Raw genomic sequence first — 378,170 nt, 5'->3', positions numbered from 1 at the left:
CCGGCCGCCTGCAGGTCGAAGTCCTGCCCCGCGGCACCGCCTGGCTCGACACCGGCACCTTCGACTCCCTCCTCGACGCCTCCAACTACGTGCGCACCATCGAACAACGCCAAGGACTCAAGATCGGATCCCCCGAAGAAGTCGCCTGGCGACGCGGATTCATCACCGACGACGAACTGCGCGCCCGCGCCGAGAAACTCGTCAAATCCGGCTACGGCCGCTACCTGCTGGACCTGATCGACCGAGGAAACCGATGACCTTTCGTGAACTGAAAATATCCGGCGCCTACGAATACACCCCACGCCAGTTCGGCGACGACCGCGGCGTGTTCTTCGAATGGTTCAAAGCCAGCCTCTTCGAAGACACCACCGGCCGGGCGTTGGATCTGAAGCAGGCGAACTGCTCGGTCTCCGCCGCCGGCGTGCTGCGCGGAATCCACTTCACCACCAACCCACCCGGGCAAGCGAAATACGTCACCTGCGCCCGCGGAGCGTTCCTCGACGTCATCGTCGACCTGCGCGTCGGCTCCCCGACATTCGGGCAATGGGATTCGGTGCTGATCGACGACATCGACCGCAAAGCAGTGTTCCTCTCCGAAGGACTCGGCCACGCCATCCTCTCGCTCGAAGATGGCTCCACCGTCATGTACCTGTGTTCGTTGGAGTACACCCCGGCGTTGGATCGCGACATCAACCCGCTCGACCCCGCCCTGGGCATCGACTGGCCCACCACCGGCCGCGACGGATCGCCTCTGACCTACGAGCTCTCCGACAAAGACAAAGCCGCCCCCACCCTCGCCGAAGCCCTCGAAGCAGGAAACCTGCCCTTGTGAGGTTTTCGCGCCAATAGAGGTGCGGAAAAGGCAATGTTGGCGAGCTTCTATCGGTGGCGGGGCAGTCTGGTAGGCGATCCATCCGCGGCATTCGGCCGGGGTGTCGAGAATCACCCTCACGTTGGGCCGGGCCGCAAGAGCGACTTACCGTTCCTGCTTGGGCCGGGTGGAACGCCGCTCAACGTATTCCGCCCCATATAAATATCTGAAGCGAAATTAGGGACCCAGATTGTCGTGAGACGTCACAACAGGGAATTCGCCGAGTAGATCTCGTGAATCAAACGAATGAGTGACTGGCTCCAGGGGCGATACTGATCCGGTGCACGGCGATCGAATACTTATGTAACGATTGAGCCACACAGTAGCCCGTTGCGGGGTTGTACGAACGGACGAGGAGCTCGAAGCATGGAGATACAGGATTATCTGAAAATCCTGAAGGCGAGATGGATTATCATCGCCGTAACCGTGGTCGTAGTGATCCTTGGTGCTTTGGGTGCGTCTCTATTGACGACACCCCTGTATGAGTCGAGCGCCAGGATGTTCGTCTCTACCTCTGGTGGCGCGACGGTAAGTGAGACCTACCAGGGCAACCTGACCTCGCAGCAACTCGTGGCGTCGTACTCGGAGTTGGCGACCAGCGACGCGTTGGCGGCCCGGGTCCTCAACGTACTTCCGCTCGGAGGGATGAGTGCGGCTCAGCTGGCATCGAAGGTGAAGGCGTCGTCGACTCCCGACACTGTTCTGTTCAATCTGACGGTCACCGATCCATCGCCTGAACGGGCTCGCGACATCGCCAATGCGATGGCGAACGAGCTGACTGAGCAAGTGCGAGAACTGGAGACGCCCGCCAATGGCGGTGACCCCGCAGCTGGCGTCAAGACGTTCCAACAGGCTGAAGCGTCGTCAACGCCTGTCAGCCCTAAGACCAAGCGCAATCTCGCCTTGGGGGCGGCTGTCGGCCTTCTGCTCGGAATTGCCCTCGCGGTTCTGCGTGACCGTCTCGACAACACCATCAAGGGCCGTCGAGAAATCGAAGCGATCTCCGGCAAAGCGCTTGTCGGTACGATCCCCTTCGACAAAGAACGCAAGGCACATCCGGCCGTCGACTTTCAGGATCTCACTCAGTCGGCCAGTGCCGAGGCGTTCCGTGAGCTTCGTACCAACTTGCAGTTCCTCGAGGTCGACCATCCTCCGCGGGTCATCGTCGTCACTAGCGCCATTCCCAGTGAAGGCAAGACGACCACTGCCGTAAATCTTGCTGTGGCCCTGGCCGAAGCAGGCCACCATGTGGCCCTCGTGGAAGGCGATCTGCGCCGTCCGCGGGTCTCGAAATACATGGGCCTCATCGGTTCGGTCGGACTGAGTACCGTTCTCGCGGGCCAAGCAACGGTCGAGGAGGTGTTGCAGCCGACCAAGTACGAAGGCCTGCAGGCCATGGCATCCGGTCCCATCCCGCCCAACCCGTCCGAGCTGTTGGGTTCCGAAGCCTCACGCGCTCTGTTGGTCGAACTGCGTTCGAGGTTCGACTACGTGATCGTCGACGGTGCCCCGCTGCTTCCTGTGACCGACTCGGCTGTTCTCACCACCCACGCCGACGGTGCACTGCTCGTTACCCGGTACGGACACACGAAGTCCAACGAACTCGCGCGTGCTATCAGCAATCTTGAGACCATCGGCGCACATGTTCTCGGCGTAGTGCTGGCTTTGACCCCGTCGAAGAAGGGGGACATGTACAGCTACTCGTACAACTACACCGCAGACACCAACCTGCCGCGGCAGGTTGTGCCCCCGGTTCCCGCACCTGCACCCCAAGGCCCGGTTCAGCATCCTACGCCGGCCGCTGTACCTACTCCGGCGCAGTCTCCATCGACCTACACCGGATCGGCACAGTCCACGACGCAGGCACCCACCGAGACCGCACGCACGGCCGCCAGCGCGGCTCCGTACGCACGGGCACGCCGTCCTGAGGTGCGCACCGATTCCTCGACGAATGGCGTCGAGGACTCACGTTTCGGAAAGTAGGCATAACGCCGCCATTGTTTCTTTACCGTCGCCAAGTACGGCGTCGAATTGGTAATTGAGCACCAACCGGTGCCTCGACTTGGTAGGGGACAGATCCGCTGCGACATCAGCACGAGCTATCGTGCGACCTCGCTTGTAATACTGCTCAATGAGTGTTCGATTCCCTGGTTGTTAGCTGACTGAGCGGCTCTTAAGCTTCGGCTATTACAGATTAATCGCAATGATGGCCTGGGTGTCGCAACAGTTGCCGTCGTTAGCAGCAGGACCCATCGAGCGTATGCACCGCGGAGAATCGGTCGAGCGATTTGTCCGGCGCGAACTTGCTCGACCGGTATGTCAGCCCCGCCCGATAGGCGTGGCGACGATTGAGATACCCACCTCTGACTCGTCATCGTCATACTGCGCCTGGCGACGGTACGCTACGGCGAGACCTGCGAAGAACCATACGGCCGCGCCGTACTGGGTGATAAGGGCAACTGTTGCGAGCGTAGGGATCTGGGCGACAACTGCGATTTCCGCAACCGAACCCTTTCTGCTCATGACACGCCAACTAGCGATTGCGATACAAGCAGTGAACAGGCCGACGATGATCCAGCCAAAGTCGAGTCCGATTAAGAGTGGTGTGGAATCGACCGAGCCGAGGTTCCGCCGCAGTGACCTTCCCGCCGGGTCAACACCGACGTTTCTAACCTGATTAATCCAGTTCAGGTCACCAGGAATGTCTGTCCATAGGTTCTCCCGGTAGGCCGTGCTCGGGTCGAGTTCATTGCTGATCTCGCCGAACTTCTGCAGGAGTGGCGGCACTGCGAAAAGTGCGATCAGCGTTCCTGCAACGACGGTCCAAAAGCGTACTGCCGTGCTGACGCCTCTAGCTAGCAACACCACAGCCAGAACCACGGCCACGATTGCTGAGAGCATTGGGCCGCGGCTCAGGGTCGTCACTGTGCCGATGACAACAATCGCTGTCATCGGCAGTCGTAGCCGGTAGCCGGTAGCCATAACGAATGGCACTGTGGCCGCCAGAAATCCGCCAAGTGCGATCGCATGACCGAACCCCGCCTCGCTTCTTGCCAGGCCGCCTCGGATCGAATCTCGGCCCAGAAACCGAGTTCTAGTTGGGTGCCCGAGTTCTCGTACACGTGCAGTTTCAGAGCGAACTCGATAATTGCCCAGGCGGCTACTAGGACGCCGGCTATCGCGACGTCAGTCAGGTACTTGCGACCTAGCGAATATCCGAGCCGACGTGCGACCAAGAACGCAGACGCCCATTGGATCACCAGCGCAGATGCCGCGTATCGGGGGCTCAGCCCGAGACCGGCGGCTAGTAGGGCGAGAACCGAAGTCACGACAAGCATCCAGTCGACCCCGGACATCGTGTCCTGCGGCCTGGCCCTGACCACTGCGGGCAGCACAATCGATATTGCAATTGTGCTCGGAGGGATAGCAATCAAGCCAGGAATCTGCAGCCAGAATGGTGCGACACATAGTGCGCAGAGTCAGAAGGCCAGAGCTGCTTTCGGTCTACCAACGAAGTGAGATGCCCCATCTCCTGCGACGATCAGCCCGGCAATTCGAACAGAACCCGCTGACGGCCGCCAAATGCACTCATCGGTCTAGTCCTCCTCGTAGCCACAGTTTGGAATACAAGCCTTGAGCGGAGAAGTCCGCGAACAGAATCACTATCGGCGAGACAAGAATTGTGAAACCCAGTTAAGAGGCCGACCAGTCAACGTCTGTTTTTGGCGTCGACCAATCGCGCGTGCGCAACGATCATGGACCCGGTCCCGAGCAAGCATGGCCACCATAGATGAAGCCTGGTCGCACTGGGCACCATTCCGTTCCGCGATGTGTCGTGGCCCGTCGAGTGCTCCAGCTATCGTCTCGTACTACCGTTTTAGTGGGTCCAGCCGACGCAGGAATGCGTTTTATTGTGCAGTTCCCAGTTTTCGGACGAATTCAGCTGGTCTTCCCACGTACAAGCTGTCCGGTTCGCAGTCTCTCAGCACCAGCGAGCCAGCGCCGATTACGACCCCGTCGCCGATGGTGACGCCAGGACAGACGGTGCTGCCCGCACCGATCCAGACTCCTCTGCCGACACACACGGCACTGGATTTTCCCCTACCGGCGCGTCTCTTCGATGAACCGATCTCATGTGACGTTGTGATGATGGAGACATTCATTCCGAAAGCAGTTTGTGCGCCGATACTGACAGGTGCGATCGCGTCTATGAACGCTCCGTGATTGATGAAGACTGCTCGTTCCACGCTCAACTTGGTGCCGCCAATGAAGCAGTGTGACTGTATTCCGCAGCGTTGGATCTCAAGTCCGGCGATACGGTAGAAGAACCAGCGGATCTCTGACGGAATCAACGTCGACGAGATGATGCCGTTAAATACAATGTTGCGGAGGATAGTTCGCAGGCGGGTGATCACGAAGTGATTCTTTCATCAAAGTAGGGCAGGTGCACGACTCGGGGCAGTCCTCCGCGGCTACGCAGTAGACCTCCGCCGGTGGAGTCGACCGATCGCAGCGAAGATTATCGTTCTTGAAATCTCCACCAAGCAATATCTTATAGAATCCGGACTATCGTACTATGGCTCGTAGTTACGCCAAATGGATGTCTGTACTATCCCGCCTCCGCCGGGCTTTGCGCCGCGGTAGTCTGAACGGGTCCAGTCGGCGAGTAGTTCGGCAGCTCGGGCGTATTGTGTCCTGTCAGAATCGTCTAGAAGCAGCATTCCGCCTGGTGCGACCTTGCTGGAAGCTGCGGCGACGCACTCAACTCGCGCGCGACCGTCGACGATTACAAGGTCCAAACTCTGGTCTTGGGTGGCATCGATCGTGTGGACGTAGTTGTCGTAGTACAGGCCCGGGGTGGACTCCGAGCCAATCGTTCCGGTCAGAGTTGCGGGTTGATGAACGACGGTACAAGTAGGTGGCAAGGTCTCCCGCAGTACTGAATACCAGTCATGGTCGTGCTCAACCGAGGTTAGCGCCGCGCCGCGGTCGTGTAGCCACAAGGTGGAACCGCCACCGCCGTACTCGAAAACTCTGGCGCTTGCTGGTAGCCCCGTTCTTACTGCCTCGATAGCGGCATAGTTCCACCAGGGCAGCCGCAGTTGAATAGTGCTCTTGTGTCGGTTCTGTGCCCACTGCGCGACTTCGCGAAGCCGATTTGGGTGACGTAAATAGAAGGTCCCAAGACTTTTCACGCTTCGTATCTGATTTGTCGGCATTCCCATCGGATGAATCATGCCGCACCGCCCTGCGTGTCGTCGGCTTTTCGTCTTCGCTGCCGTGCATCGATGATCCTTGGTAGGCCCCGTCGCGCCTACTGTGACGAACACGTGGCGATCGGGCTGTTAGCGCTGGTCCATCAACAAGGCAATCAGCACTGCGGAACGTCGATGCTCACGGTTGGCTGATCGACCAAAGGCTGAACCGGCACTGTCGCCCCGCCCGGAGCCGAGGGCTCCTCGAGCTCCCAGGTAACCGTCTGCGACTTTCCCGGCGGGATGGTCAGATACGCGGCCTGCACAGGACGACCCAATTCGGTTCCGGCTTGGATGGAGAATCCGGAGATACCGTTCACCTTCATGGACGTGATTTTCGCGCCCTGAGTGCCGTACAGATAGACGATCGACTCGTTGGTGCCATAGGGAACATTGGGCTGAAATGTGCTCGCCACGTACGACGTCAGACCGTTGGGATCCACATTGTTGGTCAGGGTCGCCGTCACTGTCGACTTGCGCGTCCCGGCGGTGCAGGATTCGGCCGAATACTTGATATCGCGCGCCAGGTAGTAATCGAGCTTGTTGCCGCCGGCATTGTTGACTACCACATTGGCGTAGGGGGCCGGGCTGTCCGGCAACACGTGACCCACCTTGGTATCGGCCAGAATTGCCTCCTCGGCCGGATCTGCGCTCCACACGGAAATTCGACCTTCGCTGCCAGCGCGGCCTACCGCGTCGAGCAAAGATCTGGTGGGGGCAGCGCCCGTCGTCATTTTCTGCACCACCGCAGACGCAATCTGCTGGAGATACGCCTTACGTGCCAACTGGTCGTCGCCGAACCTCGAATAGGCTGTGCTGAGGGTGATTTCGACGACGTTGTCTGCAGTGATCTGCTCGCCGTCGGCCAGCGTGACCGGGCCGGTGGCTCCGAGGATGTAGCTCAACGCAATCGGATCGGTGGCGATGGCACCGTTGAGCACCTCACCGGTCTGCTCTGTCCACATGGACGACCAGATCTGGCCGGCATACGGAAAGTGTGGGCTCGCATTCGAGTTACGGAAGTCGGTCGTGGTGTTACGCGGTGCCCACAGTGCGTTGTACTCGGGGCCCAGGTCGATGGGCTGCTGCGCGAATTCGAGTTCGTTGTTGCTGCCGAGAGTGTCGACACGGGCCGTACCGTTCTCGGCGCGAATGATGCCGTAGCCACCCAGCAGGCCGCCGGTGCCGCGGGCCTCCGCATTGGTCTGGAACGCGAGAAAGTAACTGCGCGGGCCGTTGTCGCCGAGCATCGACGGCAACAGCTGACTGGCGATGCGGGTGTTGGTGAGCAGGCCTGCGAGATCGTGTGTTTGATCGATCAACGACGTACGAGCATCGCTCACGACGCTGAGGAATGCGGGCTCGTCCACTTGCTGCGCCTGGAGGCTCAATTCCTCGGCTGCGGCAGCGGTCTGCTCCAGTATGGGTTGTGCGTCCCGGAGAGCCGCGGTATCGACCTTGCCGCCGCCTTCGACGAGGCTGCTGGGATTCAGGCTTTCGCCGGCCGTCGATGCGGGGGTGAGGACGTCCACGGCCAGTCCGTGCACCACATCGGTGATCTGAGCTACCGATTTCAGCGGACTACCAAGGTAAGGAACGGCTTTCGCTATCGAAAACGGGATGGACGTCGTTGCCGACACCGCGTCGTCCGCTGATTCCGAGGCCCTCGCCGCTGCGGCCTCGGCACCGGCCGCATCACCGTCGAGCAGAGCATCTTTCGCCTGCGTAGCGGAGTCTCGCGTGGCGTTCAGGCTGGACTGCGCGGTGTAGGCCTCGTAACCCAGCCACACCAGAAACGCGACGAGGACGACCAGCAACACCCCTACCGTCAGGAGAATCGGCCGCTTCTTGCCGGATCGAGAACCACGAACATCGGTGGAACTGGTCGCCATTGTCGGTGGCCTCTCGGTCATAGGAAGTCGGTCGAGTGCATAGCCTAAAGGGGAGCGGCGGTTCCGGCGTACCTGTCGTTCGATCCGGGTAGAGCATTCACAATGGGTCGACTAGGTTTGTCACGGGCGATGTAGATCGACGTTGCTGGGCGGCACGTCAGCCGAAAATTCACGCCGTCGAAGCATATGCGTTGAGGAGGTCATCGAGTGTCGCCAGAGGTCGGTGAGCTGTTCGAGGATGGCCGCTTCCCTTTGTCCGCTGCTCAGATGAATATCTACCTCGCCCAGCAGCTGGCACCGGACGTACCGTTCACCATCGCCCAATACGTCGAAATTCGCGGCGATATCGATCCGGCCGTACTGATCCGAGCCACGGACATCGCGTGCAGGCAACTCGAATCGCCCGCAGTCCGAATCGGGCTGCACGACGGGCATCCGTATCAGTGGCGAGACCTCCGGGTGCCGTACGCGATGATCTATCGCGATTTCCGAGACCGCGAGAATCCCGTCGAGGATGCTCAGCGCTACATGAACGAGCAGTACCGTCGCCCCGTCGATCTGGTTCGCGATCAGTTGATCGCCTCCGAGATCATTCAGGTGGGTCAGGCGCACTACTACTGGTACAGCCGCGCTCACCACATCGTCATGGACGGTCTCGGCGCGATCTCCGTCCAGGAACGCACCGCGGCGGTGTACACCGCGCTGACCGAGGGCACCGAGATCCCGAAGACACGCGCCATCGGCGTACGCGAGATCTACGACTACGAGGCCGCCTACCCCAACTCCTCCCGCTACGACGCCGATCGCCAGTATTGGCTCGGCCGACTCGACGGCCACCTCGACGCACCTCGGCTGGCCGGCACCACGTACACACGTGCGGCACCGAGCGGCGTGACGGTGAGTGTGGGGGCCGTGCTGGACGCAGACCTCACCGAAGCCGTGGCAGCCGTGGCGCATCGGTACAACAGCTCCGACGTTCCCGTCGTGCTCGCCACCTTCGCGCTGTATCTCGCGCGCATGACCGACACCGACGACGTGATGCTCAGCCTCCCGGTATCGGGCCGAGCGACCACCAAACTGCGGGAATCCTCCGGCATGATGTCCAACGTCGTGCCCCTGCGCATCGGCGTCGAACAGGGTGTGACGGTCGAAGAACTTCTACGACGCATTCAGGTGGAGCTCACTGGTGCCCTGCGTCACCAGCGTTTCCGCGTCGAGGACATGCAGCGCGAGACCGGTGACGGCACCGGTAGCGCCGCGGCTGGACGCGGATTGTTCGGCCCCACGGTGAACATCATGATGTACAACAGCACAATTCGGCTCGGCGATGTCATCGGCGAATACCGCGTGCTCTCCAGCGGCCCCATCGACGACATGATGGTCAACGTCTACCCCGGAGTTGCCGGCACCAGCACCCGCGTCGACTTCCTCGGCAACCCGGCTCTCTACTCCACCGACGAGCTCGCAGCCCATCACCGCCGGTTCTTGGTTCTGCTGCGTGCGGTGGTCAATGCCCCTGAGGGCCTTGCGGTATCGGAACTGGATGTGCTCGACGCCCAGGCCGAATCAGCGTTGCTGACAGCACGTCCCGCGGGCACGGTGACGCCGGCACCGCTGCCGTCACTGCTGCGAAGTGGCGCGGTGGTGCGTGCCGCGGGCGTCGATCAGTCCAGCGAGGACTTCACCAGGGTTGCAGAACACATTGCTGCGCAACTAGTTTCGCTGGGCGCGGGCACCGAGAAGCGCATCGCCGTGGCGATGGAACGCTCCTACGAATCCCTGCTTGCCTCGTGGTCGGTCTCCACGGCCGGGGCCTCGTTCGTTCCGGTCGACCCCACCGAGCCCACCGAGCGGCTGGTCACGGTGCTGGCCGGCGCAGGCATCGAATTCGGCATCACCACCAAGGATGTGCTGGAACAACTTCCGAGCACCATCGAATGGTTCGACATCGAGGATCTACTCGACGCGAACGAGCGCGCTCTGGTGCCGCCGGCGCTGCACGTCGACAACGAGACATACGTCATCCACACCTCGGGATCGACCAGAAAACCCAAGGCCGTCAGTGTCACTCATCGCGGTCTGGCGCAACTGGCCGACAACGTCGTCGATCGGTATGCCGTCACCGCCGACTCACGAGTGCTGCACCTGGCCTCGCCGGTGTTCGACGCTTCCATCCAGGAAATTCTCGCAGCATTCGCGGCGGGTGCCACCCTGGTGATCGCCCCGGCCGACGTCTACGCCGGGCCTGCCCTTGCCGAGTTCCTGGCGAGCGAGAAGATCACCCATCTGATCACCTCGCCGACGGTGCTGGCGACACTCGACCCGGCAGATCTGCACTCCATCGAAGTCTTCGACGTCGGCGGCGAAGAGTGCCCACCCACGTTGCGGGATCGGTTCGCCTCTCCCGAACGAACGATGCTCGACGCCTACGGCCCCACCGAGGCAACGGTATTGGCGACATTGTCTGCCCCGATGGTCGCCGGTGAGCGCGTCACGATCGGTGCGCCACTGCCGGGTGTTCGTGCGCTGGTACTGGATTCGCACCTGCGGCTCACGCCCCACGGTGGCGTCGGCGAGCTGTATCTCGGGGGCGACGGAGTTGCCCGCGGATACGACGGCCAATTCGGTTCGACGGCGGCGCGGTTCGTTGCCGACCCGGGCGTGGCCGGAGCGCGGCTGTACCGGACGGGCGACATCGTCCGGTGGTCGTTCGACGGGTCCTCGCTCGAATATCTGGGCCGCTCCGACCATCAGATCCAATTGCACGGGCGTCGACTCGAACTCGGTGAGATCGAAGCCGCAGCAACCTCTTTCGCTGGGGTGACTGCGGCTGTCGCGATCGTTCGCGACGACCGACTGGCCCTGTACGTCACCGGCGCCGCCGACGGGCTCGACGGCCACCTGAGGAACCGACTGTCGGCGTGGATGATTCCTCGTCACATCGTGGTTCTGGACGCACTGCCGATGACGGCAGGCGGCAAGGTCGACCGCCGGGCACTACCGGCCCCCACCGAGCCGACGGACACCGAGTACGTGCCGCCGCAGACCGAGACCGAACGCGCTGTCGCCGCAGCCTTCGTTGACGTCCTCGGCGTCGAAAAGGTGGGGCGCGAGCACTCCTTCTTCGAGCTCGGCGGTGATTCGCTCAGCGCCACCCGAGTTCTCGCTCGCCTCGGCTCGGGAGTCTCGCTCACCGCGCTGTTCGCCGATCCCACCGTCCGCGCCGTCGCGGCCGCCATCGATTCTTCGGCCGAACGTGAAGTGTCGCTCGACTTGCTCGATACCGTTCTGCCGGAACATGTCCCGCTGTCGTATGCGCAGCAGCGCCTGTGGTTTCTCAACCAGTTCGACCCCACATCACCCGCCTACAACATGCCCATTGCGATCCGGGTCGCAGCGGGTAGCGATGCGTCACTGGTCCTGACGGCATTGCGCGACGTCGCCGAACGACACGAAGCGCTGCGCACCTACTACCCGGACGATGGTGACGGTCCGCGGCAGGTGGTGCGGCCTACCGACACCGTCCTGGTCGACGTACCGGCGCGCACTGTGCCTGAGCATCACCTCGACGACGCCGTCGCGGCTATTGCCGGGCAGGGGTTCGACGTCGCGGCCGACGTCCCCATCCGGGCAGCGCTGCTGAGCGTGGAGGAATCCGGCGACACCGTGGTCGTCGTGGCAGTGCACCACATCTCGATGGACGGATGGTCTCTCGACCCACTCGTGCGCGACTTCGCGTTCGCCCACGCATCACGCACGGCCGGTCATGCACCGACGTGGCCACGCCTACGCGCGCAGTACGGCCAGTACTCGGTGTGGAACCGCGCGACGGTGGATGCGGTTGCCGACGAACAACTCTCGTTCTGGACGTCGGTGCTGGGGGAGCGCGACACCGCGTTGGCGGAATTGCCGTCCGACTTCCCCAGGCCTGCCGTGCAATCGATGACCACCGACGCGGTTCCGTTCGAGATAGGGCCGGACCTACATGCGGGTATCCGTGAGCTGGCGCGGTCGAACAATGCGACCACGTTCATGGTGGTCCATGCCGCGGTGGCTGCAGCCCTGAGTCGATTCGGCACGTCGAACCGCGTGGTGGTCGGATCTCCGACGGCGGGGCGAGGCCACGAGGCGCTCGACGAGATGGTCGGAATGTTCGTCGGAACACTCCCTCTCGCAGTCACAGTGGACCCGGCCGGCAGTTTCGCCGACCTGCTGGATGCCGTCCGTTCCGCAGACCTCGGCGCCTTCTCTCACTCGGACGTGCCGTTCGAGCGCATCGTCGACGCCGTGACGACCGACCGATCCCTGGACCGGCACCCGCTGTTCCAGGTGATGCTGGCATTCGACAACGCACCGCACCGATCGGTCGAGGACCTGCCGTTCTCGGTGTTGGAAGTCCCCACTCGAACCTCCGAGTTCGACCTCAATCTCGTGCTGGAGGAATCCTCCGCCGGACATGCCGAGTCGGCCGGTCTCGTCGGACAGATCGAATATGCGCTGGACCTGTATCAGCGGGCCACCGTCGAACAGTTCGCGTCCGCGGTGACGGCACTCCTGAATGCGGCGGTGAAGGACTCCGCATTCATCGTCGGCAACCTCGCTCTCGCCGACGCACCGACACTGCCGGTCGAATCCGCCACCGGCACGCTTCTCGACGTGTTGGTCGGTGGCACAGCAGATTCGGTGGCGATCGACGGTCTGGATTCGCTGACGTACTCCGAACTCGTTCGCCGATCCAACCGGATTGCACGACTGTTGATCGCCCACGGCGTGGGACCGGAAACCCTCGTCGCGTTGTCCCTCGAGCGCTCGGCCGAGTACATCGTGGCGCTGTGGTCCGTGGTGAAGGCCGGTGGAGCATTCGTACCGGTGGATCCCCGCTACCCGGAGGCTCGCCGAGAGCAGATGCTGAGGCCCATCCAGATCGGCTTCGGCGGAACAGAACCGGGAGTGCGGTGGGTCGAGGAGAGCCACGCGCAGACATTCAGCGACGCGCCACTGACCGACGACGACCGACTGGCGACGCTCGAACCGGCGCACCCCGCCTACGTGATCCACACATCGGGTTCCACCGGCACACCCAAGCCCGTCATCGTGACGCATCAGGGTGTGTACGCCCTGGCGCAGCAAGTTGTTTCGCGCTATGGAGTCGAAGCGACGTCCAGGGTGCTGCACGGATACTCGGTGAACTTCGATGCCGCAGTGCTCGAGCTCGTGCTCGCGTTCGGGGCCCGAGCGACCATGGTGATTGCGCCACACGGACTCCTCGGCGGTGACGAGATGGCCGCCTTCCTCGCCGATCACCGGGTGACCCACTACCTGTCCACGCCCGCGGTACTCGCGACGGTGCCGCCGGTGGACGGCGTCGAGACCGTCGCCGTCGGCGGAGACGTGCTCGGTGCCGGGGTCGTCGACGCGTGGTCGCCCGGGCGATCGATGATCAACGCCTACGGACCGAGCGAAGCCACGGTGGTGGCCACCCTGGCCGAATCACTGAGTGCCGGAGAGCCCGTCACGATCGGCCGATCACTCGACCACGTCGGAGCCTTCGTGCTCGACGACCGGCTGCAGCCGGTGCCGCTCGGAGGCGTCGGAGAGCTGTATCTCGCAGGGTCCGGCGTAGCTCGCGGCTACCGCTCCGATCCGGCGTCGACCGCCGCGCGCTTCGTCGCAACCGACGGCGGTACCCGGATGTACCGGACCGGCGACCTCGTCCGACGTGAGCTCTCGGGACTGCTCGACTACCGCGGTCGGCGCGACGATCAGGTGCAGATCAACGGTGTGCGCATCGAACTGGGTGACGTCGAGAGTGCGCTGACGGCACATCCCGACGTCAGTGCAGCAACAGCACTGTTGGTCAACAACAGAATTTACGCCTGGGTGGTGGGAACCGGCGAGTTCGATGCGGCTCAGTGGCTCCTGGACCGGCTGCCGTTGTCGATGCAGCCGGCCGTCATCACGTCGATCGATCGTATTCCGTTGACCGGCAATGGAAAGGTTGACAAGGCGGCATTGCTTCCGGCGGTACCGTCGGACTCCGAGTCAGGGGCCGGACGCACGTTGACGCAAGACGTCATCCTCGGAATCTTCGCCGATACGTTGGGAATCGACGCCCCCACGGTCGACAGCAATTTCTTCGTCCTCGGCGGAGACTCCCTCGCGGCCACCCGCGTTGCAACACGCATCAGTGCGGTTCTCGGCGTTCGGGTTCCGGTACGGACGGTATTCGAGGCCCCCACCGCGGCGCAGCTCGCGTCGGCGATCGAGTTGCTGTCCGACAACTACACCGCACTCCCCGCGCTGGTGCACCGCGCCGATGCGCGCTCCTACTCGGGCCTCGCACCGGCCGAGCGGCGCATCTGGCTGCAGAATCGATACGACCCGACATCGGCGGCATACAACATCGCTTTCGAGGTGACGCTTCCGGAAGTCCTCGACCTCGAGGTGCTGCGCGCGGCGATTGCCGATGTGCTGGAACGGCATACGCCGCTCCGCACGGTCTACCCGTCGACGGGGGACGGGCCCGTGACCGTCGTGCTCGATCCGCAGATCGTGCTATCGACACTGGACGACGCCCATGCCGGTATCGGCGGGGTGGCGCAGCAGGGCTTCGACCTGACCGTCGAGGCACCGCTGCGACTGATGCTCGCGGAACGTCGCGGTGAGCGCGTGCTGACCGTCGTCGCCCACCACATCGCGGTCGACGGCCTGTCGCTACGTCCACTGAGCCGCGACATCGAGACGGCTCTGCTGGCTCGAACGGCCGGAGCCGCTCCGCAGTTCACTCCACTCGCCGTCGACTATCCGGACTACCGGGTGTGGCAACGCTATGTACTGGACGCGGTGGCCGCCGACCAACTCGACTTCTGGCGTCGCACGCTGGACGGCCTGCCGGAATTCCTCGACTTGCCCACCGGCACCCCGGATGCCGAGCAGGACGCGTCGGGAGTCCAGTTTGCCGTCGACACAGACACTCTCGCAAGTCTGCGGTCGCTCGCATATCGACTGGGCGCGACGGTCTTCGTCGTCGTCCACGCGGCGCTGGCGGCCGTACTCGCAGAGGCCAGCGGCACGCGGGACATCGCCGTCGGAACCCCGGTGTCGGGTCGAGCAGACCCAGCGCTCGACCACCTCGTCGGCATGTTCGTCGGCACCGTCGTCCTGCGGACCGACGTCGATCCGGCGACGACATTCGAGGACTTCGTGACCGAGGTGCGCAACCGAGACCTCGATGCCTTCGCGAACTCGGACGTGCCGTTCGAGTGGGTGGTGGACGCGGTGCAACCCACCCGCGCCGTCGATACGCACCCGCTGTTCCAGGTGCTTCTCGCCTTCGGTGACGTCAGCACGCCCACAATCGAATTGGGCCAGGGCACCGTCAGCCCGCGTCGAGTGGACATCACGGCGACGCAATTCGATCTCGAATTCGTCGTCGAAGAAGCCGATACCGGGCTGCTGGGCACTCTCGCGTACTCCGCCGACCGGTTCTCGCGGGCGGTCGTCACCGGACTCGCAGAACGTCTGACCACCGTGTTGAACACAGTCGCCGCGGCACCGGACCTTCGGCTCGGCAGCGCAGAGTTCGGCCAGGGTGGATCGGCGGTCGTGTCCCGTCGAGACGGTACGGCCGATCAGTCCACACTGGCGCAAGTATTCGTGCGGGCGGCGAGTAGCTGGCCCGACAACATCGCGGTGATCGACGATGCACGTTCGCTGACCTACCACGAGTTGGACCGGCGATCGAATGCGCTGGCCGACAAGCTCGTCCGGGCCGGAGCCGAGCCGGGATCTTTGGTGGCGATCGCCCTGCCACGGTCTGTCGAGTACCTCACCGCGATCTGGGCCGTGGCCAAGACCGGTGCCGGCTTCCTGCCGATCGACCCGTCCCAGCCCGCCGCGCGAGTACGGGAAATTCTCGATCGCGCAGCCCCCGTCAAGGGAATTGCGTCTGTGGACTTCCACTCGGCCGGGAACGACTGGCTGACGGTCGACGGTGACGAGCTCGGCGACTTCCAGTTACGCGAAGCACCCGTCGACAGCACGGCGTACGTCGTCTACACCTCGGGATCGACCGGGGTACCCAAGGGTGTGCGGGTGACGCACCGCGGCATCGCGAATCTCGTTCAGAGCCAACGAGACCTGTTCGACGTCGACCCGACATCTCGTGTGCTGCAGTTCGCGTCACCGAGCTTCGACGCGTCGATCTTCGAGACCCTGATGGCCGTCGGCGCCGGTGCGAGTGTGGTGATCGTGCCACCCGACGTGCACGGAGGACGCGAGCTCGAAGCGCTCATCGACCGGCACCAGGTGACCCACGCCTGCCTCACCCCGACCGTGCTGCAGGTGACCGACTCCGCGGCGCTGCCATCCCTCCGGGTTGTCGTCATGGCTGGCGAGGCCGCCAATTCTGCACTGCTGCAGCGATGGTCGCAGGGTCGTTCGGTGTTCAACGCGTACGGGCCCACCGAGGGCACCGTCATGAGCACCTGCACCCGGCATCAACAGGACTGGGCATCGGCCGCGGTAACCATCGGCGAACCGACCCTCGGATTCGACACGGTCGTGCTGGACGCCCGTCTGCGCCCGGTGGGCACCGACGTCGTGGGGGAGCTGTACCTGGGCGGGGCCGGTCTGGCCGAAGGGTACGTGGGCGACGCTGCGATGACGTCGAGCAGCTTCGTCGCTAATCCTTTCGGCGACGGCCGGCTCTATCGCACCGGCGATCTGGTGCGGTGGGTGGCGCGCGAGACCGGACGCGAGCTCGAATACTTGGGCCGAGTGGATTCGCAGGTGAAGATTCGCGGGCATCGCGTCGAACTCGCCGAGGTCGAGGCGGCACTGCTGCGTAATCCGGCTGTGCGTCAAGCCAGCGTGATCGGGCATGCGAACTCCCTGGCTGCCTATGTGGTGGGTGCGGTCGAACCGCGAGAGACTCGCGACGTTCTGGCGCGAACAGTGCCCGCCTACATGGTGCCCAGCACCGTGACCGTCGTCGACGCATTGCCGATGACGTTGTCGGGCAAAGTCGATACGAACAGGCTGCCCGAGCCGTCGGTGATGTCGAGTGAGCGGCGCGCGCCGGGCTCGCCCACCGAAGTACTCGTACACACCGTGTTCTCCGACGTGCTGCACATCGCTGGCGACGACATCGGTATCGACGACAATTTCTTCGATCTCGGCGGGCACTCCCTCTCGGCGGTGCAGGTGATGGACGCACTGGGCGACAAGCTGAGTCGTCGAATTCCGATCAGTGCACTGCTCGCGTATCCGACGATCACGGCACTGGCCGCGCACCTCGACACTGGCGGTGGAGACAACGCATTCAGCGGCGCGTTCGATGTGCTGTTGCCCCTGCGGACCGACGGCGTGGGCGCACCCCTGTTCTGTGTGCATCCGGCCATCGGAATTGCCTGGAGCTACCTGTCGTTGCTCGGGGAGACGGACCGCCCGGTGTACGGCCTGCAGGATCCGGGCATCTCGAACCGCGACGCTGCGCCGTCGTCGATCGAGGAGTTCGCTTTCGTATACGTGCGGATGATTCGAGATGTTCAGCCGCACGGGCCTTACCACCTGCTGGGGTGGTCGCTCGGCGGGGTGATCGCGCATGCAATGGCCGTGCAGTTGCAGTCTGAAGGCGAAGACGTCGCGCTGCTGGCCCTCGTCGATGCGCAACTCGCTGCACCCGACGACGCCGAGGAATTCGGCGTCGACGATCTGGCTCGTCAGCTCGGGGTCGAGGCGACGTCCTTCGCGGATATCGTTGCCGAATTGCGGAGTACGCGAACCGAACTGGCATTCCTCACCGAGGACGATCTACGCGCCATGTATCGGCCGGTTGTCTCCGCTCCCAGTTGGGTCGCGTCGTACGAGCCCGCGGTGTACGTGGGCGACGTGCACTATGTGGCGGCCCGAGGTTCGGACGGCGCGAAGCACTGGACGGGCCTCGTCGACGGCCGGATCTCGGTGACAGAGCTCGATGTGGAACACGAAGACTTGCTGGGCGAGCAGGGCGCCCGTGCACTAGGCCGAGTGATCGGCACCGATTCTGTGGGGAAGGGTGTGGCGTTATGAACCAGCAACTGGAGCCGTTCGTCGATGATGTGCGTGCACATTACGACCTGTCGGACGATTTCTTCGCGTTGTTCCTCGATCCGAGCATGACGTACAGCTGCGCCTACTTCGAGCGTGACGACATGACGCTGGAGGAAGCGCAGACGGCCAAGATCGACCTGGCCCTGGGCAAGCTCGACCTGAAGCCGGGCATGACACTGCTCGATATCGGCTGTGGCTGGGGCGCTCTCGTCAAACGAGCGGTGGAGAAATACGACGTCAACGTCATCGGTCTGACGTTGAGCCGAAACCAGTACGACCGTGGCCGCGCACTTGTTGCGGACCTACCGACCGACCGCAACGTCGACATCCGTTTGCAGGGTTGGGAAGAATTCGACGAGCCCGTCGACCGGATCGTCAGCATCGGCGCGTTCGAGCACTTCCGACGTCAGAGGTATTCGGCGTTCTTCGCGAAGTGCCGTTCGGTGTTGCAGCCCGGTGGGCGGATGTTGTTGCACACCATCGTCATCACGCCGCCCGACCCGGCTTCCGGGGGTGGACTCACACGCGAGGATGCGCACTTCTCCCGCTTCATTCTGCGTGACATCTTCCCCGGTGGGCAGTTGACGTTGGTCAAGGTGGTGAAGGCGAAAGCAGCCGAAGCTGGATTCGAGTTGCTCCGCGAACACGCTCTGGGACCGCACTATGCACGGACCCTCGACACGTGGGCCGAGAAGCTGATCGCGTCCAAGGACGAGGCCATCGCACTGTCGTCGGAAGCGACCTACGACAAATACGTGCAATACCTCACCGGGTCGTCGGAGCGATTCAAGAACTCACGCATCAACGTTGTGCAATTCACCCTCGAGGCTGGGGACACGCCTGCGGCGTGAGCGTGCGACCAACCCTACACTGGGGAGGCCAAATAGATAGCGTTGCTAACGACAGTCGCAATTTTCCTGGGATGCAGGGGGTATCGTGCAAACAGTTTTCTGGGCACCACGAATTGCCTCGGTGTATTTCCTCGCGGCTCTCGCGGCGATCGTCCTGTCCACCACCATCGGTGCGAACATGGCAATAGTGGCACCGCTGATTCTGGCCCTGATCGGAATGGGAGTCGCTGTGTTGGTGCGAGGTCGCACGGTTCGCCCGTGACTAGTTCTGAAGCCGGATCACAGAGCCAGGCGTGACACCGCTCGACTATGCGGCGTCTTTTTCGGTGGTTCGTGAGTCGACCTGCTCGGGGACTCGGTTGCCGACTCTTCGACGTTGGCGCGGCGAATGCCACGGCCGATCCACACCGCCGCGAGTGCGCCGATCAGCAACCACACGGCGACGACGCCGACAACCCACCACACGGCGACGACGCCGACAACCCACCACACGAGTCGGATTCGTGGCCGGGCGTTGGTTGGATGGGCGTGAAACGCGACCATCGTAGTGGCGTTCACGGCGGTGTTCACCGAAACCGCTGTTGCGTCAATCTGAGGGTATCGGCTCGGGAATTGGGTTCATGACGACCGAGGTCTCGACGACTCCACAAGACCAGACAGGACTTGACGGTTCACGCTCGCTTTCTCCCAAGATGAACTAGCCAAGCGTTATGCGCCCGTTTCGATGGCAGCTCGTGTAATCGACAAACAGGGTGCACCCATCCCGACGAAGGCGGCGGACATCGTTCGCGACGAGAACGGCGAAATCGACGACATCATCATCAGGACGGTGAGCTGACCTGGCCTTCATGCGTGACTCGCGCGGCATTCGACTCGACGCGTTCGACGTTCTACGGGACCTTCCGGCTGTAGTGCTCGGCAACTGGGACGCATCCACCCTGCAAGGCGCGGTCGGTAGCTCTGTCGACGCGTTGCCCGACCTGTCCGGCTGCGCACAGGATCTCACCGGGTACACCGTGAACTCGAAGCCGATGACGATCGCGGAACGCAGCGGCCGCAAAGTCGTTCGGACCAACCGTGCTGCGAGCTCGCAGCCCTGCATCGGGTGGGGTTCTCGCTGGGAAGACACTTCCGTCCCATCGCCGGTCACGGTCTTCGCCCGCCTCAGCGGCGACCACGTTCGACGGCACGGCTGGTTTCCCCGCGTGATCGGGTCCGGCGCAGAGTGGAACCTGAGCCGCACCCTCTCGGCCGCATCCGCGATCGGCGCAACCACGCTGTCTACCAGTGCAACCGCGCCCCTCGGATCGGACCTGATCGTCGACAGCGGCGGCAACCGCGAGGCGCTCACGGTGTCGGCTTTGGCAGGAAGCTCCGCGCCGTACACGCTCACTCTGAAGAGTCCCGCGTAGTTCGCTCACGCATCGGGTGTCCAGATGTCGACGGCGTGTGCGCCCTCGCGAACCTATATGTAGGTGGCAGGTATTTCGTGCCCATCCGCACTGCTAACGGGATTGCTTCGGACGGCTCCGACTACGCAGCGAAGGCCGTTGGTCGGGACTCGATTCTCGTCTCAGCAGCGCAGTACGCAGGCAGGCGATACCGGTTCTACGCGTCCAAGTCCGACACGGACGTCTCGAAGGCCAACAAACGCAGATGCGTTCGCTACCTACCTCGGTACTAACGCGCTAGAGAAGTCGGTTCTCACGCATGATGGTGGCCATCTCGCGACTCGCTCGGCGTGGCGGCCGATGTACTCGTGTTCGTGAAACGCTGTCTGGCTTGAGCAGGGGAGGTACCGCGTGCATGGGCGGGGCTGGTCGCTACCCCTTACGATCAGCGAATGACTGACCCGTCGTTTCTCCTGTCGGCAGCGCTCGGCCTGTCCGTTCTCGTAGCCATCGCTCTCCTGGTCATGTCTGCCGACCGGAACACTCGGGACCGCATCATCGCCTTCGGTACCGGAGTAGCAGCCATCACGGTCGATCTGCAAGTCGGTGGAGCCCACGCCTTTACCGTGTTGGTTCTTGTGTGGGTATTCCTACATCTGCGCCGACGACCGGTTGTCCCAGGAATTGCGGTTCTACTCCTGATTTCATCCGCATTGATCGCGTCAACGGTTCTCGTTGGCGACTTGGTAGGCAACCCACAGCTAGCCATTCAATTGCTTGCCCTGACGGTGTCAGCGATCCTGTTGGCCGCGTACACCACGCCACAGAATCGCCTGCACATGATGTACGGGGCGTTGGTTGCGGTGTGCTTCGGCTGCGTATACGGGCTGGGGCAGATCGCAGGCATCTTCCCTTCCCGTGCAGGACTTGTACACATCGACGTTAGCGCTATCGGTCGACCCAGTGGAATCTGGCCGGAACCGGACTGGTTGGGCATCTACGCAGGTGTTGGAATCCTGCTCGCGTTCCATCTCCCGCTGAAGCGCTGGATGCGAATAGGAACAATGGCGCTCTGCACGATGCTGTGGGTGTTGTCGTTCGCGCGTGCTGGATGGCTTGCACTGGCCGGCGTGGCGATCCTCGCCGGCGCGGTGCATTTGGTCGGTCGTCGTACCAGTGCCGTAGGTCCACTGGGTAGAGATCGACGCCTGGCTATAGCAGGCAGCGCCGCAGCTGTCCTCCTGCCTATTTTGTACTTCCGGGGAATTGCCGAGGATCTCGCGGTCCGGCTTTCGCGAACCTTTTCTGCGCAAAGCGACGACATCTCGGGTCAGGCGAGGATTCAGCAAACGGATGGTTTGCTACACCTGGCGGACATCGCGCCCTGGTACGGCCACGGACTGAGCTCGGCCGGGAGAGTGGGCGTGTCGGGAAAGCTCTATTTCAGTGAACTCGGCAGCGGCAACTACGTCGCGAGCAACTGGCTTCTGGGATTGTGGGTGGACGCTCAGTATCTCGCTATCCCTTTCATCGTGACCATCGCCGCCATCGCGCTGCTGACCTTCAATGGGCTGCCTGGTCAGCTTGTCGTCCTCGTGGCGGCGAACAGCCTGTTCTCCAACGCGACCTTCGTGCCAGTGTTCTGGTTCGCGATCGCACTATCCCTCGCCGCGATTATCGATCGTCGTCGGACGACGGATACTTCCGGTCCCAGTACAGAAGACCACCACACACCGCCGCGCACGCTAACGCGAAGTGAACTATTGGACGCGAGCCCTCATCGAAGCCTCGACTGACTGCGAAAGCCTCGACTGACGACGAAGCGATGGCAAGGGCGATCGCACTGGCAGTGCCCGCGGTGAGAGCTACTGTCCTCACGCGGTCAGATCGATCGTCGTCGTAGCGGAGTTGCGCCGTCGGTGTGCGCCGACGCGCTTGAAGCGAAGCGCCTGCTTTTCCACGGTGAACCAGCTGATAGCGGCGAGCGGAATTGTGCCGATGACGCTCACTGCGATCAGCATTAAAACTCCGTAGTTGTGCAAACCTGCGACGATGACAAGCTGTTGCATCACCCACCCGTAGACGTACATGCCGTAGCTGATGTCGATCGATCCGTCGCCAATTCGTTCGACGAGCAGTCGCGGAAACTGTGCCGACGTCCAGATGCACAAGTACGCGATGCCCAGCGGGGCGATCGTAGTTCCCCAGTGGAAGGCAGTTGCTGTCACCGTTAGCGCTGCCGCAGCACTCGCAAGCATCGACGACGCCGGAATTCGGTCTCGATACATGAACACCGCAGCTCCGGCGAAGAAGTAGGTGCCCAAGACGAACAGGTTCTTCAGGTTGATGTTGTTGGGCAGCAGCCCTAGCCGCTCCATTACGCCCGCCACAGTGAATGCCGCGAATACGGCGAGCACTACCCATCCTCTGCGGAGTCGAGAGACCGCGAAGAGCGCCGCAATAAGGAAGTAGCAGGCGAACTCGTACATCAAGGTCCACAGCGGCCCGTTCCATGCTCCGGGCCATGGCGCGCCGTCCAGCGTGCCGCCTATCGTCCACTGTCGAACGACCAGGAAGACGTTGTTGTACACGTAGCCGGCTGCATCGGCCAGATCCCAACCGCCGCGCGAAAGACCTGCAATTGGCGCGGCGACGCACGCGGTCACCAGAAGACATACCCAGTAACCCGGAAAGATTCTGAGTATGCGAGCTCGAAAGTAGGGAAGGGCACGGTTGCTAAGTCGACTGCCTGTAATCAAGTATCCGCTAATCGCGAAGAACGCGGCCACGGCGAACTCGCCTAGCTTGAAGTCCCCGAATTGGGGATCGCCGCCGAACCCGGCTACCGGCCAAGAATGCGAGACAATGACGAGCGTCGCGAACAGTAGCCGGAGTGAGTTCAGGCTGTTTGCGCGAATGTTGAAAAAAGCCGCCAGAGTCATGCGGAGCATCATGCCGTACTGCCCGGTCGGGCCGCGCTTCGAACGGGCGCACAACGCGAGGAGTTCTCGTGCTCGTGTGCGCATCTCTAGGGATGACTGGGTTGCGTGCAACGCTCTCAGTACGCGTGCGCGAGTCATCTATGCCACGATCGAGCCGCGCTGTGCGCCCGCCCCGAATGCTGATCGACGAGGAATGCCCACCATGAAGACTGCTCGACTCGGTGTTGTCAGTGGCCTGCTCACCGCCCTGATTCTCGCGTTCATGGCGACGTCCACCGGCACCGCAGCCGCAGCACCCCTTCCGGTCGTCGGGCCCGGTAGTGGGTTCGTCACCACCGGAGGCCTCGACGACCTCACCGTCTGTTCCATCGCGGCCGTCGGACACGACGACGCGGGCCGGCTCGTTGCCCTCACTGCGGGCCACTGCATCCTTCGCCCGGGGCTTCCCGTCACGCTCGTCGGATCGCCTGCGGCCCCGGTCGGCACTACCGCCGTCGGACATTGGGGGCCGGATTACGGCGTCATCGTTCTCGACCCCACCAAGGTGATACCCGTCAACAGTCTCGGCGGAATCACCGTCACCGACATCGGTACCGCATCGGTAGGGCAACCCGTCTGCAAAACCGGCCTCGGCAGCGGATTGACGTGCGGCAGTGTCGTCGACGCCCGCGGCAGCGACCTGATGTCCGATGCCCTTACGGTGTGGTCCGATTCCGGCGGCCCGCTCGTCGTCGGCACCACCCTCGTCGGCATCACCAGCCACGCCTCCGGGGTGCCGCTGCTCAGCCCCACCGCATACGCATCGGTGCCAGAATCCCTGCGTCTGCTCTATGAGTCGGGAGCGCCGGGAGCGGGCTTCCGGCCGGTCTAGTTTTCTGCGGCGACACTCACCTTCGGTGCTGTTGCATCGATGGCCGAGCCCGGGCCGGTGCGCAGAATCAAGTCGGCTGCGTACGCCACGGCCTCGTCGGGTGGCACCATCGATGAACCCAATGCTGCTGCTGCGACGACAGTTTCAGGTTCAAGGGCAGCACCGAGGGCGTCCCCCAACTTCTCTGCCGTAATCGCGGACAGCTTCATCGCTCGACCGATTCCGAGCTCGGTGATCCGCGCGCCCCAGAACGGCTGATCTGCAGTGACTGTGCAGATGACCATCGGCAGTCCGGCTCGCATCGCCGCCGCGGTAGTACCGGCACCGCCATGATGAACCACTGCCGAACAGTGGGGGAATACAGCCGCATGGTCGACGTTGCCGACGAAGAACACGTCGGGGTCAGCACTATCGGGGCCCCGGCGGTCGCCGATGGCGATCAAGCATCGGTTACCGGTCAGCTGCCCGGCCCGGCGCACGGTCTCGATCAGCTGGTCGGGATCGGTCAACGGCATGCTGCCGAATCCGACGAATACGGGCGGGGGTCCCGCTGCCAACCAGTCTGCCAAAGAGTCTGTGCTGCTGACGGATCGGCCGTCGGGGGTCGGTGTCAACACCGCTTCGTCGAGGCCCGCGCGCTCCCGTCGCGGAAGGTCGAAGAACCCTACGATGGGCTTGTCCGCACCCCATTCCTCGGCAAGGCCGGGCACGATCACCGGATCGAATGCTTGGATCTGCAGGACTCCGAATTCGGAGAGCCTGCTTGGCAGAGGTGATCGCGCACGCGGCAGGCCGATTCGACGACGAAAGGCGTTCTCGTTCCACCCGGTTGCCCACCAGGTGATGCGGTCCGCGATTCGCCACGACCGTCTCTTCCACGTCGCGGACCAGCTCGAAGTGAGGCCGGGAATCGCGCCCAGGACGCCGTTCTCGGACATCGGTCCGAAACGCAGTACCGCCAGCGGTATCTCGAGCTTGTGGGACAGCGCGAGAGCACGGTCCTGGCCGAGAGGTGAGACCACCAACGCGTCGACGCCCGACATCGGGGCATCTTCGTCGAGGAACAACTGCACGAGCGCGTCGTCGAATGCGCGAAATCCCGCGCGGACCGTAGCGAGGGCGAACTTCATCTTCGCGATGGGATTTCTGCTTCGTGCGGTGTTCGCCTCGTCCGAGGACCACGCCGTATGTGTGTCCAGGCCGAGTGGCAGTACCGACAGCACGCCGACCGAAGTCGCGAAGTCGACGAGGTTGGGCGGTACCGCGACGATCGGCCGAGCCCCGCGTGCCTGCAACTCCAGTGCCAGGCAGACTCCCGGTTGGATGTCACCTCGACTGCCGTACAGCATGATTCCGATCCGAAGGCCCATCTCGGTCATCGCATTCTCCTTCGGGTTCGTCACCAGAATGTGTGGGGTAAATCCCACTCGGACAGCTGATTGCTGATCAGGGTGCGCAGCACTGCCGCGTCGCCGAAGTGGTCCGGGTGTATTCCGAAGAAGCTGAGTGTGATTCGGTCCCCGTATTCGACGAGCCAGGCAGCCACGCCCGGTCCCTGTATACGCCGCTGCGCCGCCGGAGTACCGAGCGTGACGGCCCGGACGGTGAACCACGAGGCTTGCCGACCACCGAGTGTCAGTACGTCGTTGGGGACGACACCGAGGTTGGAGACCGTGGTGTCGGGGCCGGGGATCGCACGCATCAACCGTCCAACGAGCCATCCTGGCAGCAACCGAACCAGCGGCTGGAGGTTGTCGGCAGCTCGGTCTGCGCCGGATTCTGCATAGCTGGTGAATGCACTCTTGCTCAGCGCGCGAATGTGCGAGAGGTCGCCTCCTGCAATCACCGGCTTGTCGAGCCGAATCCACACTCCGCCCGAAGCATTCGCTCGCTCGTCGGTGGCACCCTCGCGTCGGTTCACCGCGATGCAGACCCGAAGCCGATCGCCGACGGGATAGGTGGATGCCTGCACTATCCCCGCCAGTATCGCGGTGAACAGACCGTTCGAGGTGCCACCGTGATCGGCGGCACGCTGCTGCCACGTGCTCCGGTCGATGTTGACATTGACGAGAGTCGTTTCGGTAACGGCATTCTCGGGTGCAGCGCCCGAGCCCGGCTGTTGCGGCGGCTTCTGGAACGGGTGCGCGTCCCCGTCGGGGGTCGCGGGTACCGGCGTAGTCGACTTCTGCTTGCGTGCACGCACGAGTTCGGCGAGCAGTACGCGCACCGACACGGCAGCGGCGCGAATCTGATCGACGCCGTCGAGCAGATCGTCGCGGATCTCCTGCACACCGCCGAGAGCATCGGGCAGCGGCCGAGTAGGTGTCGGCGTTGTTGCTGCCGCGAGCGCGAGGTAGACGCCCTGACCGTCGGCGATCATGTGCGACACCGCCAGTGAGACCACCCGACGACCACCGGTCGTGGTCGTCGTCTCGAGCCGCCAGCCTCTGCCCTCGGTGGGGGCCAGGTTGGACCGCCGGACTGCAGCTTCGGTCCAGTCGCCGATCGCATCGTCGTCGATCTCGTTGTCCACGAACACCTGTGGTGGCTGTGTGGAGCGGACCCATGCGTGCCGAGCAGCCGGAATCCTGGTACGTCGAACAGCGCGGTGCAGCGGCCCCTGGGCGAGGCGAGCGCCGAGCATCTCGATCGCGGCCTCCCCGGGGTCGTCGTCGAAGACCCAGGCGAACTGCATCGGAGCCGCCATGCCGAAGAGATCCTCCGCGAGCAGATAGGACTCGTCGGAACCGGTCACACGCGGGCTCGGCCCGACCGTCGTACTCTGTCCCGTTGTTGCCGAATCGATTTCATCAATAGTCATGCTCATCGTGCTCCTCACCAGATCTCGTTCGGCAGCTGCCACGCTGCCAGTTCTGCGGACAGCAGATCGCGCAATCGCGTCTGCCCACCGAAGCTGTTCTCGTCGAACCCCAACACCGAGAACGTGAACGTGGTGTCGGTGCGCAGTGCCCAGGCCTGCGCGCCGTCACCGAATCGGTACGGCTGGGCCGCATCGACACCCTGTGCGTTGCCTCGGAACGCGAGGCGCGTTGCGCTGACGTCGCCCCATTGCATCGCCGCCGAGGGGACGTCGCCCAGATTGGACACCATCGCGTCGGGCATGCCTGTTCCCGACGTAGCCACGCCGACGAGCCACGACGGCGGAAGCAGCCACGTCAGCGGGTACAGGTGTGCCACTGCGCTGCGGTGCCCGGACTCCAGCCGTCGGTACGCGGCCTTACACGAGGCGCGAATACTGCGCAGGTCGCCTCCCGGTACGGGCTGATCGGTCAACATCACCGACACTCCCGCGGTCGCATTGGCGCGGTCGTCGTCGCTGTCTCCGCGCCGGTCGACCGGGATTCCCACTTTCACCGTGTCTCCGAGTGGGGCGTAGCCACTCGACCTCAGCACGCCGGCGATCACGGCGACGAACAACACGTTGGCGGTACCTCCGTGCCGCGCGGCCACTCGGTCCCAGGCATCACTCGGCACGGTCACCGTGGCCCATGCACCGACCGCCTGCGGTGCCCTGTCCGCCATCGGTGCCCGGACCGGACGCGCGGTGACGTGGCCGGTGTCGGACGACTCGGCACCACCGAACCCTGCGCGCTCGGCCACCACGTCTCCGACCGCGCGCAGTACGCCTCGACCGGCGGCCAGAACTCGGCCGGTCGCGTCGATCGTGTCGGCAAGGATGGCACTGGCTGCGGCGACGGTGCCGGTGCCTGCGGTGCTCAGCTCCGATGTGTGCACAGGCGGGGCAATAACGTTCGGCTGGGCCGAGTTCGGGACTGCAGCGGCCAGCGCTGCGGCGGCGGCGGTCACCATGGTCTTGCCGTCCGCGACGAGATGCAGTGCGCACAACGAGATGACAGTGCCCCCTCCCGTGCGGCTGGTGGCGCGCAGCCGCCAGCAATCGCCCTCGACCGCGTCCAACCCTACCGACGCCAATTCCTCTGCCGCCCAACGGTCGATGTCGGAGTCGTCGAGTGCGTCGTCCTCGAACCGGCAACCGGGCTCACCTATGGCGCGTGCCCAGCGTGGGCGAGCCCCCGGAACTGTGGGTGGGACGAGCCGTCGGTGCAGGCGGCCGCTGGCCAACGCGGAATTCACCTCGGTCAGCACCGCTTTCGATACCGGGGCATCGGTGGTCCAGACCAGCTGCAGGACTACCGACCACCCGAATGCCCGCCGCAGGAACCAGTAGGTGGCATCCTCGTCCGCGAGTCTGCTGTGCACGGACTGCATCATCGAGTCTGCCTCCTTCGTCCCGATGTCACTGTTGCCTCGATGTCACTGTTTCCTCGATTTCACGGACTGCCCGCGCCAGTGCGACGTCGCCCGATGTCAATTGGGCTGCCGCAGTGGTGGTCGCGTCTCCCGCCCCGAGGGAGAGGACGTGCGTAAGCGCGTCGGTGAGGCGATCGGCGTCGAGTTGCCGCACGGGCAGCGTCGTGCCGATACCGAGCCGCTGGACCTCACGACCCCAGAACGGCTGGTCGGAGCCGTACCAGCAGATCACCGACGGAGTCCCCGACCGCACTGCGGCAGCCGTGGTGCCCGCGCCGCCGTGGTGGACGATTGCCGCGCACCGACCGAACACAGCGTCGTGGTCGACGGCCCCGACCACGCGGATGTCGTCTCCGACCACCGAATCCGTCGGCAGATCGTTCCACCCGGCGCACAGCAGGAGCCGGCGACCGAGCCGACGTGTCGCGGTGACAGCTGCGTCGACTATCTTTGCCGGATCGCGGACCGGCATACTGCCGAATCCGACGTAGATCGGGGAATCTCCGGCATCGAACCAGTCCGACAGTTCCTCGGTGGAGTGCATCTCGTCGAGGCCGACGCGAAGCTTTCCCGGCAGTTCGAGGAATCCGACCACCGGACGTGGCCGGCGGGCTGCGTCGGCGTCCCACACCGGGTCGTTCCGTACTGCGAACAACGGATCGTAGGCCTGGATCTCGATTCCGGGTGCCGCGACCAGCTGAGCGGCCGGCGATCGGCGGGCCGGAGCGCAGCCGAGACGCTCGCGCAAAAGGGCGTCGCGGCGTCGGGTCATGAGGCCGAAAAGCCGGTCCAAGAGCCACCATTGAGCGCGAACCGTATGTGCGCCTCCCACGTGCAGGCTCGGCAGCGGGCCGTGGATGGTGTTGCGGCGTACAGGTGCGTGGTGCAACGAGATCAGCGGGACACCGGCACTCTCGGCGTACGCGAGCGTGATCTGTTCGGTGGTGAAACCGGTGACGATGGCATCGGCACCTGTTACGACGTCGCCCAGGTCGGTGATCAGATCCGCGTACCCGAGATCACGCATCCGTGCGACGGCTCGCATCTGCCGCAACGGGTTTCGGCCCGCCTCGGTCCGCGCCTCGGTGACCATCTTCATGTGTGTCCGCGTGTCGGGGCCGAGAGGCGTTGCCACGAGTCCGCAGCCACGGGCGAAATCGACGAGATTCGGCGGCACTCCCACCGAGACCTCGTGTCCCCTCTCGGTCAGGGCAGCGGCAAGCACGACGGCAGGTTGCACGTCGCCGCGAGTGCCGTTGATGGCGAAGGCGATCTTCACTTCGTCGTACCGAAGTGTTGCGCCGTACCGGGGTATTGCACTACACAGCACCATCTTTCGTTTCGCACAGGCATATCGGGTGTTGTCGCTTAGACTAATCGGGCTCACCGAGCACCGGGGAACGAAGGGAAGCGTATGAAGTTCGTTCTGGCGGCCAATGGAAGCCGCGGCGATGTGCAGCCTGCGGTGGCGATCGGTCTCGAGTTGCGTTCGCACGGTCACGAGGTTGTCTTGCTCGCGCCCCCGAACATGCAGGAATTCGGTACCGGCGCGGGTCTGTCCACGTCCGTGTACGGCGACAGCACCCGTGCGGTGCTCGAGTCCGATGCAGTCCGCACTCGGCTCAAGTCCGCCGATCCGCGCGCCAGGTTGGCGGCTGCCACCGAGATCACCGTTCGCGGTGGCCGGCAGATGCAGCAGGCTCTGCTCGACGCCAGCGTGGATGCCGACGCGATCATCGCCACCAGCGCGGGACAGGAACGAGCACACAATGTTTCGCAGGTGAGAGGCATTCCCCACGTGCCCCTGCATCTGTGCCCGATCCGGCGAAACTCCACCACGTCCCTGTTGTCGCAAGCGGGTGTCGATGTGTCCGGTCCGATCGCGTCGGCGAGTTGGACTCTGGTGGAGTGGCTGTTGTGGAAGGCGTCGAAGCGAGCGGAGAACGATTTGCGTTCCGAATTGGGCTTGGGGCCTCTGCGAACCCCGTTCGCAACCGCGATCGCCGCGACCGGTGTCCCCGAGATTCAGGCGTACGACCCGGCTCTGTTTCCTGGCCTCGTCGCCGAATGGGGTGAGAGACGACCGTTGGTGGGCTTTCTCGGTCTGCCTGCGTCGGCTCGGGCCGGCGTGGGCGACATCAGCGCGGACGACGATCTGTCCGACTGGATCGGTGCCGCGGACGCGCCGGTGTACGTCGGATTCGGGAGCATGCTTCCGAAAGATCCCGATCGACTGGGCGAGGCTGTCGTGGCCGCCGCGGACCGACTGGGAGTGCGCTTGTTGGTGGCCGGGGGATGGAGCGACTTCCTCGGTAATGCAGGTGAACTCGGCGATCGGGTGCGAGTGGTGAAGCACATCGATCACGATGTTGTTCTGCCCCGATGCCGAGCAGCGATCCACCACGGTGGTGCCGGCTCCGTTGCGGCGTCGTTGCGCGCGGGGTTGCCCACTGTCGTCACCTGGATCGGTGCGGATCAGCCGATCTGGGGGCGAGCTGTTGCCTCCGCACATGTCGGTTCCTCGCTTCCTCTGTCCCGGGTGACTGCGACACGGCTCACCGATGTGCTGCGAGATGCGCTGTCTCCCCACAGGCTCTCCGCTGCAAACCGATTGCGTGAACGATTGGTCGCGCCGTCGTTCGCTGTATCCCGCGCCGTCGATCTGGTCGAGCGGGTCGCGGGTGGCTCACGGTAGCGCGCGCGTGGGTACCGCGGTGCGCTGCATCAGTCGTCTCGGATCGAGTTGTCCCGTCTCGGGATCATAGAGCCGGAGCATCAGCAATCGGCCGGTGTGCAACACCGTCAGGGCCGGGACGTAGATCAGCGCGGTACCGGCGGTATAGGAATACCTGCGGTGCAGGGCAAAGGTTCTCGGCAGGAAGCTCATGTACTGGACGAACTCCGGGAGGCTGCTCTGCATGCGTCTGGGCGATACACCCACGGTCAACGATGCGAGGAAGGCGTTACGACCGCCCTCGTCCTGCACGCACAACCCCATGTCGACGTCCTCGAATATGTCCCGCCGCATGCTCACCCGTGTGCGTATGCGATTCCACACCTCCCGCCGCACGACCATGTTGGAGCCGTACAGGACGGGAATCTCCTTGACCTCGTTGGAGGGTCCGCGGTCGCCGAGTGGATGCAACTTGATCTTCCACTTGTCGAATCGTCCCGACAGTGGCACGTCGTAGGCCTCACCGCGACCGCACAGCGCCGACCACGTTCGGTCGATGTCGGCGGCGAAGAAGTCGACGACAGTCCGCGACCACTGTTCGCCGACCATCGTGTCGGAATCGATGCGAGCGATGAGATCACCTGTTGCCGCGTCCATTCCGGCATTGCGGGCATAGACCAGGCCCTGCTCGGCCTCGTGTATCAACCGAATTTCGGGGTGGCGCTGGGCGAGCTCGAGCACTATCTCGACGGTCCGATCGGTCGAGTTGTTGTCCACCACGACGATCTCGTCGATGTAGTCGGACTGCGCCGTCAAACGTTCGAGGCAGGCTGCGATCGTGTCCTCCTCGTCGAACGCCGGTACCACCACCGAGAGCGTAGGAGCGTGCCGCTCGGCGAGAAGTTCCATGGTCGGTTCGGTGTCCTCGTCGATCGTGATCGATTCGCCCACAACCACTCCTGTCGCTTCTGTCGGTCCGTTCGAGCTCATCGTGGAATCCCCCTTCATCCGGCCGGCCCTAGGTCTTGGCCATGTAGACGCGCAGTGTGACCGGGACGAATACGGCCAAGACTGCGGCCGCTCCGACCAGTGTGTACGCCACTTGAAGACCCGCGTCGGTGCCATCGGCAAGTCCGCGCACCGCCGACACCAGGTGAGAGACCGGATTGGCACCTGCGATCGTGCGCATCCATGCGGGCATGGTGTCGATCGGGACCAGAGCGTTGGAGACGAAGGTGATGGGCATCAGAACGAGCATCGAGACCCCCTGCACCGTGGACGCCTTGTCCAGCAGCACTCCCACCAGCGCGAAGATCCAGCTCAGCGTGAACGCGACCGAGACCACCAGCAGGCAGGCGAGTGCGAGACCGGCAGGATCGTTCGGGCGATAGCCCATGGCGACGCCGACCCCGACCGTGATCACGGTGGCCACGACGTATCGAAAAGCGTTGGCCGACAATGCGCCGGCGAGAGGCGCGATACGTGCGATGGGCAGTGATTTGAATCTGTCGAAGACCCCTTTGTCGAGGTCTTCGCGAAGCTGCACGCCGGTGACGACCGACGCGGCCACGGCAACTTGCACGAGCACCCCGGGGATCAGCAGCGGTAGGTAGTTGTCGACATCGCCGACGATGGCCCCACCGAAGATCGTCGAGAACATCACCGTGAACACGATCGGTAGGACGATGACGTCGAACATCTGTTGGGGATTGTGCTTGATCTTGAGCAACCCACGAAACGTCATGGTCATCGACTGCGCCAGTGCCGCGGACACAGGTTGCGCGTTTCGCGGAGTGTCATCACCGGGGAGGGCCGTATCGGTGATGCTCCGGTCTCGACGACTACGAGCATCCGTCGGTGTCGTCGTGTTCACGCGGCGGGCTCCTTGTTCGTCGTTCTCGTGTCGGTGATGTTCGAGACGGTGGCCGGGCTGCGGGGTGGTGCGTCGGTCAACTCGAAGAACACGTCGTCGAGCGTCGGCCGAGCCACGTTGACCGCGCTCGCCGAGATCTGCAACGAGCGCAACGCGAGGAGCATCTCCGGAAGACGCTCGATGTCCGGCATGGGCACGGACACGATGCTCCCGTCGTCTTCGACGGTCACCTCGACCGACGAGAAGACAGCGCACGCTCGTGCCGCAGCGGCCGCCTGTGTCGAGTCGACGAGGGTCAGTTTCACCGAGCTGCCGCCGACCTTGGCCTTGAGTTCGTCCACGGTCCCGTCCGCAACCACCTTGCCGCGGTCCATGACCGCGACCCGATCTGCCAGGGCGTCCGCCTCGTCCAGATACTGGGTTGTCAACAGCACAGTCGACCCAGCTGCCACCATCGCTCGCACCGTGTCCCACATCTGAGCGCGCGTTCGGGGGTCGAGCCCGGTGGTCGGCTCGTCGAGGAAGAGCAGGCGTGGGCGGGTGATCATCGAGGCGGCGAGGTCGAGGCGTCTGCGCATACCACCGGAGAAACCACGGACCTGTCGCCGCGCGGCGTAGCCCAGCCCGAACTCGTCCAACAGTTCCGCGGCGCGAGCACGTGCACGGCGCCGCGATGCGCCGACGAGCCGGGCGAAGATGAGGAGGTTCTCCTCCGCGGTGAGGTCTTCGTCGACCGACGCGTACTGCCCGGTCACGCCGATCATCGACCGCACGATTCCGGCCGAGGTACGCACGTCGTGTCCGAAGACTGTGGCCGAACCGGAATCCGGTCGCTCCAGTGTTGCCAGCATCCGCACTGTGGTGGTCTTACCCGCACCGTTGGTGCCGAGCACGGCGAACACTCCGCCGACAGGAACCTCGAGGTCGACATGGTCCACGGCCACGGTCGAGCCGTACCGTCGAGTCAAACCTGATGCCGCAATGGCTAATTCGGACTCGGTCATTCGCCTACTCCCGTGCTGTGACCGTCGGTCGACGAGTAGTCGAACGTCGTCTTCCGGCGGACAGTGATGTGGTGTGGTCGTCGCACCTCGGTTCGGTGTTGGCACCTGGGCTTTGTCGGTCGAACGTTATAGGCGCGAACGACGCTGCGCAACAGATCGGCATCGACGTTGCAGGGGGAGAAGCGTTGCATCCGTGCGCTGTTCGTAACGGGTGGTCGGTGCATCACCGCGCAGGGAGTACGGACTACCCGGTCGGAAGTCGCCAGTGAAACACGGCCTCATCGGGGGCTTTTACATCGCTGAAACATGTTGTTCACGTTGACTAATCAGCGTCGAGCCAGCGGTTTTCGCATTTCGGCGGGTCGGCATCACCGCCCGGTTGTGACATGATCACGTTGCATCTCCCGTAGTGACGAAATCCACTTGCACTCCACTGGACGTGGCAGCTCCTGAGGTCGATGCTCGGTACAGACACCGCCGTCGCTGATGATCTCGATACTGTTGACAATCAGCAGAATTGGGGATGTCACGTCCGAATGTGCAGCGCAGCGCTATGACCCGAACCCTCTAGTACCCGAAACGAACTCACCGAATCCGCACGTGGACAGCACCATTGACGAAGTGATACTCCGACGCTTTCCCCACGGACAGCGCGTCGCCGGAAAGCAGGTGTCGAGCAGTGAAATTCACCGAAATCGCTGATTATCAGCTCCCCGGGGGGAGAGTTACGAAGTTCTCTCCCCAAGCAGACTCCGGCACGTTCCGGTGGGATCCCGACGATCGCCCTCTCGCGTACGACCACGAAACCTACGTGCGTCGTGCTGTCTCCGGACGAGCAGAAAGCTCGTGGCTCGGAGCCGTTTTCGAGGTACAGGGAAATCTCGACACCGCAGCGATGAACCGAGCCCTACTGGCGTGGCATCGCCGCCACGAAGTGTTCCGAACAACCGCGACGGTTGCAGAAGACGGTGCGGGAAATCAACATCTCGTCCGAAGAACCTGTGCACCCGATCGCCTGCGCTTCGATTCCACCGACCTCGGCTGGATCGAATATGACGCCATTGCGACAACACTGACCGACATGTTCGACGGCGAACTCTCGCCACTGCAATGGCCGCACTGCATGGTCGTCACCGTCTCGGACACGCCCGATGTTCTGGAGGATCGCTTCCTGCTCGTGTTCGCCGCCGATCACTCGGTCATGGACGCGTATTCGATGCTGCTGTCGATCGGTGAGCTGTCCAGGCTGTACGACGCCGAGTTGCGCGGCGAGTCGGTCGAGCTGCCCGATATCGGCAGTCACGTGGACTTCAGCACGCGAAACCGCACCATGGGCAACGAAGTGACGGGAGAGCACGAAGCCGTCGAACGATGGCGGCATTTCCTCGCCACGACCGGGGGGTTTCCCGAACTGTCATCGGTAGCGGCGACGCGTTCGCGGCCCAGCTTCCTGAGTCCGGTGGACGCTGTCCAGCGGGGATGGGCGCTACCGGTGGCCGACGGGGATCGAGTCGGTGCCGTGAACGCGGTATGCCGGGCTGCCGGTCACACGACACAGACCGCGGTCATGGCAGCGATGGCACTGGCCCACCGCCGACTGACCGGACAATCGACTCTTCGGCTGGTGATGCCTTTGCACACCCGCGACGAGGCCAGGTTCCTGGAGTCGGTCGGGTGGTACGTGGGCATCGGGCCGCTCGAGGTCGACGTCCGACACGCGCGCACCTTCGCCGACGCGTTGAGCGCCGCTGCCACCGGGATCTCCGAGGCGAAGAAGCTCTCCCGAGTCCCCTTCCCGCGTGTGGCGGAACTGCTGGGCACCGTGGCCGAACCGCAGTTCGTCGTCTCCTACCTCGATCTTCGTTTCGTCGCCGGAGCTGCGGATTGGGCCGCGAGGCGGGCGCAGACCTTGCGCAGTGCCGCCAGGTCGGAGTCCGAGGTCTACATCTGGGTGGCTCGGACCGCCGAGGGCATCACCGTCTCGGCGCGCCACCCGGCCGACGATGCCGCGACAGCGGCCGTGACGGACCTCGTCGTCTCCACCTTCGAGACGATGTTCGAGGTGATCGACGCAGGAGTCCACGCCCCTGTCGGTGTCGAATCCGTAGGTGCGGCCGACGTGCAAATAGCCTGACGAGAGGGAAACAGTGAAGATCACCGCGCTCGATTCGTGGCACTCGACTCCCGGTACGACGATCGAATGGCACCCGACCGCCGACTCGGTCGCCAGGACCGCCCATGTCTCGCCGACGTCCGGAGGCCTGACGTTCCTGGCCGAGAACCACGTTCGAGGTGCCCACGTCTCGGCGCGGAACGGTCGCCCTCACCTGTCGTACATCGGGTCGGGAACCACTCTCGACGGGGTGCTGAACACGGAGGCGATGACCAGTGCGTTGACGCAGTTCGTCGCGCGTCATTCGATCCTTCGGATGTGGTTCGACGTGGAGGACGGCGACGTGGTGAGCCGCTCCCTTCCAGCAGACGCGGTGGAATTCGAGGCCTCCGTCGGAGCGCGACTACCGAGCGCCGCGGACGTCCACGACCACATCCGTGCGCGGTTGGGCGCGGAGACTCGCAGTGACTCGTACCCCGGTTTCGCGTTCGGCGCGATCGTCCGCGAGAACGACTTCTCGATCTTCTTCGGTGCAGACCACGCACTGAGCGACGGTTCGTCGCAGGCATTGGCATTGACCGAGATCGTCGGGTTGTACCGCCGAGCTCTTGCCGACCCCGCGGACACATCGCCGCCGGTGATCGAGTCCACTTCGGGCGGCTTCGCCGAGTACGCGCAGATCGAGGCGACACTGGCAGGCGCACACGTCGCCGGCACGCCGGAGTTCGCAGCGTGGAAAGACACATTCACTCGAAACGATCTGCAGATGCCCCGGTTCGCCCTCGACCTCGGCCTGGCCCCGGGCGAGACGGCACCGGTGAAGCCGATCGAGCTCCCGCTGCTCGATCGTGAGGGCATTGCCGGTTTCGACCGCGCCTGCAAAGCTGCAGGTGGCCGATTCCTCGCCGGAATCTACGCGGCCCTGGCGATCACCGACCACGAACTCGGCGGAGTCGACAACTACTACGGCATGACCGTGTTCGATTGCCGCGCAATGCTTCCCACCTATGCGGCCGACCAAGGGTGGATCTGTTCCTTTGCGCCGGTGGAATTCGCCGTGGCCGGTGCATCGACATTCCGCGATCTCGTCCCGCGTGCCAATGCCGGCTACGACCGCGCCAAAAAGCTCGCGACAGTACCGGTAGGGGCTGCAATGGCTGCCATGATGGCTGCTGGTGCATCACCCGAGGCGGTGGTCACCGCTCCGAACATGCTGTCGTACATCGACTTCCGATGGTTCCCCGGCTGCGGTGACGACGCCTACGATCGCGGCGTGATCTTCACCGGCGAGGGACGGACCGGCAATGCATCGCTCTGGATCAATCGTGATCACGACAGCGTGTATCTCGGTAGCCAAACCCCGGACACCCCGTTTGCGCAGTATCAGGTGCGACGGTACTTCGAGCACTTGGCCGCGGTGATCGACCGGGTCGCTCGGACCGGTGATCGAGCGATCGATTCTCCCGCGACAACCGCCGACTCCGGCCGGATCGTGTCCGCAGGATTGCCCCGAGAGCGCAGCGCCTGAACCGGGACGCTCTCGGCGTGCTTGGTTGATGACGGCACACTGCTCGACGACATGGATAGTGAACACGACGGTTGCCGTGCGTCGCAGCAAAACGGCTCGATTACGGTGTGCATATGCCAATCGCCGACGACGCGGACGCGGCGGTGACGGACGTCGTCGCAGAAGCATCCGTAATCCAGCGACGCCAACTGATCGTGACCCTGTTCGGTCTGTACGCACGCGCCGAGAGCAACTGGCTCTCGGCGGCGTCGGTGGTGAAATTGATTGCCGACCTGGAGCTGAACCGTCGTCTGAGTGGTCCGGCCCGCGAACATGCCCTCTCGGTCATTCACCGCTGAACAATTCCGATAACGGACCGAGCGTGCTGTTCAATTCGTTTTGCCGACGTAACGCACATAGATGCAGATTGAACTACCGTTCGATTTGTGGACTTAGGCAAAACCGGTTTCGGAAACCGAATCAACAGATTGTTGGCGGACCATGCCGGGAAGGCCGGCGAGTCTCTCAACACCTACGCACGTCGGGCGATCATCACTCGGCTCGTCTCCGAACTCGAACGAGAGTCCTCACCGGAAGTGGCCGCCGTACTCGCGGACGCCCGTAGTTTCGAATCCGACAATATCGAGTTGTCCGATCCCGATTCGACGTCACCGCCACAGACCTACCTGCAGATCGGCGATGTGGACCGGCTCGCCGCCGTACGAGCCACCGGCATGATCGGGAGTCCTCGTGACGAGCAATTCGACAAACTGGCCCGGATGACATTGCAAGCGATGGGAGCGCAGGGTGCATCGATCTCGTTCGTCGACGACCGAACTCAATTCATCAAAGCCAGCGTCGGAACCACGGGAACGGCAACGCAGCCGCAGACCGTAGCGGTCGAACGGTCGGCCTGCCGTGTCGTGGTCGAAACCGGCGAAACATTGGTGGCTCAAGACATTCGCGAGCATACGCTGCCCATGGGCGCGGCTTCGGAGCTGATTGCCTACATGGCGACTCCGATCAAGTCCGATGCGGGTTTCACCGTCGGTATTCTGGATGTGTGGGATTACCGTCCGCGTAAATGGACGCCCGGTCATGTGAAGACCCTCGAAGACATCGCATGGCTCATTCAGCAGCGAATTCGTTGACGGCGTCCCTGTTTCGGCTGTGACGATGCAGGCGTTGCCCGCCGGAAGATCGCGAAGGGTGATATGTCTGTGGTGTTCGAAATGTCGACTGCCGAACGGCGCACCGCTCTGAGGGCATGAACATCGGAAGGACCGGATATCGTGTCGAATTCGCACGGATCGACGATGACGATATCGACGCCGCAGTCGGTGAAAGCCCGCTTCACGAGGAACGTATCGGATCGAGTACGGACCGACCCTGTTCGTGCGATCCTCACCGCTTCCGTGGACGTGTTCGCCGCCGTCATCGGCGTGGCCGAAGGTGTCCAATGGCGCTCCGGCAGCGTCGCTGCGTTGGGTTGGTACCCATGGCTGTTCGTGCCCACTGTCCTTGTGCTCCTCGCGTCGAGAAAGCTGTACCGCCGTGGGCTTCGACGAAATTTCATCGATGAAATCGGCCCGGTTCAATCCGCCGTCGCTTTCGCAACCCTGATCACGCTCGCCCTGATCCTGGCCATCGGGACTTCCTACGCCCCAGGCCCGGTCATGGTCCGCGTGTGGCTGTGCGCAGCTGTTGCACTCGCGATCGCCTGCCTGGCCCGTGCGTGGGGACAGCGCTGGCTCCGCGCGAAACATCATGCGAGTGCACCCACCCTCATCGTCGGCAGCGGTCCGGTCACGGAGCAACTGGCGAACAGAATGAGGCAGTCCTCCGAATACGGAATGGATCCCGTCGGGTCGGTCGATTCGGTCTCCGACGCCGATCCTTCGTTGCAACAGGAGCTGCCGCATCTGGGACCGCTCACGGATCTGACTCGGATACTCCGGGCGCATCGGGTCGAGGAAGTGGTGATCGCGTTCGCGTCTGCTCCGCACGAACAAATAGTGGACGCGATCCGCGCAGCACAGCATGCCGGTGCACGCGTCTGGCTCGTCCCTCGCATGTTCGATACCGTCGGAATGCACGCGCGCATAGAACATCTCGGCGGGCTGCCCCTGATGGTACTGCGACACGTCGATCCGAGAGGATGGCAGTTCGTCCTCAAAGGCGCACTGGACAGGATCGCTGCGGGAGTGGCTCTGCTGCTGCTGTCACCGGTTTTCCTTGTGCTCACCGCGTTCGTGCGTGCCAGTTCGCCTGGGCCGATCTTCTTCGCGCAAGAACGAATCGGCCGAGACGGAGTTCCGTTCGACTGCTTGAAGTTCCGTTCGATGCGCCCACCACGCGATTCCGACGCAGACTTCGTCCGGAGCGAGGGAGCGGCACCCGGCGGTGTGGAGGGCGTGGACCGACGTACCAGGATCGGCAAGATCATGCGGCAGAGCTCGCTCGACGAGCTTCCGCAGCTGATCAATGTGATCCGCGGCGACATGAGTCTGGTCGGCCCCCGTCCCGAGCGGCCGGAATACGTCGACCTGTTCGCTGCACAGATCAGACGCTACGGCGAGCGGCATCGCGTCAAAGCAGGTCTCACCGGATGGGCTCAGGTGAACGGACTACGCGGTCAGACCCCGATCGCCGATCGCGCGGAATGGGACAACTACTACATCGAGAACTGGTCCCTCTGGCTCGATATCAAGATCGTGTTTCTGACGTGCATCGCCGTGCTCAAGAGGTCGGAAGACTGACCGACGCGTCCGTCATCGGCCTTCCGCCGCGCGTACGCGTGCGGCCTCGCGGACCGCGCCGACATTCGCCTTGCCCTGCCGCGAGCCGGCGAGCTTGGCGGCGATGTGATCACGGACCGACACCGGCTCGTACGCCAGGCCGGAATCCGCGTCGAGGTGCGACGGCAAGGTGGAGATCACCGCGCCGACGTTGCCGTCGTGGAAGAACGCCGCCGACCGCCGACGCACGATGGTGCCGTCGACGACCGGTGGCTTGACGCGATGGAGAGTGGACAGCCACCGGTCGTTGGTCAACCGCGCAGTCAGATCCCCCAGATTCACCAACAGCGCTCCGTCGCGAGGAGCGACGTCGTGCCACACGTGGTCGGTTCCCAGCACCTGAAGGCCTGCCACCTGGTCGGCCCACAACACCGTCACGATCCCGAAATCGGTGTGCTCTCCCATCCCGGTGAGTTCTCCGTCCAGGGTCACCGTGCCCTCGGGCAGGGCGTAGTTGTTCATCCGCAGCACATCGATCGAGTGGTCGGTGAGGTTGTCGAAGAAGTCGGCCGGGAGTTCGAGCGCGGCAGCGAAGATGTCGGTGAGAGTGCGGGCGACCCGTGATGCCTCGGCGAAATACCTGTCGACATCGCGGCGGAAATCGGGCAGCTCGTCGGGCCAGACGTTGATCCCGTAATCCGACTCGTCCAGGTCCAGGGAGTCGAAGGACCGCGCTTCGACCCCCACGTTGAACGCTTCGAAGAAGTCGTTCATCCGTGACGCCGACTCGACTCCCACAGTGAGGCTCAGTGATTCGCTCTTGGGTGGGCTGTACCCGCGATTCGCATCGGGTATCCGGTACTCGTTCTTGGTCTCCGGCGGCAAGGCGAAGAACGAGTCGATGGCTCGGGCCAGACCGTCGAACACATCGTCTGCGATGCCGTGTCCGATGATCTGCATGAATCCGGAACGGGTGCAGGCGTCGTCGATCTCGGCCACCACACGAGTTCGGGCCGCCGCGTCGTCGGTTCTGCCCGAGGCGAAGGGGCCGATGTCGATCGTGGGGATCTCGAACTCGTGTGCACGGTGATCGGACATCGGCGTTCACACTCCTGTAGTCCTGGCTGCTGAGCGACAATTTACCGCCTCAGCACGCATTCTCGCGCGTCGACGTCTCGGAAGCGATCCGGCGTGGGTCGTTCTCGGGCAGTGACTCGATGAGCACGCGACGCGGATGCGACGACGGTCCGGTGATCAGATACTTCTGACCGGGTCGCACTCGGGCGGCCTCTGCGACCAGATCTGGATCGGCCGGTGTCCCCGTATCGTTCTCTCGCAGAGCGTCGTTCTCTCGCAGTGCGTCGGCGACGATGCGGCGTGGGTCGTACTGCTTGAGGTCCAACGACTCCCACTCGCTGCGCCGTAGCGGAACGCCCATCTCGGCCTCCGCTGTGCTGCGGGTGCTGTCGACGAAGTGCCGGAGCGTGCGCACCGCCCGTCCGAGTCGGTGGGCGTAGCCGGGCAGTCGTTGCGGACCGAGGACGAACCCCGCAATGATCGCGACGAGGAACAATTTCTCGAATGTCAGGCCGAACATGATGAATTCTCCTGTGCAATAGCACGTCTGGACGATCGTCTGTCGTGTATCTCGGTGATCGCGAGAGCCGCGCCGAACAGGGTGACCATCGGCAGCGCGACGAGGAACATGGACAGCACGTCGGCTGCGGGGGTGACCAGCGCGCTGAACAGTGCGATCGCCACCACGCTGACCCGCCAACTGCTGCGCAGTCTGTGCGCGGAGACGACCCCGAGGCAGTTCAGCATCACCAACACTGCCGGCAGGACGAAGGCGATACCGGTTGCCAGCACGATCTTCATGACGAAATCGACGTAGTACGACGCGTTGAGGATGGTGCTGTCCTCGTTGGAGGAGAAGCCCGCGAGCACGCTCACCATTCGAGGGAAAATGGTGAACCCGAACGCGCACCCGGCGACGAACAGTGGGGTGGCAGCCGCGGAGAAACCGAGAACGTACTTCTTCTCGCGACGGGTCAATCCTGGAGTGAGATAAGCGAAGATCTCCCGCAACCACACCGGACTCGACACGATGATCCCGGTGAACAGTGCGATCCGCAGCTGGAGATCGAATGCGCCCGTCACGGTCTCGAAGTTGAGGCTGGCCTGGCGGGACAGCGCCAGTTCCTCGACGGGGTCGCGGAGGATGTCGAGACTCCGATCGGAGGTCGCGAAGCCGATCACGACGCCGACGAGCAGCGACACCGCCGCACGGATCGCACGTCGACGTGCCTCGCGCACATGCCCGGCAAGGGGCATCGCACCCCGAACGGCGGTGGCTGCAGTCATGATGCGTGTCGGTACGGAACCGGGACCGAGACGTCGTCGGGCGTCGCCGATGCCTTCGCTTTGTCTTCACGCACTTCGTCTTTGAGGATGCGTATCGACTGGCCGACACCCTTGGCGAGCGAGGGGAGCTTGGTCGAACCGAACACGAGCAGAACGATGGCGAGGACGACCAGGGCGTGCCATCCAGTGAGGTTGTGCAGCATGATGTTTCCTTCGATAGGTAGTGTCAGGGGGCAGGGTCAGTTGGTGGGAGCGGTGCCGCTTCCGGCAGGTCCGCCGCCCATCGCGGGTCGACCGCCACCCCCGCCTCTACCGAAAGACCCTGCGCTCGTGGCGGGTTCGGTGGTGGTGTCGATCGCGACTGCCAGCGAACCGACGTAGCCGCTCGTGGGGTCGCCGGTGAAGGTGCCCATCTCCAGGTCGTAGCCGTCACCGAATACGTTGTCGTTGTCGAGACTGCCGAGCTGGGCCAGGTTGGTCGAAGAGCCCGGATAGGTGTCGAGCTGGTAGATGTCGTTCAGGATCTCCTGCGGAAAGGCGACCTGCGACGTGGCAACTGCGTTCTCCGCGTTTGTTGCCGACGCTGCGTCGGGGTAGACCTCGAAGTGCATGTGCGTCCAGCGGCCGGAGTAGCAGCCGGGCACGATGGTGTCGAAGGTGGCGCTCCCGCTCGCATCGGCCGTCTGCACGCCGCGCAGGTACGTCTCGTCCTCGGCACCCTCGGAGTACATCGAGTACTTGCCGTTCGCGTCGCACTGCCACAGGTACACCGCTGCCCCCTCGAAGGGGCGGTTGTCGTTCGCCATGTCGGTGAGTGTGAACGTGAACGATAGGGGGACACCGCTGACCGTGGTGCCGCCGTCGAGGCTCGACATCACGTCTCGGCGAACGATTCCCGATTCTTCGAGAACGTTGACGCCGTTGGTGCCGTCGGCGGGATACGGGCCGTTGGTCTCCTGTGGAATCTCGCTCGTGGCCGAGGCGGCGGTCGCCGTCGTCGATGCAGCTGTGGTGGTGGTACTTCCGGCGTTCGACGTACTCGAGCACGCCGCGAGGGCAAGTGCGCCGGCACCGGCTCCGACGATGCTCAGAACACGGCGGCGGGTCAGAAGGGTGGTGATGTCGAAAGCGGCACCCTGATCGACCACCTCCTCGTCGGGACGGTCGAGCAGTCGACCTTCGTACGCGGGTCCGTCGGGGGTGTTCGTGGGTTCGGGAATGCGAGGCATCGCGCTGTGTCTCCTTCGATGTGGCACTGGATGTTTCGGTAGTGCCAATACTCTGCGGAGTTCCGGGGAGAACCTTGGGCTCCGGCTGGGAGGTTCCTGGGAGGCCGATTTCGCGGTTCAGGAAAGCTAAGGCTAACCTCTAGTCACTACCCCGACATACAGGACTTTTGATGACTCATCGTGTACTGACCAGCCTCGCTGCCGCGGTGCTCACCTCACTCGCCCTGGTGAGCTGCAGCTCGTCCGATGCCGACAACGCTTCCGCCCCCGCCGCGTCGTCCACCGACTCGTTTCCATTGACCGTGCAACACATGTACGGCGAGACCACACTCGACGCCGTGCCCGAGCGAATTGCCACCTGGGGCTTCGGCACCACCGATGCCGTGCTCGCATTGGGCGTGGTGCCGGTGGCCATGCCGTCGGCCGAATACGGCGGCGGCGACGACCTGATCTATCCGTGGATTTCCGACGCCATCGACGCGAGCGGTGGTCCCGCTCCGACGTTGCTGGACAACGTCACCGATGCGCTGACGGTCGAGAAGGTGCTCGCCGCCGACCCCGACGTTCTGCTGGCCCCGCATTCGGGTCTGACCCAGGCCGAGTACGACGCGGTGACCGACGCCGGAATCCCCGTCATCGCCCCGCCGGAAGAGCTGTGGTCGACGCCGTGGCGCGACGTCATCACCACCACGGGCGACGTGCTGGGCGTGCCGGACCGGGCTCGTGATCTCGTGGCCGATCTGGACAAGCAGGTCACCGATGCAGGCTCGCAACACCCCGAGTTCGAGGGCCGCACAATCGCTTACGTGTCCGAGGCCGCAGATGTCTACTACCTGCTGCTGCCCTCCGACCCGCGGGTGGAGTTGCTCGAAAATCTCGGCTTCACCTCGGACCCGTCGGTGACGGCCCTGGCAAATGGCGACTCGACGTTCTCGACCACCGTATCGGCGGAGAACATCTCGAAGATCGATGCCGACGTGGTGTTCACCCAGGTCGACACCGATGCCGCACTGGCCGAATTCACGGGTTCACCGGTGACGCGGCAGATTCCGGCGGTCGCCGGGGGAGCAGTGGCCGGATTCGTGGGCCAGGAAGCCGGTGCCGCAGTAGGCCCGACGGCTCTGTCGATTCCGTACTTTCTGCCCACCCTCGTCGACGGACTTGCTCGGGCTACCGAGGTGGCCGGGAGCTGATTCAGGAGGGGTGCCGGGCGGCGCTCCGGCACCTGTCCCTCAAAGCACCGACGACCTGCGTGTAGCCGTCGCATCGGTGGATTGACCTCCGTCGAGTTCTCAACGGTGTTCTCGGCGAACACGTTTGACGCCGTACAAATTTTCGTCCGCGCGGGCGAGGATGTCCGAGACCGGCTCTTGTGGGTCGGTGGACTCGGCTGTTCCGACACTTGCGTAGGGCAACGACTGGGTGGTGACCCGGACGAATTCGTCGACCACGTCATGGCCGTGACCGGTCAGCAGCGCAGCGAACTCGTCACCGCCCAGACGTGCAATCACTGCGTCGGGGGGAGCGGCGCGTGTCCAGGACTGCGCCAGATCGATCAGCAATTCGTCACCCGCGCGATGTCCGCCCGAATCGTTGACGGCTTTGAAGTCGTCCACGTCGACGATCACCACCGCGACCGGAAGCCCCGCAGCCCTGTTGCCGGCCACCTCCGCCGCGGCCATCTCCCATCCCGCCCGGTTGAACACTCCGGTCAGAGGATCGGTGCACGACGCCACGATGAGAGCCTTGGTCACCACACCGAACGCCTCGCCTGCGGCGATCACCGCAACACCGAAGATCAGGTACGAAATCGGGTACATCGGAGCAGGGGACACCCACACCGCCGACAGCACACTGACCACGAGCATGCCGACCAGTGCTCTGCCGGGCCCGTCACGATGGAACGCCCGGATGTACATCGCCAGAAACATCGCCGCGATCAGACACTGGCTCTGCGCCGCCGCGAGCCGATGGAACGCCATCACGGCGGGTGTCGCCACCATCGCCGCGGCCAACGCGAGCCGGAGCGCCACCGCGGTACCGGGTCGAACCCACAGCATCACGACACCGGACGTTCCCAAACAGACAGCCACGACACCGCCGGTGACGTCGGACGTCACCCGATCGCCGTGAGGCAGCAACGTCAAGATCACCCCGGTTGCATACAGACCGGTCGTGGCCAGCAGGAAGTACCTCAGCAGCCGCGTCCGTAGACCCGCCGTGCCATGCACCGAACTCGGATGCAGAACGTGAGGGAACGAGGGCATAGTCGATACCCTGCCAGGACGTCGCAGACGTGTCTCGGCCACGACCCGCCGTTCCCTAGTTGCGACGACTTTCGCGCGTGGGCGGGTCGAGCGCCGACGGTCGAAGCCGCCACACAGCGTGCCGGCTTTCCCGGCTGATCAAGTGGTCGACACAACAGGTACGGGGCGGTCGGGTAACGCCAGGGGCTCGGCAGCGATGATGAGCTGTGTCTCCGGGTCGAAACAGGCAGCCGGCGAGCGCGGGGTCGGTGGTGATGGACTCGCGTCGTCGTGTTCTGTCGTCCCTTCTCGCCGTACAGCTGGCGCTCTATTCGGCGGCGTTCGTCGCATCCTGGACCGATACCAACGGCGCAGGGGCTGTGGGGGAGATGCGGGCCGCAGTCGTCGCTGCGGTGGGGTTTGCCGCGATCCTGTCTCGTCGGCCCGGCCCGGTGCGGCAGGGGATAGCCATTGCATGTGCGGCACTGGCTCCAGCGCTGACGATGCTGTCCCACGAGTACCTCGCTGCCCAGGTGTGGGCGTTGATTCCCGCAATGTTTCTCGCGCTTTACCTGCGGGCGACGTACCCCGTCGTCGTGGCTCGGATCCTGTGTGTGGCGCTGGCTCTGCTGTCGGCCACTGCATTGCTGCTCGCGCCCGCCCCGGCACCGATGCTGTGGGGCGCGCTCTACGTCGTGTGCATTCTCGCGGCGGCCGAGGTGTTCGGCGCTCTCGGTGCCGCCCTGATCGCCGGCGCTCTGCGTGACCCTCTGACCGGAGTGTTCAACCGCGCCGGTGCCGTCGACGCGGCGACGAATCTCGCTGCCCGAGCGGCCCGTCGATCGGAGAACATCGCCGCCATCGTGTTCGATGTCGACTACTTCAAAGCCGTCAACGACCGGGACGGCCATGCTGCGGGCGACCGCATTCTCATGGGGCTCGCCGACACGCTGACGGAGAAAGCTCCGGGCGGAAGTGTGATCGCCCGGCTCGGCGGCGACGAGTTCATAGTCCTCGTCGCCGGCCTCGACGCGGTGCAGATCGACGCTCTCGCACGGGAGCTCGTCGACGGTCATGTCGTCACGGTCACGTACGGCATCGCCGTCGGTTCCCCGGGACCCGACGTACTCGACGCGCTGACCCAGGTGGCCGACGCCGACATGTACCGCCGAAAGATGCTCCGCCGCAAGGGTTGACAGCGCTGCGTCAGGGCAGGATGGAATCGACGTAACCGCCGTCGACCCGCAGAGCGCCACCGGTAGTGGCGGACGCCTGCTCCGAGCTCAGGTAGACGATCATGTTGCCGACTTCCTCGGGCTCGATCAGTCTGCCTATCAACGAGTTCGGGCGGTGGTTCTTCATGAACGTCGCCTGGGCCTCGTCCCACGGGAGCTCGTCGCCGACGAGCTCGGCCACGAAATCCTCGACACCGCCGGTATGGGTGGGGCCGACGATGACGGAATTGACCGTAACTCCAGTTCCGGCAGCAGCTTTGGCGAATCCGCGGCTCACGGCCAGCAGTGCGGTCTTGGTCATGCCGTAGTGGATCATCTCCTCGGGAATGACCACGGCGGAGTCGCTACAGATGTTCTGCACTCGACCCCAACCGAATTTCATCATCCCGGGCAGATAGGTGCGGATCAGGCGGACGGCCGAGAGCACGTTCACCTCGAAATAGCGTCGCCATTCGTCGTCGTCGATCTCGAGGGCGGGCTTGGACCCGAAGATACCGAGGTTGTTGACGAGGATGTCGACCGCGGGGACGCGTGCAGTGAGTTGCTCGACGCCCTCCGCAGTGGCGAGGTCGGCGGCGAGCCCGATGACACGCGCGCCCGGAACGGTATCGAGTATCTGCTGCTCGGCCTTGTCCACGGTGGCCTGCGAGCGCCCGTTGACCACCACGCGGGCACCCGACCGTGCGAGCGCCGTTGCGATCGCCAGGCCGATTCCCTGCGTTGACCCGGACACCAATGCGGTGCGTCCGTCGAGATCGATGTTCATGAAGCCTCCTCGTAGTGTTTGTATGCAGCCTACGCAGTTATAACGCGTATGCAACTAAATCGGGATTAGCACTCTTGGGCGTCGAGTGCCAAAATGGAGGGGCATACTTCAATGCAACAAACCCCAGCTCAGCGAGCCTGAGGAAGGAGAGAACAGTGACAGTGACATCCCCCGATTTCGACGCTCACGACATGGACGACGTGCCGCCGCGGTGGTGGAATCGGCATATTCGCACTCGCGCGCAGGTGACCGAGATCGCCGTGATGTTCGGCGCTCTGTCGATCGTGTCGTTCTGGGCCGCCGGCCTCGGCGTCGTAGCCGGTCTGATCGCCATCGTGTCTGCGCTATGGGCGGATCGAAGCCCGGATCTCTCCGGGGCGCGCGCCGAACGCAGCGATACCGCGCTCGCCATCGGCACCGGGGCCGTCGGCGTCCTCATCGGTCTCGGCTTTCTGTCGATGGTGCTGCCGCACTGGTGAGGTAAGGACCCCTGGCGAAAGCCGGTCGACGATTCGTCGGCCGGCTTTCGTCGTCTTCGGCAACATTTCGGTAAGTATCTGCGACGGTCCGTTGCACTAATGGGATTTATATGTGACGCTCTGTAGCGTAAAGATTGTTCGGGACGCAGGCGGAAGGACCACCATGACTGCAGTCGACGACGCACGAACGCACTACCGAGACACCCTGCACTCCTTGTCGACGGCATCGGTGCACCAGCACTTCGACGCTTTCCTCGACATTCCCTGGGACGAGCCCGAGTACGCGATCGTTCCCAACGATCCCCGGTGGGTACTCCCGGACGAGGATCCTCTCGGTCACACCGATTGGTACAAGTCGCTTCCCCTGGATCGGCAGATTCACATCGGCATGTATCGCCAGGCCAGCATGGTCAAGGTGGGACTGCAGTTCGAGCAGATCCTCATCAGCGGCCTCATGCAATACGCGCTGACGTTGCCCAACGACTCACCGGAATTCCGGTATTCGACGCACGAGGCCACCGAAGAGTGCCACCACACCCAGATGTTCCAGGAGTTGGTGAACCGCATCGGTATCGACGTGCCCGGCGGGCCCGCATGGTTTCGCAAGATCATTCCGATGCTCACGGTGTTCGCCAGCCGTTCGGCACCGTTCGGGTTCTTCGTCGGAGTACTCGCGGGTGAAGAACCGATCGACCACATGCAGAAGGGCATTCTGCGCAGCGGTGCCGTCGGCCACCCGTTGGTGATGCGCGTGATGCAGATTCACATCGCCGAGGAAGCCCGCCACATCGGCTTCGCGCATCAGTATTTGCGGTACAAGGCTCCTCGTCTCGGTCCCTTCGAGAAGGCATCGATCTCGGTACTCACGCCCGTCATCATGCGGCTGCTGTGCGACGTCATCATGAAGCCGAGCAAGCAGATGCGACGCGACCTCGACATCCCCGACGAGGTAGTCGATGCGGTGTGGTGGAACAGCGAGCCGTCACGAAAGGCATTGCGCGACACATTCGGTGACGTTCGCATGCTCGCCGGCGAATTGGGACTGATGAACCGCGTCTCCAAGCGGGTGTGGCGCGCCCTCGGAATCGACGGCCGACCGTCCCGTTACCGCAGCGAACCGTCGTTCGGCTGAGCTGTCAGTTGATCGGTGACCGATTCGAGAGGGACTTGGGGTATCGCGATTCCGCGGGATGCCCCAAGTCCTTTGACTTGCAGCCAGATGGTGTCGGCCAAGAACGTGGCGAAATGATCCAGCCCGGTACGTGATTCGGTCTGCCCGCTCCAACTCCGTACTGCGCCCATGCATCCGGAGACCAGGCCCGCGACCCACGGACGCACCAGCGACCAATCCTCGGGCGACAGATCCGCATGTACCAACGCGAGGAACGCCGCGACGCTGACCTCCAACTGCTCGGCGAGCAGGGCGTTGGTCTCCTCGAGCGGGCTGGGCGACTCGGCACTGACATCCTGCTCGACGAAACGCGTCCACGCGGGATGCTCGGCGACCCAGCGGACATAGGTACTCACCACGCGATGCACCACATCGCGTGGTGTACCTGTCAACGCGAACGAGGCGACCAGCGACGCGCTCAACTGCTTGCAGATGGCACGCTGAATTGCAGTGTCGAGATCGGTGCGGTCGTTGAAATACCGGTAGAGGCCGGTGCGATGAACGCCCGCCTCGGCCGAGATCTGTGCAGTGGTCAGCCGCTCCCCGGGAGCGATGTCACGGGCCAGTACCGTCATCGCGGCCTCGATGATGTGGCGTCGACGATCGGTGTTGTGCTGTTCCCACCGCCGCTTGCGGCCATCGGCCTTCGGTCGTGCGCCACCGTCACTCATGCTGCATGGTCTCATGTTCGACGGGCTGCTGTGGGCGCGTTGGGGTTCGGAGGTCACTCGTGCGGGGGTTCACCGGTGACCTTGTGATCGGCGAAATTGAGGCCCTCCCGTACCAGCCGAGCGAGATGGCCGTCGGCGAGGTTGTAGATGACGTTGCGCCCGTCGCGGCGCGTCTCGACCAGTCCGGTGAAGCGGAGCTTGGCCAGATGCTGGCTCACGGCAGTACGGGAGGTGCCGGTGGCCGCGGTCAATGCGCTCACGTCGGCGGGGCCGCGATCGAGGAGCCAGAGAATGTGCAGCCGAGTGGGATCGGACAGCATGCGGAACGTGTCGGTCGCCGTCGCCAGTCGCGCGGAATCGGGTTGTGCCTCGTGATGGAGACTGATGCGCTGTACCTTCTTCGGTGGCATCGAGGTGTCTCCTTTGTGGACGGCGTCTCCTCATGCGGAGGCGGCGACCGGGATTCGGGAGCGACTCCACAGGCGTGCTGCGGACAGTGCCGCAAGTGTAGCCAAGGCCGTGAGCACCGTCGCCGCGGCGAGCAGTCCGAACTGCGCCCCGACCCAACCGGCCAACGGATACGTGAGCAGAAACGCCGCATGGGACAGGGAGAACTGAGCAGCGAAGATCGAGGTTCGGCTGTGTTCGTCCGACTCTCGTCGCAAGATCCTCGCCGACGGCGTGTTGATCAGCGAGGTGCCGATACCCAGGATCGACCACGTGATCGCCAGAGCGGTCCACGCGGTCGGCCCGCCGCCGAGGGTGGCGACGAGTGCTGCGGCTGCGGTGCCGACGACAGCGACGGCGGCACCGGCGAGCATGAGGCGATGGTCGGAGATCCGCTCGAGGGCTCTCGGAACGAGCAGCGCCGCCGCCATCGACCCCGCACCGAAACAGCCGAGGGCGACGGCCAATTGGGTGCTCGAGCCGCCGAACAGATCACGAACGTAGACAACGGTATTGACGAGGACGAGAGCCGTGGCTGCGGCGACCACGGTGTTCAGTGCCAGCAGGCCCTGCAGTTCCCGCTGCCGGACGAAAGCCGCGATGCCGTCGAATGGGTTCTTGTGTGGCAATGCAGCGTATTTCGGCAGTGCTGTGCCGATCACCATCGCTGCGGAGACGACGAACCCCACCGCCGTCCCGACGAACAGGGTGTGGAAGGTGACGACCGTCAGCAGTGCGGCGGCGATCAGCGGGCTCACCAGTGATTCGAGGTCGTAGGCCAGGCGGGAGAGCGTGAGCGCGCGGGTGTACTGCTGCTCGTCCGGCACGACGGACGGGATCGTGGCCTGAAAGATGGGCGTGAACGTGGCCGACGCCGCCTGCAGCACGAAAATCAGAACGTAGACCTGCCATACCTGATCGACGAAGGGAAGCGCCAGCGCGGTGAGCGCTCGGATGGCGTCCGCGGCGACGAGGACGAGCTTGCGCGGCAACGTGCTAACCAGTGACGAAACAATCGGCGCGACAACCACATACGAAACCATCTTGATCGCCAGTGCGGTACCGAGGACGGCTCCGGCGGCGCTGCCGGCTATGTCGTAGGCCAGGAGCCCGAGCGCCACCGTCAGCAACCCGGTGCCCACGAGCGCGACCACCTGCGCGGTGAACAGGCGTCGAAAAGTGTGATTGTGCCGAAGCATGCGTTCACTGTACATACGAGTGCGCACTTGCGCACTCATATGTTTTATTGAAGATGCACCGACGAACGCCCCACGAAGGGGCTATTTTCTGTAGCGTTGTCGGTTGTCGGCTCAACGAATATCCAGGGGTGGTCAATGGCCGATCAGCGCACGTATCCAGTGGGGCAACTGGCATGCGCCATCGATCAGCTGCCGTCGATGATCGGCTACTGGGACAGCTCGGAGCGCAACGTCTTCGCCAACAAGGTCTATGCCGATTACTTCGGCATCGAGCCGGCGCGCCTGGTCGGTATGCACATCAGCGAGCTCCTCGGTGAGGGACTGTACGAACTGAACAAGCCCTTCATCTCGGGAGCGCTCGCCGGCGAGCAGCAACAGTTCTACCGCACACTCATCGACGTCAACGGCGTCGTACGCGTCACCCAAGCCACCTACGTCCCCGATGTCGTCGACGGCAGCGTCGTCGGATTCACGGCAATGGTCGTCGACGTCAGCGCCCGTGCCGAGGCAGAACGCGAACGCGACCGTGCCGTCCGCCTCTTCCAGATCGCCATGGAGTACGCACCCATCGGCAAAGCGCTACTGACGATCGACGGCCGCTGGCTGCAAGTGAACAAAGCACTGTGCGATCTCCTCGGATACACCTCGGAAGAACTGCTGCAGAACAGCTTTCGAGACCTGACACATCCCGACGACATCGCGATGGCAGACCAACACCTCGCCGGTCTGGCCGACGGGACGTTCACCAGCGTGGCATCGGAGAAGAGATACATCCGCAAGGACGGAGCCACCATCTGGGTCCAGCGGAACGCGACCGTGGTACGAGACATCGACGACGGCGACATAATCATCGCCCAGATCCAGGACATCACCGCCCGGAAGGAAGTCGAGGCGGCACTCGAACGCCAACTACTGATCGACGACCTGACCGGCCTGGCCAATCGCCGACGGTTGATGGCAGAACTCCAGGCCCTCAAGGAAGCCGACAGTGGTAACCCAGTCGGAATCCTGTTCGTCGACGTCGACTCCTTCAAATCCGTCAACGACCGATACGGCCACGCAGTAGGCGACCGACTGCTCGCCGCCATCGGAGCCCGCATCCGCGCCAACCTCCGCGCCGGAGACATCGCCTGCCGCACCGGAGGCGACGAATTCGTCGCTCTGCTGCGCAGCTCCCGATCGGCCGACGGCGTCGAACGCCTCGCCGCCCGAGTGCGAATGCTATTGGCCGGCCCCTACCTCATCGAGGGTGTTCCGGTACCCGCCTCGGTCAGCGTCGGATGGAGCTGGGACAAACCCGTCAGCCCCGAAAAACTTCTCCTCATCGCCGACGAACGCATGTACTCGTCGAAACGAAGCTGACCCCTCGTGCGGCTCCCCATTACGGATCAATGTGGCTTGCAGTCGCTTGCAGTGCAACAAAGTCGCATTGATCCGCCGGTAGGGGGTGAGCGGCGAGGTGCGGGTCCGGATCGTTCGCAAACGCGCGCGCACTTGGCAGAAAACCCCGGAATGGTGTGGCAATTATGGGAGCGTTCGGCAGACGCGCGCGCGTTTGCGAAGGTCCGCGAGAGCGTGGACCTTTGCCAGAGCGACGTAGACGCCCCTGTTGCGGAAGGCCTCGATCTACTCCAGTCGGCGTACGAGTCGGATACGAGGGTGGTGCCTCACAGTCGTGTCGGATGTGCTCCAAGTGTCGGTGCGGGAGCAGGGTCTGGCTTCTTGCGCGAATCGACCCGATACGCGAGATAGAGATACAGGAAACCGGTGACGGTGCCGCCGAGGCATCCCGCTGCGATATCGAGGGCTGTTGATCCGGAATTGACCAATAACTGCAGGAGGAGGAAGCCGACACCGACTGCGGGAGTGAGGGCGAGTGCATTGATGTAATCGGCCCGGGTTGCGCCGCACTTCTTACTCAATGCGCCGGTCATGACCCACTCGCGAAATGGCTTCTGCATCTCAGGCTCCTCGTATGGGTCTGATTTGTCCCGTTCAGCCAGGATACCGGAGAGTTGGTTTAGGTAGGGTTCGAGTTATGCGCGCTGTTGTCTTCCTGGCTGTACTCGCGATCATCTACAAATTGCCGGTGTTCGGTGACAGCCCTGGCCACTGGTCGGCCCTGACACAGGGAATCATGTTCGGCGCGATCATCAGCACCGTCGCCACTCCCACGGGATGGAAGGCCATCCGCCGCACGAACGAACGGGTGCGGTCATAGGTCGATGCCCGTGGAGGGTCGGCGTGGCAGCGCAAACGCGAGCGCATTCGTCAGGTGCGCGCGGATTCGTCGCCAACTTCGCCCGCCGGAGAGGGTTATTCGACAAAAGCGCGCGCGTTTGCGGAGGGGTTCAGTCTCGTTTCGTGACTCAGCCGGAGCAGTTCGGCGTGCTCGACCGCGCCGTCTCTGAATCTGAAGTAAGGACGGCTATCGGGCGGTGGTGAATCGGGTGCAGATAGCCGCGCTCAGCGCGGTCAGCTGCACCCGATTCAAGGGTCGTGAGGCCATGTGTTTGGGTGAGTCCCATGGACTGGGTCGGCAGAGAGCTGTGCGTGGCCGCGGGGAGCGGCGCAGTCACGCTGCGGTACTCATCGCGCCGGTCATCGACGACAATTGGTGGGATCTGACTATCCCTTCCGTACTAGGCGGAATCGTTGGACTGCTGGTGGGATTCGCGGCAGTGGTCGGGGGAAAGTACGCACTGAAGACTGCGGTGCCGTGGCCACCGAGCGGCCGCAAACAATGGCGACACAGATTTGCCCTGTGCACTGCGGCAGTGGTGACACTATTCGTTGCCGGACTCTCGGCATGGGCAAGCGCTGCCTCGGGGATGGTCGCTTCGGACACCGCGGAGCCGCCGATACAGCTGATGGTGACGGTTGGGTTGAGCGCAATCAGTTACGTATTCGCGTACTTCCTTGCGCCCGAGGTCAACTGACTCCGGCCGGAGAGCGGTTCAGTCCGATTCAGTGAACGAGCCGCAGTTCGGCCTCATTTGCAGGCCTCGTGATCGTCGAACGCGCCCACGAATCCGCAGGCAACATCGCGCGGGACTCTCCACTGATCGTCATAGCGCACAAAGGGAATCGGTCCGACGGGGTAACCCTCCATACTTCGGACCATCCCGACACCCATGGCCTCGACCGAGTCGGGACCGGTCGAAGCGACGGTTGTGAACTCGATGTGTTGCGGATCCGGCTGAGCACCCCAAGCGCGTGCGAGCCGCACGTTGTTCTCGGCCGGCCCGTCGAACAATCGAGCTCGATCTTCTTCGCGAATCGAGTAGTCGACGCTCGCCGCGAACAGAGACGTCAGCTGGGCTGCTGTCGGCACATCATCGGTGATGGGCGGCGGCGGAGGGGCGAATTGCGTCGGTCTGACCGATGCGACTGGCGACTTCGGCTCGTCCACTTCGACGGGGGAGCAGGCGCAGGCGAGCAACACCACAGCGACCGCGCTCAATCCGACAAGTTTCACCGGCCCAGTATGAACCGAAACAGCATGGTGGGTAGGTGAATCGGCGTCAGATACCCGACGTCGTCAGGCGCCGGTTGTGTTGGGCGGTGATTACCAGTACTGGGATAGCGATCGGCAGGATCAGAGCCGCGGCCGGAAGAGCGAGAGCAGCAGGATTGACGGGGATGTCCCAGACCGTGACAGCCACTATCCACGCGCTCGCGACGGCTACGGCCTGGGCACCCACTCGGATGGCCGTCACGTTCCGCGGGGAACGCACCGCGAATTTGCCGATGGTCACCGGCAGATAGTGGCCCTCGTTCACCTGTGACAGCTGCAGCGTCGCGACAGTCATCATGGCCGCGCTGATGGCGGCTAGCAGCAGGCCGAGAAACAACATGCTCAGTACGATACGCAAACTTGTGGCCCTAGGCTGCTGGTATGACTGCCGCTGCGAATTCCGATGCGACCCGCCGTCGGGTGCCGTCCTGGTTAAGAGAGTTGACGGTTCTGGTCGTGGTCGCACTGTTGCTGAGTGTGCTGCTGCAAACATTCGTCGGCCGTGTCTATCTCATACCCTCGCAGTCCATGGAACCCACGCTGCACGGCTGTCCCGGTTGCACGGGCGATCGAATCGTGGTGGACAAGATGACGTTTCGATTCGCCGACCCACAGCCGGGTGATGTGGTGGTGTTCAAGGCTCCGACGGAGTCGTGGAACAGGGGATACAGCTCGAGCCGATCGAGCAATGCGGCAGTGAAGGCGTTGCAGGACGTGGGATCGTGGGCCGGACTCGTCGCGCCCGACGAGAACGACCTCGTGAAACGGGTCATCGCAACAGGCGGGCAAACCGTCCAGTGTTGCGATGTGCAGGGAAGAGTCGAGGTCGACGGGCAGCCACTCGACGAGCCCTACATCGCGTTCGACTTCCCCTACGACGCGGACACGCTCACCTGCGCAACCGTTCCGCAGTCCGGTCGCTGTTTCGGGCCGGTCACCGTACCTGCCCGCAATCTGTGGATGATGGGCGACAACCGAAGCGGCTCAGCCGATTCCAGAGCACACTCTCGTGACGAGCTGGGCGGAACGGTCCCTATCGGGAACGTAATCGGCAAGGCCAGATTCATCGTGCTGCCACCGTCGAGATGGGGAACCATCGATTCGCCTGCGATACAGCGCTGATCAACTACGCATTCCCACGATCCCGTCGAGAGCAGCGTCTTCAGAACCCGAGATCGCGCTTACGGCGCTCGCGTTCGATTCGCCGCTGTTCCTCGGCGCGTTCGCGGCATTGCCGGAGGAATTCGGCATCCGCTTCCGGATTCTGGGCGGCCTGACGCCCGGGCCGCGTCTCGTACTCGGGATACGCAGAGTTGCTCGCGCGACCGTAACCGGACCCGCCCGCACCTCCCCAAATTCCGGCACCGACTGGCCTGCCCGCAACGAGCCAGGCCAACGACCCAGCGAACGGGAGGAAGACGATAAGCAGGATCCAGACGATCTTGGGCAGATAGCGGATGCCACCCTCGTCTGCGGTGATCGCGTCGATCAGACAGAACACCCACAGCAGCATGACCAGCAAACCGAAATACGGCATTGTGTCCCTCCATGTCCAAGACCGCTCGGTCCGATGTATCGAAGATCGTAGCGCTGTCCTCACGATTTCGACAGACGAGTCGGTTTGGAAATCTGGGGCGGGGGCTCGGACACGGCCGGATGCAGCGTCAATGACCTTGGCAGTAGATGTACAGAGATGATCGCTGCCCATCCCTGGTGAGCAGGACGGTCACCGGATCTGTCGTGCTCTTCGGCTCGGCAGAGGTGGACAGCATCTCCGACTCACACGTGAAGTTCACGCTCGTCCAGCTGCCAGGGGGCACCGACTGGCACGTGAAGGGACGAAGCGGAGGATAAGACGGGTTGGCCGCCGACGGCGTGAGCCCGTTGCCGAGTTCGTTCGGCGCATCGAATCGAGCCGACCAGGCGGGCTGACCCGAGAACTCCGAATGTGTCGCACCCTGCTCGAACGCGAAGCCATCCGGAATTGTGAAGGTTATGCGCTGCAGGTTGTGCGTCACCTCATCGCTGTCCATGGACCTGGGCTTGCCAATCTCGCTGCTGGCGCATGAGGCCAGGAGAACAAGAATGGCAGACGCGCAGAGGAGTTTCCACGAATTGGTCATGGACTCAGCAACATCGGGCGGACACGTGTGCGCCTATCGGCGAGCATCGTCACGGCCCGCAGTGGGCCTGATCCTCAGGGCGACGAGAACGACGACGAGGGTCACCAGAAACACCGCGGGATAGGTGAACTGGACGGCGAACTCGAATGAGGGTGAGCCCTCGAACATGAAGATTCCGATGGCCTTGATACCGCGGTAGTCGGTGAAGTACCAGGCAATCATCGGCGTGGTCACGGCGATCGGGGCCAGCCAACTCCACCAGGTTCGGCGTCGGTTGGCGTAGTCGAGAGCGAGGACGGTCAGCGGAATGCACCAGACCCAGTGATGGCCCCATGCGAAAGGCGAGACCATCGGCGTGGCCATTCCGCATATCGTCAGGGCCAGCAACGTCTTTCCGGCCGCCTGTGCGCGTGCCGCCACCCACAACGCCAGAGCGGCGACGACGACGGCGAGCACCAGCCACACAGTGAAGGGAGGTGTGTTGCCCGGCCACAGTCGAGCCAACGCGCCATGGATCGACTGGTTGGCGGGCGAGGCCAGTGCGCCGATTCGTTCCGAGTCGATCATCGCCGACGTCCAGAATCTCCACGAATCGGACGGAATCACGATCGCTCCGGCAAGCACGGTCACCGTGAACGCGGCGACCGCGGTGACTGCTGCCCGCCACTGTCTCTGTGCCAGTAGATAAAGCACGAAGAACGCGGGTGTCAGTTTCAATCCTGCAGCAATGCCGACACCCACACCGCGGAGGCGACTGCCCTCGCCGCGGGTGAGATCGAGCAGTACGAGAACCAGTAGAAGCAGGTTGATCTGGCCGAGCCAGATGGTCATGCGAACCGGCTCGAGCCACGTGAGTGCCACTGCCAATCCAACACTGACGAGATACATTGTTGCGCTTCGATATCCGAGCGCGCGCCAGCTCGCGACCACGGCCACGTAGACAAGGAACAGATTGATCGCCTGGACCACCGTTACAGCGGTCGTGACCGAGAGTAGGGCGAGCGGGGCGAAGGCCAATGCCGCGAACGGTGGGTAGGTGAACGGTAGTCCGATGTCGAACAAAGCGAACTCGTATAGCGGCTCGCCATGCTGAACGACGTACGCACCGTGCCGATAGACGATGGTGTCGATTCCGTTACCGAACAGACCGAAGGGGGTCGTCCATCCCAAGAAGTAGGCGTGCGCAACGACCGCGACGCACGCGGCGATCGCGGACGCGAGGAACCAGCGCCAACCCAGCCGGCCGACGCCCGTCGCGTGCACCTCCGGCTGCGTCTCCCGGATGGCCGTTTCATGGTCCTGCTCTGCGCGCCCGTCCGAGTCGGACCGCGCGTAGAGCGGCCGGAAACTGGACGTCGTCATGGCCTACACGATAGATCGTTGTACCTGATACAGGGAACTCGACACGGACAGACCGGTACGTTTTCTGGCCGACGCCGCCGATGGCCATCGGAGAGGACGTCGACCGGGGTGAATGAAATAGTTTTCGGACTAGTGGCGGGCGCGTGACATGCCGAGCGCTGAGAAATATTTATGTGACGAGCTCTACCGTCCATGGATGATCTGTGATAGTTCTTGGTTCATGAACACATTCGACACGTCGAAAGGCGCATGAGCGCCCATAGCTATCCCACCTCCGGTTCCACTACACCGAGGTGCAGATCATGAAGCTTGCCGAGGCCCTCGCTGAACGAGGGGAACTGATCAAGCGCACCGAACATCTGATGGTTCGGATTCTGGCGAACGCTCGCCACCAAGACGGTGAATCACCGGCCGAGGATGCAGCAATTCTGTTGTCGGACTACAACTCCGCGCTCGATCGTCTCGAAGTCCTCATTCGCAGGATCAACCGAACCAACAATGCTGCCACGGTGCGGGATGGAACCATCACCGATGCACTCGCGTCCCGCGACGTGCTGCGTATGCGACACAAGGCGATCTCTGCGGCCGCGGACGCGGCATCGGGGCGCAACCAGGAGCACAGATACGGCCCACGTCAGCTGAGGTCGGAATTGGTCTACGTCGCAGCTCTTCCGGTTGTCGAACTACGCTCTGCCGCAGATGATGTTGCCAAGCAGGTCCGGTTGGTGGACTTGGAGATCCAACGCGTCAATTGGGAGTTCGACCTAGTCGAATAGCATGCCACATGCCGGGTAGTAGGTAGTTTTCGATCGAGGCGAGCACGTACCGCGGGTCGGCGGTTTTCCGGCCCTTCTCCTGCGTGGTGAGCAGCGTTCCGGGCATTCACTCGGTCACATTGCAGCTCAGTACGATTCACGCAGAACGGTGCACAGCTTACCGTGCATTACCGTGTGCTGATCGAACGGAAACGAGGGTGGGTAAGGGGCCACCCGGCATGATGGCCTGAGCCTCTGTTCCCGACTAGTCTGGTCCGAATGACGGCTTCATCGATATCCCTCGCACGACCTGCACTGATCGTCGTCGATGTGCAGGCAGGTTTCGACGATTCTGAATTCTGGGGTCCGCGGGACAATCCATCGTGCGAGGGCAATGTTGTTGCACTCGTTGAGTTCTGGCGATCCAAGGCTTGGCCGGTGGTATTCGTTCAGCACGATTCCGACAATCCGCAGTCACCGTTGTCGCCGACGCAGGACGGACATCGCTTCAAGGACATGCTCGACGGGACTCCGGATCTGCTCGTTCGCAAACGCGTCAATTCGAGCTTCTACGGAACTCCCGATCTGGACGCCTGGCTACGCGGCGAGGACATCGACCAGGTGGTCATCTGCGGAATCACCACCAATCACTGTTGCGAGACCACCGCAAGGATGGCCGGGAATCTCGGCTACGACACCTACTTCGTCATAGACGCGACGCATACCTTCGATCGCGTCGCGCCCGACGGGACAGTCGTGCCTGCCGCAACACTGTCTGCCATCACGGCCACCAACCTGCACGGCGAGTTCGCGACGGTGATCGAAACGAAAGACATAACTTCCCACCGACGTCGCCCAATTTGATACCGTTCGGTATGGCCGATCGGGGAGCAGTAGCAGGGCTCGCGGGACCCATTGTGCTGCTGTATCTGGGGTACTTCGCGTCAGTGCCGACCCTCTCATCGCTGATCCACGGGATCTACGACCCTCGAATAGACTGGGCCGACACGGGTTTCGGTGAAGTGCTGCTGTTCTCGTTCCTGGTCGTGGGCGGTCTCGCTGCATGTGTTGCGGCAGTTCGCGCGCTGGCCGACTCTCCGAGGTTCCCAGGAATCGTTGTCACACCTGGGTCGTCGATCGGGCGGAAAGTCGACGCGGTGGTGGTGACACTGATTGCCTACGCCGTCGTTGTTCTGGTGTTCGTGACCGCTACCGCATCAGCCGGATTCCTGGTGCCCCTCATTGCGGCGTGGGCTTGCTCCAACACGATTCGGAATTACCGTGAACTGAAGAGTCGACGTCGAGCGTCCGCAGCATAGCGCATGAACACCGTGCTGATGCTGATGCTGATGCTGTGGTTCGTCGTGTTCGCGTACGCGGCATCCGTCGGATTCCGCGGCAGGGCAACGCATCCCGACTACTACGGTGCACGAGTGTCGGACACGGTGAAATCGACACCCCGACTGCGTGCACGAGCCAGTCGATCGGTCGGAATCTGGTGCACGGTCAGTTCCATGATGGCTGTGGTGCCAATCGTATGGATCGGCTCAGACTTTCACCGTGAAAGAACGACCTGGGAGCTGGCCGGTCTGGCCGCATACGTCTCCGTCGTCGTGGTGGTCGGCGGTTACCCGTTGGAGAAGATCAAGAAGTCGTGACGTTGGGATGGTCCAACAACGCGAACGCGGCCTTCAATTGCGCTCGGGCTGCGTCGACTTCGGATGTGTTGCCCGCCAGATGGTGCAGCAAGGCGCGTTGGAAGATCCCGTCGAGAAGGATGTAGGCGGAGGGGCGGTCGAGGGCGGATTCGGAGCCGCGTAGCTCGCAGTACTTCGTCACCACGCGCCAGATCATGTCTTCGCGGCGTTCCTCGATGTCCAGGACGTCGCCTCGAAAGGAACCGTCGAACAGGGCTTGGTTGCGGAGGTCGTACCAGAGTCGATGAATTCCGGCGTCCGCCACCAGGGTGGCGAAATACTTCGTCTCGAAGTCCGCGTACAGGCCGGGGGCGTCGACGGCGTTGGCCACCACCTCGTCGTAACGGGTGACGCAGATGGCCTCGTACTGGCGAACCGCGTGGGTGATGAGGTCGAGCTTGTCGGTGAAGTAGTAGTGCAGGACGCCGTGCGAGTACTCGGAGTTCTGTGCGATCTCCCGCAACGATGTGCGGGCGTACCCCAGCTCGGCCAGCGTATGCAGCGTCGCCTCGGCCAGCTCGGTTCGTTTGGACTCGAACTTGTTGCGAGCGCGCTCTTCGATGCGCGCGCGCGGATCGACCGTCTGGGTCATGTTCGGTGTCCTCTCCGCGCGGCGTTTCGCTGTTCAGTGTATGCCCGGCACGCCAGATGCGAATTTTGGGCAGTCGTCAAGAAAATCCTTGACGCATGTACAAATTCTAACTTAGTGTGATCCGCAGCACACGTCAGAGGGGTGGATGCACACCTGCCTCCGGTGCTTCACGGCTCGATCAACCTCGGCCCGTCCGACGACGGCCGATCACGAGAGGACTTTTCATGCCAACCGACAAGCGCGTCGTCGTCTACGGGGCATCGGGATATACCGGCCGACTGATCTGTGAATACCTGCGCGAGTACAACATTCCCTTCCTGGCCGCCGGCCGCGACGAAAGCCGAGTCAAGGGCATCGTCGACGCCGTCCCCGGCGTCGAGACGGTCGAATACGATGTCGTCGAGGTCGAGCACACGGCTTCCGCACTGGCAGAAGCGTTTCGAGGAGCCGAGATCGTGCTCAACACGGTCGGTCCGTTCTCGCGGTTCGGACACGAGGTGGCGCAGGCATGCATCGAGATCGGTGCGCACTACACCGACACCACCGGTGAGCAGGACTGGATCATCGATGCCGAGAAGAAGTACGGTGCAGACTTCGCCGCCCGAAACATCGTTCTGACACCGGGTTTGGCGCAGATGTACAGCATCGGCGAGATCGCGGCCAACATCTGCCTCGAGACCCCGGGTCTGGACACCCTCGACATCGAAGTCTTCTGGAAGGGACATCCGACGGTCGCGTCGACCAACACCATCCTGACCAATGCCGCCTTCTCCAAGGCGTACTACCTCGAACAGAACGAGTACGTGGAATGGCCCGACGACGGGGTGTTCCAGGTGGTCGTGCCGGGCCAGCACGATCTGGGCTTGGCGCTGCCGTGGGGCGGTACGTCGCATCCGGTGTGGTTCAAGAACGATCCTCGAGTCGCGAACGCGCGCGCCTACGGCGGGGTGATGAACAAGCCCCTCATGCTCGCCGTGCCTCAGATCATCGCCGGCGCAATGGCGCAGATGGAAGGCAAGACCGACGCCGAGAAGTACGACATCATCGACACGGTGTCGGCGTCGGTGCGCAGTGAGACACCGCCGCGGGAGAATCCCCGTATCAACACCTCCCTCGACTCGGTCTACGCATCGGGTCCACTCGGCCGCGTGCACACGGTGATTCACGGCAACTGCAACTACAAGCAGACCGCTCTGCTCAATGCCTTCGCGGCGGCACATGTGTTGCAGGGCCCGCCCAAGAAGGTCGGGTTCGCCTCCAGCTGCCAGGCGTTCGGGCACCGGGAACTGCTCGGCGTGCTCCGCGCCTTCGGTCTGGTGCTCGACCCCGTCGTCACAGCACACAGCTGAGGACCCGGCCGATGCGGCTTTCCGACTACCTCGACAAGGGCATGTCCCTCGGCCGAGACGCTCCCTGTCTCACCATGGGTGACACCACGAAGAGCTACGGCGAGGTGTACGACGACACGGTCTCCATCGCCGGAGCGTTGCAACACAACGGTATCGAGGCCGGAGATCGTATTGCGGTGCTCTCCGGTAACGATCCACTCGCCCTGACCTGTGTTTTCGCGATCTCCCGCGCAGGTGCAGTGTGGTGTCCGATCAATCCGCGAAACGAGGCCGACGAGAATCGTCAACTGTTCGATCTGTTCGGATGTCGATTCCTGTTCTTCCAGAAAGCATTTGCGGATCTCGTCGGCCGCATCAGAGACCAGCTGCCGCAATTGCAGTGGCTGGTCTGCCTGGACGGCGACGTGCCGGGAGCGCTGTCGTACGACCGATGGCTCGTCGAACACCGCTCGGAATCGGTCGTCGACAGGCGGCCGGCCGACGGGCTGTGCATGATCGCCGGTACCGGCGGGACGACAGGAAAACCGAAGGGCGTCAGGCTCACCGAAGAGAACATGATGACGTCGACGGCCACTGCACTGATGAGCTATCCCTTCGGGGACCGGCCTCGATACCTCGCACTGGCACCGTTGACCCATTCTGCGGGGGTACTGACATTCCCCATCCTGAGCCTGGGCGGGCACGTGGTCGTGATGCCGGCTCCGGACACCGGTCGGTTTCTCGCTCTCATCGAGCACCACCGGATCACGCACGCATTCCTGCCGCCGACGGTCATCTACGGGGTGCTCGACCATCCCGACCTGGACACGCGGGATCTGTCGTCGCTCCGATGTCTCTGGTACGGAGCTGCGCCGATGTCGCCTACGCGGTTGGAGGAAGCGCTGATCCGAATAGGGCCGGTACTGGGGCAGCTCTTCGGGCAGACCGAGGCACCGAACATGATTGCGACGCTCGCACCGGCCGATCACTTCCGGAGTGACGGTTCCATCGCGGTCGAACGGCTGACCTCGGCGGGTAAGCCGACGCCACTGACGACGGTGGCGATCATGAACGAGGACGGCGGCCTGCTCGGTCGAGGGGATCGCGGCGAGATCGTGGTTCGAGGACCTCTCGTGATGCAGGGCTATCACGAGAATCCGACCGCCACAGCCGAAGTCGGCGCTCTCGGGTGGCACCACACCGGAGACATCGGGTACCTCGATCATGCCGGCTACCTCTACGTGGTCGATCGTGCCAAGGACATGATCATCACCGGAGGATTCAACGTGTATTCGGCCGAGGTGGAACAGGCTCTGCTGTCGCATTCCTCGGTGAAGGAATGCGCAGTCGTCGGCCTCCCCGACGACAAGTGGGGCGAACGGGTCACGGCTGCAGTGCTTCTGCGACCCGGACGCGACGCGTCACCAGAGGATCTGATCGCTCACGTCAAGGCGCGGATCGGGAGTGTCAAGGCTCCCAAAGAGATTCAGATATGGACCGATCTGCCCCGCTCCAAGGTGGGGAAGATCCTCAAGACCGAAGTACGCAGCACGATGTCTGCACCGTCACCAGCGAAGGGAAGCACAGTATGAGCGAGTTCGAGGGCAAACGAGTCTTCGTCACCGGGTCCGGTGCCGGAATCGGAAAAGCGATCTCCCGGATGTTCATCGAGCGGGGCGCGCGCGTCGTGGTCAGTGACATCGACGAAGGTGTGGCAGCGACGACAGCCCAGGAGATCGGCACCGAGGGCACCGCCAACTGCGACGTGTCGGACGAGAGCCAGGTCCAGCGAGCCGTCGCCGGCGCGGTCGAGATTCTGGGCGGACTGGACATCGTCGTCAACAACGCGGGCATCGAGGTTTCGTCTCCGTTGCTGCAGCAGTCCACCGAGAGTTTCGACAAGATCTATGCCGTCAATGTGCGGGGCACATTCCTGGTGATGAAAGCGGCGATCGGGTCACTCGTCGAGTCGAAGGGCAACATCGTCAACATTGCATCGCTGGCCGGTGTCGGCGGCACCGCGCTGCTCGGGTCGTACTGCGCCACAAAGGCAGCCGTCATTCAGCTGACACGCGTTGCGGCCATCGAGATGCGTGCTGCAGGAGTACGCGTGAACGCCGTGTGCCCCGGCTTTGCCGATACGGCCATGGTCGAACGGCTCGTTCCGGACTTCGAAGCGGCAACGCAGGTCCCGTTCGGTGATCTCGTTGCCGCCAAGCAAGGCCGACTGGGAACACCCGAGGACATCGCAGAAGTGACGCTGTTCCTCGCCTCGGACCGCGCAACATGGATCACGGGAAGTCACTACATTCTGGACGGCGGCCTCTCGGCGTCGCTGGTGTAGCGCTCGGAGCTCCCCGTCAGCCGAGGGCGACGGGGAGCAGGCCGGGTCGCGTCCGAGATGCGATGTCGGCCAACGCACCCTTCAGCGTCGGGTATCGGAAGTCGAACCCGGTGTCGGTCAGCACCTGCGGCTCGACCCACCGACTCTTGAGGACCAGCTCGGGTTCGGTACGGATCACCCGTGCGCCCAGCTTCAGCAGCCATGCCGGCGTCGCCACTCCGTGATCGCGACCGAGAGCAGACCGAACCTGGTGCATCAGAACCTCGTTGGTCACCGGGAACGGTGTCGCGACGTTGACAGGTCCGACGATCTCCGGGGTGGCGTACAGATGGTCGAGAGTCCGAGCGACATCATCGACGTGAACCCAGCTGAACACCTGGCCACCATCGCCCATGTGGCCACCCAATCCCACGCGAGCCAGATCGATGATCGGATTGATCGCCCCACCGCCCGCGCCCAACACGATCGACAACCGCAGTGCCACTCTGCGAATCGACACGTCGGCGTCGAACAGTTCGCGCTCCCACGATCTGGCCACCTCGACCGAGAAACCCGATCCCAGTTCGCCGTCCCGTTCGCTCATCGACCTGTCGCGTGCATCGCGATAGATGGTTCCGGTGCTCGCGTTGACCCACAGCGTGGGTGGATTCTGTACTTGTGCCAAGGCGCGCCCGAGCTGGGCTGTCGTCTGAATTCGCGACGACATGATCGCGTCGGCGTTGGCCTTGTTGTAGCGACAGCTCACCGAGCGGCCGGCAAGATTGACCGCCAGATCGGACCCGTTCAGGACCTCGACGAGGCCGTGATGGTCCGACCACGTTGCATCGCTGGACGATCCGCGTCCGACCGTCCTGACGCTGATTCCGCGGTCCTCGTAGTAGCTGCGCAGATACCCGCCGATGTAGCCGGAGGCACCGCACAGGACGACGGTGGATGGTGAATCGGTCATCGACTCAACCCTTCTGGAGAGGTCATTCGTTTCAGGAGACCGGCGACATCGGCCACCAGGCCGCGCGCTACCGGGAGTCGGGCGAGACGAACAGCCTTGGATACGACCGGCACGAGCCCGTCGACCAGAGTGCGGGTGCGAGCCTGGTTGTCGGACGAATCGGTGACCCAATGCAGCGTGACGCCCATGTAGATCATCCAGAGCAGAAGCGGGAGTGCATCGTTCAGTGAAGCGGGTACCTTCTGCTTCGATGCATCCAACGTCGTGCGCATCAGATCGATGGCCATGGCTCTCGCGTCGGACGATTCCTCGGAGAACGGACTGGAACTGGACCTCGTCGGCAGCGCCAGCTGTAGGAACGCGCCACCGAACGCGTGATACGGCGTCAGGACGTCCAGGCCGGAATGCAGAACTGCGGCCAGGTTCTCCGACAGCGACCCGCCCTGGGTGATGACCTGCTCCGCACGTTCGCGGTGATCTCGCTGGATCACCACGTACAGCTCGTTGACCAGTTCGTCCTTGCCGGCGAAGTAGTAGTACGCATTGCCGAGCGACACGCCGGCCTCGTCGGCGATCCGCCGCATGGTGGTGGCCTGAAACCCCTCTTCACGAAACAGCCGAAGAGCGACGTCGACCAGCTTGTCGCGCGTCTCGGATGTGCGGGCCATGCGATCACCTCGTTTTCTGAACGTGTTCAAAAAGGACGGTAGACCCATTTTTGAACATGTTCAAGCGCAATGGCCGGGCACTGACCTGAATACTCGACGCATGCTCAGACGAATGGGAACCTCGCTGATCGGAGGCAAGGGGGCTCAGTGGGTACAAGCGCTGAACGCGCGGCATCCGTGGAGCCACAACGACTACTTCCACAGTTGGATTCTCGCCAACTTGCCGAGCCGTCGACGCGAGGCAATCGATGTGGGTTGTGGCCGAGGCGGTCTCGTGCGTTCACTCGCACCGTATTTCGATCACGTCACCGGAGTCGACATCGACTCGGACATGCGCCGCCGCACAGGTCTCGCGTGCACCGATGTCACCAACGTGACCGTCACCCAACGCCAACTCGACTCGTGGGCGGACCAATCCGTCGATCTGATCACGATGATCGCCGTTCTCCACCACCTCGACATCGATGACGCCCTTGGACAGGTCGAGCGTGTTCTTGCACCCAACGGCCGACTGTCGGTCGTGGGTATGGCTGCGCCACGAAGTCCTCGGGACCTGCTGTGGGACGCCGTATCCATCGTGACCAACCCGCTGATCGGATTCGTCGGCCATCCCTGGCCGAGTCCAGCGGGAAAGCAGCCGGCACCTTTCCCGGTCAAGGACCCGGTGCTCAGTTTCGACGAAGTGAAGCGGTCGGTCGACGCGATACTGCCCGGGGCAACGATGCGACATCGCGTCGGATTCAGGCACACCATCGAATGGACGAAGCCTGGGTGACCAGAAGATTCTCTGCTCTGAGCAGAATCGCCGACCCCTGCTGGAATCGGGGCTTAGGCTCCGATCATGGGCGAGGTCATACGAATCGATGAGCGCCGAGCAGCACGCGCAGTGGAACCGCTGTGGCGTGAGGTGGTCGGCCGCCGGCTGCGCGAGCGCAGACACTCCCGCGGCGACACTCTCGCCGACACGGCGGCGCGCGCAGGCATTGCGCCGCAGTATCTTTCGGAGCTCGAACGCGGCCGCAAGGACCCGTCGAGTGAGATCCTTGCGGCCGTCGTCGGGGCACTCGGCACCTCGATGGCCGAAATTTCAGGCCTGGCGCATCACGACCTGTCCCGCGGCAGTGCGACGTTGATGGCTGCCTGACGTCGTCCTTCGAGGACTTGGTCGACCAGGCCGTACTGCAGCGCCGACGGAGCCGTCAACACCAGGTCACGGTCGGTATCGTGACGAATTTTCGCCGCATCCCGTCCAGTGTGTTTTGCCAGGATCATCTCCATCTCGGCGCGCACCCTGACGATCTCGTCGGCAGCGAGAATGAGATCTGGAATGGTGCCTCGCCCCTGCCCCGCAGGCTGATGCAACACCACCCGGCTGTGCGTCAACGCCGAACGCCGACCCGGTGCACCTGCGGCGAGCAGCACTGCTCCGGCCGCCACCGCCTGCCCCACACATGTTGTGGCAACCGGGGATCCGATGAACTGCATCGTGTCGTAGATCGCCAACATGGCCGCAGTATCGCCGCCCTCGCAGTTGATGTACATGGAGATTTCCTGATCGGGGGAGTCGGCCTCCAGATGCAACAGCTGCGCGATCATCGCATTCGCAACACCGGCATCCAGTGCAGTACCGAGGTACACGATGCGTTCGCTGAGCAGATGTGAATAGACGTCGACCACGCGTTCGCCGCGCGAATCACGAGTAACGACATTGGGAATCGTGTACGTGCTCATCGTGCCATCTCCATCCCGAACGACACCCGACGTGCCGGCATGACCTGATCGAAGGAGCTGACGATGGCGTCGACGAACCCGTAGTCACGCGCGGCGTCGGCGGTGAACCAACGATCGTGCAAGGAGTCGTCGAATATTTGTTCTCGTGTCTGTCCGGTGTCGTCGGCGATGAGGCCGAGCACCGTATCGCGGGTATGTCGAAGATCGTTGGCCTGCACCTCCACTTCGACCGCAGAACCACCGATGCCGGACGAGCCCTGGTGCATCAGAATCCGCGAATGCGCTAGCGCGTAGCGCTTTCCGTGTGTTCCCGACGACAGCAGGAATTGGCCGGCGCTGCAGGCCAATCCGAGTGCCAGCGTCGAGACGTCGCAGGGAATCAGGTGCATCACATCGCGGATCGCGAGCATGGCAGGAACCGACCCGCCAGGGGAGTGAATCCACAGGGCGATATCGGCCGATGGATTCTCGGCGGCCATCGTCAACAGGTGGGTGGTGAGGACGGTGCCGTTGTCGTCGTCGAGGGGGCCGTCGAGCACGAGGATTCGATGACGCAGGAGTCGGTCGCGGAGTTCGGGTGGGAACATTCGGGGTGTCTCGCTCATGATTCGAGTGTGAACGTGAATGTTACTGCGTGCCAACGATTCTGCTGTCGGCAGCGACGCTGCTCAGAGCTTCGCGGTACTCGAGGGACAATGGAGGCATGACCACACTCGAATTCTCCGATTCCGTCGTCGTCGCCGCATCGCCGGAGGACGTGTATGCCGTCGTATCCGACGTCACTCGGACAGGTGAATGGAGCCCGATCTGCCAGGAATGCCGGTGGAACGAACCCGACGGGGGCGGTGTGGGATCGACGTTCACCGGACGCAACGTCACTCCCGACCGTACCTGGGAAACGATCTCGACCGTCGCAGTGGCCGAACCCGGACGCGAATTCGCGTGGTTCGTCAGCGATAACTTCGTGCGCTGGGGATACACACTCGAACCGGTGGACGTCGGCACCCGGCTGACCGAGAACTGGAACTTCCTGCCCGACGGCATCGCGCACTTCCAACGGAAATTCGGAGACTCCGCGCAGGAGCAGATCGACATTCGCAGCAAGGCGGCACTGGACGGCATTCCGCGCACCCTGGCGGCCATCAAGCGCATCATCGAGTCGGAGTCCTGATAGGCAGGTGTGCTGGCTGTCCACTATTCGCGTCGGCGAGCGGGAATCCGCCTGTCGACGCGAATTGTGGACACTGAGCCCTGCAGTCGCGCCTATTCTGTGCCGATGACGTCGACGGTTCTTCAGCTGACCACAGTTCTCGAGCCTCGCGGCCCAGCGGCTGCGATCGTGCTGACCGACTCCCAGGTCGCGTCACTCGGTAGCACCAAAACGCCGCCGGTGCGGTTCACGATCGGTGGACAGACGGTGGCAGGACGCATCGGGCGCATGGGCGGGGAGAACTTGCTGGGCCTGAACAAGAGTGTGCGCACCACGCTGGGCGTCGAGGCCGGTGACACCGTCGACGTGACCATCGAACTCGATGCCGAACCGCGCACCGTCGAACTACCGCCCGAGCTCGCCACTGCACTCGACGCCGAGCCCGCGGTACGCGCAGCATTCGACGCACTGTCTCCATCGAAGAGAAAAGAACACGCACGATCGGTCGCCGACGCCAAACGCGCCGACACCCGTGACCGTCGCATCGCGTCGATCGTCGAGGCACTACGCGCCTGACGTACTACCCGGCATGGGGGCGCGGGTGCCAGCGTCGACGGTGGCAGTGCGCGCTCACACCACGGTCGCGGGCCTGTTCGATGCGACGACCTCCGTCGACCTGTCCGCCGCAGACAGGCGAGTGAGGATATCGACAGCCGAGGTGATGTCGGGAAGTGAACGAGTGAAAGGAATGCGTTGACGGTCGTCGAAGGCATATCCCGTGCCGAAACGCAGTCCGGGTGCCAGCAGCACGCCGTGCGACTGAGCTTCGGCGACAAGGACACTGGATCGAAGACCGTCGGGCAGGGAACACCACAACGCCAGCCCGCCGTCCGGAACGCGAAAGTGCCAATCAGGCAATCGATCCCGCATCAGAGCAACGGTGTGATCACGTGCGACTCTCGATATGTCGGCGCGCACTCGGCGTACCTCGTCGTACTTGCCCATCAACTCGACCGCAGCGAGTTGATCGAGAATGGACGTCGACAGTTGGCGTCGCGCATAGGTGGCGGCGATCCTTGCCAGCAGCCCTGCCTCGGCGCGAACCCACCCGACTCGCAGCCCACCCCACACCGTCTTGCTCGTCGACCCGATCGTCACCGTCGCACTATCCGGCGTTGCCGCCCCGAAGGGTTCGATGTCGGGCGTCCCGTCGAGGGACAGGTCCGCTGCTACCTCGTCGACGATGGTCAGTACTGCGTGGCGGTGCATCGTTGCGGACAGCTGTCGGCGGGTGCCGAGGGGTAGTCGAGCTCCCGATGGATTGGAGAAGTCGGGCATGAAATAGGCCAGGGTCGGTGCGCTCTGACGTGCGGCCCGGTCTGCTGCCGGCACGAACGCCTCGGTCTCGTCCGGGTCGATGGGCACCGGGATGCATCGGCCCCCGAGTGAATGGACGAGTTCGACGACACCCGGATACGTCGGGTGCTCGACCAGCACGCGGGCACCCGGCTCGGTGAATGTCGCCAACACCGCATGGATGGCGTCGGTGGCACCGGAGGTGACGAGGATGTTCTCGGCGGTGGTCGACACTCCGCGCCCCCGGTAGTAGGCGGCGATCGATTCACGGAGCTCCAACAGCCCGAGTGGGGCATAGCCGCCGGACGCGAATCGGCCCTGAATCCTTTCGGCCGCGGTTCTGTACGCATCGGCCAACAGCGGAGAAGCCGACGGTGACGCGTTGACCAATTCCACTGTTGCACTGTCACGGTCGCCGGCAAGGGAACTCCAGGCCGGCATCGACCCCGTCGGGGAGACGTATGTGCCCGAGCCCCGTTGGGCGCTGATCCAGCCACCCTCACGAAGGTGCCGATAGGCCGACGCCACCGTGACCCGACTGACGTCCAGACTGATCGAGAGCGCCCGCTCGGCGGGTAGCCGCGTCTGAGCCGACACCTCGCCGTTCTCGATCAACCGCCGCAACTCGTCGGCGATCTCGAGATAGAGCGGACCACCGGATCTGTTGCGCAGCGTCGACGGGCCGATACGTGCTGCCAACTCCGGGGCCGAGATCGCGGTGGCGTCGAACGAGTCCATGCAGTCCACTGTCGCACACTGGACTGAACTATTAACGGGAAAACCAGTCCATTGTTGTCGCATGATCGCAATTGGAGCTGTATTGGCCTTGTCGTTGGTCGGCGCGGGATGGACTGTGGCCGCACTGCGCGACGGCGGGAGAAGCGCCCCCGCTGGTCCGCCGCGCAGCCGTATCGACGTCGACTGAGCTCACCGCCCACTATTCGTCTCCGACGACGGGATTCCGCCTCAGCGGTCGAATTGTGGACACTGAGCGCACCACCCTCGACCGCAAATCGCCGACGCAACCGGCGTACGCAGAGGACAATCGAGCCCATGCCCGTTCCCGTCGAGTTCTCCACTCTCGATCTCCCGCTCGATCTCCCGCTCGACGAGCGTGTCGAGCGCTGGGAGGGGCACAACGCGGACCTACTCATCGGGCTGCGATGCCGCATGCTGGAGGTGGAGGAACTCGAGGCTACGGGTACCAATCTCCGACTCGACTCGGTCGACCTGGCTCGGGTGATCGGAACCTCGCACGTGGTCGAGCGCGACGCCGAGCTGATCAGACAGCAGCCGTCGGATTCGGTGATGATGTACTTCAGCCTCGTCGGCGATGCGTTCTTCTACTCCGCGGACGGCATTCGCTCCGTCGGCCCTGGTCAGGGGTTGGTGTTCGACGCAGACCGAGCGTTCATGCGCGGCTTCTCGCACGGGCTCGAAGAGCTGGTGGTGAAGCTGCCGCGGTCGGTGTTCGGGGAAATAACGGGGGCAGCGGTGCCCTCGGAACCGACGGTGTTCGACTTCTCGCCGAGCGGGAACGTGCACGCCGCGGCGCTCGCTCGACAGGTAGGGCGGGCCACCAGTCGACGTGACCCGACACCGCCGGACGAGCGAGCGATCCTTGAACTCGTCTCGGTGCTGACCACCGGTGCCCGTGCAAATCTGAACTCTGCCCATCGAGCGGCAGCGCGCTCGTTCATCGAACAACGACTGTCCGACGCGTCGCTGTCCGCGGCGCAGGTGGCCCGTGCGGTGGGAATCAGTGCCCGGCACCTGTCGCGGGTGTTCGCCGACGACGGCACCAGCGTGCCCAAGTACATCCTCGAACGTCGGCTCGAGCGTGCCCATGCCCAGCTCACCGGCCCGTTCGACGCAGCGATGACCGTCGCCGACATCGCTCTGTCGTGCGGATTTTCGTCCGCCACATACTTTTCACGGTCGTTCGTCGCCAGATTCGGCCGTCGCGCATCCGATGTCCGACGCGACGCCGTGATCACCAGGGCAGCTGTGTGACACCGACGAAATCGGCCATGTCTGTCCATTTGCGCCGACCTCGCCGGCTTTCGAGTAATCCCGATACGTGATGCAGGACACTCGGTCGTAGGGCCCGAGACCAGAGTCGGGCACGACGAAGGGTGATCCGATGCCGGTGTTCGACGACGGTCAGAAGGCGACTGCACTGCCCGATTCCTCGGTGGTGGAGACCGACGTGCTCATCGTCGGATCGGGTCCGGCGGGCGGGTCCGCGGCCCTGCTGCTGTCCACTCTCGGCATCCCCAACATCATGATCACCAAGTACCGCTGGACGGCAAATACTCCACGCGCGCACATCACGAACCAACGGACGATGGAGATCTTTCGTGACGTGGGTATCGTCGAGCAGGTGCTCGCCGACGCGACCCCGCACGAACTCGTCGGCGACACGGTGTTCTGCACGTCCATCGCGGGCGAGGAGATCGGCCGAATCCATACGTGGGGAACGGGTGCCGACCGTGAGGCGGACTACCAGCTCGCATCTCCGTGCCTGACCGTCGACATCCCGCAGACTTACCTCGAGCCGATCCTCGTGAAGAACGCGACGATGCGAGGAACGCAAACCCAGTTCTCGACCGAATACCTCTCCCATGTGCAGGACGACTCGGGAGTGAGTGTGTCCGTGATGGATCGGCTGACCGGCAATCGGTACACGATCCGAGCCAAGTACCTCATCGGCGCGGACGGAGCTCGCTCGAAGGTCGCAGCCGACATCGACCTGCCGTTCGAGGGCGCGATGGACATCGCCGGGTCGATGAACATCACCTTCAAGGCGGACATCGCCGAGTACGTCGGGCATCGACCGTCCGTGCTGTACTGGGTGATTCAGCCCGGATCGAACGTGGGCGGTATCGGTGCCGGCCTGGTGCGGATGGTTCGGCCCTGGAACGAGTGGCTCGTCGTCTGGGGATTCGACATCTCGGTGCCGCCGCCGGTGGTGGACGAGGACGCCGCCATCGCGATCGTCCGGAACCTGCTGGGCATGCCGGAGCTGGACGTCGAGATCACGGGAACCTCGTTGTGGGGCAACAACGAAGCCCACGCCACACATCTGCAGAAGGGGCGGGTGTTCTGTGCCGGTGACGCGATCCACCGACATCCGCCGAGCAACGGTCTGGGGTCCAACACATCGATCCAGGACTCCTACAACTTGGCGTGGAAGCTCGCCGCGGTACTGAAGGGCCGGGCCGGTGAATCCTTGCTCGATACCTACAGCTCCGAGCGGGCCCCGGTAGCGAAACGGATCGTCGAGCGGGCCAATCGTTCCAGTCGTGAATTCGCGGGCCTGTTCGACGCTCTGGGTGTCACCGACGCGAAGACCGAGGCCGAGATGATCGAACGAATCGAAGAGCGGAAAGCCGATACGCCTGCCGGCGCTGCCAAGCGAGCGGCACTTGCCGCCGCGATGGATACCAAGAACTACGAATTCAATGCGCACGGAGTGGAATTGGGGCAGTTCTACACATCGTCGGCCATCATGTCGGAGGGGGTGCTGCCCGCACCGGCACGAGACCGCGACCTGTACTACCAGGTGTCCACCCTGCCCGGATCTCACCTACCCCACGCGTGGGTGGGCGACCATCTGAACAAGCGAGCAATGCTCGACCTTGCGCCCTACACGCGCTTCACGCTCGTCACCGGAGTTGCCGGATCGGCGTGGGAGGCAGCCGCGGACGCGATCGCCCAGGAACTCGGTGTGCCGCTCGAGACCGTTGTCATCGGACCGGGCCGCGAGGTGACCGATCTGTACTTCGACTGGGCTCGGCTTCGCGAGGTGTCCGAGAGCGGCGCGCTCCTCGTGCGTCCCGACAAGCACATCTGTTGGCGTGCAGAAGAACTCGTCGACGACCCCGAAGGTGCACTTCGGAAGGCTCTGACCTCGGTGCTGTCGCGATGACCGGCGACTTCGCCTACGAAGCCAACCCGATGCGAGTGCGATTCGGCTCCGGTTCTCTGGAGCGCGTGGCCGACGAACTCGATCACCTCGGAGTCCGCCGGGTGTTGGTGCTGTGCTCTCCGAGCCAGCAGAGCGTCGCAGACCGGGTGGCATCCATCCTCGGGGATCGTTGTGTAGGAATACGTTCGGATGCCGTGATGCACGTCCCGGCCGACCTGGCCGCCCGAGCCAGCGCAGAGGCCGTGTCCCTGGGGGCCGACGGCTGCGTGACAGTCGGCGGTGGATCGGCGATCGGGCTCGGTAAAGCCATCGCACTGGAACACCGCTTGCCCATCGTGGCCGTGCCCACCACCTACGCGGGGTCGGAGATGACACCGGTGTGGGGCATGACGACCGACGGACTCAAGGAAACCGGTCGCGACACAGCGGTATTGCCTCGCAGCGTCCTCTACGACCCCGACCTGACCACCGGTCTTCCGGTCGGGTTGTCGGTGACCAGTGGCATCAACGCCGTCGCCCACGCGGTGGAAGCGCTGTACGCACCCGACATCAGTCCGATCATCGCGCTGATGGCGGAGGACGGGGTGCGAGCACTCGCGTCGGCGCTCCCGGCGATCGTCGCCGATCCGTCCGACCCACAGGGGCGCAGTGACGCCCTGTACGGTGCCTGGCTGTGCGGCGCGACGCTCGGCAGCACGACGATGTCGTTGCATCACAAGCTGTGTCATGCACTGGGCGGAACACTGAATCTCCCGCACGCCCCGACCCATACGGTGGTGCTCCCGCATGTGCTGGCCTTCAACCAGTCACACGCGCCGGCGGCGGTGGCAGCTCTGTCCCGGGCGCTACCGGGCACCGCCGACCCGGCCCGACGGCTGTGGGACCTGTGCAGAGCCCTGGGCGCACCCCGCTCCTTGGCCGAACTGGGCATGCAGGAGAGCGACATCGACCGGATCGCAGAAGAAGCGACGAGCCGATCGTACGGAAACCCCCGCCCCGTCACCCGCGAGGCGGTTACCACAATTCTTCGAGCGGCATGGGCAGGCGACCGACCGAGCGAGGGCGACCAGTGAGCGAGAGTATGACCGACGTGACCTTTTCCGAAGCCCAAACCGCCGTCGAAGAACGACTGGTGGACACCGTCATCGGCTCGTTCGGTGACTGCACCGACCCACGCCTGAAGCAGGTGATGACGTCTCTGGTGCGGCACCTGCACGGGTTCATTCGGGACGTGCGCCTGACCGAAGACGAGTGGAACACCGCCGTTGCGTTCCTGACCGAGGTCGGGCGCATCACCGACGATCGACGTCAGGAATTCATTCTGCTGTCCGATGTACTCGGTGCGTCGATGCAGACCATCAACGTCAACAATCCGGCCCACGAAGGTGCGACCGAAGCAACGGTGTTCGGCCCCTTCTTCGTCGACGACGCACCGCGCATCGAGAACGGTGGTGATGCATCGGGAGGTGCTGCAGGACAACCGTGCTGGGTAGAAGGAACCGTGCGGGACACCGATGGGAACGCGATTCCCGGTGCCCGGCTCGAGGTGTGGGAGGCCGACGAGGACGGCTTCTACGACGTTCAGTACGACGATGCCCGCGTCGGCGGTCGAGCGCATCTCTACAGCGACGACGATGGGCGCTATCGATTCTGGGCGCTGACTCCGACTCCGTACCCCATTCCGCACGACGGGCCGGTCGGGCGAATGCTCGCTGCAACCGGCCGCTCGCCGATGCGGGCATCGCACCTGCACTTCATGGTCACGGCACCGGGGATGCGAACTCTGGTGACGCACATCTTCGTTCGCGGTGACGAACTGCTGAACAGCGACACGGTGTTCGGGGTCAAGGATTCGTTGATCAAGGACTTCGTGGAGCAGCCGGCGGGCACCCCGACACCGGACGGTCGAGACGTGGGCGACACGACATGGGCGCGGGCCGATTTCGACATCGTGCTCGTTCCTGCCGACAGATCGTGACGGGTCAGGACTCGGCTGGAGCGCCACCGGCGATGGAGTCGATGAACGGGGACAGCAGCAGGGCGAGATCGTCTGCGGCAGAGGCGGCGTCGTCGGGGGGCTCGGGAATGTAGCTCAGGGCCAGGCGCACGATGGACTTGCTGATGACGTCGGCTTGTCGTGGACTTGCGCCCACCCATCCACGCTGGAACGTCTCCGCCAGACGCTCGCCCGCACGGTCGATCAGCACCTCGCTGTCGGTGGTGATCAGGCGCAGAAGATCCTCCGGTGCGTCGCCGCTGTGCAGGGACCGGACGAGTGGATCCAGACCGCTCAGCTCGAAGAACGACGAAAAGCCCTGTCTCAGAGCGGCCGACGCATCGTTCTCGTGTTGGTAGAGCGCCGTTTCGCACATTGCGACGAACGCGTCCGTCAATCTGATGGCGTACCCCTGGGCGACACCGCGCCGCGAACCGAACTCGTTGTACAGGCTCTGCCTGCTCAGCCCCGCGGCCTTGGCGATGTGGCTCATCGTGACGTTGCGCCAGTTGCGCTCGTGCAACAATTCGCGCAGCGCATCGAGCGCCACATCGCGCGCCAGAGTGGACGCGGCTTCACGGTATCGACCGGGGGTCGACGTCTGTTCGGCGGCGGGCATGAACACGACTCTATCGAACGACCGCATGTGGCCTGTCCAGCCAACCTTCTTCGAGACTGTTCCGATCGACGGGGTCCGCGCTCGCGATGAGGGTGCGGACCTGCCGGATGTCCTTGGGATGACCTACCCCGATCGCACCGACGAGCCTGTCGTCGCGCACCGCGCAGGCCGTGAACCGACGGCTTTCGATGGAGCCGCGAACCACGAAATACTCGTCGCGTGCATCGGTCCACCCCGCGAATTGCAGGTTGACGCCGTGCTGCATGGACCATCCCCACGGAACATCGAGAGCACCCACGTCGAGACCGAGGATGGATCGCGCCGCCCGGGTGGCTTGGTCGACGGCTCCGTTCCAGTGCTCACTCCGATACGTCCCGCCGAGTACCGAGTTGGGAACTTCGGCGACGTCGCCCGCGGCGTAGACGTTCGGTCTCGACGTGCGCATGCCGGCGTCCACCAGGATTCCCGACGCGGTCTCGAGGCCCAGGTCCGCCCCGAGCTCGGTGTTCGCGACCGAGCCGACGGACATCAGCACGGTGCCGGCGGACCATGAACGACCGTCCTCGGAGGTTGCGAGAACGGTGCCGTCGGCCAGCTTCTCCAGGCCGGTCACGGCGACGTCGGTGTGCATCGTGACGCCGTTGTCGGAATGCAGGTCTCGGTACATCTGCGAGATCGCGGCCGGTGCGATCCGGTTCAGCGGAGCCGATGCCGCCTCCAACACCGTGACCTCGGCGCCGAGCGATCGTGCCGCTGCCGCCGCCTCGCACCCGATCAGGCCGCCGCCGATCACCAGCAGTGATCTCGTTCGGGCGATGTCGGCCTGCAGCGGGGCGACATCGGCTGCGGTGCGAAGGGTGAACACGTGCTCGGCACCCGGTAGGTCGAGTTGCCGTGCACGAGAACCCGTTGCCAGCAGCAGGGCGTCGTACGGGACCGGAGCTCCCTCGTCCAGGTGTACCTCGGAATCGGTGACGGCGGTAGCCGTGACGCCTGCGCGAACGTCGACCCCGTCGATGGCTGCACCGAGCTGAACCTGATCGACCGATTTCGTACCCAGCAGCAGTTCCTTGGAGACAGTCGGTCGACGGTACGTGGTCTCCGGTTCGCTACCGACGATCGTGATGGATCCGGTGAAACCCTCGGCGCGAAGCACTTTGGCGGCGGTGTATCCGGCGGCCCCGGTGCCGACGATCACGACGTTGCCGGGTTGGCGAGCGGTCACCCGCGCTCGACCTCGACCATCTCGAAATCGGCCTTGGCCGCACCGCAGTCGGGGCACGACCAGTCGTCGGGAATATCGTCCCAGCGCGTGCCCGGTTCGATGCCGTCCTCAGGCCAGCCGAGCTCTTCGTCGTACTCGAATCCGCACTGCACACAGCGGTATAGCTTCATTTCTTGCTCCTGAAGTCGATTTTCTCTCGGACGCCGCAGTCGGGGCACGGCCACTCGTCGGGTACCGCGGACCACGGAGTTCCGGCCGGAAAGCCCTCGCGTGGTGCGCCCGTGGTCTCGTCGTAGACGAACTCGCAGACCGGGCACTCGTAGGCAGCCATCACTTCGCTCCGTATGCGGCGAGGATCTTCTCCCGCTTGGACGGCGCGATGTTGACGCGAGTGATGTCGCCGTCGTAGTGATCGAGAACGCGGTGATCCATCACCTTGCGCCACACGGGCGGGAAGTAGGCCAGCGAGATCATGCTTGCGTAACCGCTCGGCAGGTTGGGTGCTCCGTCCATGCTGCGCAGAGTCTGGTAGCGCCGAGTGGGGTTGGCATGGTGATCACTGTGTCGCTGAAGGTGATACAGGAAGATGTTGGTCACGATGTGATCGGAGTTCCAGCTGTGCTCGGGGGTGCATCGCTCGTAGCGGCCGTTGTCCTTCTTCTGGCGCTGCAGGCCGTAGTGCTCGAGGTAGTTGACCGTTTCGAGCAGCGAGAAGCCGTAGATTGCCTGAACTACCAGGAACGGCAGCACGATCGGGCCGAACGCTACGGCAAGGACGGTGTAGAGGACGACGGACATCAGCCACGCGTTGAGCACATCGTTGTGAATACTCCACGTGCTCTTGCCCAGTCGCTCCATGCGGGTCTTCTCGAGTTCCCAGGACGACCGCAGGCTTCCCCACACGCTGCGGGGGAGGAAGGCCCAGAAGCTCTCACCGAACTTCGAGCTCGCCGGATCCTCGGGAGTAGCGACACGTACATGGTGACCGCGGTTGTGTTCGATGTAGAAGTGGCCGTAGAACGTCTGTGCCAGTGTGATTTTCGACAGCCAGCGCTCGAGGTCATCCTTCTTGTGACCGAGCTCGTGCGCGGTGTTGATGCCCACGCCGCCCATGACACCGATGCTGATGGCCAGGCCGATCTTCGAGAGCAGCCCCAGGCCGCCGTCGATGCCGAGCCACGAGAGGTTGTCGGTGGACCAGAGGTAGCAGGCGAACACCAGGCTGGCGAGCTGGAACGGAATGTAGGCGTACGTGCAGTAGCGGTAGTACTTGTCTTCCTCGAGCGCCTTCATCACCTCGTCGGGTGGGTTGTCGCCGTCCGGTCCGAAGAACCGGTCGAGGATCGGAAGCAACCCGTAGACGAGCAGCGCGCCGATCCACCACCAGACCGGCGCCACGGCGTTCCAGCCGAGCTGGTTGAAAGCCCACACCAGGCCGGTTGCCAGAAACACCGCCGTCGGTGGGATCAAGCCCATGAGCCAGAGGTATCGCTTGCGGTCGTGCCACTCGTCGACGGGCACCTGTGCCTGATCGTCGACATTCGATGCCGTCATCGTCACTCCTCGTGTAGGGCGGATCACTGTGCTGTGGACAATACGCGCAATTTGTATCCGCTGTGTACAAATTAAGATATTTGTACATCGACACGTGCATTGTTGCGGCAGTCACAGCGTCACCGTTTGGACGAAACGGCCTGCTACCTTCCGACTCGTTGTGATCGGTCACGAATGGTCACGGCACTTGCAGGTCCGTCTGTATCCCGTCGGGGGTACTTCACATCAGGAGTAGTTATGGACGCATTCATCGCCAAGATCATCGTCGACGTCATCCTCGGACTCATCGGCAGCGGAAGTGCCGAGAGCGGCAGCACTGCAGTGAGCGCAATCCTCGGATCCTGATCCGAACAGGGCTGCGCCGGTGAGAATGTCGGCGCAGCCCGCCGAGCGTCTGCGACGAAGCGGTAGGAGTGAACGCGGGGCATCGCCGCACACGCTCGATGGTGAAAAACTAGAAACGGCCCTCGGCGATGGCGAGTACGACGAGAGCGATCGCCGCGATAATGAGTATTGCTAAGAGTGCCAACTGGATTGGGCTGGTCGAGCCTGGCGGCCGAACGCCGTTCGGACCCCTTTTCTGGAGCATGGCACAGACTGTAGGTCACTTCTTGGGTTTGTGCACAAGTTGGATGGTACAAACCGGCGAATGTGCCGTTATGGTTCGCACACCTGTTCGATCAGGAGTAGAGTTCGAGTCGGTGGAGCGAGGAGGGAAGCCTTGCTTCACCGCTCCTACTCATGACATCCGAGCGAGTGGACGGTGACGGCGATGGACGACGTTTTGCGCAAGGTAGCGGAGCTCAAAGCGCTGGTCGCCGAGCTCGAGGCGCTCGACCGTCAACGCGTCGGGATGGGGGACCGGTTGGTCGATCTCGAACACTACTTTCGCCGAGCGGGTTGCCCCGAATTGTCACAGCAGGCACTCGACGCGTTCGTCGGCACTTACGCCGGACGAGTGCTCGAATTGGCGGACGGTATGCGCGGCTAGCACCTACCGGCGACATCTGCTGTTCGCGAACCAGCCGGTTTCTTCTGTGGTTCACTGGTTCATCCAAGTCGGGACACGAGGAAAGCCGCTCGAGATACGTGAACAGTTTGCGCGAATGGTGGGCCCTTCCAGTCGACTACGGATGGAATGTCGCCTTCGCGCGCTCGCAGCAGGCGCTCGAGATCACCAAAATACTCATCGGAATCTGGTGCTGGCTCTTCGGCGCGGCCGCGGCGATCGGATTGGTGGTACCAGGCCTCGCCGAGGGCAGTCTGGGTACGGCTGCACTCTGGGTCACCGTAGCCACGACAGTCCCGGTCGGAATTGCCTGGTGGATCGGTGGCTGGCCGAGCTGGCGGATGTCGATCGCGTTCGTCTTCTACGCCGACGTCGTTCTCGCCGCAGTGGTGCTCACCATCGGTGTTCCGACGACTGTTCTGCCGACAGCCGCCCTGTTCACCGTCATCGGTAGCTACGTCGTCGGTTTTCACGGTCCCAAGCTGCTCACTGCCCACTACGGCTTCGCCTTGACCACGACCGCAGTGCTGTACGGTTTCGCCTTCGTAGCCGAACCCGAACTGCGGTTACTGGCCACGGCCTACCTGGTGATCTTGATACTGGTGATGTTCTCGGCACCACTGATCGTGCACACGTTCATGATGATGCTGCGACGCGATGCCACCGGCGCGTTCTACGACCCCCTCACCGGGTTGCAGAACAGGCGGGGATTCGACGCGGCGATCGGCAACCTGCAGCTACGGCCGGGATCAGGAACCGGAGTGACGGCAGTGGTGATAGACATCGACAACTTCAAGGCCGTCAACGACCGATACGGTCACCTGCAAGGGGACGCCGTGATCCGGCTGGCGGCTTCCCGCATCCTCGACGTGTTTCCGACACCCGCCATCACGGTTCGGCTCGGCGGGGAAGAGTTCGCAATCATTGCCGTGGATGACCGCGATTCGGTCGCCGCTCGTGCGGAAATACTACGAATCCGACTGAGCAACGCCACCGATCGCTCCCCACTGACCGCCTCGATAGGCGTCGCACATGCTGTTGTCGACGCGCGAGAGACGGGTACCGAAGTCGAAGACTTGCTGGGTCGTGCGGACCGGGCGATGTACCGAGCCAAGGGGCTCGGCGGCGACCGCGTCGCCCTGTCGGAGGGCGAGCCCCGATCGCCGCGTCCGGCCGGCGAGCCGCACTGACGAGCGACGGCGTCGACCGATCCCACTTCTGGAACCGGTCAACGCCGTCGGCGGAGTCGAAAGGTCTTGCTACAGAGCAACCTTGGCTGCAATGGCCTGCTGTGTTCCGACGTCGAAGACCGGGTTGGTCAGGTGCACGTCGAGGGTGTTGTTGGGGCCGGCGATGAGACCGTTGAGCAACGAGGTGTATGTGCCGCAGTTCTGGAACTGAGGAATCGTGTACGTGCCCTTCACGTGCGTGTCGGCCTCGTTGTTCTGGATCAGATCGATTGCGTCGAGCGCACCGGTCAGATTGGCGGTGGTCTCGCTGGTGACGCAGTTGCTGTTCGAGGGAATCAGGTCGAGTGCCGCCGACCCGGACGATCCCGTGCCGCCGATGCCGAGAGGCTTGACGGAGTCGATGCGAATCTTGAAGCTCTGCTTGACATTCAACTCCAACTGCGGCGCCTCGGCGGGGCCGCCCGCTGCAATGGTTCCGGAGACCGGCGTGGCATCGACGATCGAGATGGTGAAGTTGGCGAGCGTGGCCGGGCCGAGCTTCAGATCGGCCGACGCCTGCGGCAAGGCGAGAGTGCCGGTCACCGTTCCGCCGACGAGGTCGACGTCGGTGGCCAGATCGGTGGTCGGGAAGACCACCGGCTGACCGGTCTTGGCGATCACGGTCGTCGTGTCGGCCTGGAACGTGATGGGCAGGGTGTCAGCGGCATTGGCCGGGCCGGCGACCAAGGTCGCCAGAGCGACACTCGACGCCAAGGCCGTCGCGGTGACGACGGCTTTGTTGCGGATCTTCACGTGCTCTCCTGAATATTGTTGTTGTGCTGGATGGGAATTGGCGATCAGGACAAGGTGAATGCTGGGTTCGGCTGCACCGACAGGCTGTTCACCGTGCAGTTACCCGACATCGGCTGGTTGCTCGACGTCAGCGTGTTGGTCATGTTGTCGAACGAACCTGCGAGCGTCGCGGGCCCGCAGTTGTAGCCCAGAAGCGAGAAGCCGACGTTCGAGACCTCACCGGTGGTGGCGCTGGTGGGAGTGAGCGTCCAGGGCAGGTTCTTGAGCTGCGGCAGGCCGCAGAGGCGGTTCGATCCGCTGATCTTCGCGTCGGTGATCGACGCCGACGAGCCGTCTGCGCTGGTGGATCCGGACAGGGTGATCGAGCAGCTGACGGGTACGCCGAACGAGGCCGGTGTGGTGACGACGATCGTGCCGGGCGCGGTGAAAGCGGTATTCGCCGGTGAGATGGTGGCGGCAGCGGCACTCCCGGCGCCGAGGGTGGCCCCGGCAATAGCGACTGCAGCAGCGACAGTGGTGAACGTTCGGGTACGGGACGGCAGGTTGAGCGTCATCGATCCTCCAAGTCCGAGCAGCTTCCGGCTCCCAGACGGGCATCCGGCGGCACCGGTGCTCCGGCAGCCGAGACGAACATTAGGACGACGAAATGGATGTCGGATATGTTCTTTTACAAGACAGTGACAAGTCACAATCCGGTCGGTATGTTTGTTGTAAGTCTTGGTATTGATTTCGGACGGCACCTCGGAAGGTATGCGCGTCATGGGTTTTCGGCCCGTTTTTCCAGAGGTAACCGGCGTGGTGAGCACGTCGCACACCGGCCTGTGGCGTTATCGAACCGTTATGGTTCGTTATCGAAACGAGACGTGCTGTGTTGTCTCGGTGACACCTGAGTCGGTCAGGCTGGCAGCAGCGAGAAAAGTCGACCCGAATAGGTTTGAAACAGAGAGCAACCCCTGCGTGACGGGGGTGACTTTTTCATGTCAAACTGTGGTGTGACGTTCGCGCTGGCCGAAGCAGGTTCCACAGTCGATACGGACACGGGAGAGTTGACGGTGCAGCCGTATTTCGCCCCGGTCTGTCGACTGGACAACGGCGCGCTCGCAGCAATCGAAGTCCAGCTTCGGGGCCCGGAAGACGGGCCACTGGCTTCCGCCGATGCACTCAAGCGCGCCGCTCGCGCCATGGACGCCAAGCGAGAACTCGACGTTCTCGCGTGGGGAGTGGCCCGGCTCGAAAGCGCCGTTCGACTGCCGATGCTGGTCTCGATGGACGTCGACTCGCTCGCGGCCATCGATGAAGCCACCGAAGAACAGTTGCGTCGCGACATCGTCGTCGTCACCGAGGCGGCTTTGGTGGACAGCCCGGCGCGCACCCTGGCCGCAATCGACAAAGCTCGGCGCGACGGAAAGGTGGTGGCCGTCGACGACGTCGGCCGCAGACCGCAGTCCATGACGTTGCTGCCGCTCATCGAACCCGACGTCATCATCCTGTCTCCTTCCATGGTCTCCACCAGGCCGGATCTGACCACTGCCCGTACTGCGCATGCGGTGTCGGCGCAGGTGGAGCGAACCGGCGCTGTGGTCGTGGCCAGCGGTGTCGACACCGCAGTGCACCGCAGCCGGGCACTCGGTCTCGGTGCCACCTACGGAGTGGGCGAGCTGTACCCGGCTGCGCAGACGACCGAGGAGTTGCCCGCCGACGCCGCGGAGATCATGCCGCCGTTCCCCACCTGGAGCACCCCCGCCACCGCGCTGGAGTCGCCGTACGCGATTGCCGCCGCAGGCAAGGTCGCGACGCGGAGCACCAAACGTCTGTTGGTGGCCATGAGTACGTCCCTGGAGATGCAGGCATCGGCGTCGGGGCCGGAAACATTGGTACTCGGCACCTTTCAGAGGGCCGAGCATTTCACCCCGACAAGCCGCGCGCGGTGGGTGTCGATGGCTGAGCAGATCTCGTACGCCGGCGTCTACGGGGTCGGGATGGGTTACGTGCAAGAGGGCGGCATCGTGCACGCACCGCTCGACCCGACGGACTCGCTCGTCGAGGAGTGGAACGTGGTGGTTCTCGGGCCGCATTTCTGCGGAGTGCTCGCCGCCATCGACCTACACCGGGGCGAAGCAGATGCGGATCGGGAATTCGATTACGTGATGTCGTACGACCGCGCCACCGTAGTCCGTTGCGCCCGTGCAATTCTCGCGCGCTTCTGAACCGTCGAGCCAGTGGTGTGCCGTAGAAGATGTTTCGCGCAGCTACAGCAGGGCATACGGCACAACAGGTGATGAAGTAGTCCGGACTGCCACATTGCTCAGACCCCGTACGTTGAAAACACAGCGTGCGGGGTCGACTTGTCAGGGCAGGTGGGACATCTCGTCCACGAACTCCCGAGCGATGTCGTGTACTTTGCGATTGGCACGTTGCGACCTGTCGACCAGCAGAGCGAACGCCTCGTCGGCACCGATGTGGTGAACCGCCATCAGGATTCCCTTTGCCTGTTCGATCGGCGCGCGACGCGCCAGCGTCCTGTAGATCGAGCGGGCCCTCGATCCTCGTCACGTGCGCTGTGCTCATGCTTTTATTGTCGCGCACATCGCGTCTGTGCAGGTCAGAGACGGAACGACACGCGTAATTTGTAGCAGACCGTGCTGCAGCCGTTACCGGTGGCATAGCGTTCCGTTACCGCCTCGTTATCAGGCCGCAGGGTTGGCCAGAGGTCGACCGATCAGAAGTTCGAGCGTCCGGTAGGCATCGGTGCGTCGACCGTTGCTGGCGTTGTCGTGATACGCCGCCCCCGCGACGACCACGCCGACCGGAATTCGACCCGACTCGATATCGCGAGCCGTCTGCTCGGCGCAGTTCCGCAACACCGGGCAGTCGGCGCACAGCCGCCATGCCTTCTCTGCGCGTTTGCGTCCGTGCCGAGGAAGTTGTTGCGAGTCGTAGGCATCCATGTCTTCGATGCACGCACCCTTGAGGCGCCAGACCTGGTCATCCGTCATCGTCGTGATCCGTTTCGCGTCGTGCCGATCGTTCCACAACGCTTATTCCCCATCCCTGAAGACTCGAAACAACCAAATGCCTTGCGCCGTCACAGGCCCGCAGTTCAGCCCCGCAGTTCTGGCCCGCCGCTCAGGCAGGACGACGAGCAGCAGACCGAGATACGACGGCCGCCGCCGCGATGGTCACCAGTGCGCCGAGCACGATGGCGGGGCCTTCACCGGGAGCCAGAACGCCGGTCTGCTCCCCGAGAGTCACGGCCGAAACCGGTACGCCGAGTTGGGCGGCCGCGAGTATCCCGAGTCCGACGGGCTGGCCTGTCGCGCGCATCGCACCGTGCACCACGATTGCACCCAGACCCAACACCAGCCCCAGCACGATCATGCTCGGGTGGCTACCCAGTGCACGCAGGTCGAGTGATGCGCCGAGCCAGACGAAATACAGCGGACCCAGGAAGCCTTCGGTGATGGCGAACAGTTGTTTCGTCAGACGTCGCGGTTCTCCGATTGCAGCGATGGCCAGTCCGAAGCCGAAGCCGGCCAGCATCACCGACGCGTGAGCGTGAACCGCGAGGGCCGCGAGGCCGAACAGCAGAACCAGGTTGAGGCGCAATTCGAGAGCGAACTTACGCTGGGCAGACACATGGTGTATTCGGCGGCGCAGTCCGGTGAGGTCGAAGTGTCGCAGGACGAAAAAGATCGAGGCGGCGGCAGCGATGACCGTGATGGATCCGAGCGCGGCCGGAACAGCGCGCGGTGGATCGATCACCAGGGGCAGAGCGACGATACAGACGGCGTCGGCGATCGCGATCTGTGGCAGGAAGGACATCAGCCCGGGTGTAGCCGTCCTGCGGGATTCGACTATCGGCATGATGACCGCGGCCGAGGACGATGCCATCAACACCGCGTAGAGACCGGGGTGCGGTGGATCGAACGCAGTGGAGACGGCCCAGCCGAGCGCGGTAGCCAGCAGCCCGACGGCCACAGCTCGCGCAGCGCCCACCCGAAGGCCGACCCGCAGTCGTGGATCTCGAATCGGTACCTGGCTGCCCGCCACGAACATCACGAGCGCAAACCCGACCTGCGCCAGAAAGCTCAGTGTCTGCTCACTCGGATCGATGACGCCGAAGCCTGTGTGGCCGATTGCAATTCCAGCTACGAGTTCTCCGATGACGACCGGTATCCGAAGCCCACGCGGAAGCGCCAGAAGTGGGCCGAACAAACCCACCGCGGCACACAGGGCGAGCGTCTCGAATGTCATACGACCCCGCCGACGTCAGGCAGAGTTCAGCGTCGGGTGCATGTTCGGCGGCAGCGCCGACGCAACGAGATCACGAGGGTGCAGCACGCCTTGCTCGGTCATCATCGCCTGGATTCGACAATGGACCACATGCAGTTGCGCCGCCAGAGGGCTGCGCATGAGTGCGCGCTCGTAGTCGATGCGGGCGGACCGATATTCGGTGTCGAGATCGCTCATGTCATTCTCTCCTCGAACGGGGCGATGGGCACAGCACGCGTCGGAGTCCTGTTGTCGAGGCGCGTGCTCGACGGCACTACCGCGAGGGGTGGTTTCGCGCCCGCAGGAAGTCTTTCCAGTCGCTGTCCCAGCGCCGCATGCGAACTCGATCACCGGCCACGGTGGTGAGATAGACCAGGAATCCGACCAAGACCGTGCCGAGAACCCACACGAACATCGCCGTGGACGCCCCGTTGATGACGGCACCGACCTCGCTGACGGGCGCATGCACGAGGGTTCCGTTCCCGTTGCACCAGATCGAAGTGGTCTCACCGATCTGCACGTCCGCAGGAACCTCGGTCGATTCCGAGCGAATGGACCCGTCCGGTGCCCTCCACTGCACTGTCGCGATGCCGTTGGCGAGCGTGGTGCTGTCGCTGCCGGTAGACGTGGACTGCACGGTGTCGATTACTCGGGCGTCGACCCGAACGTACTCTGCCCGTTGCTGTTCCGACCGCGACGACAAATCGCTGTAGTTCACCGAGCCGATCGTCGCGGCGACGGGTATCAGTAACAGAAGGACAACGACACCGACGACGAAGACCGTTCGTTCGATCCTGTCGGGCGGTCGCGTCAGCGGATTGGACGACCAAGGACTTCGTCGCCACCATCGGCGCGCAAGTTCTGAGAGCATGCCGTCACCTACCCCTCACCACCGTGTGTTCGGCGTCGATTGCAAGTCTGCGCCTCCGTGCACAGGTAAGGAAGGGCACAAGGTCCCGATACACCGCGGGCGGTGGCCCGTGGACTCCCTCGTGGTGCTCGGCCGTGGCGGAGTCGCGAAGCGGAGAGAAGTCCTCGGGGCGGCGGACCTTGTGCCCTAGTTCCCGAGGGGTTCGGCAGCCACGCTGAACCCATGATGTCCACAACACGAGCGCTCACCACGCAGGAACGGCGACGGCCGTGGCTGGGCGCTGTGTGCGCCGGAATTTCCATCAACGCTTTCGGTGGCGCGCTCGGTTTGGCCTCGGGTGCGATCGATCTGAGCGCCGAGGCGCACGCACGTCTGCCGCTGTCGAACACGGCGCTCGCCGGTCTGGCGTTGGTTCTGGTCGTCGGAGTGCCCATGGGACTGGCGGCGGCGTCGGCTCTGGCGGGTGGCGGCAAGACCGGCCCCATCGCCCACATGGCGGGCGTACTGCTCGCTGCCTGGATCGTGGTCCAACCGCTTGTGATCGGCGAAACAAGTTGGCTGCAGGGCATGTTCGGCGTACTGGGAGTTCTCGTCGCCCTCCGAGGCTGGCGGATAACGGTGCACACGAATCGCCTCGTTGGTCACGTCGCATGAGGATCCTGGTCTCGACCGCCGGGCGGCACGGAGCGACGGACTCGCTCGGGCAGGAGATGGCCCGCGTGTTCCGGCACGCGGGAGCCGATGTCGACATCTGCGCTCCGGATTCCGTCGTCGACATCAGTGACTACGACGCCCTGGTCATCGGAAGTGCCGTCTACTCCGATCGGTGGGTCCCCACCGCCAAACGCCTCGTCGAGCGGGTCTCCAGGTCTGCGCACCCACCCGTGTGGCTGTTCTCCTGCGGGCCATTGCATTCGAGCGACCGACCGGTCAACGACACCGCCGACGCCGCACGCGCAGTGTCGATGTTGGATGCATCCTCGCATCGAACATTTCCCGGTCGGCTCGACGCGGAACGGCTCTCGGTGGGCGAACGTCAGATCTTCGACAACTCCGGCGCGGTTGCCGGAGACTTCCGAGACTGGGTTCGTGTGTGCAACTGGGCCCGAGAGATCCTTGCCTGTCTCACGGCTGGGACACCGGGCTCATGACCTTCGTGGACGTGCCTGCACCGTCACGCTGAGGGGACGGGCAGACGTGCTCGTGAATCTCTGCCGCCAACTGTGCCACCGATTCGGTCAACACGGTATTCGCCTCGATCATGTCCTGCAGCAGGGCCGTGTTCGAAAGTGTATGTACGGCAACCTCACTGCTCACCGAATCCGCGCGTTTGGCCGAGATCAGCAGAATCGCACCCTGCAGTCCCGCGATCATCGACAGGAACAAGTTGAGCAGGATGAACGGGTACGGATCGAATCCGTCGTTCTGGTTGTACGCGGCCCACAGCGCCATCACGCCCAGGAACAGGAAGACGAACGGCCAGGAGCCCATTCCGTTTCGGACGTAGTCCGCCGCACGCTCACCGGTGGTCAGTGCATCACCGGTTCGGACGCCCGGGTGTCTTCTCCACAGGTTCATCGCTCGCAGGTCGCCGAATCGGAGTGTGCAGAATTGTCCATGGTGCCGAGTGTGGGCCCTGATCGTCGGAGCCACCAGGGACGAAAGACCCTCACTCCGATGCCTTTTGCTTTCCCACCTGCAATCTCAGGGAACGTCCCGACCGGGCGATGACTTCCGGCCCTACGTGCCGGCTGCCGCAGCGCCGATCATCGACGGTGTGCATTGCTCGATGGCCGAGAAGGGCACGGATTTCGAAAGTTGGAGGAAATTCACCATGAAAGCAGCTGTTGTCACCGAGTTCGGCGGGCCCTTGGTCGTCAAGGACATCCCGATACCGCAGCCCGCGCCCGAGCAGGTGCTGGTCAAGATGGAGACCTGCGGTGTGTGCCATACCGATATCCATGCTGCGCAGGGAGATTGGCCGGCCAAGCCGACCTTGCCCTTCGTCCCCGGGCACGAGGGAATTGGAGTGATCGAGGCAGTCGGCTCGCAGGTGTCGAAGGACCGGATCGGTGAACGGGTTGCCATCGCGTGGCTCGGCTCGGCGTGCGGCGAATGCGATCACTGTGTTTCGGGTTGGGAGACGCTGTGCGAGACACAACAGAACAGCGGCTACTCGATCGACGGTGCCTACGCCGAATACGCTGTCGCACATGCGAAATATGTCGTCCGTGTTCCTGACGGAATCTCCTCGTTCGACGCTGCCCCACTGACCTGTGCCGGCGTGACCACGTACAAGGCCGTCAAGGTCGGTGGCGTCACCCCGGCGCAGCGCGTGGCCATCTTCGGTGTCGGCGGGCTCGGTCATATGGCGGTGCAGTACGGCAAGATCGCCGGCGGATTCGTCACCGCTGTCGACATCGAGGACGAGAAACTCGACCTCGCAAAAGAACTCGGCGCAGACCACACCGTCAACTCGGCGACGACCGATCCGGTCGAGGCTATTCAGGCGCTCGGTGGAGCCGACGTCGCGATCGTCCTGGCCGTCATCCCCAGTGTGTTCGATCAGGCCTTCCGGTCGCTGCGCCGCGGTGGACGGCTGGTGTGCGTGTCGATGCCTGCGCACGGTGTGTTCCCGGTCCCGATCTTCGAGACGGTGGTCGGCGGCATCTCGGTACTCGGCTCGATCGTCGGCACCAGGAAAGATCTGCGTGAGGTGTTCGCACTGCACGAGGCCGGACGAACGACGGTATCGGCGGTGTCGCGCAAACTCGACGAGGTCAACGACTGCTTCGACGACCTGATGGCCGGACGCGTCACCGCTCGTCAGGTTTTCGAGTTCTGATCGGGGCTCTCGGGTCGCGATGACTGTTCCCCTTCGGTTCGATCCGCCGTAGGGTTGCTCGAGGGCAGACACGCGCTGGACCAGCGCGTGTGCCCACAAGGAATCGAGCAATGATGAATGCAGCGATTCAGGTGCAGAATGCGCGCGCGCTGGACAGTGTCGTACTGCTGACCGAGCAGCTCGAGAAGGCGTTGGGTAAACGCGCTGTGATCGATCAGGCCATCGGCATACTGATCAGTAGAACCGGGTGCAGCGACGCGGAAGGGTACGACACACTGCGGTCCATCGGTCGGACCGAGCACAAGAAGACCGCTCTGGTCGCTCGAGCGATGGTGGCCGAAACGCGCAATACTGCACGCTCGCGTCACCGGCACACCTGGATCGGGTGAGCACAAGCGCGTAGCGTCGAGGTTGCGGTTGAATCCGAGGCTGGGAGTCCGACTCGGGCCTCATACTCGAACCGGACGGTGGATGGCCACCGTGGCAGGACCTGAAAGAACCGAACAGGCGGTCGGGCCGCCCGGGGATCCTCGATGACACTGCAGGCTCGTCTGCTCGCCGATCTGGCGCGCTTGACCACAGCACTCGACAGCTCCACGGTCGACCTCGCACAACTTGTCGACCGGTTGTTGTCCGACATCGACGCGGCCGTAGCGGCCGTGGTCTCGATAACCCTCACCGTGATCGTCGACGGCGAGTACTTCGAGGTGTCGGCGTCGACGGGTGGCAGCGCCGACCGCATGCCCGCGTCGTCGCTCAGAATCACCCTCGCTGACCCACACCGCACCGGTACTCAGAAGCACCTGCTCATTCTGTCCGGCACCGCGGGCGCTCTCACGGACTTCGCCGCCGACGTGAGCCGGTCGCTCGGGCTCGGTGTCGACTCGGCTGTTCTGGACAGACACCTGCGCGGTGCCGGTGAGTCGGGATCGACCGAGTGCGGGTCCCATGCACTCGCTTCGGTGAGCGAGGTGAATCAGGCTATCGGCGTGCTCATCGCGGGCGGGCGCAGCGCGGTGGAAGGCCGGGCCGAACTGCATCGGTTGGCCGCGCAATCAGGAACGCCGACAGCGGAAGTGGCGCGGCGGACCCTGCGTGATGCCCGCGGATGGTTTCCTCCGCAGGCACCCTGACCGGCGGTGTCGCCGTCATCGGGGGCTCGAGGTCTGGGCGACCACGGCTGCGCAGATGGCACCGGCCCACTCGTCGACCTCCGCCCGTGATCTGTCGTCCCCGTCGTCGGCGTTGATCATCTTCACCACTGCGCGCTCGAATCTCGACAACATCGATCGGTCCAGCTTGCCGCCGAACACCTTGTGCTCGATCGCCCAGGACGCCTCGTTCCATTTCGACCTCGTCGCTGCGGGTGTATCACTCCCGATCGGCCCGCTGGAGAACAACCACACCGGCCTGGTCTCGAGCTCGGATTGCTCGCGGGCAACCAGTGATCGGGCATCGCGGAGCCATCGGCCCATGTAGACGCCGCTTCCGAGTACGACGGCGTCGTACTCGGCGATGCTGTCTACTTCGGCGGCGTCACGGACATCGACCGTCGCCGGTACCGCGGAATTCGCCAGCCTCGCCGAAATCGACGAACCCAGCCACTGCCCGAGTTCACGGGTGGAACCATGACGGCTTGCCGTCGCGATCAGGATGCGCATGATGCCTCTGCTTTCTTTTTCTGGGCTCGGCGTTCGGCCGGTAATGGACCGGTGCTGCAACGAGATTCACGGAGTAGTGTTTCGCGCGAACAGAGGCGGTGTTGTCCGGTCGGGGCCTGTCATGGGATGGCCCGGTGGGTGACAGCGGCGAGGCGACCAGGCGACGGCACGACGGTGACCGGGCAGTGCGCTCGCGTCAGCACCGACCGGCTGGTCGAGCCGAGCATCATCTCCGCGTAGCCGCCGCGTCCGTGACTACCGATCACGACCAGCTGAGCACCTTGAGCGTGATCGAGAAGTGCCTGCACCGGTTTGTCCTTGACCACCACGGACCGCACCGACACCCTCGGATGGAGTCGAGTGTGCGGCTCGAGCAGCCGCGCCAAGTGATCTGCAGCCGCGCGTCGATTGTCCGGCCACTCCAGTCCTCGAATCGGGAAGCCGATCGACAGGTCATCGTCCGACCAGGAGTGCACCGCAGTCAGTGGTGCCGATCGAACATCCGCTTCCTCGAACGCCAACGTCATTGCCGCAGCGCTCGCCTTGGTGCCGTCCACGCCCACGACCACCGGTTGGATCGCGTGGTCGAGACCGTCGTCTGTCCAGCCACGGACCACCGTGACGGGGCATCGAGCATGAGTGGTGACGGCGAACCCGATCGAGCCGAGCGACCGCTGCTCGGTGCCACCGAGCCCACTCGTGGCAATGACCACCATGCGGGCCGTCTCCGACAGTTCGAGCAATGTGGACACCGCGGATGCTTCGGACGAGACGGTATCGACGGCGACCTTCGTGGTCCCGCGAGTCGCAGTCGCCCGGGCCTCGTTCAGAATTCTGTCGGTTTCCGATCTGGCCTGGTGCACCGCGGTGTCGGCAAGGACACCCAACCCCGTCAAGACCTTGGGCAGCGACGTCGCCGAGACGACGAGCAGATCGGACAGGTGCAATCGTGCGTCGAGAACGGCCCAACGCACCGCGTCCAGAGCCGAAGCCGAACCGTCGACCCCGACGATGGTCGGAAGTGGACCCATCGTTTGCCTCCTCGCTCGTGGTGTCGAAACATCCATCAGACGCCGCGCACCGCCTCGGGCGCGGCGGGACAACAACACCTGGACCGAGGACTTTGGTCCTCTCTTTCGGTGACGAAAGGTCGGACCACCGCCGCCCGTCCCCCGTAGGCTCACAAGTCGAGGCGTTCGACATGGACGCAGGTAGAGGGGTGTCGGCGTGGTCACGGTGTTCCTGGTGGACGATCACGAAATCGTGCGGCGCGGTCTGATCGACCTCATCGACTCCGATCCCGATCTCGAGGTCATCGGTGAGGCGGGCAGCTGCGCGCAGGCGCTGGCCCGAATTCCGGCTCTGCAGCCCGACGTCGCGGTACTCGACGTGCGGCTACCCGACGGCAACGGCATCGAACTGTGCCGTGAACTTCTCGATCGCCTGCCGAATCTCAAGACCATGATGCTGACCTCCTTCACCGAGGACCAGGCCATGCTCGACGCGATACTCGCGGGCGCGAGCGGCTACGTCGTCAAGGACATCACCGGCATGGAACTGACCCGAGCGATCAAGGACGTGGGTTCCGGCCGGTCGCTGCTCGACAACCGTGCGGCCGCGGCGTTGATGGACAAACTGCGAGCCGGGACGGCGTCATCGGGCCCTATCGATCACCTCACGCCCCAGGAGCGCACACTGCTGGATCTGCTGGGAGAGGGCCTGACCAACAGGCAGATTGCGGCCAGGATGTACCTGGCGGAGAAGACGGTGAAGAATTACGTGTCCCGGCTGCTCGCCAAGCTCGGGATGGAACGCCGCACTCAAGCTGCGGTGTATGCGTCGAAACTCGCCGACGGCGAAGCGACTGCCGGGCGGAAACCGGGGTCTCGGGATGGATGACCGGCACGAGGAGACCCGGTCTTCGTTACCGCAACTACGGCTCGGGGAGCTGCTGGCCGAGGTACAGGACCGTATCGGTCGGATCGCCGATGCGAGGATTCAAGCCGACGGTCTGCTCGACGCGATGCTCGTCATCACCTCGGGACTCGATCTGGAGGTGACGCTGCGCTCGATCGTGGAATCGGCCGTCAAGCTCGTCGACGCCCAGTACGGTGCGCTCGGCGTGCGCGGAGAAGGCCACGGCTTGAGTGCGTTCATCAACTACGGCATGGACGAGGACACCCGAGTGGCCATCGGCCCGCTCCCCACCGGCCGTGGGGTGCTGGGACTGCTGATCGACCAGCCGAAAGTGCTCCGGCTGGAAGATCTTTCGTCACACCCTGAATCAGTGGGGTTCCCGCCGAATCACCCTCCGATGAAAACCTTTCTGGGCGTGCCGATTCGGGTACGTGACGAAATTTTCGGCAATCTCTATCTCACCGAGAAGAAGGGCGGAAAGCAGTTCACCGAGGACGATGAAGTCGTCACCAAGGCGTTGGCGTCCGCGGCAGGCATTGCCATCGACAACTCGAGACTGTACGAGGACTCGCGGGTACGTCAGGCGTGGATGGAGGCAACGCGGGACATCGGCACCGAGCTCCTTTCCGGGACGGACATCGACGAAGTGTTGCAGATGGTGGCGCGTAAGTCGTTGCACCTGACCGGGTCCGATGCGGCGTTCATCGCGGTTCCCGAGGACGCAGACCAAGCCTTCGGGGATGTCACGCAACTCGTCGTCACGGTCAGCGAGGGGCTCGGGGCCGATCGAATGATCGGAGCAGTCGTTCCGATCGAGGGCTCGAGCTCGGGAATGGCCTTTCGGCGTCGAACAGCGTTGCGGAAGGAGCGACTCGACTACGGGGTCAAGGAACTGGGCTCTGCTTTCGGACCCGCAATGATTTCACCTTTCCGCGTGGCGGAGGGCGTCAGTGGCGTCCTGGTGGTACTTCGCACAGAGGGGCGGGGACCGTTCGTCGAGACCCAACTCGAACTGGTCTCGAACTTCGCCAACCAGGCCGCGCTGGTGATGCAGATCGCGGACGCCAGCCGGCGAATGCATCAACTCGAAGTGTTGTCGGACCGGGATCGCATTGCCCGTGACCTGCACGATCATGTGATTCAGAGGATCTTCGCTGCAGGATTGGCATTGCAGAGCACCTTGCAGCGCACCGAGTCCCCGGACCTACGGCAGCGCCTGTCCAGAACGATCGACGACCTGCAGGACACGGTGCAGGACATCAGGACGACGATTTTCGACTTGCAGAGCACATCCCACTCCGCAACGCGGTTGCGTCAACGTATCAACAGCGCGGTACTCGAACTCACCGAGAACGTCGATATCCGTGCCGTCGTGCGGATGTTCGGACCACTGTCGGTCATCGACACGAAACTCGCCGATCATGCCGTTGCCGTTGTCCGCGAGACGGTCAGCAACGTCGTTCATCACGCCCAGGGCGACACTGTGACCGTTACTCTCTCGGTCGGAGACGAGCTCGAAATCGTGGTGTCCGACAACGGAATCGGCATGCCTGACAACACCACCACCAGTGGGCTGTCCAATCTGGGGGCCAGAGCGGCCGAGTGCGGCGGAACCATGACCGTCTGCCCCGGCTCCTCCGGCCGCGGCACCGATGTGACGTGGGCGGTACCTCTTCCCTGACGGGTCCCTTGGTCACCTCTTTCGATGACCTCCGGCAGTTACCGCGAGTGGCGATGGGCTCGTAGCGTTTTCGGTGACGGTGCCGATCCTGCGTCGCACCACCGAGAGGAACCCGATGAACATCTCACACACCACCGGACCCGTTCTGGTCGGAATCGACGGATCGACGGCCGCGCTCGATGCAGTGCGCTTCGCCGTCCGTGAGGCGCGAGGCCGCGGAACGTCACTACGCCTGGTCCACGTGATCGAACCCCACCTGCAGCGCGAGACGGTATACGGGGCGCCCGACGTAGATGGTGATTATGCACGCACCGTCCTGGATCAGGCTGCGATCATAGCGAGGGCGATCGACCCGACCGTCATCGTGGAAGCTGTTGTTCTCCAGGGTGTCCCGGAAATAGTAATGCTGTCCGAAGCCGCATCCGCGTGCCTGATCGTACTGGGCACCACAACCGAGAATTTGCTCGCTGCATGGGTTCTCGGATCCATGGTGCGCACGGTGGTCGAATGCTCGCTGAACCCCGTCGCGATCGTGCACACCTTCGATTCCGAGCGCGATGGAGCAGTAGTCGCCGCTCTGGGCGACGCTCGGGTGTCGGGTTCGGATGTCGTGGTGGCACAGGCTTTTCAGGAAGCGGCGATGCGGGGTGTCAACGTGCTGGCCGTGCACACCCAGACGGTCTCGACCATTCTGGCCAGCGCCATCGGTGGTCCGGTCGATCACCTGCATCCGGAGTCGGCGATGGACGTCCGGTTGGAACCCTTCGGTGCGGACTACCCCTCGGTGCGAGTGGCGTCGGTCTACGCCGAGGCCGACTCGGGTTCGGAACTGATCGCGGTGTCCGATTCTGCACAGCTGCTCGTGCTGGGTCACGAACGTGATCGCGTGCCGGGAAGTACGTTGACGACAGTCTTGCGGCACGCCGAATGCCCCGTTCTCGTCGTCCCGCACGCATGAGTACCGTCGGCGCGAAAGCGATCGTCGTCGGTGTCGACGGCTCCAGTTCGTCACTCGACGCGGTCGGCTGGGCTGCACGTGCGGCAGAGCTGCGTTGCATACCGCTGAAGCTGGTGTCCGCATACCAAGTCAGAGCCCTGTACACCAGTTTCGTTGCGCTCCCGTCCCACATCGGCGCCGAGGAACATGCCGCCGCAGAGTCGATTCTGACGTCTGCGTCGCTGGTGGCGAGGCGATCGGTCGAGAATCCGAACGCACTGACGATCACGACAGAATCGATTGTCGGACCGACCATTCAGGCCATGCTCGACGAGTCCTCGGACGCCTCGATGATGGTCGTCGGCTCGCGCGGCAACGGCGAATACTTCGCCGAGCTGCTCGGCTCGGTGAGCACGGCGGTCGCCGTGCAGGCGCAGTGCCCGGTGGTCGTCGTGCCGGGAAGCGTCGAGTTGCATTCGGCACGAGGCTCGGTGGTCCTCGGAGTCGACGCGTCGGCGCACAACCAGGCGGCCGTCCGGTTGGCCTTCGAGGAAGCCTCGCTTGGGCGCACCGGACTGCTCGCTGTGCATGTATCGACCGATGAGCCGGTCTCGTCACCCGAGGCATCCGCAGCGGACAGGTCCGACGCGATCGTGTTCAACGGCCGAACCGTGCTGGCCGAGAGCCTGGCAGGGTGGAGCGAGCAGTATCCCGACGTGGCGGTGGAGCGCACAGTCCTGCGTGGCAACGTGGTCGAGAAGATACTCGAGGTGTCGTTGCGCGCGCAGGCTGTCGTCGTCGGATCGAGTGGACGCAGTGGCTTCAGTGGTTTGCTGCTCGGGTCCACCGTCCGGTCACTGGCGCACCGCGTCGACTGTCCGTTGATCGTCGCTCGCGGATAGCAACCGATCCTTCACGACCACCGCCATTCGCGAATCTCGGGTAGATCCTCGAAATGTTTCCGGATGTAGGCGTCGTGACGGATCAGTTGGTCCTGGCAGTGCTGCCGCAGTTGTTCGGCACCGGCCGGCGCAGTGTGTGCTCGGTCGAGTGCTTCGATTGCCAGGTGGTAGCGACTGATCTTGTTGAGCACCACCATGTCGAACGGTGTTGTCGTGGTGCCTTGTTCGATGAAGCCGCGGACGTGGAATCTCTGCGCGTTCGGGCGGCCGTGCAGCAGCTGGTGCACCGCCCGGGGGTAGCCGTGGAAAGCGAAGACGACATCGGCCGAGTCGGTGAACAGATCGGCGAACTGGCCCTCCGAGAACCCGTGTGGATGATCGGCGACGGGTAGTAGCGCCATCAGGTCGATGACGTTGACCACGCGCACCTGCAACTCGAGAGTCCAGTTACGCAGCAGGTCGGCTGCAGCGAGAGTCTCCTCGGTCGGAACGTCGCCGGCGCACGCCAGCACGATCTCGGGATCGCTCGGAGTATCGGTGTTCTCGGTACCGGCCCAGTCCCACCGCGAGGCACCGGCTGCTGCGTGTGCGCGAGCCTCGGTGAGCGTCAGATACTGGGGATGGCTCTGTTTGTCGACCACCAGCACGTTGACGTGTCCGCGGCTGCGGAAGCAGTGGTCGGCAACGGCGAGAAGAGTATTGGAGTCCGGTGGCAGCCAGACGCGCACCACATCGGGTGCCAGGGGAATCACCGCGTCGATCAGTCCGGGCCCCTGGTGACTGAACCCGTTGTGGTCGTTGCGCCAGCAGGTACTGGTGAGCAGCACGTTCAACGAAGCGACGGGTGCTCGCCAGGCCAGAGTGGCCGCATGCTGCAGCCACTTGGTGTGCTGGATCAGCATCGACACGCTCACCATCGCGAAAGCCTCGTAGCTGGCGAACAATCCGTGTCGACCCGACAGCAGGTACGCCTCGAGCCAGCCCTCACACAGATGCTCACTGAGCACCTCCATGACGCGGCCGTCGGCGGCCAAATTGTCGTCGAACTCGGTGGTCGGCAGCTGCCAGCACCTGTCGGTCGCCTCGAACACTGCCTGGAGCCGGTTGCTGGCAGTCTCGTCGGGGCAGAACAGGCGGAAATTGCCACCGCCGTCGGGTCGGGCGTTGTCGAGGTAGATATCCCGCATCATCTCCCCGAGTACCGTGGTCGTCTCGTGTGAGACGCGTCCCGGGGAGTCGATGGTCAGGGCGTAGTTCTCGAGCTCACGGATGACCAAGGGCTGCAACAGCACACCGCCGTTGGCGTAGGGAGTGGCCCCGAGCCTTTTATCGCCCGTCGGAGTGAGTTCACGGATGTGCTCAGCAGGTACGCCGTTGTCGTCGAAGAGTGATCCGGGATCGTAGGAGAGCAACCACTGCTCGAGCTGCGCCAGATGCGACGGGTTCTCGCGGACGCCGGACAGCGGGACCTGGTGGGCCCAGTGCGTTCCCTCGATCAGCTTGCCGTCCACCTCGTGTGGTCCGGTCCAACCCTTCGGGGTGCGCAAGACGATTGCAGGCCATGCACTTCCGTGGTGCGACTCGCCGCCGCGGGCCGCACGCTGGATTCTCCGAATATCGTCGTGGGCGCGGGCGAGAGCGAACTGCAAGGCCGGCAACACCTCTCGCGGATCATCGCCCTCGACGAAGATCGGTGCCCAACCCTGACCGCCCAGATAGTCGGCAATCGCTTGATCGGTGCTGCGTCCGAGCACCGTCGGACCGGAGATCTTGGCGTCGTTGAGATGCAGAATGGGCAGCACTGCGCCGTCACGGACCGGGTTCAGAAACGCCGGGATCTTCCAGGAGCCCGACAGCGGAACGGTTTCGGCCTCCCCGTCACCGACGACACAGGCGACCACCAGATCGGGATTGTCGAACGCCGCGCCCGCGGCGTGGATCAGGGCATACCCCAGCTCGCCACCCTCGTGGATACTGCCGGGGGTCTGCACGCTCACATGGCTCGGAATGCCACCGGGAGTGGAGAATTGGCGACACAGTCGATGCACACCGTCGCTGTCGAGCGAGATGTCGGGATAGATTTCGCTGTACGTGCCTTCGAGATAGGTGTTCGCGACCAACGCCGGGCCACCATGACCGGGACCGGTGACATACAGCCAATCCGAACCGGTTCGGCAGATGAGGCGATTGAGCAGCGTGTAGATCATCGACAGACCGGGGCTGGTGCCCCAGTGCCCGAGCAGTCGGGGCTTGATGTGTTCCACCGTCAGTGGTTGCCGTAGCAATACATTGTCCTGCAGGTAGATCTGGGCGACCGTCAGGTAGTTCGCGGCAGCCCAGTAGCGCAGATCGGCGTCGAGTTCATCGGAGCTGTAGGTGGTTTCGGTGGTGGACGCGGTCATCGGTTCGTGGGTACGACAACGACGGGAACATCGACCGAATGCAGCACCGCGCGTGAGGTCGATCCGAGCAGCATCGAGGCGAAGCCGCCCCGGCCGCGGCTACCGACCACTATCAGCTGCGCGCTCTGGGAGGCGCGGACCAGTTCGCGAACGGGTCTGTCCTGAACCACTACCCGGCGGATGGTGACGTCGGGGTAGTCCTCCGACCATCCGGCCAGGCTCTCGGCAAGCGAAGTCTTCTCTGCAAGTTCGGAATCGGCCCACGGTCCTTCTTCGTCGCGCGTCAGGACACTCCCGAGTTCGAGGTCGCTCCACGCGTGTACGGCAACGAGGTCGACACCTCGCATCGACGCCTCGCGCAACGCGAATCCGATGGCCGGCTGGCTGTTGGACGTGCAATCCACACCCACGACCACCGGCCCGTCGCTGACCGTGTTCGACTTGATCACTGCAACAGGGCACTTGGCGTGTGACACGACGGCGGTACTGACCGACCCGACCAATCCACCGGTGAACTCACCGAGCCCCCTCGAACCGACGACGATCAAGGCAGGCGCGACGTCGAAGTGCGTCAGATTGCGTGCAGCCGAGCCATGTTCGAGACGAGTGTCGAGAATCAGCGAATTGCCTGCCGCGGTCTTGTGCGCAACGTCGACCGCAGCGGTCAGGACCCGCTTGGCCTCGACGTCCGGATCTGCGAACGCGCCGATCCGGAGGCTGATGGCATCGCCGTAGGTTCCCGGCGCGAACAGTGACGACGTGACCAACTCGAGCGGGGCGTGGCGTCGTATCGCCTCGCGCGTTGCCCAACGGACCGCGTCGAGCGATGTGGCAGATCCGTCGACTCCGACGACGACCCGACTCGATGCATTCATGTTGTATTCCCGTTCGTTGACTGTCGTGTTCAGGTACACCTCGAGCATGGCCGGTTCGCTGGAGCGCAGACAGAGTCGGAAGTCCCTCGGCTCGAGCCGGAATGCCCTGACCGCTACCCCTGGGGGGTATGTCTTGCTATCGTCGGTGACATGCATTCAGTGATCCGACGCCGTCGTCCGGGCTTTGCCTCGGCGACCGGATTGTTGATCGCGCTGACGATCCTCGGGGTACTGCTGATGCATTCGGTGGCACCGACCATGTCGGCACAAAGCGAGCATGCGGCCATGGCGTCGGCGACCCACCACGAGGACCCGGTTCAGGTGGCAGTCGGTGAGCACGACTGCCCGTCGGCACATCAGATGATGCATCCGTGCGCGGGAACCACCGTGTCGTGGGCTGCGCTGTCGGTCCCGGTGACGAGCGTCGATAGCGTCCATTCGGTCATCTCGGAGGACGGCATCGGTGGGCGAGTCCATTCCATATCGGAGCGTGCGCCGCCGTGGACCCTGTGTGAGTTGGACAGATCGGTGACCTTGCGAGTGTGACAGGCAGCCCGGTGGACGCACGACCACCGGCGGATCGACATACCTAGATCCCTGTATTTCACACTCGTTCAAGGAGATTCATATGCGTACAACACTCGTCGCTTCGCTGGCTGCCGCCACCGTGAGCGCGTTCCTCGTCGCCGGCTGCAGCAGCGACACCACGTCGGATTCGTCGATGTCGACTACCTCATCGGCTTCCGTTCAGGATTCGGCATCGGCATCGGCATCGGCGGAGTTCAACGACGCCGATGTCATGTTCGCGCGGATGATGTACCCGCACCACGCGCAGGCCGTCGACATGGCTGACATGATCCAAGGTCGCACCGACAATCCGGACGTCGTGGCGTTGGCGTCGGCGATCCAAGCCGCGCAGCAACCGGAAATGGACCGGATGACGGCCTGGCTCGCCGAATGGGGTCAGCCCGCACCCCCGTCGGACATGGGTGAGATGAGCGGAATGGACCACAGCTCGGGTATGGGCATGATGTCCCAGCAGGACATGGACGTCCTGACCGGTCTGTCGGGCCCGGAGTTCGACCGTCAGTGGCTGACGATGATGATCGAGCATCACGAGGGTGCGATCGAGATGGCGAACAAAGAGATTGCGGACGGCTCGAACCCCGACGCACAGGAGATGGCTCGCACGATCGTGGCCACGCAGCAGCAGGAAATCGACACGATGCAGCGAATGCTCGGCTGATCTGTTGTCGGTACGTTGCCGGGCCGCACCCCAGGCCGGGGCGCGGCCCGGCGGGGGACGGCTGCACGCCGTTGCCCTCGAGTACGCTGTGACGCGCGAGGAATTGTGTTCTGCGGGTCGGATCGAGGGAGAGTATCGACGATGTCACGTCCACGGGTCCTGGTCCTCGGCGGCGGGTTCGGCGGGTTGTATGCGACCCGCCGGCTGCACGGTTCGGATGTCGACATCACCGTTCTCGAACGAGGCACCTCTCACGTCTTTCAGCCGCTGCTCTATCAGTGCGCAACCGGCCTTCTCTCCGAAGGCTCGATCGCCAGCCCGTTGCGGCACCTGTTGCGCAAGCAGAAGAACGTCAAGGTGGCTCTCGGCGAAGCGACCTCGGTGACAACCGTGGGCGATGGCGGAGTGGTGACGGCGAGCCGCTTCGACGGGTCGACGTTCGAGTTGCCGTACGACTACCTCGTGGTTGCCGTCGGAATGCAGCAGGCCTATCACGGCCACGACGAATACGTGCAGTGGGCACCGGGCATGAAGACCCTCGACGACGCCTTGGCGATCAGGCGAAAGCTGATCTCGGCATTCGAGATGGCCGAGTCCCTGCCCACTCCCGAAGAGCGTCGGCCATGGCTCACCTTCGCCGTCGCCGGTGGAGGGCCCACAGGAGTCGAATTGGCTGGGCAGATACGGGAACTCGCAACCCGGGCGCTGGCGAAGGAATTCGATTCGATCCACCCGTCCGAAGCGCGCGTACTGCTGTTCCACGGCGGTGACCGAGTGCTCGAATCGTTCCCCGACTCCCTGACGAAGAAGGCTCAGCGCACCCTCGACACGGTCGGAGTCGAAACGCATCTCGGCGTTCACGTCACCGACGTCACGGCCACCGACGTCGAGGTGACCACCAAGGCCGAACCGAAGACAGTGACGCGCCATGAGACTCGCACCGTGCTGTGGACCGCAGGCGTCGAAGCGGTTCCGTTCGTGAAGCACCTGGCCGACGCCCTGGGCGTCGAGCAGGACAGATCCGGACGGATCGCCGTGCAACCCGACCTGTCCGTACCGGGTCACCGCAACGTGTTCGTCGTCGGCGACATCATGGCGTTGAACGGTCTGGCCGGTGTCGCCGAAGTAGCGATGCAGGGTGGACGTGCAGCGGGCGCAGCAATCGCAGCGGATGTATCCGGTTCTGCGCGTTCGGCATTCAAGTATCGAGACCTTGGCACGGCCGCCTACATCGCACGTGGACACGCGCTGGTGCAGGCCGGGCCGCTGAAGATGTCGGGATTCCTGGGCTGGGTGTCGTGGGGCGTCATCCACATCGCATTCCTGGCCGGTAAACGCAACCGAGCCGGGACGCTGATCAACTGGGGCGCAACACTTCTCAGCGGAACACGACGTGAACGGGCAATCACCTACGGCGACCCGGAAACGGCGCGCAAGCCGTACAACTGACCTGAGCGCCCACTATTTGCACTCTCGCACGGAATCCCGCTTTCGAGGGCGAATTGTGGACACTCAGATCAGTTGCTGGCGGTATCGACGGGGTCAGCCGATGCCGGGGATGAAGCCGGGGTAGACGAAGTGCCCTGGACCGCCGCCGGGGAGCAAGTGGCCCGTCGAACCCGGGTAGTCCATGTTCAGGTGAATCAGCTCGTGCGGGTTGCCGTTCGAGTCGGCCTGCCAACAGGAGCCCAGCACGCCATGGAATCCGGTGCAGACGATGCGAGTGCTGTTGCCGTACGGGGACGTCAATCGATTCTCACTGACGAAGGGGTTCCAGTAGTCCGGGTCCTGAGGCGTCAGGAATCCGGTGACGTCCTGCGGAGCCGTCGGGCTCGGATATGGGGGTGCGACGGGCCATTCGTCGGCGTTGGCGGTACCGACTCCAAGTGCGGCGGCACCTGCCACGACAGCAACCGTGACGGCGATACGACGAAACATGGCGCACTCCTGACGTTGGGTTCGCGTTGAATAGACCACACATGGCCGTCGATTGGGAAGCCCTCTAGATTGAACGCGTGAATGCAGCGGATCGCGTTTCGCCCGTAGTGGCCACGGCCATCGGCGGATTCGTGGCCGGATACTCGATTCGCGAATCGCTCGGCCAGGATGTGTTCCACATCGAGTCGACGGGGAAGTGGTACGGAGCGTTCGTCACCGCGCAGTGGGCAGGTTCTCTCACTGTTCTGACGGCGGTGCTGGTGCTCGTGATGGTCCATCGCCGTCGCCCCCGGATATCGGCTGCCGTAGCAACCGTTCTCGGCTCCCTGCTGGTGGCACTGCCGTCCTTCGTGCCGATCGCTGCCAATCAAGCGGTGACGACCAATGCGCTCGGCGCCGGCGCTCTGGTCGGCATCTGCGGATTCATCGCCGGTGGACGCAGGCTCCCGTCGGGCGGCCTTGCAGTAGGACTGCTGGGCTCGATGTTGTTCTACAGCGCGATCTCCCGGCTACGCGGACCGCGGGAGGGTCGGTGGATGGACGGCCTGGGGCCGTATCTGGTGGAATCCACGGTCCCGCTACTCCTCCTTCTCGCAACCACTGTCGTGTTGCTCGTTGCCGTCCGGCGGGCATCCGTGGGCCGATTCGAAACCTCCGACGCAGTAGCCGCTCTCGTGCTGGGATTCGTCTGTCTGGTGGTCTACATCTATCTGGGCAATACGACGTCGACGGCGGCCACGTGGATGTTCGCCGTCGCCATCGTCGTCTTGGTGGCATACGGTGTCGCGTTCGACCTCGGTGGCCGCGACGGTCGATACATGATGTCGGGCTTGGCGATAGCGGCATCAGGAGTCAATGCGCTCGGGTGGGGCGATGCGTCGTGGTGGATATTCGTTGTGACCGCGGTGTTGTTCGTCGGAGCGGTGGGAGTGGGCCTGCGACGCGACCTCACCCCCGCCGCGTGTGGTTTGCTGGCCGTCGTGACGGCCGCCGGTCTACTGCCGCCGATCGGAGACGACTCGATCAATGTCGTTGGGACTGTGTTCTATTGCGTGCTGCACCCCATCGCTGTCGGATTGCTTCTCGGATCGGCACGAGCGACGCGCACGGTGGCGTCGACCATCGGTCCGCTCGTGCCGTTCGCGCTGACGCTGTTCTCGGTGTCGGTGCCCGTGCCGCCGCGGGTGTTCGGTTGGGTGGACGGGACATCCGACGACTATGTGCCGCCCATTGTCTGGTTGAATTCGCCACTTCCCGTCGGCGTTGTCGTGGCGGTGATCGTCATCCTGGTGTGTCTCGTCCTCGGTTCGAGGGTCGAGCGCGAGCATCACGATCGCGTCTCGGATTCGTCCGGTCCATAACGCTCGGGACGTTTGCTCGAGGTAACGTCACCTCATCTTCGGCCGATGTAGAAACTCGACCGGTGTAACTCGACGAAAAGGTGAAACAGCGTGCCACGATCTCGACGACACGGCTTCCAGCGATTCGGTTCGGCTGCGGCCGTCGCCCTCGCAGTGGCGATTCTTCCGACCGCGCTGATGACGCCCGTCGCGTCCGCGGACGAACTGCCCGCCGCAACGACTCAGTCGAGCAACGGCTCGCGAATCGAATCGGTGAACACCCTCGACGGCCGTCAGGTTCAGCTCCAGGTGTACTCCGCGTCGATGAACCGCACCATTCCGGTGACGGTGCAGCTCCCCGCCGACGACAGCGTGTCGCGTCCGGTGCTGTACCTGCTCAACGGTGCAGGCGGCGGCGAGGATGCAGCATCGTGGCAGTCGCAGACCGACGCCGAGGCCTTCCTGTCGGACAAGAACGCGTACATCGTGACTCCGCAGAAGGGCAAGTGGTCCTACTACACCGACTGGCTGCAGGACGATCCGAAGCTCGGCAGCAACAAGTGGAGCACCTTCCTCGGTGAGGAACTGCCTCCGCTGATCGATGCGCAGTTCGACACAACGGGCAGGCAGTCGCTGGCAGCGTTGTCGATGACGGGCACGTCGGTTCTCAACATCGCGATCAAGTACCCGGGCAAGTTCACCGGCGTCGCGGCGTACAGCGGTTGCGCGCAGACCTCGGACCCCATCGGTCAGCAGTTCGTCAAGCTCGTCGTCGAGACGTACGGCGGCGGAAACGTCGAGAACATGTGGGGCCCGCTCGACGGCCCCGTGTGGCGCGAGAACGATCCGCTGCTCAACGCCGAGAAGCTGCGCGGCACCCAGATCTACATGAGCACCGGCAGCGGACTGCCCGGCATCCCGAACGACACCTTCGCCAACCCGCGCCTGAAGAACGACCCGGCGACGCTCGCCAACCAGGTCATCGTCGGCGGCGGCATCGAGCTGGCCACCAACTTCTGCACGTCCAACCTGGCCAAGCGTCTCGACCAGCTGGGAATCCCGGCAACTGTCGACTTCCGTCCGGTCGGCAACCACTCCTGGGGCTACTGGCAGGACGACCTGCACAAGTCCTGGCCGTTCCTGGCAGGATCGCTCGGCATCTGATTCCTCTCGTCACCGAAAGACGGCCACCCGCACCTCGTGTGTGGGTGGCCGTTTCTCGTTGTGGGGAGAGGTATGACTGCGTTCGAATCGAACGTATGATCGAACGATGGCACGACGCGCTCGACCTCGACCCGCGTCTGCCGTGCGTCCGTTCAAGATGCTCAGACCACCACTCAAGGTGTGGATCGATCTGAACGTCCTCTACCCGCTACCGCCACATCACGCGTCGAAGTTCAATCCGGAAGGCTTCGACGTTCGACGCGTGGTCCCGGGAGACCTGGTCGAATGGTCCATCACCGTGGACGGCGATTGGTTGGGTCGCGTCACCTACGAACTGATGTCGCGAGACCGGAGCGAAACCGTCACGCACTGGGTGCCCAGCCGGGCGCTGAAACCGCTGTAGAACGGCCGAAAGCCCCGCCTGAAAACGAGGCGGGGCTTTCGGGTGGTCACCTTCAGAAGCTGTGCTTACGCGCCTTCTTGGCGAGCTTGCGGGTGGTGCGCTTCGACGGAACGAACAGATGCGCAGCGCTGCGGCGACGGTTGCGGCGACGGATCAGCACGAATGCGACGGCACCGGCGGCGGCTGCGATGGCAGCGATGATCGGAGTGCCGACCTTAGCGGCCTCGGCCACGTCCTCGCTGTCGATGTTGCGGACCGTGGTCTTCACGTCGTCGGCGACGGCGGAGGCCTTCTCGGCTGCCTTGTCGGCGACCTGGGAGGCCTTCTCCTTCACGTCGTCGACGTCGACGTTCTCGACCTTGTCCTGCACGGTGCTCTTGACGTCTGCGGCCTTCTCGGCTGCCTTGTCGGCAACGTCCGCAGCTGCATGCTTGGCCTGCTTGGCCGCGCCGGCCGCGGAGTCGGCAACGCTCTCTGCGGCGTCGGAAACCTTGTCGGCAGCCTGCTGAGTGTTGGCCTTGGCCTGGTCGGTGGCCCCTTCGGCGCGAAGGCTGTCGTCACCGGTGGCCTCACCGGCCTTCTCCTTCGCAGTCCCGGCCAGTTCTTCTGCCTTGTGCTGAGCCTTGTCGATGAAGTCGGCCATCGGTATCCCTCTTTCGTGTAGGTCGTCTCCTGAATCCGGAGCCGTGGCGTCGCGGACGACGCCGGTAAGTATGAGTCGAAGTCGACGGTCCGAAACATACGTCCGACTACGGGTGTTTCGGGTCACTACGACGAGTAGCCGTATTTGTGCTGCTCGGCGGGCTGCGACTACTTCGTCGAACGCGGCCACCACGTCCTACGGCGTGCGCGCGTCGCACGCGCTGAGTAGGCCGTCGACAACGAGCGCCGGTCGAAGTCCAGTCCCGATCCTCTCGACGTGAGCAGGATCAGCGCGATGACTCCCGCAGCCCCGACCGCCACGGGAGTCATCGGCTACTGGTTCCGGTTGCGTTGGGTGTACACCCAACGAAGAGAGTTCGGTCCATGACAGCTCCTGTCTGTGTTGTCACGAAGGCTGCCATTGACACCGCCACCAGTCAATGGCACATTATGTGATGTTAGTCGCGGTGTCGCTGCTCGGTCGGCGTCCGGGCGATGGTGTTCGGTGAGACAGCGAGGCGCGTCGATGAATGCAGATACCTGGCCCGAGGTCGACGGTTCGACCCACGACAACTTCAGGGACGTGCTCATCATCGGTGCGGGAATCTCGGGAGTCGGAGCCGCGTATCGACTGCAGGAGATGGCACCGGACCTCAGCTACGCGATCCTCGAAGGGCGCGAGCGAGCAGGCGGTACCTGGGACCTGTTCCGGTACCCGGGAATTCGTTCGGACAGCGACATCTTCACGTTCTCGTTTCCGCACACGCCGTGGCAGGGAAACACCCTGCTTGCCCATGGCGAAGACATTCGCAACTACATCGTCGATACCGCTCACACCAACGGCATAGACGAGCACACGCACTTCTCGACCTCCGTCGTTGCGGCGAACTGGGATTCGTCGACCGACCTGTGGACCGTCGACACGCTGTCCGACGGCGTTCCGCGGACGTATCGAAGTCGATTCGTGTTCTTGTGTACCGGCTACTTCGACTACTCGGGTGGGTACACCCCTGACCTTCCCGGGATGGAGAAGTTCACCGGGCAGGTGGTGCACCCCCAGCAGTGGCCGGAAGATCTCGACCACACCGGCAAGCGCGTCGTCGTGATCGGAAGTGGCGCGACCGCAATCACTTTGGTGCCTTCGCTTGCGGTCGATGCTGCGTCGGTGACGATGCTGCAGCGTTCACCCACGTACATTGCGTCCCTGCCGATGACCGATCCGTTCACCACACTCACTCAGCGTGTGCTGCCGGACTCCCCCGCGCACACTGCACTGCGGTGGCGCAATGCGCTGTTGATGGTCGGCTCGTATCAGCTGTGTCGACGTGCGCCGAAGACGGCCCGCAGGGTGTTCCGAGCGATGACGAAGGCGCAGCTTCCGCGTGGATACGATATCGACAAGCACTTCAAGCCGACGTATGCCCCGTGGGACCAGCGGCTGTGCGTCGTGCCGGACGGCGATCTCTTCAAAGCCATTCGCTCCGGCCGCGCGACCGTGGTGACCGACCGGATAGCCGAGATCACCGCCGACGGGATCCGGTTGGAATCCGGTGACGAGATCCCCGCCGACATCATCGTCACCGCAACCGGATTGAAGCTCCAGGCGTTCGGGGGTATCGAATTGTCTCTGGACGGTGAGCGGCTCGAAGTGCACGACAAGTTCGTCTACAAGGGTCACATGCTCGAGGACGTACCCAACGTTGCATGGTCCATCGGGTACACGAATGCATCGTGGACGCTCAAGGCCGACATGACGGCGCAGGCAGTAGCAAAACTGTTGGTGTACATGCGGTCTCACGGCTACACCCATGCAATCCCGGACCGGCAGGGCAAGGCCGTCGACTCTCGTCCGGTCGTCGACCTCGCCTCCGGATACGTCACGCGTTCCCTGAACGAGCTACCCAAATCAGGGACCGAACGTCCCTGGTCGGTGCGGCAGAACTACATTCTCGACAGGATCGACGCACGATTCGACGATCTGACGGAATCGATGACATTCGGCCTAGCCGACAACGCACGTGTGGCGGCGGCGGATATCGCGCCCGTATACCGCATCTGGCCGAGAAAGGTCGGCACGCAGTGACTTCCGACATCGACGGTCTGACCCTTGCGCACACGATCCGGGGTGAGGGCCCTACATTGGTGCTCATTCACGGCATCGTGCACCGACAACATGCGTGGGACAGTGTCGTCGAGATATTGGCGCGGCACCGACGAGTGGTGACGGTGGACCTGCCCGGTCACGGCGCCTCACCGGACTTGCCCACCGAGGAATTCGATCTGGGGCCGTGGATCGTTGCCGAGCTGGAGCGATTCCTCGAGCACGTGGCGGTGGACGGCGAGAAGCCGCACGTGGCCGGTAATTCGTTGGGTGGATACTTCGCGATGGAGCTCGCCGCCCGCGGGTCGGTCGCCTCGGCGACCGCTCTCTCACCGGCGGGGTTCTTTCGCGGACACTGGGATCAGACCCGCGCGCTACTCGTGTTCCGTCTGTTGCGAGCGTTGTCTCGAGTGATGATCCCGATTGCACCTACCGTCATGCGTTCGGCCGTCGGACGCACGATCGCCAACGCCGTCTTCTACGCAAAGCCGTGGCGTGTTCCTGCGGCAACGGCCACGATCGACGCGCTCAGCATCACCACCAATCGTGCGATCGACGCCGCCGGAAACGCAGTGCCGCGCTTCAGTGTTCCGGTCGACGAGACGGTGCCCGTCACGGTCGCCTGGGGACGCCGAGACCTGGTGTTACCGGTGTATCAGGCACCGCTGGTGCGTCGAACGTTCCCGCAGGCAGACGTCCGCACGTACTCGGGGCTCGGGCACGTGCCGATGTCGGACGATCCGGAGTTGGTTGCCTCGATTCTGCTGAGGGGATCACGATCCGTCTCGCGCTCGGCGTGAACATGACAGAGAAGGTCGACGGCCGAAGCCATCGGTGGCACGATCACCGAGTCACTCGGCGTCGAGAACTACTCGACTGCACACTGGCCGCCATTCGTCGGCATGGGCACGGCATCGGAATGAACGAGATCGCCGCAGCGAACCACGTCTCGAAAACTGTTCTGTACAAACACTTCGTCGACAAGAAGGGTCTCGCCGACGCCGCGATGGCGCACTACGTCGAGATTGCGCTGGTACCTCGGATCCGGGACGCGATCTCCGGGGACCTCGACGAATACCACCTCACCCGTGCCGTGATCACCGCCTACGTCACGACGGTCGCCATCGATCCCGAGATCTACATCTACGTGCACACGAACAATGCCGTCGGTGGCAATCAGGACATCATCACCGCATCGGAGGAACTGATCGCAGAGTTGCTGGCAACCGTCATTGCCGACAGATTCCGCGAGCGGGAGTTCTCGACGGCCGGCTCGATGCCCATAGCGTTCGCCATGATCGGTGCGGTGCGGTTGGCGTCGCACTGGTGGATGTTCGACCGGACCATGACGGTCGACGAACTCATCGACTACCTCACCATGATGGTCTGGGGCGGTATCGCGGGGATAGCGCGCGCTGCCGGCTCCGTCACGACCTTCACCTCGAGGCCACATTCGTTGACACTCGAGGCCTGAGCGCCCTCCTCCGACATCAGCGATCGAACACCGCACGAACGTTCGTGGAATCCGGCACGGACTGGCAGGCCAGTCGGACGCCGTGCTGCAGTTCGTGTTCGTCGAGCGTCTCATTGGCGAGCATGGTCACCGTGCCCTCGGTGAGGGTGTATGCACAACCGCCGCAGGTTCCTTCGCGGCATACGTACGGCGGGTCGAGACCCAACTCGAGAAGTCGGTCGAGCAGCTTGGTGTCTGCATTCCAAGCGAACTCGGTCTCCATTCCGTCGATCTCGACCTGAGCGGTGACGGAGTTCGCGCCCGGTTCGTCGGAAATCTTCGCCTCGCCGGGCCGAAACGGATTCGAGTCGAAGGAGGAGAACACCTCGCGATGGGTTCTGCGCGCCACCGTGCCGGTACGAGCGAGCCACTCCTCGGCGACGTTCATGTACTGCGCTGGGCCGCACAGGAAGACCTCGCAATCGGCCGGAATGTTCGCACCCAGCGAAGCCAGTCCCGCAGCAGTGGGCAAGCCCGATTCCGAGGTGTACCAATGGTGAATGTTCAGTCGCTCGGGAAAGCGAGACCGCAGTTCGGTCAGTCGCTCTGCGAAGATGACCGAGTCGCGGTTCTGGTTGGCGTAGACGAGAGTGATCCGATTCTCGTGCTGCAACAGGGCGGTCTCGAGGATCGACATCATCGGGGTGATGCCACTGCCGGCGGCCAGCAGGACGAAATGGTCGTCCCAGCTCGCGGGTCCGAACATGCCCGACGGCTTCAGTGCCTTGAGCCGCATCCCACGAACAGCGTTGTTGTGCAACCAATGTGATGCCTGACCGTCCCGAATTCGCTTGACGGTCACGGTGGGGAGTGGGCTGCGTACCGGAGAGCTCGAGAAGGAGTAGCAGCGGGCCACCGAGCCGCCGTCGGTGCAGGGAATCTCGAGGGTGACAAATTGCCCCGGCTCGTACCGAAAGTCTGCTGGTCGGTGCTCGGGTACCGCGAACCCGATGGAGATCGCGTCTTCGGTCTCGTAGATCACCTCGGCGATCTCCAGCTCGAAGATTCTGTCCTCGGGACCGCCGGTAGACACATCGATGGCCTCCGATGGCGCGCTCCTGAACATCGTCACGTGTGCTCGCTCCCTTGCGCTTTCGGTGTCGGCCCTCACTGTTGCATACTTCGCCACCAATTAATAGGCCATTGACAAATGGCGAATAGCAGGTGAAGGTGGCGTGGTGACTTCGACCACCTACGACGACTACCTGCCTCACGGTGCATCCAAGGTGGGGTCTCGGCGAACTCGACTGGCTGCCTTGACGACCCGGCTGACTCTGCGTCCGATGACGAACCGGCTTCCGACGTCCCAGCGTGGCATCGAGTTCTCCCGACGGCTCGTCGCCACCTCGATGAACCTGTTCGGTCCCGTCCCCAAGGGCACGAGAGTGGACCTCGTAGCCGACGGCCCGGTACGCGGTGAATGGGTGCGAGCACCCGGCCTGACGCCCGGGCCGCGCGTGATCCTCTACATCCACGGCAGTGCGTACGTCATCTGCTCGGCGCGAACACATCGTGGTCTGACCGCGCGATTGTCCGCCGCGACCGGCCTGCCGGTGTTCACGGTCGACTACCGGCTGGCCCCGGAACACCCGTTTCCCGCCGCAGCCGACGACCTGGAGGCCGCGTACCGCTGGCTGCTCGGCCAGGGCTACTCCGCTGCGAACATCGTCATCGCCGGGGACTCGGCCGGCGGTCACCTCGCTGCCGATCTGATCATCGAGAACGACCGAACCGGTACACCGCAACCGGGAGCGATGGTGCTGTTATCGCCGCTGATCGACCTCGACTTCGAGCTGTCGGCGCGGATGGAACGCACCCGCAAGGACCCGATGATCTCGGCGAAGGCAGCGCGAGGACTGGTCTCGCTGTACACCGACGGCCACGATGCGAATCTCCCGCGTCTCCGGCTCGATCTCGGACGTGTGCGGGAGCTGCCACCGACGCTGATCCAGGTCGGGGGAGCCGAGATGCTTCGGGGCGACGCACGACACCTGCACGCCATGATCGACGCGGCGGGCGGACGAAGCGAACTCGAGATCTGGCCCGATCAGATGCACGTGTTCCACGCTCTCCCACGGCTGATCCCTGAGGCTGCCCAGGCGCTCGAGCATGCGGCCGCATTCATCGCGCAGGTGCTCGACAACCAAGCCCTACAACATGATTCGAAAGAACAGGTAAGTCGATGAGAAGCAAGACCGGAAAGCCGTCGTACGGTTCCAGAGCGGTGGTGACCGGCGCGGGCAGTGGTATCGGCCGTGCCTTCGCGCTCGAACTCGCCCGGCGCGGAGGCGTCGTCATGTGTGCCGACATCTCGTTACCGCGGGCGCAGGAGACGGTGGCGATGGTGCAGGCTCTGGGCGCGATCGGCTTCGCTGTCGAATGCGATGTGTCGATCCGCGAGAGCGTCGAGGAGTTGGCGCTTCGAGCGAGTATCGAGTTCGACGGGCCCACCACGGTACTGGTCAACAACGCTGGGGTCGGGATCGGCGGAAAGCCGGTCGGGGAAATCGGTTTCGAGGACTGGGAGTGGGCGCTGGGGATCAACCTCTGGGGCGTCGTCCACGGTTGCGAACTGTTCACCCCCGGCCTTCGAGCGGCGGGTGAAGGCGGCATCATCAACGTCGCGTCCGCCGCGGGCTTCGCTGCCGCGCCGTTGATGGGCCCGTACAACGTCGGGAAGGCTGCGGTGATGAGCCTGTCGGAAACGATGGCGGCGGAACTGTCGGGTAGCGGTGTGCGCGTATCGGTTCTGTGCCCGACGTTCGTCAAGACCAACGTGGCCGTCGACGGCCGAATCACCGCGAGCTCGTCGCGCCTCGCCGAATTCGCGATGCGTTGGACCGGACGATCGCCCGACAAGATCGTGGCCCGGACTCTCGACGCGTTCGACAAGGGCCGCCTCTACGTCGTACCGCAGTTCGACGCCAAAGCCGTATGGCGATTCAAGAGACTGCTGCCTGCCGTGTACGTGCGCTTTCTCGGATTGCTCAATCGTGTGATGCCCGCCGAGCAGCAGCCGGCGAAGAACGAATCCCGTACCTCGACAACCACAGGAGCCTGACATGGCAATGGATTTCGAAGACATGTTGACCAAGATCAAAGACCGCCAGTGGGCTCTTGCCGACATCGACTGGGACGGTCCGGGAGCCGAGACCATCAGCCCGGAACTGCACGCCAAGCTCAAGCCGTTCATGTCCGATCTGATGTGGATCGAGAACGTGGGCGCACGCGGTTTCGCGGCGATGGCGCTCAAGGCACCGAACGAGACGCTGGCGGAGATCTATCGCTACTTCCACGCCGAGGAGCAGAAGCACGCCAACGCCGAGCTCGCGCTCATGCGGCGGTGGGGCATGCTCGACGGCGACGAGATGCCCGAACCGAACATCAACGTCAAGCTCGTCATCGACTGGCTGGACAAGCACTCGGACGGGCTGTCTCTGACCGTGCTGGGCACCGTCATTCCGATGCTCGAGGTCGCGTTGGACGGCGCACTGGTGAAGTTCATCATGGACGAGATCGACGATCCGGTGTGTCAGGCAGTGTTCAAGAAGATCAACTCCGACGAATCGCGCCATTTGGCTGTCGATTTCGCTGTCATCGAATTACTCGGGCATTCCCGGATGCGCAAGCTTGTGGTCGAGACCATCGGTGCCTGGATGAACCCGGCCCTCGTCGTCGGATTGCTGCGGTACATTCCACTGCTGAACAAGATGCGCGACAACATCGTCGAGATGGGAGTGGACGAGCAGCGGCTCTACACCGCGATGAAGCGATTCCGCAGTGTCGGTGAGCGTAGCCCCGAGGCACTCCGCGTTCCGATGTACCGATTTGTGCAGTGGCACAGCAGCATTGTCATCAACCGCAAGCACCCGTACCACGTCCTCGCGGACGGCCTGGTCAAGCTCACTCGCCGGTACCCGAGCAAGACGCTCAATTCCGAGCCGACGTGGGCCCAGGAACTGACCTACGAGCCCGTCGCATGATCGGATCAGAGGTGCTCGACGTCGCGATCATCGGAGCTGGATTCGCCGGAATCGGAACGGCGATCAGATTGCGCAACAGTGGGATCGACAACTTCGCCATTCTCGAACGTGGCACCGCGGTCGGTGGTACGTGGCGCGACAACACCTATCCCGGCGCAGCCTGCGACATCCCGTCGAGGTTGTATTCGTACAGCTTCGCGCCCAATCCGAACTGGTCGCACACCTACTCGGGGAGCGGTGAAATTCTGGACTACATCCACACGATGGTGCGTGAATTCGACATCGAGTCGCGTATTCGATTCGAGCACAACGTCATCGACATCGCGTGGGACGAGGCCGCCGGATATTGGTCCGTGCGCATCGACGGCCGAGACGATGTGCGTGCCCGTGCCGTCGTCATGGCCTCCGGTCCACTCGCCAACGCCAGCCTGCCCAACATTCGCGGCATCGAGACCTACGAGGGGCACAAGATTCACAGTGCCCGTTGGGATCACGACTACGACTTCGCCGGGAAGAAGGTGGCCGTCGTCGGAACGGGGGCCAGCGCCGTACAGATCGTGCCGGAATTGGTCAAGATCGCAGACACAGTCAAGGTGTTCCAACGCACCCCCGGTTGGACACTGCCCCGGGTGAACCGAAAGACGAAGGACGGGACGAAGCGTCGATTCACCCGATATCCGCAGTCGCAGACACTCGCACGGTCGATGTGGTTCTGGGGTCACGAGTCCGTCGCTCTGGGTGTCGTCTGGAAGACCCCGTTGACCCGGGTGGTGGAGTTGGTCGGCCGAGCGCACCTACGCCGTCAGGTCCGCGACCCATGGCTGCGACGGCAGTTGACACCTCGGTTCCGGGCGGGGTGCAAACGGCTGTTGATGACCAGCGAGTACTACCCGGCACTGCAGAAACCGAACTGCACACTGGTGACCTGGCCGATCGCGACCCTCGCGCCCAAAGGAATTCGGACCGTGGAAGGCGTCGAGCATCAGTTCGATGCCATCGTCTTCGCCACCGGATTCGACGTGTCCAACACCGGAACTCCCATCCCGATCACCGGACGCGACAACCGTGTGCTCGCCGACGAATGGAGCGCAGGAGCCAAGGCGTACAAGAGCATTGCGGTATCGGGATACCCGAACATGTTCTTCACCTTCGGCCCGAACTCCGGCCCAGGGCACAGCTCGGCCCTGGTCTACATGGAGGCGCAGATCGAGTACATCGTCGACGCCGTGTCGTCGATCATCGACGGAGATCTACAGAGTCTCGAGGTCCGGCAGGACGTGCAGGACGCCTACAACGCCGAACTGCAACGCAAACTCGACAAGACGACGTGGAACTCCGGTTGCAGCAGTTGGTATCTCACCGAGGACGGCTTCAACGCCACGATGTTCCCCGGCTTCGCGACGCAGTACGTGAACCAACTTCGACGCGTCGAGCGGGAGGACTACACGGCCGTCCCGCGCGTCCTCGAACTCCCGAACGAGCCGGCCAGGGCCGTCGCGCACTCCTGAGGGCCGAAAGGGGTAGCGGATGGGGGTTCTCCCGAAAGATCCGGCTGCCCTGATCCGAAGGCAGACAAAGCGCCGGGCCTTGCCGAGCAGGAGAAATCTCTGCGCCGATGTGCGCTTTCGTCGCGATGATGTGTGCAGCCGACTTCCCTTCCACCGCGCGTTCGACGTATATCCTGTGGGTCGACGCGCGGTGGAGGTAGGGAGCTCGGTGGAATATCGAATCGACGACTTGGCCAGGGAGGCCAAGACGACAACTCGGAACGTGCGGGCGTACCAGGAACGTGGTCTGCTCCCGCCGCCTACTCTCAGAGGCCGCGTCGGCATCTACGGTGAGGACCATCTGACTCGTCTGAAGGTCATCGATTCGCTGCTCCAGCGAGGTTTCACCTCGGCTCACATCGCAGACTTCCTGTCCGGTTGGGAGCAAGGCAAGGACCTGGAAGAAATCCTGGGCCTGCAGGAAATCGTGACTCGAAAGTGGTCGTCGGCCGAGACCACGGTCATACCCGTCGAATTGATCGCACAATTTCTCGGTGAGGACAACGATGCGATCGTCGCGCGCCTCATCGAGGCGAAACTGATCAGGATCGACGGGGATCAGGCCGAGATCCTCGACCCCACCCTGCTCGAGGTGTTCGTCGACCTGAGCCAGTACGGGTTCACCCTGGAACGACTGCTCGACCAGCACGAGCGGACCGCGTCGAAAATGAACGAAATCGCCGAGTCGATGGTCGGGAGCGTGACCGACCATCTGGCCGCGAAACACGGTCCAGGTTGGCTGCCCAAGTCCGGAGAGGTAGCCGAGACCACCGAGATGTTCGAGAAGATGCGCAGCCTTGCCATTAAATCGGCACAAGCAGAACTGGCCCGCGCCCTGGACCGGGTACAGGAACGAGCCCTCAACGACTATCTGTCGGAGACTCTGTCGAAGCGCACGTGACGTGGTTTGAAGCCTGCCACAATCGGACATACCTGCCCTTCGACAGCCGAACGGCGGCTGACCGCCTAAGGGGGCACCAATGAGGTTCGTAACGTTGATCGTTCTGGTTTGGCTGATCATCGGCGCATTCGCGTCGTATCAGCGCGGAGACTTCGAGAACGCGCCCGAGAACTGCGCAGGTGCGGGCACCATCGCACTGACCGTCGTCGCAGGTCCGCTCAACTACTTCGGAATCAACCCCGAGGTCACGGACTGCAACGTCACCGTGCCGCAGCCCAGCGAGTGATCTGAGTCGCTGACCGCGCGCTCGCGGGGCGCCTTCCCTAACCTGGTGAGGTGTTCCGCGGACGCTGGTTGCTGTTTCTCGCCCTGGCGATCCCGGTTGTCCTGGTGTCGTCGGTGGGGGTCGGCGGCTACCTCGCGTTCACCAAGGCTCGGGTGGATCCGCTCGTTGCCGCCGACGCCATCGTGGTGCTCGGCGGCGAACACGACGGACGCGAGGCCTACGGCATCTCGCTCGCCCAACAAGGCCTGGCCACAACAGTGGTGCTGTCCGATCCCTACGGATCCAGCGATCCCACGATGAAGAAAGCCTGCGCGGCGTCCACCGAAAAATTCGAGGTGCTGTGCATTCCGCCGTCGCCCTCGACCACCCGTGGCGAAGCCATGTTCACCGAAACCCTTGCCCGCGAACGCGGCTGGAACCACGTCATCGTCGTCACGTGGCGGTATCACCTCCCGCGTGCCCGGTACATCTTCGATCAGTGCTTCGACGGAACCGTCACGATGCGTCCGACGCCTCGCGCGTACGACTTCTCACTCGTCGAATGGGAGTTCACATACCTGTACCAAATCGCAGGGTTCGTGAAGGCCGGAGTGCAGGGCTCCTGCCAGGATTCGGGAACCGACTGACCGGATTCGGTCACAGAATCTTGTGATAGAGCGTGACACCGGACTTCCACGCCAGGAAGCCGAACATCACCGCGGCGATTCCACCCACCACGTTCGCGCCGAAGAACAGTGCTGCCGAGCGATAGCGACGATCTCGCGCAAGCCCGATCGTCGCCAGCGTCGTCCCCGCCAACGGAGCCACCGACGCCAGAAACCCGACCGCGACCACGGAACGAACAGCGGCCGGCGGATCGAGAGCGAACACCAACCCCAGCGCTGCACACGCCACCAGATTCAATGCCGTCACCCGTCGCCGCGACCGCAGGGCGAACGAGAACACGAACTGGCCCAGAGCCGCGAGTCCGCCGCCGACCGCCACCAGAATCAGCGTCGTCACAGCGCCGGGCTCGTTCGTGCCGGTCTCGTGATCGCTGCCCCGACCGCCATCGCGATCAACGCGAGCACCGGCGTCGCCACCAGATAGATCACCGAATTCCACGCCCCGCGATGGGTGACCGCCTGAAACGCATACAGACCGAACGTCGTCAGACCGCACGCAAGCCCGAACAGCCCGGCCCGAGTCACCGGAGCCCGACGACCGGACAGATACCCCAACGCAGCGCCGACGAGCAGACAGCCGAACACATTCACACCGAACGTGGACAACAACTGCCACCGCGGCGTCGCCCGCCACGTCCACACCTCGTACCGAAACGCCGCACCGACCGCGCCGCCCACGATGACCGCGACGTACTCCCCGAGCGAGCGACGACGCAGACCGCGACCGTCCATGGAATGCAGTCCGTCGATCACCTGGAAGAGCCTAATGCGATCGATACACCTCAGCTGAGTGAGCCGACGGCGGCAAACCAACCCGAAGCCGACCCCGAGGGGACTCAATGTCACGTTCGGTGGACTTTTCGGGGGTCAATGTCACGTTGAGTGGACTTCGGCGGCGGTGGCGGGGCGGGGGAGCGAGGTAAAGTCCTCGTGTGACTGCGGACGAAGCGGGGCTCGGACCCCAGCATTTCGATGTGATTGTCGAGTGGCGTGATGAGGATGTTGTTCTGTCGGTGTCGGGCGAGTTGGATTTGGTGACGGCTCCTGATCTGGCGGAGTCCGTGGCTTTGGTGCTCGAGAAGTCGCCGTCGGCTGTGGTGATCGATCTCAGTGATGTCGGTTTCCTCGCATCCGCTGGTATGTCGCTGTTGGCGTCGACGCATCAGCAACTGGGCGGTACTGCCGGGTTTGCCGTGGTGGCGGACGGTCCGGCGACGGGGCGTCCGTTGACTTTGGTCGGGCTCGACGAGGTGTTCGGCATCTATGCGACGGTCGACGAGGCGCTCGTTGCGATTCATGCGGGTAGATCCTGAAGTTTTGGGTAGACGGGATTCATGATGGCGACTCTCTTCGGAGGTGACGACTCACGTACCGACAGTTCGATCTCGACGGCAGGTGCGCGAATGGAAGAACTGCTGTTCACCGACGAACCTGCCGATGCGGATCGAGCGTCAGAGCTTCGGCGTGAACTCGGTGACTGGCTGAACGAGTTGGGCGTCGACCCGGATCGCGCGTACGACGTCGTGTTGGCGACGTACGAGGCGATCGCGAACAGTGTCGAACATGCGTATCGGGATCACACCGACCGAGGAACCCTCGATATTCGAGTGCTGTGCGGTGCGCAGGGCCGGATCGATGTGAAGGTCACCGACCGCGGCGACTGGGCGACCCGCAATTCCGATCCCAACCGAGGCCGGGGCGTCCCACTGATGCGGGCGCTGGCCGATACCGCGGCGGTGACGTCGGATCAGAACGGCACCACGGTCCACATGATCTGGGACGCGATCGGTACCAGCTGATCGTTGCTGCACACTGACTACATGGTCGATGTGCAGATCGCGACAGCCGAGAAGAAGAAAATAACGGTACCCAACCTACGGGTGCTGTGGCAGTTCGTTCGGCCTCATCGGCGCACCCTGATTCTGGGCATGATGCTCGGCCTGATCGGTACCGGCACGGCGTTGGCTACGCCGATGGTCGCCAAGGGTGTGCTCGACGGACTCGGCACCGACGCGTCGCTGATCGTGCCCGTCGTCGTTCTGGTGGCCCTACTGGTCGTCGGCTCGGCCGTTCTGTATCTGCAGTGGATCGTGCTCGGGGTGTTGGCCGAGCGGATCGTGCTCGACGCACGCAAGTCGATCGTGCGGAAGTATTTCGGTGCCCCGGTCGGCAGCTTGAACACTCGGCCCACCGGCGAGCTGGTCACCCGTGTCACCTCCGACACCGTGCTGCTGCGTGAGGCGACATCGAATGCGTTGGTGGCCATAGTCAACAGCGTGGTGGGTCTGGTGGGCGCGTTGATCCTGATGGCAGTTCTCGATCTGGTGTTGTTGGGCGCGATCGCGGTGGCCATCGTGGCGATCGCAGTGTTGTTCGCCCGGCTGATGCCTCCGATCGCCATCGCGCAGAGGCAATCACAGGAGGCGATCGGACGACTCGGCGGCATTCTCGACGGCACCCTGCGGGCCATCCGAACAGTGAAGCCCAGCAGAGCCGAGACTCGCGAATCCGAACGCGTCATCGCGGAGGCTCGGACCTCCGCACGGCACAGCGTTCACGCCGTCAAGATCTCGGCACTGGCGTGGACGTTCGCGGGCGGCGGCGTACAACTGGCCATCATCGGCATTCTCGGCCTCGGTGGCTACCGCGTCAGCACCGGAGATCTTGCGGTGTCCAGCTTGATCGCGTTTCTGCTCTACGCATTTCAGGTCATGAGCCCGGTCTCCACTCTCGCCACCAACATCACCGCGCTGCAAGCGGGTATGGCCGCGGCGGCGCGGATACGTCAGATCGACGACCTCGTCGTCGAAGTGGGAGAGGAAGGTGCACCCGCGCCGACACGTTCCGTCGTCGACGCCGCTCCGGCACTCGAATTCCGAAGTGTGACAGCGCGTTACGGTCCGGGTCGGGAGCCTGCCGTGCGAGGGATCGACCTGGACGTGCCCGCGCGTGGCCACACAGCGATCGTCGGTCCCTCCGGTGCTGGTAAGACCAGCGTGTTCTCGTTGATCCTGCGGTTCCTGACGCCCGAGAGCGGCGAGATACGGCTCGGCGGAACGCCGTACAGCGAGCTGACGATCGACGAGGTGCGCTCTCGACTGTCCTACGTGGAACAGGAGACGCCGGTGATCCCCGGTTCGGTGCGGGAGAACCTGTTGTTCAGTCATCCGAATGCCAGTGAGGACGACATCTGGGCGGCTCTCGAGTCGGTGCATCTGGATTCGACCATCCGCGCTCTGGACGAGGGGTTGGACACCGATCTGATCGGTTCGACAGTCTCCGGCGGGCAGCGGCAACGAATCGCGTTGGCGCGAGCCATCGTTCGACGTCCGCAGATCCTACTTCTGGACGAGGCGCGCCTCAGGTCGATGGGCGCACCGAGGCGGCGATCCACGAGGTGATCCGTTCCATCGCGCTGGACGCTGCCGTCGTCACCATCGCGCATCGGTTGTCCACCGTGCTCGATGCGGACACCATCCTGGTGATGGACGACGGGGTGGTACGCGCTCGCGGAACGCACGCGGAGCTCATGGCGTCGGACGATCTGTATCGAGAACTGTTGGCCGCGTTGAGAATCGGAGACAGCGCGCCCGACCTGACAGCGGGCCGCCCGTGAGACCTAGCGGCCGGACTCGGTGGTCGTCGGGTCGTCGGTCGAGTCCTCGTCGGTAGTCGTCGTGGTTGTTCGGTCCGACCGTTTGGTCGTGGTTCGGGGAGGCCGCGTGGTCGACTGAGGCCGCTCCGGCGTCGTCGTCGGCGGCTTGGCGGTGGTGGGTACCGCGACCTGCCAGGTGGGCGACGGCGGCACCACGACGATCGCAGACGTCGGTGACACCTGGACCGAACTGAGGGAGTCCGATTTCAGGGCGGGCGGCCGAACATCCTGGCTCGAATCGTCGAACGCGCCGCCGAGAGCACCGATGACCAGACCCACGGTGACGGCTACCCCGGCACTCGCCACTGCTGCCAACGCGATGACCTTGTCGCGCATGAACAGACCCTAACGCCGTGGCCGTACCCGGGTGGTCGGCAATGATGCGAGAACGTTACCGCAGCGCGCGAATTCGTGGTGGGTCGAAGGTTACGGCTGCGCCAATCGGAGAACGCTCGGCAATGATTCTGCGATCATCTCGCCGGCCTGCTCGTACACGGACGGGTCGCGGCGGTACGGGTCGCCGATATCCAGCGTCTCGACGCTGTGGACGGCCCGCGCGTCGGCGAGGGCAGCAACCGATCGTGCGCCCGACGCCGCGGCCAGGCCCGACGCCTCGAGCAAGGTGAAGGTGCGACGCATGTGTCTGGGCGAGAGAGCGAGCACGGCATCGCGATGCGACGCAGTCATCGTCAGGACGAGTTCGGCGTCGGCGGTGATCGCCGGAGTGAGGCGTCGAGCCACGAAGCCCTCGGGGTCGCCGCCGAGTTGCGACAACACCAACGCGGCCGTCGGGTCCATCGCGTGCCCGGTCAGACCCTGTGTTCCGGCGCTGCTCGCGGTCAGCTCGAATTCCCCCTCGCGGGCGAAGGCGACCGCGAGGCGCTCGGCAGTCGGAGAGCGGCAGATGTTGCCGGTGCAGACGAACAGAACTCGCATGCCGCAACTGTAGTGGTGTGGTCGGGTGCCCCAGGGGGCACCTGAACGCACCACTGCGGCGGAGCCGCACCGACGCGCTACAGTGATCAATTGGGGGATCGAGACAGGTTCGTGACATAACGTCTCGGCGTGTGTTGACGGGGAAATCGACAAGAGGCAGGTAATGACCGAAGTTCTCGGTGTGTCGGTGGGGGCCAGCGCAGTGCGCATGGCTCGACCCGACCTGCGCCCTCAGGATTCGGGACGCCTCGACTTCCATCACGACACCGTCGACGCCTACTGGGACCGGGCCGAGGAATTGGCCGCCGAGTCCATCGGCGTGGTGCTTTCGCAATCGGGCAACGGTGGCCCCGTGCAGGCAACCGGCGTTGCCTACCGCGATCAGCAGCAGTTCGGTGAGATCCAACAGGCCATGGCCGGTCAGCGGCTGTACAACTATCGGCTCGTTCCCGAGGCTCGGGCTGCGCTGCAGTACCTCGAAGTGTCGGGCGAGCTGGGCCATTTCGGCACCATCGCGTTGTACGACCTGGGCAGTTCGGGTCTGACGATCAGCGTGATCGACCGCGGTACGGGTCAAGTTCTGCTGGCCGAACGCACCATCGACATCAGTGGCGACGACTTCGATCGCCTGGTCGCCGACAATCAGTTGGCCAAGCAAGGCGTCGATATTGCCGACAATCGAGAACTGAGCGCATTCACCGCCCGGTGCCGCGTCGCCAAGGAGCAATTGTCGACCAGCGGCGCAGTGTGTCTCCCGGGCGATGGCGGAGTCATCCTGATCTCGCGCGAGGCATTCGAGTCACTGGTGACCGTTCCGATCGAGTACTCCGCTCGCCTGGTTCGTGACGTCATCGCCCGTTCTCCCAAGCACGTCGACGCGCTGTTCCTGATCGGCGGCGGAGCCCGAATACCGCTGGTCGAAGCAATACTCGATGCCTGGGTCGGGTTGCCCGTCGTCACTCCGGCAGATCCCGAATCGGTTGCGGCCCGTGGAGCTGCTCTGCTCGCCACACCGGTCGTCGAGGCTCCGCACCAGCCGGTTCCCCCGCCGAACCTTCAGTCGAATTCACAGCCGAATCCGCACCCGGGTGGACGGCAGTCCGCGGCCGAGCCCGCGTCACTGAGCGGTGCACCCGACTGGTTGACCCCGGAACCCACGTCCGACAAGCCTGCGGACTCGAAGCGCAAGGTGCGCGGTGCCGTACTGGTCGCGGGTGGTCTCGTTGCGGTCGCCGCCCTCGGCCTGTCGCTCGGATACGGGGGTGGGTCGACGGCCCCGACCAGTGCACCGGCAGATTCGCCGGTACCGATCACCGCAGGTCCCACGACGACCCGGGTCACCCCGACACCGACGACACCACCGCCGACGACCACGCCGCCGCCCACGTCCGCTCCTGCCCAGGCTCCGGCTCAGACGTACTCCGAACCCGAGTACGTGCCGCCCGCGGCACCGGCTCCTGCGCCTGCCCCGGCACCGCTGATTCCCGGTCTGCCGCAGATTCAGCTTCCGCAGATTCAGCTGCCGCCGCCACCGGTCATTCAGCTGCCGCGCTTCTAGCGGCGTTCGTTCACGGCAACTGCAGCGCGGCGAGTACCGCCAGATGATCGCTGTCGGGGATCGGTAACGGCTGCACCGATTGTGCACGGATGTTCTCGCTGGTCACCACATGGTCCAACCGTGCCAAGGGGCGTTCGGAGGGAAAGGTGCGAAACAGCCCTGCCCCCGCAGCGTCGGCCGCATCGGAGAACGGAGCCGATGCCAGGCTGCGGAATTGCCGGTGATCGTCGGTCGCATTGAAGTCGCCGGCGACGATCGCCGTGTTGTCATAGGTGTCCATGATGGCCCGCATCCTCGCCAGGTCCGCGTCCCACTGGGTGGTGTGGCGCGGCGTCGCGGGGGACATCGAATGGAACGAGACGAGGGTCAACGGCCTGCCGTCGACGACGGTGTTCGCCTGCACCGGCACGAAGCCGAAGTCCTTCAGCTTCGTTCCGTCGGTCAAGGGTGTCCGGCTCCACAATCCGGTGCCGTCGGCCACGGGCAGTGCGGCGGTGAAGGAGAACGGCAGCAGGTTGTCCAAACCGGCACCCTGCAGGTCGATCACTTCCTCGGGCGTGAGTTCCTGCACAGCGAGCACGTCGACGTCGTGGTCACGGACTGCGTCGACGATAGCTCTGGCATCGGCGTCACCGTGCGCCACATTGACCGTGAGTACGGACAGATCCGGGCCGGAGTTGTTCGGCCCGTCGGCCAGGAACATCGGCACCTGGACGCCCACGACAGCGATGGTGACGACGGCAGCGACCGCCGACCCGATACGTGAGCTAGCGGCGGCGAAGAGCAGGAGCGCCGCGACCGTGGCGACTCCGAGGTACGGAGAACCGACCACCAAAGCGACGAAAGTGATCTCGGTGACACCGACCTGACGAACGACGAACAGTCCGAGAGCTACGGCGACAAGACACCACCCCACGACCAGCGCTGCGCTGCGAAAAAAACGGCGCATCGCGCCCGTGCCTCCTCGTGTCCGCCCGAGATGGGCATGGATGTTGCAGGTGTTGTCTACACTCGGCATGTGCCCAGCTCAGAGCGGATATGCAAGTGTCGACACGAACAGGCTGCGCATCAGCATTACCGCCGCGGAACCAACTGTTCGTTGTGCGATTGCCCGCGTTTTCGGCTTCCTGTCGCACCGACGCTCAAACGGTGGTTCGGGAAGTAACGGACGCACTCAAAACAATCCTACCGCCGGATCGGGAGCGTAGAACAGACCGATTCGCTACCATGAGTAGCCTGGATGCAGGCAATATGGACAAATGCGGCTCGGGGACCGTCCGACATTGTTCCGGTAGGAGAGGCGTCATGTCGAACGATGCAGTGCTGGAGAGGCTCGGTACCGGCCTTCGGGTTCTCGAACTCGACCCCATCAGTTACCGACCGCATCCCATTCACAACCACGACCGCATCTGGACCGAGACCAACTGCTACGTCGATCTGTGGATCGAGGTACTGCACTCGCTCGGTGCCGATCCCACTCCGGCGCTCGCATTCGTGCTCAGCGCCGGATGTGACGGACGGCAGTGGGATTTCGTGAAGATCCTGCCCGAGGATCTGCGTGCGCTCTACGGCATCGGCGTGGCCGAGATGAACGTATGGCGACCCGTTCTCGAGCACGTCGTCGAAGGGCTGCTGGACGGCACACTCGTCACGGTGGAGGTCGACGGCTTCTGGCTTCCCGACACCGCAGGCACCAGCTATCGAAATCAGCACACCAAGACCACCATCGTGCCGAATCTCGTCAACCGTGACGAGAAGGTGATGGGCTACTTCCACAACCGGGGTTACTTCGAGCTGACCGGAGCGGACTTCGACGGAGTGTTCAATCTCGCGCCCGAGCCTCACGCCGAGGTGCTGCTGCCGTACGTCGAACAGGTTCGAGTCGACGCGGCCGTGCTCGACGCGGGAGTCGGTGACCGGGACCTCGACGTCGCGCGGGCGCATCTGGCCAGGAGGGCGCCGGGCAATCCCGTCGATGCCCTCGCTCGGCGCATCGTGGCCGACATCCCGCTCGTTCAGACGTCCGGGCCAGACGCCTTTCATCTCTGGTCGTTCGGATTGCTGCGGCAATTCGGTGCCACCGCAGAACTTGCCGCCAACTACGTGCAGTACCTCGAGAACCGCGGGGTACGTGGAGCCGGCGACGCGGCGCAGCATTTCCTCGACGCTGCGTCCGGCGCGAAGGCCGTGCAGTTCCGGATGGCGCGCGCAGCGCGTGGTCGCGCCGTGGTGCTCGACGAACCGCTGAACGACATGAGCAAGAACTGGGCGGCAGCGATGGATATCGTCGTGGGTGCATTGAGCGCGTGATCGATCTGCTCGACGGCATGCCGTGGCGGCTCGCTCGAACCGACGCCGGATCCGTTCTCGACCCCGCCGATCTGCCCGGCGACCTCGAGTGGCTCGACGCCGTGGTGCCCGGCACAGTGGCGAGCGCACTCGGTGACACGAATTGTGATCCGGACGAACACGACTGGTGGTACGTGACCACCGTGCCGACCGGCGATCACTCCGAGGTTCGGCTGACCTTCGGCGGAATCGCGACTCGGGCGCAGATCTGGGTGGACGGTGTTCATCGGCGAACCGTCACGTCGATGTTCGTACCGGAGACTCTCGGGCTGACCGACTGTGGACAGACCGTCACCATTGCCGTCCACGTCGAATCTCTTGCCGCACATCTGAAGACCCGGCGGCCACGTGGTAGGTGGCGATCCTCGATGATCGCTGCACAGGGTCTGCGGCACGAGCGCACGACGATGCTCGGCCGTGCACCGGTGTACGGGCCCGTGCCTGTTCCGGTGGGTCCGTGGCGGCCGGTGTCGATGACGGCGCTGTCGATGGTGGCGGTGTCGAGCCCTCGAGGCGTCGGTCTGTCGACGACGGTGCGCGGCACCGACGGTATCGTCACGGTGCATGCCGAGCTGGATTCCCCGTCGTCGACGCGAATCCTGATCGGGGGCAGCGTATTCGAGCTCGGAGTGGTCGATCGTATCGATGCGACTCTGACGCTGCCGGACGTCGAACTGTGGTGGCCGCACACTCACGGACAGCCCAGAACTTACCGTGTGGCGCTGGAGGTGAACGGGGTGGAATACCCGTTGGGCGACATCGGGTTTCGGACCGTCGTACTCGATCGTTCCGGAGGCGGCGCGCAACTGGTGGTCAACGGTAGCCGGATCTTCTGTCGGGGTGGTACGTGGACTCCACTCGATCCGGTGCGACTGTGGTCGTCGGAGCAGGATCTGCGCGTAGCGTTGGTGCAGCTGCAGTCGGCGGGCGTGAACATGGTGCGTGTGGTCGGCACGATGGTGTACGAGCAAGCCGAGTTCTGGTCTCTGTGTGCGGAACTCGGCATCATGGTGTGGCAGGACGTCATGCTGGGAACCGTCGATCCGCCCACCGACGAGGTGTACATCGCGTCTGTCACCCGAGAGCTCCATGCGTTCGCGGACACCGTCTGCGCCAACCCGGCCCTGATGGTCGTCAGCGGCGGGAGCGAAACGCAGCAGCAACCGACGATGCTGGGTCTCGCGGCCGAGGATCAGCGAATGGACATGCTGGACACCATCGTTCCTGATTTCCTCCTCGAGCGTCTGCCGGACGTCGCATACGTGACGTCGTCTCCGTCCAGTTCGGCCGGTGAGTTGCACACCCACGTGGGCGACGGTATTGCCCATTACTTCGGGGTGGGCGGCTACCTGCGCCCGCTGTCCGACATTCGTACCGCGGGTGTGAGGTTCGCTGCGGAATGCCTGGCCTTCTCCGTTCCTCCCGAACGTGCGCAGGTCGACAGGTTCTTCGGATCCGCCGCGGTGGCCGGGCATCACCCAGAGTGGAAGTCCGCGGTGCCGCGTGATCGCGGGTCGTCCTGGGATTTCGAGGACGTCCGCGATCACTACGTGCGCACTGTCTTCGGTATCGACCCGCACCTTGTGCGGAGGGACGACGCCGAGCTCTACCTGGATTACGGCAGGGCGGCGATCGTCGAGGCTTTCGAGGAAGCAATCGGTCGGTGGCGGCGGGCGTCCTCCGGGTGTGCGGGCGCGCTCGTGCTGACGCTACGAGACACCGTGCCCGGTGCCGGGTGGGGTATCACCGACTCCACCGGCGCACCGAAGGCACCGTTCTACGCGCTCGCGAGGGCCAGCTCGCCGACCGCAATACTGTTGTGCGACAACGGTCTCGACGGCTATTCGATGGAGCTCGTCAACGACGGGCCGGCCCGATCGGGCACACTGCGCGTCAAACTGCACACCGCACGCGGCGTGCAGCAGTTCGAGCGGTCGGTATCGGTCGACTCGAACGGCTCGACCGAATTGACGGTGGACTCCATCGTGGGATCGTTCACCGATGCCAACCACGCCTACCGATTCGGCAGTCGGACGTACTCGGCGATCACGGTCGTGTTCGAGACCGACGACGGAGTCGAGGTGGCCAGGAACACTGCACTCGTCGGTGAGCAGAGTCGACAGAACACGGTGGGCCTGAACGCGAGTGCCGTCGATGCCGGAGCCGGGACGTGGGAGCTCACGGTGTCCTCGGAGTGGGCCGCGCAGTACGTCTGCGTCGATGTCGACGGCTTCGACGCGTCCGATTCGTGGTTCCATCTCGCGCCGAACGAACAGCGCACCATCACACTCGTCAACCGAGGCACAGGGAAGCCGAGGGGACACGTCCGGGCCTTGAATTCCGTCGAACGGGCGTCGGTGGCACCGAGGGTCGTGAGTGGAACTTCGTAGTGGGCTACGAAGTTCCGTGCACGTGCCGCTAGCGGCTCACGCTGAATTTGCCTCGGGCATAACCGACTCCCGCGGCCCCGACGCTGGCGACCACAGCCATCGCGCCCCACACCCGCGCCGGGTTGCCCCGAGCAGCCGCACTCGTCTCACGGCCGACGGCACGAGGCAGCACCTTGGCGGTGTAGGCCCGTTCGGAGGACAGTGCGTCGCCCGCTCCGATCAAGCGGGCGATCGCGGCCTTGGAGACGCCCTCGGCGTAGCTGCGAGTGATGAGGTAGCGGGGTCGCGTCCGATCGGCACTGACGGTGTGGTCGACGACGATCGAGGGATCGAACACGATCTGCGCATCGGGATGCGTCTGGCGCAGTCGAATACACAGTTCCGTCTCCTCGCACCCGAGCGGAACGCGGCCGATCCGGCCGATTCCGGAGACGAAGCCACCGAGTTCGACGACCGGCGCGCGGCGGAACGACATGTTCGCGCCCATGAGATTACGGACCTGAGCGGTTTCCGTCGGCTGCCCGCGGTAGGTGCACCCGACGACCCAATCGAGTTCGCCGGGTTCACCCACTACCTCGGCCGGTAAGAAGGCCGGACGCTTGTCCGGCCATACCGGGTATGCAGAGCCCCCAACGGCGTACACGGCATCGTCCGAGTAATGGGACAGAAGGGCACCGAGCCATTCTGTCGTGCGTGGGGACGCGTCGTCGTCCAAGAAGACGACGATGTCACCCGTGGCGAGGTCGAGGGAGGTGTTCCGTGCCCCCGACAGTCCGCGTGGGTGGCTGTTCTCGACCACGTTCACAGTGTCGCTCAGCGGCACGAATTCGGCCCGCGCGCGCTCGGCAAGCTGCTCGTTGTGGTCGATGACGAGAATCAACTCGTCGGCAGCGGCGCTCTGATCGAGAACGGCACGGACGGCAGTGCACAGTTCGGACCATCGAGCCAGCGTGTACGCACAGATGACGACCGAGGAAGTCGGCAGACTCACGCCGTTCTCTCGCGGAGCTCGATGACCTCGCCGAACGACTCCATGACCTCGAACTCCAGGTCCATGTCGGTGCGGGCGTCGATCGACTCACGCGACGGGCGAGCGATGTGCTTGCGGGAGATTCTGCGGGCGCGCATGCGCTCGGTCATCAGAGTGCGCAGCACCCGGAAGCCATCGGAGAAGGTGCGCAGGTTGCTCTGGCCGTAGATGCGAGCCAGCTCGACACTGGGCACTTCTTCGATCCGTACGGCCGCCTCGGCGAAGCGGCAGTTGATGATGGTCTCGATCTCGAATCCATCACCCCACAGCATCATTCCCTCGCTACCCGGCTGATCGACCACGGGCAGATCCAGGACCGGCACCAGGTCGCGCCAGAAAGCGTTGTAGCCGTAGCAGAGATCCGAGAAGCGGGTGCCGAACAGCGTGTTGGCCACCAGGTGCAGACCGCCGTTGCCGGCGCGTCGCAGCGGCGTGATGTCGTGGCTGCCGCCGCCCTCGCAGAACCGGCTGCCCTTGGCGAAGTCGGCACCGGCGATCAGGGTGTCGACGAACCGGGGAATCTCGGCAGCGTCGGCAGAGCCGTCCGCGTCGAACATGACGATGATGTCGCCGGTGGCAGCTTCGAAGCCGCAGGCGAGCGCGTTGCCCTTGCCCTTGCGGGTCTGCTGGATGATCCGGATGTCGCTGCGAATCTCACGTGCGGCGTCGATGGTTCCGTCGGTGGACCCACCGTCGACCAGCACGAGTTCGTAGTCGTGAGACAACAGGGGGAGTACGTGGCGAAGGTTCGCAGCCTCGTTGAGAGTCGGGATGACGACACTGACGCGGGGATTCTGACGATTCAACATATCCATTCCAGATGTTCGAGTTCGGTGGGCACTAGCTGATCGAGCTACTGCAGCTGTCTGACCGATGCGACACGACCCCCGCCGAGTTCGCACGTAGGTTTCGATGGGATTGATCTACCCGTCCAACCCACTGTCTTTTCCTGACTAGAAGCTTAAAAGAAGCCATGAGATTGTCAAGCTGCACATAAACGTACTCGAAGAATGTTTGCGGTGCCAGCTAATCAGAGTGATGTCGCTTACGCTCGTACGCGGTGCTCACGACCCGACGCAGGTGCGACCGACTCGTTGCGTGGGTCGGAAATCGGCGTGCTGTGCTCGGTACCGTCACCGGCAGACAGGTCCCTGATCCACCTGACGAGGGGCACCAACAGAACCACCGCACCGAAGGCCTCGGCCGCCAGATAGGACCAGCCGATCCCGGCGATGCCCAAGCTCGGGGACAACGTCAACGACCCGGTGACGATGATGATGGTGGCCGCGATCTGGACGAGCACCGCGAGCCGCATTCGACGCCGGACTCTGGCAAGACCGTCGTACAGGGCCCCGATGACGGACAGCGGGATGGTCACGGCGGCGAGGTGGACGATGATGGTCCCGTTTTCCCGATAGTCGGGGCCGACGATGCCCAGACCGAACGGTGCGACGACTGCGAGAAAGAACGACCCGCCCGCTGCGACGACGCACAACAGGCCGATGAAGCGTTTGGCCAGCTTGGAGAACTGCTCGGGATGTGCGGCCGCCTCCGCGACGAAGGGGCCGACCAGTACCCCGATCAACACGTACATGGCGCTGACGATGGACCAGGTCAGTGAGAAGTAGGCATTCTGCTCGGCACCCAGCGTGCTCACCACGATGATCGGGATCATCAACGGTGCCAACGTTCCCAAGGCAGTGATGCCGTACGCCGATCCGAAATAGGACCACAGCTCTTTACGCGGTGGCAGGTTCGGTGCGAGCTGGTACCGCGGATCGGTGCCGAGCTTCTTTCCGAACGCGCGGAACAGCACGATCGCCGCGACGGCTGCTGGTACCGCCCACGCCGCGATGATGGTGAAACTACGGCCGGTTTCGTACGTGACGGCCAGGACCGCCAACTTCACGACCGCGTGGAAAACATTCTTGGCCGCCGCCCAACGGGCGAAGCCCAGCCCGGACGACGTCTGATCCTGCAGCGCGAACACGGCCAGTACGCCGACGAAGATCGGGAACGTCGCGATCTCGGTCGTGGTGGTGAACAACTCGTCCACCGGTGCCACGACCAAGAACGCGCATCCCAGGATCAGCGCCAGCGACAGCACGGCAGCGTAGCCGCGAAGGACGTAGGACTTGGCCCGCACGCCCGCGGTGGGCAAGAACCGCTCGTACATCGAGCCGAGACTCAGATTGGACAGCGTCGCGATCATCACCGCCGACGCGATCACCGCCGATGCACTGCCGACCTCTTCGACGGGGAACAACCGGCCCGCCACGGCCCAGAAGGCCAGACCGAGCCCGCCGGTGGCAATGGTGGAGAACATCATTGCGAACGAGTTCAGTGCGAGATTGCGGCCGGCAGGCTTGGAGCCGGCAACGGCCGTGCCCGACGCCTCGGCCGCGGTGAACATCGGGTCCCCGTCGGAGATCGAGTCGGCTGCAGGCAGCTGTCCGGAGGTTCGCGCGGGCACGGCCGCGAACTCTGGTGGCACCGCGTGAAAAGGCACGGTGCGGCTGTTGAAGCCCATGTCCCATCGGACCTGCTCGACGGGGTAGTAGGTGATCTTGTCGAGTCGGCCGTGATCGGGCGGGGGTACCCGGCGAGCGCGATGTTTCACAACGGAGTCCAGTTCACCTTCACAGGTGGGTCCTGCGGTTCGATGTCGACTCCCAGTGCAGTACCGATCGTCTGCAGCATCTCGGCCCTGACCGTGTCGCGAACATCTCGTCCGAACAAGGTGTGATCACCGTCCGCGAACGCCTTCACCACGGGTGAATGCGTGGTCTCGGCCCGGCGGCGCAAGCGATGCAGGCTCTCGGGGCCACGGTTGTCGAGGAACCACTGCTTGTCGTCCGGCACGAGCAGCACGGACGCGTCGACTCCCTGGCGCTGCAGTTCGCCCAACGAGATTTCGGGAACCTGGATCCAGCCACGACGGCCGAGCTCGAGCCACAGTCGGTACGGCATCCGGGGTTGCGACCAGTTCTTGAAGCGAACCGCGGCCGTGTGTGCGCGGTCGAGTGCGATCGCGGTCAATCCCTGCTTCTGGGCAATAGTGGATCTCTTGGTGAAATCGACACGCCGCGTTGTCCATTCGCGCATATTGATCAGGATCGCCGAATTCAGGCCCTCGCGGTGGGCGGCGAAACCGGCGTACCACGCACCCGAGCACAAACCTGCGGCGACGATCTTGTTCGGCGCTGTTCCCACGGACCGGACGGCGCACAGTGCGTCGTCGTCGCCGAGTTCGCTGTAGAGCGTGGGTGCGTCGTCGGCACCGACGTCTCCACTTTCTCCCGTACCGCGACGGTCGAAACGGACCGAGGTGATGCCCGCCGTCGCGAGGGTGCGGGCCAACTCGACCCACAGCCGTACCGGTCCGACCCGGTGCTCGTACGCGGTGCCGTACATGACCACGGCAGGACCGCCGGTCGTCGTGGCCACCGCGGTGGTGCGGATGGAGAACAGCTCGTCGTCACCGAGCCGCTCGATGGTTTCGACGACGTCGCCCCGGGGAGTCGAGACCACGGCGGAACGTCGAATCGGAACGGTGACCGGCGTGGTCGTCGATGCGAACGTGGCCTGTACCCAGCGCGCGATCACGTCGATGTCCGGACGCGGAATGACCACGTCCCAGGCGGGTGGCTCGAGGAATGCGTCGTGATTGCGCAGCGTGTGCTCGTCCGCCTGCTGCGCGGACACGAGTCTGCGCACAGGTGCGGCGTCGCCACGTTCGCTGCGGGTGGCAACCAGTACCGGGCAGTCGAGCCGTTCCAGTTTCGACGAATCCAGGGTCGAGAATTCGGCGGCCACACCGGCATGCAGGACCGCGCCGACGATGGACACTCGCGGGTCCGACTCGTCGTCTCGCGCCACGGTCATCGAATACAGGGCGCGCTGTTCCCGAAGATACGAGCGGCCACTGACGACCGGATCCCAGAACACCATGCCCGTCAGAGGACCGCACCGATCCGCCACGGATGCCGCGAGCAGCGAGCCGGCCCGCAGACCCACGACCGCAACATCGCGAACACCGCACTGCCGAACGAAATCGACCGCTGTGACCACACTGCGCTGCCACTGCTCGACGATGCCATCGTCGTCCTGAGCGCCGGACGAGTCGCCCGTTCCCGGATAGTCGAAGCGCAGTACGAGCAGGCCTCGCGCGCACAGGCGCTGCGCCAGGAGGACCAGACCGCGGTACGAGTCGACCTGCTCCTTGCCGAGCGGCGGTGCCAGTACGACGGCACCGCGGGCAACCGATCCCTCGGGAACGTGCACGGCACCGAGCAGCGGCGATGTTGCCGACCCGAACCAGGTCGACTGTCTGCCCGGTACGCCTGCCTCGGTGGTCAGTAGCTGTTCCAGCTCGTCGGTACGGTGGTCGGCGGACTCGGATGTCGCCGTATTCGTGGTGTTCACAGCGCGCTCCGATCGCTGGTAGGGATATCGACGTCGGCTACCGACGTCACGAACGAAGCGACCTCGGCCACTTGTCTCGGTCGATACCGTGGGTCCGCAACAGCGCCAGCGCAATACGCTCCATGCCGAAGCCGACACACGCACTGTGCGCAGGTTCGCCGTCGGCGGTGCTGATGTCGAAGGTGTGGCCGAAGTGATCGCGATGGCAGTTGCACGAGACCACGGCCGTGCCGTCGTCCAGGTCTCCGTACAGCCGCACGACCAACTCGGTCTTGAGGTTCTCGTTGCGTTGATTGGCCGCGAGCATGCGACCTGCCCGACCGAAGAACGGATCGTTGGCGATCACCGCTTCTGCCTCGAGACCCAGATCGGCCAGTACCTCCAGGCCGCGCTGCACCCACCTCTCCCGGTGGGCGACGGCGTCGTCCGGAGTTCCGACTCGCACGATCTCGTGCATCCGGAAGGCCTGCATGCGAGCCGGGTCGACGGCGGGCTCGTGCCGAAAGCAGTACCCGTAGATGTCGTACGTCGTGCCACCGGCGGGGAGTACGGACGGCAACATCGAATACGACGGGTGACATGCCGCGGACACCAGCATCGTCCCGGCCGACTCGAGGTGGTGATCCCAGTCCTTGCCCTCGGAGCGATCGGCGAGCAGTGCGGCATGGGCCTTGTTGTCGCCGTCGAACGTGTTGATGGCACCGGTGAGATTGGGGAACGACGCGATGTAGTCGGTCTTCTCGAATGCTTCCCGTGGGAAGACCGGTGGGAAGCGGAACCTGGGCACACTCGATCCGTGCTCCGACGCGCTCGCAGCCACGACGCGACGGTCGATCGATTCGATGATGTCCTCGAACTCACCCGACCGGCCGTACAGACCGGGTACCGACGACGGAATCAGCAAGCCGGCATCGACGAGCTCGTGCCTGAATTCGCTGCGCGCCGAGTCCAGTTCGGAGGTCTTGTCCTGTGTCTGGGTCATCATTTGCCTTTGTAGAGAAGCGCGAGTTGAGAGTTGTGCGCGAGGATGCGTTCGTTGCTGACCATGATCGCCGAGCCGTGCGCGTCGCGGAGGTGCCGTCCGATGCTGAAGTCGCCGTCTTCTCGGTACCCGGAGATGCCGCAGATCTGCATCGCCTTGCCGACGATGTCGATGACGAGAGTCGACGCCGTCACCTTGACGTTGTTGATCTTGACGGCGAAACCGATGGAACCCAGTTCCTCGGGAGAATCTGCGATGGCCTCGAACTTTGCCGCTGCGCCGAACACCGTATCGACGAGTTGCTCGTGAGCCACGAACAACTCGGCCAGTCGCAGGGCGGAAGGAGGAGTGACGCCGGGGGTCTTGCTCGCGGCTTTGCGGACGAACTTGCGCGACTTGGACACGGCTGCATCGGCGATGCCGAGCCAGGCCGAGGCCCACAACACATGGGCAACCGGAAGCATTGTCTGCGACGATATCTCGCCGTAGTTGTCGCGCAGGATGCTTGACCGGTCGGCAACGGCGTCGAGCTGGAAGCCCGGGCTGCAGGTGCCACGAAACCCGAGAGTGTCCCAGTTGCTGGTGCGCTCGAGGGTGACGTCGGGCTTCTGGCACACCACCAGAACCTGATCGCTCGGCGGGCTGTCCACCGTGCGCCGCGCCGTCGCGAGAACGATCTCGGCGTATTCGCCGTACGAGATCACCGGTGCGGTCTTGGCCAGGTGGATCCGGTCTCCGTCGTACTCGACCGCGCAGCTGCTCGAACGCACGTCGCCGCCGATGTTGATCTCCGTCGTCGCCGACGCGACGAGCGGTTGATCGGCTGCGATCCGGCGCAGCAATGCGTCGGATGTGGGGGTGCCGCCGTGCCTGACAATGCTCAGAATTTGAGACTGGTGCATGACGAAAATCATTGCCGTCGAAGCGCATTCAGCACCGAGGTCGCGCGCGACCCGGGCGAGCGCGGTGAGGGACAGGCCACCGCCGCCGAGCGCCGTCGGTATTGCGGCGGCGAACAGATTTGCCGAGCGCAGAGCGTCGACGGACTCGGCGGGAAACCTTCCCTCGCGGTCGACCTCGGCCGCGAACGTGCGGAGTGTCTTGAGGACATCGGTGAGGGGCAGTTGCGCGGGGCGACTGTCGGACGTGACCGTCATGGACGTCAGCCCGCGAGTTGTGCGACAGCTGCAGCGATCGCGTCGATACTCGCGAAGGTGGACTTCTGCAGCATCGAGTCTGGGAACTCGATGTCGAACTCGTCCTCGAGGCCGATCATGACATTGACACTCGCGTGCGAGGTCAAGCCACTGTCGTAGAGATCGGAAGCGGAGTCGATGTCCGACGCGGCAACCGGCATCTTGCCGAGCTTGTCCAGCACGTCCCGAATGCGTGCGTCGAACTGCGTACTGAGCGTTTCCATCGTCACGGACCTCCACCGATCGCTTGGGTGCGAGACCGGGCGGCCTCGCAAGTCGTACGGGCCGACCGAAAATATTTCGACCCGCAGTCTCCCCAGACCCGGTTAAACAATATCTCAGATTGTTTGATGCCGATACCGCAGACCGAGTGCAAGTTTCGTGACCTACGTCCCGCATGTCGGTTTTCGGCCCGTTTGCTCGATTCGGTCACGGCGAGCGTGCGTACGATAGGAACCGATCGTCTGTTCATACGGAAGCAATCGAAGGACAACACTCGATGGGACCAGTCTGCGGCGTGGCCGTGGAATCGGACGCCCTGCGCATCGCCTACGCCGATGGTGACCGCCGCGTCGTCGAGTCCGTCGATCTCCAGCTCACCGATCCGGGCCGTGCACTGCACGACCTGTCCGATCGAATCGGTGCGCGCGGCCCCTTCGACTCCGTCGTCGTCACCGGTCGCGAGGCTCGCACCCTGCGCCACACGGATTTCACGGCCTCGATAGGCCTCGCGGTGCCCGTCGAGACGGTGGACGAGCACTGCGCACTGCTCGCGTTCGTGCGTTCGCTCGACACCCTCGCCGACGCGACGAACGTGCTGGTGCTCGACCTCGGCAAGCACGGAACGTCGGCCTTCGTCATGAACACCGCCGAAGAAACCGTCGGGTGGTACGACCGAACCGACTCGTTCGGCGGCGAACGCCTCGACGACGTGGTGCAGAGCGTGGTGATGACCAAGGGAATCCTGCCGGAACCGGAAGGGCCCGAGGGTGTCGCGTCCTATCGCACGTTCTTCCGAGAGCTGCGAGAGCTGCTGACCACGTCGGCCGGTGTGCGCGCACCCAACAACGGCCCGATGATCCTCGAACGCGACGAGTTCGAGGCGGTCGCCACCCCACTGATCGACGACATGCTCGAGTGGGTCGGTCCCCAGACTCCCGACGCGGTCGTGCTGTTGGGAGGAGTGGCCAACAGCCCCCTCGTCCAACGGCGGGTTCGCGCCACCTGGCCGGTGCCCCTCACCGTCCACGACTCGGTGTCGCCGGTTGCCGAGGGCGCGCTGATCAGGGCTGAAGTCGGGTCGCGACAGGTCTTTGATCCGGTAGTCGAACCTTCGCCGGTAGTGGAGACCTCGCCGGTAGTGGAGACCTCTTCGATAGTAGAACCCACGCCGGTAGTGGACTCGGAGTCGCCGTCCGAAGTGGAGCCGGAGCTCGCTCGGGAGGACCCATCGGCACAACGAGTCCATGGTGCCGGTCGCCGCGGGGTCGCTGCGATTCCGATGTCGTACCTGTCGACTCTTTCGGACCGGCAGTGGACGCGGCAGGCAGTACTCAAGGTCGGCGCAGTGGCGGTGTCGGTCGGAGTAGTGGTGGTCGCGCTGATGTTCGCGCTCTTCGCCGATTTCGACAATGCGCCCAGATCTGTGATCAATACCGACCCAGGTTTCGAGGCGACTCTCGCCGAGATCGCGCCCCCGGTCACCGACGCACCTCCCCCCGACCAACCGGCTGCGGCGGGACCGACCGCACTGACGTACGAGCAGCTCTACGTCGAGCAATACTCGTACACCGGTGAGATGTACCAGCCTCCCGGCGGTGCGTCCGACATCGGCTCGGGCTTCATCGACACCGAGGCAGAACGAGCAGGCCCGTAGGCACCCTTTAGTGCAGCTCGCCGCGAGACGGTACCGTGTGCGGGTGGACTCCCGATGGGGCGTTCACCGAAACCGCCGAACGAAATGAGGCCGACGATCGTGACTGTGCTGCTTGGGGTGTCCATGGGGACCCGAGCCGTGCGCACGGCGCAGCCCAGAGCCGACCAGTTCGGAGCCTCCGGCGACACCTCGTCCGCCCTGGTCACCGACGCCGAGCGGCCACTGTTCTTCCGCAACGAGCTCATCGACAGCGCCACCGGCGACCTCCCGCACCTGGCCGCCGAATCCATCGGTGCCGCTGCCGAAGTCGAACCCGAACTCTCCACCGGCATCGCCTACCGGGATCCGCGTCAGGCCGAGGCGCTGCGCGCCGCCTTCGCCGGTGCCCACCTGCAGAACTACCACCTGGTCCCCGAGGTCGAGGCCGTCGTGGAATACCTCGCCGTCACCGGTGAGGCGCGAGGTGCCGGCTCTGTTGCCCTGTTCGACCTCGGTAGTTCGGGACTGACCGTCAGCGTCGTCGACCTGACCGCGCGCACGGTGACTGCATCCCAGCGTTCCGGTTCCTACAGCGGTGACCTGATCGACGCGTACGTACGCAACAATCAGCTCCAGCGCCTCGGTAAGTCGGCGACCGACCCCGACATTGCGTTGTTCGAGAAGCGCTGCCGCATCGCCAAGGAACGTCTGTCCACTCAGGACGCCGTGTGCCTGCCCGACGCCAGCGGGATGATCCTGCTGTCCCGGGAGAACTTCGAACTGCTGATCACGGACCTGCTCGACGAGGCGATCGAGTTCGCCCGCGAGGTCATGATCGGTGCCAACGTGCCCATCGACGCGGTCGTGTTGATCGGTGGTGGCGCACGCATGCCCATCGTCCAGCAGCGCGTGGGCCCATTGCTCGAACTGCCCTCGATCGTGCCGACCGAGCCCGAGACGGTGGCCGCACGTGGGGCAGCGCTGGCGGCTCGTCCGAATTCGCGCACCAGAACCGCACCGGACCGGACCGCGCGCGACGCGCAGGCACCTGTGCCGAGACGTCGACACACGGACAGCGCTGCTGGCGTCTCGCCGGCTCCGGTGGCACCGCCCGTGCCGGTAGTGCCGTCTGCACCTGAGCCGATGATGCCTGCGCGTTCGGAGTCGCAGCACGCCGCACCGCCGGTGGCCACGCCGAGTTCCACTCGTCCCGTCCCGGCACGTCCGTGGATCGCTGCCGCCTCGGTTACCGAATCTGCTTCTGCCGCAACCGGTTTCGAGTCCTCGAAGTTCGCCGACGCGCCCGCCGATATCCCCGAGCCGATGGCCGTGGAGGCTCAGTCTTCGTCGGAACCGACTGCGGTGCACGGCATTTCCGAGGACAGCGTGGGTGAAGTCTCTGCTGTCGCAGTGGAAGCGCCTGCAGCGCAGCCGGTGTCGCAGACGTCCACCCCCCATGCTGCCACCGATACCGATACCGATACCGATACCGATACCGATACCGCCGCCGACATCGGCGAGGACGGTAAGCCCGTTCCGTTCCAGCTGAAGAACATCTACTGGCTCGACGCCGATTACGACGACGACGACGGTGAAGACGATCGCACTCGCGCACGGCGCAGGCTGCGTACCGGTGGGGTGCTCGCGTTCTGCGCGGCAGCGGTGGTCGCCGTGTCCGGCTTCATGTTCACCCACCAGAACTCCCCGCAGGTCGTCGACACCTCGGTCAGTCGGGATCAGACCGATACTCCGGTGGTCACCACGGTGCCGACGACGACGCCGCCTGCTCCCGTCCTGTTGCCGCCGCCTGCGCCGGAACCGACCACGACTGTGGAGCCGACGACCGAGGAGCCGGAAACCACGTGGGAACCGCCGGTGACGACCACCGAGACCACGACGGTCGAGCCGCCACCGGCACCGGTCGAGTCCGTTCCGCCCGTCACGACGCAGCAACCGCCACCGCTGATTCCGGGCTTCCCGGACTTCACGTTGCCGGGCTTCCCCCCGATCGTGCCGCCGGCCCCCTGATCGGGCTTACTTGTCCGCGTTCGTGTTTCGCGGCCTGATGTGTTCGAAGATCAGGATGGTCTCCGTCGCTGCAACGGCAGGGTCGGCGCTGAGATTCTCGACGACGAAATCGCGCAGAGTAGCGGTGTCGACCGTCGCCACATGCACCAGGAAGTCGTCGGCCCCGGCAATGAAGTAGATGTTCAGCGTCTCCTTTCTGGACGCGATCTTCGAACCGAATTCGCTGATCCGCCGTCGAGCATCCGCTTGCAGCCGAACCGAGATCATGGCCTGAATTCCCTGCCCAAGGGCCTCGGGGTCGATGTCGGCGTGGAAGCCGCGGATGACGCCGCGTTCGACGAGCGCGCGAACCCGGGTCAGGGCCGTGGACGGCGCAATCCCTGCCGCGGCCGCCAGCGCATTGTTCGGTGTGCGCGCGTCTCGCCGCAGTTCGTCGAGCAGAATGTGGTCGATTCGGTCCAGGGCGACGGACCGAACATCATTCGATCGAGCCCCCTCATCGACCGGCTGAAATGAATTATCTGCACCCATAGCCGGATGATACAGAATTTTGTTCACATCCATTGCAGCAATTCCGCACATAATTCATAGTTGGCGTACCCACGGAGCGTCGCTTCGGTCACCGCCACTGCAGGAGGACGTCATGAAAATCGGAATTCCACGCGAGATCAAGAACCACGAATACCGGGTGGCCATCACCCCGGCAGGCGTGCACGAACTTGTCTCGCGAGGACACGAAGTGATCATCGAAACCGAGGCCGGCGCCGGTTCGTCGTTCACCGATACCGATTACAAAGCCGCAGGCGCGCAGATTTTCACCGACGCCGGTGCCGTCTGGGACGCGGCCGATCTCCTGCTCAAGGTCAAAGAACCCATCGCCGAGGAGTATTCACGCCTGCGCAAGGGCCAGGTGCTGTTCACTTACCTGCACCTCGCGGCGTCCAGGGCCTGCACCGACGCGTTGCTGGCGTCGGGCACCACGTCCATTGCCTACGAAACCGTCACTGCCGCAGACGGATCGCTGCCCCTGCTCGCGCCGATGAGCGAAGTTGCCGGCCGGCTGGCACCACAGGCCGGGGCCTACCACCTGATGTCGAGCGAGGGCGGCCGCGGTGTACTGATGGGTGGCGTACCGGGAGTGCGTCCCGCCAACGTCGTCGTGATCGGAGCCGGCGTCTCCGGAAAGAACGCCACCGCAATCGCTTTCGGTATGCACGCCGACGTCACCGTGCTGGATCTCGATGTCCGGGCACTGCGCGCGATCGACGATCAGTACCGCGGTGCCGTCAAGACAGTGGTGTCGAACGCGTACGAACTCGAACAGGCTGTGCTGTCTGCCGATCTGGTCATCGGAGCGGTACTCGTTCCCGGAGCGAAAGCGCCGAAGCTCGTGTCGAACAGCCTGGTTCAGCGCATGAAGCCGGGCTCGGTTCTGGTCGACATCGCCATCGATCAGGGCGGCTGCTTCGAGGACTCGGTGGCCACCACCCACGCCGACCCCACCTACAAGGTGCACGACTCGGTGTTCTACTGCGTGGCCAACATGCCCGGAGCCGTGCCCCGCACCTCGACGTACGCGCTCACCAACGCCACCCTGCCCTACGTGGTTGCCCTCGCCGACAAGGGTTGGGAAGCTGCCTGCGCCGCGGATCCCGGTCTGAAAGCGGGCCTGAGCACCCATGAGGGTGAGCTGTTGTCTGCGACCGTTGCGGCGGCCTTCGCCTGACCGAGCGGCTTCGCCGCACGTGCACGAAAGATCGGTGCCTGCTACGAGTTTTCACTCACATGCGGCGAAGCCGCTCTACGCGCTGTGGCGGCCCGAGCCCCGCGATCGTGTGGGCTTGGCCTGTCGCGGCGAAGAGGGCGTGCGCGACGAGGTGATCGGCCGAGCCAGCAGGACGGCGATGGCGGTGGTGAGCGGTACCGACAGGGCAAGTGCGACGCCACCGACGGAGGACCGCACGATTTCGATCGCCACCGCGTCACCGGTCAACACGTCCTGGAACGATCTGCCGGCGACGCTGAACAGCAGGAGCAGCGGAAGCGCTCCACCGGCGTACGCGAGTACCAGGGTGTAGACGGTGCTGGCGATGTGATCACGGCCCACCCGCATCGCGGCTCCGAAAATCTCGCGTCTCGATGCCGTCTTGTCCACCGACGCCAACTCGAACGCGGCCGACGCCTGCGTGATCGTGACGTCGTTGAGCACACCGAGCGATCCGATGATGAAGCCGGCCAACAGCAGCCCGGTGATACTGACGTGGGTGATGTAGGTCTGGACCTCGGTGTTCTGTTCCTCGGACAGTCCCGTCAGATGCGTCATTCTGATCGCGACGTAGGACAGGGCCGCGGCCAGTCCCATCGAGGTCAGCGTGCCCAGGAGCGCCGAGCTGGTTCGGAGATTGACGCCGTGCGCCAGATACAGCACGGCGTAGAGAATGATCGCGCCGGCGACCAGCGCGACCGGAATGGCCGGAGCGCCGTCGAGCAGCGCGGGCAGCATGAAGACGACCAGTACCGCGAACGCGATCACCAGCCCGACGAGCGCGCGGAAGCCACGCCACCGGGCGACGACGCAGATGACCACGGCGAACACCGCGACGATGATCGACAGTGGCAGTCCGCGTGAGTAGTCGTTGAACGAGTACTGCACCGCGCCGGCCGGGTCGGTCTGCTTCACCAGGCGGATTCCCTCACCGGTACGCAGGTCGGGCTGCCCCGGGCCCGGGGCGATCTCGAGGACCGTTCTTTTGCCCGCGTCGTCGCCGGTGGTGATGTCGACGATGCTGCGTTGGCATTCGTAGGAGTCGTTGACCGGGGGAGTCGGGTTACCGCTGAACGGCCGCCCGGCGTCGGGGCTGCCGCAGGAGCCGATGCTCTGCGACGTGACCGTGCCGGCCTCGGTGGTGACGGCCCCGCCGCCGGTGGTCTGGAACGGTAGCGGGATGTCGACGCTCTGCTCGCTGGGCCACAGCGCGATGGCTCCGGCGATGACGGCGACGGCAATGGCGACCAACAATCCGACGACGACCTTGGCTGCCATCGGGCCCAATGGCACGGGGGAATCGCTGTGACCGTGACCGTGACCCACGTGAGAAGTGGAGCCCGGCGAGATGCCGTTCGAGGGTTGCGTGCCGTGTGGTTCCACGGTGCAAGGCTAGTACGGGGCCGGATCGGGACGGGCCGGGTACTGGGCCGATGCGAGGAGCTCGGTGGCGGGGAGCAGGGGGGCGTCCCCCGCCACCACCTGATCGACCCGGGGGGGATGGGTACGACCAGGGCTCGCGGGCACCGAAGTGCCGTCCGCCAATGTACAGATGATTCGCGGCGGAGGCGGGATCACCCCGGTGTTTTGTCCATCACTTTCAACTACTTGCCGGTAACTTCGAGACTCACTGTTTGTACGAGGACAGGAAGTTGCCGAACCTCTCGATCGCGACGGCCAGATCGCGCGCCCACGGCAGCGTCACGATCCGCACGTGATCGTGCCCGGGCCAGTTGAATCCGGTGCCCTGTACGACCAGGATCTTCTCCTGCAGCAAAAGGTCCTGCACGAGCTTCTCGTCGTCGTAGATCTCGTGCACCTCGGGATCGAGTCGCGGGAATGCGTACAGCGCACCGCGCGGTTTGACGCACGAGACCCCGTGAATGTCGTTGAGCTTCTCCCACGCAACATCGCGCTGCTCGAGCAGTCGTCCGCCGGGCAAGATCAGATCCTCGATGCTCTGGTACCCACCCAGAGCGACCTGAATGGCGTGCTGGGCAGGCACATTGGGGCACAGACGCGTCGACGCGAGCAGGTCGATGCCTTCGATGAACCCCGCGGCGTGCTTCTTCGGGCCGGTGATCGCGAGCCATCCGGCACGGTAGCCGGCCACGCGATACGCCTTGGACAGACCGTTGTACGTCAGGCACAGCAGATCCGGAGCCAGGCTCGCCAGCGAGGTGTGCTCGGCGTCGTCGTAGAGAATCCGGTCGTAGATCTCGTCGGCGAGCAGCAGCAACTGATGCTTGCGCGCCAGATCGACGATGCCCTGCAGCACCTCCTTGGAGTACACCGCACCCGTCGGATTGTTGGGGTTGATCACCAGCAGCGCGACGGTCTTCGGGGTGATCTTCGACTCGATGTCGGCGAGATCGGGATTCCACCCGTTCTCCTCGTCGCAGATGTAGTGCACCGCCTTGCCGCCGGACAGCGTCGTCATCGCCGTCCACAACGGGTAATCCGGGGCCGGGATCAAGACCTCGTCGCCGTCGTCCAGCAGCGCCTGCATCGTCATCGTGATGAGCTCGGAGACGCCGTTACCGAGGTAGATATCGTCGACGTCGAGATCGGGGAACCCCGGTTCGAGCTCGTAGCGAGTGACGATGGCACGTCGAGCCGACAGGATGCCCTTCGACTCCGAGTAGCCCTGGGCCACCGGCAGCGCCGCGATCATGTCTCGCACGATCACGTCCGGAGCCTCGAACCCGAACGGAGCCGGATTACCGATGTTCAGCTTCAGGATGCGATGGCCCTCGGCCTCGAGCCTGGCCGCATGCGCGTGTACCGGTCCGCGGATCTCGTACAGCACGTTCTGCAGCTTGGTCGACTGCTGCAACGTGCGATAACGCGGCTGTGGGTGGATCTGCGGAGTGCTCACCCGTCACATCGTGCCAGGTGAGTGCCGTGGGAATCCACGAGGTTGTCGTTCGGGCACCGCTGTTTCAGTGGGCCGTGTCGGTGGCAGGTGGAACAATCTCGTTCCATGTGCGGACGGTATGCCAGTACCCGGAGTGACAGCGACCTGCAGGCGGTCTTCGACATCGCCGAGACAGTGGGCGACGAGGTGCCGCCGTCGTACAACGTGGCCCCGACCCAGACCATCAGGACGGTGCTCGAACGCACCCCCAAGGACGTACCCGAGTCCGACGCCGTGCGCCAATTGCGTTCGGTGCGATGGGGATTGATTCCGTCGTGGGCGAAGGACGCGAAGATCGGGTCCCGGCTCATCAACGCCAGGTCCGAGACGATCACCGAGAAGCCGTCGTTCAAGAAGGCCGCAAGCCGTCGGCGCTGCATCATTCCGGCCGACGGGTACTACGAGTGGGAGAAGCGCGACGGTGCCAAAGTGCCGTACTTCCTGCACGACAGTGACATGGGTCGTTCCGCAGGCTCCCCTCCTGGGGGCGTGCTGGCGATGGCGGGTCTGTACGAACTGTGGCGAGACCCCACCAAGGCCGACGACGACGAAGACCGCTGGGTCTGGTCGGCCACCGTGCTCACCTCGCCTGCTGCGGACGCCCTCGGTCACATCCACGATCGATCACCGGTTGTGCTGCCCCCCGATCTGCGGGCGAGCTGGCTCGATCCGACGCTGACGGACCTGAGCGAGGTGTCCGAGCTGCTGGCCGCGGTACCGGAGCCACGGCTCGAGCCCTACGAGGTGAGTACCGCGGTGAACAGCGTGAAGAACAACAGCCCCGAGCTGCTGACGCCGGTCTAGCCCTGACCGTCGGTACGGTGCCGGCAGATGTCGAGCATCGCGGCTCGTTCGCTTGCAGTCAGATCGTCGGCCACCGGGGAATCGAGGATGCGCCGAAGCCGCCGGAAGTAGGTCGACGGATCGACCCCGAACGCCACGTAGATGTCCTCGGCACTGCCGCCGCCGTACCCGTGCCAGGTCCGGCCGAACGTCAGAATCTCGTGGTCCACCGAGTGGGTAGCGGTCCGGCGCATGATGTCTCCCTTGTGCTGCGTCCCACCATCATCGGTGTCGCGGTTGAAGGTGCGATGAACAACGCGTTACGTGCGTGTGGAGTTCACTAGGGTGGAGCAGGTGACCGCTCTCGCGTACGGATCCTGGCCCTCGCCCATCACCGCAGCCGATTTGTCGTCGGCCGGCCACCCCGTCGAAGGTGGGCGATTCGTCGGACACGAGATCTGGTGGTCCGAGGTGCGGCCGACCGAGCAGGGCCGAACCGCGATCTGCCGCCACGTCGACGGACAGGTCGAGGCGATCCTGCCGGCACCGTTCAATGCCCGCACCCGCGTTCACGAATACGGCGGCGGCGCATGGACGGCAACGCCGAACGGCGATCTGGTGTTCGCGGAATTCTCCGATCAACGCATCTACCGACTCACCCCCGGCGACGCACCTCTACCGCTCACCCCGGCCCCGGCTGTGGCGTCGAGCATTCGGTACGGGGAGCTGTCGGTGGTCGGCACCGACGTGATCGCCGTCCGCGAGACCCACGATGCCGGAGCCGTCACCCGAGACATCGTCGCGATCGACCTCGGCGGCGGCGGAGTGCGCTCACTGGTCTCGGGATCGAACTTCCTTGCCTACCCCAGGCTTTCACCCGACGGCAGCCGCATCGCGTGGATCGCCTGGAACCACCCGCAGATGCCCTGGGACGGAACAGAACTGCGGGTCGCATCGCTGGCGGATCCTTCGTCGTGGACGGTGTTGATGGGTTCGACCGATGAATCGGTGCTGCAGCCGGAATGGATCGACGACGAGTCGCTGTACGTCATCAGCGACCGAAGTGGTTGGTGGAACCTGTATTCGGTCACGCTGGACGGAGCGGCGACGTCGTTGGCGACCCTCGATGCAGATTTCGGTGCCCCACTCTGGCAACTCGGAGCCCGCTGGTACGACGTTCTCGACGACGGCACGCTGCTGACCGTTCGCACCGTCGGCACCGATACCCTTGCCGTTCTCGACCCCGTCACCGGCACCCTCGACGACATCGAACTCGGCGGAGTGACATCGGCGGGGCTCGGGGGACGGCTCGGATCGACGGTTCTGCTCCGAGGCGGCGGCGCGCAGGTGCCGTCGGGACTGTTCGCAGTCGATCTGGCCACCCGCGAATTACGCAGTGTTCGTTCGAGTTTCGAGTCGATACCGGACGTCGAATACCTGCCCGCGGGGCGTCAGGTCACCTTCCAAGGACCGGATCGCGAAGTGCATGCCATCGCGTACGCACCGCGAAACCCGTCCTACTTGGGATTGGACGGCGAACTGCCGCCGTACGTCGCATTCGTGCACGGCGGTCCGACGGCACACGTGGCACCGGCGTTGAACCCGGTGTTCGCGTACTTCACCAGCCGCGGCATCGGCGTCGTCGATGTGAACTACGGCGGATCCAGTGGTTACGGCCGCGAATACCGTAACCGGTTGCGTGGACAGTGGGGCGTGGTCGACGTCGAAGACACCATCGCCGCGGTCCGTGGCTTGGCCGATGCCGGCCTCGCCGACCCGAACCGGCTGGCCATCGAAGGTGGGTCGGCAGGTGGCTGGACGGTGTTGGCCGCGCTCACATCGTCGGATGTATTTGCCTGCGGCGCTTCGTATTTCGGTGTCGCCGAACTGGAGATGTTCGTCGCCGAGACGCACGATTTCGAGTCCCGCTACATCGACGGGCTCATCGGTCCGCTGCCCGAGGCCATCGATCTGTATCGCACTCGCGCGCCGGTGAACAACGTCGACGGACTCTCGTGCCCGGTACTGCTGCTGCAGGGTCTCGACGATCCCATCGTGCCGCCCTCGCAGGCCGAACGGTTCCGAGACGCCATGGTGGAGAAGGGAATACCGCACGCCTACCTCACGTACGCCGGTGAGTCGCACGGATTCCGCAAACTCGAAACACAGGTGAACGCCCGCGAATCGGAACTGTCGTTCTACGGTCAGGTCATGGGCTTCACCCCACCCGGAATCCCCGAACTGGAGCTGTGGCGACCGTCTAGCTGAGTGGTGGGTGTGCGCGCTTCGCCTCGAGAAATTCGAGCAGTGCGCTGGGAATCGCGCAGTACTTGCTATTGCCGACGGACAGTTTGCTGCCCGCCTCGAAGGCCGCCTTCGACGGGCCGTTGTGCTCGATCACCAATGCACACAGGCGCTCGTCGGTGCGGCCGGACTCGCAGCACTTCTCGACATGCGCTCGATCGTCGGGCGACAGCGCCGTCCACCACTCGTCGTAGCGGCGAAAGAGCTTGTCCGCGTCGTCGGTCATGCCTGCTCCTACTTCTTCGGGTACGAAGTTCGGTTCCGACCATACTCACGATGCCCGATTCGTCCACCGCCGCGGGGGTCCGGCGGGGTCTTCACACCCCTGGTGCAGAGTGCGCGCCCTCGCTCCGAGGTGATGAGGGGCGCTCGGTCGGGGCGGCGAGCGCGGACGGCGGCATCACGGAGCATCCGGTCGACCAGCTCGGGATGATCGCGGTCGGCCCAGGTGATGCGTACGACCTGCCGAACTGTCCCCCTGATGCGATCCTCTCGGCGCTTCTCCTCCCACGCCACGTCTGCGGCAGTCTTTCCTTCGGGTACGTAGCGCCCGTACTCGACCTTGCCGTCGAATTGGAGAACGGTCTCGATGCCGTCCAGGTCGAAATCCATGCGTCCGACGAAGGCGCGGTAGTCGATGATGCGAACCTCTGGATTTGGGATCCGCGAATCCAGAACGGCGACAACACGTTCGGTGGTGATTCCACGTGTTCGTGCCGCGACGTCAGCCACCCCTGGCACGGTTGCGCGTGATGTGGTCTCGGCTCAGATCGGCGTTCCACACATCGAGACCATGAAAGATTGCGGGAGAGCGCGTCGGATCGCGAGACGATGCGGGTCATGCAGAAATGCGCTCCAGCGCAATCGTTTTCGCAAGACCCCAGTGCCCGATTGTGGATAACCGAAGTGCCTGCGGATAAGCGAACGCTGAGACCTCACACCCTACTGACGACTGCGCGCCCCTGCTCTGAAGTGAGCGGGGGCGCGCGGTCGGCAATACGGGTGTGTAGTTACTTCCGGCGACCCGGAACCTTTGCACCCGGAGCGAATCCGAGTCCACCGGCCTTCGGCTTGGGCGGAGTGCGATCATCCGAACCGTTGGATGTGGTCTCGGCCGCAGTGTCCGACGCTTCTGCCTTCGGTACCTCTGCTTCCGGTACCTCGGCCTCTGGTGCTTCGGTGACCGGCGCCTCTGCTTCCGGTGTCGGCTCGGCCTTCTCGGGCTCTGCTGCAGCCGGTTCGGCTGGTGTCGCCGCAGGTGCAGCGGCGGCCGCACCCGGTGTCCGCGCACCGGGCTTCTTGAATCCGGACTTCACGGCCAGGCCCTTGGGCTGGACGGTCGGCTTGGACTCTGCTGCTGCGGATTCGGTTGCAGCAGCTTCGGTAGCGGGTGCCTCCGACGCCGTGGCCTCAGCAGCCGGTGCCTCAGCAGCCGGTGCTTCGGAGACCGGTGCTTCGGCAGCGGGCTTGCCCGGCGCCTTGGCTCCCGGCTTCTTGAATCCGGACTTCACGGCCAGACCCTTGGGCTGGACGGTCGGCTTGGATTCTGTGGCTACGGATTCAGTTGCAGCAGAAGGCGATTCCGCTGCATCATCGGCCGCTTCCGGGGTGGGTGTCGACGCCGCGGGAGCAGCGTCGGCGGGCTTGCCGGGTGCCTTCGCGCCGGGCTTCTTGAATCCGGACTTCACGGCCAGACCCTTGGGCTTGACTGTGGGAGTCGACTCGGAGGCCTCTGCGGGAGCAGGTGCTTCGGTTGCCGCGGGAGCGTCGGCAGGTGCCGGGGCAGCCGCCTTCGCGCCGGGTGCCTTGCCCTTCATCTGCAGACCCTTGCCGCCCGGTGCCTTGCCGCCGGCCATTCCGAGTCCCTTGGGCTTCGGAGCTGCCGCTGCCTGGGCAGTGTCGGTCTCGGCAGTGTCGGCCTTGTCGGTGGCTCCAGCCGAACCCGGCGTCTTGGCTCCCGGAGCCTTGGCCAGACCCTTCATCTTCAGTCCGCCGCCGGCTTTCGGAGCCGGAGCTGCCGGAGCGGACTTCGCCTCGGCCGGCTCTTCGACGGGTGCGATGCGCTCGGCTTCCTCGACCTCCATCGCTTTTTCGGTCTCGAGCTTTTCCTCCGCAGTGCGCTCGCGGGGGATGACCTTGATGTTCTCGGCCAGCACCGAGGACTCGACTCGGGTGATCGATTCGAGCATCAGCTGCGCAACATCGACAACCTCGACGCCTTCGTGCGCGCCGCCTTCCTGACGTGCGGTGACACCGTCGGTGAGCATGACGCGGCAGAACGGGCAACCCGTCGCGATCTTCTTGGGGTTGGTTGCCAGTGCCTCGTCGACCCGGTCGATGTTGATGCGCTTGCCGATGTTCTCTTCCATCCACATGCGAGCGCCACCGGCACCACAGCACATGGACCGCTCACCGTGACGCGGCATCTCCTTCAGGTTGGAGCCCGACGCGGCCATGAGCTCACGCGGGGCGTCGTAGACCTTGTTGTGACGGCCGAGGTAGCACGGGTCGTGGTACGTGATGTCCTGGCTGACCGAGGCCACCGGGATCAGCTTCTTCTGTCGCACGAGGCGGTTGAGCAGCTGCGTGTGGTGGACCACCTCGTAGTCACCGCCGACCTGCGGGTACTCGTTGCCGAGCGCGTTGAAGCAGTGGGCGCAGGTGACGACGATCTTGCGCTTGCTTTGCTCGACGCCGTCGAACACGTTGTTCAGCGTCTCGATGTTCTGCATCGCGAGCTGCTGGAAAAGGAACTCGTTGCCCGCGCGGCGAGCGGAGTCGCCGGTGCAGGTCTCGTCCGCACCCAGCACCATGAACTTCACGCCTGCGGTGGCGAGCAGCTCGGCGACGGCCTTCGTGGTCTTCTTGGCACGGTCCTCGTAGGCTCCGGCACAGCCGACCCAGAAGAGGTACTCGTAGTCCTGGAACGAATCGGCGTCCTGGCCGAAGACCGGGATGTCGAAGTCCATCTCGTTGATCCAGTTGAGGCGGTCCTTGGAGTTCTGGCCCCACGGGTTGCCCTTGTTCTCGAGGTTCTTGAACAAGCCGGCGAGCTCGGAGGGGAACTCGGACTCGATCAGCACCTGGTAGCGGCGCATGTCGATGATGTGGTCGACGTGTTCGATGTCCACCGGGCACTGCTCGACGCACGCACCACAGGTGGTGCAGCTCCACAGCACCTCGGGGTCGATGATGCCACCCTCGATGGCGTCGGCGACGAGCTTGCGATCGGCTTCGTCACGGGCGGCCTGCGGAATGGCGTCGAGCTTGGCCTGATCGACGTTGCCCTCTGCATCGACGAGTCCGACCTCGTCGCCGGCCATGTCCTTCTTGCCACCGGCAAGCAGGTAGGGAGCTTTGGCGTGGCTGTGGTCGCGCAGCGACATGATCAGCAGCTTGGGGGAGAGGGGCTTGCCGGTGTTCCAGGCGGGGCACTGGGACTGGCAGCGGCCGCACTCGGTGCACGTGGTGAAGTCGAGCCAGCCCTTCCAGCTGAAGTCCTCGATCTTGCCTGCACCGAACGCGTCGACGTCGGGATCGGCCTCTTCCATTTCGAGGACCTTGCCGCCGGACATCATCGGCTTGGCCGGTCCGAGGGCGACGGTGCCGTCGTCCATGCGCTTGAAGTAGATGTTGGGGAAGGCCGTGAAGCGGTGCCACGCGACACCCCAGTTGATGCGGGTGCCCACGATGTAGAGCCAGATCATGCCGGACATCAGCTTGATCAGAGCAAAGATCGAGACCATGTTGGAGTTGGCCGGCAGCAGCTCGGCCAGGCGCATCGTGAAGAAGTCGGTGTATGGGTTGGAATGCCCGTACGTCGCGATCTTGCCTGCCTTGACGAACACCATGCCCAGGCCCTCGATGAGCACGACAGCCTCGACGAAGTAGGCGGCCTTGAATCCGGAGCCGGCGAAGCGCGACTGACGCTCGGCCTTCCGCGGGTGGTTGAGCTGGCGAATGACGATCAGCGTGGTGATACCGATGACCGTGCCGAGACCGAGAATCTCGTCCATCAGGTGGTAGACGGCGGTATCGCCGACGATGGGCCAGTGGAACTCGGGGTTGAACGTCTGGCCGTAGGCCTCGAACCAGAACACGGACCCGACCATGAAGCCGATCATCACCAGCCAGTGCGCCCAGCCGACGGTGCGGAACTTGACCATCTTGGTGTGGGCGGCGAACTCGACGACCATCTGCTTGAAGCGGGGGACGATCGGTCGCCAACGGTCGGGTGCCGGCTGACCCAGCCTCACGATGTTGAACATGCGCAGGGCACCACGAATGAAGGCGTACCAACACACGAGGCTGAGCAGAGCACCGACTGTGCCCAACGTGATCGTCAGGGCGTTCATGTCGCGGCCTTTCGTTCAGTGGCAGCTGGAGCAGCTGCCTCGGGTCCAGCCCGTCGAGAGGAATACGGCGATGTTACCTGTCAGTAGATCGCGAAATCTACCGGCCGGTAACTTAGGTCAGAATCGCGTGGAGCGACGCTGGTGGTTGCGCGCACGAGACCGTCCGACGGGTGGGCTGAACTCGTCAGTAGGTTGTCGCCCGCATCACGTTAGGCGTACGGGCATGTGGGGTCCGTGAGAAGGCAGACCTAACCCGGCGAATCCGGCTCGGAAATCGAGGTTTACGGGCCCGCGCATCGGGAATTGAAAGCGCGATGAAACCGGTCGATGACGCTGTTGTTTTCGCGCGTATCGGGCGTAGTGACTTTTCATAGCCTTTCGACCATGTCAAAGGGTTGGTAGCACAACGACCGGTCGGATTCATGGTTTACACTGCCTGTGGACCAGAGGTGCGAGGACGTCATTCGGGGTGATGTCGCGTTCGACGGTTTGCCGCCAAAAGCACTGCAGCACATGCACAGAAACGGAACACAACACCACATGAAACTCAGCAAACTGGTCGTCACCTCGGCCCTCGTAGCAGCAGCTATGGGTCTGGCCAGCGGAACCGCCTACGCGCAGCCCGACACCAGCACCACGACCCCCGACACGAACTACTCGGTCGAGCTGGAAGACCGCACCATCGTCACCACGATCGATGCGGGCGTCTTCAAGGTCGCCGATGACGGCAAGACCGTCGACGTCCTCGACGCCGCCGACAAGATCCTCGTCACCCTCCCGCTGTCGTTCAACCTCGGCGGACTGAACTTCCCGTACGAGCAGAACGTCGACGACAACGGCAAGACCCTGCGTCTGGTGCCGCAGCTCGACCTCTCCAAGGCCTCGGCCAACTCGCGCAGCATCGGCGCGACGACGGTGGCCTCGCCCGAGGAAAACCTCAAGGCGCAGCAGAACTTCTCGTCGCAGCTCGGAATTGCTACCGCGATTGGAACCCTGACCGGCTCCGCAATCGGTGCGGTGATCGGTTGCATTGTGACTCTCCCCGCAGGCTGTATCCCCGGCTTGGTGACCGGTGCGGGAGCAGGTGGAATCATCGGCACCATCGCTGTCGGCGGGCCCGGCTTGGTCGTTGCCGGAATCGATCTGCTGAACACGTTGAACGCTGCTCCCGGAACCTCGGTCTGGGCCAAGTAGTCACAGCGCATTCGTCGAAAGAACCCACGATCTCGTCGAGGTCGTGGGTTCTTTTGTGTTGTCAGGCAGCAGGATTGGTGGCGACGGTCGCAGTCGCTGTGTCGGCTTCGAGTAATGCGATGGGCTTCGAGCACGCGGTGCGCAATGCCCGTCGGATGGTGTCGGCATCGACGAAGTGCGAGTGGAACGACGCGGCGACGCGAATAGAGTCGCGTAGCCGTGCGGTCGTCAGGGTGATGTGTCCGTGGCTCGCAGGTGCCACCATGACTCGGTACGAGCCCTGTGTGTCGCCCACGAAGGCGATGTCGTTCAACCGTGCGTGCCGGCCCATGTCGGACAGTGCCAGGCGGATGGTGTCGGGTGTGGTGGGCGGCGGGGTGTCGGTCGCGGGGGCGGAGCGCAACCTGGCCAGTTTCGAGCGGAGCGCGACCAGTATCAGGTTCGCGATCGGGTGCCCGGACTCGATGATTCGTCGCCACTGCCGCGACAGCAGAACTGTGTCGGTGGTGTCGGGGAGGTAGACGTCGATACCGGCCGACAGGTTGGCGAGGGTGGTCAGCTCGGGTGGCAGGTACCGGCGGACGTCGAACAGCACTTTGGCGACGTCGTCGACGGCCATGCCTTCGCTGCGCAGTGCGGCGTCGAGGGCCGCGAAGAACAGGATCGAGATCGATTGCCCGGGGCGGTGGTCGTCGCGCCACCTCGCCAGCTCTCGGGTGCATTCGATCGTGGCGGCCGCAGCCACCACCTCGACGGGCGCGTGCGCGTCGGTCGACGCTCTCTGTGTGGACACCGCCTGTGTGGGGGCCGCGTGGCCGGTCGGCCCGCCGCTCGCCGGCTTGCGTCCGCACACTCCGATACCCGGGTGAATGCGCGAGCGCAGCAGCCGGGGAAGCCGCTTGGGATCGGTTCCGAAACAGCGCATCGCCGCTACGGCGAGCGGGTGACGCGTCTGCGCTGCTGTAGCCCAGCGGGGCACGATGCCGTTGCGCGCGTCGGGATCGGCGAGTGTGTGGGAGAGGTTGATGATCATCTGGCCGTCGCCGAGCCCGTGATCCATGTAGAACACCACGTGGTCACCGCGCACCGTGATGGACAATGGCTCGGCGGGGTCGTGCGCGGCCAGTAGCTGGGCCATCGCGGCGTCGTACTCGCCCTCGGTGATCGCGGAGTCCTCCCGGACGGCCTGCAAGGGGGCATCCGGATCGTATCGCCAGCGTCGCGTGCCGGAATCGGGATGCAGCCCCACTCGCACGGCCGGGCCGACGCTCATCGTCGTGCGCAGCGCTCGGCGGATGCCGTCGACGCCACCATGATCGACTGGACCGAAAGCCACCACGGTCCAGTTACCCGCAAGCGCGACATCGGTCTCGTGAACCGTGACGTGCGAGGGAAAGACCACGTTCATCGCGTAGGTCCCTTCCGATAGACGGCTTTACTTCTTGTTTATGAAAGCCTGACAAGCAGTATGAACTCGAATGGGCATTTGAGCCAACTCTGAGTACGATGTAATCGAGTCAAACAAACTATTGGACAGGAAACCGGTGTCGTGGACGGAGCCAGCGGGGTACAGGTACTCGCGGTCTCGCTGTCGACATCGGTGGGCGGAACCGATCACAGCCTTCGAAACGTCGCGCTGGCACTGCGTCCGCTGGGCGTGACCGTCACGCTGGGTGCGCCCGGTGGGAGCGAAACCGAGAACTGGTGGCGGGCGGCCGGCCTGCCGTTCCTGCCGCTCGACCTGCCGCATCGCATCGGAATCCATCGTCAGGGCGAGAAGTCTCTGCATCCCATCGGTGGGCTCGCTGCGCAGGTGCCGAAGAGCGCACGCACGGTGTCGATCCTTCGCCGAGCCGCCCGGGACTTCGACGTCGTGCATTCCAACCATCTCCTGCTGCATCCCGACGCGGTGCTCGCGTCCCGACTCGCACGCACCCCGGTCGTCGTCGAATTTCACGACATCGTCCCCGCCGGGCCGGGGCGCACGCTGCTCGCCGCGATCGCGACGACGGCAACCCACACGGTGGCCGTCAGCACTGCTGCAGCACAGCAACTCCCGACGCGTGCTCGTCGACGGGTGAGCGTGGTGCACCAGGGAATCGACACCACGGCCTTCGCGCCGGGTGCCGGTGACCCAGCTCTGCGGGCCGACATGACCGCCGACCCCGATGCTCCACTGATCGCAGCCGTCGGCCGGATCGATCGCGAGAAGAAGCTCGACGTGCTGATCGACGCCGTGGCGCGCGTGCGCCGGTCCGGAGTTGACGCGCATCTGGCGATCGTCGGCGCGCCCAGTGAGGACGACGGTGGCTACCTTGTCGAGTTGCAACAGGCCGCGGAACGGTTGCTGCCCGGTGCGCATCGTTTCCTCGGCCGGACGGACGCGGTGGCGTCGACGTTGCGTGCCGTGGATGTACTGGCCTGCCCGTCGCAGGACGAGCCGTTCGGACTCATCGCGCTCGAGGCGCAGGCATGTGCGGTGCCGGTCGTGGTGAGTGACACCGGGGGCCTGGTCGATTTCGTCGCGCACGGGCGCACCGGCCTCGTTGCCCGAACCGGCGACGTCGACTCTCTGGCCGCGCAGTTGTGCCGAATGCTCACCGACCGCGACCTGGCCGCCACCCTCGCCGAGGCTGCGCGGGGGCAAGCCGTCTCCCGGTTCGATTCGCAACATCGCGCGAAGCACTTCGCCGACATCTACAGTTCAGCAATCGGGAAGCGGCGCATCACATGACGTGACGCATCGGCTCTGCAGCGGAGCCGACGACGCAACCCAGCCGTCGGATGTCGGGGCATCCGCACGCACACGCTCGTACCGAATCGGAGTTCTTCATGCTCGACCACATCACCCCCGGCGTCCCGCGCCGCCGCACCCCGCAGCGGGTCGGCGTTGCCGTTCTGGCCGCGGCTGCAACCGCGACCCTGGCCGGGGCCGGCTGGGTTCTGGCACCGAGGCGGTCGCCGGAACCGCTGCGCGCAGCAGAGCCGTTCGTCGACGGCGACCTCATCACCGTCGTCGTGGGAACCGTGGGCAGGCCGTCGCTGTCGGGGACCGTCGAGGCCGTGCTCGCGCAGTCCTACCCGGCCGTGGAGATCGTGGTGGTGGACAACGCACCCACGTCGGGACGGGTGGACGACGCGTTGAGGTCGATAGACGATCCCCGCTGCATCGTCGTACGTGAGCCGCGCCGCGGGGTCTCGAGAGCCAGAAACACCGGTGCCCTGCACGCGTCGGGCCGCGTGATCGCCTTCACCGACGACGACGCCGAACCGGATTCTCAGTGGCTCGCCGCCGTGGCGCAGGTGTACGCGGCAGATCGGGACGGAGTCGTGGCCGGGGTGACCGGACGGGTCGTCGGACTCGAGGTCGAGACCGATCAGCAGCGGTGGTTCGAGGAATCGGGGTTGTTCGAAAAGGGCTCGACGCGCACTGTCTGGACCCTCGCGCCGACCGGATCGATCGACAAGGAACTGGGTGAGCGCGGCACCGCAGCACTGTTCCCCTACACGGCCGGGGAGATGGGCAGCGGCAACAACATGTCGTTCCGAAAGACTGCCTTCGACTCGCTCGCGGGATTCGACGAACGGATCGGCCCCGGCACGCCCACCAAAGGCGGCGAGGATCTCGAGCTGTTCCGACGTGCTGTGCTGCGCGGCGGAACGATCGTCTACGACCCGACGGCCGTCGTCGGCCATCATCATCGAGCCGATCACGAAGCGTTGCACGAGCAGATGTTCGGGTACGGAAGCGGAATGGCCGCCATCGTCACCAAACTCTTCCTCGACGGCGGAGCTCCGGCCCGGGCACTGCTCGGCCGGCTCCCGACCGCGTTCCGCATGCTTCTCGCGCCCGAGGAGAACCGATTCGCGGACGGGGCTCCGCCGATGCCTCGCGACCTCAAGCTCACCGAGCTCTGCGGCTACCTGTGCGGGCCGTTCCTGTACGTCAAGGCCATCACTGTCCGCGGCACCGGGATCAATTCATGACGATCACCCACACCGCCGACGCACCCGAGGACGCGGTAGGTCGAGCCGATCCGCCGCGCCCCGACTCGAGCTACCGCGGGGCGCAAGCGCTGCTGTTCGCTGCCGCAGCGGTCGCCATCGCGTCGACGGTGCTGGCCATCCTCGCCGGATCCGATCACGCGGGTGCAGTACCCAACGGGCTGCGGGTAGCGGTGGTCGTCGCCGCCGTGACGCTGTTGCCCGGAGCTCCGATCGCGGTGCTGCTGCGGATCCGACAGCCGGCACTGGTCGGTTCGGTGACGGTCTCGATCTCGTTTGCGACGATGCTGATCATCGCGCAGGCCGAGGTCGTCACCGGGAATCTGCGTCCGGTGACGGTGCAGCTCTATATCTGCGCGGTGTCCGCGGCATTGATCCTGTGGGCGTCGCGAACCTTGGTGCCTGCGCTGCCTCGACCGCGTCCGAACCGGGCCGCGGTGGTGACCCGGTACGTAATGCTCGGCGCGGTGGCCGTCGCCGTCGTGCTGTTCGCTCACGCGACGAAGGTGCTCAGGCCGCAGGCGTCCGGGGCGCTGGGCGTCATCACCCACATCGGGTTCAGCTACCTCGTCGCGCTGGTCATCGTGGCCGCGGTCATCGCCGTGGCGCTCTCGCGGGCCCGACTCGACCCGGTGGTACTCGGTGCGGCCGGTCTCGCGTTGATCATGTTCACCACGATGTACGTGTCGTTGGCCGACGGTGTCACCTCGATCCCGACGGCGTACACCCATCGCGGGCTGATCGACATCATCGCCTCCCTGCAGGGTCTGCCGCCGCCGTCGGACGCGCGATTCAGTTGGGCCGGATTCTTCTCCGCCGGAGCTCACATGTCGGGTGCCGGCGCGCTGTCGGACCTGTCTCCGATGCTGCTCTGGGCTCCGCTCTTCTACGGCGGTGTGACCATGCTGCCGCTGTACTCGATCGCGTTGTCGCTGACCGGGCGCAGGCGCGTGGCGTGGATCGCGGTGATCCTCTACCTGTCGTTCAATTGGTACCAGCAGGACTACTTCGCGCCGCAGCCGACGGCGACCATGCTGTACCTGACCATCTGCGCCCTGCTGCTGTGGCAGTTGCGCAGTGCGCCCCTGCCGTCGGCCCCTCGGTCGTGGCGTCGGTGGATCGTCACGGTGCCGCGGCGAACTCTGGGCACGGTCCCCGGCTTCGGTGCCGGCCGGACCCTGGCGATCGAGGCGCTGATGATCGTCATGATCGCGGCGATCGTCATCACGCACCAGCTGACGCCCATCGTGTTGATCGCGGCGCTGTTCCTGTTCTCGCTCACCGGAACCACGCGGTACCGACTGCTATGGCTGTTCGCGGCCGCACTGTTCGTGGCCTGGTTCAGTTACGGAGCCGTCGACTACTGGAAGGGCCACCTCGCGTACGTGCTCGGCGATGTGGGCCAGGTGTCCGGTGCGGTGCAGGGTGGCGTCAGCGACCGGATCGGTGCCGATCCGCTATATCAGAAGATGCAGTATCTGCGGTTGGCGGCGTCGGGCACTCTCATGATGTTCGCGTTCGTCGGTTGGCTGACGTACCGCAGACGTACGACGTGGCTCATCGGTGGCCTGCTCTGCATGGTGCCCTTCGGGCTGGTGGCGGTGCAGAGCTACGGCGGTGAGGTGGTGATCCGGTGTTTCGTGCTGGCGTCGCCGTTCATCGCGCCCTACGCCGCGGACGCGTTGGTGCGCACTTTCGCCATCATTCGTCGATTCACGGGTCGATCGGCCCAGCCGCGGCATTGGTCGCGCACCGTCGCCGCGACCGCGGCAATTCTCGGAATTGCGCTGATACTGACGGCAACTCGTGGATTGAACACCTCGTTCGAGCACACCGACGAGGATCAGATCCGATACGGAGACGCATTGATGCGGTCGGTTCCGCAGGGCTCGGAAATCATGGTCATCGGAACGGCGGCCGGGCTGGTGTCCGCACGTTACTTCGACGACGTCCGAGTGTCGACCATGGAATCGTTCGAGTGCCTCGACGATCTCAGCGGGTGCGTCCGAAAGGAGAACCCCGACTTCGTGTTCACCACTCGACAATCATCGGCGCAGATCTACCTGCAGTACGGATATTCGCAATCGGTCGTCGACCAACAGCTGGGCGTGCTGGTCGGATCCGACGAGTATCGCGTGGTCGTCGAAACCGCCGACCTGACCATCCTGCAGAACGCGTCCACCCCACCGGTGGTGCTCAAATGACCGATCTGTGGCTCGGCTTTCTCGCATTCGGTGCGCTGTTCGCAGCACTGATCGTCTCGTCGGTACTGCGCGAACGTGAGGTGCCCTCCGACGGTGCGATCGGGCGCGGCGGCAGCGGACGCATCAACCGTGCGGTGGTGCTCTCCGCGGCACTGATCGTGCTGTTGCTGCTGGCCGCAGTCGTCGTGATCGTGCGGTTCCAGCAGATCGCGATCTGGGAGTGAGAATCGGACGCGGCCTGTCGGTGGCCCTGCTGGTCGTGGCGACGACTGTGTCCTGCGCGCAGTCGACCGGACCGCAACCCGCGTTGGTCAGCAGCGAGCGGTGCGACCCCATGGCGGACGACGTCATGTCGGGTGAAGCCGTGCCCCGGGAGGATTTGCCGGGGTGGCGGCAGGTCTTCGTCGACGATTTCGACCGGTGCGATCTCGGTGACGACTGGGGTGCGTACTACGGCCAACCCGGAGGCGACCCGGCCAGTTGGTGGGAGTACGAACAGGCCTCGGTCACCGGTGGCGCACTGCGGCTGCGCGCCGAGCAGAAAGATGGCCGCTGGGTGACCGGCGGCGTCTCCAACGCGCCTGTGTCGCAGAAGTACGGCAAGTGGGACGTGCGGCTGCGTGCGGACCGATCCGACGAGATCAGCTACCACATTCTGCTGTGGCCCGCCGACGAGGTGTGGCCGCCGGAGATCGACATCGCCGAGAGCGCCGACGGGACCAGACAGACGATGTCGTCGTTCCTGCACTGGAGCGGCGCAGAAGGAGAACATCACTTCTCACAGGCGAATCTGCAGTTGGACACCAACGACTGGCAGACCGTCGGAGTCGAATGGGACCCCGAGCAGATCAGGTATCTGGTCAACGGAAAGGTTTGGGCGCGAACGCCATTGGGAGTATCCATCCCGGACAAGCCGATGTGGTTGGGCATCCAGGCCCAGGCGGGTGCGTGCACGAAGCTCGAATCCTGGGGTGTCGGGGAATGCGGCCGAGCGGGAACACCCGACGTCGCGAACGTGGATGTGGACTGGGTGTCGGTGTACGAATCGGACGGAACACCGTCCGTCGTGGAGGACACTCCGTCGGGATCGGTTCTGCTGGAACAACAGAACTGACGCTGAGCCGGCCTACGACGTACGAACCGTCAGGCCCGGATTCTCGGCGAGGATGTCGTTGACAGGCGTCGCGAACAGTTCCGGGCGCTGGCCCTGCAGCAGGCTGACGACGGTCGCGATCTCGCACGAGGGTTGATCGCCCACGTTCGACGCGTTGGCGATGCCCACGGCGAGCGTGCCACTGACGATGGGGCCGCCGCTGTCACCGCGCAGGGCGCAGATCGACGTGGAGAAGCTGCGGTCCAGGACATTTCCGCCCATGGTGACGTGTTGGCCAGTCGACAGGATTGTGCCGCAACTGAATCCGGTGGTGGCTCCGGATTTGCAGACCGGCGCGCCGACGACCGGATCCACCGTACCGGTGATCAGCAGTGGGCCGAGCCCGGGAACCCGCATCGCGTTGCTCTCGAATTCCCCGGTGTTGCCGTCGTCGATGTCGATGAGCGCATAGTCGTTGTGCGCCCGGCTGGTTCGATAGAACGAGCCGAACTTGGAGCCGACGAGGCTGCCGTACATGGGGTACGCGCCCGTCGTGACGGCGGAACCGGTGCTCGACTCGCCCGGATCGCAGTGTCCCGCAGTGATGTTGACGGCACCACGCGTCGGATCGACTGCATTGAAGCCCAACGAGCAACGCAGACCTGCTCCGGCCGGGGTGCCGGCGAGAAAGCTGTCGCCGCCGAGATACGAACTGGCGCGAATTGGCCCTGCGGTGAGCGAGGGGTCGAACGGCAGCCGGTCGAGGAGCGGGCCGATTGCATCGAGGAAGGGAGCCGGGACATCGAACTCAGCCGGGTCGATCGCGAACCCGGCCGCCGCCGCGGCGTCGACCACATTCGCGTGGGACGGTCCGTCGGCGACCGCGACGACCGGCAATCCTGCCGCGTCGAGGTGGCCACGGACCGCCGGGCCGACGGCGGCAGTGAACTCGGCCAACCGGCGCGCTGCGTCGGCGCGGTCGAGAAACTGCTGAGGGCTCAGCCCGAGATCTCGTGCCACAGCGTCGGCCAGTGACGCCGGTTCGGGCGGTGCCGCAACGGCAATGGGCGCGGACACCACCGTCGCGACGAGCAACGAGACAGCAGTGACCGATAGTGCACACGCACGGCGACGCATAACGACCTTCCCCCCGGGCATCGAACGATGTGATGCCGTTCACTTCGCACACGAACTATAGGGGGTCGGCGGCCTCGGGCGTACCGGTTCAACCGGTTCGGACTGTAGCTCCGGTCGCGCTCGTGACCTGATCGATGGGAATGCCCAGGCTGGCGGTGCCGCCGAACTGCGCCAGCGCGAGGTTCGCCTCGGTGCAGTCGGGTGCTCCGCCGCTGTTGGATCCGCTGGTGATGCCGAGTGCCAGCGTGCCGGTGACGATGGCCCCGCCGCTGTCTCCGGCCAATGTGCATGCAGTACTGGCGAAGCCGCGCACGGTGCGCGACGTGCCGTCCTCCATGAACAGTTGCGTCTCGACGCGATCGGCAGCTACTACACCGCACGTGAACGACGAGGACTGTCCGGATTTGCAGACGGGTGCGCCGATGACGGGGGATGCGGTTCCGGTGACGGTGACGGTACTGCCGTTGGCTCCGCGAACGGTGGGGCGGTCGAGCCCGGCCTTCTGCCCGGCGGCGTCGAGGCCGATGACCGACCAGTCGAGGCCGTCCGGTGCTCCCAAGCTCGATCGATCGAACGAGCCGATCTGGGAGCTGCGCGCGATGTCGGCCGGATCGGGCAAATATACCGGCGCTCCGCCGGAGCCGGTGGCCTTGTTCGGATTGCAGTGTCCTGCAGTCAAATTGACGGCGCTACCGTCGGAGTCGACGGCATTGAAGCCGAACGAGCAGATGCTGATCTCGGTCGGCGGTGCGTCGGCGATCGGCCCGGCAGTGGTGACGTACGTGTCGCCGCCCATCGGCGCCGGGTCGGCCGGCTTGTTGCCACCGGGCGCGAGCGTCACCTTGATGTTGGCCAGCAGTGTGGGCAGGTTCAACGCCCGGCCGATCGGACTGTTCGCCACGTCCAGCACGATCTGGTTGTCGATGAAGTCGATGGCTGTGCCGTTGATCTGCTCCGAGATCTCACGAGGCAGGCCGGCGATCCACGAGTTCAGATCTGCCAGCGACTTCTCCAGCCCGTCCGCGGACACCGGCGACTGCGCGGTGGCATAGCCGTCCTTGGCCACTGCCTGTGCGGCAGCGGGAGAGGTGACGGCGACGACGGCATTACCGTCGGGTCCGATCCAGGCACCGGCGAAATCGGCGGGTCGGCTCGCACGGAAATCCGAGGCGTAGGCCGACAGCTCCTGTGCACGTGCCGCACGGTCGAGGTACTCCTGCGGGGAGATCTTCAGATCTCGCTGCACGGCTTCGACGAGCTCCCGCGGAAGCTGATCGGCGGGCGACTGAACCACAGGTTCGGCTGCCGCTGTTCCGGAGAACGAAGCAAGAAGTACGAAAGCCGTCGAGCACAGCACTGCAGTACGCAGAGCCCCGGTGTTACGCATGAAATCCCTTCATCGGGTGCTTGGCATCAGCGCCCCACCCTAGGGCATGCGCCACCGAACCAGTGTTCGCCCAGCTCAGGGCTCTGGGGTCGTCGCTGAGGTGGTCGTCGTGGTCGTCGTAGTGACCGGAGTCGTCGTTTCCGCCGGCGTCGTGGTTTCCGGAGTGGTGGTCACCGCGACGGGCGGGGTCGTGACCACCGGTGCCGAAGTGGGAGCCGGGGCCGGTACCGGAGCGGGCGGCGGCGCAGGCAGGGGGGCAGGTTGCGGCGCGGTGTACTCCTCGGCCGTCGGCTCCTGCACTACCTCGGGAGCGGCCGCGGGCACGGTCGTCGAGGTCGGTGCGGTAGAGGCCACCCGCGCGGAGGTGGTGACCGGTGATCCGGCGTCGGTGACGGTGGGCGGTGTCGTGGCGGGTCCGCTGCTGAACACTCCACTCAGGGCTGCGATGACGAGAACGATGACCACGCCCGCACCGGCCCCGGCGATGATCGTGGTGACGGTGCGCGAGCGCTCGCTGCGTTCCTTCTTGTTCTCGGTCGCCGCTCCGGCGATTGCGGTTGCGGTTGCGGCATAATGGGTCGCCGGGCCGGAACCGTCGGGATCTTCGACTGGAACGATGGGCTCCGAGCGCAGCTGGGACGGGCCGAACACCGGTGCCACCGCCGGTATCGCCTCGGAGAACGCAAGGGGCGGCGGCGGCGCGACCACCGGAATCGCGTCGGTGTCGAGCGAGTCCGTGCCGTCGTTGCGAGTGACCACCGGCGCTGCGCCGGTCACCAACGAGTTGCCGTCGACGTCCTCGACCTCGGCGATATTCAGTGCGCCGCGAGCCGCAGCGAGCGGCTCGACGAGCAACGCGCCCGCAGTGCGCTCGCCGATGTCGGCGACCACCGGAGGTAGGGCAGCACTGCCGCCGGTCAGCACGACCGTGCCGGTCGACGGCACGTCGAGCAGGCCCAACGTCGGCGCGATCAGGTCTGCGAACTCGGCTCGGGTGACCGTCGTCGTATCGGAGACGCCGGGCAATTCCACCGCGATCGTGGCGACGTCCGCGGTGCTCAACGTGTGCTTCGCCTGCTCGCAGGACGCGACGATACCGGTGAGAGAAGCCAGAACTGCCGCGTCGGACAGGTCGAGGTGTTCGCGATCGGTCACGACGTGATCGAACAGGGCATCGGTGAACACGTCGCCGCCGACAGCGGTGGTGCGCTCGGTGCCGCCGCCCGGATACGTCGAGATGTCGGTGCCGGTGGCCCCGATGTCGATCACCGTGACGGCAGCCCCGGGGCTCGGCTGGGCGAACGCGCTCGCGGCCTTGGCCTCGGGAACCAGCGCGACGTCGGTGAGACCGGTGTGGTCGAGGGCGTCGCGCAGCAGAGCGATGTTCTCGCGGTGCCATCGCGTCGGATACGTCATCGTCGTGACGGGCCTGGACGCTGATTCGGACGTCTCGGAGAACATGGTCACGAGGCAGTTGGCGGCGTTGGCCATCAGATCCTCGGCGCGATACGCGTCGGCGTCGGGTTCGAGATCTTCTTGCTTGCCGACCAGATCGACGAAGCGAGTGAACGGCGCGGTGTCGACGGACTCTCCGAGATGGGCGCGGCCGTCGTCGTCGAACCTCAGTGTCGTCGGCAGCACGACGACGGTGGGTTCGAACGCCGTCGAGTCGCGATACACCGCAACGGACCTGGTGTTGCCGATCGTGATTCCGAGATGCCCGGCACCGGTCATGGAGTGCCGCCCGTCGTTGCTCCGGCCGGAGCTCGATCCTGGGGAGCGAGACGTCCGGCCTGGGTGTCGTCGGCGTTCTCGTCGGGGGTGGGCTTCGTCGGGGTGTCGTCGGCGGGTTCGTCGCCGGGCAGCTCGGGACCGACCGGTTCGTCGTCGGTCGGAAGTGTCGTGGTGGGGCCTTCGGTCTCGGTGTCTTCCGGAACGTCGACGGCGGGTCGCGTGTCGACCTCGGCGGCGTCGCGTTCGGAGCGTCGGTTTCCGGTCGGGTCGATCGCCGTGGTCGTGGTCTCCGGCGTGGTGACCGGCACCTGTGGGACGGCGGGGACGAGTTCGACCGCCGGTTCGACGACGGCGGTGGGGAAGTCGATCGGCCCACCCGGCCGGATCCCCGACGTCGTCGTCGGGGGCGCCACCTGAGCGTTCTCGATCGTCGGCACGGGGGTGTCGGCCGACGTGCCGAGCTGCAAGGCGATCACACCGGCACCGACGGTCAGCGCCGCTGCGAACGCCGCGGCGGTGAACAGCGGGGCGGTGAACAGCGGGCGACGGTCGGCGCGGGTCGGTGCACCGACGACGGCAAGGCGTTCGGTGACGGCGTCCACCGGGTAACGGGCAGCCAGAATCGCTGCACCACGAGCCGCGGCGACGGCAGTGTCCTTCTTCTCCATGGTTGCTCGCATCGACGAGTTCCAGGCGTCCAGCGCCTCCTCCTCCGATACGAGCGCTACGTGCGCCAACCCGTGCCCGTTCATGGCCGCACGCAGGGCGAACACCTGTTCGGCGGTCCAGCGGGCCGGGTAGGTGGCGGCCGCAGCGAGATCGCCGGGACTCCGATCGATCGACGACGCCACCTCGGTGAGCAGGCACAGCAGCGCCATCGACGTCAGCTGTTCGGCGGGGAAGACGGTGCCCCGGCTCCCGGTGACACCGCCACCGAGCGCATCCAGGAAGTGCGTGTACGCCTCGGAGTCGCTGTCGGTGGCATCACCGAGCGAGACGGTGCCGTCGGGATGAGTGTTGAGCACGGTCGAGTGCAGGGACGCCAGATGCAGGGACGGCCCCGGCGCGATGGGGTGCGACACGGCCGCGACGGACTGGTCGTCGTCCAGATAGAGGCCGACGTCCGGTGCGCCGATACTCGCCCCGCCGGGCTGCTCGGTCATGCGGGCTGCTCGGTCATGGGGATATCTACCTGTCCTGGGCTCGGAGTCGATGTTCGGTCGTTATGTCGCTTCGGATCCTCACACAGTTACACCCGCAGTAGGGGGCATCGGCGTGCCGAGGTCAGGGGGTCGATGTTCCGTAGCCCATCGCCCGCAGCATCGAGATCAGTTCCGAACGCGACCCGGCTCCGAGTCTGCGGCGAATGCGAGCCACATGATGTTCGACGGTTTTCGGGGAGATGTAGAGCCGGCTGCCCACCTCGCGGTACGTGACGCCGAGAACCAGCAGCTCGGCCACCTCGGCCTCGCGTTCGCTCAGAGATCCCGACGGCTGCGGCGTCGTCCCGTCGGTCTCCCGCTGATGCGAGCTGGGCTGACGCAACGACCGGGCGATGTGCAGTAGCGAGGTGGCCGTAGCAGTGTCGGCGACGGTCAGCGCGGCCTCGCTCGCCAACCGGGCACCGTCCCACGGCAGGCCGAACGCGGTGAGGGTGCGCGCCGAGAGTTCCACCTCGACGGCGTCGGGCCTGCCCTGCAGAACGCCGAGCCATGCCCGCCCTGCCGCGGCGAGTGCGGAACTGTACGGGTGCGTCGGAGCGGCGGACGCGAGGGCCTTCGCGTGCGGCACCAGGGCTTCGGGCGTCTGCGCCACGATGGCGGCCTGCACCTGATACCAATGCAGCGCCGACGCCCACACCGGCGGATCCCCCAACGCGGCGAGCAGCGCCGTGGCCTGCGACACGAGGTGCTCGACGCGATCGAACTGGCCCACTCGTGTTGCCGCCAGCACCAATTCGCCGAGGGGCAAGAGAGAGAACAGGTCGATCGAGTACGCGGCGACGACGTTCTGCGCCTGGTTCCACGCCGTGACGAGAGATCCGGCGTCCCCGGACCTGCGGGCCAACCCCACCCGAATACCGTGCAGGAACAGGTGATTGCGCACATGCGAGTCGGGGATCTCGAGCGGGTCGACCAGGTGGCAGGCCTGTGCGACATCTCCTCGCAGCATGGCCGCCCAGCCGCCGATGAGAACGAGCCGCGTGTGGGCCTCCGATCCCGGCCGCAGCTCGGGAAGGGCACGAGCGATGACGGAATCGACGCGGGCGAGATCACCGCAGTGCACCGCATGCAGAGCGGCAACCGCGGCTGCCGAATCCGGAGCGCACCGACGATCGGACGGCGCGGCCGTCAACGTGACCGCGCGCATCAGCGCGTTCGTCGCCGCACTCGACGCCGCAGCGCTGCGTGAGTCGATCGAACCGAGGACCCCGTCGACGAGCAACGCACCCGACGCCGTACTCGACGTCGGCGCCAGCGATGCCACGACACTCAGGGCGCGGTCGGCAGCAGGGCGGTCGCCGGCGGCAGCGGCCGACAAGGCAGCCCACACTGCATCGGTCCCGAGTCGATCCGTCCCGAGCCAAGCGAACAATTGTGCAGCGCGCGAGACCATTCCACGCTGCGCGGCGATCGACGCCGAGACCCTGACCGCAGTGCGTAGATCGACCTGCGTGTGATCGGTGGCCGCATCGAGGATCTCGTCGGCACGACGGCCTGACTCGTCGAGGTGTCCGGTCGCGGCGGCCACCTCTGCCCGGCGGGCCGCGAGCGCCGACGGGTCGAATCCCGCCGCCACTGCCGCGTCGTACAGCACGCCCGCCGACTCGACGGAAGCCGAGTCGCCTTGTCCAGCAAGGAAATCAGCGAGTTCTGCGCGCACGACCCCGTGCGTCGTCAACGCTCGTGCGGCCGAGGCGTCGAGCAGCCCCGATTGCGCCGCAACCTCGGCGATGCGGTCCAGCAACACCCGGCATCGACGCTCCCCGATCATCTCGGTCAGGGGACCTTCGGCGGACGGAATCAACGCGCCCGTGGCGTCGAGAAGACCCGAGCTGCACGCGATGTCGACGACGGACTCGGCGTCGACCGGTCGCGTCACGAGCTGCGCCGCCGTCACCGGGTCCGGGACGACGCCGAAGCGAGCCGCGAGCAGCACGGCGCGGGTGTCGTCGATGGTGTCGACGAGTATCCGACGATGCTGTTCGGCAACGGATTCGGTGACCGCACGCAGCGGAGTCGGATCGGACCGTTCGCCCCCGAGCGCGGCCAGTGCCGCGTCGACGGCGACGAGAAGCCCTCCGGTGGACTTTGCGATCGCGCTCGCCAGCGACGCCGAGATCGGCCGAGCGACAGCGGCTGCCCGCGTTGCGATCGACGTCTTGTCCAGCGGCACCAACGTCAGACGGGCGGCACCGGCGGACGCGACGAGCTTCTCGATCCGGGAATCGTATCGGCGCGGGGCCGTGGCGAGAACCAGCGTGATGTCCGAACGCGTTGCTGCAGCGGCTATCTCGTCCACGCGGTGATCCGGCAACAGATGTGCATCGTCGACCAGAACCGTCGCACCCGGCGGCGCATCGGTGACACTGCCTACATGCACCGTCGTCGCGGCGGCCGCGACCGCACCGAGAACTGCGGATCGACCGGAGCCGTTCACTCCGACGACCACGTGCACACCGGTGCTCGACGACGCGTCACGAACGAATCGATCGGCGCGCTCGACGCCGACGAGAGCGGATGGGGTGCCGGCCACGATCGGTCTACTGACCGGTCAAGCCGCCGACGACCCCGCCGAGCCCGTCACCCAGGCCCTGACCCACACCTCCGACGACACCGCCGAGGCCCTGCCCGACGCCCTGACCGACATCGCCGAGCGTCGGACCCTGGTATGTCGGTAGCGGTTGCGGCGTGAATTGCGGTGCCTGCGGTACCTGCACGGCCGGGGGCTGGTAGTTGGGCACCGTCGGTGCGGCGACCGAGGGAATCGTCGGCACCGTGGCCGCCCCGTTCTGGCCCGGGACAGCGGCGGGTGCCCCGGCAACAGGAGCCCCGGTGGCCGGATCGATCTGGGTGACACTGCCGTCGGCGTTGACCACCGTGGTCGGTGCGCCCGTGGAACCGATTGCTGCTGAACCGTTTTCGCCGGTCGGTCCGGTGGTCGACTCGACGCCCGCCACCGCGGCCGTGCTGCCCGGAGTCTCGGTGCCGGAGATGGAGGTCTGGGAGTTGGACTCCGCCGGAGTCGTGTTGTCGGAGGTGAGGGCCGTTCCGACCGACAGTCCGCCGCCGGCGAGGAGGGCCAGTACGACGACGGATCCGGCGACCAGGCCTGCCTTCTTCCGTCCGGACATTCCCGATTCCGACGCCACTGCCGTCGGGGTCGGGGCGGGCCGCGGGGTGGGACGGGGCATCGGCGCGGCAACGGCAGTCGCGGCGGGAACCGCAGCCAATGCTGCTGCGTCGTCCGCGGCGGTGGCGTCGGCGATGTCGCTGCCGAGGATCGCGGCTCCGATGGCGACGGTCAGTTCGGGGCGCGGCCCGGCCACGACCGGTACTCGGAGCTCGGTCGAGACGAGCTCGGCGACGAGGGGGATGGCCGAGCTGCCGCCGGTCAGCACCACCTGATCGATGTCGGTGACCTCGAGGCCTGCGGCCGCGACCGCGTCACGCACAACGCCGATGGAGGCCAGCAGCGATGCGCGAACGAGGTCTTCGATCTCCGAGCGCACCAGTCGCACTTCGGTGTGCAGCCCCGGCAGGTCCACGGTCAGCGATGTGGAGGTGTCGTAGGACAGCTGTTCCTTGGCCTCGCCGCAGCGGGCGCGCAATTCGACCAATGCACCGACGGTGTCGGGATCGAAGGGATCGAACTCGAACGACTGACTGCCCGAGACGGTGTCGAGTACGTACTGCATGATCTCGTGGTCGAACTGAGCGCCGCCGAACTCCTGCGAATGAACGCCGGTTCCGACGACGCCTGCGTCGGACCCGGTCCGCATCAGCGTGACGTCGAGAGCCGTCGCGCCGAGGTCGTAGACGACCGCGAGACCGTCGGGCTGGGTTCCACGGGTGACCTCGAGCCAGCGCATCGTTGCGACAGACTCCGGCACGAGCGTGACGTCGGTCAGGCCCGCGCGATCGAGCGCTTCGCCGAGCACCTCGACGGTGTAGGCGGTCCAGCGTGTGGGGTGGGTGACCACCACGGAGGGGGAGGCGTCGACACCGGCGGAGACGTCGGCGACGAGGGCACGAGTTGCGGTGGCGTACAGGTCCTCGGCGCGGTGACTGCGGCCGTCGTCGTCGATCAGTTCGACGGGGTCACCGACGCGATCGGCGAACCCACTGATGAGATGGCGCGTCGAACGGTCCCACAGGTCGGCGAGACTGGGGGCCGCACCGGGACGAAGATCGAGGGCCGAACGCTTGACCACCGAGGTCACCGGGTCGGTATCCAGGGCGGCAACAGCCGTCACGGTTCCGATCCGTATGCCGAGCCCTGCGTTCATCTGCCGCCACCTTCTCGTTGCACTGCCCTGGTTCCCACCGCCGTTACCCGCACTGTCGGCTCGGTGCCCCGATTCGTTACGTCTCACAGCAGGTTAGAGCGTGCAACGAGTTAAATCCCCTAAAGCGCTCAGATCCCCTAATGCAAGTCCCCTGGCGGCCCCCGGGGGAGTAGGGGGATCGTCCCCGTTGGGCGGGGGCTCCGCGGGCCATAGCTTTGTGATCAACCACGAAGCATCACTCGTCAAGGAGACTCACATGGCTACCAACGCCGTACTCGATTTCATTCTCGGCCTGCTGCGCGACGACAACGCCGCTGCTGCCTACTGCGCCAACCCCGAGACGACGTTGGCCGCTGCCGGCCTCGGCGGCGTCACCCACGCAGACATCGTCGCGGTGGCCCCGTTGGTCGCCGAGTCGGGACTGTTCGCAGGTGCGGGCAGCCAGCTCTCCGCCATCCTGGGTGCGGGCGGATCCGCAGGACTCGACGGCGCACTCGCCGGAGGCGCGAGCCTCGGCGGCGGACTGTCGGCCGGGCTCGGCATCGCCGCAGGAGCGGTAGCCGGCGGCGGACTCGCCGCAGGTGGCACCCTGACCGGCGGAATCGACGTGGCGGGTGAAATCGAAGCGTCGCTGCAGGCAGCCCTCGCCGCAGCTCTGGCCGTCGGCGGCCAGATCGGCCTCGAACTCGGAGCCGCGTTCGGCGGCGCTCTCGACGCACTCATCGGTGCCGGTGCGGGCATCGGCGGCGGAATCGATCTGGACCTCGACGGGCTTCTCGGCGGCACGGTCGGACTCGGCGCTGCGCTCACCGGACTCATCGGAGCAGGCGCAGGCATCGGCGGCGAGATCAGCGGCGACCTGGCGGCGCAGCTGCAGGCAGCGCTCGACGCCGCGATCGGTGCCACCGGCGCAGTCGACCTCGCCGCGCTGGCCGACATCCAAGGCGGACTGTCCGGCGCGCTCGGTGCCCTCTTCGCAGTCGGCGGAACCGTCGGAGCCGAACTGGGCGCTGCCGTCGGTGGCGTCTTCGAATCCGTGCTCGACGCCGGAGCCGGCCTGGACATCGTCGGCGGCCTCGGCACCGCGCTGACCGCAGGTATCGGCGGCGCTCTCGCCGGACTCGGAACGGTCGGCGCGGACCTCACCGCAGACATCGCAGCAGCCCTCAGCGGATCCGCCGAAGCCGGAGCCGCGCTGGTCGGCGACATCGCCGGTGGCATCGGTGGCAGCCTCGGCGGACTCTTCGCCGTCGACGGCGCAATCGCAGGATCCATCGGAACCGCACTCGGTGCAGTACTCGACGCCGGTGCCCTCGCTGACATCGACGTCGACGCACTCCTCGCAACCGGCGGCAACATCGGCACGGTTGTCAGCGGCGCCCTGGGCGGCGTCCTCGATCTCGACGCCGGAATCGTCGGAAACCTGGCCACGGCCATCGACACCGCCATCGAGGGAACCCTCGGCGCAGGTCTGGGCATCGGTGGCAGCATCACCGGCGAACTGGCGGGTGAGCTGACGGGTGAGCTGACCGGCGGAATCACCGGCGCGCTGACCGGCGGAGTGACCGGCAGCCTCGAAGGAATTCTCGGAACCGCGTTCGGTGTGGGCGGCGCTGCAGGCGCACAGCTAGGCACGGCAGTCGAAGCGATAGTCGACGCCGGAGCCACACTCGACCTCGGAGCAGCACTCGGCGCGAGTGCAGATCTCAGTGCTCAGCTGGCCGGTGCGGTCGACACGGCCGTGTCCGCAGGTGCCGATCTCACCGGCACCGTGGAAGGCACCCTCTCCGGACTCGGTGGCCTCGGCGGCGGCCTGACCGGCGGCCTCGCCGGACTCGGCAACGTCGGCGGGGACCTCACCGGCGGCCTGGCCGGACTCGGTGGCCTCGGCGGCGGCCTGACGGGCGGCCTCGCCGGAGTCGGCAGCGTCGGCGCAGGCATCACCGGTGGCCTGGCGGCCGTCGGCAGCGCAGGAGCAGACGTGACCGGCGGCCTGGCGGCGGTCGGGAACGTCGGCGGCGACGTGGCCGGCGGACTGAACGGGCTCGTCGACGCGGGCACGAGCCTGACCGGCGGACTGGCCGGACTCGGCAGCCTCGGCGGCGGAATCGCAGGCGGTGTTGCAGGTGGCGTCGAAGGCGGTGTCTCGACCGGCATCGACGCAGCAGCGCAGGCCGGCGCAGGACTGGAAGGCACCCTCACCGGTGCCGTCGACGGCGGAATCGACGCGGCAGCGCAGGCCGGCGCAGGACTGGAAGGCACCCTCACCGGTGCAGTCGACGGCGGAATCGACGCCGGTACGCAGGTCGGTGCAGGACTCGAATCGGCAGGTGACCTCGCCGGTTCCGCTGCGGGTGACCTGGCCGGAACCGTCACCGGAGGACTCGACGGCACCGTGGGCGGCGTCGTCGACGCAGGAACCTCGGTGGGCGGCGACATCGCGTCGAACATCGGTGGCGGACTGGACGCCGGCGGCTCGATCGGCGGCGGCCTGGCCTCCACGGTCAGCGGGGGTTTGGATGCTGGTGCGGACGCTGCGGGTTCCGTGGCCGGCGGATTTGATTCTGCCGCTCAGCTCGGTGGCCAGGTCACCGGTGCAGTGCAGTCCGGAGCCGAGGGATCGTTCGAGTCCGCGAGCTCCTTCGATTCCAGCGCGAACGCATCGGGCACGGGCTGGTCGAGCGTCGACTCCGACGTCTTCGGACAGAGCGAGAGCAGCACGGACCTGTTCGGCGAGACCGGCGGCAACCTGCACGGATCGGTCGATTCGGCAGCAGATTCACTGGGCCACTCGCTGACCGTCGACCACGACATCGACCCGCTGCACCCCTGATCGAGTTGCCTGTGATCAGGTGACGAAGTGACGAGCCGGCCCCGAGCGTTCAACGACACTCGGGGCCGAGTCGTCGCTAGAGTTTGGGAATGCGGCCTGCGGGACGAGTTGGGTTCGCGGGAGTCGACGAGATGGGTTGTGGAGACACAGGTATGGACGGGCAATCTACGGAACTGGCCGAGCTGCTCGATCGCACTGCGAAGGTAGCGGCATCGGCGGGACGATCCGATCTGGTCGATCGAGTCGAGGCAGCGAAGTCGCGTGTTCTCGACCCGCGCCGTCGCATCATCGTGGTCGGACCCCTCAAACAGGGCAAGAGCCAGTTCGTGAATTCGCTGCTGAATTTGACGGTGTGCTCGGTGGGCGACGACGAGACCACCGCGATTCCGACGGTGGTGTCCAACGCGGACAGCTTCTCGGCTCAGCTCGTGCTCGCGAATCCCGGTGACGAACCGATTCGTGTGGACGTACCGCTCGAAGAGATCACCACGGTCACTCCGGCGAGTCCCCGCGCTCAGGGCCGGGAGGTGCTTCGGCTGGACATCGCGGTGCCGAGCCCACTGCTCGCCGACGGCTTGGTGCTGGTCGATACTCCTGGAGTCGGCGGGCACGGAAATCCGCACGCAGCAGGGACATTGGGTCTGATTCCGTCGGCCGATGCCGTGCTCGTCGTGTCCGATGCCTCCCGTGAATTCACCGAGCCGGAGTTGGCGTTCCTGCGGCAGGTGCAGGGTTTGTGTCCGGCTGTGGCTGTGTTGATCACCAAGATCGATCTGTATCCCCATTGGCGGCAGATCGTCGAGGCCAACCGTGGACATCTGGACCGTGCCGGCATCACCGTGCAGATGCTGCCGGTGTCGTCGTTGTTGCGTTCGCACGCAGTGCGTTTGAACGACGAGGAACTCAATGCCGAATCGGGCTTCCAGCAGCTGTACGCATTTCTGCGCGACGACGTGGTGGCACGCGCCGACGTCCTGGCTCGCGCATCGGTATCCCTCGATGTCCGCTCGGTGACCGAGCATCTGACATTGTCGTTCGGCAGTGAGCTTGCGGCGCTGAAGGATCCGGAGCGCGCGGCCGCCGCAGTCGCCGGGCTCCAACGCGCCAAGTCCGCCGCCGAGGAACTGCACAAGAGGTCCTCGCAGTGGCAGCAGACCCTCAGTGACGGAATCGCCGACCTCGCGTCGGACATCGATCACGACCTGCGCGACCGACTGCGACGCGTCACCCGGGAGGCGGAAGAGACCGTCGACGAGGGAGATCCAGGGAAGGACTGGCCGCAACTGGGCGAATGGCTCGAAGAGCAGATCGCCGCGTCGGTGGGCGACAATTTCGTGTGGGCGCACGAGCGGGCTCTGTGGTTGTCGGAGTTGGTGGCCGAGCATTTCGCGTCGTCGGGGGCGGCGGCCCTTCCCGATCTCGATCTCGGCGATCTCGACAATGTGCTCGAGCCGGTGACGTCCCTGGCCGATCTGGAGTCGGGACGGGTGGGTATCACGCAGAAGGTCCTCGTGGGAATGCGCGGATCCTACGGTGGCGTACTGATGTTCGGTCTGATCACCACGTTCGTCGGGCTGAGTCTGCTCAATCCCATCTCGATCGGAGCCGGCGTACTGCTCGGCACCAAGGCATACAAGGAAGACAAGGAGAATCGCGTCAAGGCTCGTCGTTCCGAGGCCAAGATGGCGATTCGCCGCTTCACCGACGACGTCAGCTTCCAGGTGGGCAAGGAATCCAAGGATCGGCTGCGTCAGATTCAGCGGGTGCTGCGGGATCACTTCACGTCGATCGCCGAGCAGACGTTGCGTTCGCTCAACGAGTCGCTGCGCTCGGCGCAGGAAGCCGCTGCTGCTGACAACACCGACCGCACCGCCCGGATCGCGCAGCTGGAGAACGACATGCGGTCGGTCTCGGAATTGAATGCTCGCGCAACGCGTCTGGTGAAGGACGTTGCGGTATGAGCGTGACGGCACTGGCCCGAGCTCGCGATCTGATCTCGGCAGCGCGGTCGACGTACGCCGGCGACGCGGAGGCGTCCTGGATGCTCGACGAATGTCTCTACCGTTTGGATGAGCCGCTCCGGGTCGCGCTTGCGGGATCGCTCAAGGCCGGTAAGTCCACCCTGCTCAATTCTCTTGTCGGACAGGATATTGCGCCGACCGACGCCACCGAATGCACCAAGGTCGTCACGTGGTATCGCAACGGTGTATCACCCAGTGTGACAGCCTGGTACGACGGCGATCGCGCGGCGAACGTTCCGGTGCAACGACGCGACGGGCGGCTGACGTTCGATCTCGGTGCGTTGACGGCAGCGCAGGTCGACCGCCTCGACGTCGAATGGCCGGCAAGTACTTTGGCACAAACGACGATCATCGACACACCCGGCACCTCGTCGCTCTCCCGCGATGTCTCGGCGCGCACGTTGGCGATGCTGACCCCCGAGAATTCGTCGTCGGGGGCCGACGCGGTGGTCTACCTGCTGCGCACCCTCAATGCCACGGACGTCTCGTTTCTCGGGCAGATCGGGGCACACGTCGGCGGTGATTCCGGGCCGCTCGGCGTCATCGGGGTGGTCTCGCGAGCCGATGAGGTCGGCTCGGGTCGCATGGACGCGATGATGTCGGCCAAGGAGGTCGCGGCCCGGTTCGCGTCCGAGCTCGAAGCCACCGGGCTGTGCCAGGCCGTCGTCCCGGTGGCGGGACTGTTGGCGTTGGGTGCGGAGACGTTGCGGCAGAGCGAGTTCGCCGCATTCCAGATGCTCGCGACGGTACCGACCGAGGATCTCCAGTTGGCGATGCTCTCGGCCGATCGGTTCGTGCGGGCGCAGAGCACTCTGCCCGTCGATGCCGCCCTGCGCGCCAGCATCGTCGACCGCTTCGGCTTGTTCGGGATTCGGATGGCCGTGACGCTGATTCGGCTCGGTGTGAGTGATTCGCCGACTTTGGCGGCCGACCTGGTCGAGCGCAGTGGACTGTCCGAACTTCGATCGGTGATCGACGTTCAATTCGGCCAGCGTGCGGATCAGCTCAAGCTGCACTCGGCTCTGGTTGCGCTGCAACGAATTCTGGAGTTCCGGCCGGAGTCGCATGCGCTGCGTACCGAGGCCGGCCGGATGCTGGCCGACGTGCACGGGTTTGCCGAACTACGCTTGCTCGGCCGATTGCGTTCGGTCACACCGACATTGCCCGACGGTGGACTGCTCGATCTGCAGCGCATCATCGGGGGCTTCGGTATCGCCGCCACGGAGCGTCTCGATCTGCCGCCCGACGCCGGACATGCTCAGCAGCGCGACACGGCACTGGCTGCGGTGCGCAAGTGGCGATCCCTCTCGGAGCATCCGCTCCTGGACCGGTTCACGTCGAGTTCGTGTGCCCTCGCCGCACGCAGCGCCGAAGGGATTCTCGCTTCACTGACGTGAGGGGCGCCGAGGCAGTAGCGCGACGACCGTGGCGAGCGCGGCAGCGCCGGCCACGACGAACGGTCCCCACACCAGGACGCCGCCGAGCAGGGCCGAGGCGTCGGAGACGAACGTCGAGAACGTGACGGCCGCGCCGATGGTCAGAATTCCCACCGCGCCCATCAGGACCTTGGACGACGTGGCCGCGCCGCGGAGCAGGTTCAGCGAGACGAACCCGAGCAGTACCAGCACGGCGACGGCAGCACCGCTCGAGATGAGGGTGGCCGATGCCGTGTTCCGGACATCTGCGGCGCTCGCCGTCGAATCCTGCTGCGCTACTGCCGTTTCGACGCCCGACAGAACGGCGTTCCAGTTCAGCGCGATGACGGCGGCCAGCACCAGGATCAGTACGGCGGTCGCCGCCCACAGTCCGGTCGCGATCCTGGGCAGAGGGGAGTCGGCGGCGGATTCCTGTCGTGGCCGCAGCGGCTCGACGGACAGCTCCGGCCGCGGTGGTTGCGGGCGGGCAGGCCGAGGCCGGCCTGCTGTCGGATCGTTCGGTTCTACGGCCACGGTGCAGAAGTCTATCGGGGGAGCTGCCCGGTCACCGGCAGTGCGGCTGCGAAGTTCATCGAAAGGTCGTACCGTGGGACGCTGTGGCCGATCACGCTGTACCGAACCTGCCGTCTCGTGACTTCGATGCCACGCTCGCCTTCTACGGCGGATTCGGGTTCGTGTCGGCCTACCGTGACGATGGTTGGCTGATCATCGAGCGCGGAGCGCTTCGGTTGGAGTTCTTCCGGTTTCCCGATCTGGTGCCCGACGACAGTTCGTTCATGTGCAGCGTCCGTGTGGACGATGTCGACGAACTGTATCGACAGATCGCGAATGCAGGCGTCGTGGAGAAGCCCGTCGGGCGCCCTCGACTGCATCCTGTGCTGCGCCGGCCTTGGGGGCAGCGCGTCGGATTTCTCGTGGATCCCGATGGGACCCAGCTGAATCTGATCGAGAACCTCGACGCGCCGCCCACGGCGACCGACTCCGGCTAGCCGCTCGCAGGTTCTCTCACCGCAGCACCACCGCAACGCCCTCGTACGGGCCGAGGTTCATCGGGAAGCTGTGCAGTTCGTCGACCGTCGCGATCTCGTTGTCGTCGAAGACATCGATGGCGCAGGTGCCGGGCACCAGGTGCTTGGACTGAATGGTCGCGCTGATCTCGTCGGACGAGAAGTTCAGCACCGTGGCCTGGATGGTGCCCTGGCCGAGCTCGTGCACCATCACCAGCAGGCTCTTGTGCGATACCGTCGGAATGTCGATCTGCTGCGCCGTGGCGATTCCGTACTTGTTGCGCAGCTCGATGATTCGAGCCAGCTGACGAGCGAACGACTGTGGGTCGGCCAGCTGCTCCGGCAGCGATCCGTACAGGCTGCGGCCTCGAGGGATACCCGACTCCGAGCGCACGGCCTCGGGGAAATACCCCATGAGGTCGTGTGCGCCGCGGTTGAGCCAGCGGGTGTCTCCCTCCTTGATGAGATCCTCGACCTCGTCGGCGGCGATCGGAAGAATACCCAGCAGGTCCCAGCCGGACAGCGCGAACACGCCCGGCTGGAGTGCGTTGTACATGGCGAGCAGCAGGTGTGCTCGTTTGACGGTCTCGATGTCCTGCTCGTCCATGCGATCGAGATCGCGGATGCCGAGCGACGCGGTGATCACACTTGCTGTGGTGCAGGCGATTCCGTTGGTGGTGAACGTTCGGTTGTACGGTGCCCAGCGGCCGGTGAGTCGATCGGTGAGTTCGCCTCGAATGCGATCGCCCAGATCGCAGCCCTTGACCGCCTCGCCGCCGTAGGCGAACTCGTCCTCAGCGTGCAGTGTGGCGAAGTGGATGAGCTCGAACGTCATCTCGTCGTGGTTCTGCAGCGCGTGCACCAGTGACGCGGTGTCCACACCGTGATCACGAGCCAAAGTCATGGTGAGCCTGAGGAACTCGGTGTTCCCCATGACGAGCGCATGCTGGTACGCCGGACGGTTGATGAAGTCGTACGACAGATCGGCACCGTTGGTGCCCATCGCCTTGATGTCGTCGATCGTCAGGTTCAACTCCTGGAAGGTGAACCCACCCATCTTGCGCACCACGCTGGCGATCAGGTGATTCGCGGCCTCCGAGAGCGGGTGCCCCTCGGACCAACCCGGACCCTCCGCGCGACGTTCGACGCCGAGGAAACCGTTGGCGTCCAAGCGCAACGCACCGGCACCGAGATCTGCGATGGAATGGCAGGCGTCGCCGATGACGAGACGCATACCGGCAAACGATGGGTCGAGCCAGTTGATGGACGGCTGACCGGCCTTGAAGTAGTGCAGGTACACCCACCGCCGCTCGACGCCGTCGATGCCGACGACGGGAGGTGTTGCGCTCCAGTTGGTTTCCTTGACGCCGAGCTCGTAGAAGATCACTCGTTGCAGCTGGCCGATGATGTAGCCAGCGCGAGCGAGATTGGCCTCGGCCTCGGCGTCGATGTTCTGCGAGTCGGCACCGGCGCGCACGCGGGGGAGCAGGTGCCAGTCCTGCGGCTCGATCTCGACCATGTGATAGATGCCGGGGTAATCGGCGACGGCCATCTCGGCCAGCCGGAAGTCCGCACCCTTACCGGTGTGGCCGGGAACGATGTCGTCGATGACGATGCCGTCGTACGCAGAAGCCACCACGCACAGGCGTCGGAACTCTTCCTCCGAGCCGAACGCGGGGTCGATCTGCATACCGATGCGGTCGAAGTGGCCGTCGACGGACGGGGTGGGACGCCACCCGTGGATGCCGCCCGCCACCTTGACCGGTCCGGTGTGCACGGCGGTGACGCCGATCTCGGAGAACGCCTGCCACAACTTCTCGTCACCGAGGGTGCTCAGGAAACTGGTCTGCGGAGCGTTGATCACCGAGATGGGGTACGCGGTGAACCACACGGGAGCTCGCTCGACGGCAGCACGCGGATCGGGATCGGCATACGGGTTCTGCCACATGCTGCCCTTGCCCGACAGCTGTTCGGCAATGAGCTTGGCGTCTCGCAGCATCGACTGTTCGGTGAGCCAGTCTACGTATTCGGGATTGGACGCGACCGGCTCGCTGTCCGGTGTGGGACCACTACTTCTGTTCGCACGGCGCACGGACGGACGAAGCGGTTTCGGCCGAGCCGGGTAGAACTTCTCGTCGTAGGTGATCTCGCTCGGTTCGTGCTGCACTTCGGGATCCATGTGCCTCCGTAGCCTCGCTTTTCCTCAACCCTACGTAGGGCGCGGCCGATCCGCAGGGTTGTGGTTCCCCTCTTCCTCGGCCGGCGAAACCTCGCGCGGAGACGGGGTGAGCCCATCCGTCGGACGACGAGCGACAGTGGAATTACACGAATGTCATTCCGCGCGACCGGTTTTGTTCGATATGCGAACGTCATCGAATCGAGACCGCCCGGTGTGGAATGTCTGAATCGGATAGGCCATAGTGAAGAAGTACCAACTGTCCCTTCAGTCACATCAGACTCACGGGTCACATCCCCCTCAGCCTCAGGAGTTGTCCATGCGACGTCTTGCCCGCACATCGATCCTGGCCTCGACGGCCGCCCTGGCCGCCGCCATCGGTGCGGTCGTCCTCGTACCCATGGCCTCGGCCGAGCCCGAGACCGAGCCCGCAATGCCCCTCGGCTCCGCGGTTCTCGAAAGCCCCGACCTGGTGGTCTCGATCGCCACTGTCTGCGACACCGCGGTCGAGAAGGCACCCGAGGGCGGCGTCGTCGCACTGCAGGTCAAGGTCGAGAACAAGGGTGCCGACGACGCGTCGAACGTCAACGTCAACTACGGCGCACTGCCGGGTCTGCAGGGCCAGAACACCGAGAAGACCATCAAGGCAGGCGAGGCAGCCACGTACACCGTGCCGTCCGCCGACCGCGAATGGGTCGCTCGCCCGGCCGGCGCAGCAGCGTTCGCCAGCGCACTCGACGGCGACTTCATGAACAACATCACCGGCGGACTGCTCAGTTACAGCTGCATCCCCGCGCCCGCCGAGGATCCGGCCGAGTAATTTCCGTTCTGCACTTCTCTCCCGCTGCGCCGCGACGATCCACCGGATCGTCGCGGCGTACTGCTGTCCCCATGTGAGTGGAACTTCGTAGCAGGGGTCGAGTTTTCACTCACATGCGGCGCAGCCGCTCCCTCGGGAACAAATTCGCCACACCCTCCGTTGTGCAGGTCAGCAGCCTTGAGTGGATGAGGCTCAAGTTGGAAGTTGACGCGACAAGACGCGTTGTGCAAACTTGAGCGGAGTTCGCTCACCCAGGGACTGGAACCCACGCAACAACAGGAGGAAACATTATGGCTCGTGCGGTCGGTATCGACCTCGGGACCACCAACTCGGTCGTGTCCGTCCTCGAGGGCGGCGAACCGGTTGTCGTCGCCAACTCCGAGGGATCACGCACCACCCCGTCGATCGTCGCTTTCGCCAAGAACGGTGAAGTGCTGGTCGGCCAGCCCGCGAAGAACCAGGCGGTCACCAACGTCGACCGCACGATTCGTTCCGTGAAGCGCCACGTCGGCACGGACTGGACCGTGGAGATCGACGGTAAGAAGTACACCCCTCAGGAAATCTCCGCGCGCACGCTGCAGAAGCTCAAGCGCGACGCCGAGGCCTACCTGGGTGAGGAAATCACCGACGCGGTCATCACCGTTCCCGCGTACTTCGAGGACGCACAGCGTCAGGCCACGAAGGAAGCCGGCCAGATCGCCGGCCTCAACGTCCTGCGCATCGTCAACGAGCCCACCGCGGCAGCTCTCGCATACGGCCTGGACAAGGGCGACAGCGAGCAGACCATTCTCGTGTTCGACCTCGGTGGCGGCACGTTCGACGTCTCGCTGCTGGAAATCGGCGACGGCGTCGTCGAGGTCCGTGCGACGTCCGGCGACAACCACCTCGGTGGCGACGACTGGGACGAGCGCATCGTGACCTGGCTCGTCGACAAGTTCAAGGCTCAGAACGGCATCGATCTGACCAAGGACAAGATGGCGCTGCAGCGTCTGCGTGAGGCTGCCGAGAAGGCGAAGATCGAACTGTCCTCCGGGCAGAGCACCTCGATCAACCTTCCGTACATCACGGTCGACGCGGACAAGAACCCGCTGTTCCTCGACGAGCAGCTCAGCCGCTCGGAGTTCCAGAAGATCACCTCCGACCTGCTCGACCGCACCCGTGCGCCGTTCCAGGCAGTGGTCAAGGACTCCGGCATCGCCGTCAAGGACATCGACCACGTCGTGCTCGTCGGTGGTTCGACGCGTATGCCCGCGGTCTCCGAGCTGGTCAAGGAACTCTCCGGTGGACGCGAGCCCAACAAGGGCGTCAACCCGGACGAGGTCGTGGCCGTCGGTGCTGCACTGCAGGCCGGTGTGCTCAAGGGTGAGGTCAAGGACGTTCTGCTCCTCGACGTCACGCCGCTGTCCCTCGGTATCGAGACCAAGGGTGGCGTCATGACCAAGCTCATCGAGCGCAACACCACCATCCCGACGAAGCGATCCGAGACCTTCACCACCGCTGACGACAATCAGCCCTCGGTGCAGATCCAGGTCTTCCAGGGTGAGCGCGAGATCGCCTCGCACAACAAGCTCCTCGGCTCGTTCGAGTTGACGGATCTGCCCCCGGCTCCGCGCGGCGTCCCCCAGATCGAGGTCACATTCGACATCGACGCCAACGGCATCGTGCACGTCACGGCCAAGGACAAGGGCACCGGCAAGGAGAACACGATCAAGATCCAGGACGGCTCCGGCCTGTCCAAGGAAGAGATCGACCGCATGGTCGCCGACGCCGAAGCTCACGCAGACGAGGACAAGGCTCGTCGCGAAGAGGCCGAGGTCCGCAACCAGGCCGAGTCCCTCGTCCACCAGACGGAGAAGTTCGTCAAGGACAACGAGGACAAGGTCGACGCCGAGCTCAAGGGCCGCGTCGAAACTGCCATCGCCGACGCCAAGACGGCTCTCGCGGGCAGCGACATCTCGGCGGTCAAGACCGCCGTGGAGAAGCTGTCGAGCGAGTCGCAGGCACTGGGCACCGCCATCTACGAGGCTCAGGCCAAGGAGCAGGGCGGCGCAGAAGGTGGAGCGCAGGCAGCTGACGACGGTGTAGTCGACGCAGAGGTTGTCGACGAGCCCGCCGACGACACGGACAAGAAGTGACGTCCGACAACACCGAGCAAGAACCGGTCACTTTCGTGGACAAGCGAAAGATCGATCCCGAGACCGGTGAAGTACGGGAAGGAGACGCAGTTCCCGAGCCCCTCGCGGGCACCGGAACCGCGCCCCAGCCCGGCTCGGTTGACGCAGGGAACGACGATGCAGAGGTCGACGCCGAAGTAGTGGAAGACCCGCGTGACACGCAGGTTGCAGAGCTCACCGCAGATCTGCAGCGCGTGTCGGCGGAGTACGCCAACTACCGTCGCCGCACGGATCGGGAGAAGCAGACGGGAGCGGAGAACGCGAAAGCGTCCGTCGTGTCCCAGCTGCTCCCCGTCCTCGACGATCTGGAGCGAGCTCGCCAGCACGGCGATCTCGAAACCGGACCGCTCAAGTCCGTGGCGGACAAGCTGGCGGGGGTGTTCACGAACATCGGTCTGAGCACCTTCGGGGCCGAGGGCGACGCCTTCGACCCGGCCATCCACGAGGCCGTTTCCCATGAGGGCGACGGCAGCAATCCGGTCGTCGGCACGCTGATGCGTCCGGGCTACAAGCTCGGCGAACGCGTGCTGCGCACCGCGATGGTCGGCGTGGTCGACAGTGCTTCCGAGGGCACGGCAACAAATGAATCTGACGCACCCGCGTCCGACGAGCAGTAAAAAGAAATAGCGCGAGAGGAGGAAACGCCCGGTGAGCCAGCGGGAGTGGATCGAGAAGGACTTCTACAAGGAGCTGGGCGTTTCCTCCAGCGCTACTGCAGAAGAGATCAAGAAGGCGTACCGAAAGTTGGCGCGGGACAACCATCCCGACGCCAATCCCGGTAACGCCGCGGCCGAGAACAAGTTCAAAGCGGTCAGCGAGGCGCACGCCGTTCTCGCCGACCCGGCCAAACGCAAGGAATACGACGAGGCCAGGCGGCTGTTCGCGTCCGGCGGCTTCGGTAGCCGCGCCGGCGGTGGGTTCTCACCCGGTGCCGGTGGATTCGGCGGCGGTGGTCAGAGCTTCGACGTCGGCGACATCTTCGGTCAGGCCGGCGGCGACGGCGGCATCGGCGACCTCTTCGGTGGACTGTTCAATCGCGGCGCTGCGCAGCAGCGCCCGCAGAGCAACCGTCCCCGACGCGGCAGCGACGTCGAGACCGAGACCTCGCTGCAGTTCCGTGAGGCAGCGCTGGGCGTGACGGTTCCGTTGCGGTTGACCAGTCCGTCCTCGTGCACCACGTGCCACGGCAGCGGTGCCAAGCCGGGAACCAGCCCGCGGGTCTGCCCCAAGTGCAACGGCCAGGGTGTCGTCAACCGAAACCAAGGCGCGTTCGGCTTCAGTGAGCCCTGCGACGATTGCCGCGGTACCGGATCCATCATCGACGACCCGTGCGTCGATTGCCGCGGCACCGGAGTGCAGAACCGCACCCGCACCATCACCGTGCGAGTCCCCGCCGGCATCAGCGACGGCCAGAAAGTACGACTCGCAGGCCAAGGCGAGGCCGGGCTACGCGGAGCACCGTCCGGCGACCTGTTCGTGACCGTTCGAGTCAAGCCCGACAAGGTCTTCGGCCGCACCGGCGACGACCTGACGGTGACTGTGCCGGTCAGCTACGGCGAACTGGTTCTCGGCACCACACTGTCGGTGCCCACCCTCGAAGGACGCGTCGGCGTCAAGGTGCCACCGGGCACCGTCGACGGCCGAGTGCTGCGGGTGCGCGGACGCGGTATCCCGAAGAAGTCCGGTACCGGTGATCTGATGGTGACCGTCAAAGTTGCCGTCCCGCAGAAACTCGACGATGCTGCTACCGACGCTCTGAAGACCTATCTGGAAGCCGAGAAGGCCAGCGGATTCGACCCGCGGGCCGGGTGGGCAGGTGTGTGATGTCGGTCCCTCCCGAGGGCGGTTCCGCGAAAGCCGGTGGGGCACAAGGTGATCCCGACGCGCAGATCTTCGTGATCTCCGTCGCGGCTCAGTTGGCCGGCATGCATGCGCAGACGCTGCGCACCTACGACCGACTGGGCCTGGTCATCCCGCACCGCACCACCGGCGGGGGGCGACGCTACACACCGCGCGACGTCGCCCTGCTCCGTGAAGTGCAGCGACTCTCGCAGGACGAAGGCGTCAACCTCGCCGGCATCAAGCGCATCATCGAACTCACCAACCAGGTCGAGGCCCTGCAAGCCCGGGTCTCGGAACTGGCGCAGGAGGTGGCGAACGTGCACGCGAGCTACCGCCGCGACCTGGTGCCTATTCAGCGCAACGCCCTGGTGGTCTGGAAGCCGAAGCACCAGCGCTGAGTTCGCCGCCTTCCCCGCAAACGCGCGCGCATTTGTCAGGTGCGCGCAGATTTGCCAGTGATTCGGTCACTATTCCGCGCGCGTTCAGCAAACGCGCGCGCGTTTGCGGCATCGGCAGCGGCGAACCCCGCGCGCGTTTGCGAGACACCCGGCATCGACCCCTATCCTGGTCCGCATGCAGGCGTGGAATTCGACAGTCGTTCAGTACCACCGCCTTCGGAACGATCTTGCGGTGATCAGGCTCGAGGGCGATGCGATCCCGTTCAGAGCCGGGCAGTCGGTGTCGGTCAAGGTTCCCCAAAACGCCGCGTCGACGCGGCGATATTCGCCCGCACTGCCGCCGTCGCTGGACGGCAAGCTCGAATTCCATGTGCGCGCGGTGCCCGCGGGGTGGGTCAGCGGATCGATCGTCAACGAGACCCGTCCGGGCGATGTGTGGCAGATCAGTGATCCGCAGGGCGGTCTGCACGTCGACGATTCGGGCCGCGACGTCGCCATGATTGCGGGCGGCACCGGCCTCGCCCCGTTGCGCGCGATTCTGCTCGATCTCACACGCTGGGAGCAGCCGCCGAACGTGACGCTGTTCTTCGGCGGGAAGTCGCCGCGCGATCTCTACGCGAGCGACATGCTGTGGTTGATGGCGGCCGAGTTGCCGTGGCTGACCGTCGTTCCCGTCGTAGACCAGCTGCACGAGCCGTGGGCCTCGGACCGCTGGAACGATCGTATTCACGAGGAAATAGGTTCCAGCACATCATTTTTCGAGCCGGAGCACTGCTGGGAAGGTGCCATCGCCGACGTCGTTGCGGTGCAGGGCCCGTTCCCCGACAGTCAGATCCTGGTGTGTGGATCACCCGGTATGGAGGCCGCCACCGTGCGCGCCCTCGTCGAGATCGGAACCCCGCTCGCAGACATTCGCCGCTGAAGCAGAAGCCGTAGCCGAAGCCGACGCAGAAGCGCCGTCCCACCACATCAGGGCAGTCGCAGTATTCGACGCAGATGCGCCAGGTCCTCCGGCGGTAGTGCCGTGAATTCCGGCGGCGGGGCGTCGGCGATCGTGCGGGCTTTCTCGGCGAGGCGGCGTCCGGTGTCGGTGAGTCCGATGATGCGTCGTCGACGATCGTGGGGGTCCTCGGTGCGCACCACCAGGTCTCGCTGTTCGAGTTCGCGCACGTTCAGCGATACGTAGGGCACATCGGAGGCGAGCAGATCGGCGAGTTCGGTGACCGTCCGATCGCCGGCCAACAGCTTGATCAGCAGTTTCGCCCGCAGGAAGCTCATTCCGGTGGCGTCGGCGACGGCCCGTCGAGTGTCGTGTACCTCGAGCATCAGTGCTCGCATCTCGCGCCAGATCTGCGCTGCTTCGCTCGTCATACGAGTACCGGCTGGTCGATACGTTCGGCGGTCGAGCGGGCCCACCGGCCGGTGGTGACGATGGCGAGGACGGTGACGACCACGCCTGCGCCCACGATGACGAACCAGGCGGGCACGGCGGCGGCAGTGAAGCCGTCGGAGATCTCTCCGACGATGCTCGCGGTGACGATCGAGCCCATGACGGCAACGCCGAGCGACTGACCGACCTGCCTGCTGGTCGACGCGATGGCCGACGCCACGCCGGCTTGGCTCCGCGGCATCCCGGACACTGCGGTGTTGGTGATCGGGGCGTTGACCATGCCGAAGGAGATTCCGAAGATCACGTATGCCGTCGCCAGCCAGGCGAAGGACGTGGTCGGCGTCATTCCGGCGAGCATCAGCGCCGAGATCACGAACCCGATGCCCGCGACGAGCAGGGGAATGCGTGCCCCGAGGGTCCCGACGATGCGTCCCGATATCGGCGCGAAGATCAGCGTCATCACGGCCATCGGCAGAGTGTAGAGACCGGCGTGCAGGGGTGAGTAGCCGCGAACGTCCTGCAGGTAGAGCGTGTTCAGGAAGAGGAACCCACCGAGGGAAGCGAACGAGCACACGGCGATCACCGTAGCGCCACTGAACGGTGCACTGCGGAAGAACTTCAGTTGGATCAGCGGTTCCTCGATACGCGACTCGACCACCAGCAGGCCCACGAGGGAACCCACTGCGATGGCACCGGTGAGCACGATCAGCGGCGATCCCCAGCCCTTCGCTGGTCCTTCGATGATGGTGAACACCAGCGAGGCGAGAAACGCGAAGATGAGGAACTGGCCTACCGGATCGAACTTCCTCGCGTGCTCGGCCTTGGATTCCGGGACGAACTTCATCGTCATCGCCAGTGCGAAGATGCCGACAGGGATGTTGATCCAGAAGATCGACTGCCAGCCGGCTCCGGTGACGAGAATGCCGCCGAGCGCTGGGCCCGCCGACATCGAGATCCCGACGACAGCACCCCACATGCCGATGGCCCCGGCACGCTCTTTCGGGTCGGTGAAGGTGTTGGTGATGATCGACATCGCGACGGGATTCATCATCGACCCGCCGACGGCCTGCAGCATCCGGAAGGCGACCAGCCATCCCAGCGACGGTGCGACGCTGCACAGCAGCGAGCCGAGCACGAACGTTCCGGTGCCGATCATGAAGAACCGCTTACGTCCGTAGCGGTCGGCCATCGAGCCGCCGAGCATCAGCAGCGACGCCACCACCAGGGTGTACGCGTCGATGATCCACTGCAGACCCGAGACCGACGCGTCGAGGTCGACGCGCATCGACGGCAGTGCGACGTTGACGATCGTGTTGTCGGTACTGACGAGAAACAGGCTCAGGCAGCAGATGCCGAGCACGAGGTATCGGTGTCGTCGAGTCAGCTCGGCCACGTGCACCTCCGGTTATTTGCTTGTATATCTACAACTATTACATGAGTACTCCTAACTTGTTCGACGAGCAAGTGGCGTCGGGCAGCACGGTGCCCGATAGGGTGTGTGTCACAGACTTGCTCGACCCCCGATACGTGCTCGGTGAATGGAGAACAACAGTGGCTTCCGAGATAGCACCAGGCGACCTGGTTCAGGCGTCCGGGCACGCAGGCCCGTGGAAGGTGCTCGAGATTCGTCAGGGATTGGCGTTGCTCGAGCATCACGACGGCCATCGGCTGTCGGTCCGTACGACGACGGTCGAGGTGGTGCGCAAGGCATCGCCGGGCGAGGGCTCGGCTCCGCTGGAAGAGGCGGAGTCCGAGAGCCCCTCGCTGTTCGACGAGAGCTGACCTAGCGCCGCCCACCGTCGGCTGCGTACTTCTGCCGTAGCGACTTGGTCATCTGCTTGTATTCCCTCAACTTCTCGCTGCGCGTCCGCGCGTCATGACGTGACGTGGTCCAGGCGTTCTCTCGTAACAGCTTTCGATAGTTTCCCAGCCGGCGGTCGGTGAGTTCGCCTGTCTCGACGGCGGCGAGAACGGCGCAACCGGGCTCGTGTGCGTGCGCACAATCGCCGAAACGGCACAGTGCGGCGAGCTCGTCGATATCCGAAAAGGCGCTCGCGACTGCGTCTTCCGATCCTTGGACGCCTACCGATCTCAATCCGGGAGTATCGAGCAGGGTCAGTCCCAGCCGTGGTACCGCAATCAATTCCCGATGCACCGTCGTGTGTCTGCCCTTGCCGTCCGCCTCGCGAGTGATACCGGTGGCGAACGCGGTGCTACCGATCAGAGCGTTACCGAGAGTCGATTTACCTGATCCCGACGGCCCGATCAGCGCGACCGTGCCGTGCAGATGTGCTGTCAGCGAGTCGATTCCGTCGGCCGACACCGCGCTGGTGCCGCAGACGGTGACACCCGGCGCGGCGGCCAGTACCGACTCTTCGGTGACGCGTCCGCTGTCGGTCTTCGTGATCGCGACGACGGGCACACCGCCGCTGCCCCACGCCAGCGTGAGGTAGCGCTCGACGCGACCGAGATCGAGGGCCGTGTCCGACGCGACGGTGACCACGACGGTATCGACGTTGGCACCGAGAACCTGTGCGGCCGAGGTCGATCCGGCACTGGCTCGAACTATGGCCGTCCGGCGGGGCAAGATGTCGATCAGCCGGAACGATTCCGTGTCCAGTGCCACCCAATCCCCGGTGCAGAGGCCAGTGCCGGTGCCGCGCGCGATTCCGTGCTCGGTGACGGCGTCGAATTCACCGCGGTCGACGCGAACCACGCGGGCGAGAACTGCGCTGTGAGAATGCCGTTCGAACTCGTCACGCCAGTGGTGATCGAGTCCGTATTCGAGTAGAGAAGACATGCGAGAAGTCCTTCGTAGAGGAGGTGTGAGGGCTCGGGTGTGTTCTCGTCCAGGTGGCCACGATGCCTACCTCCTCACTTCTCGAATGCACAAAACCGTCGACGGCAAACTAGCAGCCGTCGACGGTGGGGGTAAAGCGATTTATCGACCGAGGTTGGTGCCCTCGGCCGGTTGCGCCAGAGCGGTCAGGAACGAGCGGGCCCAGCGGTCGACGTCATGGGCGAGAACCTGCCGACGCATGGCTCGCATGTGCCGCTTACCTGCCTCGGGTTCCTGCTCGAGCGCTCCGGTGATGGCGTCCTTCACGCTGTCCAGATCATGGGGGTTGCACAGGTACGCCTGGCGCAATTCTGCAGCAGCACCGGTGAATTCGCTGAGTACCAGCGCGCCACCGAGATCGCTGCGGCAGGCCACGTACTCCTTGGCGACGAGGTTCATGCCGTCGCGTAGGGGAGTGACCAGCATGACGTCGGCAGCGACGAAGTATGCGAGCAGGTCCTCACGGGGAATGGGGCGATGCAGGTAGTGCACCACCGGGTGGCCCACCTGGCCGTACTCGCCGTTGATGCGTCCCACCTGCTGTTCGATCTCACCGCGCATGGCGACATAGCTCTCGACGCGTTCACGGCTGGGCGTCGCCAATTGCACGATGACGTTCTCGGCCGGATCGACTCGGCCTTCTTCGAGCAGCTCTCGAAAAGCGTTGAGCCGGACGTCGATTCCCTTGGTGTAATCCAGTCGGTCGACGCCGAGCATGATCCGTTTCGGATTGCCGAGGTCTTTGCGCAACTGCTTGGCGCGGTCTCGGACGGCTTTCGTGCGCGACTTGGTGTCGAGGTCACCGGAGTCGATGGAGATCGGGAACGCTCCGACGCGTACGGTCCGGAACCCCACCTGGACGACGCCGAGCTTGGACCGCACACCGACGGTTCCGCGTGAGGTGGTTCCCCCGGCGAGGCGTCGGGCGAGGTAGAGGAAGTTCTGCGCACCGCCGGACAGATGGAATCCGATCAGGTCGGCACCGAGCAGTCCCTCGACGATCTCGGTGCGCCACGGCATCTGCATGAACAGCTCGATCGGCGGGAACGGGATGTGCAGAAAGAAACCGATGGTGAGATCGGGCCGCAGCATCCTGAGCATCTTGGGCACGAGCTGGAGCTGGTAGTCCTGAATCCACACCGTTGCGCCCTGCGCGGCTGCCTCGGACGTCTTCTCCGCGAAGCGGCGATTGACTTCGACGTAGGCGTTCCACCAGTCGCGGTCGTACTCCGGCTTGACGATGACGTCGTGGTAGAGCGGCCACAGCGTGGCGTTGGAGAAGCCCTCGTAGTACTGGGTGTATTCCTTCTCGCTGATCGGCACCGGACGCAGGTGCAGATCGTCCTCGACGAACGGCTCGACGTCGACGTCGGATACGCCGACCCATCCCACCCAGGCACCCTTGTTGGCGCGCAGTATGGGCTCGAGCGCAGTGACCAGCCCGCCGGGGCTGCGCTTCCATCGCGTGCTTCCGTCGGGAAGTGTCTCCAGATCGACCGGCAACCTGTTGGCTACGACGACGAAATCCGAACCCTGCGAGGCGTCAGCCACAACTGTCCAATCCGCTTGTTGATCCCTGGGTAATCAGCCCTGCGAAAACCTGTCAGTCGGTCTTCGCTACGGGGTCTATACCCAGCATCGACAACAACATGCGGCACTCGTCTGCATCGGTCGCGTAGGCGGCGACGACGCGCTGGGCCTGGCTGGCGGTCTCGTACTCGAGTGGGACGATGTCTTCGTCGGCGATGTCGTTGTCGGTCGATGTCTTGGCAGGCATGGTGTTCTCCGTACTCTCTACTGGACGTACTCGGTGTTCGCTGGTGCCAACTCTATGTAAATGTGTCGCCCCATCGCCACTTCCCGATGCCATAGGCTGCAGCAAATGACCGATTCTGTCTCGCTTCACCATGCTCGAAACGTGGTGGAGGCACCTTCCCCGGCCACCGGCGGCGCAATTCTGCGCCGCACCGTACGTCGCCATCGCACCCGCTTGATCGTCTCGTCACTGCTGTTCGGGGTGCATCAACTGTGCGAAACGATGGTTCCGGTCGCGATCGGTCTGATCGTGTCGCGCGCGATCGACACCGGCGATGTCACGGCGATGATCCTCTCGTTGGTCGGTCTTGCAGCTCTGTTCGTCACACTGTCCTACGCCTGGCGCATCGGTGCTCGCATCATCGTCGTGGCTATCGAGCGTGAGGCCCACGATGTACGGGTGGAGGTCGCCGGCCGCGTTCTCGACCCACGCGGCCTGCGCACCGATCTCTCGGCGGGGGAGTTGCTGACGGTGTCGACATCCGATGCCGAGAAGGAATCTTGGATTCTCGATCTGATCGCGCGAGTGTTCGCATCGGCAGTTGCGGTCGTCGCGTCGGCGGTGGCATTGCTGATCATCGACATTCCGCTCGGCCTGGCCGTCGTCATGGGGACCCCGGTGATCCTGATCGCGCTCCAACGACTCGCGCCACTGCTCACCCGCGCTGCCACCGCGCAACAAGCAGAGGTGGCCGGGGTATCGGGGATGGCTACCGATCTGGTCAGTGGGGTGCGCCCGCTGCGCGGAATCGGAGCCGAGGACGCGGCCACCCAGCGGTTCGTGACGTCGAGCCGAACGGCACTGGCGGCCACGCTGGACTTGGCCCGCGCCAACAACGTCTATCAGGGCCTGGCGGCGGCGGTCAACGCGCTGCTCGCAGTCGGAATTGCCGGTACCGCAGGCTGGTTCGCGTTGCAGGGGCGCATCTCGGTCGGCGAGCTGATCACCGTCATCGGGCTCTCGCAATTCGTCATCGAACCGCTGACCGGGTTGTCCAGGATCCCCGGCGTGGTCGCGATGGTGCGTGGCTCGGCCGATCGGCTCGCACTCGTACTCGGTGCCGATCATGTTCTGCCGCAATCCGATTCCGCGGTGCCCTCGGGTACCGATCTCGCCGTCGACGAGATCGGGTTCCGTTCGCTCGACGGCCTCACCTTCTCGGCCGCACCCGGCGAGATGCTCGGAATCGTCGCTTACCGTCCGCAAGACGGGGAGGCGCTCGCCCAAGTGCTCTCCGGACAGATCTCCGAGTCCGATTACACCGGAACGGTACGTATCGGGGGATTCGCAACAGGGGACATCGATCTCCGACGCGCCCGCGAGACCCTGCTCGTCGAGCCGCACATCACCGACCTGTTCGCCGGCACCGTCCGCAGCAACGTCACCGCAGGTCGCGCACAGTCCGACGCCGAACTCGCCCGCGTGCTCGAGGCCTCCGCGGCCACCGACGTCGTCGAATTGCACGAAGCCGGACTCGACCACGCCGTCACCGACCGCGGTGCCAGCCTCTCCGGCGGGCAGCGTCAACGGGTCGCGTTGGCGCGGGCCCTGTCGGTCGACGCCCCGGTGCTGGTGCTGCACGACCCCACCACCGCAGTCGACGCCGTCACCGAGCACACGATCGCGCGCGGCATCGCCGAGCTACGACACACCGGCAGTGCGGGGCAGACCACGATCCTGATCACCACCAGCCCTGCGCTGCTGTCGGTTACGCATCGCGTACTCGTCGTCGGCGACGGACGCGTCGTCGCCGAAGGAACCCACCACGATCTCGCGTCGTCCGACGCGCTGTACAAGGAGACGGTGCTGCGATGACCGCCCCCGAACTGCTTCCCATCGCCACCGGTGCCAGGTCGGGCAGATGGCTGTTGGAACAGCTGCGCCAACGCAAGCTCCGCACCGCGGTGACGCTGCTGCTCGGCGCAGTGGCCGCGGCGATGTCGCTGGTGCCGGTCTATGTGCTCGGTGTCTTGGTCGACCGCGTCCGCGATGGGGCCGACTCGTCGACCATTGTCGGGGTCGTCGTCGTGATCGCGGTGGCAGCGGTCATCGGCGGTGTTGTCACCGGCTTCAGCGGTTACCTGATCAGTACCCTCGGTGAGGGCATCCTGGCGTCCCTACGTGAGGCGGTCGTTCGACGCGCCCTCCGTCTGCCGGTGGCCACGTTGGAGCGAGTAGGCAAGGGCGACTTGCTCTCTCGTGTCGGCGACGACGTCGCGGTGATGGCCAAGTCCATCGGCGAAGTGATTCCCCAGCTCGTCGGAGCATTCCTGCTCGTGTGCCTGAGCATGATCACGATGCTCGGAATCGACTGGCGTCTGGGGCTTGCCGGTCTGGTGGCATTGCCGATGTATGTCCTCGCCCTGCGCTGGTACCTGCCCCGATCGGCTCCGATGTACGCGGCAGAACGAGTCGCCATGGGCGAGCGGGCCCAGTCCTTCGTCAGCAGCATGCAGGGCGCAAAGACGGTGCGCGCCTACGGGCTCGAAGACGAGCACCTCGGCGAGGTGGATCGAGCGTCGGCGAAAGCCCGCGACATCGGCGTCGACGTCTTCCGCCTGTTCACGCGCTTCGGCTCACGCAGCAACCGCGCCGAATGTGTCGGCCTGTCGGTGATCCTGCTGGCCGGATTCCTGCTCGTACGAGGCGATTACGTCACCGTCGGTGAGACCACGGCCGCGGCGCTGCTGTTTCATCGGCTGTTCAATCCGATCGGCACCCTGCTCTTCACGTTCGACGACATCCAGTCTGCCGGTGCGTCGTTGGCTCGGTTGGTCGGTGTGATCGACATACCCGACGAGCGGCCGGTGGGCGACGGTTCCGTGCCTGTCGACGCCACCCTCGATGTCGTCGACCTGCGCCATTTCTACGACGAGGGCCACGAAGTTTTGCATGGGGTCGACCTGCGCGTCGATGCAGGCGAGACGGTCGCGCTCGTGGGATCCACCGGTGCCGGGAAGTCGACCATCGCGGCCATTGCGGCCGGATCGATTGCGTCGACATCGGGAACGGTTCGTGTCGGCGGTGCATCCCTGGATGCATTGGGGCATCAGGGATTACGACGGCACGTCGCGATCGTCAGCCAGGAAGTGCACGTCTTCGCGGGCCCACTGATCGACGACGTGTTGCTCGCAGCCCCGGACGCCGGCCGCGATGACGTGGAAGCCGCACTGCGGACCGTCGGTGCCTGGGGATGGGTCGAGGCGCTCGAGGAGGGTCTCGACACCGCCGTCGGCGAGGGTGGTCACCAGTTGACCGCGGCGCAGTCGCAGCAATTGGCTCTGGCGCGGCTCGTGCTGGCCGATCCGGCTGTCGCGGTGTTGGACGAGGCTACCGCCGAGGCCGGTAGCTCCGGTGCCCGCGACCTCGAATTGGCTGCGGAGGCGGCGACGAAGGGTCGCAGCACGTTGATCGTGGCGCATCGGCTCACCCAGGCCGCCGCCGCCGACCGCGTCGTAGTGCTCGAACACGGAAAAATCGTGGAGCAGGGTCCGCACGACGAGCTGGTCGCTGCTGGTGGGCGTTACGCGGAGCTGTGGGAGGCGTGGCAGGGCCGCTGACCGCTTTAGTAATTTGCCTATAGCTATTAGTTTTGGCTACGGTGTCCTCGGAAGATGGAGGAGGCCGACATGGCACGCGCAGGATTGACCGCGCAGCGCATCGTGGCAGCTGGAGCGGATCTGGCCGATGAGATCGGCTTCGATCGCGTTACCGCGAGCGAGGTAGCCAGACGTTTCGATGTCAAAGTCGCGAGTCTGTATTCGCATCTGAAGAACGCACACCAGCTCAATGTCGGCATTGCTTTGCTGGCGTTGGAAGAACTGGCCGACCGGGTCGCGGAGGCGTTGGCGGGCAGGGCGGGCAAGGACGCGTTGGTAGCAGTGGCCGACGCGTACCTGGTCTATTCGCGCGAACATCCCGGCCGATACGCGGCGACCCAGTTTCCTCTCGACCACGAGACGGCGATCAACAGTGCCGGGGTGCGGCACTCGGCGATGATGAAGGCAATTCTTCGTGGGTATCACCTGAGCGAGATCGATCAGGTGCACGCTGTTCGATTGTTGGGCAGCGTCTTTCACGGTTTCGCCAGTCTCGAAGCGGCCGGATCTTTCGCTCACAGTGCGCCCGATTCGCAGGAGTCGTGGGCCCGAATCCTCGACGGAATCGACTTACTCCTACGGCAATGGAGGCAAGAACAATGAAGCCGATCACCGAACGCGACATCAGATCGTCGTTCGTCAACTCGTCCAAGGGTGACGCCACACGGCTTTCCCTCCCCGATATGTTCGACGAAGCGCCGTGGGAGGATCTCGATTTCCTCGGCTGGGGCGACCCGAAGCTGGCGGGACGAAGCTACATCGTCGTACCGCAGGAAGATCGACTACGTGGAATTGCTTTGCGATACAAGGCAGGTGGGCCGCGTACCGCGCAGATGTGCAGCATCTGCCTCACCACCCATGCCAACGGCGGTGTGTCGCTGATGGCCGCTGCGAAGGCAGGGGAGTCCGGGCGACGCGGCAACACCGTCGGTACCTACATCTGCTCGGATCTCGCATGTTCTCTGTACGCACGCAAGAAGAAAACACCGGCCCTGGGACGACAGTTCAAGGAGGACTTCGACGTCGACACCCGCACGGCGACGGTCAAAGACAATATCGACGCATTCCTCGCTCGTGTCCTCGGCTGAATGTCGCTGCGCGTATGACCTAGCTCTTTTGGCTGGACCGCTGCGGGCGCAAAGCTGTGAAAAGCCAGGCCGCTGCCGCGACAATTGCCAGACCTCAGCCCGCGATGCCGGCCCATGGCAGATCCAGTCGCGGGATGGCAAGAACGCCGAACATCACCAGAGTGGCGAACAGCGGGGAGAGTCTGTGCCGGGCATGGATAAGTCGAGTGGACTCGGTTCCCGTTCGTCGCATGCGCATCTATTCGCCTCGTCGATGTGTTTGGTGAACCTACAGTAAACCGGTAGGTCGGTCTTCAATGGCGCGCCCCGGTTGATACCCATGGAGTGTGGCGCAACGGTCGTAGCGCGTCCGAGGATTGGTGATTTGCCTAGCACGGGCCACCGACAGGTTCCGGTTCGCGAATCCTCATGCACAGCAATAGTTTTCGATTGCACCATCATTGCGCATCGAACACACGTTCGATACACTTGGTTCATGACAACGGAGATCTGGCAACTGAGCGAGAGCGAACTCCTCGCCGACGTTGCTGATGTCTCCCACACGATCCAACTGCTCGAAGCACGCCGCATCGCCCTCGTCGCCGACATCGACACCCGCGTGAGCCGAGAGAAGCTCGGCTTCCCCGGACCCGCAGGCTGGCTGACCTCCACCACCCTCCTCACCCCGAGCAAAGCGAACAAGATCGTGGCCCTCGCTCGCGGGTTGAAGAACTTCCCCGACATCGCCGACGCCGTCAACACCGGCAGCATGACCGTCGACCACGCCGCCCTGATTCTCACCTTCGCCGAAACACCACCGAAGAACCTCCCCCAAGAGGGTCGCGATATCGCCCGCAAAGCCATGATCACCGCCGCAACCGGACCCGGCGCAAGCACCGACAATATCCGAGAAGCGATCACCAAACTCGAAGACACCTACGGCGGCAACAAGCCACCACCGGAAGACACCGACCGCAACGAACTCTTCGCCTCGAAAACCCTCAACGGACGTCTCGTGGCGAAGATGGATTTCGATGCGATCACCGGAGAAAAGCTGCTCACCGCGCTTTCGCCGTTGACCGAACCCCGCCCTGCCGCCGACGGCACCCCAGACGAACGCAGTCCCGCACGGCGACGCGCCGACGCCTTCGGACACATCCTCGACCGCTACCTCGCCTCCAGTGACCGCCCCACCGAAGGCGGCGAAAAACCCCACGTCAACCTGCACATCCGTTTGCAGGACCTCACCGACCTCCGCGACAGTGCCGACGACATAACAGACGACGAAACCTCGCGCGCAGCAACAGAATCCGACACCGAGACCGACGCAGCAGATCCGGTCGACATCAACACCGGCGACCCCATCGACACTGACGCAGCAACCGAACCGGACCACGAAAACGGCAGCGGCAGTGGCGATTGCGGTGGAGGTGATGCTGTAGCCGACCGCGGCGCATATCGGGACCTGTTCGGTGACGGCACCACCGTCGGCTGGCTGCCGTGGATGGGCCCGCTCTCCCGCAACACCTCCCGCCAACTCGCCTGCGACTGTGTTCTCACCGCGATCGTCATGGACGAGAACGGCAACCCGTTGAACCTCGCCCGCACCGCCCGCACCGTCACCGCGAAACAGAAACGCGCATTGACTGCCCGCGATCACGGCTGCGCGTTCCCCGGCTGCGGCAAACCCGCCGCCTGGACCGAAGGCCATCACATCTGGCACTGGGCCGACGGTGGACCCACCGACATGAACAACCTCGTCCTCCTGTGCGGGTTTCATCACCGACTCATCCACCACAGCGACTGGGAAGTGTTCATCGCCGCCGACAACCACCCGTGGTTCGTGCCACCGGCCACCGTCGACCCCTACCGACAACCCCGACAATCCCACGCCCGAGCCGGCCCCCACATCGCCTAGGCCCGCACAAAAACACCAGCCCCACACAAACACACCAGCCCCGCACCGAGAACACAGTGCGGGGCTGGAAGAGGTTGTTGCTGAGCTCGATTCGAGAGAGTCGGGCTGTCAGTCCTTGTTCTTCTCCGCGATGAACAGCTTCTCGATGCGCTCTGCCTCGTCCTTCTTGGCGTCGGCTTCCTCGGATCGCTGTGCGGCCTCGGCCAATTCGGCCTCGGACGGTGCTGCAGCCAACTTCTCCTGCTTGTCGACCTGAGCCTGCTGAGTCTTCTTGCGGTCCTCGGCTGCCTTGGTCGCCGCCGCAGCCTGCTCGTCGGCCCTCTTCTTCTTGGCAGCCGCTTCGCGTTCGGCTTCCTGGGCGGCCTCGCGCTTGCGCTGCTCGGCCTCTTGTCGCGCGTCGCGGGCGGCTTCCTGGGCTGCGGCGTCGGCGGCCCGGCGGTCTTGCTCGGCGGTCTCACGAGCCGTCTTCAGGTCGGCGTCCGCGGCAGTCTTCTTCGCACGTGCCTCGGCGTCCAAACGTGCTGCTTCGGCGCGGTTCTCGGTGCTGTCGACCAGCGTCTCGCCGCGGTCGGCAAGGCTTCTGTCTCCCAACAGGTTTCCGACGGCACGATCAAGGGATCCGAGCGTGTGCTCGTACGCGAGCCGTGCCGGCGATTCTGCATCCATCTTCACGACGACGTTGGTCTCGATGAGCTGCAACGGAATTCGGGCGATCTTGTACTGAATTCGCAGTATGGTCAGTGGTAGGGCCAAAACACTCATGTAGTCGAACTCCTAGATCAGCAGTGGTGGGTCAAGCCTGGTTGCGGAGCTCTTCGGCCTTCTTGCGGTCAGCCTCGGCCTGTAGCAGCGCTTCCTGGTGCTTCTGTGCAGCGACCATTTCGTCCGCATCTGCAGCGGCCTGCTCGGCTTTGCGCTCCTCGATCGCTTCGATCTGTTCGGCCGTTGCGTCGACCTCGGCGGCCGTCCGTTCCTGCGCCACGGTCTCACGCTTGTTCTGCTCGGCCGCGGCCACCTGGGTCTCTCGAACGCGATCTGCGTTCGCCTCGGCTACCGCCGCGTTCTCTTCCGCGGCCTCGCGTCGACTGTCCGCCGCAGTCCGGACGTCGGCGAGCTCCTCGGCGGCCTCGGTGGCCTGTGCATCGGCGACGCGTTCGGTGGCCTGCGCCTCCTTGCGTTCGCGGGCCTGAGCGGCCTGCAGCTGGCCCTCGGCCGTCAACGAGTCGTTGCCGGTGACAGCGCCGACGACCTCTTTGGCTTTGCCCTTGATTCCGTCGAGCATTCCTTTGCGTGCTTCGCCCGCTACGTTCTCGTCAGTCATGTAACTGCAGGTACCCACTGGCCGTTCGAGTAACCCCGCGCCGACGTCGGACGATACGATCGCCGACGAACGAATCAGCAGTGAGGAGACGTATGCCTATCGCAAAGATCAACGGCATCGACGTGAATTACCAGGTCAAGGGCAGCGGAGACCTGGTTGTTCTGATCATGGGCACCGGCAGTCCCGGCCGAGTGTGGGAACTGCATCAGGTACCGGCCCTCCTGGCGGCCGGCTACCGGGTCTGCACGTTCGACAACCGCGGTATCGCGCCGTCGTCGGAAAGTGCGACCGGTATCACCATGGACGCCATGGTCGCCGATACCGAGGGCTTGATCGAACTGGTCCGTGACGGTGCCGAGAAGGCCTTCGTCGTCGGAACGTCGATGGGCTCTCGCGTCGCACAAGAGTTGGCTCTGAAGCGTCCCGATCTGGTTCGCAAGGCGGCGTTCCTGGCCGGGCACGCGCGGGTCGACGAGTTCCAGAAGACGCTCGCCCAGGGCGAACGAGCGCTGTACGACAAGCGCGTCGAGCTGCCGGGCACGTACTCGGCCGCTGTGACGGCGGTGATGAACCTGTCGCCGGCCACGTTGCGTGATGCGCGAACGGCTCGCGATTGGCTCGACCTGTTCGAATTCTCGGCATCCTCGCCGTCCGCCGGAGTGCGCGCGCAGCTGGGCATGGACGACGATTTCGACCGCACCAACGCCTACCGGGCAGTGTCGGTGCCGTGTCTGTCTGTCGGGTTCGCCGACGATCGGATGATTCCCGCTTACCTGGGCAAGGAGCTCGCCGACGCGATTCCGGGGGCTCGATACGTGGAGATCGCCGACGCCGGACACTATGGGTATCTCGAGCGTCCCGAGGCCGTCAATGCGCACTTGCTCGACTTCTTCAAGGCCTGACGCCACCTGAGCACGACCTGCGTTGCTAGGGTCGTGTGGCACCTCACGGTGCAGACTTACCAATCAAACGTTCGCGACGAGTGAGGCGAGATGAGTACCAACCCGTTCGATGACGAAGACGGACGCTTCTTCGTGCTGGTCAACGACGAAGATCAGCATTCGCTGTGGCCGACGTTCTCCGAGGTCCCACAGGGGTGGCGTGTCGTCTTCGGTGAAGACACCCGCGCTGCGTGCCTGGAGTACGTCGAGAAGAACTGGACCGACATGCGTCCGCGCAGCCTGCGTGAGGCCATGGAGGCCGACGCAGCTGCCCGCGCAGGTGCTGAGGGAGCCCCCAGCACCGAGGCTTGAGTTCCGCCTTCTACGAAGGACTCGTACCGCGCCGCCGACGAACCGTCGGTCGGCGCGGTTCTTCTCTGCGGCGAAGCGTCGGGCGCAATAGTTCCTCGGTGCGTGCCAGGATCCGGGGTCGACGCAGTGTTCGCGCACCCCACTCACCCAGGGTGACGCCCGCAGCAAGGCCACAGCCGACGCCGAACGCCGCGAACAGCGAGCTGATGCCGAGCAGCAATTGGTCGTTCAGAATCGCGTACAGCCCTCGGTAGAGCGAGAGACCGGGCAGCAATGGTGTGATGCCGGCGACGGCGACGATGAGCGGTGGAATGAGCGCTCGACGTGCGAGGAGACCACCTGCGAATCCGACGACCGTGGCCGCGATTGCCGAGGCGATGATCGGTCCGACATTGAGTGTCTGCGACAGCAGATACACCAGAGAGCCTGCGAAACCACCCATGAAGGCAGCCGTCAGGGCGCGCCGCTCGGCGTAGCAGGCCAGGGCGTAGAACAGCGACGCTGCTGCGCCGGCAATGACCTTCGTGGGGACCTGCAGGATGTCCGGTGGTGCCAGATTGCTGATCTGTGGCAGGTCGCTGCCGATCAACGCGGCCAATCGAAGCGACGTCGCGACACCGGCGATGATGCCGCCGGTCATCATCAGCACTTCGAAGAATCTCGACACTGCCGTGATCGGTGCTCCGGTGATCGCGTCCTGCACCGAGCCGACGAGGGACAGACCCGACAGCAACACGATGACACCGGCCGCGATGATCTGCGACGGTGAGATTTCGATGTTCAGCTGCCCCTGGAAGTTGTACAACGTGATCGCCGGTGTCGCCGCCACGAAGCCGCCGACCACTTGCTGGAAGAAGAACGGCAACCCCGCGCGATTGAGAATGCGTCCGATACGGTCGATCACCATCGTCGTCAGGAAGCTCACCACAGCCACGAGCGGGCCACCGCCGAGCAGCACGCTGATCGCGGCGGCCATGCCGGACCACGCAAGGGTGGCGATCCACCGGTTGTAGGGGTGCGGGGCCTTGGTGATCTCGTCGAGCCGATCGAGTGCCAGGCTCGGCGGCACCATCTTGACGCGTACCGCGCGGATCAGACGGTCGACCTCGGCCAGTCGTGTGAAGTCCATCGATCGGTAATGCACGATGCGCATCGTCGACGCAGGCGGACGCGTCGGGCCGCGGTGTGCACTGAGGGTGATCGAGTTGTACGTGACGTCGACGTCGCAGCGTGCAAGGCCGTACGTCGCGGCGATGAACTGCACCTGAGTCGCCGTGTCCATCGCGGCAGTCCCCGAGGCCAGAAGGACCTCGCCGACGCGCACCGCCAGGTCCAGCACCTCCGCAACCGATGCATCGTCGGTCAGATCGATCGGACGTAGGGGCGACGGCGCTGCGGTCGGTGTATCGATGGTGGCCCGACGCTCACCGGTGAGACGGCTCAACGAAGCCGTCAGGTCTTGCAGGAAATTCATGACCGTCTTTACACGTTGCTGGGGTGATCCACCGACAAGGTACCTGTTGACACTGAGCGTCCGGTGAACGGATATGATTGGCTCGCTTCACTGCCTCCTTAGCTCAGCGGTAGAGCACTCGCCTTGTAAGCGAGCGGTCAACGGTTCAATCCCGTTAGGAGGCTCTCTTGGCTCCGATTCCGTCCCTGGGATCGGAGTTTTTGCGTTTCGTCGCGGATCGGCTCCTCGGTTTCGGATATCCGACGCCGATCGGAGTCGGATATCCGAAACGTGGGAGCTGATCGAGCGGACGGCCCGCATCTACGCCCTTCGTCGGAATCCACACCCTTCGTAGGAGGTGTCGATTCCGATTGAGGGCGTGAATTCAAGTCTTCGCTGCGCAACCGCGGGCCCACCACATCGCCACGAGGCGGAATACGAAGAGCCGAGTCATCGTTGACTCCATCGACGGTGTTCGATCCCAATGCCCCGGGTACCAACCATCAGCCGCTACGAGCGGCCACCTGCCGAGAGGCGCACTGGCGAACACCGTCACCCAACATCGAAAGTCCTGCATCACCCGCCGATGCGCGTCAGTCGGTCTTGTCTGCCGAACCCATCGACCCCATTTCGGCGGCGAATTCTGTCGCCATGGCTTTGGAGAGTGCCTGCGCAGCCGACAGCGGACGCACCATCACGGTGAAATTGTCGATCAGGCCGTCGGAGTTCAGGTGGAGGATGTCGCAGCCGTTGACGGTCACGTCGTCGATGCGGGTCTCGAAGAACAGGACGTGATCACGGCCGCCGATGTCTTCGACGGTTTTCACGTAGCGGAGGTCCTGGAAGACGCGCGTGACGGCGCGCAGTATCGCCGCGGTCAGCTCCTTGCCGCGGTACGGCTTGAATGCGACGGGGGAGCTGAAGACGACGTCGTCGGCCAGGGTGGCGGCCATGGCATCGTGGTCGTTGGCCTCGACGGCCTGTCGGAACTGCTGCACGCGTCATCTCCTGGGTGGGGCCAGGGCCTGAGACACCCTCGGCTGGTGACCGAACCATACACAATTTTGCGACTATGAACGGATGATCGGCGTTTTCATCTGCGTCCCGCGCGGGTGTCGAGTACTTCGAGGACGCGGGCACCCCAGCGAAGCGATTCCTCCTCGAACATCCGTCCGCGCATCAGGGTGAGGTACGGGCCGATGCGATCGGCGGTGGCCAGGAACTCGGTCTCGGTACGTCCGTCGAGCAGGCGGTGCGCCATCCGGTCGTACCGAGCCAGCTTGTCTCGTGAGAGCTGCATTCGTTCTCGGATCGCATCGGTCATTGGCTCGAGGTCCCCGGCTTCGAGAGCGTGGATAGCCACCAGGTGCTCGTCGCGAATGGCCGGAAGCTTCGGTTGCCGATGGCTCACCTGGCGCAGCGCTGCGCGTCCCTTGTCGGTGAGGCTGAACAGGCGTTTGTTGGGTCGACCGTCCTGCTCGACCAGTCGCGCCGAGATCACCTCGTCCTGGTCCATTCGGTCGAGTTCGCGATAGAGCTGTTGGGGAGTGGCAGTCCAGAAGTTGGCGACGGTTGCGTCGAACGCCTTGGACAGGTCGTAACCCGACATCTCCCCGTCGACCAGTGCGGCGAGCACGGCATCACGTAGCGACATGATCCAGGACAGTACCCGTCGCACGGCGGCCGGATGTCCTGGTATTAGACAACTTGTTGTATATTGCTGCCGAGTGAAAGAGCGGTGAAGTGGTGGATCGGACGAAACAATTGCGATACGTAGCCCTGGGCGACAGCCAGACGGAAGGGCTGAACGACGGCAACGACGACACGGGCTTTCGTGGTTGGGCCGATCGGCTCGCCGAGCTCATGGCCGAGAGCGCAGACGAGGTCGTCTATGCCAACCTCGCGGTACGTGGTCGTAAGGCCGCGCAGGTCAAGGCCGAGCAGTTGCCGGCCGCTTTGGCGTTGAAGCCGACGGTCGCGTCCGTCGCTGCCGGTGTCAACGACATCTTGCGTCCGCAGTTCGATGCGCGGACCGTGGCAGGTGAAGTGGGCGCAATGTTCGCCGCGCTCCGAGCGGCCGACTGCACCGTGATCACCATGACGTTTCCCCGACTCGCTCACCCGGTCCCCGGAAGGACCGTCATCGCCAGGCGTATGACCGAGCTCAACGCCGAGATTCGCAGAGTCGCAGCCGAATCCGATGTCGTGGTGATCGACCTCGAGAAGCACGACGTGGCCTCTGATCCCCGGCTGTGGAGTTGGGACCGACTGCATCTGAACGAGACGGGACATGCGCGGCTCGCTGCGGCCACCGCCTACGCCCTCGGTCTACCGGGTGCCACCGACGCATGGAATCTTCCGTTGGCACCGCTCGCCAGACCGCGCCTGTACTCCCGAGTTCGCGCCGACCTCACCTGGGCCGGAATGTTCCTCGCGCCGTGGTTGACTCGTCGGATTCGTAAACGCTCCTCGGGTGACCGTCGTACGGCCAAGCGGCCGGAGCTGACCTCGGTACTCGGGTAGAGCCGGGCGAACCGAAGCGAGCAGACCAGGTAACTCCTGAATCAGAATCCCGGGCCGAGATCTGCAGTGTTATCGACCAGGCTGCGCCGCATCCAGCTGTACACCCTCTCGTCGTTGAGCAGGGTGAAATGGTGCGCACTGTAGATCGCCAGACCGTCGTCCGGTCGAAGTCCGATGTTGCGGAGCTTATTTCGACCTCCGGCACTGTCGGTACGGACCAGGCCGTCACCCACGAAGACTCCGACCGGGTTGCGCGGACTTCCGGTGACGACCGCGGACGCGTGATGATGACGCACCCGTTCCGGAACCGAGATGTCCATGGCGGCACCGACATCGAAGCTGTCGGTGTACCGAGCATGGCCGTCCTCGTCGGTGATCGCTCCGTGGATCAGATCACGGATACCGGCACTTCGACGCGCCAGTAGGTTCGCGAACGGCCGGGTCTCGGGTACGAGTGCCATTGCGGCCGCGGCGACGTGGACGCCGTGGGCAAGCGGCGCGCCCAGATGTGGTGTCCCCAGAGTGAATACGTCCGTCAGCAGATCCACCCATCGTCGACCGCCTTCGGCAGCGTGGTGAGCAGCGCTGCGTGAGACCAGCCCGCCCATGGAATGTCCGATTAACGTGATCCGGTGTACCCGGACGGGCCACGCCGGTACGAGCTGCTCCAGCAAGTCCGACAGGTCGGCACCATTGGCTGCAATTCGGCGTCCGGTGTTGTAGCGCAGAAAGATCGAGGTCGTCCCGGCTTCGGCGTCCAGCCGCTCTCCGTATGTGGGCCGCCCACCGAGCCGCCATGCGTATTCCGTTTCGACCAGCCCATGGACGAACACCACGAGGTGCGCTCCCGCAGTGGGAAACCCGGCGGCCAAGGCTCGGTACTCCGGGGGTACAGGGCGTCCGTCGACTCGAATCGACATCGGATGGGCCAGTACCCGGGCTGTTCTCTCCATGTCGTCGCCGATGAGACCGTTCAGAACGGCAATGGTTTGCGCGCCACGGCTGGTGTGCGACGGCCGCGAGTCGTCCTCGGTCACGTCGTCGCCGTCGGTCAGGGAGCCGTCAGCCAGGGAGCCGTCGGTCAGGGAACCGACGATCTTGGCTGCGCCGGTGCAGGCGGCCGCGATGCTCGCGTACGTGCCGGCGGCGATCGCGTCGTGCATCAGTTGTGTCGGCAGGGCGGCGGGACCGACGCCGTGTTTGACGGCAGCGAACGTGCGTCGTGCAATCGCCGAGTGGACGGCGCGAACGCCACCCGCAGCCGATGCCAACTCGCGAAGCGTGAGCTCGCCGAGCTCACCCCACTCCTGTGTGCGCCGAGATTTCTTCCCCGGTCCAGGTTTCGTCCCCACCACATTCAGTGTACGCACGTCCACTGAAACTGCTGGCTCCGCAGAATTGGCGTCTCAGTCCCGGCGGCCGACCACCGGGTTGAGCTCGGAGTTCGCGAGGCCACCGGGCTCGATGCCGGGGAGGAATTCGCGCCATGTGCCGCTGATCAGGGTCGGCGACTCGACGACGCGGGTGCCGTCGGCGAAGTAGGTGGTGGCCAGCGCGCGACGCGGCTGTGTCGTCCGGTTCGGGCCTGCGGTGTGGAAGCACAGCGCGGAGTGGAACGATACGTCTCCCACGGCGAACGGCTCGGACTCCACCGCCACGTTGCGCGTGCGGAAACGCTGGGTGACGGCCTCGTCGTAGGAGGTACCGACCTTGTCGAATTCCAGGTCGGCGACCTCGCTGAGAACGTCCCGTCCGCGCGCGAACGACAGTGGACCCATCGGGCCCGGAATTGCCGACACCGGCATCCAGGCGGTGACGGCGTCGGTGGTCTGCAACGGGAAGTGCTCGGCGTCGTGGTGCCACGGTGTGCGTCCGCAGCCGGGCTCCTTGGACAGCGCATTGTCGTGGTACAGCCGAACGCCAGGCACGTCGAGCAGTGCCGCGGCCAACCCGCCGATCCGGGGTGACAGTGCTACGGCACGCATCAGGTCGTCGTGGAGCCACATCTGCTCGAGTGCGGTGAACCGGCCTGCAACGTCGTCGCCGTGCTCGGCTCGCAGTAGTTCTTCGAGGCGGTCGGCGAGGCGTCGTACGACGGCAGGCGAGAACACGGCGGGCAACCGCACGAAGGCGTGTCGGGCGAATGCATCGACGGCAGCCGGGTCGAGATCGTAGGGCTCGGCGAGTTCACGCTCGACTTGTTCGTCCGTGGCGGCCTCGACATCCGGCAGTCCAGGGCCGTCGACGAGTTCGGCGGGTGCGGCGTCGTTGGCGGCCAGCGTGACGTACCAGTCCCACCAGTCCTGGTCGTTGCCCGCCCAGTCCTGGTCGATTCCGCCCTCGCGATTGCGTTCGGGCAGAAGCTCGTTGGTGGCAGGGTTGTTCAGAGCCACAGCAGGGCCGCCTCGTGCGAGAAGGTGTAGGAACCGGACGCGTCGCGACACGAAGCGAGGTAGTCACCGAGCACCGGGGCCGCTTCCATCTCGTCGAGTGACACGGAGTCGTCGAAGGCGCACCGCTGCAGAAAGCCTTCGGCGACAGCGCGATCGGACGTTCCGGTGGTGTACGAGACGCGCTGATCGCGCACGTCCGCACCCGCGCGGATCAGCGCGTCGCGCACCTGCTCGGCCGTCGTGTACGGCGTTGCTTCGCGCACGCCGGCGCGGAAGGCATCGTAGAACGCGATGTAGTGGGAGGCTTCCGTGGCCTGCGCGACCAGACCGAGACCACCGGGAGTCATTGCGGCCACGAATCTTTCGGCTGCGGCATCCAACTCGGCGGGCGGAAGGGCGTAGAGCGCGTGGGTGGCCCACACGACGTCGTAGCCTGCGTGATCGGCGGGCAGATCCTGCAGTGTCATCACCAGATCGTGCCGGGCGACGAAAGGCGCGGCCAGAGCTCCGCGTGCCTCGGCCACCGAGAATTCGGATGGGTCGAGCAGGTCGTAGGCGACCTCGGGTACCGCGGACAGGTCGGTGTAACGGCGGAGCGCAGTGGGGAATTTACCGCTGCCGCAGGCCACGTCGAGTAGCGACCAGCCGTCGTGAGCCCGGCCGGCGAGCAGCGTCGGCCAATCGGCTGCCAACGCCAGCTGGTGATAGTCCTCGGTGGCCAGAGCGTAGAACGCCTCCATACCCGTCCGGCCCGCCTCGCTCCAGTGCTCGAGACTGCGTTCGGCTGTGTCTCCGCTGCTCACGAGATTCCTCCTAGGAAGCCAACTACGACGCACCGGACGGGGCGTCATGGTTGACTCGGTCCAATGTCCAACATAGCTCTGAATTCGCCGACCGACACTGCCGTCGTGCTCATCGACGGATTGCGGGCGATGCGGCGCGGGGCCGAGGCGCTGGCGGGCCTGCCGCCCGAGTCCTACGCCGAGCACCACGCCGCCTTCGAGATGCTCTCCGATCAGCGCGGTCTGATCGCCCAGCACTTCGCAGATCGGCTGGCCGGGATGGGGAACGGACCGCTTTCGGTGCTGTCGGTGGGCTGCGGAGACGGTTCGCTCGATGCCAGGCTTGCAGCGGGCCTGGTGCTGCGGGCACCCGGCCGCACGGTGCGGTACGTCGGCATCGACCCCTGGATCGGCAGCGCCGAGCTCTTCGCCGCCAAGATGGCGGCGCTCGAGGCCACCGAACTCGACGCCAGCGCGTACGTCGCATCGTTCGACGACGCACCCGTCGACGAGACTTTCGACGTCGTGATGTTCGTGCACTCGATGTACTACGTCGCAGACCTACGAGCAACGCTGCATGCCGCGCTCGCCCTGCTGCGACCCGGCGGCGAACTGTGGGTGGCGATTGCGCCGACGGCCGCGCTCAACGCACTCGTCGAAGTACTCGCCCCTCCGCTCGAGGGGCATCGGCAATGGTTCAGCGCAGATATCGAGAAAGCGTTCGTCGACGCCGCGATCGTCCTCGACGACACGGTGACTCTCGATGCGCTGGTGGACCTTTCCGCCGCGAGCAACGACGTGCTGGACTTCGCGGTGCAAGCCCGATTGACCCCCGAGCTGCACGAGCCGGTGCGGGCCTACCTTGCGGCGGTATCGGTTCCGGATGCGGTTGGCGGACTTCGAGTTCCGCATCCGGTCGACGTGTTCAGCGCGACCCGTCACTGAATGCGTCGACGCCCCTGAACGTGTTGACCCGCTTATTCGGGAAAGTGGACAGAGGTCAGGTCCAGGCCATGCGGGAACGGTTGTCCCAGTAACTCTGCGGGGACTCGGCGATGTCGAGGCGGTTCGCCGGCAATGCTGGGTCGATGGAGAGTGCGGCGATGTTCTGTTCGAGTTGTGCCACCGTGGCAGCTCCGGACAGCACCACATCGGCCCACGGTTGTGCGAGGGCGACGGCCAGTGCGAGTGCGTCGCGGCCGACTGCGGCCGAGTCGGCGAGTGCGGCAAGTTCGGAGTTCTCGGCGACGAGTCGACCGTTGGCCATCGCCTCCTTGACGACGACGAACCATCCGGCCTCGTGTGCTTCCGCCAGGGCGGGGGCGGCGGACGGTTCGAGGGGGTTCCACGTCGACTGCACCGAGCTGAACACCCCGATCTCGAGTGCGGCACGCACGACATCGGCCTGGTGCGGCCCGCTGGTGCTGATGCCGATGCGGGTGCCGCCGGCGGCCAGCGCGCGTAGATCGTCGAGCAGGGCTGCGTCGCGGAGGGCGGGGCTGTCCGGGGTGACGCTGTGAATCAGGTAGTGGTCGGGCTTTCCGCCGAGGTCGTGCACGGTCTGCGGCCACTGCTCGGCCAGACGTGCAACCGAATGTTCCTTGACCTCGTGTACCGCCGCGCCCCGTTGGAAGTCGGCGACATAGGCGTAGCCCCACTTCGAGCCGATCACGAGTTCCTCGCGCCGGTTCGGATGAGCAGACAACCAGCTGCCGAGGAACTTCTCGGCCAGACCGTAGGAGCGTGCGACGTCCAGATGTCGAATGCCGCTGTCCCAGGCGGCGTCCAGTACCGAATGACACAGCTGCTCGAGTGCGGCTGGATCGAACCGCCCGTCCACCGCACGCGAATGTCCGACCGTCAGATACTCCGGGCGTCCGAGTGCGGCAAGTCCGAGACCGAGTTGCGTCATGCCTCGAATACTCTCATCACTGCCGAACGCAGAGGCTCGCCGCGGGGCTCGGACCCGATCGTCACAGAGGCGAGCCGTCGGTCGTGGCCAGAGCCCCGGCGGTCCCGCCGTCTGCGCAGCGCGCAACGGCGACGACGAGGGGACCGTACGGTGGTCGCCACTCACTGTGCAGGACGTCGTAGGCACCACGTGGGATCGAGATCGATGCTCGAGCAACGTTTTCCGTCCGAGAAAGTGGAACGCGGACCCCGTCGACGAATGCCTGTAGGTCATCGATGGAGCCGTCGGCCTCGACAACGAAGGTGAGTTCGTCGCTTGCGGACCCCGGGCGAATCCGAACGTCGGTCACGGCGACGGAAACATCGGATTCACCGACGCGGCCGATGCCGTCGAATACTCGCTCGTCGAGCAATGCGGGGGTACGCGAGGGTGGCTCTCGCCGGGTACCGAGGGCCTCGACCGAGCGAGCGATACGCAGCAGGGTGGTATCGGAGTATGCAGCGCCGGCGAGGGTCGCGCCGACCGGCATCGAGGTATCGCTCATCGTCCCCATGGGAACGGTGACGGTGGGGATGCCGAGGTGGCGGGGCACGAGATTGCCGTTGGCCACCCAGACTCCGTTGCGCCAGGCGACATCGGCGGACGCGACGTTCACATCGGCGTCGGCGGGGCCTACGTCGGCAACGGCGGGGAAGACGACTGCGTCGAAGCGATTGTCCTGCAACCACTTCTCGAAGTCGACGCGGCGGACGTCCTCCAGTCCCCGCATGCCGGCCTCCACGGACGGAATGCGGTCGAACGGCGTCACGCCCGCCTTCGCAATGGCAACGTAGTCCGCGAGGTCGTAGGCCGTGTCGAACGGGAGGATGCCGTATCGATCGGGTAGGGCACCGGTGGGGTGGGGAAAGATGCGCGCAGGGTCGGTGTCGGTCAGTCCGCGCAGGCCTGGCTGACCGTTCGAGGCGAGGAAGCTCTCCAACGCCCACACGGAGAGCTCGCTGAGCTCGCGTTCGAGGAATTCGGCGGGAACCATGCCGCGGTCGACCATTGTCTGCGAGTTCGGTTGCAGGCCTTCGTAGTTCTCCACGACGGGGAAGTCGGTTTCGATGACCTCTGCGCCTGCAGCCATCAGATCGTCGCGCATGGTGTGCCACAGGTTCATCACCGAATCGCGGGTGTGAATCGGGTATGCGCTGTCGGGCTCGCCGTTGACGTACAGGCGCGGTACGGCGAGTCGGAGTCCGTGCAACGGCAGCGGCGGCAGATCGATGAAGGACGCGGGCCGGACCTCCGATGCCGGCGGAATGAGCACCCAGTTCTGGGTGCGCCACAGGTCGCCGTCGGTCACCGAGTCGTCCGCGACGACCACGTCGAGAAGCCGTAACAGGTCGTCGACCGTACGGGTATGCGGCACAACGACATCCATCGTGGGTACCAACGGCCAGTTGCCACGCACCGACATCACCCCGCGAGAGGGCGTGTATGCGACGAGAGCATTGTTCGACGCGGGTGCGCGTCCGGAAGACCAGGTTTCTTCGGCGAGCCCGAAGGCGGCGAAGCTGGCAGCCGTCGCCGTGCCCGATCCGTTGGACGAGCCCGAGCCGAACGCCGAGGTGAGAAACTCTGCGGAGTAGGGACTTTCGGCGCGACCGTAGAGTCCGCGCTGCATTCCGCCCGCTGCCATCGGCGGCATGTTTGTCAGACCGAGACATATCGCGCCTGCCGCCCGCAGCTGGGCCACTGCGAAAGCGTCGTCGGTCGCGACGAGGGTCTCGAATGCGGGCGAGCCGGCCGTCACCGGAAGGCCGCGCACCTTGTAGCTGGCTTTCGCGGTGTAGGGGACCCCGTCCATCGGGCCGAGGGTCTGCCCAGCACTCCGGCGTCGATCGGCTGCGCGGGCTTCCTCGAACGCGTCGGGGTTCAGTACCGGGACAGCGTTGAGGCTGATGCCGGTGCGGTCGTAGTGCCCGATTCGATTGAGGTAACGAGCTACCAGTTCGACGCTCGTCACCGTGCCCTGTGCGAGCCCAGCGGTCACGCTGTCGACATCGGCCTCGACCACGGTGAAGGAAGGATGACTCATGACAGCACTAAAACACACGCTGTCGGTTTTGGGAACGGGTGGACGGAAGAAAGTCTCGACGTGCAAGGCTGTCCGTACTCTGACCACCGTCCGAGAGGAGACGACGATCGCACGACCACCGCGCGCCATTCTCAGCCGCGACATCATCGCCCACACCGCGTTGGCACTGGTCGACCGCCACGGAGCCGAGGGTGCCAGCATGCGGGGAGTGGCTCAGAAGCTCGGGGTCAACCCGACCTCCCTCTACAACCATGTTGCCGATCGCGCGGCCATGATCGAAGACGTACGGGCATTGGTCTCGGCTCGAATCGACTCGGCACCGCTACGTGAAATGCCCTGGGAGGAGGGGCTCGTCGCGTGGGCCCGGTCGTACCGGTCCGCTTTCGCGAAGCACCACCGCGCTGTTCCCCTCCTCATGACCACGCGCGCATCGACCCCGGTGCTCTTGGCGGAGTACGAGGATTTCGCAGTTGCTGCGGAGGCAGTGGGTTGGGCCACCAGAGACGTGCTGCCTCTCCTCACCGCGTTCGAATCGTTCATCCTCGGCAGTGTGCTCGACATGTCCGGTCCGAAGGTCGTGTTCGACCCGACAGACCAGGAAGAAGACTTCCCGCGTCTGGCCGCGGCCTACGAGACTGTGTCGGACGAGCAGGACGACGATCCCATCGCCACCCGTGCCTTCGAGATGGGTCTGGAGATGCTGGTCGCATCGTCGCGTCCGTGGCGTTAGCTCGAGGCTCGCGTCGACGTACTCACCGTTCTCGTGCTGTGTCCTCCCAGAGCAACAGGTCCGTCGTCTGCGCGGCATCGGCTGGTCGACCCAGGAGAAATCCCTGGGCCAGATCGCATCCGGCGGCAGTGAGGGCGTCCAGTTGGGCCTGAGTCTCGACGCCTTCGCCCACGACGGTCACACCGTAGGCCTTCGCGAGAGAAATGATGGCCGCCAACACATCTCGACCTCGATCGGTGTGTACGGCACCGATGTAGGTCTTGTCGATCTTGAAGCTGCCGATCACCGGAAAGCGTTCGAGGTAGGCCAGGCTGCTGTAGCCCTTCCCGACGTCGTCGAGTGACAATGCGACGCCTATCTCGTGTAGTGCCGTCAAGTTCGACGCCACCGTCCCGGTGTCCGCGAGCCATTCCGTCTCGGTCAGTTCGAGCACGATGTCGTGGGGTTGCGCACCGGTGGTGTCGAGCACGGCAGCCACTCGCCGCGGAAAGGACGGGTCGCGCAATTGCAGCGCACTGATGTTCACACGCACGCTCACGCTGCTGGACTTTCGCCACCGCACGAGCTGGCGGCACGCAGTGGTGAGTGCCCAGTCGTCGAGAAGTGTTGCCAAGCCGGTACGTTCGGCAACCGCGACGAATTCGGACGGTGCAACCGGGCCGAGGTCGGGTTGGGTCCAGCGGGCCAATGCCTCGACGGAGACGATGCGTCCGGTCGAGATGTCGATCAGTGGTTGGTAGGCGAGGGTCAGATCGCCGCGGGCGAGAGCCCGGCGTAGATCCACCGACATCGAGCGGACCCGGTCTGCGTCGTAGAGGTCGCTGGAGTCGAAGACGGCGTGCCCGGCCCGGGTGTCTTTGGCGCGGTACATCGCCAGGTCGGCCGATCGCAGGAGCTCACGTCGGGTCGAGCCCGAAGTGGAGACCGCAACTCCGATGCTGGCGCTCACCGGAATCGGGTCGTCGCCCTCGTCTTCGACGGTGGGAGCCGCGAGAGCGGAACGGATGCACTCGGCGACGCGTTCGGCATGCGCGACGTCGTCGATGTGATTGCAGATCATCAGGAATTCGTCACCGCCGAGTCTGGCCACGGTATCGCCAGGCTTCGCGGTCGCGGCCAGGCGGCGCGAGAAACGAACGAGGGCGCGATCACCGGCGTCGTGGCCGAGGCTGTCGTTGATGATCTTGAAATCGTCGACGTCGAGCAACAACAAGGCCACTCGGCCGCCGGTGCCCGCGACCTGTGCGAGCGCAGCGTCGATCGCGTCGTACGCCACCGCCCGATTCGGCAGCTCGGTCAACGGATCGTGGGCGCTGCGCCAGCGCAGCTCGCGGTCGAGTTCCACTCGTTCGAGTGCCGCCGACAGCACCCCGGCGACTGCGGAGACGAATGCGATGTCTCCGTCGCCGAAGAGGTGCGGTTCTCGGCCGAACAGAATCAGTACGCCCCACAGCCCGGCACCGATGGTGATCGGAACGGCGGCACCGCTGCGAAAGCCCAGGGCAGCCATGGCCGAGGTGTCGAATCGTGTTTCGGATTCGACGTCGGAACAGACGGTGATCGCCCTCCGCGCCAGGGCGTAACCGGTCAACGACCCGTCGCCGGTGGCAAGCACGAAGTCGTGTGGGAGTGTGCGGGTGATCGCGTCGATGGACAGAAGCGGGTCGGTCGAGTCACCCGAATGTCTGGCCAGTGCCGCAGACTCGACGCCCACCAACTTGGCCGCCGTGCTCGTGGCCGCCGTCAGCACCGTGTCGAAGTCCGCAGTAACGGCAAGAGAGCTCAACTCGGCCAGTGCCCGTTGCTCGACTGCGATTCTCTCCGCCGACGCAGCCGCGGCCACCAGATCGAGATCGCGTTGGTGGCCACGGGTACGGTCGCGAACGATCGTGGCGATCAGGTCGGGTTCTCGTCCGGAACGTCGGACGACGAACGTGGACAACGCAACGGGAATACCGGCGCCGGACACGAAGTGGCGTAATTCGGTACGGCCCTGCCAGTGACCGGTCGTCTGCAATGCATGTTCGACGTCGCCGGAGACTTCGAGTCCGCGGGCAGTGAAGAAATCTGCGGTGAACAGCCCTGACGGCGGCAGTTCCTCCAGGCCGACCATGCGGAGGCCGACCGGATTGACGTCGATCACGCTGCCGGAGAACGCGGACAGGGCCACCATGTCGGGCGATTCGTCGAACAGGGCACGGAGAACGAGCGGATCGAAGCCGGGATCGCTCATCGACGTCCGTTTCGCACTCGTCGCAGCGACGAGTCGGTGGGCACCGCCACCGACCATCGCAGAAGTCAGCGGAGTTGCTGTTCCTGCACACAGCATGGCGGTGCGCGCGCAAGATGACAAACACGCCGATTGTCATCACATCTGTACTACGTCCGGGTCCGCACTGGTGACGTGCGAACCCGGACGGCAAAACGCGAATGGGTCGAGAGGACTCCTCGACGTGACGGAGCCGGCCTCTATTTCGCCAGAGCCTCGGCGATGGTGACGACGCGCGTGGCCATGTGGGTCAGCGCTGCGCTCGTGGCGTCTTCGAGTTCGTTCTTGTTCTCGGGTCCGGTGACGTGGCTGACGCCGTAGGGGTTGCCGTCGGCGAACTTCAGTCCGTCGGTGTATCCGGGCGGAACCAGGACGCCGCCGAAGTGCATCAGCGATGTGTAGAGACCGATGAGCGTGGTCTCTTGGCCGCCGTGCGCGGTCTGGCTCGAGGTGAAGGCCGCGTATGCCTTGTTCGCAAGTTCACCCTTGGCCCAGTAGCCGCCGAGTGAGTCCATGAAGTTCTGGAACGGAGCTGCGGTGCTACCGAAACGCGTCGGAGATCCGAGGATGACCCCGTCGGCCCAGACGATGTCGTCGCCGCTGGCAGCGGGAAGATCCTTGGTCGCCTCGTAGTTGGCGGACCAGGCGGGGTTCTCGGCGAAGGTGCTGGGGTCGCGCGTCTCCGCGATGTGCCGCACGCGTACTTCGGCTCCTGCTGCCGTCGCTGCGTCGGCGAGCTTGTTCGCCATCGTGGATCCGTGGCCGGTCGCGGAGTAGTAGATGATTGCGATCTTCGTCATCGATGAGACCTTTCGTCGGGTGGACATCCGAAGTAGTTGCGATGTCAACTGCATTCGATGGTACCCATTATGATTGCTGTGTCAACTACCTAAAAGTTGTCGGTTGTCCGATCCGTGAGCAGCGTCGATAGTGGTGCCATGACCGTGCGCAATGCCGAGGTACCCGACGACGTCTTCGCGGACGTGAAGAAGCAGGTCTCCCAGTTCGTCCGATCGCGGGTGGTTCCGCGTGAACTCGAGATCATGAACGCCGATTCGATTCCCGACGATCTGCGGAGGCAGTCCGCCGAGATGGGGTTGTTCGGATACGCGATTCCGCAAGAGTTCGGTGGTCTCGGCCTGGACTTGGTTCAGGATGTCGAGATTGCCATGGAGCTCGGCTACACCACGCTGTCGTTGCGGTCGATGTTCGGCACCAACAACGGAATCGCGGGCCAGGTGCTCGTCGGGTTCGGCACCGACGAGCAGAAGGCAACGTGGTTGCCCGGCATGGCGGCCGGCGACGTCGTTGCGTCGTTCGCGTTGACCGAGGACGGTGCCGGCTCGAACCCGGCGGGGTTGAGAACGACTGCAGTAGTGGACGGTACGGGCTGGATCATCAGCGGAAGCAAGCGCTACATCACCAATGCGCCCATCGCGGACCTGTTCGTCGTGTTCGCGCGAGTGGATCCGAAGCCGAACAGCGGCAACGGGATCGCGGTGTTTCTGGTCCCCGCCGACGCCGCGGGTGTCGAGGTCGGTGACAAGGACGCGAAGATGGGCCAGCAGGGAGCAGGAACCGCGGATGTGACGTTCACCGACGTCGAGGTCGACGCCGACGCTCTGGTGGGCGGCAACGGTGACATCGGATACCGGGCGGCGATGACGTCGTTGGCGCGTGGCCGCGTACACATCGCTGCGCTCGCCGTCGGTCAAGCGCAGCGTGCCCTGGACGAATCCGTGTCCTACGCTGCGTCTTCCACGCAGGGTGGCGAGCCCATCGGCAATCATCAACTCGTCCAGGCGATGATCGCCGACCAGCAGACGGGAGTCATGGCAGGCCGGGCCATGGTGCGTGAGGCTGCCCGGGCCTGGGTGGAGGACACCGATCGACGGATCGCGCCGTCGGCGGTCAAGCTGTTCTGCACCGAGATGGTCGGGACAGTTGCCGACCTCGCCGTCCAGATCCACGGCGGCGCAGGGTATATGCGCGGCGTTGCCGTCGAGCGAATCTATCGAGATGTACGTCTTCTCCGCCTGTACGAGGGAACCAGCGAAATTCAGCGGCTGATCGTCGGCGGTGGGTTGATCCGTGCCGAGCAGAAGCGGAATCGTTGACCACCCTTGTCGAGCGTGGTTACTACAAGTCAGGTGAGCACGCGCTGCGCGGCGACCCGGTCTGCGACCGTGCTACCGACAGTGGCGATCTCGATGGCGAGTTCCTCGCGACTCCTGGTGTCCGACCCGTATACGAAGTTCGTGGATCCCACTGTGGCACCGCAGTATTCGATTATTCCGCGCTCGATCTGCGTTCGAATGGCCTGATGGACGCCATGGCGCTCGAAGCTGTCGGCATCGTCGCCCGCGACGACGACCAGGTGGACGGTGAGTCGGTCCAGCTTCTTCACGAATACTCTGTCTCCGTATTCGTAGGCCCAGCCCTCGACGAACACGCGGTCGATCCAGCCTTTCAGTAGCGCGGGCATCGACCACCAGTACATGGGGAAGGCGAGAACCAGGTGTTCGGCGCGGTCGATCCGTGATTGTTCCTCGGCTACGTCGGGCGGAGTGCTCCCGTTTCCGCGATACAGGCTCAGGTCCGCAGTCGAAAATCGCGGATCGAAGTTCTCCACAGCGAGATCGGCTGTCTCGACGGTGGTGCCAGTGGATCGGAGGGCCTCGACTACCGAATGGGCGACCTGGTGGGTCAGGGAGTGTGGGTCGGGATGGGACACTACGACGAGCGTGTTCATGACTGTTCCTTCGGCTGGGAAGATCGGCTATGTACGAACAGTAGGTTACTATTAGTACATAAGCAAGGAGGTAGCGGAATGGCACGGACTAGGCTGTCGCGCTCCGATCGATACACCCAGCTGATCGAGGTGTCCTGGGCGCTCGTGCGCGCAGAGGGAGCCGACGCGTTGACTCTCGGACGGCTCGCGGAGCATGCCGGTGTCGCCAAGCCTGTGGTGTACAGCCACTTCGCTTCCCGCGCCGAACTTCTCGCCGCTCTGTTCACCGAATTCGATGCCAGGCAGGCGGCGATGCTGGAACAGTCTCTCGATTCGGCACCCATGACGGTGCGCGGCCGGGCGCAGGCCATTGCCGACTCCTACGTGGGGTGCGCCTTGGCCCAGGGGAGCGAATTGACGGGTGTGCTTGCGGCACTGGAAGGTTCACCGGAACTCGAACAGGTCAAGCGCACCGCCGAGCGAGCTTACTTCGAGCGATGTCGAGACATACTGCGACCGTTCACCGACGCCGACGGCATGTCCACGCCGTCTCTGACCGCCGTGTTCGGAGCCGCAGACGCGTTGTCCCAGGGGGCCGTGTCCGGCGTGCTCACACCCGGCGAAGCGATCGGGGAGTTGACCGATCTGATCGTCTCCGCGGTCGATCGGTCCTGAACCGGCGTCCTCGCTCTCCCGTCAGTGAGCTGACGGGACCCGAGCGCCCAATGTGGCTGCAGCTCGGCGCACTTCGGCCACGAGCTTGCTGCGGGCGTCCTCGTCGAACGACTCCGCCGGACCTGTGACGCCGAGGACGGCGGCCAGGGTGCCGTCCTGAGCGCGTACCGGTGCGGTGACCGACGCGATCCCGAACAGTCGTTCACTGATCGAGAACGCATATCCGTCTCGATGTATCTGCTCGAGTTGGCGACGCAAGTCGGCTTTGGTCAGGACGCTCCCGTCGGCATGGGCGATCTCGGCGACGCCTGCCACCGCGTCTGCTACTTGCGCAGCGTCCATCTCGGCGAGGATCGTCTTGCCTGCCCCGCCGAGATGCAGCGGGAGTCGCTCGCCGACGGGGAGGACATAGCTGAGCGGATGATCGCTCTCGACGCGTGCGATGAGTACTCGGCTGTACTCGACGCGCACGTAGATCGATGCGGTGAACCCGGTGTTGGCGGCGAGCTGCTGCAGGATCGGCTGGGCGAGCACGCTGAGCGGGTTGGTCACCATGAACGCGTGTGCCACGGCGAGGGCAGCAGGGCCCGCAGTGTATCCGTCCGCCGATCGTGCCGCGAACCCTCGCTCCAGCAGTACGCCGAGGATGCGCTGCACTGTGGCGATATGCAGGTCGGCGAGACGAGCGAGTTCGCTCAGCCGAAGAGGTTGCTTCGCCGACTGGAGAACGGTCAGGACATCGAATGCTCGATCGAGTGATCGCATGTTGCCTGCAGGCGCTGCCATTGCCGTCCTCTCCACGGGGTCCGTTCAAGAGAACTTATCACTGTGCGATAACGCCGATAGTGGCACGTCAGCGCAGTGCGGTTGCGTTGCACGGTGAGCCCACACCGCCGACGATCGGCAGCGGTTTGACGGTGAGCATGGTCTCCCACGTGCCGGTGGCGCGGCTGTCTGCAACCAGTTCGGTGAGGTTCCACAATTCGCCCAGTGGAACACCGAGTTTCGCGATCAACTCCTGGTGCATCATCCCGCTGTCCTCGGGTGCCGAAAGCTGGAACGGGCTGTCGTCGAGCACCGGCAGTACTTCCACGGCGAACGTGTCGGTGGCGAACAGTGCGATCTTGTTGTCCCACAACCACTCGAGCAACGCCGGGTGTTGAGCGAATCCGGTAGCGCGCCGTCCCTCGCGGACGCAATTCTGCTCTTCGCTCGTCGCATTCAGATACCACCGGGCCCAACCGGTATGGACGAGAATCAGATCTCCCGGTCGGACGTCGGCCTGCTGTCGACGGACGGCGTCGTCCAACGTGTGCGCGTCCAGTGCCGGTCCGTCGAGGTGGTCGAGAGGGGTGCCGTTCTCGACCATCATCCCTTCTATGTCGAGGACCAATCCGCGCCCGACGATCGGTGCGTCCGCCCACGCTTGCACTCCCAGGCGTGGGGCACCGGCGACGATGGACTCGTCGTCGACCCCGTCGTAGAAGCCGTGACCGGAGACCCTGCGGTGACGGAGACCGTCGAGGTGACTGCTCGTCTGCAGAAAGAAGTGGTCGAGAAGGTCGTCTCGAGATTGCTCATGGGCGCTGACGATGGTGTGCGTCGGTGCTGACCGCGAGCGCGCCATGGGTGGATCGAACGCTCCGACCGAATAATCGAGACTGAAGACGACGCCGCGAGTGATGATCCGGGTTGCGTCCACCACCTGCACGGGCCCGGCGAAATTGGCGGTACCCCGGTCGGGATCGTCGAACAGTCCCCAGCTGGACCCGGCCGGTGCACCGTCGTTGCGCGCCACCAGGTCTGCATAGGGTGAACCCGTATGCAGACCCGGTGCTGCGTGTCGATCCGTCATGCGTGTTCCGCAGTCGCCGTCCGAGCGGAGTCCTCGGTCGAGGACGATTCGTCGGCGGATCGGTGGAAATACGACAACGCGAATGCGAGCAGTCCTGCAACACCAGCGGAACCGTATGCCCACGGCGCGAGCAGTTCCTCTATGTGCGTGACGAACTCGCCGTTGCCGGCGATGAGCCCGCCCCCCTGAAGGGCGACGATCGCCAGGCCGCCGAGCAGGAAGGCCACCACGCTGATCCTGAAGATCGTCGAGATGCATTTTTCGAGCATGGACTTTCCTTTCGTGGTGCTGATCAGCTGACCGGGAGCAGGCCGAGTGCGATGAGAACTCCGACGCCGAGGATGGGGACGCAGTAGTACTTGAGCAACGGAACGAACATCTTTGCCGGGTCGACGCGTGCAATACCTGCAGCGACGTAGATCGGGGCTCCCGACGGGGGCGACGCGCCCTCTGTGGATGCGAAGACCAGTACGGCTGCGGCCGCGACCGGTGCGGGTATCCCGACACCGACGAGTGCCGCAACGGCGACGCCGCCGACAGCAGCCATCGTGGCCGACGCGGTGAGCGGGATGGCGATGACAACGATGATGACGCCGACCAGAATGGCCATCAGCCAAGCGGGCGCGCTGAGATTTGCCAGCACGGTGGTCAGCTGCTCGGGAAGCCCGAGATCTCCGAGGACGTTGGAGGCGGAGAACGCTGCCACGATCGTGACGCCGATGACGCCGAACTGAGGAGCGGTGTCGCCGAGGATCTTCCACCATCCTTTACCGGTCTTCGGGAGATGACGACGGCCGAGGAAGAACACCAGAAGAATCATCAGAACCGGGATCCACGTGATCAGGCTGAGCGCGCTGGACATCACGAGGTCGGTGTACTCGGCGATGGGAACCGCAATCGGACCGCGGGTGAGCGCCAACGGAATGATGATCGGCACGAAGAGCAGAAGCGACGTCCATCCGGCGCGCAGACTCTTTCGAGCGGGAATGCGGTCTTCCTCGGCGATGGGCTGCAGGCCGTTCTTGCGGACCAGGTAGTAGTTCAGCGCCAATCGGTAACCGAGACACCATAAGCCGGCCAACGCAAGGGGGAGAATGATCTCGTCGGGTTCCATCAAGCCGGTGACGGTAGTGGAGCCGACGAGGATGAACATGGTCGCGCTGAAGGGGAAGGTCACACCCATTCCCGCACAGCCGGCGACGACGGTGGCGGACAGTTCGCCGCTGACGCCGGATCGCTTCATCCACGGCACCGTCACGGATCCGACGGCGGCGGTGACGGATGCACCTACGTGTGCGATGGCACCGAACATGCCGCCCGCCACCGTCGAGGTATAGATCGGTCCGCCGCGCAGGCGGCCGAAGAAGGTGTTCAGGATATCGATGAGGCGGTCGAGTACCGGGGTCTTGGCCAGCACGAAGCTCATGAAGATGAAGGCCAGCCCGGCGAAGGTGACCTCTTCCTGCATCGAGTCGAGAAATCCGTGCCACATGTATTCGGGTGCGCTCCGGCCGGCGAATGCACCGACCACCAGAAACCCGACGATCATCGACTCGCCGATGTTTCGTTTCAGCACCGCATTCCAGAAGATGATGGCGACGATGAACGACACCAGTGCCCAGATGGCGATCATGATGCGGTCCTGGCTGCGATGATCGCGGCGCGGCGCTGCGCTTCGTCGGCCTCGACGGCGCGGCCACCGGCCAGGCTGCCGAACGCTTCGGCAGCGGGGACGATGATGACACCGTCGTCATCGGCGACGACGAGATCACCGGGGTTGCAGACGACGCCGCCGACCGCGACAGGTATGTCGTTGTAGCCGGGACCGTCCTTGTAGGGGCCCGCGGGGTTGACCGCTCGGGCCCAGACTCCGAAGCCGATCTCCTCGAGCACGTCGATGTCTCGTGCTGCGCCGTCGATGACCATGCCTACGCACCCACGGGAGCGGGCGCGCTCGGCGAGCAGTTCCCCCATCAGGGCGCGGTTGAGGTCGCCATGTCCGTTGATGACGATCACCTCACCGGGAAGCACTTTGGCGACCGCCGCCTGCAGTGCCTTGTTGTCTCCCGCTCGCGTCCACACCGTACGCGCCCGACCCACGGTGCGAGCGCCCTTCCACATCGCGTGAATACCCGAGTCGACCATTCCCATACGTTGGCGAGCGTCGCCGATGTTCGCGACCGGCAGCCCTGCGTAGGCCTCGGCGAGTTCGCCGACGTCGCGCCCGTTGGCATCGGCCAATCCGGCATGCAGCTCGGCGGCCGCCGAGGCGAGAATCGGACGGACACCCAGCTCGTCGAGCAGGTCCACCGATGCCGCCGCCTCCACCGCACGACGGGCCGCGTGCTTCCGGGTACCGTCGCGCAGCCGATCGAGGGCATCGAAGCCACCCGACAGCTCGGCGGCGATCTGACCGCGAACCCACTGCTCGGCGTCTGCCGCAGCACCGGCGTCGGTGGATTCCACGATGAGGGCACCGAGGCCCTTCATGAAGCTGCTGCGCAGCAACTTTCGTCGTGACGCGTCGCCGGGCGCCCCGCCGATATCTTCGACGGGTGCGCCCACGGCCCGGAAATGCTCTGCTGCTGCGCCGGACCCCGAACCGCTGACAACCAGGGCTGTGCGTGCTCCGTTCGCCGGGACGGAACCGATTACGGCGACGTCGGCGAAAGTGACGCCGGCGGCCGTCACCGCTGCTGCCACGTCTTTTTTCACGGTGGCAGATGCGGAGTTCATGTCCGCGTAGGTCGTTCCCGCGCTCAGGTGTGGGGCCGCCGCTGCTGCGGCCTGCACGGCCACCTTGGAGCTCGTCAGGCTCAGAACCAGGTCGGCATCGGCCACTGCGTCCGAGACGTCGGCGAAACGAGTGACGTCCGACGGCGTTGCAGTGTCGGCAGGGTCGAAACCGGCTACCTCCCAGCCGACTGCCGCAAATCCCGACGAGTAGAGGGTGCCCGCTTCGCCGAGACCGAGAATCGCTACTTTCATGTCTTCCTCTCATAGAGTGATAAGTCCTATCACTTGATGCTGTAATGGTGGTCACAGTGAGGTGAAGTTGTCAAGTACGTGACACCCAGAGTTTTCGACGAAAAACGCCCCTCGTGCAAAATCCACACCGCGCACAGCGGAAGTGAATTCGGACGAGGGGCGTGGATTCGGCCCGAGGGCTCGGTCAGACGGTGACCGCCGACAATTTCGGGGCGCGACGGTGGAAAGCCGTCTCGGCTTCGAATGCATGTGCCACCCGAAGCAGCAGGTGATCGGCGCGATCGGCGGTGACGATCTGCAATCCAACCGGAAGGCCGGATGAGCTGAAGCCGCCGGGCATCGACAGTGACGGCAGGCCTGTCGCCGAGATCAGCGAAGCGGCCCGCATCCAGTCGAGGTAATTGTTCATCGGCGTGCCGTCGACGACGGCGGGGTACTCCTCGTCCGCGGGGAACGGAAGTACCTGAACGGCAGGCGCGATCAACACGTCGTATCGCGAGAAGAACTGCCGCACTGCCGCATCGAGATTCTTGCGAGCGGTGTTGGCGGAGATCATGTCTCGGGTCGTGAGCGCCATTCCCTTGTCGACGTTCCACTGCACGGCGCCCTTCATGTGGTGCCGGTGTTCGTCCAGCAGGTGGCCGTAGGCGGTAGCGAAGTCGAACGCACGCGTCGTCTGGAACACCTCGTCCGCGTCGGACAAGTCCGGGCAATCGACGTCCACACTGGCACCGAGTTGCTCGAACACGTGCAGTCGGCGGCTCAGGACGTCGATCACCTCACGGTCGACGGGTATGCCGAGACCGAAATCCGTTGTCCACGCGACTTTCAGCCCACGCAGCGAGCCGGCCTCCTCCGAGCGGTACGAGTCGTCCAGCGGGAGACCACGAGGGCTGGACGCATCCGGACCGGCGAGTGCGCGCATCAGAAAACGCACGTCCTCGATGTCGTGCGCGAGCACGCCCTGCCGAGCGATCCAGGCCCACGGGTTCTTGGCGGGCAGCATCGGAATTCGGCCCGACGACGGCCGGTATCCGACGAGGTTGCAGAACGATCCCGGAGTGCGCAGCGACCCGCCCATGTCCGACCCGTCGCCCGCCGGTTGTATCCCGGCGGCGATGGCGGCGGCGGCACCGCCACTGCTGCCGCCGGCACTGCGAGTCGGATCGTACGGATTGGTGGTGGTACCGAACAGCGGATTGAAAGTGTGTGAGCCTGCGGCGAATTCGGGAACGTTGGATTTGCCGGTGGTGTTGACACCTGCGCGCTTGAGGCGGGCGATGATGCCCGAGTCCTCGGTGGGGATGTTGTCGGCCAGAATCGGCGAGCCGAAAGTCGTGCGCAGACCGGCGGTCAGGTGATTGTCCTTGTGCGTCATCGGGACGCCGTGCAGGACGGGCAGTGCCTCACTGGACACCGTTGCGCGGTCCGCTGCACTCGCACGTTCGGTCGCCGCATCGATGTCGAAGGTGACGATCGCGTTGACGATGGGGTTGACTTCGTCGATGCGAGCCAGATGCGACTCGAGCGCCTCGCGGGCCGAGATCTCGCGATTGCGGATGTGTGCCGCCAGCGCTCGCAGGGACAGTGACTGAATGTCGCGGGTCATGAAACTCCTCGCTTCGATCCGGATCGACCGGAGTTGTTGTCGCAAGCCTGTTTCAAGACTGCACCACCACGCGGAGTGCGCCGGTCCATCGTCGTCCATTGAGCGTTTTCGCCGTTCGATTGGCGGTTTCGCTCAGACGGCCGAAAATTCCACACATGCAACATATCGGCAACGTGAACCGACTTGAGTGAGCAGGACATCCGAGCCCGGGGCTCGGTCGCAATCCGACGGTATGCGAAAGAGAGTCAATCATGTCCAGTCAGATCGACGGTCCACCGGCAACTGCGGATGCGCCCGAAACACGAATGCCCTGGGGACTGAAGACACTGTTCCGCCTCGTGTCCGGCATCGAACGCGTCGGCAACAGACTGCCGCACCCCTTCCTGCTGTTCTGGCTTCTGGCCGCAGTGCTGGCAGTGGTCAGCGCGATCCTGGCCGCCCTGGGCACCGGAGTGGTGCTACCCAGCACCGGTGAGGTGTCGATGGTTCGCAGCCTGCTCAGCAGTGACGGCGTAGCCATGATCTTCGGAACGGCACTGGACAACTTCGCGGGGTTCGCGCCGCTCCCCATCATCGTGACCGTCATCCTGGGCGTGTCCGTCGCCGAGCATTCCGGTGTGCTCACCACGCTGCTGCGCGCCACCATCGTGAAGCTGCCCGCCAAGTGGGTGACGTTCTCGGTTGCCTTCGCCGGGACCATGTCTCACGTCATGTTCGATGCGGCATTCATCGTCGTCCTTCCGCTGGCGGCAATGGCGTTCAAGGCAGCGGGCCGAAGTCCTGTACTGGGCATGATGGTGGCGTTCGTAGCCATCGCCGGTGGCTACAACGCGTCACCGTTGATCACACCCAGCGATGCCATCATGTCGTCGTTGACGACCTCCGCCGCTCAGATCGTCGACGCCGATTACAGCGTGACCCCGGTGGACAACTACTTCTTCAGTCTTGCGTCGTCGCTGGTGATTTCGGTCTTCATCACCCTGGTGGTGGAGTTGGTGATGGCCAAGCACATGAATCTCGATGCCGACGAGGGCGTCGAGGACGGCGCAGAGAAGCTGGCGCTGGATCTCGAGCCGATCGAGAAGAAGGGAATGCGCCGCGCCGGAGCAGCTTTGGCGGCGTACGTGGCCGTCGTCGTCGCCGCCCTGCTTCCTGCCTCGTCGCCGCTGCGGGGTGAGGACGGCGGGTTCGTGCAGTCGATCGTGCTGCAGAACATCGCGTTCTTCATCGCGATCGCTTTCGTACTGGTGGGGTGGGTGTACGGACGGACCACCGGCAGTCTTCGGCAGCTCCGTGAGATCCCGGAATCGATGGCCGTCGGCATCAAGACCCTTGCTCCGATCCTGGTGCTGTTCTTCGCGATTTCGCAGTTCCTCGCCTACTTCAAGTGGACCGGCATCGGTAACGTGGTCGCGGTCGAGGGCGCGGAACTGTTGAAGGCCGGTGGATTGCACCCGCTGGTGGTGTTCGCGATGATGCTGGTGCTGATCTCGGTGATGAACCTGCTCGTCACCAGCGGTTCGGCCATGTGGTCGATGCTGGCCCCGGTTCTCGTGCCGATGCTCATGTACATCGACGTCAACCCGGAAACGACCCAGGCCGTCTACCGAATCGCCGACTCCTGCACCAACGCGATGACCCCGATGTCGGCCTACTTCGTGCTCACCCTCGGACTCATCCAGCGCTACAAGAAGAACGCGGGCATCGGTACCCTCGCCTCGTTCACCATCCCTGTCGCGCTGGGCATGCTGATCGTGTGGGCGGCGTTGTTCGCAGTCTGGTACTTGCTCGGCATCCCGCTGGGCCCCGGCGCGCCCATTCGTTGACCGCAGGGACCCCGTCGTACCGGGTCAGTACAGGTACGACGCGGAGTCCGCGGCCAGCAGACGGTTGCCGCTGCGCTTGGTGGCCCGCAGAATCGATACCACCGAGATCGCGTCGGCCAGGGTGGTCCAATCGGACGTAGTTGTCATGCGATGCAACGCCATTCGATCCGGGCACGCGAGGTTCACGAGCAGACTGTCGGATCCTGCGAGGGCCACCGCGTACCGAACCTCGGAATGTGCGAGCAATAGCTCGACCAGTGCTTCGTGGTGTCGAGGCGGAACCTTCACCCAGGCAAGGGCTTCCGCCGAATATCCCAGCAAGGCCGGTTCGACGACCACCCGCAGTCGGGATTTGTTGGTCTGCTCCAGCGTGTCCATGTGGCGTCGGACAGTGTTCTCGGTAGCGCCGACGACGCGCGCGATGTCCGAGGTGGGCGTCCGGGCATCCTCGGCCAGGACGCGCAGAATGCTGCGGTGCAGGGTCGAGATCTCCGGTCCCACACGGCCGTCCGGTTGGTAGCCCTCGTGTACGGGAGGCGTCAGGGCCGCGATCTGGTGCGCATTCAGAATCGCCGGCCGCCACTCGCGGACCGAGCGATAGACCCGCGTGATGGGATCGACCCGAATGCGTCTGATCCCGGTGATGCCGGGTAGGTCGTCGAGCATCAGATCCGCCAGATGGGCATCGTCGACCAGGACTTCGGCGACGCATTCCTCGTGCCCCGACGTGGCGTACACGAACATCGTGTCGTCGCGGCGCGCCAACCCGACTGCCACGGCGCGTGCCATCCCGACGTGACATCGAGCTCGCAGAACGACTGCGCCTGTTGCGCCGATGACTCCGACGACGCGTACGTCCCCGGAATCGAGTAGTTCCTTGCCGCGTCGGGTGACGGTGCGTTCGGGTTCGCCGAGCGCATCGGCGATGCTGACCCAGGACGCTCGGGGATTGACCTGCAGCGCCGCCGTGATTCGGCAACTCAGCGAGTCCAACTCGTCGGAGCGCTGCCTCATGCGCACACCTTCGCTCGTCGTGCCGAGTTGTGTCGGCCGGTGGAGAAACAGGTTCGGTGCCCGAGGATCACCAGCTGATCCTCGGGCACCGATACTACGAAGTCCAGCTCAGAAGATTCCGCTGTATGCATTGAGGGCCGGCTGACCACCCAGGTGTGCGTAGAGAACGGTGGAGTCCTTGCCGATGTCTCCCTGCTGAACCAGATCGATCAGTCCGGCCATGGACTTGCCCTCGTACACCGGGTCGATGATCACGCCTTCGAGACGGCCGGTGAGCTTGATGGCCTCGATCGTGGACTCGACGGGAATGCCGTAGTAATCGCCGGCCCAGCCTTCGAGGACGGTGATCTCGTCGTCGCGAAGATCGCGCCCCAGTTCGATGAGTTCTGCGGTGTTACGGGCGATTCGGGCCACCTGATCGCGGGTCTGAGCGATCTTGGCGGATGCATCTATGCCGATCACTCGACGCGGCCGATCCTGCCCGGCGAAACCGGCGATCATGCCGGCATGCGTCGACCCGGTCACGCTGCACACCACGATCGTGTCGAAGAAGATGCCGAGCTCCTCTTCCTGCTTCTGTACTTCGTACGCCCAGTTGGCGAAGCCGAGTCCACCGAGCTTGTGGTCGGAGCCGCCCGCGGGAATGGCGTAGGGCTTGCCGCCCGCTCGCTCGACGTCCTCGATGGCCTTCTGCCAGCTGTCCTTGAATTCGATGCCGAAGCCCGACGGATCGAGGCGGACGTCTGCACCCATGATGCGGGAGAGCAGGATGTTGCCCACCTTGTCGTTGACAGAGTCCGGCCAGTCGACCCACTTCTCCTGCACAAGAACGGCTTTGAGTCCGAGCTTCGCTGCGACCGCGGCCACCTGCCTCGTGTGATTGGACTGCACGCCACCGATCGAGACCAACGTGTCGGCACCCTGCGCGAGCGCGTCGGGAACTATGTACTCGAGCTTGCGGGTCTTGTTGCCGCCGTAGGCCAATCCTGCGTTGACGTCTTCTCGCTTGGCCCAGATCTTTGCTCCGCCGAGGTGTGCGCTCAATCGTTCCATCGGGTGGATCGGGCTCGGGCCGAAGGTGAGGGGATAACGCTCGAAGTCCGCGATCGCCACGTGGTTCTCCTTTGATCGGTGTGTCATGCAGGATGCAATATATCGCATACTGTACGTCGCGCGCCTAGTCAGCGAAAGCGGTGGGCTACGATATTTTGCATGCCGGTCCCCGTCGAGCTCGGAAAACACAAGCGCTCTCTGCTGCGCGACAACGCCTACGTCTCGATTCGCGATGCCATCGTCGACGGCACCTTCGCGCCCGGCGAGCGGCTGCGGGATACCGAACTCGAGCAGTGGCTCGGGGTATCGCGTACGCCTATTCGCGATGCCATGGCGAGACTGGAACTGGCGGGCCTCGTGCACACCCAGCCCGGGCGTTCGACCATCGTCTCGACCATCGAACGCAAGGCGGTGCTGGACGCCCAAGCGGTCGCGGCATCGATGCACGCCCTCGCGGTCCGGACGGCGGTACCGCTGATGAACAAGCGCGACATCGCCGCGATGCGTCGAGCCAACAAGGATTTCGCCGCTGCATTCACCCGAGGCGATGTGGACCTCGCGCTGGCCGGCGACGACGCATTCCACGCAGTCGCCGTACAAGCGAGTCAGAATCAGGTCGTGGTCACGGTTCTCGAGCAGGTGACGCCGACCCTGCGCCGACTCGAACGCCTACGATTCGCCTCGCTGGTGGGCCGCGATTCGATAGCCCAGCACGAACGAATCATCACCCTGTGCAGTGAGGGTGACGCGGACGGCGCGGCCGCTGCAGTGCAGGAGAATTGGGAGTCGTTGTCGCTGCTCGTCGATCACGAGGGCGTAATACCGGGAAACTGAGACCACCGGACGCTGACGAAAACCGGAGTGGCCGCGCCGCATCGACGGCATAATCGGCCCATGGCCGACTTCAACGACATCATCATCGACGAGTTTCGAAGCAACGGTGGCCACGTGTCCACGGCCGGCTTCGGTGATTCACTGGTCGTTCTGCACACGATCGGTGCCAAGAGCGGTGCGGTGCGGCTCAACCCACTCATGGCGATTCGGGAGGGAGAGAGCTGGTTGGTGGTCGGCTCGGCTGCCGGGTCACCGAAAGATCCAGCGTGGGTGCACAATCTGCGCGCCCATCCGGCCATCGACATCGAGGCACCCGGAGACGGAGGTATTCGAACCGTTGCAGTCGACGCCGACGAGATTCCGGAATCCGAGTGGGACCGGCAATGGCAGAAGTTTCTCGACGCTTCGGACGGATTCGCGAAATATACGGAAACGGCCGAGGGCAGGCGGTTTCCGATCTTCCGCCTGACCCCGACCGCCGAGTGAATCAGTTCTGCGTGTCGTCCTCGGGTGGATGCGGGACGTTCTCTTCGTCGACGTGAGCACCGACTGCAGCCTCGTCTCGAGATTCTTCGCGCGGTCCGTCGTTGCTGCCCTCGGATGGAATCTCTGCACCTGCGTCGGTCGGCATCGTCATGAGCACTCCTGATCGTCGGTCGGTTGGTTGCTGCGCTCTGCATGCCCCGCTTACGGTGGACTCAACCGTCGAGCGATCGATTCCTCTTGATTAGCATCGTCAGGTATGGGACCTGATCGATCGACGCCAGCTCGCGACCTGACACAGGCGATTGCCGAAGCGACGAGGTCTTTCTTCGCACCGTCCAGTCTCGACGACACCCTGCGCGGCGTGACGGAGAGCGCCAGATCTCTGATACCCGCGGTCGATTGCGCCGATATTCTCGTGGTGGCGGGGCCGAAGAAGTACCAGTCGCACGCCGCGACCAGTGAGCTGCCGGTTCGCCTGGACGCGATGCAGGAACGCCTCGACGAGGGGCCGTGCATCGATGCCGCACGAAGCGAGCTGTTCGTGCGATGCAACGACTTCCGCTCCGATTCCCGCTGGCCACGTTTCGGTCCGGAGGCGGTGGGAGCAGGGGTTCTCAGTAGCCTGTCCTTCCGTCTCTACACCAACGAGGACACCATCGGGGCGCTCAACCTGTTCGCACTGACCAGTGATGCGTTCAGCGACGAGGACGAGGAACTGGGTCGCGTGCTCGCAACCCACGCTGCGGTGGCGTTGTATGCGGCGAACAAGACCGAGCAGTTCAAGTCCGGCTTGGCTTCACGGGACATCATCGGCCAGGCCAAGGGCATGTTGATGGAGCGCTACGGCATCGACGCGGTACAGGCGTTCGACCTGATTTCACGGCTGTCGCAGACCGAGAACGTCCCGGTGGCCACCTTGGCCGCAGAACTCGTCGACCTCGGTTCCGAATCGAACAAGGGACGCTCGTCCCGATAGGCTCGCCGACTGTTCACACCGTGTGCCGACGAGCGGGTGCAGTCGGTGGTACCGGATGGTCGTGAGTCGACCCTGCGAGCACTGTTGCCTCGTAGACGCGTGAGGTGTCCTCGGCGATGCGGTCCCACGAGAAGCGGGATTGCGCACGATCGGAGCCCGACACCCCCAGCTCGAAACGCCTGGAGTCGTTGCGTACGAGCAGGGCCAGCTCTCGTGCCAAGCGACGACGGTCGCCCGGCCTGATCGAGCGGCCGGTGACCCCGTCGATCACCAGCTCGCCCGCGTAGCCCGCTCCGTACGCGACGACGGGAAGCCCGCATGCCATGGCTTCGAGGGTGGCGATCCCTGCCGATTCGGTCGGGGACAGGCAGACGAACACGTCGGCCGACCTCAACAGCGACGACATGTGGCGATGGCGGACCGGGCCGGTGAACACGGTGCGGCCGGCCATGCCGTGTGCTGCGGCCGTCGTGCGTAGCTGCGCGACGCCGCGGGAATCGCGTGGCTCGCCGTCGACGACGACCAATTCGGTGTTCTCGAGCTTTCCGAGCAGTTCGATGATGGTCGATACGTCCGCGTCCGACCCGACGGTCGTCACCCGACACGCGGCACCGCTGCGTGGTGCGGTCGGTCCGGAGGGATCGAAGTCACTCAGATCCACCCCGGTCGGGACGATGGACACCTTGGCTCTGGCGACGCCCATCCGCGTCAACATGTCGGCCTCGTCGGGACATGACGCGATGATGCGGCTCGCCGATCGAGCGATCTTCTTCTCCATTGCGGCCCGGGGAACCATCGAATCGGTGCCGGCCGCCGGGGATACGGGTCGGTCGGTCGCGGCGAGACCGTGGAAGGACATCACCGTGGGGACGCCCGTCGCGCCGGCGGCCAGTACGGTTGCCAGCCCCGACACCCATGAATGTGCATGTGCAACATCCGGTCTGGTTCGGAGCAAGTGATCGCGGAGCGAGGAGGCGAACGCACTCGTGTGAGGAATCGATTCCTCTTCGGTCATCTGGACAGCCGGCCCCGCAGACAGGTTGACCACCCGGTAACCGTCGGGGGTGAGCAGCTCGTCCTCGTGATCCGGATTCTGCTTCCTGGTGTACACATCGACCCGGGTGCCGGCGCGGGCCAGCGACGAAGCCAACCGATCGAGCTGGGCAGCCGATTGTTCTGCCTCGATGCCGGCCGCATCCATTATCGGACTCACGTGTTCGGAGACAAGCGCAACGTGCATATCGATTCGATCCCTGATGGGTTCGCACGGCCCCTTTCGGGCGCATAGCCCGGCACCGGTGAAGGGTGTGGGATATGCCGACCCGATTTTGGAGTCAGCGTGCTCGAGACGCGGCCAGCACGGTCATCGCAACTGGGCGTCGAACAACACCCTATTACGTGGAGCCGCGTTGCGAAACCTCACACGAGGGAGTTGCCATCGCTGGAACGCTCACAACGGGCAGTGCCGACGTTCGTTGTGGTCGAAGCGGGGAGCGTGTTCGGTACAGCTCTCGGGTGCTGGATCGCGGTCGGTTCAACCGTCAACCGCTGACAATCGAAGCGGCGTAGCGTGTTTCGCCAGGCGCAATTGTGTATACACTGTTTCCACGCGGTTGAGGAGAAGCCCCGTAGTCAGGAAGTAGCGACTGCGAGATGTGCCCGACCGCGTTCTTCGACACCTGATGGACCGAGACTCGTTTTCTCGAGAACTGGTGTCAGAGGCAGCCGACAGTCTCCGGTCGCGAGCCGGTGGAGGTGGGCAATGGTGTTTCTACGGTCGGTGCACAGTGATCCGGAATCGATTCGATTGTCGTTCTGTGGGCCGGACAATCCCGAGGACGGCGCATTCGCGCTGTCCGTGGACGAACTCGTCGGCGGACCGGTCGTCATCCGCATCGCCGGGTCGATCGACAGATCGGCAATTCCGGTCATCGGAGAATGCGTAGCGGATGCCGTTCGAAGTGCGGTGAAACCGGCGAGAGCCGAACAGGTTTCGAATTCCTGCACAGGCGAGACGCCTGCGCGGTCGGCGTGACCGGCAGTTCCGCACCGCGCACGATCGTCGCCGCGGTGTATCTCGCGGTGGTCGTCGGCGATCACCCGGGCGACAGCGCCCGATGAGTGCAGTGGCAGTGCCCACGGTCGGAGTGGAGGAGAAGTTCTTCCTCGCCGACATCGACATGCTGCGTCCGGTGGCGGTCGGCCCCGGTGTCGTCGCGCATGCCCGAGCAGCGGGAATCGATGCCGTCTCGGAGCTGACCGAGGTGCAGGTGGAGGCCAATTCACCTCCGCTGCAGTGTCTTCGCGAATTGCGGGAGAACGTGATCTCCACCCGCGCCACGCTGTCGGCGGTGGCCCTGGCACAGGGAGCCCACCTACTGGCGGCAGGTGTCTCGCCGGTTGCGCCTGCTGATCGTGGCCGCCTGCCCATCTCCGACGGCTCTCGCTATCGGCGTCTTGCCGAGACCTACGGGGCACTGGCAGAGAGCGTTGCCACGTGTGGGGGTCACATTCATGTCGAGGTGCCGGACAAGGAGACGGCGATCGGGGTATGCAATGTCGTACGGCCCTGGCTCCCCACGCTTCTGGCGATGACGTGCAACAGCGCGATCCACGACGGCGTCGACACTCGGCACTCGAGTTGGCGTTCGACGGTGTGGGGCAGGTGGCCGACTGCTGGTCCGCCCCCTCACCTGAGTTCGACGGCGGAGTACGAAGACCTGGTCGGCTCGATGATCGAGACCGGCATGATTCTCGACGAAGCATCGCTCTACTGGGATGTACGGCCCAGCTCCCACCAGCCGACCGTCGAGGTGCGGGTCGGCGACGTACCTGCCGTCGCCGAGGAGGTGGTGTTGTCCGCTGCACTGGTCCGCGGTCTCGTCGTCACGGCCCTTCGGTCCATCGACCGCGGCGAGCCGGCACTCGTCGTGGCCGAGAATCATCTCGCAGCGGCATACCACCGTGCCCGCATGGATGGATTGACCGGCGTCGGAGTGGATCCGAGCACCGGGAAACCGGTGTCGGCATCGAGTCTGCTCCGATCGCTCGTCCGCTACGTGGAACCAGCGCTGACCAGCACAGGCGACCTCCGCTGCGTACAGACTTCCCTCGAACGGTTGACGCAACTCGGGAACGGCGCGCAACGCCAACGCCGGATCTTCTCGCGCAATGCAGACGCTGCCGCCGTCGCTGCTCACGCAGCCCGATTCACTACTGCCGAGTGGAACTCGCCGGTGGCACAGGACGCGGGTTGATCGCGGTGGTCGATCCTGTCCATAGTCTGCGGGCCTCACCACCAGCTGGTCACTGAGTAAGCCAGATGCGCCGTCTGGCAATGGCTTTGATCCGCGTCACCATGACGGGGCTGAGGCCGAACTCACCGAACACGCTGCCGGGGTCGCGGTCGAGGATATCCAGCACAGTGCGGTAGAAGTCCTGAGTCGACATGGCGAAGGCGGACCGGATTTCGTCGTCCGGTCCGCCTCCGTGATTCACCCATCTCAGGGCAAAGTCGATCATGGCTCGGTCTGTGTCGGAATAGAACGCAACCGGCCGCTCTGCCCCCGCAGAAGTATGTCGATTCTGCATGATCCACCTCCTGGAACTGACTGTCGATCCGAAATTAGCACTGCTCTCGAATACGTGCCAAGGGTCCGGCATCAGCAATACAGAACCGAATATCGGTCGCACATCCCGTGTTTGGACTGCCGTCGTGCGTGGAAGTCGATACACAGCTCGGCGTACGCGCCCGGGCCGTGCGGTCGAGTCAGGGGCCGGAGGTTCAACCCCTGCAGCCTCCGGCCCCGCGCCCACAGAACCAGTCGCTGAAACAATCCGGCGAACACCTTCGACGAATCAGGTACGGAGCGTGTGTGATGGACACCGATGCAGAACAGCGTCTACCGACCGAGGTCGATGCCTCCGCGGTATGTAGGAAGATCGCCGACCTGGCGCAGACGTACGACATCGCGATCGGCACCGCCGAATCGCTGACCGCCGGAAATCTCGCGGCCATGCTCGGCAAGGCACCGTCCTCGGGGCAGTGGTACCGCGGCGGTATCGTCGCCTACCACGAGAGCGTGAAGCACACGCTGCTCGAGGTCCCCGACGGCCCGGTCGTCAGCGAGCAGGCCGCGGCGGCGATGGCTCGATCGACGGCGTCGTTGATCGGAGCACATCTGACGATCGCCGTCACCGGCGAAGCCGGGCCGCAAAGCCAGGAAGACCAACCACCGGGGACGGTGTGGGCAGCGGTGTACGACCGCGGCGACGTGAGCACCGAATGCAAGCACTTCGAGGGTGAACCGGAAGAAGTTCTGGCCCGGACCATGGCGTTTTCCCTCGATACCCTGCTGCGCCACGCGCGGAAACGGGCCCACAGGTAACCACCGCCGGGTGAGTGCAGACAACTGTTCGTCAACGAGATCGGAGCGCAGTATGAGTACCGATTCCAGTGTCCGAAGCCGTATTCAGCACGAGCTGGGCGTCCGGCCGTCGATCGATCTCGACGAGGAAATCCGCCGTCGGGTCGCCTTCCTCGCCGATTACCTGAAAGTCAGTGGGGCAGCAGGTTTAGTGCTCGGCATCAGCGGGGGGCAGGACAGCACCCTGGCAGGAAAGCTCGCTCAGTTGGCCGTTCGCGAGGCCGCGGAACTCGGTGCGCAGGCCACGTTCGTCGCAGTGCGTCTGCCGTACGGAACTCAGGCGGACGAATCCGACGCCGTCGTCGCACTCGACTTCATCGAGCCGGACCGGACGCTCACGGTCGATATCCGCGACGCCGTCGACGCCTCGGCTAGGTCGGCCGCCTCCGCTTTGGGTACCCCGCGCATTGCCGACTTCGTACGGGGAAACATCAAGGCGCGTGAACGCATGATCGCGCAATACACGATCGCAGGCCAGGAGAACCTCCTCGTGGTGGGTACCGATCATGCGGCTGAGGCGGTGACGGGCTTCTTCACCAAGTACGGTGACGGCGGCGCGGACGTCACTCCGCTGAGCGGCCTCACCAAAAGTCAAGGCGCGCAGCTCTTGCGGCACCTGGACGCGCCGGAGTCGACGTGGCGCAAAGTGCCGACAGCCGATCTGGAGGACGATCGTCCTGCGCTCCCGGACGAACAAGCTCTCGGCGTCACCTACGCACAGATCGATGCGTACCTGCAAGGCGGACCCGTCGACGACGAGGCGGTGCACACCATCGAGCGCTGGTACGACAAGACCCGACACAAGCGCACCGTTCCGGTTGGGCCGGACGATCGGTGGTGGCGTACCGCCGTCGACTGCCGGTCCTGAGGCACTGCCGACGAGATGTCACCGACGGCGGTGGATCCGGGGCAGTAGGAACCAGAACGCGACGGCCGTCGACGCCACGACAGCGGCCGCGGGGGCTGCGGCGCGCACACCGAGCACTATCTCGAACGTCAGGGCGGCAGCACCCACCAATGTCACTCCCAACATGGCGAGACCGCTGATGGCGAGTATGTTGCCGACGCGCACTATGACCCCTATTGCACGCTGCCGGAACAGGAGTCGGTGCATGCTCACGGGAGCGACCAGCAGGATGGTCGCGAGCATCGACGCCGACACCGTCATCAGATAGACCACGTGGCCGGCCGTGGACAGCCCGTCGAAGCGGGCCTGGAACGGCAGGGTCAACAAGAACCCAGTCAGAAGTTGTACACCGGTCTGTACGACACGGAGTTCCTGTAGCAACGAAGACCAATTGCGATCCAACTGCTGAGTGGGGGTTTCGTTGCGCGCTTTGTCGTTCCACGCACGGTGGTCCTCGTCCTCGTCACCTGTCGTCATCGACCAAGACTAGTGCGATCTCGACGGGCAGGCGGTGGGGATCGGACCGGTTCACGCAGTGTGTACATCCGCGGTCGACGTGCCGGTCTCACATTCTGGACACCCGGCACCGGACTCGGACGAGCCCGATGCCCCTGTTGCGGACTTTCTCAGCGACGAACCGACGGACTCGAGGGCCGAATCGATATCGGTGAAAATCGGAATCGCAGCATCGAGTCCGACCAGATGCATCGGTCGCCCCGTGGTCGGCCCGGATGCGACCACCACCAACGAGGTTGAGCAGCATGCCTTTCGGCGAGCTGCGATGAGCACGCTCATGCCGACGGAGGCCAGGAAGGACACCCCCGACAGATCGACGATCACGGCTGCAGGCGCTGCCGTGACCGCTTGTTCGATGTGGTGGGCGAGATCGGACGCGGTCGCGAGATCCACTGCTCCGTTGACCCGCAGAACAATTGCGTTGTCATGGTGTTCGCTGGCGATGCCGAGCCCGAGCAATTCGTTGTGTTTCATAGGGGGTCACCGTCCTTACCCTGTGCAGTGGCATGTTCGTCGAACGGCGCACTGCGGCGCAACCGAGACCGGCAAGGATTGCAGAACCGAGGCGAACCCGGTGCGAGCGGCGCTGTCGACTGCGGGCAGGGGCTACACCACGCTGTCCGAATCATACCCACTGTTCGTTTCTTCGTGCAGGCCGGTTCGAGGGTTCGAATGTTCGGCAACCGACTCGATCATCGCCGACGCAATCTCGCTGACCTTGATGTTTCTGTTCTGCGACTGCTCGGACAGCAGGGCGAACGCGTCGTCGGCGGAGATTCCGCGCATCGCCATGATGATTCCTTTCGCCTGGTCGATGTCAGCTCTCGTTTTCATCGCTGTCCGCAGGCCGGTGATTTCTCGTTCGGCCGACCGGGCGCGCTCGGTGATCGCGATAACGGTCTCGATCGAGGTGGCGAGCAGGGCCACCGAGACCTCGTCGAGTGGGTCGAAGCCGTCGGCACTCGTCCCGTAGATGTTCAGCGACCCGTGGCGGTTCTCGTCGGGCGTCAGCGGGGCCGACAAATAGCTGTGGACGCCCAGATCGGCCACTTCGGCAGCGAAGCGAGGCCAGCGAGCTACTGCCTCGTGCGCCTGTGCGCGAACCATACGTCCGCTGCGGATGGCGTGCAGGCAGGGGCCTTGACCAGCGCGATACTGGTCGGAATCGATGTCGTGCACAGCGGGGTCGGTGGACGCCACGGTTCGCGGTCGGCCGGTGTCGTCGAGCATGGTGATGCCGACAAGATCTGCGTCGGGAACCACGGCCGCAACCTCGGAGCACACGGCTTGAAGAACGGCATCGACGTCGGCACCGGTCAGAATCTTCCCCTTGATTCGGCGCAACGCCTGGATGTATTGCCCGATCCGGGCGAACGCCGAACCCGAGGCGTCCGGTGCGTCGTGAAGACGGTCGTCTTCGATGGAAAAGTCACTCATCTGGTGGGCTCGTTTCGGTCGGGCCCCCGCATGGACAGCAGGCAGCCACTCGTCAACTCCCGGCCCCGACTCGACCGAACGGGGTCATAATATACAGAGCCTCGCGGGTGCATTCGCACCTGTCCCGAGCGCACGCCAACGGCCCCGCCGAACGCAGAGGTGGTCGCATCCATGCCCGAGTCGGGGTATCCTACACAGTGATTGGGTGGAGACCACGCCCGCAGAATCGACTGCGGTACGAACCACGATCTTCCCCTGCCACAGTCTTCGATCTGTGGAGGTCAATGCCCATGATTCCCGAATCCTCGTCGTTTTCGATGTCCGTCGACCGCGGAGACGACGGCCCCATCGTCGTCTCGGTGCAGGGCGCACTCGAGATCCCCGGCAATACCCGCCTGTTGGCAGACTGCCTGGCGGGGTCCGTGCTCGCCGACCGACCGGTGGTGGTCGACCTGGTCGGTGTCACCGAGATCGGTGATGCCGCAACCAAGTACATCGTCGACGCGGCCCATCGGCTGTTGTGCCGTGGGTATCGCCTCACCGTCGTCCTGGCCTCCTCCGCTGCCGACCGTAATGTGCGACGGCTCAGCGAACGTGTGCACGTCGAGCGTGCCGGCTCGCTCGGTCGGGTCGTCGGCGCGTCGACGACGCCTTCGAGACCTCGAATCGCCGCAGTGGACGCACTGCAGGGGACTTACCTGTAGGTCGATAGCGCCGCGGCCCTCGTGCGGACGGTGCTGCGGAAAGCCGTGTGTGCTCGGATGTTCCGCCGGTGTCCGTCGTCGAGGCGTGGAGAAGTGGCGGTCTCGACCTGTGTATCGAGTTCTAAACCCTTGCAGTGCAAAGTGTTTGCTGGGAATTTCGGCGGGTAGCCGGATCGAGTCACCTGCTCGAACTTCGACCCGAACTGGAGTCCCTATGTTCCGACACACCGACTACCTACAATTCGATGCCAAGCCCGAGAAGCCGGATCCTGTGTACGCACACAAGCTTCAGGAGCTCATCGGTGGTGCATTCGGCGAGATGACCGTGACCATGCAGTATCTGTTCCAAGGCTGGAACTGTCGCATGGAGGGCAAGTACAAGGACCTGATCATGGACATCGCGACCGAAGAAATGGGTCACGTGGAGATGTTGGCCACCATGGTCGCTCGTCTGCTCGAAGGTGCACCGGCCACCGAGTCGACCAAGGCCGCTGCTACCGATCCCGTGGTTGCGGCAGTGATGGGTGGAATGGATCCACAGCAGGCGATCGTGTCCGGCGGCGGTGCGCTCCCGGCGGATTCCAACGGCTACCCGTGGAACGGTCGGTACATCATCGCCAGTGGCAACCTGCTCGCAGATTTTCGTGCGAACGTTGCCGCCGAGGCGCAGGGGCGGCTGCAGACCGCGCGTCTGTACAACATGACCGACGACCCGGGCGTCAAGGCCATGCTGCAGTTCAATCTCGCTCGCGATACGCACCATCAGAACCTGTGGCTCGCAGCCATTGAAGAGCTGCAAGCCGACGGACTCGAGGACGTCGTAGCACCGAGTGCACTTCTCGACGAGGAGGCATCCGAGCACGCAACCGATCTGTGGCACCTCTCGGACGGTGAGTTCTCCTCGACCGGTGGCTGGGCGAATCGGCTTGCGCCCGAAGGCAAACGGCAGATGGGGTTCCTCGCCGATCCGCAGCCTCTGGGCGGGAAGGCATCCGCGCCTGCACCCGATCCGAAGTTGTACGCGACGTACGACGGGGCCAAGGGAGATCCCGCGTCGGCCGCACTGGGTCCCGAGAAGGGCGTCATGGGGAAGATCAAGGACGCTCTGGATCCCGACGAGAAGTAGACCCGAACTCACTGTGCCGCACAGCAGTTGCGACGTGGACGTCGCGTCGCAACTGCTGGGTTCAGGCGGTCACGTCCCGCAGAACGTTCGGAACCCCGCACTGAAATCGACGGGCGCGGGTCCGGCGTAGTCCGACAACTCCACCCGACTGTCGAACGGGTTCGTCACGACCGACAGCACGCGGTCGAAGGGTGCGAGGTCGCCCTCGGTCGCCGCTGCGAGCGCAGCGTCGACCATGTGGTTGCGAGGAATATACGCGGGGTTCACTCGGTCCATTGCGTCGGCGACAGACCGAAGGTCGTGGCCCCGCTCGACCACCGCCGTCCGCCACCGCTCGAGCCACGATGCCGACGCTTCGTGCGGTACGAGGGCTGCGAAATCTGCGTCGTTGCCCCGCAGATTTTCCGCCAACGCGCGGAACGTGAGGGTCCAGTCGGCGCGGTAATGTTGCAGCAGGCCGTGCAGGTCGTCGAGGAGACTGTCGTCCGGGGCGATCCCATCGAGGCCGAGCTTGGCGGCCATCAGGTTCTCGTAGTGCTGTCGGTAGCGATCGCCGAAGGAGTCCAGGACTGCCGTGAGAGCGGTGATGGCGCGGTCCGGAACCGAATCGACCAGCGGCAGTAAGGTTTCGCCGAATCGCGCCAGGTTCCAACCGAGGACGGCGGGCTGATTGCCGTACGCGTAGCGGCCGCCGTGATCGATCGAGCTGAAGACCGTAGCGGGATCGTAGGCGTCGATGAACGCGCACGGCCCGTAGTCGATCGTCTCGCCGGAGATCGTCGTGTTGTCCGTGTTCATGACACCGTGTACGAAGCCGACCGACATCCACTGCGCCACCAGCGCTGCTTGTCTGTCGACGACGGTCTCGAAGAACGCCCGGTAGCGACTCTCCGCGCCCTCTGCCGGCAGGTCGGCCAGTTCGGGATAATGACGCGCGATGGCGTAGTCGGCCAGGCTCTGCGCGAGGCCCTCGCGGCGGGCCGCGAACTCGAAGGTCCCCACTCGCAGGTGGCTCGAGGCAACCCGAGCCAGCACTGCACCGGCTTGCGGACCTGCTTCTCGCACCACCTGCTCACCCGTCGTCACGACGGCCAAGGAGCGGGTGGTCGGGATGTGCAGCGCGTGCATGGCCTCGCTGATCAGGTACTCGCGCAGCATCGCACTCACCACCGCGCGCCCGTCGCCGCCGCGAGAGAACGGCGTAGCGCCCGAGCCTTTCAGATGCAGATCGACTCGTCGGCCGTGTTCGTCGTGCAGCTCGCCCAGCAGCAGGGCTCGACCGTCGCCGAGCAACGGCACGAATCCGCCGAACTGATGACCGGCGTACGCCATGGCCGAGGGGGTCGAATCGGCCGGTGCGAGAGCTCCCGACAACACCCGTACGCCCTGCTGGGAGCGCAGCATCGACGGGTCGAGCCTCAGTGACCTGGCGAGGTTCTCGTTGAGGATCAGCACCCGCGGATCCGGTGCAGGTGCGCCCTGCCACGGCACCGTGAGGCCAGGAACATCGTCCACCAGGGTCGACGACAGTCCCAATGAAGGCGGGACCGATGGAGGTGGGCCGTCGGTCGCAGCTACCGGTCCCGTCGCGAATTCACTCATACTCCAGGGGTACCACGAGATCGGGTACTCACACCGCCGGTTGAACGTGCGGCTGATTCTGCGTGATGCAGTGAATGCCGCCCCCGCGGGCGAAGATCGGCCGAGCGTCGACGCTGACGACGGTTCGGCCCGGGTACGCCGCCGACAGAATGGCGGCGGCTTCCTCGTCCGCGTGATCGCCGAAGCTACAGGCGATGACGCCGTCGTTGACGACGTAGTGGTTGATGTAGCTGTAGTCGACGAAGCCTTCGTCGTCGCGGAGAACCTGTGGTGCCGGAACTTTCACGATCGTCCACTTTTCGCCACGCGCGTCGGTGCTGTTCTCGAACACCTCGAGCACGGCCTTGCTCACCTCGTGATCGGGATGCTCGGGGTTGCGTTGGTCGTGCACCAGAACGACGCCGGGCGAGGGGATTGCAGCGACGATGTCGACGTGGCCTCGGGTTCCGAACTCTTCCGAGTCACGGGTGAGTCCTCGGGGGAGCCAGATCACCGTGGTCGCACCGATCGTGCGGGCCAGTTCGGCCTCGATATCGGCTTTGGACAGCGTGGGATTGCGGCCGGGATCGAGTTGTACCGTCTCGGTGACGAGGACTGTGCCCAGCCCGTCGACCTGAATTCCGCCGCCCTCGTTGACGATCGGCGATTCGACCGATTCCGCGCCGGAGTTCCGGACGACGAATGCGCCGATTTTCGAGTCCTTGTCCCAGCGCGCCCAGTCCTGTGCGCCCCAGCCGTTGAACACCCAGTCGACGCCGCCGAGGCGGCCGTCCTCGGACACTACGAACGTCGGTCCGATGTCGCGCATCCACGCGTCGTTCAGCGGTGCCTCGAGGATGTCCACCTCGAATGTGCTCTCGGCCGAGAGGTAAGTGCGTGCGACGGCAGTTTCGTCGGGGTCGACGACGACCGTCACCGGCTCGAATCGTGCGACCGCGTGCGCTACCTCGGCCCATGCGGTTCTCGCGTCGTGCTGCTCCTCGGCAGTCGCACCCAGGGAGTAGCCCGCGGACGGATAGGCCATCCATGTCCGTTGGTGCCGAGCGCCTTCCGCCGGCATCCGCCACTGCATCACTGCCTCCCAAGCGCAGCGGTGGGCATACCGTGGCCGATTCTCGACACGATGTCTGCGGCGGTGCGATGGCCCATCCGTACTGCGCCGTCGACGTGCTGGTAGCCCTCCGCGGCAATATCGGAGCAGGAGAAGTGAATCGGGCCGACAGGTGTGCGGCTGTCCTTGCCGTAGCGGTGCAGACCGCCCAGATCGAAGCTGGCCGCGTACGCACCACGGGTCCATTCTTCCGAACCCCAGTCCGACTCGTAGTATACGACCGGTTCGGTTGCCTTGGGCCCCAAGTAATGTGCGATGGATTCGAGGATCTTCGTGCGGCGCTCCTGTTCGTCGAGCTCGAACATCGCGTCGGCCTTGGCGTCGGACACGAAGCCGACCAGTGTCCCGCGGCTGTCCTGATGGTTGGTGTTGTCGTACACCTCCTGCACGATCTCTGAGGCACCGAAGCCGGTTCCCGACAGCCCGTCCTCGCGCCAGAACGGGGTGTCGTAGACGGCGTGAACCTTGATCACGAGTCCCAGCGACTGATGTTGGTGCATCTGATGCTGGCGGCGCGGGAGCGGCGGGTCGTAGGAGATGCGCGAGTACAGGTTCGGCTGAACGGCGAGAACGACGCGCTTGGCGTGTACCTCGATGCCGCCGTCGGCGAATACCGTTGCGCCGTCGGAGTTCCACCGCGCCGTTCGCACCGGCGCGTCGAGGATGACGTCGTCGCCGAGGGCGGCCGCCATGCGGATCGACACCTGCTGCATACCGCCGACGACGCGCTTGTCGAGGATGAAGTTCTCGTCGACCAGGTGCGAGAACGAACCGGCCGACGCGGCCATCAAGACTGCTTGCAGAGCCGAGAATGCGTGCGCAGGTTTGGTCAGCATGCCGCCGGCGATGAACATGCCGATGTTTCCTCGTGCCTCGGCATCGTCGGACTCACGAATCAGCCACTGCTCGAACGAGATCGTGTCGAGTTCACGGGCAAGCGGGTGCGCCCACGGCTCCTCGGGGCCGACCTGGGCGGCCAAGTCGTCCAGCAGCGCGACGAGGCGGTCCATCTCTTTCGCTGTGGTCTCGTCCACGGGGAACGAGTCGCCCGAGTAACGGGTTCGCTCACCGGCGGCGGAGATGTAGACCGACTCGCCGTCGCGGTACCGGTCGAACGTCTCGAGGCCGAGTTCGCCGAGTAGCGCGATCAGTGACTCCTGATCGGGGGAGACCCACTGGCCGCCGATTTCGAGGCTCGCGCCGTCGATCGTGTCGGTCCATGTTCGTCCACCGACGCGGTCTCGCGCTTCCAGTACCGCGACGGACAATCCCGCCTTGCGGAGCGCGGTTGCAGCGGCCAGTCCGGAAGGGCCGGCGCCCACGATAGCGACGTCTCGTTCGAGAGTGGGCACTGTCGAGCTCCTTCGGTTGCAATACTGCTGTTTCGGCCGTACGTATCTCGATTCTGTACGGGATCGGTCCCGAAGCACATGCGACGAAGTGGCTACTCCCGAGTGATCTCACACTCCTTTTCGGACAACAGGTGCCTGGCTCTTCGCCGTCGCGACGAAACGCCGGTCACCGGGCCTGAGACTCGGCTTCGCTGAATTGCTCGGCCCCGGATCTGTCGACACTGTGCTGGCGTCTGAGCATTTCTCGGTGACCGTAGGTGGCGTTGAGGATGTCGCTGCGATCGGACACCGACGAGCCCACTGCTCCGGCGACCGTGCCCAACGATGCCGCCAGCCACGCCAGGGAGAGGTAGTCGGTCGTGTTCGCTTCACGCTCGATCTGAGCAGTGAGGAATTCGGGCGAAATCACCACGGCAGCAGAGAGCAACACGACCGCGAACAGGACCGCATACATGCACAGCACGCCGGCCAGGACGGTACCGAGAGTGGCGGAGTTGTAGATCCACCGATCTGTCGTCGAGGATCGGAACCGTCGGTGCTCCCAGAGGCCGTGCGGAAAGATGAGCCACACCGTGATGGCCACGATGGCCGCGATGCCGATCAGCGTGAGTCGGGCAGGCGTCATCGAGGCGGCCATCTGCCAGATGCTCGCGTAGAACACACCGAATGCCGACGCGGCGCTCGCGGCGGCGAGCACACTCGACAGCGCGGGGACCAGACGCCACGGCCGATTACAGCGAATCATGCCCAGCACCATGCGCGTTCGGCCGAACATGCCGGGCGTGAGCAGGATCCGCTCGCCGCCACCGGCGGGGTCGGGGCCCGGAGCCCACTTGGACATCGACCGTCGTAGATGCGGCCGCGAGGCGGTGTCGCTGTCGAGAAGGTCGTGCACGATCGCGATGGCCACCGCCACGGCGCGACGCCGTACGCCGATGGTCCCGAACGAGGGTACGTACAACGCACCGGTCGAACCGTCACGCAATTCCGCGACGACGGGACTGGCTCCGACCCGTCGCGGAACCTCGGAGATGCACAGCACCAGGTCGAATGTGTTGGTGGACTGGACGGCCTCGAGCCACTGACCCAACGGGGCAGAACCCGCCTCGGTGGGAGGCAACGTCACGGCCGGCCTGGCCGTGTCCAGCCGGGCGTCGGTCCCGTCGATCGTGATTGTGGGTGGGAGTTCCTTTTCGATCGCGGCAGCAATCGTCGACGCGAATCCCTCGTCGGCCACCACCCCGATCGTGATCGTTCGTTGTCCTTCGTTTTCGGCCCCCGAGCCGTTGTCTGTCTTGTCGAAAACCATCTTGTCGCGGTACCCGGGAGCAGGCACCCTCACACACCACCCGGACGTCAGCACACGGGTTCGGGTTCACCGTCAGGGATCTGGAAGCGGCTACGCAGTGCGTCCAGTTGTCGGTGTAGTTCGTACAGCGCCTGTTTCTGAGCGCGGGCCTCGTCGGTGTGCCACCGCGCGCTGCGGGCGTCGTTCACTCGAAAGGCCTTGTGGGCGTAGTTCTCGGAGATTTCGATTCTGCTCGACGTCGACGCAATTTCGGCCGAGAGCATCTCGGCGAATACGCGGGCCTGAGCCACATCAGAACTGTCCGGCACGGCGATCCTCTCCGAATGTGGCTGGATACTCGCGATCACCATAACCGACCTGAAAAAGACCGCTGGATCGGTTTTTCCGTACAAACTCTGCGACAAGGGCGAGACGCACACTGTGTCTGCTGTAACGGGTAGTAGTCTGCTGTTCGTGCCCGCGACCCCGGACGGATCCGCCACCCTGCGCGGATGTGCCGTCGGCGCACTGACAGCGTCGATCACCGCCGCCGCGCACGCGTTCGGCGGCGGCATGTTCCCCTCCGACGCCGCGATCGTCCTGTTGGCTCTGGTGTGCGCGGGACTCGGTTACACCGCCGCCGTAGTGCCGATCCTTCTCGCGCCTCGCCTGCAGCTGACGGCGACGCTGGCCGCTGCGCAGACGCTCGGACACGTGCTGTTGACGACCGTCGACGGCGATCATCACGGTTCGGTGCTCACACAACAGATGCTCGCGGCCCACGCGATCGCGATCGTCGTCGGCGCGGTGATCGTGCACGGGGCCGAGCGTGGGATCTCGCGGGCGGCCACCGTTGTCCGTCGAGTACTCCCGATGCCGGCAGTCCTCGTCGTCGACGATTCGCGGCTCGCTCCGCCGCTTCCGGTGTACCGGGCACCGGGCGCTCACCGGCTCCTGGATCTTTCGGGCTCCGGGAACCGCGGACCGCCTGTCCCGTCGTACTGACCGCAGCCTCCCACCACAACCGCTCCTGTTCGGCGCGAGTGCTCGGGGCTGCGGCGCATTCCTTCACGCGCACAGCATGATTCGCTCGACGTCGAGTCGAGCCGTGCCCGCAGCGCGCGCCCACCCCTGCCTTCACGAAACGAGCTCTCATGTCCACACCGGAAATGGAACGCGTCGCCGATCCGTCCCCACCCACCCGTCCGGTCAGCCCTCGCAGCTGGCGTCCATTGATCCTTCGGCTGCACTTCTACGCGGGCATCCTCATCGCACCGTTCATCCTGATCGCCACCGTCAGCGGGGGCCTATATGCCGTCGCTCCGACCATCGAACAACTCGTCTACCGCGACTACCTGCACGTCGACTCCACAGGACCGGCCGTCCCGGTCGCACAACAGATTCGTGCCGCTCAGGCCGAGAGGCCCGATCTGACCGTGTCGGCCGTGCGGCCCGCCGCCGACGTCGGCGACACCACCCGAGTGATGTTCACCGACCCGACTCTCGGCGAATCGCGACGGCTGGCCGTCTTCGTCGATCCGGCCACGGCGTCGCCGGTGGGCGAACTGGCCGTCTACGGCTCCTCGAGCTCATTGCCGGTCAGGACGTGGATCTCCGAATTGCACCGACACCTGCACCTCGGTGAACCGGGCCGGATCTACAGCGAACTGGCCGCATCGTGGTTGTGGGTGATCGCGCTCGGTGGCCTGTACCTGTGGATCGAGCGCTATCGGCGCAACGAAGGCAGGACGACCCTGCTCATCTTCGATCGTAAGTCGAAGGGCCGCAACAGGTCTCTGAACTGGCATGGCGTAGCCGGTATCTGGATCGCCGTAGGTCTGATCTTCCTGTCCGCCACCGGACTCACGTGGTCGACCTACGCGGGCGCGAACGTCACCGACCTCCGTGCGGCATTGAGCTGGACCACCCCCGCCGTCGCCACGACCATCGGGTCCGCCGACCCGGCGACCATGGGGGATCACTCGGATCACGGTGGTCATTCGATGGACATGTCGGCCGTTTCCTCGGCGACCGACAGTAATGTCGGCCACATCGATTCGGTGCTCGACACTGCCGCAGCGAACGGCATCGACGGAGCGGTGGAGGCATCCATCCCGTCGTCGGACGACGTGGCGTTCGTGGTCGCCGAAACCCGTCAGCCCTGGGTGATGTCGAACAACTCGATCTCGATCGACGGCAGCACCGGCGCGGTGATCGACACCCAGTACTTCGCCGACTGGCCGGTGGCAGCCAAGCTGGCGGCCTGGGGAATTCAGTTGCACATGGGGACCCTGTTCGGCGTGGCCAATCAGCTTGCGCTGGTTGCACTTTCGCTCGCCTTGGCATCGGTCATCGTACGCGGCTACATGATGTGGTGGAAGCGTCGACCCACGAAGAGCACCGGACTCACCGCAGGCCGGCCGCCTCTGCGTGGGGGACTGCGCCGCATCTCGCCGATCTCGGTGGTGCTTCTCGCCGTGGTTGCAGTGGCGGTCGGCTGGTTCCTGCCCTTGTTGGGTCTGAGTCTGGTCGCCTTCCTCGCGGTCGACTTCATGGTCGGATACATCAGGCGGCCTGCGCACTGACGCGAGGAGGACGACGCTCTCTCGCCGGTCGGTCCGATTGTTTCTGCCGTCCTCGGGATACTCGGAGACCATGCCCGAAGGTGACACCGTCCATGCGCTCGCCGCGCGATTGCGGCGAGCGCTGGACGGCGTCACGCTACGGGCAGGGCGACTGAACGTGCCCGCACACGCGGTCGAGAATCTCGCCGGGCGAACCGTCGTCGCGCATCGGACTCATGGCAAGCATCTCTTCACCGATTTCGACGACGACACCACGTTGCACACCCACCTCCGCATGACGGGATCGTGGACGGTGGTGCGGGCCGGTCGCTCGATACCGCGGCGGGTGCAGCCCGATGTTCGGGTGCGCTTGTCCGCGGTGGACGGCCCGACGGCCTACGGCATTCTGTTGCCGGTCGTCGACTATGGGTACACCGCATCGGTGAATGAGCTGGTTGCGCATCTGGGACCTGACCCATTGCATCCTGAGTTCGACGTCGATCGTGCGGCATCGAACATCCTCGCGCAGGGTTCTCGGCCGATCGTCTCTACTCTCTTGGACCAGCGGGTAATCGCCGGACCTGGGAATCTGTGGGCGAACGAGCTGTGTTTTCTGCGTGGATTGTGGCCCTGGGCTCCGTCGGCAGGCGTCGACGCGGAGAAGTTGGTGACTCTGCTCGAGCGGGCGATGCGGCATTCAGCGAGCACCCCCGGGGCAATGCAGGTGACCACCGGCGACACCCGTCGCGGCCGGACTCACTGGGTTGCCGGTCGGGCCGGTAAACCGTGTCTGCGGTGCGCGACCGTCATTCGTGTCGAGGCCGAAGTGCCGAACGACCCCGATCGACGTCGAACCTGGTGGTGTCCGCACTGCCAACCGGAGCCTGGGCGTTGACCACGGGCGGGGTCAGAACGTCGAGTTCGTCGGGTGGTCGGCGTCGACCAGGTTGCGGGCAACGGTGTGCAGGGGAAGGTTCTGTTGCTGCGACAGTTTCGCCAGTAGGTCGAAAGCTTGTACCGCATCGAGGTCGTAGCGTTCCATGATCATGCCTTTTGCTTGGCCGATGATGTCCCGGCTGGCCAAGCCGGTCCGGAACTGCTCGTTGTCGCGGGCACTGAGCATTGCGATGGCAGCATGCGCAGCCAAGGCCTCGCCTATCGCTACCGCGTCGGCGTCGAACGCTCCGGTGACGTCGCTGTACAACACCAGGGCCCCGAGGTCATCGGCGTTGCTGTAGAGCTGGAAGGCCGAGAGCGACTTGAAACCGGCCTCGACGGCCATCGCAGCGAACTGCGGCCATCGCGGTTCGGTTGCCAGATCGTAGGACACGACGACGTCGAGGTGTCGGACCTCGGTGGGAATCGGACCTTCGTCGAGCTCGTACTGCAGCCGACACAGCTTCTCGGCGATCGGGTCCGTCGATGCGACGACTGTGCGCTCACCCTTGTTCACCGTGGTGATGCACCCAGTGGTTGCGCCCGGAATGAGCCGAATAGCCATTCGGAGAATCTCACTCAACGTCTGCGGCATCGACCGATGAGTGTCGCGCAGCGATCGAGCGAACTGTGCAAGCGACAGTGCTTCGGACGTTCGAGACAGGTCTTGCTCGGCCGGTGAATCAGTCATTCACACGATCCTCTCGCGCGGTGGACCTTCGACGTCACCGCGTCGGCAAGATCCTCGATCGTGCGCCTGCTTCTGGACGCCCTGTTGCGACCTCGCGGTCGGCTCAGTGGATTTTATACGGTTCGTGACACGGTGGTCCGGTGAGTGCCCTCGCTCCTCGTCACCGGATGCACGAAGGGCCGCCGATCATTCGATCGACGACCCTTCCGGACACTGCGTCCTACTTGAAGGTGTCCTTGATGTTCTCGCCGACCTTCTTGACGCCGGCCGAACCCTGATCCTTCTTGCCCTCGGCCTCGAGGTCCTTGTTGTTCGTTGCGTCGCCGACAACTTCCTTCGCCTTGCCGATGGCGTCCTCTGCTGCGTTCTTGGCCTTGTCGATGAAGCTCATGTCGAGTTCCTCTCTCTGTTCGGGTTGTTCCTGAAGTGTTGGTCGGAGCTCGGCCGGCGAAGCGCACGTCTCGATTGTGAGATCTGGGTCACACCGATCGCCGGAGCGTCGACGTTTCCGCAGGCTCGCCTCTGGCTACATTCGACCGATGATGGTCGCGAAGGTGGACAACTTCCAGCGTAGGCACCCCTCGGCGGGTTTCCCGCTGGCAGTGCTGTACAAATTTCTGGACGACCGGGGCGGCTACCTCGCGGCACTGATCGCCTACTACTCGTTCCTGTCGCTGTTTCCCCTGTTGCTGCTGTTCACCACGGTGCTGGGAATCGTGCTGGCCGGAGACCCGGAGCTGCAGACCCGCATCATCGACTCGGCCATGAGCCAGATCCCGGTCATCGGTGATCAGCTCGGTCAGCCGGATCGCCTCAGTGGCGGAACCACAGCCATCGTCATCGGCGTGGTCGGCTCGCTCTACGGCGGACTCGGAGTGTCACTGGCCGTGCAGTACGCGATGAACACCGCGTGGTCGGTGCCGCGCAACGAGCAACCGGATCCCATCAAGGGTCGGCTGCGCGGATTGTTGCTGCTCAGTACGGTCGGCACGGCGATCATCGGACTGACGGTGCTGAACGGCGTCGCGTCCTCGGGTGTGTTCGGATTCGCCGGTGGTGCGCTCGCACTCGTCGGAGCGGTGGTGGTCAACGCGGCCGTCTTCACCGCGGCTTTCCGAATCGGCACCGCGCGGGATCTGAGTGTGCGCGAGGTACTCCCCGGTGCGGCGATCGCGGCGGTCGTCTGGCAGGCGCTGCAGTCGTTCGGCGGCATCTACATTCGCTACGTCGTGGGCAACGCGAGTGCAAGCAACGGCATCTTCGCCATCGTCCTCGGCCTGCTGGGTTTCCTGTACGTCTCCTCGGTGCTGATCGTGCTGTGTATCGAGATCAACGCCGTGCGCGTCGACCACCTGCACCCACGGGCTCTGCTGACGCCGTTCACCGACAACGTCGAACTCACCGAGGGTGACAAGAACTCCTACACCGGACAGGCAGAAGCCCAGCGCAACAAGGGTTTCCAAGACATCACCGTCACATACGACGAGCCGGACTCGGTGGCGGGCGAGGACTCGTCGAGCACGTGAGCGACTGATTCGGCTCCGCAAACGCGCGCGCGTTTGCGAGGACCGGGGCGGCGGAGACCGGGGCGGGGACTGATCGGCTCCGCGAACGCGCGCGCATTCGTCGGATGCGCGCGGAATAGCTTGGCGATCGGGCACTATTCCGCGCGCGGATGGCAAACGCGCGCGCGTTTGCGGAGACCGGGGCGGCGGAGACCGGGGCGGCGAGGACCGGGGCGGCGGGGACCGGGGCGGCGGGACTGAGCGGCGTGGTGACGAGCTGACGCCGGTCGACACCTCGACCGGTAACTCGAACGACTGAGCTCAGTGTCCACAATTCGTGCCCTGGAGCGGGATCCCGTGACCGGCGGCGAATTGTGGACACTCAGCACAGCCGATCGGGCTGAGTCGAGGCGTCGCCGGCCGGTCAGAAAAGTTTTCGACCAATTTCGCGAAAGCGCATGCGCAAGCGCTTGTATGCGTCTTAAGCTCCTGCAATCGAGCGACGCGACCTGCGTAGCAAGGACAAGGGAGTCCACATGTTCAATAACCGTCGGAAGACCACGCTGACGATCGGAACCGCGTTGATGGCCGGTTCCCTCGTGTTCGGACTGACCGCATGCAGCGGTTCGGATTCGGACAGCGTCAAGGTCGGGCTCATCACCAAGACGGACTCCAATCCGTACTTCGTGAAGCTCCGCGAGGCAGCTCAGGCCAAGGCGGATTCCAGCGGAGCCGAACTGGTCGCTCTCGCAGGTGCATTCGACGGTGACAACGAGGGTCAGGTCGCAGCGATCGAGAACCTGGTCGGCCAGGGTGTCAAAGGCATTCTGATCACCCCCAACTCCTCGACCGGCGTGCTCGACGCGATCAAGAAGGCACGCGACGCAGGCGTCGTCGTCATCGCCCTCGACACTGCCACCGATCCAGAGGACGCGGTGGACGCCACATTCGCGACCGACAACAAAGCGGCAGGCGTCAGCCAGGGCGAATGGGTCAAGGGCACGCTGGGAACTACTGCGCCCCAGGTCATCATGCTCGACGGCACCGCAGGCGGCACCGTCGACACGTTCCGTCACGACGGCTTCCTCGAAGGAATGGGCCTGACCGACAGCTCGTCGGAGATCGTCGGCCAGGAGAACACCAACGGCGACCAGACCAAGGCGCAGACGGCCATGGAGAACTTGCTGCAGCGTGCACCGGGCGTCAACGCGCTCTACACGATCAACGAGCCCGCCGCGGCGGGTGCCTACCAGGCGATTCAGTCCGCGGGCCGCGCCGATCAGATCACCATCGGCTCGATCGACGGTAGCTGCACCGGTATCGCGAACGTCAAGTCCGGCATCATCGGCGCGACGGTGCTGCAGTTCCCGGCGAAGATGGCCGAGCAGGGTGTCGACGCTGTGGTCAAGTTCGCCCAGGACGGTACCAAGCCCAGTGGCTTCAACGACACCGGTTCTCAGCTGGTCACCGACAAGCCTGTTGCCGGAATCGAATCCAAGGACACCGCATGGGGCGAAGCGAATTGCTGGGGCTGATCGCAGAAATCCGTCGAGGACCAGGAACTGATTCGTGAGTACCGATACCGCTGCGCCTCCCACGGCACCGAGCCGGTTCAACGTGGGAACCATCCTGCGTGAACCGCTGCTCGGTCCACTGGCCGCGCTCGTCATCGCCATCATCGTGTTCAGCTCGATTTCGAGCTCGTTTCTCAACCCGCAGAACGTTTCTCTGATTCTGCAGCAGTCCGTGGTGGTCGGCATTCTTGCCGTCGGCCAGACGCTCATCATCCTCACCTCCGGTATCGATCTGTCGATCGGTGCGGTGGCCGTGATGGGCACCATCGTCATGGCGCAGACCGCAGGTGCCAACGGACCGATCGTGGCGCTCGGTTCGACGCTCGCCGTCTGTGTCGCGTTCGGAGCGATCAACGGCGGCTTGGTGACGGTACTGCGGTTGCCGCCGTTCATCGTCACGCTGGGTACCTTCACCGCGATCCAGGCGGCCACGAGATTGTTGGCCGGATCCGAGACGTACCAGGTGCCGAGCGGACCGCTGACTCTGCTGGGGACGTCGTTCAAGATCGGCAGCTTCTCCACCACCTACGGAGTGGTGGTGATGCTGCTCGTCTACGCAGTGATGTGGTACGCACTGTCCCAAACATCCTGGGGCAGGCACATATACGCGGTGGGTGGTAGCCCGCAGGCCTCGGACCGCTCCGGCATCAAGTCCGGTCGCGTGCTGTTCTCGGTGTACATCGTCACGGGTGTCATCGCCGCGATCGCGGCATGGGCAGCGCTCGGACGCATCCCCAACGCCGACCCGAATGCGTATCAGAACGCCAACCTCGAAACGATCACTGCCGTCGTCATCGGCGGAACCAGCCTGTTCGGTGGCCGCGGCACCGTCATCGGGACTCTCATCGGAACCCTGATAGTCGGGGTGTTGCGCAACGGACTCACCCAGGCCGGCGTCGACAGCCTGTACCAGAACGTCGCGACCGGCATTCTCGTCATCGTCGCGGTGGCCGTCGATCAATTCGCACGCAGGAGGTCACAGTGAATGCCCCCCTCGCTCTGGAAGCACGTGGTCTGGTCAAGACCTACGGCAGCGTGACGGCCATCAACGGAGCCGATTTCGAGTTGCGCGCCGGTGAGGTACTGGCAGTGATCGGCGACAACGGTGCCGGGAAGTCCAGTCTCATCAAGGCTTTGGCCGGTGCAGTCATACCGGACTCGGGTGAGATCCTGATGAACGGCTCGCCGGTGTCGTTCAAGAACACCCGCGACGCGCGCGCGGCCGGGATCGAGACGGTCTATCAGGACCTGGCCGTCATTCCCGCGCTCGACATCGCCTCGAACGTCTACCTCGGACGTGAGATCAAGCGCAAAGGCATCAGCGGCAGCATCTTTCGGCGATTGGACATGCCGAGAATGCGCGAGGAGTCGTCGAAGCATCTGCAGGACCTCAAGATCGGCATCAAGTCGGTCAACCAGGCCGTCGAGACGCTGTCCGGTGGGCAGCGTCAGGGCGTCGCAGTGGCGCGAGCAGCGGCGTTCGGCCGCGGGGTGATCATCATGGACGAGCCGACCGCAGCTCTGGGCGTGCGGGAATCAGGCATGGTGATCGACCTGATCCGAACGATTCGCGACCGCGGGATACCCGTGGTGCTCATCAGCCACGACATGCCGCACGTGTTCGAGGTGGCCGACCGGATCCACATCCACCGCCTCGGTAGGCGCGCAGGCGTCGTGGATCCGAAGAAGCGCACCATGTCCGAGGTCGTCGCGCTCATGACCGGCGCGGAGGAGCCGACCGATGAGGAACGCGCCGGCCTCTGAGTCGCCGCGCCCCGTCGGCGTTTTCGTCGGGCTGGCGACACTCGATGTGATCCATCGAGTGTCGTCGCCCCCGGCGTCGAACCAGAAGATCACCTCGAACGCGCAGTTCGTCGCAGCCGGCGGGCCTGCCGCCAATGCCGCCGTCACGTTCGCTGCACTGGGCGGTACGGCCATTCTCGTCACCGCCCTCGGGGACGATCCGGTGGCTGCCCTGGTCAAGGCCGAACTTGCGGAATGCGATGTGCGCGTAGTCGACTCGCTTACGGGAACCACAAGGCCGGTACCCGTCTCGGCCGTGACGGTGATCGACTCGACGGGAGACCGGTCGGTCGTCTCGGCCGACGCCGTGCACTCCGACGCCGCGCCGCCGAACGATCTCGATGCCGTACTCGCCGGTGCCGACGTCGTACTCGTCGACGGCCACCACCCCCTGATCGCCCGCGCCGCCGTGGAACATGCGGCGGCGCGGGATACCACTTCGGTCGTCGACGCCGGACGCTGGAAACCGGTGATGACCGAGCTGATTCCGTTCGTCACGGACATGGTGTGCTCAGCGGACTTTCGCACTCCCGGAGCGTCGGACACCGCTGCCACCGCAGCGACGCTGGTGCGCTCCGGCGTACGCACCGTCGTCACCACCCACGGTGGAGAGCCCGTCGAATTCTGGTCCGAGGGCAACTCTGGCTCCGTGGCCGTCGAGGCGGTCACCGTGGTCGATACACTGGGAGCCGGCGACGTCTTCCACGGCGCGTACGCGTACTACTCGACGCAGTCCGGCTCCGTGCAGGAGCGTATTTGCCGGTCGGCTCGCGTTGCGGCGCTGCGCTGTTCGGTCATCGGCCCCAGAGCATGGCTACGCGAACTTCCCACCCACGGACTCGAAAGCGACAACAGTGAGCAATGACCGACAGGTGCAGGAAGCATCCCTCGACGAACTCGTGGAGCTGGCCGGGCGGCTCGCCGTGCCGGGAGAGCGGCACATCCTCGGCCTGACCGGTGCTCCGGGTGCCGGAAAGTCCACCGTGGCACAGCAGTTGGTGGATGCACTGGGCCCCGAGCTTTCGGTGCTGGTTCCGATGGACGGATTTCACCTGGCGAACGAGGTGTTGATCGAACTGGGTCGGCTCGATCGCAAAGGCGCACACGATACTTTCGACGACGATGGCTACGCACGGCTTATCGCTGCCGTTCACGATCAACGCCCCGGCGATCCACTGGTGTACGCACCGAAGTTCAGGCGAGAGATCGAGGAATCGATCGGTTCCGCCGTACCGGTCCCGTCGAACGTTCCGTTGGTGATCACCGAGGGCAACTACCTGCTGATGCAATCCGACGCATGGCCTACTGCACGGGCCATGATCGACGAGGTCTGGTTCCTGGCCCCGCACACGGCCGTTCGGCACGAGCGTCTCGTCGCGCGGCACGAGGCCTACGGGAAATCACCCGAGGAAGCGCAGTTCTGGGCGTTGGGTTCGGACGAGCGCAACGCCGAGCTCATCGGCTCGACCGCCCAGCGCGCCGATCGAATCCTGCGATTGACATGAGACCGCCTCCGTCCGACATCCACGGGGACGACTGACATGCCCACCATGGACGACGTCGCTCGTATCGCCGGAGTGTCGGTATCGACGGTCTCGCACGTGCTCAACGGAACTCGCAAGGTCAACCCGGCCACCCGGCAACGCGTCGACGCTGCCATCGTCGAGATCGGGTACCGACGCAACGTCTTGGCGCGTTCTCTCGCGGCCGGTAGGACACACACGGTGGGCCTGTCGATCGCGGCGCTGACCAATCCGTATTTCGGCAGCCTCGTCTATGCCGTCGAGCAGCGGTTGTCGGAGGCAGGCTACGTGTTGATTCTGGGTGATTCGCACGACGAGCCGACGTCGGAGCGCCGGGTCACCGATTCTCTGCTGGACCGTCAGGTCGACGGCATGATTCTTGCGCCTGCGGCCGGCTCGGAAGAGTCGACGATTCCCGAGATCATGCGCAGTGGAACACCCCTCGTGCTGATCGACCGTATGCTCGATCTTCCGTGCGACCAGGTGGGGCCGGAGAACGAGCAATCCGCGTACGAGCTGACGGCCCATCTGCTCGACGCCGGACACGAGCGAATTGCGATAGTCCGCGGAATCGAGGGTATCTCCTCCACCACGGAGCGTTTCGCAGGTTATGCCAGGGCGCTCGCCGACCGGGGAATCGAACTCGACCCTCGGTTGATCCTCGAGGGTAGGTCCAACGTGGACGTGGCCGAGGCGCAAGTACGTCGACTGCTGACGGACTCGGACCGGCCTTCGGCTCTGGTGTCCATGAACAACTCGATGACCATCGGTTCACTCAAAGCAGTTCGCGGCCTTGGTTTGTCGATTCCCGACGACCTGGCCTTCGTGTGCTACGACGATTTCGAGTGGTCCGATCTGTTCGAGCCGCGTTTGACGGCTGCCGCGCAGGACGTGCAGACCATCGGCAGAACCGCCGCCGACCTGTTGATCGGTCGAATCGAAGGCCGTGACGACGCACCGCGGTCGATTTTGGTACCGACGACGTTCACCCATCGCAATTCGTGCGGCTGCGCTGCAGCAGCACGCTGAAGACCAGCCGCACCCGAAAGAGAGATCAGCCCATGCCGATTGCCAGCCCAGAACAGTATGTCGCCATGTTGGACCGCGCGAAGGAGGGCGGGTTCGCGTACCCGTCGATCAACGTCACCAGCTCGCAGACCCTCAACGCGGCGCTGCAAGGTTTCGCCGAAGCAGAGAGCGACGGCATCATCCAGGTGTCGGTCGGTACCGCGCTGTACCTGTCCGGCAATGCCGTGCAGAATCGATTCGCCGGCTCCAAGGCGCTCGCACAGTACGCTCACGAAGTCGCACAACACTATTCGATTTCGGTGGCACTGCACACCGATCATTGCCCCGCCGAGAATCTCGACGACTGGGTCAGGCCACTACTGGCCGACGCGATCGACCGACGCTCCCGCGGCCTGGCACCGCTGTACCAATCACACATGTGGGACGGCTCGGCTGTGCCGCTCGACGAAAACCTGCGTATTGCACGCGAACTGCTCGATCTGTCGGTCCAGGCCGACACCATTCTCGAGATCGAGGTGGGAGTGATCGGCGGGGAAGAAGACGGGGTGTCGCACGAGATCAACGAGCAGCTGTATTCCACCGTCGACGACGCCCGCGCCACCATCGCCGCGCTCGGTGCCGGGGAGCGCGGTCGCTACATGACGGCACTGACCTTCGGCAACGTCCACGGCGTCTACAACCCGGACTCGGTCCATCTACGCCCCGAGATTCTCGACGAGATTCAGTCCGTCATCGGTGCCGAAACCGGAAAGGACAAGCCGTTCGACCTCGTCTTCCACGGTGGATCGGGCTCGAGTGCCGCCGACATCGCGTCGGCAGTGGCGAGCGGGGTGATCAAGATGAACATCGACACCGACACCCAGTACGCGTTCACCAGGTCCATCGCGGGCCACATGATCGGCAAATACGACCAGGTTCTCAAGATCGACGGCGCATACGGCAACAAGAAGGCCTACGACCCCCGATCGTGGGGCAAGCCGGCCGAGTCGGCCATGGCAGCACGCGTGGTCGAGGCAACCCAGATGCTCGGCTCGGTCGGACGCACGATGCGGTGAAGTTTTTCGGTCGAGCGTGTAGATATCGGACGACCGGCTCCGTCCCAGGGTCGAATGCAGAAAGAATGGCTGCATCCGACGCTAGGAGACATCATGGCCAAGTACCTCATGCTCAAGCATTACCGCGGGGCCCCCGAGCCTGCCGACTGGATTCCGATGGACCGGTGGACCCCGGCCGAAGTGCACGACCACATTCAGTTCATGCGAGATTTCGCAGCGCAGCTCGAGACGACCGGCGAGTTCGTCGACGCGCAGGGGCTGGCACCGGGAGGAACGTGGGTTCGAGCCGACGGTGAAGGGAAGCCACCGGTCACCGACGGTCCGTTCGCCGAGACCAAGGACCTGATCGCAGGCTGGATGATCGTTGACGTCGACACCTACGAGCGTGCTCTCGAGCTGGCCGGTCAGCTGTCGGCGGCACCGGGGGCGGGCGGTGAGCCCATCAACGAGTGGCTCGAACTGCGGCCGCTCATGGATCCACCTCCCACGATCGAAGACTGACAACGTCGTCGTGGACCCGCTCGTGTTGCGAGAGCTGACTCCTTCCGTGATCGGCGTCCTCGTCCACCGCGGAGCAGATTTCGCGGCGGCCGAGGACGCCGTCCAGGAGGCGTTGGTGCAGGCGACGTCGGTGTGGGGAGTGTCGGCAGGGGAGGGTGACGGGCCGGCCGACCCGAAGGGCTGGCTCGTCACCGTGGCGTGGCGCAAGTTTCTCGATTCCCAGCGGTCGGAGAAAGCTCGACAGGATCGAGAGAACCGGGTTGCGGCCGAGCCGGAACCGGGCATTGTCGACGGCGTCGACGACACGCTGCAGTTGTTCTTCCTCTGCTCGCACCCGGTGCTGACACCGGCAGCAGCGGTAGCGCTGACGTTGCGTGCCGTCGGGGGACTGACGACGCGGCAGATCGCGCAGGCGTATCTGCTGCCGGAGAAGACCATGGCCCAGCGGATCAGCCGAGCCAAAAGGGCGGTGCGTGACGTCCGTTTCGACGCTCCGGGCGACCTCACGACGGTTCGGCGGGTGCTGTACCTGGTGTTCAACGAGGGGTATACCGGCGACGTCGATCTCGCGGCCGAGGCGATCAGGTTGACGAGGCAGCTTGCGACCTTGTCCGACGACGCGGAGACCGCTGGACTGTTGGCGTTGATGGTGTTGCACCACGCCCGGCGCGCTGCGAGAACAGGTTCCGACGGCCGGCTGATTCCCTTGGCCGAGCAGGATCGGTCGAGCTGGGACACCGTCTCGATAGCTGAGGGAGTTCGGATTCTGCAGGCGGCGCTCGCTCGGGATCGGCTGGGCGAGTTCCAGATACAAGCCGCCATCGCCGCCCTGCATGCCGATGCGCAACGGGCCGAGGACACGGACTGGGTACAGATCGTCGAGTGGTACGACGAGTTGCTCGCGATCACCGACAGCCCCGTCGTTCGGCTCAACAGGGCCGTCGCGGTGGGGGAGGCGGACGGCCCGGCTGCCGGACTCGCGGCGCTCGCGGTAGTCGATTCCGCCGTACCCAGATATCACGCGGTGGCCGCGCATCTGCACGAGAAGGCCGGCGATCTCCGGGTGGCGGCCGAGTTGTTCGTGCGGGCGGCCGAGTCGGCATCCTCGGTGTCCGAGCGACATCATCTGACGCTGCGCGCCACTCGAATTCGTACCGCAGGTTCGTAGCGGTAGCCCAAAACAGCGAACGGACCGGGCGGTTTTGTAATCGTATCGTTAGCGGTCGAAAGCGGAATTCGTGCAACCCTCGTATGGTGCTGATGTCGCCTGTGGGACAGATGAGAAAGAAGCTGACGCGATCCACCGTGGTGGTGACGGCGGCCGTACTGGCGTCGATAGTGTTGGCCGGAAACCCGGCGCAGGCGCTGCCGGGTAGTACCGGATCGGCCGACGCGGCTGCCGGGGCCGTCGGAATCCACCAGGTGTCGGCAACGCGCGCGGTGCTGAACGTGTTCTCTCCGTCCATGAAACGGGTCATCTCCAACGAGGTGCTGCACTCACCCGGAGGTGGGCCCGCGCCCACGCTCGTCCTTCTGAACGGTGCCCTCGGCAACGAGGACGGGGTCGGCTGGCTCAACAACTCGGGAGTGGAGAAGTTCTTCCTCGACAAGAACGTCACCGTCGTCGCACCGATCGGCGGTCGGTTCAGCTTCTACACCGATTGGCAGACAACCGATCCGGTGCTGGGGACCAACCTCTGGCAGACCTATCTCAGCCGTGAACTACCCGCGGCCGTGGACGCCGCCTACGGCTCGACGGGCAAGCGCGGCGTCGCGGGCCTGTCGATGAGCGGTGGCCCGGCGTTGGATCTGGCGATCCAGGCTCCCGACGTGTTCGACGCGGCCGCGTCGTTCAGCGGATGCCCGGCACCGTCGAATCCGCTTGCCACCGCCGGTATCTCGGCCATGATCGCCGGCGGACTCAACAATCCGTTCAACATGTGGGGGCTTCCGGGAAGTCAGGGATGGCGCGACCACGACCCGTCGCTCAACGTCGAACGACTTCGTGGAACGGCGGTGTACGTGAGCTCGTCACGCGGTGCGCCCGGCGCCGTGGATCGCATTCCCGACGGTGCCGTTCCACCGTTCGGCGGCATGGCGGTCGAAGCGATGGTCAACTACTGCACATCCATTTTCGTCGACGCCCTGCGTCGGGCCGACGTTCCGGCGACGGTATCCATGCGCGACGAAGGTGCGCATACCTGGCCGCTGTTCGAGGACCAGCTGCGAGAGGCCTGGTTCACCACACTGGCTCCGGCTCTGGGAACCAGCTGATTGCGCCGAGACGCTCGTGGGTAAGAGTCGATGGACAGACCTACCGACGAAAGGATCACCGGAACATGTCGAAGGACGATTTGCACAAGGGCGACAAGGTCGAATGGCAGACCCACGGAACCACCACCGAGGGAACGGTGCAGGAGAAGATCACCTCCGAGACCGAAGCCGCCGGCCGCAAGGTCAAGGCCTCGAAAGACGACCCGCAGTACCGCGTCGAAAGTGACAAGTCCGGCAAGGACGCAGTGCACAAGCCCGAATCGCTCGACAAGAAGGACTGATCGCGCTCCGTAAGCGTCTCGAAAATTGCTCCTGCTGATGATCTGTACCCTCGGCTGGGACGGATCGTCACTTTGGAGGCAACGATGGGGACGACCCCGATGCGGATTGTTCGTGCACGTTCGCGTCTCGGTCGGTGGGGTAGCGGTTGCCGTCCGGGGAGAACTCTCGTTGCTTCGGGGACGCTGGCGATCGTGTGCGTACTAGTCGTGGGCTGCGGCGTATTTTCCGGCGACTCATCCACGGACACACCGTCTGCAGTGACCTTCACCGGGCAGATCGAGTCTTCCGACAAGCTCTGCCTGGATGGAAGCGACACCGATACCGTCCGTCTCGCGACGTGCAACGGAACGCCGGCGCAGCAAGTGGTCGCCGAGGCCGACGGCACAGTTCGATCCCAATCTCAATCGCAGTGTCTGGTGCCGAAGAACGGTGAGGCCGCAGCCGGTGTACCTGTTGTCCTCGGTAGTTGCGAGGACAGTGCGGTCTCCAGTTGGACGGCGGGCGAATCCGGTGCGATCGGTCTGACGGGCACCGGCCTCTGTCTGGAGGCCGATGTACGGGAGACGGCCACCGGTGTTGCCGTGCTGGCCGAGTGCGACGGCTCTCCGGTCCAAACGTGGACACCGGTAGCGGCTGCGCAACCGACTGCCGACAACCCCGGCGGAATTGCTGCACCCACCGGGGATCTGCCGGGATGGAAGCAGATATTCGTCGACGAGTTCACGGCCCCGTCCGCCACCGGTAGTTGGTCCAATCAGTGCGACCCCTCGAAGGTCGTCTACACCGGGGCCGAGGGCCAGCGGTGGCGCACGTATCCGTCGTGCTATCCCGATACCTACGACAAACGGCCGTATCGGCCCGATGCAGTGCTGTCCACTGCCGACGGCGCGCTGCAGTACCACCTCGGTCGGGTCGACGGCGTTCCGGCCGGAGCGAGTATCTCCCCTCTGATCGGTGCCGACCAGTATCAGACGTACGGAAGATATTCGGCGCGTCTGAAAGTCGATTCACCGGATCTGTCCGAGTACTACGCGGCATGGTTGCTCTGGCCGCAGTCCGAGAACTGGCCGTACGACGGCGAGTTCGACTTCCCGGAAGGTGCGCTGTCGGGCAACGTCGGTGGGTTCCATCATTTCTCGGGCGAAGGCTCGTGCGCCGACGGATGCAAAACGCCCGCCCTCGACATCGGCGCGCAGTTCACCGACTGGCACACCTACACCATGGAATGGTCACCGGGGAGGATCCGATACCTCCTCGACGACACAGTCGTGCTGGACTCGACCGACTTCGTGCCGTCCACGCCCATGCGATGGGAGCTGCAGACCGAAACCAAGGGGAACGGAAACAGCGAGGGCAATCTGATCCTGGACTGGGTGTCGGTCTACTCCTGGAACGGCTGATACGCGGCCCGCGCCGCGCGCTCGGCACCCCAACTGCGTTCGATGTAGCCGACGATCGTGTCGATGTCCGCGTTCGGAACCCTGTCGGGCTCACCCTTCTCCAACGGATCCGTATGGAAGATGTACACCCGAGATGCGAACTGTTCGAACGGTAGTGAGCCTTCGCCCGCCCGTTCGCCGTTCCCTGCCGTTCCGACGACGACTCCGTCACCCCAATCCTGCCCACTGTCGTTGTTGGGGTTGAAGAAGTAGACGCGCATGACGCCGTCGGGATCGGGAGCAACACGCAGAATGGCGATGGCGTGCCACCCCACATACCGTGCGGCGCTGTCGGTTACGGCCACCCCGGCGGGCTGCGGGTGGATCAGCGGCTGATGGCCGTTGTACTCGGGGTGATAGGCGGCATGGAACTGCCGCAGGAACCCATCGAGATCGATCAGATTCCCGGTTGCGACGTCCACATCGATATGGAACTCGCGGGCCGACCACCATCCGTGGAATTCGGGGTTGACCCAGCGATGCGGATCGCCCGGTCTGTCGGCGCAGCGTCGGACCATCTCGGCGTAGATCCGGTCGAGGTGCGGAACCAGGATCAGCGATGCCGGGTCGAGATCCACCGGATCCGATGTTGCGACACCACTTTCGCTGTCGACGGACGAGATCGGCTGGCCCTCGAAGTGCATGACGATCTCTTCGTCTCGCGCCGCCCACACCACCATCTGCAGCAGGTAGTCGGGATCGTTGTACGCCCACATCGACAGCGCGCGCGCCGACTGACACGTGGGATTGTCGCCCTGGCCGACACCGAGCGGTTGTCCGAGCATGGAGAGCAACCCACCGAGCAATCGAGACTCCGGTGCCGGAACCGGACCGAAGGTGGTGATCAAGCGTTCTCGCACTGCGGGTGCGAGGGTCAGCGACAGCTGACGCCACAGGGACGGCACGACCGGCGGCTGATGCAGGATTCCGCGGTCGAGCAGCAGCGCCAATCCGTAGAGACTTTGCGCCGTCTCGGGATACACGGTTTCCTCGATCAGGCGGTGGACCAATTCCGGGTAGCGAGTCAGGCACGTACGCCCGGTATCGGACAGCCCCAAGGCCTCGGGCAGGACGTACGAATAGTGGTCGACGAGATATTGCGTGAGTGTGGCGTGGTACGGAGAAACCAGCCCGGTGTCGTGCATCGCGCGTGCGAAACCGCGGGCCTCGAACTGCAGTGCCTCGACGTCCATGGCTTCGAGCCGGTTTCGGTAGACCTCCACGCCCGGGTCCTCGCGGCACGCATCCGTGGTGCCGAACAACGCCGTGGTCAACCGATCGAGTCCCTGACCGGACGTGCCGAGATCGACGGTCGGGTCGTCGCGATAGATCGCAATGCGCGTGACCATGGACTTGATGGTGTCGACCTGGATCGGACGCTGACGCAGAATCCGCCAGATCTCCTCGAGCAACTCGTCCAGCACACTGTCGTAGCCGATCTCCCCGGCAACGTAGCCGAAGAGATCGCGGATCAGATGTGCTGTGCGCCCCGAACGGACTCGCTCCGATTCCGAGGGCGGGGTGAACAACACCTCGAGGTTCAACGCGAGTACCTGCGAGAGGAAGCGTCGCGCATCGTCGGCGGTGACAGCGGGATGCTCGTACTCACCGGCGACGATCGCGACCATCCGCAACTCGCTGGCTGCTTCGAGAACCACGGTGTCGTCATTGCCGCTGCGCAGGCTCGGGCCCACGAACGCGGGGACGAGAATGTCCGGCTGCGCCCAGTCCGTACCGGCGAACAGCCCGGCGTTCTCCAGCATCGCGGCGCGTTCGCGTACCGCGCCGCAACCGCCGGGCTGCAACAACACTCGGTGCAGGGAATCCAGAACCCGTCGCACCTTGGTGCTCTTGCTGAACTCGGGTGCACCGGCCAGCGCGTCGACGGCGTGATCGAGTTGGGCCAGCCGCGACACCAGAGCCTTGTCGATCGGTGCAGCGTCGTTCATCGTCTGCGTCGTGGGTTCGTGGTCGTTGCCGAGTTGCTGCTTCACACGTAGAAGTCCAGTTCTTCCTGTTGCTTGAGCAGGTCGCGCATCCGGTACGGATCGTCGCCGAAGAAGTACAACAAGCCCCAGTGGGTACCGAAAGCCGTTCTCTTGGTAACGGTTTCCTCGACCGGTGCCGACAGGTCGTTGGTCTCGTAGTAGTCGTCGTCGGCGGTCACGTCGGGGATGACGAGATCGCTCACGACGCGTCGCCGTGGGTAGACACCGAAGCATCCCGCGTGACCGGTGGCATCGACTACCTCGCGCGGGAAGAAGGCGTCGATTTCTTCTTCGGTGGTCTTCGGGTCGAAGGCGAGAGCCAGGCCCTGGTACGCGTTGAAGCCGTACGCCCGCTCGAGTAGCTCGAACACCTTGAAACCTGGTGGGCGGTAGGCAACTTCGCCGAAGTACATCTCGCCGTCGCTGGTGACGAAATACTCGGGATGGATGAACCCGAACTCGATGTCGAACGCTTTGATGAGCTTCTCGATCTGGACCGTGATCTGCTCGCGGTACTTCTCGAGTTCCGGCGTCGCGGGGACGAACACCGAATACCCGAGAGTGACGTACTCGGAGATGTTGAGGAACTTGATCTTGCCGTTGTGGATCCACGCCTCGACGGCGAACTCCCAGCCGTCGAGATGCGACTCCATCAGTACCGGGAACTCCTCGTCCGGGATGGAGTCGACTTCGTCGGGAGTCCGAATGACGCGGTGGCCCAGGCATCCTGCCTTGTCGAAGGCCTTGAGGTGGATGGGGTCGTTCGGGTCACCGTCGAGTTTGAGCAGTGTCTGGTTCACTCGGCGCAGAAAGCGAATGACGTCCTCGCGATCGTGTGCTTCCTCGAAGATGCCGACACGAATGCCACCGAGCTGTGCGCGGCGCTTCATCAGTGCCTTGTCTCGGAGCAGCATCGCCTGGCCGAACAACCTCGGATTGCCCAGCAGCACGGAGTTGATGGCACCGGCCCACTCGACCGTCTCTTCGTACAGCGGTATCGCTACATCGACGCCTTTGTCTCGGAGAGTTTCCGCAATCTCGAGTGACCTGTCGTTGAGTCGCTCGAAGTTCCACGGTAGGTACGGAATGTCATGCTCGGTGCAGTATGCCTCGGCCCACTCGGGGGCGACGACGACGTAGCGTCGATCGAACGCGTCGAGGGCTTCGACTGCGGCCAAACTCCAGCCCAGCAGTGCTACGAACCCTTTGTTCGGGTCTTTCTCCAGCCTCTGTGGCCGATCCATGAAGTTCCTTTCCCTTGTGATGCGCGGTCGAGGTCCTTCGCTCCACCGTACAGAGGGTGTTCGGCGCCGCTTTCCGGACCCGGTGCTCGGGAAGTAAAGATGTGGTGAGCGCCATCCCTGGAAGTACCGCGCCGGATCCTGCACGGGGGTGGCGATGCGCTTGTTTGCCAGCGAAATGATCGGTACAGCGTCGAAAAAAGTCCAGATGCACGATTTGCGGGACATTTCGATTCGCATGAATAGATTTTTGATCCGCAGCAACTAGTTTAATATTTAATCTCTAATTCGTACCGGTCGTATTTCTTTCAATTATGCCCCTGACCTGGCATTTCAGGTTGAGTACGAATTCACTGCGCAATGTCTGGCTCATCCCTATGATTCGAGATGCCGGCAATCAATTGTACGAATCCGCCGTGTATTCAATGCGATGTTCGGTCTCTCGAAGGATGAAACCATGACTGTTTCGGGCCGTGCAGTTCTGAAGCGTTCTTTGGTAACGCTCGGAACTACCCTATTGCTTTCGGCTTTCGTAGTTCATGCGCCACAGGCTGCCGCCGCCACCTCGGGACAGATCAAGACACCCGCCGGCTTCTGCCTGGACAACAAGGGCGGTCTCACCGGACAGAACAATCCCGTCCAGATCTGGGACTGCAACGGTACGGGCGCGCAAACGTGGACCGGCACCGAAGACGCAACGATTCGTGTGCAGGGCCGATGCTTGTCACCGGCATCGGGCTACGCAGCCGCCGGTGCCGCGTTGACGACGTGGGCGTGCAACGGCAAGCCGGCGCAGCAGTGGTCGATCCGAGGGGACGGCTCGATCTCGTTGCTGCAGAAGACCGGACTGTGCATTCAGAATTCGCGTGAGGTCAACGGAAATCGACCGGTGTTGGCGAAGTGCAACGGATCTGCCGCGCAGAAGTGGATCACCGCGACGACGCCGTTTCCGACGACCCCGCCCACGACGCCCCCCACGACGCCCCCGACCACTCCGTCCACCACGCCCAGCGGGGTGGCCGCACCGGTGGGTGACCTACCCGGTTGGAAGCAGATCTTCGTCGACGATTTCGCGAAACCTTCCGCCGTCGGCAGCTGGGCCAACGACTGCGATCCCACCAAGATCGTCTATGTCGGTGCGCAGAATCAGAAGTGGCGCACGTACCCCAAGTGCTACAAGGACACCTACCAGAAGCGCCCGTACCGAGCGGACGCCGTGCTGTCCACGCACGACGGCCTGCTCGATTACGGATTGCACAACGTCGACGGCGTCCCGGCCGGTGCCAGCGTCTCGCCGGTGATCAACGCAGCGGGGCAGAATCAGACCTACGGAAGATACACAGCGCGATTCAAGATCGATTCGGCAACTCTGGCCGAGTACTACGTTGCATGGCTGCTGTGGCCGCAATCCGAAAGATGGCCTGCAGACGGCGAAATGGATTTCCCAGAAGGAAGTCTCGCGGGGCAGGTCGGCGGCTTCCATCACTACTCGGGTGCTGGTTCGTGCGTCGGCGGCTGTCAGGACGTCGCTCAGAACATCGGTGCGAACTTCACCGATTGGCATACGTACACCATCGAGTGGTCCCCGGGCCGCGTTCGCTACATCCTCGACAACACCGTGGTCCTGGACAGCACCAAGTGGGTCCCTTCGGGTCCGATGCGTTGGGAACTGCAGACCGAGACCAACGGCACCGGCAACAGCAACGGGCACCTGTTGCTGGACTGGGTTTCCGTGTACAGCTGGGTAGGCTGACCCGACCGCGTCCACCCAACCGAGTGGGGCGTGCCATCGAGAGAAGGGGAGCGTCGATGACGGTCGACAAAACCGGTGCCGAGGTCGAGATCACGCAGCAGGCGGATCGTTTCACGGTCTCGGTCGAGGGCACGCAGGTCGGTTTCACCGAGTTCGCAGACGACGAGCAGGGCAGGCGCGTCTTCTTCCATACCGAGGTCGACGCGGCATACGGCGGACGCGGTCTGGCAACGATTCTCGTGCAGGAGGCGCTCGATGCCACCAGGGCCGATGCCAAGCGCATCGTCCCGGTCTGTCCTCTGGTCGAGGCGTTCGTGGGCAAGCATTCGGAATTCGACGACATCGTCGAGCAGCCCACCGACGAGATCCGTCGGTGGCTGGCCGACCAGCAGGGCTGAGGGGCGGGAATACCGTCGTACATGGGGAGGTTGACCCGGTTACAGTAGTTGCAGAGTCAACTACCTTGCCGAAAGGGAACCCATGCCCGCAGTGACGGTCGACAACATTCTCGCGTTGCCACGTATCTCCGTGCCCGACGCCACCGCCGTCCCGCGTCCGGTTCGGTCGGTGACGACTGCGCCGACGGGATACGAGGGCGAGGGCTTTCCGGTTCGACGTGCTTTCGCGGGACTGGACATGTCGTCCCTCGACCCGTTCATCCACATGGACCAGATGGGCGAGGTGAATTACGCGCCCGGTGAGCCCAAGGGCACGCCGTGGCATCCACACCGAGGATTCGAGACCGTCACCTACATGATCGACGGCATCATGGAGCACAAGGACTCTCACGGCGGCGGAGGCGTCATCAGCGGCGGCGACACGCAATGGATGACGGCCGGCGGGGGCATCCTGCACATCGAGGCTCCGCCGGAGCATCTGGTGCTGTCCGGCGGGCTGTTCCACGGCGTTCAGCTCTGGGTCAATCTGCCGCGGGAGAACAAGATGGCCCACCCGCGCTATCAAGACATCACCGGTAGCCGAGTAGCTCTGGCGTCGAGTCCCGACGGCGGCGCGCTGGTGCGCGTCATTGCCGGAGAGATCGCCGGTCTGCAGGGTCCGGGTTCGACGTACACCCCGATTGCGCTCTCGCACAGCACGATCGCTCCCGGGGCAGAGCTGACGCTACCGTGGAACCGGGACTTCAATGCTCTGATCTATGTTCTCGCGGGCGAGGGTACCGTCGGCGCGGAGAAGCGCCCGATCCGAATGGGGCAGACGGCATTGTTCGGACGCGGCGACACCATCGAGATGGCTGCCTCGGCAATGGGGGAGTCGCTGGAAGTATTCGTCCTGGGCGGTCAACCGATTCGGGAACCGGTTGCGATGGCAGGTCCGTTCGTGATGAATACCAAATCCGAAGTACTGCAGGCGTTCGAGGACTACCAAGCAGGTCGGCTCGGCGTTCCCGTCGAATGATCACTGCGGCCGTGCAACCATTCGACTCATGACCGACTCCGAACCTCGTACTGGAAAGACCCGGCTCTACCGCCGACTGGTCACCCGATCCGGCGGCCCCTTGTCGCCCGTTCGGGCGGCCAGGAGGCTGTCGGCGTACGTCTACGGAAACATCCTGATCCTCGCCGCTGTTGCCGCCTCCACGCCGAGTTCCATCGGGCACGGGACGGCGGCCGTTCTCGTGACGGCCACTGCGGCGACAACCTTTCTCGCGCATGTGTTCGCGGATTTCGTCGCCGGGAGCCAGATACCGGAGGCGCACGGTGATGCAACGGACGAGCAGCGCAAGTTCAAGGCCATCGAGGAATTTCGGGATGCAGTCCCCATCTTGAGTTCCGGGACGTTTCCGGCGGCGATGCTGGCGCTCGGGTGGCTGTCGATTCTTCCGGCGCAATGGGCCGAACTGCTGGCCGGCGGCGTGATCGTCGTACGAATTGCCACCATACCGATTGTCACGGAACGAGTTCGCGGGAACCGTCCGACGTTTCGGACCCTCGTGATCGGGCTCGCCACTGCCGTCGTCGCGGCGCTCATCGTGCTGGCGAAAGTGTTCTTCGCCCACTGACCGTGCCGGGTGGACGGATCAGCCGCCGAACTCTGCGTGCAGCTCCGGCAGAAACCCCGCGAGGTGGTTCATCTCCTGCCCGCAGTGCAGCAGCAGATCTCGGGCGAGGTCGAGTCCGAGAACGAGGTCGCTCGGATCCACCGACGCACCCCGGCGCACCGCGCACACGGCCTGCTTCGGATCGGGAGCGTGCAGTCCTCGCAAGTTCAGGTAGAAGCGGCTGCGCATCTCGGCACCGCCCTGCACCGGCCGAACCTGATGGGCGAGCCAGCCCAGATCCACCGGTGCGATGGAACTTCCCACTCGGCCGAAGACGACCGTCTGGTCCTCGGGAACGGCGAAACCGTGCGCAACAGGGTCACGGAAGCCGATACCCAGCTGCTGAAGCTTCGGGCCGACGTACTCGTCGACGAACGATGTGTTGCCGATGTACTTCGCCTTGTCCGGAATCGCGCGGGCCGTCCGGTCCTCGGCGAGTGCGGCGTGGAGGTGGGCATCGGGGTGCCACAGTTTGTAGCGGGCAGCCTCGGCGGAATGCCAACCGAACCACCAGTCCCACATCGCCGCCGTCACCCGGGGCATCGCGGTGCGCACCGCCACGAAAGTCATTCCGTCGGCGCGTCGTCCGTAACCGGTTTCGATCGTGGAATACCCCGTCGGCGCGAGATCGGTTGTGATGGAATCGAACTGCGGTATCCGGTCGGGCGGTGTCGGTTGGCCCTCGACTGCGTCGGTCACCACCGCCGGTGCCGGCGTCGTCCGTTCGGTAAAGAAATGGGCGTAGGGCTGTCCTCGGTCGACGTCCCGGTAGCCCTGATATCGCTCCCCACAGCTGTCGCTCGAACCCGTACCGGGAGCTGCGAGCGCCCGTGCTGCGGGGCCGAGCGCAGCGACGGCTGCAGCCGCGGCGGCACCTACCATGATTCGTCGTCGCGACGGGCCGTGACTCATCGGGCGGCATTCCTCAACATCGGTTGAGACTATGACGTGACTTCGGCGACTGTCAATGGTGGGGCACTAGACTCCATGGTATGAGTCCCGCCCGTTCCAAGGACGACGAGTCGAGAGTGCGCCGGCGCGACCAAATCGCTGCGGCCGCAATCGAAGTGTTGGCAACACGAGGTTTTCGCGGCTTGACGCACCGGGCGGTCGACGCTGCAGCAGGATTGAGCCCCGGGTCGGTCAACTACCACGCGCCCACTCGTGGGCGATTGCTGCACCTGGCGCTCGAGCTGTTGTTCGCCCGCGACTACGACACTGCCGGCGCGACCTTCGGTGGTCTGGTCGACGTCAAACCACTTACCGTGGACATCGTCGTGAACCGCATCATCGACTTCATCGAGGCGATGACCACCGGCGAAGCGACGAAAAGAGTGATCGCGCGGAGCATCATGCTCGGTGAAGCGCAACACGACCGGGAAATCCGTGATCTGTTCGACTCCCAGCGGGCCGCGTTCGTGGCGTACACCCAGTGGATAGTCGCGTCGTTGGAATCCGAAGACCCCCAAGGGGATGCTGAGATGCTCGTGGTCATGATCGAAGGTCTCGTGCAGAGGCAGGTGCTGATCGGATCACGGTTGCCACGTCCCGTCGTCGACCGAATGCTGCGCAAGATCGTCGGCGCATCCCCGATGGTCACCGACTAGCCGATGGTCACCGATCAGCCGAGCAACGAGTTCCGTTCGGTGTGGGTGAACGTGAAGATGGTCGCGCCGAAGCTGATGAGGGCAGTGAGCAGAAGTACCTGCGGCCCGGTGATCACGACGCCGATGAACGCACCCACAGCACCGCCGGCTGCGAAGGAGCCCAGAAGCGTTGCGTAGCAAAGCCAGTCGTAATGAGATCCGCCGCCGAAGAGGTGTCGTTCGATTCCCTGGCCGAGCTTGACCACCGTTCCGGTGACGTAACTGAGCGGGATGTACGTCTCCTCCTTCTTCGTGAACGCGGTGTTCAACGCGCCGAGCGCGAAGGCGACGAGCAGGATCGGGTAGAAGTTCACGTCCGCGGATGACCACCCGGAGACGGCGATGTCGATCAGACCCGCCGCTGCGAGCGCCACGGTGGTCAGTACCGTCGCACCGTGCGGATGGTTGGACCAGTAGCGTCGCCGGCAGATCGACGAGACGATCACGCCGCCGAGAAACGCGGCCATGAGGGCCAATGCTGCCCAGGGTGACGCCCCGGGCGTCACCTCCTTACCCTCCGGATGGCCGAAGTGCCCGACGACGGCTCGTTCGGTGTTGCCGGTCATGAAGGTCACGAAGTAGCCGGCGGAATGCAGGAACGCGACCGCACCCACCATGCCTGCCAGTCCGGACAGGATCCAGGACAGACGAGCTTCGGCGCCGACGGCTGTTTCGCGGCTGATCGCCAAGGGGGAAGTCATGACTCGATTCTCCGGGCGTGAGCCGCGGCGGCAAATCTTTGAGTCATCGGTCACACAGTCGTAGTCGCGTCGGTGCTCGCCACCATGCCGCGGTGCATCACCCGGTTGCCGACCACCCCACTGTGATCGGCGCGGTGCATCACGCACCTGTTGTCCCACATCACCATGTCGTCGGGGGACCAACTGTGCCGCAGCAGATTGTCCTCACGAGTGGAATGCTCGACGAGGTAGCGAACGGTGTCTCGTGCTTCGTCTTCGGTCATTCCGCTGATCGCGACACAGCGAGCGGGAGCGGACAGCGACAGCGCCGTGCGTCCCGATATCGGGTGAACGGCGAAGAGAGGATGGTCGGCCGAAGAATCGGAATCCGACACCACGCCGGTCACTCGGTGCGTCACCGTGCGCCCGGCCAAATTCTCCTTCACCTCCGCCGGAAGCGTCTCGTACGCCGCGTACTGATCGCTGAACAACGTACTGCCGCCGGCCGCGGGTACTTCGACCGCTCGTAACGCGGTGTAGGCGGGCGGATTCGGAATGTAGGTGGTATCGACGTGGAACGTGGACTTCGGCGGCGTGGAGCGGCCGACATTGCTGATGACGTTCAGATCCGGACAGCCGGGAACGGGCGTCTCACCCTCGGTGAACATCAACTCTCCGAACCGGCGCAGGAACGCCAGGAAATGCTGATCGTCGACGGGTTGGTTCGGCAGGATCAACACCCCGTGTTCGGCAAGAAGCTCTCGAAGATGCTCTACCGAAACCGATTCCAGGTTCAGATCGGCGATCTCGATTCCCAACGTCATGACGACGACTCCTTCACCGGCAGTTCTTCGAGCGCGAATGCGAACAATTCTTCGACGGCGATACCCGCTGCCGAGGCCATCACTGCCAACACGCTGGACGGCGAATAGGAGCAGTAGAGGCTGGCTTCGAGGAACCACGGCTCGCCGTCAGGGTCGATGCGGAAGTCGAACAGGCCGTAGTGGCGACATCCCAGTGCGACGTGGCTCGATCGCGCTGCTGCCCATACCTTTTCGGTGATCGGATCCGAGACGTCGACCGTCCATGCCCTGGTCTGTTCCTTCGCCACCAGGTAGAGATCGCCGTCGGATGTGCGATTCAACTTGTCCGCACTACTGCGGACGGAGTCGACGGCGTACTCCTCGAGGGGCAAGCACACCAGTTCGCCATCTCGGACGATGATCCCGCACCGAACTTCACGACCCAGTGGAACGTACGTCTCCACCAGTGCAGCAGGCGAGTACGTCAGAGCCTCTCGAATCGCGGGTGCGAGACCGGCGGGCTCGCGCACCAACGAGACCCCCATCGAGTTGTCCGAATCCACAGGCTTGACCACGACCGGCGGGGCGAGGTCTGTCTCCTCGTCGGCGGATCGGACGACCACGCCGTCGGGAACACGCACGCCGGCTGCCGCGACGACGGCGCGGGCGCGGGCCTTGTTCGCCGTCAATGCCATGAGGTCCGGACCGTTGCCGGGGTAGGGCACTCCCAGTAGATCGAACAGGCTGCGGTACGTGGTCATACCCGGCATGCAGAACATCTGCGGAACCATGACGTCGAAATGTCGGGCCGCGATGAGCTCCACCGCCTGTGCCAACGGCATCTGCTGTGCGGCAGCAATACTCGAATCGTCGAGACCGGTGGGGAAACTCCAGAGGCCACCGGGGGAGACGAATGCGATCTCGAAACCGTACGCGGGGTTCTCGCCGAGCGCGTCCAGGAAACCGCCGGCATAGACACGAGAGAGGTCACTGTGAAAGCGGTCCACCGAGGACCCGACCAGCACCACGACCGACAACGTCATCAGTCGCCTCCGTTTTCCACGAGTTTGCCGATGTTGAAATCGATTCGCGACCAGCCGCGTCGTTCACGGAGGTTACGTATCAACAGCGACGGAATCTGAAGATGGTGTACCAGCAGATACGGCAGGGGATCCCAACCGGTGAGGATCGCATCTGTACCGCGAAAGATGCTCCGTGCCCGATCGATCCGGCCGCGTTCGGTCAGCAGACGCCAGAGCTCGTGGTAGATCCAGTACGTGGGACGGGCCGTCGGGCGCGGCACGATTTCACGATGGCCGTCGTCGAGGTACGCGGCAGCCAGGTCGGGGTGGTCGTAGAACATGGTGATGGCCGAGTGGGTACGCGGGTTGCATTCGATGGCGTATACCTGGCCGTCGGCGGCGGATTCGATGAAGTCGAACGACAGCTGGCCGGTGGTGTCGAGCGAAGAGACGAATGTCTGTACCCAGCGTAGAATTTCGGGCTTCTCCACCATCTCGTAGTTGACCTGGAAGGCCGACGACACACAGCAGCCGTACACCTGCAGGCGTCCGTCACGCACGGTGCCGTGCGTGCAGTACTCCTGTCCGGCGATGAACTCCTGCAGAATCCACGGGTCGTCCTCGGTGATGTGCAGGCTTCGAGCGAACGTGGAGTTGCGCTCCGGCGTGTGCGCCGTCAACCGCGTCAGATCCATGCGGCCGACCGGGTTGTACGAGATCCGCTTGAGGATGTACTCACGACCAGGCGCGAAGTCGAATTCGTCGATCTGGGCGGGGTCCGTGATGCGTCTGAAGTCAGGAACTCGGAGACCCAACGACACTGCGTGCTCGGAGAATCGGGATTTGTCGTCGACCATCCTTACGGTGTCCGCGTCGCCGTGGATCACCTCGCAGTGCGCGTCGAGGAGCGCACGTGCGTCCGCGTCGTGAATGCTCGCGGCCGGGCTTGCCACGGGCACGAAAACGTCGACCCCCTCGCGGCGAACGATGTCCAGCAGAGCCTGCGCATATCCCGGGTCTCCTGGATCGGGCACACAGTGGAACCGATCGACGGCACGGGAGAAACGATGTCCGGTCCAGCGGTACTTCGCCGACTCCACCAGGATCACGCGATGCCCGGCGAGATGGAAGGACCGCGCGAGTTGCAGGGCCTTGGTCATCTTTCCGCCACTGATCAACACGGTTTTGGGTGCGGCGGAGGGCCGAACCGTGGGCCGGGCACCGCGCAACGCCGCCACCCCCACTGCCGCGAGGTCGACGGGGAGGGTGACCGTCAGGCCGATCAGCGCCGCAACGGTGCGGATCATGTGCGCCGGATCAGCGTCACACCGTCGCGCAACGGAATCAGAACCTGTTCCACGCGAGGGTCGTTCGCGACGTAGTCGTTGAACTCGGCGACGGCCCGGCCGTTCTCGTTCGGCTGGGCTGCGTAGGGCTGACCCTGCAGCAGGGTGTTGTCGACGGCGATCACGGCATCGTCGGAGAGCAGATCGCTCTCGAGTAGGTACTCCACGTACCCGCGATATCCGGTCTTGTCGGCATCGACGAAGACCAGGTCGAACGTGCCGTCGAGCCGTCGGAGAGTGTCGAGCGCGGGTCCCACCTGCACCGTGATCGAAGAGCCAGCAGTCGATTCCGCGAAGCAGGACTGCGCGAACTCGGCCACGTACGGATCCACCTCGCAGGCGACGACCTCGCCGCCTGCGGGCAGCGCCTCGGCCATCGCCAGCGCCGAGTAACCGGTGAACATGCCGATCTCGAGCACCCGCGTCGCTCGTGTCATGTGCACGAGGAACGCCAGGAAGCGTCCCTCCACATGACCGGAGAGCATTTCCATCTCCAGGGGCCCGGAACCGGAGACCACATCCCGTGATCGCCAGTCCGCGGAGCGGGTCCGCGACGCCAACGTGGCCAGTGCCGCAGATTCGGAGGTGGTGCAGGTGTCGAGATACGGGTCGAGTCCCGCGGCGAGATCGCGGGCCCGATGTACACGGGTGGTCAGCTCGTCGGTCACCCCGGCGTCGGCGTCGAGCAGCGCGGCTATCTCGCTGAGCTCGCGCGCCAGGATCGTCGTCGGGGTGACTGGACGCGGCGTCATGGCTGCATCGGTCACGGCGTGGGTGCGGTGAACATGTCGAGACCCTCGCCCGCCCGTGGGAAGTCCAGACAGATCTTCTTGTGCAACGACAGAACGTCGGTCAGTTCGCGGGGTTCCAGGTCGTTGAGGAAGCGGCAGGTTCCGATCGGATCCGGCACCGCGGCGCGCAGAATACCGTCCCGAGTCTTGAGGATCGATGCCGTTGCCTCGGTGAGCAACTCGGGCGTCAGGTACGGGCTGTCCAACGCCAGTCCGATACTGCTCATGACTCCGAGAACGCGGTCTCGATCGGCCGTCGACAGGTGGCCGCGTTGCTCGGCGACCGTGGTCGACAGCGCCATGTCGATGTTGATCGCGTGACCGTGAAAGAACGGCGCGGGCGGCGTCAGCTCGAGCGTCGGACTCCACGTGTGCCCGAAGGCAATGACTCGGTCGAGGTCGATCTCGTGCAGGTTGGGAGCCTCGAGCTCGAGCATCGTCGCGATTGCCGAGTACGTCAAACGGTCTGCGACCGAACGCAACTCAGGAGTTCCGTCGAGGTGTCCGAACCGGGTTCGCAGAAGTTCGGGACCGTACTGCTCGAGCAACTCGAAGATCTCGAGGTTGCCGACGACGGAGATCTTGATCAGCTCCGCCATCCCGTTGCGGACCTGATCCTCGGGCAGTGTGCCGAGGAAGGAAAAGTCCAGCAGTACCTTCTGCGAGGCGTGGTAGGCACCCAGTCGATTCTTGTGCTTGCCGTAGTTGACGGCCACCTTGATGGAGACGCTCGCATCGATCAACCCGATGAGGGTGGTGGGAATGCGGATGTAGGGGGTGTTTCGGCGGTAACTCGCGCACGCGAATCCGGCTACGTCCGTGGTCAATCCACCACCCACCACGAGTACCGGCTCGGTCCGCACGAGACCGAATGCGTCGAACTCGCCGACGATGCGCTCGAACGTCTCGAGTGATTTCGCGGTCTCCGCAATCTGCACCGGCACCACTGTCAGGGCGATGCCGTGGTGATCGAAGTATGCACTGATCCGGTCGCCGTAGATGGCGTGCACCGATTCGTCGACGACCATCAGGGCGCGCCCGTACGGGCGGTAGCTGTCGGCCAATTCGGTGTTCCGGGTATCGAATACACCATCGACGTAGATCAAGTCGTATTCGATCCGCTCGTATCCCTCGACACGAAACGATCTGTCGCCGGCGACGACCTGGGCCTGGAGATTACTCACTTGTTGCTCCTGAGATGGATGAAGGATCAGGCAAAATGCTCACTCCGCAGGCTCCGCTCAGGCTGAAATCAGGGCGCGGACGCGCTCGGGATCGAGTGCATCGACGGTGTCGGTGGCCGAGCCGAAGTCGGTACCGGCGGTGTTCTCGTTCGGGAACGCGACACAGGTGACGCCCGCGGCCGCTGCCGCCGCCGCGCCGCCGGCGTTGTCCTCGATGGCCACAGCGTCGGATGCGTTCTCGCCCAGCGTCTTCAAGGCAAATTCGTACGACGCCGGATCTGGCTTGCCTGCGTCGACCGACGAGGCGTCGACGATGACGTCGAACGAGTCGGCGGTCAACTCGGGAGACAGGGCGGCGAGCAGTGCGTCGATGTTCTCTCGTGAGGTCGTGGTCACGAAGCCGACCTTCAACCCGTTCGCTTTCGCGGAGTCGATCGTGTCGGCCACACCCGGTCGCGTCTTGACGTCGGATTCGCCGATCAGCCGCTGGAAGATCTCGGATTTGGTGGCGTGCACGGCGGCCGCGTCCACCTCGGTTCCGGTGCTCGACGCGTATTCGCTGATGCGGTCGGCACCGCCGTTCGATCCGAGCATGGACCGGTAATCGTCCTGCGACCAGTTCCAGTTCAGGTCGTGGGCGGCGAAGGCTTCGTTGAACGATCGTCGCTGAAGCTCGGAAGTGTCGACGAGAGTGCTGATGGAGCCGAACAGAATTGCGGGCATGGGTGCCTTTCGGAGCGAGAGACGTTGTACCAGCAAATGTCTCGCGCCAGCGCGATGGGTGGGTTGGTCGGTGGGGTATGCCCCATCGGCACCGAAAGGGAAACCTTCGAATTTTCTACGGTGCGATCGCCTGTCCGTCGCGCTGTATCGGGGCGGCCAGAACCGTCGGTGCGGATCGCCCGCGAAGGGTCACGGACCGCCCCGACTCCCACAGAAGCCGCTCGTCCGGAGTCGCGTGTTCGAGCACCGTCGACGAGGTGAGCACGTCGGTGTCAGGATCGTCCTTGGCCAGATCGGTGAGCCGGGCCGCCTGGTTCACGGTGTCGCCGATGACGGTGTACTCGAAACGGGACTCGGCTCCGATGTTGCCTGCGATCACCGGCCCGTACGTGACGCCGATGCCGATCTCGAAACCGCCGTCGGCCCGAAGCGCGCCGGCGAGGGTGCGTGCAGTGCGCAGCGCCGCGGTGGCCGGGTCGGGATGGTCGACCGGAGCTCCGAAGATCAGCAGGGCGGCATCGCCCTCGAACTTGTTGACGAAGCCGCCGTTGCGCTCACCGTGTTCGACGACTACGGCGAAGAATCGATTGAGCAGGTCCACCACCGTCTCGGCGGATTCGCGTTCGGCCAGTGCGGTGGAGCCGACCAGGTCGATGAAGAGCACAGCGACGGTTCGGTTTTCGCCGCCGAGACGGGGCGCGCTCGCCAACGCGCGCTGTGCGACATCGTGGCCCACATGCCGACCGAACAGCGAACGGAGTCGTTCGCGCTCGTCGAGGCCGACGACCATCTTGTTGAACCCGTTCTGCAGTCTGCCGATTTCGGAGGCGTCGTAGACGTCGACGCGGGTATCGGTGGCACCGGCTTCCACACGTTGCATGGCCGAGCTCACCTGCTGCAGTGGATCGGACACCGATCGACCGACGAGAAACATTCCGCCGAAGCCGACGACGAGGGCGATCGCAGACAGGGAGACCATCGCGGGGGACAGGTCGACGTCGGGGGGAATGACGGTGTCGATCAGTCTGCCCAGTCCGATCAGCCCCAGCCCCAGGATGGGAATGGCCGTGCTCAGTACCCAGATCAGAACGACGCGCAGTTTCACTCCGAGCGCCGCCGTGTCGGTGACCTCGCCTACGTCCATCACGGCCGCGGTGATGGGACGGAGAAAGCGCTCGGCGACCAAATAGCCCAGCGAGCAGGTCGCCAGCCCGCCGAAACTGACGGCGATGGCCACGATGATCGACAACGCAGCCCCGGCCGAGGCGTTGACGCCGACGAACACCGCAACACCGAGCGCCCACAACAGAACGTGCACACCGAGTTGCCGCAGAGGTAGCCGGATCACGGCGATCGTGGTCTCGTCCGACGGTGTGCCGCCCGTGTGCAGCCACAGCACGAGCGGCTTCGCCACATGGAGACCGAGCGCGATGCCGAGCCCGATTGCGACCGGCAGATAGACGAAGAAGGCCAGATAGTTGCGGTCGGACAAAATCTCTTCGGAGCCGATCGGCAGCGGCAGGACGAAGCGGGCCAGTACGAAGACGATGACTGCCCCGATGGCGTTCGCCGACACCATGCCCGCCGCATAGAGCCGCATCGGGGTGTGGGTCAGTGCGGATCGTAGAGCTGCGATCACCGAGGATCTCCGTTTCTGTGGTCGCTCGAACTGTAGGGGCTCGGCCGGCGAATCGACGGCCGATTTCCTCGAGCCACTACCTGTGTCCGCAAGTACCTGGTAATCTCCGTAACAGCTAACCACTCCTGTTCGACGATGAAAGGAACGACGGCGATGACCAGCACACTCTCCAGGAACGACGTTCTCGAGCCCGAGGATGTTTCGGCGCGTTTGCTCGACTCTGCCGCCCAGCTGTCGTACGACCCGGCCGAAGAGGTCGACTGGGAGGCCGATCTCGATCCCTCCCTCTACGGCCTCAACCCGGAGTGGAGCACCCTCTACGGCACGAAGTTGTGGGACGAGATGAGCGAGGAGCAGCGCATCACGCTCACTCGCCACGAGGTCTGCTCGATCATGAGCACCGGCATCTGGTTCGAGATGATCCTGCAGCAGATGGTTCTTCGCGATCAGTACTGCAAGGACTCCTCGAACTCGGACTTCCAGTTCGCCCTCACCGAGATCGCCGACGAATGCCGTCACTCGATCATGTTCGCCCGCGCCTGCCAGAAGATGGGCATCAAGGCGTACCTGCCGCGTCGATCGAGCATCGAGCTCGGCCGTGGCTTCAAGGCTCTCGCATCGGCCGAGGTGGCCTACGGCGGCATTCTCGTCGCCGAAGAAGTTCTCGACGTCATGCAGCGCGACTGGATGCGCGGCGAGAACGTGTTGCCGCTCGTGCGTACCACCAGCAAGATCCACGTCGTCGAGGAATCGCGGCACATGACGTTCGCACGTGCGCAGATGCGTGAAGACATCGAAGGCAAGAGTCCGGCTCGCCGCAAGGCCAGCGCGCTCGTCGTCGCGATTGCCGCTCGACTCATCGTGTCCAACATGGTCAACAAGGAGGTCTACGCAGCAGCGGGCCTCGATGTCGACCGTGCGGTGAAGGAAGCGAAGAACAACGCCCACCACCACACGATGATGCGCACCTCGAGTGAGCACCTGATGGCATTTCTCCTCGATTGCGGTTTGATCACCAAGCCGGCCGAGATGATCTACCGTCGTCTGCACATGCTCTGACCACTCTTTTCGAGGCCGTGAAGGACATTCGATAACCCATGCCGTTCGCGATCACGCAGAACTGTTGCAACGACGCATCCTGCCTGTCGGTCTGCCCGGTCAACTGCATTCATCCGACCCCCGACGAGCCGGATTTCGGTAAGACCGAGCTGCTCTACATAGATCCACGATCGTGCATCGACTGTGGTGCGTGTGCGGATGCGTGCCCGGTCGACGCGATCACCCGGGTGTCCCGGTTGACTCCGGACCAGCAGATCTACGCCGAGATCAACGCCGACTACTACCGCGACAAGCCGGCGGTTGCGGAGTGGGGTGAACCGCGCTTTCCGGTGGCGACGGTCAACGAGCTGCCTCCGGTCAGCATCGCCATCGTGGGCACCGGTCCGGCGGCCTGCTACACCGCCCAAGCCCTGCTACGCGTGCCGGGAACCACGATCACGTTCTACGACCGGCTGCCGACCGCAGGCGGTCTGGCGCGCTACGGCGTGGCACCGGACCACCTCGGCACTCGACGCATCAGCGAGCACTTTCGCGGAATCTTCGCGCACCCACGCGTGACGATGAAGCTCGGCATCGAGGTGGGCAAGGACGTCGATCACGTCGAGTTGGCTCGGAAGTTCGATTCCGTCGTCTATGCCGTCGGTGCCGACAAGGACCGAGCGCTCGACATCCCCGGTATCGATCTCGACAATTCGGTCAGCGCGCGCACGTTGGTGGGCTGGTACACCGGCCATCCCGACGTCCCTGCCGACGCCATCGACCTCACGGGCGTCGACCGCGTCACCATCATCGGCAACGGCAACGTCGCCCTCGACGCCGCCCGCATTCTCACCGCCGATCCCGATGGTCTCGACGGAACCGAGATCGCCCCGCACGCATTGGCCGAGCTCCGTCGCAATCGGGTACGCGAGGTGGTCGTGCTGGCACGGCGAGGACCGGAGTTCGCGGCATTCACGCGATCGGAGTGCAAGGCGCTCGTCGATCGCGCCGGCGTCGACGTCGTCGTGGCGGGACCGGACGGAATCGTCGACGCGATCGACAGACTGCCGCTGTCGGCTCCCGCGTCGGCGCTGGCCGGCGCGGTCCGAGTCGATCTCGGATCCGGCACGCACGGGCGTCGCATCGTGTTCGCATTCGGGCGGGCACCTTCTGCTGTGCACGGGCAGGGCTCGGTGGAGTCCATCGAGGTGGGTGTGGGTGAACACGCGGTCACTCTCTCGACGGAGCTGGTGCTCCTCGCGATCGGTTATCGCGGAACACCGTCCCCGGGCGTCCCGTTCGACGACATCACCGGCACCATTCGCAACGACGGCGGACGGATCACCGCTGCCGACGGCACTCCGGTTCCCGGCAGCTATGTGGTGGGGTGGGCCAAGCGCGGTGCGACGGGAGGCATCGGCGACAACAAGATCGACGCAGAGGAAACGGCCGAGGCGCTGCTGGCGGACGTCCCCACACGTGGCCCGGCCCGTCCGCTCGGTTGGTACGGCAAAGTGAGCGCCGCTCTCGGCGATCGGGTCTCGCGAGCTCGCTGACCGGCGGAATCCCCGTGTTCTGTTCGCTTTGTGTAGCAGTCTGATTCGAGTCTGCGCGATTCGTACGCACGGCGAGCTTCTCGGAGTTACCGTTGAGTATGGCTGAACGGGGGGCCAAGCCCCAGGTTTCTTTTGTGAGACGGACGATGCTGCGCGCAGTCCGGTCGTTGTTCAATCCGCTCCGGCCCGACGACTATCTGTCGATGATCAACCCGCTGTGGACCACTCGTGAGCTCCGCGGCAAGGTCGAACGTGTGGTCCCCGAGGGATCCGAGGCCGTGTCGGTGTACATCCGTCCCGGTTTCGAGTGGCAGGGTCACACGCCGGGCCAGTACGTACGGCTCGGGGTGCTCATCGACGGTCGCTATCACTGGCGGGCGTACTCCCTGACGTCCGATCCGGACCCGGAGGACGGGTTGGTCAGCGTCAGTCCCAAGCTGGTGCCGTCGGGGACCGTGTCGCCGTATCTGGTGGGCACCATCAGAACCGGTGACATCGTCCGGCTCAGCGAGGTCGAGGGTGAGTTCACGCTGCCCAGCCCGGTGCCGGACAAGATGGTGTTCATCAGCGCCGGCAGCGGCATCACGCCGATCATCAGCATGTTGCGCGCCCTCGATCACCATGATCAGGTGAAGGACGTGGTAGTCGTGCACTCGGTGCACAACCGTGAACAGTTGATGTTCGCGGACACGCTCGAGGAATTGGAAGCCGAGCACGACGGGCTGACGGTGAAGCTACGTATCACCAGTGACGAAGGTCGGATGAAGGCGTCGGAACTGGACGAACTGGTCCCGGATTGGCGTGAGCGAGAAGCATTCTGCTCCGGTCCGGGTGAGCATCTCGACGATCTGCGCTCGTACTGGAAAGACCAGGGCGAGTCGGAACGCTTCCACTACGAAAGTTTCCAGCCCGTCATCGGCGGTGGAGACGATGCCGGTGAGGGCGGAACCGTGCGCTTCGTCAACAGCGAGAAGGACGTCGAGTGCGACGGCGGCACAACGATTCTCGCCGCAGGCGAGGAAGCCGGCCTGGATTTGACGTACGGCTGCCGAATCGGCATCTGCCATACGTGCGTAGGTACCCTGAGGAAGGGGCGTTTACGTGACCTACGTAACGGGGATATCTCCGAACCTACGGGGCAAGCGGTTCGGATCTGTGTCAACACTGCTGAGGGCGACATCGAAATCGAACTCTGATCTTCCATTCGAACAGGGGAATGTATGTCTATCGACGAAACCACCAGGCGCGGCACCGATACCGATGAGCCGGTGAACCCGCTGGCGCACCTGAGCGACGAGACGATCGCCGAACTCGCCAAGGAGTTCGACGCCATTCACGACGAGGTGTACTCCAGCCTCGGTGACAAGGACCGCAAGTACATCACCTCGGTGATCGCAGCCCAGCGTCAGCTGCTGGTTGCCGGCCGCGTGCTGTTGCTCGGCTCCACCAGCAAGCCGGCGTGGCTGGCCGGTACCGCATGCCTCGGCATCGCGAAGATCCTCGAGAACATGGAGATCGGCCACAACGTCATGCACGGCCAGTGGGACTGGATGAACGATCCGGAAATCCACTCCTCCGTATGGGACTGGGACACCGCGTCCACCGCCAACTCGTGGAAGCACTCCCACAACTACGTGCACCACACGTACACGAACATTCGCGGCAAGGACAAGGATCTCGGCTACGAGATCATGCGTATCGATCCACGTCAGAAGTGGAGCCCGGTCTACCTGGCCCAGCCGTTCTACAACGTGCTGCTGATGGCGTTCTTCGAGTGGGGCGTGGCCCTGCACGATCTCGACATCGAGGCTATCCGTCGCGGAGAGAAGCCCGTCAAGGAGCTCGTCGAGGACCTCAAGGGCATCGGCGTCAAGGCACGGAAGCAGTTCGTCAAGGACTACGTGGGCTGGCCGCTGATCAGTGCCGGGGCATTCGCGCTGGCGCAGCTCGCATCGGGTGGTCGTTTGCCCGAGAGCAAGAGGTCTCGCCTCGCGTCCAAGCTGCGGGGATCCGCGCGATTCGGCAAGAACCGCCGGACGGCCGCCCTGTTGGACAGTCGCCTCAGTGGTGTCGAGAGCACGTTCCTCTCGACGGTGGCGGCGAACTTCACCGCCAACATCATTCGTAACGTCTGGTCGAATGCCATCATCTTCTGCGGTCACTTCCCGGACCAGGCCTACACCTTCAGCCAGGAAGAGGTCGAGAACGAGACCCGCGGCGGATGGTACGTCCGTCAGTTGGTCGGAGCCGCCAACATCGACGGCGGACCGCTGTTCCACCTGATGAGCGGCAACCTGAGCTACCAGGTGGAGCACCACCTGTACCCGGACATGCCCAGCACTCGGTACTCGGACGTCGCGCCGAAGATCAAGGACATCTGCGAGCGCTACGAACTGCCGTACAACACCGGACCGTTCTTCCAGCAGTGGGGCATGGTCCAGCGGACCATTGCACGGCTGGCGTTCCCGGGTGGCAAGGTTCGGCCGAAGCCGGGTCCCTACCGTCCCGAGGAGAGCTGGCGTCGGAAGTTCGCCGAGGGTGCCACCAAGGACAGTGAGGCCGCCAAGACTCGCGGTCGCGTACCGGCCGAGCATCCTGCGGCGGGACCGGAGCACAACTCCGGCGGCGTCGACGTCCAGCCGCCGCCCCGTGGCGACGACTAGATTTCGTTACCCACACAGCTGACAAGAACCGCGGCCACCCGACTTCCGGGTGGCCGCGGTTCTTCTGTGTGTCGGTCGTGGGCCCCTATGCCATGTCGACATCCTTGGTCTCGATCAGTCTCTTGGTGCAGACCAGACTCAGCACCGACAGCAGAGCCAGCATCACGCCGATCGAGATACTGCCGAACGCGGCCGTGAGCGGTGCGGCAAGCATCGGCGGAATCGCGCCACCGAGAACGCCGGCGAGGTTGTAGCCCAAACCGGCTCCGGTGTAACGGAATCGGGTCTGGAAGAGCTCCGGAAGCAGAGCTCCGGTCGGGCCGTACGCAACACCGAAGATTGCGAGCGTCACGCACATGCCTATCACGAACGCGACCGGTGAACCCGAGTCCAGCAATGGGAACAGTGCTATCGACCACGGCACCGCGACGATGCATGCCGCCATGATCACGCGCCGCCGGCCGACGCGATCGGAATAGGTTGCCGAGGTGGCGATGGCAATACCGAAGATCACCGCAGCACCTATCCCGGTGACCAACACGAACGGGCGGTCGAACCCGAGGGTCTTGGTGCCGTAGCTCGTCAGGTATGCGGTCCCCATGTAGAAGAAGGCGAAGAGGGACGACAATGCACCTGCCGCAGTGATGATTTCGCGCTTCTGGATGCGCCATGCGTCGAAGATCGGCAGTTTCGTCGGTGCGGAGTTCGCCGGAGCGTGCTCCTCGGCGAGCTTGTTGGCTCGAAAGACCGGAGTCTCTTCGATGGCCAACCGCATGTAGAGGCCGATGAGGACCAGAACAGCGCTGAGCAGGAACGGAATTCGCCACCCGTAGTTGAGGAAGGTCTCGTTGGTATCGCCGAACAGCAGGCCGGTGGCGAGGAAGGTCGCACTGGAGAAGATGAACGCGGCCGAGGGGCCCAGCTGGGGGAACATCGCATAGAACCCGCGCTTGCCGGCAGGTGCGTACTCGGCCGTGAGTAGCGTGGCACCCGCCCACTCGCCGCCGACGGCGAATCCCTGCCCGAATCTGAGCAGTACCAGAATGATCGGGGCTGCGACTCCGATGGTCGCTGCGCCGGGCAGGAGACCGATCGCGAAGGTGGACACCCCCATCAACAGCAGGGTCGAGATCAGGGTCTTCTTACGGCCGATGCGGTCGCCGAAGTGGCCGAACAGCACCGCACCGACGGGCCTGGCGATGAACGCGACGGCGAACGTCGCGAACGACGCCACGGTGCCCGCGGTCGATCCGAGCGCCGGGAAGAAAATCGTGGGGAAGACGAGCGCGGCGGCAGTGCCGTAGATGAAGAAGTCGTAGAACTCGATCGTGGTGCCGATGCCACTGGCAACCGCAACTCGGCGGACGCTCGTCTTCGTCTGCACCGCCGGTGGGGTCGGAGTGGCGACGCCCGGATCCTCGGGCGAGACAGCGGTCATGGTTCCTCCGTTTTTGTCGGGTATCGGGTATATGTGCGATACCGAATGCGACGAACGGTAGTGATCCGGGTCACCCGTGGGATACCCCCGAATGGGGGGAACGATGACCGCCCACCCGAGCTAGCCCCAGTGGGCGGTCTCCGCGGCTGCGCGGTAGGTGTTCTCGAGGAAAGCGAGCAGAAGCGCGTCGGGATCCTCTGCGGTGCGCACGGATTCGTACGGCAGTACGTACTCGCCGAGCTCACGATCGAAGTACGCGGGAGCGGTGACGGCCGGATGGCTGTCGTAGCCGTCCGGGTTCGGGTAGGCGTACGCGTAGAACGCGCCCTCCGCGGCTCCGCCCGGCCAGAACCCGGCGCTCGACACCTCGTCGCTGTATGCCTCGTGCATCACCCAGTCGGGACAGTTGGGAACGCCACCGGGATGTTGTGGTGCAGGCCTTCCGGAGAATCGTGTGACAGCGAGATCGAAAGCGCCCCAGAAGAAGTGGACCGGGCTGGATTTGCCGCGGAAGCCGGCTCGAAACTCCGAGAACACCCGATGAGCGCTGACGAGCGCTCGCCAGAACTTCTGGACGGCATCGGCGTCGTACGACGCGTGCTCGACGTCCTCGGCGAACGGTGTCGCGTGTGGCAGCTCGACCGGCACTGCCACGATCGGAGCCTCGACACCGAGCTGAGAGAGCAGATCGGTGTATTCGGCGTAGAAGTCCGCAACGGTTCGAGGCTCGAGCTTCATGGTTCGGCGCTCGCCATCGGTGGTGGCGAGGACCAGCTGATGCGCGAGAAAGTCGAAGCGAATCTCGAGGCCCCGATCACCGAGCGGCATCAGCGACGTCGTCAGACCCGACGCGTCGACGTACAGCGCAACTCCCCACCAGTGGTTGAGCGGGGGAGACAACGCCATTCGGGTCTTGCCGACTATCTGGGTCCACAGCTGCACCGTGTCGCGCGTGTCCGCCCAGCTGTCGACTCGAAGTTCGGGCCACGCGTCGTACGAACTCGTCATATGTCGATGATGCACGGCCGAGAGGAAGGAGACCATACCTGTGCCGAGACACCGGGGCGCAGCACCTCAGGCGCGCCTCAGAGTTCGTCGGTACCGTCGTCGGCAGCTGCAGTACGTCCGCAGCTCGTGAACGTGGAGGTGTCCGAGTTGTCCACCGACTCCAACCGAGGTGTTTTCGACGATGTTCGGGTCGCCGCCACCTACGTGGAATTCATGGGGCCCACCGACGGATTTCTCGATCGCGGTGAGGCCGCGGCATTGGTCGCCGCCGCCGACCTGGCCCGCGGCGTTCCGGTGCTGGACGTGGGTGTGGGCAGCGGCCGCACCACGCCGCTGCTGCGATTGCTCTCCGACAGATACGTGGCAATCGACTACGCGCCCAACATGATCGACGCCTTCCGGCAGAACTTCCCCGATCTGCCTGCGCACGTCGCCGACGCTCGTGACCTGGCGGCGTTCGAGGACGGTGAGTTCGGCTTGGTTGTCTTCAGCAACAACGGACTCGATACCGTGACCCACGAGCAACGCCAACGCGTGCTGGCCGAATTCGCGCGGGTGACCGACGAGACAGGCGTCGTGGTCTTCTCGACGCTCAATCGCGGTGGCCGGTCGTATCTGGAGAGCCCGTTTCAGTTACGGCGACCGACGACTCGGCCACAGTTCTCGCTGCGAGCACTTCTCGTCGCCATCGGACGTCGTCTGCTCGATCCATCTGCTCAGGTGCGGGGTGTGCGGAACTGGCTCGTCAATCGGTCGAAGGCCGAGGATCACCGATCGTGGGCTTTGGCCCCACTGCAAGCCCACGAATTCGCACTCGTCATGCACTTCTCGACCCTCTACGACGTCCGCACTCTGGTGGCCGGCGCCGGCCTCGAACTGCTCGCCGTCTACGGCGACGACGGCGAGCGCATCGCGCCGGACCGACACGAGTCCTCGGTCGACAACTTCACCGTCCTCGCGAAAAAACCTGCGCTGGAACGAAATTGACTGCGAGGTACTGAGCTCGGAAGCGCCGAGGTCACAGTCTTTCCAACGCGGCGGTCATTTTCTCCACGGTCTCCGGAGCGACCTTCGCCTCGAAGCCCGCCTTCAGGAACGGGCCGGCAACCTTTGCCGCACCGTTGAATTCGACGTGCGCGTGATAGTCGATTCGGGTCGCCTCGGGACCTTCGGCTGTCAGCGTGATGTCGTCGACACTGGTGGCCGTCTTGTTCTTCCCCTCGAGCACGATGTGATCGGGCTCGTCGGTGACCAACGTATATGTCAGTTCGGTAGTGACTCCGAACAACTTCGAGACGTTGTGCCACTGGGTTCCGGCGGCCACCGGGCCGTCGGAAATCTGGGTGCAGCTCTCGGTTCCCGGATCCCATGCCGTCGCATTGGAGAAGTCGCGCAGAAATGCCGCGGCCTTGTCGAGCGCGACAGCGGCGGTGAAGGTTCGGGTGACGTCGACCATGAGGTTCTCTCTTTCGATGGATCAGTTCTCGACGGTGACGCCGAGGTGTTCTGCGAGACGGCGCATCGTGCCGACGATCTGTTCTTCGGTCACCCGCGGAAAACCGGCCATCTTCCGGAACTCCGGATCGGTGACGCGTGACCAGTCGTAGACCTGCGTCAGTGCCGTACGACCCTCGGTCACGTCGTCGAGTTCCCACGACCATCGGGTGCCCCGCGGTTCCATGCCCTGGCGATTGGGAATCCAACCGATGCGTCGGTCCTGCTCGAACACGAACACGGTGTTCTCCATGACGTACTCGCCGAGCTCGGGCTGGTACATGTCCATCGCGAAGGTGTCGCCCACCGCGCGTAGCGGCGTCGGGTCGATCGCACCGCGCAGCATGTCCGAACCATCCACCGTCGCCTGCACCTGCGGATCTGCCAGTGCGGCGAACACGGTGGGAGCCGGTGCGTCGATCACGCGGCGGACGGTCAGTTCTTCGGTCATGGGGCCACGCTTTCCGGTTGATTACGCTGGCTACGCACTTACCCCCGCCGTCGCGGAAGGAAACTCCTGCCTTCCGACGGTTTTGCATTGCAGTGGACACAGCGACGAAACACCACCGCCACGAGGCATTCGTACAGTCGCCGAGTCGGACTCCGCACACACCAGGTGCGGAGCGCACCTTGCCAAGGGGTAGCCATGAGTGGAAATACCGTCCGCCTGCAGGCGATCAAAGACGTCGAGGCGTACGTGCCGCCTGCGGTCAGCTTCGTCGGAGACGAGAAGCCGGGCGAGATATTCGGTGAGAACGTCTTCAGCAAGGTCGTCATGCAGAAGCGACTGCCCAAGTCGGTGTTCAAGTCGGTGATGGCCACGATCGACAAGGGCAAGAAGCTCGACCCCATGGTGGCCGACGCAGTGGCGTCGGCAATGAAGGACTGGGCCCTGGAGAAGGGGGCGACGCACTACGCGCACGTCTTCTACCCCCTCACCGGGCTCACGGCCGAGAAGCACGACAGCTTCTTCGATCCCGTCGGTGACGGCAGTGCGCTCGCAGAATTCGCCGGCAAGACCCTGATCCAGGGTGAGCCCGACGCGTCGAGCTTCCCCAACGGCGGCCTCCGCAACACGTTCGAGGCCCGCGGTTACACCGGTTGGGACGTCACCAGCCCGGCGTACGTACTCGAGAACCCGAACGGCAACACCTTGTGCATCCCGACGGTGTTCGTCTCGATGACCGGTGAGGCTCTCGACCACAAAACGCCGTTGTTGCGTTCGCAGCAGGCAATGGGCGGACATGCCGAGCGCATCCTGAAACTGTTCGGACACGAGAACATCGAGAACATCGTGTCGTTCTGTGGCCCGGAGCAGGAGTACTTCCTCGTCGACCGACACTTCTTCCTCGCCCGTCCCGACCTGCTCAATGCGGGTCGCACCCTGTTCGGTTCGAAGCCGCCCAAGGGTCAGGAGTTCGACGACCACTACTTCGGTGCCATCCCCGAGCGCGTGCTCGGCTTCATGATGGACACCGAGCGCGAGCTGTTCAAGCTCGGTATTCCGGCCAAAACCAGGCACAACGAGGTTGCACCCGGACAGTTCGAGATCGCGCCGATGTTCGAGCGCGGCAACATCGCGGCAGACCACCAACAGCTGCTGATGACGACGTTCAAGACGATCGCGAAGAAGCACGGCATGGAGTGTCTGTTCCACGAGAAGCCGTTCGAGGGCGTCAACGGCTCGGGCAAGCACGTCAACTTCTCGCTCGGCAACTCCGAGCTCGGATCGCTGCTGGTACCCGGCGACAACCCGCACGACAACGCGCAGTTCCTGGTCTTCTGCGCCGCCGTCATCCGCGCGGTACACAAGTACGGTGGTCTGCTGCGCGCCTCGGTGGCGTCGGCCACCAACGATCACCGTCTAGGGGCCAACGAGGCTCCGCCCGCGATTATCTCGATCTTCCTCGGCGACCAGCTTGCCGACGTGTTCGATCAGATCGCCAAGGGCGCAGCTACATCCTCGAAAGGCAAGGGCACCATGATGATCGGTGCCGATACACTGCCCGTCCTGCCGACCGATCCCGGTGACCGCAACCGAACGAGCCCGTTCGCATTCACCGGCAACAGGTTCGAGTTCCGCGCACCCGGTTCGATGCAGACGGTCAACGGCCCGATGGTCACGATCAATACGATCATGGCCGAGGCGTTGGACTACATGGCGACCAACCTGGAGACGGCCGTCGCCGATGGCATCGACTTCGATACTGCCGTGCAGAATCTGCTGACCGAGATCATCACCGAACACGGCGCGGTGGTGTTCAACGGCGACGGCTACTCCGACAACTGGCAGATCGAGGCCGAATCGCGGGGACTGCCGAACCTGCGTACCACGCTGGACGCGTTGCCCGAGCTGATCTCCGAGTCGGCGATGGAACTGTTCGAGAAGTACAAGGTGTTCAACCACCGAGAGATGCACTCACGCTACGAGATCGGGCTCGAACAGTACGCGTTGACGGTGTTCGTCGAGGCGCGGTTGACGCTCGAGATGGGGCAGACATCCATCCTGCCCGCTGCCGTGCGCTACCAGACGGAACTGGCGCAGAACGTCAGTGCGCTGAAGGGTGCGGGCGTCGACGACGTGGACATGACTGCGCTGCAAGCAGTCTCGGATCCACTGTCGGAGCTGCGTGCAGCGTTGGCAACATTGAAGGGTGCCCTCGAAGCGGATCCGGGCGGCGACGCTCTGGCCGAGGCCGAGCATGCCAAGGACGAACTGCTGCCCTCGATGGCGGCTGTCCGTTCTGCGGCCGACACCCTCGAGGCAATGGTGGCCGACGATCTCTGGCCGCTACCGACGTATCAGGAGATGCTGTACATCTTGTGAGTGAGCAATGTCTCGGATCGGAATAGCTTCGTGGATCTCGATCGTTCGAGTGATCAGTGGCAAGGATTGTGCACGCACTCGTGAGGAGATAGAGATCCATGAAGTTGTTTTCCCCTTTGACGCTCGGCGACCTGAAGCTCGACAACCGGTTGGTGATGGCTCCGCTGACGCGGGTGCGCTCCGGCAAGGACGGTGTGCCGGGCCCCCTGGTCGTCGAGCATTACAAGCAGCGGGCATCGCTCGGTCTCATCGTCAGTGAAGGCACCTACCCGAGCCATGCCGGCCAGGGCTTCCCGGGTCAGCCGGGTCTGGTGACCGACGAGCAGATCGAGGGTTGGCGCAATGTCGCCGACGCAGTGCACGCCGACGGCGGGCTGATCTTCGCTCAGGTGATGCATGCCGGGCGGGTGACCCACGAGGCGACGACGGGTGGCCGTGAGGTCGTCGGGCCGAGCGCGATCGCGATCGATGGAGAGACTCATACGTACGAGGGCAAGAAGGCGTACCCCACCCCGCGCGCGCTGCGGGAGGACGAACTGCCGTCGGTGATTGCAGATTTCGTACAGGCCTCGAAGAATGCGATCGCTGCCGGTATGGACGGCGTCGAGGTTCACGGTGCCAACGGTTACCTGCTGCACGAGTTCCTCTCGCCCGCCTCGAACCAGCGTGACGACAAGTACGGCGGTTCGCCGGAGAACCGGGCGCGTTTCGTGGCCGAGGTGGTCGAAGCCGTGGCCGCGGCACTCGGAGCGGGCAAGGTGGGAATTCGCATCTCACCCGAGCACAACATCCAGGATGCGCTCGAGACGGATTCCGACGACGTGCGCGCCACCTACCGTGCGCTGGTCGAGCGGCTCGCACCGCTCGGTCTGGCGTACCTCAGTGTGCTGCACAAGGATCCGTCGGGCGAGCTGGTACAGGATCTGCGGCAGGCGTTCGGCGGGGCTGTGCTCGTCAACAGTGGCTTCGGTGAGATCACCACTCGCGACGAGGCTCTGTCGCTGCTCGACAACGGTATCGGTGACGCCATCGTCGTCGGCCGCCCGGCGATCGCGAACCCCGATCTCGCCTACCGCTGGCGCGAGGATCTGCCGCTGAACGAGCCGGATCCGAGCACCTTCTACACCGACGGTGCCAAGGGCTACACGGATTACCCGGCCCTGCAGCACTGAGAGTGCCTAGCGGCAGGAGTGGAGCCTGCGGAACGACCCGATGCGCAGTGGTGTGGTTGAGCGCCCCTGAGGGCTCGCAGGAGTGGAGCCTGCGGAACGACCCGAGAACAGAGCCACACCACTGCGCGGAGCGTACTCAGAAGTCGGCAGTCTTGCGGGCGCGGATCTTGCTGACGATCGAGAACACCACGGCGATGATCATCAGGGCGTAGAGCACGATGGTGATGCCGCTGCTGACCAGAATCGACGGGTCGCCCTCGCTGACGGCCAGTGCGCGTCGAAGTGATTCCTCGGCGAGTGGGCCGAGGATCACGGCGATCAACACCGGTGCGAGCGGAATGTCGTAGCGCCGCATCATGAATCCGACGATGCCGAGCCCCAGCATGAAGATCAGATCCACGATCGACGCACTCGACGCGTAGACGCCGAGGGCGGCGAACACCGAGATGCCGGCGTAGAGGTAGTTCTTCGGGATCTTCAGCAGCTGCGCCCACAGTGGTGCGAACGGCAGGTTGAGGATCAGCAGCACGATCATGGCCACGAACAGGCTCGCAAGTAGGGCCCAGACGATGTCGCCGCTGCGCTCGAACAACAGTGGTCCGGGCTGCATGCCGTACTGCTGGAATGCCGCCAACATGATGGCCGCTGTCGCCGACGTCGGCAGACCCAGCGCCAGTAGCGCTCCCATTGCCGTTCCGGCCGTGGAGTTTCCAGCAGCCTCCGGTCCGGCCACACCGCGGATGGCACCCTTGCCGAACATCGGCTTCTCGCGCTTGCGATCGAGCCGACGTTCGGTGCCGTAGGCCAGGAAGCTCGGTACTTCGGCACCGCCCGCGGGGATCACACCGAACGGCACCCCGAATGCCGTTCCACGCAGCCAGGCCGGCAGCGCGTCGCGGAATTCGGCCTTGCTCAGCCAGGGGCGGCCCTGCGATTTGATCAGGGTTCGGTCCTCGGGCCGTCCGATCTTCGACGCAATGTGGATGACTTCACCGAGAGCGAGCATCGCGACGGTGATGACGACGATGTGGATGCCGTCGAACAGGGCAGGTATCTCGAAGGTGAATCGTGAAGCGCCGGAGGGGCCGTCGATACCGATCACTGCCAGGGTGAGGCCGATGAGCAATGCGGTCAAACCCTTGAGCGCCGAGTCCGACACCACCGCCGACGTGGCGATGAAGGCGAACACCGCCAGTGCAAGGTATTCGGCTGGACCGAAGTTGGTCGCCAGGTCCGCGAGCGTCGGGGCGAAGAACACGACCAGGGTCGTCGCGACGATGCCGCCGATGAAGGCGCCGATGGCCGACGTGGCCAAAGCCTGTGGCGCGCGGCCGTTCTTGGCCATGCGATGACCCTCGAACGTGCCGGCGATGGCGGTGCTATTGCCCGGGGTGTTCATCAGGATGCCGGAGATCGAATCGCCGAACAGGCCGCCGAAATACACGCCGGCGAACATGATCAACGCGGCAGTGGGGTCGAGGGTGAACGTGACCGGCAGCAGCAGGGCCACCGCCATGGCAGAGCCGAGACCGGGCAGGACGCCCACGGCGGTGCCCAGCAACGCGCCGACGAACACCCACACCAGGTTCATCGGAGTCAGCGCGGTGCCGAACCCGTCGAGAAGATTGCTCAATGAATCCATCGGAAATTCAGCTCCGTCAGAAGATCTGGGCGAGGACGCCGCCGGGCAAGGTCAGGCCGAGGCCCGCGGAGAATGCGATCTGAATCGTGCTCGAGACCAGCAGTGCGACTGCCGCGTCGAACACGTAACGGCGACCGCCCAATCCGACCGACACACCCCAGAACAGAAGCGCGCCGGCGAGAACCCAGCCGAGTGGGTCGAGGAGGGCGATGAACACTGCCACCGATCCGACGGTGATGGACAGCGTGCGCCAATTGCTGACGGTGCCGGTGTGCGGCACTCCGTCGTCGTCGACCCCGCGGTCGATCTCGTCGGGCTTGACCATCAGCTGGATGGTGACCAACAGGGCAACCACGAAGCAGCCGCCGGCGACGATGGCCGGAAAGACCTGCGGTCCGGGGGAGGTGGCGGTGGGTGGAACCTCCATGGTGACGGTTCCGTAGACCAGAAACGCTCCCAGGGCGACGAGCAGCGCCGGAACGATCAGTCCACTGCGGCCCGTCCAGAAGGACCGGGACGTGCCTGTGTCGGTAGTCGTTGTTGTCATACCAGCCCCAGCTCTTCCAGAATTCCGGTGATGCGTGCCTGCTCGACCTCGAGGAATTCCCCGAATTCGTCTCCCGTCACCACCGATTCCTTCCAGCGGTTTCGTTCGACGGCGGTTGCCCACTGCTCGGTCTCGACCATCTCGGTGACGATGTCGACGAGCGTCTGCCGGTCCCCGTCCGAAATCCCTGGCGGCGCAACGATTCCGCGCCAGTTGACGAGGTCGACGTTGTAGCCCTGTTCGATGAAGGTGTCCACGTCGAATGCCTCGAGCGGCTCGGGCGCGGCCACAGCGAGTGCACGCACGTTGCCTGCCTCGATCTGGTCTCGGAAGTCGTTGAACCCACTGACCGCGACGCCGACGGTGTTCGAGAGGAGCGACGTCAGTACCTCGCCGCCACCGGAGTAGGCGATGTAATTGATTGCGGCCGGGTCGATGTCGGCTTCCTGCGCCAACTGACCCGCGACGATGTGATCGATTCCGCCGAGGGAGCCACCGCCGATCGGCAGCCCGCCGGGATTGGCCCGCCACGCCTCGATCATGTCTTCGAGGTTCTGGATCGGTGAATCCTTCGGGACAACGAACACCTCGAAGTCCTCGGCAAGTTTGGCGATCGGGACGGTGTCGGCCAACGTGGTCTCGGAGTTGTTGATCGCGATGCCGCCGAGCATGACGGTGCCGGTGATCATCACCGTGGTGGGCTGACCGCTGAGGTTCTCGAGTTGGCTCAGGCCGATGGTGCCGCCTGCTCCTGGAACGTTGACCACCTGCGCGTTGTTGACGATGCCGTCGCTGCGCAGCGCCTGCTGCGACTCGCGCGCGACCAAGTCCCAGCCACCGCCTGCGGCAGCGGGTGCTATCAGTGTCAATTTGGCGCGGGCGTCGGAGCCGCTGGCACTGCGAGCGGCGTCGATTCCGGCGACGGTGACTGCTCCCACCACCACCAGGGCTCCGGCCGTTCGTAGCAGGGTGGGCGATATCGCCATCAGAGACCTTTCGTGTGGTGTGTCACAGCGTCAGGTTAGATACAGTTTGTCTGATTAGTCCAGTTCACAAACATCGAGGGCGGCCTTCGGTGGATTCGAGCAACGGGAGAGATCGTGTCGGTAGGCAGCGCAGTGGCAGTAGCGATGAGCAACACCCCCGAGGGCCAGGAAGCGTTGCGACGTGGTGCCGCCGAGGCAGAGCTGCGTCAGGCCGAGCTGATCGTGTTGTCCGTGGTGGACCGCGATTCCGTGTCGGCGGAGGACCGTAGCGCGGCACAGGCAGAAGTGGAGCGCACGTTGCCGGGAGCGGCTACGACGGTGCGCGTCGAACCCGACGGTGGTGACCCGGCCGGTGCCCTGGTCGATCTCGTCGCCGACGTCGGTGCGGGGATGCTCGTCATCGGCTCGAAGCGTCGATCCGCCGTGGGCAAGTTCCTGATGGGTAGCACCGTTCAGCGCGTGTTGCTGGACTGCCCGGTCCCCGTCCTCGTCGTGAAAGCGCCGTGACCCGGTAGTATCGGACAAATCTCCCACCACTCGACCTCGAGGAATCATGGACAGCGATAAACCCGGGCCGGACACGGCTCCCCGCACTACAGCTACTACGTGCGAGGCGGTGTCCGGCGAATGAGCGTTCTGCTCACTCTTCTGCTCGGCCTGCTCGTCGTTTTTCTCATCACCGTCGCAACCGGTTACTTCGTTGCGCAGGAATTCGCGTACATGACCGTCGACCGGTCCCGGCTCAAGGCACGCGCCGAAGCCGGCGACGCCGTCGCAGCTCGCACGCTCGCCGTGACCAAGCGGACCTCGTTCATGCTGTCCGGTGCGCAGCTGGGCATCACTGTCACCGGCCTGCTGGTCGGCTATGTCGCCGAACCGCTGATCGGTCGGTCGTTCGGAGCGATACTGGGCGGCGTCGGTGTTCCGACAGCAGTCGGTGTCGGCTTGGGTGCCGTTCTGGCGATCACGTTCGCGACGTTCGTACAGATGCTTTTCGGTGAACTGTTCCCGAAGAACTTCGCCATCGCCCGCCCCGAGCCGGTGGCCCGATGGCTGTCGTTGTCGACGACTGTCTACCTCAAGCTTTTCGGTTGGCTCATCACGATTTTCGACCAGTCGTCGAACTTGTTGCTCAAAGCGCTGAAGATCGAGCCGGTGCACGATGTGGAACATTCGGCCAGTCCACGCGACCTCGAGCACATCGTCTCGGATTCGCGCGAAACCGGGGATCTGCCCGACGAGCTGTCGACGCTGCTCGATCGCATTCTCGACTTCCCCACGCGCAACGTCGAACACGCCATGATCCCACGTTCACGAGCAGCGACTGTCCGTGACACCGACACCCTCGGTGAGGTGAAAGCGCTGATGGGGCAGGAACATTCACGCTATCCCGTGCTGGACGAGGACGACGGCATCGTCGGCGTGGTCCACCTGCACGATGTGTTGGCCTCCACCGCTCCGGATTCGACCCCCATCGCAGGCCTCACCCGCGATGCACTGATTCTTCCCGAGATGCAGAGTCTGCCCGACGCGATGCGCGAGCTGCGGGCGACACGGAACCAATTGGCCTGTGTCATCGACGAATACGGTGGTCTCACCGGAGTGATCACCATCGAGGACCTGGCCGAGGAGCTCGTCGGCGAGATCACCGACGAGCACGACGACGGCGTACTCGACCCGAGCCCGGTCAGCGCCGACGACGGCAGCTGGACGATGGCGGGCGAGGTGCACGTCGACGAGGTCGAGCGTGCGATCGGGGTGGATCTGCCCGACGGTGACTACGAGACCATCGCGGGATTCGCTATCGCCCATCATGGTTCGCTACCCGACATCGGGACCCGAATCGAGGTCGATCTGCCGCCGGACAACGCCGATCTGGCCAACGACGACGAGACACCCATTCGATTCGTCACGATCGAGGTGCAGGAGATCGACAGTCACGTGCCGTCACTGCTCACCCTCACCATCGACGAGCGAGCAACCGAGCACGACAAGAGTTCGGCGGAGTCCGATACTGCAGGAGCGCACCGATGAGCAACCTCTGGGTCTTTCTGGCCGTCACCATCGGTCTGATCGCGGCGAGCGCGTTCTTCGTCGCAGTCGAGTTCGCTCTGCTCGCAGCCAAGCGGCATCGCCTCGAAGATGCTGCGCCGAACTCGCGATCCGCTCGGGCCGCTCTGCGCAGCTCCTCGGAGCTGACGGTGCTACTCGCCGGTTCGCAGCTCGGCATCACCGTCTGCACGCTCGCGCTCGGCGCGACCACCAAGCCGGCCGTGCACTACTGGCTCACGCCGCTGTTCGAGAGCATCGGCCTGCCCTACTGGTTCGCGGACGTCCTCGGCTTCGTCCTGGCCCTGATCGTCGTCACGTTCCTGCACTTGGTCGTCGGCGAGATGGCTCCGAAGTCCTGGGCCATCGCACATCCGGAAAAGTCGGCCACGATGCTCGCAATCCCCATGCGCGCGTTCATGTTTCTCACGCGTCCGGTGCTGACGGCCTTGAACAACATGGCGAACTGGTGCCTGCGCAAGGTGGGCGTCGAGCCGGCCGACACCGTGGGCACCGGGCAGAACGCGGACGATCTTCGTCAACTGGTGGAGCACTCGGTCAACGTCGGTGCGCTCGACGCCAGCTACCAGGCGCAGATTTCGGGAGCGTTGGAACTGCAGGATCTCACCGTCGGCGATCTGGTTGCCGGGAGCGGCACACCGACCTCGGTACCGTCGTCGGCGTCGATCGACGACGTGCGTGAGGCGTCCCGGATCAGCGGCCATCTGCGCATCCTCGTCAGTGACGACGAGGTAGTGAAAGGTGTTGTACACGTGCGGGATACGTTGACCGATCCCGAGAATCTGGCCGAGATCACGCGTCCGGCCTACACGCTGGACTCCACCACTCCGGTATATGTGGCGCTGGCGTCGATGCGGGAGACCCGGCACCATCTGGCGCTGGTGGTGGACGCGTCGGTCGGGGCGGGCGAGACGTCACGGACGGTCGGCGTGGTGACGCTGTCGGATGTGCTCACGCGCCTACTTCCCGAACCCGTCTGATCCGATATCGGACTTCGAACGAGACATCCCCGACCGGCCTGGACGGCCGATCGGGGATGTCTGTGTCGCATCGAGCCCGAATACTCAGATCGGGGCGACGACCAACAAGTGTGCCCAGTACGACGCGACGTCGTGGCCGAGCTGGGGTAGCAGCACGTCGTAGAGCAGGTAGGACATCATTGCCGTCGAACTCCTTGTTCAGCGGGTCGTTGCCGACTCGCGTACCGAGACTGTAGTCAGTGAAACTGTAGATCACCCCGGGCCCGGCGGCATCGATATGGCCTGCGCAAGTCGTGTTTCTCTCCGACGAGGACGGGCGTCAGCCGATGCAACCCTGCAGGGTGGTGAAGCTGCCGGCGAAGCCGGCACCGTTGCAGACGGCACCCTCGGGGGTGAGGGTGATCGTCGAGCCCGGCGCAGCCACAGCGATCGACAGTCCCAGGCCGGCCGCAGTGTTCTGTGCGATGGCACCGGGACCGAAGGCGATCGCCGCAGGCGCGCCGCCGAAACCGGCGTTGCTGACAGCGGTTCCGCCGTTGAGACCGAGGGCCAGTGCCGCTGCGTTGTTCATCGCCTCCGCCGAGCCCCATCCCTCGAGGCCGACTCCGGCCGCGGCACTTGCACCGTCTGCGGAGCTGTCGCACTGCGAACCTCCGACGAGCGCTGCGACGTCGCCCCCTCCGGGTGCCGTCGTGCAGGCGACCGGTGCGGCCGACGCCGTCCCGGGCACCAGGGCCGCGAAGGTACAGGCGAATCCGAATGCTGCCGCTCCGCCGAGAATTCTCTTGGTGTGGAACATGGTGAATGCCTCCCGAGATCGATGCGTCGGCACCGGTGCGCCGAGCGTGATGGTCGCCGGGCCGGTGTAGCTGGGGACCCGACTCCCTGACTTCGAGTCTCGACCTGCCCGGGCGCGGTGCGGGTTCGTCGACATCTCGAAAACATCTCGGTGAAATAACGCTGAGGTAACGCAACGTGGAGCGCGGTCGGTCCCTACGATTGCGTCATGATCGGACGTATCGACGAGGTCGTTTTCGACTGCGCAGAGCCGGCATTGCTGGCGCATTTCTGGGCTGGGGTGCTCGGCGGGATGCCGGCGGTGCGCGACGACTCGTGGCATTTCGTCGATGTTCCCGGGTTCACCCGGATGGCGTTCCAGCGAGTGCCCGAGGGTAAGTCCGGCAAGAATCGGCTCCATCTCGACGTGGATGTCCCCAGCATCGAGGTTGCCGTCGAGCAGGCAGTCGGTCTGGGGGCGACGGCGGTGGGCGACCGGCACACCACTGCGGCCGGGTCGTTCCAAGTACTACTCGACCCCGAGGGCAACGAATGGTGTCTGGTGACGCCGCCCAGCTGATCAGCGGGCGTCGTGCTCGGCGCGTGCTTCGAGTACGGCAGGCATCGAGCCCTCGATCAGTTCGATGAGGTCGGTCAACCGTGCTCCGACCTCGCGACCGAGTGGGGTCAAGCTGTATTCGACCTTCGGTGGGATGGTCTCAAGCACGGTACGCACGATGAGACCGTCACGTTCGAGGGTCTGCAGCGTCTGCGCCAGCATTCGCTCGCTGACGCCGTCGACGCGTCGGCGCAGTGCATTGAATCGGTAGTCGCTCTCGGTGAGTGCGGCCAGGACGAGCACGGCCCACCTGCTCGTCGCGTTCTGCAACGTCCGCCGAGACCCGCATTCGCGTGCGAAGACGGACGCTTCGAGAGATTCGACGGCCTCGGACATTTCACCATGTTAGCGCAGGCTGTACCCGCAGCGCTAAATTCAGATGTTGCACTGCACGAAAAGTAAGTGCATGATGAAACGGAACTTGATACTTCAACCTCGGGAGCGTTTCCATGACCACAGCCATCACCGGAGCGACAGGCAATCTCGGCGGGCTCGTCGTCGCCGCACTCATCGATCGCGGCGTCGCACCTGCTGACATCGTCGCCGTCGTACGCAACGCCGACAAGGCAGCCGCACTCGCCGAGCGCGGTGTGGTGGTGCGGGTGGCCGACTACAGCGACACCGACGCGCTGACGTCTGCGTTCGCAGGTGTCGAGAAGGTGCTGTTGATCTCGGGATCGGAGGTCGGCCAGCGAATTGCGCAGCACAACAACGTCATCGACGCCGCCGAGGCGGCCGGAGTGGGTCTCATTGCGTACACGAGTGTGCTCGCTGCCGACACCTCCGGCATCAGCCTCGCACCCGAGCACAAGGCCACCGAAGAGCGGTTGACGGCCTCGCCGATTCCCGCAGTGTTTCTGCGCAACGGCTGGTACTGGGAGAACTACCTGGGCTCGCTCGGCCAGGCCATCGACAGCGGAGTATGGTTGGGTGCAGGCGGGAACGGCAAGATCGCCGCTGCCTCTCGCGCCGACTACGCCGCCGCTGCCGCGGCTGTGCTGACTCTCGAGAACCAGGGCGGGAAGATCTACGAGCTGGGCGGGGACGAGCGCTTGACCTACCCCGAACTCGTAGACGTCGTCGCCCGCATCTCCGGGAAGCCGGTTGTCTACAAGGACGTCGCCGAGTCGGAGTACGCCTCGATTCTGCAGGGTGCAGGACTGCCCGATTTCGTGGCGACCATGCTGGCCAGCGCCGATGCCGGCATCTCTCGCGGGGAACTCGACACCGATTCCGGTGACCTGCAGGCGTTGATCGGCCGGGCATCCACCCCGGTTGTCGACGTGTTCCGCCCCGCGATCTGACGGGATACACGGGGCCTCGTGTGCCGCTTGTAGCGTGGGCCCCGTGAAACTCACCTCGACCCGCACCCTGTTCCTGGCCGCCACCACCTCACTCGTCCTGTTGACGGGTGCATGCAGTTCCGACTCGGATTCCGGGACGTCGCCGACGACGTCCGCGGCGACGTCCTCTACTGATGCGACGGCTTCGAGTAGTTGCCCCACCGGGACACCCGACCCGTCGGCCACCCCGGAGTGGACACTGGCGGGCGACACCGGCAGCATCGCCGTGACCGGATCGACGGACACAGCGGCCCCGGCCGTCACCGTCGAAGCCCCGTTCAGTGTCGCCGAGACGCAGGTGAAGACGCTGAAGGCAGGTACCGGCCCGGTCGTCGCCGACGATGCAGAGGTGTCCGTCTGCTACGTGGGCGTCAACGGACGCGACGGATCGACGTTCGACAGCAGCTTCGAGCGCGGCAAGCCGGTCGAGTTCCCACTGACCGGCGTGGTGGCGGGCTTCCAGAAAGCCATCGCCGGGCAGACCGTCGGCTCGACCGTTGCCGTTGCGGTGACATCGGACGACGGTTACGCGACCGGCAATCCGTCAGCCGGAATCGAGAAGGGCGACAGCCTGATCTTCGCTATCTCGATACTCTCCGCGAGCTGAGTGCCTCCGACAGTGGCGTGGTTATGTCTCTGGGTCGTTCCGCGGGCTCCACTCCCGCGTGCCCTCTGCGGCACATAACCACGCCACTGCGGCTCCGCCGCTCTACACGGTCGAGAGCTGCTGAATCGTGGTTGCGCCGCCCGGGGTGGGCGTCGTGGTGATGAAGTTCGAGTCGTAACCCAGCGATTCGACGACGCTGCGGATCTCGCGGAACTGCTCGACGCTGACATCGGGCGTGCGCTTGAGCACGAATCCGGACGTGCGGTTGGGGCTTCCGACGAACGCCCACGAGTAGTCGTCGGCGATGTAGGCCACGATGTAGTTGGTCGGCCCCTCCTGGCTCTCCTGCGTGGGGACGCCCGGGAAGCTCACGTGCAGTTGGGCTTTGGTGACCGTGTCGTTGACCCGAGCATTGCCGACGATGCGGTTCTCGCCACCGGTCCAGGTGGTGCAGGTGTTCTCGACGCGAATGTTGGATTCGTCGATCATCTGGTAGTTCGCCTGCGTGTCACGGGCGCAGATCAAGTTGAACGGCTGCGGCACCGCGGCAACCTGGTTCCAGGTGCCCAGGTACCGCTCGACATCGAGTGACGGGATCGGTGCCAGCGGCTCGAGACCGACCGACCCCAAAGGGCCGACCGGTTGCGCTTGCGCCGGGGCCGCGGCGAGCAGGGCACCTGCGGCGACTGCTCCGGCAATTGCGGTGCGGCTCAACATCGTACGTACCTTCATGAATTTCGCTCCTTGGTTGCGGTCGTCTCGTTGTCGATCGTGCTCGGCCACCAAATCCCCGGGCCGATGAGGGTGAACAGGGCGGGAATCACGACGGTGCGCACCACGAAGGTGTCGAGCAGAATGCCGAGACCGACGATGATTCCCAACTGGGTGAGGGTGATCAGCGGTAGGACGCCGAGTACGCAGAACACTGCTGCCAGAACGATTCCCGCGCTGGTGATGACGCCGCCGGTGGCCGAGACCGCCCGCACGATCGCAGATCTGGTGCCGTGCCGAGCCGTCTCCTCCCGGGTCCGCGTGACCAGAAAGATGGTGTAGTCGACACCGAGTGCGACGAGAAACAGGAACGCGAACAGGGGAGTGTTGTCGTCGAGCGCGGGAAAGCCGAAGACGTGCAGGCTCACCCAGCTACCGATCCCGATGGCGGCCACTGCACTCAGGACCGTGGTGGCGACGAGAATCAACGGTGCGACGACAGCGCGAAGCAGTATCAACAGCACGAGTAGGACGACCGCAAGGATCGCCGGGATCACCACGAGCCGATCGCGGGCGGCAGCGTCGGTGGTGTCGAGGGCCTTGGCGTCACTGCCGCCGACTCGTGCGTCGTCGACACCCGCAAGGGCCGACCGAAGGTTCTCGACGACGGTGAAGGATTCGTCGGAGGCGGGGGCCGCGTCGGTGACCACCGACAGCCGGGTCAGTCCGGTATCGGAATCGGCAACCCGATCCACCGAGACGACGCCGTCGACGTCCCGGACGGTGGCGACGACGCCGTCGATGTCAGTGGTGGGTGCGAGAACCGTCATCGGGTCGGCGGATCCGGCCGGAAAGTGTTGCGAGAGAGTCTCGAAGCCTTCGACGGATTCGGCGCTCACCCGGAATTGCTCGGTCTGCGACAGCCCGATCTGCGTGCCCACCAGGGCAGCGCAGCAGGCGAGCAGTACGGCGATCGTGATGGACGCGGTCGCCACCGGACGACGAGCGACACCGGCGGCGACCGAATGCCAGACGCCCTCGGTGGTGGTGTCGCGATCGGACGGCTTGGGGACGAACGGCCAGAACAGCTTCGGGCCGCACAGCGCCAACAACGGCGGCAGTACGAACAGCACGAACACCGATGCGACGACGAGGCCGGCCGCGGCCAGCGCTCCCAAGCTGCGAGTGCTGGGGAGGATGGCGAGCAACAGAGTCAGCAGTGCGAGGACAACCGTCGCGTTACTGGCGAGGATGGCCGGGCCCGCGTTCCGAACGGCGTGGCGCAACGCGAGCCGGTGATCGGACTCTCGGCGGAGCTCCTCGCGGTAACGAGAGATCAACAGCAGGGCGTAATTGGTGCCTGCGCCGAAGACGAGCACGCTGGTGATCCCCGAGGTCGAGCCGTCGAACGACAGCCCGGTCGCCTGGGCGAGGGCCGTGCCGACGGTGGAGGCGAACCGATCGGCGAAACCGATGACGGCAAGCGGAACCAACCACAGAATGGGCGATCGGTAGGTGGCGATGAGGAGCACTGCCACCACGAGTGCGGTGACGGCGAGCAACGTGAAGTTGGCCCCGGAGAACGAGTTCGCGATGTCGGCCCCGAATGCCGGCCCGCCGGTGACCTGGGCGTTCAGATCGGACGGTAGGCCGTCCGTCGCCGCGGATCGGAGGCTCGTGATCAGGTCGTTCAGGGTGAAGCCGGACAGTTCCGAGTTCACCTGAGCAAACGCGATTGCGGCCTTCCCGTCCGGTGCGACGATCGGAGGGGGTCCAGGTTCGTCGGGCACCGATCGGTCGACGGTGAGCAGCCTGGCCTGTGCGGCACCGGCTGCCTCGGTATCGGCCGGGGTCAGGTCACCGCCGTCGACGCGGCTCAGAACGAGGATCACCGGTGCGGTGTCGGAGTCCGGGAACTGAGAGAGCAGCTCGTCGACCTGGTAGGACTCGGCGGAGGTCGGCAAGGAGTTCGGCGACTGACCAGCAGAATCGTTACTCCCGACGAGCCCGATCACGGCAATCGAGAGAATCAGAATGGCGAGGGCGAGCGCCCACGATCGACGATGCGTCACGGCCGCAGCGATGCGGTCCCAGGCGGCGGTGGTCTCGGTATGGGTGCTGTCCACGAAGAAACAATCTCATTTACTTAGATATTAAGCAACTGAATCTCTTGCGGGCAGTAGTCTGACCATGACCGCAGCGAAGGAGTTACCACCGCCATGACCGACCGAAACCACCTCGAATCCGCGATATCGGCGGATCTTCGGGCGCTGTCGTCGGTGTCGGAACAGATCGGACAGGTATTCGGCGCGTTGCACAGCTTGCGGCCCAACGATTTTCGCGCTCTGCTGCATGTGATGGTCGCCGACGTCGAGGGCGCGCCCCTCACTGCGGGGGAGCTCGGCACGATGCTCGGACTGTCGTCCGCGGCGATGACGTATCTGGTGGAGCGGATGATTGCGTCCGGCCATATCCGACGCGAATCCGACGCGTCGGACCGACGCAAAGTCATACTTCGCTACGACGAGCACGGTATGGAGGTTGCTCGCGGGTTCTTCGGACCGCTGGGAGCGCGCACCAGTACCGCCCTGGCGGACCTACCGGATTCGGATCTCGATGCTGCGCACCGGGTGTTCGAAGCGCTCATCGGAGCCATGCGCGAACATCACGCCGACCTGGGAAACAGCACCCGCTCGTAGCCCGCGTGCGCATCGGGATGTTCGAACCGCTGGTGGGGGCCCGGCATCGTGCCAATGCTGGACTCCGAGCATGCCGGTGCCGTAGGGTTGGCCGTGGTTGAGCTAACAGCCGGTCACGGGGAAACGCAGCGAAGTGTGCGTCCGGGTCAGGCGAGAAATTCTGCTCCCGTTGCGTGGATCGGTTTCCCCTTCAGTTCGACCGATCGATGGGATCTGCCATGAGTGTTGAATCACGAGGCAACAAAGTTCGAACCACTTCGGTGAGCGTCGCGGAGAAGTCCGTGTCCGTTGCAGCAACCGGAGCCATCTTCACCGCGCACGACGGCACTGACGGCTCACTCGTCGTCGCCGTCCACGGCGACATCGACATGCGCAGCGCACCGATGTTCTCCGATTTCGTCTGCAGTCGCGTGTCCAGCAAACGGCATCTGACTCTCGACCTGTCCAATGTCGAGTTCTTCGGCATCGCCGGACTCACCGTCTTCGATGCAGTTCGTGAATACACGGCAGGCATCGGCGCTTCGTGGTCGATCGTGGCAAGCCGGTCGGTGACCCGTTTGCTGCAGGTTGCCGACCTCGAGTCGACGATTCCGACTTCCCGACCGACAACCGACCAATAGAACTGGCGGCGATATCGCCGCGACAAGAGGTGGGCAGCTCCTGCACAGGGGCTGCCCACTGTCGTTTGCCCCCCCCGCATCACGATCGGGCGGTCCCGTGAATCAATGGGACCGCCCGATCGTCGTGTGGATGCACCGAGGTCTAGTCCTTGGTGCCTTCCGAGTCGCTGAAGAATGCCCAGTCGCCGTCGTGCTCGACTTCGAGGCGCCAGCCCAACTCCTCGTTGTCGGCGCGGCTGTCCTTGAACCAGGCGTGTGCGTCCTCGGAACTGGTGATGTCCTTGGTGGCGACGACGGTTCCATGCGGGTCGATAACTCTGTAATTTGCCATGCGGTGAGGGTGCCCCGATGTTGCGCAACCTAATCCAGGTGGAAACGCCGAGGGAAGCTGGCATTCGGGTCCCGAATTGCCGCAAACGCGCGCGCATTCGTCGAACGCACGCGAATTGGCGTCGAATACGACGAGATTCTGCGGGCGTCTGGCAAACGCGCGCGCGTTTGCCAGCATCCGTGGTCGTCGGTGACCCCCCTACGTCCGCGAAAGAAGCGACCGCGCGAAAAACATCAGGTTGGCCGGCCGCTCTGCCAGTCTGCGCATGAAGTAGCCGTACCACTGCTCTCCGTAGGGCACGTAGACACGCACGTGCTTGCCGGCGTCGACCAGTCGCCGCTGTTCCTGGTCGCGAATTCCGAACAGCATCTGGAATTCGAAGTCGGCCGCGGACCGTCCGGTGTTCGCGGCGAGCTTTTCCGCTGCCTCGATCATCTCGGGATCGTGGGAGGCGACCATGGGGTAGCCGCTGCCGTTCATCAGTACCTCCAGGCACCGCAGGTAGGAGTCCGAGACGTCCCGTGCACCCTGGAACGCCACCGACGCGGGCTCGTTGTATGCGCCCTTGCACAGGCGGATGCGAGATCTCGGTCCGGACAGTTCCCGGCAGTCGGCCTCGGTTCGTTTGAGGTACGCCTGCAGCACTGTGCCGAGATCGGGAAAGTCCTGCCGCAGTTCGCGCACGATGGACAGGGTCGAGTCGGTGGTGGTGTGGTCCTCGGCGTCGACGGTCACCCACACTCCCGCCGCTGCGGCCGCGGTACAGATCTCGCGCGCATTCTCGAGCGCCAACGTCCGGTCGATGCCCTGACCGAGGGCCGAGAGTTTGAGCGATACCTCGAGCGTGGTCTCGGCGGTGCTACGCATCGAAAAGCGTTGTATCAGTGACAGATACGACTGCACGGTGGCCGTCGCCTGCGTGCGGTCGGTGGTGTCCTCACCCAGATAGTCCACCGAGACGAATCGTCCCGACGCCAGCAGCGCATCGACGGCGGTGACCACGGCGGGCTCCGATTCTCCGGCGACGAAGCGGTCGACGAGCGATCGCGTGGCGCGCAGCCGCGTCACGGTGGCCTGCAATTTCGGTGAGCGTGCGGCCGCCAGCAGAGCCGGCCGGAGTGGGTTGCTCAGCACTGTGGTCATCGTGTGCCCTCGCCTTCCTGATGGGGGTAGCCGTGTGCGGTCGGCGGGACGAACGTTTCCTTGACCGTGCGTGCCGATGCCCAGCGCAACAGGTTCTGCGGTGAGCCGGCCTTGTCGTTGGTACCCGACGCACGCGCTCCGCCGAACGGTTGCTGACCGACGACCGCGCCGGTGGGCTTGTCGTTGACGTAGAAGTTCCCGGCGGCGAATCGCAGTGCCGAATGGGCCTGTTCGACGGCTGTGCGATCGGTGGCGATGACTGCCCCGGTCAGTGCGTACTTCGAGCCGGTGTCGACGGTGCGGAGTACGTCGGCATAGGCGTCGGGCCGGTTGTCGTCGTAGACGTGCACGGCAAGGATGGGGCCGAAGTATTCGGTGGTGAAGGCTTCGTCGGTGGGGTCGTCGCCGAGAAGAACTGTGGGAGAGACGAAGTACCCTTCCGTGTCGTCGCACGTTCCGCCGGCAGCAATGGTCAGACCGGTCACGGATTTCGCGCGGTCGAGCGCAGCTGCGTTGCGGTCGAACGCTTTTCGGTCGATGACGGCACCGCCGTAGTTCGACAGGTCGGTGACATCGCCGTACTTCAGGGCCGACACTTGCTCGATGAACGTCTCACCCATGCGAGCCCACAGCGACTTCGGCACGAATGCGCGCGAAGCGGCCGAGCACTTCTGCCCCTGGAAGTCGAAGGCACCGCGAATCATGGCCGTGGTCAACACGTCAGGATCGGCCGAGCTGTGTGCGACGACGAAATCCTTGCCGCCGGTCTCGCCGACGAGCCGTGGGTAGGAGTGGTAGTTCGAGATGTTGTTGCCGACCTCGCGCCACAGCGTCTGGAAGGTCGCGGTGGATCCGGTGAAGTGGATGCCCGCGAGGCGCGGATCGGCCAGGGCGACCTCGGAGACCATCGGACCGTCGCCGAGGACGAGGTTGATCACTCCCGGCGGCAGCCCTGCCGCTTCGAGCAACTGCAGCGTCAGGTACGCCGCGACTGCCTGGGTGGGCGACGGCTTCCACAGCACCGTGTTGCCCATCAGTGCAGGTGCCGTGGGGAGGTTGCCGGCGATGGCGGTGAAGTTGAACGGTGTGATCGCGTAGACGAAACCCTCGAGCGGGCGGTACTCGACTCGATTCCACACGCCCGGGGCCGACACCGGCTGATCGGCGAGGATCTGTCGTGCGAATGCGACGTTGAACCGCCAGAAGTCGATCAGCTCGCACGGTGCGTCGATCTCGGCCTGGTACGCCGACTTGGACTGCCCGAGCATGGTTGCGGCAGCGATCTTCTCGCGCCACGGACCCGACAGGAGATCGGCCGCGCGCAGGAACACTGCGGCTCGCTCGTCGAACGGGAGATCGCGCCAGGCCGGTGCGGCCGCGGTCGCCGCGGAGATCGCGTCCTGCACGTCCCGGTGCGTTGCCTCGGCGAAGCTACCGATGACCGACGCGTGCTTGTGGGGTTCCACCACATCGGTATCGGTGCCGGCGGCGTCGCGGTGGACGCCGCCGATCACCTGATGGATGCGGACGGGGTTCGCACGCAGTTCGTCCAAGCGGATGCGCAGCCTGGCGCGCTCGGCGCTTCCGGGGGCATAGGTGTTGACCGGCTCGTTGACCGGGGTGGGAACTGATGTGACCGCGTCCATGGTGACTCCTCGCACTCGGGTGTGTGCTGCTCATTGAAGTCGCCTCGACGCCGCGTTCAATCAGCTCATCGGCCAAAGTATTCGTGGTGTACTTGTCCGCATGGCCAATGCTGTGACGCTGCGTTCTCTGCTGACATCGCTGCACAGCGCGGTGGTCGAGCTCGTGGTGGCTCCGGCGGGCACCGAGATCACCGTCGAGTCCGTGGCTCTGCTCGACGGCGACGACCTGCGTCGACCGCCGGGAACGGCCGCCGATCTGACCCTGTTGGTGGGCGTCGCCGAGACCGATGCACTGCGGTGGTTCGACGACCTGGCGCTGCGTCCGGTGGTCGACAGGCCACTCGCTGTGCTGACCAAAGTGGCCGACTCGACCGCGTTGGCCCACGCTGCCCGAGAGACCGGAATCGCCTTGGTCGCGGTGCACCACCAGACCCGCTGGGAACTGCTGCTGGCGACGATGCGCGGGGTCCTCGACCAGTCCCGCTCACCGACGTCGGACGACGGGCTGTTCGGAGCGGACACCGATCTGTACGAGTTGGCGCAGACGGTCGCGTCCCTGACCAAGGGCATGGTGAGCATCGAGGACGAGCGTTCGCACGTGTTGGCGTACTCGGCATCGGACGACTCGGCCGACGAGTTGCGGACCCTGTCGATCCTGGGGCGAGAAGGACCGGCCGACTACCTTCGCCGTCTGCACGAGCGTGGGGTGTTCGATCGACTCCGCCGTACCGACGATGTCATCGACGTCCCGGCCGATGCCGAACTCGGTATCCGTCGACGCCTTGCCGTCGGGATACGTCGAATCAGCGGCGCGGCAACGACTCTGGGGACGATCTGGGTACAGGAAGGTGCCCGTCCGCTGTCGGTGGACGCCGATGCGGTGTTGCGCGGAGCGTCGGCGGTCGCCGCCCGGCTGATCACCCGCATAGCGAACGCTCCGACCAACGAGGCGCTGCAGATTCAGCGACTGCTCGGTGCGCGGGGTGGCGGCGTGGACATTCCGTCGCTGGCCGCGGCGCTGTCGATTCCCACCACGGGGACGGCCGCGGTCGTCGGATTCGCCGCCTGTGGAGAATTCGACATCACTGCGCTGGCTCCGTCGATTCGGTTGCACGCCAGCGCATTCAGGCGAGATTCGCTGGTCACCGTCATCGGCGAGAGAATCTACGTACTGTTCTCGGGAGCTGCGTCGGGGACGGCGATTCCGGTGTGGACCGCAGATGCCTTGTCGCGCATCGAGACTCGAACCGGACTGTGCCTGCGTGCTGCGGTGGCCGCGCCGATCGCCGATCTCGACGGGGTGGCCGCAGCGCGGTTCGAGGTCGACCGAGTACTGGACGCGACCACCGGCGACGTTCGGGTCACCACGCTCGCGGAGTCGAGAACGTCTGTGCTGCTGGGCGAGATCGTCGACATCATCTCCAACCACGAGCAGTTACGGGACCCGCGCATCGCAGCGCTGGACCGGTACGACGCCACCCACGACGGCGCGATGCGTGAGAGTCTCGAGACGTACCTGGCGTGCTTCGGTGACGTGCGTGCCGCAGCGGAGAGGCTGCACATCCACCCGAACACGGTGCGTTACCGCATCCGACGCGTCGAGCAGATTCTGGAGTTGGATCTGTCCGATCCGGACGCGCGGTTGTTGGTGGAGATTCAGCTGCGGATGTGAGTGTCACGGGCCTCGGCAGTGCTGGACCGGATCACCAGGCTCGGCTCGATACGCGAGCGCCGGGTGCTGCGGTTGCCGGAATCTATCTGTGCCAAGAGTATTTCGACGCTGCGGATTCCGACCTCGCTGAATTCCTGACGGATCGTCGTCAGGGGAGGGGAGAAGAACTCCGCGTCGGGAACGTCGTCGAAACCGACCACACTGACGTCCGTCGGAACTTTTCGGCCGTGCACTTCGAGGGCGCGCAACACCCCGAGAGCCATCGCATCGTTTCCGGCGAACACCGCTGTGACATCGGGGTTCTCGGCCAATCGGCAGCCGGCCTCGAAGCCGGACTTCGCGGTCCAGTCGCCGGCGAGAACGAGTGGCGGTTCGACACCGGCCTGCTCGTGGGCCGAGCGCCACCCGATGACGCGGTCGGCCGCCTCGTACCAACCCGAGGGGCCCGCGACGTGCCAGACGGCGCGGTGGCCGAGTGAGAGCAGGTGCGTGGTGGCGGACTGCGCGCCGGCGACCTGATCGACCGAGACGACCGCCAGATCACCGGCCGGCGATCCTTCGACCGCCACCAGTGGCAGTTCGGCGGCCAGTTCGGCGATGTCGCCGCCGTCGGTGCTCAGCGGCGCGATGACGACGACGCCGTCGACGCCCTGCTTCTGCAATCTGCGGACGCAGGTGCTGATCGCCACTTCGTCGAACGAGGTGGGGACGCCGACGACGACGGAGTATCCGGCCTGTCGCGCGGCTTGTTCGACGCTGTAGAGCGTCGACACCGGCCCGTACAGAGCGTTGCCGGTGCCGACGATCCCGATGGTGCTGCTGCGGCCGGTGACCAGGGCGCGAGCTGCGGTGTTCGGCCGGTAGCCGAGCTCCGCGATCGCCTGCTCGACCCTCGTTCTGGTCGCCTCGGTGACGTTGGGATGGCCGTTGATGACCCGAGAGACGGTCTGGTGGGACACACCCGCGAGCCGAGCGACGTCGGTCATGGCCGGTCCGCGGGTCGGCGTCATCGCACGCATCCTCCTTCGGTGGTCGAACACCATCTCAGCATGCCCGGACCGGATCGGCGCGTCACCGCCCGGATCACGTCGTTTTCGTCATCGACGCAGACGTCGGCGGTGCGGGCTTTCCGGGCTCGCCGGGGGAGAACATCTCGGCGGGCACGGGTACGCCCAGGTAACTGGTGGGGGACGCGGCTTTGTCTCCCTTGCCGCCCTTACCGCTCGCCGCACGACGCTTGGTCCAGATGTCGAACGCCACGGCGGCGAGCAGCACCAGACCCTTGACCAATTGCACTCTCTCGCTCGGTGATCCGATGAGCGACATGCCGCTGTTGATCACGGCGATGATGAGTCCACCGGTCAGCGCGCCGACGATGCGGCCGACGCCGCCTTGGACGGCTGCGCCACCGATGAACGCCGCCGCGATGGCGTCGAGCTCGAAGCCGTTGCCCGCAGTGGGACCGGCCTGGTTGAGGCGTCCGGCGAAGATGATTCCGGCCAGAGCCGAGAGGACACCCATGTTGACGAAAATCCAGAACGTCACCGGTTTGACCTTGATACCGGACAGGGACGCGGCGTGAATGTTGCCGCCGATGGCGTACACGTGCCGACCGAACACGGTCTTGCCGGCCAGCGTGGAGTAACCCATGACCAACACTGCGAGCAGAATCAGCACGTAGGGCAGGTTCTTGAAGCGGGCCAACTGGATTGCGATGGCCAGCACCAGGGCGGCGGCGAACGCCATCTTGATCAGGAACAGCGGCATCGCGTCCACGGTCTGGCCGTACTTCTGCCGGCCTGTTCGAGAACGCCACTGGCTGAACACGATTCCGGCGACCGCGAGAATCGCGACGAGCAATGTGAAGATATCTGCTCCACCCAAGGGTCCGAGTCCCACATTTCCCATGAAGCCGGGCAGGAAGCCGTTGGACAGTGTGCGTACCGGTCCGGGGAACGGTCCGATGCCCTGGTTGCCGAGGACGATGAGAGTCACCGCGCGGAAGACGAGCATCCCTGCGAGGGTGACGATGAACGCGGGAATGCCGAAGTACGCGACCCAATAACCCTGCCAGGCACCGATCAGGCCGCCGACGATCAATGTGATCAGCACCGCCAGTGGCCACGGCACGTTCTGTTGGACCATGAGGACACCGGCGATGGCTCCGGTGGCCGCCACCACCGATCCGACGGACAGGTCGATATGGCCGGCGATGATGATGACGACCATGCCGATGGCCAGAATGAGAATGTACGAGTTCTGCACCACCATGTTGCTGATGTTCTGCGGCACCAACAGCTGACCGCCGGTCAGCGCGGTGAAGAGCACGATGATCAGCGCGAACGCGATGAAGATTCCGCTCTGTCGGAGGTTTCGCGTGAGCAGCCCCCGAACGGTCGACAGCTGGTTCATCGAAGTACTCCTGTTCCACGGGTCATGAGATGCATGAGAGATTCCTGGGTCGCGTCCTCGCGGTCGACCTCACCGGTGATCCGGCCGGCCGACAGCGCGTAGATCCGGTCGCACAGACCGAGAAGTTCGGGAAGTTCGGACGAGATCACCAGCACTGCCTTTCCGGCGTCGGCGAGTTGGTTGATGATCGAATAGATTTCGAATTTCGCGCCGACGTCGATTCCTCGCGTCGGTTCGTCGAGGATGAGCACATCGGGATCGCTGAAGATCCATTTGCTCAGCACGACTTTCTGCTGATTGCCGCCGGAGAGTTTGCCGACCACGGCGGAGACGTTCGGTGCCTTGATGTTCATGCTCTTCCGGAAGCCCTCGGCGACTTTGTATTCCTGGTTGTCGTCGACGAAGCCTCCCGTCACGAGTTTGTCCAGCGCCGCGGTGGAGATGTTGCGCTTGATGTCGTCGATCAGGTTGAGTCCGTACCGTTTCCGGTCCTCGGTGGCGTAGGCGATGCCGTGATGGATGGCATCGTTGACGGACTTGACGTGAATTTCCTTGCCGTACTTGTAGAGCCGCCCCGAGATGTCGATCCCGTAGCTTCGGCCGAAGACACTCATGGCCAATTCGGTGCGCCCGGCACCCATCAACCCGGCGAGACCGACGATCTCACCGCGCCGCAGTGTGAGGTTCGCCTTGTCGACGACGGTTCGGCCCTGCTGGGTCGGACTGTGCACGGTCCAGTCCTCGATGCGCAGAACTTCCTCTCCCACAGTCGATTCGTGGGGCGGAAACCGGTGCTCCAGATCGCGGCCGACCATCAGCGAGATGATGCGATCCTCGGTGACGTCGGGGTCTCGCATGTCCAGCGTCTTGATGGTCTTGCCGTCCCGAATGATCGTGGTCCGGTCGGCAATGGCCGCGATCTCGTTGAGCTTGTGCGAGATGATCACGCACGTGATGCCCTCGTCCCGTAGACCGCGCAACAGATCCAGCAGGTGTGCGGAGTCGGAATCGTTGAGTGCCGCAGTGGGTTCGTCGAGAATCAGCAGGGTCACGTCCTTGGACAGTGCCTTGGCGATCTCGACGAGTTGCTGCTTGCCGACGCCGAGGTCGCTCACGACGTTGACGGGATTCTCCCGCAGCCCTACCCGGTTCAGTAGGGCTGCGGCCTCGGAATTCGTTCGGTTCCAGTCGATGAACCCGCGCTTGGACCGCTCGTTGCCGAGAAAGATGTTCTCGGCAATGGAGAGATGCGGACTCAGTGCGAGTTCCTGATGGATGATGACGATGCCCTCGGCTTCGCTACTCCGGATGTCGGAGAACTCGCACGCCCGACCGTCGAACACGATGTCGCCGTCGAATGTGTCGTGTGCGTACACACCCGACAACACCTTCATGAGCGTCGACTTACCTGCTCCGTTCTCGCCGCAGATCGCGTGGATTTCGCCGCGATTCACCGAGAGAGTGACATCCTGTAGCGCCTTGACGCCGGGAAATGTTTTGGTGATGCCGCGCATCTCCAGAATCGGGCTCGTCATCGCCGAACTCACTTCAACTGATCCTCGGTGTAGTAGCCACCCTCGACGAGCAGCTTCTCGTAGTTGTCCTTGTAGACGATCTCGGGCTGCAGCAGGTACGCCGGAACGACCTTCTCGCCGTTGTCGTAATCGGTGGTGTTGTTGGTCTCGGGAGTCTGACCGTTCAGCATGGCCTGAGCCATCTGGATGGTGACCTCGGCCAGCTGGCGCGTGTCCTTGTAGATCGTGGAGTACTGCTCACCGGCGATGATCGACTTGACCGACGGCACCTCGGCGTCCTGCCCGGTGACGACGGGGTAAGGCTGACCGGCGGTTCCGTAGCCGTTGCTCTTGAGTGCGGACAGAATGCCGATCGACAGCCCGTCGTACGGGGAGAGCACGCCCTGAACCTTCTGGCCCGAGGAGTACGTCTTGGTCAGCAGATCCTCCATGCGCTTCTGAGCCGTCGCCGGATCCCAGCGCAGGGTGGCTGCGGTGCCGAAGTCGGACTCGCCGCTGCCGATCTTCAGAGTTCCCTTGTCCAGGTACGGCTTCAGGGTTTCCATGGCACCGTCGAAGAAGAAGGTGGCGTTGTTGTCGTCGGGCGAACCGGCGAAAACCTCGATGTTGAGCGGGCCGGCGGGCGCGTCGGCCTTGTCCGTGCCGTCCTCGTTCTTCAGCCCGAGACCGACCAACAGCGAGGTGGCCTGGTCGACGCCGACCTTGTAGTTGTCGAACGTCGCGTAGTAGTCGACGTCCGGGGAGTTGCGGATGAGCCGGTCGTAGGCGATGACACCGATGCCGTTGTCCTTGGCTTCCTGCAGCTGGGTGGTGATGGCGGTGCCGTCCACCGAGGCCACGATCAGGAGCTTCGCGCCCTGGGTGATCTGATTCTCGATCTGGTTGACCTGGGTGGGAATGTCGTTCTCCGCGTACTGCAGGTCGACCTTGTATCCCTGGCCCTCCAGCGCGCTCTTGAGGTTGTCGCCGTCGGCGATCCAACGGGCGGAGGACTTCGTCGGCATGGTGACGCCGATCAACGCACCTGCGGTGCTGCCGCCCTCGGCCGGAGCCTCGTCTGCGGTCTTGGTACTCGATCCGCACGCACCGAGCGTGAGGGTGAGGGCCACCGCGGCCGTAGCCATGGATAGCTTTCGAAACTTCATCGTTTCTCCCTGTGTTGTGAGGTAGACCGTGAAGCGGAGGCCGTCGGGTGGTCCCGTGTGGTTCGCATCACATCAAAACGAAAGTGTGAGCGATAACATCGGCATTGTCAAAGTTTTCTTTTTGCGCCCCGAGTGAGCAGTGTGAGCGCTAACATTTGGAGCCGACGACCACCGGCAGAAGGGCCGAAGCCGCGGCCCGTCAGTGCAGCTCGTGCACCGACTGTTTGCCGCTCTTGAGCCAGCGGCTCGGCAGCCGGCCGACCAGCTCGCCGAGCGGATGTACCGCCGCAGAAAGGATCTCCACGGAATCCTGCAGGATGTCGATCGAAATACTCATGCGCTCGATGTTCGGGGCCACGGACGTCAGCGTCTCGGAGAGTTTGACCAACTGGTCCAGCGGTCCACCCTTGGCCGTCAGGCGCTCGACCGCACCGTCCTCGGCCAGCATCGTCTCGAGGATGCCGTTCTCCGCGATGGCCCGTTCGATCAAACCGTCCTGACGCGTCAGTACCTCGAGCGGACCGTCCTTCGCCGTCAGGCGTTCGAGGGGGCCGTTGGTGGCGGTGATCCTGTCCAGCAGACCGCCTTCGGCGAGCAAGCGCTCGAGCGGTCCGTCCTCGGCGAGCAGTCGGTCCAGCGGGCCGCCGGGAGCGAGAATGCGTTCGACCGGCCCACCCGGCGACAGCAGGCGCTCGAGCGTGCCGTCCTCGGACGTGAGTCGATCGACGACGCCGCCCTGGGCGAGCAGGCGGTCGAGTGGCCCGCCCTCCTTCAGAGCGTTGCCCAACGCGCGATCGTCGGAGGTGAGCTGGCCGAGCTGGGTGAGCAGCTGCATCGTGCCGCCGCGAGGATTGGCGAGCGACGCCACTCCGGCCGTGCCCGACGCGCCGGTGGCCAACGCCATCCTGGTGGTCGCCAACGCGACCTCTGCGACGCCGATCGCCTGCTCGGCGATGGCCAAACCGGCCCGTGCGGGCAGTGTGATCGCTGACACCCAGTTCATCGTTTTACTGTAACTGCTTGTAGCCGGGAAAATCAGTGAAGAACCTTCAGTCCCACAACGCAGCCGACGATGCCGACCAGAAGTACGACTTTGACGAACGACGCTGTTTCGGCACCGGTGATCATTGCGTACGCCACGGTCAAGGTGGCACCGATGCCCACCCACACCGCATACGCGGTTCCGGTGGGCAACGACCGCATCGCGACCGCGAGACCGATCATGCTGAGCACCACCGCGACACCGAAAACTACCGATGGTCCGAGCTTGGAGAAGCCCTCGGACTTACCGAGCGCAGTCGCCCAGATCGCTTCGAGAACGCCGGATACGACGAGAATCAGCCATGCCATGAGAAATCACCTCTCGGCACCGTCTTGTCGCTGTTCGGGTACGGCGCGCCTCGTCCGATTGTCGGAAGTGACCTGTACGACGGTACCAATTCTTCCGCGGCGGGGACGCGGACTCTCGGGTGTCAGTAGGCATACGTGTTCGTCGGCGGGTCGATTCGCCGGGCCGTCGAGACCGTCATCGTGGGGGTGAAGGCGGTGGCTTCGGTCGCGGTCGACGCGTCGACGGTGCCGGTGAGCTGCAGCCAGGTGCCGTCCGGAACATCCTCGAGCACAGTTGAATTCGAGTCCAGGTGAAGTCGGATGGACCGTGCGTCGGCCGCGCAACAGATGATCAGGACACGGGCGAGGTCGAGACCGTCGGTCGTGCCGTCGACGCGCGGCGACCCACCGTTCGCCGTCGCGACGGCGAATCCGGTGACACTGATCTCCCGGCCGTCGAGGCTGCCCTCGGAATCTCGGACGGCCCGCTGTACGACGTCGAGCAACGGGACGTCCGGGGCCTGCCCGTCGGGTAACGGCGGGAAGGGAGTCTTCTCGTGGGTCGAGACAACGTCGACGGACCGGTCGCCGACCGCCGAGACACCGAGCGCCGGCGGGGCGACGAGGAGGATGACCGCAATCGGCACGAGCAGCAGCCAGTACGGGCGTGCGTCGTGATCATGACCGTCGGTCGGCCCACCGCGCCGGATGTCGGCGACAATCGAGGCTGCTGCGAGGGCGACGATCAGCACGCCCGCGATCAGCAGATACGGATGCAGCGACGGTTTGACGTACCGAACGAAGCTGCCGTCCAGCGAGATCTTCACGATCGCTCCACCGAAGAGAAACAGCAGGACGTTCTGCACCTCGCGCTTCATCGCGCGCCGATCAGGAGTCCGCCGACGACCGAGCCGCACACGATCGCCACGAAGAAGGTCAGCGGTGCGAAGCGGACGACGAAACCGCGCCCGAAGCTGCCTGCCTGCATCGCCATCAACTTCAGATCCACGGCCGGACCGACCACCAGGAAGACCAGACGCGGCAGCAGCGGCAGCATCGACATACTGGCCGCGACGAACGCGTCGGCCTCGGAACACAGCGCCAGCAGAACCGCCAGTACGGCCATCACCACGATCGACAGCAGAAGCTGACCGGCCAGGTGCTCGTACACCCAATCGGGAATCACCAGGTGCAGGGCCGCAGCCGCCGCGGCCCCGAACACCAGAAACGCCCCGGCCTGCAGCAGGTCTGCGCGAGCCGACTCGCGGAACGTCTCCCACTTCGGGCCTTCGTGATCGTGACCACGATCGGCCAGCCGTGCGGTGATCCACTCCGCCTTGCCGAACCGCGTCCACAGCCAGCCCATCACCACAGCCGTGGCGAGCGAGGCGAGGAACCGGGCCAGAACCATCGCCGGCTCACCCGGAAAGGCCACCGCCGTCGACACCAGAACGACGGGGTTGATCGCGGGTGCCGACAGCAGAAATGCCAGAGCCGCCGACGTCGGCATTCCCTGGTCCATCAACCGCCGGGAGACGGGAACAGCACCGCACTCGCACCCGGGCAATGCCATCCCGGCGAGTCCGCTCACACCGACCGCCGCGGGTTCGTTTCTCGGGACCACACGTCGAAGCACGGCCGGGGAGACGAACGCTGCAATGCCGCCGCTGACGAGCACTCCGAGCACCAGGAACGGCGTCGCCTGCACGAAGATCCCGGTGAAGACGGTGGCTCCGGTTCGCAGGGCAGGCGAGGCTGCGACCCACTCGGCGAGGTACGGACCTGCCACGATGCCCAATACGAGCAGAGTTGCGAATATATGCATGGAAGTGACCGTCGGCCTGCGCCTCGCGCGGCGATCGGTGTTCGCAGGGAGCATCGAGATCCATCATGCCCTCTCTTCGGGCCCCTCTCCTTCGGGGCTCACAGCAACCTCACAGCGAGAGTCCAGCGGACGAGCAGCAACCCGCGCGATGATGGACACCGTGAGCGAGACACCCGAAGCGCGTGTACTGATCGTCGACGACGAACCGACCATCGTCGAGCTGTTGGCGGTCAGTCTCAAGTTCCAGGGATTCGAGGTCGCGACGGCGTCCTCCGGTCCCGAGGCCTTGGACCGATCGCGTAACTTCCGGCCCGAGGCGCTGATCCTCGACGTCATGATGCCGGGCATGGACGGCTTCGGTCTGCTGCGCAGGCTGCGTGCAGACGGAGTGGATGCTCCGGCGTTGTTCCTGACGGCTCGAGATTCGGTGGAAGACAAAGTGACCGGTCTGACGCTCGGTGCGGACGACTACGTCACCAAACCGTTCAGTCTCGAGGAGGTGGTGGCCCGGCTCCGAGTGATTCTGCGCCGGTCCGGTAGGACCGAGGAGACGGAGTCGTCCCGAGTTGCGTTCGCGGACATCGAACTCGACGACGACACCCACGAGGTGTGGAAGGCAGGCGAGCCGGTCTCGCTGTCGCCGACCGAGTTCACACTGCTGCGGTACTTCATGGTCAATGCCGGAACTGTGCTCAGCAAGCCGCGAATTCTGGATCACGTGTGGCACTACGACTTCGGCGGTGAGGTGGGAGTGGTGGAGTCGTACGTGTCGTATCTGCGTCGTAAGGTCGACACGGGCGACACCCGTTTGATTCACACGTTGCGGGGGGTCGGCTACGTCATGCGGCAGCCGCGGTGACCGGCTTCCGCTCACGGCTGGGCGACATCCCGCTGCGGTTCACCCTGGTTGCCGCCCTGCTGGTGCTGGTCGGGCTCGGACTGCTCGCGTCGGGTGTCGCGGTGACCTCTTCTCTGGAAACCTCGTTGATGCGCCGCCTCGATCAGCAGTTGGTCGAGGCATCCCGGGGGTGGGCGCAACCCGACTCCCGCCCCTTCCCGCCCATCGACGAGCCCAATCCGAGTCGCCCGCCGTCGAACTTCTACGTTCGGTCCGTTGCGAACGACGGGACCGTGCGGGGCCCCATCAACGATGGGGCAGAAAGCGTTCCGGATCTCTCCGGGGTCAGCGCCGATCGACCGACGACGGTCGGCTCCGAGGGCGACCCAGGGAAACAATGGCGGGTCATCACGGTGACCAACAGTCAGGGTTCCACCACCGTGGGAATGTCGCTCGGTGCCAACCAACTGACCGTTGGACGGCTCGTTGTGCTCCAGTTGTACATCGGGGCAGCGGTATTGGTGGTGTTGGGTGTGGTGGCCTACTTCGTGGTGCGGCGCAGTCTGCGGCCGTTACGTGAGGTGGAGACGACGGCAGCCGCGATTGCTGCGGGCGATCTACATCGGCGGGTGCCCCACCGCAGCGAGAAAACGGAAGTCGGTCGACTGTCGGCGGCGTTGAACGGAATGCTCTCGCAGATACAGCGGGCGTTCGCAGCGACCGCCGCCTCAGAAGAAGCAGCGCGGGCATCCGAGGATCGGATGCGCCGGTTCGTCGCCGACGCCAGCCACGAACTGCGAACTCCGCTGACGACCATCCGGGGATTCGCCGAACTGTACCGGCAGGGGGCGATGAGCGACATCGCATTGCTGATGACGCGGATCGAGGGCGAATCGGCACGCATGGGACTGCTCGTGGAGGATCTGCTCATGCTCGCGCGACTCGATGCCCAGCGCCCCCTCGAGGTACGTCGCGTCGACGTGCTCACCATCGCCGCCGATGCCGTGCACGACGCGAAAGCCGTCTCGCCCGCACGTGACATCTCGTTGAAAGTATCTGCAGGACCGGGTATCCCCGAGGTCGCCGGCGACGATGCCCGGCTGCGTCAGGTGTTGGCCAACCTCGTCGGAAACGCAGTGCGGCACACGCCCGAGTCCGCATCGATCACGGTATGCGTGGGAACCACCGAGGAGTCGGTGGTGCTCGAGGTGCAGGACACCGGGCCGGGGCTGGGCGAGGAGGAAGCAGCCCACGTCTTCGAGCGCTTCTACCGCGCCGACTCCTCACGGACCCGCGAGAGCGGGGGCAGTGGGCTCGGCCTGTCCATAGTCGCAGCCCTGGTCGCAGCCCACAACGGGACCGTGGACGTACGAAGTGCTCCCGGTGCGGGTGCCACGTTCCGGGTCGAACTACCCAGGGCTGCAGACTGATCCGCTCATCCAGCCATGGACCGATCCTTCTTGCGTTCGGCGATCTTGGTGTATGCGGCAGCAGCGAGGGGCGCGGCCACGAGCATCGACACCAGCCGGATCACCTGAACGCAAGCGACGAACGTGACGTCCGATCCCGTCGTCGCGGACACGGCGAGTACTGCGGCCAACCCGCCGGGCGTCGTCGCGAGATAACCGGTCAGCATGCTGACTCCGGTGATGGCGGACAGCGCCCAGCCCAGGAGTGCGCAGATCAGACCGATCGTGAGTACGAGCAGCGCCGCCCACGGGAAGATGCGTCCGATTGCCCGCAGGCTGGCGACGGTGAAGGCAAGTCCTGCTTGCCATCCGATGACGATGAACGCCAACGGCAGCAGTACTTCCGGGACGGAGATGTCGACGGGCCAGCCGAGTAGCTCGCAGGCTCCGGCGACGATCAGCGGCCCGAGCGTGGCGGGGGCGGGTAGTCGGATCGTCTTCGCGAGCAGGATTCCGACGACGATGGCACCGACCAGAAAGGCGGTGCCGATGTACCACGGTGTCGTCGACACCTCGTCGGTACCGGACGTGCCACCGGTGTCGGTGTGAAAGGCGAAGGTGACGATCAACGGCATGGTGACCACCACCAACGCCACGCGGAGATACTGGACCACGGCGACGATGCGCTCGTCTCCGCCGAGCTCGCGGGCAACCGACACCAGACCTGTTGCGCCACCGGCAATCAGAGACAGTGCTCCGGTCACCGGATCGACGTCGCGGTGCAGCGCCAGCAGGGCGCCGCAGCCGGCGCTGACGATCAGGGTGGCCATTCCGACGGTGACCGCGGGGATCCAGTTCTCTCCCAGCGCACCGAGGGTGTCGGTGTCGAGCATGAGTCCGATCGTCACCGCCAGCGTGCCCTGCGCGGCCATGGACGCGGGACGGGGGACAGCGGCCGGACCCAAGCCGGTCAGTGCGAACACCACGGCGACGACGAGTGCGGCGAACAGCGACGGTGCGGTGAGGCCCAGAGCGGCGAAAAGGGCCCAGCCCCCGACGGATACGGCCGCGAGGCCGATCCATCGGAGGCTGTGCCGCACTACGGTCGTCACCTTGTCGGCAACACTCACGCTCCGGACTTGACCAGGAGAACCGGAACCGGGATCTCGAGCAGCAAGCGCTGAATGGTCTGTCCCATCAGGAACTTGCCGACTGCAGAGCGGTGCCGGGAGCCGACCACGAGGATCTCGGACTTCTGCTCCTCCACCAGAGTCAGCAGAGTGTTCACGGCGTCGGGATCGGGACGACCCACCGCCACGGTCCAAGCCACGCCCTCGGCGTTGTCGATGTCGGTCAGGGCCGTCTCGACTGCGGTGGAGACCGCAGCGGTTTCGCCTGCCTCCGCGGACGGCTCGGCCGATCCGGAGAGTGCGTGCAGGACGACCAGATCGGTCTCTCTGATCCGAGCTTCTCGAACGGCGGCCGCGAGTGCTGCGCGGCCCTCGGGTGAATTGTTGTGCAGTACGCCGACAGTCATGTCAGTTGCTCCTTCGGACGATGTGTGGGGTGGGTGATCAGCCGAACGGAATCTGACCGAGGACGATGCCGACCGCCAGCATCGCAAGGGAGACGACGACCGCTCGCCACAACACCTTCTTGTGGTGATCGGCCAGCGAGACTCCGGCCAGGGTCACCAGCAGCAGGATGGCCGGAACCAGCGGGCTCTGCAGGTGGACGGGCTGACCGGTGATGGAGGCGCGGGCCATCTCGACCGGGTCGATGCCGTACTTGCTCGCGGTCTCGGTCAGCACCGGCAGGATGCCGAAGTAGAAGGCGTCGTTGGTCATGAAGAACGTCAGCGGGATGCTCAGGATGCCGGTGATGACGGCCAGGTACGGGCCCATTCCCGACGGGATGACGTTGAGCAGCCACTCGGCCATGGCCTCGACCATGCCGGTGCCCTGGAAGACACCCGTCAGGATTGCCGCGGCGAGCACCATGGCGACGACCGAGACGATGGAGGACGAGTGCCGAGCGATCGCGTCACCCTGCTCCTTGACCTTGGGGAAGTTGACCGTCAGCGCGATCGAGGCAGCGATCATGAACAGCACCGGGATGGGAAGAATGTCCATGACCAGGATGACCAGGAGAACGACCGTCAGAGCAGCGTTGAACCAGAGCAACTTCGGGCGCAGCGTGTCGCGATTGGGGTCGAGACCGTCGAAGAACTGACCCGATTCGCCGGAGCCGTCCGAACCGCCGGTACCGGAACCGCCTGTGCCCTTGCCGCCCTTGCGAAGAGTTCCGCCGCCGGAGGCCACCAGCTCGGGCTCGTAGACGAGCTTGCCGATGCGTCGACGCTCCATGATGCCGAGGTGAACGGCGAAGAGCAGCACGATGATCAGGCCCACGATCATCGACGGAACCATCGGGACGAACACGTCGGACGGCGAGATGCCCAGAGCGGATGCAGCGCGAACCGTCGGGCCGCCCCACGGGATGATGTTCATCGTGCCGTTGGCGAGGCCGGCGACGACCGTCAGGATGACCGGGCTGACACCGAGTTTGAGGTACAGCGGCAGCAGTGCGGACGTGACGATGATGAAGGTCGTCGAGCCGTCACCGTCGAGCGAGACGACCATGGCCAGAATGGCTGTTCCGACAACGAGTTTCATCGGGTCGTTGCGCACGACACGCAGGATGCCGCGCACCAGGGGGTCGAACAGTCCGACGTCGATCATGATTCCGAAGAAGATGATCGCGAAGAACAGCAGGGCCGCGGTGGGGGCCAGAGACTTGATGCCGTCGGTGATCATGTCACCGATGCCGAGTCCCGCACCGGCCAGCAGACCGAAGATGACGGGGACGAGGGTGAGTGCGACGACGGGCGTGGCTCTCTTGGTCAAGATCAAGAACATGAAGGCGGCTACCATGAGGAAGCCGAGTATCACCAACATCGTGCACTCCTTCTCGAAATGTGTGAGGTGGGTCCGGTTGGACTACGTGTTGTGACTGAAGTTACGTAACCGGCATCACATGTTCGCCGTTGTGCGCACTACCCGCGCAAGCGACGTAAAGAGCCTTTTGCGCATTGTGCTCGAGCAGCTCTCGCTCTAGCCTTGGCTGGTGCGATTGAGGACTCAAGTGCTGCTGCTGCAGGCCGCGTTGGTTGCGGTGGCGCTGGCAGTGGCGTTCGGAGTATTCGCGATCAGCAGTGGCGAACAGGCCAGCGAGGAGTACGGCGAGCGGGCACTCGCGGTCGCGCGGACCGTGGCCTCCGACCCCGAGGTGCGTTCGCTCGTGGGGCAGTTCTCGGCCGCGGACACCGCGGGAACCGATGCTGCGCCGGCGGGAGTGCTGGCAGGCGGTGCACTGCAACGGACGGGCGAAAGCGCCCGGGAGCGCACCGATGCTCTGTTCGTCGTCATCACCGACGACCGGGGACTGCGCCTGGCGCATCCGGATCCGACCGTCCTGGGACAACGGGTGAGTACCGATCCGTCCGGCGCATTGGCGGGCAACGAGGTCGTCGAATCCGAACGCGGCACACTGGGCGACTCCGTCCGTGCCAAAGTGCCCATCCTGGCTCTGGGCTCGGAAGACGTCGTGATCGGCGAAGTGAGCGTCGGTATCTCCACGACAGCGGTGCGCACCGAGCTGGTGAAGGATCTGATCAACGGCGCACTGGTCACCGGGGCGGTGCTGCTGTTGGGTGTGCTCGGGTCGATCCTGTTGGCGCGCAGGTGGAAGCGGCTGACCCTGGGCCTCGAACCCGAGGAACTGGCCGAGCTCGTGCGAGAGCAGGAGGCAGTGCTGCACGGCATCGGCGAAGGGGTGGTGGCCATCGATCCGGACGGCATCGTCACCGTCGTCAACGACGAGGCGCGCACGTTGCTCTCGATCGACGGGAAGCCGGGAATGCGCGTGGAGAACATCGGTCTCACACCCAGATTGCTCGAGGTCATCGAATCGCCCACGGGCGAGCCGGTACTCGCGGCCGTCGACGAGGTCGTCGTCATCGCGGCTGCGCGAAAGGTGCTGCGTGACAATCGAGATCTGGGGACGGTACTCACCGTGCGGGATCGAACGGACGTGGAGACACTGACGCGTCAACTCGACGCGGTGCAGTCGATGTCCGCGGTGCTGCGCGCCCAGCGACACGAGTTCGCGAACCGGATGCATCTGGTCAGTGGGCTGCTGCACGAGGGCCACCCCGAACGAGCGTCGGAGTACATCGACGAGATTCTGGGTGTCGGGCCGAGATCGGAGGCAGTCGAGGGCATCGATGCGGTGTCCGACGCCTACCTACGTTCCTTCCTCACCGCCAAGGCTGCACACGCGCGCGAGAGTGGCGTGCGACTGGTGTTGGGGGAGAACACCTGGGTCGGTGGGGAACTGGTCGGACCGGTGGACGTCACCACCGTGCTGGGCAACCTGATCGACAACGCGATCGACGCGGCTCGGCTCGGTGCACGTCGACCTGCCGAGGTGGAAGTGGAACTGGTACAGGAGGATTCGACACTGCATATCGTCGTCGTCGACTCGGGTGACGGCGTCGCGTTGGCACCCGAGCAGGTGTTCGTCGAGGGAGTCTCGACCAAATCGACGGCGGACACACCGGGTGGTCGAGGTGTGGGATTGGCTCTCAGTCGACAGATCGCGCGAACCCGTGGCGGCGAGGTGACGTTGGCCGATGCCGGCGGGCAGATCACGGCCGACAACGACCGCGGAGGCGCGGTGTTCATTGCCTCCATTCCCGACGCCCTACTGATCGATGAGGTGACGCAATGAGAGTTCTCGTCGTCGACGACGACTTCCGGGTCGCGGATCTGCATGCGGCACTGGTGAATTCACTCGACCAGTACGAGGTGGCCGCAGTGGCGACGAGTATCGCCCAGGCGCGAGAAATGCTGGCCACCCAGTCCTTCGACCTGGCTCTCGTGGACGTGTATCTGCCGGACGGGTCCGGTATCGATCTGGTGCGAGAGCTGCCGTGTGACGCGGTGGTGCTCTCCGCAGCTGCGGATCAGCACACTGTGCGCTCGGCGATGACCGCGGGCGCATGGACATACCTGATCAAGCCGTTTCCCCGCTCTGCCCTGGTCGACCGCCTCACCGGGTATCTCGCATACCGTGGTGCACTCGACCGTTCGGACGAACTCACGCAGGCGGACATCGACGGCGGACTCGACGCCCTCCGCCCTCGTGCCGCGGCTCCGTTGCCGACGGCGCAATCGGTCACTCGGGACCTGGTGCTCGACGCGGTGCGCGGAACAGCGGAGCCCATGTCGGCCGGAGAAGTGGCTGCGGCCATAGGCATTTCGCGAGCGACTGCCCAGCGATATCTGGCCACCCTGGTGTCCAAGGGACGGCTCCGTATGCAACTGCGGTACGGATCGACAGGGCGACCGGAGCAGGAGTACTCGCTACCGCCGGGCGCGTGAGATCGCCACGACCGCCGCTCCGACGAGCGAAATGGCCGCGGTGATCAGGGCTGCAGTGTTCCAGCCCGTGACCAGAGCGGCCGCTGCATGGTTGCCGGCCGGCACGGCGACCACCGCAACCACGGTGACCCCGACAGCGGAGCCGACGTAGCGCGCGGTGTTGTTGGCCCCGCTGCCCATCCCGCCGCGTCCGGCCGGGACGCTGGCCACGGCCTCGCGTCCCAGCGCGGCGTTGAGGACGCCACTGGCCACGCCCGCCACGAGCAGTCCCGGCAGCAGCCGTGGCCAGCCCGCGTCCGCGGCGAGACCCGTCAACATCACCATGCCGAGTGCCACACCGATCAGGCCGACGGCGAGTTGGATACGGCCGCTGACGGAGGCCGGAATTCGCCGAGCCAGCAATGCGGTGACGACCGAGGTCGCCGACCACGCGAACAACAGAACCGCTGCCCCGAGGGCATCGATGCCGAGCGCGGTGCCGACGAACCCGGCCATGTACGACATCAGTGCGATGATCCCGCCGCCCGTGGCGAGAGCGGCGACCGTGGCGGCGAGAAACGGCGGATGCCGAAACAACGTGAGATCGAGCATCGGGCTCGCACTACGCAATTCGAGCACGACGAAGGCCAGCAGCAGTAGCGCGGCGAAAACGAACAATACGATGGGAGTCGCGGCGGTCCACCCCTGACGCCCCTCGACCAGCGCGGCCAGTAATGCGCCGATGCCCGTGGCCAACAGCACCGCGCCGACCGGATCGAGGCCGCGCGGGGCGTCGGACATGGATTCCTCGACGCGCAGCTGCGCGACGACGGCGAGCGCCAGAGTGGCGATCGCGAGGACCACGTACGCCTCACGCCAGCTGGCCCAACGGTCGAGAAGCGCGGCGAGCAGCGGGCCGAGCGCGATACCGGCCCCCACGCTGGCACCCCAGACTCCGCTGGCCTTGGCGCGCACCGGCCCGGCCGGGTGCGTGTGCGCGATGATGCCGAGGCTGGATGCGACGACCGCGGCACCGCCGAGGCCTTGCAGGATGCGGGCCAGCACGAAGATGAGGGTGTTGGGAGAGACGGCACAGACGAGTGCGCCGACGGCCAGAACGGCTGCTCCGAGTACGAAGGTGCGGCGACGGCCGAAGTCGTCCGCGACGGTGCCGGTGGTGAGCAACGCGGCGGCGAGGCCGATGCTCATCGAGCTCAGAATCCAGGTTCGTCCCGCAGCGTCGGACACCAAGTCGACCGCGGTGCTGTTGATCGTCGCGAGCGGAGCGGTGAACGCCATCAGCGTCAACAAGGTGCCCGATGCGGCGACGGCCAGTGCGCGGTTGCCGTTCGTGGTGCCGGCGGGCGTGGGTGCAGTGTCGGTCATCGTCGTCTCTCTGGTCTGGTGATCGAACTGTAAACGGCCATCTTGGTTCGGTCAACAGACTGTACGATCGGGGCCATGGCACTCGGAACCGACTACGCCCGCCAGGACTGCCCCCTGGCCCGCGCGCTCGAACTCGTCGGCGAGCGCTGGACCATGCTCATCGTGCGCGACAGCTTCTTCGGGGTCCGACGCTTCGGCGACTTCCAGGTCCACCTCGACATCTCCAAGGCAGTCCTGGCGCAACGGCTCGGCACCCTGGTCGACGCCGGACTGCTCGACCGGCAAGCCCGAGCCCATGGCGGCGGCCACGACGACTACGTCCCGACGGACTCCCTCGAAGGGCTGTGGCCGGCCGTCTACGCCCTGAGCTACTGGGGTGAGGAACAGAACCCCAAGCCGACGGGCACACGTCGCCGATTTCTGCATGCGACCTGCGAGACAGATCTGGGACCGCTCGGACTGTGCCCCGAGTGTGGCGTCGCACCCGGCCCACGCGACATCGATACCGACGTCGGGCCGGGTTACGACCCGGACAACCGATCGGACGCGGTGTCGACGCAGCTACGAACGCGTCGACGGCTCTTGACGCCCCTGCGCTGAGTCGTCGACGCGGCAGGTGTCAGTTCGGGACGCGCGCCTCGTGGCCGAGTTCGCGCAACGCCGCACGAAGCTTGTCGGCGGCCTCGTCCTGTGATTCGGGGGACGGATTCGGATCCGCGCCGGAAATATCGAAGTTTCCCATGTCGTAAGCCGGAAACACATGCAGATGCAGGTGCGGCACCTCCAGTCCGGCGATCAACAGACCCGCGCGTGGTGCGTCGAACGCCGTCCTGACGGCCTGGCCGATGATCTGCGCGACGGCCGTGATCTTGGCGAACACAGCACCGTCGACGTCCTGCCACTGATCGATCTCCGCACGCGGAACCACCAACGTGTGTCCCTGAGTGACGGGGGCAATCGTCAGAAACGCCACGACGTCGTCGTCCTGCCAGACGAACCGTCCGGGAATCTCGCCTGCGATGATCTTGCTGAAAATAGAAGCCATGGGAACAGAATGCCCTACGAGCTGTGCCTCTTGGTCACTCCGCTGGCTGCGCTCCTGTCCTCCCAGGTGATTGCCAGGTTCGTCGCAGCCTGGGTCCAGCTGCACACACGAGTGTTGCCTCATGACAACGAACTACCTCGCCCGAGCAGCAGGCCACCGGCCCGGCTCGAACGCAACGGCCACGCTCGAGGTGGTCATCCCGGTGTACAACGAAGAGGCAGATCTCGAGCAGTGCATTCGTCGACTGCACGAGCATCTCGAGGAAAGGATCCCGTTCCGGTCGCGGATCACCATCGCCGACAACGCAAGTACCGACGGCACCCTCGCGGTTGCGCATCGGCTCGCCGCCGAGATCGACGGAGTTCGGGTTCATCACCTCGACGAAAAGGGACGCGGGCGGGCGCTGAAAGCGGTGTGGCTCGCGTCCGACGCCGACGTCGTTGCCTACATGGATGTCGATCTGTCCACCGACCTCAACGCCCTCATGCCGCTCGTCGCCCCACTGCTCTCGGGTCACTCGGACCTCGCCATCGGCTCTCGGCTGAATCGGTCGTCTCGGGTCGTTCGGGGGGTGAAGCGCGAATTCATTTCGCGCAGTTACAATCTCATCCTGCGCACCTCGCTGCGTGCCCGCTTCTCCGACGCCCAGTGCGGCTTCAAGGCGATGCGCACCGACGTCGCTCGGAAACTGCTCCCACTCGTCGAAGACACCGGATGGTTCTTCGACACCGAGCTGCTCGTCATCGCAGAGAAGGTCGGCCTACGGATTCACGAGGTGCCGGTCGACTGGGTCGACGACCCCGACAGCAGCGTCCATATCTTCGATACTGCCGTCAAGGATCTGCAGGGATGCTGGCGCGTCGGTCGTGCCCTCGCGACCGGGGTGCTCCCCGTCGCAGAATTACGTCGAAGCCTGGGACGGGAGCCGCTCGTGGCCGGGGTACCGCACGGAATGATCGGGCAATTGGTGCGATTCGGGATCATCGGTGTCGCCAGCACCGTGGCCTACGCACTGCTGTACCTGGTGCTGCATCCCGTGATCGGGGCACAGGCCGCGAACTTCGCGGGACTGCTGATCACCGCGGTACTGAACACGGCAGCCAACCGTGCCTTCACGTTCGGCGTCCGAGGGCCCGCCGGCGCGGGCAAACACCAGCTGCAAGGCTTGGCCATCTTCGGTTTCGCGCTGCTGGTGACCAGCGGCTCGCTCGCGACACTGCACGCCTGGTCCCCGGACGTGTCGCGGCACGTCGAACTCGCCGTTCTCGTCGTCGCCAACCTCGTGGCCACCGTGTGCCGATTCGTCGCACTGCGTTGGGTCTTCCGCAGTTCGGAGTCCACCCGTTCGGAGTCGGCCGGTTCGGGTTCCGATCCTTTGGGGGAGAACCGATGACCACGACGATCGAAAGGCCGTCCGCGGCCACACCGACCGAGCCGGCGACCTCCCGGCGTTGGGAACTCCTCGGGTTGACCGCTCTGCTGATCGGCACCGGCGTGGCATACATCTGGGGACTCGGTGCCTCGGGTTGGGCCAACTCCTTCTATTCCGCTGCGATACAGGCAGGTTCGGTGTCGTGGAAGGCCTTCTTCTTCGGATCCTCCGATGCTGCCAACTCGATCACCGTCGACAAGCCGCCGATGTCGCTGTGGTTGATGTCGTTGTCGGTGCGGGTGTTCGGGCTCAACACCTGGGCGATGCTGGTGCCACAGGCGCTGCTCGGAGTCGCCTCCGTTGCTCTGCTTCGAGCCGTCGTCGTGCGCCGATTCGGTGCGGCCGCCGGGTTGCTCGCAGGACTGGTGCTGGCGCTGACACCCGTTGCCGCATTGATGTTTCGGTTCAACAATCCCGACGCGTTGCTGGTGCTGCTGATGATCGCTGCCGTCTGGGCCATGCTGCGAGGCGTCGAATTGGGAAAGACCAAGTGGCTGTTGATCACCGGCATGTTCGTCGGATTCGGATTTCTCACCAAACAGCTTCAGGTGATGCTCGTCGTGCCGCCGCTGGCCCTGACGTACCTGATCACCGGGCCGCCCAAACTCGGCACTCGAGTGCTGCAGCTGTTCGCGGCGCTCGGAGCCATGATCGTCTCGGCCGGTTGGTGGTTGCTCATCGTCGAATTCTGGCCGGCATCCTCGCGGCCGTGGGTGGGTGGTTCGCAGAACAACTCGATTCTGGAACTGACGCTCGGCTACAACGGGTTGGGTCGACTCAGCGGTAACGAGACAGGCAGCGTCACCCCGGGCGACGGGGGAGCAGGCGGCGGCGGTTCGATGTGGGGCGAGACCGGCATACTCCGCATGTTCGACGCCTCCCAGGGCGGCCAGATCGCCTGGCTCATCCCTGCCGCGTTGTTGCTGCTGGTGACGGGACTCGCGTTGCGAGGCAGAGCGCCTCGCACCGACGTGCAACGCGCGTCGTTGATCGTGTGGGGCGCGTGGCTGCTCGTCACCGGTCTGACGTTCAGCTTCATGGCGGGAATCTTCCACTCGTATTACACGGTCGCACTCTCGCCCGCCGTCGCTGCGCTCGTCGGTATCGGCAGTGTGATGCTGTGGCGCGAACGACAGCGGTTGTGGGTCCGGATCGCGATGGCGCTCGCGGTGGCGTCGACCGTCGTACTGGCGTGGGTGCTGCTCGGCCGCAGCGCGAGCTTCGTGCCGTGGCTGAAGTGGGCGATCCTGGTCGTCGGGGTGGTGGCGGTGGTGGCACTGCTGATTCCGTCGCTCACTCGCGGCCGGCTCGCCGCGGTCGCGATTCTCACGGTGATGTTCGCCGGACTGGCCGGGCCGACGGCGTACGCGGTGGACACGATCGGCACCCCGCACACAGGATCGATCGTGTCCGCCGGGCCGAACACCGGCATGCGCGGATTCGGCGGCATGGGTGAGGGCCGACGCGGACAACGTGGAATGCAGCTCCCTCCCGGTGCACAGATGCCGGCCGGAATGCAGCCGCCGGCGGGCTTCCCGGGTCAGGCCGGCCAGCTGCCAGGCGGTGCCGAGTTGGGAGGCATGGGTGGCGGTATGGGTGGTCTGCTCGAGGGCAGTACCCCGACCGCTGCGGTCACCGCGATGCTCGAACACGACGCCGGTTCGTACACCTGGGTCGCGGCGGCCATCGGTGCCAACACCGCGGCGGGCTATCAACTGGCCACCGAGGATCCCGTCATGCCCGTCGGCGGTTTCAACGGAACCGACCCGTCGCCGACGCTCGCCGAGTTCCAGCAGTACGTCGCCGACGGACGAATCCACTACTTCATCGGAGGCGGCGGTATGGGCGGCTGGGAGTCGGGTTCCTCGGCCGAAATCTCGGCATGGGTGACCGAGAACTTCACCGCGACCACCGTCGACAACGTCACGCTGTACGACCTGACACAGTAATCTCGCCATCCCCGACGGGCCCCGCATCACGACAGGTGCGGGGCCCGACGGCGTCGAGCAGATAGTCTGATGCACTGTGCGCGTACTCGTCATAGGTTCCGGTGCTCGTGAGCACGCCCTTCTACTTGCGTTGAAGGCCGACCCGTCGGTCGACAAACTGTTCGTCGCTCCCGGCAATGCGGGCACGGCCACGCTCGCCGAACAGCACGCCGTCGACGTTGCATCCGGTGAGGCGGTGACGGCACTTGCCACGAAGCTCGAGGTCGACCTCGTCGTCATCGGACCCGAGGTGCCCCTGGTTCTCGGAGTGGCCGATTCTCTGCGCGAGGCCGGAATCGCCACGTTCGGCCCGTCGGCCGACGCCGCACGCATCGAAGGATCCAAGGCTTTCGCCAAAGACGTCATGGCAGCGGCGGGAGTGCGAACCGCACACAGCGAAATAGTCGACTCGCCCGCACTGCTCGATGCCGCCCTCGACCGATTCGGACCCAACTGGGTCGTCAAGGACGACGGACTCGCCGCAGGCAAAGGCGTCGTCGTCACCACCGACCGCCTCGTCGCCCGCGACCACGCCGCCGAGCTCCTCGAAAACGGTCACCCGGTACTGCTCGAGTCGTTCCTCGACGGCCCCGAAGTGTCCCTGTTCTGCCTCGTCGACGGCGAGACCGTGGTGCCGCTGCTGCCCGCGCAGGACCACAAACGCGTCGGCGACGGAGACACCGGCCCCAACACCGGGGGCATGGGCGCCTACACCCCACTCCCGTGGTTGCCCGAAGGTGCCGTCGACGAGATCGTCCGTGATGTGGTGAAACCCGTTGCGGCCGAGATGGTGAAGCGTGGCGTGCCGTTCTCGGGTCTGCTGTACGCCGGTCTCGCGATGGGTGCCGACGGCCCGGCGGTCGTCGAATTCAACTGTCGCTTCGGCGATCCCGAGACCCAAGCCGTACTCGCACTGCTGAAGACCCCCATCGGCGCACTGCTGAACGCGACGGCCACCGGGACCCTGGCATCTGTGCCCCCTCTCGAATGGGCGGACGGAGCGGCCGTCACCGTCGTCATTGCAGCCGAGAACTACCCCGGTCGTCCCCGCACCGGTGACGAGATCCTCGGCTCCGACGGCCCCGGCGTCCTGCATGCCGGCACCGCTGTAAAGGACGGCGCGGTCGTCTCCGCGGGTGGACGCGTGCTGAGCGTGGTCGGCACCGGATTCGATCTCACCGCCGCCCGCGACGACGCCTACTCCCGCATCGCCGGAATCCGATTGCCGGGCAGCCACTTCCGCACCGACATCGGCCTCGCTGCCGTGGAGGGTCGCATCTCGCTGTAGGTCGATGCGCGCGAAGCAGGTGTGCTGAGTGTCCACTATTTGTCGTCGTGCGCGGGATCCCGAGCGTCGGGGCTGAAAGTGGCCACTGAGCGCAGTTGTCGAGGCTAGGTGTGCTGGGTGTCCACTATTTGCCGTAGCACACGGCATCCCGATCGTCGGGGCTGAAAGTGGACACTGAGCGCAGTTGTCGAGGCTAGGTGTGCTGAGTGTCCACTATTTGCCGTAGCACACGGGATCCCGATCACCGGGGCTGAAAGTGGACACTAGGCCTAGTTGTCCACAGGCATTCGCGTTGTCCACATTTCTCGCATCGGGCTCCCGCGAACAGTTCTTGGGCGCAAAGCTGTTCGACCATGGGGGTATTCACGAGGCAGCAACTACTGGACAGTGGCGTCAGCGCAGGGGCAATCGACTATCGGGCCAGGGTCGGCACACTGACTCGGCTGTTACCGGGCGTCTACTGCACGGGCGAGCCGTCGTTCCGAGACCGATGCGTGGCCGCAACGCTGTGGCAACCGGATGCAGTGCTCAGCCACCTGACTGCGGCGTGGTGGTGGAACCTGATCGATTACGAACCCGAACAGGTGCACATCACCGTGCCCCGCAGCACGCGAGCGCGGTGCCCTTCGTGGCTGCGTGCGTATCGTCGCACCATTCGAGAGACGAGTTTCGTCGACGCCCTCCCCGTCGTGACGATCGAGCAGTGCATCGTCGACGTGTCGGCCTCACTCGGCGGGTCAGCCCTGGAACCGTTCGTCGACGCAGCGCTCAGTGGATCCGTCAGTAAACGCGGGCTGGCGGCGCAATGCGCGAAGTCGGCCGGAATGGCAGGGGTCACCGAAGCGAAGAAGCAGCTGCGACAGTGCTGCCCGCGCACGCTCTCCGAACCGGAACGACTGGTGGCCCGCGCACTCACCGCGGCAGGCTACTTTCTCGAGATCAACGCGGCGGTGGGGCAGTACTTCGCCGATCTGTTGGACCGTCGAGCCCGGGTGATCATCGAAATCGACGGCCGTGAATTCCACAGCGCGCCGGGGGTGTTCACCAACGACCGAGTGCGCCAGAACGCACTGCAGCTCGACGGGTGGCTCGTGCTGCGATACTCGGCCGCGCTGGTGATGACCGACCTCGACGCCGTGGTGCGCGAAATCATCGAGACCGTGCGACGTCGCCGGAAGGCACTGAGCTGAGTGTCCACTATTTGTGGCCGGAGGTGGGATGCCGTGCCTGGCGTGGAATTGTGGGCACTGAGCTCACCTGTTCGGCCCGCGCGATCCCATGCCTGCCGAGGAATTGTGGACACTCGAGTCAGTAGTGTCGATGGAATGCACAGTGAATCGCAGCGATCGAAGGTCGAGCCGTTCCACGTGATGGATGTGTTCGCCGCGGCGGCCGAGCGGGCGCGCACTCACGGTGATGTGCTGTCGCTTGCCGCAGGTCAGCCGTCGACCAGGGCGCCCGGGCCGGTGTTGCGCGCCACCCGAGACGCTCTGGATTCGCATCTGCTCGGGTACACCGAGACGCTGGGCATTCTGCCGCTGCGCCGAGCGATCGCGGAGTATCACAGCACGCGGTACGGGATCACCGTCGAGGCCGACGACGTGGTGATCACCACCGGATCGTCGGGCGCATTCACGTTGCTGTTCCTCGCTGCGTTCGACGCGGGGGATACCGTCGTCATGGCCAGGCCCGGTTATCCTGCGTATCGAAACACGTTGGCGGCGTTGGGCTGTCGCGTCGTCGAACTGGATTGTGTGGAGGAGACACGGTTCCAGCCCACCGTCGCGATGCTCGAGGAACTGCCCGAGCCGCCTGCCGGGCTCATCGTCGCCAGTCCGGCCAACCCCACCGGCACGATCATCGACCCCGACGAGCTGGCCGCCATCGCGCGCTGGTGCGACGAGCACGGAACGCTGTTGATCTCCGACGAGATCTACCACGGTATCTCCTACGGCGACGCGCACACGTCCAGCGCGTGGGAGACGTCGAAAGAATCCGTCGCGATCGGATCGGTGTCCAAGTACTTCTCGATGACGGGGTGGCGGATGGGCTGGATGCTGCTGCCGGCTCGATTGCGCAGGGCCGTCGAACGATTGGCGTCGAACATGACGGTCTGCCCGCCGGCGATCTCGCAGGTGGCGGCCATAGCGGCGTTCACCGAAGAGTCACGCCGAGAGCTCGATTCGCACGTCGAGCGGTACGCCGTCAACCGCAGGATCCTGCTCGACGGTTTGCCTGCGTTGGGTATCACCGATCTGGCTCCGGCCGATGGTGCCTTCTACGTCTACGCAGACATCGCGCATCTCACCGACGACTCTCGTGGTTGGTGCGCCCGAGTGCTGGCCGAGACCGGTGTCGCGTTGGCACCCGGCGTCGACTTCGACACCGTCCGTGGGAACCACACGGTGCGATTCTCGTTCGCAGGCACCACGTCCGACGTCGAAGAAGCGTTGGAGCGACTACGTCGCTTGTGAATGGAAACTCGTAGCAGGCTACGAGGCAGGAGTGGAGCCTGCGGAACGACAGGAAAGCGCTGCGCTCACATGCGGCGCAGCCGCTCCAACACCTCGTCGATGTCGGCGGCGGACACGTCGCGATGCGTCACGAAACGCACCTTGCCGGCGACGGTGACGGCGGCGATTCCCAGATCGGCCAGCTCGGTCACCGTCCGAACAGGATCGGCTACGGCGGCGAGCACGATGTTCGTCTGGGGTTCTGCGACCTCCCAGCCGCGTTCACGAAGGCCGCGTGCCAGCGTCGACGCATTGGCGTGATCCTCGACGAGATCGCCGATTCGATCCAGGGCGACGAGCCCGGCCGCAGCCAGAACTCCGCCCTGACGCACGCCGCCGCCCAACATCTTTCGCACGCGCCGGGCCTCGTGGATTCGAGCGGCGTCGGAAGCGAGCATCGAGCCGACGGGTGCACCGAGCCCCTTGCTCAGGCACACCTGCACCGTGTCTGCGCCGGCGGTCAACGACGCGATCGGAACGTCCAGTGCCACAGCGGTATTCCACAACCGGGCCCCGTCGAGGTGAATTCTCAACCCCGAGTCTCGTCCGGCAGCAACGAGTTCCGCCCACTCGTCCGGCCCGAACACGGCACCGCCGGCGAAGTTGTGTGTGTTCTCGAGCGAGAGCAATGTCGTCCGCAGGGCGAAGTACGGTCCGCCGCCGCCTGCTGCCGCACGCACCGTCGACGCGAGGGGGCGTCCGGGGCCACCGTCGTGGGGGAGTGCTTCGGGCATTCCGCCCGCCAACCAGGCGGCGGTACCGAGCTCGGAGCCCAGAACGTGCGCGTGTTCGGGGGCCAGGAATCGATCGCCTCGTTGCAGATGGAGCATCAGCGCAATGATGTTGCCCATCGAACCGGACGGCACCCACAGCGCCGCCTCGAAGCCGAGCAGATCCGCGACTCTTTCCTCGAGCACCGCCATCGTCGGATCGTGATCGAGGACGTCGTCGCCCACTTCGGCGTCGGCCATGGCTTGTCGCATGACCGAATCGGGTCGGGTGATGGTGTCGGAGCGAAGGTCGATAGGTCGAGGAGCCACGAACACTGACAATTCCATAGCGCGAAAGCAGTCCGACGAACGGCTACGAGCTGGCACGATGACTGGAATGTCCGCAGGTCCGACCGAGTCGCAGCACAAGGTGTCGGGTGCGACTCCGAAGGGAGTGCGCCGCCGCCACGCTCTGGCGTCGGCGGCTGCAGACCTGCTGGTCGAGGGTGGATTCGACGCGGTTCGGCACCGGTCGGTTGCCGCTCGCGCCGGACTGCCGTTGGCGTCGACCACCTACTATTTCGAGTCGCTCGGCGACTTGGTGGCCGCGGCGGTCGACGTCGTCGGGACCCGCGAGATCGACGTCATGCGCGGACGTATCGACGACGAGGGCAAGTGCTCGCAGAAGATGGAGTCGACCGTCGACCTCATCGTCGATCTGCTGATCGGGCCGCAGGGCGGCCATGAGCAACTGGTCGCGAGATACGAGCGGTTCATCGCGTCGGCTCGGCATCCCGAACTGCGCGAGGTGCAGCTGAGGCTGCGCGCGCAGATCGACGACCTGTTGACCGATGTGTTGCGTCGATCAGGGCGAACCGTGCAGGAAGAGCAGCTACGACGACTCGTGGCTGTGGTCGACGGAGCGGTGGTGGGCGCGCTCAGCGAAGTGGATCCCGATCCTCGTGAAATGGCGCGCAGCATGCTGCTGGCCGTCATCGACATCGTGGCACCGGCGGAACAGGTGTCGGCCGATTGACTCCGGCCCCCTCAGGCCGGCGCGTTCGGCCCGAAGTCGTTCTCGCCCGAGTCTGCGTCTCGGATCGGCGGCACCTCGCACACACCATCCTCGCAGACGAGTCCGTGGTCGTCGCCGACCATCTCCAAAGGGCCGCTCATGAGCCGGTAGCGGCCTTCTGCAGGACGTCGGTGAACACCGACAGTTCCTGCGCGCCCGACACACCGAGGCGACCGTCGATCACGAAGAACGGCACACCAGTGATCCCATAGGCGATGGCCTGCTCCTTGTCCGCGTGCACTGCGGGCAGGAACTCCTCGGACTTCAGCGCCTCGACCACTTCGTCACGATCGAGACCGATCTCGGCGGCCAGGTCGGCGAGGTCGTCGACGCGTCCGACGTGGCGGCCCTCCTCGAAGTAGGCCGCCAGCAGCCGTTCCTTCATCTCGACCTGCTTGCCCTTCGACTTGGCGAAGTGCAGGAGCTCATGCGCCTTGACGGTGTTGGTGTGCTGCAAGGCGTCGAAGTCGTACGCAAGCCCCTCGGCTGCGGCCAGCTCGGTCATCTGCCCCAACATCTGCGTGACCTGGGCGGCCGGCATGCCTTTGTGGGAGACGAGAAAGTCGACCTCGCTGCCGTCGAAGTCGACCGGTGTGTCGGGTGCCAGCTCGAACGAGTGGAACTCCACTTCGAGCGTCCCGCCATCGGCGATGAACTCCGCAGCACCTGCCTCGAAACGGCGCTTACCGACGAAGCACCACGGGCACGCGATGTCGGACCAGATGTCGACCTTCACTGTTCGGCTCACGGCGGCTGCAACATCGGGATGCGCCGCGGTTATTCCACACGGCGGACCGGCACCCGGGTGCGATCCCGGGAGGTCGGTGGCGGCAGTCCACTTTCGAAACAGTGCAGTCGTCTTCCGAGACCGACAACTGGGCCACGTAAGCTGGATGCTCGTGAGCATCCCGAATGTCCTGGCCACCCGTTACGCAAGCCCCGAACTGGTGGAGCTGTGGTCTCCGGAATACAAGATCACGCTCGAACGGCAACTGTGGATTGCCGTGCTGCGCGCACAGTCCTCGCTCGGAGTAGACGTGCCCAACGCGGCCATCGCCGATTACGAGGCTGTCGCCGACCAGGTCGACCTGGCGTCCATCGCCGAGCGGGAACGCGTCACCAGGCACGACGTGAAGGCCCGCATCGAGGAGTTCAACGCCCTCGCCGGTCACGAGCACATCCACAAGGGACTCACCAGCCGCGACCTGACCGAGAACGTCGAGCAGCTGCAGATTCTGCGTTCGCTCGAACACGTCCACACCCACGGTGTGGCAGTGGCGAAGCGGTTGGCCGAACGCGCCGCCGAATACTCCCCCCTCGTCATGGCCGGCCGAAGCCACAACGTCGCCGCTCAGGCCACCACGCTGGGCAAGCGTTTCGCGTCGGCCGCCGACGAACTGCTGCTCGCGCTGTCCCGGTTGCAGGAACTGATCGCTCGCTACCCACTGCGCGGCATCAAGGGCCCGATGGGTACCTCGCAGGACATGCTCGACCTGTTCGGCGGAGACTCCGCGAAGCTGGTCGCACTCGAACGCATCGTCGCCGATCATCTCGGCTTCCGACACACGCTCACCAGCGTCGGCCAGGTGTACCCCCGCTCGCTCGATCACGAGGTCGTGTCCGCGCTGGTCCAGGTGGGTGCAGGGCCGTCGTCGTTCGCGCACACCGTCCGCCTGATGGCGGGCCACGAACTCGTCACCGAGGGCTTCCAGCCCGGCCAGGTCGGTTCGTCGGCGATGCCCCACAAGATGAACACGCGCTCGTGCGAACGCGTCAACGGCCTGCAAGTGGTGCTTCGCGGCTACGGATCGATGGCCGCCGAGCTCGCCGGAGCTCAGTGGAACGAGGGCGACGTCTTCTGTTCCGTCGTGCGTCGCGTTGCGCTGCCCGACGCGTTCTTCGCCATCGACGGTCTCATCGAGACCTTCCTGACCGTGCTCGACGAGTTCGGCGCGTACCCGGCCGTCATCGCCAAGGAACTGGACCGCTACCTGCCGTTCCTCGCGACGACGAAGGTGCTGATGGCGGCCGTGCGCGCAGGCGTCGGCCGCGAGACCGCGCACGAGGCGATCAAGGAACACGCCGTCGCCGTCGCGTTGGCCATGCGCGAGCAGGGACTCGAGCCCGACCTGCTGGATCGCCTGGCCGCCGACGACCGCCTGCCGCTCGACCGCGCTGCACTCGATGCGGCGTTGGCCGACAAGACGGCATTCGTCGGTGCAGCAGACGCTCAGGTCAGCGCAGTCGTCTCGGCCGTGGAGCGGTTGATCGCGAAGTTCCCGGCCGGTGCGGCTTACAGCCCGTCGCCGATTCTCTGAGTTCTCTGTTGTGAGTGGAAACTCGTAGTAGGCTACGAGTTTCCACTCACATCAAGACGTCAGGCAGGTCTGCGACAGAATCGATCACGTGATCGGGTTCCATCGCGAATTCGTCGGTGATTCGTCGATCGAGCACGTCCTGACGGAATTTTCCGGTGCGCACCAGAACACCGGTCATGCCGACGACCTGAGCGGCGAGGACGTCGTTGTCGAGGTCGTCGCCGACCATGACGACGTCGTCCGGGTCGACGCCCATCCGCTCGGACGCCGTGCGGAAGCCCAGGGGAGCGGGCTTGCCGATGGCTTTCGCGGCGTGCCCGGACGCTTGCTCCATCCCGGCGAGGTACATGCCGGTGTCGATGCGCAAACCGCCACCGGTACTCCACATCAACGATCGATGCATCGCGACGACGGGAATGCCGCGACACAGCCAGTCGTAGACGCGACTGAGGCGCTCGTGCGTGAATTCCGGGCCGGCACCGCCGACGACCACGACATCCGGATCCCCGGACGACTCCTCGACGAATTCGATGCCCGGCATATCGGCCGCGATCTCGCCGTTGTTGATCATGACCACCCGGGCATCCGGGTAGTTCTCGCGTAGATGATCCGCGGTGAGCGACGCGGCGGTGACGATCTCGTCGGAATGGACGTCGAGTCCGACGTCGCGCAGCGCCGCCGCTATCTGCTCGCGCGTCTTCGAGGTCGTGTTGGTCAGGAACGCGCGTGCAATGTCGTTGTTGTCCAGGTACTTCAGCGTCGCAGCTGCTCCGGGTACCGCCTGCCACGACGTGACGAGTACGCCGTCGATGTCGAAGAGAACCCCGCCGATGCTCATCGGCAAACAGTAGTCGGGTCGAGTGAGTCGCGCAGTTCCAGTGGTCGCTCTGTCGATCTCGCACTCGGCGCTCACGCCTAGGCTCGATGCCGTGAACCCCTACACGATTTTCTCCGAGATCATTGCCGGGACCGCCGAGGCGTCGCGCGTCCACGAGGACGACACCGCGATCGCGTTCATGGACATCAGGCCTCTCACCACCGGGCACGTGCTCGTGGTGCCCAAGCAGCAGTATCGGACGCTGGCCGAGTTGCCGCCCGAGGTGGGTGCGCATCTGTTCGTCGTCGGGCAGAAGGTGGCTGCCGCTGTGCGAGCGAGCAATCCGCGCGTCGCCGGGGTGAACCTGTTCCTCGCCGACGGCACGGTGGCAGGTCAGGAAATCTTCCACGTCCATCTCCACGTCATCCCGCGCATGATCGGCGACGGATTCGGCCTACGGGCTCGGCCGTCGTCGCCGCATCGGTCCGAACTCGACCGACTGGCGGCGGAGATCGCAGCTGCCCTGTAGTGATGACGGACGAACACAGAACGGGACCACCGGCAGCGATCACCGATGGTCCCGTGGGTGTGCTCGATACGACTACTCGGCAGTGACCTTCTGCGCCTTGGACAGTGCATCGGCGTAGACGTTGATGGTGTTGGTGTAGCGGCTGTAGCTCTTGTTGGCGCCGTAGTCCCACAGCACCATCTGTTGCTTCTCGACGGCGGAGATGGTGTCGAAGCCGGGGTAACGGCTCGGGATGTCGGCAAGCTTCACATCGGATGCGTTGGCAACGTCGTGGTAGACGAACGCGACATCGGCATCGACACTCGAGACGTTCTCCCAGGACACCTTCTTCCAGTAACCGTCGTCGGTGCCGTCGGGTGTGTACATCTTCAAGCCCCAGCTCTCGTAGTCGCTGAAGTCGGGATCCGCGGACGGATCGAGTACGTAGGCGACGTCGAGGGGCCAGACTCCGACTCCGGTGAGGTCCTGACGTTCGGACGCAACCTTCTTGAAGTTGGTGACAGCAGCGTCGTAGTCGGACTTGATGTCTGCCAGTTGTGGGGTGTCGAGGTCGACGCCGAGCGACGACGCCAGCCCGGCGTAGTTCTCGATGGTCTTCGCGGTCGACGTCGTGTCCAAGGTGACCCCCAGGGTGGGAGCGATCTGATCGATCGTGTCGGCCTTGGACGAATCGGCCGTCGTGGTCAGCTTGCCGAACTGGCCGAATCTGGGGTTGAACTCACCGATGACGAGATCCGGGTCCAGGCTGGCGGCTTTCTCGAAATCGAAGGTGCCCCAGGTCTCGCCGACCGATTCGATGCCCGTCAGATCGGAGCAACTCAGAATCGGGCTGGTCCCCATCGGCGTTGTCGACCAGATGGCGATCGGCTTGATTCCGTACGACATCAGTGCAGCGGCGGATTCCTCGTCGGCGATGATTCTGGTCGGTTGTGCATCGAGGGAAACGGTCCGTCCGCGGCCGTCGGTGTACGTGAACGGTCCGGACGCGCGCTCGACCGAATCGACGCGGTCGTTCGCACTGCACGCGGCGGGGTTCGCGTTCAGGTCGACGGCCTGGGTGCCGCCGTCGTCGGTGGCGGTGGTGCCGCTGCTGCACGCGGCAGCGGCGAGAAGCACGAGAACCGCGATGCCTCCGGTGAGGGCGCGGGGTGCGGAGCCGAATCTGCTCGAAGTATGGGCTCGGGAGTCGATCATGTGTCTGCTTTCGTATTCGATCGTGGATGGTGGAACTTACCGAAGGGGGTCATCTACTCCTCTCGAGGATGTACTGGGCGACGGCAGGGCCGATGGCATTCCATCCGCGTGCCTGCCCGAGTGCGAGGTGCGGTAGATCATACGGATCTACTCGAAGTTCACCGCGGATTCGCTCCCGCCACAACAGTTCTCGTTGCGCACCGAAGTCGGGGTCGAGCCCTTCGGTGGCGGACACGAGGAGTGCGTCGCCGTCGAACGGTGCGGGGTCTGCCGATGCCGTCAACCGGAGGTGGCGGACATGAGCCGACACGAGTCGCTCTCTGGTGGTCTCGTCCAGTGCGCCGAGAAGCGAGTCGCCGCGCACGTAGGCCGCGATATCCTCGCGCTGGGACTCCGCCTGCTCCTGAGCCGGCGCATCGGACGGAACGATGAACGAATCCAAGAGCACGAGCGACGCGACGGTCTCGCCCGCGGCACGAAGCCGTGTTGCCACCTCGTGAGCGATCTGGCCACCGAACGACCACCCGAGCAGGTGGTACGGGCCCGATGGGCTTACCTCGCGCATTCGGCGGTACTGATCGTCAACCAGGGCGTCGAAGGTCTCGAGTTCGATCTCGCCGTCGGACAGATACGGATCCTGCAGCGCCACAATCGAAGTGGGCGACGGAAGGAAACGGACCAGACCCATGTACGACCACGCGAGACCGCCTGCCGGCTGGAAGCAGAACACCGTGTTCGGTCCTGCGTCGCGGAGCCGCAACACCGGATCGAGCATCGTGCCGGACTCGGACCCCGATGCGGCGATGGCCGCGAGTGCAGCGGGAGTCGGCCGGGCGTAGATGTCTCGAACTCCGACGGAGCGGCCGAGCACGGACTCCAGTCTCCGCGTCAGCCGCACGACGAGCAATGAATGTCCGCCGAGTGCGAAGAAGTCGTCGTCGCGGCCTACCCTGGTCGCTCCGAGAATCTCGACGAAGATGTCGGCGATCGCCTGTTCGAGTGCGTTTTCCGCATCGGCCGAGTCTGCAGGCGAGGTATCCCATTCCGGTGCAGGGAGTGCGCGGGTATCCAACTTGCCGTTGACCGTCAGCGGCACGTCGTCGACCACCGTGATGGCGGACGGAACCATGTACGCGGGAAGTTGCTGACGCAGAGCGACTTTCACGCTCGCAACGTCGATAGTGGTGCCCTTGTCGGGGACTACGTACGCGACCAGTGCAGGATCCCCGGCGGATCCGGTCACGGTGACGACCGCAGCCCGAGCGACACGATCCTGCGCGGTCAAGACATTCGCGATCTCGGCCGGCTCGATTCGGTATCCGCGAATCTTGACCTGATCGTCGGCTCGCCCGAGATAGTCGAGTGTCCCGTCGGGACGTCGTCTCGTCAGGTCTCCGGTTCGGTACATCCGCGCGCCCGGTGCGCCGAACGGGCAGGCGACGAAACGGTCCGAGGTCATGGCCGGCATGGCGAAATATCCTCGCGCCAATCCTGCTCCGGCCAAATACAATTCGCCGACCGCGCCGACGGGTGCCGGTGACAGTGTGGAATCGAGTACGTACGCCGCCGTGTTCGCGATCGGGTGCCCGAGGCTGGGCCGTGCTGTGTCCGCGACATCGGCACCGAGTGCGTTGATCGTGTACTCGGTGGGACCGTAGAGGTTGTAGCCGTCCACGCCGGGGGCGGAGCGCAACGCATCCCACAATCCGTCTCCGACGGCCTCTCCGCCGAGCGAGACGAACACCACGCCCGTCGCTCCGGAATCGATCGACCCGGATGCCGAATCCCGGCAACGTTCTCGATCGAGCAGTCCTTGCTCGACGAGATGCTCTCCGTACGTGGGTGTCACGTCGAATGCATCGATCCGGTGCTCGTCGTAGTAGCCGAGCAGTTGTTCCGGGTCACGTCGTAGATCCTCGTCGATCACGTGTACTTCGTGGCCCGCGAGCAGCCACAGCAGCTGCTCCCAGGAGGCGTCGAACGAGAACGACGTGGTGTGCGCGATCTTGATCCGTCGTCCGCCCTGACGGAAGAGGACGGGCTCGAAGATGGCTGCCTCGTGGTTGTAGAACATGTTCGTCAGACCGCGGTACGGCACGGCCACGCCCTTGGGTCTGCCGGTGGAACCGGACGTGAAGATGACGTACGCGAGTTGGTCGAGATCGGTCTGTGCACCGCGATCGTCGTCGGTCACAGCCGCGCCGGACGCGTTGTCGACTGCGTCCCGCGAAAGATCCAACAGGAGGGTGGTCGGTGCAGTTCGCAGTTGTTCCGGCAGCCGATCGACGAGAGACGAATCTGTCAGTATCACAGCGGGTTCGGATACCGCGAGCATGTGACCGATGCGGTCCTGAGGATGCTCGGGGTCGATCGGCACGTACGCGCTGTGTGCGGCGAACACTGCGAACAACGCGACCACCATGTCCTCGGACCGGGGGAGCAACAACGCAACCCGACGGTCCGGTCCCGCTCCCAGCGACAGCAGGACGCGGGCGGTTCGATTCGCCCTCTCGACGAGCTCTGCATAGGTCAGGACGACGTCGCCTGCGCGGACCGCGGGATACGATGCAGAACCCTCCGCCTGGCGTAGCAGGAGGTCGTACACGGACAGTTCCGGAACGGGACGCGCCGTGTCGTTGAAACGGTGCAGCAGCAGGTCGCGTTGCTCGACGGACATCGGGTCGCATCGTGCGACGAGACCGTCGACATTCTTCGTGATCGCGTGGAGCGTTCGCGTGAAGGTCTCGATCCACTCGCGAACGGTCGCTTCGTCGACGACGTCCTCCTGGAACATCACCCGCAGCCCCGCAGCGGGGTTCGAAGCCGACCCGGCGTCGGGGTTGACCACTATCGACAGCGGATAGTGCGTCGCGTCGCGCAGCGTCACGTTCTCTACGCGCACCCGGCTGCCCGGCGGACCGAACGGAGTTTCCGGTGAGATCACCGGAGTGTTCTGGAAGACGAACAGCGTGTCGAACAGCGCGCGGTGTCCCGACATCTGCAGTAGCGCAGACAGGGTGACGTACGGATGCGTCAGATGTAGGAGCTTGTCCTGCTGAGCTTTCCGAAGCATCTCGGCCACCGTGTGCGACGGGTTCGAGGTGAATCGCGTGGGAAGGGTGTTGAACAGCAACCCGATCGTGGTGTCGATCCCGTCGATCTCCGGTGGGCGTCCCGACACCACCGACCCGAAAAGTACGTCGTCGCTACCCAGAATGCGACGCAGTGTCATTCCCCAGGCCGCCTCGAACACCGTCGAGAGAGTGACGCCCGTGTTGGCGGCGACTTCTACAAGACCCTGTGAAACCTCCGGATCCACGGTGATCCGTAGATCCCGAGAGTTCGACGACGACGTCGCACCGAGCGATCGTCGGCGCGGAGCGACGAGGGTGGGTTCGTCGATTCCCGAGAGATAGCGCTGCCATTCACGCTCGGCGGCCGGCAGGTCCTGTCGCGAAAACCATCCCAGGTATGTGCCGAAAGACGCAGTGAACCTCCGGGATTCGGCATCCTGGTCCGTGTAACTGTCGAGGACGGACATCAGGAACCGCCAGATGGACCAGCCGTCGAGCAGAATGTGCTCCGCCGTGAAGACGAGATGGTGCTGGGTGGGTCCGTCGGACAGTAGACCGAAGCGAAGAAGTGGTGGGTCGGCCGCGTCGAACGGAATCGACGCCTGTTCGCGGGCGAACGCTTCCACGTCACTGCCGTCGCGGTACGTCCACGGGACGTCGAACGTCTCCGGAACCACCTGTACCGCCCGATCACCGATCTCGGCGAAACCCACTGCCACGTTGGGGAATTTGTCGATCGATGCCCGTGCTGCTGCGGCGAGCCGGGTTCGATCGATGTGCCCCGACAGGTCGACGACTGTTTGCGAGACGTAGACGTCGGCCTCGCCCTCGCTACCGGCGAGCAGGTGGAACAACAGTCCGGTCTGGAGGGGCGAGAGCGGCCATACGTGTCGCACCGGTCCGAAACTCCGACGCAGTCGTGCCGAATCCACGTCCGACAGCAGGGGAGCGAGGTCTGCCGAATCACCGTTGCGACGTGCATCCCCGAGCGACGTCCGCAAGTGTCGAGCCCAGGTTCGAGCGGCCTCCGCAATCGACCGGCCGCCGAGAGCCCGGTCTGCTGCCGTGACGCGGGCATGAATCGAGGAGCCTGTCGTCAACGCGAACATCGGTACGGAGCTACGCAACTCGGCCGTCTGCGCAGATCGGCCCAGCACGAGAGCGACGGTTGCTCGCGGCATCTCCTCGAACACACCGACCGTGTGTTCGCTCGTGTATGCGGCCACGTCGTAGGTCGACGGGTCCGGGTCGTTCCTGTGCGCATTCAGGAACTCGTCGATGCTCCTCTGGGCGTCCGCCGAACTCAGAGAGAACGGATACCGTCTGCGCAGATGTCCGACCGTACGAGCGTGTCCATCTCGGTCGGGTTCGTCGATCTCGACCAGCCACGCGTCGCCGGCACCGAGATCGGTGAGGGTGCGGGCCATGGTGATCAGAGCGGCGGCACGGGTGCGGTCGAGATCGAGTGCATCCGCGGTGTCCCACACATCTGCATCGGCCGTTCCGGGTTCGCCGGCTGCGAACTCGGTGAAGGTCTTGTCCAGCACGTCGTCGACGAAGTCGAGCCAGGCCTCGGCATGCTCCACGATCCCGAGATCAGCTGCACGAGAATTCAAGTCGCGCAGGTAGTCCGCGAAGTCGAGGGTCGAGTCCACCGCGACGGGTGGCCACGATTCGGCGTCGACGAACAACGGATGGACGCGTAGTACGGTGCCCGCCTCGTATTCGGTTGCCGTCACCGGTCTCGAGCCGACGTCGACGGTCCCGTCGAGCGAGCGCGCGATCGCATCGTCCACCGAGGCGATCGCGATGTGCCGTCCACCGTCGTCGTCGCGGACCAGCGTCATCCGCAGAGCGTCGAATTCCGCCAGCAGACGGTAGGCGGTGGCCGGAGACCCGCCCGGCACGGTCCATTCGACGCACGCGGCGTCCGAGATTCCGGCATCGAGCATCCTCAGTTGCGCCGGTGCGAGCCGGGCGGTGCCGGACGATCCTGGAGTGGTCGGTACGGCGATGTCGGCCACCAGAAGTCGCGGGTGACGAGTTCCCTGCACGAGGACGGCGTGGACACCCGAGAGCAGCGCCCGCGCGGTCTCCTCGGTGAAGAGGTCGCGGTCGTAGACGAGGGTGAGCGAGCGTCGGCCGTCGGCCGTGTACCCGATTCCGAAAGTGAGGTCGAACTTCGCCGCCAGCGATCCGCCCCCGAATGTCGAACGGGTGCCGACGTGTCCGAAGTTCGGACGGATCGGGCGATCGTCGACGTCCGCGATCATGACTTGGAACAACGGGTTGACACCCGGCGTCCGCGGCGGGTCGAGGGTCGCGACAACTGCTTCGAACGGTACGTCGCGGTGGTCGTACGCCTCCAGATCGCTCGAGCGCACTCGATCGACCAGCTCGGCGAACGTCAGCGCGTCGTCGACCGCCGCCGAGAGCACGACAGTATTGACGAAAAAGCCCACCGTGCTTGCCAACTGCGCATCACTACGACTGTCCACCGCGGTGCCGATCGGAACCGTGTCGCCGGAACCTCTGGCGCGCAACACCATTGCGACGGCGGTGTGCAACAGAACGAGTGGGGTGACCGCATCGTCACTCGTGGATCGATCGATGGCGCCCGACAGCTCGTCGGACATCGGGACGGTCACCAGTTCGCCGGTGCCACCGGCGTCGGCTCGGCGGTCGAAGTCGCGCGGGAGCGCAGTGACCGGCGGTACGTGGCCGAGTCGCCCGACCCAGAAGTCGAGGTCGGATCCATCGGTTGCGGTGTCACGCTGCCAGCGGGCGAACTGCGCATACGTCGCGGTGCCGGGTGCGGTCGCCGGCCACGGATCTGTGTCGTTGTCCACACGGCGGCCGTACGCCTCCGCCAACTCGTCGACCAGGATCTTCACCGATTCCTGATCGCATGCGATGTGGTGCAGCGTGATGCGCATTCTGGTCGGCTCGCTCGACAGCCGGATCGGCAACTCGGACTGCAGATCGATGGGCGTCGGAGTCGTGACTGTCGCTTCGACGCGGAACCTGCGGGCTGCCTCGTCGATCGAGAGAACGTGTTGGGTCCACTCACCCGAGCCGGCCGGATACACCGTACGCAGAATGGGATGTCGTGCAACGAGATCCAGTCCTGCCTGCCGCAGGGCGACGGGATCCAGCTGCTCGTCGGGTTCGAGATCGAGCGTGAGCAGATATGCCGTGGACGGGCCGGCCAGACTCTCCAGGAACAAGAGCTGTTCTTGCCCGAACGACACGGGTGCGTCGTCGGAGTCCGGGTAGTCACCGGGTCTGCCGACATGCGCGCCTGCACCGAAATCGATCGCTGCGCCCAGTGAGGCCACCGTTCGATGGTCGAACAACACGGGTAGACCGACCCGGACACCGAATTCGGCGTGCAGTGCCACCGCCAGACGTAGTGCCAGCAGCGAATGACCACCGAGAGAGAAGAAGTCGTCGGAGACGCCGATGTGCGGAACGGACAGCACCGCCGCGAATACCCGGCACAGACGCTTCTCGATGTCGTTGCGGGGAGCGTCGCGGCCCGCAGGGGTCGCGACCGGCTCCGGGAGCGCTCTGCGGTCGAGTTTGCCGTTCGCGGTGACGGGAACGTCGTCGAGGATGGTCATGTACGTGGGGACCATGTACTCGGGGAGCTTGCCCTGTAACCACGACGTCAAGACCGTCTGCAGCTGTTCGCGATCGACGCACTTGCGATCCGTGGGGATCGCGTACGCACTCAGCACATCTCCGGAGTCTCGGTGCAGGACAGTGACTGCTGCGTAGCGGACCGAGGGGTGGTCGGACAAGGCCGATTCTATGTCTTCCAGTTCGAGCCGCATGCCGCGAATCTTGACCTGGTTGTCGGCCCGACCGAGGAAGTCGAGTGAGCCGTCCGACCGCCACCGCGCGAGGTCACCCGTTCGGTACATCGCCGACCCGTCGGCCGCGAACGGGTTACTCACGAACCGTGCCGCGGTCAGCGCAGGCGCGTTGCGGTATCCACGTCCGAGTAACGCCCCTGCTGCGTAGAGTTCGCCGCCGCATCCGATCGGAACCGGTCGAAGTCGTGAATCCAGCACGTAAAGCTGGGTGTTGGGGTTCGGCCGACCGATGGACGTGGCGATCCGATCGTCCGCGTCGTGGTAGATCACATGGGAGACACCGATGGTCGCCTCGGCCGGCCCGTACCCGTGGTAGAGGGTCGTGTCCAACTGATTCCGGAAGCGGGAGAACAGATCCGGGGTGAGAACCTCTCCACCGCACCAGACGTGCCGCAACCCGGACAGGGCGTTGTCGGTGTCGAGGTGCAGCAGTGACTCGAGCATCGACGACACCAGGTAGACGAACGTGACGCGTTCGCGGGCGATGGTGTCGAGGAGATAGAACGGGTCGCGCTCGCCGCCGTCCTTCGCGACGACGACGCGGCCACCGCACACCAGCGGAAGAAGGATCTCGTTTATCGAGATGTCGAATGCCAACGGTGCCTTGAACAGTGCTGCGTCGTCCGGGCCGAAACCGAGGATATCCGTCCGCTGCCAGTTCAGGCGCTCGGCGATCGCGCCGTGTCGAATCATGGCACCCTTCGGTCGGCCGGTGGAGCCCGACGTGAAGATGACGTATGCCAACCGATCGGCCGAGAGGGCGTCGAACTCGCGGCGGACCTGCGTGTCGGCGAACTGCCAATCGTCGAGGCTCACGACAGTTTCGTTCGGCACGACGGACGGATCGTCGAGGTACGCCGAATCAGGATGCGAGAGAACGACTCGCGTGCCGGAATCGGTGAGGACGCGTTCTCGGCGGTCTCGTGGCCAGGACGGGTCCAACGGTACGAACGCGCCGCCGGCTCGCAGGACGGCCAAGAGGGAAACCACCATTTCGGCCGAGCGCGGCATGCTCAGGGCCACGACGTCCTCGGCGCGGAGGCCGTTCGCGACGAGCGTGGACGCCAGCTGCTCGACCATCGTGGCGGCATGCTCGTAGGTGACGTGGCGCGTACCGTCGACGATTGCGATGCTGCCAGGACGATCCCGCGCGCGCTCGGCGAACATGTCGGGTACCGGGGTGCGGTCGATGACCGACTCGGTGTCGTTGAAGGAGTGGACAATCCGTGATCCGGTCGGTTCGTCCACCACAGCCAGTTCGCTGATCGCCCGATCGGGTGCGGCGGCTGTCGCGGACACCAGAACGAGCATGGCTTCGAAGCGGGTGTCGATGTCGGAGGCACAGGAGCTGTCTCCTCGCATCTGTACCGTGACGGGTGCGGACGGGCCGATGGAGGTGAGGACGAACTCGAGATCGTGGAACGGCCCCACACTCAATGCTTGTCCTGACCAGGCGATTCCATGCGAATCGACCTCTCCGACAATGATGTTGGCACCAGGTCCGAAGGTCCGACCGGCTCCGCTCGGCCGACCCTCCGCGTGATCGCGGATCATGTCTTCGCCGCGATAGCGACGGTGAGGATGAGATTCGGTGAGCGAATTCTTGATCTTGCGTGCGATGTCTCCGACACTGTCGAGCGGCTCGATATGCACTGTCAGTGGATGAGTCGTCGAGACGGTGCACGGTTCGGAGCGCAACACGTCCGTGGTCCGTGCCGAGGTGGGCACCGTCAGGGTCACGTCCCGTTCTCCCGACCAGCGGTGCACGAACGCCGCGTAGGCGGCGAGATAGACGTGAGCCGGCCGTACGCAGGCCGATTCGGCAAGGGCACCGAGCGCACCGACGAGGTCTGCGGGCAGGTCCGTTCTTCTCTCGTACGCCGACCCGGTGGGGTGTGCAGGCACCGGCAGCAACGTGATCGGAGGTGCGGCCGCTGCAAGCCGTGTGCGCCAGAACTCGCGGTCGAGCAGGAACTGCTCGGACTCTCGGTACGAAACATCCTCGGCCACAGCGTCGTCGGCGAGCCACGGGCTACGGTCCGTGTCGCCGTGGACGTACGTGTCGGTGACAGCGGTTGCGAGCATCACCGCACCGGCGGCGTCGAGAACGATGTGGTGTGCGCGGAAGTACCACACGTGATCGTCGTCGCTCGACACCAGTACCGAGCTCATCAGCTGATCGAACTCCAGATCCAGCGGGGTGCTCAGATCCTTCGCGGCAAGAACTGCCGTCGTTGCGACGGCGTCCTGCCCACGTCCATCGACCAGTGTGGTGACGATTCGAGCGTCGGACGACACTCGGACGGGCCTGCCGTCGTCGTCGGTGGTGAAGCGAGACCGGCCGCCTCGGTATCGGTCGAGTACCGAATCGATGGATGCGAGCAGTCGTTCGACGTCGAGGTCCGACGGAAAGGAGATCTCGAAGCCGATGTTGAAAGCGGCGCTCGTCGGGTCGGCCTGGTGCGCCAACCACATGTCCGTTTGCGCCGCGGACAGTGTCGTGCCGACCGAACGAGTTGCGTAGGTGGTGTCATGCACGGAGTTGAGCTCCTTCGTCGGAGGTCGGGCGGTGGTGCGAGCGGATGTCCTCGGGCGACCGGCCGGCGGCAACAGCCGCTACGGCCGCGGCGAGGTCCTGCGCTGTGGTGTCGTCGCCGATCAGTGCGTGGACGCTCACCTCGACCTGTGGTCCGTCGGACGAGGCGACTGCCTCGATGCGGTATCCCCGTCCCGAGAACGTGTCGAGAGGTTCGGCCGGCGGCCCGTCCGGAGGCACGATACGGGCGCGCCACAGCGTCTTTCGTCGAGTGTCGATCGCCAACCGGAGCCCTTCGTTGCGTTCCCGTAGCGACCTTTCGATCTCGGCGAGTTCGTCGGCAGACAACTGGCGAGGAACGGGCGTGCTGACGGTGTGCACGCGTTCGACGATCCCGGCGCTCTTCGCTGCGCGTACCCCGTGAGGCAGCGGAACCGGGGTTCCCGGGACCGACGCCGTCGAGCGTGCAGGGGAGCGGTACTGCGCGGTTGCTGCGCTGCGCCGGGCGATGTCGGCCAGAGTGCGGAGCTCGAAGACATCGCGGACGGTGAACGTCAGACCCGTTCGAGTGGCCTTCGCCGCGAGCAGAACTGCGCTGATGCTGTCGCCGCCCGAACGGAAGAAGTCGTCGTCGAGGCCGATGCGTAGCCCCAGATCGTTCTCGGCAATGTTCAGCAGAGCACGTTCGGCATCCGTACCGGGCGCGCGACGATCACGAGTCTCGAGTTCCGGCTCCGGCAGCGCTCGGCGATCCAGCTTGCCGTTGACCGTGATGGGTAGCTGGGCGAGCGGGACGAGTGCTGCCGGCATCATGTGCTCGGGCAGACGCCGCCGGAGCCGCACGTCGATATCGGCCGGCAGAGAGCCGGCTGCGCCAGTGACCACGTACGCGACGATCGAACCGTCGCGCACCACCGCGACGGCCGTCTCGATGTCGGGGTATTCGTCGGTGATGGCAGCGGCGACCTCGCCGAGCTCGACCCGCTGCCCGCGAATCTTGATCTGGTCGTCCGCACGTCCGAGAAATTCCACGTCTCCGCTGCGTCGCCACCGGGCGATGTCGCCCGTGCGGTAGAGACGAGCACCCGCCGACCCGTGGGGATCTGCCACGAATCGCGATGCGGTGAGGGACGGCCGCCGGTGATATCCGCGCGCGAGTTGAATCCCCGCGATGTACAGATCTCCCGCCACGCCGAGAGGAACCGGACGAAGGTGGGCGTCCAGTATCCGAAGGCCCGTGTTGTGCAAGGGCTTTCCGATCGGGACCGACGACGACGAATCGACGTCGGTGACGGTGTACGCGGTCACGTCGATCGCGGCCTCCGTAGGGCCGTACAGGTTGTCCAGGCGTGCGCCGGGAAGAGCCTCCCGCGCCCGACGTGCCAGATCCGGAGGCAATGCCTCTCCGCTGCAGATGATCCGACGAAGCGAGGTGCACGCGGACGCATCGGTTGCGGTGAGAAACGCGTCGAGCATGGGCGGGACGAAGTGGATGGTGGTCACCGATTCTTCTCGGACCACCCGGCTGATGTACTGCGGGTCACGATGCCCGTCGGGCTCGGCCACCACGGTCGACGCACCGACAGTGGCGGCGAGGAAGAATTCCCACACCGAGACGTCGAAGCCCGCAGGAGTTTTCTGCAGAACGACGTCGTCGGTGTCGAGCCGATACTCGTCCTGCATCCATCGAAGGTGACCGACGATTGCCCGGTGTGTGTTGACCACACCTTTCGGACGCCCGGTCGACCCCGAGGTGTAGATGACGTAGGCGGCATCGTCGGGTGCCGGGCGAACCAGCGTCGTCGACGGTACCGCGGACGACGAATCGAGCGGATCCACCACCGGCGTGCTGCCATTCGCGAACCCGACGTCGCCGGGTCGGCCCACGATCGCGATCGGCCGAGCATCCTCGACGGTGAACCGAAGCCGATCCTCGGGGTAGCTCGTGTCCAGGGGCAGATATGCCGCCCCGGAACGAATCACAGCGATGATCGACACCAACAGTTCGAGCGAGCGGGGAACGGCGACGGCAACCACCGAGCCGGGCCGCGCGCCGAACTCGGACAATCGACGAGCGAGAGCCGTGCTGCGATCGGTCAGTTCCCGGAACGCCAGGTCGATCCCGGCGAACCGTACGGCCACCGCGTCCGGACGGAGTGTGGCACCGCCGTCGAGCAGATCGATCAGGGTCGAGTCGTCGGTCGGGAACGCCGTGTCGTTCCATCGAGTGACGGCGTCTGCTTCGGCGGCTGTGGGACCGCCCAACTCGGCAATCGAGCCTGCAGAATCGGTCGCCAGAGCGGTGGCGGTGTCCAACAGTCGGTCCAGCAGAGCGAGGGCAGTGCGGTCGTCGAACACGTCCGTGGCGTAGTCGATCGTCACGGCGAGGCCATCGACGCCCTCGGTGAACTCCACGAGCACATCGAATTTGGCGGTGTGCGTCGGTACGGTTTCGGTCTCCAGAATCGAATCCCCCAGTGTCAGATCGGGAGACCTTCGCGACGGCACCTGATGCACCACCATGACATCGAAGAGCGAATCGAGGCCGGATGCGGCGACCACCCGCTCGAACGGCACATGAGCGAGGTCGTAAGCGTCGAGCGTCGCGCCGCGTACCCGATCGACGACGGTCCGAATACTCGGCATCCCGGACAAGTCGACTCGGAGCACGATGGTGTTGAGGAAGTAACCGATGGTGTCCGGGGCACCGACGCGGGCTCGGGTGGACACCGGCAGACCGATGCAGACGTCGTCGCCCGCCCCACTGCGGGCCAAGGTGACTGCGACTACGGCCGAGGTGAGCATCGACATGGTCGTACCGGTCTGCGTCGCAACGGACTTCAGGCCTGCCGTGACGTTCCGGGACAGGTGTTGTTGCACACTGCCCGCAGGTCGGGTGTCGGTTCGGCGGGCGCGTCTGGGCCTATCGAGTGGCAGCTCGGTCGACTCGGGTGCCCCGCTCAGTACCCGCATCCAGGACTCGACTCCGGAATTGGTCTCGACGGGTTCTCCGATATCCGCGTACTGGGTGGCGGCGGCGGGCCAACGGGGACGGCGTCCTTCCGAACGTGCGGAGTATGCGACCGTCAGGTCGTCGAGCAACACATCGCGCGACCACTCGTCGAATGCGATGTGGTGCACCACGATCACGATGTGCTTCGGGGTGCTGAAGGCGCGGATCGGGATGTCGGTACCGAGGTCGAACGCCGTCCGCACGAGTTCGGTGACGTCCTCTTCCGCGGAAACCAGGATGGTGTCGGGTACGGGCAGAATTCTCGCAGTGGGCACTCCGGCCGGACTCGGATAGACCGTCCGGAGAATGTCGTGCCGCTCCACCACGTCTCGCAGAGCTGCAGCGAGCGCCTCGGCGTCGACCGACTCTGGTCTGCGCCACACGAGCGGAACGTTGTAGGTCGCTCCGGCACCGCGGACGTTCCAGTCCATCCACATTCGGAACTGGCCCGGTGTGAGCACCGATCGATCACGCCGGGTGATGTCTTCGGGCTTCTCGATGTCGCCCGGCGACGTGGAGTCGCACAACCGGGCCACCGCGTGCACGGTCGGCTCGGACATGAACGTGCCCAATGGAATCCGAAATCCCAGTTCGCGGCGAATACGCCCCAGTACGGCGATGGCACCCATCGAGTTGCCGCCGGCGGCCAGGAAGTCGGTGGTGCGTCCGGCGCTGCGGACGCCGAGCGCATCGGCGAACGCCGCGGCCACCGAACTCTCGGTCTCTGTCCGGGGAGGTTCCTCGGCGACCTCGACACGAACCGGGTCGGGCAACGCACGCCGGTCGAGCTTTCCGTTCGCGGTGGTCGGAAGCGAGTCGAGATGCACATAGGTGGCCGGAACCATGTGCCGCGGAAGAGTGGTCGTCAACGATCGAACGATGTCGGCGTCGGAGATATCGGCACCCGTGTCGGCGACGACGTACGCGATCAGCGAGCCGTCTCGGACCGCCACCGCGGCATTGTCGATACCCGGCACGGTGACCAGAGCGTCCACGATCTCGCCGAGCTCGATCCGCACGCCGTTCACCTTGACCTGATCGTCGTCACGTCCGAGGTACACCAATTCGCCTGTGGCCGACCAGAGGGCGCGGTCGCCCGTTCGGTACAGCCTGCTCCCGTCGGCAGCAATCGGATCGGCGACGAACCGCCCAGCGGTCAGGGCAGGCGCTCCGGTGTAGCCGCGCGCCAGCTGAACGCCACCGAGGTAGAGATCGCCGGGTGCTCCGGGCGGAACCGGTCGCAGTGCGTGATCGAGGACGTACGTGCCGGTGTTTCTGACCGGCGTTCCGATCGGCACCGACGCGCCCTCGTCGTCACGGTGAACACGGTGTGCGGTGACGTCGACCGCAGCTTCGGTTGGTCCGTAGAGGTTGTCCAACCTGATGTGCGGCAGTGTGTCGAGAGCTCGTCGGGCAGTGGTGCGCGGCAGAGCTTCCCCGCTGCACACGAGCAGACGAAGTGTGGGGTTGGACGCGTTGTCGAGTGGAGTTCCGGCGAGATACTCGGTGAGCATCGACGGAACGAAATGGGCGATGGTGACCCCGACATCGTCGATGAGGCGATGAAGATAGTCGGGATCGGTGTGACCGTCGGGATCGGCAACGACCAGGGTCGCGCCGGTGATCAAGGGCAGGAAGAACTCCCACACCGATACGTCGAACCCGGCAGGCGTCTTCTGCAGAATGCGGTCGTCGATTCCGACGTCGTATCGATCGCGCATCCACTCCAGTCTGTTCACCGCCGCACGATGAGATACCGCGGTGCCCTTCGGTTTTCCGGTGGACCCGGATGTATAGATCACGTAGGCCGTGTTGTCGGGACGCAGCAGTGCAGGTGCGGGACGGGTGCTGGTGACCGGGACGTTCGACGGGTCGAGGGCCGGGGCGTCGGTGAAAGGAAGTGACGATTCGGTGCTGAGCACGACGCGTGGATCGGCGTCGTCGGCAATGTATCTCAGGCGCTCCTCGGGCAACCCCGAGTCGAGGGGGAGATATGCGGCACCCGCACGGTGTACGGCGACCAGGGACAGCACCAGCTCGTAGGAGCGCGGCACATGAACCCCCACCACGTCATCCGGTCTCACACCCGCGTCGAGGAGAGCGTTCGCGAGGGCATCGGCGTCGCGGTCGAGCTGCGCGAAATCGACCGTCCGACCTCGGTGTACCACTGCAATGCGATGGGGGTGTTCGCGGATGGTGTTGGAGACCAGTTCCGGCAGAACGGCTTCGGGTATCGCGGCGCGCTCGCCCTGTGCCCAGGTGTCGGCCACGAGAGCGGTGACGGAGGAGTCGGTGAGGGTGCGTCTCGCCACCGGGACCGAGAGATCGTCCGCGAGAGCTCGGAGTGCGTGGGAGAAGGTTCGCGCGTACTGTCCGGCGAGGTCTGCGTCCACGACGTCGGTTGCATATTCCACCGAGTACGCCATGGACGATCCGCGATCGTCGACGGTGAACGTGATCGGGAACTTGGCGGTCGCGGTGCTCGGTGCCGCGCGGCGACCGGCCTGTGCTCCCAGGCGCAGACGAGTGTCCTCGCCGGTGTCGGAGAGTAGGACTGTCATGACCGATGGGACGGTGGTGTCGGTGAGTCCGCACTGCGAGACGACGTCCTCGTACGCGAGTGCCTGGTGGTCGAATGCGGCCAGATCGGCGGATCGGACGTTGTGCACCAGGTCGGCCAGAGTCTCGTCACCGATAAGCCGGGTGCGCAGGATCAGCGTGTTGAGGAAACATCCGATCGAGGCATCGAGAGCGGAATCGGTGCGTAGCGACACGGGAGCAGCCACCAGGATGTCCGTGGCACCGGTCATGGCGGACACGGCAAGTGCGGTGGCCGCGTGGCACATCATGAACAGGCTCGCGCCTGCGTCGGTTGCCGCGCGGCGGAGTGCATCCGCGTCTGCGGCCGAGACGGCGAAGTGAAGCGTTTCGCCTGCGTCATCCACCGCTCCGGTTCGTGGCAGCGGCGCCACCGGGGGATCGGCCAGGGTCCGCTTCCAGTGAGCGAGCATGCGCGACGCCGCGGACGTTGGGTCGTCGGATGCCCCGAGAATGTCCTGCGACCAGTCGGCGAAGTCGCCGTATTGCACTGTGAGAGCAGGTAGCTCGGGCTCGACGCCCTGTGCTCGTGCGGCGTATGCGACTGCAAGATCGGTGCGGAAGACCGATTCGGATCGGTCGTCGGTGGCGATGTGATGGAACGCGACGGTCAGGCGGTTGTTCGTTCGGTTCCACCAGGCCCGGACAGGTGGCTCTTCGGTCACATCGAACACGATCGACTCGGGGGCCGGTGATACATCGGTCACCTCGAGCACGGAATCGACTGTGTCGAGAACGACCGGCCGTTCGTGATCGGGGTAGACGGTCCTGAGTACCGTGTGTCGTTCCACCACGTCGAGCAAGGCCGCACCGAGAGCCGCGCTGTCGATCGGGCCGTCGAACTGCCACTCCACCGGAACCGTGTACGACGCACTGTGCGGTGTCCACTGATGCAGGGCCAGCATTCTGCGTTGTGCGTCGGACAGAACTGGCTCGGACGCAGGGTCTTTGGGCGCAAGAGGCACGGATGCCGGTGCCGCATCGACGAGCCAGCGCGCCAGCGCTGCCGGGGTTCGGTGATCGAACACGGCGCTGATCGGGACACCCTGACCGGTGCGTCCTGCCAAGGACTGGCCGAGACGCACCGCGAGAAGCGAGTCGCCGCCATAGGAGAAGAAGTCGTCGTCGGCACCCACTCGATCTCGACCCAGCACATCGGCGAAGGCACTGCACACCGTCGCTTCACGCGGGGTGGACGGAGCGCGGTAGTCCTCGCTTCCGGCGAGATCCGGTTCCCCGAGTGCACGACGATCGAGCTTTCCGTTCGCAGTCAGAGGGAACGATTCCAACACCAGAACGCCGCTCGGCACCATGTATTCGGGCAGATTGTCCGCGGCCCAGGATCGAATTCGCTGCGCGTTCGTCTCGGCTCCGGCGACGGGGACCACATACGCAGCAAGGTAGGCCGAACCTGCGGGCGTCGTGCGCACCGTGACTGCACAGTGGCGCACGTCGGGATGACCGGCAAGAACCGACTCGACGTCCTCGAGTTCGAGTCTCATTCCGCGGATCTTCACCTGGTTGTCGACGCGGCCCGCGAACTCGAGGGTGCCCTCCGGTGTCCAGCGTGCCCTGTCGCCGGTGCGGTACAGACGGCTGCCGTCGTCGCAGAACGGGTTGGCGATGAAGCGGGACGCGGTAGACGCTGGGGCGTGAACGTAGCCGCGGCCCAGAAGGTAACCCGCCGCGTACAATTCGCCGTCGGTCCCGATCGGGAGCGGTCGAAGGTCTTCGCCCAGTACGTAGAGCTGCGTGTTCGGGTTCGGTGCACCGATGGAGGTGGCGATACGGTCTGCGGTGTCGGAATACACGACGTGCGAGACGCCGATCGTCGCTTCTGCGGGCCCGTACCCGTGGTACAGGGTGGTGTCCAGTTGCGCTCTGAAGCGCGCGAACAGTGAGGGCGTGAGCACCTCACCGCCGCACCAGACGTGCCGCAGTCCTGTCAGCCGCCCCGCACGGTGCTCGGTGGCGGAGGCGTCGATGTCGAGCAAGACGTCGAGCATCGACGACACGAGGTACACGAACGTCACGTTCTCGTTCGCGATCAGGTCGAGCAATCTGTCCGGATCGCGCTCGTCACCGGGGCCTGCGATGACAACCCGTCCACCGCTGACGAGCGGAAGCAAGAACTCGTTGACCGAGATGTCGAAGGACAGCGGTGCTTTGAACAGGGCAGCGTCGTCGCTCCGGAAATTCAGCAGTCGATTCATCTGCCAGTCCATCCGAGCGCAGATTGCGTCGTGACGGATCATCGCGCCCTTGGGTTTTCCCGTCGATCCCGACGTGAACATGACGTACGCCAACGACGATCCGTGGATGTCCACCTCGGGCCTCGTGTTCGCGTGGTGCGCGTGCGCCCAGTTTTCGAGGTCGACGGGCACCGATTCGACGGAGTCGAGCGCGTCGCTGTCGAACCGGATGCACAGGAAGCGGATTCGGGCCTGCGTGGCCACCTCCTCGCGCCTGGCCAGGGGCCACGAGGGGTCCACCGGTACGAAGGCTCCGCCCGCTGCCATCACCGCGAGGGCCGCCACGACGGTCTCGGCGGAGCGGGCGATGCCGATACCGACCGTCTGTTCCGAGGTCAGTCCGCGGCCGGACAATTCGGCGGCCAACTCGTCGACCCGTCGCAGCAGTTCGGCGTAGGTGATCCGGCGGGTGCCGTCCACCACCGCCACCGACTCGGAGTGCAGACGCGCAGATTCGCGAAACGCGGCGGGCACCGTGCGCTCCTGTGTCTTCTCCGCCGTGTCGTTGAACGAGTGCACAATGGTCTCGTATTCGCTGTCGGACAGAATGTTCGGTGCCGACACGGGAGTGTCGGAACGGAGTGCGCCGAGGAACGACCGGAGCCGATCGCGGTGCGCTCGGGCCGAGGTACCCGGACCCCGTACGTCGATCACGGTGCCCAGACCCGGCTCGCTCTCGACGGCGAAGTCGACGTCGTGCACAGGTCCCAGGCGGACACCCCGCATCCGAATCTGCTGATCGCCGAACGAGATCGGAGTTCTCCAGATCATCATGTTGATACTCGCGCAGTGTGTGGGCGAGCCTGCCGCTCGACCATGAGCGCGTAGTGCGTCGAGTTCGGGGACCAGCGCAGCATCGACGTCGGACAGGCGGTCTGACGGCTCGATCGTGACGCGCATCGGATGGGTACGGGAGAGCATTCCCAGCTGCTCTCGCCGAACGGAGTCGGTCCGGGTGTGCAGAGCTGTCGACACAGTGACGGTTCTGCGGCCCGACACTCGGTACACGTACATCAGCACGGCCGCGGTCAGCGTGCGCGTGTCGGCAGGCAGGTCGATGCCCGACTTCACGAAATCCAGGGTCTGACAACCTGTTTCCGTCGGATCTGCCTTGTCCGCCAGGGCCACGGCATTCTCGACCCGATCGGCTCGATGTGCGATCTCCTCGGAATCGATGCGTGCGCGGTCGCTACCGAGGTACTCCTGTTCCTCGTCCAGAAGCATCCTCGACGACCACGTCGGAGGCCTGCCGCCGTTCCACACGTCCGCGATCGCGCGAGTGAGTGCGCGCACCGCATACGCGTCGACGACGATGTGGTGGTAACCCTGGTACCACCGCAGGTGGCCGTTGCCCAGATCGAACACCGTGTGCGTGAACAGTGGGCCGTCAAGCGATCTGACGGTGTCGAGGTCGGATCGGATCGCCTCGTCGGCGGCGGCCGAATCGCATTCGACGCGGTGCACGTTCACCGTCGGCGGTGTGGGAACCTGACGAACCTGCGACCCGTCGTCGGTGAACACCACGTGCAGGCTGTCGGCCGCGCGGAGCACGGTGTCGATGCTGTGCACCAATCGCGTCGCATCGGCGTCGGACATCTCCACCAGGTCCACGACCCAACCGATGTTGAACTCCGCGCTGTCCGGGCGCAGCTGCTGGGCCGTCCACACGTCCAGCTGCGACGGCGTCAGGTCCAGCAATTCTCCACGGGCGCTCTGCATTCGGTGTGCTCCTCGACATTGTAGATCCGGTGGACTGTTGATCTCGGGTGTCGGTCAGCCCGGGTTCTCCACCCCGACCGCGTCCGAGCCCTTCCACGCGCGCCAGAGTTGCGCGTACGGCCCACCTGCATTCACCAGGTCTTCATGGGTGCCGTGTTCCACCACCCGTCCTGCGTCGAGGACGGCAACGGCATCGGCTGCGGCTGCTTGAGTGAGCCGGTGGGCGACGACGAGTGTCGTTCGTCCGCGCGTTGCGGCGTGCGCGGCTCGTTCGAGTGCGCGCGCTCCCGAACTGCCTGCTTCTGCCGTGGCCTCGTCGAGGACAACGACCGGGGTATCGACCAACACGAGTCGGGCGAGGGCCAACTGTTGCTTGCGGTGAGCGGTGAGCGAATATCCGTCGTCGCCGACGACGGTGTCGATGCCGTCCGGCAGTTCGCGCACCCACGACGCCGCCCCGACGACGTCGAGTGCGTTCCAGATCCTGTCGTCGTCGTGGACGTCACCGAGCGCCAGGCGCAGGTCGTCGACCAACGGCCCCGCGGTGACATGGACGTCCTGGCTCAGGATCGACACGTAGCGGCGCAGTTCCGCTGTTCCGAGATCGTGCAGCGGCACCCCGCCGATGGTCACCGTTCCGGAGTCGGGCTCGATGGATCCCGCTGCGACGAGTGCAGCGGTGGTCTTGCCGGCTCCGGTGGAACCGACCAGTGCCAGCGATGTTCCGGCGGGCACCGTGAGGCTGATGCCGTGCAGAATCTCGTCGCCGGAGACGTACGAATACCGAACCCCGTCGAGAGCGAGCGTGTACTCGGACGGAGCGGCAATCTGCGGGCGGTCGGGTAGAGCGATATCGACGACACCGACAAGCCGATTCAGACTTGCACCGGCGGACTGGATTTCGTCGAAGAGGAACAAGATCGTGCCGAGGGGGTTGAACAACCGGTGGAAGAGCAGCACTGCGGTGGTGACGGCACCGATCGTCACCTCGTCACGTGAGAACAGGAAATATCCGACGACGAGCAGAATCGACAGGCCGAAGAACTCGGCTCGGTTCTCCCGGCCGACGAAGCGTGTGAACAGTCGGAACACCGAAATGGCCAGTGTGCGTGCCTGGTTCGATGCCGATTCGATCTCGGCGAGTCTCAGGTTCTCGGTTCCGTACGCCCGCACCGTGCGAAGTCCGTGAATACTGCTGGTGAGTGCTTCCGACCGGTCTCCCATCGCCGCCCTTTCGGCGGCGTACAGAGGACCGCTCCGCGGCAGGTACCAGCGAAGTGCGAGCAGATACAGCGGCAGTGCGAGCATTCCGGCAACACCGAGGCGGTAGTCGAGACCGAACATGGCCACCACCGATACCGCGACGAGCAGGGCGGCCGAGATCATCGACGGGACCACATCCCCCGCAGCACGGGTGATCCGCGCAACGTCGTCTCCGATCCGAGACAGGAGGTCCCCGCGCCCGGTTCGTTCGACCGTGCCGGGGGGAAGGTTCAGTACACGTTCCAGAGCCGATTCACGAAGTCCCGCAACGATGGTCTCGCCGAGCCGGGAGACGGCATAGCTCGTCCCACCGGAAAATGTTCCAGCTAGTACTGCAGCCACCGCGAGGACCGCCACGATCGGGAGGATGGACCGAGGCGTACCGCCGTCGGTCACTTCGTCCACCAGTCGACCGAGAACGAAGAACGGCACCAGAGCGGCCAGCGACGACACGATTCCGGTCGCGAGTGCAGCGACGAGAGCACCGGGATGCCGACGAATCCGTGCGCCGAGCCACCGCCGGGACCGACGCGCCTCTGCGATAGGCAAGCGGGGTCGATCCTGCACGTTCGCGTTCATCGTAGAACCGCCTCTGCGTACTCGGCATTGGTTGCACTGAGATCGGCGTGTGTGCCGGTGTCGGTCACGTGCCCGTCGCGCAGGACGAGGACGACGTCTGCCGTTGCCAGCAGCGCCGGGGACGACGTGACGACGACGGTGACGTCGTCCCGATCCGCCGAATGGCGCACTCTCCGAATGCCATCGGCGATGGCCTGTTCGGTGACAGCGTCGACTGCCGTGGTCGGCTCGTGCAGCACGAGGACGGGGGGACGCGCATACAGCGCCCGGGCGAGCGCCAAGCGCTGGCGCTGCCCACCGGACAGATTCTGTCCCCGGTCGTTCACTCGGTGCTCGAGCCCGTCACGGTGCACGGTGGCAACCTGGTCGGCAGCAGAGGCCGACAGAACCGCGTCGAGGTGCCCTCGATCGGTATCGTCATCGGCCTCGAATCCGACGATGTTCTCGATCAGCGAGCCGGCGAACAGATCGGTGGTGTGCGGCTCGGCCAGCACTCTCGTCCGGAACGACTCGCGCGAGACCTCACGCATGGACACACCTGCGAACATCACGTCCCCCGAGTACTCGTCGGAGGGGACCTGTCCGCCGAGAACGGTGGCAAGGGCGTCTCCATCCGAGGGATCGAGAGCGATCACCGCGACAAATTGCCCTGGGCGAACATCGAAGTCGATTCCGGCAAGAGATCGGAAGGTCACGTTCCGCAACGACAGATCCATCGGCACCGGTACCGATTCGGGTCCGTCGGCCAGTAGGGAAGGGGCCGAGAGTACGGTCGACACCCGTTCCGCGGAACCGCGCGCCCGTGCAACCACTGCGGGTGCGGAAGTCAACAGGGTGAGTGGCTCGATGAGGAATTGGGCGAGACCGACCACGGCGATCAGCTCCCCGATGGAGATCCGCCCGTCGAGTGCGAACCATCCGGCCAACGATGCGACGCCGACGGCTATCAGCGCGCTCACAGTAGTCGTGACACCCCGTTGCAGTGCGAGCGACCGCACGGTCGCGAGAGCTGCGTTCAATGCTGTTGTGCTCGCCGAGCGGTAACGAGCGGACGCGGCACGTTGGGCACCGATCCCCTGCAGGGACCTCAGGCCGACGACCAGGTCTCCGGCCATCGCGGTTGCCTCGGCAACGCGAGATTGCTGCACCACCGTGCGTGCCGTGATCAGCGGAGTCGCAAGTCGGAGTAGGGCCATGAACAGCGGCGTGCCCAGCAGTACGGCAAGGCCGAGTGGGACGTCGATGACGAACAAGGCGACCGCTGTCGCCAGAACTGCAGTTGCGCCTGCTGCCATGCGCGGGAACAGATCGAGGAACCACGCTGCCTGTTCGGCGTCGCTGCTCGACACGGTGAGCATCTCGCCATCGGACATCGGAGTGCGCACCCCGCCGGTGGACAGGACGCGACCGGACACTTCCATGCGCACCAGGTGCGCTTCGCGTTGGAGTGCCAGGTTCAGCTGACGCATACCGACCTGAAACGCCGTCGTGAGCGCGATGAAGAGCACGGCCAGGGCGGCGATGGACCAGACCAGTTCCGTCGGCCCGCCGTCGGCGATCCCGCGGTCGATGATCACGCCGAGGGCCAACGGCACTGCCGTCTCGGCGATCTGGTGTGCGCACAGCAGGAGTGTTCCGACTGCGAGTCGTCCTCTGTTGCGGGTCAGTGTTCGGCGAACTATGCGGCGCCCGGTCAACGATGCGGCCGGGTTCGCCTGGGCGGAACCAGTGGTCACGGGACGGCCGTCAGGTAGCCGCCGCCGCTCGGAAAGTACTCCAGAGCAGCGTGGTCGGTACCGTCTTCGGTGCGCACCCGGTCTATGACCAGTGCGTGGTTCGTGCCGCGGTGGGCGTTCGGGCCGGCGACGATGGCCATGCCGTCACCTTCGGCGATGAACACGCGTCCCGGAGTGCCTCCATAGACCCCCTGCGAGACATGAGCTTCCACGATGTAGACGCGCTCGCCGCGATAGTGTGTGAACGCGTTCGGGTATGGGTCGGACATCGCGCGAATCAACCGGTCGATGTCGGCTGCGTCCCAGGACCAGTCGATCAGGCTGTCGGTCTCGTGCCTCTTGTGGAAGAACGTGCGCTCCGACAGATCTTGGGGGTGCCACCTGGCAGTGCCCGCTTCGATCTTGTCGAGAGACTCGAGCAGTACTCGAGGAATGAGATCGATGGTGGCCAGTACCAGCTCCGTCGCGGTGTCCCTGGGGCCGATCGGTACCGCTGCCTGAGTGAGGATGTCGCCGGTGTCGAGTTCGCCGTCCATCCGATGGGCAGTCAGACCGACCTCGGGTGCGCCGCTGATCAGAGCCCATGCGACGGGGGAGAACCCGGTGAATTTCGGAAGAAGAGAGTCGTGGAGATTGAGCGTTCCGTGGGGCGGGTGACCGAAGATTTCCGGCGGTAGCCACGTGCGCCAGTTGTTGGCGACGATGATGTCGGGGGCCCACTGGTGAATCCGGTCGATCATCGCGTCGTCGGGCCGTCGTGCCAGGTGCACGGGCACATTGTGGCCGCGTGCCAGGTCCTCGACGGAGTCGGCCCAAATGCTCTCGTACGCTTGATCACTGGTGGGATGAGTTACCACACCCACCACGTCGTGCCGCGACTCGATCAGCGCCTGGAGCGTCTTGTGGCCCCAGGTCTGATAGCCGAACATCACCACTCGCATGTCGAGCCTTTCCTCGGAACGGTTACATCGAACGTCGGTCACCGGAGTCCGGCACGGCTGTCGCGCAACCGACGGATCCGACGCCTCAGCGAGGGTAGCCTAGCCTAGCTTCGGAGTGGGCGGCACGTTCGTGCTCAAGTGAGGTGAGCCTTGCCTCAATGGTGCTACTTTGTCAGTCGCCTCGCCCCGTCGGGTGTGGGACGCAGTGAGTGCGTGGTCGAGTGGAGAGGTTCCGAAGAACGATGACGGTTCGTACGAAGTGGATGAGGAGCGCCGCGTCGATCGCGCTCGCCGGAGGGCTGACCATCGCCCTCGCCGCCGGATGCAGCAGTGACACCGAGGAGACGCTTGCCGCCGACTCCACGACGTCTGCGCAGGAGTCCGCATTTCCGGTCACGATCGACTCGGCTCTCGGATCCGCGACGATCCCAGAGGCACCGAAGCGGATCGCCACCTGGGGTTGGTCGAACCAGGACGCGATTCTCGCCCTCGGCGTCGTACCCGTTGCGATGCCGACCTTCGACGGTGCCCAGTACGGTGCGGACGACCGCGGCGTTCTGCCGTGGGACGCGAAGGCTCTCGCCGACCTGGGCGGCGACGCGCCGACGCTGCTCTCCGGTGACGGCACCGGAGCGGTTCCGGTCGAGCAGTTCGCTGCCGCCGCACCGGATCTGATCTTCGCGCCGTACTCGGGATTGAGCCAGGAGGAGTTCGACAAGCTCTCCGACATCGCGCCCGTCGTCGCGTACCCGGACAAGCAGTGGACCACCTCGTGGGAGGACCAGCTGACCATCGCGGGCAAGGCGCTGGGCAAGGAGAAGGAGGCAGCCGACCTGGTTTCCGGAGTCGAGGGCTCGATCGCCGATGAGGCCACGAAATACTCTGCGCTGCAGGGCAAGACCGTCACCGTCGCACTGCCCAACGCACCCGGCACCTTCGCCGTCAGCAAGGACGACGACGTGCGAGTCGAATTCCTCGAGCAGCTCGGTCTCGTCAACGAGCCCACCATCCAACAGGCCGACCCGGCCGAGGACCCCGAGGCCGTGTACTTCGAGCTCAGCCTCGAACAGGCGTCGTTGCTGAAGTCGGACGTGCTGTTCGTCGTGGCGTACGACAAGGAATCGCTCGCAGGGTTCCTGGCCGAACCCGCCGTGGCCTCGCAGCCCGTACTGGCGCAGGGACGTACCGCCTCCACCGAGGCCCTCAGTGCCGACAAGAACTTCGCGTTCGGTGGTCTGACGGTGCTGACGATCCCGTACATCCTCGACGACGTGGCCTCGGCGCTGAACACTGCCGCCGAGAACGTTCAGGGCTGACAGCACTCGGGCGGCCCACTCGACGCGAGCACAGGCGTATTCACTTTCGACGACAGGAGCGTGTTCCACCGTGGCAAGGTCCCATCGACTTCAGGTCGTCTTTCCCGAAGTCCTGCGTACGGCAACGGTGATCGATACACGTCAGCTGGGTTCGGGTATGCGCCGGATCGTGTTGGGTGGGCCGCAGCTGCGGGAGTTCTCGCGCGGCGAATACCGGTTCCCAGCGTTGCGCAGCGAAGGATTCGACGACTTCGTTCGGTTGTTCTTCCCGGCGGAGACCGACGGCACGGTGGTGCTTCCGACCCAGCACGAGCGCACCGTCGAATGGCCGCGTGATCCGCGTCCGGTGACCCGCAACTACACCGTGCGCAGCATGGATCCCGAGACCGCGCAGGTGACTCTCGACTTCGTCACCCACGACACCGGCATCGCGTCGACGTGGGGTCGGCGTTGTCGCGTCGGCGACTCCATCACCCTGCTCGGACCGGTGCGGTCGGGCCGTGCCCCGGCCGGTGTCGACTGGGTATTGCTCGTCGGGGACGAGACCGCGTTACCGGCCATCGCTCGGTATCTCCAAGAGGCGTTGCCAGGTCAGCGAATTCGAGTGTTCGTGGAGGTCGCCGACATCGAGCGAGAGTTGCCGTTGCCGACGGCCGCCGACGCCGAGATCACGTGGGTCCACCGGGACGGCGTCACCGCAGGCACCGGCGACTTGCTCGACAGTGCGGTGCGGGCGGCACCCTGGTGGAACGGAACGGTGTTCGCCTGGGTGGCAGGGGAAGCGACCGCTCTCAAAGGAATCCGACGCTACCTGCGCGAGGATCGCGGCCTGCCGCCGGAGATGGTCGACGTCACCGGGTACTGGCGTCGCGCTGAGGTTCCGACCCGCGCCGACGATCCCGAGGTGCCCGACCTCGGCGGCGGCGAGTCCGAGCCGTTCGACAGGCTCGCCGAACGTGCGGAAATCCTGTCGCCCTTCGCTTTCAGGGCGGCCAACACATTACGTATCCCGTTGCACGTGTCCCGAGGGGCGTGCTCCGTCGAATCGCTGGCGGAAGCCACCGAGACGGACGCGCGCGCCCTCGCGAAATTCGTGCGCTATCTGCGTGCCGTCGACGTCCTCGCCGAGAACTCCACCGGTGATCTGATTCTCGGCGATATCGGTGAGGCGATGCTCGGCGACGACTGGATCTCGCACTGGCTGGACCTGGACGGGATCGAGGCACGGGTGGAACTGTCGATCACAGGTCTGCTGGACAGCCTGCGGACCGGCAACGCCAGCGCGAGCCTGCTGACCGGCAACACGTTGGCCGAGGACCTCGAGGCGTCCCCGCGGCTCACCGAACTGCATCACAACCACGTCGCCGACGAAGCCGCGTTCCTGGGTCCTGCTCTGGTGCAGGATTATTCGCTCGACGGGGTCTCGTCCCCGTTGGTGGCGGGCGCAGGATCGGGAGTGGTGCTCGGTTCCGTTCTCTCCCGGTACGACGGTGTATCGGCGGGCGTACTCGGGTTGCCCAGCGAACTCCACTTGATTCGACGTGACCTCGGGAAATGGCCCGAATTCGCAGTGCGAGTGGTGAATCACCCGCAGAGCGTCATGTCCGAGCCGCATGTGGAGCACGGGAACGGATTCGACGCGTATCTGTTGCTCGAGGTCACCGGACACTATCGAGACGAAGACCTCGCACTGCTGTTGCGCAACGCGGCAACTGGATTGGTCGACAACGGAAAACTGGTGGTCGTCGAGCGACTGTTCAACGACGGGTCGTTCGACGAGGACCAGTTGGAATTCGATCTGCTGATGCTCTGCATGCACGGTAGCGGTGTACGAACGAAAGCCGAATTCGCCTCCGTGGCAGCCGCTGCCGGGCTGAGGGTCACGGCAACGACCTCGATCGGCTGGGGTACGACGGTGCTCGATCTGCAACGTGCTCCCTGACACCCGCGACGCTGTTGTGATAGTTCCGTAGTTAGGTTAGCGTTGCCTACTGAAGGCGTGCGCGGATATCCAGGCACTTTCGTTGCGCGCACAAACGCGGTCATGGACCCATTCACCGTCAGGAGCGCTTGCACAATGACTGTCGACGACAACTCGCGAGAATACGACCTCACCGAAGACATCGAGTACGACATCGTCGGAGTCGGCTTCGGACCCTCCAACCTGGGCTTGGCCATCGCGATCGAGGAACACAATCGACAGTGTGCGCCGGCCGAGCGCCTGACGTCGTGCTTCGTCGAGTCGAAGGACGAGTTCGCCTGGCACCCCGGAATGTTGTTGCCGGGAACCACGATGCAGATCTCCTTCCTCAAAGACCTTGCCACTCAGCGCAATGCGAGCAGCGAGTACACGTTTCTGTCGTATCTCTCCGAACGGGGTCGGCTCAACCACTTCATCAACCTGCAGACGTTCTTCCCCAGCCGGCTCGAGTTCCACGACTACCTGTCCTGGGCCGCAGGCAAAGTCGACGCCACGGTGCACTACGGCACGCGGGCGTCCGCGGTCGTCGACACCGGTGACGGTTACGGCGTCCGGACCGAGGGGCGGCGCACCGGGACCGTCCGCGGTCGCAACATCGTGCTCGCCGGCGGCTTGACCGCGGCCCTGCCGGACGGGGTCACCGCGTCGACGCGGCAATTCCACAATCACGACCTACTCGGCCACCTCGACCGGCTGCCGTCGCGGAACCACCGCACGTTCGTCGTCGTCGGTGCCGGGCAGAGCGCAGCCGAAGTGGTCGACTACCTGCACTCCACCTACCAAGACGCATCGGTGCATGCGGTACTGCGCAAGTACGGGTACAGCCCGGCCGACGACAGCCCCTACGCCAACCGCATCTTCGATCCGACCGCCGTCGACGACTTCTACTCGTCCTCGCATTCTCTGCGCGATCAGCTGCTGCACTATCACCGCGGAACAAACTACTCCGCCGTAGACCTGCCCCTGATCGAGGAGCTGTACGCGCGGGAGTACGCCGAGCGGGTCAGCGGAGCGCGACGGCTGTTCGTCCACGGAGCCTCCCGACTGGCCGATGTCACGGAGGAGGCGTCGGGCGTGCGGGCATCGGTGGAACACGGGCCGACAGGATTGGCCGAGGACGTGCTGTGCGACGCTGTCGTCTATGCCACCGGCTTCACGTCCCTCGATCTGCCCGACATCCTCGGGCCGTTGTTCGACGCCGTCGAATTCGATGCGCACGGTCCTCGCGTGACACGGGACTACCGGCTCGTCACGCGCGGATCGAGAGCGGGTTCGATCTACCTGCAGGGCGGCACCGAGCACACCCACGGTCTGACGTCCTCTCTGCTGTCCAACATCGCTGTGCGCAGCGGTGAGATCGTCAAGTCCGCGGTGGGTGCGAGGGTGCGTTCGGTGGTGTGAATCGGGTAGGCACCACTGCGGGCGACGAGCCGGAACAGAGCGATGTTCCGGCTCTCGTCGGTGGTCTGGCCCGAACCGATGCCGGCAGGACCGCCGGTCTGATACTCGTCGTCGCCGTCCTCGCGATTCTGTGCCTGGTGAGTATCGCTGTGGGAGCGGAGAACATCGCTGTCGGTGACGTGTGGCACGCGCTGTGGTCTTCGAACGGTTCCACCGACGCCGTGATCGTCCGCGAGCTCCGAGTTCCGCGGACCGTGCTCGGTGTGCTCGTCGGTACCGCGCTCGGCGTCGCGGGTGCGCTGATCCAGGCGATGACGCGCAACCCGTTGGCCGACCCGGGCATTCTCGGCGTCAATGCCGGAGCGGCACTCTTCGTCGCCATCGCAGTCGGGGTGTTGGGCGTGACCGACGTTCGCTTCTACGTGTGGTTCGCGTTCGTCGGTGCCGTTCTCGCCACCGTCGCGGTGTACGCGTTGGGTTCGGTGGGACGAGCGGGTGCCACTCCGATTCGCTTGACGCTCTCCGGGATTGCCCTCGGTGCGGTGCTCGGCGGCGTCACCTCCGGGATGCTGCTGCTGGACCCGGACTCCTTCGCCAGGATGCGGTTCTGGGGCGCAGGCTCGTTGGCGGGTCGAGGGCTCGACATCGCGGCGGCGACCGGCCCGTTCGTCGCACTGGGGCTGTGTCTTGCGGCGCTCGTCGCGCGTCCGCTCAATGCGATCGCACTGGGCGACGAGCTGGCCCGGTCGTTGGGTGCCGATGCGCTTCGGACGCGGACCGTCGGTGTGATTGCCGTGACGCTGTTGGCCGGCGCGGCGACTGCGGCGGCGGGACCGGTCGGGTTCGTGGGGCTGATGGTGCCGCACATGGTGCGCTGGTTCGTCGGGCCCGACCAACGGTGGATTCTGACCTACACCGTGTTCGCGGCGCCGGCACTGCTGCTCTTCGCCGACGTCATCGGCCGAATCGTCCTCGAGCCGGGGGAGTTGCAGGTCGGTATCGTCACCGCCTTCGTCGGGGCTCCCGTTCTGATCCTGTTGGTCCGCCGAAAGAAAGCGAGCGGGCTGTGAACGGGGCACCGCGCGCCGGGAACATCGACTTCGGCAGAAGGGTGTGGATCGTTCGCACAGTGCTGGGCGCACGAATCGACGTTCGTACGGTCCTCGTCTGCGCGGCCCTGCTGTCGGTGACCGCGGTTGTTGCGGTCCTCGCGATCGGCACCGGCGATTACCACGTTCCACCGGGCCAGGTGCTCGCGGCGGTGTTCGGCGACGCTCCGCGCATCACCGAGATCGTCGTGATGCAGTCGCGGTTCCCCCGGGTTGCTCTGGCATTCCTGTTCGGAGCAGCCCTGGGGGTGTCGGGTGCGATCTTTCAGTCGTTGACGCGAAATCCGTTGGGCAGCCCGGACATCATCGGCTTCTCGACCGGCGCGTACACCGGCGCTCTCGTCGTCATCCTCACCCTCGGCGGCGGTTACTACCGGACCGGAACGGGCGCGCTCGTCGGGGGACTGGTGGCCGCCGCCGTGGTGTACGTGCTCGCCTACAAGCGCGGGGTGCAGGGCTTTCGATTGATCATCGTCGGTATCGCGGTCAGTGCCGTCCTGGCGTCCGTCAATACCTGGCTCGTGGTGAAAGCCGATGTCTCCGAAGCAATCGCAGCCGCCGTCTGGGGCGCGGGCACACTCAACGGGCTGGGGTGGCCGCAGGTGGTTCCCGTTCTTGTGGCCCTGGCTGTCGTCACCCCCGTGGCGGCGACGCTGTCGACGCGGCTACCGGTACTCGAGATGGGTGACGACGCGGCGAGAGCGCTCGGAATCCGCGTCGAGCCGACGCGTCTGATGCTGGTGATCCTCGGGGTCGCCCTCACGGCACTGGTCACGGCGGCAGCGGGGCCGATTTCGTTCGTTGCGCTCGCCGCGCCGCAGTTGGCTCGGCGACTCACCGGTACTTCGTCGGTGGCGATGGTTCCCGCGGCATGCATGGGCGCTCTGCTCCTGATCGTCAGTGACGTTGCAGCGCAACGAGTTTTTGCACCCACTCAGCTTCCGGTCGGTGTGGTGACGGTCTGTGTGGGCGGCGCGTACTTCGTCTGGTTGTTGGCACGAGAAGGGCGGAAGCAATGACCACGAGGCCACGCCTGTACGCAGACGGCATCACCGTCGGATACGACAAGCGAATCATCAGTGAGAAGCTGACCGTCGACATTCCCGACGGCAAGTTCACCGTGATCGTCGGGCCGAACGCCTGCGGTAAATCGACACTGTTGCGCGCGTTGTCGCGGCTGTTGAAGCCGACCGGCGGGGCAGTACTGCTCGACGGCAAGTCCATCTCGTCGTACCCGGCGAAGGAGGTCGCCCGCCGGCTCGGGCTCCTGCCGCAGACCTCCACCGCGCCGGACGGCATCTCGGTGGCCGATCTCGTTGCGCGAGGACGCTATCCGCATCAGAAGTTGATCCGGCAATGGTCCGTCGCGGACGAGGCCGCGGTGGTGGAGGCCATGAATGCGACCGGAGTGACGTCGCTGTCGGCCCGACCGGTCGACGAACTGTCCGGTGGACAGCGGCAGAGAGTATGGGTGGCAATGGTTCTCGCGCAACAGACGCCCCTGCTGCTCTTGGACGAGCCGACGACGTTTCTGGACATCGCGCACCAGATCGAACTGCTCGACCTGCTGGCCACACTGCCCCGCGACAACCGCAACACCCTCGTCGCCGTGTTGCACGATCTCAACCACGCATGTCGATACGCCGACCACATCATCGCGATGAGGGACGGCGCCGTGGTCACCGAAGGTCCGCCGGCCGAGATCGTCACCGCCGAGTTGGTCGAGGCGGTGTTCGGACTGCCGTGCCGCATCATCGACGATCCGGAATCGCACACCCCGTTGGTAATACCCAAGGTGGCCGCTGGCAGGCTAGGCAAGGCTTAGTTTAGAATTGCACAGAAATGCCGCCGAGTTAGCCTGAGGGTTCTCGCACAGTCGGACGAGAGATGTATCGAGGACGAAGATGACCGATCAGCAGCGTGGTTTCCACTACGCCGACGTCGTTGCGGTGGAGCAGCTCACCGTGCACATGGTGCGCGTCACCTTCGGCGGCGAGCACGTCGCCGGTTATCGCACGCTCGGAGCACCCGACGAGTGCGTCGGGGTCTATTTTCCGCGCGAAGGCGAGTCGGCCCCGCCGCCGATGACCGAGGTCGACGGCCTGTGGTGGTTCCATGGCCTCGAGAACGCGCCGGAGGGCCGGAACTACACGATCCGACGCGCCGATCCCGACCGCGGCCAATTGACCATCGACTTCTTCGCACACGAGGGTGGCGTCGCGGCCACTTGGGCTCAGCAGGCCACTCCCGGTCAGACAGTGCTCTTCACTCGCCCGCGGTCGTGGTACTCACCGCCCGCCGACGTCGATTGGCTGCTGCTGGTGGCCGACATGACTGGGGTTCCGGCGTTGGGCCGACTGATCGAACAGTTGCCCGCAGGCACCCGCGCACACGCGATTGTCGAGGTACTCGAACGCGGTGACATCCAGACGTTCGAGACAGCCGCCGACGTGACGTTCGATTGGCGTATCGGATCCGGAAACGGTGACAGCGCAAGCGTTCTCGACGACGCGGTGCTCGCATACCCGCTACCAGAGGAACGCGGCTACGTGTGGTTCGCCGGTGAGGCGTCGTCCTCGCGTCGAGTACGCAAGTACTTCCGTAAGGACTTGGGCTACGAGAACAAGTATTTCGACATCATCGGGTACTGGCGCGCAGATTCGGAGAAGTGGCTCGAAAAGTACAAGCAGTACCAGGAGGAGGCGCTCGCTGTGTACAACGGCGTCATCGAATCCGGCCGCACCGAGCAGGAAGCCAGTGAGGCATTCGACGCGCTGCTCGAGCGGGTCGGGCTCTAGCGCCGAAATTCGTAGTCGGGCAATTCCAGCGTCGCCGCGTCGGGGCCGAGGAATCTGCTCGTGACCGCTTGAACCGGCTTCGATCCGGCCAGGCGCAGCGCGGTGCGAAAAGCAGCTACTCCCACAGTCGTTTTCGGATGCGCGACGCGGGGAACTCCCGGTGGCAGCTTCTGAGCCTGCTCGACGAACGGCCGCATGCGAGCCTCGAAGGCTTCGAACCCGGCGCGATGATCGCGCGCGCGGGCGAGTTCCCCGGCGAGCACGTAGGCCCCGGTGACCGACAACGTGGTGCCCATCCCGCTCAATGGCGTTGCGCACCACGCAGCGTCGCCCAGCATGCCGATTCTGCCGTTCGACCAGCGTGGAGCCTTCACCTGCGCGAGGTAGTCGACGTAGAGTTCCGAATCCGGGCCGAGCGAGTCGAGAATTCGGGGCACTTCCCAGCCAACGTCGGCGAACGTCGCTCGCAAGGCGGCAATCACCTGCTCGGTGGACGCGCCTTCGTACCCGCCGTCGTCGGACACCCAGGAGAGGCTGAAACGCGTCGTGCCGAGGTTGTCCGGGCGCAGATTGGCGACCCTGGATCCGGTGGCGTTGCACCAACGCCA

Annotated in this window: 345 protein-coding genes, 1 tRNA gene, 2 pseudogenes and 1 riboswitch (1 of these 349 only partly in view); of the genes and pseudogenes, 176 read left to right on the top strand and 172 right to left on the bottom strand. The window is 64.7% G+C overall.

What is annotated here, in order from left to right; all coding sequences use genetic code 11:
• From E4P29_RS07910 to E4P29_RS07900, 3 genes and pseudogenes are all read left to right on the top strand, one after another.
• Positions 1-257 (top strand): annotated as a pseudogene (locus E4P29_RS07910) (glucose-1-phosphate thymidylyltransferase); the annotation flags it as partial.
• Positions 254-832 (top strand): dTDP-4-dehydrorhamnose 3,5-epimerase, encoded by a 579-nt coding sequence (gene rfbC, locus E4P29_RS07905; RefSeq protein ID WP_135043486.1) that lies wholly within the window; start codon positions 254-256, stop codon positions 830-832. The pseudogene E4P29_RS07910 and the gene rfbC, both read left to right, overlap by 4 nt.
• A gap of 405 nt (positions 833-1,237) precedes the next feature.
• The gene (locus E4P29_RS07900) at positions 1,238-2,854 is read left to right on the top strand and encodes a polysaccharide biosynthesis tyrosine autokinase (RefSeq protein ID WP_135043483.1); all 1,617 of its coding nucleotides are present in this window, start codon (positions 1,238-1,240) and stop codon (positions 2,852-2,854) included.
• Positions 2,855-3,190: 336 nt separating this feature from the next.
• Here the strand turns inward: E4P29_RS07900 and E4P29_RS07895 are convergent, their stop codons facing one another.
• The 4 genes from E4P29_RS07895 to E4P29_RS07875 all read right to left on the bottom strand — a co-directional run bounded on the left by E4P29_RS07895 (position 3,191) and on the right by E4P29_RS07875 (position 8,018).
• Positions 3,191-3,823, bottom strand: a complete 633-nt coding sequence (locus tag E4P29_RS07895) for a hypothetical protein (protein ID WP_135043482.1) — start codon at positions 3,821-3,823, stop codon at positions 3,191-3,193.
• On the bottom strand, positions 3,820-4,200 hold the full coding sequence (locus E4P29_RS07890; protein WP_135043479.1) for a hypothetical protein: 381 nt from the start codon (positions 4,198-4,200) through the stop codon (positions 3,820-3,822). Before E4P29_RS07890 ends, E4P29_RS07895 begins: the two co-directional genes overlap by 4 nt.
• 579 nt (positions 4,201-4,779) lie before the next feature.
• Entirely contained in the window at positions 4,780-5,286 is a 507-nt protein-coding gene (locus E4P29_RS07885) for a DapH/DapD/GlmU-related protein (protein ID WP_135043476.1), read from the bottom strand.
• A gap of 956 nt (positions 5,287-6,242) precedes the next feature.
• Positions 6,243-8,018: a DUF4012 domain-containing protein gene (locus E4P29_RS07875; protein ID WP_135043470.1), complete on the bottom strand. Its 1,776-nt coding sequence runs from the start codon at positions 8,016-8,018 to the stop codon at positions 6,243-6,245.
• Between the two features lie 207 nt (positions 8,019-8,225).
• Here E4P29_RS07875 and E4P29_RS07870 point away from each other — a divergent pair, with 207 nt between their 5' ends.
• From E4P29_RS07870 to E4P29_RS25905, 3 genes are all read left to right on the top strand, one after another.
• Complete coding sequence (locus E4P29_RS07870; protein ID WP_135043467.1) at positions 8,226-18,089, top strand: non-ribosomal peptide synthetase; 9,864 nt, start codon at positions 8,226-8,228, stop codon at positions 18,087-18,089.
• Complete coding sequence (locus E4P29_RS07865) at positions 18,086-18,961, top strand: cyclopropane mycolic acid synthase family methyltransferase (protein ID WP_135043465.1); 876 nt, start codon at positions 18,086-18,088, stop codon at positions 18,959-18,961. The genes E4P29_RS07870 and E4P29_RS07865 overlap by 4 nt, the downstream gene beginning before the upstream one ends.
• Positions 18,962-19,046: 85 nt before the next feature.
• Positions 19,047-19,223, top strand: a complete 177-nt coding sequence (locus tag E4P29_RS25905) for a hypothetical protein (RefSeq protein ID WP_167735416.1) — start codon at positions 19,047-19,049, stop codon at positions 19,221-19,223.
• Between the two features lie 17 nt (positions 19,224-19,240).
• Here the strand turns inward: E4P29_RS25905 and E4P29_RS07860 are convergent, their stop codons facing one another.
• A complete protein-coding gene (locus E4P29_RS07860) occupies positions 19,241-19,519 on the bottom strand; it encodes a hypothetical protein (RefSeq protein ID WP_135043462.1) in 279 nt (92 codons plus the stop codon).
• 290 nt (positions 19,520-19,809) lie between these two features.
• Between E4P29_RS07860 and E4P29_RS07855 the strand changes: the two genes are divergently transcribed.
• The gene (locus tag E4P29_RS07855; RefSeq protein ID WP_135043459.1) at positions 19,810-20,373 is read left to right on the top strand and encodes a hypothetical protein; all 564 of its coding nucleotides are present in this window, start codon (positions 19,810-19,812) and stop codon (positions 20,371-20,373) included.
• 503 nt (positions 20,374-20,876) lie between these two features.
• Positions 20,877-22,148 carry an O-antigen ligase family protein gene (locus tag E4P29_RS07850; protein ID WP_167735415.1) on the top strand — a complete coding sequence of 424 codons (1,272 nt, stop codon included), beginning with the start codon at positions 20,877-20,879 and terminating at the stop codon, positions 22,146-22,148.
• Positions 22,149-22,226: 78 nt separating this feature from the next.
• Here the strand turns inward: E4P29_RS07850 and E4P29_RS07845 are convergent, their stop codons facing one another.
• Positions 22,227-23,294, bottom strand: a complete 1,068-nt coding sequence (locus E4P29_RS07845) for an acyltransferase (protein WP_167735414.1) — start codon at positions 23,292-23,294, stop codon at positions 22,227-22,229.
• Positions 23,295-23,496: 202 nt separating this feature from the next.
• Here E4P29_RS07845 and E4P29_RS07840 point away from each other — a divergent pair, with 202 nt between their 5' ends.
• Complete coding sequence (locus E4P29_RS07840) at positions 23,497-24,165, top strand: hypothetical protein (RefSeq protein ID WP_135043451.1); 669 nt, start codon at positions 23,497-23,499, stop codon at positions 24,163-24,165.
• On the opposite strand, the gene E4P29_RS07835 is transcribed toward E4P29_RS07840, so the two are convergent.
• From E4P29_RS07835 to E4P29_RS07820, 4 genes are read right to left on the bottom strand one after another with little or no spacing between them, the layout of a single operon-like run.
• Positions 24,162-25,544, bottom strand: coding sequence for a glycosyltransferase (locus E4P29_RS07835; protein ID WP_245154209.1), 1,383 nt, complete (start codon positions 25,542-25,544; stop codon positions 24,162-24,164). The two genes, E4P29_RS07840 and E4P29_RS07835, sit on opposite strands and share 4 nt — an antisense overlap.
• Positions 25,545-25,564: 20 nt before the next feature.
• Positions 25,565-26,986, bottom strand: coding sequence for a hypothetical protein (locus E4P29_RS07830; protein WP_245154208.1), 1,422 nt, complete (start codon positions 26,984-26,986; stop codon positions 25,565-25,567).
• A 14-nt stretch (positions 26,987-27,000) separates the two neighbouring features.
• A complete protein-coding gene (locus E4P29_RS07825; protein ID WP_135043449.1) occupies positions 27,001-28,419 on the bottom strand; it encodes a hypothetical protein in 1,419 nt (472 codons plus the stop codon).
• 25 nt (positions 28,420-28,444) lie between these two features.
• A complete protein-coding gene (locus tag E4P29_RS07820) occupies positions 28,445-29,737 on the bottom strand; it encodes a glycosyltransferase (RefSeq protein ID WP_167735413.1) in 1,293 nt (430 codons plus the stop codon).
• 135 nt (positions 29,738-29,872) lie between these two features.
• Between E4P29_RS07820 and E4P29_RS07815 the strand changes: the two genes are divergently transcribed.
• Entirely contained in the window at positions 29,873-31,153 is a 1,281-nt protein-coding gene (locus E4P29_RS07815) for a glycosyltransferase (protein ID WP_135043444.1), read from the top strand.
• On the opposite strand, the gene E4P29_RS07810 is transcribed toward E4P29_RS07815, so the two are convergent.
• The 3 genes from E4P29_RS07810 to E4P29_RS07800 form a co-directional block, all read right to left on the bottom strand.
• Positions 31,145-32,041: a glycosyltransferase family 2 protein gene (locus E4P29_RS07810; RefSeq protein ID WP_135043588.1), complete on the bottom strand. Its 897-nt coding sequence runs from the start codon at positions 32,039-32,041 to the stop codon at positions 31,145-31,147. The two genes, E4P29_RS07815 and E4P29_RS07810, sit on opposite strands and share 9 nt — an antisense overlap.
• Before the next feature lie 109 nt (positions 32,042-32,150).
• On the bottom strand, positions 32,151-32,957 hold the full coding sequence (locus tag E4P29_RS07805; protein ID WP_245154215.1) for an ABC transporter permease: 807 nt from the start codon (positions 32,955-32,957) through the stop codon (positions 32,151-32,153).
• Between the two features lie 44 nt (positions 32,958-33,001).
• On the bottom strand, positions 33,002-34,009 hold the full coding sequence (locus E4P29_RS07800) for an ATP-binding cassette domain-containing protein (RefSeq protein ID WP_135043441.1): 1,008 nt from the start codon (positions 34,007-34,009) through the stop codon (positions 33,002-33,004).
• Positions 34,010-34,688: 679 nt separating this feature from the next.
• Here E4P29_RS07800 and E4P29_RS07795 point away from each other — a divergent pair.
• From E4P29_RS07795 to E4P29_RS07775, 5 genes are all read left to right on the top strand, one after another.
• On the top strand, positions 34,689-36,143 hold the full coding sequence (locus tag E4P29_RS07795; protein WP_135043438.1) for a condensation domain-containing protein: 1,455 nt from the start codon (positions 34,689-34,691) through the stop codon (positions 36,141-36,143).
• Between the two features lie 13 nt (positions 36,144-36,156).
• Positions 36,157-37,650, top strand: coding sequence for a condensation domain-containing protein (locus E4P29_RS07790; protein WP_135043436.1), 1,494 nt, complete (start codon positions 36,157-36,159; stop codon positions 37,648-37,650).
• Positions 37,651-37,763: 113 nt separating this feature from the next.
• A complete protein-coding gene (locus E4P29_RS07785; protein ID WP_135043433.1) occupies positions 37,764-37,988 on the top strand; it encodes a hypothetical protein in 225 nt (74 codons plus the stop codon).
• A gap of 87 nt (positions 37,989-38,075) precedes the next feature.
• Positions 38,076-38,780: a GAF domain-containing protein gene (locus E4P29_RS07780; RefSeq protein ID WP_135043430.1), complete on the top strand. Its 705-nt coding sequence runs from the start codon at positions 38,076-38,078 to the stop codon at positions 38,778-38,780.
• Positions 38,781-38,945: 165 nt separating this feature from the next.
• Positions 38,946-40,388, top strand: coding sequence for a sugar transferase (locus E4P29_RS07775; RefSeq protein WP_135043427.1), 1,443 nt, complete (start codon positions 38,946-38,948; stop codon positions 40,386-40,388).
• A gap of 12 nt (positions 40,389-40,400) precedes the next feature.
• Here the strand turns inward: E4P29_RS07775 and E4P29_RS07770 are convergent, their stop codons facing one another.
• The 5 genes from E4P29_RS07770 to E4P29_RS07750 are packed head-to-tail and all read right to left on the bottom strand — an operon-like array spanning position 40,401 to position 43,960.
• Positions 40,401-41,465: a 2-oxoglutarate and iron-dependent oxygenase domain-containing protein gene (locus E4P29_RS07770; RefSeq protein WP_135043424.1), complete on the bottom strand. Its 1,065-nt coding sequence runs from the start codon at positions 41,463-41,465 to the stop codon at positions 40,401-40,403.
• A 49-nt stretch (positions 41,466-41,514) separates the two neighbouring features.
• Positions 41,515-41,964: a preprotein translocase gene (locus tag E4P29_RS07765; RefSeq protein WP_135043421.1), complete on the bottom strand. Its 450-nt coding sequence runs from the start codon at positions 41,962-41,964 to the stop codon at positions 41,515-41,517.
• Positions 41,952-42,731 carry a twin-arginine translocase subunit TatC gene (tatC, locus tag E4P29_RS07760; RefSeq protein WP_135043418.1) on the bottom strand — a complete coding sequence of 260 codons (780 nt, stop codon included), beginning with the start codon at positions 42,729-42,731 and terminating at the stop codon, positions 41,952-41,954. Before tatC ends, E4P29_RS07765 begins: the two co-directional genes overlap by 13 nt.
• A complete protein-coding gene (gene tatA, locus E4P29_RS07755; protein WP_135043415.1) occupies positions 42,728-42,934 on the bottom strand; it encodes a twin-arginine translocase TatA/TatE family subunit in 207 nt (68 codons plus the stop codon). The genes tatC and tatA overlap by 4 nt, the downstream gene beginning before the upstream one ends.
• 36 nt (positions 42,935-42,970) lie before the next feature.
• A complete protein-coding gene (locus E4P29_RS07750) occupies positions 42,971-43,960 on the bottom strand; it encodes a 3,4-dioxygenase subunit beta (protein ID WP_135043413.1) in 990 nt (329 codons plus the stop codon).
• Between the two features lie 170 nt (positions 43,961-44,130).
• On the opposite strand from E4P29_RS07750, the gene E4P29_RS07745 reads away from it, so the two are divergent.
• The gene (locus E4P29_RS07745; protein ID WP_135043410.1) at positions 44,131-45,153 is read left to right on the top strand and encodes an ABC transporter substrate-binding protein; all 1,023 of its coding nucleotides are present in this window, start codon (positions 44,131-44,133) and stop codon (positions 45,151-45,153) included.
• 99 nt (positions 45,154-45,252) lie between these two features.
• Here E4P29_RS07745 and E4P29_RS07740 read toward each other — a convergent pair whose 3' ends face one another.
• On the bottom strand, positions 45,253-46,227 hold the full coding sequence (locus E4P29_RS07740) for a GGDEF domain-containing protein (RefSeq protein ID WP_135043407.1): 975 nt from the start codon (positions 46,225-46,227) through the stop codon (positions 45,253-45,255).
• Between the two features lie 254 nt (positions 46,228-46,481).
• On the opposite strand from E4P29_RS07740, the gene E4P29_RS07735 reads away from it, so the two are divergent.
• Positions 46,482-47,402, top strand: a complete 921-nt coding sequence (locus E4P29_RS07735; RefSeq protein ID WP_135043404.1) for a GGDEF domain-containing protein — start codon at positions 46,482-46,484, stop codon at positions 47,400-47,402.
• Positions 47,403-47,412: 10 nt separating this feature from the next.
• Here E4P29_RS07735 and E4P29_RS07730 read toward each other — a convergent pair whose 3' ends face one another.
• A complete protein-coding gene (locus E4P29_RS07730) occupies positions 47,413-48,207 on the bottom strand; it encodes an SDR family oxidoreductase (protein WP_135043401.1) in 795 nt (264 codons plus the stop codon).
• 155 nt (positions 48,208-48,362) lie between these two features.
• Between E4P29_RS07730 and E4P29_RS07725 the strand changes: the two genes are divergently transcribed.
• Together E4P29_RS07725 and E4P29_RS07720 are read left to right on the top strand one after the other, a co-directional pair.
• Positions 48,363-48,686 (top strand): hypothetical protein, encoded by a 324-nt coding sequence (locus tag E4P29_RS07725; protein WP_135043398.1) that lies wholly within the window; start codon positions 48,363-48,365, stop codon positions 48,684-48,686.
• 163 nt (positions 48,687-48,849) lie between these two features.
• Complete coding sequence (locus tag E4P29_RS07720) at positions 48,850-49,818, top strand: diiron oxygenase (RefSeq protein WP_135043395.1); 969 nt, start codon at positions 48,850-48,852, stop codon at positions 49,816-49,818.
• Here the strand turns inward: E4P29_RS07720 and E4P29_RS07715 are convergent.
• The 3 genes from E4P29_RS07715 to E4P29_RS07705 are packed head-to-tail and all read right to left on the bottom strand — an operon-like array spanning position 49,791 to position 52,174.
• Entirely contained in the window at positions 49,791-50,528 is a 738-nt protein-coding gene (locus E4P29_RS07715) for a TetR/AcrR family transcriptional regulator (RefSeq protein WP_167735412.1), read from the bottom strand. The genes E4P29_RS07720 and E4P29_RS07715 overlap by 28 nt on opposite strands.
• A 53-nt stretch (positions 50,529-50,581) precedes the next feature.
• On the bottom strand, positions 50,582-50,938 hold the full coding sequence (locus tag E4P29_RS07710) for a metalloregulator ArsR/SmtB family transcription factor (RefSeq protein ID WP_135043390.1): 357 nt from the start codon (positions 50,936-50,938) through the stop codon (positions 50,582-50,584).
• Positions 50,939-50,968: 30 nt separating this feature from the next.
• Positions 50,969-52,174: an MFS transporter gene (locus E4P29_RS07705; RefSeq protein ID WP_135043387.1), complete on the bottom strand. Its 1,206-nt coding sequence runs from the start codon at positions 52,172-52,174 to the stop codon at positions 50,969-50,971.
• Between the two features lie 135 nt (positions 52,175-52,309).
• Between E4P29_RS07705 and E4P29_RS07700 the strand changes: the two genes are divergently transcribed.
• A complete protein-coding gene (locus E4P29_RS07700) occupies positions 52,310-53,536 on the top strand; it encodes a GGDEF domain-containing protein (RefSeq protein WP_135043385.1) in 1,227 nt (408 codons plus the stop codon).
• Between the two features lie 305 nt (positions 53,537-53,841).
• On the opposite strand, the gene E4P29_RS07695 is transcribed toward E4P29_RS07700, so the two are convergent.
• Entirely contained in the window at positions 53,842-54,135 is a 294-nt protein-coding gene (locus E4P29_RS07695; RefSeq protein WP_135043382.1) for a hypothetical protein, read from the bottom strand.
• Positions 54,136-54,212: 77 nt separating this feature from the next.
• Here E4P29_RS07695 and E4P29_RS07690 point away from each other — a divergent pair, with 77 nt between their 5' ends.
• Together E4P29_RS07690 and E4P29_RS07685 are read left to right on the top strand one after the other, a co-directional pair.
• On the top strand, positions 54,213-54,395 hold the full coding sequence (locus tag E4P29_RS07690) for a hypothetical protein (RefSeq protein ID WP_135043379.1): 183 nt from the start codon (positions 54,213-54,215) through the stop codon (positions 54,393-54,395).
• A gap of 217 nt (positions 54,396-54,612) precedes the next feature.
• Positions 54,613-55,113, top strand: a complete 501-nt coding sequence (locus tag E4P29_RS07685; RefSeq protein WP_135043377.1) for a hypothetical protein — start codon at positions 54,613-54,615, stop codon at positions 55,111-55,113.
• Positions 55,114-55,166: 53 nt separating this feature from the next.
• Here E4P29_RS07685 and E4P29_RS07680 read toward each other — a convergent pair whose 3' ends face one another.
• Together E4P29_RS07680 and E4P29_RS07675 are read right to left on the bottom strand one after the other, a co-directional pair.
• A complete protein-coding gene (locus tag E4P29_RS07680) occupies positions 55,167-55,652 on the bottom strand; it encodes a hypothetical protein (protein WP_135043375.1) in 486 nt (161 codons plus the stop codon).
• Positions 55,653-55,698: 46 nt separating this feature from the next.
• Complete coding sequence (locus E4P29_RS07675) at positions 55,699-56,031, bottom strand: hypothetical protein (protein WP_135043372.1); 333 nt, start codon at positions 56,029-56,031, stop codon at positions 55,699-55,701.
• A 41-nt stretch (positions 56,032-56,072) separates the two neighbouring features.
• Here E4P29_RS07675 and lepB point away from each other — a divergent pair, with 41 nt between their 5' ends.
• Complete coding sequence (gene lepB / locus E4P29_RS07670; RefSeq protein ID WP_135043369.1) at positions 56,073-56,813, top strand: signal peptidase I; 741 nt, start codon at positions 56,073-56,075, stop codon at positions 56,811-56,813.
• A 40-nt stretch (positions 56,814-56,853) separates the two neighbouring features.
• On the opposite strand, the gene E4P29_RS07665 is transcribed toward lepB, so the two are convergent.
• The 3 genes from E4P29_RS07665 to E4P29_RS07655 all read right to left on the bottom strand — a co-directional run bounded on the left by E4P29_RS07665 (position 56,854) and on the right by E4P29_RS07655 (position 59,176).
• Complete coding sequence (locus tag E4P29_RS07665; RefSeq protein WP_135043367.1) at positions 56,854-57,228, bottom strand: PLD nuclease N-terminal domain-containing protein; 375 nt, start codon at positions 57,226-57,228, stop codon at positions 56,854-56,856.
• A gap of 127 nt (positions 57,229-57,355) precedes the next feature.
• Positions 57,356-57,814 (bottom strand): hypothetical protein, encoded by a 459-nt coding sequence (locus E4P29_RS07660; protein ID WP_135043364.1) that lies wholly within the window; start codon positions 57,812-57,814, stop codon positions 57,356-57,358.
• Between the two features lie 33 nt (positions 57,815-57,847).
• Complete coding sequence (locus E4P29_RS07655; protein ID WP_135043361.1) at positions 57,848-59,176, bottom strand: glycosyltransferase 87 family protein; 1,329 nt, start codon at positions 59,174-59,176, stop codon at positions 57,848-57,850.
• Between the two features lie 302 nt (positions 59,177-59,478).
• On the opposite strand from E4P29_RS07655, the gene E4P29_RS07650 reads away from it, so the two are divergent.
• The 4 genes from E4P29_RS07650 to E4P29_RS07635 all read left to right on the top strand — a co-directional run bounded on the left by E4P29_RS07650 (position 59,479) and on the right by E4P29_RS07635 (position 61,589).
• On the top strand, positions 59,479-59,952 hold the full coding sequence (locus E4P29_RS07650) for a DIP1984 family protein (RefSeq protein WP_135043358.1): 474 nt from the start codon (positions 59,479-59,481) through the stop codon (positions 59,950-59,952).
• 258 nt (positions 59,953-60,210) lie between these two features.
• Positions 60,211-60,795 carry a cysteine hydrolase family protein gene (locus E4P29_RS07645; protein ID WP_135043356.1) on the top strand — a complete coding sequence of 195 codons (585 nt, stop codon included), beginning with the start codon at positions 60,211-60,213 and terminating at the stop codon, positions 60,793-60,795.
• An 11-nt stretch (positions 60,796-60,806) separates the two neighbouring features.
• Entirely contained in the window at positions 60,807-61,250 is a 444-nt protein-coding gene (locus E4P29_RS07640; protein WP_135043353.1) for a hypothetical protein, read from the top strand.
• 3 nt (positions 61,251-61,253) lie between these two features.
• Positions 61,254-61,589, top strand: a complete 336-nt coding sequence (locus tag E4P29_RS07635; RefSeq protein WP_135043351.1) for a hypothetical protein — start codon at positions 61,254-61,256, stop codon at positions 61,587-61,589.
• On the opposite strand, the gene E4P29_RS07630 is transcribed toward E4P29_RS07635, so the two are convergent.
• A complete protein-coding gene (locus tag E4P29_RS07630) occupies positions 61,576-62,220 on the bottom strand; it encodes a TetR/AcrR family transcriptional regulator (RefSeq protein ID WP_094621460.1) in 645 nt (214 codons plus the stop codon). The genes E4P29_RS07635 and E4P29_RS07630 overlap by 14 nt on opposite strands.
• A 224-nt stretch (positions 62,221-62,444) precedes the next feature.
• On the opposite strand from E4P29_RS07630, the gene E4P29_RS07625 reads away from it, so the two are divergent.
• From E4P29_RS07625 to E4P29_RS07615, 3 genes are read left to right on the top strand one after another with little or no spacing between them, the layout of a single operon-like run.
• A complete protein-coding gene (locus E4P29_RS07625) occupies positions 62,445-63,569 on the top strand; it encodes a DUF5938 domain-containing protein (protein ID WP_048317604.1) in 1,125 nt (374 codons plus the stop codon).
• An 11-nt stretch (positions 63,570-63,580) separates the two neighbouring features.
• Entirely contained in the window at positions 63,581-65,140 is a 1,560-nt protein-coding gene (locus E4P29_RS07620; RefSeq protein ID WP_135043348.1) for an AMP-binding protein, read from the top strand.
• Positions 65,137-65,892 (top strand): SDR family NAD(P)-dependent oxidoreductase, encoded by a 756-nt coding sequence (locus E4P29_RS07615; RefSeq protein ID WP_135043345.1) that lies wholly within the window; start codon positions 65,137-65,139, stop codon positions 65,890-65,892. The genes E4P29_RS07620 and E4P29_RS07615 overlap by 4 nt, the downstream gene beginning before the upstream one ends.
• A gap of 16 nt (positions 65,893-65,908) precedes the next feature.
• Here E4P29_RS07615 and E4P29_RS07610 read toward each other — a convergent pair whose 3' ends face one another.
• On the bottom strand, positions 65,909-66,841 hold the full coding sequence (locus E4P29_RS07610; protein WP_135043343.1) for a TIGR01777 family oxidoreductase: 933 nt from the start codon (positions 66,839-66,841) through the stop codon (positions 65,909-65,911).
• The gene (locus E4P29_RS07605) at positions 66,838-67,509 is read right to left on the bottom strand and encodes a TetR family transcriptional regulator (protein WP_135043340.1); all 672 of its coding nucleotides are present in this window, start codon (positions 67,507-67,509) and stop codon (positions 66,838-66,840) included. The genes E4P29_RS07610 and E4P29_RS07605 overlap by 4 nt, the downstream gene beginning before the upstream one ends.
• 100 nt (positions 67,510-67,609) lie before the next feature.
• Between E4P29_RS07605 and E4P29_RS07600 the strand changes: the two genes are divergently transcribed.
• Together E4P29_RS07600 and E4P29_RS07595 are read left to right on the top strand one after the other, a co-directional pair.
• The gene (locus tag E4P29_RS07600) at positions 67,610-68,284 is read left to right on the top strand and encodes a class I SAM-dependent methyltransferase (protein ID WP_209205326.1); all 675 of its coding nucleotides are present in this window, start codon (positions 67,610-67,612) and stop codon (positions 68,282-68,284) included.
• A 66-nt stretch (positions 68,285-68,350) separates the two neighbouring features.
• Positions 68,351-68,653 carry a helix-turn-helix transcriptional regulator gene (locus E4P29_RS07595; protein ID WP_245154207.1) on the top strand — a complete coding sequence of 101 codons (303 nt, stop codon included), beginning with the start codon at positions 68,351-68,353 and terminating at the stop codon, positions 68,651-68,653.
• On the opposite strand, the gene E4P29_RS07590 is transcribed toward E4P29_RS07595, so the two are convergent.
• Both E4P29_RS07590 and E4P29_RS07585 read right to left on the bottom strand, forming a co-directional pair.
• Positions 68,611-69,240 carry an ATP-dependent Clp protease proteolytic subunit gene (locus E4P29_RS07590; protein WP_032383043.1) on the bottom strand — a complete coding sequence of 210 codons (630 nt, stop codon included), beginning with the start codon at positions 69,238-69,240 and terminating at the stop codon, positions 68,611-68,613. The two genes, E4P29_RS07595 and E4P29_RS07590, sit on opposite strands and share 43 nt — an antisense overlap.
• The gene (locus E4P29_RS07585) at positions 69,237-69,845 is read right to left on the bottom strand and encodes an ATP-dependent Clp protease proteolytic subunit (RefSeq protein WP_135043337.1); all 609 of its coding nucleotides are present in this window, start codon (positions 69,843-69,845) and stop codon (positions 69,237-69,239) included. Before E4P29_RS07585 ends, E4P29_RS07590 begins: the two co-directional genes overlap by 4 nt.
• Positions 69,846-69,943: 98 nt before the next feature.
• Between E4P29_RS07585 and E4P29_RS07580 the strand changes: the two genes are divergently transcribed.
• Positions 69,944-70,411: an SRPBCC family protein gene (locus tag E4P29_RS07580; RefSeq protein WP_135043334.1), complete on the top strand. Its 468-nt coding sequence runs from the start codon at positions 69,944-69,946 to the stop codon at positions 70,409-70,411.
• Between the two features lie 105 nt (positions 70,412-70,516).
• Positions 70,517-70,966, top strand: a complete 450-nt coding sequence (locus E4P29_RS07575; protein WP_135043332.1) for a YdeI/OmpD-associated family protein — start codon at positions 70,517-70,519, stop codon at positions 70,964-70,966.
• Between the two features lie 54 nt (positions 70,967-71,020).
• Here E4P29_RS07575 and E4P29_RS07570 read toward each other — a convergent pair whose 3' ends face one another.
• The gene (locus E4P29_RS07570) at positions 71,021-72,484 is read right to left on the bottom strand and encodes a PLP-dependent aminotransferase family protein (protein WP_135043329.1); all 1,464 of its coding nucleotides are present in this window, start codon (positions 72,482-72,484) and stop codon (positions 71,021-71,023) included.
• 61 nt (positions 72,485-72,545) lie between these two features.
• Here E4P29_RS07570 and E4P29_RS26525 point away from each other — a divergent pair, with 61 nt between their 5' ends.
• The 5 genes from E4P29_RS26525 (at position 72,546) to E4P29_RS07550 (ending at position 77,655) form a co-directional block, all read left to right on the top strand.
• Complete coding sequence (locus E4P29_RS26525) at positions 72,546-72,671, top strand: hypothetical protein (RefSeq protein WP_280634530.1); 126 nt, start codon at positions 72,546-72,548, stop codon at positions 72,669-72,671.
• Positions 72,672-72,799: 128 nt separating this feature from the next.
• Positions 72,800-73,759 carry a helix-turn-helix domain-containing protein gene (locus E4P29_RS07565; protein WP_167735411.1) on the top strand — a complete coding sequence of 320 codons (960 nt, stop codon included), beginning with the start codon at positions 72,800-72,802 and terminating at the stop codon, positions 73,757-73,759.
• Positions 73,760-73,889: 130 nt separating this feature from the next.
• Positions 73,890-75,677 carry an FAD-dependent monooxygenase gene (locus tag E4P29_RS07560; RefSeq protein WP_135043324.1) on the top strand — a complete coding sequence of 596 codons (1,788 nt, stop codon included), beginning with the start codon at positions 73,890-73,892 and terminating at the stop codon, positions 75,675-75,677.
• On the top strand, positions 75,674-76,750 hold the full coding sequence (locus tag E4P29_RS07555; protein WP_135043321.1) for a maleylacetate reductase: 1,077 nt from the start codon (positions 75,674-75,676) through the stop codon (positions 76,748-76,750). The genes E4P29_RS07560 and E4P29_RS07555 overlap by 4 nt, the downstream gene beginning before the upstream one ends.
• Positions 76,751-76,758: 8 nt before the next feature.
• Positions 76,759-77,655: a dioxygenase gene (locus tag E4P29_RS07550; protein ID WP_245154206.1), complete on the top strand. Its 897-nt coding sequence runs from the start codon at positions 76,759-76,761 to the stop codon at positions 77,653-77,655.
• A 4-nt stretch (positions 77,656-77,659) separates the two neighbouring features.
• On the opposite strand, the gene E4P29_RS07545 is transcribed toward E4P29_RS07550, so the two are convergent.
• The 5 genes from E4P29_RS07545 to E4P29_RS07525 are packed head-to-tail and all read right to left on the bottom strand — an operon-like array spanning position 77,660 to position 81,071.
• Positions 77,660-78,292, bottom strand: coding sequence for a TetR family transcriptional regulator (locus E4P29_RS07545; RefSeq protein WP_094621689.1), 633 nt, complete (start codon positions 78,290-78,292; stop codon positions 77,660-77,662).
• A 10-nt stretch (positions 78,293-78,302) separates the two neighbouring features.
• Complete coding sequence (locus E4P29_RS07540) at positions 78,303-79,517, bottom strand: FAD-dependent oxidoreductase (protein ID WP_135043316.1); 1,215 nt, start codon at positions 79,515-79,517, stop codon at positions 78,303-78,305.
• A complete protein-coding gene (locus tag E4P29_RS07535) occupies positions 79,514-79,687 on the bottom strand; it encodes a rubredoxin (RefSeq protein WP_027495558.1) in 174 nt (57 codons plus the stop codon). The genes E4P29_RS07540 and E4P29_RS07535 overlap by 4 nt, the downstream gene beginning before the upstream one ends.
• Complete coding sequence (locus tag E4P29_RS07530) at positions 79,684-79,848, bottom strand: rubredoxin (RefSeq protein ID WP_094621469.1); 165 nt, start codon at positions 79,846-79,848, stop codon at positions 79,684-79,686. Before E4P29_RS07530 ends, E4P29_RS07535 begins: the two co-directional genes overlap by 4 nt.
• Positions 79,848-81,071 (bottom strand): alkane 1-monooxygenase, encoded by a 1,224-nt coding sequence (locus tag E4P29_RS07525; RefSeq protein WP_135043314.1) that lies wholly within the window; start codon positions 81,069-81,071, stop codon positions 79,848-79,850. The genes E4P29_RS07530 and E4P29_RS07525 overlap by 1 nt, the downstream gene beginning before the upstream one ends.
• A 772-nt stretch (positions 81,072-81,843) precedes the next feature.
• Here E4P29_RS07525 and E4P29_RS25900 point away from each other — a divergent pair.
• Both E4P29_RS25900 and E4P29_RS07520 read left to right on the top strand, forming a co-directional pair.
• Positions 81,844-82,062 (top strand): hypothetical protein, encoded by a 219-nt coding sequence (locus E4P29_RS25900; protein ID WP_027495561.1) that lies wholly within the window; start codon positions 81,844-81,846, stop codon positions 82,060-82,062.
• A gap of 98 nt (positions 82,063-82,160) precedes the next feature.
• Positions 82,161-83,270, top strand: a complete 1,110-nt coding sequence (locus E4P29_RS07520) for a GGDEF domain-containing protein (protein ID WP_167735410.1) — start codon at positions 82,161-82,163, stop codon at positions 83,268-83,270.
• A 69-nt stretch (positions 83,271-83,339) separates the two neighbouring features.
• Here the strand turns inward: E4P29_RS07520 and E4P29_RS07515 are convergent, their stop codons facing one another.
• Positions 83,340-84,062 (bottom strand): hypothetical protein, encoded by a 723-nt coding sequence (locus E4P29_RS07515; RefSeq protein WP_135043308.1) that lies wholly within the window; start codon positions 84,060-84,062, stop codon positions 83,340-83,342.
• 44 nt (positions 84,063-84,106) lie between these two features.
• A complete protein-coding gene (gene praA / locus E4P29_RS07510) occupies positions 84,107-84,616 on the bottom strand; it encodes an alkane oxidation protein activator PraA (RefSeq protein WP_135043305.1) in 510 nt (169 codons plus the stop codon).
• A gap of 423 nt (positions 84,617-85,039) precedes the next feature.
• On the opposite strand from praA, the gene E4P29_RS07505 reads away from it, so the two are divergent.
• Complete coding sequence (locus E4P29_RS07505) at positions 85,040-86,269, top strand: EAL domain-containing protein (protein ID WP_167735409.1); 1,230 nt, start codon at positions 85,040-85,042, stop codon at positions 86,267-86,269.
• A 141-nt stretch (positions 86,270-86,410) separates the two neighbouring features.
• Here the strand turns inward: E4P29_RS07505 and E4P29_RS07500 are convergent, their stop codons facing one another.
• From E4P29_RS07500 to E4P29_RS07480, 5 genes are all read right to left on the bottom strand, one after another.
• Positions 86,411-86,578, bottom strand: a complete 168-nt coding sequence (locus tag E4P29_RS07500) for an ANTAR domain-containing protein (RefSeq protein ID WP_280634531.1) — start codon at positions 86,576-86,578, stop codon at positions 86,411-86,413.
• Positions 86,579-86,749: 171 nt separating this feature from the next.
• A complete protein-coding gene (locus E4P29_RS07495; protein WP_135043299.1) occupies positions 86,750-87,058 on the bottom strand; it encodes a WhiB family transcriptional regulator in 309 nt (102 codons plus the stop codon).
• A gap of 130 nt (positions 87,059-87,188) precedes the next feature.
• Positions 87,189-88,316 carry a cation:proton antiporter gene (locus tag E4P29_RS07490; RefSeq protein WP_135043295.1) on the bottom strand — a complete coding sequence of 376 codons (1,128 nt, stop codon included), beginning with the start codon at positions 88,314-88,316 and terminating at the stop codon, positions 87,189-87,191.
• 15 nt (positions 88,317-88,331) lie between these two features.
• Positions 88,332-88,532 carry a hypothetical protein gene (locus E4P29_RS07485; RefSeq protein WP_135043292.1) on the bottom strand — a complete coding sequence of 67 codons (201 nt, stop codon included), beginning with the start codon at positions 88,530-88,532 and terminating at the stop codon, positions 88,332-88,334.
• Between the two features lie 76 nt (positions 88,533-88,608).
• A complete protein-coding gene (locus E4P29_RS07480) occupies positions 88,609-89,205 on the bottom strand; it encodes a hypothetical protein (protein WP_135043289.1) in 597 nt (198 codons plus the stop codon).
• A gap of 222 nt (positions 89,206-89,427) precedes the next feature.
• Between E4P29_RS07480 and E4P29_RS07475 the strand changes: the two genes are divergently transcribed.
• Complete coding sequence (locus E4P29_RS07475; RefSeq protein WP_135043287.1) at positions 89,428-89,859, top strand: hypothetical protein; 432 nt, start codon at positions 89,428-89,430, stop codon at positions 89,857-89,859.
• Positions 89,856-90,356, top strand: coding sequence for a flavodoxin domain-containing protein (locus E4P29_RS07470; protein ID WP_135043284.1), 501 nt, complete (start codon positions 89,856-89,858; stop codon positions 90,354-90,356). Before E4P29_RS07475 ends, E4P29_RS07470 begins: the two co-directional genes overlap by 4 nt.
• On the opposite strand, the gene E4P29_RS07465 is transcribed toward E4P29_RS07470, so the two are convergent.
• Positions 90,331-90,783, bottom strand: a complete 453-nt coding sequence (locus E4P29_RS07465; protein WP_135043282.1) for a DUF1003 domain-containing protein — start codon at positions 90,781-90,783, stop codon at positions 90,331-90,333. The two genes, E4P29_RS07470 and E4P29_RS07465, sit on opposite strands and share 26 nt — an antisense overlap.
• Before the next feature lie 256 nt (positions 90,784-91,039).
• Between E4P29_RS07465 and adhP the strand changes: the two genes are divergently transcribed.
• From adhP to E4P29_RS07450, 3 genes are all read left to right on the top strand, one after another.
• On the top strand, positions 91,040-92,050 hold the full coding sequence (gene adhP, locus E4P29_RS07460; RefSeq protein ID WP_135043279.1) for an alcohol dehydrogenase AdhP: 1,011 nt from the start codon (positions 91,040-91,042) through the stop codon (positions 92,048-92,050).
• Positions 92,051-92,160: 110 nt separating this feature from the next.
• Entirely contained in the window at positions 92,161-92,439 is a 279-nt protein-coding gene (locus E4P29_RS07455) for an ANTAR domain-containing protein (protein ID WP_135043276.1), read from the top strand.
• Between the two features lie 144 nt (positions 92,440-92,583).
• Positions 92,584-93,183, top strand: coding sequence for a hypothetical protein (locus E4P29_RS07450; RefSeq protein WP_135043273.1), 600 nt, complete (start codon positions 92,584-92,586; stop codon positions 93,181-93,183).
• Between the two features lie 15 nt (positions 93,184-93,198).
• Here E4P29_RS07450 and E4P29_RS07445 read toward each other — a convergent pair whose 3' ends face one another.
• Positions 93,199-93,711 (bottom strand): flavodoxin domain-containing protein, encoded by a 513-nt coding sequence (locus E4P29_RS07445; RefSeq protein WP_135043270.1) that lies wholly within the window; start codon positions 93,709-93,711, stop codon positions 93,199-93,201.
• A gap of 119 nt (positions 93,712-93,830) precedes the next feature.
• Entirely contained in the window at positions 93,831-94,742 is a 912-nt protein-coding gene (locus tag E4P29_RS07440; protein ID WP_167735408.1) for a universal stress protein, read from the bottom strand.
• 196 nt (positions 94,743-94,938) lie between these two features.
• On the opposite strand from E4P29_RS07440, the gene E4P29_RS07435 reads away from it, so the two are divergent.
• The 4 genes from E4P29_RS07435 (at position 94,939) to E4P29_RS07420 (ending at position 99,148) form a co-directional block, all read left to right on the top strand.
• The gene (locus tag E4P29_RS07435) at positions 94,939-95,610 is read left to right on the top strand and encodes a response regulator transcription factor (RefSeq protein WP_135043265.1); all 672 of its coding nucleotides are present in this window, start codon (positions 94,939-94,941) and stop codon (positions 95,608-95,610) included.
• Positions 95,603-97,309 carry a GAF domain-containing protein gene (locus E4P29_RS07430; protein WP_135043262.1) on the top strand — a complete coding sequence of 569 codons (1,707 nt, stop codon included), beginning with the start codon at positions 95,603-95,605 and terminating at the stop codon, positions 97,307-97,309. Before E4P29_RS07435 ends, E4P29_RS07430 begins: the two co-directional genes overlap by 8 nt.
• A gap of 115 nt (positions 97,310-97,424) precedes the next feature.
• Positions 97,425-98,267, top strand: a complete 843-nt coding sequence (locus E4P29_RS07425) for a universal stress protein (protein ID WP_135043259.1) — start codon at positions 97,425-97,427, stop codon at positions 98,265-98,267.
• Complete coding sequence (locus E4P29_RS07420; protein WP_167735407.1) at positions 98,264-99,148, top strand: universal stress protein; 885 nt, start codon at positions 98,264-98,266, stop codon at positions 99,146-99,148. Before E4P29_RS07425 ends, E4P29_RS07420 begins: the two co-directional genes overlap by 4 nt.
• Positions 99,149-99,159: 11 nt before the next feature.
• Here the strand turns inward: E4P29_RS07420 and E4P29_RS07415 are convergent, their stop codons facing one another.
• Positions 99,160-101,550, bottom strand: a complete 2,391-nt coding sequence (locus E4P29_RS07415; protein WP_135043254.1) for a phosphoketolase family protein — start codon at positions 101,548-101,550, stop codon at positions 99,160-99,162.
• Positions 101,547-102,425 carry a universal stress protein gene (locus tag E4P29_RS07410; RefSeq protein ID WP_048318084.1) on the bottom strand — a complete coding sequence of 293 codons (879 nt, stop codon included), beginning with the start codon at positions 102,423-102,425 and terminating at the stop codon, positions 101,547-101,549. The genes E4P29_RS07415 and E4P29_RS07410 overlap by 4 nt, the downstream gene beginning before the upstream one ends.
• Before the next feature lie 150 nt (positions 102,426-102,575).
• On the opposite strand from E4P29_RS07410, the gene E4P29_RS07405 reads away from it, so the two are divergent.
• The 3 genes from E4P29_RS07405 (at position 102,576) to E4P29_RS07395 (ending at position 105,120) form a co-directional block, all read left to right on the top strand.
• Positions 102,576-102,971, top strand: a complete 396-nt coding sequence (locus E4P29_RS07405) for a DUF6153 family protein (RefSeq protein WP_135043251.1) — start codon at positions 102,576-102,578, stop codon at positions 102,969-102,971.
• Positions 102,972-103,053: 82 nt separating this feature from the next.
• Complete coding sequence (locus E4P29_RS07400) at positions 103,054-103,671, top strand: DUF305 domain-containing protein (protein WP_135043248.1); 618 nt, start codon at positions 103,054-103,056, stop codon at positions 103,669-103,671.
• Between the two features lie 141 nt (positions 103,672-103,812).
• Positions 103,813-105,120: an NAD(P)/FAD-dependent oxidoreductase gene (locus E4P29_RS07395; protein WP_135043245.1), complete on the top strand. Its 1,308-nt coding sequence runs from the start codon at positions 103,813-103,815 to the stop codon at positions 105,118-105,120.
• A 93-nt stretch (positions 105,121-105,213) separates the two neighbouring features.
• Here the strand turns inward: E4P29_RS07395 and E4P29_RS07390 are convergent, their stop codons facing one another.
• On the bottom strand, positions 105,214-105,609 hold the full coding sequence (locus tag E4P29_RS07390) for a hypothetical protein (protein ID WP_135043242.1): 396 nt from the start codon (positions 105,607-105,609) through the stop codon (positions 105,214-105,216).
• 77 nt (positions 105,610-105,686) lie between these two features.
• On the opposite strand from E4P29_RS07390, the gene E4P29_RS07385 reads away from it, so the two are divergent.
• From E4P29_RS07385 to E4P29_RS07375, 3 genes are all read left to right on the top strand, one after another.
• Positions 105,687-106,970, top strand: coding sequence for a hypothetical protein (locus E4P29_RS07385; RefSeq protein WP_135043239.1), 1,284 nt, complete (start codon positions 105,687-105,689; stop codon positions 106,968-106,970).
• Positions 106,971-107,147: 177 nt separating this feature from the next.
• Entirely contained in the window at positions 107,148-108,113 is a 966-nt protein-coding gene (locus E4P29_RS07380; protein ID WP_245154214.1) for an alpha/beta hydrolase family protein, read from the top strand.
• Positions 108,114-108,219: 106 nt separating this feature from the next.
• The gene (locus E4P29_RS07375; protein ID WP_135043237.1) at positions 108,220-108,516 is read left to right on the top strand and encodes a hypothetical protein; all 297 of its coding nucleotides are present in this window, start codon (positions 108,220-108,222) and stop codon (positions 108,514-108,516) included.
• 460 nt (positions 108,517-108,976) lie between these two features.
• On the opposite strand, the pseudogene E4P29_RS26295 reads toward E4P29_RS07375, so the two are convergent.
• Positions 108,977-109,159, bottom strand: a pseudogene (locus E4P29_RS26295) (CsbD family protein); the annotation flags it as partial.
• Between the two features lie 167 nt (positions 109,160-109,326).
• Positions 109,327-109,488 (bottom strand): hypothetical protein, encoded by a 162-nt coding sequence (locus tag E4P29_RS25895; RefSeq protein WP_155291285.1) that lies wholly within the window; start codon positions 109,486-109,488, stop codon positions 109,327-109,329.
• Positions 109,489-109,684: 196 nt separating this feature from the next.
• Here E4P29_RS25895 and E4P29_RS07365 point away from each other — a divergent pair, with 196 nt between their 5' ends.
• From E4P29_RS07365 to E4P29_RS07355, 3 genes are read left to right on the top strand one after another with little or no spacing between them, the layout of a single operon-like run.
• Positions 109,685-111,241 (top strand): NAD(P)/FAD-dependent oxidoreductase, encoded by a 1,557-nt coding sequence (locus tag E4P29_RS07365; RefSeq protein ID WP_135043231.1) that lies wholly within the window; start codon positions 109,685-109,687, stop codon positions 111,239-111,241.
• A gap of 17 nt (positions 111,242-111,258) precedes the next feature.
• Positions 111,259-112,059, top strand: coding sequence for an alpha/beta fold hydrolase (locus E4P29_RS07360; RefSeq protein WP_135043571.1), 801 nt, complete (start codon positions 111,259-111,261; stop codon positions 112,057-112,059).
• A gap of 2 nt (positions 112,060-112,061) precedes the next feature.
• Positions 112,062-112,733 carry a TetR/AcrR family transcriptional regulator gene (locus tag E4P29_RS07355; RefSeq protein WP_245154204.1) on the top strand — a complete coding sequence of 224 codons (672 nt, stop codon included), beginning with the start codon at positions 112,062-112,064 and terminating at the stop codon, positions 112,731-112,733.
• Between the two features lie 16 nt (positions 112,734-112,749).
• Here E4P29_RS07355 and E4P29_RS07350 read toward each other — a convergent pair whose 3' ends face one another.
• Positions 112,750-113,838: a 2Fe-2S iron-sulfur cluster-binding protein gene (locus E4P29_RS07350; protein ID WP_245154213.1), complete on the bottom strand. Its 1,089-nt coding sequence runs from the start codon at positions 113,836-113,838 to the stop codon at positions 112,750-112,752.
• Between the two features lie 112 nt (positions 113,839-113,950).
• Here E4P29_RS07350 and E4P29_RS07345 point away from each other — a divergent pair, with 112 nt between their 5' ends.
• The 7 genes from E4P29_RS07345 to E4P29_RS07315 all read left to right on the top strand — a co-directional run bounded on the left by E4P29_RS07345 (position 113,951) and on the right by E4P29_RS07315 (position 120,115).
• The gene (locus E4P29_RS07345; RefSeq protein ID WP_280634529.1) at positions 113,951-114,958 is read left to right on the top strand and encodes an alpha/beta hydrolase; all 1,008 of its coding nucleotides are present in this window, start codon (positions 113,951-113,953) and stop codon (positions 114,956-114,958) included.
• Positions 114,955-115,833: an SDR family NAD(P)-dependent oxidoreductase gene (locus E4P29_RS07340; protein ID WP_135043222.1), complete on the top strand. Its 879-nt coding sequence runs from the start codon at positions 114,955-114,957 to the stop codon at positions 115,831-115,833. Before E4P29_RS07345 ends, E4P29_RS07340 begins: the two co-directional genes overlap by 4 nt.
• Before the next feature lies 1 nt (position 115,834).
• Positions 115,835-116,755 carry a ferritin-like domain-containing protein gene (locus E4P29_RS07335; RefSeq protein ID WP_135043219.1) on the top strand — a complete coding sequence of 307 codons (921 nt, stop codon included), beginning with the start codon at positions 115,835-115,837 and terminating at the stop codon, positions 116,753-116,755.
• Positions 116,752-118,263 (top strand): NAD(P)/FAD-dependent oxidoreductase, encoded by a 1,512-nt coding sequence (locus E4P29_RS07330; protein WP_135043217.1) that lies wholly within the window; start codon positions 116,752-116,754, stop codon positions 118,261-118,263. The genes E4P29_RS07335 and E4P29_RS07330 overlap by 4 nt, the downstream gene beginning before the upstream one ends.
• Positions 118,264-118,471: 208 nt before the next feature.
• Positions 118,472-119,203 (top strand): MerR family transcriptional regulator, encoded by a 732-nt coding sequence (locus E4P29_RS07325; RefSeq protein ID WP_135043215.1) that lies wholly within the window; start codon positions 118,472-118,474, stop codon positions 119,201-119,203.
• 79 nt (positions 119,204-119,282) lie between these two features.
• Complete coding sequence (locus tag E4P29_RS07320; protein WP_027495611.1) at positions 119,283-119,489, top strand: hypothetical protein; 207 nt, start codon at positions 119,283-119,285, stop codon at positions 119,487-119,489.
• Positions 119,490-119,539: 50 nt separating this feature from the next.
• Positions 119,540-120,115, top strand: coding sequence for a YdcF family protein (locus E4P29_RS07315; RefSeq protein ID WP_135043214.1), 576 nt, complete (start codon positions 119,540-119,542; stop codon positions 120,113-120,115).
• Between the two features lie 10 nt (positions 120,116-120,125).
• Here E4P29_RS07315 and E4P29_RS07310 read toward each other — a convergent pair whose 3' ends face one another.
• Both E4P29_RS07310 and E4P29_RS07305 read right to left on the bottom strand, forming a co-directional pair.
• Positions 120,126-120,491, bottom strand: a complete 366-nt coding sequence (locus tag E4P29_RS07310; protein WP_135043212.1) for a CrcB family protein — start codon at positions 120,489-120,491, stop codon at positions 120,126-120,128.
• Positions 120,488-120,907 carry a CrcB family protein gene (locus tag E4P29_RS07305; RefSeq protein WP_245154203.1) on the bottom strand — a complete coding sequence of 140 codons (420 nt, stop codon included), beginning with the start codon at positions 120,905-120,907 and terminating at the stop codon, positions 120,488-120,490. Before E4P29_RS07305 ends, E4P29_RS07310 begins: the two co-directional genes overlap by 4 nt.
• Before the next feature lie 224 nt (positions 120,908-121,131).
• On the opposite strand from E4P29_RS07305, the gene E4P29_RS07300 reads away from it, so the two are divergent.
• Genes E4P29_RS07300 through E4P29_RS26290 form a run of 4 tightly spaced genes read left to right on the top strand, consistent with a single transcriptional unit; the run spans position 121,132 to position 123,770 of the window.
• Positions 121,132-121,467: an STAS domain-containing protein gene (locus E4P29_RS07300; RefSeq protein ID WP_135043562.1), complete on the top strand. Its 336-nt coding sequence runs from the start codon at positions 121,132-121,134 to the stop codon at positions 121,465-121,467.
• A gap of 21 nt (positions 121,468-121,488) precedes the next feature.
• Positions 121,489-121,953, top strand: coding sequence for an ATP-binding protein (locus tag E4P29_RS07295; protein WP_027495616.1), 465 nt, complete (start codon positions 121,489-121,491; stop codon positions 121,951-121,953).
• 21 nt (positions 121,954-121,974) lie between these two features.
• A complete protein-coding gene (locus E4P29_RS07290) occupies positions 121,975-123,555 on the top strand; it encodes an ABC transporter ATP-binding protein (RefSeq protein WP_245154202.1) in 1,581 nt (526 codons plus the stop codon).
• On the top strand, positions 123,552-123,770 hold the full coding sequence (locus E4P29_RS26290; protein ID WP_245154201.1) for a hypothetical protein: 219 nt from the start codon (positions 123,552-123,554) through the stop codon (positions 123,768-123,770). The genes E4P29_RS07290 and E4P29_RS26290 overlap by 4 nt, the downstream gene beginning before the upstream one ends.
• Before the next feature lie 3 nt (positions 123,771-123,773).
• Here E4P29_RS26290 and E4P29_RS07285 read toward each other — a convergent pair whose 3' ends face one another.
• Together E4P29_RS07285 and E4P29_RS07280 are read right to left on the bottom strand one after the other, a co-directional pair.
• On the bottom strand, positions 123,774-124,145 hold the full coding sequence (locus E4P29_RS07285) for a hypothetical protein (RefSeq protein ID WP_135043210.1): 372 nt from the start codon (positions 124,143-124,145) through the stop codon (positions 123,774-123,776).
• A 90-nt stretch (positions 124,146-124,235) separates the two neighbouring features.
• Entirely contained in the window at positions 124,236-124,745 is a 510-nt protein-coding gene (locus tag E4P29_RS07280; protein ID WP_135043208.1) for a low molecular weight phosphatase family protein, read from the bottom strand.
• Positions 124,746-124,908: 163 nt separating this feature from the next.
• On the opposite strand from E4P29_RS07280, the gene E4P29_RS07275 reads away from it, so the two are divergent.
• Complete coding sequence (locus tag E4P29_RS07275) at positions 124,909-126,303, top strand: Hsp70 family protein (protein ID WP_135043206.1); 1,395 nt, start codon at positions 124,909-124,911, stop codon at positions 126,301-126,303.
• A 10-nt stretch (positions 126,304-126,313) separates the two neighbouring features.
• Here the strand turns inward: E4P29_RS07275 and E4P29_RS07270 are convergent, their stop codons facing one another.
• Positions 126,314-127,252, bottom strand: coding sequence for an endonuclease/exonuclease/phosphatase family protein (locus E4P29_RS07270; protein ID WP_135043204.1), 939 nt, complete (start codon positions 127,250-127,252; stop codon positions 126,314-126,316).
• 356 nt (positions 127,253-127,608) lie between these two features.
• Between E4P29_RS07270 and E4P29_RS07265 the strand changes: the two genes are divergently transcribed.
• Positions 127,609-128,613 carry a DUF1839 family protein gene (locus E4P29_RS07265; protein ID WP_135043202.1) on the top strand — a complete coding sequence of 335 codons (1,005 nt, stop codon included), beginning with the start codon at positions 127,609-127,611 and terminating at the stop codon, positions 128,611-128,613.
• Positions 128,610-131,042: a glycoside hydrolase family 2 protein gene (locus E4P29_RS07260; protein ID WP_135043200.1), complete on the top strand. Its 2,433-nt coding sequence runs from the start codon at positions 128,610-128,612 to the stop codon at positions 131,040-131,042. Before E4P29_RS07265 ends, E4P29_RS07260 begins: the two co-directional genes overlap by 4 nt.
• 28 nt (positions 131,043-131,070) lie before the next feature.
• Here E4P29_RS07260 and E4P29_RS07255 read toward each other — a convergent pair whose 3' ends face one another.
• From E4P29_RS07255 to E4P29_RS07225, 7 genes are all read right to left on the bottom strand, one after another.
• The gene (locus tag E4P29_RS07255) at positions 131,071-132,033 is read right to left on the bottom strand and encodes a glycosyltransferase family 2 protein (protein WP_135043198.1); all 963 of its coding nucleotides are present in this window, start codon (positions 132,031-132,033) and stop codon (positions 131,071-131,073) included.
• Complete coding sequence (locus E4P29_RS07250) at positions 132,030-132,887, bottom strand: glycosyltransferase family 2 protein (RefSeq protein ID WP_135043196.1); 858 nt, start codon at positions 132,885-132,887, stop codon at positions 132,030-132,032. Before E4P29_RS07250 ends, E4P29_RS07255 begins: the two co-directional genes overlap by 4 nt.
• A gap of 230 nt (positions 132,888-133,117) precedes the next feature.
• Positions 133,118-134,692, bottom strand: coding sequence for a lipopolysaccharide biosynthesis protein (locus tag E4P29_RS07245; protein WP_209205325.1), 1,575 nt, complete (start codon positions 134,690-134,692; stop codon positions 133,118-133,120).
• Complete coding sequence (locus E4P29_RS07240; RefSeq protein WP_135043194.1) at positions 134,689-136,497, bottom strand: alpha/beta fold hydrolase; 1,809 nt, start codon at positions 136,495-136,497, stop codon at positions 134,689-134,691. Before E4P29_RS07240 ends, E4P29_RS07245 begins: the two co-directional genes overlap by 4 nt.
• Before the next feature lie 46 nt (positions 136,498-136,543).
• Entirely contained in the window at positions 136,544-137,479 is a 936-nt protein-coding gene (locus tag E4P29_RS07235) for an amino acid--[acyl-carrier-protein] ligase (RefSeq protein ID WP_167735405.1), read from the bottom strand.
• Complete coding sequence (locus E4P29_RS07230) at positions 137,479-138,636, bottom strand: acyl-CoA dehydrogenase family protein (RefSeq protein WP_135043191.1); 1,158 nt, start codon at positions 138,634-138,636, stop codon at positions 137,479-137,481. Before E4P29_RS07230 ends, E4P29_RS07235 begins: the two co-directional genes overlap by 1 nt.
• Before the next feature lie 5 nt (positions 138,637-138,641).
• A complete protein-coding gene (locus E4P29_RS07225; protein ID WP_027495629.1) occupies positions 138,642-138,899 on the bottom strand; it encodes an acyl carrier protein in 258 nt (85 codons plus the stop codon).
• Between the two features lie 275 nt (positions 138,900-139,174).
• On the opposite strand from E4P29_RS07225, the gene E4P29_RS07220 reads away from it, so the two are divergent.
• Together E4P29_RS07220 and E4P29_RS07215 are read left to right on the top strand one after the other, a co-directional pair.
• Positions 139,175-140,551 (top strand): hypothetical protein, encoded by a 1,377-nt coding sequence (locus E4P29_RS07220; protein ID WP_135043189.1) that lies wholly within the window; start codon positions 139,175-139,177, stop codon positions 140,549-140,551.
• 99 nt (positions 140,552-140,650) lie between these two features.
• Positions 140,651-142,558, top strand: a complete 1,908-nt coding sequence (locus E4P29_RS07215; RefSeq protein WP_167735404.1) for an Hsp70 family protein — start codon at positions 140,651-140,653, stop codon at positions 142,556-142,558.
• A 6-nt stretch (positions 142,559-142,564) separates the two neighbouring features.
• On the opposite strand, the gene E4P29_RS07210 is transcribed toward E4P29_RS07215, so the two are convergent.
• Positions 142,565-143,089, bottom strand: coding sequence for an Lrp/AsnC family transcriptional regulator (locus E4P29_RS07210; RefSeq protein WP_209205324.1), 525 nt, complete (start codon positions 143,087-143,089; stop codon positions 142,565-142,567).
• Between the two features lie 112 nt (positions 143,090-143,201).
• Between E4P29_RS07210 and ald the strand changes: the two genes are divergently transcribed.
• Positions 143,202-144,284 (top strand): alanine dehydrogenase, encoded by a 1,083-nt coding sequence (ald, locus tag E4P29_RS07205; RefSeq protein ID WP_135043187.1) that lies wholly within the window; start codon positions 143,202-143,204, stop codon positions 144,282-144,284.
• A gap of 75 nt (positions 144,285-144,359) precedes the next feature.
• Here ald and E4P29_RS07200 read toward each other — a convergent pair whose 3' ends face one another.
• A complete protein-coding gene (locus E4P29_RS07200; protein WP_135043185.1) occupies positions 144,360-145,601 on the bottom strand; it encodes a YibE/F family protein in 1,242 nt (413 codons plus the stop codon).
• 349 nt (positions 145,602-145,950) lie between these two features.
• On the bottom strand, positions 145,951-147,201 hold the full coding sequence (locus E4P29_RS07195) for a pyridoxal phosphate-dependent aminotransferase (RefSeq protein WP_135043182.1): 1,251 nt from the start codon (positions 147,199-147,201) through the stop codon (positions 145,951-145,953).
• Positions 147,202-147,306: 105 nt separating this feature from the next.
• Between E4P29_RS07195 and E4P29_RS07190 the strand changes: the two genes are divergently transcribed.
• On the top strand, positions 147,307-148,044 hold the full coding sequence (locus E4P29_RS07190) for an SOS response-associated peptidase (RefSeq protein WP_135043180.1): 738 nt from the start codon (positions 147,307-147,309) through the stop codon (positions 148,042-148,044).
• Here E4P29_RS07190 and E4P29_RS07185 read toward each other — a convergent pair.
• Positions 148,041-148,277, bottom strand: a complete 237-nt coding sequence (locus E4P29_RS07185) for a DUF3263 domain-containing protein (RefSeq protein ID WP_135043178.1) — start codon at positions 148,275-148,277, stop codon at positions 148,041-148,043. The two genes, E4P29_RS07190 and E4P29_RS07185, sit on opposite strands and share 4 nt — an antisense overlap.
• A 100-nt stretch (positions 148,278-148,377) precedes the next feature.
• Here E4P29_RS07185 and E4P29_RS07180 point away from each other — a divergent pair, with 100 nt between their 5' ends.
• Complete coding sequence (locus E4P29_RS07180) at positions 148,378-150,291, top strand: prolyl oligopeptidase family serine peptidase (protein ID WP_135043176.1); 1,914 nt, start codon at positions 148,378-148,380, stop codon at positions 150,289-150,291.
• Here the strand turns inward: E4P29_RS07180 and E4P29_RS07175 are convergent.
• The 3 genes from E4P29_RS07175 to E4P29_RS07165 all read right to left on the bottom strand — a co-directional run bounded on the left by E4P29_RS07175 (position 150,284) and on the right by E4P29_RS07165 (position 154,682).
• Positions 150,284-150,553, bottom strand: a complete 270-nt coding sequence (locus E4P29_RS07175; protein WP_027495639.1) for a hypothetical protein — start codon at positions 150,551-150,553, stop codon at positions 150,284-150,286. The genes E4P29_RS07180 and E4P29_RS07175 overlap by 8 nt on opposite strands.
• An 8-nt stretch (positions 150,554-150,561) precedes the next feature.
• On the bottom strand, positions 150,562-151,059 hold the full coding sequence (locus E4P29_RS07170) for a hypothetical protein (protein WP_135043174.1): 498 nt from the start codon (positions 151,057-151,059) through the stop codon (positions 150,562-150,564).
• A 278-nt stretch (positions 151,060-151,337) separates the two neighbouring features.
• Positions 151,338-154,682, bottom strand: a complete 3,345-nt coding sequence (locus E4P29_RS07165) for a (Fe-S)-binding protein (protein WP_135043172.1) — start codon at positions 154,680-154,682, stop codon at positions 151,338-151,340.
• A gap of 540 nt (positions 154,683-155,222) precedes the next feature.
• On the opposite strand from E4P29_RS07165, the gene E4P29_RS07160 reads away from it, so the two are divergent.
• Positions 155,223-155,876 carry an ammonium transporter gene (locus tag E4P29_RS07160; protein ID WP_135043169.1) on the top strand — a complete coding sequence of 218 codons (654 nt, stop codon included), beginning with the start codon at positions 155,223-155,225 and terminating at the stop codon, positions 155,874-155,876.
• Positions 155,877-155,937: 61 nt separating this feature from the next.
• Here E4P29_RS07160 and E4P29_RS07155 read toward each other — a convergent pair whose 3' ends face one another.
• Complete coding sequence (locus E4P29_RS07155; protein ID WP_135043167.1) at positions 155,938-157,284, bottom strand: hypothetical protein; 1,347 nt, start codon at positions 157,282-157,284, stop codon at positions 155,938-155,940.
• A 141-nt stretch (positions 157,285-157,425) separates the two neighbouring features.
• Here E4P29_RS07155 and E4P29_RS07150 point away from each other — a divergent pair, with 141 nt between their 5' ends.
• From E4P29_RS07150 to E4P29_RS07130, 5 genes are all read left to right on the top strand, one after another.
• On the top strand, positions 157,426-158,610 hold the full coding sequence (locus tag E4P29_RS07150; RefSeq protein WP_135043166.1) for a glycosyltransferase family 4 protein: 1,185 nt from the start codon (positions 157,426-157,428) through the stop codon (positions 158,608-158,610).
• Positions 158,611-158,708: 98 nt separating this feature from the next.
• Entirely contained in the window at positions 158,709-159,863 is a 1,155-nt protein-coding gene (locus E4P29_RS07145) for a glycosyltransferase (RefSeq protein ID WP_167735403.1), read from the top strand.
• The gene (locus tag E4P29_RS07140; RefSeq protein ID WP_135043162.1) at positions 159,860-162,085 is read left to right on the top strand and encodes a serine/threonine protein kinase; all 2,226 of its coding nucleotides are present in this window, start codon (positions 159,860-159,862) and stop codon (positions 162,083-162,085) included. The genes E4P29_RS07145 and E4P29_RS07140 overlap by 4 nt, the downstream gene beginning before the upstream one ends.
• Positions 162,082-162,309 carry a hypothetical protein gene (locus E4P29_RS07135; protein WP_135043159.1) on the top strand — a complete coding sequence of 76 codons (228 nt, stop codon included), beginning with the start codon at positions 162,082-162,084 and terminating at the stop codon, positions 162,307-162,309. The genes E4P29_RS07140 and E4P29_RS07135 overlap by 4 nt, the downstream gene beginning before the upstream one ends.
• On the top strand, positions 162,306-163,199 hold the full coding sequence (locus E4P29_RS07130; RefSeq protein ID WP_135043157.1) for a glycoside hydrolase family 16 protein: 894 nt from the start codon (positions 162,306-162,308) through the stop codon (positions 163,197-163,199). Before E4P29_RS07135 ends, E4P29_RS07130 begins: the two co-directional genes overlap by 4 nt.
• Before the next feature lie 12 nt (positions 163,200-163,211).
• Here the strand turns inward: E4P29_RS07130 and E4P29_RS07125 are convergent, their stop codons facing one another.
• The 6 genes from E4P29_RS07125 to E4P29_RS07100 all read right to left on the bottom strand — a co-directional run bounded on the left by E4P29_RS07125 (position 163,212) and on the right by E4P29_RS07100 (position 172,945).
• Positions 163,212-164,315, bottom strand: a complete 1,104-nt coding sequence (locus E4P29_RS07125) for a S1 family peptidase (RefSeq protein ID WP_135043155.1) — start codon at positions 164,313-164,315, stop codon at positions 163,212-163,214.
• A gap of 88 nt (positions 164,316-164,403) precedes the next feature.
• On the bottom strand, positions 164,404-165,702 hold the full coding sequence (locus E4P29_RS07120) for a S1 family peptidase (RefSeq protein WP_209205323.1): 1,299 nt from the start codon (positions 165,700-165,702) through the stop codon (positions 164,404-164,406).
• A gap of 75 nt (positions 165,703-165,777) precedes the next feature.
• The gene (locus tag E4P29_RS07115; protein ID WP_135043153.1) at positions 165,778-167,436 is read right to left on the bottom strand and encodes an Hsp70 family protein; all 1,659 of its coding nucleotides are present in this window, start codon (positions 167,434-167,436) and stop codon (positions 165,778-165,780) included.
• Positions 167,433-168,599 carry a hypothetical protein gene (locus E4P29_RS07110; protein WP_135043151.1) on the bottom strand — a complete coding sequence of 389 codons (1,167 nt, stop codon included), beginning with the start codon at positions 168,597-168,599 and terminating at the stop codon, positions 167,433-167,435. Before E4P29_RS07110 ends, E4P29_RS07115 begins: the two co-directional genes overlap by 4 nt.
• A 121-nt stretch (positions 168,600-168,720) precedes the next feature.
• A complete protein-coding gene (locus E4P29_RS07105) occupies positions 168,721-171,192 on the bottom strand; it encodes a helix-turn-helix transcriptional regulator (RefSeq protein WP_245154200.1) in 2,472 nt (823 codons plus the stop codon).
• A gap of 7 nt (positions 171,193-171,199) precedes the next feature.
• Positions 171,200-172,945: an Hsp70 family protein gene (locus E4P29_RS07100; protein ID WP_135043149.1), complete on the bottom strand. Its 1,746-nt coding sequence runs from the start codon at positions 172,943-172,945 to the stop codon at positions 171,200-171,202.
• Positions 172,946-173,201: 256 nt separating this feature from the next.
• Here E4P29_RS07100 and E4P29_RS07095 point away from each other — a divergent pair, with 256 nt between their 5' ends.
• From E4P29_RS07095 to E4P29_RS07085, 3 genes are all read left to right on the top strand, one after another.
• Entirely contained in the window at positions 173,202-175,778 is a 2,577-nt protein-coding gene (locus E4P29_RS07095; RefSeq protein WP_135043147.1) for an IniB N-terminal domain-containing protein, read from the top strand.
• A 152-nt stretch (positions 175,779-175,930) separates the two neighbouring features.
• Positions 175,931-177,739, top strand: a complete 1,809-nt coding sequence (locus E4P29_RS07090; RefSeq protein ID WP_245154199.1) for a dynamin family protein — start codon at positions 175,931-175,933, stop codon at positions 177,737-177,739.
• Complete coding sequence (locus E4P29_RS07085) at positions 177,736-179,196, top strand: dynamin family protein (protein WP_135043145.1); 1,461 nt, start codon at positions 177,736-177,738, stop codon at positions 179,194-179,196. The genes E4P29_RS07090 and E4P29_RS07085 overlap by 4 nt, the downstream gene beginning before the upstream one ends.
• Here the strand turns inward: E4P29_RS07085 and E4P29_RS07080 are convergent.
• Positions 179,185-179,748: a hypothetical protein gene (locus E4P29_RS07080; protein ID WP_135043143.1), complete on the bottom strand. Its 564-nt coding sequence runs from the start codon at positions 179,746-179,748 to the stop codon at positions 179,185-179,187. The two genes, E4P29_RS07085 and E4P29_RS07080, sit on opposite strands and share 12 nt — an antisense overlap.
• Before the next feature lie 83 nt (positions 179,749-179,831).
• On the opposite strand from E4P29_RS07080, the gene E4P29_RS07075 reads away from it, so the two are divergent.
• Positions 179,832-180,224 carry a bleomycin resistance protein gene (locus E4P29_RS07075; protein WP_032366879.1) on the top strand — a complete coding sequence of 131 codons (393 nt, stop codon included), beginning with the start codon at positions 179,832-179,834 and terminating at the stop codon, positions 180,222-180,224.
• A 16-nt stretch (positions 180,225-180,240) separates the two neighbouring features.
• Here the strand turns inward: E4P29_RS07075 and treS are convergent, their stop codons facing one another.
• Complete coding sequence (treS, locus tag E4P29_RS07070) at positions 180,241-182,421, bottom strand: maltose alpha-D-glucosyltransferase (RefSeq protein ID WP_135043141.1); 2,181 nt, start codon at positions 182,419-182,421, stop codon at positions 180,241-180,243.
• Positions 182,422-182,737: 316 nt separating this feature from the next.
• On the opposite strand from treS, the gene E4P29_RS07065 reads away from it, so the two are divergent.
• The 6 genes from E4P29_RS07065 (at position 182,738) to E4P29_RS07040 (ending at position 188,574) form a co-directional block, all read left to right on the top strand.
• The gene (locus E4P29_RS07065; RefSeq protein WP_135043139.1) at positions 182,738-183,238 is read left to right on the top strand and encodes a Pro-kumamolisin, activation domain family protein; all 501 of its coding nucleotides are present in this window, start codon (positions 182,738-182,740) and stop codon (positions 183,236-183,238) included.
• A gap of 290 nt (positions 183,239-183,528) precedes the next feature.
• On the top strand, positions 183,529-185,373 hold the full coding sequence (dnaK, locus tag E4P29_RS07060) for a molecular chaperone DnaK (protein ID WP_027495655.1): 1,845 nt from the start codon (positions 183,529-183,531) through the stop codon (positions 185,371-185,373).
• Positions 185,370-186,029 (top strand): nucleotide exchange factor GrpE, encoded by a 660-nt coding sequence (gene grpE, locus E4P29_RS07055; protein WP_135043137.1) that lies wholly within the window; start codon positions 185,370-185,372, stop codon positions 186,027-186,029. Before dnaK ends, grpE begins: the two co-directional genes overlap by 4 nt.
• A 31-nt stretch (positions 186,030-186,060) precedes the next feature.
• The gene (gene dnaJ, locus E4P29_RS07050) at positions 186,061-187,236 is read left to right on the top strand and encodes a molecular chaperone DnaJ (RefSeq protein ID WP_135043135.1); all 1,176 of its coding nucleotides are present in this window, start codon (positions 186,061-186,063) and stop codon (positions 187,234-187,236) included.
• Positions 187,236-187,652 carry a helix-turn-helix domain-containing protein gene (locus E4P29_RS07045; RefSeq protein WP_045841157.1) on the top strand — a complete coding sequence of 139 codons (417 nt, stop codon included), beginning with the start codon at positions 187,236-187,238 and terminating at the stop codon, positions 187,650-187,652. Before dnaJ ends, E4P29_RS07045 begins: the two co-directional genes overlap by 1 nt.
• Positions 187,653-187,827: 175 nt before the next feature.
• Positions 187,828-188,574: an FAD-binding oxidoreductase gene (locus E4P29_RS07040; RefSeq protein ID WP_135043133.1), complete on the top strand. Its 747-nt coding sequence runs from the start codon at positions 187,828-187,830 to the stop codon at positions 188,572-188,574.
• Between the two features lie 47 nt (positions 188,575-188,621).
• Here the strand turns inward: E4P29_RS07040 and E4P29_RS07035 are convergent, their stop codons facing one another.
• Positions 188,622-189,023, bottom strand: a complete 402-nt coding sequence (locus E4P29_RS07035) for a MarR family winged helix-turn-helix transcriptional regulator (protein ID WP_135043132.1) — start codon at positions 189,021-189,023, stop codon at positions 188,622-188,624.
• Positions 189,020-190,435, bottom strand: a complete 1,416-nt coding sequence (locus tag E4P29_RS07030) for an MFS transporter (protein ID WP_135043130.1) — start codon at positions 190,433-190,435, stop codon at positions 189,020-189,022. Before E4P29_RS07030 ends, E4P29_RS07035 begins: the two co-directional genes overlap by 4 nt.
• A gap of 158 nt (positions 190,436-190,593) precedes the next feature.
• Here E4P29_RS07030 and E4P29_RS07025 point away from each other — a divergent pair, with 158 nt between their 5' ends.
• A complete protein-coding gene (locus E4P29_RS07025) occupies positions 190,594-190,824 on the top strand; it encodes a hypothetical protein (protein ID WP_135043128.1) in 231 nt (76 codons plus the stop codon).
• 1 nt (position 190,825) lies between these two features.
• Here E4P29_RS07025 and rsgA read toward each other — a convergent pair whose 3' ends face one another.
• The 3 genes from rsgA to E4P29_RS25890 all read right to left on the bottom strand — a co-directional run bounded on the left by rsgA (position 190,826) and on the right by E4P29_RS25890 (position 193,658).
• Entirely contained in the window at positions 190,826-191,842 is a 1,017-nt protein-coding gene (rsgA, locus tag E4P29_RS07020) for a ribosome small subunit-dependent GTPase A (RefSeq protein WP_135043126.1), read from the bottom strand.
• 141 nt (positions 191,843-191,983) lie between these two features.
• A complete protein-coding gene (locus tag E4P29_RS07015) occupies positions 191,984-193,432 on the bottom strand; it encodes a trehalose-6-phosphate synthase (RefSeq protein WP_135043124.1) in 1,449 nt (482 codons plus the stop codon).
• 52 nt (positions 193,433-193,484) lie between these two features.
• Complete coding sequence (locus E4P29_RS25890; RefSeq protein ID WP_008710019.1) at positions 193,485-193,658, bottom strand: hypothetical protein; 174 nt, start codon at positions 193,656-193,658, stop codon at positions 193,485-193,487.
• A 105-nt stretch (positions 193,659-193,763) separates the two neighbouring features.
• Between E4P29_RS25890 and E4P29_RS07010 the strand changes: the two genes are divergently transcribed.
• The 5 genes from E4P29_RS07010 to E4P29_RS06990 all read left to right on the top strand — a co-directional run bounded on the left by E4P29_RS07010 (position 193,764) and on the right by E4P29_RS06990 (position 200,281).
• Positions 193,764-195,512 carry an ABC transporter ATP-binding protein gene (locus tag E4P29_RS07010; RefSeq protein WP_209205322.1) on the top strand — a complete coding sequence of 583 codons (1,749 nt, stop codon included), beginning with the start codon at positions 193,764-193,766 and terminating at the stop codon, positions 195,510-195,512.
• Positions 195,509-197,257 (top strand): ABC transporter ATP-binding protein, encoded by a 1,749-nt coding sequence (locus E4P29_RS07005; RefSeq protein WP_135043122.1) that lies wholly within the window; start codon positions 195,509-195,511, stop codon positions 197,255-197,257. Before E4P29_RS07010 ends, E4P29_RS07005 begins: the two co-directional genes overlap by 4 nt.
• 69 nt (positions 197,258-197,326) lie before the next feature.
• Positions 197,327-197,899 (top strand): TetR/AcrR family transcriptional regulator, encoded by a 573-nt coding sequence (locus tag E4P29_RS07000; protein ID WP_135043120.1) that lies wholly within the window; start codon positions 197,327-197,329, stop codon positions 197,897-197,899.
• Complete coding sequence (locus tag E4P29_RS06995) at positions 197,896-198,384, top strand: FBP domain-containing protein (RefSeq protein ID WP_135043118.1); 489 nt, start codon at positions 197,896-197,898, stop codon at positions 198,382-198,384. Before E4P29_RS07000 ends, E4P29_RS06995 begins: the two co-directional genes overlap by 4 nt.
• Positions 198,385-198,859: 475 nt before the next feature.
• A complete protein-coding gene (locus tag E4P29_RS06990) occupies positions 198,860-200,281 on the top strand; it encodes an HNH endonuclease signature motif containing protein (protein ID WP_135043116.1) in 1,422 nt (473 codons plus the stop codon).
• Between the two features lie 108 nt (positions 200,282-200,389).
• Here E4P29_RS06990 and E4P29_RS06985 read toward each other — a convergent pair whose 3' ends face one another.
• On the bottom strand, positions 200,390-201,043 hold the full coding sequence (locus E4P29_RS06985) for a hypothetical protein (protein WP_135043114.1): 654 nt from the start codon (positions 201,041-201,043) through the stop codon (positions 200,390-200,392).
• Between the two features lie 31 nt (positions 201,044-201,074).
• Positions 201,075-201,602 carry a general stress protein CsbD gene (locus E4P29_RS06980; RefSeq protein ID WP_135043112.1) on the bottom strand — a complete coding sequence of 176 codons (528 nt, stop codon included), beginning with the start codon at positions 201,600-201,602 and terminating at the stop codon, positions 201,075-201,077.
• 92 nt (positions 201,603-201,694) lie between these two features.
• On the opposite strand from E4P29_RS06980, the gene E4P29_RS06975 reads away from it, so the two are divergent.
• Positions 201,695-202,504, top strand: coding sequence for an alpha/beta hydrolase (locus tag E4P29_RS06975; protein WP_135043110.1), 810 nt, complete (start codon positions 201,695-201,697; stop codon positions 202,502-202,504).
• 90 nt (positions 202,505-202,594) lie between these two features.
• On the top strand, positions 202,595-202,855 hold the full coding sequence (locus E4P29_RS06970) for an MbtH family protein (RefSeq protein ID WP_135043108.1): 261 nt from the start codon (positions 202,595-202,597) through the stop codon (positions 202,853-202,855).
• Between the two features lie 10 nt (positions 202,856-202,865).
• On the opposite strand, the gene E4P29_RS06965 is transcribed toward E4P29_RS06970, so the two are convergent.
• The gene (locus E4P29_RS06965; protein WP_135043106.1) at positions 202,866-204,329 is read right to left on the bottom strand and encodes a threonine/serine exporter family protein; all 1,464 of its coding nucleotides are present in this window, start codon (positions 204,327-204,329) and stop codon (positions 202,866-202,868) included.
• 92 nt (positions 204,330-204,421) lie between these two features.
• On the opposite strand from E4P29_RS06965, the gene E4P29_RS06960 reads away from it, so the two are divergent.
• A tRNA-Thr gene (locus E4P29_RS06960) sits at positions 204,422-204,493 on the top strand.
• Between the two features lie 408 nt (positions 204,494-204,901).
• Here E4P29_RS06960 and E4P29_RS06955 read toward each other — a convergent pair.
• Entirely contained in the window at positions 204,902-205,306 is a 405-nt protein-coding gene (locus E4P29_RS06955; RefSeq protein ID WP_135043104.1) for a nuclear transport factor 2 family protein, read from the bottom strand.
• A 95-nt stretch (positions 205,307-205,401) separates the two neighbouring features.
• Positions 205,402-205,962, bottom strand: coding sequence for a PadR family transcriptional regulator (locus E4P29_RS06950; RefSeq protein WP_032391856.1), 561 nt, complete (start codon positions 205,960-205,962; stop codon positions 205,402-205,404).
• 89 nt (positions 205,963-206,051) lie between these two features.
• Here E4P29_RS06950 and E4P29_RS06945 point away from each other — a divergent pair, with 89 nt between their 5' ends.
• Positions 206,052-206,831, top strand: a complete 780-nt coding sequence (locus E4P29_RS06945) for an SGNH/GDSL hydrolase family protein (RefSeq protein ID WP_209205321.1) — start codon at positions 206,052-206,054, stop codon at positions 206,829-206,831.
• A 41-nt stretch (positions 206,832-206,872) separates the two neighbouring features.
• Here the strand turns inward: E4P29_RS06945 and E4P29_RS06940 are convergent, their stop codons facing one another.
• From E4P29_RS06940 to E4P29_RS06930, 3 genes are read right to left on the bottom strand one after another with little or no spacing between them, the layout of a single operon-like run.
• On the bottom strand, positions 206,873-208,183 hold the full coding sequence (locus E4P29_RS06940; protein WP_135043102.1) for an alpha/beta hydrolase: 1,311 nt from the start codon (positions 208,181-208,183) through the stop codon (positions 206,873-206,875).
• A gap of 54 nt (positions 208,184-208,237) precedes the next feature.
• Positions 208,238-209,224: a phytanoyl-CoA dioxygenase family protein gene (locus tag E4P29_RS06935; RefSeq protein ID WP_135043100.1), complete on the bottom strand. Its 987-nt coding sequence runs from the start codon at positions 209,222-209,224 to the stop codon at positions 208,238-208,240.
• Positions 209,215-210,027 (bottom strand): class I SAM-dependent methyltransferase, encoded by an 813-nt coding sequence (locus E4P29_RS06930; RefSeq protein WP_167735402.1) that lies wholly within the window; start codon positions 210,025-210,027, stop codon positions 209,215-209,217. Before E4P29_RS06930 ends, E4P29_RS06935 begins: the two co-directional genes overlap by 10 nt.
• Before the next feature lie 63 nt (positions 210,028-210,090).
• Here E4P29_RS06930 and E4P29_RS06925 point away from each other — a divergent pair, with 63 nt between their 5' ends.
• A complete protein-coding gene (locus E4P29_RS06925; protein WP_135043096.1) occupies positions 210,091-210,951 on the top strand; it encodes a methyltransferase domain-containing protein in 861 nt (286 codons plus the stop codon).
• Between the two features lie 55 nt (positions 210,952-211,006).
• Here E4P29_RS06925 and E4P29_RS06920 read toward each other — a convergent pair whose 3' ends face one another.
• Positions 211,007-211,918: an aldo/keto reductase gene (locus E4P29_RS06920; protein ID WP_135043094.1), complete on the bottom strand. Its 912-nt coding sequence runs from the start codon at positions 211,916-211,918 to the stop codon at positions 211,007-211,009.
• Positions 211,919-211,979: 61 nt separating this feature from the next.
• The gene (locus tag E4P29_RS06915) at positions 211,980-214,001 is read right to left on the bottom strand and encodes an amidase (protein ID WP_135043092.1); all 2,022 of its coding nucleotides are present in this window, start codon (positions 213,999-214,001) and stop codon (positions 211,980-211,982) included.
• Here E4P29_RS06915 and E4P29_RS06910 point away from each other — a divergent pair.
• Positions 214,000-214,731 carry a TetR/AcrR family transcriptional regulator C-terminal domain-containing protein gene (locus E4P29_RS06910; protein WP_135043090.1) on the top strand — a complete coding sequence of 244 codons (732 nt, stop codon included), beginning with the start codon at positions 214,000-214,002 and terminating at the stop codon, positions 214,729-214,731. The two genes, E4P29_RS06915 and E4P29_RS06910, sit on opposite strands and share 2 nt — an antisense overlap.
• 22 nt (positions 214,732-214,753) lie before the next feature.
• Here E4P29_RS06910 and E4P29_RS06905 read toward each other — a convergent pair whose 3' ends face one another.
• A complete protein-coding gene (locus E4P29_RS06905; protein WP_135043088.1) occupies positions 214,754-216,964 on the bottom strand; it encodes an EAL domain-containing protein in 2,211 nt (736 codons plus the stop codon).
• 236 nt (positions 216,965-217,200) lie between these two features.
• The gene (gene wrbA / locus E4P29_RS06900) at positions 217,201-217,800 is read right to left on the bottom strand and encodes an NAD(P)H:quinone oxidoreductase (protein WP_135043086.1); all 600 of its coding nucleotides are present in this window, start codon (positions 217,798-217,800) and stop codon (positions 217,201-217,203) included.
• A gap of 138 nt (positions 217,801-217,938) precedes the next feature.
• On the opposite strand from wrbA, the gene E4P29_RS06895 reads away from it, so the two are divergent.
• Positions 217,939-219,117: an acyl-CoA dehydrogenase family protein gene (locus E4P29_RS06895; protein ID WP_135043084.1), complete on the top strand. Its 1,179-nt coding sequence runs from the start codon at positions 217,939-217,941 to the stop codon at positions 219,115-219,117.
• Between the two features lie 29 nt (positions 219,118-219,146).
• Here E4P29_RS06895 and E4P29_RS06890 read toward each other — a convergent pair whose 3' ends face one another.
• Positions 219,147-219,752 carry an NAD(P)H-dependent oxidoreductase gene (locus tag E4P29_RS06890; protein ID WP_135043082.1) on the bottom strand — a complete coding sequence of 202 codons (606 nt, stop codon included), beginning with the start codon at positions 219,750-219,752 and terminating at the stop codon, positions 219,147-219,149.
• Between the two features lie 78 nt (positions 219,753-219,830).
• Here E4P29_RS06890 and E4P29_RS06885 point away from each other — a divergent pair, with 78 nt between their 5' ends.
• A complete protein-coding gene (locus E4P29_RS06885; protein ID WP_135043080.1) occupies positions 219,831-220,406 on the top strand; it encodes a TetR/AcrR family transcriptional regulator in 576 nt (191 codons plus the stop codon).
• 21 nt (positions 220,407-220,427) lie between these two features.
• On the opposite strand, the gene E4P29_RS06880 is transcribed toward E4P29_RS06885, so the two are convergent.
• The 6 genes from E4P29_RS06880 to E4P29_RS06855 all read right to left on the bottom strand — a co-directional run bounded on the left by E4P29_RS06880 (position 220,428) and on the right by E4P29_RS06855 (position 226,858).
• Positions 220,428-221,192: an IclR family transcriptional regulator gene (locus E4P29_RS06880; RefSeq protein WP_135043078.1), complete on the bottom strand. Its 765-nt coding sequence runs from the start codon at positions 221,190-221,192 to the stop codon at positions 220,428-220,430.
• 67 nt (positions 221,193-221,259) lie between these two features.
• Entirely contained in the window at positions 221,260-222,261 is a 1,002-nt protein-coding gene (locus E4P29_RS06875) for a cyclase family protein (RefSeq protein WP_135043075.1), read from the bottom strand.
• Positions 222,258-222,530, bottom strand: a complete 273-nt coding sequence (locus E4P29_RS06870; protein ID WP_245154198.1) for a hypothetical protein — start codon at positions 222,528-222,530, stop codon at positions 222,258-222,260. Before E4P29_RS06870 ends, E4P29_RS06875 begins: the two co-directional genes overlap by 4 nt.
• A gap of 23 nt (positions 222,531-222,553) precedes the next feature.
• The gene (locus E4P29_RS06865) at positions 222,554-223,894 is read right to left on the bottom strand and encodes a TRAP transporter large permease subunit (protein WP_135043073.1); all 1,341 of its coding nucleotides are present in this window, start codon (positions 223,892-223,894) and stop codon (positions 222,554-222,556) included.
• Entirely contained in the window at positions 223,891-225,249 is a 1,359-nt protein-coding gene (locus E4P29_RS06860) for an NAD(P)-binding domain-containing protein (protein WP_135043071.1), read from the bottom strand. Before E4P29_RS06860 ends, E4P29_RS06865 begins: the two co-directional genes overlap by 4 nt.
• 184 nt (positions 225,250-225,433) lie before the next feature.
• Positions 225,434-226,858, bottom strand: a complete 1,425-nt coding sequence (locus E4P29_RS06855; protein ID WP_135043069.1) for an amidase family protein — start codon at positions 226,856-226,858, stop codon at positions 225,434-225,436.
• A 251-nt stretch (positions 226,859-227,109) separates the two neighbouring features.
• Here E4P29_RS06855 and E4P29_RS06850 point away from each other — a divergent pair, with 251 nt between their 5' ends.
• A complete protein-coding gene (locus E4P29_RS06850; RefSeq protein WP_245154197.1) occupies positions 227,110-228,684 on the top strand; it encodes an AbgT family transporter in 1,575 nt (524 codons plus the stop codon).
• A gap of 24 nt (positions 228,685-228,708) precedes the next feature.
• Here the strand turns inward: E4P29_RS06850 and E4P29_RS06845 are convergent, their stop codons facing one another.
• Both E4P29_RS06845 and E4P29_RS06840 read right to left on the bottom strand, forming a co-directional pair.
• Entirely contained in the window at positions 228,709-229,698 is a 990-nt protein-coding gene (locus E4P29_RS06845) for an Lrp/AsnC family transcriptional regulator (protein ID WP_135043067.1), read from the bottom strand.
• Positions 229,699-229,806: 108 nt separating this feature from the next.
• Complete coding sequence (locus E4P29_RS06840; protein ID WP_135043065.1) at positions 229,807-230,811, bottom strand: 1-aminocyclopropane-1-carboxylate deaminase; 1,005 nt, start codon at positions 230,809-230,811, stop codon at positions 229,807-229,809.
• 99 nt (positions 230,812-230,910) lie between these two features.
• On the opposite strand from E4P29_RS06840, the gene E4P29_RS06835 reads away from it, so the two are divergent.
• Positions 230,911-231,585, top strand: a complete 675-nt coding sequence (locus tag E4P29_RS06835) for a GntR family transcriptional regulator (RefSeq protein WP_135043062.1) — start codon at positions 230,911-230,913, stop codon at positions 231,583-231,585.
• 60 nt (positions 231,586-231,645) lie between these two features.
• A complete protein-coding gene (locus E4P29_RS06830) occupies positions 231,646-232,071 on the top strand; it encodes a nitroreductase/quinone reductase family protein (protein WP_135043060.1) in 426 nt (141 codons plus the stop codon).
• A gap of 1 nt (position 232,072) precedes the next feature.
• Here the strand turns inward: E4P29_RS06830 and E4P29_RS25885 are convergent, their stop codons facing one another.
• Positions 232,073-232,222: a hypothetical protein gene (locus tag E4P29_RS25885; protein ID WP_167735401.1), complete on the bottom strand. Its 150-nt coding sequence runs from the start codon at positions 232,220-232,222 to the stop codon at positions 232,073-232,075.
• A 105-nt stretch (positions 232,223-232,327) separates the two neighbouring features.
• Between E4P29_RS25885 and E4P29_RS06825 the strand changes: the two genes are divergently transcribed.
• Positions 232,328-233,047, top strand: a complete 720-nt coding sequence (locus E4P29_RS06825) for a GAF and ANTAR domain-containing protein (protein ID WP_135043058.1) — start codon at positions 232,328-232,330, stop codon at positions 233,045-233,047.
• Positions 233,048-233,060: 13 nt separating this feature from the next.
• On the opposite strand, the gene E4P29_RS06820 is transcribed toward E4P29_RS06825, so the two are convergent.
• Positions 233,061-234,260: a glycosyltransferase gene (locus E4P29_RS06820; RefSeq protein ID WP_167735400.1), complete on the bottom strand. Its 1,200-nt coding sequence runs from the start codon at positions 234,258-234,260 to the stop codon at positions 233,061-233,063.
• 549 nt (positions 234,261-234,809) lie between these two features.
• On the opposite strand from E4P29_RS06820, the gene E4P29_RS06815 reads away from it, so the two are divergent.
• Positions 234,810-235,082: a hypothetical protein gene (locus E4P29_RS06815; protein WP_135043054.1), complete on the top strand. Its 273-nt coding sequence runs from the start codon at positions 234,810-234,812 to the stop codon at positions 235,080-235,082.
• 82 nt (positions 235,083-235,164) lie between these two features.
• Positions 235,165-236,304 carry a glutamate--cysteine ligase gene (locus tag E4P29_RS06810; protein WP_135043052.1) on the top strand — a complete coding sequence of 380 codons (1,140 nt, stop codon included), beginning with the start codon at positions 235,165-235,167 and terminating at the stop codon, positions 236,302-236,304.
• Positions 236,305-236,353: 49 nt separating this feature from the next.
• On the opposite strand, the gene E4P29_RS06805 is transcribed toward E4P29_RS06810, so the two are convergent.
• Positions 236,354-236,638 carry a DUF3263 domain-containing protein gene (locus tag E4P29_RS06805; RefSeq protein ID WP_167735399.1) on the bottom strand — a complete coding sequence of 95 codons (285 nt, stop codon included), beginning with the start codon at positions 236,636-236,638 and terminating at the stop codon, positions 236,354-236,356.
• 287 nt (positions 236,639-236,925) lie between these two features.
• Here E4P29_RS06805 and E4P29_RS06800 point away from each other — a divergent pair, with 287 nt between their 5' ends.
• Positions 236,926-237,435: a CinA family protein gene (locus tag E4P29_RS06800; RefSeq protein WP_135043048.1), complete on the top strand. Its 510-nt coding sequence runs from the start codon at positions 236,926-236,928 to the stop codon at positions 237,433-237,435.
• A gap of 52 nt (positions 237,436-237,487) precedes the next feature.
• Positions 237,488-238,342 (top strand): ammonia-dependent NAD(+) synthetase, encoded by an 855-nt coding sequence (gene nadE / locus E4P29_RS06795; RefSeq protein ID WP_135043046.1) that lies wholly within the window; start codon positions 237,488-237,490, stop codon positions 238,340-238,342.
• Between the two features lie 18 nt (positions 238,343-238,360).
• Here nadE and E4P29_RS06790 read toward each other — a convergent pair whose 3' ends face one another.
• From E4P29_RS06790 to E4P29_RS06780, 3 genes are all read right to left on the bottom strand, one after another.
• Positions 238,361-238,858 (bottom strand): DUF6328 family protein, encoded by a 498-nt coding sequence (locus E4P29_RS06790; protein ID WP_032369156.1) that lies wholly within the window; start codon positions 238,856-238,858, stop codon positions 238,361-238,363.
• A 51-nt stretch (positions 238,859-238,909) separates the two neighbouring features.
• Positions 238,910-239,371, bottom strand: coding sequence for an STAS domain-containing protein (locus E4P29_RS06785; protein WP_135043044.1), 462 nt, complete (start codon positions 239,369-239,371; stop codon positions 238,910-238,912).
• A 132-nt stretch (positions 239,372-239,503) separates the two neighbouring features.
• Positions 239,504-240,334 (bottom strand): GAF and ANTAR domain-containing protein, encoded by an 831-nt coding sequence (locus E4P29_RS06780; RefSeq protein WP_135043042.1) that lies wholly within the window; start codon positions 240,332-240,334, stop codon positions 239,504-239,506.
• Between the two features lie 284 nt (positions 240,335-240,618).
• On the opposite strand from E4P29_RS06780, the gene E4P29_RS06775 reads away from it, so the two are divergent.
• Together E4P29_RS06775 and E4P29_RS06770 are read left to right on the top strand one after the other, a co-directional pair.
• Complete coding sequence (locus E4P29_RS06775) at positions 240,619-241,038, top strand: hypothetical protein (protein ID WP_135043040.1); 420 nt, start codon at positions 240,619-240,621, stop codon at positions 241,036-241,038.
• A 214-nt stretch (positions 241,039-241,252) separates the two neighbouring features.
• Entirely contained in the window at positions 241,253-242,164 is a 912-nt protein-coding gene (locus tag E4P29_RS06770) for a manganese catalase family protein (RefSeq protein ID WP_135043038.1), read from the top strand.
• Between the two features lie 69 nt (positions 242,165-242,233).
• Here the strand turns inward: E4P29_RS06770 and E4P29_RS06765 are convergent, their stop codons facing one another.
• From E4P29_RS06765 to E4P29_RS06745, 5 genes are all read right to left on the bottom strand, one after another.
• Entirely contained in the window at positions 242,234-243,766 is a 1,533-nt protein-coding gene (locus E4P29_RS06765) for a protein adenylyltransferase SelO (protein WP_135043036.1), read from the bottom strand.
• Between the two features lie 28 nt (positions 243,767-243,794).
• Positions 243,795-244,838, bottom strand: a complete 1,044-nt coding sequence (locus tag E4P29_RS06760) for an agmatine deiminase family protein (protein ID WP_135043034.1) — start codon at positions 244,836-244,838, stop codon at positions 243,795-243,797.
• Complete coding sequence (locus E4P29_RS06755) at positions 244,838-246,229, bottom strand: NAD(P)/FAD-dependent oxidoreductase (RefSeq protein WP_135043033.1); 1,392 nt, start codon at positions 246,227-246,229, stop codon at positions 244,838-244,840. The genes E4P29_RS06760 and E4P29_RS06755 overlap by 1 nt, the downstream gene beginning before the upstream one ends.
• Positions 246,230-246,395: 166 nt before the next feature.
• Entirely contained in the window at positions 246,396-247,565 is a 1,170-nt protein-coding gene (locus tag E4P29_RS06750; protein ID WP_245154196.1) for a hypothetical protein, read from the bottom strand.
• Between the two features lie 20 nt (positions 247,566-247,585).
• Positions 247,586-247,846 (bottom strand): hypothetical protein, encoded by a 261-nt coding sequence (locus E4P29_RS06745; RefSeq protein ID WP_135043031.1) that lies wholly within the window; start codon positions 247,844-247,846, stop codon positions 247,586-247,588.
• Between the two features lie 145 nt (positions 247,847-247,991).
• Between E4P29_RS06745 and E4P29_RS06740 the strand changes: the two genes are divergently transcribed.
• From E4P29_RS06740 to E4P29_RS06730, 3 genes are all read left to right on the top strand, one after another.
• Positions 247,992-248,522: a hypothetical protein gene (locus E4P29_RS06740; RefSeq protein ID WP_135043029.1), complete on the top strand. Its 531-nt coding sequence runs from the start codon at positions 247,992-247,994 to the stop codon at positions 248,520-248,522.
• Between the two features lie 149 nt (positions 248,523-248,671).
• On the top strand, positions 248,672-250,102 hold the full coding sequence (locus E4P29_RS06735; RefSeq protein WP_135043027.1) for a PepSY domain-containing protein: 1,431 nt from the start codon (positions 248,672-248,674) through the stop codon (positions 250,100-250,102).
• Positions 250,103-250,172: 70 nt separating this feature from the next.
• Positions 250,173-250,976: a DNA-formamidopyrimidine glycosylase family protein gene (locus tag E4P29_RS06730; protein ID WP_135043025.1), complete on the top strand. Its 804-nt coding sequence runs from the start codon at positions 250,173-250,175 to the stop codon at positions 250,974-250,976.
• A gap of 12 nt (positions 250,977-250,988) precedes the next feature.
• Here the strand turns inward: E4P29_RS06730 and E4P29_RS06725 are convergent, their stop codons facing one another.
• Both E4P29_RS06725 and E4P29_RS06720 read right to left on the bottom strand, forming a co-directional pair.
• On the bottom strand, positions 250,989-251,708 hold the full coding sequence (locus E4P29_RS06725; RefSeq protein WP_135043023.1) for a GAF and ANTAR domain-containing protein: 720 nt from the start codon (positions 251,706-251,708) through the stop codon (positions 250,989-250,991).
• A gap of 220 nt (positions 251,709-251,928) precedes the next feature.
• Positions 251,929-252,099: a CsbD family protein gene (locus E4P29_RS06720; protein WP_027495724.1), complete on the bottom strand. Its 171-nt coding sequence runs from the start codon at positions 252,097-252,099 to the stop codon at positions 251,929-251,931.
• Between the two features lie 151 nt (positions 252,100-252,250).
• Here E4P29_RS06720 and E4P29_RS06715 point away from each other — a divergent pair, with 151 nt between their 5' ends.
• The 13 genes from E4P29_RS06715 to E4P29_RS06655 all read left to right on the top strand — a co-directional run bounded on the left by E4P29_RS06715 (position 252,251) and on the right by E4P29_RS06655 (position 264,654).
• Positions 252,251-253,234, top strand: coding sequence for a YhjD/YihY/BrkB family envelope integrity protein (locus tag E4P29_RS06715; protein WP_135043532.1), 984 nt, complete (start codon positions 252,251-252,253; stop codon positions 253,232-253,234).
• 515 nt (positions 253,235-253,749) lie between these two features.
• On the top strand, positions 253,750-254,748 hold the full coding sequence (locus E4P29_RS06710; RefSeq protein ID WP_135043021.1) for a substrate-binding domain-containing protein: 999 nt from the start codon (positions 253,750-253,752) through the stop codon (positions 254,746-254,748).
• Between the two features lie 34 nt (positions 254,749-254,782).
• The gene (locus E4P29_RS06705; RefSeq protein ID WP_135043019.1) at positions 254,783-255,772 is read left to right on the top strand and encodes an ABC transporter permease; all 990 of its coding nucleotides are present in this window, start codon (positions 254,783-254,785) and stop codon (positions 255,770-255,772) included.
• Positions 255,769-256,551 (top strand): ATP-binding cassette domain-containing protein, encoded by a 783-nt coding sequence (locus E4P29_RS06700; protein ID WP_135043017.1) that lies wholly within the window; start codon positions 255,769-255,771, stop codon positions 256,549-256,551. Before E4P29_RS06705 ends, E4P29_RS06700 begins: the two co-directional genes overlap by 4 nt.
• Entirely contained in the window at positions 256,529-257,455 is a 927-nt protein-coding gene (locus E4P29_RS06695) for a PfkB family carbohydrate kinase (RefSeq protein ID WP_135043015.1), read from the top strand. Before E4P29_RS06700 ends, E4P29_RS06695 begins: the two co-directional genes overlap by 23 nt.
• Positions 257,445-258,095, top strand: coding sequence for a nucleoside/nucleotide kinase family protein (locus tag E4P29_RS06690; protein WP_135043013.1), 651 nt, complete (start codon positions 257,445-257,447; stop codon positions 258,093-258,095). The genes E4P29_RS06695 and E4P29_RS06690 overlap by 11 nt, the downstream gene beginning before the upstream one ends.
• Positions 258,096-258,131: 36 nt before the next feature.
• Positions 258,132-259,142 carry a LacI family DNA-binding transcriptional regulator gene (locus E4P29_RS06685; protein WP_135043011.1) on the top strand — a complete coding sequence of 337 codons (1,011 nt, stop codon included), beginning with the start codon at positions 258,132-258,134 and terminating at the stop codon, positions 259,140-259,142.
• A 32-nt stretch (positions 259,143-259,174) separates the two neighbouring features.
• On the top strand, positions 259,175-260,197 hold the full coding sequence (gene fbaA, locus E4P29_RS06680) for a class II fructose-bisphosphate aldolase (protein ID WP_135043009.1): 1,023 nt from the start codon (positions 259,175-259,177) through the stop codon (positions 260,195-260,197).
• Between the two features lie 93 nt (positions 260,198-260,290).
• Positions 260,291-260,698 (top strand): YciI family protein, encoded by a 408-nt coding sequence (locus E4P29_RS06675; protein ID WP_135043007.1) that lies wholly within the window; start codon positions 260,291-260,293, stop codon positions 260,696-260,698.
• Positions 260,699-260,708: 10 nt separating this feature from the next.
• A complete protein-coding gene (locus E4P29_RS06670) occupies positions 260,709-261,866 on the top strand; it encodes a DUF6596 domain-containing protein (RefSeq protein WP_135043005.1) in 1,158 nt (385 codons plus the stop codon).
• 110 nt (positions 261,867-261,976) lie between these two features.
• Positions 261,977-262,972: an alpha/beta hydrolase family protein gene (locus E4P29_RS06665; RefSeq protein WP_245154195.1), complete on the top strand. Its 996-nt coding sequence runs from the start codon at positions 261,977-261,979 to the stop codon at positions 262,970-262,972.
• Between the two features lie 65 nt (positions 262,973-263,037).
• Positions 263,038-263,253 (top strand): DUF2945 domain-containing protein, encoded by a 216-nt coding sequence (locus E4P29_RS06660; RefSeq protein WP_027495736.1) that lies wholly within the window; start codon positions 263,038-263,040, stop codon positions 263,251-263,253.
• Positions 263,254-263,511: 258 nt separating this feature from the next.
• Entirely contained in the window at positions 263,512-264,654 is a 1,143-nt protein-coding gene (locus E4P29_RS06655; RefSeq protein ID WP_245154194.1) for a ricin-type beta-trefoil lectin domain protein, read from the top strand.
• Here the strand turns inward: E4P29_RS06655 and E4P29_RS06650 are convergent.
• Together E4P29_RS06650 and E4P29_RS06645 are read right to left on the bottom strand one after the other, a co-directional pair.
• Positions 264,636-266,642 carry a hypothetical protein gene (locus tag E4P29_RS06650; protein WP_135043526.1) on the bottom strand — a complete coding sequence of 669 codons (2,007 nt, stop codon included), beginning with the start codon at positions 266,640-266,642 and terminating at the stop codon, positions 264,636-264,638. The genes E4P29_RS06655 and E4P29_RS06650 overlap by 19 nt on opposite strands.
• A 41-nt stretch (positions 266,643-266,683) precedes the next feature.
• Complete coding sequence (locus tag E4P29_RS06645) at positions 266,684-267,925, bottom strand: carboxylate--amine ligase (protein WP_027495739.1); 1,242 nt, start codon at positions 267,923-267,925, stop codon at positions 266,684-266,686.
• 454 nt (positions 267,926-268,379) lie between these two features.
• Here E4P29_RS06645 and E4P29_RS06640 point away from each other — a divergent pair, with 454 nt between their 5' ends.
• From E4P29_RS06640 to E4P29_RS06625, 4 genes are all read left to right on the top strand, one after another.
• The gene (locus tag E4P29_RS06640) at positions 268,380-269,675 is read left to right on the top strand and encodes a glycoside hydrolase family 16 protein (RefSeq protein WP_135043001.1); all 1,296 of its coding nucleotides are present in this window, start codon (positions 268,380-268,382) and stop codon (positions 269,673-269,675) included.
• 56 nt (positions 269,676-269,731) lie between these two features.
• On the top strand, positions 269,732-270,073 hold the full coding sequence (locus E4P29_RS06635; RefSeq protein WP_135042999.1) for a GNAT family N-acetyltransferase: 342 nt from the start codon (positions 269,732-269,734) through the stop codon (positions 270,071-270,073).
• 82 nt (positions 270,074-270,155) lie between these two features.
• On the top strand, positions 270,156-271,091 hold the full coding sequence (locus E4P29_RS06630) for a pirin family protein (RefSeq protein ID WP_135042998.1): 936 nt from the start codon (positions 270,156-270,158) through the stop codon (positions 271,089-271,091).
• Between the two features lie 28 nt (positions 271,092-271,119).
• A complete protein-coding gene (locus tag E4P29_RS06625) occupies positions 271,120-271,695 on the top strand; it encodes a hypothetical protein (RefSeq protein WP_135042996.1) in 576 nt (191 codons plus the stop codon).
• Positions 271,696-271,713: 18 nt separating this feature from the next.
• Here E4P29_RS06625 and E4P29_RS06620 read toward each other — a convergent pair whose 3' ends face one another.
• Entirely contained in the window at positions 271,714-272,646 is a 933-nt protein-coding gene (locus E4P29_RS06620) for a hypothetical protein (protein WP_245154193.1), read from the bottom strand.
• A gap of 80 nt (positions 272,647-272,726) precedes the next feature.
• On the opposite strand from E4P29_RS06620, the gene E4P29_RS06615 reads away from it, so the two are divergent.
• Positions 272,727-273,341 (top strand): TetR family transcriptional regulator, encoded by a 615-nt coding sequence (locus E4P29_RS06615; protein WP_167735398.1) that lies wholly within the window; start codon positions 272,727-272,729, stop codon positions 273,339-273,341.
• Positions 273,342-273,355: 14 nt separating this feature from the next.
• Here E4P29_RS06615 and E4P29_RS06610 read toward each other — a convergent pair whose 3' ends face one another.
• The 8 genes from E4P29_RS06610 to E4P29_RS06575 form a co-directional block, all read right to left on the bottom strand.
• Entirely contained in the window at positions 273,356-274,081 is a 726-nt protein-coding gene (locus E4P29_RS06610; RefSeq protein ID WP_135042994.1) for a YoaK family protein, read from the bottom strand.
• 50 nt (positions 274,082-274,131) lie between these two features.
• Positions 274,132-274,884, bottom strand: coding sequence for a TauD/TfdA family dioxygenase (locus E4P29_RS06605; RefSeq protein ID WP_135042992.1), 753 nt, complete (start codon positions 274,882-274,884; stop codon positions 274,132-274,134).
• Entirely contained in the window at positions 274,881-275,906 is a 1,026-nt protein-coding gene (locus E4P29_RS06600) for a D-alanine--D-alanine ligase (RefSeq protein ID WP_135042990.1), read from the bottom strand. Before E4P29_RS06600 ends, E4P29_RS06605 begins: the two co-directional genes overlap by 4 nt.
• Entirely contained in the window at positions 275,906-277,192 is a 1,287-nt protein-coding gene (locus E4P29_RS06595; protein WP_135042988.1) for an ATP-grasp enzyme, read from the bottom strand. The genes E4P29_RS06600 and E4P29_RS06595 overlap by 1 nt, the downstream gene beginning before the upstream one ends.
• Positions 277,189-277,983 carry a class I SAM-dependent methyltransferase gene (locus tag E4P29_RS06590; protein WP_135042986.1) on the bottom strand — a complete coding sequence of 265 codons (795 nt, stop codon included), beginning with the start codon at positions 277,981-277,983 and terminating at the stop codon, positions 277,189-277,191. Before E4P29_RS06590 ends, E4P29_RS06595 begins: the two co-directional genes overlap by 4 nt.
• An 11-nt stretch (positions 277,984-277,994) precedes the next feature.
• Complete coding sequence (locus E4P29_RS06585; protein ID WP_135042983.1) at positions 277,995-279,206, bottom strand: sedoheptulose 7-phosphate cyclase; 1,212 nt, start codon at positions 279,204-279,206, stop codon at positions 277,995-277,997.
• 57 nt (positions 279,207-279,263) lie between these two features.
• Complete coding sequence (locus E4P29_RS06580) at positions 279,264-279,929, bottom strand: HAD-IA family hydrolase (RefSeq protein ID WP_135042981.1); 666 nt, start codon at positions 279,927-279,929, stop codon at positions 279,264-279,266.
• Between the two features lie 115 nt (positions 279,930-280,044).
• Positions 280,045-281,568, bottom strand: a complete 1,524-nt coding sequence (locus tag E4P29_RS06575) for an adenylate/guanylate cyclase domain-containing protein (protein WP_135042979.1) — start codon at positions 281,566-281,568, stop codon at positions 280,045-280,047.
• Positions 281,569-281,721: 153 nt separating this feature from the next.
• Here E4P29_RS06575 and E4P29_RS06570 point away from each other — a divergent pair, with 153 nt between their 5' ends.
• The 4 genes from E4P29_RS06570 (at position 281,722) to E4P29_RS06555 (ending at position 286,825) form a co-directional block, all read left to right on the top strand.
• Complete coding sequence (locus tag E4P29_RS06570) at positions 281,722-282,627, top strand: diiron oxygenase (RefSeq protein ID WP_027495752.1); 906 nt, start codon at positions 281,722-281,724, stop codon at positions 282,625-282,627.
• Positions 282,628-282,665: 38 nt separating this feature from the next.
• Positions 282,666-284,162 carry an FAD-dependent oxidoreductase gene (locus E4P29_RS06565; protein ID WP_135042977.1) on the top strand — a complete coding sequence of 499 codons (1,497 nt, stop codon included), beginning with the start codon at positions 282,666-282,668 and terminating at the stop codon, positions 284,160-284,162.
• Between the two features lie 98 nt (positions 284,163-284,260).
• Positions 284,261-285,358 (top strand): ferredoxin reductase, encoded by a 1,098-nt coding sequence (locus tag E4P29_RS06560; protein ID WP_167735397.1) that lies wholly within the window; start codon positions 284,261-284,263, stop codon positions 285,356-285,358.
• Between the two features lie 24 nt (positions 285,359-285,382).
• Entirely contained in the window at positions 285,383-286,825 is a 1,443-nt protein-coding gene (locus E4P29_RS06555; protein WP_135042975.1) for an acyl-CoA desaturase, read from the top strand.
• An 85-nt stretch (positions 286,826-286,910) separates the two neighbouring features.
• Here the strand turns inward: E4P29_RS06555 and E4P29_RS06550 are convergent, their stop codons facing one another.
• Positions 286,911-288,263 (bottom strand): MFS transporter, encoded by a 1,353-nt coding sequence (locus tag E4P29_RS06550; protein ID WP_135042973.1) that lies wholly within the window; start codon positions 288,261-288,263, stop codon positions 286,911-286,913.
• 120 nt (positions 288,264-288,383) lie between these two features.
• Positions 288,384-289,271 carry a DUF5996 family protein gene (locus E4P29_RS06545; protein ID WP_135042971.1) on the bottom strand — a complete coding sequence of 296 codons (888 nt, stop codon included), beginning with the start codon at positions 289,269-289,271 and terminating at the stop codon, positions 288,384-288,386.
• A 147-nt stretch (positions 289,272-289,418) separates the two neighbouring features.
• Here E4P29_RS06545 and E4P29_RS06540 point away from each other — a divergent pair, with 147 nt between their 5' ends.
• The gene (locus E4P29_RS06540) at positions 289,419-290,258 is read left to right on the top strand and encodes a class I SAM-dependent methyltransferase (RefSeq protein ID WP_135042969.1); all 840 of its coding nucleotides are present in this window, start codon (positions 289,419-289,421) and stop codon (positions 290,256-290,258) included.
• A gap of 31 nt (positions 290,259-290,289) precedes the next feature.
• On the opposite strand, the gene E4P29_RS06535 is transcribed toward E4P29_RS06540, so the two are convergent.
• Positions 290,290-290,727, bottom strand: coding sequence for an SRPBCC family protein (locus E4P29_RS06535; protein ID WP_135042967.1), 438 nt, complete (start codon positions 290,725-290,727; stop codon positions 290,290-290,292).
• A gap of 21 nt (positions 290,728-290,748) precedes the next feature.
• Positions 290,749-291,216 carry an SRPBCC domain-containing protein gene (locus tag E4P29_RS06530; protein ID WP_135042965.1) on the bottom strand — a complete coding sequence of 156 codons (468 nt, stop codon included), beginning with the start codon at positions 291,214-291,216 and terminating at the stop codon, positions 290,749-290,751.
• Between the two features lie 195 nt (positions 291,217-291,411).
• Here E4P29_RS06530 and E4P29_RS06525 point away from each other — a divergent pair, with 195 nt between their 5' ends.
• Together E4P29_RS06525 and E4P29_RS06520 are read left to right on the top strand one after the other, a co-directional pair.
• Entirely contained in the window at positions 291,412-293,592 is a 2,181-nt protein-coding gene (locus tag E4P29_RS06525; RefSeq protein ID WP_135042963.1) for a glutamine synthetase III, read from the top strand.
• 98 nt (positions 293,593-293,690) lie between these two features.
• Positions 293,691-294,764, top strand: a complete 1,074-nt coding sequence (locus tag E4P29_RS06520; RefSeq protein ID WP_135042961.1) for an alkene reductase — start codon at positions 293,691-293,693, stop codon at positions 294,762-294,764.
• A 136-nt stretch (positions 294,765-294,900) separates the two neighbouring features.
• Here E4P29_RS06520 and E4P29_RS06515 read toward each other — a convergent pair whose 3' ends face one another.
• From E4P29_RS06515 to E4P29_RS06505, 3 genes are read right to left on the bottom strand one after another with little or no spacing between them, the layout of a single operon-like run.
• Entirely contained in the window at positions 294,901-296,406 is a 1,506-nt protein-coding gene (locus E4P29_RS06515; RefSeq protein WP_135042959.1) for a tripartite tricarboxylate transporter permease, read from the bottom strand.
• 16 nt (positions 296,407-296,422) lie between these two features.
• On the bottom strand, positions 296,423-296,953 hold the full coding sequence (locus E4P29_RS06510) for a tripartite tricarboxylate transporter TctB family protein (protein ID WP_135042957.1): 531 nt from the start codon (positions 296,951-296,953) through the stop codon (positions 296,423-296,425).
• Positions 296,950-297,939, bottom strand: a complete 990-nt coding sequence (locus E4P29_RS06505; RefSeq protein ID WP_135042955.1) for a tripartite tricarboxylate transporter substrate-binding protein — start codon at positions 297,937-297,939, stop codon at positions 296,950-296,952. The genes E4P29_RS06510 and E4P29_RS06505 overlap by 4 nt, the downstream gene beginning before the upstream one ends.
• A 114-nt stretch (positions 297,940-298,053) precedes the next feature.
• Here E4P29_RS06505 and E4P29_RS06500 point away from each other — a divergent pair, with 114 nt between their 5' ends.
• The 3 genes from E4P29_RS06500 (at position 298,054) to E4P29_RS06490 (ending at position 300,989) form a co-directional block, all read left to right on the top strand.
• The gene (locus tag E4P29_RS06500; RefSeq protein ID WP_245154192.1) at positions 298,054-298,446 is read left to right on the top strand and encodes a universal stress protein; all 393 of its coding nucleotides are present in this window, start codon (positions 298,054-298,056) and stop codon (positions 298,444-298,446) included.
• 120 nt (positions 298,447-298,566) lie between these two features.
• Positions 298,567-299,973 (top strand): hemolysin family protein, encoded by a 1,407-nt coding sequence (locus E4P29_RS06495; protein ID WP_135042953.1) that lies wholly within the window; start codon positions 298,567-298,569, stop codon positions 299,971-299,973.
• Complete coding sequence (locus E4P29_RS06490) at positions 299,970-300,989, top strand: hemolysin family protein (RefSeq protein WP_135042951.1); 1,020 nt, start codon at positions 299,970-299,972, stop codon at positions 300,987-300,989. Before E4P29_RS06495 ends, E4P29_RS06490 begins: the two co-directional genes overlap by 4 nt.
• 319 nt (positions 300,990-301,308) lie before the next feature.
• On the opposite strand, the gene E4P29_RS06485 is transcribed toward E4P29_RS06490, so the two are convergent.
• A complete protein-coding gene (locus E4P29_RS06485) occupies positions 301,309-301,923 on the bottom strand; it encodes a DUF6764 family protein (RefSeq protein WP_245154191.1) in 615 nt (204 codons plus the stop codon).
• A 72-nt stretch (positions 301,924-301,995) separates the two neighbouring features.
• Here E4P29_RS06485 and E4P29_RS06480 point away from each other — a divergent pair, with 72 nt between their 5' ends.
• Positions 301,996-302,346 carry a VOC family protein gene (locus E4P29_RS06480; protein ID WP_135042949.1) on the top strand — a complete coding sequence of 117 codons (351 nt, stop codon included), beginning with the start codon at positions 301,996-301,998 and terminating at the stop codon, positions 302,344-302,346.
• On the opposite strand, the gene E4P29_RS06475 is transcribed toward E4P29_RS06480, so the two are convergent.
• A complete protein-coding gene (locus E4P29_RS06475) occupies positions 302,347-302,721 on the bottom strand; it encodes a helix-turn-helix domain-containing protein (protein ID WP_135042947.1) in 375 nt (124 codons plus the stop codon).
• A 113-nt stretch (positions 302,722-302,834) separates the two neighbouring features.
• Here E4P29_RS06475 and E4P29_RS06470 point away from each other — a divergent pair, with 113 nt between their 5' ends.
• On the top strand, positions 302,835-303,689 hold the full coding sequence (locus tag E4P29_RS06470; protein WP_135042945.1) for an SDR family oxidoreductase: 855 nt from the start codon (positions 302,835-302,837) through the stop codon (positions 303,687-303,689).
• Between the two features lie 34 nt (positions 303,690-303,723).
• On the top strand, positions 303,724-304,335 hold the full coding sequence (locus E4P29_RS06465; RefSeq protein ID WP_135042943.1) for an FKBP-type peptidyl-prolyl cis-trans isomerase: 612 nt from the start codon (positions 303,724-303,726) through the stop codon (positions 304,333-304,335).
• Positions 304,336-304,437: 102 nt separating this feature from the next.
• On the opposite strand, the gene E4P29_RS06460 is transcribed toward E4P29_RS06465, so the two are convergent.
• Both E4P29_RS06460 and E4P29_RS06455 read right to left on the bottom strand, forming a co-directional pair.
• A complete protein-coding gene (locus tag E4P29_RS06460; RefSeq protein WP_135042941.1) occupies positions 304,438-305,067 on the bottom strand; it encodes a lipocalin family protein in 630 nt (209 codons plus the stop codon).
• Complete coding sequence (locus tag E4P29_RS06455) at positions 305,064-307,118, bottom strand: MMPL family transporter (RefSeq protein WP_245154212.1); 2,055 nt, start codon at positions 307,116-307,118, stop codon at positions 305,064-305,066. The genes E4P29_RS06460 and E4P29_RS06455 overlap by 4 nt, the downstream gene beginning before the upstream one ends.
• Positions 307,119-307,265: 147 nt before the next feature.
• On the opposite strand from E4P29_RS06455, the gene E4P29_RS06450 reads away from it, so the two are divergent.
• Both E4P29_RS06450 and E4P29_RS06445 read left to right on the top strand, forming a co-directional pair.
• On the top strand, positions 307,266-307,745 hold the full coding sequence (locus E4P29_RS06450) for a MarR family winged helix-turn-helix transcriptional regulator (protein ID WP_032374837.1): 480 nt from the start codon (positions 307,266-307,268) through the stop codon (positions 307,743-307,745).
• A gap of 281 nt (positions 307,746-308,026) precedes the next feature.
• Positions 308,027-308,365 (top strand): STAS domain-containing protein, encoded by a 339-nt coding sequence (locus tag E4P29_RS06445; RefSeq protein ID WP_245154190.1) that lies wholly within the window; start codon positions 308,027-308,029, stop codon positions 308,363-308,365.
• Between the two features lie 142 nt (positions 308,366-308,507).
• On the opposite strand, the gene E4P29_RS06440 is transcribed toward E4P29_RS06445, so the two are convergent.
• The 3 genes from E4P29_RS06440 to pruA all read right to left on the bottom strand — a co-directional run bounded on the left by E4P29_RS06440 (position 308,508) and on the right by pruA (position 311,485).
• Positions 308,508-308,696, bottom strand: a complete 189-nt coding sequence (locus E4P29_RS06440; RefSeq protein WP_027495777.1) for a hypothetical protein — start codon at positions 308,694-308,696, stop codon at positions 308,508-308,510.
• A gap of 198 nt (positions 308,697-308,894) precedes the next feature.
• Positions 308,895-309,839 (bottom strand): proline dehydrogenase family protein, encoded by a 945-nt coding sequence (locus tag E4P29_RS06435; RefSeq protein ID WP_135042937.1) that lies wholly within the window; start codon positions 309,837-309,839, stop codon positions 308,895-308,897.
• Positions 309,836-311,485, bottom strand: coding sequence for an L-glutamate gamma-semialdehyde dehydrogenase (pruA, locus tag E4P29_RS06430; protein ID WP_135042935.1), 1,650 nt, complete (start codon positions 311,483-311,485; stop codon positions 309,836-309,838). The genes E4P29_RS06435 and pruA overlap by 4 nt, the downstream gene beginning before the upstream one ends.
• Before the next feature lie 100 nt (positions 311,486-311,585).
• Between pruA and E4P29_RS06425 the strand changes: the two genes are divergently transcribed.
• The gene (locus E4P29_RS06425; RefSeq protein WP_135042933.1) at positions 311,586-313,157 is read left to right on the top strand and encodes a helix-turn-helix domain-containing protein; all 1,572 of its coding nucleotides are present in this window, start codon (positions 311,586-311,588) and stop codon (positions 313,155-313,157) included.
• Here the strand turns inward: E4P29_RS06425 and E4P29_RS06420 are convergent.
• The 8 genes from E4P29_RS06420 to E4P29_RS06385 form a co-directional block, all read right to left on the bottom strand.
• Positions 313,142-314,167, bottom strand: a complete 1,026-nt coding sequence (locus E4P29_RS06420) for a LacI family DNA-binding transcriptional regulator (RefSeq protein ID WP_135042930.1) — start codon at positions 314,165-314,167, stop codon at positions 313,142-313,144. The genes E4P29_RS06425 and E4P29_RS06420 overlap by 16 nt on opposite strands.
• Positions 314,168-314,240: 73 nt before the next feature.
• The gene (gene mmsB, locus E4P29_RS06415) at positions 314,241-315,569 is read right to left on the bottom strand and encodes a multiple monosaccharide ABC transporter permease (protein ID WP_135042929.1); all 1,329 of its coding nucleotides are present in this window, start codon (positions 315,567-315,569) and stop codon (positions 314,241-314,243) included.
• The gene (gene mmsA / locus E4P29_RS06410; protein ID WP_135042927.1) at positions 315,566-317,104 is read right to left on the bottom strand and encodes a multiple monosaccharide ABC transporter ATP-binding protein; all 1,539 of its coding nucleotides are present in this window, start codon (positions 317,102-317,104) and stop codon (positions 315,566-315,568) included. The genes mmsB and mmsA overlap by 4 nt, the downstream gene beginning before the upstream one ends.
• Before the next feature lie 8 nt (positions 317,105-317,112).
• Positions 317,113-318,249 (bottom strand): multiple monosaccharide ABC transporter substrate-binding protein, encoded by a 1,137-nt coding sequence (gene chvE, locus E4P29_RS06405; RefSeq protein ID WP_027495784.1) that lies wholly within the window; start codon positions 318,247-318,249, stop codon positions 317,113-317,115.
• A gap of 199 nt (positions 318,250-318,448) precedes the next feature.
• A complete protein-coding gene (locus E4P29_RS06400; protein WP_027495785.1) occupies positions 318,449-319,252 on the bottom strand; it encodes a hypothetical protein in 804 nt (267 codons plus the stop codon).
• A gap of 32 nt (positions 319,253-319,284) precedes the next feature.
• Positions 319,285-319,599 (bottom strand): multidrug efflux SMR transporter, encoded by a 315-nt coding sequence (locus tag E4P29_RS06395; RefSeq protein ID WP_135042925.1) that lies wholly within the window; start codon positions 319,597-319,599, stop codon positions 319,285-319,287.
• A gap of 13 nt (positions 319,600-319,612) precedes the next feature.
• A riboswitch (guanidine-III (ykkC-III) riboswitch) is annotated at positions 319,613-319,676 on the bottom strand.
• Between the two features lie 45 nt (positions 319,677-319,721).
• Positions 319,722-320,456, bottom strand: coding sequence for a TIGR03943 family protein (locus E4P29_RS06390; protein WP_135042923.1), 735 nt, complete (start codon positions 320,454-320,456; stop codon positions 319,722-319,724).
• Positions 320,453-321,403 carry a permease gene (locus E4P29_RS06385; protein ID WP_245154189.1) on the bottom strand — a complete coding sequence of 317 codons (951 nt, stop codon included), beginning with the start codon at positions 321,401-321,403 and terminating at the stop codon, positions 320,453-320,455. Before E4P29_RS06385 ends, E4P29_RS06390 begins: the two co-directional genes overlap by 4 nt.
• A 151-nt stretch (positions 321,404-321,554) precedes the next feature.
• On the opposite strand from E4P29_RS06385, the gene E4P29_RS06380 reads away from it, so the two are divergent.
• Together E4P29_RS06380 and E4P29_RS06375 are read left to right on the top strand one after the other, a co-directional pair.
• Positions 321,555-322,262: a response regulator transcription factor gene (locus tag E4P29_RS06380; protein ID WP_135043508.1), complete on the top strand. Its 708-nt coding sequence runs from the start codon at positions 321,555-321,557 to the stop codon at positions 322,260-322,262.
• Positions 322,263-322,288: 26 nt separating this feature from the next.
• On the top strand, positions 322,289-323,671 hold the full coding sequence (locus tag E4P29_RS06375; RefSeq protein WP_135043505.1) for a HAMP domain-containing sensor histidine kinase: 1,383 nt from the start codon (positions 322,289-322,291) through the stop codon (positions 323,669-323,671).
• Positions 323,672-323,676: 5 nt separating this feature from the next.
• Here the strand turns inward: E4P29_RS06375 and E4P29_RS06370 are convergent, their stop codons facing one another.
• The 3 genes from E4P29_RS06370 to E4P29_RS06360 are packed head-to-tail and all read right to left on the bottom strand — an operon-like array spanning position 323,677 to position 326,607.
• Positions 323,677-324,780: an AbrB family transcriptional regulator gene (locus E4P29_RS06370; RefSeq protein WP_135042919.1), complete on the bottom strand. Its 1,104-nt coding sequence runs from the start codon at positions 324,778-324,780 to the stop codon at positions 323,677-323,679.
• Positions 324,777-325,187, bottom strand: coding sequence for a universal stress protein (locus E4P29_RS06365; RefSeq protein ID WP_135042917.1), 411 nt, complete (start codon positions 325,185-325,187; stop codon positions 324,777-324,779). Before E4P29_RS06365 ends, E4P29_RS06370 begins: the two co-directional genes overlap by 4 nt.
• A gap of 37 nt (positions 325,188-325,224) precedes the next feature.
• Positions 325,225-326,607 (bottom strand): citrate:proton symporter, encoded by a 1,383-nt coding sequence (locus E4P29_RS06360; protein WP_135042915.1) that lies wholly within the window; start codon positions 326,605-326,607, stop codon positions 325,225-325,227.
• A 169-nt stretch (positions 326,608-326,776) separates the two neighbouring features.
• On the opposite strand from E4P29_RS06360, the gene E4P29_RS06355 reads away from it, so the two are divergent.
• Both E4P29_RS06355 and E4P29_RS06350 read left to right on the top strand, forming a co-directional pair.
• Positions 326,777-328,441, top strand: a complete 1,665-nt coding sequence (locus E4P29_RS06355) for a sensor histidine kinase (RefSeq protein ID WP_135042913.1) — start codon at positions 326,777-326,779, stop codon at positions 328,439-328,441.
• Positions 328,438-329,094 carry a response regulator gene (locus E4P29_RS06350; RefSeq protein ID WP_135042911.1) on the top strand — a complete coding sequence of 219 codons (657 nt, stop codon included), beginning with the start codon at positions 328,438-328,440 and terminating at the stop codon, positions 329,092-329,094. The genes E4P29_RS06355 and E4P29_RS06350 overlap by 4 nt, the downstream gene beginning before the upstream one ends.
• On the opposite strand, the gene E4P29_RS06345 is transcribed toward E4P29_RS06350, so the two are convergent.
• Positions 329,077-330,459 carry an MFS transporter gene (locus E4P29_RS06345; RefSeq protein WP_135042909.1) on the bottom strand — a complete coding sequence of 461 codons (1,383 nt, stop codon included), beginning with the start codon at positions 330,457-330,459 and terminating at the stop codon, positions 329,077-329,079. The genes E4P29_RS06350 and E4P29_RS06345 overlap by 18 nt on opposite strands.
• Positions 330,460-330,534: 75 nt before the next feature.
• Between E4P29_RS06345 and E4P29_RS06340 the strand changes: the two genes are divergently transcribed.
• On the top strand, positions 330,535-331,059 hold the full coding sequence (locus E4P29_RS06340) for a helix-turn-helix domain-containing protein (protein WP_135042907.1): 525 nt from the start codon (positions 330,535-330,537) through the stop codon (positions 331,057-331,059).
• Positions 331,060-331,078: 19 nt separating this feature from the next.
• Here E4P29_RS06340 and E4P29_RS06335 read toward each other — a convergent pair whose 3' ends face one another.
• Positions 331,079-331,504, bottom strand: a complete 426-nt coding sequence (locus E4P29_RS06335) for an HIT family protein (RefSeq protein ID WP_135042905.1) — start codon at positions 331,502-331,504, stop codon at positions 331,079-331,081.
• Positions 331,505-331,625: 121 nt separating this feature from the next.
• On the opposite strand from E4P29_RS06335, the gene E4P29_RS06330 reads away from it, so the two are divergent.
• From E4P29_RS06330 to E4P29_RS06310, 5 genes are all read left to right on the top strand, one after another.
• Positions 331,626-332,897: a bifunctional glycosyltransferase family 2/GtrA family protein gene (locus E4P29_RS06330; protein ID WP_135042903.1), complete on the top strand. Its 1,272-nt coding sequence runs from the start codon at positions 331,626-331,628 to the stop codon at positions 332,895-332,897.
• Positions 332,894-334,885 carry a glycosyltransferase family 39 protein gene (locus E4P29_RS06325; RefSeq protein ID WP_135042901.1) on the top strand — a complete coding sequence of 664 codons (1,992 nt, stop codon included), beginning with the start codon at positions 332,894-332,896 and terminating at the stop codon, positions 334,883-334,885. Before E4P29_RS06330 ends, E4P29_RS06325 begins: the two co-directional genes overlap by 4 nt.
• Before the next feature lie 76 nt (positions 334,886-334,961).
• On the top strand, positions 334,962-336,212 hold the full coding sequence (purD, locus tag E4P29_RS06320; protein ID WP_135042899.1) for a phosphoribosylamine--glycine ligase: 1,251 nt from the start codon (positions 334,962-334,964) through the stop codon (positions 336,210-336,212).
• A 353-nt stretch (positions 336,213-336,565) separates the two neighbouring features.
• The gene (locus E4P29_RS06315; RefSeq protein WP_135042897.1) at positions 336,566-337,402 is read left to right on the top strand and encodes a DUF559 domain-containing protein; all 837 of its coding nucleotides are present in this window, start codon (positions 336,566-336,568) and stop codon (positions 337,400-337,402) included.
• A gap of 135 nt (positions 337,403-337,537) precedes the next feature.
• The gene (locus tag E4P29_RS06310) at positions 337,538-338,686 is read left to right on the top strand and encodes a pyridoxal phosphate-dependent aminotransferase (RefSeq protein ID WP_135042895.1); all 1,149 of its coding nucleotides are present in this window, start codon (positions 337,538-337,540) and stop codon (positions 338,684-338,686) included.
• A 65-nt stretch (positions 338,687-338,751) separates the two neighbouring features.
• Here the strand turns inward: E4P29_RS06310 and E4P29_RS06305 are convergent, their stop codons facing one another.
• A complete protein-coding gene (locus E4P29_RS06305; RefSeq protein ID WP_135042893.1) occupies positions 338,752-339,783 on the bottom strand; it encodes a GntG family PLP-dependent aldolase in 1,032 nt (343 codons plus the stop codon).
• Between the two features lie 40 nt (positions 339,784-339,823).
• Here E4P29_RS06305 and E4P29_RS06300 point away from each other — a divergent pair, with 40 nt between their 5' ends.
• On the top strand, positions 339,824-340,471 hold the full coding sequence (locus tag E4P29_RS06300; protein WP_032367536.1) for a TetR family transcriptional regulator C-terminal domain-containing protein: 648 nt from the start codon (positions 339,824-339,826) through the stop codon (positions 340,469-340,471).
• 11 nt (positions 340,472-340,482) lie between these two features.
• On the opposite strand, the gene E4P29_RS26520 is transcribed toward E4P29_RS06300, so the two are convergent.
• Together E4P29_RS26520 and E4P29_RS06295 are read right to left on the bottom strand one after the other, a co-directional pair.
• Positions 340,483-340,611, bottom strand: coding sequence for a hypothetical protein (locus E4P29_RS26520; protein WP_280634528.1), 129 nt, complete (start codon positions 340,609-340,611; stop codon positions 340,483-340,485).
• A complete protein-coding gene (locus tag E4P29_RS06295) occupies positions 340,608-341,258 on the bottom strand; it encodes a DsbA family oxidoreductase (protein ID WP_209205320.1) in 651 nt (216 codons plus the stop codon). The genes E4P29_RS26520 and E4P29_RS06295 overlap by 4 nt, the downstream gene beginning before the upstream one ends.
• Positions 341,259-341,403: 145 nt before the next feature.
• Between E4P29_RS06295 and purB the strand changes: the two genes are divergently transcribed.
• On the top strand, positions 341,404-342,828 hold the full coding sequence (gene purB / locus E4P29_RS06290) for an adenylosuccinate lyase (protein ID WP_135042889.1): 1,425 nt from the start codon (positions 341,404-341,406) through the stop codon (positions 342,826-342,828).
• A 46-nt stretch (positions 342,829-342,874) separates the two neighbouring features.
• On the opposite strand, the gene E4P29_RS06285 is transcribed toward purB, so the two are convergent.
• Positions 342,875-343,666: an HAD-IIA family hydrolase gene (locus tag E4P29_RS06285; RefSeq protein WP_135042887.1), complete on the bottom strand. Its 792-nt coding sequence runs from the start codon at positions 343,664-343,666 to the stop codon at positions 342,875-342,877.
• Between the two features lie 91 nt (positions 343,667-343,757).
• Here E4P29_RS06285 and E4P29_RS06280 point away from each other — a divergent pair, with 91 nt between their 5' ends.
• On the top strand, positions 343,758-344,174 hold the full coding sequence (locus E4P29_RS06280; RefSeq protein WP_045842065.1) for an HIT domain-containing protein: 417 nt from the start codon (positions 343,758-343,760) through the stop codon (positions 344,172-344,174).
• A gap of 72 nt (positions 344,175-344,246) precedes the next feature.
• On the opposite strand, the gene E4P29_RS06275 is transcribed toward E4P29_RS06280, so the two are convergent.
• From E4P29_RS06275 to E4P29_RS06250, 6 genes are read right to left on the bottom strand one after another with little or no spacing between them, the layout of a single operon-like run.
• Positions 344,247-345,368 (bottom strand): ABC transporter substrate-binding protein, encoded by a 1,122-nt coding sequence (locus E4P29_RS06275; RefSeq protein WP_135042885.1) that lies wholly within the window; start codon positions 345,366-345,368, stop codon positions 344,247-344,249.
• Between the two features lie 49 nt (positions 345,369-345,417).
• Positions 345,418-354,858, bottom strand: a complete 9,441-nt coding sequence (locus tag E4P29_RS06270) for a non-ribosomal peptide synthetase (RefSeq protein ID WP_135042883.1) — start codon at positions 354,856-354,858, stop codon at positions 345,418-345,420.
• Positions 354,851-364,438: a non-ribosomal peptide synthetase gene (locus E4P29_RS06265; protein ID WP_135042881.1), complete on the bottom strand. Its 9,588-nt coding sequence runs from the start codon at positions 364,436-364,438 to the stop codon at positions 354,851-354,853. Before E4P29_RS06265 ends, E4P29_RS06270 begins: the two co-directional genes overlap by 8 nt.
• A 54-nt stretch (positions 364,439-364,492) precedes the next feature.
• Positions 364,493-366,280 (bottom strand): ABC transporter ATP-binding protein, encoded by a 1,788-nt coding sequence (locus tag E4P29_RS06260; RefSeq protein ID WP_135042879.1) that lies wholly within the window; start codon positions 366,278-366,280, stop codon positions 364,493-364,495.
• A complete protein-coding gene (locus tag E4P29_RS06255; RefSeq protein ID WP_245154187.1) occupies positions 366,277-368,016 on the bottom strand; it encodes an ABC transporter ATP-binding protein in 1,740 nt (579 codons plus the stop codon). Before E4P29_RS06255 ends, E4P29_RS06260 begins: the two co-directional genes overlap by 4 nt.
• On the bottom strand, positions 368,013-368,957 hold the full coding sequence (locus tag E4P29_RS06250; protein WP_135042877.1) for a methionyl-tRNA formyltransferase: 945 nt from the start codon (positions 368,955-368,957) through the stop codon (positions 368,013-368,015). Before E4P29_RS06250 ends, E4P29_RS06255 begins: the two co-directional genes overlap by 4 nt.
• Positions 368,958-369,199: 242 nt before the next feature.
• Here E4P29_RS06250 and E4P29_RS06245 point away from each other — a divergent pair, with 242 nt between their 5' ends.
• The 7 genes from E4P29_RS06245 (at position 369,200) to E4P29_RS06215 (ending at position 377,562) form a co-directional block, all read left to right on the top strand.
• Positions 369,200-370,273, top strand: coding sequence for an ABC transporter substrate-binding protein (locus E4P29_RS06245; RefSeq protein ID WP_245154186.1), 1,074 nt, complete (start codon positions 369,200-369,202; stop codon positions 370,271-370,273).
• A gap of 70 nt (positions 370,274-370,343) precedes the next feature.
• Complete coding sequence (locus E4P29_RS06240) at positions 370,344-372,215, top strand: siderophore-interacting protein (RefSeq protein ID WP_135042875.1); 1,872 nt, start codon at positions 370,344-370,346, stop codon at positions 372,213-372,215.
• A gap of 135 nt (positions 372,216-372,350) precedes the next feature.
• Positions 372,351-373,655 (top strand): SidA/IucD/PvdA family monooxygenase, encoded by a 1,305-nt coding sequence (locus E4P29_RS06235; RefSeq protein ID WP_135042873.1) that lies wholly within the window; start codon positions 372,351-372,353, stop codon positions 373,653-373,655.
• Positions 373,652-374,725 (top strand): iron chelate uptake ABC transporter family permease subunit, encoded by a 1,074-nt coding sequence (locus tag E4P29_RS06230; protein WP_135042871.1) that lies wholly within the window; start codon positions 373,652-373,654, stop codon positions 374,723-374,725. Before E4P29_RS06235 ends, E4P29_RS06230 begins: the two co-directional genes overlap by 4 nt.
• The gene (locus tag E4P29_RS06225; protein WP_135042869.1) at positions 374,722-375,783 is read left to right on the top strand and encodes an iron chelate uptake ABC transporter family permease subunit; all 1,062 of its coding nucleotides are present in this window, start codon (positions 374,722-374,724) and stop codon (positions 375,781-375,783) included. Before E4P29_RS06230 ends, E4P29_RS06225 begins: the two co-directional genes overlap by 4 nt.
• Positions 375,780-376,589 (top strand): ABC transporter ATP-binding protein, encoded by an 810-nt coding sequence (locus tag E4P29_RS06220; RefSeq protein ID WP_135042867.1) that lies wholly within the window; start codon positions 375,780-375,782, stop codon positions 376,587-376,589. Before E4P29_RS06225 ends, E4P29_RS06220 begins: the two co-directional genes overlap by 4 nt.
• Positions 376,590-376,668: 79 nt before the next feature.
• Positions 376,669-377,562, top strand: a complete 894-nt coding sequence (locus tag E4P29_RS06215; RefSeq protein WP_135042865.1) for a siderophore-interacting protein — start codon at positions 376,669-376,671, stop codon at positions 377,560-377,562.
• Here E4P29_RS06215 and E4P29_RS06210 read toward each other — a convergent pair.
• Positions 377,559-378,170, bottom strand: partial view of an FAD-dependent monooxygenase gene (locus tag E4P29_RS06210; RefSeq protein WP_135042863.1) — the 3' portion only. Its footprint extends 582 nt past the window's final position; only the last 612 of its 1,194 coding nucleotides appear in the window; its start codon lies beyond the right edge, outside the window; it ends in the stop codon at positions 377,559-377,561. The two genes, E4P29_RS06215 and E4P29_RS06210, sit on opposite strands and share 4 nt — an antisense overlap.

Origin of the sequence: Rhodococcus sp. 1R11 (assembly GCF_004563845.1) — a bacterium.
Taxonomy (GTDB): domain Bacteria; phylum Actinomycetota; class Actinomycetes; order Mycobacteriales; family Mycobacteriaceae; genus Rhodococcoides.
The sequence above is the reverse complement of the archived record's forward strand: the minus strand, read 5'-3'. Positions and strand labels throughout refer to the sequence as shown.

Coding starts and splice junctions, on each gene's coding strand:
- rfbC (WP_135043486.1), top strand. CDS start 254: ATGACCTTTCGTGAACTGAAAATATCCGGCGCCTACGAATACACCCCA.
- E4P29_RS07900 (WP_135043483.1), top strand. CDS start 1,238: ATGGAGATACAGGATTATCTGAAAATCCTGAAGGCGAGATGGATTATC.
- E4P29_RS07895 (WP_135043482.1), bottom strand. CDS start 3,823: ATGACAGCGATTGTTGTCATCGGCACAGTGACGACCCTGAGCCGCGGC.
- E4P29_RS07875 (WP_135043470.1), bottom strand. CDS start 8,018: ATGGCGACCAGTTCCACCGATGTTCGTGGTTCTCGATCCGGCAAGAAG.
- E4P29_RS07865 (WP_135043465.1), top strand. CDS start 18,086: ATGAACCAGCAACTGGAGCCGTTCGTCGATGATGTGCGTGCACATTAC.
- E4P29_RS07855 (WP_135043459.1), top strand. CDS start 19,810: ATGCGTGACTCGCGCGGCATTCGACTCGACGCGTTCGACGTTCTACGG.
- E4P29_RS07850 (WP_167735415.1), top strand. CDS start 20,877: ATGTCTGCCGACCGGAACACTCGGGACCGCATCATCGCCTTCGGTACC.
- E4P29_RS07845 (WP_167735414.1), bottom strand. CDS start 23,294: ATGACTCTGGCGGCTTTTTTCAACATTCGCGCAAACAGCCTGAACTCA.
- E4P29_RS07840 (WP_135043451.1), top strand. CDS start 23,497: ATGAAGACTGCTCGACTCGGTGTTGTCAGTGGCCTGCTCACCGCCCTG.
- E4P29_RS07835 (WP_245154209.1), bottom strand. CDS start 25,544: ATGACCGAGATGGGCCTTCGGATCGGAATCATGCTGTACGGCAGTCGA.
- E4P29_RS07830 (WP_245154208.1), bottom strand. CDS start 26,986: ATGACTATTGATGAAATCGATTCGGCAACAACGGGACAGAGTACGACG.
- E4P29_RS07825 (WP_135043449.1), bottom strand. CDS start 28,419: ATGATGCAGTCCGTGCACAGCAGACTCGCGGACGAGGATGCCACCTAC.
- E4P29_RS07815 (WP_135043444.1), top strand. CDS start 29,873: ATGAAGTTCGTTCTGGCGGCCAATGGAAGCCGCGGCGATGTGCAGCCT.
- E4P29_RS07810 (WP_135043588.1), bottom strand. CDS start 32,041: ATGGAACTTCTCGCCGAGCGGCACGCTCCTACGCTCTCGGTGGTGGTA.
- E4P29_RS07800 (WP_135043441.1), bottom strand. CDS start 34,009: ATGACCGAGTCCGAATTAGCCATTGCGGCATCAGGTTTGACTCGACGG.
- E4P29_RS07785 (WP_135043433.1), top strand. CDS start 37,764: ATGCCAATCGCCGACGACGCGGACGCGGCGGTGACGGACGTCGTCGCA.
- E4P29_RS07775 (WP_135043427.1), top strand. CDS start 38,946: ATGACGATATCGACGCCGCAGTCGGTGAAAGCCCGCTTCACGAGGAAC.
- E4P29_RS07770 (WP_135043424.1), bottom strand. CDS start 41,465: ATGTCCGATCACCGTGCACACGAGTTCGAGATCCCCACGATCGACATC.
- E4P29_RS07765 (WP_135043421.1), bottom strand. CDS start 41,964: ATGTTCGGCCTGACATTCGAGAAATTGTTCCTCGTCGCGATCATTGCG.
- tatC (WP_135043418.1), bottom strand. CDS start 42,731: ATGACTGCAGCCACCGCCGTTCGGGGTGCGATGCCCCTTGCCGGGCAT.
- tatA (WP_135043415.1), bottom strand. CDS start 42,934: ATGCTGCACAACCTCACTGGATGGCACGCCCTGGTCGTCCTCGCCATC.
- E4P29_RS07750 (WP_135043413.1), bottom strand. CDS start 43,960: ATGCCTCGCATTCCCGAACCCACGAACACCCCCGACGGACCCGCGTAC.
- E4P29_RS07745 (WP_135043410.1), top strand. CDS start 44,131: ATGACTCATCGTGTACTGACCAGCCTCGCTGCCGCGGTGCTCACCTCA.
- E4P29_RS07740 (WP_135043407.1), bottom strand. CDS start 46,227: ATGCCCTCGTTCCCTCACGTTCTGCATCCGAGTTCGGTGCATGGCACG.
- E4P29_RS07735 (WP_135043404.1), top strand. CDS start 46,482: ATGGACTCGCGTCGTCGTGTTCTGTCGTCCCTTCTCGCCGTACAGCTG.
- E4P29_RS07730 (WP_135043401.1), bottom strand. CDS start 48,207: ATGAACATCGATCTCGACGGACGCACCGCATTGGTGTCCGGGTCAACG.
- E4P29_RS07720 (WP_135043395.1), top strand. CDS start 48,850: ATGACTGCAGTCGACGACGCACGAACGCACTACCGAGACACCCTGCAC.
- E4P29_RS07715 (WP_167735412.1), bottom strand. CDS start 50,528: ATGAGTGACGGTGGCGCACGACCGAAGGCCGATGGCCGCAAGCGGCGG.
- E4P29_RS07710 (WP_135043390.1), bottom strand. CDS start 50,938: ATGCCACCGAAGAAGGTACAGCGCATCAGTCTCCATCACGAGGCACAA.
- E4P29_RS07705 (WP_135043387.1), bottom strand. CDS start 52,174: ATGCTTCGGCACAATCACACTTTTCGACGCCTGTTCACCGCGCAGGTG.
- E4P29_RS07700 (WP_135043385.1), top strand. CDS start 52,310: ATGGCCGATCAGCGCACGTATCCAGTGGGGCAACTGGCATGCGCCATC.
- E4P29_RS07695 (WP_135043382.1), bottom strand. CDS start 54,135: ATGCAGAAGCCATTTCGCGAGTGGGTCATGACCGGCGCATTGAGTAAG.
- E4P29_RS07690 (WP_135043379.1), top strand. CDS start 54,213: ATGCGCGCTGTTGTCTTCCTGGCTGTACTCGCGATCATCTACAAATTG.
- E4P29_RS07675 (WP_135043372.1), bottom strand. CDS start 56,031: ATGTTGTTTCTCGGCCTGCTGCTAGCCGCCATCAGCGCGGCCATGATG.
- lepB (WP_135043369.1), top strand. CDS start 56,073: ATGACTGCCGCTGCGAATTCCGATGCGACCCGCCGTCGGGTGCCGTCC.
- E4P29_RS07665 (WP_135043367.1), bottom strand. CDS start 57,228: ATGCCGTATTTCGGTTTGCTGGTCATGCTGCTGTGGGTGTTCTGTCTG.
- E4P29_RS07660 (WP_135043364.1), bottom strand. CDS start 57,814: ATGACCAATTCGTGGAAACTCCTCTGCGCGTCTGCCATTCTTGTTCTC.
- E4P29_RS07655 (WP_135043361.1), bottom strand. CDS start 59,176: ATGACGACGTCCAGTTTCCGGCCGCTCTACGCGCGGTCCGACTCGGAC.
- E4P29_RS07650 (WP_135043358.1), top strand. CDS start 59,479: ATGAAGCTTGCCGAGGCCCTCGCTGAACGAGGGGAACTGATCAAGCGC.
- E4P29_RS07645 (WP_135043356.1), top strand. CDS start 60,211: ATGACGGCTTCATCGATATCCCTCGCACGACCTGCACTGATCGTCGTC.
- E4P29_RS07640 (WP_135043353.1), top strand. CDS start 60,807: ATGGCCGATCGGGGAGCAGTAGCAGGGCTCGCGGGACCCATTGTGCTG.
- E4P29_RS07635 (WP_135043351.1), top strand. CDS start 61,254: ATGAACACCGTGCTGATGCTGATGCTGATGCTGTGGTTCGTCGTGTTC.
- E4P29_RS07630 (WP_094621460.1), bottom strand. CDS start 62,220: ATGACCCAGACGGTCGATCCGCGCGCGCGCATCGAAGAGCGCGCTCGC.
- E4P29_RS07625 (WP_048317604.1), top strand. CDS start 62,445: ATGCCAACCGACAAGCGCGTCGTCGTCTACGGGGCATCGGGATATACC.
- E4P29_RS07620 (WP_135043348.1), top strand. CDS start 63,581: ATGCGGCTTTCCGACTACCTCGACAAGGGCATGTCCCTCGGCCGAGAC.
- E4P29_RS07615 (WP_135043345.1), top strand. CDS start 65,137: ATGAGCGAGTTCGAGGGCAAACGAGTCTTCGTCACCGGGTCCGGTGCC.
- E4P29_RS07610 (WP_135043343.1), bottom strand. CDS start 66,841: ATGACCGATTCACCATCCACCGTCGTCCTGTGCGGTGCCTCCGGCTAC.
- E4P29_RS07605 (WP_135043340.1), bottom strand. CDS start 67,509: ATGGCCCGCACATCCGAGACGCGCGACAAGCTGGTCGACGTCGCTCTT.
- E4P29_RS07600 (WP_209205326.1), top strand. CDS start 67,610: ATGCTCAGACGAATGGGAACCTCGCTGATCGGAGGCAAGGGGGCTCAG.
- E4P29_RS07595 (WP_245154207.1), top strand. CDS start 68,351: ATGGGCGAGGTCATACGAATCGATGAGCGCCGAGCAGCACGCGCAGTG.
- E4P29_RS07590 (WP_032383043.1), bottom strand. CDS start 69,240: ATGAGCACGTACACGATTCCCAATGTCGTTACTCGTGATTCGCGCGGC.
- E4P29_RS07585 (WP_135043337.1), bottom strand. CDS start 69,845: ATGAGCGAGACACCCCGAATGTTCCCACCCGAACTCCGCGACCGACTC.
- E4P29_RS07580 (WP_135043334.1), top strand. CDS start 69,944: ATGACCACACTCGAATTCTCCGATTCCGTCGTCGTCGCCGCATCGCCG.
- E4P29_RS07575 (WP_135043332.1), top strand. CDS start 70,517: ATGACGTCGACGGTTCTTCAGCTGACCACAGTTCTCGAGCCTCGCGGC.
- E4P29_RS07570 (WP_135043329.1), bottom strand. CDS start 72,484: ATGGACTCGTTCGACGCCACCGCGATCTCGGCCCCGGAGTTGGCAGCA.
- E4P29_RS26525 (WP_280634530.1), top strand. CDS start 72,546: ATGATCGCAATTGGAGCTGTATTGGCCTTGTCGTTGGTCGGCGCGGGA.
- E4P29_RS07565 (WP_167735411.1), top strand. CDS start 72,800: ATGCCCGTTCCCGTCGAGTTCTCCACTCTCGATCTCCCGCTCGATCTC.
- E4P29_RS07560 (WP_135043324.1), top strand. CDS start 73,890: ATGCCGGTGTTCGACGACGGTCAGAAGGCGACTGCACTGCCCGATTCC.
- E4P29_RS07555 (WP_135043321.1), top strand. CDS start 75,674: ATGACCGGCGACTTCGCCTACGAAGCCAACCCGATGCGAGTGCGATTC.
- E4P29_RS07550 (WP_245154206.1), top strand. CDS start 76,759: ATGACCGACGTGACCTTTTCCGAAGCCCAAACCGCCGTCGAAGAACGA.
- E4P29_RS07545 (WP_094621689.1), bottom strand. CDS start 78,292: ATGCCCGCCGCCGAACAGACGTCGACCCCCGGTCGATACCGTGAAGCC.
- E4P29_RS07535 (WP_027495558.1), bottom strand. CDS start 79,687: ATGAAGCTATACCGCTGTGTGCAGTGCGGATTCGAGTACGACGAAGAG.
- E4P29_RS07530 (WP_094621469.1), bottom strand. CDS start 79,848: ATGGCTGCCTACGAGTGCCCGGTCTGCGAGTTCGTCTACGACGAGACC.
- E4P29_RS07525 (WP_135043314.1), bottom strand. CDS start 81,071: ATGACGGCATCGAATGTCGACGATCAGGCACAGGTGCCCGTCGACGAG.
- E4P29_RS25900 (WP_027495561.1), top strand. CDS start 81,844: ATGGACGACGTTTTGCGCAAGGTAGCGGAGCTCAAAGCGCTGGTCGCC.
- praA (WP_135043305.1), bottom strand. CDS start 84,616: ATGACGCTCAACCTGCCGTCCCGTACCCGAACGTTCACCACTGTCGCT.
- E4P29_RS07505 (WP_167735409.1), top strand. CDS start 85,040: ATGTCAAACTGTGGTGTGACGTTCGCGCTGGCCGAAGCAGGTTCCACA.
- E4P29_RS07495 (WP_135043299.1), bottom strand. CDS start 87,058: ATGACGGATGACCAGGTCTGGCGCCTCAAGGGTGCGTGCATCGAAGAC.
- E4P29_RS07490 (WP_135043295.1), bottom strand. CDS start 88,316: ATGACATTCGAGACGCTCGCCCTGTGTGCCGCGGTGGGTTTGTTCGGC.
- E4P29_RS07485 (WP_135043292.1), bottom strand. CDS start 88,532: ATGAGCGATCTCGACACCGAATATCGGTCCGCCCGCATCGACTACGAG.
- E4P29_RS07480 (WP_135043289.1), bottom strand. CDS start 89,205: ATGCTCTCAGAACTTGCGCGCCGATGGTGGCGACGAAGTCCTTGGTCG.
- E4P29_RS07475 (WP_135043287.1), top strand. CDS start 89,428: ATGATGTCCACAACACGAGCGCTCACCACGCAGGAACGGCGACGGCCG.
- E4P29_RS07470 (WP_135043284.1), top strand. CDS start 89,856: ATGAGGATCCTGGTCTCGACCGCCGGGCGGCACGGAGCGACGGACTCG.
- E4P29_RS07465 (WP_135043282.1), bottom strand. CDS start 90,783: ATGAACCTGTGGAGAAGACACCCGGGCGTCCGAACCGGTGATGCACTG.
- adhP (WP_135043279.1), top strand. CDS start 91,040: ATGAAAGCAGCTGTTGTCACCGAGTTCGGCGGGCCCTTGGTCGTCAAG.
- E4P29_RS07455 (WP_135043276.1), top strand. CDS start 92,161: ATGATGAATGCAGCGATTCAGGTGCAGAATGCGCGCGCGCTGGACAGT.
- E4P29_RS07450 (WP_135043273.1), top strand. CDS start 92,584: ATGACACTGCAGGCTCGTCTGCTCGCCGATCTGGCGCGCTTGACCACA.
- E4P29_RS07445 (WP_135043270.1), bottom strand. CDS start 93,711: ATGCGCATCCTGATCGCGACGGCAAGCCGTCATGGTTCCACCCGTGAA.
- E4P29_RS07440 (WP_167735408.1), bottom strand. CDS start 94,742: ATGGGTCCACTTCCGACCATCGTCGGGGTCGACGGTTCGGCTTCGGCT.
- E4P29_RS07430 (WP_135043262.1), top strand. CDS start 95,603: ATGGATGACCGGCACGAGGAGACCCGGTCTTCGTTACCGCAACTACGG.
- E4P29_RS07425 (WP_135043259.1), top strand. CDS start 97,425: ATGAACATCTCACACACCACCGGACCCGTTCTGGTCGGAATCGACGGA.
- E4P29_RS07420 (WP_167735407.1), top strand. CDS start 98,264: ATGAGTACCGTCGGCGCGAAAGCGATCGTCGTCGGTGTCGACGGCTCC.
- E4P29_RS07415 (WP_135043254.1), bottom strand. CDS start 101,550: ATGACCGCGTCCACCACCGAAACCACCTACAGCTCCGATGAACTCGAC.
- E4P29_RS07410 (WP_048318084.1), bottom strand. CDS start 102,425: ATGAATGCATCGAGTCGGGTCGTCGTCGGAGTCGACGGATCTGCCACA.
- E4P29_RS07405 (WP_135043251.1), top strand. CDS start 102,576: ATGCATTCAGTGATCCGACGCCGTCGTCCGGGCTTTGCCTCGGCGACC.
- E4P29_RS07400 (WP_135043248.1), top strand. CDS start 103,054: ATGCGTACAACACTCGTCGCTTCGCTGGCTGCCGCCACCGTGAGCGCG.
- E4P29_RS07395 (WP_135043245.1), top strand. CDS start 103,813: ATGTCACGTCCACGGGTCCTGGTCCTCGGCGGCGGGTTCGGCGGGTTG.
- E4P29_RS07390 (WP_135043242.1), bottom strand. CDS start 105,609: ATGTTTCGTCGTATCGCCGTCACGGTTGCTGTCGTGGCAGGTGCCGCC.
- E4P29_RS07380 (WP_245154214.1), top strand. CDS start 107,148: ATGACGCCCGTCGCGTCCGCGGACGAACTGCCCGCCGCAACGACTCAG.
- E4P29_RS07375 (WP_135043237.1), top strand. CDS start 108,220: ATGGCACGACGCGCTCGACCTCGACCCGCGTCTGCCGTGCGTCCGTTC.
- E4P29_RS25895 (WP_155291285.1), bottom strand. CDS start 109,488: ATGACTCCCGTGGCGGTCGGGGCTGCGGGAGTCATCGCGCTGATCCTG.
- E4P29_RS07365 (WP_135043231.1), top strand. CDS start 109,685: ATGAATGCAGATACCTGGCCCGAGGTCGACGGTTCGACCCACGACAAC.
- E4P29_RS07355 (WP_245154204.1), top strand. CDS start 112,062: ATGACAGAGAAGGTCGACGGCCGAAGCCATCGGTGGCACGATCACCGA.
- E4P29_RS07350 (WP_245154213.1), bottom strand. CDS start 113,838: ATGTTCAGGAGCGCGCCATCGGAGGCCATCGATGTGTCTACCGGCGGT.
- E4P29_RS07340 (WP_135043222.1), top strand. CDS start 114,955: ATGAGAAGCAAGACCGGAAAGCCGTCGTACGGTTCCAGAGCGGTGGTG.
- E4P29_RS07335 (WP_135043219.1), top strand. CDS start 115,835: ATGGCAATGGATTTCGAAGACATGTTGACCAAGATCAAAGACCGCCAG.
- E4P29_RS07330 (WP_135043217.1), top strand. CDS start 116,752: ATGATCGGATCAGAGGTGCTCGACGTCGCGATCATCGGAGCTGGATTC.
- E4P29_RS07320 (WP_027495611.1), top strand. CDS start 119,283: ATGAGGTTCGTAACGTTGATCGTTCTGGTTTGGCTGATCATCGGCGCA.
- E4P29_RS07295 (WP_027495616.1), top strand. CDS start 121,489: ATGATGGCGACTCTCTTCGGAGGTGACGACTCACGTACCGACAGTTCG.
- E4P29_RS07290 (WP_245154202.1), top strand. CDS start 121,975: ATGGTCGATGTGCAGATCGCGACAGCCGAGAAGAAGAAAATAACGGTA.
- E4P29_RS07285 (WP_135043210.1), bottom strand. CDS start 124,145: ATGCGCGACAAGGTCATCGCGTTGGCAGCAGTGGCGAGTGCCGGGGTA.
- E4P29_RS07280 (WP_135043208.1), bottom strand. CDS start 124,745: ATGCGAGTTCTGTTCGTCTGCACCGGCAACATCTGCCGCTCTCCGACT.
- E4P29_RS07275 (WP_135043206.1), top strand. CDS start 124,909: ATGACCGAAGTTCTCGGTGTGTCGGTGGGGGCCAGCGCAGTGCGCATG.
- E4P29_RS07270 (WP_135043204.1), bottom strand. CDS start 127,252: ATGCGCCGTTTTTTTCGCAGCGCAGCGCTGGTCGTGGGGTGGTGTCTT.
- E4P29_RS07265 (WP_135043202.1), top strand. CDS start 127,609: ATGTCGAACGATGCAGTGCTGGAGAGGCTCGGTACCGGCCTTCGGGTT.
- E4P29_RS07250 (WP_135043196.1), bottom strand. CDS start 132,887: ATGGATATGTTGAATCGTCAGAATCCCCGCGTCAGTGTCGTCATCCCG.
- E4P29_RS07235 (WP_167735405.1), bottom strand. CDS start 137,479: ATGACCCAGACACAGGACAAGACCTCCGAACTGGACTCGGCGCGCAGC.
- E4P29_RS07230 (WP_135043191.1), bottom strand. CDS start 138,636: ATGACGGTCACGTCCGACAGTCGCCCCGCGCAACTGCCCCTCACCGAT.
- E4P29_RS07225 (WP_027495629.1), bottom strand. CDS start 138,899: ATGGAAACGCTCAGTACGCAGTTCGACGCACGCATTCGGGACGTGCTG.
- E4P29_RS07220 (WP_135043189.1), top strand. CDS start 139,175: ATGGGACCAGTCTGCGGCGTGGCCGTGGAATCGGACGCCCTGCGCATC.
- E4P29_RS07210 (WP_209205324.1), bottom strand. CDS start 143,089: ATGGGTGCAGATAATTCATTTCAGCCGGTCGATGAGGGGGCTCGATCG.
- ald (WP_135043187.1), top strand. CDS start 143,202: ATGAAAATCGGAATTCCACGCGAGATCAAGAACCACGAATACCGGGTG.
- E4P29_RS07200 (WP_135043185.1), bottom strand. CDS start 145,601: ATGGCAGCCAAGGTCGTCGTCGGATTGTTGGTCGCCATTGCCGTCGCC.
- E4P29_RS07190 (WP_135043180.1), top strand. CDS start 147,307: ATGTGCGGACGGTATGCCAGTACCCGGAGTGACAGCGACCTGCAGGCG.
- E4P29_RS07185 (WP_135043178.1), bottom strand. CDS start 148,277: ATGCGCCGGACCGCTACCCACTCGGTGGACCACGAGATTCTGACGTTC.
- E4P29_RS07175 (WP_027495639.1), bottom strand. CDS start 150,553: ATGACCGACGACGCGGACAAGCTCTTTCGCCGCTACGACGAGTGGTGG.
- E4P29_RS07165 (WP_135043172.1), bottom strand. CDS start 154,682: ATGAACGCCCTGACGATCACGTTGGGCACAGTCGGTGCTCTGCTCAGC.
- E4P29_RS07160 (WP_135043169.1), top strand. CDS start 155,223: ATGAAACTCAGCAAACTGGTCGTCACCTCGGCCCTCGTAGCAGCAGCT.
- E4P29_RS07155 (WP_135043167.1), bottom strand. CDS start 157,284: ATGAACGTGGTCTTTCCCTCGCACGTCACGGTTCACGAGACCGATGTC.
- E4P29_RS07145 (WP_167735403.1), top strand. CDS start 158,709: ATGCTCGACCACATCACCCCCGGCGTCCCGCGCCGCCGCACCCCGCAG.
- E4P29_RS07140 (WP_135043162.1), top strand. CDS start 159,860: ATGACGATCACCCACACCGCCGACGCACCCGAGGACGCGGTAGGTCGA.
- E4P29_RS07135 (WP_135043159.1), top strand. CDS start 162,082: ATGACCGATCTGTGGCTCGGCTTTCTCGCATTCGGTGCGCTGTTCGCA.
- E4P29_RS07125 (WP_135043155.1), bottom strand. CDS start 164,315: ATGCGTCGCCGTGCGTGTGCACTATCGGTCACTGCTGTCTCGTTGCTC.
- E4P29_RS07120 (WP_209205323.1), bottom strand. CDS start 165,702: ATGCGTAACACCGGGGCTCTGCGTACTGCAGTGCTGTGCTCGACGGCT.
- E4P29_RS07115 (WP_135043153.1), bottom strand. CDS start 167,436: ATGACCGGTGCCGGGCATCTCGGAATCACGATCGGCAACACCAGGTCC.
- E4P29_RS07110 (WP_135043151.1), bottom strand. CDS start 168,599: ATGACCGAGCAGCCCGGCGGGGCGAGTATCGGCGCACCGGACGTCGGC.
- E4P29_RS07100 (WP_135043149.1), bottom strand. CDS start 172,945: ATGAACGCAGGGCTCGGCATACGGATCGGAACCGTGACGGCTGTTGCC.
- E4P29_RS07095 (WP_135043147.1), top strand. CDS start 173,202: ATGGCTACCAACGCCGTACTCGATTTCATTCTCGGCCTGCTGCGCGAC.
- E4P29_RS07090 (WP_245154199.1), top strand. CDS start 175,931: ATGGACGGGCAATCTACGGAACTGGCCGAGCTGCTCGATCGCACTGCG.
- E4P29_RS07085 (WP_135043145.1), top strand. CDS start 177,736: ATGAGCGTGACGGCACTGGCCCGAGCTCGCGATCTGATCTCGGCAGCG.
- treS (WP_135043141.1), bottom strand. CDS start 182,421: ATGGATCCCGAAGTGCAGCACGAACCGAGCGAGATCACCTACGACGAG.
- E4P29_RS07065 (WP_135043139.1), top strand. CDS start 182,738: ATGCGACGTCTTGCCCGCACATCGATCCTGGCCTCGACGGCCGCCCTG.
- dnaK (WP_027495655.1), top strand. CDS start 183,529: ATGGCTCGTGCGGTCGGTATCGACCTCGGGACCACCAACTCGGTCGTG.
- E4P29_RS07045 (WP_045841157.1), top strand. CDS start 187,236: ATGTCGGTCCCTCCCGAGGGCGGTTCCGCGAAAGCCGGTGGGGCACAA.
- E4P29_RS07040 (WP_135043133.1), top strand. CDS start 187,828: ATGCAGGCGTGGAATTCGACAGTCGTTCAGTACCACCGCCTTCGGAAC.
- E4P29_RS07035 (WP_135043132.1), bottom strand. CDS start 189,023: ATGACGAGCGAAGCAGCGCAGATCTGGCGCGAGATGCGAGCACTGATG.
- rsgA (WP_135043126.1), bottom strand. CDS start 191,842: ATGTCTTCTCTACTCGAATACGGACTCGATCACCACTGGCGTGACGAG.
- E4P29_RS25890 (WP_008710019.1), bottom strand. CDS start 193,658: ATGCCTGCCAAGACATCGACCGACAACGACATCGCCGACGAAGACATC.
- E4P29_RS07010 (WP_209205322.1), top strand. CDS start 193,764: ATGACCGATTCTGTCTCGCTTCACCATGCTCGAAACGTGGTGGAGGCA.
- E4P29_RS07005 (WP_135043122.1), top strand. CDS start 195,509: ATGACCGCCCCCGAACTGCTTCCCATCGCCACCGGTGCCAGGTCGGGC.
- E4P29_RS07000 (WP_135043120.1), top strand. CDS start 197,327: ATGGCACGCGCAGGATTGACCGCGCAGCGCATCGTGGCAGCTGGAGCG.
- E4P29_RS06995 (WP_135043118.1), top strand. CDS start 197,896: ATGAAGCCGATCACCGAACGCGACATCAGATCGTCGTTCGTCAACTCG.
- E4P29_RS06990 (WP_135043116.1), top strand. CDS start 198,860: ATGACAACGGAGATCTGGCAACTGAGCGAGAGCGAACTCCTCGCCGAC.
- E4P29_RS06985 (WP_135043114.1), bottom strand. CDS start 201,043: ATGAGTGTTTTGGCCCTACCACTGACCATACTGCGAATTCAGTACAAG.
- E4P29_RS06980 (WP_135043112.1), bottom strand. CDS start 201,602: ATGACTGACGAGAACGTAGCGGGCGAAGCACGCAAAGGAATGCTCGAC.
- E4P29_RS06975 (WP_135043110.1), top strand. CDS start 201,695: ATGCCTATCGCAAAGATCAACGGCATCGACGTGAATTACCAGGTCAAG.
- E4P29_RS06970 (WP_135043108.1), top strand. CDS start 202,595: ATGAGTACCAACCCGTTCGATGACGAAGACGGACGCTTCTTCGTGCTG.
- E4P29_RS06965 (WP_135043106.1), bottom strand. CDS start 204,329: ATGAATTTCCTGCAAGACCTGACGGCTTCGTTGAGCCGTCTCACCGGT.
- E4P29_RS06950 (WP_032391856.1), bottom strand. CDS start 205,962: ATGTCGCTACGTGATGCCGTGCTCGCCGCACTGGTCGACGGGGAGATG.
- E4P29_RS06925 (WP_135043096.1), top strand. CDS start 210,091: ATGTCCAACATAGCTCTGAATTCGCCGACCGACACTGCCGTCGTGCTC.
- E4P29_RS06920 (WP_135043094.1), bottom strand. CDS start 211,918: ATGACGCAACTCGGTCTCGGACTTGCCGCACTCGGACGCCCGGAGTAT.
- E4P29_RS06910 (WP_135043090.1), top strand. CDS start 214,000: ATGACAGCACTAAAACACACGCTGTCGGTTTTGGGAACGGGTGGACGG.
- E4P29_RS06915 (WP_135043092.1), bottom strand. CDS start 214,001: ATGAGTCATCCTTCCTTCACCGTGGTCGAGGCCGATGTCGACAGCGTG.
- E4P29_RS06905 (WP_135043088.1), bottom strand. CDS start 216,964: ATGAGCGATCCCGGCTTCGATCCGCTCGTTCTCCGTGCCCTGTTCGAC.
- wrbA (WP_135043086.1), bottom strand. CDS start 217,800: ATGACGAAGATCGCAATCATCTACTACTCCGCGACCGGCCACGGATCC.
- E4P29_RS06895 (WP_135043084.1), top strand. CDS start 217,939: ATGACCGTGCGCAATGCCGAGGTACCCGACGACGTCTTCGCGGACGTG.
- E4P29_RS06890 (WP_135043082.1), bottom strand. CDS start 219,752: ATGAACACGCTCGTCGTAGTGTCCCATCCCGACCCACACTCCCTGACC.
- E4P29_RS06885 (WP_135043080.1), top strand. CDS start 219,831: ATGGCACGGACTAGGCTGTCGCGCTCCGATCGATACACCCAGCTGATC.
- E4P29_RS06880 (WP_135043078.1), bottom strand. CDS start 221,192: ATGGCAGCGCCTGCAGGCAACATGCGATCACTCGATCGAGCATTCGAT.
- E4P29_RS06875 (WP_135043075.1), bottom strand. CDS start 222,261: ATGACGGATCGACACGCAGCACCGGGTCTGCATACGGGTTCACCCTAT.
- E4P29_RS06870 (WP_245154198.1), bottom strand. CDS start 222,530: ATGCTCGAAAAATGCATCTCGACGATCTTCAGGATCAGCGTGGTGGCC.
- E4P29_RS06865 (WP_135043073.1), bottom strand. CDS start 223,894: ATGATCGCCATCTGGGCACTGGTGTCGTTCATCGTCGCCATCATCTTC.
- E4P29_RS06860 (WP_135043071.1), bottom strand. CDS start 225,249: ATGAAAGTAGCGATTCTCGGTCTCGGCGAAGCGGGCACCCTCTACTCG.
- E4P29_RS06855 (WP_135043069.1), bottom strand. CDS start 226,858: ATGACCCGCGACATTCAGTCACTGTCCCTGCGAGCGCTGGCGGCACAC.
- E4P29_RS06850 (WP_245154197.1), top strand. CDS start 227,110: ATGTCCAGTCAGATCGACGGTCCACCGGCAACTGCGGATGCGCCCGAA.
- E4P29_RS06845 (WP_135043067.1), bottom strand. CDS start 229,698: ATGAGGCAGCGCTCCGACGAGTTGGACTCGCTGAGTTGCCGAATCACG.
- E4P29_RS06835 (WP_135043062.1), top strand. CDS start 230,911: ATGCCGGTCCCCGTCGAGCTCGGAAAACACAAGCGCTCTCTGCTGCGC.
- E4P29_RS06830 (WP_135043060.1), top strand. CDS start 231,646: ATGGCCGACTTCAACGACATCATCATCGACGAGTTTCGAAGCAACGGT.
- E4P29_RS25885 (WP_167735401.1), bottom strand. CDS start 232,222: ATGACGATGCCGACCGACGCAGGTGCAGAGATTCCATCCGAGGGCAGC.
- E4P29_RS06825 (WP_135043058.1), top strand. CDS start 232,328: ATGGGACCTGATCGATCGACGCCAGCTCGCGACCTGACACAGGCGATT.
- E4P29_RS06815 (WP_135043054.1), top strand. CDS start 234,810: ATGGTGTTTCTACGGTCGGTGCACAGTGATCCGGAATCGATTCGATTG.
- E4P29_RS06810 (WP_135043052.1), top strand. CDS start 235,165: ATGAGTGCAGTGGCAGTGCCCACGGTCGGAGTGGAGGAGAAGTTCTTC.
- E4P29_RS06805 (WP_167735399.1), bottom strand. CDS start 236,638: ATGCAGAATCGACATACTTCTGCGGGGGCAGAGCGGCCGGTTGCGTTC.
- E4P29_RS06800 (WP_135043048.1), top strand. CDS start 236,926: ATGGACACCGATGCAGAACAGCGTCTACCGACCGAGGTCGATGCCTCC.
- nadE (WP_135043046.1), top strand. CDS start 237,488: ATGAGTACCGATTCCAGTGTCCGAAGCCGTATTCAGCACGAGCTGGGC.
- E4P29_RS06790 (WP_032369156.1), bottom strand. CDS start 238,858: ATGACGACAGGTGACGAGGACGAGGACCACCGTGCGTGGAACGACAAA.
- E4P29_RS06785 (WP_135043044.1), bottom strand. CDS start 239,371: ATGAAACACAACGAATTGCTCGGGCTCGGCATCGCCAGCGAACACCAT.
- E4P29_RS06780 (WP_135043042.1), bottom strand. CDS start 240,334: ATGAGTGACTTTTCCATCGAAGACGACCGTCTTCACGACGCACCGGAC.
- E4P29_RS06775 (WP_135043040.1), top strand. CDS start 240,619: ATGCCCATGATTCCCGAATCCTCGTCGTTTTCGATGTCCGTCGACCGC.
- E4P29_RS06770 (WP_135043038.1), top strand. CDS start 241,253: ATGTTCCGACACACCGACTACCTACAATTCGATGCCAAGCCCGAGAAG.
- E4P29_RS06765 (WP_135043036.1), bottom strand. CDS start 243,766: ATGAGTGAATTCGCGACGGGACCGGTAGCTGCGACCGACGGCCCACCT.
- E4P29_RS06760 (WP_135043034.1), bottom strand. CDS start 244,838: ATGCAGTGGCGGATGCCGGCGGAAGGCGCTCGGCACCAACGGACATGG.
- E4P29_RS06735 (WP_135043027.1), top strand. CDS start 248,672: ATGTCCACACCGGAAATGGAACGCGTCGCCGATCCGTCCCCACCCACC.
- E4P29_RS06730 (WP_135043025.1), top strand. CDS start 250,173: ATGCCCGAAGGTGACACCGTCCATGCGCTCGCCGCGCGATTGCGGCGA.
- E4P29_RS06725 (WP_135043023.1), bottom strand. CDS start 251,708: ATGACTGATTCACCGGCCGAGCAAGACCTGTCTCGAACGTCCGAAGCA.
- E4P29_RS06720 (WP_027495724.1), bottom strand. CDS start 252,099: ATGAGCTTCATCGACAAGGCCAAGAACGCAGCAGAGGACGCCATCGGC.
- E4P29_RS06715 (WP_135043532.1), top strand. CDS start 252,251: ATGGTCGCGAAGGTGGACAACTTCCAGCGTAGGCACCCCTCGGCGGGT.
- E4P29_RS06710 (WP_135043021.1), top strand. CDS start 253,750: ATGTTCAATAACCGTCGGAAGACCACGCTGACGATCGGAACCGCGTTG.
- E4P29_RS06695 (WP_135043015.1), top strand. CDS start 256,529: ATGAGGAACGCGCCGGCCTCTGAGTCGCCGCGCCCCGTCGGCGTTTTC.
- E4P29_RS06685 (WP_135043011.1), top strand. CDS start 258,132: ATGCCCACCATGGACGACGTCGCTCGTATCGCCGGAGTGTCGGTATCG.
- fbaA (WP_135043009.1), top strand. CDS start 259,175: ATGCCGATTGCCAGCCCAGAACAGTATGTCGCCATGTTGGACCGCGCG.
- E4P29_RS06675 (WP_135043007.1), top strand. CDS start 260,291: ATGGCCAAGTACCTCATGCTCAAGCATTACCGCGGGGCCCCCGAGCCT.
- E4P29_RS06665 (WP_245154195.1), top strand. CDS start 261,977: ATGAGAAAGAAGCTGACGCGATCCACCGTGGTGGTGACGGCGGCCGTA.
- E4P29_RS06660 (WP_027495736.1), top strand. CDS start 263,038: ATGTCGAAGGACGATTTGCACAAGGGCGACAAGGTCGAATGGCAGACC.
- E4P29_RS06650 (WP_135043526.1), bottom strand. CDS start 266,642: ATGAACGACGCTGCACCGATCGACAAGGCTCTGGTGTCGCGGCTGGCC.
- E4P29_RS06645 (WP_027495739.1), bottom strand. CDS start 267,925: ATGGATCGGCCACAGAGGCTGGAGAAAGACCCGAACAAAGGGTTCGTA.
- E4P29_RS06640 (WP_135043001.1), top strand. CDS start 268,380: ATGACTGTTTCGGGCCGTGCAGTTCTGAAGCGTTCTTTGGTAACGCTC.
- E4P29_RS06635 (WP_135042999.1), top strand. CDS start 269,732: ATGACGGTCGACAAAACCGGTGCCGAGGTCGAGATCACGCAGCAGGCG.
- E4P29_RS06630 (WP_135042998.1), top strand. CDS start 270,156: ATGCCCGCAGTGACGGTCGACAACATTCTCGCGTTGCCACGTATCTCC.
- E4P29_RS06625 (WP_135042996.1), top strand. CDS start 271,120: ATGACCGACTCCGAACCTCGTACTGGAAAGACCCGGCTCTACCGCCGA.
- E4P29_RS06620 (WP_245154193.1), bottom strand. CDS start 272,646: ATGAGTCACGGCCCGTCGCGACGACGAATCATGGTAGGTGCCGCCGCG.
- E4P29_RS06615 (WP_167735398.1), top strand. CDS start 272,727: ATGAGTCCCGCCCGTTCCAAGGACGACGAGTCGAGAGTGCGCCGGCGC.
- E4P29_RS06610 (WP_135042994.1), bottom strand. CDS start 274,081: ATGACTTCCCCCTTGGCGATCAGCCGCGAAACAGCCGTCGGCGCCGAA.
- E4P29_RS06605 (WP_135042992.1), bottom strand. CDS start 274,884: ATGACGTTGGGAATCGAGATCGCCGATCTGAACCTGGAATCGGTTTCG.
- E4P29_RS06600 (WP_135042990.1), bottom strand. CDS start 275,906: ATGACGTTGTCGGTCGTGGTGCTGGTCGGGTCCTCGGTGGACCGCTTT.
- E4P29_RS06595 (WP_135042988.1), bottom strand. CDS start 277,192: ATGATCCGCACCGTTGCGGCGCTGATCGGCCTGACGGTCACCCTCCCC.
- E4P29_RS06590 (WP_135042986.1), bottom strand. CDS start 277,983: ATGACGCCGCGTCCAGTCACCCCGACGACGATCCTGGCGCGCGAGCTC.
- E4P29_RS06580 (WP_135042981.1), bottom strand. CDS start 279,929: ATGCCCGCAATTCTGTTCGGCTCCATCAGCACTCTCGTCGACACTTCC.
- E4P29_RS06570 (WP_027495752.1), top strand. CDS start 281,722: ATGACCAGCACACTCTCCAGGAACGACGTTCTCGAGCCCGAGGATGTT.
- E4P29_RS06565 (WP_135042977.1), top strand. CDS start 282,666: ATGCCGTTCGCGATCACGCAGAACTGTTGCAACGACGCATCCTGCCTG.
- E4P29_RS06560 (WP_167735397.1), top strand. CDS start 284,261: ATGGCTGAACGGGGGGCCAAGCCCCAGGTTTCTTTTGTGAGACGGACG.
- E4P29_RS06555 (WP_135042975.1), top strand. CDS start 285,383: ATGTCTATCGACGAAACCACCAGGCGCGGCACCGATACCGATGAGCCG.
- E4P29_RS06550 (WP_135042973.1), bottom strand. CDS start 288,263: ATGACCGCTGTCTCGCCCGAGGATCCGGGCGTCGCCACTCCGACCCCA.
- E4P29_RS06545 (WP_135042971.1), bottom strand. CDS start 289,271: ATGACGAGTTCGTACGACGCGTGGCCCGAACTTCGAGTCGACAGCTGG.
- E4P29_RS06535 (WP_135042967.1), bottom strand. CDS start 290,727: ATGGTCGACGTCACCCGAACCTTCACCGCCGCTGTCGCGCTCGACAAG.
- E4P29_RS06530 (WP_135042965.1), bottom strand. CDS start 291,216: ATGACCGAAGAACTGACCGTCCGCCGCGTGATCGACGCACCGGCTCCC.
- E4P29_RS06525 (WP_135042963.1), top strand. CDS start 291,412: ATGAGTGGAAATACCGTCCGCCTGCAGGCGATCAAAGACGTCGAGGCG.
- E4P29_RS06520 (WP_135042961.1), top strand. CDS start 293,691: ATGAAGTTGTTTTCCCCTTTGACGCTCGGCGACCTGAAGCTCGACAAC.
- E4P29_RS06515 (WP_135042959.1), bottom strand. CDS start 296,406: ATGGATTCATTGAGCAATCTTCTCGACGGGTTCGGCACCGCGCTGACT.
- E4P29_RS06510 (WP_135042957.1), bottom strand. CDS start 296,953: ATGACAACAACGACTACCGACACAGGCACGTCCCGGTCCTTCTGGACG.
- E4P29_RS06505 (WP_135042955.1), bottom strand. CDS start 297,939: ATGGCGATATCGCCCACCCTGCTACGAACGGCCGGAGCCCTGGTGGTG.
- E4P29_RS06495 (WP_135042953.1), top strand. CDS start 298,567: ATGAGCGTTCTGCTCACTCTTCTGCTCGGCCTGCTCGTCGTTTTTCTC.
- E4P29_RS06490 (WP_135042951.1), top strand. CDS start 299,970: ATGAGCAACCTCTGGGTCTTTCTGGCCGTCACCATCGGTCTGATCGCG.
- E4P29_RS06485 (WP_245154191.1), bottom strand. CDS start 301,923: ATGTCGACGAACCCGCACCGCGCCCGGGCAGGTCGAGACTCGAAGTCA.
- E4P29_RS06480 (WP_135042949.1), top strand. CDS start 301,996: ATGATCGGACGTATCGACGAGGTCGTTTTCGACTGCGCAGAGCCGGCA.
- E4P29_RS06475 (WP_135042947.1), bottom strand. CDS start 302,721: ATGTCCGAGGCCGTCGAATCTCTCGAAGCGTCCGTCTTCGCACGCGAA.
- E4P29_RS06470 (WP_135042945.1), top strand. CDS start 302,835: ATGACCACAGCCATCACCGGAGCGACAGGCAATCTCGGCGGGCTCGTC.
- E4P29_RS06460 (WP_135042941.1), bottom strand. CDS start 305,067: ATGAAGGTACGTACGATGTTGAGCCGCACCGCAATTGCCGGAGCAGTC.
- E4P29_RS06450 (WP_032374837.1), top strand. CDS start 307,266: ATGACCGACCGAAACCACCTCGAATCCGCGATATCGGCGGATCTTCGG.
- E4P29_RS06440 (WP_027495777.1), bottom strand. CDS start 308,696: ATGGCAAATTACAGAGTTATCGACCCGCATGGAACCGTCGTCGCCACC.
- E4P29_RS06435 (WP_135042937.1), bottom strand. CDS start 309,839: ATGACCACAGTGCTGAGCAACCCACTCCGGCCGGCTCTGCTGGCGGCC.
- pruA (WP_135042935.1), bottom strand. CDS start 311,485: ATGGACGCGGTCACATCAGTTCCCACCCCGGTCAACGAGCCGGTCAAC.
- E4P29_RS06425 (WP_135042933.1), top strand. CDS start 311,586: ATGGCCAATGCTGTGACGCTGCGTTCTCTGCTGACATCGCTGCACAGC.
- E4P29_RS06420 (WP_135042930.1), bottom strand. CDS start 314,167: ATGACGCCGACCCGCGGACCGGCCATGACCGACGTCGCTCGGCTCGCG.
- mmsB (WP_135042929.1), bottom strand. CDS start 315,569: ATGAACCAGCTGTCGACCGTTCGGGGGCTGCTCACGCGAAACCTCCGA.
- mmsA (WP_135042927.1), bottom strand. CDS start 317,104: ATGACGAGCCCGATTCTGGAGATGCGCGGCATCACCAAAACATTTCCC.
- chvE (WP_027495784.1), bottom strand. CDS start 318,249: ATGAAGTTTCGAAAGCTATCCATGGCTACGGCCGCGGTGGCCCTCACC.
- E4P29_RS06400 (WP_027495785.1), bottom strand. CDS start 319,252: ATGAACTGGGTGTCAGCGATCACACTGCCCGCACGGGCCGGTTTGGCC.
- E4P29_RS06395 (WP_135042925.1), bottom strand. CDS start 319,599: ATGGCATGGCTGATTCTCGTCGTATCCGGCGTTCTCGAAGCGATCTGG.
- E4P29_RS06390 (WP_135042923.1), bottom strand. CDS start 320,456: ATGAAGCGCGAGGTGCAGAACGTCCTGCTGTTTCTCTTCGGTGGAGCG.
- E4P29_RS06385 (WP_245154189.1), bottom strand. CDS start 321,403: ATGCATATATTCGCAACTCTGCTCGTATTGGGCATCGTGGCAGGTCCG.
- E4P29_RS06380 (WP_135043508.1), top strand. CDS start 321,555: ATGGACACCGTGAGCGAGACACCCGAAGCGCGTGTACTGATCGTCGAC.
- E4P29_RS06365 (WP_135042917.1), bottom strand. CDS start 325,187: ATGACTGTCGGCGTACTGCACAACAATTCACCCGAGGGCCGCGCAGCA.
- E4P29_RS06360 (WP_135042915.1), bottom strand. CDS start 326,607: ATGTTGGTGATACTCGGCTTCCTCATGGTAGCCGCCTTCATGTTCTTG.
- E4P29_RS06350 (WP_135042911.1), top strand. CDS start 328,438: ATGAGAGTTCTCGTCGTCGACGACGACTTCCGGGTCGCGGATCTGCAT.
- E4P29_RS06345 (WP_135042909.1), bottom strand. CDS start 330,459: ATGACCGACACTGCACCCACGCCCGCCGGCACCACGAACGGCAACCGC.
- E4P29_RS06340 (WP_135042907.1), top strand. CDS start 330,535: ATGGCACTCGGAACCGACTACGCCCGCCAGGACTGCCCCCTGGCCCGC.
- E4P29_RS06335 (WP_135042905.1), bottom strand. CDS start 331,504: ATGGCTTCTATTTTCAGCAAGATCATCGCAGGCGAGATTCCCGGACGG.
- E4P29_RS06330 (WP_135042903.1), top strand. CDS start 331,626: ATGACAACGAACTACCTCGCCCGAGCAGCAGGCCACCGGCCCGGCTCG.
- E4P29_RS06325 (WP_135042901.1), top strand. CDS start 332,894: ATGACCACGACGATCGAAAGGCCGTCCGCGGCCACACCGACCGAGCCG.
- E4P29_RS06315 (WP_135042897.1), top strand. CDS start 336,566: ATGGGGGTATTCACGAGGCAGCAACTACTGGACAGTGGCGTCAGCGCA.
- E4P29_RS06310 (WP_135042895.1), top strand. CDS start 337,538: ATGCACAGTGAATCGCAGCGATCGAAGGTCGAGCCGTTCCACGTGATG.
- E4P29_RS06305 (WP_135042893.1), bottom strand. CDS start 339,783: ATGGAATTGTCAGTGTTCGTGGCTCCTCGACCTATCGACCTTCGCTCC.
- E4P29_RS06300 (WP_032367536.1), top strand. CDS start 339,824: ATGACTGGAATGTCCGCAGGTCCGACCGAGTCGCAGCACAAGGTGTCG.
- E4P29_RS26520 (WP_280634528.1), bottom strand. CDS start 340,611: ATGAGCGGCCCTTTGGAGATGGTCGGCGACGACCACGGACTCGTCTGC.
- purB (WP_135042889.1), top strand. CDS start 341,404: ATGCTCGTGAGCATCCCGAATGTCCTGGCCACCCGTTACGCAAGCCCC.
- E4P29_RS06285 (WP_135042887.1), bottom strand. CDS start 343,666: ATGAGCATCGGCGGGGTTCTCTTCGACATCGACGGCGTACTCGTCACG.
- E4P29_RS06275 (WP_135042885.1), bottom strand. CDS start 345,368: ATGATCGACTCCCGAGCCCATACTTCGAGCAGATTCGGCTCCGCACCC.
- E4P29_RS06265 (WP_135042881.1), bottom strand. CDS start 364,438: ATGCAGAGCGCCCGTGGAGAATTGCTGGACCTGACGCCGTCGCAGCTG.
- E4P29_RS06260 (WP_135042879.1), bottom strand. CDS start 366,280: ATGAACGCGAACGTGCAGGATCGACCCCGCTTGCCTATCGCAGAGGCG.
- E4P29_RS06250 (WP_135042877.1), bottom strand. CDS start 368,957: ATGCGAGTGGTGATGTTCGGCTATCAGACCTGGGGCCACAAGACGCTC.
- E4P29_RS06245 (WP_245154186.1), top strand. CDS start 369,200: ATGACGGTTCGTACGAAGTGGATGAGGAGCGCCGCGTCGATCGCGCTC.
- E4P29_RS06235 (WP_135042873.1), top strand. CDS start 372,351: ATGACTGTCGACGACAACTCGCGAGAATACGACCTCACCGAAGACATC.
- E4P29_RS06220 (WP_135042867.1), top strand. CDS start 375,780: ATGACCACGAGGCCACGCCTGTACGCAGACGGCATCACCGTCGGATAC.
- E4P29_RS06215 (WP_135042865.1), top strand. CDS start 376,669: ATGACCGATCAGCAGCGTGGTTTCCACTACGCCGACGTCGTTGCGGTG.